The organism is Serratia surfactantfaciens, from assembly GCF_001642805.2.
Taxonomy (GTDB): Bacteria; Pseudomonadota; Gammaproteobacteria; order Enterobacterales; family Enterobacteriaceae; genus Serratia; species Serratia surfactantfaciens.
Window position 1 is genome coordinate 1,079,573 of sequence record NZ_CP016948.1, and the last position, 454,198, is coordinate 1,533,770.

Annotated in this window: 437 protein-coding genes, 8 tRNA genes, 4 other RNA genes and 4 pseudogenes (1 of these 453 only partly in view); 230 read left to right on the forward strand and 223 right to left on the reverse strand. The window is 59.3% G+C overall.

The annotated features are described in order from the left end of the window. Positions 1-324, forward strand: the end of a protein-coding gene (gene macA, locus ATE40_RS05125) for a macrolide transporter subunit MacA (RefSeq protein WP_063919117.1). 792 nt of this gene lie to the left of the window's left edge; only the last 324 of its 1,116 coding nucleotides appear in the window; its start codon lies beyond the left edge, outside the window; the stop codon is at positions 322-324. After that, positions 324-2,270, forward strand: a complete 1,947-nt coding sequence (gene macB, locus ATE40_RS05130) for a macrolide ABC transporter ATP-binding protein/permease MacB (protein WP_063919118.1) — start codon at positions 324-326, stop codon at positions 2,268-2,270. The genes macA and macB overlap by 1 nt, the downstream gene beginning before the upstream one ends. Positions 2,271-2,357: 87 nt before the next feature. Here macB and cspD read toward each other — a convergent pair whose 3' ends face one another. Then, positions 2,358-2,579: a cold shock-like protein CspD gene (gene cspD / locus ATE40_RS05135; protein WP_004928349.1), complete on the reverse strand. Its 222-nt coding sequence runs from the start codon at positions 2,577-2,579 to the stop codon at positions 2,358-2,360. Positions 2,580-2,934: 355 nt separating this feature from the next. Between cspD and clpS the strand changes: the two genes are divergently transcribed. Together clpS and clpA are read left to right on the forward strand one after the other, a co-directional pair. Then, on the forward strand, positions 2,935-3,255 hold the full coding sequence (gene clpS / locus ATE40_RS05140; RefSeq protein ID WP_004928347.1) for an ATP-dependent Clp protease adapter ClpS: 321 nt from the start codon (positions 2,935-2,937) through the stop codon (positions 3,253-3,255). 27 nt (positions 3,256-3,282) lie between these two features. Continuing rightward, on the forward strand, positions 3,283-5,562 hold the full coding sequence (gene clpA / locus ATE40_RS05145; RefSeq protein WP_004928343.1) for an ATP-dependent Clp protease ATP-binding subunit ClpA: 2,280 nt from the start codon (positions 3,283-3,285) through the stop codon (positions 5,560-5,562). Between the two features lie 205 nt (positions 5,563-5,767). On the opposite strand, the gene infA is transcribed toward clpA, so the two are convergent. From infA to ATE40_RS24555, 6 genes are all read right to left on the reverse strand, one after another. Then, positions 5,768-5,986 carry a translation initiation factor IF-1 gene (gene infA, locus ATE40_RS05150; RefSeq protein WP_002211347.1) on the reverse strand — a complete coding sequence of 73 codons (219 nt, stop codon included), beginning with the start codon at positions 5,984-5,986 and terminating at the stop codon, positions 5,768-5,770. 105 nt (positions 5,987-6,091) lie between these two features. After that, positions 6,092-6,817 carry a leucyl/phenylalanyl-tRNA--protein transferase gene (gene aat, locus ATE40_RS05155; RefSeq protein ID WP_019454560.1) on the reverse strand — a complete coding sequence of 242 codons (726 nt, stop codon included), beginning with the start codon at positions 6,815-6,817 and terminating at the stop codon, positions 6,092-6,094. A 29-nt stretch (positions 6,818-6,846) separates the two neighbouring features. Continuing rightward, positions 6,847-8,586, reverse strand: a complete 1,740-nt coding sequence (cydC, locus tag ATE40_RS05160; RefSeq protein WP_063919119.1) for a heme ABC transporter ATP-binding protein/permease CydC — start codon at positions 8,584-8,586, stop codon at positions 6,847-6,849. A gap of 2 nt (positions 8,587-8,588) precedes the next feature. Further along, positions 8,589-10,355 carry a heme ABC transporter permease/ATP-binding protein CydD gene (gene cydD, locus ATE40_RS05165; protein WP_063919120.1) on the reverse strand — a complete coding sequence of 589 codons (1,767 nt, stop codon included), beginning with the start codon at positions 10,353-10,355 and terminating at the stop codon, positions 8,589-8,591. A 240-nt stretch (positions 10,356-10,595) separates the two neighbouring features. After that, a complete protein-coding gene (gene trxB, locus ATE40_RS05170) occupies positions 10,596-11,567 on the reverse strand; it encodes a thioredoxin-disulfide reductase (RefSeq protein WP_019454557.1) in 972 nt (323 codons plus the stop codon). A gap of 158 nt (positions 11,568-11,725) precedes the next feature. Continuing rightward, the gene (locus ATE40_RS24555; protein ID WP_156785401.1) at positions 11,726-11,998 is read right to left on the reverse strand and encodes a hypothetical protein; all 273 of its coding nucleotides are present in this window, start codon (positions 11,996-11,998) and stop codon (positions 11,726-11,728) included. A gap of 223 nt (positions 11,999-12,221) precedes the next feature. Between ATE40_RS24555 and lrp the strand changes: the two genes are divergently transcribed. The 5 genes from lrp (at position 12,222) to serS (ending at position 20,029) form a co-directional block, all read left to right on the forward strand. Further along, entirely contained in the window at positions 12,222-12,716 is a 495-nt protein-coding gene (gene lrp / locus ATE40_RS05175) for a leucine-responsive transcriptional regulator Lrp (RefSeq protein WP_004928318.1), read from the forward strand. Positions 12,717-12,836: 120 nt separating this feature from the next. Beyond that, positions 12,837-16,466, forward strand: coding sequence for a DNA translocase FtsK 4TM domain-containing protein (locus ATE40_RS05180; RefSeq protein ID WP_063919121.1), 3,630 nt, complete (start codon positions 12,837-12,839; stop codon positions 16,464-16,466). A 195-nt stretch (positions 16,467-16,661) separates the two neighbouring features. Further along, the gene (gene lolA / locus ATE40_RS05185; protein WP_019454555.1) at positions 16,662-17,273 is read left to right on the forward strand and encodes an outer membrane lipoprotein periplasmic chaperone LolA; all 612 of its coding nucleotides are present in this window, start codon (positions 16,662-16,664) and stop codon (positions 17,271-17,273) included. Positions 17,274-17,340: 67 nt separating this feature from the next. Further along, positions 17,341-18,627, forward strand: a complete 1,287-nt coding sequence (locus tag ATE40_RS05190) for a replication-associated recombination protein A (RefSeq protein WP_063919597.1) — start codon at positions 17,341-17,343, stop codon at positions 18,625-18,627. Between the two features lie 109 nt (positions 18,628-18,736). Beyond that, complete coding sequence (gene serS, locus ATE40_RS05195) at positions 18,737-20,029, forward strand: serine--tRNA ligase (RefSeq protein ID WP_019454553.1); 1,293 nt, start codon at positions 18,737-18,739, stop codon at positions 20,027-20,029. Positions 20,030-20,082: 53 nt separating this feature from the next. On the opposite strand, the gene ATE40_RS05200 is transcribed toward serS, so the two are convergent. Then, complete coding sequence (locus ATE40_RS05200) at positions 20,083-20,448, reverse strand: DUF1801 domain-containing protein (protein ID WP_063919122.1); 366 nt, start codon at positions 20,446-20,448, stop codon at positions 20,083-20,085. A gap of 163 nt (positions 20,449-20,611) precedes the next feature. Here ATE40_RS05200 and ATE40_RS05205 point away from each other — a divergent pair, with 163 nt between their 5' ends. After that, positions 20,612-21,763: an MFS transporter gene (locus tag ATE40_RS05205; RefSeq protein ID WP_025159681.1), complete on the forward strand. Its 1,152-nt coding sequence runs from the start codon at positions 20,612-20,614 to the stop codon at positions 21,761-21,763. Between the two features lie 49 nt (positions 21,764-21,812). On the opposite strand, the gene pflA is transcribed toward ATE40_RS05205, so the two are convergent. The 4 genes from pflA to ycaO form a co-directional block, all read right to left on the reverse strand. Then, on the reverse strand, positions 21,813-22,553 hold the full coding sequence (gene pflA, locus ATE40_RS05210; RefSeq protein ID WP_063919123.1) for a pyruvate formate lyase 1-activating protein: 741 nt from the start codon (positions 22,551-22,553) through the stop codon (positions 21,813-21,815). Positions 22,554-22,833: 280 nt separating this feature from the next. Beyond that, positions 22,834-25,116 carry a formate C-acetyltransferase gene (pflB, locus tag ATE40_RS05215; RefSeq protein ID WP_019454549.1) on the reverse strand — a complete coding sequence of 761 codons (2,283 nt, stop codon included), beginning with the start codon at positions 25,114-25,116 and terminating at the stop codon, positions 22,834-22,836. Positions 25,117-25,170: 54 nt separating this feature from the next. Further along, entirely contained in the window at positions 25,171-26,031 is an 861-nt protein-coding gene (gene focA, locus ATE40_RS05220; RefSeq protein ID WP_063919124.1) for a formate transporter FocA, read from the reverse strand. 457 nt (positions 26,032-26,488) lie between these two features. After that, positions 26,489-28,252, reverse strand: a complete 1,764-nt coding sequence (gene ycaO, locus ATE40_RS05225; protein WP_063919125.1) for a 30S ribosomal protein S12 methylthiotransferase accessory factor YcaO — start codon at positions 28,250-28,252, stop codon at positions 26,489-26,491. 148 nt (positions 28,253-28,400) lie between these two features. Here ycaO and ansB point away from each other — a divergent pair, with 148 nt between their 5' ends. The 9 genes from ansB to lpxK all read left to right on the forward strand — a co-directional run bounded on the left by ansB (position 28,401) and on the right by lpxK (position 40,707). Further along, positions 28,401-29,447, forward strand: coding sequence for an L-asparaginase 2 (gene ansB, locus ATE40_RS05230; protein WP_063919126.1), 1,047 nt, complete (start codon positions 28,401-28,403; stop codon positions 29,445-29,447). Positions 29,448-29,749: 302 nt separating this feature from the next. Then, on the forward strand, positions 29,750-30,835 hold the full coding sequence (gene serC, locus ATE40_RS05235) for a 3-phosphoserine/phosphohydroxythreonine transaminase (protein WP_063919127.1): 1,086 nt from the start codon (positions 29,750-29,752) through the stop codon (positions 30,833-30,835). 113 nt (positions 30,836-30,948) lie between these two features. Beyond that, complete coding sequence (gene aroA / locus ATE40_RS05240) at positions 30,949-32,235, forward strand: 3-phosphoshikimate 1-carboxyvinyltransferase (protein ID WP_063919128.1); 1,287 nt, start codon at positions 30,949-30,951, stop codon at positions 32,233-32,235. A 266-nt stretch (positions 32,236-32,501) separates the two neighbouring features. Further along, the gene (cmk, locus tag ATE40_RS05245; protein WP_025159679.1) at positions 32,502-33,191 is read left to right on the forward strand and encodes a (d)CMP kinase; all 690 of its coding nucleotides are present in this window, start codon (positions 32,502-32,504) and stop codon (positions 33,189-33,191) included. 184 nt (positions 33,192-33,375) lie between these two features. Beyond that, positions 33,376-35,049 carry a 30S ribosomal protein S1 gene (gene rpsA, locus ATE40_RS05250; protein WP_004928267.1) on the forward strand — a complete coding sequence of 558 codons (1,674 nt, stop codon included), beginning with the start codon at positions 33,376-33,378 and terminating at the stop codon, positions 35,047-35,049. A 62-nt stretch (positions 35,050-35,111) separates the two neighbouring features. Then, positions 35,112-35,396: an integration host factor subunit beta gene (gene ihfB / locus ATE40_RS24015; protein WP_004928264.1), complete on the forward strand. Its 285-nt coding sequence runs from the start codon at positions 35,112-35,114 to the stop codon at positions 35,394-35,396. A gap of 270 nt (positions 35,397-35,666) precedes the next feature. Continuing rightward, positions 35,667-37,943, forward strand: coding sequence for a ComEC family protein (locus ATE40_RS05260; protein WP_084799121.1), 2,277 nt, complete (start codon positions 35,667-35,669; stop codon positions 37,941-37,943). Between the two features lie 35 nt (positions 37,944-37,978). Continuing rightward, on the forward strand, positions 37,979-39,727 hold the full coding sequence (gene msbA, locus ATE40_RS05265) for a lipid A ABC transporter ATP-binding protein/permease MsbA (RefSeq protein ID WP_025159678.1): 1,749 nt from the start codon (positions 37,979-37,981) through the stop codon (positions 39,725-39,727). Further along, positions 39,727-40,707, forward strand: coding sequence for a tetraacyldisaccharide 4'-kinase (lpxK, locus tag ATE40_RS05270; RefSeq protein WP_019454539.1), 981 nt, complete (start codon positions 39,727-39,729; stop codon positions 40,705-40,707). The genes msbA and lpxK overlap by 1 nt, the downstream gene beginning before the upstream one ends. A gap of 2 nt (positions 40,708-40,709) precedes the next feature. Here the strand turns inward: lpxK and hglS are convergent, their stop codons facing one another. After that, positions 40,710-42,116, reverse strand: a complete 1,407-nt coding sequence (gene hglS / locus ATE40_RS05275) for a 2-oxoadipate dioxygenase/decarboxylase HglS (protein ID WP_063919131.1) — start codon at positions 42,114-42,116, stop codon at positions 40,710-40,712. Between the two features lie 525 nt (positions 42,117-42,641). On the opposite strand from hglS, the gene cspE reads away from it, so the two are divergent. The 6 genes from cspE (at position 42,642) to ATE40_RS05305 (ending at position 46,904) form a co-directional block, all read left to right on the forward strand. After that, positions 42,642-42,851, forward strand: a complete 210-nt coding sequence (cspE, locus tag ATE40_RS05280; protein WP_019454537.1) for a transcription antiterminator/RNA stability regulator CspE — start codon at positions 42,642-42,644, stop codon at positions 42,849-42,851. A 221-nt stretch (positions 42,852-43,072) separates the two neighbouring features. Then, entirely contained in the window at positions 43,073-43,294 is a 222-nt protein-coding gene (locus ATE40_RS05285; protein WP_004928241.1) for a cold-shock protein, read from the forward strand. Between the two features lie 113 nt (positions 43,295-43,407). Continuing rightward, positions 43,408-44,634, forward strand: a complete 1,227-nt coding sequence (locus ATE40_RS05290; protein WP_063919132.1) for a winged helix-turn-helix domain-containing protein — start codon at positions 43,408-43,410, stop codon at positions 44,632-44,634. Between the two features lie 296 nt (positions 44,635-44,930). After that, positions 44,931-45,113 (forward strand): Trm112 family protein, encoded by a 183-nt coding sequence (locus ATE40_RS05295; protein WP_004928237.1) that lies wholly within the window; start codon positions 44,931-44,933, stop codon positions 45,111-45,113. Next, on the forward strand, positions 45,110-45,859 hold the full coding sequence (gene kdsB / locus ATE40_RS05300) for a 3-deoxy-manno-octulosonate cytidylyltransferase (RefSeq protein ID WP_019454535.1): 750 nt from the start codon (positions 45,110-45,112) through the stop codon (positions 45,857-45,859). Before ATE40_RS05295 ends, kdsB begins: the two co-directional genes overlap by 4 nt. 148 nt (positions 45,860-46,007) lie before the next feature. Continuing rightward, positions 46,008-46,904, forward strand: a complete 897-nt coding sequence (locus tag ATE40_RS05305; protein WP_019454534.1) for a YcbJ family phosphotransferase — start codon at positions 46,008-46,010, stop codon at positions 46,902-46,904. A gap of 7 nt (positions 46,905-46,911) precedes the next feature. On the opposite strand, the gene elyC is transcribed toward ATE40_RS05305, so the two are convergent. Next, positions 46,912-47,685: an envelope biogenesis factor ElyC gene (elyC, locus tag ATE40_RS05310; protein ID WP_063919133.1), complete on the reverse strand. Its 774-nt coding sequence runs from the start codon at positions 47,683-47,685 to the stop codon at positions 46,912-46,914. Positions 47,686-47,837: 152 nt separating this feature from the next. Here elyC and cmoM point away from each other — a divergent pair, with 152 nt between their 5' ends. The 7 genes from cmoM to ATE40_RS05345 all read left to right on the forward strand — a co-directional run bounded on the left by cmoM (position 47,838) and on the right by ATE40_RS05345 (position 58,566). After that, positions 47,838-48,623, forward strand: a complete 786-nt coding sequence (gene cmoM / locus ATE40_RS05315) for a tRNA uridine 5-oxyacetic acid(34) methyltransferase CmoM (RefSeq protein ID WP_019454532.1) — start codon at positions 47,838-47,840, stop codon at positions 48,621-48,623. Beyond that, on the forward strand, positions 48,620-49,942 hold the full coding sequence (gene mukF, locus ATE40_RS05320) for a chromosome partition protein MukF (protein WP_004928228.1): 1,323 nt from the start codon (positions 48,620-48,622) through the stop codon (positions 49,940-49,942). The genes cmoM and mukF overlap by 4 nt, the downstream gene beginning before the upstream one ends. After that, a complete protein-coding gene (mukE, locus tag ATE40_RS05325) occupies positions 49,923-50,651 on the forward strand; it encodes a chromosome partition protein MukE (protein WP_025159676.1) in 729 nt (242 codons plus the stop codon). Before mukF ends, mukE begins: the two co-directional genes overlap by 20 nt. Beyond that, positions 50,648-55,096: a chromosome partition protein MukB gene (gene mukB, locus ATE40_RS05330; RefSeq protein ID WP_063919134.1), complete on the forward strand. Its 4,449-nt coding sequence runs from the start codon at positions 50,648-50,650 to the stop codon at positions 55,094-55,096. The genes mukE and mukB overlap by 4 nt, the downstream gene beginning before the upstream one ends. Before the next feature lie 220 nt (positions 55,097-55,316). Then, the gene (gene ldtD, locus ATE40_RS05335) at positions 55,317-57,125 is read left to right on the forward strand and encodes a L,D-transpeptidase (RefSeq protein ID WP_025159675.1); all 1,809 of its coding nucleotides are present in this window, start codon (positions 55,317-55,319) and stop codon (positions 57,123-57,125) included. A 180-nt stretch (positions 57,126-57,305) separates the two neighbouring features. Next, on the forward strand, positions 57,306-57,854 hold the full coding sequence (gene mepK / locus ATE40_RS05340) for a peptidoglycan L,D-endopeptidase MepK (protein ID WP_025159674.1): 549 nt from the start codon (positions 57,306-57,308) through the stop codon (positions 57,852-57,854). A gap of 64 nt (positions 57,855-57,918) precedes the next feature. After that, complete coding sequence (locus ATE40_RS05345; protein WP_019454527.1) at positions 57,919-58,566, forward strand: MBL fold metallo-hydrolase; 648 nt, start codon at positions 57,919-57,921, stop codon at positions 58,564-58,566. A 79-nt stretch (positions 58,567-58,645) separates the two neighbouring features. On the opposite strand, the gene ATE40_RS05350 is transcribed toward ATE40_RS05345, so the two are convergent. The 5 genes from ATE40_RS05350 to ATE40_RS05370 all read right to left on the reverse strand — a co-directional run bounded on the left by ATE40_RS05350 (position 58,646) and on the right by ATE40_RS05370 (position 66,299). Continuing rightward, the gene (locus ATE40_RS05350; protein WP_019454526.1) at positions 58,646-59,836 is read right to left on the reverse strand and encodes an amino acid aminotransferase; all 1,191 of its coding nucleotides are present in this window, start codon (positions 59,834-59,836) and stop codon (positions 58,646-58,648) included. A 244-nt stretch (positions 59,837-60,080) separates the two neighbouring features. Next, a complete protein-coding gene (gene ompC, locus ATE40_RS05355; RefSeq protein ID WP_063919135.1) occupies positions 60,081-61,223 on the reverse strand; it encodes a porin OmpC in 1,143 nt (380 codons plus the stop codon). A 301-nt stretch (positions 61,224-61,524) separates the two neighbouring features. Further along, positions 61,525-62,925 (reverse strand): asparagine--tRNA ligase, encoded by a 1,401-nt coding sequence (asnS, locus tag ATE40_RS05360; protein WP_004928205.1) that lies wholly within the window; start codon positions 62,923-62,925, stop codon positions 61,525-61,527. A gap of 212 nt (positions 62,926-63,137) precedes the next feature. Continuing rightward, the gene (pncB, locus tag ATE40_RS05365) at positions 63,138-64,343 is read right to left on the reverse strand and encodes a nicotinate phosphoribosyltransferase (protein WP_063919136.1); all 1,206 of its coding nucleotides are present in this window, start codon (positions 64,341-64,343) and stop codon (positions 63,138-63,140) included. 255 nt (positions 64,344-64,598) lie between these two features. After that, positions 64,599-66,299, reverse strand: coding sequence for a GGDEF domain-containing protein (locus tag ATE40_RS05370; RefSeq protein ID WP_063919598.1), 1,701 nt, complete (start codon positions 66,297-66,299; stop codon positions 64,599-64,601). 336 nt (positions 66,300-66,635) lie between these two features. On the opposite strand from ATE40_RS05370, the gene pepN reads away from it, so the two are divergent. Further along, entirely contained in the window at positions 66,636-69,254 is a 2,619-nt protein-coding gene (gene pepN, locus ATE40_RS05375) for an aminopeptidase N (RefSeq protein WP_019454522.1), read from the forward strand. Between the two features lie 55 nt (positions 69,255-69,309). Here pepN and ssuB read toward each other — a convergent pair whose 3' ends face one another. Genes ssuB through ssuE form a run of 5 tightly spaced genes read right to left on the reverse strand, consistent with a single transcriptional unit; the run spans position 69,310 to position 73,629 of the window. Further along, positions 69,310-70,083: an aliphatic sulfonates ABC transporter ATP-binding protein gene (ssuB, locus tag ATE40_RS05380; RefSeq protein WP_063919137.1), complete on the reverse strand. Its 774-nt coding sequence runs from the start codon at positions 70,081-70,083 to the stop codon at positions 69,310-69,312. Continuing rightward, complete coding sequence (gene ssuC / locus ATE40_RS05385) at positions 70,080-70,874, reverse strand: aliphatic sulfonate ABC transporter permease SsuC (RefSeq protein ID WP_019454520.1); 795 nt, start codon at positions 70,872-70,874, stop codon at positions 70,080-70,082. The genes ssuB and ssuC overlap by 4 nt, the downstream gene beginning before the upstream one ends. Before the next feature lie 11 nt (positions 70,875-70,885). Next, positions 70,886-72,034 (reverse strand): FMNH2-dependent alkanesulfonate monooxygenase, encoded by a 1,149-nt coding sequence (gene ssuD, locus ATE40_RS05390; RefSeq protein WP_063919138.1) that lies wholly within the window; start codon positions 72,032-72,034, stop codon positions 70,886-70,888. 20 nt (positions 72,035-72,054) lie between these two features. Beyond that, positions 72,055-73,026 carry a sulfonate ABC transporter substrate-binding protein gene (locus ATE40_RS05395; protein WP_063919139.1) on the reverse strand — a complete coding sequence of 324 codons (972 nt, stop codon included), beginning with the start codon at positions 73,024-73,026 and terminating at the stop codon, positions 72,055-72,057. A 24-nt stretch (positions 73,027-73,050) separates the two neighbouring features. Further along, positions 73,051-73,629 (reverse strand): NADPH-dependent FMN reductase, encoded by a 579-nt coding sequence (gene ssuE / locus ATE40_RS05400; RefSeq protein ID WP_019454517.1) that lies wholly within the window; start codon positions 73,627-73,629, stop codon positions 73,051-73,053. 258 nt (positions 73,630-73,887) lie between these two features. Here ssuE and pyrD point away from each other — a divergent pair, with 258 nt between their 5' ends. Then, the gene (gene pyrD / locus ATE40_RS05405) at positions 73,888-74,898 is read left to right on the forward strand and encodes a quinone-dependent dihydroorotate dehydrogenase (protein WP_019454516.1); all 1,011 of its coding nucleotides are present in this window, start codon (positions 73,888-73,890) and stop codon (positions 74,896-74,898) included. Positions 74,899-75,074: 176 nt separating this feature from the next. Continuing rightward, complete coding sequence (locus tag ATE40_RS05410; protein WP_004928171.1) at positions 75,075-75,623, forward strand: cell division protein ZapC; 549 nt, start codon at positions 75,075-75,077, stop codon at positions 75,621-75,623. 6 nt (positions 75,624-75,629) lie between these two features. Here the strand turns inward: ATE40_RS05410 and ATE40_RS05415 are convergent, their stop codons facing one another. Beyond that, entirely contained in the window at positions 75,630-76,733 is a 1,104-nt protein-coding gene (locus ATE40_RS05415; protein WP_025159671.1) for a YcbX family protein, read from the reverse strand. A 103-nt stretch (positions 76,734-76,836) separates the two neighbouring features. On the opposite strand from ATE40_RS05415, the gene rlmKL reads away from it, so the two are divergent. The 6 genes from rlmKL (at position 76,837) to rmf (ending at position 84,894) form a co-directional block, all read left to right on the forward strand. Beyond that, positions 76,837-78,963: a bifunctional 23S rRNA (guanine(2069)-N(7))-methyltransferase RlmK/23S rRNA (guanine(2445)-N(2))-methyltransferase RlmL gene (gene rlmKL / locus ATE40_RS05420; RefSeq protein ID WP_156785402.1), complete on the forward strand. Its 2,127-nt coding sequence runs from the start codon at positions 76,837-76,839 to the stop codon at positions 78,961-78,963. A gap of 5 nt (positions 78,964-78,968) precedes the next feature. Beyond that, on the forward strand, positions 78,969-80,873 hold the full coding sequence (locus tag ATE40_RS05425; protein ID WP_063919141.1) for an ABC transporter ATP-binding protein: 1,905 nt from the start codon (positions 78,969-78,971) through the stop codon (positions 80,871-80,873). A gap of 73 nt (positions 80,874-80,946) precedes the next feature. Continuing rightward, the gene (gene pqiA / locus ATE40_RS05430) at positions 80,947-82,263 is read left to right on the forward strand and encodes a membrane integrity-associated transporter subunit PqiA (protein WP_019454512.1); all 1,317 of its coding nucleotides are present in this window, start codon (positions 80,947-80,949) and stop codon (positions 82,261-82,263) included. Further along, entirely contained in the window at positions 82,250-83,896 is a 1,647-nt protein-coding gene (gene pqiB / locus ATE40_RS05435) for an intermembrane transport protein PqiB (protein ID WP_019454511.1), read from the forward strand. The genes pqiA and pqiB overlap by 14 nt, the downstream gene beginning before the upstream one ends. Next, positions 83,893-84,453, forward strand: coding sequence for a membrane integrity-associated transporter subunit PqiC (gene pqiC, locus ATE40_RS05440; RefSeq protein WP_019454510.1), 561 nt, complete (start codon positions 83,893-83,895; stop codon positions 84,451-84,453). The genes pqiB and pqiC overlap by 4 nt, the downstream gene beginning before the upstream one ends. Positions 84,454-84,723: 270 nt before the next feature. Next, complete coding sequence (gene rmf / locus ATE40_RS24025; RefSeq protein ID WP_004928150.1) at positions 84,724-84,894, forward strand: ribosome modulation factor; 171 nt, start codon at positions 84,724-84,726, stop codon at positions 84,892-84,894. Positions 84,895-84,957: 63 nt separating this feature from the next. Here rmf and fabF (ATE40_RS05445) read toward each other — a convergent pair whose 3' ends face one another. From fabF (ATE40_RS05445) to ATE40_RS05460, 4 genes are all read right to left on the reverse strand, one after another. After that, positions 84,958-86,235: a beta-ketoacyl-ACP synthase II gene (gene fabF, locus ATE40_RS05445; RefSeq protein WP_063919142.1), complete on the reverse strand. Its 1,278-nt coding sequence runs from the start codon at positions 86,233-86,235 to the stop codon at positions 84,958-84,960. After that, positions 86,232-86,759, reverse strand: coding sequence for a winged helix-turn-helix transcriptional regulator (locus ATE40_RS05450; protein ID WP_019454508.1), 528 nt, complete (start codon positions 86,757-86,759; stop codon positions 86,232-86,234). The genes fabF (ATE40_RS05445) and ATE40_RS05450 overlap by 4 nt, the downstream gene beginning before the upstream one ends. Before the next feature lie 284 nt (positions 86,760-87,043). Continuing rightward, entirely contained in the window at positions 87,044-87,562 is a 519-nt protein-coding gene (gene fabA / locus ATE40_RS05455) for a bifunctional 3-hydroxydecanoyl-ACP dehydratase/trans-2-decenoyl-ACP isomerase (protein ID WP_019454507.1), read from the reverse strand. A 68-nt stretch (positions 87,563-87,630) separates the two neighbouring features. Next, a complete protein-coding gene (locus ATE40_RS05460; RefSeq protein WP_025159668.1) occupies positions 87,631-89,379 on the reverse strand; it encodes an AAA family ATPase in 1,749 nt (582 codons plus the stop codon). A 210-nt stretch (positions 89,380-89,589) separates the two neighbouring features. Here ATE40_RS05460 and matP point away from each other — a divergent pair, with 210 nt between their 5' ends. Continuing rightward, positions 89,590-90,048 carry a macrodomain Ter protein MatP gene (gene matP, locus ATE40_RS05465; protein ID WP_019454505.1) on the forward strand — a complete coding sequence of 153 codons (459 nt, stop codon included), beginning with the start codon at positions 89,590-89,592 and terminating at the stop codon, positions 90,046-90,048. Between the two features lie 106 nt (positions 90,049-90,154). Here the strand turns inward: matP and ompA are convergent, their stop codons facing one another. After that, positions 90,155-91,234, reverse strand: coding sequence for a porin OmpA (gene ompA / locus ATE40_RS05470; protein ID WP_025159667.1), 1,080 nt, complete (start codon positions 91,232-91,234; stop codon positions 90,155-90,157). Between the two features lie 357 nt (positions 91,235-91,591). Then, positions 91,592-92,098: an SOS-induced cell division inhibitor SulA gene (sulA, locus tag ATE40_RS05475; RefSeq protein WP_063919143.1), complete on the reverse strand. Its 507-nt coding sequence runs from the start codon at positions 92,096-92,098 to the stop codon at positions 91,592-91,594. Between the two features lie 230 nt (positions 92,099-92,328). On the opposite strand from sulA, the gene ATE40_RS05480 reads away from it, so the two are divergent. After that, positions 92,329-92,985, forward strand: coding sequence for a TfoX/Sxy family DNA transformation protein (locus ATE40_RS05480; protein ID WP_025159666.1), 657 nt, complete (start codon positions 92,329-92,331; stop codon positions 92,983-92,985). A gap of 3 nt (positions 92,986-92,988) precedes the next feature. Here the strand turns inward: ATE40_RS05480 and yccS are convergent, their stop codons facing one another. Together yccS and ATE40_RS05490 are read right to left on the reverse strand one after the other, a co-directional pair. Continuing rightward, on the reverse strand, positions 92,989-95,124 hold the full coding sequence (gene yccS, locus ATE40_RS05485) for a YccS family putative transporter (RefSeq protein WP_063919144.1): 2,136 nt from the start codon (positions 95,122-95,124) through the stop codon (positions 92,989-92,991). A gap of 26 nt (positions 95,125-95,150) precedes the next feature. Beyond that, positions 95,151-95,603 carry a YccF domain-containing protein gene (locus ATE40_RS05490; protein ID WP_025159665.1) on the reverse strand — a complete coding sequence of 151 codons (453 nt, stop codon included), beginning with the start codon at positions 95,601-95,603 and terminating at the stop codon, positions 95,151-95,153. Between the two features lie 166 nt (positions 95,604-95,769). Between ATE40_RS05490 and helD the strand changes: the two genes are divergently transcribed. Continuing rightward, positions 95,770-97,824 (forward strand): DNA helicase IV, encoded by a 2,055-nt coding sequence (gene helD / locus ATE40_RS05495; protein ID WP_063919145.1) that lies wholly within the window; start codon positions 95,770-95,772, stop codon positions 97,822-97,824. 33 nt (positions 97,825-97,857) lie between these two features. Here the strand turns inward: helD and ATE40_RS05500 are convergent, their stop codons facing one another. Beyond that, positions 97,858-98,316 (reverse strand): methylglyoxal synthase, encoded by a 459-nt coding sequence (locus tag ATE40_RS05500; protein ID WP_063919146.1) that lies wholly within the window; start codon positions 98,314-98,316, stop codon positions 97,858-97,860. A 123-nt stretch (positions 98,317-98,439) separates the two neighbouring features. Beyond that, entirely contained in the window at positions 98,440-99,105 is a 666-nt protein-coding gene (locus ATE40_RS05505) for a DUF2057 family protein (RefSeq protein WP_063919147.1), read from the reverse strand. A gap of 255 nt (positions 99,106-99,360) precedes the next feature. Between ATE40_RS05505 and ATE40_RS05510 the strand changes: the two genes are divergently transcribed. Next, positions 99,361-99,774 (forward strand): CoA-binding protein, encoded by a 414-nt coding sequence (locus ATE40_RS05510; protein ID WP_063919148.1) that lies wholly within the window; start codon positions 99,361-99,363, stop codon positions 99,772-99,774. A gap of 57 nt (positions 99,775-99,831) precedes the next feature. Here the strand turns inward: ATE40_RS05510 and hspQ are convergent, their stop codons facing one another. Beyond that, on the reverse strand, positions 99,832-100,149 hold the full coding sequence (gene hspQ / locus ATE40_RS05515; protein WP_004928104.1) for a heat shock protein HspQ: 318 nt from the start codon (positions 100,147-100,149) through the stop codon (positions 99,832-99,834). Between the two features lie 60 nt (positions 100,150-100,209). After that, on the reverse strand, positions 100,210-101,400 hold the full coding sequence (gene rlmI, locus ATE40_RS05520) for a 23S rRNA (cytosine(1962)-C(5))-methyltransferase RlmI (RefSeq protein ID WP_063919149.1): 1,191 nt from the start codon (positions 101,398-101,400) through the stop codon (positions 100,210-100,212). Between the two features lie 93 nt (positions 101,401-101,493). On the opposite strand from rlmI, the gene yccX reads away from it, so the two are divergent. Next, positions 101,494-101,772, forward strand: a complete 279-nt coding sequence (gene yccX / locus ATE40_RS05525) for an acylphosphatase (RefSeq protein ID WP_025160338.1) — start codon at positions 101,494-101,496, stop codon at positions 101,770-101,772. Positions 101,773-101,806: 34 nt separating this feature from the next. Here the strand turns inward: yccX and tusE are convergent, their stop codons facing one another. Continuing rightward, entirely contained in the window at positions 101,807-102,136 is a 330-nt protein-coding gene (tusE, locus tag ATE40_RS05530; protein WP_049235530.1) for a sulfurtransferase TusE, read from the reverse strand. A gap of 111 nt (positions 102,137-102,247) precedes the next feature. Further along, positions 102,248-102,907 (reverse strand): FtsH protease modulator YccA, encoded by a 660-nt coding sequence (gene yccA / locus ATE40_RS05535; protein ID WP_004928091.1) that lies wholly within the window; start codon positions 102,905-102,907, stop codon positions 102,248-102,250. 228 nt (positions 102,908-103,135) lie between these two features. On the opposite strand from yccA, the gene ATE40_RS05540 reads away from it, so the two are divergent. Both ATE40_RS05540 and ATE40_RS05545 read left to right on the forward strand, forming a co-directional pair. Continuing rightward, positions 103,136-103,223, forward strand: a tRNA-Ser gene (locus tag ATE40_RS05540). A 228-nt stretch (positions 103,224-103,451) separates the two neighbouring features. Beyond that, positions 103,452-103,667 (forward strand): hypothetical protein, encoded by a 216-nt coding sequence (locus ATE40_RS05545; protein WP_019456259.1) that lies wholly within the window; start codon positions 103,452-103,454, stop codon positions 103,665-103,667. Positions 103,668-103,757: 90 nt separating this feature from the next. Here the strand turns inward: ATE40_RS05545 and ATE40_RS05550 are convergent, their stop codons facing one another. Further along, positions 103,758-104,240, reverse strand: coding sequence for a hypothetical protein (locus ATE40_RS05550; protein ID WP_019456258.1), 483 nt, complete (start codon positions 104,238-104,240; stop codon positions 103,758-103,760). Next, entirely contained in the window at positions 104,241-105,020 is a 780-nt protein-coding gene (locus ATE40_RS05555; protein ID WP_063919150.1) for a winged helix-turn-helix domain-containing protein, read from the reverse strand. Between the two features lie 401 nt (positions 105,021-105,421). Between ATE40_RS05555 and ATE40_RS05560 the strand changes: the two genes are divergently transcribed. The 5 genes from ATE40_RS05560 to ATE40_RS05580 all read left to right on the forward strand — a co-directional run bounded on the left by ATE40_RS05560 (position 105,422) and on the right by ATE40_RS05580 (position 111,140). Further along, entirely contained in the window at positions 105,422-106,033 is a 612-nt protein-coding gene (locus tag ATE40_RS05560; RefSeq protein ID WP_063919151.1) for a LuxR C-terminal-related transcriptional regulator, read from the forward strand. A gap of 180 nt (positions 106,034-106,213) precedes the next feature. Further along, on the forward strand, positions 106,214-106,798 hold the full coding sequence (locus ATE40_RS05565) for a fimbrial protein (RefSeq protein WP_019456255.1): 585 nt from the start codon (positions 106,214-106,216) through the stop codon (positions 106,796-106,798). A 49-nt stretch (positions 106,799-106,847) separates the two neighbouring features. Then, a complete protein-coding gene (locus ATE40_RS05570) occupies positions 106,848-107,543 on the forward strand; it encodes a fimbrial biogenesis chaperone (RefSeq protein WP_063919152.1) in 696 nt (231 codons plus the stop codon). Between the two features lie 15 nt (positions 107,544-107,558). Continuing rightward, positions 107,559-110,051, forward strand: coding sequence for a fimbria/pilus outer membrane usher protein (locus ATE40_RS05575; RefSeq protein WP_063919153.1), 2,493 nt, complete (start codon positions 107,559-107,561; stop codon positions 110,049-110,051). A gap of 18 nt (positions 110,052-110,069) precedes the next feature. Beyond that, positions 110,070-111,140, forward strand: coding sequence for a fimbrial protein (locus tag ATE40_RS05580; RefSeq protein WP_063919154.1), 1,071 nt, complete (start codon positions 110,070-110,072; stop codon positions 111,138-111,140). A gap of 40 nt (positions 111,141-111,180) precedes the next feature. Here the strand turns inward: ATE40_RS05580 and soxR are convergent, their stop codons facing one another. Continuing rightward, positions 111,181-111,657: a redox-sensitive transcriptional activator SoxR gene (gene soxR / locus ATE40_RS05585; RefSeq protein ID WP_063919155.1), complete on the reverse strand. Its 477-nt coding sequence runs from the start codon at positions 111,655-111,657 to the stop codon at positions 111,181-111,183. Positions 111,658-111,802: 145 nt separating this feature from the next. On the opposite strand from soxR, the gene ATE40_RS05590 reads away from it, so the two are divergent. Together ATE40_RS05590 and ATE40_RS05595 are read left to right on the forward strand one after the other, a co-directional pair. Beyond that, positions 111,803-112,888, forward strand: a complete 1,086-nt coding sequence (locus tag ATE40_RS05590; RefSeq protein ID WP_063919156.1) for an efflux RND transporter periplasmic adaptor subunit — start codon at positions 111,803-111,805, stop codon at positions 112,886-112,888. 10 nt (positions 112,889-112,898) lie between these two features. Next, positions 112,899-115,979: a MexW/MexI family multidrug efflux RND transporter permease subunit gene (locus ATE40_RS05595; RefSeq protein WP_063919157.1), complete on the forward strand. Its 3,081-nt coding sequence runs from the start codon at positions 112,899-112,901 to the stop codon at positions 115,977-115,979. Positions 115,980-116,028: 49 nt separating this feature from the next. Here the strand turns inward: ATE40_RS05595 and ATE40_RS05600 are convergent, their stop codons facing one another. The 5 genes from ATE40_RS05600 to ATE40_RS05620 all read right to left on the reverse strand — a co-directional run bounded on the left by ATE40_RS05600 (position 116,029) and on the right by ATE40_RS05620 (position 120,417). Continuing rightward, a complete protein-coding gene (locus ATE40_RS05600) occupies positions 116,029-116,829 on the reverse strand; it encodes a DNA/RNA non-specific endonuclease (RefSeq protein WP_060387549.1) in 801 nt (266 codons plus the stop codon). A 153-nt stretch (positions 116,830-116,982) separates the two neighbouring features. After that, positions 116,983-118,443, reverse strand: coding sequence for a TrkH family potassium uptake protein (locus ATE40_RS05605; RefSeq protein ID WP_025160337.1), 1,461 nt, complete (start codon positions 118,441-118,443; stop codon positions 116,983-116,985). Between the two features lie 127 nt (positions 118,444-118,570). Further along, entirely contained in the window at positions 118,571-118,885 is a 315-nt protein-coding gene (locus ATE40_RS05610) for a hypothetical protein (RefSeq protein WP_016928271.1), read from the reverse strand. Between the two features lie 236 nt (positions 118,886-119,121). Beyond that, positions 119,122-119,721: an NAD(P)H:quinone oxidoreductase gene (gene wrbA / locus ATE40_RS05615; RefSeq protein WP_004928045.1), complete on the reverse strand. Its 600-nt coding sequence runs from the start codon at positions 119,719-119,721 to the stop codon at positions 119,122-119,124. 78 nt (positions 119,722-119,799) lie between these two features. Next, positions 119,800-120,417, reverse strand: a complete 618-nt coding sequence (locus tag ATE40_RS05620) for a LysE family translocator (RefSeq protein WP_004928041.1) — start codon at positions 120,415-120,417, stop codon at positions 119,800-119,802. 68 nt (positions 120,418-120,485) lie between these two features. Here ATE40_RS05620 and ATE40_RS05625 point away from each other — a divergent pair, with 68 nt between their 5' ends. Continuing rightward, positions 120,486-121,409, forward strand: coding sequence for a LysR family transcriptional regulator (locus ATE40_RS05625; RefSeq protein ID WP_063919158.1), 924 nt, complete (start codon positions 120,486-120,488; stop codon positions 121,407-121,409). Here ATE40_RS05625 and ATE40_RS05630 read toward each other — a convergent pair. Continuing rightward, complete coding sequence (locus tag ATE40_RS05630; RefSeq protein WP_063919159.1) at positions 121,393-121,863, reverse strand: helix-turn-helix domain-containing protein; 471 nt, start codon at positions 121,861-121,863, stop codon at positions 121,393-121,395. The two genes, ATE40_RS05625 and ATE40_RS05630, sit on opposite strands and share 17 nt — an antisense overlap. 135 nt (positions 121,864-121,998) lie before the next feature. Next, complete coding sequence (locus tag ATE40_RS05635) at positions 121,999-122,574, reverse strand: helix-turn-helix domain-containing protein (protein WP_063919160.1); 576 nt, start codon at positions 122,572-122,574, stop codon at positions 121,999-122,001. Positions 122,575-122,641: 67 nt separating this feature from the next. Between ATE40_RS05635 and ATE40_RS05640 the strand changes: the two genes are divergently transcribed. After that, positions 122,642-123,565, forward strand: a complete 924-nt coding sequence (locus tag ATE40_RS05640) for a DMT family transporter (protein WP_025160336.1) — start codon at positions 122,642-122,644, stop codon at positions 123,563-123,565. A gap of 51 nt (positions 123,566-123,616) precedes the next feature. Here ATE40_RS05640 and cycA read toward each other — a convergent pair whose 3' ends face one another. Beyond that, entirely contained in the window at positions 123,617-125,017 is a 1,401-nt protein-coding gene (gene cycA, locus ATE40_RS05645; protein ID WP_063919161.1) for a D-serine/D-alanine/glycine transporter, read from the reverse strand. Positions 125,018-125,366: 349 nt separating this feature from the next. Between cycA and ATE40_RS05650 the strand changes: the two genes are divergently transcribed. Beyond that, positions 125,367-125,442: transfer RNA gene (locus ATE40_RS05650), tRNA-Lys, on the forward strand. A gap of 220 nt (positions 125,443-125,662) precedes the next feature. On the opposite strand, the gene ATE40_RS05655 is transcribed toward ATE40_RS05650, so the two are convergent. Together ATE40_RS05655 and ATE40_RS05660 are read right to left on the reverse strand one after the other, a co-directional pair. Then, a complete protein-coding gene (locus ATE40_RS05655) occupies positions 125,663-126,166 on the reverse strand; it encodes a DedA family protein (RefSeq protein WP_063919162.1) in 504 nt (167 codons plus the stop codon). 74 nt (positions 126,167-126,240) lie between these two features. Further along, the gene (locus tag ATE40_RS05660; protein ID WP_063919163.1) at positions 126,241-127,554 is read right to left on the reverse strand and encodes an MFS transporter; all 1,314 of its coding nucleotides are present in this window, start codon (positions 127,552-127,554) and stop codon (positions 126,241-126,243) included. A gap of 369 nt (positions 127,555-127,923) precedes the next feature. On the opposite strand from ATE40_RS05660, the pseudogene ATE40_RS05665 reads away from it, so the two are divergent. After that, positions 127,924-128,226, forward strand: a pseudogene (locus tag ATE40_RS05665) (putative quinol monooxygenase). 117 nt (positions 128,227-128,343) lie between these two features. Here ATE40_RS05665 and ATE40_RS05670 read toward each other — a convergent pair. The 7 genes from ATE40_RS05670 to ATE40_RS05700 all read right to left on the reverse strand — a co-directional run bounded on the left by ATE40_RS05670 (position 128,344) and on the right by ATE40_RS05700 (position 135,431). Then, a complete protein-coding gene (locus tag ATE40_RS05670; protein ID WP_063919164.1) occupies positions 128,344-128,898 on the reverse strand; it encodes a hypothetical protein in 555 nt (184 codons plus the stop codon). Further along, positions 128,882-129,448: a GNAT family N-acetyltransferase gene (locus ATE40_RS05675; RefSeq protein ID WP_063919165.1), complete on the reverse strand. Its 567-nt coding sequence runs from the start codon at positions 129,446-129,448 to the stop codon at positions 128,882-128,884. The genes ATE40_RS05670 and ATE40_RS05675 overlap by 17 nt, the downstream gene beginning before the upstream one ends. 124 nt (positions 129,449-129,572) lie before the next feature. Continuing rightward, positions 129,573-130,292: an enoyl-CoA hydratase/isomerase family protein gene (locus ATE40_RS05680; RefSeq protein WP_063919166.1), complete on the reverse strand. Its 720-nt coding sequence runs from the start codon at positions 130,290-130,292 to the stop codon at positions 129,573-129,575. Further along, a complete protein-coding gene (locus tag ATE40_RS05685) occupies positions 130,285-131,457 on the reverse strand; it encodes an MFS transporter (protein ID WP_063919167.1) in 1,173 nt (390 codons plus the stop codon). The genes ATE40_RS05680 and ATE40_RS05685 overlap by 8 nt, the downstream gene beginning before the upstream one ends. After that, positions 131,454-132,665, reverse strand: coding sequence for a 5-aminolevulinate synthase (hemA, locus tag ATE40_RS05690; protein ID WP_019456446.1), 1,212 nt, complete (start codon positions 132,663-132,665; stop codon positions 131,454-131,456). Before hemA (ATE40_RS05690) ends, ATE40_RS05685 begins: the two co-directional genes overlap by 4 nt. Positions 132,666-132,680: 15 nt before the next feature. Next, positions 132,681-133,892, reverse strand: a complete 1,212-nt coding sequence (locus ATE40_RS05695; protein WP_063919168.1) for an acetyl-CoA C-acyltransferase — start codon at positions 133,890-133,892, stop codon at positions 132,681-132,683. A 9-nt stretch (positions 133,893-133,901) separates the two neighbouring features. Beyond that, a complete protein-coding gene (locus ATE40_RS05700; RefSeq protein WP_063919169.1) occupies positions 133,902-135,431 on the reverse strand; it encodes a 3-hydroxyacyl-CoA dehydrogenase NAD-binding domain-containing protein in 1,530 nt (509 codons plus the stop codon). Between the two features lie 347 nt (positions 135,432-135,778). Between ATE40_RS05700 and ATE40_RS05705 the strand changes: the two genes are divergently transcribed. From ATE40_RS05705 to ATE40_RS05715, 3 genes are all read left to right on the forward strand, one after another. Further along, complete coding sequence (locus ATE40_RS05705) at positions 135,779-136,495, forward strand: LuxR family transcriptional regulator (protein ID WP_025160334.1); 717 nt, start codon at positions 135,779-135,781, stop codon at positions 136,493-136,495. A gap of 179 nt (positions 136,496-136,674) precedes the next feature. Further along, on the forward strand, positions 136,675-137,103 hold the full coding sequence (locus ATE40_RS05710; RefSeq protein WP_019456450.1) for a universal stress protein: 429 nt from the start codon (positions 136,675-136,677) through the stop codon (positions 137,101-137,103). Between the two features lie 171 nt (positions 137,104-137,274). Continuing rightward, complete coding sequence (locus ATE40_RS05715; RefSeq protein ID WP_063919170.1) at positions 137,275-137,958, forward strand: hypothetical protein; 684 nt, start codon at positions 137,275-137,277, stop codon at positions 137,956-137,958. A gap of 46 nt (positions 137,959-138,004) precedes the next feature. Here ATE40_RS05715 and ATE40_RS05720 read toward each other — a convergent pair whose 3' ends face one another. From ATE40_RS05720 to ATE40_RS05740, 5 genes are all read right to left on the reverse strand, one after another. Next, the gene (locus ATE40_RS05720) at positions 138,005-139,018 is read right to left on the reverse strand and encodes an Ldh family oxidoreductase (protein WP_025160333.1); all 1,014 of its coding nucleotides are present in this window, start codon (positions 139,016-139,018) and stop codon (positions 138,005-138,007) included. A 19-nt stretch (positions 139,019-139,037) separates the two neighbouring features. Next, positions 139,038-140,603, reverse strand: coding sequence for an APC family permease (locus ATE40_RS05725; RefSeq protein WP_063919171.1), 1,566 nt, complete (start codon positions 140,601-140,603; stop codon positions 139,038-139,040). 15 nt (positions 140,604-140,618) lie between these two features. After that, positions 140,619-142,256, reverse strand: a complete 1,638-nt coding sequence (locus tag ATE40_RS05730; RefSeq protein ID WP_063919172.1) for an aldehyde dehydrogenase (NADP(+)) — start codon at positions 142,254-142,256, stop codon at positions 140,619-140,621. Positions 142,257-142,310: 54 nt separating this feature from the next. Beyond that, positions 142,311-143,231, reverse strand: coding sequence for a dihydrodipicolinate synthase family protein (locus ATE40_RS05735; RefSeq protein ID WP_019456455.1), 921 nt, complete (start codon positions 143,229-143,231; stop codon positions 142,311-142,313). A gap of 208 nt (positions 143,232-143,439) precedes the next feature. Then, a complete protein-coding gene (locus ATE40_RS05740) occupies positions 143,440-144,294 on the reverse strand; it encodes an AraC family transcriptional regulator (protein WP_019456456.1) in 855 nt (284 codons plus the stop codon). A gap of 389 nt (positions 144,295-144,683) precedes the next feature. On the opposite strand from ATE40_RS05740, the gene ATE40_RS05745 reads away from it, so the two are divergent. Genes ATE40_RS05745 through ATE40_RS05760 form a run of 4 tightly spaced genes read left to right on the forward strand, consistent with a single transcriptional unit; the run spans position 144,684 to position 148,273 of the window. Beyond that, a complete protein-coding gene (locus tag ATE40_RS05745; RefSeq protein WP_063919173.1) occupies positions 144,684-145,631 on the forward strand; it encodes a 4-hydroxyproline epimerase in 948 nt (315 codons plus the stop codon). Next, positions 145,631-146,755, forward strand: coding sequence for an NAD(P)/FAD-dependent oxidoreductase (locus ATE40_RS05750; RefSeq protein WP_063919174.1), 1,125 nt, complete (start codon positions 145,631-145,633; stop codon positions 146,753-146,755). Before ATE40_RS05745 ends, ATE40_RS05750 begins: the two co-directional genes overlap by 1 nt. Beyond that, a complete protein-coding gene (locus ATE40_RS05755) occupies positions 146,752-147,012 on the forward strand; it encodes a (2Fe-2S)-binding protein (RefSeq protein WP_019456459.1) in 261 nt (86 codons plus the stop codon). The genes ATE40_RS05750 and ATE40_RS05755 overlap by 4 nt, the downstream gene beginning before the upstream one ends. Beyond that, positions 147,005-148,273, forward strand: coding sequence for an NAD(P)/FAD-dependent oxidoreductase (locus tag ATE40_RS05760; protein ID WP_063919175.1), 1,269 nt, complete (start codon positions 147,005-147,007; stop codon positions 148,271-148,273). Before ATE40_RS05755 ends, ATE40_RS05760 begins: the two co-directional genes overlap by 8 nt. Before the next feature lie 47 nt (positions 148,274-148,320). Here ATE40_RS05760 and ATE40_RS05765 read toward each other — a convergent pair whose 3' ends face one another. Beyond that, entirely contained in the window at positions 148,321-148,680 is a 360-nt protein-coding gene (locus tag ATE40_RS05765; protein WP_019456461.1) for a hypothetical protein, read from the reverse strand. Positions 148,681-149,204: 524 nt separating this feature from the next. Here ATE40_RS05765 and ATE40_RS05770 point away from each other — a divergent pair. Next, positions 149,205-149,540 carry a hypothetical protein gene (locus ATE40_RS05770; RefSeq protein WP_019456462.1) on the forward strand — a complete coding sequence of 112 codons (336 nt, stop codon included), beginning with the start codon at positions 149,205-149,207 and terminating at the stop codon, positions 149,538-149,540. Between the two features lie 176 nt (positions 149,541-149,716). Then, complete coding sequence (locus ATE40_RS05775) at positions 149,717-150,148, forward strand: hypothetical protein (protein WP_019456463.1); 432 nt, start codon at positions 149,717-149,719, stop codon at positions 150,146-150,148. Positions 150,149-150,165: 17 nt separating this feature from the next. Here ATE40_RS05775 and ATE40_RS05780 read toward each other — a convergent pair whose 3' ends face one another. Both ATE40_RS05780 and ATE40_RS05785 read right to left on the reverse strand, forming a co-directional pair. Next, positions 150,166-150,507, reverse strand: a complete 342-nt coding sequence (locus ATE40_RS05780) for a GlpM family protein (protein WP_019456464.1) — start codon at positions 150,505-150,507, stop codon at positions 150,166-150,168. Between the two features lie 122 nt (positions 150,508-150,629). Beyond that, positions 150,630-150,854: a DUF2594 family protein gene (locus ATE40_RS05785; RefSeq protein ID WP_004927950.1), complete on the reverse strand. Its 225-nt coding sequence runs from the start codon at positions 150,852-150,854 to the stop codon at positions 150,630-150,632. Between the two features lie 703 nt (positions 150,855-151,557). Here ATE40_RS05785 and uvrY point away from each other — a divergent pair. The 10 genes and pseudogenes from uvrY to ATE40_RS05830 all read left to right on the forward strand — a co-directional run bounded on the left by uvrY (position 151,558) and on the right by ATE40_RS05830 (position 157,442). Beyond that, positions 151,558-152,214 carry a UvrY/SirA/GacA family response regulator transcription factor gene (gene uvrY / locus ATE40_RS05790; protein ID WP_025160332.1) on the forward strand — a complete coding sequence of 219 codons (657 nt, stop codon included), beginning with the start codon at positions 151,558-151,560 and terminating at the stop codon, positions 152,212-152,214. After that, entirely contained in the window at positions 152,207-154,039 is a 1,833-nt protein-coding gene (gene uvrC / locus ATE40_RS05795) for an excinuclease ABC subunit UvrC (protein WP_063919176.1), read from the forward strand. The genes uvrY and uvrC overlap by 8 nt, the downstream gene beginning before the upstream one ends. A gap of 58 nt (positions 154,040-154,097) precedes the next feature. Beyond that, positions 154,098-154,646: a CDP-diacylglycerol--glycerol-3-phosphate 3-phosphatidyltransferase gene (pgsA, locus tag ATE40_RS05800; RefSeq protein WP_025160331.1), complete on the forward strand. Its 549-nt coding sequence runs from the start codon at positions 154,098-154,100 to the stop codon at positions 154,644-154,646. 144 nt (positions 154,647-154,790) lie between these two features. Further along, positions 154,791-154,866 (forward strand) — tRNA-Gly (locus ATE40_RS05805). 227 nt (positions 154,867-155,093) lie between these two features. Beyond that, positions 155,094-155,234: a hypothetical protein gene (locus ATE40_RS24905; RefSeq protein WP_019456469.1), complete on the forward strand. Its 141-nt coding sequence runs from the start codon at positions 155,094-155,096 to the stop codon at positions 155,232-155,234. A gap of 21 nt (positions 155,235-155,255) precedes the next feature. After that, positions 155,256-155,969: pseudogene (locus ATE40_RS05810) on the forward strand (alpha/beta hydrolase family protein); the annotation flags it as partial. A gap of 83 nt (positions 155,970-156,052) precedes the next feature. Beyond that, entirely contained in the window at positions 156,053-156,388 is a 336-nt protein-coding gene (locus ATE40_RS05815) for a TfoX/Sxy family protein (RefSeq protein WP_063919177.1), read from the forward strand. 90 nt (positions 156,389-156,478) lie between these two features. Then, complete coding sequence (locus ATE40_RS05820) at positions 156,479-156,931, forward strand: hypothetical protein (protein ID WP_019456471.1); 453 nt, start codon at positions 156,479-156,481, stop codon at positions 156,929-156,931. A gap of 341 nt (positions 156,932-157,272) precedes the next feature. After that, positions 157,273-157,346 (forward strand) — tRNA-Cys (locus ATE40_RS05825). Between the two features lie 10 nt (positions 157,347-157,356). Further along, positions 157,357-157,442 (forward strand) — tRNA-Leu (locus tag ATE40_RS05830). A 158-nt stretch (positions 157,443-157,600) separates the two neighbouring features. Here the strand turns inward: ATE40_RS05830 and ATE40_RS05835 are convergent. Continuing rightward, positions 157,601-158,941: an anaerobic C4-dicarboxylate transporter gene (locus ATE40_RS05835; RefSeq protein ID WP_019455908.1), complete on the reverse strand. Its 1,341-nt coding sequence runs from the start codon at positions 158,939-158,941 to the stop codon at positions 157,601-157,603. Between the two features lie 236 nt (positions 158,942-159,177). Here ATE40_RS05835 and ATE40_RS05840 point away from each other — a divergent pair, with 236 nt between their 5' ends. The 3 genes from ATE40_RS05840 to ATE40_RS05850 all read left to right on the forward strand — a co-directional run bounded on the left by ATE40_RS05840 (position 159,178) and on the right by ATE40_RS05850 (position 160,571). Beyond that, positions 159,178-159,630, forward strand: coding sequence for a PaaI family thioesterase (locus ATE40_RS05840; RefSeq protein WP_019455888.1), 453 nt, complete (start codon positions 159,178-159,180; stop codon positions 159,628-159,630). A gap of 142 nt (positions 159,631-159,772) precedes the next feature. Beyond that, positions 159,773-160,054 carry a hypothetical protein gene (locus ATE40_RS24030; RefSeq protein ID WP_071892059.1) on the forward strand — a complete coding sequence of 94 codons (282 nt, stop codon included), beginning with the start codon at positions 159,773-159,775 and terminating at the stop codon, positions 160,052-160,054. Beyond that, complete coding sequence (locus ATE40_RS05850; RefSeq protein WP_025159957.1) at positions 160,020-160,571, forward strand: hypothetical protein; 552 nt, start codon at positions 160,020-160,022, stop codon at positions 160,569-160,571. Before ATE40_RS24030 ends, ATE40_RS05850 begins: the two co-directional genes overlap by 35 nt. A gap of 67 nt (positions 160,572-160,638) precedes the next feature. Here the strand turns inward: ATE40_RS05850 and ATE40_RS05855 are convergent, their stop codons facing one another. The 6 genes from ATE40_RS05855 to etsA all read right to left on the reverse strand — a co-directional run bounded on the left by ATE40_RS05855 (position 160,639) and on the right by etsA (position 167,702). Next, entirely contained in the window at positions 160,639-160,908 is a 270-nt protein-coding gene (locus ATE40_RS05855; protein ID WP_033646469.1) for a hypothetical protein, read from the reverse strand. Positions 160,909-161,011: 103 nt separating this feature from the next. Further along, entirely contained in the window at positions 161,012-161,140 is a 129-nt protein-coding gene (locus ATE40_RS24990; protein WP_255428177.1) for a hypothetical protein, read from the reverse strand. A gap of 150 nt (positions 161,141-161,290) precedes the next feature. Beyond that, positions 161,291-162,793: a glycine betaine/L-proline transporter ProP gene (gene proP / locus ATE40_RS05860; RefSeq protein ID WP_004927916.1), complete on the reverse strand. Its 1,503-nt coding sequence runs from the start codon at positions 162,791-162,793 to the stop codon at positions 161,291-161,293. 413 nt (positions 162,794-163,206) lie between these two features. Beyond that, positions 163,207-164,574 (reverse strand): macrolide efflux RND transporter outer membrane subunit EtsC, encoded by a 1,368-nt coding sequence (gene etsC / locus ATE40_RS05865; protein ID WP_063919179.1) that lies wholly within the window; start codon positions 164,572-164,574, stop codon positions 163,207-163,209. A gap of 3 nt (positions 164,575-164,577) precedes the next feature. Further along, entirely contained in the window at positions 164,578-166,515 is a 1,938-nt protein-coding gene (locus ATE40_RS05870) for a MacB family efflux pump subunit (protein WP_063919180.1), read from the reverse strand. Further along, entirely contained in the window at positions 166,512-167,702 is a 1,191-nt protein-coding gene (etsA, locus tag ATE40_RS05875) for a macrolide efflux RND transporter periplasmic adaptor subunit EtsA (protein ID WP_462933309.1), read from the reverse strand. Before etsA ends, ATE40_RS05870 begins: the two co-directional genes overlap by 4 nt. A 231-nt stretch (positions 167,703-167,933) precedes the next feature. On the opposite strand from etsA, the gene cho reads away from it, so the two are divergent. The 5 genes from cho to ATE40_RS24995 all read left to right on the forward strand — a co-directional run bounded on the left by cho (position 167,934) and on the right by ATE40_RS24995 (position 170,305). Further along, entirely contained in the window at positions 167,934-168,782 is an 849-nt protein-coding gene (cho, locus tag ATE40_RS05880) for an excinuclease Cho (protein ID WP_063919599.1), read from the forward strand. 112 nt (positions 168,783-168,894) lie between these two features. Then, a tRNA-OTHER gene (locus tag ATE40_RS05885) sits at positions 168,895-168,991 on the forward strand. A gap of 186 nt (positions 168,992-169,177) precedes the next feature. After that, the gene (locus ATE40_RS05890; protein WP_019455879.1) at positions 169,178-169,477 is read left to right on the forward strand and encodes a sigma-S stabilization anti-adapter protein IraP; all 300 of its coding nucleotides are present in this window, start codon (positions 169,178-169,180) and stop codon (positions 169,475-169,477) included. Positions 169,478-169,600: 123 nt separating this feature from the next. Beyond that, a complete protein-coding gene (locus ATE40_RS05895; RefSeq protein ID WP_015377412.1) occupies positions 169,601-170,104 on the forward strand; it encodes a YlaC family protein in 504 nt (167 codons plus the stop codon). 69 nt (positions 170,105-170,173) lie between these two features. Further along, a complete protein-coding gene (locus tag ATE40_RS24995; RefSeq protein ID WP_015377413.1) occupies positions 170,174-170,305 on the forward strand; it encodes a hypothetical protein in 132 nt (43 codons plus the stop codon). A gap of 62 nt (positions 170,306-170,367) precedes the next feature. Here the strand turns inward: ATE40_RS24995 and ATE40_RS25000 are convergent, their stop codons facing one another. The 4 genes from ATE40_RS25000 to mdoC all read right to left on the reverse strand — a co-directional run bounded on the left by ATE40_RS25000 (position 170,368) and on the right by mdoC (position 174,401). After that, on the reverse strand, positions 170,368-170,496 hold the full coding sequence (locus ATE40_RS25000; RefSeq protein WP_019455877.1) for a hypothetical protein: 129 nt from the start codon (positions 170,494-170,496) through the stop codon (positions 170,368-170,370). Positions 170,497-170,736: 240 nt separating this feature from the next. Continuing rightward, positions 170,737-172,458 (reverse strand): potassium/proton antiporter, encoded by a 1,722-nt coding sequence (locus ATE40_RS05900; protein WP_019455875.1) that lies wholly within the window; start codon positions 172,456-172,458, stop codon positions 170,737-170,739. A gap of 283 nt (positions 172,459-172,741) precedes the next feature. After that, a complete protein-coding gene (locus ATE40_RS05905) occupies positions 172,742-172,966 on the reverse strand; it encodes a hypothetical protein (RefSeq protein ID WP_019455874.1) in 225 nt (74 codons plus the stop codon). Between the two features lie 304 nt (positions 172,967-173,270). Further along, positions 173,271-174,401, reverse strand: coding sequence for a glucans biosynthesis protein MdoC (gene mdoC / locus ATE40_RS05910; protein ID WP_063919181.1), 1,131 nt, complete (start codon positions 174,399-174,401; stop codon positions 173,271-173,273). 260 nt (positions 174,402-174,661) lie between these two features. On the opposite strand from mdoC, the gene ATE40_RS05915 reads away from it, so the two are divergent. The 3 genes from ATE40_RS05915 (at position 174,662) to ATE40_RS05925 (ending at position 179,189) form a co-directional block, all read left to right on the forward strand. Next, a complete protein-coding gene (locus ATE40_RS05915; RefSeq protein WP_025159953.1) occupies positions 174,662-176,230 on the forward strand; it encodes a glucan biosynthesis protein G in 1,569 nt (522 codons plus the stop codon). Continuing rightward, positions 176,223-178,781, forward strand: coding sequence for a glucans biosynthesis glucosyltransferase MdoH (gene mdoH / locus ATE40_RS05920; protein WP_025159952.1), 2,559 nt, complete (start codon positions 176,223-176,225; stop codon positions 178,779-178,781). Before ATE40_RS05915 ends, mdoH begins: the two co-directional genes overlap by 8 nt. A 162-nt stretch (positions 178,782-178,943) precedes the next feature. After that, a complete protein-coding gene (locus ATE40_RS05925) occupies positions 178,944-179,189 on the forward strand; it encodes a YceK/YidQ family lipoprotein (protein ID WP_019455870.1) in 246 nt (81 codons plus the stop codon). A gap of 6 nt (positions 179,190-179,195) precedes the next feature. Here ATE40_RS05925 and ATE40_RS05930 read toward each other — a convergent pair whose 3' ends face one another. Then, a complete protein-coding gene (locus tag ATE40_RS05930) occupies positions 179,196-179,741 on the reverse strand; it encodes a GNAT family N-acetyltransferase (protein WP_019455869.1) in 546 nt (181 codons plus the stop codon). A gap of 34 nt (positions 179,742-179,775) precedes the next feature. Continuing rightward, the gene (locus ATE40_RS05935) at positions 179,776-180,153 is read right to left on the reverse strand and encodes a MysB family protein (protein WP_063919182.1); all 378 of its coding nucleotides are present in this window, start codon (positions 180,151-180,153) and stop codon (positions 179,776-179,778) included. A 209-nt stretch (positions 180,154-180,362) separates the two neighbouring features. Between ATE40_RS05935 and leuA the strand changes: the two genes are divergently transcribed. Continuing rightward, positions 180,363-182,042 carry a 2-isopropylmalate synthase gene (gene leuA / locus ATE40_RS05940; protein ID WP_063919183.1) on the forward strand — a complete coding sequence of 560 codons (1,680 nt, stop codon included), beginning with the start codon at positions 180,363-180,365 and terminating at the stop codon, positions 182,040-182,042. On the opposite strand, the gene ATE40_RS05945 is transcribed toward leuA, so the two are convergent. Then, a complete protein-coding gene (locus tag ATE40_RS05945) occupies positions 182,002-182,793 on the reverse strand; it encodes an AraC family transcriptional regulator (protein ID WP_019455866.1) in 792 nt (263 codons plus the stop codon). The genes leuA and ATE40_RS05945 overlap by 41 nt on opposite strands. Before the next feature lie 136 nt (positions 182,794-182,929). Between ATE40_RS05945 and ATE40_RS05950 the strand changes: the two genes are divergently transcribed. Genes ATE40_RS05950 through ATE40_RS05965 form a run of 4 tightly spaced genes read left to right on the forward strand, consistent with a single transcriptional unit; the run spans position 182,930 to position 184,491 of the window. Next, the gene (locus ATE40_RS05950) at positions 182,930-183,247 is read left to right on the forward strand and encodes an ArsR/SmtB family transcription factor (RefSeq protein WP_019455865.1); all 318 of its coding nucleotides are present in this window, start codon (positions 182,930-182,932) and stop codon (positions 183,245-183,247) included. Then, complete coding sequence (locus ATE40_RS05955) at positions 183,237-183,671, forward strand: YeeE/YedE family protein (protein WP_019455864.1); 435 nt, start codon at positions 183,237-183,239, stop codon at positions 183,669-183,671. Before ATE40_RS05950 ends, ATE40_RS05955 begins: the two co-directional genes overlap by 11 nt. A 2-nt stretch (positions 183,672-183,673) precedes the next feature. After that, positions 183,674-184,102 (forward strand): YeeE/YedE family protein, encoded by a 429-nt coding sequence (locus ATE40_RS05960; protein ID WP_019455863.1) that lies wholly within the window; start codon positions 183,674-183,676, stop codon positions 184,100-184,102. Further along, positions 184,093-184,491 carry a VOC family protein gene (locus ATE40_RS05965; RefSeq protein WP_019455862.1) on the forward strand — a complete coding sequence of 133 codons (399 nt, stop codon included), beginning with the start codon at positions 184,093-184,095 and terminating at the stop codon, positions 184,489-184,491. Before ATE40_RS05960 ends, ATE40_RS05965 begins: the two co-directional genes overlap by 10 nt. Positions 184,492-184,542: 51 nt before the next feature. Here the strand turns inward: ATE40_RS05965 and ATE40_RS05970 are convergent, their stop codons facing one another. The 4 genes from ATE40_RS05970 to ATE40_RS05985 form a co-directional block, all read right to left on the reverse strand. Continuing rightward, positions 184,543-186,096, reverse strand: coding sequence for a peptide MFS transporter (locus ATE40_RS05970; protein WP_063919184.1), 1,554 nt, complete (start codon positions 186,094-186,096; stop codon positions 184,543-184,545). 474 nt (positions 186,097-186,570) lie between these two features. Further along, the gene (gene mdtG / locus ATE40_RS05975) at positions 186,571-187,809 is read right to left on the reverse strand and encodes a multidrug efflux MFS transporter MdtG (RefSeq protein ID WP_019455860.1); all 1,239 of its coding nucleotides are present in this window, start codon (positions 187,807-187,809) and stop codon (positions 186,571-186,573) included. Positions 187,810-188,008: 199 nt separating this feature from the next. Then, positions 188,009-188,293, reverse strand: a complete 285-nt coding sequence (locus tag ATE40_RS05980; RefSeq protein ID WP_063919185.1) for a YciI family protein — start codon at positions 188,291-188,293, stop codon at positions 188,009-188,011. 100 nt (positions 188,294-188,393) lie between these two features. Continuing rightward, positions 188,394-189,314, reverse strand: a complete 921-nt coding sequence (locus ATE40_RS05985; RefSeq protein ID WP_025159951.1) for a Kdo(2)-lipid IV(A) acyltransferase — start codon at positions 189,312-189,314, stop codon at positions 188,394-188,396. A 67-nt stretch (positions 189,315-189,381) separates the two neighbouring features. Between ATE40_RS05985 and ATE40_RS24565 the strand changes: the two genes are divergently transcribed. Beyond that, a complete protein-coding gene (locus ATE40_RS24565) occupies positions 189,382-189,675 on the forward strand; it encodes a hypothetical protein (protein WP_156785404.1) in 294 nt (97 codons plus the stop codon). A 33-nt stretch (positions 189,676-189,708) separates the two neighbouring features. Next, complete coding sequence (trhO, locus tag ATE40_RS05990; protein ID WP_063919186.1) at positions 189,709-190,776, forward strand: oxygen-dependent tRNA uridine(34) hydroxylase TrhO; 1,068 nt, start codon at positions 189,709-189,711, stop codon at positions 190,774-190,776. 42 nt (positions 190,777-190,818) lie between these two features. Here the strand turns inward: trhO and ATE40_RS05995 are convergent, their stop codons facing one another. Both ATE40_RS05995 and ATE40_RS06000 read right to left on the reverse strand, forming a co-directional pair. Beyond that, positions 190,819-191,397 (reverse strand): YceI family protein, encoded by a 579-nt coding sequence (locus ATE40_RS05995; RefSeq protein WP_019455856.1) that lies wholly within the window; start codon positions 191,395-191,397, stop codon positions 190,819-190,821. A gap of 23 nt (positions 191,398-191,420) precedes the next feature. Next, positions 191,421-191,975 (reverse strand): cytochrome b, encoded by a 555-nt coding sequence (locus ATE40_RS06000; RefSeq protein ID WP_063919187.1) that lies wholly within the window; start codon positions 191,973-191,975, stop codon positions 191,421-191,423. 442 nt (positions 191,976-192,417) lie between these two features. Between ATE40_RS06000 and ATE40_RS06005 the strand changes: the two genes are divergently transcribed. Beyond that, entirely contained in the window at positions 192,418-193,476 is a 1,059-nt protein-coding gene (locus tag ATE40_RS06005) for an AI-2E family transporter (RefSeq protein ID WP_019455854.1), read from the forward strand. A gap of 294 nt (positions 193,477-193,770) precedes the next feature. Here ATE40_RS06005 and ATE40_RS06010 read toward each other — a convergent pair whose 3' ends face one another. The 9 genes from ATE40_RS06010 to pyrC all read right to left on the reverse strand — a co-directional run bounded on the left by ATE40_RS06010 (position 193,771) and on the right by pyrC (position 200,441). Next, positions 193,771-194,460 carry a hypothetical protein gene (locus ATE40_RS06010; protein ID WP_063919188.1) on the reverse strand — a complete coding sequence of 230 codons (690 nt, stop codon included), beginning with the start codon at positions 194,458-194,460 and terminating at the stop codon, positions 193,771-193,773. A gap of 394 nt (positions 194,461-194,854) precedes the next feature. Next, positions 194,855-195,874: a zinc-dependent alcohol dehydrogenase family protein gene (locus ATE40_RS06020; RefSeq protein ID WP_063919190.1), complete on the reverse strand. Its 1,020-nt coding sequence runs from the start codon at positions 195,872-195,874 to the stop codon at positions 194,855-194,857. A gap of 3 nt (positions 195,875-195,877) precedes the next feature. Further along, positions 195,878-195,994: a DUF2770 family protein gene (locus ATE40_RS24035; RefSeq protein WP_004927822.1), complete on the reverse strand. Its 117-nt coding sequence runs from the start codon at positions 195,992-195,994 to the stop codon at positions 195,878-195,880. Between the two features lie 122 nt (positions 195,995-196,116). After that, on the reverse strand, positions 196,117-196,743 hold the full coding sequence (locus ATE40_RS06025; RefSeq protein ID WP_025159950.1) for a response regulator transcription factor: 627 nt from the start codon (positions 196,741-196,743) through the stop codon (positions 196,117-196,119). 216 nt (positions 196,744-196,959) lie between these two features. Then, entirely contained in the window at positions 196,960-198,075 is a 1,116-nt protein-coding gene (gene solA, locus ATE40_RS06030) for an N-methyl-L-tryptophan oxidase (RefSeq protein ID WP_063919191.1), read from the reverse strand. 141 nt (positions 198,076-198,216) lie between these two features. Beyond that, positions 198,217-198,471, reverse strand: a complete 255-nt coding sequence (gene bssS / locus ATE40_RS06035; protein WP_004927812.1) for a biofilm formation regulator BssS — start codon at positions 198,469-198,471, stop codon at positions 198,217-198,219. Between the two features lie 200 nt (positions 198,472-198,671). Further along, a complete protein-coding gene (locus tag ATE40_RS06040; RefSeq protein ID WP_019455850.1) occupies positions 198,672-198,950 on the reverse strand; it encodes a hypothetical protein in 279 nt (92 codons plus the stop codon). Between the two features lie 129 nt (positions 198,951-199,079). Continuing rightward, positions 199,080-199,319, reverse strand: a complete 240-nt coding sequence (gene dinI, locus ATE40_RS06045) for a DNA damage-inducible protein I (protein WP_019455849.1) — start codon at positions 199,317-199,319, stop codon at positions 199,080-199,082. A 75-nt stretch (positions 199,320-199,394) separates the two neighbouring features. Beyond that, the gene (gene pyrC, locus ATE40_RS06050) at positions 199,395-200,441 is read right to left on the reverse strand and encodes a dihydroorotase (RefSeq protein WP_063919192.1); all 1,047 of its coding nucleotides are present in this window, start codon (positions 200,439-200,441) and stop codon (positions 199,395-199,397) included. 213 nt (positions 200,442-200,654) lie between these two features. Here pyrC and ATE40_RS06055 point away from each other — a divergent pair, with 213 nt between their 5' ends. Beyond that, complete coding sequence (locus tag ATE40_RS06055; RefSeq protein WP_004927799.1) at positions 200,655-200,942, forward strand: putative quinol monooxygenase; 288 nt, start codon at positions 200,655-200,657, stop codon at positions 200,940-200,942. A 62-nt stretch (positions 200,943-201,004) separates the two neighbouring features. On the opposite strand, the gene rne is transcribed toward ATE40_RS06055, so the two are convergent. Beyond that, positions 201,005-204,355 (reverse strand): ribonuclease E, encoded by a 3,351-nt coding sequence (gene rne / locus ATE40_RS06060; RefSeq protein WP_063919193.1) that lies wholly within the window; start codon positions 204,353-204,355, stop codon positions 201,005-201,007. A gap of 552 nt (positions 204,356-204,907) precedes the next feature. Here rne and rluC point away from each other — a divergent pair. Next, positions 204,908-205,867 carry a 23S rRNA pseudouridine(955/2504/2580) synthase RluC gene (gene rluC / locus ATE40_RS06065; RefSeq protein WP_004927787.1) on the forward strand — a complete coding sequence of 320 codons (960 nt, stop codon included), beginning with the start codon at positions 204,908-204,910 and terminating at the stop codon, positions 205,865-205,867. Positions 205,868-205,873: 6 nt separating this feature from the next. Here the strand turns inward: rluC and ATE40_RS06070 are convergent, their stop codons facing one another. Then, on the reverse strand, positions 205,874-206,455 hold the full coding sequence (locus tag ATE40_RS06070) for a Maf family protein (RefSeq protein ID WP_063919194.1): 582 nt from the start codon (positions 206,453-206,455) through the stop codon (positions 205,874-205,876). Positions 206,456-206,596: 141 nt separating this feature from the next. On the opposite strand from ATE40_RS06070, the gene yceD reads away from it, so the two are divergent. The 19 genes and pseudogenes from yceD to ATE40_RS24470 all read left to right on the forward strand — a co-directional run bounded on the left by yceD (position 206,597) and on the right by ATE40_RS24470 (position 226,046). After that, complete coding sequence (gene yceD, locus ATE40_RS06075; RefSeq protein WP_063919195.1) at positions 206,597-207,118, forward strand: 23S rRNA accumulation protein YceD; 522 nt, start codon at positions 206,597-206,599, stop codon at positions 207,116-207,118. 16 nt (positions 207,119-207,134) lie between these two features. Beyond that, on the forward strand, positions 207,135-207,302 hold the full coding sequence (gene rpmF / locus ATE40_RS24040; protein ID WP_004927778.1) for a 50S ribosomal protein L32: 168 nt from the start codon (positions 207,135-207,137) through the stop codon (positions 207,300-207,302). 11 nt (positions 207,303-207,313) lie between these two features. Continuing rightward, the gene (gene plsX, locus ATE40_RS06080) at positions 207,314-208,348 is read left to right on the forward strand and encodes a phosphate acyltransferase PlsX (protein ID WP_025159946.1); all 1,035 of its coding nucleotides are present in this window, start codon (positions 207,314-207,316) and stop codon (positions 208,346-208,348) included. Positions 208,349-208,354: 6 nt separating this feature from the next. Beyond that, complete coding sequence (locus tag ATE40_RS06085; protein ID WP_025159945.1) at positions 208,355-209,308, forward strand: beta-ketoacyl-ACP synthase III; 954 nt, start codon at positions 208,355-208,357, stop codon at positions 209,306-209,308. An 18-nt stretch (positions 209,309-209,326) separates the two neighbouring features. Continuing rightward, complete coding sequence (gene fabD / locus ATE40_RS06090; protein ID WP_063919196.1) at positions 209,327-210,256, forward strand: ACP S-malonyltransferase; 930 nt, start codon at positions 209,327-209,329, stop codon at positions 210,254-210,256. Positions 210,257-210,267: 11 nt separating this feature from the next. After that, positions 210,268-211,002 (forward strand): 3-oxoacyl-ACP reductase FabG, encoded by a 735-nt coding sequence (gene fabG, locus ATE40_RS06095; protein WP_004928729.1) that lies wholly within the window; start codon positions 210,268-210,270, stop codon positions 211,000-211,002. Between the two features lie 154 nt (positions 211,003-211,156). Then, a complete protein-coding gene (gene acpP, locus ATE40_RS06100) occupies positions 211,157-211,393 on the forward strand; it encodes an acyl carrier protein (RefSeq protein ID WP_004719003.1) in 237 nt (78 codons plus the stop codon). Between the two features lie 82 nt (positions 211,394-211,475). Continuing rightward, positions 211,476-212,717, forward strand: coding sequence for a beta-ketoacyl-ACP synthase II (gene fabF / locus ATE40_RS06105; protein ID WP_025159944.1), 1,242 nt, complete (start codon positions 211,476-211,478; stop codon positions 212,715-212,717). Positions 212,718-212,861: 144 nt separating this feature from the next. Further along, a complete protein-coding gene (pabC, locus tag ATE40_RS06110; protein WP_063919197.1) occupies positions 212,862-213,659 on the forward strand; it encodes an aminodeoxychorismate lyase in 798 nt (265 codons plus the stop codon). A gap of 13 nt (positions 213,660-213,672) precedes the next feature. Continuing rightward, positions 213,673-214,698, forward strand: a complete 1,026-nt coding sequence (gene mltG, locus ATE40_RS06115) for an endolytic transglycosylase MltG (protein ID WP_063919198.1) — start codon at positions 213,673-213,675, stop codon at positions 214,696-214,698. Next, positions 214,688-215,326 carry a dTMP kinase gene (gene tmk / locus ATE40_RS06120; RefSeq protein WP_019455834.1) on the forward strand — a complete coding sequence of 213 codons (639 nt, stop codon included), beginning with the start codon at positions 214,688-214,690 and terminating at the stop codon, positions 215,324-215,326. The genes mltG and tmk overlap by 11 nt, the downstream gene beginning before the upstream one ends. Then, positions 215,326-216,333 carry a DNA polymerase III subunit delta' gene (holB, locus tag ATE40_RS06125; RefSeq protein WP_063919199.1) on the forward strand — a complete coding sequence of 336 codons (1,008 nt, stop codon included), beginning with the start codon at positions 215,326-215,328 and terminating at the stop codon, positions 216,331-216,333. Before tmk ends, holB begins: the two co-directional genes overlap by 1 nt. 19 nt (positions 216,334-216,352) lie before the next feature. Continuing rightward, positions 216,353-217,129, forward strand: a complete 777-nt coding sequence (locus ATE40_RS06130) for a metal-dependent hydrolase (RefSeq protein WP_063919200.1) — start codon at positions 216,353-216,355, stop codon at positions 217,127-217,129. 343 nt (positions 217,130-217,472) lie between these two features. Next, the gene (gene ptsG / locus ATE40_RS06135; RefSeq protein WP_019455831.1) at positions 217,473-218,906 is read left to right on the forward strand and encodes a PTS glucose transporter subunit IIBC; all 1,434 of its coding nucleotides are present in this window, start codon (positions 217,473-217,475) and stop codon (positions 218,904-218,906) included. Positions 218,907-219,111: 205 nt separating this feature from the next. Continuing rightward, a pseudogene (locus ATE40_RS06140) lies at positions 219,112-220,179 on the forward strand (phage terminase large subunit family protein); the annotation flags it as partial. After that, positions 220,180-221,217 (forward strand): phage portal protein, encoded by a 1,038-nt coding sequence (locus ATE40_RS06145; protein WP_063919201.1) that lies wholly within the window; start codon positions 220,180-220,182, stop codon positions 221,215-221,217. It abuts the pseudogene before it with no gap. Positions 221,218-221,511: 294 nt separating this feature from the next. Next, positions 221,512-222,333: an abortive infection family protein gene (locus ATE40_RS24045; protein ID WP_071891963.1), complete on the forward strand. Its 822-nt coding sequence runs from the start codon at positions 221,512-221,514 to the stop codon at positions 222,331-222,333. 305 nt (positions 222,334-222,638) lie between these two features. Then, positions 222,639-224,282, forward strand: coding sequence for a hypothetical protein (locus ATE40_RS24570; RefSeq protein WP_156785405.1), 1,644 nt, complete (start codon positions 222,639-222,641; stop codon positions 224,280-224,282). A gap of 653 nt (positions 224,283-224,935) precedes the next feature. Continuing rightward, positions 224,936-226,046, forward strand: a pseudogene (locus ATE40_RS24470) (IS3 family transposase). 371 nt (positions 226,047-226,417) lie between these two features. Here ATE40_RS24470 and ATE40_RS24050 read toward each other — a convergent pair. From ATE40_RS24050 to mntR, 5 genes are all read right to left on the reverse strand, one after another. After that, positions 226,418-227,356: a DUF4238 domain-containing protein gene (locus ATE40_RS24050; protein ID WP_084799125.1), complete on the reverse strand. Its 939-nt coding sequence runs from the start codon at positions 227,354-227,356 to the stop codon at positions 226,418-226,420. A gap of 311 nt (positions 227,357-227,667) precedes the next feature. Continuing rightward, positions 227,668-227,913 carry a hypothetical protein gene (locus ATE40_RS06165; protein WP_244889066.1) on the reverse strand — a complete coding sequence of 82 codons (246 nt, stop codon included), beginning with the start codon at positions 227,911-227,913 and terminating at the stop codon, positions 227,668-227,670. Positions 227,914-228,139: 226 nt separating this feature from the next. After that, positions 228,140-229,285: a PIN domain-containing protein gene (locus tag ATE40_RS06170; RefSeq protein ID WP_063919204.1), complete on the reverse strand. Its 1,146-nt coding sequence runs from the start codon at positions 229,283-229,285 to the stop codon at positions 228,140-228,142. Between the two features lie 476 nt (positions 229,286-229,761). Beyond that, the gene (locus tag ATE40_RS06175) at positions 229,762-230,127 is read right to left on the reverse strand and encodes a DUF4180 domain-containing protein (protein WP_063919205.1); all 366 of its coding nucleotides are present in this window, start codon (positions 230,125-230,127) and stop codon (positions 229,762-229,764) included. A gap of 14 nt (positions 230,128-230,141) precedes the next feature. Further along, positions 230,142-230,612, reverse strand: a complete 471-nt coding sequence (gene mntR, locus ATE40_RS06180; protein ID WP_019455829.1) for a manganese-binding transcriptional regulator MntR — start codon at positions 230,610-230,612, stop codon at positions 230,142-230,144. 230 nt (positions 230,613-230,842) lie between these two features. On the opposite strand from mntR, the gene ATE40_RS06185 reads away from it, so the two are divergent. After that, the gene (locus tag ATE40_RS06185) at positions 230,843-232,147 is read left to right on the forward strand and encodes an Nramp family divalent metal transporter (protein WP_019455828.1); all 1,305 of its coding nucleotides are present in this window, start codon (positions 230,843-230,845) and stop codon (positions 232,145-232,147) included. Between the two features lie 38 nt (positions 232,148-232,185). Here ATE40_RS06185 and ATE40_RS24055 read toward each other — a convergent pair whose 3' ends face one another. Next, entirely contained in the window at positions 232,186-232,752 is a 567-nt protein-coding gene (locus ATE40_RS24055; RefSeq protein WP_071891967.1) for an SH3 domain-containing protein, read from the reverse strand. Positions 232,753-232,896: 144 nt separating this feature from the next. Continuing rightward, the gene (locus ATE40_RS06190; RefSeq protein ID WP_063919206.1) at positions 232,897-233,646 is read right to left on the reverse strand and encodes an SDR family oxidoreductase; all 750 of its coding nucleotides are present in this window, start codon (positions 233,644-233,646) and stop codon (positions 232,897-232,899) included. Between the two features lie 99 nt (positions 233,647-233,745). On the opposite strand from ATE40_RS06190, the gene ATE40_RS06195 reads away from it, so the two are divergent. Next, positions 233,746-234,123, forward strand: coding sequence for a winged helix-turn-helix transcriptional regulator (locus ATE40_RS06195; RefSeq protein WP_029999120.1), 378 nt, complete (start codon positions 233,746-233,748; stop codon positions 234,121-234,123). On the opposite strand, the gene ATE40_RS06200 is transcribed toward ATE40_RS06195, so the two are convergent. Continuing rightward, positions 234,120-235,025: a transporter substrate-binding domain-containing protein gene (locus ATE40_RS06200; protein ID WP_019455823.1), complete on the reverse strand. Its 906-nt coding sequence runs from the start codon at positions 235,023-235,025 to the stop codon at positions 234,120-234,122. The two genes, ATE40_RS06195 and ATE40_RS06200, sit on opposite strands and share 4 nt — an antisense overlap. Before the next feature lie 221 nt (positions 235,026-235,246). Between ATE40_RS06200 and hinT the strand changes: the two genes are divergently transcribed. The 9 genes from hinT (at position 235,247) to ATE40_RS06245 (ending at position 242,417) form a co-directional block, all read left to right on the forward strand. Then, positions 235,247-235,597, forward strand: a complete 351-nt coding sequence (hinT, locus tag ATE40_RS06205; protein ID WP_004928776.1) for a purine nucleoside phosphoramidase — start codon at positions 235,247-235,249, stop codon at positions 235,595-235,597. An 11-nt stretch (positions 235,598-235,608) separates the two neighbouring features. After that, entirely contained in the window at positions 235,609-235,998 is a 390-nt protein-coding gene (locus ATE40_RS06210; protein ID WP_063919207.1) for a YcfL family putative periplasmic lipoprotein, read from the forward strand. A gap of 26 nt (positions 235,999-236,024) precedes the next feature. Beyond that, positions 236,025-236,615 (forward strand): penicillin-binding protein activator LpoB, encoded by a 591-nt coding sequence (lpoB, locus tag ATE40_RS06215; protein WP_019455821.1) that lies wholly within the window; start codon positions 236,025-236,027, stop codon positions 236,613-236,615. Beyond that, positions 236,596-237,462 (forward strand): thiamine kinase, encoded by an 867-nt coding sequence (thiK, locus tag ATE40_RS06220; RefSeq protein ID WP_063919208.1) that lies wholly within the window; start codon positions 236,596-236,598, stop codon positions 237,460-237,462. The genes lpoB and thiK overlap by 20 nt, the downstream gene beginning before the upstream one ends. A gap of 38 nt (positions 237,463-237,500) precedes the next feature. Continuing rightward, the gene (gene nagZ / locus ATE40_RS06225) at positions 237,501-238,520 is read left to right on the forward strand and encodes a beta-N-acetylhexosaminidase (protein WP_063919209.1); all 1,020 of its coding nucleotides are present in this window, start codon (positions 237,501-237,503) and stop codon (positions 238,518-238,520) included. A 79-nt stretch (positions 238,521-238,599) separates the two neighbouring features. Further along, complete coding sequence (gene ycfP, locus ATE40_RS06230; RefSeq protein WP_019455818.1) at positions 238,600-239,142, forward strand: alpha/beta hydrolase YcfP; 543 nt, start codon at positions 238,600-238,602, stop codon at positions 239,140-239,142. A gap of 332 nt (positions 239,143-239,474) precedes the next feature. Beyond that, positions 239,475-240,779 (forward strand): NAD(P)/FAD-dependent oxidoreductase, encoded by a 1,305-nt coding sequence (locus ATE40_RS06235; RefSeq protein WP_019455817.1) that lies wholly within the window; start codon positions 239,475-239,477, stop codon positions 240,777-240,779. A gap of 357 nt (positions 240,780-241,136) precedes the next feature. Continuing rightward, positions 241,137-241,673, forward strand: a complete 537-nt coding sequence (locus tag ATE40_RS06240) for a glycine zipper 2TM domain-containing protein (protein WP_004928798.1) — start codon at positions 241,137-241,139, stop codon at positions 241,671-241,673. Between the two features lie 264 nt (positions 241,674-241,937). Continuing rightward, positions 241,938-242,417, forward strand: a complete 480-nt coding sequence (locus ATE40_RS06245; RefSeq protein WP_015377469.1) for an RrF2 family transcriptional regulator — start codon at positions 241,938-241,940, stop codon at positions 242,415-242,417. 64 nt (positions 242,418-242,481) lie between these two features. Here the strand turns inward: ATE40_RS06245 and sdeB are convergent, their stop codons facing one another. Both sdeB and sdeA read right to left on the reverse strand, forming a co-directional pair. Next, positions 242,482-245,625, reverse strand: coding sequence for a multidrug efflux RND transporter permease subunit SdeB (sdeB, locus tag ATE40_RS06250; RefSeq protein WP_063919210.1), 3,144 nt, complete (start codon positions 245,623-245,625; stop codon positions 242,482-242,484). Between the two features lie 24 nt (positions 245,626-245,649). Continuing rightward, complete coding sequence (sdeA, locus tag ATE40_RS06255) at positions 245,650-246,837, reverse strand: multidrug efflux RND transporter periplasmic adaptor subunit SdeA (protein ID WP_084799126.1); 1,188 nt, start codon at positions 246,835-246,837, stop codon at positions 245,650-245,652. A 296-nt stretch (positions 246,838-247,133) separates the two neighbouring features. Between sdeA and ATE40_RS06260 the strand changes: the two genes are divergently transcribed. Beyond that, positions 247,134-247,490: a helix-turn-helix domain-containing protein gene (locus ATE40_RS06260; RefSeq protein WP_019455813.1), complete on the forward strand. Its 357-nt coding sequence runs from the start codon at positions 247,134-247,136 to the stop codon at positions 247,488-247,490. 72 nt (positions 247,491-247,562) lie between these two features. Here the strand turns inward: ATE40_RS06260 and ATE40_RS06265 are convergent, their stop codons facing one another. The 7 genes from ATE40_RS06265 to ATE40_RS06295 all read right to left on the reverse strand — a co-directional run bounded on the left by ATE40_RS06265 (position 247,563) and on the right by ATE40_RS06295 (position 249,721). Next, complete coding sequence (locus ATE40_RS06265; protein WP_063919211.1) at positions 247,563-248,258, reverse strand: hypothetical protein; 696 nt, start codon at positions 248,256-248,258, stop codon at positions 247,563-247,565. A 146-nt stretch (positions 248,259-248,404) separates the two neighbouring features. Further along, positions 248,405-248,524: non-coding RNA, RtT sRNA (locus tag ATE40_RS06270), on the reverse strand. Between the two features lie 46 nt (positions 248,525-248,570). Then, positions 248,571-248,690, reverse strand: a non-coding RNA gene (locus tag ATE40_RS06275) — RtT sRNA. A gap of 47 nt (positions 248,691-248,737) precedes the next feature. Next, a non-coding RNA gene (locus ATE40_RS06280) (RtT sRNA) lies at positions 248,738-248,857 on the reverse strand. A gap of 46 nt (positions 248,858-248,903) precedes the next feature. Next, positions 248,904-248,993, reverse strand: a tRNA-Ser gene (locus ATE40_RS06285). Between the two features lie 474 nt (positions 248,994-249,467). Further along, a non-coding RNA gene (locus ATE40_RS06290) (RtT sRNA) lies at positions 249,468-249,588 on the reverse strand. Positions 249,589-249,631: 43 nt separating this feature from the next. Continuing rightward, a tRNA-Ser gene (locus ATE40_RS06295) sits at positions 249,632-249,721 on the reverse strand. Between the two features lie 447 nt (positions 249,722-250,168). Here ATE40_RS06295 and ATE40_RS06300 point away from each other — a divergent pair. The 6 genes from ATE40_RS06300 to ATE40_RS06325 all read left to right on the forward strand — a co-directional run bounded on the left by ATE40_RS06300 (position 250,169) and on the right by ATE40_RS06325 (position 257,066). Continuing rightward, positions 250,169-251,635 carry a peptide MFS transporter gene (locus tag ATE40_RS06300; RefSeq protein WP_063919212.1) on the forward strand — a complete coding sequence of 489 codons (1,467 nt, stop codon included), beginning with the start codon at positions 250,169-250,171 and terminating at the stop codon, positions 251,633-251,635. 126 nt (positions 251,636-251,761) lie between these two features. Next, positions 251,762-252,703: a glyoxylate/hydroxypyruvate reductase GhrA gene (gene ghrA, locus ATE40_RS06305; protein ID WP_063919213.1), complete on the forward strand. Its 942-nt coding sequence runs from the start codon at positions 251,762-251,764 to the stop codon at positions 252,701-252,703. Between the two features lie 90 nt (positions 252,704-252,793). Further along, a complete protein-coding gene (locus tag ATE40_RS06310) occupies positions 252,794-253,531 on the forward strand; it encodes a phosphatase (protein ID WP_049202798.1) in 738 nt (245 codons plus the stop codon). 42 nt (positions 253,532-253,573) lie between these two features. Then, complete coding sequence (locus ATE40_RS06315; RefSeq protein ID WP_019455786.1) at positions 253,574-254,152, forward strand: TorD/DmsD family molecular chaperone; 579 nt, start codon at positions 253,574-253,576, stop codon at positions 254,150-254,152. Positions 254,153-254,310: 158 nt separating this feature from the next. Then, positions 254,311-254,964: a tellurite resistance TerB family protein gene (locus tag ATE40_RS06320; protein ID WP_025302440.1), complete on the forward strand. Its 654-nt coding sequence runs from the start codon at positions 254,311-254,313 to the stop codon at positions 254,962-254,964. A 68-nt stretch (positions 254,965-255,032) separates the two neighbouring features. Next, complete coding sequence (locus ATE40_RS06325) at positions 255,033-257,066, forward strand: S9 family peptidase (protein ID WP_063919214.1); 2,034 nt, start codon at positions 255,033-255,035, stop codon at positions 257,064-257,066. A gap of 35 nt (positions 257,067-257,101) precedes the next feature. Here the strand turns inward: ATE40_RS06325 and exoX are convergent, their stop codons facing one another. Further along, positions 257,102-257,770, reverse strand: a complete 669-nt coding sequence (gene exoX, locus ATE40_RS06330) for an exodeoxyribonuclease X (RefSeq protein ID WP_033644251.1) — start codon at positions 257,768-257,770, stop codon at positions 257,102-257,104. Positions 257,771-257,796: 26 nt separating this feature from the next. Continuing rightward, positions 257,797-258,543: a carbon-nitrogen hydrolase family protein gene (locus ATE40_RS06335; RefSeq protein ID WP_063919215.1), complete on the reverse strand. Its 747-nt coding sequence runs from the start codon at positions 258,541-258,543 to the stop codon at positions 257,797-257,799. A 369-nt stretch (positions 258,544-258,912) separates the two neighbouring features. On the opposite strand from ATE40_RS06335, the gene dksA reads away from it, so the two are divergent. Beyond that, positions 258,913-259,338, forward strand: a complete 426-nt coding sequence (gene dksA / locus ATE40_RS06340) for an RNA polymerase-binding protein DksA (RefSeq protein ID WP_019456414.1) — start codon at positions 258,913-258,915, stop codon at positions 259,336-259,338. Positions 259,339-259,342: 4 nt separating this feature from the next. Here the strand turns inward: dksA and ATE40_RS06345 are convergent, their stop codons facing one another. Then, on the reverse strand, positions 259,343-260,239 hold the full coding sequence (locus tag ATE40_RS06345) for a LysR family transcriptional regulator (RefSeq protein ID WP_063919216.1): 897 nt from the start codon (positions 260,237-260,239) through the stop codon (positions 259,343-259,345). 148 nt (positions 260,240-260,387) lie between these two features. Here ATE40_RS06345 and ATE40_RS06350 point away from each other — a divergent pair, with 148 nt between their 5' ends. Both ATE40_RS06350 and pip read left to right on the forward strand, forming a co-directional pair. Further along, complete coding sequence (locus ATE40_RS06350) at positions 260,388-260,783, forward strand: RidA family protein (protein WP_063919217.1); 396 nt, start codon at positions 260,388-260,390, stop codon at positions 260,781-260,783. A 156-nt stretch (positions 260,784-260,939) separates the two neighbouring features. Then, on the forward strand, positions 260,940-261,893 hold the full coding sequence (pip, locus tag ATE40_RS06355; protein WP_063919601.1) for a prolyl aminopeptidase: 954 nt from the start codon (positions 260,940-260,942) through the stop codon (positions 261,891-261,893). A 31-nt stretch (positions 261,894-261,924) separates the two neighbouring features. On the opposite strand, the gene ATE40_RS06360 is transcribed toward pip, so the two are convergent. Beyond that, the gene (locus ATE40_RS06360; RefSeq protein ID WP_019454717.1) at positions 261,925-262,155 is read right to left on the reverse strand and encodes a DNA polymerase III subunit theta; all 231 of its coding nucleotides are present in this window, start codon (positions 262,153-262,155) and stop codon (positions 261,925-261,927) included. A 344-nt stretch (positions 262,156-262,499) separates the two neighbouring features. On the opposite strand from ATE40_RS06360, the gene ftnA reads away from it, so the two are divergent. From ftnA to ATE40_RS06385, 5 genes are all read left to right on the forward strand, one after another. Then, positions 262,500-263,018, forward strand: coding sequence for a non-heme ferritin (gene ftnA / locus ATE40_RS06365; protein ID WP_019454718.1), 519 nt, complete (start codon positions 262,500-262,502; stop codon positions 263,016-263,018). A gap of 323 nt (positions 263,019-263,341) precedes the next feature. Continuing rightward, positions 263,342-263,725: a CopC domain-containing protein YobA gene (yobA, locus tag ATE40_RS06370; protein WP_063919218.1), complete on the forward strand. Its 384-nt coding sequence runs from the start codon at positions 263,342-263,344 to the stop codon at positions 263,723-263,725. 2 nt (positions 263,726-263,727) lie between these two features. Then, a complete protein-coding gene (copD, locus tag ATE40_RS06375) occupies positions 263,728-264,609 on the forward strand; it encodes a copper homeostasis membrane protein CopD (protein WP_063919219.1) in 882 nt (293 codons plus the stop codon). 69 nt (positions 264,610-264,678) lie between these two features. Next, entirely contained in the window at positions 264,679-265,020 is a 342-nt protein-coding gene (locus ATE40_RS06380; protein ID WP_004940890.1) for a YebY family protein, read from the forward strand. Between the two features lie 491 nt (positions 265,021-265,511). After that, positions 265,512-265,916: a hypothetical protein gene (locus tag ATE40_RS06385; protein WP_063919220.1), complete on the forward strand. Its 405-nt coding sequence runs from the start codon at positions 265,512-265,514 to the stop codon at positions 265,914-265,916. Here the strand turns inward: ATE40_RS06385 and ATE40_RS06390 are convergent. Continuing rightward, positions 265,913-266,131 (reverse strand): hypothetical protein, encoded by a 219-nt coding sequence (locus tag ATE40_RS06390; protein ID WP_019454729.1) that lies wholly within the window; start codon positions 266,129-266,131, stop codon positions 265,913-265,915. The genes ATE40_RS06385 and ATE40_RS06390 overlap by 4 nt on opposite strands. Before the next feature lie 73 nt (positions 266,132-266,204). After that, positions 266,205-266,330, reverse strand: a complete 126-nt coding sequence (locus ATE40_RS25005) for a hypothetical protein (RefSeq protein WP_019454730.1) — start codon at positions 266,328-266,330, stop codon at positions 266,205-266,207. Between the two features lie 291 nt (positions 266,331-266,621). On the opposite strand from ATE40_RS25005, the gene ATE40_RS06395 reads away from it, so the two are divergent. Then, positions 266,622-266,972: a DUF4377 domain-containing protein gene (locus ATE40_RS06395; RefSeq protein ID WP_019454731.1), complete on the forward strand. Its 351-nt coding sequence runs from the start codon at positions 266,622-266,624 to the stop codon at positions 266,970-266,972. A gap of 39 nt (positions 266,973-267,011) precedes the next feature. Here the strand turns inward: ATE40_RS06395 and ATE40_RS06400 are convergent, their stop codons facing one another. After that, positions 267,012-267,848 (reverse strand): aminoglycoside phosphotransferase family protein, encoded by an 837-nt coding sequence (locus tag ATE40_RS06400; RefSeq protein ID WP_063919221.1) that lies wholly within the window; start codon positions 267,846-267,848, stop codon positions 267,012-267,014. A 201-nt stretch (positions 267,849-268,049) separates the two neighbouring features. On the opposite strand from ATE40_RS06400, the gene fabV reads away from it, so the two are divergent. The 6 genes from fabV (at position 268,050) to ATE40_RS06430 (ending at position 271,942) form a co-directional block, all read left to right on the forward strand. Next, positions 268,050-269,249 carry an enoyl-ACP reductase FabV gene (fabV, locus tag ATE40_RS06405; protein WP_063919222.1) on the forward strand — a complete coding sequence of 400 codons (1,200 nt, stop codon included), beginning with the start codon at positions 268,050-268,052 and terminating at the stop codon, positions 269,247-269,249. A gap of 155 nt (positions 269,250-269,404) precedes the next feature. Continuing rightward, positions 269,405-269,968 carry a DUF2975 domain-containing protein gene (locus ATE40_RS06410; RefSeq protein WP_063919223.1) on the forward strand — a complete coding sequence of 188 codons (564 nt, stop codon included), beginning with the start codon at positions 269,405-269,407 and terminating at the stop codon, positions 269,966-269,968. A gap of 7 nt (positions 269,969-269,975) precedes the next feature. Beyond that, positions 269,976-270,191, forward strand: coding sequence for a helix-turn-helix domain-containing protein (locus ATE40_RS06415; RefSeq protein ID WP_025160282.1), 216 nt, complete (start codon positions 269,976-269,978; stop codon positions 270,189-270,191). 610 nt (positions 270,192-270,801) lie between these two features. After that, positions 270,802-271,101: a hypothetical protein gene (locus ATE40_RS06420; RefSeq protein ID WP_063919224.1), complete on the forward strand. Its 300-nt coding sequence runs from the start codon at positions 270,802-270,804 to the stop codon at positions 271,099-271,101. A gap of 47 nt (positions 271,102-271,148) precedes the next feature. Continuing rightward, positions 271,149-271,574 carry a hypothetical protein gene (locus ATE40_RS06425; protein WP_154746979.1) on the forward strand — a complete coding sequence of 142 codons (426 nt, stop codon included), beginning with the start codon at positions 271,149-271,151 and terminating at the stop codon, positions 271,572-271,574. A 32-nt stretch (positions 271,575-271,606) separates the two neighbouring features. Next, on the forward strand, positions 271,607-271,942 hold the full coding sequence (locus tag ATE40_RS06430) for a hypothetical protein (protein ID WP_025160280.1): 336 nt from the start codon (positions 271,607-271,609) through the stop codon (positions 271,940-271,942). A 37-nt stretch (positions 271,943-271,979) separates the two neighbouring features. On the opposite strand, the gene dcuR is transcribed toward ATE40_RS06430, so the two are convergent. The 3 genes from dcuR to ATE40_RS06445 form a co-directional block, all read right to left on the reverse strand. Then, entirely contained in the window at positions 271,980-272,699 is a 720-nt protein-coding gene (dcuR, locus tag ATE40_RS06435) for a two-component system response regulator DcuR (RefSeq protein WP_063919225.1), read from the reverse strand. Next, complete coding sequence (locus ATE40_RS06440) at positions 272,692-274,305, reverse strand: sensor histidine kinase (RefSeq protein ID WP_063919226.1); 1,614 nt, start codon at positions 274,303-274,305, stop codon at positions 272,692-272,694. Before ATE40_RS06440 ends, dcuR begins: the two co-directional genes overlap by 8 nt. 125 nt (positions 274,306-274,430) lie before the next feature. Further along, positions 274,431-275,273 (reverse strand): class I fructose-bisphosphate aldolase, encoded by an 843-nt coding sequence (locus tag ATE40_RS06445; protein WP_063919227.1) that lies wholly within the window; start codon positions 275,271-275,273, stop codon positions 274,431-274,433. Between the two features lie 496 nt (positions 275,274-275,769). On the opposite strand from ATE40_RS06445, the gene ATE40_RS06450 reads away from it, so the two are divergent. The 5 genes from ATE40_RS06450 (at position 275,770) to ATE40_RS06470 (ending at position 281,205) form a co-directional block, all read left to right on the forward strand. Beyond that, positions 275,770-276,699: a sugar ABC transporter substrate-binding protein gene (locus ATE40_RS06450; RefSeq protein WP_019454743.1), complete on the forward strand. Its 930-nt coding sequence runs from the start codon at positions 275,770-275,772 to the stop codon at positions 276,697-276,699. 78 nt (positions 276,700-276,777) lie between these two features. Further along, positions 276,778-278,262 carry a sugar ABC transporter ATP-binding protein gene (locus ATE40_RS06455; protein ID WP_019454744.1) on the forward strand — a complete coding sequence of 495 codons (1,485 nt, stop codon included), beginning with the start codon at positions 276,778-276,780 and terminating at the stop codon, positions 278,260-278,262. A gap of 15 nt (positions 278,263-278,277) precedes the next feature. Next, entirely contained in the window at positions 278,278-279,318 is a 1,041-nt protein-coding gene (locus ATE40_RS06460) for an ABC transporter permease (RefSeq protein WP_025160279.1), read from the forward strand. A gap of 61 nt (positions 279,319-279,379) precedes the next feature. After that, positions 279,380-280,300: a sugar ABC transporter substrate-binding protein gene (locus tag ATE40_RS06465; RefSeq protein ID WP_063919602.1), complete on the forward strand. Its 921-nt coding sequence runs from the start codon at positions 279,380-279,382 to the stop codon at positions 280,298-280,300. 140 nt (positions 280,301-280,440) lie between these two features. Continuing rightward, complete coding sequence (locus ATE40_RS06470; RefSeq protein ID WP_063919228.1) at positions 280,441-281,205, forward strand: SDR family oxidoreductase; 765 nt, start codon at positions 280,441-280,443, stop codon at positions 281,203-281,205. Positions 281,206-281,251: 46 nt separating this feature from the next. On the opposite strand, the gene metQ is transcribed toward ATE40_RS06470, so the two are convergent. After that, entirely contained in the window at positions 281,252-282,067 is an 816-nt protein-coding gene (gene metQ / locus ATE40_RS06475) for a methionine ABC transporter substrate-binding lipoprotein MetQ (RefSeq protein WP_019454748.1), read from the reverse strand. Between the two features lie 237 nt (positions 282,068-282,304). On the opposite strand from metQ, the gene ATE40_RS06480 reads away from it, so the two are divergent. Continuing rightward, positions 282,305-282,823: a hypothetical protein gene (locus ATE40_RS06480; protein ID WP_063919229.1), complete on the forward strand. Its 519-nt coding sequence runs from the start codon at positions 282,305-282,307 to the stop codon at positions 282,821-282,823. 147 nt (positions 282,824-282,970) lie between these two features. Then, positions 282,971-283,396 (forward strand): universal stress protein, encoded by a 426-nt coding sequence (locus tag ATE40_RS06485; RefSeq protein WP_019454750.1) that lies wholly within the window; start codon positions 282,971-282,973, stop codon positions 283,394-283,396. Positions 283,397-283,439: 43 nt separating this feature from the next. Here the strand turns inward: ATE40_RS06485 and ygjK are convergent, their stop codons facing one another. Further along, the gene (gene ygjK, locus ATE40_RS06490; protein WP_084799128.1) at positions 283,440-285,809 is read right to left on the reverse strand and encodes an alpha-glucosidase; all 2,370 of its coding nucleotides are present in this window, start codon (positions 285,807-285,809) and stop codon (positions 283,440-283,442) included. A 17-nt stretch (positions 285,810-285,826) separates the two neighbouring features. Next, positions 285,827-286,897: a protein YgjJ gene (gene ygjJ, locus ATE40_RS06495; protein WP_063919230.1), complete on the reverse strand. Its 1,071-nt coding sequence runs from the start codon at positions 286,895-286,897 to the stop codon at positions 285,827-285,829. Positions 286,898-287,234: 337 nt separating this feature from the next. Between ygjJ and ebgR the strand changes: the two genes are divergently transcribed. The 7 genes from ebgR (at position 287,235) to ATE40_RS06530 (ending at position 294,865) form a co-directional block, all read left to right on the forward strand. Next, entirely contained in the window at positions 287,235-288,215 is a 981-nt protein-coding gene (gene ebgR / locus ATE40_RS06500; protein ID WP_025160277.1) for a transcriptional regulator EbgR, read from the forward strand. A gap of 167 nt (positions 288,216-288,382) precedes the next feature. Continuing rightward, positions 288,383-291,472, forward strand: coding sequence for a beta-galactosidase subunit alpha (gene ebgA / locus ATE40_RS06505; protein ID WP_063919231.1), 3,090 nt, complete (start codon positions 288,383-288,385; stop codon positions 291,470-291,472). Further along, a complete protein-coding gene (locus ATE40_RS06510) occupies positions 291,469-291,921 on the forward strand; it encodes a beta-galactosidase subunit beta (RefSeq protein ID WP_019454755.1) in 453 nt (150 codons plus the stop codon). The genes ebgA and ATE40_RS06510 overlap by 4 nt, the downstream gene beginning before the upstream one ends. 58 nt (positions 291,922-291,979) lie before the next feature. Then, positions 291,980-293,482: an amino acid permease gene (locus ATE40_RS06515; protein WP_019454756.1), complete on the forward strand. Its 1,503-nt coding sequence runs from the start codon at positions 291,980-291,982 to the stop codon at positions 293,480-293,482. A gap of 103 nt (positions 293,483-293,585) precedes the next feature. After that, a complete protein-coding gene (locus tag ATE40_RS06520) occupies positions 293,586-293,900 on the forward strand; it encodes an ArsR/SmtB family transcription factor (protein ID WP_063919232.1) in 315 nt (104 codons plus the stop codon). After that, positions 293,897-294,226 (forward strand): SRPBCC family protein, encoded by a 330-nt coding sequence (locus ATE40_RS06525; protein WP_063919233.1) that lies wholly within the window; start codon positions 293,897-293,899, stop codon positions 294,224-294,226. Before ATE40_RS06520 ends, ATE40_RS06525 begins: the two co-directional genes overlap by 4 nt. A 45-nt stretch (positions 294,227-294,271) precedes the next feature. Next, complete coding sequence (locus ATE40_RS06530; RefSeq protein WP_063919234.1) at positions 294,272-294,865, forward strand: ATP-dependent Clp protease proteolytic subunit; 594 nt, start codon at positions 294,272-294,274, stop codon at positions 294,863-294,865. Positions 294,866-294,871: 6 nt separating this feature from the next. Here ATE40_RS06530 and ATE40_RS06535 read toward each other — a convergent pair whose 3' ends face one another. The 6 genes from ATE40_RS06535 to ATE40_RS06560 form a co-directional block, all read right to left on the reverse strand. Beyond that, positions 294,872-295,738, reverse strand: a complete 867-nt coding sequence (locus ATE40_RS06535; protein WP_063919235.1) for a cyclic nucleotide-binding domain-containing protein — start codon at positions 295,736-295,738, stop codon at positions 294,872-294,874. A gap of 44 nt (positions 295,739-295,782) precedes the next feature. Continuing rightward, positions 295,783-296,532 (reverse strand): fimbrial biogenesis chaperone, encoded by a 750-nt coding sequence (locus ATE40_RS06540; protein ID WP_063919236.1) that lies wholly within the window; start codon positions 296,530-296,532, stop codon positions 295,783-295,785. Further along, complete coding sequence (locus ATE40_RS06545) at positions 296,532-297,872, reverse strand: fimbrial protein (protein WP_063919237.1); 1,341 nt, start codon at positions 297,870-297,872, stop codon at positions 296,532-296,534. The genes ATE40_RS06540 and ATE40_RS06545 overlap by 1 nt, the downstream gene beginning before the upstream one ends. A gap of 28 nt (positions 297,873-297,900) precedes the next feature. After that, a complete protein-coding gene (locus ATE40_RS06550) occupies positions 297,901-300,432 on the reverse strand; it encodes a fimbria/pilus outer membrane usher protein (RefSeq protein ID WP_063919238.1) in 2,532 nt (843 codons plus the stop codon). 20 nt (positions 300,433-300,452) lie between these two features. After that, the gene (locus ATE40_RS06555) at positions 300,453-301,175 is read right to left on the reverse strand and encodes a fimbrial biogenesis chaperone (protein ID WP_019454764.1); all 723 of its coding nucleotides are present in this window, start codon (positions 301,173-301,175) and stop codon (positions 300,453-300,455) included. An 89-nt stretch (positions 301,176-301,264) separates the two neighbouring features. After that, complete coding sequence (locus tag ATE40_RS06560) at positions 301,265-301,798, reverse strand: fimbrial protein (protein ID WP_019454765.1); 534 nt, start codon at positions 301,796-301,798, stop codon at positions 301,265-301,267. A gap of 657 nt (positions 301,799-302,455) precedes the next feature. On the opposite strand from ATE40_RS06560, the gene ATE40_RS06565 reads away from it, so the two are divergent. Then, positions 302,456-302,857, forward strand: a complete 402-nt coding sequence (locus ATE40_RS06565) for a helix-turn-helix transcriptional regulator (RefSeq protein WP_244889067.1) — start codon at positions 302,456-302,458, stop codon at positions 302,855-302,857. Between the two features lie 5 nt (positions 302,858-302,862). Here the strand turns inward: ATE40_RS06565 and ATE40_RS06570 are convergent, their stop codons facing one another. Continuing rightward, positions 302,863-303,357, reverse strand: coding sequence for a winged helix-turn-helix transcriptional regulator (locus tag ATE40_RS06570; RefSeq protein WP_063919239.1), 495 nt, complete (start codon positions 303,355-303,357; stop codon positions 302,863-302,865). Positions 303,358-303,523: 166 nt separating this feature from the next. Here ATE40_RS06570 and ATE40_RS06575 point away from each other — a divergent pair, with 166 nt between their 5' ends. Continuing rightward, a complete protein-coding gene (locus ATE40_RS06575; RefSeq protein ID WP_063919240.1) occupies positions 303,524-303,976 on the forward strand; it encodes a tautomerase family protein in 453 nt (150 codons plus the stop codon). 85 nt (positions 303,977-304,061) lie between these two features. Here the strand turns inward: ATE40_RS06575 and ATE40_RS06580 are convergent, their stop codons facing one another. Then, a complete protein-coding gene (locus ATE40_RS06580; RefSeq protein ID WP_063919241.1) occupies positions 304,062-304,943 on the reverse strand; it encodes a LysR family transcriptional regulator in 882 nt (293 codons plus the stop codon). A gap of 180 nt (positions 304,944-305,123) precedes the next feature. Between ATE40_RS06580 and ATE40_RS06585 the strand changes: the two genes are divergently transcribed. Beyond that, a complete protein-coding gene (locus ATE40_RS06585; RefSeq protein ID WP_019454770.1) occupies positions 305,124-306,068 on the forward strand; it encodes an amidohydrolase family protein in 945 nt (314 codons plus the stop codon). 128 nt (positions 306,069-306,196) lie between these two features. Here ATE40_RS06585 and ychF read toward each other — a convergent pair whose 3' ends face one another. Then, positions 306,197-307,288 carry a redox-regulated ATPase YchF gene (ychF, locus tag ATE40_RS06590; protein WP_004941048.1) on the reverse strand — a complete coding sequence of 364 codons (1,092 nt, stop codon included), beginning with the start codon at positions 307,286-307,288 and terminating at the stop codon, positions 306,197-306,199. 334 nt (positions 307,289-307,622) lie between these two features. Between ychF and ATE40_RS06595 the strand changes: the two genes are divergently transcribed. Further along, the gene (locus tag ATE40_RS06595) at positions 307,623-309,152 is read left to right on the forward strand and encodes a SulP family inorganic anion transporter (RefSeq protein ID WP_019454771.1); all 1,530 of its coding nucleotides are present in this window, start codon (positions 307,623-307,625) and stop codon (positions 309,150-309,152) included. A 37-nt stretch (positions 309,153-309,189) separates the two neighbouring features. Here ATE40_RS06595 and pth read toward each other — a convergent pair whose 3' ends face one another. Then, the gene (gene pth, locus ATE40_RS06600; protein WP_004941053.1) at positions 309,190-309,780 is read right to left on the reverse strand and encodes an aminoacyl-tRNA hydrolase; all 591 of its coding nucleotides are present in this window, start codon (positions 309,778-309,780) and stop codon (positions 309,190-309,192) included. A gap of 301 nt (positions 309,781-310,081) precedes the next feature. On the opposite strand from pth, the gene ychH reads away from it, so the two are divergent. Then, positions 310,082-310,360: a stress-induced protein YchH gene (gene ychH / locus ATE40_RS06605; RefSeq protein WP_025160276.1), complete on the forward strand. Its 279-nt coding sequence runs from the start codon at positions 310,082-310,084 to the stop codon at positions 310,358-310,360. 185 nt (positions 310,361-310,545) lie between these two features. Here the strand turns inward: ychH and prs are convergent, their stop codons facing one another. From prs to ATE40_RS24575, 4 genes are all read right to left on the reverse strand, one after another. Next, positions 310,546-311,493: a ribose-phosphate diphosphokinase gene (gene prs / locus ATE40_RS06610; protein ID WP_004941061.1), complete on the reverse strand. Its 948-nt coding sequence runs from the start codon at positions 311,491-311,493 to the stop codon at positions 310,546-310,548. Between the two features lie 174 nt (positions 311,494-311,667). Beyond that, positions 311,668-312,534 carry a 4-(cytidine 5'-diphospho)-2-C-methyl-D-erythritol kinase gene (gene ispE / locus ATE40_RS06615; protein WP_063919242.1) on the reverse strand — a complete coding sequence of 289 codons (867 nt, stop codon included), beginning with the start codon at positions 312,532-312,534 and terminating at the stop codon, positions 311,668-311,670. Then, positions 312,531-313,154, reverse strand: coding sequence for a lipoprotein insertase outer membrane protein LolB (lolB, locus tag ATE40_RS06620; protein ID WP_025160275.1), 624 nt, complete (start codon positions 313,152-313,154; stop codon positions 312,531-312,533). The genes ispE and lolB overlap by 4 nt, the downstream gene beginning before the upstream one ends. Positions 313,155-313,276: 122 nt before the next feature. After that, a complete protein-coding gene (locus ATE40_RS24575; RefSeq protein ID WP_156785406.1) occupies positions 313,277-313,543 on the reverse strand; it encodes a hypothetical protein in 267 nt (88 codons plus the stop codon). Positions 313,544-313,851: 308 nt separating this feature from the next. On the opposite strand from ATE40_RS24575, the gene hemA (ATE40_RS06625) reads away from it, so the two are divergent. Genes hemA (ATE40_RS06625) through kdsA form a run of 6 tightly spaced genes read left to right on the forward strand, consistent with a single transcriptional unit; the run spans position 313,852 to position 319,226 of the window. After that, positions 313,852-315,114, forward strand: a complete 1,263-nt coding sequence (hemA, locus tag ATE40_RS06625; protein ID WP_019454778.1) for a glutamyl-tRNA reductase — start codon at positions 313,852-313,854, stop codon at positions 315,112-315,114. 31 nt (positions 315,115-315,145) lie between these two features. Further along, a complete protein-coding gene (gene prfA / locus ATE40_RS06630; RefSeq protein ID WP_019454779.1) occupies positions 315,146-316,231 on the forward strand; it encodes a peptide chain release factor 1 in 1,086 nt (361 codons plus the stop codon). Beyond that, a complete protein-coding gene (gene prmC / locus ATE40_RS06635) occupies positions 316,231-317,064 on the forward strand; it encodes a peptide chain release factor N(5)-glutamine methyltransferase (RefSeq protein WP_019454780.1) in 834 nt (277 codons plus the stop codon). Before prfA ends, prmC begins: the two co-directional genes overlap by 1 nt. Before the next feature lie 41 nt (positions 317,065-317,105). Further along, positions 317,106-317,507, forward strand: coding sequence for a SirB2 family protein (locus ATE40_RS06640; RefSeq protein ID WP_171455054.1), 402 nt, complete (start codon positions 317,106-317,108; stop codon positions 317,505-317,507). Next, complete coding sequence (gene sirB1 / locus ATE40_RS06645) at positions 317,504-318,313, forward strand: invasion regulator SirB1 (RefSeq protein ID WP_015377575.1); 810 nt, start codon at positions 317,504-317,506, stop codon at positions 318,311-318,313. Before ATE40_RS06640 ends, sirB1 begins: the two co-directional genes overlap by 4 nt. 58 nt (positions 318,314-318,371) lie before the next feature. Further along, positions 318,372-319,226, forward strand: a complete 855-nt coding sequence (gene kdsA, locus ATE40_RS06650; RefSeq protein ID WP_004941087.1) for a 3-deoxy-8-phosphooctulonate synthase — start codon at positions 318,372-318,374, stop codon at positions 319,224-319,226. Between the two features lie 47 nt (positions 319,227-319,273). On the opposite strand, the gene dauA is transcribed toward kdsA, so the two are convergent. After that, a complete protein-coding gene (dauA, locus tag ATE40_RS06655; protein ID WP_063919243.1) occupies positions 319,274-320,962 on the reverse strand; it encodes a C4-dicarboxylic acid transporter DauA in 1,689 nt (562 codons plus the stop codon). Positions 320,963-321,194: 232 nt separating this feature from the next. Beyond that, a complete protein-coding gene (locus ATE40_RS06660) occupies positions 321,195-321,680 on the reverse strand; it encodes a heme-degrading domain-containing protein (protein ID WP_063919244.1) in 486 nt (161 codons plus the stop codon). 201 nt (positions 321,681-321,881) lie between these two features. Between ATE40_RS06660 and ATE40_RS06665 the strand changes: the two genes are divergently transcribed. Continuing rightward, positions 321,882-322,982, forward strand: coding sequence for a GGDEF domain-containing protein (locus ATE40_RS06665; RefSeq protein WP_019454783.1), 1,101 nt, complete (start codon positions 321,882-321,884; stop codon positions 322,980-322,982). Positions 322,983-323,014: 32 nt separating this feature from the next. Here the strand turns inward: ATE40_RS06665 and mfd are convergent, their stop codons facing one another. Further along, on the reverse strand, positions 323,015-326,488 hold the full coding sequence (gene mfd / locus ATE40_RS06670; protein WP_019454784.1) for a transcription-repair coupling factor: 3,474 nt from the start codon (positions 326,486-326,488) through the stop codon (positions 323,015-323,017). Between the two features lie 204 nt (positions 326,489-326,692). After that, positions 326,693-327,298 carry a serine O-acetyltransferase gene (locus ATE40_RS06675; protein ID WP_063919245.1) on the reverse strand — a complete coding sequence of 202 codons (606 nt, stop codon included), beginning with the start codon at positions 327,296-327,298 and terminating at the stop codon, positions 326,693-326,695. 418 nt (positions 327,299-327,716) lie between these two features. Here ATE40_RS06675 and lolC point away from each other — a divergent pair, with 418 nt between their 5' ends. The 5 genes from lolC to cobB all read left to right on the forward strand — a co-directional run bounded on the left by lolC (position 327,717) and on the right by cobB (position 332,762). Further along, complete coding sequence (lolC, locus tag ATE40_RS06680) at positions 327,717-328,919, forward strand: lipoprotein-releasing ABC transporter permease subunit LolC (RefSeq protein WP_063919246.1); 1,203 nt, start codon at positions 327,717-327,719, stop codon at positions 328,917-328,919. Next, a complete protein-coding gene (gene lolD / locus ATE40_RS06685) occupies positions 328,912-329,616 on the forward strand; it encodes a lipoprotein-releasing ABC transporter ATP-binding protein LolD (RefSeq protein ID WP_004941120.1) in 705 nt (234 codons plus the stop codon). The genes lolC and lolD overlap by 8 nt, the downstream gene beginning before the upstream one ends. After that, on the forward strand, positions 329,616-330,863 hold the full coding sequence (gene lolE / locus ATE40_RS06690) for a lipoprotein-releasing ABC transporter permease subunit LolE (protein ID WP_063919247.1): 1,248 nt from the start codon (positions 329,616-329,618) through the stop codon (positions 330,861-330,863). Before lolD ends, lolE begins: the two co-directional genes overlap by 1 nt. Positions 330,864-330,916: 53 nt before the next feature. After that, on the forward strand, positions 330,917-331,834 hold the full coding sequence (gene nagK, locus ATE40_RS06695) for an N-acetylglucosamine kinase (RefSeq protein ID WP_063919248.1): 918 nt from the start codon (positions 330,917-330,919) through the stop codon (positions 331,832-331,834). 91 nt (positions 331,835-331,925) lie between these two features. Beyond that, positions 331,926-332,762 (forward strand): Sir2 family NAD+-dependent deacetylase, encoded by an 837-nt coding sequence (gene cobB, locus ATE40_RS06700; RefSeq protein ID WP_063919249.1) that lies wholly within the window; start codon positions 331,926-331,928, stop codon positions 332,760-332,762. 48 nt (positions 332,763-332,810) lie between these two features. On the opposite strand, the gene potD is transcribed toward cobB, so the two are convergent. From potD to ATE40_RS24580, 5 genes are all read right to left on the reverse strand, one after another. Continuing rightward, on the reverse strand, positions 332,811-333,854 hold the full coding sequence (potD, locus tag ATE40_RS06705; RefSeq protein WP_019454790.1) for a spermidine/putrescine ABC transporter substrate-binding protein PotD: 1,044 nt from the start codon (positions 333,852-333,854) through the stop codon (positions 332,811-332,813). 227 nt (positions 333,855-334,081) lie between these two features. Then, the gene (gene potC, locus ATE40_RS06710; protein WP_019454791.1) at positions 334,082-334,864 is read right to left on the reverse strand and encodes a spermidine/putrescine ABC transporter permease PotC; all 783 of its coding nucleotides are present in this window, start codon (positions 334,862-334,864) and stop codon (positions 334,082-334,084) included. Further along, a complete protein-coding gene (gene potB, locus ATE40_RS06715) occupies positions 334,861-335,721 on the reverse strand; it encodes a spermidine/putrescine ABC transporter permease PotB (protein WP_019454792.1) in 861 nt (286 codons plus the stop codon). The genes potC and potB overlap by 4 nt, the downstream gene beginning before the upstream one ends. Continuing rightward, positions 335,705-336,820, reverse strand: a complete 1,116-nt coding sequence (potA, locus tag ATE40_RS06720) for a spermidine/putrescine ABC transporter ATP-binding protein PotA (RefSeq protein ID WP_063919250.1) — start codon at positions 336,818-336,820, stop codon at positions 335,705-335,707. Before potA ends, potB begins: the two co-directional genes overlap by 17 nt. An 8-nt stretch (positions 336,821-336,828) precedes the next feature. Further along, positions 336,829-337,119 carry a hypothetical protein gene (locus ATE40_RS24580; RefSeq protein ID WP_156785407.1) on the reverse strand — a complete coding sequence of 97 codons (291 nt, stop codon included), beginning with the start codon at positions 337,117-337,119 and terminating at the stop codon, positions 336,829-336,831. Between the two features lie 57 nt (positions 337,120-337,176). Here ATE40_RS24580 and pepT point away from each other — a divergent pair, with 57 nt between their 5' ends. Then, positions 337,177-338,406, forward strand: coding sequence for a peptidase T (gene pepT / locus ATE40_RS06725; RefSeq protein ID WP_063919251.1), 1,230 nt, complete (start codon positions 337,177-337,179; stop codon positions 338,404-338,406). Positions 338,407-338,493: 87 nt separating this feature from the next. Further along, positions 338,494-339,582: a malate/lactate/ureidoglycolate dehydrogenase gene (locus tag ATE40_RS06730; protein ID WP_063919605.1), complete on the forward strand. Its 1,089-nt coding sequence runs from the start codon at positions 338,494-338,496 to the stop codon at positions 339,580-339,582. Positions 339,583-339,622: 40 nt separating this feature from the next. Here ATE40_RS06730 and ATE40_RS06735 read toward each other — a convergent pair whose 3' ends face one another. The 3 genes from ATE40_RS06735 to phoP form a co-directional block, all read right to left on the reverse strand. Next, on the reverse strand, positions 339,623-340,744 hold the full coding sequence (locus ATE40_RS06735) for a ribosomal protein uL16 3-hydroxylase (protein WP_046899336.1): 1,122 nt from the start codon (positions 340,742-340,744) through the stop codon (positions 339,623-339,625). Between the two features lie 84 nt (positions 340,745-340,828). Beyond that, positions 340,829-342,286: a two-component system sensor histidine kinase PhoQ gene (gene phoQ, locus ATE40_RS06740; protein WP_025160271.1), complete on the reverse strand. Its 1,458-nt coding sequence runs from the start codon at positions 342,284-342,286 to the stop codon at positions 340,829-340,831. Between the two features lie 5 nt (positions 342,287-342,291). Further along, positions 342,292-342,963: a two-component system response regulator PhoP gene (gene phoP, locus ATE40_RS06745; RefSeq protein WP_004941169.1), complete on the reverse strand. Its 672-nt coding sequence runs from the start codon at positions 342,961-342,963 to the stop codon at positions 342,292-342,294. A 379-nt stretch (positions 342,964-343,342) separates the two neighbouring features. Between phoP and ATE40_RS06750 the strand changes: the two genes are divergently transcribed. Next, positions 343,343-344,371: an ADP-ribosylglycohydrolase family protein gene (locus ATE40_RS06750; protein ID WP_063919252.1), complete on the forward strand. Its 1,029-nt coding sequence runs from the start codon at positions 343,343-343,345 to the stop codon at positions 344,369-344,371. On the opposite strand, the gene ATE40_RS06755 is transcribed toward ATE40_RS06750, so the two are convergent. Next, positions 344,368-345,132, reverse strand: a complete 765-nt coding sequence (locus tag ATE40_RS06755) for a GntR family transcriptional regulator (protein ID WP_063919253.1) — start codon at positions 345,130-345,132, stop codon at positions 344,368-344,370. The two genes, ATE40_RS06750 and ATE40_RS06755, sit on opposite strands and share 4 nt — an antisense overlap. Before the next feature lie 132 nt (positions 345,133-345,264). On the opposite strand from ATE40_RS06755, the gene pdxR reads away from it, so the two are divergent. The 3 genes from pdxR (at position 345,265) to ATE40_RS06770 (ending at position 348,068) form a co-directional block, all read left to right on the forward strand. After that, entirely contained in the window at positions 345,265-346,779 is a 1,515-nt protein-coding gene (gene pdxR / locus ATE40_RS06760; RefSeq protein WP_063919254.1) for a MocR-like pyridoxine biosynthesis transcription factor PdxR, read from the forward strand. A gap of 116 nt (positions 346,780-346,895) precedes the next feature. Then, the gene (locus ATE40_RS06765; RefSeq protein WP_063919255.1) at positions 346,896-347,348 is read left to right on the forward strand and encodes a GNAT family N-acetyltransferase; all 453 of its coding nucleotides are present in this window, start codon (positions 346,896-346,898) and stop codon (positions 347,346-347,348) included. A 15-nt stretch (positions 347,349-347,363) separates the two neighbouring features. After that, positions 347,364-348,068, forward strand: a complete 705-nt coding sequence (locus ATE40_RS06770) for a GNAT family N-acetyltransferase (protein WP_063919256.1) — start codon at positions 347,364-347,366, stop codon at positions 348,066-348,068. 48 nt (positions 348,069-348,116) lie between these two features. Here the strand turns inward: ATE40_RS06770 and purB are convergent, their stop codons facing one another. After that, the gene (gene purB, locus ATE40_RS06775) at positions 348,117-349,487 is read right to left on the reverse strand and encodes an adenylosuccinate lyase (protein WP_019454805.1); all 1,371 of its coding nucleotides are present in this window, start codon (positions 349,485-349,487) and stop codon (positions 348,117-348,119) included. A 22-nt stretch (positions 349,488-349,509) separates the two neighbouring features. After that, on the reverse strand, positions 349,510-350,136 hold the full coding sequence (gene hflD, locus ATE40_RS06780) for a high frequency lysogenization protein HflD (RefSeq protein ID WP_019454806.1): 627 nt from the start codon (positions 350,134-350,136) through the stop codon (positions 349,510-349,512). 331 nt (positions 350,137-350,467) lie between these two features. Between hflD and kup the strand changes: the two genes are divergently transcribed. Next, positions 350,468-352,336 carry a low affinity potassium transporter Kup gene (kup, locus tag ATE40_RS06785; RefSeq protein WP_019454807.1) on the forward strand — a complete coding sequence of 623 codons (1,869 nt, stop codon included), beginning with the start codon at positions 350,468-350,470 and terminating at the stop codon, positions 352,334-352,336. Positions 352,337-352,382: 46 nt separating this feature from the next. On the opposite strand, the gene mnmA is transcribed toward kup, so the two are convergent. From mnmA to rluE, 4 genes are all read right to left on the reverse strand, one after another. Next, complete coding sequence (gene mnmA / locus ATE40_RS06790; protein WP_063919257.1) at positions 352,383-353,483, reverse strand: tRNA 2-thiouridine(34) synthase MnmA; 1,101 nt, start codon at positions 353,481-353,483, stop codon at positions 352,383-352,385. A 106-nt stretch (positions 353,484-353,589) separates the two neighbouring features. After that, positions 353,590-354,036, reverse strand: a complete 447-nt coding sequence (locus tag ATE40_RS06795; RefSeq protein ID WP_019454809.1) for an NUDIX hydrolase — start codon at positions 354,034-354,036, stop codon at positions 353,590-353,592. A 9-nt stretch (positions 354,037-354,045) separates the two neighbouring features. Then, positions 354,046-354,384 (reverse strand): lysozyme inhibitor LprI family protein, encoded by a 339-nt coding sequence (locus ATE40_RS06800; protein ID WP_063919258.1) that lies wholly within the window; start codon positions 354,382-354,384, stop codon positions 354,046-354,048. Between the two features lie 22 nt (positions 354,385-354,406). Continuing rightward, a complete protein-coding gene (rluE, locus tag ATE40_RS06805; protein ID WP_063919259.1) occupies positions 354,407-355,033 on the reverse strand; it encodes a 23S rRNA pseudouridine(2457) synthase RluE in 627 nt (208 codons plus the stop codon). 132 nt (positions 355,034-355,165) lie between these two features. Between rluE and icd the strand changes: the two genes are divergently transcribed. Beyond that, complete coding sequence (gene icd, locus ATE40_RS06810; RefSeq protein WP_015377612.1) at positions 355,166-356,419, forward strand: NADP-dependent isocitrate dehydrogenase; 1,254 nt, start codon at positions 355,166-355,168, stop codon at positions 356,417-356,419. Positions 356,420-356,503: 84 nt separating this feature from the next. On the opposite strand, the gene uspF is transcribed toward icd, so the two are convergent. Beyond that, positions 356,504-356,959 carry a universal stress protein UspF gene (gene uspF / locus ATE40_RS06815; protein WP_063919260.1) on the reverse strand — a complete coding sequence of 152 codons (456 nt, stop codon included), beginning with the start codon at positions 356,957-356,959 and terminating at the stop codon, positions 356,504-356,506. Between the two features lie 233 nt (positions 356,960-357,192). Continuing rightward, entirely contained in the window at positions 357,193-357,738 is a 546-nt protein-coding gene (locus ATE40_RS06820) for a GNAT family N-acetyltransferase (protein ID WP_063919261.1), read from the reverse strand. 219 nt (positions 357,739-357,957) lie between these two features. Between ATE40_RS06820 and tolA the strand changes: the two genes are divergently transcribed. Then, entirely contained in the window at positions 357,958-358,401 is a 444-nt protein-coding gene (gene tolA, locus ATE40_RS06825; protein WP_063919262.1) for a cell envelope integrity protein TolA, read from the forward strand. Positions 358,402-358,559: 158 nt separating this feature from the next. On the opposite strand, the gene ATE40_RS06830 is transcribed toward tolA, so the two are convergent. The 3 genes from ATE40_RS06830 to ATE40_RS06840 form a co-directional block, all read right to left on the reverse strand. Beyond that, on the reverse strand, positions 358,560-358,853 hold the full coding sequence (locus ATE40_RS06830) for a YdgH/BhsA/McbA family protein (protein ID WP_063919263.1): 294 nt from the start codon (positions 358,851-358,853) through the stop codon (positions 358,560-358,562). Positions 358,854-358,919: 66 nt separating this feature from the next. Next, a complete protein-coding gene (locus ATE40_RS06835; protein WP_063919264.1) occupies positions 358,920-359,132 on the reverse strand; it encodes a hypothetical protein in 213 nt (70 codons plus the stop codon). Positions 359,133-359,226: 94 nt separating this feature from the next. Then, positions 359,227-360,342 carry an AI-2E family transporter gene (locus tag ATE40_RS06840; protein ID WP_063919265.1) on the reverse strand — a complete coding sequence of 372 codons (1,116 nt, stop codon included), beginning with the start codon at positions 360,340-360,342 and terminating at the stop codon, positions 359,227-359,229. Positions 360,343-360,636: 294 nt separating this feature from the next. On the opposite strand from ATE40_RS06840, the gene ATE40_RS24860 reads away from it, so the two are divergent. Further along, complete coding sequence (locus ATE40_RS24860) at positions 360,637-360,774, forward strand: hypothetical protein (RefSeq protein WP_019454820.1); 138 nt, start codon at positions 360,637-360,639, stop codon at positions 360,772-360,774. A gap of 85 nt (positions 360,775-360,859) precedes the next feature. Here ATE40_RS24860 and ATE40_RS06845 read toward each other — a convergent pair whose 3' ends face one another. Together ATE40_RS06845 and ATE40_RS06850 are read right to left on the reverse strand one after the other, a co-directional pair. After that, on the reverse strand, positions 360,860-361,069 hold the full coding sequence (locus ATE40_RS06845; protein ID WP_063919266.1) for a tautomerase family protein: 210 nt from the start codon (positions 361,067-361,069) through the stop codon (positions 360,860-360,862). A 16-nt stretch (positions 361,070-361,085) separates the two neighbouring features. Then, positions 361,086-361,826: an SDR family NAD(P)-dependent oxidoreductase gene (locus tag ATE40_RS06850; protein ID WP_063919267.1), complete on the reverse strand. Its 741-nt coding sequence runs from the start codon at positions 361,824-361,826 to the stop codon at positions 361,086-361,088. Positions 361,827-361,948: 122 nt separating this feature from the next. On the opposite strand from ATE40_RS06850, the gene ATE40_RS06855 reads away from it, so the two are divergent. Further along, the gene (locus tag ATE40_RS06855; RefSeq protein ID WP_063919268.1) at positions 361,949-362,851 is read left to right on the forward strand and encodes a LysR family transcriptional regulator; all 903 of its coding nucleotides are present in this window, start codon (positions 361,949-361,951) and stop codon (positions 362,849-362,851) included. Here the strand turns inward: ATE40_RS06855 and ATE40_RS06860 are convergent. Then, positions 362,826-364,034 carry an MFS transporter gene (locus ATE40_RS06860; RefSeq protein ID WP_063919269.1) on the reverse strand — a complete coding sequence of 403 codons (1,209 nt, stop codon included), beginning with the start codon at positions 364,032-364,034 and terminating at the stop codon, positions 362,826-362,828. The two genes, ATE40_RS06855 and ATE40_RS06860, sit on opposite strands and share 26 nt — an antisense overlap. Before the next feature lie 231 nt (positions 364,035-364,265). Here ATE40_RS06860 and ATE40_RS06865 point away from each other — a divergent pair, with 231 nt between their 5' ends. Then, positions 364,266-364,724 carry a hypothetical protein gene (locus tag ATE40_RS06865; RefSeq protein ID WP_019454825.1) on the forward strand — a complete coding sequence of 153 codons (459 nt, stop codon included), beginning with the start codon at positions 364,266-364,268 and terminating at the stop codon, positions 364,722-364,724. A gap of 98 nt (positions 364,725-364,822) precedes the next feature. Next, a complete protein-coding gene (locus tag ATE40_RS06870) occupies positions 364,823-365,239 on the forward strand; it encodes a DUF2000 domain-containing protein (RefSeq protein ID WP_004941246.1) in 417 nt (138 codons plus the stop codon). Positions 365,240-365,251: 12 nt separating this feature from the next. Here ATE40_RS06870 and ATE40_RS06875 read toward each other — a convergent pair whose 3' ends face one another. After that, a complete protein-coding gene (locus tag ATE40_RS06875; RefSeq protein WP_019454826.1) occupies positions 365,252-365,602 on the reverse strand; it encodes a GFA family protein in 351 nt (116 codons plus the stop codon). A 141-nt stretch (positions 365,603-365,743) separates the two neighbouring features. Between ATE40_RS06875 and ATE40_RS06880 the strand changes: the two genes are divergently transcribed. From ATE40_RS06880 to ATE40_RS06890, 3 genes are all read left to right on the forward strand, one after another. Next, a complete protein-coding gene (locus ATE40_RS06880; RefSeq protein WP_025160266.1) occupies positions 365,744-365,953 on the forward strand; it encodes a hypothetical protein in 210 nt (69 codons plus the stop codon). A 153-nt stretch (positions 365,954-366,106) separates the two neighbouring features. Next, the gene (locus tag ATE40_RS06885) at positions 366,107-367,180 is read left to right on the forward strand and encodes an SMP-30/gluconolactonase/LRE family protein (RefSeq protein ID WP_063919270.1); all 1,074 of its coding nucleotides are present in this window, start codon (positions 366,107-366,109) and stop codon (positions 367,178-367,180) included. Positions 367,181-367,255: 75 nt separating this feature from the next. Continuing rightward, positions 367,256-367,900: a Qnr family pentapeptide repeat protein gene (locus ATE40_RS06890; RefSeq protein WP_025160265.1), complete on the forward strand. Its 645-nt coding sequence runs from the start codon at positions 367,256-367,258 to the stop codon at positions 367,898-367,900. Here ATE40_RS06890 and ATE40_RS06895 read toward each other — a convergent pair. Further along, entirely contained in the window at positions 367,890-368,507 is a 618-nt protein-coding gene (locus tag ATE40_RS06895) for a LysE family translocator (protein WP_063919271.1), read from the reverse strand. The genes ATE40_RS06890 and ATE40_RS06895 overlap by 11 nt on opposite strands. Before the next feature lie 269 nt (positions 368,508-368,776). Between ATE40_RS06895 and ATE40_RS06900 the strand changes: the two genes are divergently transcribed. Beyond that, positions 368,777-369,205: a universal stress protein gene (locus ATE40_RS06900; protein WP_019454831.1), complete on the forward strand. Its 429-nt coding sequence runs from the start codon at positions 368,777-368,779 to the stop codon at positions 369,203-369,205. Positions 369,206-369,519: 314 nt separating this feature from the next. Then, positions 369,520-370,275, forward strand: a complete 756-nt coding sequence (gene budC, locus ATE40_RS06905; RefSeq protein ID WP_016928044.1) for a meso-2,3-butanediol dehydrogenase — start codon at positions 369,520-369,522, stop codon at positions 370,273-370,275. A gap of 43 nt (positions 370,276-370,318) precedes the next feature. On the opposite strand, the gene ATE40_RS06910 is transcribed toward budC, so the two are convergent. The 4 genes from ATE40_RS06910 to puuD are packed head-to-tail and all read right to left on the reverse strand — an operon-like array spanning position 370,319 to position 374,438. Further along, the gene (locus ATE40_RS06910; protein WP_019454832.1) at positions 370,319-371,599 is read right to left on the reverse strand and encodes an NAD(P)/FAD-dependent oxidoreductase; all 1,281 of its coding nucleotides are present in this window, start codon (positions 371,597-371,599) and stop codon (positions 370,319-370,321) included. Positions 371,600-371,610: 11 nt separating this feature from the next. Further along, complete coding sequence (gene puuC, locus ATE40_RS06915) at positions 371,611-373,107, reverse strand: aldehyde dehydrogenase PuuC (RefSeq protein ID WP_063919272.1); 1,497 nt, start codon at positions 373,105-373,107, stop codon at positions 371,611-371,613. Positions 373,108-373,122: 15 nt separating this feature from the next. Continuing rightward, positions 373,123-373,680 (reverse strand): HTH-type transcriptional regulator PuuR, encoded by a 558-nt coding sequence (gene puuR, locus ATE40_RS06920; RefSeq protein ID WP_019454834.1) that lies wholly within the window; start codon positions 373,678-373,680, stop codon positions 373,123-373,125. Beyond that, positions 373,677-374,438, reverse strand: a complete 762-nt coding sequence (puuD, locus tag ATE40_RS06925; protein ID WP_063919273.1) for a gamma-glutamyl-gamma-aminobutyrate hydrolase — start codon at positions 374,436-374,438, stop codon at positions 373,677-373,679. Before puuD ends, puuR begins: the two co-directional genes overlap by 4 nt. Positions 374,439-374,657: 219 nt before the next feature. Here puuD and ATE40_RS06930 point away from each other — a divergent pair, with 219 nt between their 5' ends. The 5 genes from ATE40_RS06930 to ATE40_RS06950 all read left to right on the forward strand — a co-directional run bounded on the left by ATE40_RS06930 (position 374,658) and on the right by ATE40_RS06950 (position 380,341). After that, on the forward strand, positions 374,658-376,076 hold the full coding sequence (locus tag ATE40_RS06930) for a glutamine synthetase family protein (RefSeq protein WP_019454836.1): 1,419 nt from the start codon (positions 374,658-374,660) through the stop codon (positions 376,074-376,076). 307 nt (positions 376,077-376,383) lie between these two features. Beyond that, entirely contained in the window at positions 376,384-377,754 is a 1,371-nt protein-coding gene (locus tag ATE40_RS06935; protein ID WP_019454837.1) for an APC family permease, read from the forward strand. 91 nt (positions 377,755-377,845) lie between these two features. Beyond that, complete coding sequence (gene yddG, locus ATE40_RS06940; protein WP_063919274.1) at positions 377,846-378,739, forward strand: aromatic amino acid DMT transporter YddG; 894 nt, start codon at positions 377,846-377,848, stop codon at positions 378,737-378,739. Positions 378,740-378,812: 73 nt separating this feature from the next. Continuing rightward, on the forward strand, positions 378,813-379,085 hold the full coding sequence (locus ATE40_RS06945) for a hypothetical protein (RefSeq protein WP_025160263.1): 273 nt from the start codon (positions 378,813-378,815) through the stop codon (positions 379,083-379,085). A gap of 374 nt (positions 379,086-379,459) precedes the next feature. Continuing rightward, on the forward strand, positions 379,460-380,341 hold the full coding sequence (locus ATE40_RS06950; RefSeq protein ID WP_025160262.1) for a nucleoside-specific channel-forming protein Tsx: 882 nt from the start codon (positions 379,460-379,462) through the stop codon (positions 380,339-380,341). A gap of 54 nt (positions 380,342-380,395) precedes the next feature. Here ATE40_RS06950 and ATE40_RS06955 read toward each other — a convergent pair whose 3' ends face one another. After that, a complete protein-coding gene (locus ATE40_RS06955; protein WP_025160261.1) occupies positions 380,396-380,575 on the reverse strand; it encodes a hypothetical protein in 180 nt (59 codons plus the stop codon). Between the two features lie 442 nt (positions 380,576-381,017). Between ATE40_RS06955 and ATE40_RS06960 the strand changes: the two genes are divergently transcribed. Both ATE40_RS06960 and ATE40_RS06965 read left to right on the forward strand, forming a co-directional pair. Then, positions 381,018-381,524, forward strand: a complete 507-nt coding sequence (locus tag ATE40_RS06960) for an anti-virulence regulator CigR family protein (RefSeq protein WP_019454842.1) — start codon at positions 381,018-381,020, stop codon at positions 381,522-381,524. A gap of 121 nt (positions 381,525-381,645) precedes the next feature. Then, on the forward strand, positions 381,646-382,176 hold the full coding sequence (locus tag ATE40_RS06965) for a chorismate mutase (protein WP_063919275.1): 531 nt from the start codon (positions 381,646-381,648) through the stop codon (positions 382,174-382,176). Positions 382,177-382,179: 3 nt separating this feature from the next. Here ATE40_RS06965 and ATE40_RS06970 read toward each other — a convergent pair whose 3' ends face one another. The 4 genes from ATE40_RS06970 to hutC form a co-directional block, all read right to left on the reverse strand. Continuing rightward, positions 382,180-383,715 (reverse strand): serine hydrolase domain-containing protein, encoded by a 1,536-nt coding sequence (locus ATE40_RS06970; protein WP_063919276.1) that lies wholly within the window; start codon positions 383,713-383,715, stop codon positions 382,180-382,182. A gap of 245 nt (positions 383,716-383,960) precedes the next feature. Next, positions 383,961-384,764: an N-formylglutamate deformylase gene (hutG, locus tag ATE40_RS06975; protein ID WP_063919277.1), complete on the reverse strand. Its 804-nt coding sequence runs from the start codon at positions 384,762-384,764 to the stop codon at positions 383,961-383,963. Continuing rightward, positions 384,761-385,984 (reverse strand): imidazolonepropionase, encoded by a 1,224-nt coding sequence (hutI, locus tag ATE40_RS06980; protein WP_063919278.1) that lies wholly within the window; start codon positions 385,982-385,984, stop codon positions 384,761-384,763. Before hutI ends, hutG begins: the two co-directional genes overlap by 4 nt. Before the next feature lie 157 nt (positions 385,985-386,141). Beyond that, positions 386,142-386,897 (reverse strand): histidine utilization repressor, encoded by a 756-nt coding sequence (gene hutC, locus ATE40_RS06985; RefSeq protein WP_025160260.1) that lies wholly within the window; start codon positions 386,895-386,897, stop codon positions 386,142-386,144. Between the two features lie 181 nt (positions 386,898-387,078). On the opposite strand from hutC, the gene ATE40_RS06990 reads away from it, so the two are divergent. The 3 genes from ATE40_RS06990 (at position 387,079) to ATE40_RS07000 (ending at position 390,083) form a co-directional block, all read left to right on the forward strand. After that, a complete protein-coding gene (locus ATE40_RS06990) occupies positions 387,079-388,449 on the forward strand; it encodes a formimidoylglutamate deiminase (RefSeq protein ID WP_019454849.1) in 1,371 nt (456 codons plus the stop codon). Then, positions 388,449-389,012 (forward strand): HutD/Ves family protein, encoded by a 564-nt coding sequence (locus ATE40_RS06995; protein WP_063919279.1) that lies wholly within the window; start codon positions 388,449-388,451, stop codon positions 389,010-389,012. Before ATE40_RS06990 ends, ATE40_RS06995 begins: the two co-directional genes overlap by 1 nt. A 69-nt stretch (positions 389,013-389,081) precedes the next feature. Further along, positions 389,082-390,083: a LacI family DNA-binding transcriptional regulator gene (locus ATE40_RS07000; RefSeq protein ID WP_063919280.1), complete on the forward strand. Its 1,002-nt coding sequence runs from the start codon at positions 389,082-389,084 to the stop codon at positions 390,081-390,083. Positions 390,084-390,124: 41 nt separating this feature from the next. Here ATE40_RS07000 and ATE40_RS07005 read toward each other — a convergent pair whose 3' ends face one another. The 5 genes from ATE40_RS07005 to ATE40_RS07025 all read right to left on the reverse strand — a co-directional run bounded on the left by ATE40_RS07005 (position 390,125) and on the right by ATE40_RS07025 (position 395,555). Then, on the reverse strand, positions 390,125-391,567 hold the full coding sequence (locus tag ATE40_RS07005; protein WP_063919281.1) for a glycoside hydrolase family 32 protein: 1,443 nt from the start codon (positions 391,565-391,567) through the stop codon (positions 390,125-390,127). Continuing rightward, the gene (locus ATE40_RS07010) at positions 391,564-392,823 is read right to left on the reverse strand and encodes an MFS transporter (protein WP_063919282.1); all 1,260 of its coding nucleotides are present in this window, start codon (positions 392,821-392,823) and stop codon (positions 391,564-391,566) included. The genes ATE40_RS07005 and ATE40_RS07010 overlap by 4 nt, the downstream gene beginning before the upstream one ends. A 168-nt stretch (positions 392,824-392,991) precedes the next feature. Further along, positions 392,992-394,296, reverse strand: coding sequence for an MFS transporter (locus ATE40_RS07015; protein ID WP_063919283.1), 1,305 nt, complete (start codon positions 394,294-394,296; stop codon positions 392,992-392,994). 90 nt (positions 394,297-394,386) lie between these two features. Further along, positions 394,387-394,773, reverse strand: a complete 387-nt coding sequence (locus tag ATE40_RS07020; protein WP_063919284.1) for a GFA family protein — start codon at positions 394,771-394,773, stop codon at positions 394,387-394,389. A gap of 83 nt (positions 394,774-394,856) precedes the next feature. Beyond that, entirely contained in the window at positions 394,857-395,555 is a 699-nt protein-coding gene (locus ATE40_RS07025) for a DAPG hydrolase family protein (RefSeq protein WP_019454853.1), read from the reverse strand. A gap of 93 nt (positions 395,556-395,648) precedes the next feature. On the opposite strand from ATE40_RS07025, the gene ATE40_RS07030 reads away from it, so the two are divergent. The 3 genes from ATE40_RS07030 (at position 395,649) to ATE40_RS07040 (ending at position 398,476) form a co-directional block, all read left to right on the forward strand. Beyond that, positions 395,649-396,314, forward strand: a complete 666-nt coding sequence (locus ATE40_RS07030) for a TetR/AcrR family transcriptional regulator (RefSeq protein WP_063919285.1) — start codon at positions 395,649-395,651, stop codon at positions 396,312-396,314. 60 nt (positions 396,315-396,374) lie between these two features. Next, complete coding sequence (locus ATE40_RS07035; protein ID WP_019454855.1) at positions 396,375-397,286, forward strand: LysR family transcriptional regulator; 912 nt, start codon at positions 396,375-396,377, stop codon at positions 397,284-397,286. Between the two features lie 167 nt (positions 397,287-397,453). After that, complete coding sequence (locus ATE40_RS07040; RefSeq protein WP_026036133.1) at positions 397,454-398,476, forward strand: alcohol dehydrogenase catalytic domain-containing protein; 1,023 nt, start codon at positions 397,454-397,456, stop codon at positions 398,474-398,476. A gap of 56 nt (positions 398,477-398,532) precedes the next feature. On the opposite strand, the gene pckA is transcribed toward ATE40_RS07040, so the two are convergent. Then, entirely contained in the window at positions 398,533-400,152 is a 1,620-nt protein-coding gene (pckA, locus tag ATE40_RS07045) for a phosphoenolpyruvate carboxykinase (ATP) (RefSeq protein ID WP_063919286.1), read from the reverse strand. 432 nt (positions 400,153-400,584) lie between these two features. Between pckA and ATE40_RS07050 the strand changes: the two genes are divergently transcribed. Together ATE40_RS07050 and ATE40_RS07055 are read left to right on the forward strand one after the other, a co-directional pair. Further along, complete coding sequence (locus ATE40_RS07050) at positions 400,585-401,928, forward strand: 2-hydroxycarboxylate transporter family protein (protein ID WP_019454858.1); 1,344 nt, start codon at positions 400,585-400,587, stop codon at positions 401,926-401,928. A gap of 332 nt (positions 401,929-402,260) precedes the next feature. After that, positions 402,261-403,679, forward strand: coding sequence for a serralysin family metalloprotease (locus ATE40_RS07055; RefSeq protein WP_063919287.1), 1,419 nt, complete (start codon positions 402,261-402,263; stop codon positions 403,677-403,679). 146 nt (positions 403,680-403,825) lie between these two features. Here ATE40_RS07055 and ATE40_RS07060 read toward each other — a convergent pair whose 3' ends face one another. Beyond that, on the reverse strand, positions 403,826-404,035 hold the full coding sequence (locus ATE40_RS07060) for a hypothetical protein (protein ID WP_004931526.1): 210 nt from the start codon (positions 404,033-404,035) through the stop codon (positions 403,826-403,828). Positions 404,036-404,191: 156 nt separating this feature from the next. Between ATE40_RS07060 and ATE40_RS24865 the strand changes: the two genes are divergently transcribed. Next, entirely contained in the window at positions 404,192-404,347 is a 156-nt protein-coding gene (locus ATE40_RS24865; protein ID WP_019454860.1) for a hypothetical protein, read from the forward strand. Between the two features lie 38 nt (positions 404,348-404,385). On the opposite strand, the gene yniD is transcribed toward ATE40_RS24865, so the two are convergent. Next, positions 404,386-404,478 (reverse strand): small membrane protein YniD, encoded by a 93-nt coding sequence (yniD, locus tag ATE40_RS24915; protein ID WP_019454861.1) that lies wholly within the window; start codon positions 404,476-404,478, stop codon positions 404,386-404,388. 24 nt (positions 404,479-404,502) lie between these two features. Further along, positions 404,503-404,754 (reverse strand): hypothetical protein, encoded by a 252-nt coding sequence (locus tag ATE40_RS24585; RefSeq protein WP_154747905.1) that lies wholly within the window; start codon positions 404,752-404,754, stop codon positions 404,503-404,505. 51 nt (positions 404,755-404,805) lie between these two features. Between ATE40_RS24585 and ATE40_RS07065 the strand changes: the two genes are divergently transcribed. Both ATE40_RS07065 and ATE40_RS07070 read left to right on the forward strand, forming a co-directional pair. Beyond that, positions 404,806-405,198 (forward strand): ASCH domain-containing protein, encoded by a 393-nt coding sequence (locus ATE40_RS07065; RefSeq protein ID WP_019454863.1) that lies wholly within the window; start codon positions 404,806-404,808, stop codon positions 405,196-405,198. 4 nt (positions 405,199-405,202) lie between these two features. Next, positions 405,203-405,802, forward strand: coding sequence for a C39 family peptidase (locus ATE40_RS07070; protein ID WP_063919288.1), 600 nt, complete (start codon positions 405,203-405,205; stop codon positions 405,800-405,802). A 55-nt stretch (positions 405,803-405,857) separates the two neighbouring features. Here the strand turns inward: ATE40_RS07070 and ATE40_RS07075 are convergent, their stop codons facing one another. The 11 genes from ATE40_RS07075 to yebS all read right to left on the reverse strand — a co-directional run bounded on the left by ATE40_RS07075 (position 405,858) and on the right by yebS (position 418,500). Further along, a complete protein-coding gene (locus tag ATE40_RS07075; RefSeq protein ID WP_019454865.1) occupies positions 405,858-406,097 on the reverse strand; it encodes a YebV family protein in 240 nt (79 codons plus the stop codon). Between the two features lie 134 nt (positions 406,098-406,231). Next, the gene (locus ATE40_RS07080; RefSeq protein WP_177342836.1) at positions 406,232-407,167 is read right to left on the reverse strand and encodes a Csu type fimbrial protein; all 936 of its coding nucleotides are present in this window, start codon (positions 407,165-407,167) and stop codon (positions 406,232-406,234) included. A gap of 16 nt (positions 407,168-407,183) precedes the next feature. Further along, positions 407,184-409,631, reverse strand: a complete 2,448-nt coding sequence (locus ATE40_RS07085; RefSeq protein WP_420819982.1) for a fimbria/pilus outer membrane usher protein — start codon at positions 409,629-409,631, stop codon at positions 407,184-407,186. Between the two features lie 46 nt (positions 409,632-409,677). Beyond that, a complete protein-coding gene (locus tag ATE40_RS07090; protein ID WP_019454868.1) occupies positions 409,678-410,445 on the reverse strand; it encodes a fimbrial biogenesis chaperone in 768 nt (255 codons plus the stop codon). Positions 410,446-410,465: 20 nt separating this feature from the next. Then, on the reverse strand, positions 410,466-411,008 hold the full coding sequence (locus ATE40_RS07095; protein WP_156785408.1) for a Csu type fimbrial protein: 543 nt from the start codon (positions 411,006-411,008) through the stop codon (positions 410,466-410,468). Then, positions 411,002-411,505, reverse strand: coding sequence for a Csu type fimbrial protein (locus tag ATE40_RS07100; protein ID WP_063919289.1), 504 nt, complete (start codon positions 411,503-411,505; stop codon positions 411,002-411,004). The genes ATE40_RS07095 and ATE40_RS07100 overlap by 7 nt, the downstream gene beginning before the upstream one ends. Positions 411,506-411,507: 2 nt before the next feature. After that, positions 411,508-412,044: a Csu type fimbrial protein gene (locus tag ATE40_RS07105; RefSeq protein ID WP_063919290.1), complete on the reverse strand. Its 537-nt coding sequence runs from the start codon at positions 412,042-412,044 to the stop codon at positions 411,508-411,510. A 274-nt stretch (positions 412,045-412,318) separates the two neighbouring features. After that, the gene (locus ATE40_RS07110) at positions 412,319-412,855 is read right to left on the reverse strand and encodes a Csu type fimbrial protein (protein ID WP_063919291.1); all 537 of its coding nucleotides are present in this window, start codon (positions 412,853-412,855) and stop codon (positions 412,319-412,321) included. 259 nt (positions 412,856-413,114) lie between these two features. After that, positions 413,115-414,551: a 16S rRNA (cytosine(1407)-C(5))-methyltransferase RsmF gene (gene rsmF / locus ATE40_RS07115; protein ID WP_063919292.1), complete on the reverse strand. Its 1,437-nt coding sequence runs from the start codon at positions 414,549-414,551 to the stop codon at positions 413,115-413,117. 102 nt (positions 414,552-414,653) lie between these two features. Then, positions 414,654-417,284: a PqiB family protein gene (locus ATE40_RS07120; RefSeq protein ID WP_063919609.1), complete on the reverse strand. Its 2,631-nt coding sequence runs from the start codon at positions 417,282-417,284 to the stop codon at positions 414,654-414,656. Beyond that, positions 417,253-418,500 (reverse strand): membrane integrity lipid transport subunit YebS, encoded by a 1,248-nt coding sequence (gene yebS / locus ATE40_RS07125; protein WP_025159930.1) that lies wholly within the window; start codon positions 418,498-418,500, stop codon positions 417,253-417,255. Before yebS ends, ATE40_RS07120 begins: the two co-directional genes overlap by 32 nt. A gap of 256 nt (positions 418,501-418,756) precedes the next feature. Here yebS and ATE40_RS07130 point away from each other — a divergent pair, with 256 nt between their 5' ends. The 3 genes from ATE40_RS07130 to prc all read left to right on the forward strand — a co-directional run bounded on the left by ATE40_RS07130 (position 418,757) and on the right by prc (position 422,129). Then, the gene (locus tag ATE40_RS07130) at positions 418,757-419,254 is read left to right on the forward strand and encodes a GAF domain-containing protein (RefSeq protein WP_019454877.1); all 498 of its coding nucleotides are present in this window, start codon (positions 418,757-418,759) and stop codon (positions 419,252-419,254) included. Between the two features lie 96 nt (positions 419,255-419,350). After that, on the forward strand, positions 419,351-420,061 hold the full coding sequence (gene proQ, locus ATE40_RS07135; RefSeq protein WP_019454878.1) for an RNA chaperone ProQ: 711 nt from the start codon (positions 419,351-419,353) through the stop codon (positions 420,059-420,061). Positions 420,062-420,080: 19 nt separating this feature from the next. Continuing rightward, the gene (gene prc / locus ATE40_RS07140) at positions 420,081-422,129 is read left to right on the forward strand and encodes a carboxy terminal-processing peptidase (protein ID WP_063919293.1); all 2,049 of its coding nucleotides are present in this window, start codon (positions 420,081-420,083) and stop codon (positions 422,127-422,129) included. 67 nt (positions 422,130-422,196) lie between these two features. Here the strand turns inward: prc and ATE40_RS07145 are convergent, their stop codons facing one another. From ATE40_RS07145 to ATE40_RS07170, 6 genes are read right to left on the reverse strand one after another with little or no spacing between them, the layout of a single operon-like run. Further along, a complete protein-coding gene (locus ATE40_RS07145) occupies positions 422,197-423,042 on the reverse strand; it encodes a DMT family transporter (protein ID WP_019454880.1) in 846 nt (281 codons plus the stop codon). Further along, on the reverse strand, positions 423,039-424,346 hold the full coding sequence (locus ATE40_RS07150) for an opine metallophore biosynthesis dehydrogenase (RefSeq protein ID WP_063919294.1): 1,308 nt from the start codon (positions 424,344-424,346) through the stop codon (positions 423,039-423,041). The genes ATE40_RS07145 and ATE40_RS07150 overlap by 4 nt, the downstream gene beginning before the upstream one ends. After that, complete coding sequence (locus ATE40_RS07155; RefSeq protein ID WP_063919295.1) at positions 424,339-425,136, reverse strand: nicotianamine synthase family protein; 798 nt, start codon at positions 425,134-425,136, stop codon at positions 424,339-424,341. Before ATE40_RS07155 ends, ATE40_RS07150 begins: the two co-directional genes overlap by 8 nt. Then, positions 425,124-425,909 (reverse strand): ABC transporter ATP-binding protein, encoded by a 786-nt coding sequence (locus ATE40_RS07160; RefSeq protein WP_063919296.1) that lies wholly within the window; start codon positions 425,907-425,909, stop codon positions 425,124-425,126. Before ATE40_RS07160 ends, ATE40_RS07155 begins: the two co-directional genes overlap by 13 nt. Further along, positions 425,906-426,946, reverse strand: a complete 1,041-nt coding sequence (locus tag ATE40_RS07165) for a FecCD family ABC transporter permease (RefSeq protein WP_063919297.1) — start codon at positions 426,944-426,946, stop codon at positions 425,906-425,908. The genes ATE40_RS07160 and ATE40_RS07165 overlap by 4 nt, the downstream gene beginning before the upstream one ends. A gap of 2 nt (positions 426,947-426,948) precedes the next feature. Then, positions 426,949-428,040: an ABC transporter substrate-binding protein gene (locus ATE40_RS07170; RefSeq protein ID WP_049239999.1), complete on the reverse strand. Its 1,092-nt coding sequence runs from the start codon at positions 428,038-428,040 to the stop codon at positions 426,949-426,951. A 370-nt stretch (positions 428,041-428,410) separates the two neighbouring features. Here ATE40_RS07170 and htpX point away from each other — a divergent pair, with 370 nt between their 5' ends. Beyond that, positions 428,411-429,295 (forward strand): protease HtpX, encoded by an 885-nt coding sequence (gene htpX, locus ATE40_RS07175; RefSeq protein WP_004931482.1) that lies wholly within the window; start codon positions 428,411-428,413, stop codon positions 429,293-429,295. Positions 429,296-429,346: 51 nt separating this feature from the next. Here the strand turns inward: htpX and ATE40_RS07180 are convergent, their stop codons facing one another. After that, positions 429,347-430,741: an MFS transporter gene (locus ATE40_RS07180; protein WP_063919298.1), complete on the reverse strand. Its 1,395-nt coding sequence runs from the start codon at positions 430,739-430,741 to the stop codon at positions 429,347-429,349. Between the two features lie 231 nt (positions 430,742-430,972). On the opposite strand from ATE40_RS07180, the gene kdgR reads away from it, so the two are divergent. After that, positions 430,973-431,764 carry a DNA-binding transcriptional regulator KdgR gene (gene kdgR / locus ATE40_RS07185; RefSeq protein WP_063919299.1) on the forward strand — a complete coding sequence of 264 codons (792 nt, stop codon included), beginning with the start codon at positions 430,973-430,975 and terminating at the stop codon, positions 431,762-431,764. A 47-nt stretch (positions 431,765-431,811) separates the two neighbouring features. Here kdgR and ATE40_RS07190 read toward each other — a convergent pair whose 3' ends face one another. The 5 genes from ATE40_RS07190 to phnR form a co-directional block, all read right to left on the reverse strand. Beyond that, positions 431,812-432,615: an ABC transporter permease gene (locus ATE40_RS07190; RefSeq protein ID WP_063919300.1), complete on the reverse strand. Its 804-nt coding sequence runs from the start codon at positions 432,613-432,615 to the stop codon at positions 431,812-431,814. Positions 432,616-432,617: 2 nt separating this feature from the next. Continuing rightward, positions 432,618-433,481 carry a 2-aminoethylphosphonate ABC transporter permease subunit gene (gene phnU / locus ATE40_RS07195; RefSeq protein ID WP_025159927.1) on the reverse strand — a complete coding sequence of 288 codons (864 nt, stop codon included), beginning with the start codon at positions 433,479-433,481 and terminating at the stop codon, positions 432,618-432,620. Position 433,482: 1 nt separating this feature from the next. Beyond that, positions 433,483-434,607 (reverse strand): 2-aminoethylphosphonate ABC transport system ATP-binding subunit PhnT, encoded by a 1,125-nt coding sequence (phnT, locus tag ATE40_RS07200; protein ID WP_063919610.1) that lies wholly within the window; start codon positions 434,605-434,607, stop codon positions 433,483-433,485. Positions 434,608-434,615: 8 nt separating this feature from the next. After that, positions 434,616-435,626, reverse strand: coding sequence for a 2-aminoethylphosphonate ABC transporter substrate-binding protein (locus ATE40_RS07205; protein ID WP_063919301.1), 1,011 nt, complete (start codon positions 435,624-435,626; stop codon positions 434,616-434,618). Positions 435,627-435,803: 177 nt separating this feature from the next. After that, the gene (phnR, locus tag ATE40_RS07210) at positions 435,804-436,523 is read right to left on the reverse strand and encodes a phosphonate utilization transcriptional regulator PhnR (RefSeq protein WP_019454892.1); all 720 of its coding nucleotides are present in this window, start codon (positions 436,521-436,523) and stop codon (positions 435,804-435,806) included. A 155-nt stretch (positions 436,524-436,678) separates the two neighbouring features. Here phnR and phnW point away from each other — a divergent pair, with 155 nt between their 5' ends. Both phnW and phnX read left to right on the forward strand, forming a co-directional pair. Beyond that, entirely contained in the window at positions 436,679-437,782 is a 1,104-nt protein-coding gene (gene phnW / locus ATE40_RS07215) for a 2-aminoethylphosphonate--pyruvate transaminase (RefSeq protein WP_063919302.1), read from the forward strand. Between the two features lie 9 nt (positions 437,783-437,791). Further along, a complete protein-coding gene (gene phnX, locus ATE40_RS07220; RefSeq protein WP_019454894.1) occupies positions 437,792-438,601 on the forward strand; it encodes a phosphonoacetaldehyde hydrolase in 810 nt (269 codons plus the stop codon). Between the two features lie 63 nt (positions 438,602-438,664). Here the strand turns inward: phnX and ATE40_RS07225 are convergent, their stop codons facing one another. The 5 genes from ATE40_RS07225 to ATE40_RS07240 all read right to left on the reverse strand — a co-directional run bounded on the left by ATE40_RS07225 (position 438,665) and on the right by ATE40_RS07240 (position 443,225). After that, positions 438,665-440,056 (reverse strand): L-cystine transporter, encoded by a 1,392-nt coding sequence (locus ATE40_RS07225; RefSeq protein ID WP_019454895.1) that lies wholly within the window; start codon positions 440,054-440,056, stop codon positions 438,665-438,667. A gap of 181 nt (positions 440,057-440,237) precedes the next feature. Then, complete coding sequence (locus tag ATE40_RS07230) at positions 440,238-440,786, reverse strand: metal-dependent hydrolase (protein WP_049212644.1); 549 nt, start codon at positions 440,784-440,786, stop codon at positions 440,238-440,240. A gap of 71 nt (positions 440,787-440,857) precedes the next feature. Beyond that, positions 440,858-441,151 carry a hypothetical protein gene (locus tag ATE40_RS24590; RefSeq protein WP_156785410.1) on the reverse strand — a complete coding sequence of 98 codons (294 nt, stop codon included), beginning with the start codon at positions 441,149-441,151 and terminating at the stop codon, positions 440,858-440,860. A 59-nt stretch (positions 441,152-441,210) separates the two neighbouring features. After that, complete coding sequence (hxpB, locus tag ATE40_RS07235) at positions 441,211-441,876, reverse strand: hexitol phosphatase HxpB (protein WP_019454897.1); 666 nt, start codon at positions 441,874-441,876, stop codon at positions 441,211-441,213. Positions 441,877-441,944: 68 nt separating this feature from the next. Next, on the reverse strand, positions 441,945-443,225 hold the full coding sequence (locus ATE40_RS07240) for an HdeD family acid-resistance protein (protein WP_063919303.1): 1,281 nt from the start codon (positions 443,223-443,225) through the stop codon (positions 441,945-441,947). A 193-nt stretch (positions 443,226-443,418) separates the two neighbouring features. On the opposite strand from ATE40_RS07240, the gene ATE40_RS07245 reads away from it, so the two are divergent. Continuing rightward, a complete protein-coding gene (locus ATE40_RS07245) occupies positions 443,419-443,979 on the forward strand; it encodes a YniB family protein (RefSeq protein WP_004931453.1) in 561 nt (186 codons plus the stop codon). A 38-nt stretch (positions 443,980-444,017) separates the two neighbouring features. On the opposite strand, the gene ATE40_RS07250 is transcribed toward ATE40_RS07245, so the two are convergent. The 6 genes from ATE40_RS07250 to ghoS form a co-directional block, all read right to left on the reverse strand. Then, the gene (locus ATE40_RS07250; RefSeq protein ID WP_025159926.1) at positions 444,018-444,887 is read right to left on the reverse strand and encodes a fructosamine kinase family protein; all 870 of its coding nucleotides are present in this window, start codon (positions 444,885-444,887) and stop codon (positions 444,018-444,020) included. A 239-nt stretch (positions 444,888-445,126) separates the two neighbouring features. Continuing rightward, on the reverse strand, positions 445,127-445,981 hold the full coding sequence (locus tag ATE40_RS07255; protein ID WP_063919304.1) for a metal ABC transporter permease: 855 nt from the start codon (positions 445,979-445,981) through the stop codon (positions 445,127-445,129). After that, entirely contained in the window at positions 445,981-446,841 is an 861-nt protein-coding gene (gene yfeC / locus ATE40_RS07260; RefSeq protein WP_019454901.1) for an iron/manganese ABC transporter permease subunit YfeC, read from the reverse strand. The genes ATE40_RS07255 and yfeC overlap by 1 nt, the downstream gene beginning before the upstream one ends. After that, positions 446,841-447,731 carry a manganese/iron ABC transporter ATP-binding protein gene (locus ATE40_RS07265; RefSeq protein WP_019454902.1) on the reverse strand — a complete coding sequence of 297 codons (891 nt, stop codon included), beginning with the start codon at positions 447,729-447,731 and terminating at the stop codon, positions 446,841-446,843. The genes yfeC and ATE40_RS07265 overlap by 1 nt, the downstream gene beginning before the upstream one ends. Next, the gene (locus ATE40_RS07270) at positions 447,728-448,672 is read right to left on the reverse strand and encodes a metal ABC transporter substrate-binding protein (protein ID WP_019454903.1); all 945 of its coding nucleotides are present in this window, start codon (positions 448,670-448,672) and stop codon (positions 447,728-447,730) included. The genes ATE40_RS07265 and ATE40_RS07270 overlap by 4 nt, the downstream gene beginning before the upstream one ends. A 131-nt stretch (positions 448,673-448,803) precedes the next feature. Further along, entirely contained in the window at positions 448,804-449,103 is a 300-nt protein-coding gene (ghoS, locus tag ATE40_RS07275; protein WP_025159925.1) for a type V toxin-antitoxin system endoribonuclease antitoxin GhoS, read from the reverse strand. Between the two features lie 109 nt (positions 449,104-449,212). Between ghoS and ATE40_RS07280 the strand changes: the two genes are divergently transcribed. The 4 genes from ATE40_RS07280 (at position 449,213) to ATE40_RS07295 (ending at position 454,045) form a co-directional block, all read left to right on the forward strand. Further along, positions 449,213-449,878 (forward strand): transglycosylase SLT domain-containing protein, encoded by a 666-nt coding sequence (locus ATE40_RS07280; RefSeq protein WP_025159924.1) that lies wholly within the window; start codon positions 449,213-449,215, stop codon positions 449,876-449,878. A gap of 307 nt (positions 449,879-450,185) precedes the next feature. Continuing rightward, entirely contained in the window at positions 450,186-450,911 is a 726-nt protein-coding gene (locus ATE40_RS07285; RefSeq protein ID WP_015377689.1) for a gluconate 2-dehydrogenase subunit 3 family protein, read from the forward strand. Positions 450,912-450,913: 2 nt separating this feature from the next. Continuing rightward, entirely contained in the window at positions 450,914-452,695 is a 1,782-nt protein-coding gene (locus tag ATE40_RS07290; protein ID WP_025159923.1) for a GMC family oxidoreductase, read from the forward strand. A gap of 12 nt (positions 452,696-452,707) precedes the next feature. Next, positions 452,708-454,045, forward strand: coding sequence for a c-type cytochrome (locus ATE40_RS07295; RefSeq protein WP_063919305.1), 1,338 nt, complete (start codon positions 452,708-452,710; stop codon positions 454,043-454,045). The last annotated feature ends 153 nt before the right edge of the window (positions 454,046-454,198 follow it).

Here is a 454,198-nt window from a genome sequence, read left to right on the forward strand (position 1 = left end):
CCGACGCCGGAAAAGGTCAACAACGCCATCTTCTATTATGCGCGTTTCGAAGTGCCCAACCCTGAGAGGCTGCTGCGCTTGCAAATGACGGCGCAGGTGCATATTCAACTGGCCGGCGTCAAACAGGCGTTGGTGATCCCGCTGGCTGCGCTGGGCGATCAGATCGCCGACAATCGCTACCACGTCTCGGTGCTGAAACACGGCAAGGAAGAGAAGCGCGAAGTGGCCATCGGCCTGCGCAACAATATCGACGTGCAGATCCTCAGCGGGCTCGAGGCGGGTGATGAGGTGATCGTCAGCCGTGGCGGCGTGGAGGCCGGCTGATGGCGGCGCTGTTGCAGCTGAACGGCATTCGCCGTAGCTACCGTTCCGGCGAGCAGACGGTGGAGGTGCTGAAGGGGATCAGCCTGAGCATCGACGCCGGTGAAATGGTGGCGATCATGGGGGCCTCCGGCTCCGGAAAATCGACGCTGATGAACATTCTCGGCTGTCTGGACAAGCCGAGCGCCGGCGTGTATCGGGTAGCCGGGCAGGATGTGGCGACGCTGAGCGACGATGCGCTGGCGCAGCTGCGGCGCGAGCATTTCGGCTTTATCTTTCAGCGCTATCATCTGCTGCCGCACCTGAGCGCGGCGCACAACGTCGAAGTGCCGGCGGTGTACGCCGGGCTGGGCAAAGCGGCGCGGCGCGAAAGGGCGGTAGCGCTGTTGCGGCGTCTGGGGCTGGGGGAGCGCGTCAACTATCGGCCGAGCCAGCTTTCCGGCGGCCAGCAGCAGCGCGTCAGCATCGCCCGCGCGCTGATGAACGGCGGGCAGGTGATCCTGGCGGATGAGCCGACCGGCGCGCTCGACAGCCATTCCGGCGAAGAGGTGATGGCGATCCTCAAGCAGCTGTGCGCCCAGGGCCACACGGTGATCCTGGTGACTCACGATCCGGCGGTGGCGCGCCAGGCTGAACGGATCATCGAAATCCGCGACGGCGAGATCATTGCCGATTCGCGGCCGGCACCGCAGGAGAATGCGCAGGCCAAGCCGCTGGCGCTGGCCGCCGCGGCGCCTTCCTGGCGGCAGATGGGCGGCCGCTTCCGCGAAGCGCTGGTCATGGCCTGGCGCGCGATGGCGGCCAACAAGATGCGCACCGCGCTGACCATGCTCGGCATCATTATCGGTATCGCCTCGGTGGTCTCAATCCTGGTCATCGGCGACGCCGCCAAGCAGATGGTGCTGGCGGACATCAAATCGATCGGCACCAACACCGTCGACATATACCCCGGCAAGGATTTCGGCGACGACGATCCGACCTACCGGCAATCGTTGAAATACGGCGATCTCGATGCGCTGCGCGAGCAGCCTTACATCAGCGCGCTGTCGCCGAGCATCAGCAGCAGCATGCGGCTGCGGCTGGGCAACGTCGACGCGGCGGCCAACGTCAACGGCGTCAGCGAGCAGTTCTTCCGCGTGTACGGCATGAGTTTTACCCAGGGCGTCGGCATCGATCCGATGCAGGTGCAATCGCAGGCGCAGACGGTGGTGATCGACGCCAATACCCAACGGCGGCTGTTCCCGCACCAGAAGAACGTGGTGGGTGAGGTGATCCTGGTCGGCAACATGCCGGCGACGGTGGTCGGCGTGGCGAAGGAGAAGCAGTCGATGTTCGGCAGCAGCAAAACGCTGAACGTATGGGTGCCTTACAGCACCATGGCCAACCGGCTGATGGGCAACAGCTATTTCGATTCGATCACCGTGCGCATCCGCGACGGTTACGACAGCAAGGAAGCGGAGCAACAGCTGTCGCGTCTGTTGACGCTGCGCCACGGCAAGAAGGATTTCTTTACCTATAACATGGACAGCCTGGTGCAAACCGCAGAGAAAACCACCCGCACGCTGCAGCTGTTCCTGACGCTGGTGGCGGTGATTTCGCTGGTGGTCGGCGGCATCGGCGTGATGAACATCATGCTGGTGTCGGTGACCGAGCGCACGCGCGAGATCGGCATCCGCATGGCGGTGGGCGCCCGTTCCGGTGACGTGCTGCAGCAGTTCCTGATCGAGGCGGTCTTGGTCTGCCTGGTGGGGGGCGCGCTGGGAATTACGCTGTCGTTCGCCATCGGTCTGGCGGTGCAGTTGGTGCTGCCGGGTTGGCAGATCAGCTTCCCGCCGGCGGCGTTGCTGAGCGCCTTCCTCTGCTCCACCGGCATCGGTGTGGTGTTCGGCTATCTGCCGGCGCGCAACGCCGCGCGGCTGAATCCTATCGATGCGCTGGCGCGCGAGTAAGTCAAGGGCATAAAAAATGCCAGTCACACGGCGGCTGGCATTTTTATCGCAGTCACGGTCAGTGCAGCGCGACGCTGCGGGAAGCGTTTAGGACAGCGCCTCGCTTTCCACCGGCACAATAAGACTGGCATGGTTGCCTTTGGGCCCTTGATGCACGTCGAAGCTGACCTGCTGGCCCGCCTTCAACGTTCTGTAACCATCCATCTTGATTGTGGAATAATGCGCGAAAATATCTTCGCCACCGCCGGCTGGGCAGATGAAACCAAAACCTTTGGCGTTGTTAAACCATTTAACAGTACCCGTCTCCATGCTTTTACATCCCTCGCAACGCTATTTTAAGTGAGATGAATAACTGATTTCGCACCCGCCATGGGCGAGTAGCAGCGTGGACAAGGGGTGGTTAAAAGACCACCAGCCACGAATTTACACTCTAGAGCAAATGATCGGGGCGTCAAGCGATCGGCTTTTGTCGGCGGGGAGCAGTTCACCAAAGTTTGAAGCAGGTAACGCTATTGCCACGATTCAGTCACAATTGGCCCGTTTTTTTGCGCACGTTACAGTGCGGCGGGACGATGCCGAAGATGATAAAATAGTAACTATCCCCACTTTGAATAACCGAAACCTGTCCCCATATCAGAGGACAGAGCAGAGAAGATGAGTAGCGATGGGCAATAACAACGATTGGCTAAATTTTGAACACTTGGCCGAAGAAAAACAAATCGATGCGGTAAAACCGCCGTCTATGTATAAAGTTATACTTAACAACGACGATTACACACCGATGGAATTTGTGATTGACGTTCTGCAAAAGTTCTTTTCTTATGATATTGAACGCGCAACGCAACTGATGCTCACGGTCCACTATCAAGGCAAGGCGATCTGTGGTGTTTTTACCGCCGAGGTGGCGGAAACCAAAGTCGTCCATGTGAACCGGTACGCAAGGGAGAACGAGCATCCGTTGCTTTGTACGCTGGAAAAAGCCTGAATAAGGCAATCTATTGGGGAGGTGCTTATGCTCAATCAAGAACTGGAACTCAGTCTCAACATGGCTTTCGCCAGGGCGCGTGAGCACAGACACGAGTTTATGACCGTGGAGCACCTGTTGCTGGCGTTGCTGAGCAACCCTGCCGCGCGAGAAGCGCTTGAGGCATGTACGGTGGATCTGGCCGCGTTGCGCCAGGAGCTGGAAGCCTTCATCGAACAAACCACACCGACGCTGCCCGCCGGCGAAGAGGAGCGCGACACTCAGCCGACGCTCAGCTTCCAGCGCGTGCTGCAGCGCGCGGTCTTCCATGTGCAATCTTCCGGCCGCAGCGAAGTCTCCGGCGCCAACGTGTTGGTGGCCATCTTCAGCGAGCAGGAGTCGCAGGCGGCTTATCTGCTGCGCAAGCACGACGTCAGCCGTCTCGACGTGGTGAACTTTATTTCACATGGCACGCGTAAAGACGAGCCGGGCCAAGCACCGAATGCGGAAAACCCGGTGAACGAAGAGCAGTCCGGAGGGGAAGACCGTATGGAAAACTTCACCACCAACCTCAATCAGTTGGCCCGTGTGGGCGGCATCGATCCGTTGATCGGCCGCGATCGTGAGCTGGAGCGCGCGATTCAGGTGCTGTGCCGCCGTCGTAAAAACAACCCGCTGCTGGTCGGCGAATCCGGCGTCGGCAAGACCGCCATCGCCGAAGGCTTGGCCTGGCGCATCGTGCAGGGCGACGTGCCGGAAGTGATGGCGGACTGCACGCTGTATTCGCTGGATATCGGTTCACTGCTGGCCGGCACCAAATATCGCGGCGACTTCGAGAAGCGCTTCAAGGCGCTGCTCAAGCAGCTGGAGCAGGATCAGAACAGCATCCTGTTCATCGATGAAATTCACACCATCATCGGCGCCGGTGCGGCTTCCGGTGGGCAGGTGGATGCCGCCAACCTGATCAAACCGCTGCTGTCGAGCGGCAAGATCCGGGTGATCGGCTCGACGACCTACCAGGAGTTCAGCAACATCTTCGAAAAGGATCGCGCTCTGGCGCGCCGCTTCCAGAAGATCGACATCACCGAGCCGACGGCGGAAGAGACCGTTCAGATCATCAACGGCCTGAAGGCCAAGTATGAAGCGCACCATGACGTGCGTTATACCGCCAAGGCGATCCGCGCCGCGGTGGAGCTGTCGGTGAAATACATCAACGATCGTCATCTGCCGGACAAGGCGATCGACGTGATCGACGAAGCGGGCGCCCGCAGCCGGTTGATGCCGGCCAGCAAGCGCAAGAAAACCGTCAACGTGGCCGATATCGAATCCGTGGTGGCGCGCATCGCCCGCATCCCGGAGAAAACCGTGTCGGCCAGCGATCGTGACGTGCTGAGAAACCTGGGCGATCGCTTGAAGATGCTGGTATTCGGTCAGGATCAGGCGATCGAAGCGCTGACCGAAGCGATCAAGATGAGCCGCGCCGGTCTGGGCCACGAGCGCAAGCCGGTCGGTTCTTTCCTGTTCGCCGGGCCGACCGGGGTCGGGAAAACCGAGGTCACCGTGCAGCTGGCCAAGGCGATGGATATCGAGCTGCTGCGTTTCGACATGTCCGAGTACATGGAGCGGCATACCGTCAGCCGTCTGATCGGCGCGCCTCCGGGCTACGTCGGTTACGATCAGGGCGGTCTGCTGACCGATGCGGTGATCAAGCATCCGCATGCGGTGGTGCTGCTCGATGAGATCGAGAAGGCGCACCCGGACGTGTTCAACCTGCTGCTGCAGGTGATGGACAACGGTACGCTGACCGATAACAACGGCCGCAAGGCGGACTTCCGCAACGTGATCCTGGTGATGACCACCAACGCCGGGGTGCGGGAAACCGAACGCAAGTCGATCGGTCTGGTGCAGCAGGACAACAGCACCGACGCGATGGAAGAGATCAAGAAGGTGTTTACGCCAGAGTTCCGCAACCGTCTGGACAACATCATCTGGTTCAACCATCTGTCTACCGAGGTGATCCAGCAGGTGGTCGACAAGTTTATCGTCGAACTGCAGGCGCAGCTGGATGCGAAGGGCGTCTCGCTGGAAGTGAGCGACGAAGCGCGCGATTGGCTGTCGGTGAAGGGTTACGACCGTGCGATGGGCGCTCGTCCGATGGCGCGCGTCATGCAGGAAAACCTGAAGAAACCGTTGGCCAACGAGTTGTTGTTCGGTTCGCTGGTGGACGGCGGTTCCGTGAAGGTCGAGCTGGACAAGGACAAAAAACAGCTGACTTACCACTTCCTCAGTGCCGCCAAACGCAAGGCGGATGAGGGTGCGGTGCACTAAGGCCGCCTTCAGGCAAAGAAAAAGCGATGCTTCGGCATCGCTTTTTTTATGGGTGAGATTCACCGTACAACAGAAACGAGTGAGCCCTCTCAGTTTACCTGCGCACCTGCAACCCGTTGTTTAACGTCGCTGCGGGGGTAAACGGAAAGGGCTCCCGAGGGATTACATCCTCGATGCCGCCAGCGTGTGGCGCGCGGTGAGCCGATTAACGGCTACGGAAGACAATGCGGCCTTTGCTCAGGTCGTACGGGGTCAGCTCTACAGTGACTTTGTCGCCCGTCAGGATGCGGATATAGTTTTTACGCATTTTACCGGAGATGTGTGCGGTTACCACGTGCCCGTTTTCCAATTCAACGCGGAACATGGTGTTCGGCAGCGTATCAAGAACGGTGCCCTGCATTTCAATATTGTCTTCTTTGGCCATCGAATCCTCTAGGTTTAACTACCTTAGTTTTTAACCGGCAAGATAATGCCGAAAAACCCCCATTATGTAAAGATGTGTCGGTGAACATTGCACCGTTTCCACCAATTAGTTTGCTGGGGAGGGCGGTTCAACCGGCTGTGGGGATATGACTTGCGCTTCCCAGCACGCCGGCGCCAGGGGCCGCCGTTGAAGGGTGCTGAGCTGCTGCAAAAATTGACGGCGCGGAATTTCACGCGCGCCAAGGCGGGCAGTGTGAGCGTTCAGCACCTGGCAGTCAATCAATTCCCCGCCATAAGCGGCAAAATGGCGGCAAAAGGCCATTAATGCGCATTTGGAGGCGTTAGTGACGCGGCTGAACATCGATTCGCCGCAGAACAACGCGCCCTGCGCCACGCCGTACATGCCGCCAACCAATTGATCATCCTGCCATACCTCCACCGAGTGGGCGTAGCCGAGACGATGCAGGTGCAGATAGGCGCGCTGCACCTCCGGGCCGATCCAGGTGCCTTCGTCCGGGCGATGGGCGCAGGCGGCGATCACTGCGGCGAAGTCGTGATTGAGCGTGATGCGAAACGGGTCGTGGCGCAGAAAGCGTTTCAGGCTGCGGTTGAGATGAAACTCGGCCGGGAACAGCACCGCGCGCGGATCGGGCGACCACCACAATATCGCTTCCCCCGGCGAGTACCAGGGGAAGATGCCGCGCTCGTAGGCCGCCAGCAGCCGCGGCGCCGTGAGGTCGCCGCCGATCGCCAGCAGGCCGTTAGGATCGCGTAGGGCGCCCTCAGGCGAGGGAAACGCCAGCGACTGCGGGGAGAGCTTAACGATGCGCATACAGGGCCTCTGCGTCCTCTACGGGCCGATTACGGCGCCAGGTTGCTGATACGGTTGCGAAAGCGGGCATAGCGGCCCTGCTGGCTCATCAGGGTGGCGTGATCGCCCTGTTCGACAATCTGGCCGTCGTCCATTACGCAAATGCGATCGAGATGCTCCAGACCATACAGGCGGTGCGTCACCAGAATCAGCGTCTTGCCCTGACAATGCTGGCGCAGCAGCGCCAGAATCTGCTGCTCGGTCTCGGCGTCCAACCCTTCGGTGGGTTCGTCAAGCAGCAGCAGCGGGGCTGGGTGCAGCAGCGCGCGGGCGATGCCCAAACGGCGCTGTTCACCGCCGGACAACTGGCGGCCGCCTTCGCCCAGCCAGGCGTTCAGCCCGCCGTCACTGTCCAGCAGTTTGCCCAGCCCCACCTGCTGCAACACCTCGCTCAGGCGAGCGTCGTCGGCATCCGGTGCGGCCAGCCGCAGGTTTTCCCGCAGCGTATCGCTGAAGATGTGCACCCGCTGGCTGACGACCGTGGTCATCCGGCGCAGCGTGGTTTCATCATAATCCTCCAGCGGTTCGCCGTTGAGCAGAATTTTTCCGCCGTCGGTGCGCCATGCGCGGGTCAGCAGCTGCAGCAGGGTGGACTTGCCGCAGCCGGTGCGGCCGAGTAAGGCAATGTGTTCGCCGGCTGCGACTTCGAGCGTAACGTCGCGCAGCACCGGCTGCGGCTGATCGGGGTAGGTGAAGCTCAACTGCTGCAGGCTGAGCAGCGCCCGATCGGCGGCGGCCGGACCGGCGGCCGGGAAGGTCACTTCCGGCTGGCGATCGATAATCTGTTTGACCCGCGTGGCGGAGGCGATCACCTGGCCGAGGTGCTGGAAGGCGCCGGCGACCGGCATCAGCGCTTCGAACGACGCCAGCGCGGCGAAGACAAACAGCGCGATCAGCGCGCCGGGCTCGGCATCGCCGCCGATGCCGGCGGCGGTCAGCCACAGCAGCAGCGTCACCGTCAGCCCGCTGGCGAGGATCATCAGCGCCTGCGCCTTGCCGCTCAGCGAGGTCTGCTGCCACTGGCGGCGTTGCCACAGCTGCTCGGTGGCGTTCAGCGTCTGGCGGAAGTCGTTGACGGCGCCGAACACCACCAGCTCCGCCTGCCCCTGTAGCCAGGCGGTCAGCTCGGTGCGGTATTGGCCGCGCAGGGCGGTGAGTTGGCCACCGATCGGTTTGCCGGCGCGATAGAATACCGGCGGCACCAGCAGCAACAGCAGCAACAGAATGCCGCCCAGCGTCAGGGCGAGCGCGGGATCCAGCCAGCTCAGGCCGTAGGTGACCACCAGGATCACCGCCGCCGCACCTACCAGCGGTGAAATCACCCGCAGATAAAGGTGATCCAGCGTGTCCACGTCCGCCACCAGGCGGTTGAGCAGGTCGGCCTGGCGGAAGCGGGCGATGCCGCCCGGCGTCAGCGGCAGGATCTTGCTGAAGGTGAACACCCGCAGATGCGACAGCACGCGGAAGGTGGCGTCGTGGCTGACCACGCGCTCGGCGTAGCGCCCGGCGGTGCGGAAGATCGCTGCGCCGCGCACGCCGGCGGCCGGCAGCATGTAGTTGAAGGTCAGCAGACCCGCCAATCCGGCCAGCGAAGACGCGGCCAGGAACCAGCCGGAGAGCGCCAGCAGGCCGATGCTGGCCAGCAGGGTGACGATCGCTAAAAGGATGCCCAGGCTAATCAGCAGGCTATGGCGGCGATACAACGCCAAAAACGGCAGCAAAACGCGCATGATTAAAGCTCCCCGCGGCGATGGGCGATCAGACTGGCGAACAGGCCCGGTTGGGCGCTGAGGGTGGCGTAATTGCCCTGTTGCGCGATACGCCCATCATCCATCACCCAAATCTGGTCGTAGTCTTCGGTATCTTCCAGCTGATGCGTCACCAGCAGGGTGGTTTGCTGATGCGAAGCGGCGTTCAGCGCCAGCATTACCCGCTGTTCGCTATGGGCATCGAGGCTGGCGGCCGGCTCATCCAGCAGCAGCAGGCGGCGCGGGCCGATCAGCGCCCGGGCGACCGCCACGCGCTGCGCCTGGCCGACCGACAGGCGAGCGGCGTTGTCGCCCACTTCGGTGTCGAGCCCCTGCGGCAGATAGGGCAGCAGTTCGCTGACGTAGGCGTGTTCCACCGCCTGCTGCAGCTGCGCTTCGTCGGCCTGCGGGCAGCCCAACAGGATATTGGCGCGCAGGGTTTGCGCCGGCAAATGCGGGTTTTGCCCGACCCAACTGAGCTGTTGACGCCAGTTTTCTGCGGACAGTTCACGCAGCTCGACGCCGTTGACGGTCAGCGACCCACGGTAGGGCAGGAAGCCGAGCAGCAGGTTGAGCAGCGAGCTTTTACCGGCGCCGCTCAGCCCGACCAATGCTACGCGCTGTCGCGGCTGCAGAGTGAAATTGAGCGGCCCGGCCAGCAGCACGCCGTTCGGCGACAGGATTTCCAACTCGTTCGCCTGCAGCGTAAGCGGCTGATCGGCGGGCAGCTGCCGCGTGCCGTTCCCCATCTGCTCGCCTTCGGCGCTGAGGAAGGTTTCCAGCGCTTCCGCCGCGCCGACCGCCTGCGCCTTGGCATGGTAAAAGGCGCCGAGATCGCGCAGCGGCTGGAAGAACTCCGGCGCCAGAATCAGCACCAGAAAACCGGAAAATAGCGTTACGCCGAGGCCGTAGCTGCCGAAGTTGAGTTCGCCGAGGTAGGAAAAACCGAAATACACCGCCACTACGGCGATGGAAATCGAGGCGAAGAACTCCAGCACGCCGGAAGAGAGGAAGGCCATGCGCAGCACTTCCATGGTGCGGCTGCGGAAGTCTTCGGAGGATTTGGCGATCTGCGCGGTTTCGGCCTGTGCGCGATCGAACAGCCGCAGGGTGTCCAGGCCGCGCAGGCGGTCGAGGAAGTTGCCGCTCAATCGCGCCAGCGCCACGAAGTTGCGGCGGTTGGCGTCGGCGGCCCCCATGCCGACCAGCGCCATGAACAGCGGAATGAGCGGCGCGGTCGCCAGCAGAATGATGCCTGCGGCCCAGTTGATCGGGAAGACGGCGATCAGGATAAGCAATGGGATGAACACCGCCAGATACATTTGCGGCAGATAGCGCGAGTAATAGTCCTGCATATCCTCGATCTGCTCGACGATGATGCTGGCCCAGCTGCCTGCCGGTTTGCCCTGGATCCACGCGGGGCCGAGCTGCTGGAGTTTATCCAGCACCTGCTGACGCATGCGCTGACGGATCACCTGACCACACAGGAAACCGACCCGCTCCCGCAGCCAGCTCAACAGCGCCCGCAGCGCAAACGCGACGATCAGCCAGATAAACGAAGGGATCAGCTGTTCGCGCGGGGTGTGCTCGATGATCAGGGCGTGCAGCAGGCTGGCCAGCAGCCAGGCCTGCGCCACGATCAGCAGGCCGCTGAATAGCCCCAACAGCATGGAAAGGCGCAGCCAACGCTGCGCTAACGAACTCTGGGTTTTAAGCCAACGGGTTAACTGTTGCTGTCTGGTTTTTTTCATCAGATATGCGTCTGCGTCGCCGGCGCCCGTTTGTTACGGGCTGGGTTAACGTACTGTTAAATAATAGTGTTTGGCGCAATCGGCGACAAACAAGCGAGGGCTCATGTTACCTCGTCACCCGGCAGACTGAAAAGAATAAAGCGGGCGAAAGTGGCTATAACAGATGGGAGAGGGCGATTGCAGAACGCAGAAACAAAAAAAGCGGCTCGAGAGCCGCTTTTTGCTGATGACGAGAACGTCTTAGCAGACTTCGGCGCCGGCGATGCCGTCCAGGTAACGCTCTGCATCCAGCGCCGCCATGCAGCCGGTGCCGGCTGAGGTGATCGCCTGGCGATAAATGTGATCCATCACGTCGCCTGCAGCGAAGACGCCGGGGATAGTGGTTTGGGTCGCATTGCCGTGAATGCCGGACTGCACCTTGATGTAACCGTTTTCCAGCTCCAGCTGGCCACCGAAGATGCCGGTGTTCGGGCTGTGGCCGATGGCGATGAACACGCCGGCCAGCTCCAGTTCACGGGTTTCGTTTTCCGCTTTGGTGCTGCGGATGCGCACGCCGGTCACGCCCATTTCATCGCCCAGCACTTCGTCCAGCGTGTGGTCGGTGTGCAGCACGATGTTGCCGCTTTTCACTTTTTCCATCAGCCGGTCGATCAGGATTTTCTCCGAGCGGAAGCTGTCGCGGCGGTGGATCAGATGAACCTCGGCGGCGATGTTGGACAGGTACAACGCTTCTTCAACGGCGGTGTTGCCGCCGCCGACCACCGCGACTTTCTGGTTGCGGTAGAAGAAACCGTCGCAGGTCGCACAGGCGGAAACGCCTTTGCCCTTGAACGCGTCTTCGGAAGGCAGACCAAGATAGCGGGCGGAAGCGCCGGTCGCGATGATCAGCGCGTCGCAGCTGTATTCGCCGCTGTCGCCGAACAGGCGGAACGGACGCTGCTGCAGATCGACGCTGTTGATGTGGTCGAAGACGATTTCCGTCTGGAACTTCTCCGCGTGCTCGCGCATGCGTTCCATCAACGCCGGACCGGTCAGGCCTTCGGCATCGCCCGGCCAGTTTTCCACTTCGGTGGTGGTGGTCAGCTGGCCGCCTTGTTCCAGACCGGTAATCAGCACCGGGTTCAGGTTGGCGCGCGCCGCGTAGACGGCGGCGGTGTAACCGGCCGGGCCGGAGCCCAGAATCAGTAATTTGCTATGTTTAGCCGTGCCCATGAATAACCTCTTTATTCCACAATGGCGGACAATGAAGCCGATTGTAGGGAAAATGACGCAGTAAAAAAAGCGCCGGGCGACGTTGTTAACGATTTGTATGATAGTTGTCGCCTATTAATGCGTCCATTGTCGGTAAATCGTACGCCGAACGCAGAAATTTAACTTATCAAAGCCGCCGTCCGCCAGCGAATCACCCACCGCGCAAAAACGGCGCATTCTGCGAGTTCAGCCGCTTCCGCCCGGGGTTTATCTGCCAGCGATTCATAACCAAAAATGGGATGCAGACTTTTCATGACGGTACGTTGTTCTGATTTTGCTTCTTTTACTTTGACAATCCGCTGCGCATTTGCGAAAACATCATAGGAAGAAGAAATTATCCCCGTAACACCAGCAAATCGTACGTATTTACGCCGCAAGGCGACAATACGCACCAGGTGTGCGGAGCAGGGCGCGCAAGCGTTTGCTGATTTTTTCTCGACCGAAACGTCGTTACCGGCGCTGCGCGGGGTTGGACAGACAGGCTGCGCGGCGTGGAATGATGGTAGTGAAGAAGCATATGACAGGCATCGGGTCTTCGCTTGGAACGAACCCTTACACATTGACGTTGGCTAGGGTGTGGCAAGTGCACGGAAGAAAATAAGAGAGACAATAATAATGGCAGACAACAAGAAACGCCCGGGTAAAGATCTTGACCGTATCGACCGCAACATCCTGAATGAGCTGCAGAAGGATGGGCGTATTTCGAACGTCGAGCTTTCGAAGCGCGTGGGGTTATCCCCGACACCATGTTTAGAACGCGTGCGCCGTCTCGAGCGCCAGGGTTTCATTCATGGCTATACCGCATTGCTCAACCCGCATTATCTGGATGCGTCCCTGCTGGTTTTCGTGGAGATCACGCTGAACCGCGGCGCGCCGGATGTGTTTGAGCAATTCAACTCGGCAGTGCAGAAGCTTGAAGAGATTCAGGAGTGTCATCTGGTTTCCGGCGATTTCGACTACCTGTTGAAAACCCGCGTACCGGACATGTCGGCTTACCGCAAACTGCTGGGCGAAACCTTGCTGCGTTTGCCGGGGGTTAACGACACCCGTACCTACGTAGTGATGGAAGAAGTGAAACAGAGTAACCGTCTGGTTATCAAAACACGGTAAGGTGCAGGTGCAAAACCTGATTAAATTGGTTACACTCCTGTTTATTCATACAGTTTCGGCGCCGGGGAAGCTTCTCGGCGCTGTTGCTATGTCAGCTAACAGGAACCTGGAGAGCCTTTCTTGAGCCAGGAATATACAGAAGATAAAGAAGTTACCCTGAAAAGACTCAGCAGTGGCCGGCGTTTGCTGGAAGCTGTGTTGATCGTGGTAGCGATTTTTGCCGTTTACCTCATGGCTGCGTTGGTCAGCTTCAATCCGTCTGACCCAAGCTGGTCGCAGACCGCGTGGCATGAGCCGATTCACAACCTGGGCGGCGGTGTTGGGGCCTGGTTGGCCGACACGCTGTTCTTCACCTTCGGGGTGCTCGCCTACGCGATACCGCCGATCATGCTGGTTCTGTGCTGGGCGGCCTACCGCCAACGCGGCAACCGAGACTACGTCGACTATTTCGCGCTCTCACTGCGCCTTATCGGCACTCTGGCGCTGGTGCTCACCTCCTGTGGGCTGGCGGCGCTGAACGTTGACGATCTTTATTACTTCGCTTCCGGCGGCGTGATCGGCAGCCTGCTGAGCAACGCCATGTTGCCGTGGTTCAACGGCATCGGCGCCACGCTGGCGCTGCTGTGCGTGTGGGCGGCAGGCCTGACGTTGTTTACCGGCTGGTCCTGGCTGGTGATCGCCGAGAAGATCGGCGGTGCGGTGCTGGGCGTCGCGACGGTGATGACCAATCGCTCACGCCGCGAAGAACGCTATTTCGAGGATGACGAGCGTTACGTTGACGACGAGCCTGAGCAGGCAGGGAAGGGCGCCGCCGCAGCGGTTGCCGCGACCGCCGCCGGAGCCGCGGCCGCCGATGACGACGTGCTGTTCTCCGCGCCTTCGGTCACCGAAAGCGCCAAAGCGGCAGCGGAAGACGCTGCCGATCCGTTGCTCAGCGGCCTGCGTGCCGACGATGACGAAGTCGACGCTGAAGCGGCGCCAATCGCGCCGGCGGCTCCGCCTGCACCGGCGGTAACGGCGGCGGTCCACGAGCCCGTTGCTGCACCGGTTGGCGTTCAGGCGCCGTCGGTGACGGTGACGGTGGCACCGGCCGCCCCGGCCTCGGTCAACCAGCACCCGGTAAGCGCCCCGCCACAAGACGCTACGCCGCCGCTATATTCCTTCGAGATCCCGGAAGAAACGCCGGCGCCGAAGGCGACGCGTCCGGTCGATCCTTATCAGGATGACGATGAGCCGCGCCTTGGCAACTGGCAAGAGCCGGCTGCGCCGCAACCGCAGGCGCATTCTCCCTTTGATTTTAGCGCTGCGCAGCGCGACAGCGTCGACCTCGGCGGTTCGGGCGGTTTCAGCGCCACCGGCGCCAGGCCGCAGCTGGACACGGCGGCGGCCACTGCCGCGGCGGGTGCAGCAGCAGCCACCTTCATGCCTGCTTTCACGGCGACCAGCGACGGCAATCCGCAGGTTAAACAGGGTATCGGCCCTGAGTTGCCGCGGCCGAATCCGGTGCGTATCCCGACCCGTCGTGAGCTGGCTTCTTACGGCATCAAGCTGCCTTCGCAGCGTGCGGCCGAACAGGAGCTGCGCCAGGCCGAGGCGGAGCCTCAACAGCCGGCGGCGGTGAACCCGCAGGAAGAAGAGGCGCTGCAAGAAGCCGCGCTGCGTCAGGCGTTTGCCGAACAGCAAAGCCAGCGCTACGGCGAAAGCTACGCTCCGGAGCAAGATGACGAGAGTGCATTGCAGGAAGCCGAGCTGAGCAAGGCGTTTGCCGAACAGCAGAGCCAACGTTACGGCGAAGAGTATCAACAGGACGACGAAGAGGCGCGGCAAGAAGCGGTGCTGCGTCAGGCGTTCGCCGAGCAGCAGCAGGCGCGCTACGGCCAGCAGGAGTCTGCCCCGCAGGCACCGGCCGCCAGTGCGGTCGATACCCGCAATGCTTTCAGCTTCTCGCCGATGGCGGATTTGGTGGACGATGGCCCTAGCGAGCCGATGTTCACGCTGTCGCCGCAGCTTGAAGAGCGCATTGAACTGCAGAGCGAGCAAGAGGACGATGTGCCGTTCGGCCAGTTTGAGCCTGCGGAGCCGGCTGCCCAGCCTCAGCAACCGTACCAGCAGCAGTACCAACAGCCGCAGCAGCAGCCGTATCAACCGTCGCCGCAGCAGGCACCGCAACAGTCTCAGCAACCGCAGGCCGAGCAGCATCCGGCGATGGACAGCTTGATTCACCCGTTCCTGATGCGCAACGATCAGCCGCTGCAGAAGCCGACCACGCCGCTGCCGACGCTGGATCTGCTGACCGAAGCGCCGAAAGAGGTGGAGCCGGTCGATTCCTTCGCGCTGGAACAGAAGGCACGCCTGGTAGAGGCCAGCCTGGCCGATTACCGCGTGAAAGCCGACGTGGTAGACATCCTGCCGGGGCCGGTGATCACCCGCTTCGAGTTGGATCTGGCGCCGGGGGTTAAAGCGGCGCGCATTTCCAACCTGTCGCGCGATCTGGCGCGCTCGCTGTCGACTTCGGCGGTGCGCGTGGTGGAAGTGATCCCTGGTAAGCCTTACGTCGGTCTGGAGTTGCCGAACACCAAACGTCAGACGGTGTATCTGCGCGAAGTGCTGGATTGCCCGGCCTTCCGCGACAACCCGTCGCCGCTGTCCATCGTGTTGGGTAAGGACATCTCCGGCGAACCGGTGGTGGCGGATCTGGGTAAGATGCCGCACTTGCTGGTTGCCGGTACCACCGGTTCCGGTAAATCGGTCGGGGTCAACGCCATGATCCTGAGCATTTTGTATAAGGCCACGCCGAAAGAAGTGCGCTTTATCATGATCGACCCGAAAATGCTGGAGCTGTCGGTTTACGAAGGCATCCCGCATCTGTTGACCGACGTGGTCACCGACATGAAAGACGCGGCCAACGCGCTGCGCTGGTGCGTGGGCGAAATGGAACGCCGCTACAAGCTGATGTCAGCCCTGGGTGTACGTAACCTGGCCGGTTACAACGAGCGTGTCGATCAGGCCGAAGCGATGGGGCGTCCGATCCCGGATCCGTTCTGGAAGCCGACCGACAGCATGGACATCACGCCGCCGGTACTGGAGAAAGAGCCATACATCGTGGTGATGGTCGACGAATTCGCCGACCTGATCATGACGGTGGGCAAGAAGGTTGAAGAGCTGATTGCTCGCCTGGCGCAGAAAGCGCGTGCGGCGGGCATCCACCTGGTGCTGGCGACCCAGCGTCCGTCGGTGGATGTGATCACCGGCCTGATCAAGGCCAACATTCCGACGCGTATCGCCTTTACCGTGTCGAGCAAGATCGACTCCCGCACCATCCTCGATCAGGGCGGCGCAGAGTCCTTGCTGGGGATGGGCGACATGCTCTATCTGGCGCCGAACTCCTCGATTCCGGTGCGTGTACATGGCGCATTCGTGCGCGATCAGGAAGTGCACGCGGTGGTCAAGGATTGGAAAGCGCGCGAGCGGCCCCAATATAAAGAGGGCATTCTCAGCGGCGGCGAAGACGGCGAGGGCGGAGCCGGCGGTGGGATGGACGGCGACGAAGAGCTGGATCCGCTGTTTGACCAGGCGGTGGATTTCGTGGTGGATAAACGCCGCGCCTCCATCTCTGGCGTACAGCGCCAGTTCCGCATCGGCTATAACCGCGCCGCGCGCATCATCGAACAGATGGAAGCGCAAGGCATCGTCAGTGAGCAGGGGCACAACGGCAACCGCGAGGTGCTGGCGCCGCCGCGGCATGACTGATGCTTTAGCCATTGCAATTCAATAAGAAAGGGCCGCTTAAGCGGCCCTTGTGCAAAGAAGCGTAAACCCGTTTCTTCTCGGAACATTGGCCTACCGACCGGCCGCCGGCTTCGGGTAAAGTAACGGGGTAAAGGGTTGATTTGACCCGCACGGCGTCGCCCTGCGGTTAACGCATTTCATAAGGTATCTGGAATAATGAAAAAACTGTTAGTTGCCTGCTGTCTGCTTTCGGGATTCGCTTCTACCTCCGTGCTGGCCGACGCCGCACAGGATCTGCAAAGTCGCCTGGCGAAGGTGAACAGTTTCCACGCCAGCTTCTCGCAAACCGTAACCAGCGCCGACGGCGCCGCGGTGCAGCAGGGGGAAGGCGAGCTGTGGGTGAAGCGGCCGAACCTGTTCAACTGGCACATGACGTCGCCGGATGAGAGCGTGCTGGTCTCCGATGGCCAGACCCTGTGGTTCTACAACCCGTTCGTTGAGCAGGTCACGGCGACCTGGCTGAAAAACGCCACCGGCAATACGCCGTTCATGCTGATCACCCGCAATAATGCCAGCGACTGGAAACAGTACAACGTGAAGCAAAAGGGCGATGACTTCGAACTGACGCCGAAATCCGCCAGCGGCAATCTGAAGCAGTTCGCCATCAGCGTGACCAACAGCGGTACCATCCGTAGCTTCGCCGCAGTGGAGCAGGACGGCCAGCGCAGTTCCTACACGCTGAAAAGCCAGCAGAACGTCGCCGCCGATCCGGCCAAATTCAAATTTACCCCACCGAAGGGGGTGACGCTGGACGACCAGCGCCAGTGAGGTGCAAGTGAGTAATAATCTGTCGCTCGACTTTTCCCAGAACGAGTTCCAGCCGTTGGCCGCGCGCATGCGGCCGACCACGCTAGCGCAATACATCGGCCAGCAGCATCTGCTGGCCGCCGGCAAACCGCTGCCGCGCGCCATTGAGGCCGGGCAGCTGCACTCGATGATTTTATGGGGGCCGCCGGGCACCGGGAAGACGACGCTGGCAGAGCTGATCGGCCGCTACGGTCAGGCGGATGTCGAACGAATTTCTGCCGTGACCTCCGGCATCAAGGAGATCCGCGAGGCGATCGAACAGGCGCGGCAAAACCGCGACGCCGGCCGCCGCACCATCCTATTCGTCGACGAGGTGCACCGCTTCAACAAAAGCCAGCAGGACGCTTTCCTGCCGCACATTGAAGACGGCACCATCACCTTTATCGGTGCCACCACCGAGAATCCGTCGTTCGAGCTGAACTCGGCGCTGCTGTCCCGCGCCCGTGTCTATCTGTTGAAGGCGCTGACCGCCGAAGATATCGGCCAGGTGCTGGATCAGGCCATGAATGACAAGACGCGCGGCTTTGGCGGCCAGAATGTCGAGTTGCCGGCGGAAACGCGTCGCCTGCTGTCGGAGTTGGTGGGCGGCGATGCGCGCCGGGCGCTGAACAGCCTGGAAATGATGGCGGACATGGCGGAGTTAGACGCCAAGGGCGTGCGGGTGCTGACGCCGGACCTGCTGAAAGAGGTGTCGGGCGAGCGCAGCGCGCGCTTCGACAATAAGGGCGACCGTTATTACGATCTGATTTCCGCGCTGCATAAATCGGTGCGCGGTTCGGCGCCGGACGCCGCGCTGTATTGGTATGCGCGCATTATTACCGCCGGCGGCGACCCGCTTTACGTGGCGCGCCGTCTGTTGGCGATCGCCTCTGAAGACGTGGGCAACGCCGATCCGCGCGGCATGCAGGTGGCGATCGCCGCCTGGGATTGTTTTACCCGCGTGGGGCCGGCGGAAGGCGAGCGCGCCATCGCGCAGGCGATCGTCTATCTGGCCTGCGCACCGAAGAGCAACGCGGTTTACACCGCGTTCAAAGCCGCCATGCGCGATGCCAAAGAGCAGGCCGATTATGACGTGCCGGAACACCTGCGCAACGCGCCGACCAAGCTGATGAAGGAGATGGGGCTGGGGGCGGAATACCGTTACGCCCACGACGAACCCAACGCCTACGCCGCCGGCGAGAACTATTTCCCGCCTGAAATGGCCAAGACGCGCTACTATCAACCGACCTCGCGCGGGCTGGAAGGGAAAATCGGCGAAAAGTTGGCATGGCTGGCTGAGCAGGATCAAAATAGCCCGACAAAACGCTACCGCTAGCCTGGCCGTTGCGGTAAGGTTAGCGGGTATCACTCTTCTTTTATGCGGCTATAAATCAGCCGCATAGAACAACAACACTTCTTTCAATAACAACAAGCACAGGATTAGCATGCTCGATCCCAATCTGCTGCGTAATGAGCTAGACGCAGTCGCCGTCAAACTGGCTCGCCGAGGCTTTAAACTCGATCTGGATCTGCTGCGTTCGCAGGAAGAACGCCGCAAAGTTCTGCAGGTAGAAACTGAAACGCTGCAAGCGGAACGCAACTCCCGATCGAAATCCATCGGCGCGGCCAAAGCGCGTGGGGAAGACATCGAGCCGCTGCGTCGCGAAGTGAACGAGCTGGGTGACAAGCTGGATGCCGCCAAGGCGGAGCTGGATGCGCTGCAAAGCGAGATCCGCGATTACGCCCTGACGTTGCCTAACCTGCCGGACGACGCCGTGCCGGATGGTAAAGACGACAGCGAAAACCTGGAGGTCACCCGCTGGGGTGAACCGCGCCAGTACGACTTCGCGGTGCGCGATCACGTCGACCTGGGCGAAATGGCCGGCGGGCTGGATTTTGCCGCCGCGGTCAAGCTCACCGGTTCGCGCTTCGTGGTAATGAAGGGGCAAATCGCCCGCATGCACCGTGCGCTGTCCCAGTTCATGCTGGATCTGCACACCGAGCAGCACGGCTACCTGGAGGCCTACGTGCCTTACCTGGTTAACCACGCCACGCTGTACGGCACCGGCCAGCTGCCGAAGTTCGGCGAAGATCTGTTCCATACCCGTCCGCTGGAAGAAGAAGCCGACAGCAGCAACTACGCGCTGATCCCAACGGCGGAAGTGCCGCTGACCAACCTGGTGCGCGACGAGATCGTGGAAGAGGAGTCTCTGCCGCTGAAGATGACCGCGCACACGCCATGCTTCCGTGCAGAAGCCGGTTCTTACGGCCGCGACACCCGCGGTTTGATCCGCATGCACCAGTTCGACAAGGTCGAGATGGTGCAGATCGTTCGTCCGGAAGATTCGATGGACGCCCTGGAAGAGCTGACCGGCCACGCGGAAAAAGTGCTGCAACTGCTGAACCTGCCTTATCGTAAGGTGCTGCTGTGCACCGGCGACATGGGCTTCGGCGCGTGCAAGACCTACGATCTGGAAGTGTGGCTGCCGGCGCAGGATACCTACCGCGAGATCTCGTCCTGCTCCAACATGTGGGACTTCCAGGCGCGTCGCATGCAGGCGCGCTGCCGCAGCAAAGCCGACAAGAAACCGCGTCTGGTCCACACGCTGAACGGTTCCGGCCTGGCGGTTGGCCGTACCCTGGTGGCGGTGCTGGAGAACTACCAGCAGGCCGACGGCCGTATTCAGGTGCCTGAAGTGCTGCGCCCTTATATGGGTGGCCTGGAATATATCGGCTGAACAGCCAATCACTAGAAAAAAGCGCCTGCGGGCGCTTTTTTTATGTCGAGAATTCAGTCTGCCGCCAGCGCGTAAGCCTGTTTAATGTAGTCGGCCAGATGTTTGCTTTTCACCTCGGTGGGTGAGTGGAGCTTGATGTGCCGCCGATACTGACCGCTGCCTTCAAGTTGGTGATGGCGATCTGTCAATCGGTAGCCGTGGCCGAATTCCACCGTAACGTGGTTGCGATAGGCGAAAACGCCGCAGAAAAATTGGCGATGCGAGAACATGATGCCACCGTATTTGACCGATTCGGTGACGCCATCGCCGCTCGCGGCAGCGGCCCGGCGAACCTGTTGCACTATCTCCAGCAGCTCGCCGTGCGTGCTGCCGATGTCCGCCAGCAGGGCTGCGACCGCCGCATCATTTGCCTGACTCATCCTGTTTCCTTATCGTCAAATACGCACTGCGCTGAGCATAGCGCTTTTTCAGTCGGTTAACCGGAAACAAATCGTGCGGTGGAATGATAAGAGGCGATTGACTTTTTTATCGCCAGTGGCATGATGCGCGCACTCTCATTGCGCGTTCGGTCACAATTTCACTATGTCCGCATACTCCCGCCCGGTGCTGTTATTGCTCTGCGGCCTCTTGCTGCTCACGGTATCCATTGCCGTTTTGAATACGCTCGTGCCCCTTTGGTTAACCCATGCTCAGTTGTCGACCTGGCAAGTGGGAATGGTCAGCTCTTCTTATTTCAGCGGCAACCTGTTGGGCACGCTGGTGGCGGGCAAACTGATCCAACGCGTCGGCTTCACCCGCAGCTATCACCTTTCTTGTCTGGTATTCGCCGCCGCGACCGCCGGTATGGTGCTGTCGATCGATTTCTGGAGTTGGCTGGGTTGGCGCTTCTTCGCCGGCGTCGGCTGCGCCTGGATTTGGGTGATCGTAGAGAGCGCGCTGTTGCGCAGCGGCAACCTGAGCAACCGCGGCCAGCTGCTGGCGGCCTATATGATCGTCTATTACCTCGGAACGGTGACCGGCCAATTGCTGTTGAGCATGACCTCGACCGAATTGCTGCACGTGGTGCCGTGGGTGACCGCCATTGTGATCAGCGCCATGCTGCCGATGCTGTTCGCGCGGGTCAACCGTCATGAAGATGAGCCGCAGCAGGCGGCGGTGTGGTCGATGCTGAGACGCCGTAGCGCGCGCCTTGGCATCAACGGCTGCATCATCTCCGGCATTGTGCTCGGTTCGCTGTACGGCCTGATGCCACTGTACCTCTCTCATCAGGGCATGAGCGACGCCAACGTCGGTTACTGGATGGCGCTGCTGGTCAGCTCCGGCATCGTCGGCCAATGGCCGGTTGGACGCCTGGCCGATCGTTACGGGCGTCTGCTGGTGCTGCGCATTCAGGTGTTCGTGGTGATCCTCGCCAGCGTGGCGATGCTCGGCAACTATGCCATGGCGCCTTCGCTGTTCATCCTCGGTTGCGCCGGCTTTACCCTGTATCCGGTAGCGATGTCCTGGGCCTGTGAGAAGGCGATGCCACACGAGCTGGTGGCGATGAACCAGGCGCTGTTGATGAGCTACACCATCGGCAGCCTGCTGGGCCCATCGATGACGGCGCTGCTGATGCAAAACTACTCCGACCGCGTGCTGTTCGTGATGATTGCCGCCGTGGCGCTGGTTTATCTGCTGATGCTGCTGAAAAAGCAGAAACCGGATCACCACCACACGCCGTTCGCCGCCGCCTGAGCATAAAAAAACCGGCCATGAGCCGGTTTTTTCTTGTGGCGTGCGCCAATCAGTAGATCACTTTGTGGCCGTAGCTTTCCAGGATGCCTTTGACGCGATCCATGGTCTCGGCTTTTGGCGGATGCACGCCGTCCAGCTTGTACTCTTCCCCCATCGCCACCCATTTGTGCTTGCCCAGCTCGTGGTAGGGCAGCAGCTCGATTTTCTCGATGTTGGCCATGTCCTTGGTGAACTCGCCCAGCAGATGCGCCGACTTATCGTCGTCTGACCAACCCGGCACCACCACGTAGCGGATCCAGGTGCGCTGGTTGCGTTTCGCCAGGTAGCGGGCGAATTCCAGCGTGCGGTGATTGGAGACGCCAACCAGGTTCTGGTGGATCTCGTCGTTCATCTGTTTCAGGTCCAGCATCACCAGATCGGTGGTATCCAGCAGCTCGTCGATCACCGGATCGTAGCGGCGCACGAAACCGTTGGTATCCAGGCAGGTATTGATGCCTTCGGCATGGCAGGCGCGGAACCAGTCGCGCACGAATTCAGCCTGCAGAATCGCTTCGCCGCCGGATGCGGTCACGCCGCCGCCGGAGGCATTCATGAAGTGGCGATAGGCCACCGCGTCTTTCATCAGCTCTTCGACGGTCACTTCTTTGCCGCCGTGGGTGTCCCAGGTATCGCGGTTATGGCAATAGAGGCAGCGCATCAGGCAGCCCTGGAAGAAGACGATAAAGCGGATCCCGGGCCCATCGACGGTGCCGCAGGATTCGAAGGAGTGGATGCGACCAGTTACTGACATTGCGGGGTTTTCTCCAATATTGACTGTCAAACGCAGTCTAAAAATAGGCGCGTGGCCGCCGGCCAGGTATCTGCGATGCAGCGGCGGGATGAGCCCGCCACCGGGGGTAATGATGCCTGTCGGCCGGTCAGTTGCCGGATAACTGTTTTGCCGGCTATCCATTCAGTATAGATGTCCGGCAAAACAGACTCGCACAGAGTCAGGGGAGAGCGGTGGGAGAAAAGGGCCGGAAGAACCGGCCCGACGTTGCTACCGGGCGGTTTCCCGCCCGGCTGGCGCATTACATCGTTTGAGTGAAGGTACGAGTAATGACGTCCTGCTGTTGCTCTTTGGTCAGCGAGTTGAAGCGCACGGCGTAACCGGAGACGCGGATGGTCAGCTGAGGGTATTTCTCAGGGTTTTCCATCGCATCCAGCAGCATTTCGCGGTTCATCACGTTGACGTTCAGGTGCTGGCCGCCTTCGATGGAGGCTTCATGGTGGAAGTAACCATCCATCAGGCCAGCCAGGTTGGCTTTACGCACGTCGTCGTCTTTACCCAGCGCGTTAGGCACGATGGAGAAGGTGTAGGAGATCCCGTCTTTCGCGTAGGCAAACGGCAGTTTGGCTACCGAGGTCAGGGAGGCTACTGCGCCTTTCTGGTCGCGGCCGTGCATCGGGTTGGCACCTGGGCCGAATGGTGCGCCAGCGCGGCGGCCATCCGGGGTGTTACCGGTTTTCTTACCGTATACCACGTTGGAGGTGATGGTCAGTACGGACTGAGTCGGTACCGCGTGGCGGTAGGTGCGCAGTTTCTGAATTTTCTTCATGAAACGCTCAACCAGGTCGCAGGCGATGTCATCGACGCGGGCGTCGTTGTTACCGAACTGCGGATACTCGCCTTCCACTTTGAAGTCGATAGCCAGGCCGTCTTCGTCGCGAATGGTGGTGACTTTCGCGTACTTGATGGCGGACAGGGAGTCGGCCGCAACGGACAGACCGGCGATGCCGCAAGCCATGGTGCGATAAACGTCACGGTCATGCAGCGCCATCAGCGCAGCTTCGTAGCTGTACTTGTCGTGCATGTAGTGAATGATGTTCAGCGCGGTCACATACTGCTTGGCCAGCCAATCCATAAAGTGGTCCATGCGGGCCATGACTTTGTCATAGTCCAGCACTTCGTCCATCATTGGCGCTTCTTTCGGGCCGACCTGCATTTTCAGTTTTTCGTCAACGCCGCCGTTGATGGCGTACAGCATGGTTTTCGCCAGGTTGGCGCGGGCGCCGAAGAACTGCATTTGTTTGCCGACGATCATCGGGCTGACGCAGCAAGCGATGGCGTAGTCATCGTTGTTGAAGTCAGGGCGCATCAAGTCGTCGTTTTCGTACTGTACGGAAGAGGTGTCGATGGACACTTTCGCCGCGAATTTCTTGAAGTTCAGCGGCAGCTTCTCAGACCACAGGATGGTCATGTTCGGTTCCGGAGACGGCCCCATGGTGTACAGGGTGTTCAGGAAACGGAAGCTGTTTTTGGTGACCAGGGTACGGCCGTCGACGCCCATACCGGCCAGGGACTCAGTCGCCCAGATTGGGTCGCCGGAGAATAGCTCATCGTACTCAGGGGTACGCAGGAAGCGCACCATACGCAGTTTCATCACCAGGTGGTCGATCAGTTCCTGCGCTTGTTCTTCGGTCAGTTTGCCCGCCTTGATGTCGCGCTCGATGAACACGTCGAGGAAGGTGGACACGCGGCCGAAGGACATGGCAGCGCCGTTCTGGGATTTCACTGCGGCCAGGTAGCCGAAGTAGGTCCACTGCACCGCTTCTTGCGCGCTGGTGGCCGGGCCGGAGATGTCGTAACCGTATTTGGCGGCCATCTCTTTGATTTGAGCCAGAGCGCGATGCTGTTCAGCGATCTCTTCGCGCAGCTGGATGGTCATTTCCAGGTCTTCGCCGTTTTCCAGTTTTTCCTGCAGCGATTTGAACTGGTTCAGCTTGTCGGCCATCAGGAAGTCGATACCGTACAGCGCCACGCGGCGGTAGTCGCCGATGATGCGGCCGCGGCCGTAGGCGTCTGGCAGACCGGTCAGCACGCCGGATTTACGGCAGTTCAGGATGTCTTTGGTGTAAACGTCGAATACGCCCTGGTTGTGGGTTTTGCGGTATTCGGTGAACACTTTTTTCAGCTGCGGATCCAGTTCGCGGCCGTACACTTTGCACGAACCTTCGACCATTTTGATACCGCCGAACGGGATCAGCGCGCGTTTCAGAGGGGCGTCGGTCTGCAGACCCACGATGGTTTCCAGCTCTTTGGCGATGTAACCCGCGTCGTGAGAAACGATGGTTGAAGCAACGTTGGTGTCGAAATCAACCGGCGCGTGAGTGCGGTTTTCCAGTTTGATCCCTTCCATAACCTTGTCCCACAAGGTGGTGGTGGCTTGAGTAGCGCCAGCCAGGAAGGATTCGTCACCCTCATAAGGCGTGTAGTTTTTCTGGATGAAGTCACGAACGTTGACTTCATTCTGCCAGTCACCCTTGCTGAAACCTTCCCAAGCGTTGGCTAATTTCTCGTTAAGTTCGGTCATTGTACACCTACCTTTGATTGTGGATTTCTAACTCTGCGCGCGGTAACTCACAGCTTAGTGCTGCTCGCGGCCCCCGCGCAGATAAATTACCCAGTAAGTCAACCCAACCAGCAGACCGCCGCCGATGATGTTACCGATGGTGACCGGAATCAGGTTGTCGATGATGAAGTTGCTTACTGTCAGATGAGCGAATTGCTCAGGTACCGCCCCTACGGCTTGCCAGAATTCTGGCGTGGCGAAGTGTTTGACCACGATGCCCATAGGGATCATAAACATGTTGGCGATGCTGTGTTCGAAGCCGCTGGCGACAAACATACCGACCGGCAGCACCATGGCGAGCATCTTGTCGGTCAGGGTGCGGCCGGAGTAGCTCATCCAGACCGCCAGGCAGACCATCAGGTTGGCCAGAATGCCGAGGCATACGGCTTCGATGAAGGTGTGATGCAGCTTATGGTCTGCGGTTTGCAGGACATTCAGGCCCCACTGGCCGTTGGCGACCATATACTCGCCGGAGAACCAAATCAGCGCCACGAAGAACAGCGCGCCGACCAGGTTGCCGAGATAAACGTTCAGCCAGTTGGTGCCCAGCTGGCCCCAGCTGATGCGGCCGCTGGCCTTGGCGATGACGATAAGTACGGTAGAGGTGAACAGGTCGGCGCCCGACACCACCACCAGCATTAACCCGAGAGAGAAGCAGATGCCGCCGACCAGTTTCGCCAGCCCGAAAGGCACGCCGGCGGTGCCGGTAGTCGCCGTGATGTAGAAGACGAAGGCGATGGAAATGAAGACACCAGCGGTGATCGCCAAATAAAACGTTTTCAGCGGATGTTTGGTGGCTTTATACACGCCGGCATCCTCAGCGATTTTCGCCGTTGCCGCAGGTAAAATCAGATCGAAGGGGCTGTCAGTTTTCAAACTAACTCTCGCTCTTAAGGGTTAAAACAACGCAATGAGATACTAGCAAAGCAGTATAGGGGAAAATTTGATTTGGATCATAAGGCGGGGAAGTAGAGCGGCAAAATGACGTGTTTTTTGTGTGGTTTTTGTGGTTAATTAATTGATTTTTAAGAAAAAACAATTTTTTAATGTTTGCAAATTTTTTTGAATAAGCAGGGTGGGCCGCAGGCGCTAAAGTTAAATTTTTAGACGTTTTGTCGCTGTTCGTCGCTGAAAGTTTAATTATCGGTTAATTATTATTTCACCGTCCGGCAACAATCGCCGGTTTATTTCTTTTTATGGCCGTTTAACCGCCTGCTTCCCAGCTGGAAAATAAGTCAGAATACGTTGAAATAACGCGCAAAAATAAAAACGCCGCAACGGAGTGCGGCGTTCAGCAACAGGGGTACTCCCAAAGTGGCAGCCCCCGATGGCATTAGGCCTTGGCCCAGTGGCGACGTTTGGCCGCTTGCAGCTTCTCGTAGGCCGCCAGCAGCGCCTGGTGGGCCGGCAACGCTTTCAGATCGGCATCGACGGCGAACAGCCCGTTGAAGCGCTCTTCACCGCTGATGGCGGCGGAGGCTGCGTCAACCGCTTCCTGGCCGTACATCTTCACGAACGCGGTATAGTACTGCGCCGCTTCGCGCTCAGGCTCCTGCGCCAGCAGCAGCAGCGTTTGCAGGCAGCGGTAGTAGTTGCTGCGCGCCGGGCTCAGCACCGAGGCGTTGAAGTCCTGCGTCCATTCGGTCCAGATCAGCGCCTGATCCAGATCGCCGCCCGCCAGCGCCAGCATCGACTTCAGCTCGCCGATGCGCAGGGTATGCCAGGCGTTGTCTTTGCCGCTGGCAATACCCAGCAGTTCGCGCACGCGGGTGAAATCGTCCAACCCTTCGTCGTCCAGCTGTTCGATCAGCGCCAGGTATTCTTCCGGTTCCCACTCGCTGCCCGGCAACGCCAGCAGGGTGTCGCGCAGGTGCGCGCCCATGCTGTTGTTGGCCAGCAGCAGGTCTTCCGCCGGATAAATGTCGGACATGCCCGGTACGATGATGCGGCAAGCGTAGACGCCCAGATGCTCGTAGTCGGCGATGTACACTTCCGCGTCTTCTTTGTCGAAGATGCTCATCAGGGTGGCGAACTCTTCCTGCGTGCTGCCGCTGAAGCTCCAGTCAACGAACGGATAATCCGCGTCCTGCTTGAACAGATCCCAGGAGATCAGGCCGCTGGAATCGATGAAGTGCGTTTCCAGGTTGGTGTGCTCCGCCACTTCTTCGTCATCGAAGGTTGGCGCGGTGAACACGTCGAGATCTTTCAGGCTGCGGCCCTGCAGCAGTTCGGTCACCGTGCGCTCCAGCGCTACGCCGAAGTCCGGGTGCGCGCCGAACGAGGCGAAGCAGGTGCCGTTAGTCGGGTTGAACAGCACCACGCAGATCACCGGGTAGTTGCCGCCCAGCGACGCGTCGTAGGAGAGGATCGGGAAACCTTCCTCTTCCAGCTTGGCGATGGCTTCCACCACGCCCGGGTAGCGGTTCAACACCTCGTCCGGGATCGCCGGCAGGCTGATGGATTCGGCGATGATGCGGTTTTTCACATAGCGCTCGAACACTTCCGACAGACCCTGCACGCGCGCTTCATTAGCGGTGTTGCCGGCGGACATGCCGTTGGACACATACAGGTTGCCGATGATGTTCATCGGGATATACACGGTTTGCTGGTCAGACTGACGGGTAAACGGCAGCGCACACACGCCGCGATCGGCATTGCCGGATTGCAGATCGACAAGATCGCTGGCGCTCAGCTCTTGCTGCGGATCATAGAAGGCGTGCAGACGCTCGTCGAGCAGGCCGGCCGGCAGCGTATCGTCTGCCGGGATCGGGAACCATTTCTCATTCGGATAGTGCACGAAGTCGCCTTCGGCGATCTGCCGGCCCAGGTAGAAATCGGCGAAGAAGTAGTTGGTGGAAAGGCGCTCGAAATATTCACCCAGCGCCGAGGCCAGCGCGGCTTTTTTGCTGGCGCCTTTGCCGTTGGTGAAGCACAGCGGGCAATCGCGATCGCGAATGTGCACCGACCATACGTGCGGCACCGGGTTCAGCCAGGAGGCTTCTTCGATGTTGAAACCGAGATCGCTCAGTTTCTGCTGGAAACGGGCGATGGAGTCTTCCAGGGCGGCGTCTTTACCGGGGATAAAAGTTTGCGTCATTGTCTTCACTTTTTGCGCGTACTAAAAACGCGCAATGATACGGGGTTTTACGCCGGAGCTCCACGTATTCCTAAAGCGGCGGCAAAGTCACAGTTTTTTTAAGGATAAAGGCCATAATTCAGCGAGTTATCTGTCAAGGAGAAATCTAATGAAATCAGTGAAACTCAGCGTGTTAACCCTCTTGTTGACCGGCGTCAGCGCCTCGGCGCTGGCGCTGCCCAACATCACCCTGCTGGCGACCGGCGGCACCATCGCCGGCGGCGGCGACTCGGCGACCAAGTCCAACTATACTTCGGGCAAATTGGGTGTCGAGGCACTGGTCGATGCGGTCCCGGCGCTGAAGGACATCGCCAACGTGCAGGGGGAGCAGGTGGTGAACATCGGCTCGCAGGACATGAACGATCAGGTCTGGCTGACGCTGGCGAAGAAGATCGACGCCGACTGCGGCAAAACCGATGGCTTTGTCATCACCCACGGCACCGATACGCTGGAAGAGACGGCCTATTTTCTCGACCTGACGGTGAAGTGCGACAAGCCGGTGGTGCTGGTCGGGGCGATGCGGCCGGCGACGGCGATGAGCGCCGATGGTCCATTCAACCTGTATAACGCGGTGGTGACGGCGGCGGATCCGCAATCGGCCAATCGCGGGGTGCTGGTGGCGATGAACGACAGCGTGCTGGACGCACGCGACGTCACCAAAACCAACACCACCGCGGTGCAGACCTTCCAGTCGCCGAACTTCGGCCCGCTGGGGTATATCCACAACGGCAAGGTCGATTACCAGCGCTCGCCGCAGCGCAAACACACCCGCGATACGCCGTTCGACGTCAGCAAGCTGAACGAACTGCCGAAGGTCGGCATCGTCTACAACTACGCCAACGCTTCCGATGCGCCGGCCAAGGCGCTGATCGCCGAAGGCTACCAGGGCATCGTCAGCGCGGGGGTCGGCAACGGCAACCTGTATAAAACGGTGTTCGACACCCTGGCGACGGCGGCGCACAACGGCGTGGCGGTGGTGCGTTCTTCGCGCGTGCCGACCGGCGCCACCACCGAGGACGCGGAAGTGGACGACGCCAAGTACGGCTTCGTCGCGGCCGGCACGCTGAATCCGCAAAAAGCGCGCATTCTGCTGCAGCTGGCGTTGACGCAAACCAAAGACGCGAAGCAGATCCAGCAAATGTTCAATCAGTACTGATCGTTTTCTCTCCTGCGGGCGCCGGCCGGGCTCCCGCAGCCATCTCGGCTGAATACAGCATAAAACACCGCGTTAACCCGCTGAATTTCCCCATGTCGCAGGGTTTTATCGTCCAAACAATCGCGACGGCCGCAGAGCCTGTCATCACCCGGTGCGGCCGTTTGCCGCCGACGGGCGAATAAGCGTTGCAGCCATGGGGCGTGAGTGATAAAACCGAAGGGTTGGTTAACGCGAGCGTTAACTTCGGGCGTCTTTTCGACAGGTCGCTTTTCTGCGGCGAACAGTGAATGTGGTGAGGGGAAATGACTCAGGTTTATAATTTTAGCTCTGGCCCGGCGATGCTGCCGGTGGAAGTGTTGCGTCGTGCGGAACAGGAACTGTGCAACTGGCACGGTCTGGGAACGTCAGTGATGGAGATCAGTCACCGCAGCAAAGAATTCATCGCCGTTGCCGAGCAGGCGGAACAGGATCTGCGCGATCTGCTGAAAATCCCCTCCAACTATAAAGTGCTGTTTTGCCACGGCGGCGCCCGCGGTCAATTCGCCGCGCTGCCGCTGAACCTGTTGGGCGACAAGACCACCGCCGACTATATCGACGGCGGCTATTGGGCGCATAGCGCCATCAAGGAAGCGGAAAAGTATTGCACCCCGAACGTCATCGACGTGAAAACCCGCATCGACGGCCTGAGCGGCATCAAGCCGATGAAAGAGTGGCAGCTCAGCGCCGACGCCGCCTATGTGCACTATTGCCCGAATGAGACCATCGACGGCGTGGCCATCGATGAAACGCCGGACTTCGGCGACAAAGTGGTGATTGGCGATTACTCCTCGACCATCCTGTCCCGCCCGCTCGACGTCAGCCGTTTCGGCGTGATTTACGCCGGCGCGCAGAAAAATATCGGCCCTGCCGGCCTGACGCTGGTAATCGTGCGCGACGATCTGCTGGGCAAGGCGCGCAAAGAAGTGCCGTCAATCCTCGATTACACCGTGTTGGCCGAGAACGATTCGATGTTCAACACGCCGCCGACCTTCGCCTGGTATCTGTCCGGGCTGGTGTTCAAATGGTTGAAAGAGCAGGGCGGCCTGGTGGAGATGCAGAAACGCAATCAGGCCAAGGCCGAGCTGCTGTATGCGACCATCGATAAATCCGACTTCTACCGCAGCCAGGTGGCGATCGCCAACCGTTCGTGGATGAACGTGCCGTTCCAGCTGGCCGATGCTGCGCTTGACAAAGTGTTCCTCAGCGAAGCCGAAGCCATCGGCCTGCAGGCGCTGAAAGGCCATCGGGTGGTTGGCGGCATGCGCGCTTCTATTTACAATGCCATGCCGCTGGCCGGCGTGCAGGCGCTGACCGACTTTATGGCCGACTTCGAACGTCGTCACGGTTGATCCCGGCAGCTCGCCAGGTGCGGGCTGCTCAGGCTGTTGTCCTTTTGCATTAAAGCGGCTCCGGCATTATCCCGGAGCCGTTTCGTTTATCAGAATTGGAGAGTTTTGTTCACATGGTGGATTCCCTGACGTTACAACCGGTTGCCCTGGTCAATGGCACCGTCAACTTACCCGGCTCCAAGAGCGTTTCTAACCGCGCTCTGCTGCTGGCTGCGCTGGCGAAAGGAACGACCCGGCTGACCAACCTGCTGGACAGCGACGACGTGCGTCATATGCTGAACGCGCTGCAGGCGTTGGGCGTGAGCTATCAGCTTTCCGCTGACCGCACCGTGTGCGAAGTGACCGGCGTGGCCGGCCCGTTGGTGGCCGAACGGCCGCTGGAACTGTTCCTCGGCAATGCCGGCACCGCGATGCGCCCGTTGGCGGCGGCGCTGTGCCTCGGCGAAGGCGACGTGGTGTTGACCGGTGAACCGCGCATGAAAGAGCGCCCGATCGGCCATCTGGTGGATGCGTTGCGCCAGGGCGGGGCGCAGATTGACTACCTCGAGCAGACCGATTACCCGCCGATTCGCCTGCGCGGCGGCTTCCAGGGCGGCGACGTCACCGTCGACGGCAGCGTCTCCAGCCAGTTCCTGACCGCGTTGCTGATGACCGCGCCGCTGGCGCCGCAGGATACGCAGATCCACATCAAGGGCGAGCTGGTCTCCAAGCCGTACATCGACATCACGCTGCATCTGATGCGCACCTTCGGTGTAGCGGTCAGCCACGACAACTATCGGGTGTTCCATATCCAGGGGCGCCAGACGTATATCGCGCCGGGCGATTACCTGGTTGAGGGCGACGCCTCTTCCGCCTCTTACTTCCTGGCGGCGGCGGCGATCAAGGGCGGCACCGTGCGTGTGACCGGCATTGGTCGCAAAAGCGTGCAGGGCGACACCAAGTTCGCCGACGTGCTGGAGAAAATGGGCGCGCGCATCACCTGGGGCGACGATTTCATCGAGTGCAGCCGCGGTGAACTGCGCGGCATCGACATGGACATGAACCACATTCCGGACGCGGCGATGACCATCGCCACCGCGGCGCTGTTCGCCGAGGGGCCGACCACCATCCGCAATATCTACAACTGGCGGGTGAAGGAGACCGATCGTCTGGCGGCGATGGCCACCGAGCTGCGCAAGGTCGGGGCGGAAGTGGATGAAGGCGAAGACTACATTCACGTAGTGCCGCCGGCCAAGCTGCAGTTCGCCGAGATAGGCACCTACAACGATCACCGCATGGCGATGTGTTTCTCGCTGGTGGCACTGTCGGATACCCCGGTCACCATTCTCGATCCGAAATGCACCGCGAAAACCTTCCCTGACTATTTCGAACAGCTGGCGCGCATCAGCCAGCCGGCGTAACCCGTCAAATCGTTTATTTTAAGGCCCCTTTGCGGGCCTTTATCATTTTTAACCTTTGGCGACCGGCGTTTCTTCTATACTTTTTCGCGGTTGTGCGCTTATTTTCAACAACCGGACAGTTCCAGGGTAACAGATCGCCGTAGGGCAGCGTATAATACGCCACCGTATTTGCCCCTGATTGGGCAGGTGACAGAGAGTGCGGCGCGCGGGCCTTGAGCCGAAGCACGCCGTGTCTCTGTGAGGTTTTCTACCTGAAGGAGAGAGAAATGACGGCTACAGCCCCGGTGATAACCGTTGATGGACCAAGTGGCGCAGGCAAAGGCACGCTGTGTAAAGCGTTGGCCGAGTCCCTTGGTTGGCGTTTGCTGGACTCCGGCGCGATCTATCGCGTGCTGGCGCTGGCGGCGTTGCATCATCAGGTGGATATCACTTCTGAGGAAGCGCTGGTTCCGCTGGCCGCACATCTCGATGTTCGCTTCGTTGCCCAGGACGGCAAGCTGCAGGTGATTTTGGAAGGTGAGGACGTCAGCAACGAGATCCGCACCGAAACCGTCGGCAACACCGCGTCGCAAGCGGCGGCGTTTCCGCGCGTGCGCGAGGCGCTGCTGCGCCGCCAGCGTGCATTCCGCGAGGCGCCCGGCCTGATTGCCGATGGCCGCGACATGGGCACGGTGGTGTTCCCGGACGCGCCGGTCAAGATTTTCCTCGACGCCAGCTCGGAGGAGCGCGCGCACCGCCGCATGCTGCAGTTGCAGGAGAAGGGCTTTAATGTTAACTTTGAACGTCTTTTAGCCGAGATAAAGGAACGGGACGACCGTGACCGTAATCGGCCTATCGCGCCTCTGGTGCCCGCTTCAGACGCCCTCGTGCTGGATTCTACCAGCATGTCGATCGAAGAAGTAATCCGGCAGGCGTTGACGTATGCACAGAAAGTGTTGGCGTTGCCGCAGCGATAAGCGCGGCGGCGCTATTGGCTTTTTGTCATATTTGTCATAGCGGTATCGCAATATATCGGGTAAAATTTTACCCCTGTAACCTTAAACCCTGTCGGCATGGAGCCAATGGCGGGGTATGTGAAACAACCCCATTCGGCGGGATGCTAAATGGACGTTAAACTAAAGAACCCTGAAGATTAACAACATGACTGAATCTTTCGCTCAACTCTTTGAAGAATCCTTAAAAGAAATCGAAACCCGCCCGGGTTCCATCGTTCGTGGCGTCGTTGTTGCTATCGACAAAGATATCGTACTGGTTGACGCCGGTCTGAAATCTGAGTCTGCCATCCCGGCTGAGCAATTCAAAAACGCCCAGGGCGAGCTGGAAATCCAGGTTGGTGACGAAGTTGACGTTGCTCTGGATGCTGTTGAAGACGGCTTCGGTGAAACCCTGCTGTCCCGTGAGAAAGCTAAGCGTCACGAAGCTTGGATCACGCTGGAAAAAGCCTACGAAGAAGCTGAGACTGTAACCGGTGTTATCAACGGCAAAGTGAAGGGTGGCTTCACCGTCGAGCTGAACGGCATCCGCGCGTTCCTGCCAGGTTCCCTGGTTGACGTGCGTCCGGTACGTGACACTCTGCACCTGGAAGGCAAAGAGCTTGAGTTCAAAGTCATCAAGCTGGATCAGAAGCGCAACAACGTTGTCGTTTCTCGCCGTGCGGTTATCGAATCCGAGAACAGCGCTGAGCGCGATCAACTGCTGGAAAACCTGCAGGAAGGCATGGAAGTTAAAGGTATCGTTAAGAACCTCACTGACTACGGTGCATTCGTTGATCTGGGCGGCGTAGACGGCCTGCTGCACATCACTGACATGGCTTGGAAACGCGTTAAGCACCCAAGCGAAATCGTCAACGTTGGCGATGAAATCACTGTTAAAGTGCTGAAGTTCGACCGCGAGCGTACTCGTGTATCCCTGGGCCTGAAACAGCTGGGCGAAGATCCATGGGTTGCTATCGCGAAACGTTACCCAGAAGGCACCAAGCTGACTGGTCGTGTAACCAACCTGACTGATTACGGCTGCTTCGTAGAAATCGAAGAAGGCGTTGAAGGTCTGGTACACGTTTCTGAAATGGATTGGACCAACAAAAACATCCATCCGTCCAAAGTTGTTAACGTGGGCGACGTAGTGGAAGTGATGGTTCTGGACATCGATGAAGAACGTCGTCGTATCTCCCTGGGCCTGAAGCAGTGCAAATCCAACCCATGGCAGCAGTTCGCAGAAACCCACAACAAGGGCGACCGCGTTGAAGGTAAAATCAAGTCTATCACTGACTTCGGTATCTTCATCGGCCTGGACGGCGGCATCGACGGCCTGGTTCACCTGTCTGACATCTCCTGGAACGTTGCAGGCGAAGAAGCAGTACGTGAATACAAGAAAGGCGACGAAATCGCTGCGGTTGTTCTGCAAGTTGACGCAGAGCGCGAGCGTATTTCCCTGGGCGTGAAGCAACTGGCTGAAGACCCGTTCAATAACTACCTGTCTATGAACAAGAAAGGTGCTATTGTTACTGGTAAAGTCACTGCAGTTGACGCCAAAGGTGCTACAGTTGAATTGGCAGGCGGCGTAGAAGGTTACCTGCGTGCATCTGAAGCCTCTCGCGACCGCATTGAAGATGCAACTCTGGTTCTGAACGTAGGTGACGAAGTTGAAGCTAAATTCACCGGCGTTGACCGTAAGAACCGCGTTGTAAGCCTGTCCGTACGTGCTAAGGACGAAGCTGACGAGAAAGACGCCATCGCAACTGTTAACAACAAACAGGAAGAAGGCAACTTCTCTAACGCAATGGCTGAAGCTTTCAAAGCGGCTAAAGGCGAGTAATGACGGGGGGCGGTCTCTGGCCGCCCCGATACGGTAGTTTAGCTGCAAAGCTTGGAGGTACTATGACCAAGTCTGAACTTATTGAAAGACTTGCTGGCCAGCAATCTCATATTCCGGCGAAGGCCGTTGAGGATGCAGTGAAAGAGATGCTTGAGCACATGGCCGCTACGCTGGCCGAGGGCGAACGCATTGAGATCCGCGGATTCGGCAGTTTTTCTCTTCACTACCGTGCCCCGCGTGTAGGTCGTAACCCGAAAACCGGTGACAAAGTCGAGCTGGACGGCAAGTACGTTCCTCACTTCAAACCAGGCAAAGAGTTGCGTGACCGCGCCAATATCTATGGTTAGTCGCTGACTGCTCATAGCGTTGTTGCTTGTAAAGAATATAAAACGGTGCCTTTAAGGCGCCGTTTTTTTTCGCCTGTGGTTCTCAGCGCTCCGCTCGTGAATTGCGTACCGCGCCGCATGTGCAGTGTGGTTACTGCATAAACTTCTCTTATCCTGCCAGGTTCACCGCATCTTCGCTAAAGCCCGCTGGCGGCGGCATATCGCCTGAATAATCCTGTTTGCCTGCCGCGACGCGCTTTTGCTGATGGCGGGTAGGATGGGAGAAGAGCGATCAAACTTTCGCTGGATCTGGCGATTTTCGCCGTTATCGGCGGCATTCTGCCGCTGCTGGTTTTACCGCGGTTGCCTGAGCCATGGCTGCTGTGGCCGATATTGCTTGCCGCCGGTTTACTGCTGCGTATGCGTTGGTCGTTCTGTCGCTATTTGGCCTGTCTGGGGTTGGGATTCACATGGGCGGTTTTTAACGCCGGAACCCTGATCGGGCAAATGGAACGCTTAAGCCACGGGCCGGAGGTGACGGCGGTGGCGCAGGTAAGCAGCATCGCGCTGGAGTCCGCCGACAGCAAGCAGACATTGATGCGTATCGAGCGGATCGATGGCCATTGGCTGGTGCCTGCGCTGGCGTTTACCACCGCATGGGTTCCGCAACAGCGGCGGTTGTGCGCCGGGCAGCGTTGGCAATTGAAACTGCGTTTACGCCCGGTGCATGGCAAGCTCAATGAAGGGGGTTTCGACAGCCAGCGTTGGGCTATCGCACAGCGCCAGCCGCTGACCGGCCAGGTCAGGCAGGCTTATTTATTGGAAGGCGGTTGCAGCCTGCGCCAGCACATCATCAGCCATGCGGAAACCAATATCGGTGAGCTGCGTTACAAGGCGGTGTTGCTGGCGCTGGCGTTTGGGGAACGAACCGCGCTGGAACAGGCTTTACGCACGCTGATGCTGAAAACCGGCATTGCACATTTAATGGCCATTTCAGGGCTGCATGTAGCGATGGTCGCCATCTTGCTCTGGGCCGTGCTGCGCGGGCTGCAGTTTTTTCTTCCCGCCCACCTGATTGGCTATCGTTTTCCACTGATCGCGGGCTGGGTGGCGACGCTGATCTATGTCTGGTTGGTGGGCGCCCAGCCGCCGGCGGTGCGCTCCCTCCTGGCAATGACATTGTGGATGTCGCTGCGTCTGCGTGGGGTGCTTTGCTCTTCCTGGCAAGTGTGGCTGTGGTGTGTCGGGCTGATTTTGCTGTGCGATCCGCTGGCGGTATTGTCAGACAGCTTCTGGCTGTCGGTGTTGGCGGTAGGTTGCCTGATTTTTTGGTTTGAATGGGCGCCGCTCGGTGAACGATTTCGCTCAGCCTGGTACTGGGCGCCGGTACGCTGGTTACATATTCAACTTGGCATGACGCTGCTGCTGGTGCCGATGCAGGCCGCGTTGTTTCTGGGCCTGACGCTGACCTCATTGCCGGCTAATTTGTGGGCGGTGCCCATCGTTTCATTGATGACGGTGCCGTTGATCTTGCTGGCGGTGATCTTTGGCTTCGCTCCTTCATTAAGCTACGGGTTATGGTGGCTGGCGGACGTCACGTTGCACTGGGTGTTTGTGCCGCTGAATCATCTGCAGCATGGCTGGGTGGATTTGGGGGCCGCTTCGCTGGTGGCCAGCGCAGCGGGATGGCTTATCGTTATCTGTTGGCGATTTCATTGGTGGTGGCGCTATGCGCCGGGGCTGGCGGCGGTGGCGATATGCTGCGTGTTGTGGCGTGGCAAAGCGCCGGACTATCGTTGGCGTGTCGATATGCTTGATGTCGGGCACGGGTTGGCGGTGGTTATCGAGCAAAACGGCAAGGGGATACTGTACGATACCGGCGATCGTTGGCCCGCGGGCAGCGCTGCCGAGCGACATATCTTACCGATGCTGAACTGGCGGGATATTGAGCTGGAGCAGATCATTATCAGCCATATTCACCTCGATCATATCGGCGGGTTGCCGGCGGTGCGGCGGGCGTTTCCGCAGGCTACGGTGCGCAGCCCGATACGCGGGGAAGGGCACTTGCCCTGCGTCGCCGGTGAGCGTTGGCGCTGGCAATCGCTGCAATTCGAGGTGCTGTGGCCGCCGAAAACGCTCAAAAGGCCGGTCAATGACGACTCCTGCGTGATCCGTATCGACGATGGAAAATACAGCCTGCTGCTCACCGGCGATGCGGAAAAGAAGGCGGAGGCGCAGTTGTTACGGTTGCGGCGCGATCGTTTGGCCGCCACGGTGTTGCAGGTGGGACACCACGGCAGCAGGACGTCCTCGACGCCGCCGTTTCTGCGCGCGGTCAATCCCGAAGCGGCGCTGGCGTCCGCATCTCGTTACAACAAATGGCGATTACCGGCGCGGAAAGTGGTCGCCAGATACCGGGCAAATGGCATCCAATGGCGCGATACGACGCGCTCCGGTCAGTTATCGGTACTTTTTTTCGACAACGATTGGCAAATTAAAGGCTTTCGCGAACAATTAATGCCCCGTTGGTATCATCAGCGGTTTGGCGTAGAGGGTGATAATGAGTAAAATAGGCCGCTATTTCTTCCGATGCTGGTATTTGCATGATGAATGATAAAGATCTCTCGACCTGGCAGACGTTCCGTCGACTCTGGCCGATGATCACTCCTTTTAAGACCGGGCTGATTGTGGCCGCCATTGCGTTGATTATGAACGCAGCGGGGGACACGCTGATGCTGTCTCTGCTTAAACCGCTATTGGACGATGGGTTTGGAAAAACCGACAGCAGCGTGCTGGTATGGATGCCGTTGGCGGTCATTGCGCTGATGTTGATGCGTGGCGTGACCAGCTTTGTTTCAAGCTACTGCATTTCCTGGGTTTCCGGCATGGTAGTGATGCAGATGCGTCGCCGCCTATTTGGCCACATGATGAGAATGCCGGTGGCCTTCTTCGATCAGCAGTCCACCGGGACTCTGCTGTCGCGCATCACCTATGATTCCGAGCAGGTGGCTTCCTCCTCCTCCAGCGCGCTGGTGACCGTGGTGCGGGAAGGGGCCTCGATCATTGGCCTGTTCATCATGATGTTCTACTACAGCTGGCAGCTGTCGGTGATCCTGATCGTGCTGGCGCCGATCGTTTCCATCGCCATTCGCCTGGTGTCCAAGCGTTTCCGCAACATCAGCAAGAACATGCAGAACACCATGGGGCAGGTCACCACCAGCGCCGAACAGATGCTGAAAGGCCATAAAGAAGTGCTGATCTTCGGTGGCCAGCAGGTGGAAACCGAGCGCTTTAACTCGGTGAGCAACCGCATGCGCCAACAGGGCATGAAACTGGTGTCCGCGTCTTCGATCTCCGATCCGATCATTCAGTTGATCGCTTCGCTGGCGCTGGCGTTCGTGCTGTTTGCCGCCAGCTTCCCAAGCGTGATGGAAACCCTGACCGCCGGTACCATTACCGTGGTGTTCTCGTCGATGATCGCGCTTATGCGTCCTCTGAAATCGCTGACCAACGTCAATGCCCAGTTCCAGCGTGGGATGGCGGCCTGCCAGACGCTGTTCTCCATTTTGGATATGGAACAGGAAAAAGACACCGGCACCCGTGAAGTGAAGCGTGCGAAAGGCGATATCGAATTCCGCAATGTCACCTTCTACTACCCGGCCAAAGAAACGCCGGCGCTGCGTGACATCAACCTGAAAATCGCTGAAGGCAAGACCGTGGCGCTGGTAGGGCGTTCGGGGTCAGGTAAATCCACCATCGCCAACCTGCTGACGCGTTTCTACGATATCCAGGAAGGCGAAATCCTGATGGATGGCCACGATCTGCGGGAATACACGCTGGCTTCGCTGCGCAATCAGGTGGCGCTGGTCTCGCAAAACGTGCACCTGTTCAACGACACCATCGCCAACAACATCGCCTATGCGCGCGAAAGCGAATACAGCCGCGAGCAGATTGAGAAAGCGGCCGAAATGGCGTACGCGATGGACTTCATCAACAAGATGGAAAACGGCCTGGACACGGTGATCGGTGAAAATGGCGTGATGCTTTCTGGCGGCCAACGTCAGCGTATCGCCATCGCGCGTGCGCTGCTGCGCGACTGCCCGATCCTGATCCTGGATGAGGCCACTTCTGCGCTGGATACGGAATCCGAACGCGCCATTCAGGCTGCGCTGGACGAACTGCAGAAAGACCGCACTTCGCTGGTGATCGCGCACCGTTTGTCGACCATTGAGAAGGCGGACGAGATCCTGGTGGTGGAAGATGGGCGCATCGTCGAACGCGGCGAGCACGCTGAGTTGCTTGAACAGCACGGCGCCTATTCGCAGCTGCACCGCATGCAGTTTGGCCAATAATGATCGAGCGCATTTGGTCCGGCGGATCGCTGCTTTATCTGGCGCTGCTGCCGCTCTCCTGGCTGTATGGCCTGTTCAGTTGGCTGATTCGCCTAAGCTATCGCTGCGGCCTGCGCAAAAGCTGGCGCGCGCCGGTGCCGGTGGTGGTGGTGGGCAACCTCACCGCCGGCGGCAACGGCAAAACCCCGATGGTGATCTGGCTGGTGGAACACCTGCAGCAGCGGGGCTACCGCGTTGGCGTGGTGTCGCGCGGCTACGGCGGCAAGTCGGCAGTCTATCCCCTGGTGCTCAGTCGGAATACTTCAACCCGTGAGGCGGGGGATGAGCCGGTGCTGATTTATCAGCGCACCGGGGCGCCTGTGGCGATCGCGCCCAAGCGGGCTGAGGCGGTGCAGGCATTGCTGCAGCAACAACCGTTGGATGTGATCATCACCGATGACGGCTTGCAGCACTATGCTTTGCAGCGCGATTTCGAGCTGGTGGTTATCGACGGCGTGCGCCGTTTCGGCAACGGTTGGTGGTTGCCGGCCGGGCCAATGCGCGAGCGCGCCGCACGGCTTGCCAGCGTCGACGCGCGCGTCGCCAACGGCGGCGTGGCGCAGGCTGGGGAGATCGCCATGCGCTTGCAGGCGCGTGACGCGGTTAATCTGCTGAGCGGTGAACGCCGCCCGGCGGCCGAGTTGCCGCGCGTGGTGGCGATGGCAGGCATCGGCCATCCGCCGCGTTTCTTCGCGACGCTAGAAAAGTTGAACGTCGACGTTGTGCAGGAAGTGGCGTTCGCCGATCATCAGGAATATCAGCAGGCGCAGTTGGCGGCACTGGTCTGTGCAGACCAAACGCTGCTGATGACGGAGAAAGACGCGGTGAAGTGTCGCGCCTTTGCTCAGCCCAATTGGTGGTATTTACCGGTTGATGCGGTGCTGCCGTCCGCTCAGGCTGAGCAACTGCTGCAGGATATCGAATCCCTGCTGACTAAATAACCTCAGGATGCCAGCGTGGCAAGCCCCAGGGCTTGTGCGCAGGCCTCCAGCGAACGCTGCTGGGTCTGCTGATACAGCGCTAGTTCATCGATCACCTCACTGCCCAACGCTTGTTCAAACGCCGCCCGGCTGGAAACCGCGTTGTACTGCGCGTGACGGCTGTCCCCCAGATTCGACTGGAAAATCCCCGCAGCGCTGACCGGTAGAAAATCTTCATACACCAGCGGTTGGAAGCGAACGTGTTCTTTCGCGATCAGCTGCTCCAGTGTGCTGTGTTTATCCAGCGATTCTTTGGCCGCCAGGCCGCATTCGGTCGGGAAGTAGCGGAACCAGGCCAGCTGCTGCTCGCGCAGCGTGGCGTAATCATCCGGAAACGCCCGGAAGTTTTCTTCCAGCAGTTGATAGTAGCGTTCCGCATTTTTCTCGCTCGGCGGCGCCTGCAGCGCATCGTTGGTCGCTTGCAGCAGGCGATCGTAGAGTTCACGGCCTTTAGGTGTCAGCGCCACGCCGCGCTGTTCGATTTCGCCGAAGCGTGCGGTATGGTGACCGGCGACGGCGTGGCCATCTCGCTCAACGAAATCGACGCTTTCCTCCAATGCTTTGAAGCTGGTTTGGCGCAGCAGGATTGCACGGCGGCGGCGCGGCGGGCCCTCGATAACCGCCTTAGGCGTAATGCCGCGGCCGGGCATCGCCTGCTGAACGCGATCGATATCCAGCGTGCGCGGCGTCAGGTGGTTGATATGCGGCCCTTTAAACGCCACCACGTCGGCGATCAGGCGATGTTGATCGTGCAACTGTCGGTATTCTTCGGCGCTGACCGTCGCCTGATTGTGCCAGCGGAAGGTTTCCAGCGCTTGCTCGACAAACTCTTGCGCCTGCGTTTCGTTCAATCCGCCTTGCGTTTCTTGCAGCGCGATCAGTTCCAGCGCGCGTTCGGTAAAGATGCGGCGGCGCGCCAGCAAGCGCTCGGCCAGCTCACGCAGCGCGAGATCTTCAATCAGTTCCAGGCGCAGCAGTGAGGTGAATACGCGGAATGGGCTGACCTGCAGCGCGTCTTCGTGTACGGCGCGAAAGGCGGTGGAGTGCACCGGAACGCCCGCCACCGACAGATCATAGTAGCCGACCGGCGCCATGCCCATCACCCGGAACAGGCGGCGCAGGGTGGCCAACTCGTCCGCGGTGCCGACGCGGATTGCGCCGTGGCGCTCCATCGCCAGGCGCTCGATCTCGCCGGTAATTTGCAGTTGATGGGCCAGTGCGGCATCTTCGCGCAGAACCTGTCGGTTGGTTTCCGCCACCAGTTCCAGCAGATCGCCGTACAGCGGTACCTCTTTTTGGTACATGTCCGACATGGCGTGAGAGAATCTGGCGCGGATTTCATTAGGTGAAACGAACTGCTGGGCGGTCATGCGCATAGCTCCTTGATTCAGCATAATCTGAAAAATCGTGTTTTTAGCGGCAAAAGTGCTGGCGAAAAAGCCGTCTGCCTTGTTTTCCCCTCAAGTTTAGCCATCTGATTTGGGATTTGTTATAGACGCGCCAAGCATATTAGAGTTTTATGCGTTAGCTCTCATTTGCAGCGTACGGACGGGCAAAGGATGCCCTGGCGAGGGGGCGGATGCGGCGGATGGGCTGCGGCGAACGATAAATTAATTCATGTATATTCAGCAGGATAAAAATAAATTCGGCGTAATGGCGAATTTAATGCAATAAACCTCTTGTGCATTCATCATTTTTATGAGTAAATGCAAGTCGGCCTGTAATCCAGACCTATTTATGTTCGAGTTTAGAGTTAAGCAGTTCCTCCAAAAACGTTATCATCCGATTCCGCTTCAAAGACGAACCTTCTAAGTACCTCCCATAAGTAATGTTTCTGAAATGGCCCCAATTGCCTCTTATGGCAGGTTTTGTAAATATATTTAAAGGTAAATGTAATGTCTAAGAAGACTGGTCAGGTTAAGTGGTTCAACGAAAGCAAAGGTTTTGGTTTCATTGAGCAGAACGACGGCGGCAAAGATGTATTCGTACACTTCTCCGCAATCATGACCGACGGTTTCAAGACCCTGGCTGAAGGCCAGCGTGTCGAGTACACCATCCAGGACAGCCCGCGCGGGCCGGCTGCCGCCAACGTTGTTGCTCTGTAAGAATACAGGGAACGCGTATAAGAGATCTTAATACAACCATGGTGACGCCTCAGCGCTGAGTCATGCGGAAGATATTAAGTTCAACAAGCCCGCCTTAGTGCGGGTTTTTTATTTTTTGCTCACGAGAGGTTTGTTACGAAAAACTTTAGGATGGGCTGGTAGCGTCCAGACAATATAAAAAATGACGTTGTCAAGGATGCTCAAGTAAAAGGATATGAGTTATGTTTAAAAATACCGTGTTAAAAATGGGCCGTGTGAAATGGTTTAATCAGGCCGAAGGCTATGGTTTTATTTCACCGGTAGATGGCAGCGACGAAATCTATGTCAATCGCAACGCTATCGCCAACACCAAAAATAAGTCGTTGAACGAAGGTCAGAACGTTGAGTTCTCGATCTATCGCAGCTCGCATGGGCTGTCCGCGGCAGACGTTATCGCGTTCTGATCGCACCCTCCTTCCTCGCCAGTGCCGGTGTCGCCACCCGCATGCACTGGCGAAGATAAATCCCTCGATATCCACTATTATCAGGCCATTGCCTACTCGTCACGGATATCAGGATGACCACCCCGATGATTTCCCTTACCGCCGCTCGCGCGCTGCACCTTGCCGCCCAGGGGTTGCTTTCTCCGCTTAAACGCCAGGCTCGGCCCGATGACATCGTGAGCGCGATCCGGCGCATGGGGCTGTTACAAATCGATACCATTAGCGTTGTCGCCCGCAGCCCGTATCTGGTGTTGTTCAGCCGCCTGGGGGCCTATCAGCCGGAATGGCTGGAGCAGGCGCTCGCCGGCCGCCAGCTGTTCGAATATTGGGCGCACGAGGCCTGCTTCCTGCCGATCGAGGATTTTGGTCTGTTGCGACATCGCATGTTGGCGCCCCATGACATGGGTTGGAAATACTCCGCCGACTGGGTGCGGCAGCATCAAGCGGCGATGGAAAGTCTGTTGCGGCACATCGAACGACAGGGGCCGGTGCGTTCCGCGGATTTCAGCGCCGAGAAGAAGGGCAACAGCGGGTGGTGGGACTGGAAGCCGGAGAAACGGCACCTGGAGATCCTGTTTACCGCCGGCAAACTGATGGTGGCCGAACGCCGCAACTTCCACCGGGTTTACGATCTGACCGAAAGGCTGCTTCCGGCCTGGGACGATGCGCGCCATACGCTGCCTGTAGAGCAGGCGCGCCGACAGATGCTGCGCCGTACCTGCCGCTATCTGGGCATTTTTCGCGCCGAATGGTTGGCGGATTATTATCGCTTGAAGCGCGTGGCGCCAAAAGCCTTGCTGGCCGAGTTGCAGGAGCAGGGAGAGATTACGCCGGTGCGGGTAGCGGAGCTGGAAGGGCAGTTCTATGTGCATGAATCACTGGCGGAACTGCTGCCGCTGGCGGAGCAGGGCAAGCTCAAATCGACGGTCACCAGCCTGCTGTCGCCTTTTGATCCGGTGGTTTGGGATCGCCGCCGTGCGCTGGAGCTGTTCGGCTTTGACTATCGTCTGGAGTGTTACACGCCGAAAGAAAAACGCCGCTACGGTTACTTCACGTTGCCGGTGCTGCATCGCGGTGAGCTGGTGGGGCGAATTGACGCCAAGGCACACCGCCGCCAGGGCGTATTCGAGATCATCAGTTTCCATGCCGAGCCTCAGGTGCGCTTCGGCAAACAGCGGGCGCAGGATATCCGGCAAGCCATCGCACGCACGGCCAAATGGCACGGTGCTCAACGCGTAGCGCTGGGCGACATTCCGGCGGCGCTGGCCGCTGAATGGGGAGCTGGCTGGGAAGTGGGATAACGAGCGACGCCGTCGGTGGGGTAAAACGAAGTACCGCGTCGCTCGTTACAAAGGGGCTCAGTGGCTGTAGTTAGCGAACAGAGCGATGATCTTATGCAGACGTTTGATCACGTATCACTGCCTTTTTGTGATTTGTATCACAAAATTCTACGCCGGGATGCGCCGCAGTTCAAGCCGTTGCGCCGGCGTCGTGAGGAAATATCGGCGGGTGGACGCCGCCGGTGATTAACCTGAGGCCGGACGTTATGCTATCCTCATCCCCTTTCCCAGATGACCTATCCCCTTGCGGAGGATGCATGGACCACCGTTTACTCGAAATCGTTGCCTGCCCGGTATGCAACGGCAAACTCTATTTCAATAAAGAAAACCAGGAACTGGTGTGCAAAGCGGACGGGCTGGCTTACCCGCTGCGCGATGGCATTCCGGTGCTGTTGGAAAATGAAGCGCGTGCGCTGTCGCTGGACGAGAAGCACGCATGAGTTTTATCGCTATTATCCCTGCTCGCTACGCCTCGACCCGTTTGCCGGGCAAACCGCTGGCCGATATTCACGGCAAACCGATGGTGGTGCACGTGATGGAGCGCGCCCGTGAGTCCGGCGCCAGCCGCGTCATCGTGGCGACCGATCACCCTGAAGTCGCCAAAGCGGTGGAAGCCGCCGGCGGTGAAGTGTGCATGACCAGTCCGGATCATCATTCCGGCACCGAGCGTTTGGCGGAAGTGATCGCGCATTACGGCTTTGCCGACGACCAGATCATTGTCAACGTGCAGGGCGATGAGCCGCTGATCCCGCCGGTGATCGTGCGGCAGGTGGCGGAGAACCTGGCGGGCAGCCAGGCCGGCATGGCGACGCTGGCGGTGCCGATCGACAGCGCCGAAGAAGCTTTCAATCCTAATGCGGTGAAGGTCGTGATGGATGCGCAGGGTTATGCGCTCTACTTTTCGCGCGCCACCATTCCGTGGGATCGCGAGCGTTTCGCCGCGTCGAAAGAGAGCATCGGCGACAGCCTGTTGCGTCACATCGGTATCTACGCTTACCGCGCCGGCTTCGTGCGCCGCTATGTCAGCTGGGCGCCAAGTCAGCTGGAACAGATCGAGCTGTTGGAACAGCTGCGCGTACTGTGGTACGGTGAAAAAATCCACGTGGCGGTCGCGAAAGCGATCCCGAGCGTGGGGGTCGATACGCCGGAAGATCTCCAGCGCGTGCGCGACAGCATTCAACCCTGAGCCTGAGTTCGTCGGCGCGCTGCGCAACGCGCCGACGATGCAATACCCCCTATCTGATCCCCGTTTTGTTGATCTGCGTTGAAGTATTTTTCCGCTCACCGTTCGATGATGTTACGCATCCCCCTTATTAGCCTGAGGTGAATGCTTTATGGAGCAGTTACGCGCCGAACTGAGCATTGTGCTGGGTGAGTCCATCAGCCGGCTGGAACGGGTGAGCGAGCAGCCTTACGCACATATGTATTCCTTGTACGATCGGCAGGGCAACGCCATGCCGCTGATGGCGAAAAGCTTTATCTGTCAGGGCATCGCCCAGCAAGAGGCGTACAAGCTGTCGATGCTGGCGCGCGACGGGGATATTCGTCTGCCCACGGTGTACGGCGTGGTATGCACCCACCAGGCGCCGTATAAGGAAATTTTGCTGATCGAGCGCCTGCGCGGCGTATCGGTCGAAGCGCCGACACGTTCGCCGGATCGCTGGAACATGCTGATGGAGCAGATCGTCGATGGGATGTTGGCCTGGCACCGCATCGACAGTCACGGCAGCGTAGGCAGCGTCGATAGTACGCAGGAGAACGACTGGTTTTGCTGGTATCAGCAGCGGGTCGAAGTGCTGTGGGCGACGGTGGTCAATCTCAATACGCCGCAGTTGACCATGGCGGATCGGCGTTTGCTGTACCGCACGCGCGAAGCGCTGACCCATTTCTTCGTCGGTTTCGACGATCCCTGCGTGCTGGTGCATGGCAACCTGTCGCTGCGCAGCATGCTGAAAGATCCCAAAACCGATCAGCTGCTGGCGATGCTGAATCCCGGCGTGGTGCTGTGGGCACCGCGCGAATACGATCTTTTCCGCCTTTGCGAGGCGGGCATGCCCAGCCAACTGCTGTTCAGCTATCTGCAGCGGGCGCCGGTCGCCGATTCATTCCTGGCGCGACGCTGGCTGTACGTGGTGTGGGAAGCGGTAGGGCGTTTGATACATACCGGCCAGCTGGAGCGGCGGCCGTTCGACTCTGCGTCGCAACAGCTGCTGCCCTGGCTGGCCGGTTGAACGGAACTTACTCGGCGCCGGCGTGATCCGCGCCTTTCAGCCATTGCCACAGGCTGCCCAGCGTTTCATACCAGGCGCGCTCGGTATGGCCGAGGAACATCGACGACGGCGTGGCGCGATCCCAGATATTCAGCGGCGAGTTGATCGCCAACTGGTTGGCCGGCGCCGGGATCGGGTGCAGGCCTTTCGCCTCGAAGAAGCGCATGGCGCGCGGCAGATGGTTGGCGGAGGTCACCAGAATGAACGGTTGCTCGCCGACCAACTTGGCGACCTGAGCGGCTTCTTCCTCGGTATCGCGCGGTTCCCTCAGGATCACCATATCGCTGCGCGGCACGCCCAGGCTTTCGGCCACCAGCGCCGCCGTGGCGGCGTTGCTTTGCATGCTTCCGGCGGATGCGCCGGTAAACACCATTCTGGCGCCGGGATGCGCAAGGTAAAGCCGCACGCCTTCCGTCACGCGCGGCAGGCTGTTGCCGAGCAAATTCGAGCTGGGCGCCCAATCGGGATTGTAGGTATAGCCCCCGCCCAACACCACGATGTAACTGACCGGATCGTTGCCGCGATAAGTCTGGTATTGGGCTTCGATCGGCCGCAGCAGCCGGTCGGCCACCGGCTGCAGGCTGAAAAGCAGTAAAAACAGCCAGCTCAGCGTAAAAATCGTCTTACCGCTTTTTTGCCAGCGGGTGAACCACAGCAGCAGCAGCGCCAGCCCCATCAGCAACATCAACAGCGGCAGCGGCATCAGCATGGCGCCAAAGAACTTTTTCAGGTTGAACAGCATCGAAAATCAGATCCTTTTGGGTGAAAAAGCGGCATCCAGGCATAAACAGGCCGCAAGAAGATACATTCTAAGCCAGTCTGTGCCAAAATAGCAGGTTTGAATGGGCGTGCGCTTTGCCGCCGACAAGAATGAGATCAGCGGAGCCGTTGTCCATGCAGGATCGCAATTTTGACGATATTGCTGAAAAATTTGCGCGTAATATTTACGGCACCACCAAAGGAAAAATCCGCCAGGCGGTGGTTTGGCAGGATCTGACCGGGTTGCTGGCGCAGTTGCCGCAGCGGCCGCTGCGTATCCTCGACGCCGGGGGCGGTGAAGGCCATATGGCCTGCCAACTGGCAGAATTAGGACATCAGGTGTTGTTGTGCGATCTTTCTGGTGAGATGATCCAGCGCGCTGCGCAGCTGGCGGAGCAGAAAGGTGTGAGCCAGAACATGCAATTCGTACAAAGTTCTGCGCAGGATATTGCTCAACATTTGGAACAGCCGGTTGATCTGATATTGTTTCATGCAGTGCTTGAATGGATCGCCGAACCCGAAGCGGCGCTGGAGGCGTTGTATGACTGCTTGACGCCGGGGGGCGCGCTGTCGCTGATGTTCTTCAACGCCAACGGCCTCTTGATGCGCAACGTGGTGTTGGGTAACTTCCAACTGGTGGATCCCGAGGTCAGGCGGCGCCGCAAGCGTTCGCTGTCGCCGCAATATCCGCACGATCCGCTATTGGTCTACGGCTGGCTGGAACAGCTGGGCATGCGCATCAGCGGCAAAACCGGCGTGCGGGTGTTCCACGACTATCTGCAGAGCAGACAGCTGCAAACACAAAAATTTGAAGAGTTACTGGCGCTTGAACAGCACTATTGCCGGCAGGAGCCGTACGTGAGTTTGGGGCGCTATATTCACGTCATGGCGCATAAACCAAACCTGAAGGACGAACTATGAGTGAATTTTCCCAGACAGTACCCGAACTGGTCGCCTGGGCACGGAAAAATGATTTCTCTATTTCGCTCCCTACGGAGCGTCTCGCATTTCTGCTCGCCATCGCCACCCTGAATGGCGAACGGCTGGACGGCGAGATGAGCGAAGGTGAGCTGGTTGATGCATTTCGCCATGTCAGCAAAGGTTTTGAACAGACGCATGAAACGGTGGCGATGCGCGCCAACAATGCGATCAACGACATGGTGCGCCAGCGCCTGTTGAACCGCTTTACCAGCGAACTGGCAGACGGTAATGCGATTTACCGCCTGACGCCGTTGGGTATCGGCATTACCGATTACTATATTCGCCAACGCGAATTCTCCACGCTGCGCCTGTCGATGCAGCTGTCGATCGTGGCGCAGGAACTGAAGCGCGCCGCCGACGCCGCCGACGAAGGCGGCGACGATTTCCATTGGCACCGCAACGTGTTCGCGCCGTTGAAATATTCGGTGGCGGAAATCTTCGACAGCATCGACATGACGCAACGCGTGATGGATGAACAGCAGCAGAGTGTGAAAAACGACATCGCGGCGCTGCTGAGCAAAGACTGGCGGGCGGCGATCTCCAGCTGTGAAATGCTGTTGTCGGAAACCTCAGGCACCCTGCGCGAGCTGCAGGATACGCTGGATGCGGCGGGCGATAAGCTGCAGGCCAACCTGCTGCGCATCCAGGACGCAACCCTCGGCAACGTGGAGCTGGGCTTCGTCGACAAGCTGGTGTTCGATCTGCAGAGCAAGCTGGATCGCATCATCAGCTGGGGCCAGCAGGCGATCGACCTGTGGATCGGCTACGATCGTCACGTGCACAAATTTATCCGTACCGCTATCGATATGGATAAAAACCGCGTGTTCGCCCAACGCCTGCGCCAGTCGGTGCAAACCTATTTCGACCACCCGTGGGCGCTGACCCATGCCAATGCCGATCGTCTGCTGGACATGCGCGACGAAGAACTGGCGCTGCGCAGCGAGGAAGTGACCGGGGAACTGCCGCCGGATCTGGAGTTCGAAGAGTTCAGCGAAATTCGCGAACAGCTGGCGGCGATGATCGAAGAAGCGCTGAAGGTGTACCAGGAACAGCAGATGCCGCTCAACCTTGCAGCGGTGATGCGCGATTACCTGGCGCAATATCCGCGTGCGCGTCATTTCGACGTGGCACGTTTAGTGGTCGACCAGGCAGTGCGCCTCGGTGTGGCTGAAGCAGATTTCTCAGGGTTGCCGGCGGAATGGCAGGCAATCAATGATTACGGAGCCAAGGTCCAGGCCCATGTCATCGACAAATATTGAACAAGTAATGCCAGTCAAACTGGCCAAGGCGCTGTCCAACTCGCTGTTCCCGGCGCTGGACAGCCAACTGCGCGCGGGTCGTCACATCGGTATCGATGAGCTGGACAACCACGCCTTTTTAATGGATTTCCAGGATGAGCTGGAAGAGTTTTACAACCGTTACAGCGTCGAGCTGATTCGGGCTCCGGAAGGCTTCTTCTATTTGCGCCCGCGCTCCACCACGCTGATCCCGCGTTCGGTGCTGTCCGAGCTGGATATGATGGTCGGCAAGATCTTGTGCTACCTGTATCTCAGCCCCGAGCGCCTGGCGCATGAAGGTATCTTCAGCCATCAGGAGCTGTACGACGAGCTGCTGAGCCTGGCCGATGAGAACAAACTGTTGAAGTTCGTCAACCAGCGTTCCACCGGTTCGGATCTCGATCGGCAGAAGCTGCACGAAAAGGTGCGCACCTCGCTGAACCGCCTGCGCCGTCTCGGCATGGTCTATTTCATGGGCAATGACAGCAGCAAGTTCCGCATTACCGAGGCGGTGTTCCGCTTTGGCGCCGACGTGCGCAGCGGCGACGATCCGCGTGAAGCACAGCTGCGCATGATTCGCGACGGCGAGGCGATGCCGGTTGAAACCAGCCTGTTGCTGAACGATGAGAATGACGCTGAGGATCAGCAGGTTGATAACGCTCCTGACGGTGCAGAGGATGAACAGGAATGATTGAACGCGGTAAATTTCGCTCGCTGACGCTGGTTAACTGGAACGGCTTCTTCGCCCGCACCTTTGATCTCGATGAGTTGGTGACCACGCTGTCCGGCGGTAACGGGGCGGGGAAATCCACCACCATGGCGGCTTTCGTCACCGCATTGATTCCCGATCTGACGTTGCTGCACTTCCGTAACACCACCGAAGCGGGCGCCACCAGCGGTTCGCGTGACAAAGGCCTGCACGGCAAGCTGCGCGCCGGCGTGTGTTACTCCACCCTCGATGTCGTCAACTCGCGCCACCAGCGCGTGGTGGTTGGCGTGCGTCTGCAGCAGGTGGCGGGGCGCGATCGCAAGGTCGATATCAAGCCTTTCACCATCCAGGGCCTGCCGACTGCAGTACAGCCGACCGAGCTGCTGACCCAGACGGTGGGTGAACGCCAGGCGCGCGTGCTGTCGCTGCAAGAATTGAAAGAGCGCGTGGAAGAGATGGAGGGCGTGCAGTTCAAGCAGTTCAACTCCATCACCGATTACCACTCGCTGATGTTCGATCTGGGCGTGATCCCGAAACGCCTGCGTTCGTCCGCCGATCGCAGCAAGTTCTACCGACTGATCGAAGCGTCGCTGTATGGCGGTATCTCCAGCGCCATCACCCGCTCGCTGCGCGATTACCTGCTGCCGGAAAACAGCGGCGTGCGCAAGGCGTTCCAGGACATGGAAGCGGCGTTGCGCGAGAACCGCATGACGCTGGAGGCGATCCGCGTCACCCAGTCGGATCGCGACCTGTTCAAACATTTGATCTCCGAGGCCACCTCTTATGTGGCGGCGGACTATATGCGCCACGCCAACGAACGCCGCATCCATCTGGACGGCGCACTGGCGCTGCGCAGCGATCTGTTGGGCAGCCGCAAGCAGCTGGCCGCCGAACAGTATCGCCATGTGGAAATGGCGCGCGAGCTGAGCGAGCAGAGCGGTGCCGAATCCGATTTGGAAACCGATTACCAGGCCGCCAGCGACCACCTGAATCTGGTGCAGACGGCGATGCGTCAGCAGGAGAAGATCGAACGCTATGAAGCCGATCTGGAAGAGCTGACCTACCGTCTGGAAGAGCAGAACGAAGTGGTGACCGAGGCGAGCGAACAGCAGGCCGAAAACGAAGCGCGTGCCGAAGCGGCCGAGCTGGAAGTGGATGAGCTGAAGAGCCAGCTGGCCGACTACCAGCAGGCGCTCGACGTGCAGCAGACCCGCGCCATTCAGTATCAGCAGGCGCTGCAGGCGTTGGAGCGCGCGCGCGCGCTGTGCCAACTGCCGGATCTGACCGCCGACAACGCCGAGCAGTGGCTGGATACCTTCCAGGCCCGCGAGCAGGAAGCGACTGAAGCGCTGCTGATGCTGGAACAGAAGTTGAGCGTGGCCGACGCCGCGCACGGTCAGTTCGAACAGGCCTATCAGCTGGTGGGTAAAATCGCCGGCCAAGTCAGCCGCAGCGAAGCCTGGCAGTGCGCGCGCGAATTGCTGCGCGACTGGCCTTCGCAGCAACACCTCGCCGAGCGCGTTCAGCCGCTGCGCCTGCGCCTGAGCGAACTGGAACAGCGCCTGCGCTCGCAGCAGGACGCCGAGCGCCTGCTGCAAGAGTTTTGCAAGCGCCATGGCCAAGAGTACCAGCCTGACGATCTCGACATGCTGCAGCAGGAGCTGGAAGAGCGCCTGGAAGCGCTGTCGCAGAACGTCAGCGAAGCCGGCGAACGCCGCATGGAGATGCGCCAGGAGCTGGAGCAGATCCAGCAGCGCATCCGTGAGCTGACGGCGCGCGCCCCGGTGTGGCTGGCGGCGCAGGACGCCCTGGGCCAGCTCAGCGATCAGAGCGGAGAGCCGCTGGAAAACAGCCAGCAGGTGACCGAATACATGCAGCAGCTGCTGGAGCGCGAGCGCGAAACCACCGTCGAGCGCGACGAAGTGGCGGCCCGCAAGCGTGAAGTGGAAGCGCAGATCGAACGTCTCAGCCAGCCGGGCGGCGCGGAAGATCAGCGCCTGGTCACGTTGGCCGAGCGTTTCGGCGGCGTGCTGCTGTCGGAAATTTACGATGACGTTACCATCGACGACGCGCCTTACTTCTCGGCGCTGTACGGCCCTTCGCGCCACGCCATCGTGGTGCCGGATCTGTCGTTGGTGCGCGAGATGCTGGAAGGGCTGGAAGATTGCCCGGAAGATCTCTACCTGATCGAAGGGGATCCGCAGTCGTTCGATGACAGCGTGTTCGCCGTCGAAGAGCAGGACAAAGCGGTGGTGGTGAAAATCGCCGATCGCCAGTGGCGTTATTCCCGCTATCCGGAAGTGCCGCTGTTCGGCCGTGCGGCGCGCGAAAACCGCCTGGAAGTGCTGCATGCCGAGCGTGAAACGCTGGCGGAACGCTACGCCACGCTGTCGTTCGACGTGCAGAAAACCCAGCGTTCGCACCAGGCTTTCAGCCGCTTTATCGGTACCCATCTGGCGGTGGCGTTCGACGCCGACCCGGAAGCGGAGATCCGCGGCCTGAACGGCCGTCGCGGTGAGATCGAGCGCGCGCTGAACAACCACGAAGCGCAGAACCAGCAGCAGCGTCAGCAGTACGATCAGGCCAAAGAGGGCATTTCCGCGCTCAACCGCCTGATGCCGCTGGTATCGTTGCTGAACGACGAAACGCTGCAGGATCGCGTCGACGAAATCCGCGAAGAGCTGGAAGAAGCACAGGACGCCGCGCGTCATATTCAACAGCATGGCGTATCGCTGACCAAGCTGGAGCCGCTACTGTCGGTGCTGCAAAGCGATCCGCAGCAGCATGAACAGCTGCAACAGGACTACGCGCAGGCGCAAAGCGTGCAGCGTCAGGCTAAACAGCAGGCGTTCGCGTTGACTGAAGTGGTGCAGCGTCGTGCGCACTTCAGCTATACCGACTCCGCCGGTATGCAGAATGCCAACAACGATCTCAACGACAAGCTGCGTCAGCGTCTGGAGCAGGCGGAAGCCGAACGCGCCCGCGCCCGCGAGCAGCTGCGTCAGTATCAAACCCAGTTCACTCAGTACAGCCAGGTGCTGGCCTCGCTGAAAAGCTCGTACGAAGCCAAGCGCGACATGCTGAAAGAGCTGAGCCAGGAACTGGTGGACATCGGCGTGCAGGCCGACGCCAACGCCGAAGCGCGCGCGCGCCAGCGTCGCGACGAACTGCATGCGGCGCTGAGCAACAACCGCGCTCGTCGCAATCAGCTGGAGAAACAGCTAACCTTCTGCGAAGCCGAAATGGATGGCCTGCAGAAGAAACTGCGCAAGCTGGAACGCGACTATCATCAGCTGCGCGAGCAGGTGGTGACCGCCAAGGCGGGATGGTGCGCGGTGATGCGCCTGGTGAAAGACAACGGCGTGGAGCGCCGCCTGCATCGCCGCGAGTTGGCGTATATGGATGGCGACGAACTGCGTTCGATGTCGGATAAGGCGCTCGGTGCGCTGCGTCTGGCGGTAGCGGACAACGAACACCTGCGCGACGTGCTGCGCCTGTCGGAAGATCCGAAGCGCCCGGAGCGTAAAATTCAGTTCTATATCGCGGTCTACCAGCACCTGCGCGAGCGTATCCGCCAGGATATCATCCGTACCGACGATCCGGTCGAGGCCATCGAGCAGATGGAGATCGAGCTGGGCCGTCTGACCGAAGAGCTGACCGCGCGCGAGCAGAAGCTGGCGATCAGTTCGAAAAGCGTGGCCAACATCATCCGCAAAACCATTCAGCGCGAACAGAACCGCATTCGCATGCTGAACCAGGGGCTGCAGGCCGTTGCCTTCGGCCAGGTGAAGAGCGTGCGCCTGAACGTCAACGTGCGAGAAGCACACGCCACCCTGTTGGACGTGCTCTCCGAACAGCAGGAACAGCATCAGGATCTGTTCAACAGCAACCGCCTGACCTTCTCTGAAGCGTTGGCCAAGCTGTACCAGCGCCTGAATCCGCAGATCGACATGGGGCAGCGCACGCCGCAGACCATCGGCGAGGAGTTGCTCGATTACCGCAACTACCTGGAGATGGAGGTGGAGGTATATCGCGGTTCCGACGGCTGGCTGCGTGCGGAAAGTGGCGCGCTGTCTACCGGTGAAGCCATCGGTACCGGGATGTCAATCCTGGTGATGGTGGTGCAGAGCTGGGAAGAAGAATCCCGTCGTCTGCGCGGTAAAGACATCTCGCCGTGCCGCCTGCTGTTCCTCGATGAAGCGGCGCGTCTGGATGCCAAATCGATCGCCACGCTGTTCGAGCTGTGCGACCGTCTGGAGATGCAGCTTATCATCGCGGCGCCGGAAAACATCAGTCCGGAGAAGGGCACCACCTATAAACTGGTGCGTAAGGTGTTCCAGAACCACGAGCATGTACACGTGGTGGGGCTGCGCGGTTTCGCCAGCGAGCCGCCGGCGTTGGGCACTGCGCCGGTCGAAACGCCGTAACGCAAAAAAACGCCCTAAAAATCTGAAAATAGCCGCCGCAGGGTGGCTATTTTTTTGTGCGCGTGGATGATAGTCCTGCTTTTTTATCCGTTGAAAAGCGGTTAGTTTAATCACATAAACAGTTATTCGACGCCCGCAGGGCGAAACGGCCTTTCTGTTTGTATACTGAAACTATATGCAGTTTTTGACGTTTTTTTTGTGAGCATACAGGGGGCAAGGGATGGTGCTTAAAAAGGGAAACTCTCTACGACGTTTGGCGCTGAGTGGCGCTATCGCCTGTAGTCTTGTGTCGTCGTTTTCCGCATCGGCCACCGTGACGGCGTTACCGGTGGCATCAGCAGGCATGTCCGTTGCGCAGAGCCGTTCTGAACTGTTGGCCGCGCTGCCGCGCGGCATGGAACTGCATTACCTTTCCACGCTGGCACCGCTGTATGCGGCGAATCATATGCAGCCGATGTGGCAGGATCGCGAGGCCGTTCAGCAGTTTCAACAGCAGCTGGCAGAGCTGGCGATGTCCGGCGTGCAGCCGCAGTTCACCCAATGGGTGAAAATGTTGACCAATCCGGCGCTCAATGACGTAGGCCGCGATGTGGTGCTGTCCGATGCGATGCTGGGCTACCTGCAGTTCGTGTCCGCTATCGGCGCCAACGGCAACAACTGGCTGTACAGCAATATTCCCTACAAGCTTGGTTTGCCGCCTAATGCGGTGATCAACCAATGGCAGCTGGCGGTGCGCCAGGCGCGCACCCTGAGCTACGTGAACTCGCTCGCGCCGCAGCATCCGCAATACGCCAAAATGCATCAGGCGCTGCGCGACATGCTGGCGGATAATCGTCCCTGGCCGCAGGTGGGCAGCGGCCCGAGCCTGCGCCCTGGGCAAATGAGCAATGATATTCCAGCGCTGCGGGAAATCCTGACCCGCACCGGCATGCTGGCCGCCTCGGCGCCTGAAGCGGAGCCGGAGCCGGCGGTGGTTTCGGCGAAGAGCAATGAGCCGGACGACGGCGGGCTGACGGTAGACGAAGAAAAAAGCCGCGTGACGGTCAGCCCATCGGCGGCGCCGGTGACGGAACTGACGGCGGAACAGACACCGCCGCAGGTCGGCAGCGTGGTGAGCGACAACCTCTACACCAACGAGCTGGTGGAGGGCGTCAAGCGCTTCCAAAAATGGCAGGGGCTGACGGCGGACGGCGTGATTGGCGTGCGCACCCGCGAGTGGCTCAACGTGTCGCCAAAGACTCGCGCCGCGCTGCTGGCGCTGAATATCCAGCGCCTGCGAATTTTACCGGGGCATGTCAGCACCGGCATTATGGTGAATATTCCCAACTATTCGCTGACCTACTACCAGAACGGCAACGAGGTGCTCTCTTCCCGCGTTATCGTCGGGCGCCCAAGCCGCAAGACGCCGCTGATGAGCAGCGCCTTGAACAACGTGGTGGTCAACCCGCCGTGGAACGTGCCGACCACTCTGGTGCGCGAGGATATTGTGCCGAAGGCGATGCGCGACGGTAATTATTTCCAGAAACACGGCTATACCGTGCTGTCGGGCTGGAGCAACGACGCGGAAGTGATCAATCCGGCGATGATCGACTGGAGCATGGTCTCTGCACGCAATTTCCCCTATCGCGTGCGCCAGGCACCGGGCGCCACCAACTCACTGGGGCGCTTCAAGTTCAACATGCCGAGTTCAGACGCTATCTACCTGCACGATACCCCGAACCACAGCCTGTTCCAGAAAGACATTCGCGCGCTCAGCTCCGGCTGCGTGCGGGTGAACAAAGCGTCCGATTTGGCGAATATGCTGCTGCAGGATGCCGGCTGGAACAACAGCCGCGTTTCTTCCACGCTGAAAGAGGGGAATACCACTTATGTGAATATTCGCCAGCGTATTCCCGTAAAACTGTATTATCTGACCGCCTGGGTTTCGGATGACGGCCAACCGCAATTCCGCACAGATATTTACAATTATGATAATACGGTGCGATCGGGCGCACAAATTTTGGCTCAGGCCAAAAAATTAATGCAGTAAATGCAGTAATTATAAATAAATAACGGTCAGAATGTTTGGCTATACCGCAGGCCCCCACAGGCGGGGGCCTGTAAACCTAGGCGTATCGCGGGTTGACTCAGCATACGCAGGCGGTTATGGTTCGGACAGTGCGCTGCTTTGTGCATTTATTTTGACATTCTTGCCGGGTTTAACAGAGTCATGGACAAAATTGATCATCACCGCCGTAAATGGCTGGCGCTAGGTGGCGCTGCTATGGGCATAGCGCTGCTCCCAGGGCAGGCGTTTGCCAGTCTTTCCACCGCTCGACCGCGTATTTTAGTGCTGAATAACCTGAATACCGGTGAATCTATTAAAGCCGAGTTCTTTGACGGCAAAGGTTACAATAAAGAAGAGTTGGTTCGGCTAAATCATCTGTTCCGCGATTATCGCGCCAACAAGGTCAAATCGATCGATCCCAGCTTGTTTGATCACCTCTACCGCCTGCAGGGGCTGCTGGGTACCAGCAAGCCGGTGCAGCTGATCTCCGGTTACCGTTCCGTAGATACCAACAATGAACTGCGCGCTCACAGCCGCGGCGTGGCCAAGCACAGCTACCACACCAAGGGCCAGGCGATGGATTTCCATATCGAAGGTATCCAATTGAGTAATATCCGTAAAGCGGCGTTAAAAATGCGCGCCGGTGGTGTAGGATATTACCCACGTAGCAACTTCGTGCACATCGATACCGGCCCGGTTCGGAACTGGTAACCGCTGTGCCCTCAGTGAATAACGCCGCTCCTTGCGGAGGCGGCGTTATTGTCGTTGGAGCCTTATGAAATACCATCTTATTCCCGTTACCGCCTTCAGCCAGAACTGCAGTCTGATCTGGTGTGAAAACACGCAACAGGCGGCGTTGGTCGATCCCGGTGGCGAAGCGGAAAAAATTAAAGCGGAAGTGGCGCAGCAGGGTGTGACAATTACGCAGATTTTGCTGACGCACGGCCATTTGGATCACGTCGGCGCGGCGGCGGAGCTGGCGGATCATTATCAGGTGCCGATTTACGGCCCGGATAAAGAGGACGCTTTTTGGCTGGACGGTTTGCCGGCGCAGAGCCGGATGTTCGGGCTGGAAGAGTGTGCGCCGCTGACGCCGACTCGCTGGCTGTCGGAAGGCGATGAGATGCGGGTGGGCGAGATGACGCTCAAGGTGCTGCATTGCCCAGGGCATACGCCGGGCCACATCGTCTTTATTAATGAACAGGCGCGTTTGGCGCTGGTGGGGGACGTGCTGTTTAACGGCGGCGTGGGGCGCAGCGACTTCCCGCGCGGTGACCATCAGGCGCTGATCGCCTCTATTCGCACCAAGCTGCTGCCGCTGGGTGACGACATGCGCTTTATTCCCGGCCACGGCCCGATGTCGACTTTCGGCCACGAACGCCAGACCAACCCGTTCCTGCGTGAAGAGCCGGCGGTGTGGTAACGATTATTTCCCGGCAGAAATAATCAAGGGGCGCTTAGAGCGCCCCTTTTTTATGTCCTGATGGCCTGCGCCGACGCGCTTAGAGCACGGCGACGATGGCTTCGCACAGCGGCGCCATGTTGTCCGGCGTCATGCCGGCAACGTTAACCCGGCCCGAGTTCACGGCGTAGACGCCAAACTCTTCGCGCAGACGCAGCACCTGTTCTTTGGTCAGGCCGCTGAACGAGAACATGCCGTTCTGCTGGATGATGAAGCTGAAGTCCTGCTGTGCGCCTTTCTCCTGCAGAGTGTTCACGAACAGCTGACGCATGCGGTGAATGCGCTGACGCATATCGGTCAGCTCCTGCTCCCACATCGCACGCAGCGCGTCATTGCCCAGAATGGTGGCGACAACGGCCGCGCCGTGTGACGGCGGGTTGGAGTAGTTGGCGCGGATAGCCGCTTTCACCTGGCTAAAGGCGCGATCGGCGGTCTCGGCATCGGCAGCAACAATGGTGCAAGCGCCGACGCGCTCATTGTACAGACCGAAGTTTTTCGAGTAGGAGCTGGCGACGATCAGCTCTTTATGTTTGGCGGCGAAAATACGCAGACCTTGCGCGTCTTCTTCCAGCCCGTTGGCGAAGCCCTGATAAGCGAAGTCGAACAGCGGCAGCCAACCGTTGGCGACGGAAAGCTCAGCCAACTGAGCCCACTGCTCCGCCGTCGGATCGATACCGGTCGGGTTATGGCAGCAGCCGTGGAACAGCACCACATCACCGGCCTGCGCCTGTTTCAGGCTGTTCAGCAGGCCGTCAAAGTCCAGCGCGTGGTTGGCGGCGTCGTAATAGGCGTATTCCAGCACTTCCAGGCCCACGGCGCTAAAGACGTTTTTGTGGTTCGGCCAGCTTGGGTTGCTGATCCAGATGCGTTTGGCGCTGGTCTGGTTAGCGATAAAGTCTGCCGCCACGCGCAAGCCGCCGGTGCCGCCTGGCGTCTGTGCGGTGCGCGCGCGACGATCGGCGACGATCGGGCTCTCTTTACCGAACAGCAGCTCTTGCGTGCAGCTGGCGAACGCCGGGATGCCCTCAATGCCGAGATAGTTTTTGGTGGTCTCATTTTCCAGCAGATACTGTTCAGCTTTTTTTACGCTGGTCAGCACCGGGGTTTTACCGGTTTCGTCTTTATAAACGCCAATCCCTAAATTGATTTTATTCGGGCGGGCGTCGGCGCGGAAAATGTCGGTCAGGCCCAGGATCGGGTCGGCGGGTGCGGCGGTGATTTTTTCAAACATGTCAGGTGCTTCCAAATCTCGGAGTTAAGCAGACAGAAGCATCAGGGTAACGCCAGTTACCGGCTTTGCCAACCGTTTGCGACAAAAACACCGCGATCTTGTGAAGGGGAAGAGTTAGGCAGAAAAAATGATGGGGAAGGGGGAATTGGCAGAATAAAAAGTTACCGGCTGACACAAACAAAAACAGGGCCGAAGCCCTGTTTTTTAACTTAGCCGGCAGTAAACCGCCGTTAAGCGAGACAACTTAGAACTGGTACACCAGACCAACAGCTACGATATCGTCGGTAGCGATGCCGGCTGCTTTGGTGAACGCGTTGTCATCCAGCAGGTTGATTTTGTAATCAACGTAGGTGGACATGTTTTTGTTGAAGTAGTAAGTGGTACCAACAGAAACATATTTAACCAGATCCTGGTCAGAGCCCGCGCCTGGGACGTTCATGTTCTTGCCTTTAGACTGCAGGTAAGACACTTCTGGACGCAGACCGAAGTCGAACTGGTACTGTGCGGTCACTTCGAAGTTCTGAGTTTTGCTGGCGAAACCACCGCAGCTGTTGTTCTGAGTGTCTGCACAAGAGGTAGTGCCGTCTTTCAGAGAGTTGTTACCACCGTAAGGGGTCATGTTACGGGTTTCTGCGTACATTGCCGCCAGGTAAACGTTGTTGGCGTCGTATTTCGCGCCCACGGTCCATGCGTCAGCCTTGTCGCCACGCTCGTTGGACTTGTTCTTCTGAGCATCGGTACGGTTGGAGGATGCGTATGCTGCACCTACGCTGATGCCTTCGCCGATGTCATAAGTAGAGGAGATACCCCAGCCGTCGCCGTTCTGTTTCTTGATGTCGCGACCGTCGTTCTGGTTTTTGCCCTGGTATTGCAGAGCGAAGTTCAGACCGTCAACCAAACCGAAGAAGTTGTTGTTACGATAGGTCGCAACGCCGTTGGTACGGCCGGTCATGAAGTTGTCGGTGTAGGTGTAGGTATCGCCACCGAACTCTGGCAGCATATCGGTCCAGCCTTCCACGTCGTACAGTACGCCGTAGTTACGGCCGTAGTCGAAGGAGCCGTAGTCAGCGAATTTCAGACCGGCGAAGCCCAGACGGGTTTTGGTGCCTTCGGTGCCCTGAGACTCGGAGTGGTTGGACTGAACGTTGTATTCCCACTGGCCGTAACCGGTCAGTTGGTCAGTAATTTGGGTTTCACCTTTGAAGCCAAAACGAACATAGGTCTGATCGCCGTCATTACCTTTGTCTTTGGAGAAGTAGTGCAGACCGTCAACTTTGCCGTACAGATCCAGCTTGTTGCCGTCTTTGTTGTAGATTTCAGCTGCGTTTGCTGCACCAGCAGCCAACAGAGCCGGGATAACCACTGCAAGAATGTTGCGCTTCATCATTATTACCCTCATTGGTGTTATTCGGACACCTTTGCCACTGCCGCCAATAATTCTTTGGGAACTATTGTTGATAGATTGGTGTCGTCCTGTGTCTGAACGCAGTGTTCCATTCACAGGCGGGTTAATCTAGGACGAAAATGATACCAATGTCCCAATCAGGTTGCAAAAAGAAAGTATGTGTAACTAAATGTAATTTTTAGGGAACTTTGTGACGTGCGTCAATATTAAAAAATGCGAAAGGCCAGCGATGCTGGCCTTTGTTTTGTAACGAAATCGTTTAAAAAACGTTTGATCGTATAAATTAGAAGCTTGCGTTACGTGGTGTGCGTGGGAATGGGATCACATCGCGCACGTTTTGCACGCCGGTGACATAGGCGATTAAACGTTCAAAGCCCAGGCCGAAACCAGAGTGCGGCACGGTGCCGTAGCGGCGCAGATCGCGGTACCACCAGTAGTCTTCTTTATTCAGACCCATCTCTTCCAGACGCTGATCGAGCACGTCGAGGCGTTCTTCACGCTGCGAGCCACCGATGATTTCACCGATGCCCGGTGCCAACACGTCCATGGCCGCGACGGTTTTGCCGTCTTCGTTCATACGCATATAGAAGGCTTTGATGTCTTTCGGGTAGTTTTTCACCACCACCGGCGCCTGGAAGTGTTTCTCTGCCAGGTAACGCTCATGTTCGGAAGAGAGATCGATGCCCCAGGAAACCGGGTTTTCGAAGGTTTGGCCCGATGCCAGCAGGATTTCGATGGCGTCGGTGTAGTCCACCTGGGCGAAATCGGAAGAAACGAAGCGCTCCAGACGGGCGATAGCGTCTTTATCTACGCGCTCGGCGAAGAATTTCAGGTCATCGGCGCGCTCATCCAGCACCGCCTGGAACACATACTTCAGCATGCTTTCGGCCAGGCCGGCAACGTCGTCCAGCGTAGCGAAGGCCACTTCCGGCTCGATCATCCAGAATTCCGCCAGGTGACGGCTGGTGTTGGAGTTTTCAGCGCGGAAGGTTGGGCCGAAGGTGTAAACCTTGGACAGCGCGCAGGCGTAGGTTTCGCCGTTCAGCTGGCCGGAAACGGTGAGGAAGGCTTCCTTACCGAAGAAGTCTTCGCTGAAGTCGACTGCGCCCTTGTCGGTGCGCGGCAGGTTTTCCAGATCCAGCGTGGATACGCGGAACATCTCGCCGGCGCCTTCGGTGTCGGAGGCGGTGATCAGCGGGGTGGACACCCAGAAATAGCCATTTTCATGGAAGAAGCGATGGATCGCCTGCGCCAGGGTATGACGCACGCGCGCCACGGCGCCGATCAGGTTGGTGCGCGGGCGCAGGTGGGCCACTTCGCGCAGGTATTCAATGCTGTGACGTTTGGCCGCCATCGGGTAGGTGTCCGGATCGTCGACCCAGCCGACCACTTTGATCGCGGTGGCTTGCAGTTCGAAGCTCTGGCCTTCGCCCGGTGAGGCGACAACCTTGCCGGTGACTTCAACCGAACAACCGGTCGTCAGATGCAGCACTTCATCCTGATAATTCGGCAGAGAATTATTAACGACGGCCTGTAACGGATCAAAGCAGGAACCGTCATAGACGGCCAGGAAGGAGATACCAGCTTTTGAATCTCTCCGGGTACGTACCCAGCCGCGTACGGTGACTTCACTGTCAACCGCAGCACGACCTTGCAGTACGTCGACTACAGGCACTACGCTCATAGATTTCTCTCTTTAATAATTTGGTTTAGAAATAGCTTACAACCCAAGAATATGGGGGTAATGGCTATGTTACTTGCCGCGGTGCAGAGCACAAGCAGAAATCATCGGATTGGCGCAACATTTATCGCGGCTGGCTGAAAAGAGGGCGTTCGGAAATAAAAACAAAAAAGCCGGCGCGGAAACCGGGCCGGCTTTCTTTATATAAAGAAGGATCAGCTAGCCTTCTTCACCAGCGGCAGATCGAAGGCTTTGCGCAGGGCTCTGACGAACGCCTGATCCTGGCAGATGGTCTTGCCGGGGCTGTCGGAGAGCTTAGCCACCGGCTTGCCTTTGCACTCGACCAGTTTGATCACGATATTCAACGGCTTGACGCCCGGAATATCGCAGGTCAGGCGCGTGCCGATACCGAAGCCGAGATTGATGCGTTGATAGAAGTGTCGATAGAGCGTCAGCGCTTTTTCCAGATCCAGGTTGTCCGAGAACACCAGCGTTTTGCTCATCGGATCGATGCCCAGCTTCTGGTAGTGGGCAATGGCTTTTTCACCCCACTCGACGGGATCGCCCGAATCGTGGCGCAGCCCCTGATAACGCTCGGCGAACTGCGGGCCGAAGTCGCGCAGGAAGGCGTCCATGGTGATGCAGTCGGTGAGCGCGATGCCCAGCTGGTCCGGGTATTCATCCAACCAGGCTTGCAATGCGGCGCGCTGGCTGTTGGCCAGTACCGGGCTTATCTGCTGATGTGCCTGGAACCACTCGTGCGCCTGGGTACCGACCGGCGCCAGACCGAGTTGGTGCGCCAAATCGTAATTGCTGGTGCCCGACAGATAGGGGAACTCGGCCTGCAAGGTGCTGACAATGGCCTGCTGCACGCCCTGAGAGAAACGGCGACGGGTGCCGAAGTCCATCAGCTTGAAACGCGAGAGATCCAGGTCGCCCGCCAGCGTTTTGAACTGCGCCAGTTTGGTTTGCAGGTGCGCCACCGCCTGTTCCGGCGTCGCCAGCGGAGAGCGCCGACGGTGCACCACTTCGCTGATCACCGCCAACAGCGGCACTTCCCACATGATCACTTCGCGCCATGGCCCGGCGATGCGGATTTGCAGCCTGCCGTCGCGGTTGTCGATAGACACCTGCTGCGGATCATAGCGGAAGGTGCGCAGCCAGTTCAGGTAATCCTGGCGGAAAAAGGGCAGGCCCGAGAGGTAAGCGAATTCGGCATCGGTCAGCGCCAACTGACTCATCAGCGCCACCTGCGCGCGGATCTCGTCGGCATATTCGCCCAGCAGTTCGTCGCCGCGGCAGCGGAATTCCGCCGCCACGCTGATCGCGGGATAGCGATGGAACACTGCTTGCTGCATATGAAGCTTGTAAGCGTCGGTATCAAGCAGTGATGTCAAAATCGGGGAAGCGTATTGAGTCATAGCGCGTTACAGCATCCTCGTCAGGCGCGTGTCCAAATCCGGATAATCATAAAAGTGGGGGTGGAGTATACCCGGATTATCCTGTTATTGAAGCTGCATCACACCATAAATCACCAAAGCGGGTCGAGGATTAAACGTGCCTTTATGGCGGCCTGGCGGCGGCGGGGCGACAAAAAAGTCAGATATGCCTGTAAGGTGAATGACTTAGCCTAATTAGTCATAAAAATTATAATGTTAATTATTTTAAACAACAAATCAGATAAACCCGGCCAGGGTATGCACGCTGACCCGATCCTTGCCGTTCTTTTTGCAGAAATAGAGCGCTTCGTCTGCCTGCTTGATCGCCGCCTGAAGCGCGCTGAACGCGCTGACCGGCGCAATGCCGCAACTGGTGGTGAAACGCACCTGCCGTCCGTCGGCCAGATTTAACGTCAGTCCATGGGTGCGCGCGCGCAACTGTTCCATGATGTCCCGCGCATTGTCCAACGAACAGCTGCCCAGCAGCACCGCAAACTCTTCGCCGCCGTAGCGGCAGAAAATGTCGCTGGCGCGGAACGCGCGCTGCAACAAGTGGCCGAACTCCACCAGCACCCGATCCCCGACGTCGTGGCCATAGCAGTCGTTGAGCTGTTTGAAATTGTCGATATCGATCAGGCAAAAGGCCTGCGGATAGCTGCCGGTGCCCAATAGCTGACATTCGAGGAAGAATTTACGGCGGTTATAAATGTTAGTGAGCGGATCGAGGAAGGAAGAGGCCTCGAGCTCTTTAATCAGCAGCTGTTTCTCGCTCTCCAGCGAGACCTTGTCCAGCTGATATTGTCTGAGTTGCTGAATGGCGTCGCTGATGGCGATCAGCTCCCGGCTGTAGAAAGCCTCATTGCGATCGATATTCATCTCGCCGCGCGACAATCGCACGATATTGTTGTGGGTCTTGGTCAACCAGCGGTTGATGCTGGTGCAAAATACCAGCGCCGGCAAGATAAACAGCAGCACCACCAGACCGGCCAGCGCGATCATGCCGTAAATGGTGGTCTGGCTGTCATAAATTTTGTGACGCGAAGCGACGGTTTCCAGCTCGAAACTGCGTTGATACAGCGCCTGCGAAAGCCCGCTCAGCTCGTCGACATAATGCGAAATAAGCGCCGCGGGATAGGGTTTTTGGGTATTGATGGCGGTATACAGTCCATCGGTAATCTGCTTGAGGCGCTCGGCGGACACCTCGGTGAGCAATTGGTTGACGAGGTCGGTGGTTTGCACGTCGTCGTAGTTGATCTTCATGAAGATCAATCGGGTGCTCAGCGCGTTCAGTACGCCGGTCAGCTGGATGGACTTCAGGTAGGCGTCTTTGCGATCGAGCGGGCTGACATTGACGTCGATAATCTGATCGCTTAACTCCGTCAGTGACATATTCAGCCGATTGTTGAGGCGGATGGCCTCGAGAAACATAAAGGAATCGGTATCCACCATCCGGGTATCGTAGGTGTAGCGATAATAGCTCTTGCTGGTTTGCGAGATGTAATAGGCGCTGTTGATGTTGAACAGATTGGCGTTGGCGTTGTTGACCTGCGAAAGCTGCAGATTGTCGTTATCCAGCAGCTGTTCCAGCAGGCCGATCATCGACAGCGCGGCGATTTTTTGCCGCACCCCGAGCTGTTTGGCGACCGCATCGTTCAGGTGTTCGCGGATCCGGGCGATTTTCTCGCGTGCTGCCCGATCGGCGGCCAGACATTGCGCGCGGGTGATTTGCGGATCGATCAGGCTCAATCGCTTGAGGCGGTGGGCCTGCAGAGATGCCTGAAAGGCCTCGGAGATTTCTTTGGCGCGATCGATCTTATACAGGTTGAGCTGGTTATCACGGTATTCGGTATGGGCTTCGAGCAGCTCCTCGACAATGAACAGCGAGAAGGAAGTCATCAGGCACAGGGTGAAAAAATAGATTGCGTATTTAATCTTCATAATGCGAGCCATCCCTGAACCTGATTCGGCAATTATACCATCATGCCGCCAGCACCGCCTTAACTATGCCGGGGCGCACCGATGGCCTCTTTTTAGCATTTAATGCTGAATTTTATTTAGCCACTGGTCACCCACTCCTGCGCCCGGCGGGCGATTTATGACTTGCTTCTGATTTCTCTATCGCGAACGCCCGGCGACTCTGGGCTTTTCAGCTAGCTGTGATACAGTTTATTCACAATCAGGTCCGCCGGGCGCCGCAGGTGAATATACCGGCTGCGGCGCGGTTGAGAAGAGCGGCTTGGCTCCTATAACTCACTGAGACGTTTAAGGGTTTTTATGACACAACAGCCACAGGCAAAATATCGCCACGATTATCGCGCGCCCGATTACACCACGACCGATATCGACTTGGACTTCAGTCTGGACGCGGAAAACACGCGCGTGACCGCCGTCAGCAAAATCAAACGTCAGGGCGCGGCCGGCGCACCGTTGGTGCTGGATGGCGAGGATCTGACGCTGGTGAGCATTGAGGTCGACGGCCAACCGTGGGGCGCCTATCGTCAGCAGGATAACCAGCTGATCATCGAGGATTTGCCGGCACAATTCACTCTTACCATCGTCAACGATATTCATCCGGCGAAAAACACCGCGCTGGAAGGGCTGTACCTGTCCGGCGATGCGCTGTGCACGCAGTGCGAAGCCGAAGGCTTCCACCATATTACCTACTATCAGGATCGCCCGGACGTGCTGGCGCGTTTTACCACCCGCATCGTGGCCGACAAGGCGCGCTATCCGTTCCTGCTGTCCAACGGCAACCGCATCGGCCAGGGCGAATTGGCCGATGGCCGCCACTGGGTGCAATGGCAGGATCCGTTCCCGAAACCTTGTTACCTGTTTGCGCTGGTGGCGGGGGATTTCGACGTACTGCGCGACAGCTTCACCACCCGTTCCGGCCGTAAGGTGGCGCTGGAGCTGTTCGTCGATCGCGGCAACCTGGATCGCGCCGACTGGGCGATGACCTCGCTGAAGAACTCGATGAAGTGGGACGAGACCCGCTTCGGCCTGGAATACGATCTCGACATCTATATGATCGTGGCGGTCGACTTCTTCAATATGGGCGCGATGGAGAACAAAGGGTTAAATATCTTTAACTCCAAGTATGTGCTGGCCAAGGCGGAAACCGCCACCGACAAGGATTATCTGAACATCGAAGCGGTGATCGGCCATGAATACTTCCACAACTGGACTGGCAACCGCGTCACCTGCCGCGACTGGTTCCAGCTCAGCCTGAAAGAGGGGCTGACGGTGTTCCGCGATCAGGAGTTCAGTTCCGATCTGGGATCACGCTCGGTCAACCGCATCGACAACGTGCGCGTGATGCGCGGCGCACAGTTCGCCGAAGACGCGAGCCCGATGGCGCACGCCATTCGTCCGGACAAAGTGATCGAAATGAACAACTTCTACACCCTGACGGTGTATGAAAAGGGTTCCGAAGTGATCCGCATGATGCACACCCTGTTGGGAGAAGCGAATTTCCAGAAAGGGATGCAGCTCTATTTTGAGCGCCACGACGGCAGCGCCGCCACCTGCGACGACTTCGTGCAGGCGATGGAGGATGCATCCAACGTCGATCTGTCGCGCTTCCGCCGTTGGTATAGCCAGTCCGGTACGCCGCTGTTGACGGTGCGCGACGAGTACGACGCACAAACCCAACAATATCGCCTGCATGTCAGCCAGAAAACCGCGCCGACCGCCGATCAGCCGGAGAAGCTGCCGCTGCATATCCCGCTGGATATCGAATTGTACGACAGCGAAGGCAACGTCATTGCGCTGCAGAAGGGCGGTCTGCCGGTCAACAACGTGCTGAACGTCACCGAAGCGGAGCAGACTTTCGTGTTCGACGGCGTGGCGCACAAGCCGGTGCCGTCGCTGCTGCGCGAATTCTCCGCGCCGGTGAAGCTGGACTATCCGTACAGCGATCAGCAGCTGACCTTCCTGATGCAGCACGCGCGCAATGAATTTGCGCGTTGGGATGCGGCGCAGAGCCTGCTCGCGACCTATATCAAGCTGAACGTGGCGCGGCACCAGCAGAAACAGCCGTTGTCGCTGCCGCTGCATGTGGCCGACGCGTTCCGCGCGGTGTTGCTGGACGAGAAGTTGGATCCGGCGCTGGCGGCGCAGATCCTGACGCTGCCGTCGGAGAACGAGATCGCCGAGCTGTTCGCCACCATCGATCCGGAAGCGATCGCTGCAGTGCACGAAGCGATCGTTCGCTGCCTGGCGCGGGAACTGGCCGATGAGTGGCTGGCGGTGTACCACGCCAACAAGACCGACGGCTACCGCGTGGAGCACGCCGAGATCGCCAAGCGCGCCTTGCGCAATGTTTGTCTGGGCTATCTGGCGTTTGGCGAAGATGCGGCGCTGGCGGATCAGCTGGTGAGCGAACAGTATCGTCAGGCGGATAACATGACCGACTCGCTGGCGGCGCTGTCCGCCGCGGTCGCGGCCCAGTTGCCGTGCCGCGATGCGCTGTTGGCGGCGTTCGACGAACGCTGGCATCAGGATGGTCTGGTGATGGACAAATGGTTCGTGCTGCAGGGCGGCAGCCCGTCGGCGGACGTGCTGAGCAAGGTGCGTGCGCTGCTGCAACACCGCTCGTTCAGCCTGAGCAACCCGAACCGCACTCGTTCATTGATCGGCGGTTTCGCTTCCGGCAACCCGGCGGCGTTCCACGCTGCGGACGGCAGCGGCTATCAGTTCCTGGCGGAGATCCTGAGCGATCTCAACCAGCGCAACCCGCAGATCGCCGCGCGTCTGATCGAACCGCTGATTCGCTTGAAGCGTTACGATGCCGGCCGCCAGGCGCTGATGCGTAAGGCGCTGGAACAGCTGAAAGGGTTGGAAAACCTGTCCGGCGATCTGTACGAGAAGATCAGCAAGGCGCTCGACGCCTGATTTTTTCGCGCTAGAGACATCAAGGGACGGCCTGGGCCGTCCCTTTTTCATTCATTCAATTCGCCGCCCGGCGCGCGGCGTCCGTCGCGGCAGGCGGCGATAGTACCCGTTCCAGCACTTCGGCCTCCAGTTCTGCCAGCCTGACAGAGCCCTTGCGCCGCGGCCGCGGCAGATCGATGGCGAGATCCAGCCCGATATGCCCCTCTTCGATCAGGATGACCCGATCCGCCAGCGCGATGGCTTCGCTGACGTCGTGCGTGACCAGCAGTACGGTAAAACCGTGCTGTTGCCACAGTGTCTCTATCAGACCTTGCATCTCGATGCGCGTCAGGGCATCCAGCGCTCCGAGCGGTTCATCCAGCAGCAGCAGGCGGGGGCGGTGGATCAGCGCGCGCGCCAGGGCGACCCGCTGCTTTTGTCCGCCGGATAGCGCCGCCGGCCAGTCGCCGGCGCGATCCGCCAAACCGACCGCGGCCAGCGCCTCCAGCGCCGCGTCGCGCCAGTGGCCGCGCAGCCCCAGCCCTACGTTGTCGATCACCGTTTTCCATGGCAGCAGGCGCGCATCCTGAAACATCAGCCGGGTATCCTCTTTGGCGGCGGCGAGCGGCGCGTTGCCGCTGAGCAAAGCGCCGCTGCTGGCCTGTTCCAGGCCGGCCAACAGGCGCAGCAACGTGCTCTTGCCGCAGCCGCTGCGGCCGACCACCGCCACGAACTGCCCGGCGGAAATGCGCAGCTGAATATTGTCCAGCACCGTGCGGTTGCCGTAACGTTTGCCGATGGACTCCAGCGTCACCGGCGTGCCTTGCGCAAGGCGAGCGGGAAGGGTCATAGCGCTTCTCCCTGTTTCAGTTGATAGGCCGGATGCCAGCGTAGCCAAACGCGTTCCAGCAGTTGCGCACCCACGTCCGCCAGCTTGCCGAGCAGGGCGTACAGCACGATCGCCACCACCACCACGTCGGTTTGCAGGAATTCACGGGCGTTCATCGCCAGATAACCGATGCCTGAGTTGGCCGAGATGGTTTCGGCGACGATCAGCGTCAGCCACATGAAGCCGAGGGCGAAACGCACGCCGACCATGATCGACGGCAGTGCGCCCGGCAGCACCACCTGTGTGAACAAGCGGAAGCCGCTCAGGCCATAGCTGCGCGCCATCTCCAGCAGGCCGCGATCGATGTTTTTGATGCCGTGATAGGTATTGAGATAGATAGGAAACAGCGTGCCGAGCGCCACCAGAAAGATCTTGGCGGATTCATCGATGCCGAACCACAGGATCACCAGCGGGATCAGCGCCAGATGCGGCACGTTGCGGATCATTTGCACCGAGCTGTCCAGCAGGCGTTCACCCCAGCGCGACAGGCCGGTAATAAAACCGAGGGTAAGCCCGATGCCGCCGCCGATGGCAAAGCCTAACAACGCGCGCTGGCTGCTGATGCTCAGATGCTGCCACAGTTCGCCGCTTTTGCTCAGGCTCCAGAAGGCGGTCAGTACTGCGCTCGGTGCCGGCAAAATGCGGTTGGACAGCCAGCCGGTTTCGACGGCGATTTGCCAGATGATCACCAGCGCCAGCGGCAGCGCCCAAGGGGCCAGCCGGTACAGGATGCGTTGTGCGTTATTTGCCATCGGGGCGCTCCTCAACTCTGCGACACTTTTTGCGGAACATAAATGTTGGCTACCACTTCGCCCTGTGGACGTACCGGCTGAAGACGCGCGGGCGTTTCCTCCTGCGCCAGATCGAGGTGTGGGAACAGCAGTTCGCCGACGCGGTAGGCCTCTTCCAGATGCGGATAGCCGGAGAGAATGAAGGTGTCGATGCCCAGATCGGCATATTCCTGCATGCGCGCCGCGACCGTCGGGCCGTCGCCCACCAGCGCGGTGCCGGCACCGCCGCGCACCAGGCCGATGCCGGCCCACAGGTTCGGGCTGATCTCCAGGTTATCTTTCTTGCCGCCGTGCAGCGCCGCCATGCGCCGTTGGCCGACGGAGTCGAAGCGCGCAAAAGCCTGCTGTGCATTGGCGATGGTTTCTTCATCAAGGTGAGCGATTAGCCGATCGGCAGCGCGCCAGGCCTCTTCGGTGGTTTCCCGCACGATGACATGCAGGCGGATGCCAAAGCGTACCTGGCGGCCTTTCGCCGCCGCCTTGGCGCGAACTTCTTCGATCTTCTCTTTGACCTGCGCCGGCGGCTCTCCCCAGGTGAGGTACAGTTCCACCTGTTCGGCGGCCAGATCCTGCGCGGCGGCGGAAGATCCGCCAAAATAGAGCGGCGGGCGCGGTTGCTGCACCGGCGGGAACAGCAGTTTGGCGCCTTTCACCTGAATATGCTTGCCGTGGAAATCGACGGTTTCACCTTCCAGCACCCGGCGCCAGATATGAGTGAACTCGGTCGAGGCTTCGTAACGTTCTTCATGGCTGAGGTGCAATCCCTCTGCCGCCAGCTCTTCCGGATCGCCGCCGGTAACCAGATTGAACAGCGCGCGCCCGTTGGACAGGCGATCCAGCGTTGCCGCCTGGCGCGCCGCCAGCGTAGGGGAGATGATGCCCGGCCGCAGCGCGACCAAAAACTTCAGCCGCTGAGTGACCGGGATCAGCGAGGCGGCCACCAGCCAGGAGTCTTCGCACGAGCGGCCGGTAGGGATCAACACCCCACCGAATCCCAGCCGATCCGCCGCCTGGGCGATCTGCTGCAAATAGCCGTGATCGACGCTGCGTGCGCCCTGTGCGCTGCCGAGGTAGTGGCCGTCGCCGTGGGTGGGTAAAAACCAGAAAACGTTCAGGCTCATCGTCAATGTTCTCCCATTATTTATTGTGCGCTTGGGCGCCAGATGCGTTGCGAGATATCGACCTTCACCGGCACCAGTCGGTTGGCGTAAAACAGGTCGGCGGTTTGTTGCTGTGCGGCGATGGTATGCGCATCGAGCGGTGTGATGGCGGTCGGTGGGCGGTGATCCAGATAGCTGGCGATCACCGGCTCCGGCAGCCCCATGGCGTTGGCCAGCAGGGTCACGCTTTGCGCCCGGTCGCTGCGGGTCAGCGCATCGGCCTGGGTCAGCACCGTCAAGACCTGGCTGATAAAGGCGCCATTAGCTTCGACATACGGCCGCGCCGCCAAATAGAAGGAACCGGTCTGATTCAGATCGGTGCCGTCGCCGAGCACCCGGACGCCGCCCTGCAGCAGCGCGGCGGAATAATAAGGATCCCAAATGGCCCAGGCATCGACATTGCCCTGTTGGAAGGCGGCGCGCGCATCGGCGGGCGTCAGGTAAGCGGGCTGGATGTCGGTAAATTTCAAGCCGGCCTTTTGCAGCGATCGCAGCAGCAGGTTGTGCGAGCTGGATCCTTTCTGGAAGGCGACCTTATGGCCTTTCAGATCGGCGACGGTTTTGATCGGGCTGTTTTCCGGCACCAGGATCACTTCCGCTTTGGGTTTAGGTGGCTCAACGCCGACATACAGCAGGTCCGCCCCCGCGGCCTGCGCGAAGATCGGCGGAATATCGCCGGTGCTGCCCAGATCGATGCTGCCGACGTTCAGGGCTTCCAGCATCTGTGGGCCGGCGGGAAACTCGATCCAGCTGATGCGGGTGGCGGGGAAACGCTCCTCCAGCAGCCGGTGGCTTTTCGCCAGCACCAGGCTGACCGATCCTTTCTGGTAACCGATGCGGAATTGCGCCGGATCCTGCGCGGCGGCGGCGGCGGCGTTGGCCCAGACCAGCGACAGCAGGCCGGTGAAGGCGGCGGCGTTCAGCCAACGGCGCAAAGCGATGCGTTGTTTCATTCAAGCTCTCCTTTTCCAGGCGTTTCAGGCCGTCTGGCGCGTCGCTAGCGGTGAGGCGACGCGCAGCGCAGGCGGTTTGCGGCGGCCAAGCGCCAGGTAGAAGCTGGCCAGCGCCTCTTCCAGCCGGGCGGCGACGGCGTCGGTGAGCGTGGCGCTTTCACCGGTCAGTTGGATCTGGCTATCGTCGGCGAACACGCCGTGCAACACCTCTTGCGCTTTCAGCGCCGCCAGCACCGGTTTCAGCGCATAGTCCACCGCCAGCATATGGCCGATCGAACCGCCGGTCGCCAGCGGCAGCACCACCTTATGATCCAGTGCGCGCTCCGGCAGCAGATCCAGCAGGGTTTTCAGCGCGCCGGAGAACGACGCCTTATAAACCGGCGTGGAGATCAGCAGGCCGTCGGCCTGCGCCAGCTGGTCGGCAAAGGCCTTGATCGCCGGGCTGTTGAAGTTGGCGTACAGCAGATCTTCGGCATCGAAGTCGTGCAGGGTATAAGCCGTCACCTCCACACCTTGCTGCCGCAGCCAGTTCTGACTCAGCGAGAGCAGTGCGGCGGAACGTGATGGGATGCGTGGGCTACCGGCCAGTGATATAACGCGCATTGCCACTCCTTATAACTAAAAGTTAGGTTTAATTAGAAAATCAATAGGAAGTGTTTTAAACCTACCAGCAACTGGGCGCGTTTTTTAAATCTCATTTTTTGATTTGGATATGCGCAAAAGCGGATTGGCGCCGATTTGGCGGCGAAGAGAGAAAACGATTGCGTAAAAACGGCTTTTTTTGCCTTTAATCAATTCCAATTGGGCGGGGGATACCGGATAATACGCCCCCGGTTTGCAACCGGGAAATCAGGAGAGTCCATGTACTACCCCCTCATCAGGAAAGCGTTGTTCCAGCTCGATCCGGAGCGCGCGCACGAAGTGACCTTTCGTCAGCTCAGCCGTATTACCGGCACCCCATTAGCGTTTCTTGTCCGCCAGTCCGTGCCGACCAAACCGGTCAGCTGCATGGGGCTGTCGTTTAAAAATCCGTTGGGATTGGCCGCCGGTCTGGATAAAAACGGCGAATGCATCGATGCGTTCGGCGCGATGGGCTTCGGCCATGTGGAAGTCGGCACCGTGACGCCGCGTCCGCAACCGGGCAACGATAAGCCGCGCTTGTTCCGCGTGGTTGAGGCGGAAGGCCTGATCAACCGCATGGGGTTCAATAACCATGGCGTGGACAATCTGGTTGAAAACGTTAAGAAATCCCATTTTGGCGGCATTCTTGGGATCAATATCGGCAAGAATAAAGACACTCCGGTCGAGCAGGGTAAAGACGATTATTTGATCTGCATGGATAAAGTTTATCCGTATGCCGGTTATATCGCGATCAACATCTCTTCACCGAATACGCCGGGGTTACGATCCTTACAGTATGGCGAAGCGCTGGACGATCTTTTGGCGGCGATTAAAAATAAGCAGCAGGAATTACATGCGCGCCATCACAAATATGTGCCGGTGGCGGTAAAGATCGCGCCGGATCTTTCAGAAGAAGAATTGATCCAAATTGCCGATAGCCTGGTGCGGCATAATATCGATGGCGTGATCGCCACCAATACCACCTTGGATCGAAAATTGATCCAGGGATTGAATTACTGCGAGCAAGCGGGCGGGTTAAGCGGGCGTCCGTTGCAATCACGCAGCACCGAGGTGATTCGTCGTCTCTCCACCGAACTGCAAGGGCGCCTGCCGATTATCGGCGTGGGCGGCATCGATTCGCTGACGGCGGCGCGCGAAAAAATGGAGGCCGGCGCGAGTCTGCTGCAAATTTATTCCGGATTTATCTATCACGGCCCGCGTTTGATTAAAGATATCGTTACCCATATCTAATATTTTTCCTCTCATTTTATTCCGGGGGTTTATTTCTGCCCCCGGCTCGTCTATATTTTGTTCGTTAGCATAAATATCGTTCGCGGAATTATCCGATGTTTAAGCTATTTTATCGATGATAAAATCGCCTTTTAGGGTGAGTGCGGCGTTGGCGTAGGCAGCGAGAAGGATACGAAATGAAGATAAAACCTGACGATAATTGGCGTTGGTATTTTGATGCCGAACACGATCGGCTAATGTTGGATTTAGCTAATGGTATGATCTTTCGTTCACGTTTCCCGGCCAAAATGTTAACGCCGGACGCCTTCGATGAATGCGCTTTTTGCGTGGATGACGCCGCCCTTTATTTCACCTATGAAGAACAGTGCAAACAGGTCAAGCTCAGCCACGAGCAGCGCGCCGAGCTGGTGCTGAATGCGCTGGTCGCCTACCGTTTCCTGAAACCGCTGATGCCGAAAAGCTGGCATTTCTCGCAGCAGCACTATCCGTTGCAGCCGAAAAATGGCGAGCTGGCGGCGGTAAAAGTGATGGAAAGTGGCGCGGAAGCGCGCCTGCTGGTGGTGGAGGCCGGGGATAACGCCAGCCTGTGCCTGCTGGCGCAAAATCAGCTGACGGTGGCCGGCCGCACCATGGTTTTGGGCGACGCCATCAAGGTGATGCACGATCGGCTGAAACCCTGCGCGCAGGATGAAAGCGCCGCCCCGGCTTACGACAGGGCGGTGTAAGGCGGATTACGCCAGGGTTAAATCGCTTTTCGGGATGCAGCTGCAGCACAGGATGGTGCCGTTGTCGCCCAACGCGCTTTTCTTCAGGGGCGCGACCTCACCGCTCACCAACGTAATGCGGCAGCTGCCGCAAATCCCGGCGCGGCAGGAGTAAGGCACGCGAATGCCTTGCTGCTCCAGCTGTTCGAGCAGGATCTGCTGATTGTTGCCGGTAAATACCTTTCCTTCATAGTCGATAGTGACGCTGTGCGCGCTGTCTTGCGGCGCCTGCACGCTCTCCACCACTTTGCCGGCGCCATACGGGCGCGGCGGTTTGGTCGACAATACTTCCACCGTATCGCCCACGCGAATGATGCCGCTGTTGCGCGCGATCATATTCTGGCCGAAATCGATATCGCCGTTGTCGGCGGTGCGGAATTTTTGCAGCGTGCTCAGCGGTTCGCCGCTCGGATGCTTGCGGCCGCGTTCGGTACTGACGGTAGTCAGCACGCAGCGGCTGCAGGGTTTCACCAGATCGAACATCACGTCGCCGACGCGGATCACCTGCCAGCCGTCTTCGGCCCAGGCGGTTGCGCCGCTCACCACCAGGTTGGGGCGAAACTGCTCCAGCTTGATGCTGCCGGGGCAGCGCTGCTGCAGATCGTTGAACGAGGCCTGGTTAATCAGCAGATAAGGGTAGCCATCGGCAAACGTCAGCGGAATCTCAGGGTGCTTCTTCACCCGGCGGGTCAACTCCGGCCCCAGCCAACGCAGCTGCACGTCGCGCTGGAAATAGCCGCTCAGCCAGCGGTTGATCTCATCCGGCGCGATCAGCGCGGTGAAATGGTTGCCCCACACCTCGGTCGGCTGCGGCGCGGCGGCGAAGTCGCTGAAGCGAATGGCGGCGCTTTCGCCGTCCGGCGCAGTCAGGAACAGTCCGTCCGGCAACAGCGCCGGCGTGAACAACACCATCTGCGGGTATTGGCGCGCGGTAATAAAGGTGCCGTCCGGCTCGGTGATCATAAAGTTGCGGTCGAAAGCCAGGCCGCTGCTGCCGACCTGGGCGTAAGAAAGCTGCAGACCGCGCAATGATTTAACCGGATGGACGTAGAGTCTGGAAAGCGTAATCACCCTTATCTCCGTGCGATGATTAAATAGAAGGGAGCAACTTTATGACAAGCGGTGCGGATTAGCTATAATGCGCAACAATTTTCTTTTTGGTGATAAGCACGATATGAACTCTCTGTTTGCCAGCACGGCGCGTGGATTGGAAGAACTGTTAAAAAGCGAGCTGGAAGCGCTTGGCGCTCACGACTGCAAAGTGGTGCAGGGTGGGGTACATTTTCAGGGTGACGATCGTCTTCTGTACCAAAGCCTGCTCTGGAGCCGCCTGGCTTCGCGCATTCTGTTGCCGCTGAACGAATTCCGCGTGCACAGCGACCTGGATCTGTACCTCGGGGTGCAGGCGATCGACTGGCCGAGCATTTTTGGCGTGGATAAAACCTTTGCCGTGCATTTCAGCGGCGTGAACGAAGAGATCCGCAACAGCCAGTATGGCGCGCTGAAGGTGAAAGACGCCATCGTCGACAGCTTCACCCGTAAACTGGACCAACGCCCGACGGTCGCCAAGCAGCAGCCGGATATTCGGGTTAACGTCTTCCTGCAACGCGATATGGCCAGCGTGGCCCTCGATCTGAGCGGCGAAGGCCTGCACCAGCGCGGCTATCGCGATCTTACCGGCCAGGCGCCGCTGAAGGAAAACCTGGCGGCCGCCATCGTGCTGCGTTCCGGTTGGCAGTCGGGCACGCCGATGCTCGATCCGATGTGCGGCTCCGGCACGCTGTTGATCGAAGCGGCAATGATCGCCGCCGATCGTGCGCCGGGCCTGCACCGCCAACACTGGGGCTTCAGCGCCTGGAACGGTCACGACGCCGACCTGTGGCGTGAAGTCACCACCGAAGCGCAGGTGCGCGCGCGCCGTGGCCTGCTGGAAACCCCCTCTCGCTTCTTCGGGTCCGATATCGATCGCCGGGTGATTGAAATGGCGCGCGGCAACGCCCGCCGCGCCGGCGTCGCCGAGCTGATCACCTTCAACGTCGGTGACGTGGCGCGCTTGACCAATCCACTGCCGGAAGGCCCGCACGGCACCGTGATCAGCAACCCGCCGTACGGCGAACGTCTGGAAAGCGAACCGGCATTGATCGCGCTGCACAACATGCTGGGTCGCGTGATGAAAAGCGCCTTTGGCGGCTGGCAGCTGTCATTGTTCAGCGCTTCGCCGGAGCTGTTGAGCTGCCTGCAGCTGCGCGCCGAGCGCCAGTTCAAGGCGAAGAACGGCCCGCTGGAGTGCGTGCAGAAAAACTATCAGCTGGCGGCAAACCCGGCCGGCGCCGCTACCGGCGGCGTGCAGGTGGCGGAAGATTTCGCCAACCGTCTGCGCAAGAACTTGAAGAAGCTCGACAAGTGGGCGAAGCAGCAAGGCATTGAATGCTACCGCTTGTACGACGCCGATCTGCCAGAATACAACGTTGCGGTGGATCGCTACGGCAGCAAGGTGGTCGTGCAGGAGTATGCGCCGCCGAAAACCGTCGATGCGCAAAAAGCGCGTCAGCGCCTGTTCGATGTGATCAACGCGACGTTGGCGGTGCTGGAACTGCCGTCGAATCAGCTGATCCTGAAAACCCGCGAGCGGCAGAAGGGTAAAAACCAGTACGAGAAACTGGCGCAAAAGGGCGAGTTCCTGTTGGTGGAAGAGTATAACGCCAAGCTGTGGGTCAACCTGACCGACTATCTCGATACCGGCCTGTTCCTCGATCACCGCATCGCGCGCCGCATGCTGGGCGAGATGAGCAACGGCAAAGACTTCCTCAACCTGTTTGCCTATACCGGCACCGCCAGCGTGCACGCCGGGCTGGGCGGCGCGCGCAGCACCACCACGGTGGACATGTCGCGCACCTATCTGGAATGGGCGGAGAAGAACCTGCGCGCCAACGGCCTGACCGGCCGCCAGCATCGGCTGATCCAGGCCGACTGCCTGTCTTGGCTGAGCAACGCCGACGAACAGTTCGACGTGATCTTCATCGATCCGCCGACGTTCTCCAACTCCAAGCGGATGGAGAACACCTTTGACGTGCAGCGCGATCATCTGGCGCTGATGAAAGATTTGAAACGGTTGCTGCGCCGCAACGGGACCATCATGTTCTCGAACAACAAGCGCGGTTTCCAAATGGATATGGCAGGGCTGAGCGCGTTGGGTCTGGAGGCGAAAGAGATCACCGCCAAGACGCTGTCGCAGGATTTTGCCCGTAACCGTCAGATCCACAACTGCTGGCTGGTGACTCACGCCGGCGAAGGAAAATAATTACTATGTCGTTAATCAGCATGTCCGGCGCCTGGCTCTCTTTCAGCGATGCGCCGCTTTTAGACAACACCGAAATTCATATCGAAGACAACGAGCGCGTGTGTCTTGTCGGGCGCAACGGCGCCGGTAAATCCACGCTGCTGAAGATCCTCGGCAAAGAGATCCCGCTGGACGACGGCCGGGTGATCTACGAACAGGATCTGATCGTGGCGCGCTTGCAACAGGATCCGCCGCGCAATATCGGCGGCAGCGTGTTCGATTTCGTGGCGGAAGGCGTCGCGGAGCAGGCGGAACACCTGAAGGCGTATCACGCGATCTCGCACCTGGTGGAAAGCGACCCGAGCGAGAAAAACCTGGCGCGCATGGCGCAAATCATGGAGATCCTCGATCACCAGGGGCTGTGGCAGCTCGACAGCCGCATCAGCGAAGTGCTGCTGCAGCTGGGGCTGAACGGCGACGCCGAACTGTCTTCGCTGTCCGGCGGCTGGCTGCGTAAAGCGGCGCTGGGCCGCGCGCTGGTGAGCTCACCGCGCGTGCTGCTGCTCGACGAACCGACCAACCACCTGGATATCGAAACCATCGACTGGCTGGAAGGCTTCCTGAAAGAGTTCGACGGCAGCATCGTCTTCATCTCGCACGACCGTTCGTTTATCCGCAACATGGCGACGCGCATCGTCGATCTGGATCGCGGCAAGCTGGTCTCCTGGCCGGGCAACTACGATCTGTATCTGCAGAGCAAAGAAGAAGCGCTGCGGGTGGAAGAGCTGCAAAACGCCGAGTTCGACCGCAAGCTGGCGCAGGAAGAGGTTTGGATCCGTCAGGGCATCAAGGCGCGCCGTACCCGCAACGAAGGCCGCGTGCGCGCGCTGAAGGCGCTGCGCGTCGAGCGTTCAGAGCGCCGTGAAGTGATGGGCACCGCCAAGATGCAGGTGGAAGAGGCGACCCGCTCCGGCAAAATCGTGTTCGAGCTGGAAGACGTCAATTATCAGGTCGGCGAGAAAGTGCTGGTGCGCGGTTTCTCCGCCCAGGTGCAACGCGGCGACAAGATTGCGCTGGTGGGGCCTAACGGCTGCGGTAAAACCACGCTGCTGAAACTGATGCTCGGTCAGCTGAAAGCCGACAGCGGCCGCGTGCACTGCGGCACCAAGCTGGAAGTGGCTTATTTCGACCAGCACCGCGCCGATCTCGATCCGGAGCGCACGGTGATGGACAACCTGGCGGAAGGCAAGCAGGAAGTGATGGTCAACGGCCGCCCTCGTCACGTCTTGGGTTATCTGCAGGACTTCCTGTTCCACCCGAAACGCGCGATGACGCCGGTGAAGGCGTTGTCGGGCGGTGAGCGTAACCGTCTGCTGTTGGCTAAGCTGTTTCTGAAACCGAGCAATCTGCTGATCCTCGATGAACCAACCAACGATCTCGACGTCGAAACGCTGGAGCTGCTGGAAGAGCTGATCGACGGCTATCAGGGCACCGTGTTGCTGGTCAGTCACGATCGTCAGTTCGTCGACAACTCGGTGACCGAGTGCTGGATCTTCGAAGGCAATGGCGTGATCAACGCCTTCGTCGGCGGCTACTACGATGCGCATCACCAGCGCGCCACGGCGAAACCGATTCGCCAGGCGGCGCCGAGCGCGAACAAACCGGCGGCGGAGAAGAAGGCCGAACAGCCGAAGAAGGCGGCGGCCAAGCTGAGCTACAACCTGCTGCGCGAACTGGAACAGCTGCCGCAGCGGCTCGAACAGCTGGAGGCGGAAATCGAAGCGCTGCAGGCGCAGATGAGCGACGCCGACTTCTTCACGCGGCCGCACAGCGAAACGCAAGAGGTGCTGACGGCGCTGGCTAACGCCGAGCAGGCGCTGGAGCAGGCCTTCGCCCGCTGGGAAGAGCTGGAAGCGATGAAAAACGGCTGACCGTTGCGATACCGCCCGCGCGCTGCTGCGGGCGGTATCGACGTGCCGGTGAGCAACGTTATTTAGGAGGAATATGGTGTGTTCCCACAACAATCATCAGCAGCATAGTCATTCCGCACCGGCGGCGCAGCAGCAGGATAACCTGATACTGTGCCCGCAATGCGACATGCTGGTGGCGCTGCCGCCGCTGGCCTATGGCAGCAAAGCGGTATGCCCGCGCTGCAAAACCACGCTCAGCGCCCGCTGGGACGAGCCGCGTAAGCGGCCGATCGGTTACGCGCTCAGCGCGTTGTTCATGTTGGTGTTGGCCAACATTTTCCCGTTTATCAACATGCGCGTCGCCGGTCTCGGCAACGAGATCCGACTGATTCAAATTCCGGAAGTCATGGTGGCGGAAGACTACGCCAGCATGGCCACGCTGTTTATGGTGTTCGTGCAGCTGATCCCGGCGTTCTGCATGGTGGCGATCATCCTGCTGTGCGCCAAAGTGCGACTGCCGCTGGGGCTTAAAGAGTGGATGGCCAGGGTGCTGTTCCAGTTCAAGACCTGGTGCATGGTGGAGATTTTCCTCGCCGGGGTGCTGGTCAGCTTCGTCAAGCTGATGGCCTACGGCGACATCGGCATCGGCAGCAGCTTCGTGCCGTATTGCCTGTTCTGTCTGCTGCAGGTTCGCGCCTTCCAGTGCGTAGATCGGCGCTGGCTGTGGCAGGACATCGAGCCGGCGCCGCGTCTCGATCGCCCGCTGACGGTGGGGCGCACCGGCATGCGCCAGGGCGTGCGCTCCTGCGCCTGCTGCACGGCGATTCTGCCGGCCAGTCAGGTGCGCTGCCCGCGCTGCCACACCAAGGGCTACGTGCGCCGCCGCCACAGCCTGCAATGGACGCTGGCGCTGCTCGTAACCTCCATCATGCTGTATATTCCGGCCAACCTGATGCCGATCATGGTGACCGAGGCGCTGGGCAACAAGATGAACTCCACCATCATGGCGGGGGTGATCCTGCTGTGGGGAGACGGTTCTTACCCGGTGGCGATGGTGATTTTCATCGCCAGTATCATGGTGCCGTCGCTGAAAATGCTGGCGATCGGCTGGCTGTGCTGGGACGCCAACGGCAGGAAGAAGCCGCGCGCCGACAGCGAGCGCATGCATCTGATTTATGAAGTGGTCGAATTCGTTGGCCGCTGGTCAATGATCGACGTGTTTGTGATCGCCGTATTGTCGGCGTTGGTGCGAATGGGGCAGTTGATGAGCATTTATCCCGCGACGGGCGCCGTGCTGTTCGCGCTGGTGGTGATCCTCACCATGTTCGCCGCCATGACATTTGATCCCCGGCTGACCTGGGATCGCGCAAGTGAAACAATCAACAAGGAGCCGCAAGGTGACGGAAAATAATCATAGCGTCGCGGACGTTGAGAAGATCAAACGCTGGTCGCCGGTGTGGATCATTCCCATCGTGACCGCGCTGATCGGCGCCTGGATCCTGTTTTACCACTTCAGCCATCAGGGGCCGGTGGTGACGCTGGTCACTACGACGGCGGAAGGGCTGGAAGCGGGTAAAACCAAAATCAAAAGCCGCAGCGTTGACGTCGGCGTGGTGGAAACCGTCACGCTGAGCGATGACCTGAGCAAGGTGATGGTGCAGGCGCGCCTTAATTCCGGCATGGAGAAATTGCTGCGCCAGGACTCTGCCTTTTGGGTGGTGAAGCCGCAGATCGGCCGTGAAGGCGTCTCCGGCTTGGGTACGCTGCTCTCCGGCGCCTATATCGAACTGCAGCCGGGCAGCAAGGGTAAAGACGGCAAAGACAACTATCAGCTGCTCGATGCGCCGCCGCTGGCGTCTCCGGACGCCAAAGGGCTGCGCATCGTGCTGGACAGCGAAAAATCGGGCCAGCTTAACGCCGGCGATCCGGTGCTGTTCCGCGGCTATCGCGTCGGGTCGGTGGAGACCAGTTACTTCGATCCTAAAGAGCGCGCCATGCGCTATCAGCTGTTCATCACCGCGCCTTATGACCAACTGGTTACCACCAACGTGCGCTTCTGGAAAGACAGCGGCGTGGCGTTCGACATGTCGGCGCAGGGCATGCGGGTGGAGATGGGGTCGTTGACCACGCTGTTCAGCGGCGGTGTCAGCTTCGATGTGCCGGACGGCTGGGATCGCGGTGAGCAGGCGAAAGAGAAGGCGGAATACCAGCTGTTCGACAACCAGCGCAGCACGCAGGATTCGCTGTATACCGTGCATAAAGACTACCTGCTGTTCTTCTCCGATTCGGTACGCGGCCTGCAGCCGGGCGCGCCGGTCGAGTTCCGTGGCATCCGTTTGGGCACGGTGGCGCAGGTGCCGTTCTATAAAGAGGGCATGGCGCAGCGTCTGGATAACGATTACCGCATTCCGGTGCTGATCCGTATCGAGCCGGATCGTTTCCAGAAACAGCTGGGCGGCAACTTCGATATCGAAGGCCACTTGAAAGACGCCGAGTCCCGCGGCATGCGCGCTTCGATGAAGTCCGCTAACCTGCTGACCGGTTCGCTGTATATCGATCTCGACTTCTATCCGCAGGAGAAGGCGTGGAAAGGGCCGCGTGAGGTCTTCGGTTATCCGCTGATGCCGACCACCAGCGGCGGTTTGGCACAGATCCAGCAGAAGCTGATGCAGACGCTGGACAAGATCAACGCGATGCCGATCAATCCGATGATCAACGAGGCGACCAAAACGCTGGCGGAAAGCCAGAAAACCATGAAGTCGACGCAGCAGACCATGAAGTCGCTGAACGACATCATCGCCAGCAAAGAGATGCAGGCGCTGCCGCAGGATATGCAGAAAACGCTGCTGGAGCTGAACCGCAGCATGAAAGGGTTCCAGCCTGGCTCACCGGCTTACAACAAGATGGTGGGCGACATGCAGCGCCTCGACCAGGTGTTGCGTGAGCTGCAGCCGGTGCTGCGCACCCTGAATGAGAAGAGCAACGCGCTGGTGTTTGAAGCCGCTGGCAGCAATGACCCTCAGCCGAAGAAGGCCACTAAATGATGAAATGGATCCCGGTAGCCCTGGCGCTGTTGCTCAGCGCCTGCAGCAGTTCACCACAGAAGACCTACTATCAGTTGCCGGCGCTGGGCGCGCCGGCGGCGGTCAGCAGCAGCGGCGCCTCCACGCGCCAGCTGTGGCTGGAGCACGTGAGCGTGGCGGATTATCTGGCGCAGAGCGGCGTGGTGTATCAGACCAACGACGTCCAGTACGTGATAGCCCAAAATAACCTGTGGGCCAGCCCGCTCGACCAGCAGCTGCAGCAAACGCTGGTCACCAACCTGAGCAGCGCGCTGCCGGGCTGGGTGGTCTCTTCGCAGCCGATGAGCAGCGATCAGGATGTGCTGAACGTGACCATCAGCGGTTTCCACGGCCGCTTTGACGGTAAAGCGATCATTCGCGGCGAGTGGGTGCTGAACCGCCAGGGGCGTTTGATCAAACGGCCGTTCAGCCTGGAGCTGAAACAGGGTGAGGACGGTTATGACGCCCTGGTGCGCACCCTGGCGCAGGGCTGGCAGCAGGAGGCTCAGGCTATCGCAACACAGATGGGCGGCATTTAGTCATAATTTGGTCTAAAATCATCTAATCCCTGTCGGCGTGAAAAGTCTTTTTTTCTCATCGGCAGGGATTTTTATTTCATTTCAAACAGTTAAATCCTTTCCCTGCAGATCAGCCACTTAGCCTTTTCCGCGTGTGTAGCTCACAAATATGACATTGGCGTGAATTTTGCGCATTGATCTTCTGCTCTTTTAGCGCTATTGATTACTCGTGGCTGCGCAAAAAGCAGCCATTGTTTTCTTTCCACCAGACCAAAATGAGGGAAACGAGGCATGAAGAGACAGAAACGCGATCGTCTGGAAAGGGCGCATTCGAGAGGGTATCAGGCAGGTATTTTAGGGCGTTCCAGGGAACATTGTCCCTACCAATCATCAGTGGACGCCCGGTCTCAATGGCTGGGAGGTTGGCGAGAAGCCATGGAAGACAGGGCTGTGACCGCTTAAGCGGCTCCCTGTCAAATAAAAGGAATAACCTCCGCCCTTTGGCGGAGGTTTTTGTTTCAGCGTTTACTCATCCCGCCAGCGTTTCAACAAAATACTCGCATTCACGCCGCCAAACCCGAAGCCGTTTGATAAGGCGTAGGTCATGTTCATCGACTCCGCCTGTTTCGCGACCAGGTGCAGGCCTGCCGCCGCCGGATCGGGGTTATCCAGATTCAGCGTCGCGGGGGCTATCTGATCGCGCAGGGCCAGGGCGGTAAAGATGGTTTCCAGCCCGCCAGCGGCGCCAAGCAGGTGCCCGGTCGCTGATTTTGTCGAGGTCACGGCGACAGTTCCGGCGCTGCCAAACAAATGTTTGATGGCGTTGATTTCGCCCAAATCGCCGACGGGGGTCGAGGTCGCATGCGCGTTTAAGTGCTGAACTTCCTCGGGGGCGACGTTCGCTTGCTTCAGCGCGATTTTCATCGCCCGATAGGCGCCGTTACCGTCTTCAGCGCCGGAGGTCATGTGGTAGGCATCGGCGCTGGTGCCATAACCGACGATTTCCGCGAGCGGCGTGGCGCCGCGCGCCAGCGCGTGTTCCAGCGTTTCAATCACCAGCATGCCGGCGCCTTCCCCCATGACAAACCCGTCCCGGGCGCTGTCGAAGGGCCGGGAGGCCTGGCGCGCCAATTCGGCCGGTGCAGTGGACATGGCGCGCGCGGCGGCGAAGCCGCCCAGACTGACGGTATCTATCGCGGCCTCGGTACCGCCGCATAGCGCAATATCGGCCTCATCATTGCGGATCAGACGCACCGCATCGCCAATGGCCTGCACGCCGGCCGCGCAGGCGGTGACCGGGGCGCCAATCGGGCCTTTGAAGCGGTGCTTGATTGACACATGCCCGGCCGCCAGGTTGACGAGGAAAGAGGGGATGGTGAACGGCGACAGGCGCTTGGCGCCTCGGCTGTCCGTGGTGCGTACCGCCTGGGCAATCGCCGGGAAACCGCCAATGCCCGAGGCAATGACGGTGGCGGTGCGCTCCTGTTTTTCCTCCGTATCGGCTATCCAGCTGGCCTGACGAATGGCTTCGTCCGCCGCCGCGATGGCAAACAGGATAAAGCGATCCATTTTCTTTTGGTCCTTGGGGGCGACGGCAGCGTCGGCGTTGAATCCCGCCTCGGCATCTTGCGCCAGCTCGGGAACCTGTCCTCCCACCTTGACCGGCAGCTCTGCCACGATCTCTTCAGGCAGAGGACGAATACCGGATTCCCCGTTTAACAAACGCTGCCAGATGGTCTCTACGCCGCACCCTAGCGGTGAAACGGCGCCCATGCCGGTAATGACGATACGACGATGGTTCATGATGTCTCCTTGGTCAATTCTGGGAAATTTTCGAGGCGCCGGCGCCGCATCAACTCGGCGCGCTGATGTATGCCGTCGCTGGCCGCCGGCCCTGGCGCCAACGTAATAAACCGTTGCGGCACCGGTTGCTGAGTGTCGTGATTGATCAACTGTACCTCGATCGGTTGATCGGAACGGCTGTCGATCAATTGGGCGCTGATGTCACCGTCGGTCAGATGGCGATTACCCCATTGCGAGAGGGCAGCCAGCACGGGGAGAAAATCGTTGCCGCGCTCGGTGAGCAGATACTGATAGCGCGCCGGCCGCGTTTGATAGAGTTCCTTATGCAGAATGCCGTGGGCGACCAAATCCTTCAGCCGTCGGGCCAGCAGAGTTGGCGACATCCCCAGGCTCTGCTGGAATTCGTCGAATCGGGAGAGCCCTTGAAAGGCGTCGCGCAGAATCAGGATGCTCCACCATTCTCCGACGAGATCCAATGAGCGCGCAACCGGGCAAGGCGCATCGCTAAAACAGGTTTTTTGCATTTGATTCCTTTGTAAGTACATTTATTGTAGTTACTAGGTAGACATATTAGGCGATCTTGAAAGGCAAGCAAACAGCAGGAGGAAAAAACCGTCAGGGCGATGATAAGGGGCGCGTTTGAGCCGCTGTTGATTTGGCCGCATCAGATAGGAATAGGGCAGAGATAGCGGAGTCAGGGGGTAAAGCAGGCCGTGAGAATTGGGATACTCAGACACTGAAGGCGAAAGTGATAATCCGCCGATTGGCTTGAAAAGAGAAGGCGGTGGCCGCCTTCTCTTCAGCGCGATTAGAACGCTGCGGTATCCTTGAACAGGCCCACTTTCAGATCGGTGGCGGTGTAGATTACTTCACCGTCAACCAGCACTTCACCATCGGCGACGCCCATGATTAACTTGCGGGTGATGACGCGCTTGAAATTAATGCGATAGGTCACTTTCTTCGCGGTTGGCAGCACCTGGCCGGTGAATTTGACTTCACCGACGCCCAGCGCGCGGCCTTTGCCTTCGCCGCCCAGCCAACCGAGGTAGAAGCCGACCAACTGCCACATCGCGTCCAGGCCCAGGCAGCCTGGCATGACCGGATCGCCGATAAAGTGGCAACCGAAGAACCATAGGTCCGGATTAATATCCAGTTCCGCTTCCACATAACCTTTGTTGTGAGTGCCGCCGTCTTCGGTCATCTTGACCACGCGGTCCATCATCAACATGTTACCTGCCGGCAACGGTGGGCCACCGGCGCCAAACAGCTCGCCACGGCCGGATGCTTCGAGGTCTTCTTTCGTATAGGAATCGCGTTTATCTACCATGTTCTCAGTAAGCCTTATTTTAATGAAGGACGCAGGTTAGCTAACACGTGTACGCTGAACAAGTCCGATCAGCCGTGGTTGAACCAGTTGAGCCAGCGCAGCGGCCACGGACGGCGGCGTTCCTGCAGGCTGACCTGCGCAATCCGTTCCTGAATGGCCGCCAACAGATTCGGCTGTTGTTCGTCAGAGTAGAGGCAACCCGTGAGCAAAGGCAAGGCTTCCGCCGCACTTTCGACTGCCCACAGATGGAACTGCCCCTCGCGCACCGCATCGACGATATCTTGACGCAGACACAGGTGGCGCACGTTGGTCACGGGCAATACGACGCCCTGTTTGCCCGTCAGACCGCGACGCAAACAAACCTCGAAGAAACCTTCGACCTTTTCGTTAACGCCGCCTATCGGCTGTACGTTGCCGAATTGGTCGACGGAGCCGGTGACGGCGATCTGTTGAGTGATCGGCTGCTGAGACAGGGCGCTGACCAATGCGCACAGCTCAGCCAGCGAGGCGCTGTCGCCGTCCACTTCACCGTAAGATTGTTCAAAGACGATCGAGGCGGAGAAGGGCAGTTGCTGATCCAGATCCAGCTCGGCGATCAGGAACGCCTGCATGATCATCATGCCTTTCGCGTGCAGGTTGCCGCCCAGTTCGGCTTTGCGCTCGACGTCAGTAAACTCGCCGTCGCCGAGGTGCACAACGCAGCTGATGCGCGATGGTTCGCCGAAGCTGCGCGGATGACCGGGATAATCCAGAACTGACAGCCCGTTGATCTGTCCGACGACTTCACCCTCGGTCTCAATCAGGATCTGGCCCAGTTCGATCTCATCCTGCATACGCTCGGCCAGATAGCTTTCACGCCATTCGCGGGCATTCAATGCCGCTTCAAACGCTTTGGCGGTAATGCGATCCTCTTCGGCATACAGAGCGGCTTCGGACAGCTGCTGACCAAGCCAAACCGGCGAGAGCGGCAGGATGCCCTGGTCGCCACTGTAACGCACCGCCTGGACGATCAGCGGCGACCAGGCGTCGGCCGCCAGCATCGGCAATTGCCGCTCGGCGATTACGCCGTTGACGTAACCGCACCACTGCGCCATATCATCAACTTCGGTCAGCTGCAGGTCGTCTTCGTATTCACCGTAGACCGCTTGTTCACTCAGCTCCGGCTCGATATCGTGGAAATCGGCCAGACCGTGGCGGTCGCCGACGACGATCAGACGCAGATCCAGCGGCATTGGCGGAATGGCTACCGGCAGCGGGCGGGTTTCGTCGGGCGAAACCCAATGGAACTGGCGCTGGCCGATCATTTGCTTCAGCCGCAGCCATAGCAACGGCTGGGCCAGCAGCGCCCGGGCCGACAGGATCAGAATGCCGCCGTTGGCCTGGTGCACCAGGCCTGGCTGCAGGGTGATGTCACCATTGTGGATCCGCACGCAGCCAAACAGCTGCTCGGGTTCAATCCAATCCTGGAACACGCAAGCGCCGCCGGCGGCGAAAGGTTCATCGCCACGGCTGGCCGGTGCTACGCTGACCTGGCCATCCTGAATGACATAGTGGCTGCCGCGGAATGCGGTATTTTTCGTCAGCAGCGGCTTGACGGCGTTAGCGATCAGCTCCAGGTACTCGCGCGTTTCTTGCGCTTTCAACAGCATAAAGCGCGGCGGCGATTGGGGGTGGCAAAATAGCGTCAGGGCATTTTCCAGCCGAGGCTGAATGGCGGAAAAGGGCACGGGTGCCAACTGAGCGGCGGTATCAAATATCGCCTGATAAGGCGTTACGTCCGGCAATAAAGATTGCCATTCAAGTCGGTTATTGGTCAAAGTGTTAGATGCAATCGTTAAAAAGGGAAAGGGCGATTATACAAGAATAACGGCGGCTTGATACATGCGGAGTGCCAGTTGGCGTCAGGGAGTTTGACATCGCGCGATGACTGTGCAAAAAACAGTCTAAAAGACGGCTTAATTGCCGGGGAAATTCGGCGCAAAGCTGTTATGCTTAGTTGAAGTTACGCGGTCACTGAAGAGCTCAAGATGAAATATCAGCAACTGGAAAATCTGGAGAGCGGTTGGAAATGGAAGTACCTGGTGAAGAAGCACCGGGAAGGGGAACTCATTACCCGCTACATTGAAAACAGCGCTGCTCAGGAAGCGGTTAACGAGCTGCTGAAGCTGGAAAATGAGCCGGTAAAGGTACTTGCATGGATTGCCGCCCATATGAATCCGGAACTGGATAACCGGATGAAGCAAACGATCCGCGCCCGCCGCAAACGTCATTTTAACGCAGAACACCAGCATACGCGTAAAAAATCTATCGATTTGGAGTTTTTGGTTTGGCAACGCCTGGCTGCTTTAGCACGCCGCCGCGGCGTTACGCTGTCGGAAACCGTGGTGCAGCTTATCGAGGATGCTGAACGCAAAGAGAAGTATGCGAACCAGATGTCGTCGTTGAAAGAAGACCTGAAGGCGATTCTCGGCAAAGAGCCCAAGTAAACGGGGCTGAGGGAGAGCCTTCGGTTGCGTATGGCTTTGAATGCTCGGATAAATTCAAGACGAAAAAAAACCCCGCAATGCGGGGTTTTTTACTAAGCGAGTAAACTTAGCCCTGAGGCTGAGTTACAACGTCTTTGATACCTTTAACTTCGATCTCTACGCGACGATCTGGTGCCAGGCAGTCGATCTGAGCTTTGGTAGCGCGGCCAGCTTTGTAGCCACAGGTGTTGCCTGTAACTGGATCAGCTTTGCCCATGCCACGTGCAGAGATTTTGTCTGACGGGATGCCTTTGGAGACCAGGTAGTCAACAACGCTTTGTGCGCGTTTTTCAGACAGTTTCTGGTTGTACTGAGCAGAACCAACGGCGTCGGTGTAACCCAGAACAACTACGGAACCGTCTTTAGGATCCATGGAGCTCAGCTGGGTGTACAGCTGATCCAGAGCCTGCTGACCTTGTGGCTTCAGAGTTGCTTTGTTGAAGTTGAACAGCACGTCAGACTTCAGAGTGAAACGCTTGGTTTCAACAACTGGAGCCGGAGCTGGAGCTGGAGCAACTGGAGCAACTACGTCATCCTGACCGAAGCGGTAAGAAACGCCCAGGCTCAGCATGGTGTTGTCTGGACGTGCGCCAACGGTACCTGCGTCACCGATGTTGCTTACGAACTGGTAGTCCAGGCGGGTAGCCCAGTTTTTGGTCAGTGCGTATTCAACACCAACAGCAGCCAGCGGAGAAACGCCGGTGTCGTGGTCGCTCAGGCGAGTGCCGTTGCCGTAGTTAGCTTTGGAGTCTGCGCGCCATACCATACCACCCAGACGAGTGTAGATGTCCAGATCGTCAGCAATTGGGTAGCTCAGTTTAGCGGCCAGTTGAACGCCCTGTGCTTTGAAAGCACCGTTGTTCACGCTGCCTTTGTAAGGCATGCGGCCGAGCCAGTCATAGCCCAGTTCGAAGCCCAGGTATTGGTTTGCCTGGTAGCCCAGGAACGCGCCTGCACCCAGCTGATCTTTGTGGGTTGGGCCGTTACCGATACCGTTCTGGTAACCGTTACCGTAGAAACCAGTGTCGTGGTACTGGGACCAGCCCAGTTTAGCACCGGTGTACCAGGTGTTATCTTTTGGAGCGGCTTGCGCTACGGTAGCGAAACCTGCCAGTGCCACTGCTAATGCGATAGCTGTCTTTTTCATTTTGCGCCTCGTTATCATCCAAATAGGCAATGAGCTTTAAAGCTGTTTTAAGCCCTTGGTTAAATTCCTTCGCCAAGGTTTAAGCCCTCGTTTGTTACTCGCCAGTTTTTCTGGCGTTATAGAGCAACCTTGGCGATGTAAAGTCTACAACGTGGCGCGAAAGTTACAAGTGTGATGTGATAAGGCTCTAAAAAAAAACGCGGAATCGTACATATTTGCTAACATTCTTCGCCTAAAAAAACGGCGATTCACCAGGCGTTTTTTCGTGCCAAACCGCAGCCGGACTAGCTTTCTGCCTGACCCCGCAAAGGTTCCCTTCACGGGGTGCGAAAATGATGGGAAAAATCCTAAATTTACTTAATGATACAAAGAAGAGTGAATTTTTAGGGTGGAACAGTGTCCGTGAGTCGGGCCAATGTCACGTTGAGGACGCATGATAAACCCGTAGGCATTACCCAATTCTGCCGCACGTCTTAATTTTAGACGATCCTCCTCCGTTAGCTCGGGCAACCAGCCGAGAACCACGCTGTAATTTCCCGTTTGCAGCGCTTTTTCCATCGCCTCAACCGTATTTACCGGGCTGATTTGGCTTAGCTGCACCATTTTATCCACCGGCAGGCCGGATTGCTGCAGCCATTGCTTGCTTAATTTTTGCTGCGGCGTCAGCCATAAAAACCAGCGAGACTGCTTGCCCAATTGCTGCAACAAGGGCAACAACAATTGAGCCACGGCGGGCTGGCGTTCGTTGTAAACAAGTTCACTGATCAAGCCATTCTCTTTGCCGACATCCGTGTTCTTCGCAACGTTGCGCGCTGTAAAAGCGCCTTGGCCGAAATGAGGTTGGTAGAGTGATTGAGTACGCATTGAGTTCCCGCCCGTCGTGTTACTGTATGTTTATACAGTATCCCTGATTTAGGATAAGATCAACCCAAATTTTCGTAGCGGCTCGCATAATTACGAACATTTTTTATACCGGGGTTTGTTTGGGATTGGCAGGCAGACGGATAGTGCGTATTTTTCTAATTAGTTGTTCGCGTTACTTTTTTCATTGATGAGAGAAATATTACGACCAGAACCTAAAACGGAGAAACGCTATGAAAAGGATGTCGACGAGTAGAATCGCGCAGGCTAAAAATTGCTTTGCGGCGCTGGGGGCCATCACCACGCGATCGCAGTTTGGCGGCTACGGCCTGCTGGCTGAAGGGGTCATGTTCGCCGTGATCGCAGAAGGCGAGCTGTATTTGCGAGCAACGGCGAGCATGGAGCCGGTGTTTCGCGCACGGGGAATGGTCAACATGGTCTATTCCAAGCGGGGCGTGCCGATCACACTGCGTTATTACTGGGTTGACGAGTCGCTGTGGCGCGAGTGCAACGAGCTGGTCGGGCTGGCTTGGCAGGCGGTCAGAGAGGCGCGCCGGGAGCAAAGGCTCAAGGCCGGCGATCACGGCAGGTTGAAGGCGCTGCCGAATATTGACGTCAATATGGAGCGTCTGCTGTGGCGAGCGGGCATTCGCAACGCCTATGATCTCCGATTGCAAGGCGCCAAGCGCAGCTATCTGCGTTTACTGCAACAGCAGACCAATCTGGGGCTGCGAGTCTTGCTGTCGCTGGGGGGCGCGATAGCCGGCTATCACCAGGCGGCGTTGCCGGCCGAATTGCGTAACGAGCTGGTGCGCTGGTTCGAACATACGATGGCGATGCGCCGTCACGGACATGAACCGGTGATTCAGGGCCCGTCGATCAGGCCCTGAACATTAGGTTGTCTTATTAATTTGGGCGTGCAGCGCGGTGAGCTCCGGCAGAAGTTCGAGCATCAGCCCCACCTGCTGCAGGACCAACTGTTCTTTGCTTTCCGGCTCCGGAACGGCTTTGCGAATGCGCTCAGCCAGCTGCTCCAACGCCTGTGCAACCCGCTGGCTGTTCTGCTCTTCCTGATGCAAGGCACCATCCACGTAACACACAGCGTCATTGAGCAGATCGAGCGTGGCGGGGGTACTCAGCCGCTCGCGATGCGCCCCCAATGCCGAGATATAGCTCAGAAGAGTGTGGTTCAGGCAGAGCAGGCGGAAGGCGGCCTCCTGCAGGGCCTTGTCGGCTTTGGGATCGGCGGACATGTTAGAGATGACCGAAGCCAATTCGGCGTCGCTGTTGTGGGCGTCCCGCCGCGCAATGCGGTAGGCGAGGCCGTTATCCTTACCCTGATGATATTGCACCAGAATGGCGTCCAGATAGCGGCAGTTGGCATTCAGCGTTTTATCCACCACCACCGGCAACTGGCGGAATTTCCAGTCCGGCCAGATAAAGCTGACCGCCGCCCAGGCGATGGCGCAGCCCAGCAACGTGTCGTAAACGCGCGGGGCAGCCACTTCGAACCCTTCGCCCAACAGGTTAAAGCACAATAATACCAGCAGCGTGATAAACATGGTGGCATGGGCATATTGCACGGTGCGGAAAGCGAAGAACAGAACGCCGGTGATAACGATCAACACCAGCTGCCCTTCCACTGAAGGTACGAAATAGAGGATTGGCAAACCGATCAGTATGCCGGCCAGGGTGCCGATGATGCGCAGCGCCAGGCGCCGGCGGGTGGCGTTATAGTTCGGCTGGCAGACGAACAGGCTGGTCAACAGGATCCAGTAGCCGTGCTGCATGCCGGTGAATTGAATGAAGGCGTAGCCTACGCACAGCACTGCCGACATGCGGATGGCGTGACGGAACAGGGCCGATTGGGGCGTCAAATGGCGGCTGATGCGCAGGCGGATGTCGCTCCAGCCGGTTAAGCGGTCGTCGGCCAGGCTGTTCTCTTCCGCCTGCCCGCTGGCCAATGTCTGCTCTGATTCGATATTGGCCAACTGCGCATCGATCGCATGCAGGTTTTTCAGCAGATGCGCCAACGCCTTGGCTTGCTCGGCATTGCCCTGGGTTTCGGCGATGCGCGTCAAGGCCTCCTGAATGCGGTTGAACGCCGGCTCAAAACGCGGGTTGTGCTGGTACTTTTGCCGTAGCAGGATGGATTGCGCCAGCTGGCGACAGGCGCGCGCCTGCATGCTCAGCAACCGCTGGAAGCGGAACAGAATGTCGCTGTGTCGGAATTGTCGGCTGAGCGCATGATACTGAACGTGGGAAGAGCTGGCGCGTTCGTGGATATCTTGGGCGACAAAATAGTAGTGCAAGGTGCGGCGAGTGCCGCGCTGGCCGCGATCGCCTTTCAGGCGCGTCAACAGCGAGGCTTTGGTTTGGTTGAGCAATGCAACCAAGGCGCTGTTGGCCATCGCGACATCCATCCACGGCAGGTCGGCGTCGCGCTCGGCATCGGGATCGAACAGGTTGGCTTTGGCGTCCAGATAGTTGGCCAATTGATCGTAGCAGCGCGCCAGGTTCTCTTGCAGCGGCCGGATAGGAAACAACAGGTGGCCTGCCAGCGTCAGCAGGTTATACCACAGTGCGCCGATCACCAGCAGCAGCGGCTGTTGATACCAGGCATCGTACATGGCGGTGCCGAGCATGGTGTAAACCGCGATCAGCAGCGCGCCGAAGGCGATGGTGGCGTAACGTTGCCCCAGGGCGCCAAGAAGAATAAAACCGCAGGTCGACGTGGTTAAGCCCAGGGCGAATAGCCAGGGATAGGGGAACAGCAGCTCGATCGAGGCGGAGGCGATAAAGAAACATACCAGGGTGATCAGCAGATTGCGCAGCCGGCCGGCCAGGCGATCGTCCAAATCAGTCAGGGCCGCCGCCACCACGCCCAGCGTGAGCGGGATGGTCAGCTTGGGAATGCCCAGCCACCAGGGAACGGCGGTGGTGCCGGTCAGCGCAATAAGGATGCGCAGGTGGTACAGCAGGTTGCTGTTGTAGGTATATCGACGAACTGCGGGTGCAAAAGAGAGCACGAAAAACTCCTCAAACGGAGAAAAAATTAACGCTGTTGATATTGGCGGCGAGCATTCTCAATACGGGCTTGCTGAGCCATTTCTACCGAGACGACGCGGCGTCCCACCGGCCACAGTGCGATGGCGGCAATTTTGAAGTTGGCGATGCCGACCGGAATGCCGATGATCGAAATGCACTGCACGATACCGGCGGCGATGTGCGACAGGCACAGCCACCAGCCGAACAGCACCAGCCAGATAATGTTGAGCAGCGAACCGCCGGCGGAAAGCAGCGTATTGCTTTTCTCCGGGTACAGTTCATCGACGTGTATCGCTTCGTTGCCGAACGGCACCAGTGACAGCTTGGTGATTTCCCAGCAGGAGCGGGTAAGCGGCAATGTGATGACCAGCAGCACGCTGAACACCGTGGCGATGAGCCAGCCGAACGTGGTGACGAAACCGCCCAACACAAAATTAAGAATATTCAGTACAGTACGCATAGACGTCATTCTGCTCTAATGATGGCCAAACCGCGATGCGGGCGTATTCACGATAAAAACGCAAAATCTATTCTACCCTTTTTTTAGCGCTAGAGTGCCACTGCTTATCGCAGGTAAACTGGCAGATATCCGTTATTTAATCTCAACATAGTCATGGCGCGACGATATGGAACTTAAAGCGACATCGCTGGGGAAACACCTGGCTCAGCACCCTTATAACCGCGTGCGGTTGCTGCACGCCGGTGTTGAGGTGAGCGGGGAAAAACATGAATACCTGATCCCCTTCAATCAATTGATTCAGGTCAGGTGCAAGCGCGGCATCGTCTGGGGCGAGCTGGAATTTGAGCTGCCGGACGAAAAAGTGGTGCGGCTGCACGGCACCGAATGGCAGGAAACGCAGCGTTTTTATCACTATCTGCAGCAGGTGTGGCAGCAGTGGAGCGCCGAAATGAGCGAGATCAGCGCCGGCGTGCTGCAACAGCAGGTGGCGCAGATCCAGCGCATCGAGCAACAAGATAAGTGGTTCAAAAAGTCTGAGTTGGGCAAGCTGCAGCAGCAAATTCGCGAGGCTTTCTCCGCGCTGCCGATGCCAGTGGCGCGCCTGGAGGCGTTCGATAACTGCCGCGCCGACTATCAGCTGTGTCTGCAATGGCTGCAGCAAGGGCAGCGCAGCGTCGACCAACGCAACCGGCAATGGACCGAGCGCATGCTGGAGCAGCACCATGACTTCTTCCAGACCGTCGAGAGTTCGCCGCTCAATGAGTCTCAGAGCCGTGCGGTGGTCAATGGCGAGGATTCCGTGCTGGTGCTGGCCGGCGCCGGCAGCGGCAAAACGTCAGTGCTGGTGGCGCGCGCCGGCTGGCTGTTGCGTCGTCAGGAGGCGGAGCCGGGCCAAATTTTGCTGTTGGCGTTCGGCCGTCAGGCCGCCGGTGAAATGAACGACCGTATTAAAGAACGCCTGGGTGATGTCGGCATTCAGGCCAAAACCTTTCATGCATTGGCGCTGCAAATCATTCAGCAGGGCAGTCGTAAAGCACCTGCCATCAGCCGCTTGGAAACCGACGCCAAAGCGCGCAAAGAGCTGCTGATTGCCCACTGGCGCCAACAGTGTGCGGAGAAGAAAGCCCAGGCCAAGGGGTGGCGTCAATGGTTGACTGAAGAGCTGGAATGGGACGTGCCGGAAGGCGACTTCTGGCAGGATAAACGCCTGGCGGATCGGCTGGCGGGCCGGCTGGAGCGCTGGCTGGGGCTGATGCGCATGCACGGCGGCAGCCAGGCGGAAATGATTGAGCAGGCGAATGAAGAGATTCGTGATCTGTTCTCGAAACGTATCCGGCTGATGGCACCGCTGCTTAAGGCCTGGAAAAGCGCCTTGAAAGAGGAGGGGGCGGTGGATTTCTCCGGCCTTATCCATCAGGCGGTCAATATTCTTGACAAGGGGCGCTTCGTCAGCCCGTGGAAACACATTCTGGTCGATGAATTTCAGGATATCTCGCCGCAGCGCGCGCTGTTGCTGGCGGCGCTGCGCCGGCAGAACAAACAGACCTGCCTGTTTGCGGTGGGTGATGATTGGCAGGCGATTTATCGCTTCAGCGGCGCAGAATTGACGTTAACCACGGCGTTCGCCACGAACTTCGGCGAAGGGGCGCAGTGCGCGCTGGATACCACTTATCGTTTCAATGAGCGGATCGGCGAGGTGGCTAACCGGTTCGTGCAGCAGAATCCGCATCAGCTGAAAAAACCGCTCAACAGCCTGAGCAAGGGCAATAAAAAGTCGGTGGCGATCTTGCCGCACGAGCAGTTGGAGCCCTTGTTGGACAAGCTGAGCGGTTATGCCAAGCCGGATGAGCGTATCCTGGTGTTGGCGCGTTATCACCATCTGAAACCGGAAGCGCTGGCGAAAGCGGCCACCCGCTGGCCCAAGCTGGATTTGGAGTTTATGACCATCCACGCCAGCAAGGGGCAACAGGCGGAATACGTCATCATCGCCGGTTTGCATGACGGGCGTGACGGCTTCCCTGCCGTGGCGCGTGAGTCGGTGTTGGAAGAGGTGCTGCTGCCGCAGCCGGAGGACTTCCCGGATGCTGAAGAGCGCCGCCTGCTGTATGTCGCATTGACTCGCGCCAAACATCAGGTTTGGCTGTTGCAGGATCCTGAACGTCCTTCGGTGTTCGTTGAACACCTGCGGGAGCTTGGCGTCCCGGCGCAGAAAAAGCCTTAAGCATCCGGCCTGGCGGCCGCCAGGCCGCGAGGACTATTTCAGGCGATCTTGCAGATAGCGCTGATAGTCGGGGATGGCGATCTCCACTTCGCTTTTGAACAGCGGAGAGTCAATGAGAAAATCCGCGGTTGAGCGGTTGGTGGCCACCGGGATATTCCATACGGTCGCCAGCCGCAACAACGCCTTCACGTCCGGGTCGTGCGGCACCGCATTCAGCGGATCCCAGAAGAAGATCAGCATGTCTATCTTGCCTTCCGCAATCAGTGCGCCGACTTGCTGATCGCCGCCCATTGGGCCACTTAGCATGCTGCTGACAGGAATGCCGCTGGCACGCTGGATCAGGTTGCCGGTGGTGCCGGTAGCATACAGCTGGTGCTGCGCCAGAATGGTTTTGTGGCTTTCTACCCACTCCAGCAGGGCCTGTTTACGGTGATCGTGCGCCACCAGCGCAATGTGTTTGCGCGCGGCGATAGTGCGGGTGGTCAATTCCATCTCGATGTCCTTCGCTAATCGGGGATGTGCGACAGATTACTGAAACTGTTTTTCACTGCCTAGCGTTTGCACCAGAAAATGCGAAGAAACGGCGCCTTTGCGGGTAAAGGCGCCGAGGCGGGTTCAGCGCACCGGCTGCTTATTGGCCCAGCGCAGGAAACGCTTTTGCGTTTCCTTATCCGCTTGCTGGAACCAGTATTGCAGCATCTGCTCCGATACGTTTTCGCCTTTCAGCGTCACCGTCGGGGCATTTAACGATGAGTCGGCCTGCGGGGAGACCGGGGCATTGCCGGCGTTCGCCTGCACGAAGGTCGGGACGGAGGCCGGACGGTTTTGGCGGTTGTAATCCGTCATCACCTTTTCCAAATCGGCATTGAAGGTCACGCTGTCGGGATGCAGCACATCCTGTTTGAACGGCAGGGCGTTGCCCCCTTTGTCCACCACCAGGTAATTCAGCGTTTTGTCGAAGCGTTGCGCGTCACGATCGTTCTCAATACGCGGAATTTCGATCGCGACCTGGCTGATCTTTTGCGTATTGAAGGTGGCGATCAGCGGCAGGGATGCGTAGGTTTGCGCATGCTGGCCAGAATGTAGGGTTTTGGTCACTTTAAACAGCAATTGATGCTGCCCGCCATCCAGCTCAAGGCTGTCGGCGCCTTTTAACAACGAACCTGTCATTTTCTTGCCGTCGACCACCAGCAGGTCGATGTCCGGGGAGAGTTTCAGGGTCGTAGCCGCGGCAGGCATGCTGATGCTGATCAACGCCGCAACCACCAGACCAAATTTCATCATTATCTCCTTATAAAGTGACGTAGCTCTAAGTGTTGAACATGGCACAGGTTGTGTCAAAATTTTTCAATCGGGTATTTTGTTTACATTTTCACATATTTTATCGCGATTAGACACGACCATGCACAGCTGAACCGCGACAGCCTCAGACCATAAGATCGCGCTGAAGTTTCGCACGCGTTGCGTTTAGCCGAGAGAAGGCCGATCGGTTACACTCGAAACGGAGAGTGACGCAGTGATAAACGGGAGTTGAAGATGCAAGATCAAGACATTGTTGAGCTGTTGCGGCAGGTGCAAACCATCGCGCTGGTGGGCGCCAGCGATAATCCGTCGCGGCCCAGCTACGGGGTGATGGCTTATCTGTTGGCGCAAGGGTATCAGGTGATCCCGGTCAGCCCAAAGCTGGCGGGGCAGACGCTGTTGGGCCAGCAGGTTTACGCGACGCTGGCAGACATTCCGCAGCCGGTGGATATGGTCGATGTTTTCCGCAATTCGCAGGCCGCGTACGGCGTGGCGCAAGAGGCGATAGCGATCGGCGCCAAGGCGCTGTGGCTGCAGATCGGGGTAGTTAACGACCAGGCGGCAGAGCTGGCGCAACAGGCCGGGCTCCAGGTGGTGATGGATCGCTGTCCGAAAATCGACATCCCGCGTTTGGGGCTGGAGCGCTGAATAAAAAGGGCCTGGCGTGATGCCAGGCCCTCTCGGGTTTCTCAGGTCTTGGCGCGGTCAATTGCGCAAGCGTGGCGCCTGTAGCTGGTGGCGGATGGATTCCGCCAGCTCATCCAGCGATGGTTGCTCGGGGTGGGCTTCCTGGGGCTCGCCATCCAGCTGTGCTTCTGCCAGATAAGTGTGCACCGGTTGGCCTTCCTCGTCTTCCATCACCACGTGGTACCAAGGGGCGGAACGCAGTTCATCGTTCGCCGCTATCTCGTCAGCTTTGGGTTGTTCCAAAGAGTATTCGGGGTCGATATCGATCACGACGCCCAAATACCCCAGCAGTTTATGTCTAACCTGTTGTCCGATACCGAATTTGCTGGCAATCATGATGACCTCCTGAGAAACAATGCCTTGCTCATATATGGGGGCAAGGCAGCGCATTTCAAGTTACATCACCCGACAAGCGAAGCCTTTCAGATACAGCCCCTCAGGGTATGTGGCGATCACCGGGTGATCGGCGGCCTGCCGGAACTGCTCTATAAATTGTACATCACGTCCGGCATCTACAGCGGCGTCGGCCAAAATTTTCTGGAACAGGTCGGTCGGCATCAGCCCGGAGCAAGAGAAGCTGAGCAGAATACCGCCTGGGTTCAGCAGCTGCAGCGCCAGCATGTTGATGTCCTTGTAGCCGCGGCAGGCGCTGGCCAGCTGGTTCTTGTTCTCAACGAATTTCGGCGGATCCATGATGATCAGGTCGAACTTCTCGCCCTGGGTGCGGTAGTTGCGCAGCAGCTGGAATACGTCGTCGCGGACGAACTCCGCCTTGTTCAAATCCAGTTTGTTGAGCTCGACGTTCTGTTTGGCGATATCCAGCGCCGCCTGCGAGGTATCCACGCTGATCACCTGCGCGCAGTCGCCCATCAGAGCGGAAACGGCGAAGGCGCCGGTGTAGGAGAAGCAGTTCAGCACCCGACGGCCGGCGGAGTAGTTGCGCGCCGCCAGGCGGCTGTCGCGCTGATCGAGGTAGAAGCCGGTCTTGTGCCCTTGCTGAATGTCCACCAGCAGCTTCATGCCGTGTTCGGTGATCGGCAATAGCTCAGGCGGCAGATCGCCCAATACCGGGCCTTGCGCCAGTGGCAGTCCTTCTTTCTTGCGCACCGCGACGTCGGAGCGATCGTAAATCGAACATTCCGGGTAGCAATGCTGCAGGGCGGAAAGCAGGGCCGGGCGCTGGTATTCCGCGCCGGCGGACAGCAGCTGCAGCACCAGGAAATTCTGGAAGCGATCGATAGTGATGCCCGGCAGGCCGTCGGACTCGCCGGCGATCAGGCGATATCCGTCCAGACCGTCACGCTGTGCGACCCAATCACGCCAGCTTTGCGCTTGCTGCAGGCGTCGAATAAAGAAATCGATGTTAATCTCTTCATCCTGCTGGAAGGTCCAGACGCGTGCGCGGATCTGCGACTCGGGCGAATAGGCACCGCGAGCCAGCCATTTGCCCTGGCTGTCGAGAATATCGATGGTTTCACCGGAGAGAGCTTTACCCTCAACGCGTTGAACGGCGCCGGAGAACACCCAAGGGTGGCGACGGAGTAAGGACTTTTCACGTCCTTTGGCGAGAAACAGGCGTACGGTCATAATTAATAATGCTGCCAGCTAGGATAGAAAGAGTGACACGGCGGTGCAAAGGCACGGCAATGCCATAATGAAAACTGAATTAAGGGGGCGATTATGACACAAGTTTGCATTGCTGCGTATGTGTATGGCGTAGTGCAGGGGGTTGGGTTTCGCTATTCCACCCAGCGGCAGGCCGAGGCGCTGGGCGTGACCGGCTATGCGCGCAACCTTGATGACGGCAGCGTTCAGGTAGTGGCCTGTGGCGCTCAGGCCCAGGTGGATCAGCTGGTGGCATGGTTGAAACAGGGTGGCCCGCGCAGCGCGCGTGTCGAACGCGTGCTGGTGGAGCCGCAGGGCGTGGCCGATTACGCCGGGTTCGGCATTCGCTATTAAACGCTCGCCTGCAGCTGCGCTGCAGGCTGTGCAGTCAGATGCATTTCACCGGCTTCGGCAACCCGGCTATCTTGGTGGCTTGTTTGGCCGGCCCTTTCGGGAACAGGCGATACAGGTAACGGCTGTTGCCTTTTTCCTCACCGTATTTCTGCGCCATGGCCTTGACCAGCATGCGAATAGCCGGCGAAGTATTGAATTCCTGATAGAAGTCGCGCACGAAGCGCACCACTTCCCAGTGTGCTTCGGTGAGCACGATTTCTTCCTGCGCGGCCAGCAGCGGCGCCAGGCCCTCATGCCAGTCGGCGCTGTTTTTCAGATAGCCCTGCGCGTCAGTGTCGATAATCTGACCTTCAAACTCCAACATACTGCCTCGATAACGGATAATTCGGAACGGCCGCCAGTTTAGCAAATTTTTTCGGCCGCAAAAAACAAAGCCCCGCCGGAGCGGGGCCTGGAAGGCATGCGTAGCGTGCTATCAGTTGCTGCGGGCGAAGCCCAGAATGCTCAGCAGGCTGATGAACATGTTGTAGAGCGACACGTACAGGCTAACGGTGGCGCGAATGTAGTTGGTCTCGCCGCCGTGAATGATGTTGCTGGTTTCCCACAGGATAGCGCCAGCGGAGAACAGAATGAACAGCGCGCTGATCGCCAGATGCAGGGCAGGGATCTGCAGGAACAGGTTGGCGATCACCGCCACCAGCAGCACCACAAAACCGGCCATCATCATGCCTGACAGGAACGACATGTCCTTGCGCGTGGTCAGCACGTAGGCCGAGCAGCAGAAGAACACCGCGGCTGTGCCGCCCAGCGCCAGCATGATCAGATCGCCCGCGCCGGCGTTCAGGAACGAGCTGAGGATCGGGCCGAGGGCATATCCCATGAACCCGGTCAGCGCGAACGCCGCCAGAATGCCCGCCGGGCTGTTGGCCAGCTTATGCGTCAGGAACATCAGGCCGTAGAAGCCGACCAGCATCAGCAATAAGCCCGGCGCCGGCAGGCCCAACATCGTACTGGCGGTAGCGGTCAACGCCGAGAAAGCCAGCGTCAGGGATAACAGGAAATAGGTGTTGCGCAGGACTTTATGCGTGCTGAGCAGCGAGTCGCGCGAGGAAGACGAGACGACAATGCGGTCCATAATGCTCTCTCTTATCAAGCCATCACAAAATAATCCCGATGATAGGCAGCGCAAGCGTTTGATTAAAGTCTGTTTACCAATCTTTACCCTTAGTTATCATTATTGCAACCGCGTGGGAGCGGCTGCGCGTTTGTTCGCCGCTTGCATGAGCGTCGCCGATTTTTCGCGCGGTTGAACGCCGCCGGGCTTTACAAGCGAATAAGCTCTGTTTATAGTGCGCGTCGTTGCGGAGGGGTGGCCGAGTGGCTGAAGGCAACGGTCTTGAAAACCGTCGACGGGAAACCGTTCCAGAGTTCGAATCTCTGCTCCTCCGCCATACATTCTGACCCCGCGCTCTCTGAGCGCGGGGTTTTTTGCTTTTGCGTGCGGAGAAACCGGCGCGCTTTGGCAGTAAACGCGTTCGGCTATTGATAAGGGCCACGCATCGGTGAGATTATGCGGTCACCAAGGTCGGCCGTTCGGCTGCCTGCTGCTGTCAGGCGTGACCGGCGTAATAATCAACGCCGCCTTATCAATTTTGCGTAATGCTCTTATGGAGACAGAGATGAACTGGTATCAAGTCGCCCTATGGACCATGATCTTCCTGAAGTCCGGCGCTTTCCTGGTATTCGTATGGTGGTGGATGTTCAAACGCGCGACCAAACCTTATGTGCGCCCGCAGGACGTCGTGGTGGACGATAAGCCGTATGACGAGAATCTCACCATGGAAGAGGTGATGAAAAAACATGGCATTACCCGCGCGGAGAATTCGGTTCAATAAGCGCGTTGCTGCCGCCGGGGGCGTTTATCACGATAGCGCCCCTGTTGATTTTCCTTTCCTGTCCCTGTTGGTTTGCGCGATGAGCGTCCGTTAGCGGCACATCGCGACGGGGAACAACACGCCGTGCATGATATAGGCGTCCTGTCGTACTTTTCGCATCGAAAAGAACCCGTTCTTAATGCCGAGAGAAATCATGGGGATCTCCTTGGTGAGCTCATCCGGTGCGTTGTCGTCGGGGCTTTTGATCACTTCACGTTGCGTCGTCATATAAAAGCCATCGCCTATTTTTTTGAGTTTAAAGATGAGTTTCTGGTCCAGATTGTAGGTTTTACCCCTGAGGGTGATATCGCCGCGTTGCACGATCACCGCCCTGTCTTCATCGTAAATGAACAAGCTGCCCGACACTTTCAGATCGAGAGCGTCGCCTGAAGCCAACAGCTTCCGAGTCACCGTCTCCGCCTTGCAGTTGATGTAGGAGGGGGGACGCAGGGTGAAGACGCGGACTATGACAATAAGAATAATCGCGGCTGACAAGCCGATAATCACTGCTTTGGGGGTGCGCAAGGCCGTCATTTATTTACCGTTGAGTATTTTGTAGGTCACACACTGAGTGTATTGATGTTCATTTCCCAGGTAACAAACGCCGAGAAATGTGTCATAACTCAGCGTATGTCTGCGCATCGAAAAATACACGTCGGCGCTGATTTTCTTACAATCTACGTTGCTGAGCTGCAATATCTTCTCCGCCATGCGTTTTTCCGCTTCATTATCGATGTGTTTTTCGGCATCCAGTGAATACAGAGTGCAGTTGTCTTGTTTTCCCAACGCAATTAATTCTTGCTGCAGTTGCTTGGGAAATTCAATCGGATAGAACATCGCCATCATCAATAGTGTGGAGAGCAGGCCGATAATAATGACGGTTGGCGAGAGTCTCAGCCTTTTTAGCGCGTTATTGCGGCGTGGGGAAGGAAATGTCTCGGTCGGCAATGGCGTCTGGGAGGGTATTTCCTCTACCAGAGGCAGGGAGTGTATTTCAACCAACGCGGTAAAGCAAAAACCGACCTTGGCAATGGTTTTTATGGGAGGCGTCTCCCTTCCCAGCAGCTTGAAGGCTTTTCTTATTTCACTCACGGCGACATTCAGGCTGATTGACGAGCCGGTAAAGCCGTATTCTTCCCATACCTTCTGTATCAATACCTCGCGTTTTAATGGAACGTTTGGATGCGTCAGCATTTCAATTAGCAGTCGTGATGCCGGGTTGGATATTCGTATTGATGACTCATGGTTATCAATAAGCTGGAGGTAACAGGTGCTTGCGTCATAGATCACGCAGAGATCGATAATGTATTTCATATTTGCAGGTTTTTATAAGGATATAGGCTTCCAATGCGCGGCTAGTATTTAGGTAAAAGGCAAGGAGGTCAAGGATTATGGCGGAATTCACAAGTGAAGCGGGTTGGTTTTTTATTTTTACGCTGGGCGCAATGTCTGACCTCGAGTGTGATGAATGATGTTTTAAGTGGTTTGTGCTAATAATTTTAATATTTTTAGATTATTGTTATTAAAATTTCTGTTATAAAAAATAATCTTTCTAGTGGTGGCGGTTTGGTGCAGAATTATCCTGGCTGTACGGAACAGGGCTTCCCTGTGCATGTGGCTTATTTTCTATGTTTATCTGGTAATAAGAATTTTCCGTAAAAGTGTTTTTTTCAGTGATGATGACGTGTTCTGGTTAAGCCACGGATGGAGGGGATATGCTCAGTGTCGGTATTGTATCTGAAAATCTGTTCTTCAGAGAGGCGGTCAAGAGAATATTGACGCCAAGGATTTATCATCAAGAACACGTTATTACCTGTTACGGCGATTTGCCATTGGTAATGGGAAGTCGTTGTCATGACATTCTGGTTATTGACGACGCGGTAAAAAGCATGTTGCGTTTCAGCGTGGCGGTAACCTTATTACCGTCCATTCACGGGCTTAAATTTTTTATTGCAACGGAAGAGATGCGCCGCCTGCTATGTCGATCCTTCTGGCACGATGTCGTGGTGTTCGACAAACGGGACAGTGTATCTAATATGAGCCAGTCTCTGGCATTATTACTGGCCGATATTCTCCGTTGCTCAGCATCGCCCCAAAAGATAGATGATAGACCGGTTCGCGCGGCGAAACATTGCCTGACGGAAAGCGAGGCGGAAACTCTCCATTTGCTTTCTTTTGGCTATACGGTGACTCAGGTTTCCAAAATGTTGGATAAAAGCGTAAAAACCGTCAGCACGCAGAAATGCAGTGCGTTACGCAAAATGGGCCTGGAAAACCGGGTGCATAATTTGTTGGGGATTTCTTCCGGTTTTATAAGAGAGAGGTAGGGGGCTATTTCTCGCTTATATTCCTGGTGGATGCATCACGTTATTTATTGGTTTTTATAAAAACAGGAATGTGATCGCTATTTTTTTGCCTCTGTATTACGGGAAGGGACTGTTTCATCCCGCCGGCAGCGGCCGCTTTATTTATTCTCTCAAACCAAACTGTTATGGAGTTTTATCATCATGATGAAGAAGATGTTTTCTGTTGCAATCATGGCGGCTGCGGTCGCTGCGCCTACGGCTTTCGCTGAAGATAATTCCGCCGGTGGCGTCATTAACTTTACCGGTGCCATTACCGACACCACCTGTACCATCAACGGCGGCAAAAGTGCGGATTTCACCGTAGCGCTGAGCCCGATCTCGGTGACCGATGCCGGTAACGCCGTTGGGCCAATCACCAAGAACAAAAAGTCCTTCTCGCTGACCTTCTCCGGCTGTTCGCCGGCGGCCGGCACGGCAGGCACCCCGCTGAAAATTTACTTCTCCTCCGCGGATAACATTTCCACTGACGGCAAATATTTGCTGAACAACTCGGTCAACGAGAACGACGCTTCCGTCGCGAAGAACGTGGGCTTCTCTCTGGCGGAAACCGGTTCTTCTACGCCGATCCAACTGAACGTGCCGTATGTCACCGACATCATGGGCGACAAAACGGCGCCGGATTCGGAAACCCTGACGCTGGATGCGTACTACTACAAAACCAACGCCGAAGCGGCAAAAGTGGGCGCTCTGAGCTCCAACGTGACTTACACCATTTCTTACCTGTAATCACGCTGACCGCCAGGCCCCTGACCGGGCCTGGCCACTCGGGGGAACGATGAAAAAATACTTGATGATGGCGGCGTTGCTGCTCACTGCCGTTGGCGCTCAGGCCAACGTGGTGGTTAACGGGACGCGGGTTATTTATCCGGCAAACAACAAGGACGTGATTGTCCAACTGCTGAACAATGGCGCCGACCCCTCATTGGTTCAGGCCTGGATCGACGACGGCGATATCAATTCCACCCCGGAAACCGCCAATGTGCCGTTTTTGCTGTCGCCGCCGGTGGTGAAGGTCAACGGCAATAGCGGCCAGCAGCTGCGAATTCAGAAAGTCGGCGCCGCGTTGGCGGCGGATCGCGAATCGGTGTTCTATCTCAACGTGCTGGATATCCCGCCGACGCCGGAAAACCTGCAGGGCACCAACACGCTGCAGCTGGCGATCAAGTCGCGCATCAAACTGTTCTACCGCCCGCCGGCGTTAACCCGCGGCGTAGAAAGCGCGTTGGAAAAACTGACGCTGCAAGCCAACGGCAAAGGGTTCGACGTCACCAACAGCAGCCCGTATTTCATTACGATAGCGAATATCGGCCAGGGCGCGGACAAACACTTGCTGGTTGACTCGCTCATGGTTGCGCCGTTTTCCACCCAGTTTGCCGCCAGCAAACGATCGGTCACTAAAAACGCCCGCTATGACCTGATGTATATCGACGATCTGGGGGCTTACAAGTCTAAAGCCGTCACCGCACACTAACCTGAAAGAACAACAATGAAGCTGAATAAAAAAGTCCTCTCGTTGCTGACCGCCTCTTCATTCTTGTTGCCGGACACGGCCTGGGCGGTGACGTTCGATACTTCGCTGCTGGCCGGCGAATCGCGCGATTCCGATCTTTCGCGTTTTTATCTCAACAATGACATGCCTGCCGGCCGGCAGGAGATCGATGTGTATGTCAACCATGACTGGAAAGGGCGCTACGCGCTGCTGTTTGGCGCCCAGCGCGACGATATTCAAATCGACTACCGGGATGCGCAGCGGCTGGGCATCGATCTGAGCCGGTTGCCGGCACCTCAGGCGCCCCAGGAGACGCTGCCAATCGCCACGCTGGTACAGGGCGGGCGGTTTGATATGGACGTCGGCGCGCTTAGCCTGCGGTTGACGGTGCCGCAGGCGCGGGTCAACCGGTCGGAGGCGGGGTATGTCGATCCCGCCTTTTGGAATCGCGGCATCTCAGCGCTGACGCTGGCCTACAACGCGACCTACTATCACGCAGAGACGCACGGCGACGGCAATCGCAGCAACAATGACGATCTCTATACCGGGCTGGAGTCAGGGATCAACCTGGCCGGTTGGCAATTTCGCGACAGCAGCAGCTTTCGCCACGGCAGCGGGCGCGGTAGTCACTGGCAGAACAACACGCGCTATCTGCAGCGCGGCTTCGCCGACATCAAATCCAACCTGACCGTCGGCGATTTTTATTCGCCGGGGGATCTGTTCGACTCGGTGCGCATTCGCGGGGTGGCGCTGGCGTCGGACATCAGCATGCGCCCCAACTCGCAGCAAGGTTTTTCACCGATCGTTCGGGGCGTGGCGCAAACCAACGCGTTGGTGAAAGTGGTGCAGAACGGCAACGTCATCTATCAGGAAAACGTGCCGCCGGGCGCCTTTACGCTCGACAGCATTCAACCTACCGGCTCGGCGGGCGATCTGTGGGTGACGGTCAAAGAAGCGGATGGGCGCGAGCAGTCGTTCAGCGTGCCGTTTTCCGCCGTGCCCAACATGTTGAAGCAGGGTGTCGGCCAATACAGCGTGCTGGCGGGCAAGGTTAACGAAAGCAATACCGATTACGATCCCGGCTTTGTGCAAGGCACCTTGCAGTATGGTTTCAATAACCTGGTGACCGGCTATGCCGGCAGCATTTTGAGCGACGATTATCAGGCCTGGCTGCTCGGCAGCGGCTGGAACCTGCCGATTGGGGCGGTGTCCATCGATCTGACGCATGCCGATACCCGTCTGAAAAATCGCCGCGAAAGCGGGCAGAGCTTTCGCATCGCCTACAGTAAATTTCTCGATGTCACCGCCACCAACTTCACGTTGGCGGCCTACCGTTACTCCACCCGCGGTTACTACAGCTTTACCGACGCCATTTACTCCAATGACGGCTATCGCCAACTGGAGCGGCAATTTGATCGCTGGCGCGACGAAGAGGGTGTATCGGAACTGGATATGAACACCTGGGATGCGCTGCGTTCCGCGCGGCCGAAAAATACCTTTACGCTTAACCTGAACCAGCGCCTGAACGAAGGCTGGGGCACGTTGTTCTTCTCCGGCTCTCAACGCGATTACTGGACGGCCAACGCCAAGAGCCGCGAATACCAGCTGGGCTACTCCAACAATCTGGGGCGCGTCAGCTACGCGGTTTCCGCCAGCCGGGTGCGCAACAGCCAGCGTGAAGAAGAGACGCGCTATTACCTGTCATTCAGCCTGCCGCTGTCGGTATTCGACAACAACGCCTATCTCAGCACCGGTCTGTCGGCGACGGACTCCCACTATCAGCAAAGCACGGTCAGCCTGAGCGGCAACGCGCTGGAATCCAACCGCCTGAGTTACTCGCTGAGCGGCAGCAACCGCAGCGGCGGCGACAATATGGCCAGCGTCAATGCGGCCTATCGCGCTCGCGCTTCGACGCTGGGCGTCTCCTACAGCGAAGGCAACGATTATCGTCAGAGCGGCCTCAGCGCACGCGGCAGCCTGGTGGCGATCCCCTGGCATTTGCTGGCGTCGAACGAAATCGGTAACACCATGACGGTGGTGGAGGCGCCGCAGGCTGCGGGGTTGATGGTCAACGGCGACGAAAGCATCGTCACCAACGCGCAAGGATTGGCGCTGGTGCCCTACGCCACGCCGTACCGGCAAAACTCGATCACGCTATCGGATACCGGCCACAGCAGCGGGGCGGAAATCAGCGGCAACGTCGCCAACCACGTGCCTTACTACGGCGCGGTCAGCTACCTGAAATTCGAAACCGATCAACGCCGGCCATTCCAGCAACGGGCGCAACGCGCCGATGGCGCGCCGCTGCCGTTCGGCGCCGAAGTGCTGGATGAACACGATCGGTCGGTAGGCTTTGTCGGCCAGGCCAGCGTGCTGTATCTGCGCGCCGAACAGCCGCCAACGGCGTTGACGGTGCAACTGCGCGATGGCCGCTGCCGCATCGCCAAACCTACTCTGACGCTGGATGCGTCGCCCGGCGTTTGCCGCTAATACAGGATAATCGAACCTATGATCAGGCTGATTTCTTTACTGCTGCTGTCCGGGCTGTTCAGCAGCTATGGCTATGCTTCCTGCTATGGCAAAGGAGCGGAGTTTGCGCCCCCGATTTTCGTTGATCTCTCCGACAAGCTGAGCGCCAATACGCCGGTCTGGGAGGCGCAATATAATACCCAGTACACCGGCACATTTAACTGCAGCAAGTCCAAAAGCAACTTTTCCTACACCATCAAGCTTTCGCCGAAAGATTCGCAGGCCGCGATTTTCGGTTTTAACAACGGTCAACAGTGGGTCCGAGCGGAAATCACCAACAAGATAAGCGACAGAACGTTGAGGGGGCGCGGGGAACACTCCGCGTCAGAGTTAAACTCGCCGATGACCATTCGTTATTCGCTGGTGCAAAAACCCAAAGACGGGCGGGTGGTGCTGGGCGATACCTTGATGCTTGATGACGTTTTACTGGTGAGCGATGTGACCGGTATCGGCATTCTGGAATTGCCGTTCTGGCTGCTGGAACAAGTAGGGAAACTGCTCACCTGGTTGCTTACCGGCAACTGGCCTTATGACGATCGCGACATGTACGGCCAGCCGATGAACATCAAATACGCGCCGAAAACCACCACCTGTCGTTTCGACAATGCCGGCCTGACGGTCAGGTTGCCCAAAATGGGCGTGGCGCAGGTGCTGAATAACAGCCAACCCGGCTACACACCGTTCTCGCTCACCATCAGCTGCCAGAACATGCAGCAGGAAGGCATCGCCGATCGCGCCGTAGAGATGTTCCTGTCCAGCAATAACCTGCTGGCCTCTGACGCCAGCGTACTGACCAATGCCAATGCGGGCGGTGCGCAAGGGGTGGGCCTGCGGCTGGTCAAGCGCGATATGCCGAGCTTGCCGGTGGTATTGTCGCCCTCCAACGTCGATCGCGGCGGCGCCACCTCGCTGTTTCACGTCGCCGCCGGCGGCAGCCTGAACAGTCACTTCATCATCGGCATGGGCGCTTATTATTACCCTTATCAGCGCGATGGCGTCACGCAGGGGGAAATTAACACCTCGGCTACGTTGAACATCATCTATCCCTGAGAGGAATGGGCTGGGAAGCACCGGTGAGCCGCCGTCTCGCTCATCGGTCCTTTCCGGCGCCATGTTCGAGAATCTGTGCGCCGGTGCCCTGTTGGCCCAGAATATCGTTTGGGTTACGCAGCGGGCAGTCGGCAAGCGACAGGCAACCGCAGCCGATGCAGCCGTCGAGATGGTCGCGCAGCATGGTCAGCCGTTGAATGCGCTCATCGAGCGTTTTGCGCCAGGCGGAGGACAACACGCCCCATTGCTCCGAGGTCAGCTTGCTGCCGGCGGAAAAGCGGCCCAGCGTGGCGCGGATCTCCTCCAGCGGAATGCCTGCGCTTTGCGCGATCTTGATCACCGCGATGTAACGCAGCACCACCGGCGTGTAGCGGCGCTGGTTGCCGGCGTTGCGCGTCGCCTGAATCAGCCCCTTGCTCTCGTAAAAGTGCAAAGCGGACACTGCTACGCCACTGCGTTTCGCCACCTCTCCCACGGTCAGCAGCCGATAGTTGTCAATCGGTTCATTTCTTGCCATTCCACATCCCTTAGCTTGACCTCAAGTTAACCTGAGGTTTTATAGTGCAGCCAGCCGGGCTTGGCAACCGGCATCTCTCGTCACCTGCCTGCGCTGCGTCGGGGGAAGGATGGCTTTGGCTGTAAAATCAGGAAGAAACCGTTACATGATGAAACGATACCTCATTATTGCCGCACTGTTGGCGGCGGTCGCCGTCGCTGCGGTAGCGATGCGCTCCACCGCCCGGCAAAGCGAAGGCGCGCCGGCCTATCCGCCGGTAAAAGTGGCGCTGGCGCCGGCCCTGCGTGAACAAACGGCGCGCAGCTATGCCGGCGTGGGCGAGCTGGAAGCGGCCAGCCAGGTGGAGGTCGCGGCGGAGACCAGCGGCCGCATCACGCGCATTCTGTTCGAGTCCGGCCAAACGGTGCGGCAGGGGCAACTGCTGGTGCAGCTCAACGATGCGGTCGAGCAAGCGGAGCTGGTACGCCTGCAGGCGCAGCTGCGCAATGCCGATCTGCTGCTGGGGCGCATGCGCAAGCTGATGAACCTTAACGCCACCGCGCGGCAGCAGTTGGACGATGCGCTGGCTGAACGGGATATGGCGCTCGGTGCGGTGCAGGAAACGCAGGCCAAAATCGCCCAGAAGGCGATCCGCGCGCCGTTCTCCGGCGTCATCGGCATTCGCCGCGTGCATGAAGGGCAATACCTCAACGCCGCCGAGGCGGTGGCCAACCTGGTGGATGCCGATACGCTGCGGGTCAATTTCTCGCTGGACGAACAAAGCAGCGCCGGATTGGCGTTGGGCCAGGCGGTATCGGTGCAGGTCGGCGCCTATCCCGATCGCGCTTTCCCCGCCGTTATTACCGCTATCGATCCGATGATCGGCAAATCTCGCACCGTACAGGTGCAGGCGACGTTGACTAACCGCCAGGGATTGCTGAAGGCCGGCATGTACGCCGGCATTCGCGTCACGCAGCAACAGCGCGTGGCGGTGCTGACGGTGCCGGAAACGGCGCTGACCTATACGGCGTACGGCGATACCGTGTTCGTCGCACAGCAGGGTGAAAAGGGCATGGTGGTCAAGCGCGTCTCGGTCACCGTGGGCGAACGCAATGACGGGCGCGTCGAGATCGTCAGCGGCCTGCAGGAAGGCGAGCGGGTGGTGACCTCGGGCCAGCTCAAACTGAGTGACGGCATGGCGGCCGAGCCGGTGGCGCAGGATACCCTGAGCGCCGCCCAGGCCGGTTCCTGAGGAGAGACCGATGACATTTACCGATCTGTTCGTGCGCCGGCCAGTGCTGGCGCTGGTGGTCAGCACGCTGATCCTGCTGTTCGGCGCGCTGGCGCTCAGCCAATTGCCGATTCGCCAATACCCGCTGCTGGAAAATTCGACCATCACCATCAGCACCGACTATCCCGGTGCCTCGTCCGAGCTGATGCAGGGCTTCGTCACGCAGCCGATCGCCCAGGCGGTGTCGTCCGTCGAAGGCGTTGATTACCTTTCTTCCTCGTCGGTGCAGGGGCGCAGCGTGGTGACGGTGCGCATGGCGCTGAACCGCGATTCCACCCAGGCGTTGACCGAGGTGATGGCCAAGGTCAATCAGGTGCGTTACAAGTTGCCGGAGCAGGCATACGATCCGGTGATTGAGCGTTCCGCCGGTGAAGCCACCGCCGTGGCCTATGTCGGTTTCTCCAGTAAAACGCTGTCCACGCCGGCGCTGAGCGAATACCTGACGCGGGTGGTGGAGCCGATGTTCACCACCATCGACGGCGTCGCCAAGGTTGAAGTGTTCGGCGGGCAAAAAATGGCGATGCGCCTGTGGCTGGACAGCGATCGGCTGGCGGGCCGCGGCCTGACCGCCGCCGACGTGGCCGACGCGGTGCGGCGCAACAACTATCAGGCGGCGCCGGGCAAGGTGAAAGGGCAGTATGTGGTCGCCAACGTGCGGGTGAATACCGATCTCACCAGCGTGGAGGAGTTTCGCAATCTGGTGGTGCGCAACGACGGTAACGGCCTGGTGCGCTTGAAAGACGTCGGCACCGTGGAGCTGGGCGCCGCGGCCACGGAGACCAGCGCGCTGATGGATGGCGAACCGGCGGTGTTCCTCGGCGTCTTCCCCACGCCGACCGGTAATCCGCTGGTGATCGTCGACGGCATTCGTCACCTGATGCCGGCGATCGACAAGATGCAGCCGCCGGGCGTGAAGATGGCGCTGGCGTTTGAAACCGCGCGCTTTATTCAGGCCTCGATCGATGAAGTGGTGCATACCCTGCTGGAAGCGCTGGCGATCGTAGTGGCGGTGATCTACCTGTGTCTGGGATCGCTGCGCACCGTGTTGATCCCGGTGGTGACCATTCCCTTGTCGATTCTCGGTGCCGCCGGGCTGATGCTGGCCTTTGGCTTCAGCGTCAATCTGCTGACGCTGCTGGCGATGGTTCTGGCGATCGGTCTGGTGGTGGACGACGCCATCGTGGTGGTGGAGAACGTGCATCGCCATATCGAAGAGGGGAAAACGCCGCTGGCGGCGGCGATGATCGGCGCGCGCGAGGTGGCGGGGCCGGTGATCGCCATGACTCTGACGCTGGCGGCGGTCTATGCGCCGATCGGCCTGATGGGCGGGCTGACCGGTGCACTGTTCCGCGAGTTCGCGCTGACGCTGGCCGGCGCGGTGGTGGTGTCCGGCGTGGTGGCGCTGACGTTGTCGCCGGTGATGAGTTCTCTCCTGCTGCCCGCCAAACAGAGCGAAGGGCGCGTGGCGCGCGCCGCCGAGTGGTTCTTCGGCGGCCTGACGCGGCGCTATGCCCGCGCGCTGGATTTCTCGCTGCATCACCGTTGGCTGACCGGAGCGCTGGCGCTGCTGGTGATGATCAGCCTGCCGCTGCTGTATCTGATGCCGCAGCGCGAGCTGGCGCCGACCGAGGATCAGGCCATCGTACTGACCGCCATCAAGGCGCCGCAGCACGCTAACCTGAACTATGTCGAACGCTTCGCCTATAAGCTGGATGAGGTCTACAACCGCATGCCGGAAACCGAAAGCCGTTGGATCATCAACGGCAGCGACGGCACGGCGTCCGGCATCGGCGGCATCAACCTGACGCTATGGCAGGCGCGCCAGCGCTCGGCGTCGGCGGTGCAGGCCGATCTGCAACGGGCGGTGAACGATGTCGAAGGCACTAGCATTTTCGCCTTCCAGCTGCCCGCTTTGCCGGGCTCCACCGGTGGGCTGCCGGTGCAGATGGTGTTGCGCACGCCGCAGGACTACCCGCAGCTGTACCGCACCCTGGAAGAGGTCAAGCAGAACGCCAGAAACAGCGGCCTGTTTATGGTGGTAGACAGCGATTTGGACTACAACAATCCGCTGGCGGAGGTGCACATCGACCGCGCCAAGGCCAACAGCCTGGGGATCCGCATGAGCGACATCGGCGAATCGCTGGCGGTGCTGGTGGGCGAGAACTACCTCAACCGCTTCGGCATGGACGGGCGCGCCTATGATGTGATCCCGCAGAGCCTGCGCGAACAGCGGCTGACGCCGCAGGCGCTGGCGCGGCAGTATGTCCGCACGCTGGACAATACGCTGGTGCCGCTCTCCACCGTGGTGTCGGTGGCCGTTAAGGTCGAGCCGAACAAGCTGACCCAGTTCAACCAGCAGAACGCGGCCACCCTGCAGGCGATCCCCGCGCCCGGCGTTTCGATGGGCGAAGCGGTAGCGTTCCTCGAACGGCAGGCGAATGCGCTGCCGGCCGAATTCAGCCACGATTGGCAGGGGGATTCGCGCCAGTATACCCAGGAAGGCAGCGCGCTGGCGTTCGCGTTCCTGGCGGCGCTGGTCATCATCTACCTGGTGCTGGCGGCGCAGTACGAGAGCCTGAAGGATCCGTTGATCATTCTGATCACCGTGCCGCTGTCGATCTGCGGCGCCTTGCTGCCGTTGGCGCTGGGCTATGCGACGATGAATATCTATACCCAGGTCGGGCTGGTGACCCTGATCGGGCTTATCAGCAAGCACGGCATTTTGATGGTGGAGTTCGCCAACGAGCTGCAGATGCATCAAGGGCTGGCGCGGCGCGCCGCGATTTTGCAGGCGGCGAAAATTCGTCTGCGGCCGGTGCTGATGACCACCGGGGCGATGGTGTTCGGCCTGATCCCGCTGTTGTTCGCCAGCGGCGCCGGCGCCGCCAGCCGCTTCGGTCTGGGCTTGGTGATCGTATCCGGCATGCTGGTGGGCACGCTGTTTACCCTGTTCGTGTTGCCGACGGTGTATACGTTGCTGGCACGCGACCACGCGGTAGCCTCACCTCGTCAGCGCGAGTTGGCCGCTGCGCAAAAGGCGCTGACGGAGTAAGCCGCCGGCGCCCGCGTGAAAAATAAACCCGCCTCGGCGGGTTTTTTCGTCAGTTTTTGCAGCCCATCAACTCCGGCAGCACGCCGGGTTTGCTCTTCAGCGAAGCCTGCACGTCGTCCGGCAGACCGGCCCAGATGATCAGACCGGTGCGTTTCTCAATTTCGTCCACCGTCACGCGGAATTGGCAGAAATCGGCGCCCTTCGGCGTGTTCTGGTCGAACAGGAAGGCGGCGTAGTGGTTTACCGCCGGGCTGTTGTTGATAAAAATCACCTTCCAGTAGGCGCTGGGGATGGTGTGCGCTTTCTGGGTGCCCGGCAGTTTGCCCATATCGCGTTCATACAGCGGTCCGGTCACGGTATAGACCGAAGAGATGTCGGCGCGATCGATCAGCTTGCGTTCCTGGTCTTCCAGCCGTGCCCAGGCGCCCTGGTTCAGATCGGACTTTTGCGGCGTGATGTTGGACAGATAGTTCAGCGATTCCCAGTCGGAAACGCCTGCCAGAGAAGCCAGCGGTGCCTGATGGCCGCGATCGACCTTCAGCGCCGCGTTGGCGCCGGTGTAATCGGCGGGCGCCAGGGTATCCGCCGGATTGAGCGCCGGATCGGTTTTCCAGTTGCGCGTCTTGCCGCTGGCTGGCGTGTCTTTGGTGATGTGATAGGCCACCCAGTTGGCGAACTTGGTGGTGCTGTTGTTATTCAATGTATAAGCATGACGCACGATCGACACGTTGCTGCTGCCGCCGGTCGGGCAGCCGACCGCGCAGTTGTCGATGGATTCGAGCGTGTCGGCCGACGCCTGTGCGGCGAACAGCAGGGCGACCAGGGCCAACATCTTGTTGTTAAAGCGCATATTCATATCCTCAATAAGTTAAAATGTACTGTATATATTTACAGTGAATTAAACTTATCGCAGTGAAACGAATACAACAATGCAACATATGTGTGTTGTGAATGTGTCAGCGATAACCGAGCGAAACGGCGGCTTCATGCCGGGTTTGTCCGCTTAAAAACGCCAAAACGCGCGTGAACAAAGGATCAGCATCGGGTAGATCTCGAGGCGGCCAAGCAGCATGGCGGCGCACATCAGCCATTTCGCCGCGTCGTTCAACGTGCCGAAGCCGGCGGCGGTTTCTCCATATCCCAGCCCCATATTGTTGATGCAGGCGGCGACGGTGGCGAAAGCGGTGACCAGATCATAGCCCATCAGATTCAGCAGCCAGATAAACAGGCAGGTGAACAACACGTAGAGGAAGAAAAAGCTCCAAACCGAGCGCAGCATCCGATCCTGGATCGGCGCATTGCCGACCTTGATGGTGTACAAGGCGTTAGGATGCACCAGCTGGTTGATCTCGAGCCGGCTTTGCTTGTACATGATCAGAAAACGCAGCGCTTTAATGCCGCCGCAGGTGGACCCGACGCAGCCGCCGAAAAAGCTCGCCGCCAGCAGCAGCATGATGGTGTGGGACGGAATTTTGGTGTAATCGGCGATGGCCAGACCGTTATCGGTCATCATCGAACTGGTGAGGAAAAAACCGTGCACGAAGGCGTCCTTGACCCCGTACATGCCCGAACGATACAGCTCGATGCACACGATAGCCACGACGATGGCCAGCACTAACAGGAAAAAGCGCAGCTCGGGGTTCCGGTACAGCGGTTTCAGGCTGCGGCGGCCGACGGCGACGAAATAGAGCGTGAAGTTCACCGCCGCCAGAACAGAGAAAATGCCGCCGACCATTTCCACCGCCGAACTGTCGTAGTAGCCCAGGCTTTCGTTGCGGGTGGAAAATCCGCCGAGCGAGACGGTAGAGATGCCGTGACACAAGGCATCGAACCACGGCATGCCCGCCAGGCGGAAGGCGACGGTGCAGGCCAGCCCCAGGCCAAGGTAGATCAGCCACAGGTTTTTCGAGGTGTCGGCCAGCCGCGGCGTCAGGCGCTCCTCTTTGAATGGGCCGGGCATTTCCGATTGATAAAGTTTGGCGCCGCCGATGCCCAGCAGCGGCAGCACGGCCACCGCCAACACGATAACCCCCAGACCGCCGATAAAATTGAGCTGAGAGCGATAGTAGAGGAATGATTTGGGGACGTTGGAGACGTCGTTCAGCACCGAAGCGCCGGTCGTGGTGATGCCGGAGACGCCCTCGAACATCGCGTCCACCAGGCGGACGTTCAGCGTGTCATCCAGCCACAGCGGCAGGGCGCTGATTGCGGAAAACAACAGCCAAAACATGACGATGATCAGGAAACCGTCCTGGGTGCGCAGCTGCACTTTCGACTGCCGGGTGCTGAACCAGCCCAATCCGCCTAGCGTGGCGGCGAGCACCAGGGTATAGAAAAACGAGAAGGCGCTTTTTTCTTTATACAGCAGGCCCATCAGCAGGGGCGGGATCATTGAAAGGCTGTAAAGGAGGACTAAAAAGCTGCAAAGATGAATAACGACCAGGATTTGTTTGGTTTTGACCATGCTGTTGCTCGGAGTGCCCGCCGACGATGCGTCAATTTATTGAAGTGTATCAAGCATAAAGCAGGCGATATAAAAATAACGTAAAAATTCATATCGCCGAATAAGCATGGCGTGGAGGGGGAGAACGCTATTCCAGCAGATCGTTGACCGTGCGGCGCACGTAGTGGGTCATCTGCGCCAGATCGTCCGGCGACACCGGGCCGCCGCCGGCGCGCACCACCTGCTGTTCGATCTGGGCGATCTCCTGCTCGACCTTGTTGGCGATCTGCACTTTGACTATCTTGTCTACCGAAGACAACAGCACCTTCAATACCACTTTCAACGCGATGTTTTCGCAGAACGAGTCGTAATGATGAACCGGCGGCGGCGGGGCCGGAGCCGGCTCGGGCGCGCGCGGAGCCAGAGCTTTGAAGCTGTCTACATTTTCAATAATAAGATCCATGTCTCTTATTAGTTCATCAAAATCTTTAGACACTGACTTATTCCCTTCGCTGTGCGCAAAAAACAGAACGCCCGTCCTCAGGCTGAAAGCCGATGAGCGACGGGCAGAACGAATTCGGGCCTGGCCTTCAGACGCTGAATGGCCGGGGGAGGGGCATTCTAACCTTGCGGCGGGTCGGCAACAAGATGGGGCCGTGCGAATGCGCGGCCCTTTGAATCACGGGTGCGGGAGGGCGCTTAACTTTTCAGCTTGGCGGTGATTTTCGCCACGTGCTCGCCCTGATAGCGGGCGATGGTCAGCTCTTCGTTGCTCGGCTGCCGCGAACCGTCGGCGCCGGCGATGGTGGTGGCGCCGTATGGGGTGCCGCCGCGTACCTGAGAAACGTCAAACAGCTCCTGCGTCGCATAGCCAATCGGCACGATGATGAAGCCGTGGTGCGCCAGCGTGGTCCAGGTCGAACTGATGGTCTGTTCCTGGCCGCCGCCGGTGCCGGTGGAGGAGAAGACGCTGCCCACCTTGCCGTACAGCGCGCCGGACGCCCACAGGCCGCCGGTCTGATCGAGGAAGGTGCGCATTTGTCCGGCCATATTGCCGAAGCGGGTCGGCGTGCCGAAGATAATGCCGTCATAGTCCGCCAGCTCTTGCGGGGTGGCGACCGGCGCCTGCTGGTGTTGCTTGCCTCCGGCCTTGGCGAAGGCTTCCGGCGTCATGGTTTCCGGCACGCGTTTAATCGTCACGTCCACGTTATCGACCCGATTTGCCCCTTCGGCCACCGCCTGCGCCAGGCGTTCGATGTGGCCGTACATTGAGTAATAAAGCACCAACAGTTTCGTCATGTTCCGTACTCCCTCTCAGATGATTAACAAAAACCCCTGATAAGCATAGAAGCGAATGACGAACTTGGCGTCGCGGCGTTACTTGATGCCGGCGATCGCCAGCAGGGCGCCAAAGGCGATCAGCAGCCCGCCAAAGGTGCGATCGATGCCGCGGCGCAAACGCAAAAAGCGCGCATTGACCCCCGGCGCAGAAAATAGCAGCGCGACGGCGGCAAACCAGAAGATATGGACGGCGGCGATAAAAAGACCATAGCCAATTTGCACGCCGAGCGGGGTGTGCGGAGAAACCACCTGCATGAACAGGCTGACGACGAAGATGGTGGTTTTCGGATTCAGCGCATTGGTTAAAAAACCGGTTTTCAGCGCCGCGAAATCGCTGATGGCGGCCGGTGTCGTGGTGGGCGCGGCGTCATGATGCGCCGCGTTGCGCAGCAACGTAAAACCGAGATAGATCAGATAGGCGGCGCCGATGCCTTTAAGCAGGTTAAACAGCCAGGGCGACTGTTGAATCAACACGCCGACGCCAATCAGCGTATAGCTGACATGGATCAGCACGCCGGCGCCGATGCCGCAGGCGGTCAAGACGCCGGCGCGGCGCGAAAGCAATAGGCTGTTGCGCGAGACCATGGCGAAATCCGGCCCCGGGCTGATTACAGCGAGTAAAGTAATGGTGACGACAGCGATGAGTTCAGTCATAGTTATCCTTGCGATGTTTCTCGATAGAGTGACTGATTTATAAGAGTAATTTTCCTCGGTGACAAACGATGAATAGTGACGGTATCGGTGAGAAAAACTCACGCAAAACCCGCAGGCCGCTGCCGCTGGGCGGTCTGCGCTGTTTTGAAGCCGCCGCGCGGCTGGAAAGTTTCACGCAGGCGGCACAGGGGCTGAATTTGACGCATGGCGCGGTCAGCCGGGCGGTGCGGGCGCTGGAAGAGGAGCTGGGCGTGGCGCTGTTTGAGCGCCGCCATCGGCGGGTTCGGCTCACGGCGGCGGGGCGCAAGCTGTTTCAGGCGACGCAGCAGGCATTCGGCATTTTGGATGCTACGGCGCTGGAGCTGCGCCAGCAGGCGCTCAATGCGCCGTTGGTGTTGTCCTGTGAGCCGACCTTACTGATGCGCTGGCTGATCCCGCGCCTGCCGGCTTTTCAACAGGCGCACCCGGATATCAACTTACAGCTGGTGGCCGGCGGCGGGCCGTTTTCGTTCCATGACGGCATTACGGCGGCGATCAGGCGCAATGACTTTGATTGGGGAAAGCAGGTGCATAGCCTGGCGCTGTTTGATGAGAAAGTCGGGCCAGTGTGCCAACCCGAAGCGCTGACGAGGCTGACGACCAGCGTGGACGGCAGGCAGAACCTGCGGCCCGACGCCAAATTGCTGCATGCCGCCACCCGGCCGGATGCCTGGCGGCACTGGGCGCAGCGGCAGAGGGTGACGTTGGCGGGGCATCCGGAGCAGCGTTTCGATCATTTCTATTTCAGCCTGCAGGCGGCGGTAGCCGGTCTTGGCATCGCTATCGGCCCGTGGCTGCAGGTGCGAGACGATCTGGCCGCCGGTTTGCTGAGCGCGCCGTTCGGTTTCACGCCCGACGGCAGCGGCTATTACCTGTTGTCGCCGCAGCCGATCGTGCCGGGCAGTGCGCTGGCCCGGCTGGCGGAGTGGCTGACGTTTACGGCAGGCGCCTGAGTTTTTGCGCCAGCCGCTGTTCCTGCCAGCGGCTGAAGACATTGCACAGCAGCAGGGTGCGCACCGCCCGCATGACCAGCGCGAGGCTCATGCCGCCGATCGCCCACAGCGACCAGAGGTACTGCGGGTGAGTCAACTCGTTGATGGCGAACAGCAGCGCGCCAATCACGGCGAAACGCACCGCCATGCTCAGCAGTTTGCCTTCTGCCGCGACCTGGCGACGAATGCGCTGCTCTTCATCTACCTCACTCGGCGTTTCCGCCTGCGGCGGTGAGGTGAGATCGCTGACCTGCACCCCCAGCGCGGCGGCGATCGCGGTCAAGGTTTCCAGGCTGGCCTGCTCGCCGTTTTCAATCCGCTGTACGGTGCGGGTGCTGAGACCGGCAATGGTCGCCAGCTGCTCCTGCGACCAGCCCTTTTCCAGACGTAATGGCCTGATGCGGTACTTTTGCATGATGCACTCCCGAGTTCACTGTCACTGTCACTGTCACTGTCACTGTCATCCAGTGTAGGGCGTGCGGGGTGACGGCGCCACGACAGCGGCACGACAGCGGCACGACATCCGCCGCCGGCGCAGGCTGGCGGGCAGTCAGAAGGCGACGTTGCGGATAAAGCGCAGGGGCAGGTCGCCGAGATTGGCGTAAGCGTAGCGTTGATCGCTGTTGAAGGTTTGCGCGGCGCCGGCGGAAAGGGTCAGCGTGCCTTGTTCCAGCTCCAGCGTCAGGGTGCCGGCAATCACATAGATCATCTCGCTCCAGCCTTCGGCGTCCGGCGCCGAGTCATAGCGCTCGCCCGGCATCAGCGTCCATTCCCACAGCTCGGCCCGTTGGCGCGCCGGCACGCTGGCGGCGAACAGCGCCTGGCTGCCGGACTGCGCGCCTTGCCAGGCCAGTTCCCCTACCAGATGGCTGCCGCGCGCTTCCGGCGCCTGGATCAGATCGGTAAAGGAAATCGCCAGGGCGGCGGCGATCTTGTCGAGCACTGCCAGGCTGACGTTGCGATCGCCGGCCTCGATGCCCGCCAGCATGCGGCGGCTGACGCCGGAAAGCTCGGCCAACGCCACTTGGCTCAGGCCCGCCTGTTGGCGGTAGCCGCGCAGATTGCTGCTCAGGTACTGCAGCACTTTCGGAGGATCGGTTTTCGCGTTATGCGCCGTATTGCTCATCGCCGGACTTTATCTCATACTGGCAGGATCTGTGCATTATATTGCACTCAGCAGGAAGGGCAAGCCGGTGTCAGCAGCAAAAAAATCCTTTATTTCCGCCGTGGTTCCGCAAATCAGGTTGCCGGAAGCGGTGTTGATTTTCATCACCATGATCTGGGGCGGCACCTTTTTGGCGGTGCATCACGCGATGCAGGTCAGCGGGCCGTTCTTTTTCGTCGGTCTGCGTTTCGCCACCGCCACGCTGGCGCTGACGCTGTTTTCGCTGCGCGTGCTGCGCGGCCTGACGCTGTATGAACTGAAGGCGGGCGGGCTGATCGGGCTGGCGATCATGTTTGGCTACAGCATGCAAACCGTCGGCCTGCAGACCATCACCAGCAGCCAGTCGGCGTTCATCACCGCCATGTATGTGCCGATCGTACCGCTGCTGCAATGGCTGGTGCTGGGGCGGTTCCCCGGCATCATGTCGTGGATCGGCATTCTGCTGGCCTTTACCGGGCTGATGCTGCTGGCAGCGCCGAGCAGCACCGACATGACGCTGAGCCTCGGCGAAATTCTGACGCTGGCCGGCACCCTTGGCATGGCGGCGGAGATCATCCTGATCGGCGCCTTTGCCGGCAAGGTGAATATCCGCCGGGTGACCATCGTACAGCTGGCGACCGCCTCGCTGACCTCATTCTTGATGATGGCGCCGACCGGTGAATCGCCACCGCCGTATTCGGATTACCTGCTGTACAGCGCCATTGGGCTGGGGCTGGCCAGCGCGTTGATTCAACTGACCATGAACTGGGCGCAGCGCAGCGTTTCGCCGACGCGGGCCACGGTGATTTACGCCGGCGAACCGGTCTGGGCGGGCATCGTCGGGCGGTTGGCCGGGGAGCGTTTGCCGGGTGTGGCGTTATTGGGCGGCGCGTTGATCGTGATCGGGGTGGTGGTCAGCGAGCTGCGCGTGCGGCGCAAGGGGAAAGCGGCGGTGGCGACGGAAGCGGACTAGCGCCGAGACACAGAAAGAACAAAGGGGCGGCGATATCCGCCCCTTTTTACATCAAGCGGTTTTCTTCTTGCGCAGGAACACGTAAGACAGGCCGAGCACGATGAACCACAGCGGGGTAACGATCAGCGCCTGACGGGTATCTTCGCGCAGTGACAGCAGCACCAGCACGAACACGAAGAACGCCATGCACACCCAGCACATCAGTTTGCCGGCAGGCATTTTGTAGATCGATTTCTGGTGCAGCGCCGGGCGCTGTTTACGGTAGACCAGGTACGAACACAGGATGATGGTCCAGACGAACATGAATAGAATCGCCGACACGGTGGTCACCAGGGTGAAGACCGTCATCACGTTCGGGATCAGGTAAATCAGCACCACCCCGCCCAGCAGGCAGATGCAGGAGAAGGTGAGGCCATTGGCCGGCACCGCGCGCTTGGACAGGTTGGCGAACGACTTCGGCGCGTCGCCTTCCTGCGCCAGCCCGAACAGCATGCGGCTGGTGGAGAACACCCCGCTGTTGGCGGAGGAGGCGGCGGAGGTCAGCACCACGAAGTTGATTACGCTGGCCGCGGCCGGCAGGCCGATCAGCACGAACAGTTCAACGAACGGGCTCTTGTCAGGCACCACGGAGTTCCATGGCGTCACCGACATGATAACGATCAGGGCGAACACGTAGAACATGATGATGCGGATCGGAATCGAGTTGATGGCGCGCGGCAGCGACTTCTCAGGATCCTTGGTTTCCGCGGCGGTGGTGCCCACCAGCTCAATGCCGACGAAGGCGAATACGGCGATCTGGAAGCCGGCGAAGAAGCCGCTGATGCCTTTCGGGAACATGCCGCCGTCATTCCACAGATGGGTGAATGAGGCCACGGTACCGGTCGGCGACTGGAACTGCATGGCGATCATCACCAGCCCGGCGACGATCAGCCCGACGATGGCGACGATTTTGATCATCGCAAACCAAAACTCCATTTCGCCGAACATTTTCACCGTCGCTAGATTAAGGCCGAGCAGCAACAGCACGCACAGCAGTGAAGCGATCCACTGGGAGAGTCCCGGGAACCAAAACTGGGTGTAGGCGGTGATCGCCACGACGTCGGCGATGCCGGTCACCACCCAACAGAACCAGTAGGTCCAGCCGGTGAAGAAACCGGCCCAAGGGCCGAGCAGGTCCGCGGCGAAATCGCTGAAGGATTTGTATTCCAGGTTGGACAGCAGCAGCTCGCCCATGGCGCGCATCACGAAGAACAGCATAAAGCCGATGATCATGTACACGAAGATGATCGAGGGGCCGGCCAGGCTGATGGTTTTACCGGAACCCATAAACAGGCCGGTGCCGATGGCGCCGCCGATGGCGATCAGTTGAATATGTCGGTTAGTGAGGTTTCGCCGTAGATGATCTTCTGAGGCGGGCGTCGCTTCAGTCGCTATTTTAGAGTGATCTACCATCTGATGATGTCCTGTTTTACCTGTCATTAGTGAAGTCGCGAGCTCTGAAGTGGCTCTTTTTTATACATTTATCCGGTTGGCCCGGCTTTAGTAAGGTAGTGCAATAACGCCACCTTTGTGCAACATGTTTACAACATTTATACGCGGGATAAAAGTCGATCAATCTTTACACGGAGGAGGCAAATCGGACGTTCAGGGAGCGGAAGATTACTCTTCAAAAGAGGGGATTAACAGACCTTATGCGGCTTATCTCGTTGATTAAACAAAGAGTTGTAAATTTCGCATGAGAAAAAGTAATGTGTGTAAGCGTTTGACAGCGCCTCTGACGAGGAGGACAATTTACCTCGTTGGGTCGTTAGCTCAGTCGGTAGAGCAGTTGACTCTTAATCAATTGGTCACAGGTTCGAACCCTGTACGACCCACCAACCAAATCAGCGTGTTACGCTCAGACTTTTCTTCGTTTCTTCCCGCATTGCGCTGTTTTAAGCGCGCATTCTGCAAAAAAATTCGCATTTTTCGACTGATGTTCAGAAAGGTGATCTGGCGCAAACTGCAATGTTGCACTGGACTTTATACGGCAAGGAAGGCTGTGCGCTGGCGCAACGTCGGCGTAGGGGCGGACCATTTGCCCAAGAATCTTTCAGGTCAGGAAACGGGGAATAAATGCGCAGCCGACATCAAAAGCAGTGCCCAGACGGCGGCCGAGAGCGCGGCGGTGGCATAGACGCGCCGCGCCGGCAGTTGCAACATGCCGGCCATCAGCGGCACGGTGTAACGCATCACCGCCAGAAACCGCGAGGCGAACAGCAGCGGTAGCCCGCGTTGTTGCAAGGCGCTTTGCGCTTTACGCAGCGGAGCGTGAAAGCGCGCCGGCAGCCGGCGGCCAAGATCTCGGCGGCATAGCAGCGTGCCGCAGTGGAACGACAGGATCGATCCCAACGCGGCGCCGAGGGAGATGGCCGCCCAAACCGCGCCGATGGGCAGCGCATGCTTGCCCGCTACGATGCCCATCAGCAACGTGACTGAGGCGGGCGGCAAGACGGAAGACACTACGATCACGGATTTACCCAGCGCAAACAGGAAAATCAGCAGCAGCAACATCTCCGGTTCCGGGCTGTACTTGGCGATAATGTGCGTCAATTCATCCATTTAACACCTGCGGGTGAGGAGGCTGAGTGTCAGTGTCACATCCACAGGTTCAATAATGGCTAAATAACGCGCCGCTATCCGGCAATCTCTGCATCTGGTTTGCTCACGTCGGCACGCCGATGTTTGAGCGCCCATAATAGTGCGGCGCACATCAGTGAAAAGGCGGCCAGCACCAGCGGCCCGGCATGCGGGCTGTTGAAGCGCTGTTCCGCCTCGGTGCGGATAAGCGGAGCTAAAAAGCTGAATGCGGCGCCGAGCGTGGTGCAAAAACCGATGCCGGCCGCCAGCGCCGGGCCGGTCAGCACCTGGGCGGGAAACGTCCAGAAAATCGGTTGTACCGCCAGGAAACTTACCGCGCAACAGCTCAGGGCGACGATAGCGAGCAAAGGGCCGGCATAGGACGAGACCACCAAACCCAGCGCTGCCGCTACCATGCAGCCGACGGCGATCGGTAATCGTCTGGCGGTTTTTCTGTCGGCATAGCGCGGCAGGAAATAGACGCCCAGCGCGGAGAATGCCCAGGGAATGGCGGCCACCAGCGAGGCCTTGAAGCCAAGATGGGTGCCCATCAGCGAGGCGACCTGCGACGGCAGGAAAAACATCAGGCCGTATACGCCGATCTGCAGGGTGCCGTAGATCAATGCCAGATGCCAAACTTTGCCGCTGCTCATCGCCGCTTTGACGCTGCTGGTTTCGGTCTGCTGCTGTTCATCGGCCAATTGTGCCACCAGCGCCGTGCGTTCTTCCTCGCTCAGAAAGCGCGCCTGCCGTGGATTATCGTCGAGATAGAAAAAGGCGAAAACGCCGAGGGCGACGGCCGGCAACCCTTCCAACACAAACATCCAGAACCAGCCGGGTTTACCCAACACGCCGTGCATCTCCAGCAATGCCCCCGACAGCGGTGAACCAAGCGTCAGCGCCGCCGGCACGCCGAGCACGAAAATGCCAATGACCGAGGCGCGAACCTTATTGGGAAAATAGATAGACGCCAGCAGCAGGATGCCGGGGTAAAAGCCGGCTTCGGCGATCCCCAGCAGAAACCGCAGGACGATAAATTGCTGTTCGTTGGTCACCAGCCCGGTGCAGGCCGATAACGCGCCCCACAGCGCGGTGGTGGCGCTAAGCCAGCGTTTGGCGCCCCAGCGATTCATCAACAGGTTAGCAGGGATGCCGAACAGCGCATAGGCGGCAAAGAATATCCCGGCGCCCAGGGCAAAGGCGGATTGCGACAATGCGATATCGATGGCCATTGCGTCTTTGGCAAAACCGACGTTAACCCTGTCGATAAAGGCGATGAAATACATGGCGAACATCAATGGCACCAGTCTGCGCCAGGTTTTGCGGATGGCGGCATTGAGCGCAGGGGCGGCATAGGTGGCGTGATTCACTGGCGTTAACCTCTCTTCTGAGAATGACAAACGTCGGTCACAAGACCGTCTGGCGCCGTCGCCGATGACATCGGATTTTTTTCGTGCCTTTAAAGGTCTAAAGGACTAATGGTCAGGCCTTTAAAGGCGAAAAAACGCCGCGCAGTGCGTCGGCATATCGCAGCAGACATCACCCTAGTGAATGGTGTGTTGCTTTTTTGTTAATCAAAAGTTCACACAGGGCTGTGGCGTGTTCAAGCGCTTTGATCGAGATCTGTGTGCGCTATCACCGAATTGAGAACTCGGTTAGAGGCCTGGAGAGCGTCGCTTTCTTCTCGAGAAGGAGAAAGATAAGGTGAAGCACGAAAAAACGGAACGCAGGAGTGCGACATGCTTAAGGTCATTGCTGAAGATTTTATTCATCCGGAACACATTGAAACCGTCATGCCCTGGTATCGTGAGCTGGTGGAAAAAACCCGACAGGAGCCGCTGTGCATCAGTTATGACCTGTGAATCGATCAGCAGGATCCCGGGCATTTTATTTTTATCGAAAGCTGGCCGGACCGCGCCGCTCTGGATGTGCATTGCCAAACCGAGCATTTCACCCGGCTGGTGCCGCAGATCAATCAGCATCAGCGCAAGCCTTGCACCTTCCTGTTTATGCAGGCATTTCCGGGCCTAAACGACGGCTAGATGAAAAAAGCCCCGCAGGGGGGCGGGGCTAATGGCTTCTCAATGCATGTTATAGTGGTTAATAAATAACCTTTCCGATCGCGTTATGCTTTGAGAATGCTCCTAAACACATTCGCACTATGAATGGTTGTGCGGCATGACCTCGCTGGCGGTTTTGATGGCGCGCAACATGCGGCGGCGTATCAACCCGCTGACCAGGCGAATGGTATACCAGTAGGGAGTAAACCGCCGCCGGCTGGCGTCGTCGGGACAGAAGATGCGCGTTTCCGTCTCCAGACGGCAACGGCCGTCCGGCAGCGGGCTCACGGCATAGCCCAGCGCCAGTTTGGCGACGCCGGGCTGCGCGAAGGCCAGAAATTCCGGCCCGTCAGCGATCTGTTTCAGGCCGTATTCGGCCTGCCAAAAGCGGCCGATCAGGCCATAGACCAACGCGCCTTCATCTTGCTCGAGCAGGCAAAAGTTATGCAGGCCAAACGGCGGCGGGCTGGGTTTATTGCGTGGCATCAGACGCGCGGGCAATTCGCGCAGCGCTATCATGCTGCGGAAAAAGCGATCGTGCTTGGGATCGTAAGCGGCCACGGCCGCCAGGACCCGGGCCTGCGGCGCGGCGATGGCGATCGCGTGCCGCTCCGAGAACTGGTATTGCCCAAGGTATTTATTCAGCAGCTTCATGTTTTGCAGCTTCCCGCCATTCGCTTTGCAGCAGAGCGAAGCCGAATTCGTCGCCCCATGCGCCTTTGAAAAACACGTTTTGCCGCCAACAGGCTTCACGACGAAAACCCAGCTTGCTGAACAGCGCGGCGGCGCGAAGATTTCGCGCGTCCACCACGGCGGTAATGCGGTGCTTCGCCAGCGGCCCGAACAGCAGGGCGATGGCGGCGCTCAGCGCCTCGCGCGCCTGACCTTGCCGCTGATGAGCGGGATCGAAGGTCACGCCCAGCTCTGCCTGGCGTCCCTCATCGAAAAAATGCACTGCGACATCGCCCAGCAAGGTGCCGTCCTCGCGGCGTTCGACCGCCAGTTGAAACCAGCTGTCGTCGCGGTTGAAGGGGAGCTGCTGCTGCTGTTCGAAGAAGGCCTGGGCGTCCGCCGCGTTGTAGTCGCTCCAGCTCTGGTAGCGCGCCACGTCGGGATGATTGCGGTAAGCGGTAAAATGGGGCAGATCGTCGGCCGTGAACGGGCGCAGGATCAGCCTGGGGGTCAACAGAGGCAAATGGCGCATTGTTTTTCCTTATCAGCGCATTAGGGCAACGGGCAGTGTAGCTTAGCGTCGAGAGATGGGCTGCGTAAAATGAGCTGTGGAGGAGAGGCGGGACATGCCGACTCAGGCGAGCCGGCAAGGAGGATTAACGCCGGGCGGCCGCCTGGCGCAGGCGCTCGACCGGCGCTTGTTGAAAGTCGAACGATGGCGCTTCGCGCTGCGTCAGCCCCTGGCGCACGATGGCCTTGACGGCCAGGCTGGCGTCACGGTCTTTCCCGGCGATCTGCTCGGCGATGCGCAACGCTTCTTCCCGGGCCGAACTTGCGCTGATGCGGGAAATGGCGCCGTGTGACAACGCTTCCTGTGCGCTGACGGTTCTGCCGGTCAGCAGCCAATCCAGCGCCACGTAGGGCGAAACTCGCGTCGGCAAGCGGGCGCATCCTCCCTGGGCGGCGACTAACCCAAGCCCGGTCTCGGGAAAGCTGAAGCGCGCATCGCACCCGGCGACGATCAGATCGCACGCCAGCGCCAGCTCAAAGCCGCCGCCGTAGGCGATACCGTCAACGGCGGCGATGATCACCTTGCCGATCTGCGCATGGATCAACCCGCCAAATCCCTCCGGCGTGACGATGGGCAGTTCGCCCTGACGAAAGGCGTTAACATCCATGCCGGCGGAAAATACCGTCGGTTGACCGGCCAGGACGATAGCGCGCACCGAGTCGTCGCTGTCCGCCTGGCGCAGGTAGGTGCGGATCAGTTCGGCCATCTGCAGGTTGATGGCGTTCTTTTTTTCCGGCCGATTGAGGGTGATGACCGCAACCTGCGCGCCGTGGCGCTCATAAAGCACCGGCGGTGATTCACTCATCGATGGCCTCTCCCCGGAAAAAGAACAGCGTCAGCAGCAGGGCGATGGCGCCGAGCGGCAGCGAAAACAGCGGCAGATAATAGGCCGGCAGCGCGTAGAGCGTCAGGCCGCCCAGCATGCCGCCCGCCGCGATGCCGGCGTACAGCACCGAGCTGTTGAGCGACACGGTCAAGGCGCCAAAGCGTTTCGACAGCGATAACAAGTGGTGCTGGATCGGCACCAGATACATCCAGCCGGTGATACCCCAGACCAGAAAGATGACCAGCACCCACCAGGGCGAGGTGACATAAAAGGCCAGCAGAAACAGGGACAGCGTCTGGATCGCCACGGAAAACAGCAGCACGAATTTGCTGCCGAGGGCGTCGGTCAGCGCGCCGGAGGCAAAATTGCCGATCACCGCGCCAATGCCGAATACCAGCAGCGCGAGGGGCAGGATCGCCTCCGGGCCGAACTGGGTGTTTTTCAATAATACGCTGACGTAGCTGTAGACGATGTGCTCCGAGCAAACGGCAAAGAAGGTGATCAGCAGCGTGGTCAGCACCGCCTTTTGCCGCAGCGGGGCGAGCCGCTCTTTCAGCGAATGCTTGCCCGGCGGCGCAATGGCGCGCAGCGCCAGCGAAAGACCGAGCAGCGCAATCACTCCCAGCAGGGCGATGAACAGGAAGATTTCGCGCCAGCCGATCAGTTTGGCGAGAAAGGTGCCGAACGGGATGCCGAGCGCGATGGCTAGCGTCATGCCGCCATAAACGATGGAAATGGCCAGGCCGCGGCGTTTTTCCGTCACCAACCCCACCGCGGCGGCGGCGGCCTGCGGCGTATAGCAGGCCGCGCCCAATGCCGCCAACACTCTGCCGAACGAGATCTGCAGGTAGCTGGTGGCCCAGGCGCAGGCCAGATTGCCGGCGATGAACAGCACCAGCGCCAACTGCAGAATATGCTTGCGGTTGACGTTGCCCAGCAGCCAGGCGGTCAGCGGCGCGAACAGCATATAAGCCAGCGCGAATACCGATATCAACTGCCCCGCTTGCGCGGGGCTGACGGCAAAGGTTTCGGAAATGTCGCTGAGCACGCCGGCGACGATAAAGGCGTCGGTGCCGATGGCGAAGGTGCCGGTCGCCATCAAACAGAGCGTGACCAGATGGCCGTTATAATCCGCTAACTTCATCCCGCCCTCCGCAGATCGTTCGCCGCCCAAACCTGTCCCAGCGCCGCCAGAAACGTTTCCACGTCGGCATGGGAGTGCGCCGAGGTCGGCGTCACCCGCAGCCGCTCGCTGCCGGCGGGCACCGTCGGGGCATTGACCGGCTGCACGTAGATATCATGCTCGTCGAGCAGCACCTGACTGATGTGCTTGTTGCGGTGCGGATCGCCGACCAACAGCGGCAGGATGTGGCTGTCGGCCGATACCAGCGGGATGCCGGCGGCGCGCAGGCCGGTTTTTAGGTGATCGACGATCGCCAGCAGGTGCTTGCGCTGGGTGTCATGCTCGAGGTTGTATTTGAAACTGGCCAACGCCGCAGCGACCACCGGCGCCGGTGACGAGGTGCTGAACACGAATGCCGGCGCCCAGCTGCGCACCGCCTCCACCACCGAGCGGGGCGCGGCGATATAACCGCCCGCTGCGCCGTAAGACTTGCCGAATCCGCCCTGAATAATGGTGATTTTATCCAACAGGCCCAGCTGTTCGGCGTAGCCCAATCCCCGTTCGCCGTACACGCCGGCGGAGTGGATCTCGTCGAGATAGGTCAGCGCCTGGTACTGTTCCGCCAACGCCACGATCTGTGCCAGGGGAGCAAAGTCACCGTCCATGGAATACAGCGACTCGAAGGCGATCAGCTTTGGCCGCGCCGGGTCGGCGGCCTGCAGCAGTTCGGCGAGGTGCGCCACGTCGTTGTGGCGGAAGATTTTTTTCTCCGCTTTGCTGTAGCGGATGCCATAAATCATCGAGGCGTGATTCAGCTCGTCGGAGAACACGATCAGATCGGGAATGGCGTCGCACAGGGTGGACAAGGTGGCGTCGTTGGCGCCGAAACCGGTGGTGAACAGCAGCGCCGACTCTTTGCCGTAGGCGCTGGCCAGCAGCGTTTCCAGCTCGCTGTGATAAACCGAGGTGCCGGAAATGCTGCGGGCGCCGCAGGTGCCCAGCCCGACGCGGTTAACCGCGTCGGTGGTGGCCAGCAGCACCTTGGGATGGTGGCTCATCGCCAGATAGTCGTTTGAGCACCAGACGTTGAGACGACGCTCGCCTTGTTGCCCGTGACGGGTGGCCCAGGGTTTGTCCTGCACGCCGCGCTCAAGATTGAGGAACTCGCGAAAGCGCCCCTGTCTTTTGGTTTCTGCCAGCTTTTCTTCAAGAATGTTCAGTACGCTCATAGCATATTCCTTGTGTTAAACGGCTTTAAGGCTTAATGACAGACCCTGACCGACGCCGACGCACATCGTCACCAATGCATTGCCGGCCTGCCGATCGCGTAATTCCAGCGCCGCCGACAGCACCAGACGCGCGCCGGACATCCCCAGCGGATGGCCGAGTGCGATGGCACCGCCGTTCGGGTTGACGCGTGCGTCGTTGGCGTCGATGCGCCAGTGTTTCAGCGCCGCCAGCACCTGTGAGGCGAACGCTTCGTTAATCTCGATGATGTCGAAGTCGTGCAACGTGAATCCGCCGCGCTGCAGCAAACGCTCGGTGGAGGCGATCGGCCCCAGCCCCATCAGCGCCGGTGCAACGCCGGCGGCCGCGCTGTCGCCGATCTCCGCCAGCGGTTGCCACCCCTGGCGTTTCACGTAGCGGCCGGAGGCCAGCAGCAGTGCGGCGGCGCCGTCGTTGATGCCGGAAGCGTTGCCGGCAGTGACCGAGCCGCCGGCGGAGAACGCCGGTTTCAATGCCTGCAGCTGTTGCAGCGTGCTGAGGCGGGGGAATTCATCCTGCGCGAACAGGCGGGTGGTTTTACGATCGGCCGGCACTTCCACCGGCGTGATCTCCCGCGCCAACCGGCCGCTGTCGATCGCCCTGCGGGCCTTTTGCTGCGAGGCCAGCGCGAACAGATCTTGTTCCTCACGCGAGATATGCTGTTGTTGGGCCACGTTTTCCGCCGTGATGCCCAGCGGATCGCTGCCGTAGCGTTCCGCCAGACGCGGGTTAACGAAGCGCCATCCCAGCGTGGTGTCGTACAGCTTTACCCCCTTATCGAACGGCGTTTCGCTTTTGCTCAGCACATAGGGCGCGCGGCTCATGCTTTCCACGCCGCCGGCCAGGATCAGTTCGCTGAGGCCGCTGCGAATTTTCGCCGCGGCGTAAATCACCGCATCCAATCCGGAGGCGCAAAGGCGGTTGAGGGTAATGGCCGGCACCGACTGATCCACCCCGGAAAGCAGCGTCGCCATGCGGGCGACGTTGCGATTGTCTTCACCGGCCTGGTTGGCGCAGCCCAGCACCACTTCGTCCAGACTCGCCTCTGACGCCGGATGGCGCTGCAGCAGGCTGCGAATGATGGTCGCCGCCATATCGTCGGGGCGGGTCTGCGCCAGGCTGCCGCCATAGGCGCCGATCGCCGTGCGCGTGCCGTCGATCAGATACACACCGTCATCTTTAATGCTCATCGTTGATCCTTAAGGCGTGGTGGTCAGCGCCGGTTGGGCGGCGTGCAGAAGGGTGTAATGCGGCGCATAGCGGGCCGCGTGCAGCAGCTGCGCCAGGTTGCTCAGCGTCGTCCTGACGTTTTTCTCCCCCAGGCGAGTGAGCCAGCCGAAAATGCCGTCGGCGTAGTTCACGCCGGCGACGGCGGCGACATCGATGTCTTCCCGGCTGCAGACGCCGCTTTCCACCATGATCACCGACTCGTTGATCAGGCTGCTGAGGACGCGGGCGACGATCAGCGCCGGGGAGTCCTTGATAAATTCAACCTGCGGAAGCGCGGTGTGCAGCAGGCGCAAAAACAACGCCTTATTAGCCGCAGAGGCGTGGCGGCTGTGCGCCGCCACCAGATACGCCGTGTCGGCGTAGTTCAGGGCGACATCGACCACAAAGGCGTCCGCCGCCGTCTGCTCGGCCAACTGATTTGCCGTGCGGCCATCGGTGACGCTGACGGTGAAAGCGTCATTGACCTGAATGGCCGCTCCCAGGCCCGACAAGGCCGGCCGCTGTTCCACGCGCAACTGCGGCCATTGCAGTGCGGCTCGCTGTTGCAGCAGGGTAAACAAAGGGTGTTCGCCGTAAATGCGCAGCGTCTCGACATCCGCCTCGGCGGCGGCCTCAACCGGCGGGGCGGTTTCTTCGGCGGAAAAATAGGAGCGACCGTTCTTTTTCCCCAGCAGCCCGGCATCGACCAGCGAACGCTGCAGATGGCCGGGGGTATAGCGCGGGTCGTACTGCATGTCCTGCCAAATTTGCCGGCTGACCTGATAGTTGATGTCCTGGCCGATAAAATCGGTCAGCTCGAGCGGCCCCATGCGAAAGTGTCCGCCGGCCTTGAGGGCGCGGTCGATCTGCGGCGCGCGCGCCACGTGCTCTTCCAACAGGCGAAAGCCTTCCAGGTAGTAGGGGCGGGCCATACGGTTGACGATGAACCCCGGCGTAGCCTGGCAGACGACATCGCGTTTCCCCAATGCCGCCACCAGTTGGCGGCAACGTTCAGTGGTGGCTTGGGTGGTAAAGTAGGCCGGAATGATTTCAATCAGCTTCATTAGCGGTGCGGGATTGAAAAAGTGCAAACCGATAAAGCGTTCGCTGTGGGTCACCGCCGTTGCCAGCTTATTGAGCGACAATGAGGAAGTATTGGTGGCGATCAGCGTGTCGGGTTTGACCGCCGCAGCGATGGCGGCCAGCACCTCGAGTTTGGCTTGCTCTTGCTCGGCGATAGTTTCGAGCACCAAATCGCTGTCGACGATAGCTTCAAACACCGATGAGAACTGCAGATTGGCCAGCACCGCGTCTTTATCCTGCGGCGCGAGCCTGCCCTGTTCGACCTTTTTGTCCAGGTCTTGCACGATATATTCACGAGCCTGAATGAGGGTATTGCCGTTGCGATTATAAAGCACCGTACGAATGCCTTTTTGCGCGAAAAGATAAGCGATGCCTCTGCCCATCGTTCCCGCGCCGATAATCGCAGCCGATTGAATTGCCGCATTACGTTCTGCCATAGAAAATCCCCGTCACTGTATGCCATGCGAAATTCGCAAATGCTTATTATCTCTTTGGATTTACGGCGGCACCGGGTGCCTGTGAGGAAAGTAATTGGCGGTGTGTTGGCTGTCTAACGGTAAAAATGACAGGTTTACGCGCTGGAGGGTTTATGCTATTCGCGTAGTTTTCCCGTGTAGCGTAATAAAAAGGCGTATTCTGAGGCCAATAAACGGGAGAATAGCTTTTTTCGTTATAGCCTTGGTATTTTTTATTATATGAAACGGCTACTGACGCCAGGCGGCGATATCCTATAGTGAGTCTGACCTATCGATAAATCGGCATCGCTATCTGGAGAACTCGCGTTATGGATACCCGCACTCAACGGCTCATGGCGGAGGTGATTGGCAGCTTAACCGATCGCGAACGTTTTCTGACGCAGCTGGGGCCCTGCGCCGAGGCGTTGGGGTTTGATTACTTCTCCTACATCGTTTTTTCCTGCTACCCGGCCAGCCGGCCCAAAATGCTGATCGAGGGGAATATCCCTGCGAGCTATCTCGAGGAATATCGGCGGCAGCGGGCCTATTTGCAGGATCCGGTCATCGAGCGCGCCCACCATTCCACGCTGCAGTTTCAGTGGGACGAAAGCTTTTATCACCAGTGGCCGGCGATGTGGCGGCGTATGGCGCAGTTTGGCCTGTGTACCGGTTGGTCGCAGTCGGTCAAGGATTGCTATGGTCGCCTCGGGATCCTGACTTTTGCCGGCAAGACGCTGCCGCAGCAAACGCCGCAAGCGCGCGCGGCCAACGAAACGTTTTTCCTTTGGCTGGCGCAAACCGCCCACAAAACGCTGCGTGAAGCGTTGATATCGGTGAACGACGAAGCGATAAAAGATGTGCTGACGCTGCGCGAGAAAGATATCTTGCGCTGGTGCAGCGAAGGGAAAACGGCGGAAGAGATCGCGTTGCTGATGGGGGTGAGCGAACGCACGATCAACTTCCATATCGGCAACTCGATTAAAAAGCTTTCTGTCGCCAATAAGACCGCGGCCACCGCCAAAGCGGTTTATTTACAGCTGATTTAACGGTGAGGAATAAATAATTAATCGCCTATCAGTTAGCGGCGCGGTGTTTATATTTTGTTAAATTAAACATTGTCCTTGTCAGTATTTACCCCCGATCACAAAAGTGCGATAAAGCGGTTCACCGCGCTGGTGCGCGGCAGTATTCTGTAGGCACCCGCTTTACATAGAAAGGATGTGATATGTATAAGACTATTTTGGTGCCGATAGATATTGAAGAAGATCTGTTGACTGAACATGCGTTGAAGCATGTGGAATATTTGGCGAAGATGTCCGGCGCTAAAGTGCATTTCTTCCATGCGTTGCCGGATGCTTCGGCCTTTGTTACCGCCTATTCATTTGGCCTCAAGGAGTTTGAGAATCAGGCGGAAGTGAAGGCGGTGGACAAGCTGAAGAAAATCATGTCGGAGATCGATCTGCCGTTGGATCGCCTCAACTACACCGTGAGCTTCGGTTCGGCGCGCGATCAGGCGCTGGAACTGGCGGAAGAGATCGACGCCGATCTGATCATTATCGGTTCTCGTCGCCCGAGCGTGAAAACCTATCTGCTGGGCTCCAACGCCGCCGCTATCGTGCGCCATGCCAACATCTCGGTGATGGTAGTGAGATAACCCCCCTCAAGCCCGCCGTTTTCAGGCGCGTTCTGCGGTTGCAGAGCGCGCTTTGCGTTTTTTTGCCATCTCAGCCTGAACTGCTACGATTTTAGCTGACGTTTTATCGGTGTAATCCGGTCTGCCGGCCTTACACGTTTTCATCTCAGCCAGACCAGAAGAGGGACAGCCATGCCATTAGAGGCCAACGGGATCATTAAGGGCGATCGAGGTGCCGAACCGGGCAAGTGGCAGCATACGCCCACTACGCCGTCAGTGACATTAACCTGGCACCACACCATTCCCTGGAATTGCCTGCGCGCGGTATGGAATGGTTTAGTGGCGGGAGAACATTGGGAGGCGCTGGCAGAGTATATGCAGTTGATCAGTGTGCCAAATTACGCGGGCGTGCTTCAGCAGATTAAAGATAAAAATGTGCATGACCGCGATGGACTGCACACGCTGGTGACCTGGCAAGGATGGAATATTGTTGAAGGGCCGGGCAGCGAATATCGCCAGCAAGGGGATGATCCCGGGGAGAAGTATGAGCATTGGTCCGGCAAAGGGATGAGCGGCAACCAACTTTCGACGCTGCAACAGGTTAACGTGCTCAATCTTTGCATGGCGCCGTTCGCCGCCTGCGCGCTGGATCCGGCCACCAATGCGCCGGAGATCAAGCGGGCAGAGGCGGAGCACCTGCGGCGAGTGATTAAGCAGGTCAGGCCCACGTTGAAAGGCAAAGCCCCGATGCTGTGGAAAGAGAGCATGTGGCATAACGTGCAGCAGGGCAAGGTGGATAAAAAGAATGTCGGCAAATGGGCGACAAAACCGATCTGGCGTCGGCGTTTGCATACCGATTTAGTCCAGACCGGTTGATTAAGGCGGGCCCGCGATGACGCTTATCGCGAGCCCAGAGCGGCGCTTATTGGCACAGTGCCGCTATTTCATCGTACAGCGTTGCGGGAATCGCTACCCCCGACTGCTCGCTTTGTCTGCGACGCTGATAGCGCCGTTCGCCGGGGATGCGTGCGCCTTGCGCCTGCATCTCGGCAAACATTGTTTCCGCCGCGGCGAAATACGTCTCCTTATCCGCACCGAGAAAACGTTCGGGATCCAATGCGATGATCAACTCACCGCCGTAAGGCGACGAACCGGTGCCGCCGTCATAAGCCAGCGATTCCTTGCTGGTCATATCGCCGATCAGCGGGCCGGCCAGCAGTTCCACCATCGCCGCCAGCGCCGAGCCTTTATGTCCGCCGAAGGTCAGCATTGCGCCCTCCAACACGCTGGCGGCGTCGGTGGAGGGGTTGCCTGCTTTATCAATGCCCCAGCCTTCGGGTAACGGGGTGCCGGCGCGGCGATGCAGCTCGATTTCGCCGCGCGCCGCCGCGCTGGTGGCCATGTCGAACAGAAACGGCGGCCGCTGCGAGCGCGGCCAGCCGAAGGCGATGGGATTGGTGCCGAATAGCGGGCGAGAGCCGCCGGCCGGTGTCACCCAGGCGTGGCTGGGCGTGCAGGCCAGGGCCACCAACCCCTGTTCGGTCAGCGGTTCGATGTCGGCCCACAGCGCAGAGAAATGCACGCAGCGATTGATCGCCAGGGCGGCAATGCCGTTGGCGCGTACCTTATCGATAAAGGCCGGCAGCGCGGTGCGGTAAGCCAACAGCGAAAAGGCGCCGCCGGCGTCGACCCGCAAGATGGCCGGCGCCTGGTCGACCAACCTGGGCTGGGCATCGGCGGAGACTTTGCCCGCCTGCAGTGAGCGCACGCAGCCCAACAGCCGATACAGCCCGTGCGAAGCGCAGCCGTCGCGTTCGCCTTGCGTGACATTTTGCGCTACCGCTTCGGCGTGAGCCTGATTGAAGCCGTTGCTGCGCAGCGCGCGCAATGCCAGTTGATAAGCCTGTTCCAGCGACAGAACGTGCATGGATGTCATCTTGATCTCCTCCCTGGGGTCACTCTTCTTCATCGCCGATAAAATTGGCCTGGGGTAAACAGGTATAGGCGCCCCAGTAGTAAATCGCCAGCGCGATCGCCGCCATGGTGAGGGTGTCCCACGGGTGGGCAATGGCGCCGATGCCGCCGAAGCTGCTGAGATAGGAAAGCGCGATCACCAGCGCATAGAAGACGATCAGCCACAGCGAGGACCTGATTTGTTGCCTGAGACTAACGGCGTGGGTCGGCACCTGATTCTTGAACAGGATGTAGATGAAGAACATCAGGATCTGCAAACCGAGCAGCCAGGAAACGGTATCCCAGCCGGACCAGAAAACGATCAGCGCCGAAATGATAAATGACAGCGGGCCGAGTACGCAGAAACCGCGCACCCTGAACGGACGCGGCATATCGGGCGCATTGCGCCGCAGCCCGGCGGCGGTGACCGGCGCGATGGCGTAGCTCAGCACCAGCGCGGCGGACACCACGCCGATCAGTTTTTCCCACGACGGGAACGGCAGCGTCCAGAATACCGAGAGGGCGAAGGTCAGCCACAGCGCCGGGCGCGGGATGCCGGACTCGCCATCCACCCGGGTGAATAGCTTGAAGAAGGTGCCGGCGCGTGCCCAACCGTAGATCACGCGAGGCGTGGCGTTCATGTAGATGTTGCCGGTGCCGCTCGGCGAAACGATCGCGTCGCTGACCACCAAAAACGCCAGCCATCCCATGCCCAACGTGATGGCGATATCGCGGAACGGCAGGGAGAACTGTTGGCTGATGCCGGCCCAGCCGCCGCTCAGCATCTCGCTGGGGATACTGCCGAGAAAGGCTATCTGCAGCAGCACATAGATGATGGTGGACAACACGACCGACAGGATCAGCGCGATGGGGATGGTGCGCTGCGGTTTTTGCACCTCGCTGGCGACCGAGATGATCGGCGTCAGACCGAGGTAGGCGAAGATGATGCCGCCGGCGGAAATGGCGGCTTCAACCCCGGCGGAGCCGAAGGGGGCAAAGCCCTGGCTGTGCAGGTTTTCCGGTTTGAAGAAGCCGAACAGCACCACGATCACCAACAGCGGCACCAGAAACTTCAGCACGCTGATCAGGTTATTGGATTTGGCGAAGGTTTTGACGCTGTAGTAGTTGAGCGCGAAGAAAAAGCACAGCAGCGCCAGCTGCACCAGCCAGCCGATCGGCGTCGGGTCGCCGGAACCCGGCTGGCTGAGGAACGGAAACCAGGCGGCGGCGTACTGTCGGGCGGCGACGACTTCGATGGCAATGAGGCTGGAGAAGGCGATCAACGTAATAAACCCCAGCAGATAACCCATCAACTCGCCGTGCGAGAACACCGGATAGCGAATGATGCCGCCGGCGCGCGGCAGGGCTGCGCCGAGCTCGCAGTAGACGATGCCGAGCAGCAACACCGCCAGGCCGCCGATCAGCCAGGAATAGATGCCGGCAGGGCCGGCGATGGAGGAGACATGGCTGGCGGCGAACAGCCAGCCGGAGCCGAAGATGGCGCCCAGACCGATGAACGTCAGATCGGTGAGCGTAAGCTGCTTCTTGAATTTGCCTTGGGTTGTCATGGTGTGACCCTTTTGTTATTGGCAGATGCGGCCGGGCTGGTGTTGGGCAGGTGAAACTATGGGATCTCGGGTATAAACGCCGTTCACCAGCCGCAGCAGGTTGAGCGGGTTAGCGTCCTGCAGCGGCGGCGGCAACAGCGCCGCGGGGGTGTTTTGCAGACAGATCGGCCGCAGAAAACGCTCGATGGCCAACGTGCCTACCGAGGTGCCGCGCGCGTCGCTGGTCGCCGGGTAAGGGCCGCCGTGCACCATGGCGTCGCACACCTCTACCCCGGTCGGGTAGCCGTTGAACAGCACCCGACCGGCTTTGCGCGTCAGCAATGTCGTCAGCCCGGCTGCCATGTCGAGATCGCCGTCATCCGCCAGCAGCGTGGCGGTTAACTGGCCTTGCAAGGCCGCCAGCGTCGCATGCAGCTGCGCTTCGTTATCCACCGCCACCAGAATGCTGACCGGGCCGAATACCTCCTGTTGCAGCAGCGGGTCGGCCTGCAGCAGCAACGCGCCCTCGGCCCGATACAGCTGCGCCGCTGCCCGATGAGGAGGCGTTTCGCTTCGGCCCGCCAGACGCCGCATGCCCGGGTGCGCATCGAGGGCCGCCAGCCCGTGGCGGTAGTGCTCCAGCGTGCCGGCATTCAGCATTGGCTGCGGTTCGGCGGCGTTGACCAGGGCACTCATCGTTTCGATCAACTGTTCGAAGGCGGCGCCGCGCAGCGCGACGATCACGCCGGGCTTGGTGCAGAACTGACCGCAGCCGAGTGTGAAGGAAGAGACCAGTTCCTGCGCGATGCGTTGGCCGCGCCGCGCCAGCGCCTGCGGCAGGATAACCACCGGGTTGATGCTCGACATTTCGGCGAAGACCGGGATCGGCTGAGGGCGTTGCATGGCCAGATCGAACAACGCCCGACCGCCTTGCAACGAGCCGGTGAATCCCACCGCCTGAATCGCCGGATGCTGTACCAGGCCGGCCCCCACGCGGTTGCCGAAGATCATGTTGAAGACGCCGGCGGGCATGCCCGTGCGTTGCCGCGCGCGCTCGATCGCCTGAGCGGTCAGCTCAGCGGTGATCATATGGCCGCTGTGCGCCTTGAACACGACCGGGCAACCGGCGGCGAGCGCGGCGGCGGTGTCGCCGCCCGCGGTGGAAAAGGCCAGCGGGAAGTTGCTGGCGCCGAACACCGCCACCGGACCGAGTGCCGTGCGATATTGGCGCAGGTCGGGACGCGGCAGGGGGGAGCGCTGCGGCAATGCGCAGTCGATGCGCACACCTTCGACGTCGCCGCGCCGTAGCAGCGTGGCGAACAGCCGCATCTGGCCGCTGGTTCTGGCGCGCTCGCCGCTCAACCGCGCCGGCGGCAGGGCGGTCTCCTGCGTGGCGAAGGCGAAGAAGGCCTCATCCAAGGCATCCAGCTCCTCGGCGATGGCGTCGAGAAAGTTCGCGCGCCGCTCGGCGCTGAGTTGCGAATAAGGCGCAAAGGCTGCTGAGGCGGCTTCGGCGGCGGCAGCGATTTCCTCCGCCGTAGCCTGATGGAAACGGTAGCCGGTCGGCTGACCGTCTTCGGCGCGCAGGCTCAGCAGCACCGCTTCTTCCGCCGCGCGGCGCTGGCCGCCGATAAAGTGTTGGCCGCTGATGGCGGCGTAGCGATCGTTGGGCATCGGTACCCCCGGTAGAAAAAGAGTGACGCCCGACATGGCCGGGCGGTGAAGGCGTTACAGACCGACGTTCGGCAGCGCGGGGCGGGTGGCCAGCGCTTTATCGATCACGGCGTTGATTTCGGTGAGCGTTTCCCCCTGCAGCGCCAGGCGCGGTGGGCGAGTGACGGCGCTGCCGCGGCCGACCCGTTGTTCACACAGCTTGATGCACTGCACCAGATCGGGGCGGGCATCGAGATGCAGCAGCGGCATGAACCAGCTGTACAGCGCCAACGCCTCCTCATAGCGTTTTTCCTTCGCCAGACGGAACAGGGTTTCCCCTTCGCGCGGGAAGGCGTTGGACATGCCTGAGATCCAGCCTTGTGCGCCAACGGCGATGCTCTCCAGCACCACGTCGTCCAACCCGGCGAACAGCACGAAGCGATCGCCGACTGCGTTGCGCAGATCGATAAAGCGGCGTGTGTCGCCGGACGAGTCTTTGAAACACACGATGTTCTCGCAGTCGACCAGCGAGGTCAGGATGTCGGGCGTGACGTCGTTCTTGTAAATCGGCGGGTTGTTGTAGACCATGATCGGCAGATCGGTCGCGCCGGCGACGCTGCGGAAGTGCGCGGCGGTTTCGTGCGGCTTGGCGGAATAGACCAGCGCCGGCATTACCATAATGCCGTCGACGCCGGCCTTTTGCGCTTCGCGCGCCATGTTCTGCGCGAAGGCGGTGGTGAACTCGGCGATGCCGGCGATCACCGGCACTTTGCCGTCGGCGGCGTCTCTGGCCACTTCGATCACCGCCAGCTTTTCCTGCACCGTCATCGAGGTGTTTTCACCGACGGTGCCGCATACCACCAGGCCGGAGACGCCGTCGCGCACCAGGTTTTTGATCACCGTATGGGTAGCGTCGAGATCCAGAGTGAAATCGTTGCGAAACTGGGTCGTCACCGCCGGGAATACGCCGCTCCAGCTTAGGGTTTTATGGCTCATGGTGTTTGTCCTGTCGTTCGAAAGTGTTAATGAAAAGTGAACCGTTGGTGAAACTCACCGACAGATTGACCGGTATTGCACAGGGAGGCTTGACGCTTTTCGCCGATTGCCACGACGAAATTGGCACAGTAGCGCCAAGAGGCGGGCATGCGAAAATCAGGCGCCGGTGCGCCATGAGAAGATGTTTTTAATCTGGTAGATCAGCGCATTAAGCGGAAAGCGTCAGACGGAAATCGCGCGGCGTGGAGCCGGTCATCGCTTTGAACTGACGGCTGAAGGCGCTGTGATCGGTATAGCCGCACTGCAGCGCGATGTCGGTGATCGGCAGATCGCCGGCCAGCAGTTCCGTGGCCTTTTCCAGCCGTACTTTGTGGATCATCTGGCGCGGGGTGAGGTGGAAGATGCGTTTACAGTAGCGTTCGATCTGCGCCACCGACAAACCGGTCAGCGCCGTCAACTCCTCGAGCGCGATCGGCCTGGCGTAGTGGCGGCGGATGTGCACGTCGATCGCCGCCAGTCGTTGATAAGCAGGGTGATTGGCTCTGGCTTCCTGCAGGTCGTGGGAAATGCCCGCCATGCCGATGACTTTTCCCTGTGCGTCGTACAGCGCCAGCTTTTGCGTCAGGCACCAGCCGGTTTCACGGCCGTTGTACAGATGCATTTCCAGCTGATCCTGGATCAGCACGCCGTGGCGCAACACCCGCAGATCCTGCTCGGTATAGCCGGAACCGAGCTGCGCGGGAAACACGTCGGCGGACGTCTTGCCCAGCAGCGGTGTGACGGTCTTGAAACCGCAGCGCCTGGCCAGCGTCAGGTTGGCCAGCAGGTAGCGGGCCTGGGCGTCTTTGATAAAGAACACCACGTTGGGAATCGCGTTCAGCAACGGTGCGATCAGCGCCAGCGTATTCAACAGATCGCGCAGGTTGTTCGGGCGCTGCTGCGCCAGCCCATCGCACAGGCGCGACAGATGCTCGACGGCGAAAATGTCCTCCTGTTCAGGCTGCCCCGCGAGCGAAGGCGGCGAGAGAGAAACCTGAGGCTGAGGGGCTGAAGTGGTTCGCATAGCATTCCCTTTTCGATCGTTAGCCGGAATAACAGGCGGGCCAGGTTGGCGCTTTCGCATCAATATTAACTTTCCTGTAACGAATCAAGCGCTATTTCCGGCCGGTTATTAAATATGCGGATTGCCGCATACTTTTGTCGCGCTGCGCTTGGCGGTTGCTTGAAAACTGCGGCGTCTCTCGCTACTCGGTGGTTTAGCATGAAAGTAAGGCTATGATAAATAAGTTATTGTTATGGCGTTCGTTAAACTCATACCCGCGACGCGCCAGGTCTGACGTTTATCACTGTGCTGATTTCTTCATTCGCCACGCCGAAACGCATCAAGCCGTCATGCTCGCATTCGTTCAGGCTACTGCTATTGGTAACATCTCATTAACCCTGGAGACGCCGATGGCACTTTCAGCGCATATCACCGCTTTGCGGGCGATCGATTCTCATACCGGCGGGGAGCCGACCCGGCTGATCGTCGAAGGTTTTCCCGATCTCGGTGCAGGCAGCATGGCGGAACGGCGGGCGAATTTCGCGCAACATTATGATCACTGGCGCTGTGCGGTGATGCTCGAACCGCGCGGCAATGACGTGTTGGTGGGGGCGCTGCTGTGCTCTCCCTGTTCGCCGCAGGCCACCGCCGGGGTGATCTTTTTCAACAACGCCGGCTATCTGGGCATGTGCGGCCACGGCACTATCGGGCTGATCGCTTCGCTGGCGCACCTGGGGCGCATCCGCGCCGGGCGCCATCTGATCGAGACCCCGGTCGGCCCGGTAAACGCTACGCTGCACGATGACGGCAGTGTGACGGTGGAGAACGTGGCGGCTTATCGTTATCGCCATGAGGTGCGGGTTGAGGTGGCGGGTTATGGCTCGGTGACGGGGGACATCGCCTGGGGGGGCAACTGGTTTTTCCTGATCGGTGAGTCGCCCTTGTCCATCGATAAGCAAAATTTGGAGGCGCTGACCGCGTTCACCTGGGCGGTGCGGCAGGCGCTGGAGCAGGCGGGCATCTGTGGTGAAGACGGCGGGGTGATAGATCATATCGAACTGTTCGGTGACGACCCGCGGGCCGACAGCCGCAGCTTCGTGTTATGCCCCGGCAAAGCCTACGATCGATCGCCGTGCGGCACCGGTACCAGCGCCAAACTGGCGTGTCTGGCGGCGGACGGCAAACTGCCGCCGGATACTCCCTGGCGGCAGGCCAGCGTGATCGGCAGCGAATTCCAGGCCTATTATCGCTGGAACGGCGAGCGCATCACGCCCTATATTCGCGGGCAAGCCTACGTGTGCGCTGATAGCCAACTGCTGCTCGACGAACGCGATCCCTTCGTCTGGGGCATACGCTGATGGGGACGGGGCGGGCAGCCGATGCGATCGTGGTGGGTGCCGGCATCATCGGCGCCGCCTGCGCCTGGCGGTTGGCGAGGGAAGGCTATCGTGTCTCGGTGGTGGACGATCGCCGCGCTGGCGCCACCGCTGCCGGCATGGGGCATTTGGTGTGCATGGACGATAATCCGGCCGAGCTGGCGCTGAGCGCTTATTCACTGCGGCTGTGGCGTGACGTGACGGGGCGGATGCCGGAAGAATGCGCCTGGCGCGGCTGCGGTACGCTGTGGCTGGCGGATAAAGCCGATGAAATGGCCATCGCCGAACAAAAGCGGGCGCGGCTGGCGGAGCGGGGCGTGGTCGCAGAGCTGCTGACGGCGGAGCAGATCGCCGCCATCGAGCCGATGTTGCGGCCTGGCCTGGCCGGTGGGCTGCGAGTGCCGGGAGACGGTATTTTGTATGCGCCGCAGGCGGCTCGCTGGCTGTTGGCCGATGCTGGCGCGGCGATCGACGTGGTGCAGGGTGAAGCGGTCGCGCTGGACGAGCAGACGGTGCGGTTGGCGGATGGCCGAGAGTTGGCTGCGCCGGTGGTGGTTTTGGCCTGCGGCCTGCGGGCCAATGTCTTGTTGCCGCAACCGTTGCTGCACGCCAAAAAGGGGCACCTGGCGATCACCGATCGCTACCCAGCGCGGGTGCGGCATCAGCTGGTGGAGCTGGGGTATGGCGCCAGCGCGCACGCCAGCGACGGCACATCGGTGGCATTCAATGTGCAGGCGCGGCCTACCGGGCAATGGCTGATCGGTTCTTCCCGCCAATTCGATTCCGTCGACTCGTCATTGGATATGCCGCTGTTGGCGGCGATGCTCATGCGTGCGCAGCATTTCTTGCCCGCATTGGCGCAGATGAACATCATTCGCTGTTGGACCGGGCTGCGCGCCGCCTCGATCGACGGGCTGCCGCTGCTGGGCGCGCATCCGCACCATCCCTGGCTGTGGCTGGCGTTGGGGCACGAAGGGTTAGGCGTCACGACTGCGCTCGGCAGCGCCGCGTTGATCGCCGCGCAGATCGGCCGGCAAACGCCGGAGATTGACGACTCCCCGTATTTGGCGGCGCGGGCATTTGCCGCCGAGGAGCTGGCTGTATGAACGAAAGGCAAAACACGCTCATGTTGAGCATCGACGGCGAACCCTGCCGGGTGCCGGTTGGCATCAGCGTTGCGGCGGCGCTCAGTCTGTGTGGCGCCGATCGTTGTCGGTTATCGGTTTCACGCCAGCCGCGCGCGCCATTTTGCGGCATGGGCGTTTGTCAGGAATGTCGGGTGACCATAAACGGCCTGCGTCGTTTGGCATGCCAGACGCTGTGCCAGTCCGGCATGCGTATCGAGAGGAGCGATGATGAGTGACTTTGACTGCGAAGTGCTGATCGTCGGCGCCGGGCCGGCCGGCATGGCGGCAGCGTTGGCTGCGGCGGAGAGTGGGGGGCTGGTGCGGGTGATCGATGATAATCCGCGCCCCGGCGGGCAAATTTGGCGCGATGGGCCGCAGGTGATCCTGCCTAAGGCGGCGAACCGCTATCGGCAGGCGCTGGCGGCGCGGGAAAATATTGTGCTGCAGTCCGGTTGCAAACTGGTGGCGCGGTGCGGCGCCGATCGATTGGCGTATGAAGACGCAGAAGGCTGTGGCGTGATTCGCTATAAAAAGCTGATTTTATGCCATGGCGCCCGCGAACTGCTGCTGCCGTTTCCCGGCTGGACGCTGCCAGGGGTGACCGGCGCAGGCGGCTTACAGGCGCAAATCAAGCAGGGGCTGACGATGCGCGGCGAGCGGGTGGTTATCGCCGGCAGCGGTCCGCTGCTGCTGGCGGTGGCGCGCAGTGTGAAGCAGGCCGGCGGCGAGGTGGTGCTGGTGGCTGAACAGGCGCCGCTGTGGCGGTTGGCGGCGTTCGCCGGCGGCCTGTGGCGCTGGCCGGGCAAGCTGCGTCAGGCCTTCTCTCTGATGCCAAGCCATTATCGCGCCGGTAGCCGGGTGCTGGCGGCCTTGGGGCAAGAGCGCTTGGCGTCGGTGCGTGTCGAGATTGGCGGGCGGGAAAGTACGGTGGCCTGCGACAGGCTGGCCTGCGGCTTCGGTTTGGTGGCGAACATTGAGCTGGCGATGCTGCTGGGGTGCAGAATAGAACACGACGCCGTAGCGGTTGATCATTGGCAGCAAACCAGTCTGGTGCAAGTTTATGCCGCCGGGGAGTGTACCGGCATCGGCGGCAGTGAATTGGCGCTCACCGAAGGCGCCATCGCCGGTTATGCCGCCACCGGGCAGCAGGAAAAAGCCGATGCCCTGGCGGCGCAACGGCGGCGGTGGCGTCGTTTCGCCACGGCGACGGCGAGCGCCTTTCGGCTCGATGAACGCGTGAGCTCACTGGCCAAACCGCAGACGTTGCTATGCCGCTGCGAAGACGTCACGTTGGAACAGGTACGTCATCAGCCGGATTGGAACACGGCCAAGCTGAGCAGCCGTTGCGGCATGGGGGCCTGTCAGGGCAAGGTTTGTGCGGCGGCGGCGCGGCAACTGTTGGGATGGCCTTTGCCGGCGCCGCGCGTTCCTTTAACGCCGGTGAGAACGGAAACGCTGGCTGCTCTGGGGAAGCTCTGCAGCAGCGACGATAACTGATGGGACATTGCCGCAGTGGCGTTTCAGTCTGAACCACGCTCGCTGCATCACCACTGCGGCCAATAGTAGGTTTTCTCCCGCCAGCCCTTGCCGTACATGCAGGCTTCGATGGTGGCGTCTCGAGCGGATTTATTGCGATCGGTCTGCACCGTTTTAATTGACGGCTCCTTGTCATAACGGTATCCCGATGGGCAATCTTTCTTATTCTTCTCGCAAGGAATGTATTTGTTTTCGTAGCTGAACTCCACGTCCCGCACCACATCCGGCGGGAAGCGATCGTAGCCGCGGCTGCGGCATTCGGCATATTCGGCATCCCGGGTACTCTCAACTGCGCCAGGCCTTTCCCATTGTGTGCAGGCAGTCAGCATCAATAACGGCAAAACAATCAAATAACGACAATTCTTCATAGTGTCCCTAACTCTTTCTTTATCCTGAGGACGCGGTCTAGGAATATTCCCAACCTGCGACACAAAAAAGTGTAATCAACTGGAGCGATAATTGGAAATGATAATAGTTATTGTTTAGGTGTGATTGAGGAAACGCGAGCATCGATAGATGATGCAGATGGGGGCGGGAGGTCTGCAGGAATCAGTGATCTGATGATGTGGGCAGGAGGCAGGCCCGGTAATTTTATCCCTTCTCTTACGCCGTCATGATCCGGTTACTGTGTGAACGTTAGGGTGATTCGGTATAATATGCAGGCTAAGCATTTTCTTATGCGATTTCACTATTATTTTTGTTTAGGATATTTACCCATGCCAAAGATTTAATTCACGGTATTAATACTCTATTTTTTTATTTCGGTTTTTTTATTGTGGTTTTATTTTCAGATTTTCTCCATAAAAGTCTTTTTAGTTATAGGGAATTCATTTGCATTTTAAATTTGGATTTTTTAAATTCATTCCAGATGAAGGATAACCGTTAGTGACAGATGCAAAAAAAGGAGTTTATTTTGCCTGGGATAAAGAAAACGTCTGAAAACCATGACGGTTTACCTTCAGCATCAGAGGATTATGATACATTTAAGTACCTCGCTGACGTCGGCGCCGTGTTGGGATATGGGCGAACCCGTTTTTATCAGTGGTGTCGCGGGCGCGGGTTTCTTACGCCGATGAATGTCCCATCACATGAAATGATCAGTCTGGGATATATGGTGGCCGTGCTGTCGGAGAGTGGCCATACCCGGGTTTACGTCACGCCGGATGGTTTTAGTTACGTCAGCGGCGCATTGGCGGCAGATATCCAACGCGGTATGGTCAAGTTATAATTTCGTAAAAACCGTCTTTATTTCAATGTTTTTAATACAGAATCTTCTTATCTTCACTGGTCATGGATGGAGACTGGGAAGTTATCCTATTTTTTCATCTCTGCGGCATTAGCACTACGGGTGGCCGCTATTCTCTTGTTACGATGAGCATTATTTTCTTCAGGAGCCAAGCAAGGATGAAGCACTACGCCGCGTTGTTTTTTGCCTCTGTACTGTTGACGGGATGTACGACCCAGGCCGTGCCGCCGCAGCAGGCCGAATTACCCCCCCCAAGCCGTCTGCTGCTCTATCAAAATATTCCGGATACACCTTATGCCACGGTGGTCGTCGTGCGCGACAGCGGCATGCTGGCGGGCAGTTGCCGCACTGGCGTCTATGTGAATGGCGAGTTCGCCGCTTCGCTGGGCGCGAAAGAAAAAGCGGAGTTTCGCGTGCCGACGGGCAATACGTCGATCAGCATCGGGCAAGATATGATCGAGAATCACCTGTGTATTTGGCGTGATACCGGCGGCAACGTGCCAATGACGCTGCGCGCCGGTGAGAGCCGCTACCTGCGTATCGCCGGCGACCGGCAGCGCGGTTTCGTTTTGCAGGCGGGGCGCCCGTAATCGCCGAGGCAAGGGCGTTAACGCCCTTGCCACCATCCCCAGAGCGTGATTAATAGCCACGCCGCTGCAATCCAGCACAGCACTGCTGCCCCTAACGCGACGGACAACCGCAGGCTGTTAATCAGAAAATACAGCGAAATCAAATACACCAGATATGGCAGCACCGCCCACATGCCGAAAATCAGCGTGGTTTTCAGAGCCGCAATTGAACGTTCATTGCCGACAATGTAGTGGGCAATCAGGGCGAAAGTGGGGAAGAGCGGGACTAAACCGGCGATATAATAGTTGCGCGTTTTGGCCAGCAGGCCAATCAGAACCACGACCAGCGCGCCGATCAGCGCTTTGACAAGAATGCCCATAATGGTCTCGGGTGTCGGGGGAATGCCAACACACTGCCCGAAAGCCTGAGCAAGATCAACGGGGTGAGGCTGAGCTTGGGGAAAAGCAGACCCGCATGTAACGCGGGTCTGAGGCGCAACGCTTACTGACGGTAAGCGTGCTTGATTTGCTGAATGCTGTTCTTGAAGATTTCTGCCTGGGTCGGATCTTCAATCTGGGCAATGAAACGTTCCATGTTGATGATGACTTTCCCGGCGTCGGCCTGGCCGATCGATTTCAGGATCAGCGTCAGCGTGGCTTTGAGGCAGGCAACCTCGGTTGCCAAGATTTCCGGGTTTGCAGACGTAGTGAAATCAACGTTGCTCATTTTTTCTCCTGATTTTTTTGAGGCCGTAGCCTGATACAAACTGCTTTGGCGCACCGCGCGCGGGCTAAGAAAGGTTGCTCCAGGCACGGCGGCGAATTTAACTGGGCGCGGAGTATAGCATAGCATGTGCCCGCCATCTGCACCGGGCTTGTTTGGGTCGCATCCCGGGGCAAAACTCGCTCACTGCATGACCGAACCATTCAATTATCGACAAGTTATTTCGAGACGGTTAACAAGTATTTGTCCGGCGCGTCATTGTTGAATCCTTGGGGTTATTATAATTATCTTGGGCTGATGGCGCTGATTTCGCCGGCATTCAGCGGGAATAATAGTTTTGCACTCAGGGGGGCAGGTTCCCATCAGTAGTGGTTCTTCCTTCGCCGTTAAATATCAAATGATTACAAAGAACCGGCAACCGTGTTAATATTATTCATGTCGTGATTGCTTACACAGATTTCCCCTTGCGGCATGATTGTCAGGCTATCCTGTATGCGGCGCAGCGAAATTATTTTATCCGGCCAATGTTTCCCCGCGTGACGATTTATCGGCGGCATAGACGGCTAAAATTGAAAAATCAGCTCTGCTCCGCAAAGTTATTCGGCAGTATGTATTAATCTGTGTTCATTCTTGTCTGAAAAACAAGTAATATCTCTGGCGAAAACAGAGGCTGATTGCGTTACTCCCTTTTTTTGGAGATTTTTCCTTGATTAGCGTTCTTCTTGTTGATGACCACGAACTGGTGCGCGCAGGGATACGACGCATTCTTGAAGATATCAAAGGTATAAAAGTTGTCGGTGAGGCCCAGTGCGGTGAAGACGCCGTTAAATGGTGCCGTGGCAACGCTGTCGATATCGTGCTGATGGACATGAATATGCCGGGCATTGGCGGGCTGGAAGCCACGCGCAAGATTGTGCGCTATGCACCCGACGTCAAAGTCATCATGTTGACTATCCATACTGAAAATCCCTTGCCCGCGAAGGTGATGCAGGCAGGTGCCGCCGGCTATCTGAGCAAGGGCGCCGCGCCGCAGGAAGTGGTTAACGCCTTGCGTTCCGTGCATGCGGGGCAGCGCTATATCGCGTCTGATATCGCCCAGCAAATGGCTCTTAGCCAGCTGGAGCCGCAGGCTGAAACGCCGTTCAGCTGCCTGTCTGAGCGCGAGCTGCAGATCATGTTGATGATCACCAAAGGCAAAAAAGTGAATGAGATCTCGGAGCAATTGAGTCTCAGCCCGAAAACGGTGAACAGCTACCGTTACCGCATGTTCAGTAAGCTGAATATCAGCGGCGACGTCGAACTGACCCACCTGGCCATCCGACATGGATTGTTCAATGCGGAGACGTTGTTAAGCAGTGAATGATCGTTTCGATGCCAAAGCCTTCCTGAGTACCGTCACCAGCCAGCCCGGCGTCTACCGTATGTACGACGCCACGGGCACGGTGATCTACGTCGGTAAAGCCAAAGACCTGAAAAAACGTCTCGCCAGCTATTTTCGGCAGCAGGTCAGCAGCCGTAAAACCGAGACGCTGGTTAAAAATATCGCGCAAATAGACGTAACGGTTACCCATACCGAAACCGAAGCGCTGCTGTTGGAACATAACTACATTAAATTGTACCAACCGCGATATAATGTTCTTTTGCGAGACGATAAATCTTATCCGCTGATTTTTCTCAGTGCGGATACCCATCCCCGTTTGGCGGTGCATCGCGGCGCCAAACACGCCAAGGGCGAATATTTCGGTCCTTTTCCCAATTCTTACGCCGTGCGCGAAACGCTGGCGTTGCTGCAGAAGCTGTTCCCGATCCGTCAGTGCGAAAACAGCGTGTATCGCAACCGGTCGCGGCCGTGCCTGCAGTATCAGATTGGCCGCTGCCTGGGGCCTTGCGTCGCCGGCCTCGTGAGCGAAGAAGAGTATCGGCAACAGGTGGATTATGTGCGGCTGTTCCTTTCAGGTAAGGATCAGCAGGTGTTGCACCAGCTGATTGCGCGCATGGAAGAAGCCAGCAAGCTGCTGAATTTCGAAGAGGCGGCGCGCATTCGCGATCAAATTCAGGCCGTGCGCCGCGTCACCGAACGGCAGTTCGTGTCGGGCGATAGCGACGATCTGGACGTGATCGGCGTGGCGTTCGACGCCGGTATGGCCTGCCTGCATGTGTTGTTCATCCGTCAGGGCAAGGTGCTGGGCAGCCGCAGCTATTTCCCTAAGGTACCGGGCGGCACGGATATGGGCGAAGTCGTGCAAACCTTCGTCGGCCAATTTTATCTGCAGGGCAGCCAGGCGCGCACGCTGCCCGGCGAGATCCTGCTGGATTTCAGCTTGCCGGAAAAAGATCTGCTCGCAGAATCGCTCTCCGAGTTGGCGGGGCGAAAAATCCAGATCCAAAGCAAACCGCGCGGTGACCGCGCTCGTTATCTGAAGCTGGCGCGCACCAATGCGGCAACGGCGTTGACCACCAAGCTGTCACAGCAGTCGACGATCCATCAGCGGCTGGCTGAATTGGCCAAAGTGCTGAACCTGACGGAAATCAACCGTATGGAGTGCTTCGACATCAGCCATACCATGGGGGAGCAAACTGTGGCCTCGTGCGTGGTGTTTGACGGTAATGGTCCGGTGCGCGCGGAATATCGGCGCTACAATATTAGCGGCATTACACCCGGCGATGATTATGCGGCGATGACGCAGGTGCTGAAGCGCCGCTACGGCAAAGTGCTGGAAGAGAAGAAGATCCCGGATGTCATTTTCATCGACGGCGGCAAAGGGCAGCTTGGCATGGCGATCGAGGTGTTCAAATCGCTGAATGTGACCTGGGACAAGAACAAACCGCTGCTGATCGGCATCGCCAAAGGCGCGGATCGCAAGGCCGGATTAGAGACGTTGTTCTTCGTGCCGGAAGGCGAGGGGATTTCGCTGCCGCCGGATTCGCCGGCGCTGCATGTGATCCAACACATCCGCGATGATTCACACAATCATGCGATTACCGGTCACCGGCAGAGAAGAGCGAAAGTCAGAAATACCAGCGCACTGGAGCTGATTGAGGGCGTAGGGCCGAAACGGCGCCAGGTGCTGTTGAAGTATATGGGCGGACTGCAACCTTTGTTGAACGCCAGCGTGGAGGAAATTGCAAAAGTGCCGGGTATTTCACAAGCATTGGCAGAAAAGATCTACAATGCATTGAAACACTGAGGGCAATGTAGCAACATACTCTTAATTTCCACTCTAGCCAGATAGTTACCGTAGCATTATGCAATTGAATATACCGACTTGGCTTACCCTGTTTCGCGTAGTTCTGATCCCATTCTTTGTGCTGGCGTTTTATCTGCCGTTCAGCTGGGCTCCGATGGTATGCGCCGTTATCTTTGTGTTTGCCGCTGTCACCGACTGGTTTGACGGCTTTCTGGCACGCCGCTGGAAACAAACGACGCGCTTCGGGGCGTTCCTGGATCCGGTCGCGGACAAAGTCATGGTGGCGGTGGCGCTGGTGCTGGTGGCGGAGCACTACCACAGCTGGTGGATCACGCTGCCGGCGGCGACCATGATCGCCCGTGAAATCATCATTTCGTCGCTGCGCGAGTGGATGGCGGAGATCGGCAAACGCAGCAGCGTGGCGGTGTCCTGGATCGGCAAAGTGAAAACCATGGCGCAGATGATGTCGCTGGTGGGCTTGCTGTGGCGCCCGGATCGTTCCGTCGAGTATGTGGCGTTCGGTTTGCTGTATATCGCGGCGGTGCTGACTTTCTGGTCGATGTTCCAATATTTGAATGCAGCGCGCAACGATCTGCTGGAACCGTGATCGATACGCTGCAAAAAGCGGCAAACGATCGTGATGGGCCAACAATTTTATTGACTCATCACGTCAGGTAAGTAGAATGCATCGCATCAGACGACAACGATGAATTGCCGAAAGATAGCAAAGAAATCAGTCAGTTCTGGTAATGCGGGAATAGCTCAGTTGGTAGAGCGCAACCTTGCCAAGGTTGAGGTCGCGAGTTCGAGCCTCGTTTCCCGCTCCAAATATTGGCCTGTTGAATCCCAGTGATTCGACAGGCAAGCGAAAAGGGGCTTCGGCCCCTTTTTCGTTTTCTTTTTTAGCGCCGTTCGCTAAACCTTTCTTCAATTTCCCATATCGATTATTGACCCTCCTCACGTTATCTCTCCCGCTATCTTCATACTGCTGGCTGCGCCCGTTAAACGGTGAAAGAATGAGCGGCAGAATTTTGGCTATGCCGGGAGCAGCGCCATGCAGGAAGAAACTCACGCGGCGTATGAAACGATCCATTTTATCGCAGCGGACGGCTATGCGCTGAGCGGCAGCTACTTTCCTGCCCCATGCGGTAATAAAACGCCGGTGCTGATTTGCCCCGCCACCGGCGTTAAGTAAGGGTTTTATTATGCCTTCGCGCAGTGGCTGAGCGAGCAGGGGCACCCGGTTATGGTGTTCGACTACCGGGGCATCGGCGCTTCTCTGGTGGAATCGCATGTCCGACACTCTAAAGCCCGCAAGCAGGATTGGGGTGAGCGGGATATGCCGGCAGCGCTGAACTGGCTGCTGGCGAAAACCGCAGCGCAACAGGCGCATGTGATCGGTCATAGCGCCGGCGCTCAGCTGGTGGGGTTGATGCCTAACCACCAAGCGGTACGCAGCCTGACGGCGGTCTCCGCCTCCTCCGGCTATATCGGCAATATCCGTTGGCCTTTCAGGGCGACGGCGATAGGCTTGATGTGGGGCTATATTCCGCTTTCGGTACGGTTGCTCGGCTACGCGCCGGCAAAGTGGTTGGGGTGGGGGGAGGATCTGCCCGCCGGCGTCGCACGGCAATGGGCCGCTTGGTGTCGGCGGCCAGGCTACGTGGAAAACTCATTTGGTACGGAAATCCAACGTCATTATTATGAAGCGTTTCAGGCACCGATCGCCGTGGTTACCGCAGCCGATGACGTGTTGGTAACGCCGTGCAGTATTGCAGACTGGCTGCGGCTATTGCCCAATGCGCGACATAAGGTTCACTTGCTGCACCCGGCGGAGACTGATGGCCGGGCGATAGGGCATATCAACATGTTCAGGCGCAGTCACGCTGTGCTTTGGCCGCGATTGATCGCAGGGTTATCGGCAAAGTGAAGCGTTATGTCGGTATGAGAAAGAGCGTCTGCGGGGGGCTGGCCGCTGCTGGCGATGGACCACTATAGGAAGAAGGGGGGCCGATGGCCTCAAAACCGAGTACGGTAGAATTTATCATCGGCAATATTTCTGTGTCGGATACGGTTTCGGCAAAGAAGATGTTCGGTGAGTATGGCATTTATTGCGGCGAGAAACTGGTCGCGTTGGTGTGCGATGATCGATTGTTTATCAAACCGACGGCGGGCGGCAAAACGCTCCTGAACGACGGTTTAGAGGCGGCGCCTTATCCTGGCGCAAAGCCTTGCTTTCTGATCCCTGAAGAGCGCTGGGAGGATAGCGCCTGGCTTTCCCAATTAGTCTCTGTGACTTACGCCCAGTTGCCGGTACCCAAGAAAAAAGCATCGAAGAAATCCAATTGAATGGCGCGGAGCCACCTTTTACACGGCAGTCTACCCATTTCACCATTACTGTCGGTATCTTGGGGCCGCGCATAGCGCATAGGAGGCGGTATGGAATCCGGTGCTATAAGGCATCTGGTGAGGACGGCGGCGGCATGCATGTTATTTTTCGGTCTGATTGCACCGCCGTTAGGGGGCGTTATCATGTTGCTGCTGATGACGTTCGGCAGCGGCGAACTGGCGGAAATGGGCCGTTTCGACGCCGGAGATATGCTGGGCATGGTGGGGTTTATCGGGGCTTTTTCTTACGCGATTGGTTTTTTGCCGGCATGCTTGGTGGGGGCTATCGTCGGTATCGCCCATCCTGGCATCAGCCGGTTGCGATGGTTTCTGCTGTTATGCGCGCTGCTGTCCGCCGTTGCGCCCGGTTTGCTGAATGTCGAACAGCGCATTTTTGGCGCGATTGCGGTCTTGCCGGGGATAATCACCGGTTTTTTATGGTGGCGCAGGAGATTGCGAGCAGCCTCTAACCAGGATATTTTGCCCGGTACGCCATGGCAATAAACAAGCGCCCCAACAGTCTGAACGAGAAAAAATCGCCGATTTGCCCGTGAACTTCTGAGCCGATGCATATAAAATCAACATTCCGCTTGCCTTTGCGTCGGCATTGTGAACAGTGCGCCCACAAAATAAGCAGTTGAAAGCGTTAGAGAACTTTTTGCTATTTCGAGGGGTTGCCAAGGTAGGGGGTTTAGTCCATAATGCAGTCCATCGATTCGGCGGTAACGAAACAAATCGCTTGAGAATCAGATGATTAGGTTAAGCGGTTTCAGCATCGCAGACCAAAAGAATAAAACGAAGCGGGTGATTCACCGGCTTTAGCCTGAAAAGGCAAACAGAATAAAGGCGCGTTAACAAAGCGGTTATGTAGCGGATTGCAAATCCGTCCAGTCCGGTTCGACTCCGGAACGCGCCTCCAACTTTCCCGAGCCCGGGTGGTGAAATCGGTAGACACAAGGGATTTAAAATCCCTCGGCTTATGGCTGTGCGGGTTCAAGTCCCGCCCCGGGTACCAGGGAATAAAAATACCGAATAATCAAAGCAATAAGTAGTAATGTCGTAGACCGCCGAGAGGCGGTTTTTTTGTGCCTGAAATTCGCATTATACCTGCATCCTTTCTTGTCGTGCTGCCACCCTGCCTGCACGGAGCCCCGCAGGGCTCCGAAGTACAACTCATAAGAAACCGAACGCTGCGGCGAGGATCCAGCCGAAGACGCAGGAGACGCTGACGCCGATCAGGCCGGGCAGAATAAAGCTGTGGTTGATCACGAAGCGGCCGATACGGGTAGTGCCGGAGCGGTCAAATTGGATCGCCGCCAGATCGCTGGGGTAGGTCGGCAGAATGTAATAGCCGTAGCAGGCCGGCGCCGAAGCGACGATATAGGCCGGGTTGACGCCGATCGCCAGCGCGACCGGCACCAGCGCCGCCAGTGCGGCGGCCTGTGAATTGACGAACTTCGACACCAGCAGCAGGATCAGCGCATAGGCCCAGGGGTACTCTTTCACCAGCACGCCCAGCGTGGCCTCTATCTGCGCCAGATGGGCGCCAAACATGGTTTCTGCCATCCAGGCGACGCCATACACCGCCACGATGGCGATCATGCCGGAACGGAACACTTCATTTTTAGAGATCGACGCCGGATTGGTGCGGGTGATGATAACGATCAGCGCCCCGGCCATCAGCATACACATCTGGATCACCAGGACCATGGAGAGCGGTTTGCCGCCGAAGTTGGGCCGCAGGTCGGAAAAGGCTCCCAGCACCGCCACCAATGCGATGGTGGCGAGGAAGATCCACATGGCGATCCAGTTGCTGCGCGGCAGCACCCGATCCAGCAGGGTGGCGGCGTCGCCATAGACGTAGCGATGGTTCTCCGGCACTGAGATAAATTTTTGGAACTCGGGATCTTTGTCCAGGTCTTTGCCGCGGAACCAGCTGAAGATGCCGATCGCCAGAATGCCGCACAGGGTTGAGGGAATGGTGATCGACAGCAGATCGAGGAATTCCAGATGGCGGCCATTAAAGGTGTAGCTGCTGAGCATCGCCACCAGTGAGACCACCGCCACCGAGACCGGGCTGGCGATAATGCCCATCTGCGCGCCGATCGAACTGGCGGCCATCGGCCGTTCCGGGCGGATATTATTTTTGATCGCCACGTCATAGATGATAGGCAAGATGGTGTACACCACATGCCCGGTGCCGCACAGGATAGTGAGAATGCAGGTGACGAACGGTGCAATGATCGAAACATAGCGCGGGTTACGCCGCAGCATCCGTTCGGCTATTTGCAGCATGACGTCCAATCCGCCCGAGGCCTGCAGGGTGGCCGAAGCTGCAACCACCGCAATGATCACCAGCATCACGTCTACCGGCGGTTTGCCGGGCTGCAGGTGAAAGCCGAACACCAGAATCATCAAACCGATACCGCCCAGCAACCCCAGCGCGATGCCGCCCTTACGCGCCCCATACAGCAGGCATGCCAATATAACCGCTAATTGCAGAAAGAAATCCATGATAGATGCGCCTTAATAATGTTGAACTTAACTGCGTTCAGTTTCCGGCGGCGCTTACAGCAGAAAGTTGTTTTAAATCTATAGTCATGAATAAATTGTGGTTATTAACCCTAAAGAGTGATAGCGGTCACATTCGAGCATCGGAAACGCGGCTGACTGACGTCATCAGCACGAAAAAGCAAGCCAACAGGTCAGACCTCTCCTATATGACGGGTTTACCACCAGAGGAGAAAACTATGGATCCGACCAAAATGACAGGATTGGCGTTATTACAGGCTGCGATGGCCGGCAAGATCCCACCGGCTTCAATCGCTGAAACGGTGCCCATGAAACCGGATGCGGTTGAAGAGGGCTATATCCGCATCGTGGCGCGGGCTGACGAACGTCACCTGAATCCGCTGGGAGGCGTTCATGGCGGCTTCGCCGCCACGGTTCTGGATTCGGTGACCGGTTGCGCGGTGCACAGCACGCTGGCTGCGGGGATTGGCTATGGCACTGTCGATCTGCAGGTTAAAATGTTGCGCCCTGTGCCGAAGGGAATTGATCTGATCGCCGAGGGGCGCCTGGTCTACACATCGAAGAATGTCGCGTTCGCTGAAGGCACGCTTAAAACGACGGAAGGGAAGCTGTTGGCTTCGGCAACCGCCACTTGCTTTATCATTCGCCCTACCGGGCAAGCGCCGCAATAACCTGTCACTTATCAGGCCCGGGATTAATCATCCGGGGCCTGATGCCTTTCTCTTCGGCTGCATATCACGCGGTGGCGCAATGGCGGGCGCGATGCGTCATTGTGGTCTAGTATTCTTGGGTAAAAATTTTATCGGAGTGAGTATGCAGCCGCATAAAGAGGTTGAGTTTGATCATGAGCTTTGTCTGGCGATCGGCAGGGCCGTATTGGACGTGGTGGCGCAGGGGGAAGAAACCAGCGCGCCGACAGTCATGGGCGCCATCGAGCGGTCGGTGGCGCAGGGGTTGAATGATGAGGAAACCGCTATCGCCGACGACGCTCTGGATTTGATGGCTCGTTTGATCCACCGTTGTGGATTGACTCATCCGACAGGCGGAGAGGATGCTTCCCATGCATTGGTTGAATTTCAAGCGTTACAAGAGTGAGGTTGCCAAACAGGCTGTGCCGCCGCATCTGAATGCGGCCGAATTCGCACGACATTACGCGGCTCAGCCGCAGGCGAATACGGATGAATACTTCTCGTTGAGCGGGGAGATATGTTGGGATGCGGTCGTGCTTTGCGCCTATCGCTCCGGGGCACTCAGCAAGGCGAAATATAAGCAGCTGTGGCTGACGGTATTCGATAAACAATACAAACATTTCGTCAGCCCGGAAGATACCGAGATCCGCACCAGTGCAGAGATGCTGCGCGCTCCGCAGGGCTGCTTTATCGGCATATTCTCCCTGCGCGACGCGGCGGCTCCCCGTTTGCTGCATGCGATGATCGGCACCGGTGCGGGCTTTGCCGCAGGCAATAAAAATCTTTGCATCGGCGTGGGCGGCGCGGTCGGCTGGGAAAATCTCAACCTGGCGCGCGATCTGCGCTGGCAGCCGGAAGGCGGCTTTTTACGCCAGGGCGACAACGAAGTGCTGCGCATTTTTTATCGGCCTTTCCCCGCCTGACCCGGCCAGCATGCTGCCCGAAATAAAAAACCGCCGTCCGGCGGTTTTTTATTGGTGACCATCGCCCTTATTTGAAACCACCGTTGCGAATGAACTCGAGACCAGCGGCGGTGATCCGCGTTTGATGCGGATCGATGTCATAGTTGTTCTCGTCGATATCGCTCATTACATAGGCCTGTATCAGCCCCTTGGTTTTGAGATAGGCGAAGGGATCGGCGAAGGCGTGCGGGCTGGTGGCGTCTTGCTTCCACAGCTCGTAGGTTTTTTCATCCAGCGTGCCGGGGTGATTGGCGGCCAGCCGGGTCAGGATCTGATTGTAGAATGCATAGTCGGTCATGATGCGGTCCTCTTTATCGCGAGCGACAGTCTCGGAAAATGACGGTAACGTCTTTCAATCATAGTCGATGTTTGCTCATCGCCCGTGTTGCCGCGTACGCAGGCTATCCTCGTTGGCTTTCAATCCAGTGAAACAGACGAGAAATGGTGAAGGTGATATCGCCGATGTTGAACAGTGCGCCGAGCCACAGGGTTAGCATAACCAGGATGCCAATGATGACGGGAAGATCCATCTTGCTCATGATCAGGTGCTTCATCAATAAAGAGTGTGGTTCAAAGCGTATCATCAATCCTGATTGCCATAAAATGCGCTGCGCGTTGTTTCGCGTGAAACCCATGTAAAAAAGCCACCCAAGCGGGTGGCTTTTGCCTTTCAGCGCCGATCAGTCCAGCTTGGGATGCTGGTCGATCAGGATCTGCTTTTTCTTTTCCAGTTCGGCGATCTGCGCGTTGATGTCCTCGACTTTCTGTTCGATGTTGTCGTAGGTCTCCTGCAGCAGCTCTTTCGCTTCGGTACGGTCAGATGCCGCCGGCGTCGCGCCGCGTAGTGGCTTGTTGGCAGTTTCTTTCATGTACAGACCGGTGATAAGACCGATTACCGCCACAACCATCAGGTAGTAGGCCGGCATGTACAGGTTGCCGGTCGCCTCCACCAACCAGGCGGCAGCGGTTGGCGTTGCACCGGCGATCAGCACCGAAATGTTGAACGAAATCGCCAGCGCGCTGTAGCGGATGTGCGTTGGGAACATCGCCGGCAGAATGGACGCCATCACCCCGGTGAAGGAGTTGAGCAGCACCGCCAGCACCAGCAGGCCGACGAAGATCAGGCCAATCACGTTGCTGTTGATCAGAATGAAGCACGGGATCGCCAGCGCCAACAGGCCAATGCTGCCGCCGATAATGAACGGCTTGCGGCCGATGCGGTCGCTGGTCAGGCCGATGACCGGCTGCACGAACAGCATGCCGATCATGATGGCGATAATGATCAGAACGCCGTGATCTTCCGAGTAGTGCAGGTTATGCGACAGGTAGCTCGGCATGTAGGTCAGCAGCATGTAATAGGTCACGTTGGTGGAGATCACGATACCGACACACACCAGCAAACTTTTCCAATGTTTGGCCGCGATCTCTTTGAACGAGGTTTTCGGCGGATTTTCGATGGCGTTGCGGTCCTCTTTCTCCATCTTGTCCACGTGCTGCTGGAACGCCGGGGTTTCTTCCAGCGCATGGCGCAGATAGAGACCGATCAGGCCCAGCGGTGCGGCGATGAAGAACGGGATACGCCAGCCCCAGTCGAGGAAGTTGGCTTCACCGACGATGCTGGAGATCAGCACCACCACGCCGGCACCCATCACAAAGCCGGCGATGGAGCCGAAGTCCAGCCAGCTGCCCATAAAGCCGCGTTTGCGGTCCGGCGAGTACTCGGCGACGAAGATCGCCGCACCGGAATATTCACCGCCGACGGAGAAGCCCTGTGCCAGCTTGGCCAGCAGCAGCAGGATCGGCGCCCAGATGCCGATCGACGCATAGGACGGGATCAGGCCGATACAGAAGGTGCTGACCGCCATGATGATAATGGTGACCGAGAGAACTTTTTGCCGGCCGAACTTGTCGCCCATGGCGCCGAAGAACAGACCACCGAGCGGACGCACCAGGAAGGGCACGGAGAAGGTCGCCAGCGCGGCGATCATTTGTACGCCGGGAGAGGCGCCGGGGAAGAAGACCTGGCCAAGCGCATAGGCGACAAAGCCGTATACGCCGAAGTCGAACCACTCCATCGCGTTGCCCAGGGCCGCCGCGGTGATCGCCTTCTTGAGTTTGCTGTCATCGATGATGGTGATGTCGTTAATGTGCATCGGTTTATGTCGTTTTTTTCTTAACTTCATATAATCATCCCTTAATGAATTATTCGTTGTTCGTGAAAGCGTAATCTCCGTTCACTGTTGTTTTCGAGTTATCAAATCGGCTAATCGAATCGCGATTCAAGACGATCCATTATCCACATTTAAGTTGTGATGTGGATCGCAAAATAACCTCGCTTATGCCGATGTTATGTCATTTAGGTGACTAATTATTTTGCATCTATAGCTTAACGTTATATCTTGCGGCGATCAAATCCAGCAGTTTAACTTAAGTGTTTGCACCGATTTGGTGCGAGATTGGTCTAATAATTGCGCGATCTGGCGATTTTTCGTCTGATTGACGATGCTTCAAGTATAGAGAGTGCGGGAGATAAAACAGGAAAAATTGATGTGTTTGCCGTCAAAAAAGACCCGGCCCGATGGCCGGGCCGGTTGGATTATGGCGCCGACGAACCGCCGAATTCCAGATAGATTTTCGCCAGATTCTGGTACTGCGCGAAGCGGTTTTCGTCTACCGCCAGTTCCGCCTGACGACGTTGCTCCTGAGCGTTGAGCCAGTCGGTAATGGTGACGGCGCCCTGTCGGTAGCGCACCTCGTTCAGCCGCTCCGATTTGCGCGCCAGCGCCAATGAAGCCCGCAACTGCGTCTCCTGCGCCAGCAGCTGCGTACGCAATGACAGTGCGTTGTTCACGTCGCCCATCGCTTTGTACAGCGCCTGCTTGAACGCCAGAACCTGCTGTTCATAGTCGTTGCGGGCGATCTTGATATCCACGCCCATTTGCCGCCATTGCAGGAACGGCAGCGTCAGACTGGCGCCGAGGCTGCCCGTCGGGTTGCGCAGGAACTCCAGTAGCGCACTGCTGCTGGCACCCAGCGAGCCGGTCAGGCTGAACGCGGGATAGTATTGCAGCCGTTTCTCGTCGACGTTGGCCAGCGCGGCGCGCAACCGCAGCTCTTTAGCGCTGAGGTCCGGGCGGCGGCTCAAGACGCTGGCGGGAATGCCGGTGTTGATCTGCGGCATCGCCGCCGTCGGCAGACGTGCGGGGGCGATGGTGGCCTGGCCTGAAGGCGCACCCAGCAGCACCGCCTGTTCATTCAGCGCCTGTTGGCGTTCGTGCTGCAATGCCAGCAGCCGGCTTTCCTGCGTCAGCAAGCTTTGCTCCGCGTTCACCACGTCCAGCGCCGAGATGCTGCCGGCGCGGTAGCGGGCGTTGGCCAGCCGCAGGGTTTCTTTGGCGTAGGCGATGCTCGCCCGGCTGACGTCGATCTGCTGATTGAGGAAGCCGATGCGCCAGTAATTGGTGGCCGCGTCGGCCAGCAGCGTCAGGCGCGCCGTCTGCAGATCCTGCTCGGAAGCCTGGCTGGCCCACTCGGCGGCGTCGCGCTGGCGCGCCAGTTTGCCCCACAGATCGACTTCATAGCTCGTAGAGAGAGAGGCGCTGCTGGTTTTGTTCCAGGCGGAGGATTCGGACAGCGGGCGATTGATGCCGCTCGTCAACGAAGCGCTGATGCTGGGCGCGGTGCTGATGCCGACGCGTTCCGCTTCGAGCCGCGCGCGGTAAACGCGCAGCACGGCGAGGGCCAAATCGTTGTTGCTCGCCATCACCTGTTGCAGCCAACGATCAAGCTCGGGATCGTGGAAATCACGCCAGTCGAACGGCGTCGGCGCGGCATTGTCTGCCGCGTGCTGCCAGCCCGCCGGGTAATTGACCTGCGGTGCCTGGTAGTCGCTTTTCAGGGCATTGCCGCAGCCGGCGGTGAGCAGGGCGGCGAGGCTTAGCGCCAGGGGGGATAAAATTTTCATGGGTTACTCGCTGGCCAATGAAACGACCGGATCCATCCTTGCCGCTTTGCGGGCGGGGAGATAACCGAAGATCATGCCGATTAAGGTTGAACAGAAAAACGCCGTTGCGGCAGCTTGCCAGGAATAGATGGCGGTGAACATGCCGCCCGCCAGCGAGGTGAACAGCGACCCGGCGGCGAGCGACAGCGCAATGCCCAATGCGCCGCCGATCAGACAGACCAGCACCGCTTCGATCATGAACTGTTGCATGATGTCGCTGCGCCGCGCGCCGACCGCCATGCGCACGCCGATTTCGTGGGTGCGTTCGGTCACCGAAACCAACATGATGTTCATCACGCCGAGGCTGCCGATCACCAGCGAGATCGAGGCTACCATCAGGATCAGCAGGCTGAGCGTCATCGAGGTGCGCTCGATCGACTTACGGAACTGATCGCGGTTGAAGGTCATGAAATCCTTGACGCCGTGGCGCTGGGTCAGCAACTGCGTGATGGCGCTGACGGCGGCGTCGCTGGCGACGTCATCCTTCAGCCGCACGGTGATGCCGCTGAGCGTGGTTTTGCCGACCATGCGGTACATCACCGTACTGTAGGGCATCCAAACGCTGATGCGGTTGGGCGCGTAGTTGCGCTCGCTTTTGGCGACGCCGACCACTCGCGCCGGCACCGAGCCGAGAAACACGATCTGGCCGAGCGGCTCGACGCCGAAGTCGCCGAACAGCGCCTGGCGCGCGTTGTCGTCGATGATCACTTCCTGCAGCGCGTTGCGATCGTCGCGGAAGGTGACGCCTTGCACCAGCGTGATGCCGTTGACGCGGAAATAGTCGCGCCCGACGCCGGTGATTGACGCGGTGGCGGATTTGCTGCGAAAACGGATGCTGTCGGACGCGCTGACTTCCGGGCTGACGCTGTCGACGAAGCTTTGCTGCGCCAGGGCGTCGGCGTCGGCCGGCACCAGGGTGCGGATGCTGTCGATGGCGTCGTCGAAGAAGTCGCGCCCCGGATAGATGCTCACCACGTTGGTGCCGAGCCCTTTGATATTCTCCAGCGTGCGTTGCTTGGCGCCTTCGCCCAACGCGACGACCGTGACCACGGCGGCGATGCCGAAGATGATGCCGGTCATGGTCAGCGCGGTGCGCAGGCGGTGGGCATTCATCGCCTTCAGCGCCATATGCAGCGATTCGCGGGTGCGGTCGATAAGACTTTGCCAGCCGCTTTGCCGGCTGCGGTTCGGCGACGGCAGCGAAGGACCGGGCGCTGACTGGCGGCCGCTGTCAGCGATGATTTCGCCGTCCCGCAGCTCGATGACGCGCTGTGCATGCTGCGCCACTTTCATGTCGTGGGTGACGATCACCACGGTGTGGCCGCGCTGATTCAGCTCACTGAGGATCGCCAGCACTTCCTGGCCGGATTGGCTGTCCAGCGCGCCGGTCGGTTCGTCCGCCAAAATGATCTCGCCGCCGTTGATCAGCGAGCGGGCGATGCTGACGCGCTGCTGCTGGCCGCCGGAAAGTTGACCAGGCTTATGGTCTTCGCGTCCCTCCAGGCCTAACCGCGCCAGCAGCTGCGCTGCGCGCCGCCGCCGCTGATCGCGCCTGTCATTGGCATAAATCGCCGGGATCTCGACGTTGCCCAGCGCGCTGAGATCGGGCATCAGGTGATAGCGCTGGAAGATGAAGCCGATATGCTCGCGGCGCAAGCGGGCCAATTCGTCAGGCGACAGATGGGCGGCGTTCTGGCCGCTGATGTAGTAGTCGCCGCGATCCGGCACGTCGAGACAGCCCATGATGTTCATCAGCGTCGATTTGCCGGAACCGGAGGCGCCGATGATCGCCACCAGTTCGCCGGCGGCGATGGTCAGATCGATGTCTTTCAACACCGTCAACGCCTGGCCGCCGTTGGTGTAGGTTCGGCTGATGCCTTTTAGCTCGATGATCGCGTTCACAGGAAGAAGCCATCCTCAGCCGATTTGGCGGCAGGCTGCGACAGCACCACGGCCTCACCGGCTTTCAGACCGCTGAGGATCTGAATGTCGACGTTGTTGGTGATGCCGGTGGTCACTTCGCGCGTTTCCAGCCGCTGGTCTTGGGTCAGCACCTGTACCTGCTGCACTTTCCCTTCGGTTTTATGCACCGCCTGGATCGGCACCAGCAGGGCGTTCTTCGCTTCGCCGAGCAGCAAGGAAACCTGCGCGGTCATGGCGATGCGCAGGCGATTTTCCGGGTTAGGTACGTCCAACAGCGCGTTGTAATAGACCGACGCATTCGAGGTGCCGGAGCCGGACGCGGAGCTGGTGCCGGCGAGAGAATCGTCTTTCATCACCGATTCCGGCGCCAGTTCGATGGTGCGCAGCGTGGCGTCGTAGCGTTTATCCGGATCGGAGAAAATCGTGAAGTATGCCTTTTGCCCTGGCGAAATGCGGGTGATGTCGGCTTCGGAGATCTGCGCCTTGATAGTCATCATATCCAGCCGCGCCAGCTTGACGATGGTCGGCGCGCTTTGGCTGGAGTTGACTGTTTGCCCCTGTTGCGTGACCACGGCGATGACGATGCCGTCCATCGGCGCGACCACGCGGGTATAGCCCAGATCGATCTTTTTCTTGTCGACGTCAATCTGCGCCTGTACCAGGCGCGCATTGAGCGAAAGCTGTTCGGCGCGGGTGGTAGCGAGCGCGGTTTCGGCGGTTTCGAAGTCTTCACGCGAGCTGGCTTCGTCGCTCAGCATGCGGCGTTGGCGTTTGAAACGTGATTCCGCCTGTTTCAGCTGCGCCTGTTTGGCCTGCAGCTCGGCTTTGATCACGTTTAGCGCCGCTTCGGCGTTGCGCAGATCGTTGCGCTGTTGCAGGTCGTCGATGTCGGCGATCGGCTGGCCTTTGGTGACGCGATCGCCCAGTTTGACCTTCAGCGATTTGACCTCACCGGAGACTCGCGCACCGACGTTGACGCGTTCGACGGCGTCCAGCCGCCCGGTGGCCAGTACGGCGTTTTCGATATCGCCCAGCCGGGCCGGTGCGGTAACGTAATCCTGTTGCGGCGGGCGTTGCCAATAGATGGCCAACGCGACAGCGACGGCGATGAAAACGATGACGGCGACCAACGCCAGGCGGCGGGAGGAGAGTTTCAGTGATGGCATACCCAGGTTTTCCATAACGATAAAAGCGGCGGTTCCAGTCTGCCATCATGGCAGCGCCAGCTTGAACTGGCGCTAAACGTCAGGCGCTTTCCCGCTGGAAAGGGGATAGTAAAGGCTTTCTCGCTAAAGATCACGGCGAGTTACTATCCGTTGGGTGTGCAACCGACGGCGATGGGCGTTATACTGGGTAAAAAACCAGTATTCATTTATCAGCAGGATGACACCGCCGCCATGATGCCGAACCGCCTCGAGCCTGAACTCGATATTTACCAATACCCGGAGCACCTGCGCGCTTGCCTGGCGTCGTTGCCCAAGGGGCCGGGCGTGTATGTGTTCCATGGCCAGAGCGAAAGCCTGCCGCTTTACATCGGCAAAAGCGTCAACGTACGCAGCCGGGTGATGGCGCATTTTCGCGCGCAGGACGAGGCTAAAATGCTGCGTCAAACCCGGCGCATCAGCTTTATCGAAACCGCCGGCGAATTGGGGGCGTTGCTGCTGGAGGCGCAGCTGATCAAGCAGCAGCAGCCGCTGTTCAACAAACGCCTGCGGCGTTCGAAGCAGCTGTGTGCGCTGCGTTTGCTGGCGGGGAACGTGACGATAGCGCATGCCAAAGAGATTGATTTCGCCGTCACGCCCGATCTCTACGGGCTGTTCGCCAATCGCCACGCCGCGTTGGAAAAGCTGCGCGCCATCGCTGACGAGCATCGATTGTGTTACGGCAAGCTGGGGATCGACAAGCTGCCCGCCGGGCGAGCCTGTTTCCGTTACAGCCTGCGCAAGTGCGCCGGCGCCTGCTGTGGCGTGGAGTCGGCGCAGGAACATGCTCTGCGGCTCAGCGCGGCGCTTGAACAGTTGCGCATCGCCTGTTGGCCGTTCGCCGGGCGCGTGGCGCTGGAGGAGCAGGGCGAGGCGCTGCGGCAGTACCATGTTATCCACAATTGGTTTTATCTGGGATCGGTCAGCAGCCTGGCGCAGGCGAAGTTGCTGCAGAGCGCGGCCAGCCACTTTGACAGCGATGGCTACAAGATTCTGTGCAAGCCGCTCATCGGTGGCGATTACCGGATTATTGCGCTGCCTTAATGCCGGAACGCTAGCGATTACCTAAGACTTATCCGTAAATGCATGACATTATGCTAAAAAAGCTTGAGTCCATAATGTTGTTATGGATAATGTCGCCCCGAAGCGAAGGAACGCGCTATTAACTCAGTTGGCAGAGTGATTGGTTTTATAATGGCTTGTTTTGGCTTGAAAATTGATAGACGCGGGTTCGAGTCCTGCATAGCGCGCCAGCTTTCTTTCCCTTCACCTCACCGCGTTTACCGTAAAGCGCACCCGGGTTGATTTGCACTATCGGCTCCTCGTTGGGATTTTCTGGTGTGCTTTACCGTAACCGCTGGCTTTCCTTCCTCTTTCTCTTTCGATCCTTTGCTAAACTGTAATCAGGCAGGCTGTCTGCCCGGCAACAGGAGGTCGATATGTCTCACTCCGAGCAACTGCAGGAGCTCTTGCAACGCGTCGCCGCCCTCGAGGCGAGGGAGAAAGCGCTGACCGCCGCATCCAACGCTTATCAGGCGATTATCACCACCATGTTGGGCAATATGGAGAAGGCCGAACGTGACCGGATCATTGCCATGATCGATCAGGCCCATGAAATCGCCTACGCCCGCGCCATTCAACGCAGCAACGAACCGCAAAAGCAAAAAATCAAACAGGCCGACGACGTCGCCCAGCGCATGTTCATGTTTGCGCAAGGCAAAGCCGCTCAGCCGCGCTGAAGCCGAACTATAACAGTTGCCGTCATTAAGTTGGCTAACTGATCTACCCGGCAAAACTGTACTTGTGTTACTTTTAGCGGTGAGATTTGATGGCAATGCTGTTTCCAGCATAAGGTTGTAACGATGGACGCGATTAAAAGCATCTTGGTTAAAGAGATTGAACAGATCAATCGGCGCGAGGGGCGCGACGGCAAGCCGCGTTTCAACAGCGAATTCGCCCGCACTCACCGCTATTTGTGCCTTGCCATGTTCGCCGGTTACTTCGCGGTGATCGCCGTGATGTATCAGGTGCCGTATATGGGGATGTATGCCTTCCTGGGCTTCACCGCCTTCGTGCTGTTCATGTTCGCCATGCTGCTGATCGAGATTCGGCCGGTGTATCGTTTCGAGGACATCGGGGTGCTGGATTTGCGGGTTTGCTACAACGGCGAATGGTACTTCACCCGCGCGCTGTCGCCTTATGCGGTGCAGCAGCTGCTGGATGAGCCGTCCATCGGCGCCGCGCTGAAACAGAAGATGCGAATCATCATCGGCAACAAGGGCGAAATCGATTTCTACGACGTGTACGACATGGCCTACGGAAAAAAGCCGCAGGATGAGCCGTCTCAGCTGGCGGCGGCGAACTGAAAGGTTTCCGGCCGGCGGCTTGTCGATTATACTCAGCGTTTGAACGTGAAGCAGAATAAGGACCAAGCGATGAGCGATGATATTTTCGATTTTGATATCGATGCCGAACTGGCGAAAGCCGAAGAAAAAGCGGCGCAGAAGGTAAAAGAGGTTCCTGAGTTCCTCGAGGACGAAGCGGACTGCGAAGGCTGCAAGATCTGATCGCCTGCCCCATAAAAAAAACCGCCGCGGCGGTTTTTTTTATGTCTGAGCATCGCGCGGCGTCAATCCAGCACGAATCCCCAGATCAGGAACGCCGCCACCAAAATCAGGCAAAGCGCGGACACCGTCACCAGTATTTTCCCCAGAATGTCTTTTTCTTGTTCCCGCTGCGTCACGTTGAAGTTATCCAATTAAAAGTCTATGGACCAAACCGGCGATGCCGAGATCGAGCGCCGCTACGCCCAGCGCCATGATCATTATCACCGAAAGAAATCGAGTCTTGCCGTTCACATCCCTAATCCCTGTCGGCGCCGTTATATCAAAGGGATATAATTTGGCGGCGCCGTACTGCATACATCGTGATAGAGATTAAGAGCGTTCTTAAGGCCAGAAGTTCCCTCATCTGATAGGCCGGCGCCTGAGCTGCAGCGTTAGTCGGTCACGATCCGCACGCCTATCTTGCTGACTTGATTGCCTTCCATTTCGGCGATGGTCCAGGTCAGACCGTCCCATTCCACCTGGTCGCCGATGACCGGTTCACCGCCGATCAATTGAATAACAAACTGGCCGAGCGTCTGCTGCTCATCCACGTCGTCTTGCAGATTGAGGCCATAGACCTGCGAGATATCGCTCAAACGGGCGTCGGACTGCAGGATAAAGTCGCCGAAGAACCGCTCATCGAGCGTCACGGCCGGCGCCTGGCTGAACAGCTTGCCGAGGATCGGCAGATCGTGCTCATGGCCGATAACGCACAGAATATCGTTCTCTCGCAGCCGGGTGCTGCCGCTCGGGTGCAGCAGTTCTTTGCCGCGGAACAGGGCGGCGATGCGGGTGTTGGGCGGCATTTTCAGCTCGCGCAGCGCCGCGCCGACGCACCAGTTTTCCGCCGAAAGTTGATAGACGAACTGCTCCCACTGGTTTTCCGGGTGCACGTCCAGCCCGACGCGGGAGATCGGCGTCAGCGCCGGCGGCACGATCACCTTGGCTTTTTTGGCGGCGAAAGACAGCGTGGTGCCCTGCAGCAGCAGGGAGACCAGCACCACGAAGAACGCCACGTTGAAGAACAGCTGGGCGTTGGGCAAGCCGGCCATCATCGGGAACACCGCCAGGATCACCGGCACCGCGCCGCGCAGGCCAACCCAGGAGATAAAGCCGCGCTCGCGCAGGGTAAAGCTGCGAAACGGCAGCAGGCCGATAAACACCGACAGCGGGCGGGCGAACAGGATCATCCACAGCGACAGCAGCAGGGCAGGGATGGCGATCGGCAGCAGCTCGTGTGGATTAAGCAGCAGGCCGAGCACCAGGAACATGCCGATCTGGCTGAGCCACGCCAGGCCATCGAAGGTTTGCACGATGCCGTGACGGTTGCGGATCGGCCGGTTGCCCAGCAGCAGGCCGCACAGGTACACCGCCAGAATGCCGCTGCCGTCCAGCGCGGTGGTCAGCGCGAAAATGAGAATGCCGCCGCTCACCGCCAGCAACGGATAGAGGCCGTCGGCCAGCTTGATGTGGTTGATCAGCGTCAGCAGCAGCCAGCCGCCGCCCAAACCGAAGACGATGCCCATGCCGAACTGCTGCATCAGATGCAGCGGGAAGGTCCAGCTCAGCGCGGTTTCCCCGGCGGCGATCATCGCAATCAACGTGATGGTGAGAAATACCGCCATCGGATCGTTGCTGCCGGATTCGATCTCCAGCGTGGCGCTAACGCGTTCGTTCAAGCCTTTGCCGCCGAGGAGCGAGAAGACTGCAGCGGCGTCGGTGGAACCGATGATGGCGCCGATCAGCAACCCCTGCAGCAGATCGAGATTGAACAGCCAGGCGGCGGCCATGCCGGTCAGGCCGGCGGTGATCACCACGCCAATGGTGGCGAGAGAGAGCGCCGGCCACAGGGCGACGCGGAAAGAGCTGACCCGGGTGCGCATGCCGCCGTCGAGCAGGATCACCGCCAACGCGAGGTTACTGACCAGATAAGCGACCGGGTAATTGCTGAAGACGATACCGCCTGGCCCGTCGACGCCGGCCAGCATGCCGATCGCCAGGAAGATCACCAGGATCGGAATGCCGAGCCGGGAAGAAAATGAGCTGAGCAGAATGCTTGCCCCCACCAGCACGGCACCGATGACGAACAAACTGTTAATGGTGCTGGCATCCAAAATATCGCTCTCCTGAGGCTGGGGGATAGGGGGCACTGCGCTGGTGTCGATGATAACGTGTTTAGTGGGTAAAACGCCAAGGCTGATTGCGAAAACAACCGATCAATTATTGCCCTTTGGTGCGATTAACCGAAGAAAGTGAGGGGAAGAGGGAGAATGCTGCCTTTTATCCAACATTATCAGTCTGCTGTATTTCTGCTTTGGCAACAATGCCCGATCGTGGCTGAGGGAAAAACCATTAAGCCCGCGCAGGCAGGCTTAATGGTTTGCAGGCGCGGCAGGGTTAATGGTCGAGCGATTCCAGCGCCCGCTTGATTAGCTCGGTCGCCAGCTTGCTTTCCGTTTCGGAAATGCCGTCGAGATTGAAGTTGGCGAGTTCAGTTACCAAAACGCTGCGTTCTTTGCCGCTGATCGAAGCGTCCAGCGCCGACAGCAGCCGGCCGAGGATCTTCAGCAAGGTGGCGTTTTCCGCTACGGCTTCCTCAGCCGGTGGGGTTTTATCGGTCATTCAAAATCCTCTCTGTCGTGACGGAAGGGAGAAACAGCTAGCGCCATCGAATATATCAAGCGGTCGCGCAGCCCCTCGGGGGTGTTGAGCCCAATCGCTACCGTAAGGCAGGGATCCGGATTTCTACTTATGCATTGCAGTTATAACGCCTAGGTTATCTATGCAGCCGTATCACTTTGCCTTAACGGTCGACGCCAGGCTGAGCAATGTGTGCTCTGCATGCAAACCACCAGTATAGGCTTTTTACGCGGCGTAAATATGACAGGAAATCCCTGCAAACGATCGGGTTTACAGGGAGGGAAGGCTATTGCGGCTTGCCGGAGAACAGGAAACGCAGCACCGGAATACGCTTATGCAGTTCATATAAAGCGAAGGCCAGCGAGAACACAAACAGCAGGCCCAGCAAGAATCCCAACAGATTGTTGCCGATATAAGGCGTCACGAAAGCGCCATATATCAGCGTCAGAGGATGGTGCACCAGATATATAAACAGCGAGGCGTTGACCAGATAGGTGATGCGCGGCGAGTGATAATTCAGCAGGTTATGCCCGAAAGAGAACACCACATTGGTCATCAGAATCCCCATTAGGGTTTTGATCACCACTTCCAGTTCGAACATATAGCTGCTGTGCGCCAGCAGTTTCTGGTTCAGCATATACGCGATAAACAGCAGCAGCGAACCGAGCAGCGCCAGCGGCGAACGGCGCAGGAAAATCTCCTTAAGCCACACGTACTTAAACGCATAGGCGCCGAGGATGAAGAACGGCAGGTAGAACATCGTCTCCATCACCACGAAATTGAACAGGCCGTTGGATAATAGCTGCGGCGCGAAAATCAAAATAATACGGTGCGCGGCCGAATAGCATACCGCATAAATAAAGAAATACAGTGAGATGTTTCCTAATCCCCGCATTCTATTTATTAAGGCTGGGATATGCTCACGGGTTTGACGCTTGATTTTACGGAACAGATAAAAACAGGCGCAGGTTAACAGTGATAACGTCAATAAGAACCACAGATGAGAAACCAATTCCCAAACTGTTACATTTATTTTCTGATAGAGAGAAAACGTATCCCAGCCATTTAATTTATCGGTGAAATATTTCAGCATAAAGAACTGCGGCACCGTTATTAGCGGGATGGAACTCAGCAGCGGGATCGCCACCCGTTCCAGCCTGACCTTCAGCCACTGATGTCGCTCGTAGCGTTCGTAAAGCATGTAGGAGAAGTAGCCGGATATCACGAAGAACACCTGCATGCGGAAGGCGTGGATGAAGTCGTTCAGCACCGTGAGCGAGAAGGAGGGCGACGCGCTGTTCACCGCCCAGGCATGGCTGGAATAAATCAGGGAGAGGTGAAACGGAATGCCGAGCAACATCAAATAGGCTCGGATCGAATCGAGGAAAAACTCGCGCTGTTTGCTGCCTTTAGTCATAGATTACCGCTGGTGATTTAATCGGGTGCTCATTAACACGCTTAATAAGTCGTCAAAGGTTAAATTGTTATCCGAAACCCTACTATAGCCCCCCGCATTTTTCCATAGCGTCTTGTTGCGCGGCTTGCTACGCTGGTGCTCCATCAGCTGCTTAAACAATGAGCCGTAAACATGAACCATCCATTTATCATGTTGTCGGAAAGCTGAGTAATCCATTAATATGGATTTAAAATGATTTGAGCACACGAATAGGGGGGGATGTGCTAGTTAATATATTATCCGGACAACCACGCGCCGCGAGCGTTCGTTGGTTAGGTGCCACCGTATTGTTCACGCTGTTCAGTGCGCCGGCGTGGGCCTTTTCTATTGATGATGTGGCCAAGCAGGCGCAGGATCTGGCTGCGAAAGGTTTCGAAGCCCCGAAGAGCAACCTTCCTTCTCAGTTCCGCGAGATGAAGTTCGCAGACTATCAGCAGATTCAGTTCAATCACGATAAAGCCTATTGGAGCAAGCTGAAAACCCCTTTCAAGCTTGAGTTTTATCATCAGGGGATGTACTTCGATACGCCGGTGAAAATCAACGAGGTCACCTCCACCAGCGTAAAACAGATTAAATACAGCCCGGATTACTTCAATTTCGGTTCGGTCAAGCACGATCCTGAATCGGTGAAGAACCTCGGCTTTGCCGGCTTTAAGGTGATCTACCCGATCAACAGCGCCGACAAAAACGATGAGATCATGAGCCTGCTGGGCGCGAGCTATTTCCGCGTGGTGGGTAAAGGGCAGGTTTACGGGCTTTCCGCTCGTGGCCTGGCTATCGATACCGCTTTGCCGTCCGGCGAAGAGTTCCCGCGTTTCCGCGAATTCTGGGTTGAGCGTCCGAAGCAGGGCGACAAACACCTGGTGATCTACGCGCTGCTGGATTCCCCGCGCGCTACCGGCGCTTACCGTTTCACGGTGATCCCGGGTCGCGATACCACCGTGGACGTCGAGTCCAAAGTGTTCCTGCGCGACAAAGTGGGCAAACTGGGCCTGGCGCCGCTGACCAGCATGTACCTGTTCGGGCCAAACCAGCCGTCGCCGACGCTGAACTACCGCCCGGCGCTGCACGATTCCAACGGCCTGTCCATCCACGCTGGCAACGGCGAGTGGATCTGGCGCCCGCTGAACAATCCTAAACACCTGTCCGTCAGCACCTATACCGTCGAGAATCCGAAAGGCTTCGGCCTGCTGCAGCGCGGCCGCAACTTCAAGGATTACGAAGATCTGGACGATCGTTACGATCTGCGCCCGAGCGCCTGGATCGAACCGAAGGGCGACTGGGGTAAAGGCAAGGTCGAGCTGGTGGAGATCCCGACGGCGGATGAAACCAACGACAACATCGTCGCATTCTGGACGCCGGACACCTTGCCGGAAGCCAAAAAACCGCTGACGCTGAGCTACCGTCTGAACTTCACCCGCGATGAAGATAAACTGCATTCGCAAGACATTGCCTATGTGGCGCGCACTATGCGTTCGACCGGCGACGTGAAGCAGTCGAACCTGATTCGCGAGCCTGACGGCAGCGTGGCCTTCCTGGTCGACTTCGTCGGCCCGGTGCTGAAAGGGCTGGACGCCAACACGCCGGTCGCTTCTCAGATCAGCATCGGCGACAACGGTGAAATGGTAGAAAACAACGTCCGCTATAACCCAGTGACCAAAGGCTGGCGCCTGACGGTGCGTCTGAAAGTGAAAGACGACAAAAAACCGGTAGAAATGCGCGCGGCGCTGGTCAATGGCGATAAGACTCTGTCGGAAACCTGGAGCTATCAGCTACCTGCCAATGAATAAGCCTACTCAACCCGCCCAGGATTATCTTGCGGCGCTGCCTCTGACCGCTGAGCGGTCGGAGGCGCTCACCCCTCAAACGGCGGATGACGCTCAGGCACTGGAGGCGCTCCATCGGCAGATGGGCGCCGCCGACGCCAACGTCAATAGTTTGTCGGCGGATGACGTGGCGCTGGCCTCGGTCAAGCCGCGTATCGAAAGCGCCTGGCCGGATGCGGTCAGCGATGACGACTTCGATACCGACGCCGAAGGGCGCGCCATTCTGAAAGCGACGCCGCCGATCAAACGCACCACCATGTTCCCGGAAGCCTGGCGCACCAACCCGGTGGCGCGCTTCTGGGATTCTCTGCTGGGGCGTTCGCCGCACAATCGGCACGCCACCAAAGAGGAGGCCGAGGCCGAGAACCGCTGGCGTGTCGTCGGTTCGATGCGCCGCTATGTGCTGCTGGTGCTGATGCTGGTGCAGACCGGCATCGCCACTTGGTACATGAAAACCATCCTGCCTTATCAGGGCTGGGCGCTGATCGATCCTATCGCCATGCTGGATCAGGACCTGATGCAGTCGGTGTTGCAGCTGCTGCCGTATGTGCTGCAGACCGGCATTCTGATCCTGTTCGCGGTGCTTTTCTGCTGGGTCTCGGCCGGTTTCTGGACCGCGCTGATGGGCTTCCTGCAACTGCTGATCGGCAAGGACAAATACAGCATTTCCTCCACCATCAAGGGTGATGAGCCGATCAACCCGGCGCACCGCACCGCGCTGATCATGCCGATCTGCAACGAAGACGTCGAGCGCGTGTTCGCCGGTCTGCGTGCGACCTATGAGTCCGTCGCCGCCACCGGTCAGCTGGAACACTTCGATATCTACGTGCTGAGCGACAGCTACGATCCGGACATTTGCGTGGCCGAGCAAAAGGCGTGGATGGAACTGTGTCGCGATGTCGACGGCCACGGCCGTATCTTCTATCGCCGCCGCCGCCGCCGCGTAAAACGCAAGAGCGGCAACATCGACGACTTCTGCCGTCGCTGGGGCGGCGAGTACAGCTACATGGTGATCCTGGACGCCGACAGCGTGATGAGCGGCGAATGCCTCACCGGGCTGGTGCGCCTGATGGAAGCCAACCCGAACGCCGGCATCATCCAGTCCGCGCCGAAGGCGTCCGGTATGGATACCCTGTATGCGCGCGTGCAGCAGTTCGCCACCCGCGTTTACGGGCCGCTGTTTACCGCCGGTCTGCATTTCTGGCAGTTGGGCGAGTCGCACTATTGGGGCCATAACGCCATCATCCGCGTGAAGCCGTTTATCGAGCACTGTGCGCTGGCGCCGCTGCCGGGCGAGGGCTCTTTCGCCGGTTCTATCTTGTCGCACGACTTCGTTGAGGCCGCGCTGATGCGCCGCGCCGGCTGGGGCGTGTGGATCGCTTACGATCTGCCGGGCAGTTACGAAGAGCTGCCGCCGAACCTGTTGGATGAGCTGAAGCGCGACCGTCGCTGGTGCCACGGCAACCTGATGAACTTCCGCCTGTTCCTGGTGAAAGGCATGCACCCGGTGCACCGGGCGGTGTTCCTCACCGGCGTGATGTCCTACCTGTCGGCGCCGCTGTGGTTCATGTTCCTGGCGCTCTCCACCGCGTTGCAGGTGGTGCACACGCTGATGGAGCCGCAATACTTCCTGCAGCCGCGGCAGCTGTTCCCGGTTTGGCCGCAGTGGCGGCCAGAGCTGGCGATAGCGCTGTTCTCCACCACGCTGGTGCTGCTGTTCCTGCCGAAGCTGCTCAGCATCGTGCTGATCTGGGCCAAGGGCGCGAAAGAGTATGGCGGGGCGTTCCGTCTGTTCATTTCGATGCTGATGGAAATGCTGTTCTCGGTGCTGCTGGCGCCGGTGCGCATGCTGTTCCATACCGTGTTCGTGGTGAGCGCTTTCCTTGGTTGGGAAGTGGTGTGGAATTCGCCGCAGCGTGACGATGACGATACGCCGTGGGGCGAAGCGTTCCGCCGCCATGGTTCGCAGATGTTGCTGGGCCTGGTGTGGGCCGGCGGCATGGCGTGGCTGGATCTGCGCTTCCTGTGGTGGCTGTCGCCGATCGTGTTCTCGCTGATCCTGTCGCCGTTCGTGTCGGTGCTGTCGAGCCGCGCGACGCTGGGCATGAAAAGCAAACGCGCCAAGCTGTTCCTGATCCCGGAAGAGTACAATCCGCCGCGTGAGCTGCTGGCGACGGAAGAGTACCTGCATCTCAACCGTAATCGTGCGCTGACCAACGGCTTTATGCACGCGGTGGTCAACCCGTCCTTCAACGCGCTGGCGACAGCGCTGGCGACGGCGCGTCACCATCTGCGCGCCACGCTCGATCGCAACCGCGAAGAGCGGGTGAACGAAGCGTTGCAGCTGGGGCCGGAGAAGCTGGTGAAGGGCAAACGTCTGGAGCTGTTGAGCGATCCGGTCACCCTGGCTCGTCTGCACCAGCGCGTCTGGCTGTTGCCGGAAGGCGCCGCCTGGCGTGAGCATTATCAGCAGTTGCCGCATAACCCGCTGGCGCACCCAACGGGCCGGCGTTAACCGCTAAACGGCAACGCTCGACGGGGAATGCGCATCGCGCGTTCCCCGTTTTTTTTACCTTTTGCTTACGCGCGCCGGTACCGGTGGAGAAAGGGAACTGTGATAGACTGCGGCCAATGCATTGTTCACTCGCGAAACAACCCTTTGCTCAGAGTTAATGTCGTGACGCTCTCTTCCTACTTTCGCCTGGCCTGCGTGGCGGCCGGCGTGATGGTCTTAACCGGTTGCGGCAGCATCATCAGCCGCACCGTGCCCGGTGCCGGGCATGGCCATCAGTATTATCCCGGCGTGCAGTGGGATCTGCGCGATACGCCCTGGCGCTACGTCACGGTGATAGACGTGCCGCTGTCGATGGTGGTGGACACCTTTATGCTGCCGTTCGATGCGCAGCATGGCCCCTATGAATAGATCCGTTCAGCGGGTGGCGAACACCACCAGCTGATAACCTTTTTGTCCGCAGTGGAAAGGCGTCAGCGCCGTCATGCCCAGCCCCTGCACGTGAGCGGCCAGCGAATGCGGGTTGTCGTCGTCGATAAACAGCGCGCCCACGTCGTAGTCATGGCGGGTGTGCGCTTTGACCGCGTCGTAGAGGCGTTTCAGCACGCCCTTGCCGCGCCAGGCGGCGTCGAGGCAGACCGGGCCGTAGAGAAACACTCGCTGCTCGCTCAGCGCCCGGCCAGCGAAGGACTGCGTGACGAGCGTTGCCAGCATCGCGTCCACCACCGGCGGCCGCGGTTGCACGTCGGCGGGCATCAGGCAAACAAATCCTGCCAGTTGGCCATCCTGTTCCGCCACTACTATGCCGATGCCGCGGTTGATCGCCGCCAGCTGTGCCTCATTCATGCGCGAAACGATAAATCCCTGCCTTTTTTGGCGCTCGTCGAGCGCTTCCGGCACGTTTTCCCCCTGCAGCTGCAAAATGGCGGGGTAGTCACTGGGACGGGCCTGACGAATAATCATGTTGCCTCCTTGGCGATAAAATCTCTGGAGCGGATTAGCGCTCATCCCATTCATCGGCGGCGGCCTGGCCCTCTTCGGTGTCCAGCGGCGGCTCGAGCTGGAAGTCGCCTTCTTCCCATTCGTACAGGGTATTTTCGTCTATCCACTCGGTGGTGATCTCCACCTCGTCGTAGTCACCGTCGAAAATCGCCTGCGCCGCCGCACCGCTGCGTAGCGTCAGGCATTCCACCGCTTCGCCTTCGTCTTCGAAGAACTCCGCCTGCCACATCGTATCGCCATCCTGCATCACGTACTTTTGCAGATTGAACTGCTGCGGCACCGGCGGTTCGCCATCGCTGCCGCCTTCTGCGGTGTCGATAAACTCTTCGCGTGCGGCCTCGATGGCTTCTTCCAGGGTTGCATACAGGCTCATGTTCGCCTCCGTTGACGATGAGAGTAAAGCGCCCGGCGTACTGTTGGCGCGGTGGGAGAAATATCAAAACTAATTGTTGTCTGACTGGCGCAGGATGCAAATTTTTTTATTGTCCGTTGTGCGACGACGATTGTCTGCAAAGCGGGAGAAGCAGAGGCGGAGGCGGGAAATAATGACGTTATCGTTCACCCAGGCGTCAGGAGAAGCCCATGTTAATCGACCCTTCACACAAATACCGACCGTTCCCGCCGGTGGCGTTACCGGATCGCCAGTGGCCTTCACGCACGCTGCGACAGGCGCCGCGTTGGTGCTCCAGCGATCTGCGCGACGGCAATCAGGCGCTGGCGGAGCCGATGGATAATGCGCGCAAACGCGAGTTTTATCAGTTGCTGTTGCAGTGCGGTTTCAATGAGATCGAAGTGGCTTTCCCTTCGGCGTCGCAAACGGACTTCGACTTTGTGCGCGCGCTGATCGACGAGCGGCTGATCCCGGACGACGTCACGATTCAGGTGCTGACGCAGTCGCGCGATGATCTAATCGATCGCACTTTTGAGGCATTGCAGGGCGCCCCGCGGGCCATCGTACATTTGTATAACGCCACTGCGCCGATGTTTCGCGACATCGTGTTCCGTCAGGATAAGGCGGCGACCGTGGCGCTGGCGGTGAACGGCGCGCGCCGCATTCGCCGACATTGCGAGGCGCAGCCCGATACCGCCTGGTGCTTCGAGTATTCGCCGGAGACCTTCTGCTTTACCGAATTGGAGTTCGCGCTGGAGATCTGCGAAGCGGTGGCGGATGTATGGCAACCGGGGGCACAACGGCCGATGATCATCAATCTGCCGGCGACGGTGGAGGTGAGCACGCCCAACGTGTATGCCGATCAGATCGAATGGTTCTGTCGCCATTTCAGTCGTCGCGCCGACGTGACGATCAGCGTGCACCCGCATAACGATCGCGGTACTGGCGTGGCTTGCGCGGAGCTGGCGCTGTTGGCCGGCGCCGACCGCGTCGAAGGTTGTCTGTTCGGCAACGGCGAACGCACCGGCAACGTCGATCTGGTCACGCTGGCGTTGAATCTCTATACCCAGGGCGTGGCGCCGGGCCTGGACTTCAGCCGCCTGAAGCAGGTGGTGGAGGTGGTGGAGCAGTGCAATCAGCTGCCGGTGCATCCTCGCCATCCTTATGCCGGCGAGTTGGTGTTTACCGCCTTCTCCGATTCGCATCAGGATGCGATCAAGAAAGGCTTCGCCGCACAGCGGCAGCGGCAAGACGGCCGCTGGCAGGTGCCTTACCTGCCGCTCGATCCCGCCGATGTCGGTTGCAGCTATGAGGCGGTGATCCGGGTCAACAGCCAGTCCGGCAAAAGCGGCGCCGCCTGGCTGTTGGAACAGAATCATGGGCTGGCGTTGCCGCGCAGTTTGCAGATCGATTTCAGCCAGGTGGTACAGCGGGCGACCGACGGCAGCGGTAAGGAAATGAGCGTCGCACAGCTGTGGCGTTTATTCCGCGACACTTACGGGCTGGTGGAGCAGCCGTGCTTGCAGCTGCTGAGCTACCAGACGGAAAGCCACGGCGCAGAGGCATACAGCTTCAACGCACGAGTCGCTTGCGCAGGAGAACAATTGCGGCTGCAGGGAGCCGGCAACGGTCTGCTTTCCAGCGCGGTGGATGCGTTACGTCAGCGTTTCGGCTTGCCGTTGGCGATCGAGGATTACCACGAACACACGTTAGGGCATCAGAGCGACAGTCGAGCGGTGGCCTACATTCGCTGCGTCTTGCCGCATGGAGAGGCGAGCTACGGCGTTGGCATCGACGTCGACTCCGCCAGTGCCTCGCTGCAGGCGCTGTTCAACGTTGCCGGGCGCTATCTGGCGTCGCGGTTCGAGTGAAATAGTCGCTGGGCGCGACGCCCAGCACCCGGCGAAACATGGCGCTGAACGCGCTGGGGCTGTCATAGCCGAGATCCAGCGCGACTTCCAATACTGAACGGCCGGTCGCCAGCGCGTTTAATGCCGCCAGCAAACGGGCGCGTCGCAGCCAATCGCTAAAACGCAGCCCGGTTTCTCGCTGGAAGCGTCGTGACAGGGTGCGTCCGCTGACGCTGAGGCGAGCGGCCGCCTGTTCCAGCGTCCAGGGCTGCGCCGGTGAGGTCTGTATATGGCGGCACAGGGCGAGCAGCGAGGCTTCGCGCGGTTCCGGCAGGTGCAGCGGCAGGATCGGCAGCATCCTTAACTCATCCAGAATCAGTTCCATCACCCGCTCATCGCGCCCGCCGCTTGGGTAGCCTGGCGCAATCTCCATCGCACAGATAATCAGCTCGCGCAGCAATGGCGAAACCTGCACCACCTGGCATTGGGCCGGCAGATCGGCGCGCGCCAACGGATCGACGAACAACGTTCTGGCTGCCACCTGGCCAGTGATGCGCAGGCTGTGCACCATTTTCGCCGGCACCCAGACGCCGCGGCCGGGCGGCACAACCCAGCTGCCAAGCCGGGTTGTGACCTGCACTACACCGCTCAGGCTGTGTATCAGCTGTGCGCAATGATGGTAGTGCTCCGGCTCGCTGTCGCCGTGGCGATAATCTTTGGCTAATGGCCGGATAGGCTGATTGGCCGGCAGAACGTCGTGAAACAACAGCATGGTGAGTGTTCTCCGCGCGGCGAAAAGGGAATAACAGCATGCCATGAGGCGCGGTTTAGCACCAGCCGGTGGCGCGGCACGGTTAGATGGTATATAAAATGATATTATATAATTTTATAAATTGTTTGGAGGGTCAATGGACATAGACGCGATGCGCAAGGCGGCGGCGCAGGCCGGCGCGATGCTGCGCACCTTAGGCAATGAAGATCGGCTGCTGCTGCTGTGCCGGCTCAGCCAGGGAGAAATGGCGGTGAGCGAGTTGGCGCAGGCGCTGGATATCCGCCAGCCGACGCTGTCCCAACAGCTTGGCGTGCTGCGTGAGGAAGGCTTGGTCTCCACCCGGCGCGCCGGCAAGCAGATTTACTATGCGGTGGCCGATGCCAAAGCGCTGGCGCTGCTCCATACCCTGTATCAACTCTATTGCCCACAGCCGGAGAACCGCGATGAACATTGACTGGCAACATTTCACGCCTTATTCCGCGTTGGCGGGCGGGGCCATTATCGGCGCAGCGGTGGCGCTGCTGCTGCTGTTCAACGGCCGGATCGCCGGTATCAGCGGCATTACCGGCGGCTTATTGAGCGCCGGCGGTCGGGAGCGGGGCTGGCGCGTCGCATTTATTGGCGGGTTGTTGCTCTCTCCCTGGCTGTATGCTGCCGCTGCGGCTTTGCCGTCCGGTGAGATCGCGACCGGCAGCGGCTGGCTGGCGGCCGCAGGGCTGTTGGTGGGATTGGGCACTCGATTGGGCAGCGGTTGCACCAGCGGGCACGGCGTGTGCGGCGTCGCAAGGTTGGCGCCGCGTTCGCTGGCCGCCACGGCGGTGTTCATGCTGCTGGGGTTTATGACCGTCTGGCTGATGCGCCACCTGTTGGGAGGGTGAAAATGCTTAAATCGTTGTTGGCGTTGCTGAGCGGCGTCATTTTCGGTCTGGGGCTGATCGTCGCCGGCATGGCCAATCCGGCTAAGGTGTTGGCGTTTCTCGACGTTACCGGCCAGTGGGATCCTTCGCTGGCGTTAGTGATGGCTGGGGCGATCGCGGTAGCGGCGCCGGCCTTCCTGTGGGCGCGGCGACGCGAACGGAGCCTGTTGGGGGAAACATTGCAGATACCGGCCGCCGGACGTGTGGATCGCCGTTTGCTGGCGGGCAGCGCGCTGTTCGGCATCGGCTGGGGCATCGCGGGCATCTGCCCCGGCCCCGCCTGGGTGCTGGCGGGAGCGGAGATGCAGCGGGTGTGGCCGTTCCTGTTGGCGATGCTGGCGGGTATGGCGCTGTATGAAATTATCATGAGGCGGAGGCGTTCATGTCGATAGCCAAAGCGGTGTTGCGCATCGCGCGCCCCACGGATCGGTTGCAAGAGATCGCCGCGCTGTATTGCCGCGGGTTGGGATTCGAAAGGCTGGGTGAGTTTGTCGATCATCAGGGCTTTGACGGCATTATGATCGGGCATCCGCAGCATGCCTACCATCTGGAGTTCACACAGCATCGCGGAGTGCGAGTCGGACAGGCGCCGACGCAGGATCATCTGCTGGTGTTTTATCTGCCGGATGAGAACGATTGGCGCGCAGCGTGTGAGCGGATGCGGGCGGCGGGGTTCCTATCGGTCGCCGCCTATAATCCCTATTGGGATCGGGCGGGGCAAACCTTTGAAGATCCTGATGGCTACCGGGTGGTATTGCAACATCAGGCCTGGCAAGCATAAAAAAAACCGGCGCATCGAGCGCCGGTTTGCGAGATGAAAACGGTTTATCCGTCAGGCGTTGGTCGCCGGTTTTGGCGCGCTCTTGGACTGGGTATTTTCCAGCATGCGGCGAATCGGTACGATCAACACAATCAGCACGGCGGCGCAAATCAGCAGCGCGACTGAGCAGCGAGCGAACAGATCAGGCAGCATATTCAGTTGGTCGGCCTTGACGTGACCGCCGATCAGACCGGCCGCCAGGTTGCCCAGCGCACTGGCGCAGAACCACAGCCCCATCATTTGCCCGCGCATTCTCTCCGGCGCCAGCAGCGTCATGGTAGCCAGCCCGATCGGGCTCAGACACAGTTCACCCAGCGTCAGCATCAGGATGCTGCCCACCAGCCACAGTGGCGATACGCCGGCGCCGCCATTGCTCAGCACGTTCTGCGCGGCCAGCATCATCAGGCCGAAGCCGCCGGCGGCGCACAGGATGCCGATCACGAACTTGGTGATGCTGCTCGGACGCACGTTATTGCGCGCCAGCGCAGGCCAGGCCCAGCTGAACACCGGCGCCAGCAGGATGATGAACAGGGCGTTGATCGACTGGAACCACACCGCCGGGATCTCGAAGCCGCCAATCATGCGATTGGTGTAATCGTTGGCGAACAGGTTGAACGAGGTCGGTTTCTGCTCAAACGCCGACCAGAAGAACGCGGCGGAGATCAGCAGGATGAAGCACACCAGCAGGCGTGCGCGCTCTTTGCGGCTCAGGCCGGCAAAGGCGAACAGATAGATGAAGTACAGGGTGACCGACGCGGCGATCACGTACACCAGCACGCTGGCCACCTCGACCGGGTTGATGACGATGGTGCCTTGGGCGATCAGCACGATGACGGCCACCAGGATGGCCGCCAGCGCCAGCAACCAGGCGCCGACGCCTTTTTTCTTCGCGACCGGGCTGTTCCAGGTGGAGTCCAGGCCCACTTCGCGGTCATAGCGTTTCATTGCCGGTACGGCGAACACCCGGAAGATCACCAGCGCCACCAGCATCCCGATACCGCCGATGCCGAAGCCCCAGTGCCAGCCGTGTGATTTGATCAGCCAGCCGGAGATCAGCGGAGCGATGAACGAGCCGATGTTGATGCCCATGTAGAACAGCGAGAAACCGCCGTCGCGGCGCGCATCGCCTTTCTTGTACAGCGTGCCGACCATCACCGAGATACAGGTCTTGAACAGGCCGGAACCGAGCACGATGAACATCAGGCCGATGAAGAACAGGTTGGTGCCCATCACCGCGGACAGGGCGATCGACAGGTGGCCGAGCGCGATCAGGATCGAGCCGTACCAGACGGCCTTGCGTTGGCCGAGCCAGTTGTCCGCCAGCCAGCCGCCCGGCAGCGCCGCCAGGTACATGCTGCCGGCGAAGATGCCGACGATCGCCGAAGCGTTCTCACGCGCCAGACCCAGACCGCCGTCGTACACGGTGGCGGCCATAAACAGGATCAGCAGCGGACGGATGCCGTAGAACGAGAAGCGCTCCCACATTTCGGTGAAGAACAGCGAACCCAGCGGATAGGGATGGCCGAAGAAGGTCTGGCTTTCTGACTTATTGACAGAGGATTGCATAACGATTTCCCAATAAAAGGCGCTGCAAGGCTGCAGCCCGTACTGTGGTATGTATGTGTATTTAATGAAGGCGCTCCGCCCAATGCGGATTACCCGACAAAACCGCGGCTGCAACGCTGATAAACCGTGGAAAGCGTGCTGACCTTTTCTTCACTTGGCCGATGGTTCACATCTGGCGTGATATTATTTAACCATTTGATAACTGGTCGTTGGTTTTGTCTAGTACCTGTATCCCATTTTTTAGACGAAAAGTCGACAAGCATCTCCTTTTCTGGTTTTTCCGTTGGTTAAAGCAGGAATAAGATTGACAGCGGGTTTTATGTGCTGAAAGTTTGTTTTTTGTTGATAAACAAACTGTTGCGATAAGAATGTTCTGAGTGAGGCGAAAATTCACCGCTTCGGGGGAGGCACTATTAAAAGTAGGGGAAATGCGCCGTTGATCCGGTCAACGGCGAAAACTGGCGATAAATGCAGCTATTGTTCCTCTTGCAGCGTGTCTTCCCGCATGTATCCCGGGCGCCGCCGCAGACACCACCAGGAATAGCCGGCGTTGAACAGCACCACCAGCGCGGTGACGCAGAAGACCGCGCGGAAACCGTAGCCGGCGGAGACCGCGGCGCCGAGCAACGGACCGCTGACGTTGCCGACATCGCGGAACGACTGGTTGTAGCTGAAAATACGACCGGCCACCTGATTGGTGCAGTTATAAATCAACAGCGTCTGTACCGCCGGCAGCAGCGCGCCGTCGGCCGCCCCCAGCAGAAAACGCAGTACCCCAAGCTGCCACGGCGTTTGCACGAACGCCATCGGGATCAGCAGCAGCACCGAAAGGAGCAGCATGCATACCAGAATCCGCTCCGGGCCGATGCGATCGCCCAGTTTGCCCAGCCGCGGGGCGCTCATCAAGGCCGCGACGCCGGGCACAGAGGCGATCAGCCCGCTGATAAACGCCAGATTATGGGTGGCGCCGGCCAGATCGCGCACATACAGCGTCAGGATCGGCGCAATCGAGCCGGTGGCGATCTGAATGATCATGGTGGTGACGAACAGGCTGAGCACCAGCTTCGGGTTCTTCAGCGAGGCGAACACCTGCCGTGCGTGCAACATGTCGCGTTTTTGCACTGGAGTGAATTGCTCTTTGACATACAGCAGCGTCAGCACGAAGCAGACGAACAGCACCGCAGCGGTGATGTAAAACACCGGGCGCAGGCCGTACAGATCGGCCAACAGGCCACCGATCAGCGGGCCGATCAGCGCACCGCCTACGCCGCCGGTAGACAGGGTGCCCAGGGCCCAACCGCTGCGGTTGCGCGGCACCTGGGTGGCGATCAGCGCGTTGGCGTTGGGGATGAACCCGCCGAGCAGCCCCAGCACCGCGCGCAGCGCGAGAAACTGCCAGACCGTTTGCGCCATGCCCATCAGCACCATGACGATCGCCATGCCCAATGCGGAGCGCAGCAACATCAGTTTGCGGCCGCGTCGGTCGGCCAGAGCGCCCCAAAACGGCGCGGCGATAGCGGAAAACAGGAAGGTGATGCTGAACAGCAGGCCGGACCACATGTTGAGCGCCTGATGGCCGGTTACGCCCAGCGTCTCTACGTACAGCGGTAGAAACGGCATCACCAGGCTGAAGGCGGCACCGGTGAGAAAACATCCCAGCCAGGCGACGAAAAGGTTGCGTTTCCAGTTAACGGGTTCTGCTGCCGAAGCCATAAATGTCCACTGCCGAAAGGTGACGCGTTTTGCCAGCGGCAAGGTGAAGGGGCAAAACGTGAAAGTTAGCCTGATAAGTATGCGCCGCCAGCGCGGCAACGGCAAACGAGGGGACGAAGATCGGGGTAAAAATGAAATAAAGTTTTAAAAATGGCGTTTAAACCTTATTCCGCGCTTATCGCGCGGAATTTACAGCGTTTTATAGTCCGGCCAGCGCCTCGAAACCGGCGGCGGTGGTGGTGGCGCTAAAGTCGGTGACCTCATAGTGGGCCACGGCGTTGAAGGGATCTTCGGCCAGGATGGCGTCCAGACGCGCGCGTTCAATGCCCTTGGCCAGGATCACGCCGCCGGTGCGGGGATTCTTGCGGCCGGAGGCGACGAAGGTGCCGTCCTGAAAATATTGTTTAAGCCAGGCGATGTGCCCGTCAAGGTGGCTGTCGACTTCGGCAATCGGGCGATGGTAGGTCAGGCTGACAATGTACATAGCGGCTCCAGGGTTGGCGGCAAAGGCTTTACCATCCCACCCTCGCCGGCGATTCTCAAGGGGCGCACAATAAAAAACCCGCCGGCGGCGGGTTTTTAGGTCAGTACAGCGAAGGCTCGCCTTCCGGGCGAGTCTTGAAGCGGCGATGCAGCCACATATACTGGTCCGGCGCCATCAGGATCTCTTTTTCCACCACTTTATTCATAAAGGCGGCGGCGTCGAGTTCGTTATCCAGCGGGAAGTTTTCCACCGCCGGCTGCATGATGAGCTCATAGCCTTTGCCGTCCGGCAGGCGGCGCGGGGTGAACGGAATGATCGCCGGCTTGCCCATCCGCACCAGCACGTAGCTGCCGGTGGTGGTGGCGGCTTTGTCCACCGCGAACAGCGGCACGAAAACGCTGCTGCGCGGGCCGTAGTCGTGATCCGGCGCATACCAGATGATATCGCCCTGTTTCAGGGCGCGGATCATGCCTTTGACGTCCTTGCGATCCAACATGGATTTATTGGAGCGCATGCGTCCCCAGGTTTGCAGCCAGTCCATCAGCTTGTTGTCATGCGGGCGGTAAACGCCGATGCCTGGGTTGTGAATGCCGAAGATGCGCGCGCCCAGCTCCAGCGTCAAAAAGTGCAGGCCAATCAGCAACACGCCCTGATGGTTATCGCGCGCTTTTTGGATATGCTCCAGGCCGCTGACCTTGAACCAACGCTCGATGCGCCAGTTCGGCCAGAACCACGCCATGCCGGTTTCAAACAGACCCATGCCGACCGACTCGAAATTCTTTACCACCAGCGCATCGCGTTCGGCCTGCGGCATGTCGGGAAAACAGAGCTCGAGGTTACGTTGGGCGATAACGACGCGCCGCTTGAGAAAGCGCATGGAAAACCGACCGATCGAGGTGCCGAGCCAGTAGATGACGGGGTAAGGCAGCAACACCAGCAGATACAGCAAGCCGATGCCTACCCAGGTCAGCCAGTAGCGCGGGTGCAATAAGGAACGATTGAAAGTAGGAACTTGAGTCATGGATTCTCTGTTTGAATACGGTTGTTTAAGTGTAATGACAGAGTCATAGCATGGTCTGGCGGCGGATATGCTCGGCCGTCAGGTTCGTTTCTGCCGTTTGTTTGCGACTATTGTGGCATTTTTCTGGCGCGTCGGGAAAAAACAACGCATTAAAATCCCCTTTTCGGCGTTAAATATGCATCAGGTGCGGGATTTTTCCACAAAATTTCCTGTGCAAGGACAACGGCATGGGCATCTTCGGCGATGCCATGGTGCACAAGGCAGCGATATGGTGGCCCTTGGCTCGTGCGCAACTGTGCGCTGCGCCGGTTTTTCGGGTATGATGTGCGCCGCGCGCGGGCCGGTTGGCAGCGCGCGGTAATCAGTCACCTCCCGAAAGACAGGAAAGTACACCATGCCAGTGTTACATAACCGAATTTCTAACGAGGAACTGAAGGCGCGCATGCTGGCGGAAACCGAGCCGCGCACCACAGTTTCTTTTTACAAATACTTCTCCATCGACGATCCCAAAGCGTTTCGCGACAGCCTGTACGTTCAGTTTGAAAAACTGAAGGTGTTCGGCCGCATCTACGTGGCGAAAGAGGGCATCAACGCGCAGATCAGCGTGCCGCAGCATAACTTCGACGCGTTCAAAGCCGCGCTGTTCGCCTCGCACCCGGCGCTGGATCAGGTGCGCCTGAACATCGCGCTGGAAGACGACGGCAAATCCTTCTGGGTGCTGCGCCTCAAGGTGCGCGAGCGCATCGTGGCCGATGGCATCGATGACGACAGCTTCGATCCGAGCAACGTCGGCGAGTATCTGCAGGCCGATCGCGTCAATCAGATGATCGACGATCCGAACACGGTATTCGTCGATATGCGCAACCACTATGAGTACGAAGTCGGTCACTTCGAAAATGCCATCGAGGTGCCATCGGATACCTTCCGCGATCAGCTGCCGATGGCGGTGGAGATGCTGCAGGACAGCAAAGACAAAAACATCGTCATGTACTGCACCGGCGGCATTCGCTGTGAAAAAGCCAGCGCCTATATGCTGCACAACGGCTTTAAAAACATCTACCACGTGGAAGGCGGGATCATCGAGTACACTCGCAAAGCGAAAGAGCAGGGGTTGCCGCTGAAGTTTATCGGCAAAAACTTCGTGTTCGATGAGCGCATGGGCGAACGCATCTCCGACGATGTGATCGCCAACTGCCACCAGTGCGGTGCGCCGTGCGATACCCACACCAACTGCAAGAACGACGGCTGCCACCTGCTGTTCATTCAGTGCCCGAGCTGCGCCGCCAAGTTTGAAGGGTGCTGCAGCGAGATTTGCCGCGAAGAGCTGAAGCTGCCGCGCGAAGAGCAGCGCGCGCGCCGTGCCGGCCGTGAGAATGGCGTCAAGATCTTCAATAAATCGAAAGGATTGTTGCAGACCACGATGCACATTCCGGCACCGGAAGAAGAAGGCCCAGCCCGCTGAGCCTGACGAAATGAGAAGCCCGGCCGTCTGGCCGGGCTTTTTTTATTTCTCGCGCACGCCTTCTACGGAGATGATCAGCTCAACGTCTTGCGACGCCGGGCCCAGATCGGTGGTGATGCCGAAGTCTTTCAGCTTGATCTTGCCGTTGGCTTCAAAGCCGGCGCGGTAGCCGCCCCACGGATCGTTGCCCTGGCCAATCAGTTTGGCGTCCAGCGTAACCGGCTTGGTCACGCCGTTCAGCGTCAGGTTGCCGACCACCGCATAACCGTCGCCGTTTTTCTTCACTTCGGTGGATTCAAACTTGGCCTGCTTGTTCTTCTCCACGTTGAGGAACTCGGCGCTGCGCAGATGCTTGTCGCGCTCGGCGTGGTTGGTGTCGACGCTGGCGGTATTGATGGTCACATTGACCTTGTCCTTGGACGGATCTTTTTCGTCGAAGGTGAAGCCGCCGTCGAAGTCTTTAAAGCTGCCGTACAGCCAGCTGTAGCCCAGGTGTTGGATGCGGAATTCGATAAAGGCATGCTGGCCCTGTTTGTCGATCTTGTAATTCGCCGCCAGTGCGGAACCGGCGCTCAGCAGCAGGGCGCCTGCGGTCAGGCCCAATACGGTCTTTTTCAACATAGCAATCTCCATAAATCCAAAGGTTAATCGGCGCTGCTACCCAGCATCCGTTTCAAAGTGACATCACGATCGATAAAGTGATGTTTAAGCGCGGCCAGCCCGTGCAGTACCGAAAGCACGACCACGGTCCAGGCCAGGTAAAGGTGTATGGCGCCGGCGGTATCGGCCTGTTCGGCCATACCGGTGACGGTGGCGGGCACGTCGAACCAGCCGAACACGCTGATCGGCTGGCCGTCGGCGGTCGAGATCAGATAGCCGCTGATCAGAATGCCGAACAACACGGCGTACAGCGCCAGATGCGCGAGGATGGCGCTGACGCGAGTGAGGCGGCCATAGCTGGCCAAAGGTTTGGGTGGCGGCGAGACAAAGCGCCAGATCACGCGGATCACCATGACAATGAACAGCAGCGCGCCGATGCTTTTGTGGATCTCCGGCGCCTGGTGGTACCAGACGTCGTAATAGCCCAGTGTGACCATCCACAGGCCTAGCGCGAACATGCCGTATACCGTCAGCGCCACCAGCCAGTGGATCAACACTGACACATGGCCGAAACGATCGGCGGTATTTTTCCAGAGCATCCTGTTTCCTTCGATTACCGATTGGCTGGCTGCAATAATTAAACTTTAGGAAACATAAAATCAATAATAAATTTAACTATGTTACTACTTTGAAATATTAGTCAGTGAATTTGTTTGAGATGTTGGGAGTTAATCAGATAAATCGTTGAAGATGATATTATTTTGCTCACGTAAAATTTATGCTAGTTGTTGAAAATTAGGATTATTCTTTATTAACGTCAGCTTTTGTCATTTTACGTAAATTCTGCATGAATTGCTCGGCGGGATTATTTGTTGGCAAAGGTTATGCCTATTTCTTGCGACGAGAGAAGGGCGAAAAGATTAGTTTCATCGAACGGTTGCGTTAAATCCCCTGCGGCGCGGCGGCGGAATTTTGCTACCATTAGCGCCAAGAGACGGCCCCATGAGGCCGGTTAACCCAGTGAAATAACAAGGAAACGTCATGGGCCGTACCCGCGTGACCGACAGCAGCCTGCGCCTGGCCGTCCTGCTGGCGATGTTGGTGATCATTTTGGCCGGGGTGAAAGCCGCCGCCGATATCGTGGTGCCGTTTTTACTGGCGGTGTTTCTCGCCATGGTGTTGAACCCGCTGGTGGCGATGCTGGAACGCAAGCGCGTGCCGCGCATCGTTGGCGTCACGCTGCTGGTGACGGCGGTGATCGTGGTCGTGATGCTGTTTATCGGCATGTTAGGCGCTTCGCTCAATGAGTTCGCCCGCTCGCTGCCGCAGTATCGCGGCATGATGATCGAGAAGCTGCGCGAGCTGCAGCATTACGCCGACCGCTTCAACATTAGCCTCTCCAGCGAAGCGATGCTGCAGTATGTCGATCCCAGCGCGGCGATGAATCTGGTCACCCGCATGCTGGGGCACTTGTCTGGCGCCATGACCAACGTCTTCCTGCTGCTGATGACCGTGGTGTTCATGCTGTTCGAAGTGCAACTGCTGCCTTACAAGCTGCGGCAGGCGCTGAATAAACCGGACGAGGGGCTCGCCGCGATGCGGCGGGCGCTGGATGGCGTGACGCGCTATCTGGTGATTAAAACCATTATTAGCCTGGCCACCGGGGTGATCGTCTGGATCTTTCTGGCGGCGGTCGGCGTGCGCTTCGCCTTTATCTGGGGGCTGCTGGCGTTTCTGCTCAACTATATTCCCAATATCGGCTCGGTGTTGGCCGCCATTCCGCCGCTGATTCAGGCGCTGCTGTTCAACGGATTGGGCGATGCGTTGGTGGTGGCGGGCGGATTTATCGCTATCAACATGGTGATCGGCAATATCCTCGAGCCGAGAGTGATGGGGCGCGGGCTGGGGCTGTCGACGCTGGTGGTATTCCTGTCGCTGATCTTTTGGGGTTGGCTGCTCGGCCCGGTCGGCATGCTGCTTTCGGTGCCGCTGACGATCGTGGCGCGCATCGCGCTGGAGACTACCGAGGGCGGCTATCGGCTAGCGGTCATTTTGGGGGACGGTCGCCCGCCGCGTCAGCCTCCGATGCCGCCGGAGTGAGGTAATTTCTTGTGGCCACGTTGAGCCGCGCGTTGTTAAGGCGTTTTGAATAGGCCACCCAATGGTGGCTTAACGCTTCTACTGCTAATGCATACTGTGAACATTGGCCATTCAGTAAATACTACAGCCACTTAGACCACCTTACATAGGCGACACAAACGACAATGGCCCAGATGAGGGTGAGATAAAAACCAGTCTTTGGAAACACTGAAACGAGAATAACCCCGCCGACAATAATGAGTACGATAGGGATTAGGTAAGCGAACGAGTTACCCAGCCATTCAATCAACCACTTCATTTTGTGAGGATCTTGTTCATCAGGAAAATGATTTCCTCTTCATTATTAGATCCTGAATTAGTTAGGTAGATGATTTTTTTCATTTCTGGCTCGATCATAAAGTACAGCAATTCTAGGTTTTCTTTGTAGAGAGCAGAGTAATAGTTAGGATCTGAAAATTGAAGTTTTCTTGCAGAAAGGGCGGCTGTTTGCATTTTTCCATAGAAACTTAAAACGCTTACGGCAACTAAACTACTTTTATTGATGATGTTAATATGTGATTCTTTGAAGTCGTGGGATTCAGTAATTAGTTTTGCGATCGTATACGCAACTGACAATTTAGAAAACTTTTCTGATGCATGGTTAGCAAGTTTTTCAGTGATAGCTTGCATAATTTTATGCTGACCTGAGCCACTGATCCTACTAAGCTTAATATTGAAATAGATTTCCACCATATCCAGTACTACGTCTTTTCGCTGGTACACCTGCCGAATTGATAACAACATGCGGGTATCTTCTTGCCTCAACTGCTTACATACGTCTTTGTAGTCATCAAACAGACAGGAACCATACCAACTTGCTCGCTCGGCACCAGACCTAAAACTCTGTACAGTACTAGTAGTGTCTTTCTTGAGTTGTCCAAGGGACCTCTCAATACTTAGGGCAATGGCTCGGTCTGCCTGCATCTTTAACTTGAGATAGGACATGCGTTATCATTTCCTTTGATGTAGAATCCATTAGGCGATTATATATTGAACAGTAAATAATGCAAGGATGACCAATGAAGAGAGCAATTGCATATATCGTATTGACTCTGATCTACTTTGTCGTACTGGCTGAAGTGGTTTTCAGGCGTCTATCAGAGGATACGTACTTAAAGGTGGCGAAGATCTCAAACCCACTAGGTTTAATGAGTTCATCGTTTGACTCTCTAATTGTCATGCTCATTTTATTATCGATCGTTATTTCTTGGGTAACGATGCGTCTTATCTCAAAGCGTAGAGATTGATAGCTTAATAATGTCCGGTGCTCTAATAAAAGGGCATCTCAGGACTAATAAATTAGTATTGCTGGAAAAATTACCTTTTCCTCCATTGCATTTTATTTATTGGGAACCCCGTTGAATAAGGGTTCATCCACCGCAATCGTCTCCGATGTCGTCGGCGTAAGGAAGATTTTGCCATTCACGCCTGGCTGGGCGGCATGCCGCAGCGCCGCAGCGAACTGGTGAAGAGGGTAAATCGCAGCGGGCGGGCGTAGCGCCAGCTCCCCGCGTCGCAGCAGCTGGAAGAGCTGATAAAACGCCATCTGCCACTGCGCCGGTGCTGCCTGTGCGTTCCATTTGCGCAGGTGAAACAGCGAAGCGCGGAGCTTCAGCTCGTCCACCACGCGCCGCCAGTCCACCTGACGCCCACCTAAAAGGCCCAGCGCCACGAAGTCGCCGCCGGTGCGAACCGCCCGCGCCAGCTGCAAGCCGTCTTCTCCACCGATGCAGTCGATGGCCGCGCGGGCGCCAAAATTCGTCATCTGTGCCAACTGAGGCGCGTCGATAACGCGCCAGGCGCCGGCGGCCAGCAGCGCCGGGCGATGAGCGGCGTTGCGCGCCACGATCGCCAGACGAATGCCGCGCAGCGCCGTCAGCTGCGCCAGCAGCAGGCTAACGGCGGAGCCGCCGCCGTTAAGCAGCAGCACGTCGCCGGCGGTGAGCGACAGCCATTGCGTCAACAGCACCCAGCAGGTGAGCGGGTTGATATAGATTTGCGCCGCGCTGGCGTCGTCGATGTCGTCCGGCACCCAGACCACCCGCTCGTCAGGCAGCGTGACGAAGGTTTGCCAGCTGCCGTCACCGGCTACCGCCAGCGCGCGTCGGCCGGTTGAGCGCCCGCTTTGCGGATCGACGATGACGCCCACGCCTTCATACCCCGGCACCTGCGGCAGGGCGATGCGGTGCGCATATTGACCGTGAATCGGGATCAGGTCGGAAGGGTTGATCGGGGTATAGCGCATCCGCAGCAACCGCTGGCCGGGGCGCAGTGGCGGTTTGCTCGCCTGCTGCAGTTCCAGCACCTCGGCGGGGTCGCCAAAGCGGTTGAAGCTCAGTCGGGGAAATGACGACGACATGGGTTACATCACGAAGAAGAAATAGACATCCAGCGCCAGCAGCACCAGCCACAGACACAGGTACAGCACCAGGTGCTCGCGCACGTTGTTGACGATCGCCGCCAGAATTCGGTTTAACATTTCAGCCGCCTGAAGAAAGGGACCTTTGATTATAGTCCTTTTCTTGGCGTCTTTTATAGCGCGCCGCGTGGGGGCGGTGGGCGAATGGCGATAAAAAAGCCTGCGTTATCGCAGGCTTGATGCTAAACCGCCAGCAGCGCCAACGGCGTCGAATTGGTTGGTGCACTCGGCGGATAGAAGTAGCGCAGTACGTTATACAGCGAGTAAAACTCCAGGCGATTGCGCGCGTTGATCTTCTCCGTAATGTGACGTTTGTGCACGTACACCGTATGCGAGCTGATCTGCAGTTTCTTCGCGATGCGGTAGTTGGGCATTTCCGCCATCCAATATTTCATCACCGTCAGTTCCTGCGGGCTGAACAGCGAACGCTCTTCGCCGTCATCGGCCAGCGCCAGCGGATTTTCGCGCAGCATGCGCAAGGTGAACGGCAGGATGCTTTTATTGAACAGAAATGCGTTATCGGCGATACGCATTGGCGTTTCGCTGTAAGGGTAAGGGGTGTCGAGATAGATGAACAGCAGGGCGGACTGGCTGGCTTCCATAAACGCCAGCAGCTGCGCGTCGGCTTCGTTATAGCGGCATTGGTTGCTGAGGTTCACCAGTATATGACTCGGCTGAAAGCTGGCCAACAGCGGCGTAGCGTGCTCAATGCTATGGCAGCATTTGATCGTCGTAATTCCACTATCCGCAAAGTAGCTGGCTATACCGACCCGGGTGAAGCAGCATTCGTCCACGACAAGTAGTTTCATGGTGACGTCCTTGTTGAAAGCCGATGGAGCATATCTTCTGTAAAATAGGACTTACACTGCAAGTGTTCAATTCGGAAATTCAATTGCTGAATACAAGAAATTTCCGTTATCAGGATTTTTACTTGATATTTAAAAGCGTTAGCAGGTTAATAAATTGTAACCATCAAATTTCGCTGTCCAGGGGCAAGGGTGAATGCGGACAGCGAAACCCTTAGCTTAACTAAATCGCTTCAGGCCAAAGCAGGAAACGTCGACCGGCGGCGCTTTGTCCTGCGCGAACAGCGCGGCGATCTCGCCCAGTGCGCTGGCGAACTTGAATCCGTGGCCGCTCAAGCCGCTGATGACCATCAGGCGATCGCAATCCGGCAGGGTATCGATAATAAAATCTTCGTCGGGGCTCATATCGTAACTGCAGGCTTCACCGTGTAAACATACGCCTACACCCGGCAAAAACTGCCGCAGGAAGGCGAAGACTTCCGTGCCGTCGCTGGCATAGCTGCCGAAGGGTTTACGCTGCTCGGGGGCATCCATCGGCTGGCCGCCGTCGTGCTTGCCTATTTTCAGCCCGTCGTTGTCCGCCGGGAAGCCGTAATAGTGCGTGCCGTCTTGCGCTTCGACGGTAAAGGCCGGGAAACGATTGTTCACGCTGTAGCGGCCGTCCGCCTGGTGCCAGGAGAAGACCTTGCGCAATGGCGTGACCGGCAATTGCGGCAACAGCGCTTTGACCCAGGTGCCGGCGGTAACTACCGCTTTGCGCGCCGTAAAGCGCCCTTCGCCGGTGACGACCTCCACACCGCCATCGATAGGCGTTACCGCGTTGACCGGGCAGTTGAACAACTGACTGCAGCCGGCTTCTTTCGCCAGCTTGATCAGGCCGGCTACCGCCAGCTCGGAACGCAGGAATCCGGCGTCCGGCTCGAAGACGCCGACGTAGCCTTCCGGCGCACGAAATTCCGGCCAGCGTTGATTGATCTGTTCGGCGCTGAGGGTTTGCGCGTTCAGGCGGAATTGTTGTGCGCTGTGCTGCGCATTGCGAATGAATTCGGACTGCTGCGGCCCCAGGTTGAGCACGCCGCATGACTGGAACAGTTCCTCGCCGGATTGCTGAATCAACGCATTCCACAGCGCCTGCGCGCGCAGCACTAACGGCACGTATTTTTCGCCTTCGCCGTAAGCGTGACGGATAATGCGGGTATCGCCGTGATGGCTGCCGTTGCGGTGCGGCGGGATGGCGCTGTCGATCATCAGCACTTTCAAGCCGGCGCGCGTGGCGTAATAACCTGCCGCTGCGCCGACGGAACCGCTGCCCACCACAATCAAATCATATTCCACGTGCCCACCTTCTCTGATAGCGATTTCTTATCGGCCCATGATAAAAGTTTGGCGAGCGCAATGCACTGATTGAACGGCGAAAGGCAAAGAAAAAGGCGCCGGGAATGGGGCGCGGCGCCTTAGGGGGTAAGGGACGATGAATCAATGCTTTCTGCGATCAAGATCCTGGTAATCCGTAGCTTCAATTTTGGCGATGCCGGCCTCTAAGATATTGATTAATTGACGGGCGACATCTGTGGTCAGCCAAAGCGTTCGGTCTACTTGGGCTTCTTCGGGCGTTTGGTCTAGTGAAGACAGGTAATGAAGGCGTATCATCATGGCGTCGTAAACGTCGACAGTACTGATATCCCAACCGACAAGCGGGTGCGTCTGAATTACTTCATCATTTCTGTCCATAAAGACCCCTTATTGAGTAGTAACTACCGTGAGTGACTAACGAGGATCAATGCGGCTCATCATCATGAGAGCAATTACAGTATACGCATCCGCTTTCATCGGTGGAGGGGGTTGTCACCGAAATTTGCAAAATAAATATTTATTTGAACAATTATTCTACAAATTCGTATGCGGTTCTGTGGATGAAAAGCGCGGCGGCGTTATTCCGCGCCGGCAGGCGGCGGTGAGCCGTGCAGGCATTTTTCCAGCTCCTCGGCCAAATGCGCGAAATGCTTTTGCGTTTCGGCGTCGCGGTTCTGGCTCTGCGATTCCAGCTTCAGGCTGTGGATCAGCAATTGGTTGGCTTTGTCATCCAGGCTGAATGCCAGATAAGAGAAAGCCACTTCCAGTACGTTCAGACGCCTTTTCTGATCGGCAATCAGCGCCAGCAATTCGCCAAACGTCATCGCGTCTTCGGATTTCACCTTGTCCGGGGCCATGCTAACTCCTTTGCGTTAAAAACAGTATGCAGCGGATTTTGTTCCAGAATAAGGGTAAGCGATGAAAGAGCAGGGCGCCAGAAACAAAAAAGCCGGAGAGCGACCCCCGGCAAAAACAGCATTGCAGTGTTATTCTGCGCTGAACCATTCGTCCGCGCTTTCCCAGGTTTCCTGAAGGATTTCCTCGATCAGATCCCGGTCGGTTTTGGCACCCCCCAGCACGGAGAGCCCGTTGGTGCCGGCATAGCGGACGTGCACGACGGCGTCTGGAAACTGGCGATTGACCCGCTTGCCCAGTTCACCGGTCAGCGCCTCAATCGCGCCCGACGGCAGCGGCCGGGTTTTATCTATAGTGACTTCAACACGCATAATTGCCCCCGAAGCGATTTACTGTTTATTTATACAGCTAACTGCGAGCGGGAGCAAGTAGGGAAAGCAAAAATATCAGTCTTTCAACGACCAGCTTAAGGTTTCGCCGGCCAGGAAGGGGATGACGGACTCATCGCCCAGGGCGATCGCTTCCGGCTGGGTGGTTGGCACGCGCTGCAGCTCGATGAAGTCTTCGTTGAGCGGCAGTCCGTAGAAGCGCGGGCCGTTGAGCGAACAGAAGGCCTCGAAGTGCTCCAGCGCGCCGAGCTGTTCGAAAACGGCGGCGTAAGCCGGGATGGCATTCGGTGCGTTGAAACAGCCGGCGCAGCCGCAGCTGGACTCCTTGCGATGCTTGAGGTGCGGCGCAGAGTCGGTGCCGAGGAAGAAACGGTCCGAGCCGCTGGCCACCGCCTGGCGCAGCGCTTCCTGATGCACATTGCGCTTGAGGATCGGCAGGCAGAACAGGTGTGGGCGAATGCCGCCGACCAGCATGTGGTTGCGGTTGAACATCAGGTGCTGCGGCGTGATGGTGGCGCCGAGGAAACGGTTGCCTGCCTGCACGTATTGAGCCGCTTCTTTGGTGGTGATGTGCTCGAAGACGATTTTCAGTTCCGGGAAGTGATGGCGAATAGGCTCCATCACCTGTTCGATAAAGCGCGCCTCGCGGTCGAAGATATCGACGGCAGGATCGGTCACTTCGCCGTGGATAAGCAGCGGCATGCCGATTTTTTGCATCTGCTCGAACAACGGGTAAATGCCGGTCACGTCGCTGACGCCGTGGCTGGAGTTGGTGGTGGCGTTGGCCGGATACAGCTTGGCGGCGGTAAACACCCCTTGCTCGAAGCCGTTGATCAGTTCACTGGCCGCCAGGGAGTTGGTCAGGTAGCAGGTCATCAGCGGAGTGAAATTGTGGCCCTGCGGAACCGCCGCCAGAATGCGATCGCGGTAGACGCGCGCGGCGGCCACGGTCGTTACGGGCGGAACCAGGTTCGGCATCACGATCGCCCGGCCAAATACCTGGCTGGTATAGGGCACCACGGTTTTCAGCATCTCATCGTCACGCAGGTGAATATGCCAGTCGTCTGGGCGGCGGATTTTCAGAACTTGAGGTTGTGCGGTCATCTAGCTAGGCTCCGGCGGTCAAATACGTCTAATGAAAAGCGAATAATGGGTTTATTCACGCCGGGGTGTAAGGATAAGCGGAAAGTGCCGCAGATGCATCTGTTTGTTGCCGACAAGTTGAAATCAATGGGCCAGCAGGCGCATAGTGGCAGGGATTTCAACGATGCCGACATGATTAGGGTCGACTGCCATCAAGTGGAAAGGGAGAAAACAATGGAAGTACGCGTTATCGCCACCCTGCAAGCAAAAGCGGGATTTGAGGCCGCCGTCAGCGAAGCGGTGCACGACATACTCGAGCCTAGCCGCCAGGAGTTGGGCAATCTGCAATATGATTTGCATCGCGACCTGGAAAAACCGGGCGTCTTCGTGTTCTTCGAGCGCTGGGCCAGCAGCGAAGCGCTGGATAAGCATAATGAGACGGCACATTTTCAGCAGTTCGTCAGCCGGCTCGATGGCAAGCTGGATGTTTTGGACATCAAAAAGCTGAAGAAGATCGCCTGAACCTTTTTGCAGCCAAGAAAAAACCCGCCGATGGCGGGTTTTTTTTAGGGTTGCAGATTAACTTATTCGTTAACCGGCTGCGGCTTGGTGGCCGGCGCGGTCGCCTGGCTCACCGCCGAGTGACCGCCGGCGGAACCTTTGCCTTCAAAGTTGAAGGAAGGGCGCTGCCAGTCGCTGTGCTTGCGTTCTTCCGGCACGTAGGCAGGCGCAGGCGCTTTAGTCATCGGCGCAGTGGCGATGTGCTTGTACAGCACGTCCTGCACGGCTTTCACCGGCGTTGGTTGTTGAACAACCGCAGGCACAGGTTCAGCGGCGATAGTCGCAGGAGCTTTTTCCTCCGGGGCCACTTCCACGGCGGCGGCTGCAGGCGCTGTTTCTGCCACAGGCGCAGCTTCTACCGGCGCAGCGACGGCCACAGGGGCCTCTTCCGCTGGTGCGGCAGTTTCAACCACAGGTTCTGCCGCAACGGTTTCAGCTACCGGCTCGGCTTCCACTGCCGGGGCAGTTTCTTCCGCTTTCGGCTCTTCAACCGCGACAGCTGCCGGCGCTGCTGCTACCGGCGCAGGGGTTTCCTCGGCCGGGGTAGCAACGACTGCGGCTTCTTCCGCTACGGCGACGGTAACAGTTTCAGCGGCGGCTTCTGCTGTCGGTTCGTTGACGCTGGCCACGATCTGCGCTTCTTCCACGGCAACGCTGTGCTGTTCAACCGCTGCGGCGACAACGGGTGCCGCTGCCTGTTCTACGGTTTCGGTCTGCACTTCGGCTTCTTCAACCTGAGCGACCGGGTAGCTCACCCACACTTTGCCCGACGCCATTTCCGGCGAAGCGAAGGCGCCCGCCAACGGCATTGGGGATTGCAGCGGGTAACGCTCATCGCGGTAACGACGGCGACGCTGGCCGCTGACGCGCAGGTGACGCGGTGAACGACGGGAACGGCGCGGCATGCCTTCGCCGTTGCCGCGGTTTTCACCTTGGGCATCGTCTTCCGGTTGTGCAGCAACGGTTTCCGGCAGCAGCTTGACGCTGTCGTCGGCAGTCGGCTGCGCGTCTTCGGCTTTCGCTACCGGCGCTTTCGGCGCCAACAGCTCTTCCGCTGCACGCTGCAGTTCTTCTTCCGCAGACAGGATACGCACTTTCTGCGACAGTGGACGGCGCTGACGGCGCTGCATGTTCTGCTGCTGGCGTTCTTCCTGCTCTTCGTCGGTGCTCTCGACCGCTTCAACGCTTTCCAGCGCTTTCACTTCCTGCTGAGCCTGACGTTTCTCTTCCTGACGACGACGCTGGCGTTCAGCACGCTGCTCACGGCGCTGCTGCTGATCTTCGCGCGGCGCTTTAGCGCTTTCTTCCGTTGCGGTTTCCTCAGCTACCGGCGCGTTCTGCTGCTGGTTGCGGCGGTTACGGCGCTGCTCATCGCGGGATTCACGCGATTCACGGCCTTCACGGTTCTCACGCGGTTCACGGTTGTCGCGCTCGCGATTGTCACGGCCTTCACCGCGCTCTTTACGCTCGCCGCGTTCCGGACGATCGCCACGCTCACCGCGCTCTTTACGGCCGGTGCCTTGGCGGCGCTGACCGCGACGATCCTGACGACGGTTTTCACCGTTGCCTTCCGCTTTCGGCGTTTCGGCCGGTTTGGCTTCTTCGACGGCAGGTTGTTCTTCACCGGCGAACAGGCTCTTAAGACCACCGAACAGGCGGCCCAGGAAGCCTGGCTTGGCGGCGACCGGCGCTGCGGCTTTAGCCTTGGCGGCTGCAGCGACAGGTTTGGCCACGGCGACAGGCTCTTCAGCCGGCGGCGGCGCATCGGCGGACAGAGAGAAGGAAGCCAGGGCCGGTTGCTCCGGACGCTTGCGTTCCATCGGCGCATCTTCCAGCGGGCGCTCCATGTCTTCTTCGTGCAGCTTCGGCAGCAGGTAGCTGAGGGTGGAAGTCTCTTCACCCTTACGCACGCGCAGCACCGAGTAGTGCGGGGTTTGCATCTGATCGTTCGGCACGATGACGGCTTTCACGCCGCCCTGGCGTTTTTCGATCGCGCTGACGGATTCGCGCTTTTCGTTCAGCAGGTACGAAGCGACCTGAACCGGCACGATAGCGTGAACTTCTTTGGTGTTTTCCTTCAGCGCTTCTTCTTCGATCAGACGCAGGATGGACAGCGCCAGCGATTCGTTGTCGCGAATGGTGCCGGTGCCGTTACAGCGCGGGCACACATGGTGGCTGGACTCGCCCAGCGACGGGCTGAGGCGCTGACGCGACATTTCCAGCAGGCCGAAGCGGGAGATGCGGCCGATCTGGATGCGCGCGCGGTCCTGACGCACGGCGTCGCGCAGGCGGTTTTCCACTTCGCGCTGGTGGCGTACCGGCGTCATGTCGATGAAGTCGATGACGATCAGGCCGCCGAGGTCACGCAGGCGCAGTTGGCGCGCGATCTCGTCCGCCGCTTCCAGGTTGGTGTTGAACGCCGTCTCTTCGATGTCGCCGCCTCGGGTTGCGCGCGCGGAGTTGATATCGATGGCGGTCAGCGCCTCGGTGCTGTCGATGACGATCGAACCGCCGGACGGCAGGCGCACTTCGCGCTGGAAGGCGGATTCGATCTGCGATTCGATCTGGTAGTGGCTGAACAGAGGGATCTCACCGCTGTACAGTTTGATCTTGCTGCTGAAATCCGGGCGGCCCAGCGCAGCGATGTGCTCTTTGGCCAGATCGAGAATTTTCGGGTTGTCGATCAGGATTTCGCCGATGTCCGGGCGCAGGTAATCGCGGAAGGCGCGCACGATAACGTTGCTTTCCTGATGGATCAGGAACGGCGCAGGGCGGCCTTCGGCGGCTTTTTTAATCGCTTCCCAGTGCTTCAGGCGGAAGGAGAGATCCCACTGCAGCGCGTCGGCGGATTTGCCTACGCCCGCGGTGCGAACGATCAGGCCCATGCCGTCCGGCAGTTGCAGCGAAGAGAGCGCTTCTTTCAGCTCGGTGCGATCGTCACCCTCGATGCGGCGAGAAATGCCGCCGGCGCGCGGGTTGTTCGGCATCAGCACCAGATAGCTGCCCGCCAGGCTGATGAAGGTGGTCAAGGCGGCGCCTTTGTTGCCACGTTCTTCTTTGTCTACCTGAACGATGACTTCCTGGCCTTCGCGCAGCACATCTTTGATGTTCGGGCGGCCATGGGAAGAGTAATTGCTAGGGAAGTATTCGCGGGCGATTTCTTTAAGAGGGAGGAAACCATGTCGTTCTGCGCCGTAGTCCACGAACGCTGCTTCAAGACTTGGTTCAATGCGGGTGATTTTGCCTTTGTAAATATTCGCTTTTTTCTGCTCATGACCCGGACTTTCGATATCCAAATCATACAGCCGCTGTCCATCTACGAGGGCAACACGCAACTCTTCCTGCTGAGTTGCGTTAATCAACATTCTTTTCATCTTAACTTACTCGTTATTTTTACATTATCGACAAAGCTGCGGGCAAAATAACCTCATGGCCGGAGTTAAACCGAAAGCCCCGTGTCTTCTCGCAAAGCCGTCAACCTCACGGTTGTCGCCTGCATAGGGGCGCATTATCTCGGTAAGCCTGCCTTTCTTTGTGAAAGGCAGCACTTTTACTAGGGGAATAGCCTCTGATTTACGTCGACAGATCTGATTCCATTTGCCGGCCAAGCTGCAACCCGCAGCCCGCTAATTGTTTGATTTCGCATTACGTCTTACGCCATTGCTGCGTTTTTGCGCGATCAGACAAATTTTATAATTCCACCGTTTTCCCTGTTTAACGAGAATCAACGCGGAAAGTGACTGCATTATTCCACTGCTGATGCCGTTATAGCAAGGTGACTTTTCCTTAACTGCGGAAGAAATCGCAAACGTTCAAATCGGCTTGCTGCCTTATTGTCCGCTGGGGTTTCGCCCGCCGTCAGAGAGACAGTTAAGCACAGAAAAAGATGTGGCGCTATTCACGCGCTCTATTTAGAATCCCGCACCATGAAAACGAACAATCCAGCAGTACAATTCATCACGATTTCTGACGACGAAGCCGGTCAGAGAATCGACAACTTTCTGCTCGCTCGCCTGAAAGGCGTGCCGAAGAGCATGATTTACCGCATCGTGCGTAAAGGCGAGGTGCGGGTCAATAAAGGGCGCATCAAGGTCGAATACAAATTGGCGGCCGGCGACGTGGTGCGCGTGCCGCCGGTGCGCGTGGCCGAACGCGAAGAGGCGCCGGTGTCGGCCAAGCTGGATAAGGTGGCCGCGTTGGCCGACTGCATTCTGTATGAAGACGACCACTTGCTGATCCTCAACAAGCCTTCCGGCACTGCGGTGCACGGCGGCAGCGGCCTGAGCTTCGGCGTGATTGAAGGGCTGCGGGCGCTGCGCCCCGAGGCTCGCTTCCTCGAGCTGGTGCATCGCCTGGATCGCGACACCTCCGGCGTGCTGTTGGTGGCCAAGAAGCGTTCCGCGCTGCGCTCTTTGCATGAGCAACTGCGGCTGAAGGGCATGCAGAAGGATTATCTGGCGCTGGTGCGCGGCCAGTGGCAATCCCACTGCAAGGCCGTACAGGCGCCGCTGCTGAAAAACATTCTGCAAAGCGGCGAACGCATCGTGCGCGTCAATAGCGAAGGCAAGCCTTCAGAAACCCGCTTCAAGGTGGAAGAGCGTTACGAGTTCGCCACCCTGGTGAAGGCCAGCCCGATCACCGGGCGCACCCACCAGATCCGCGTGCACACCCTGCATGCCGGGCACCCGATCGCTTTTGACGATCGCTATGGCGATCGCGAGTTCGATCGTCAACTGGCGGGCACCGGCCTGAAACGTCTGTTCCTGCACGCTGCGGCGCTGCGCTTTGAGCATCCGGCCACCGGCGAAACGATGCGCATCGAAGCGCCGATGGACGAAGAACTGCGCCACTGCCTGCAGGTGCTGCGCCGGCAGGCGGCCAAGTAATCCGCATCAGACCAGCGGGTTGACGCCTTCAGCCCGCAACATATCCAACAGCGCGATCAACGGCAGGCCGATCAGGGCATTCGGATCCCGGCCCTCCAGCCTGTCGAACAGCGCGATCCCCAATCCTTCGCTTTTGAAACTTCCCGCGCAATTCAGCGGTTGCTCCAGACGCACATAGGCCGCGATCTCCGCTTCGCTCAGCGCGCGAAAATGTACGTGGAAAGGCTCGCACAGAGCCTGCAGCTGTTTGCTGCGGCCGTTGTACAGCGCCAGGCCGGTATAGAAGGTCACGGCCTGGCCGGCGGCCTTGCGCAGCTGCGCGCGGGCGTTTTCCTCGGTATGCGGCTTGCCGGTGATGGCGCCGTCGATCACGCAGACCTGATCGGAGCCGATGATCAGATGTTCAGGATAGGCGAGGGCCAGCGCCCGAGCCTTCGCCGCCGCCAGGCGCAGCACCAGCGCTTCGGCGTTTTCACCCGGCAGTGGCGTTTCATCCACCTGCGGCGCGGCGCAGTCGAAGGGCAGTTGCAGCTTCTCCAGCAGCATTTTTCGATAGGGGGAGGTGGAGGCTAAAAGCAATCTCTGCATAATTTTTTTCGCAAACCGTAGCGTAAATGGGTACGGCATTTTAAACTGTCGGCCGCTGTGGAAGCGAATATTGGTGAAAGGAGCCGTTTTACGGCCTTTTTCTTTGACTCTATGTCGTTACAAAGTTAATATGCGCGCCCTATGCAAAAGGTAAAATTACCCTTGACCATTGATGCGGTACGTACCGCTCAGAAACGCCTGGACTATGCTGGTGTCTATGCGCCTGAGCAGGTTACTCGTGTTGCCGACTCCGTGGTCAGTGTGGACAGTGATGTCGAGGTGTCATTGTCGTTTAATATCGACAATCAGCGCCTCGCGGTGATAACAGGGCATGCGGACGTCACGGTAACGTTGATGTGCCAACGCTGTGGAGTCCCGTTCGAACATCAGGCCCACACAACATATTGTTTTAGCCCGGTCGTCAATGATGAGCAGGCTGAGGCATTACCGGAAGCGTACGAACCGATCGAAGTTGACGAGTTTGGCGAAGTCGATCTGTTGGCAATGATTGAAGACGAAATTATTCTTTCACTGCCTGTCGTTCCGGTACATGAATCTGAACACTGTGAAGTGTCCGAAGCGGACATGGTATTTGGCCAACTGCCTCCTGAGGCGGAGAAACCGAATCCGTTTGCCGTATTAGCCAGTTTAAAGCGTAAGTAATTGAGGAGTAAGGTCCATGGCCGTACAACAGAATAAACCAACCCGTTCCAAGCGTGGCATGCGTCGTTCTCACGATGCTCTGACCACGACTACTCTGTCTGTAGACAAAGTATCCGGTGAAACTCACCGTCGTCACCACATCACTGCCGACGGTTTCTACCGCGGTCGCAAGGTTATCGGCTAAGTAGCGATACCTTGACTCGTCTAACCCTGGCGTTAGATGCAATGGGCGGGGACTTCGGTCCCTGCGTCACAGTGCCTGCTTCGTTGCAGGCACTGGCCTCTAATTTACAGCTTCATCTCCTGCTGGTCGGCAATCCCGACGTCATCTCCCCTTTGCTTGCCCACGCCGATCCGGTTCTTCTGGAGCGTCTGCAAGTCGTGCCCGCCGAGTCGGTGATCGCCGGCGACGCCAAACCTTCACAAGCGATACGCGCCAGCCGCGGCACGTCGATGCGCATTGCGCTCGAACAGCTTAGCAGCGGCAACGCGCAGGGCTGCGTCAGCGCCGGCAATACCGGTGCGTTGATGGGGTTGGCGAAGCTGCTGGTCAAGCCGTTGGAAGGCATCGAACGCCCGGCGCTGATGACGGTGATCCCGAATCAGCAACGCAGCAAAACCGTGGTGCTGGATTTGGGCGCCAACGTCGAGTGCGACAGCACCATGCTGGTGCAGTTCGCCGTGATGGGCGCGGTGATGGCGGAAGAGGTGATCGGCATTGCGCAACCGCGAGTGGCGCTGCTGAATATTGGCGAAGAAGAGACCAAAGGCCTGGATAATATCCGCGAAGCGGCCGCTGTGCTAAAAAATACGCCGGCAATCAACTATATTGGTTATCTGGAAGGAAACGAGCTGCTCACCGGCAAGACCGACGTGTTGGTCTGCGACGGTTTCGTGGGCAACGTCACCCTGAAAACCATGGAAGGGGTGGTCAGGGTGTTCTTATCGCTGCTGAAATCGTCCGGCGACGGAAACAAGCGAGCCTGGTGGCTGAAATTGTTGGGCCGTTGGCTGCAAAAACGGGTGGTTAAGCGGTTCGGCCACCTGAACCCCGACCAGTATAATGGCGCATGTCTGTTAGGATTGCGCAGCACCGTAGTCAAGAGCCACGGCGCTGCGAACCCTCACGCGTTTGCAGTCGCAATCGAACAGGCTGTGCAGGCGGTGCAGCGGCAAGTCCCGGAAAGGATTGCTGCGCGCCTTGAGGCTGTATTACCTAAGAGTGACTGATCGTACATGTATACAAAGATTCTCGGTACGGGGAGTTATTTGCCCGTACAAGTGCGCACCAATGCTGATTTGGAAAAAATGGTGGATACCTCTGACGAGTGGATCGTCACGCGTACCGGTATTCGCGAACGCCGTATCGCCGCTGCGGATGAAACCGTTGCGACGATGAGCTTCCAGGCCGCTGAAAAAGCGCTGGAAATGGCAGGTGTGGCTAAAGAAGACATCGGGCTGATCGTGGTGGCGACCACCACGAATACGCACGCGTTCCCGAGCGCGGCGTGCCTGGTGCAAGACATGCTGGGTATCAAGGACTGCGCGGCGTTCGATCTGGCCGCGGCCTGCGCCGGCTTTACTTATGCGCTCAGCGTGGCCGATCAGTACGTGAAAAACGGCGCGGTCAAACATGCGTTGGTGATCGGCGCAGATCTGTTGTCACGCACGCTGGATCCTGAAGATCGCGGCACCATCATTCTGTTTGGCGATGGCGCAGGGGCGGTGGTGCTGGGGGCTTCCGAAGAGCCGGGCATCATGTCCACCCATCTGCACGCCGACGGCAGCTACGGCGGCCTGCTGACGCTGCCGTACAAGGATCGTCAGAATCAAGACAAGCCGGCCTATGTCACCATGGCGGGCAACGAAGTCTTCAAGGTTGCGGTCACCGAGCTGGCGCGCATCGTCGACGAGACGCTGCAGGCCAATAATCTGGACCGCAGCGAGCTGGATTGGCTGGTGCCGCACCAGGCCAACCTGCGCATCATCAGCGCAACGGCGAAAAAATTGGGCATGGGGATGGACAAAGTGGTGGTGACGCTCGATCGTCACGGCAACACCTCCGCCGCCTCGGTGCCTTCCGCACTGGACGAAGCAGTGCGCGACGGGCGAGTTCAGCGCGGCCAACTGGTGCTGCTGGAAGCCTTCGGCGGCGGCTTTACCTGGGGCTCGGCGCTGGTTCGTTTCTGATTTGGACAGGAAGAAAAAATGACGCAATTTGCTTTTGTTTTCCCGGGCCAGGGGTCGCAGACCGTTGGCATGTTGGCCGATTTGGCCGCACAGTTCCCGATCGTCGAAGAGACCTTCGGCGAGGCTTCCTCCGCCCTGGGTTACGATCTGTGGCAGCTGGTGCAACAAGGCCCGGCGGAAGAGCTGAACAAGACCTGGCAGACCCAGCCGGCGCTGCTGGCCGCCTCGGTGGCGATTTTCCGCGTTTGGCAGCAGCAGGGCGGTAAAGCGCCGGCGCTGATGGCGGGCCATAGCCTGGGCGAATACTCGGCGCTGGTCTGCGCCGGCGTGCTGGACTTCAAGGCGGCGATCCGTCTGGTCGAGCTGCGCGGCAAGCTGATGCAGGAAGCGGTGCCGGAAGGCACCGGCGCGATGTACGCCATCATCGGCCTGGACAACGACGCGATCGCCAAGGCGTGCGAAGAGTCCGCGCAAGGGCAGGTGGTTTCACCGGTCAACTTCAACTCGCCGGGCCAGGTGGTTATCGCCGGCAACAAGGAAGCGGTTGAACGCGCAGGCGCCGCCTGTAAAGCCGCCGGCGCCAAACGCGCGCTGCCGCTGCCGGTGAGCGTGCCTTCGCACTGCGCACTGATGAAACCGGCCGCCGACAAGCTGGCCGTGGCGCTGCAGGACATCGCCTTCAACGCGCCGCAGGTGCCGGTGGTGAACAACGTCGACGTGCGTACCGAAAACGATCCTGAAGCGATCCGCAGCGCGCTGGTGCGTCAACTGTACAGCCCGGTGCGTTGGACCGAAAGCGTAGAATTTATCGCAGCACAGGGAGTGACGTCGCTGCTGGAAGTGGGGCCGGGCAAAGTGCTGACCGGCCTGACTAAACGTATTGTTGACACCCTGACGGCTGCGGCGGTGAACGACACCGCCAGCCTGTCGGCGGCGCTTGAACAATAAAGAGGAAAATGATGAGCTTCGAAGGTAAAATCGTTCTGGTCACCGGCGCGAGCCGCGGTATTGGCCGAGCTATTGCAGAAACGTTTGTGGCACGCGGCGCCAAAGTGATCGGCACCGCGACCAGCGAGAGCGGCGCTGAAGCGATCAGCGGCTACCTGGGCGCAAACGGCAAAGGGTTTATGTTGAACGTTGTTGATGCGCAATCTATCGACAGCGTGCTGGCATCGATTCGCGCCGAATTTGGCGAAATCGACATTTTAGTGAATAATGCCGGCATTACGCGTGATAACCTGCTGATGCGCATGAAGGATGATGAGTGGGAGGATATCCTCGACACCAACCTGACTTCCGTATTCCGTCTGTCAAAAGCGGTAATGCGCGCTATGATGAAAAAGCGGTTTGGCCGTATCATCACCATCGGTTCCGTTGTCGGTACCATGGGGAACGCAGGGCAGGCGAACTACGCGGCGGCTAAAGCCGGCCTGATTGGTTTTAGCAAATCTTTGGCACGTGAAGTTGCTTCGCGTGGCATTACGGTCAACGTCGTGGCACCTGGCTTTATTGAGACGGACATGACACGGGCGTTGACAGATGATCAACGCGCAGGCATTTTGTCATCAGTTCCAGCCAACCGGCTGGGCGATGCTAAAGAAATCGCCAGCGCTGTTGCATTTTTGGCCTCTGATGAGGCCGGCTATATCACCGGTGAAACGTTACATGTCAATGGCGGCATGTACATGATTTAAAAAATGCGAAAACCATTTGCGTTATTTGAGGCAAAAACCGCAAAATAGCGTAAAATCGTGGTTTGACCAGCCGGGATTTAGTTGCATCTTTTTCAGCATTTTATACACTACGAAAACCATCGCGAAAGCGAGTTTTGATAGGAAATTTAAGAGTATGAGCACTATCGAAGAACGCGTTAAGAAAATCATTGTTGAGCAACTGGGTGTTAAACAGGAAGAAGTTTTGAACAACGCTTCTTTCGTTGAAGATCTGGGCGCTGATTCTCTTGACACCGTTGAGCTGGTAATGGCACTGGAAGAAGAATTCGACACCGAGATTCCAGACGAAGAAGCTGAGAAGATCACTACTGTTCAGGCAGCTATTGATTTCATCAACGCTAGCCAGCAGTAAGAGAACATATCTAGGCGGTCGTTCGACCGCCTAAGTTTTTTCTATCCCTAGTGTCATATTTTTCCCTCCCTGGAGGACAAACGTGTCTAAGCGTCGAGTAGTTGTGACCGGACTGGGCATGTTGTCTCCTGTCGGCAATACGGTAGAGTCCACGTGGAACGCTCTTCTTGCCGGTCAGAGTGGCATCAGCCTGATCGACCATTTCGATACCACTGCCTATGCGACCAAGTTTGCTGGCCTGGTAAAGAATTTTAATTCTGAGGATTTCATCTCTCGCAAAGATGCGCGCAAGATGGACGCCTTTATCCAGTACGGTATCGCTGCCGGCATGCAAGCCATGCAGGATGCAGGTCTGGACATCACCGAGGCTAACGCCACCCGCATTGGAGCCGCGATCGGTTCCGGCATCGGCGGCCTGGGTTTGATTGAAGAAAACCACAGTTCACTGGTTAACGGTGGCCCACGGAAAATCAGTCCGTTCTTCGTGCCATCCACCATCGTGAATATGATTGCAGGCCACCTGACAATCATGTACGGCATGCGTGGCCCAAGCATTTCCATCGCCACCGCCTGTACATCAGGTGTGCACAACATCGGCCATGCGGCGCGTATCATTGCTTACAATGATGCTGACGTGATGCTGGCCGGTGGGGCAGAGAAAGCCAGCACCCCATTGGGCGTCGGCGGCTTTGGCGCAGCGCGCGCCCTGTCCACCCGTAATGACAACCCGCAGGCGGCGAGCCGTCCGTGGGATAAAGACCGCGACGGCTTCGTGCTGGGCGACGGCGCCGGCATGATGGTGCTGGAAGAGTACGAACACGCGAAAAAACGCGGCGCGAAAATCTACGCCGAAGTGGTTGGCTTTGGGATGAGCAGCGATGCTTATCACATGACTTCGCCACCGGAAAACGGCGCTGGCGCTGCGCTGGCGATGGAAAATGCCCTGCTTGACGCCGGTGTGACCCCGTCACAAATCGGCTACATCAACGCACACGGCACCTCTACGCCGGCGGGCGATCAGGCGGAAGCGCAGGCGGTGAAATCCGTATTTGGCGCCGATGCCCAGCGCGTACTGGTGAGCTCGACCAAATCGATGACCGGCCACCTATTGGGTGCGGCAGGCGCGATCGAGTCCATCTTCACCGTGCTGGCGCTGCGCGATCAGGCGGTACCGCCAACCATCAACCTGGATAACCCGGATGAAGGTTGCGATCTGGACTTCGTGCCTCACGAAGCGCGCCAGGTCAGCGATATGGAGTTCACCCTGTGTAACTCCTTCGGCTTCGGCGGCACCAACGGCTCGCTGATCTTCCGCCGAGTGTAACTCGCACGGTCGACTGCTGATGAAAGCCCGGTTTTTTAACCGGGCTTTTTTACGTCTGACGCCTGACTCTCTGCGGGGCTGCACATCGCTTCATCGCCTGCTATTCTGCGAGCGTGAAGTCATCAGCCGGCAACAGGAGGAAGCATGTATTGGATTAACGGACAACGCCACGATGCGCTGGCGCCGAGCGATCGCGGCCTGCAATTCGGCGATGGCTGCTTTACTACCGCCCGGGTTATCGACGGCAAAGTCGAGCTGCTGCCCTGGCATCTGGAGCGGCTGCAGCAAGCGGCGCAGCGGCTGATGCTGCCCGCCACCGATTGGCTGGCTTTCGAACGGGAGATGGCGCAGGCGGCCGAATCAATTCCGCTCGGCGTGGTCAAAGCGATACTGACGCGCGGCAGCGGTGGGCGCGGCTACAGCCCGTCGGGGTGCGAAAACCCAACGCGCATCGTCGCCCGCAGCAGCTATCCCGCGCACTATTTGCAGTGGCGGGCGCAGGGCATCACGCTCGCGCTCAGCCCGGTGGCGCTGGCGCGTAACCCGCTGCTGGCGGGGCTAAAGCATTTGAACCGTCTGGAGCAGGTGCTGATCCGCGCGCATCTTGACCAGACGGCCGCCGACGAGGCGCTGGTGCTTGACACTGCCGGTATGCTGGTGGAATGCTGTGCGGCTAATTTGTTCTGGCGTAAGGGAAAAGCGGTGTTTACCCCGGACCTGAGCCAGGCGGGCGTCGCCGGGCTGATGCGGCGGCGGGTGATCGCGCTGCTGACCGGTTCGGAATACCGTCTGCACTGCGTCAGTGAACCGCTGGAGACGCTGGCCGACGCTGACGAAGTTCTGGTGAGCAACGCGCTGATGCCGCTGCTGCCGGTAAACGTTGCCCAATCATGGCGTTATCATTCGCGCCAGCTGTATGATTTTTTGCGTCCACACTGTTAACCATGGCTGATTGATGAAGAAAAGAAAGCTGAAGGTCCTGTCTGTTATTGTTGTTCTGGCATTGGCGCTGCTGTTTTGGGGCTACCAGAAGATCGAACGCTTTGCCGATACGCCGCTGGCCATCCAGCAAGAGACTATCTTCAAACTGCCTGCCGGCACCGGCCGGGTGGCGCTGGAAGGGGTGCTGGTGCGCGATAAACTGGTGCGCAACGGCCGCTGGTTCCAGTGGCTGCTGAAACTGGAGCCGGAGCTGGCGGAGTTCAAGGCCGGTACCTACCGTTTCACGCCGGGCATGACGGTGCGCCAGATGCTGAAGCTGTTGGCCAGCGGCAAAGAGGCGCAGTTCACCGCGCGCTTTATCGAAGGCTCACGCCTGCGTGACTGGCAGCAGGTGCTGCAGCAGTCCAAATACCTGAAACACACTCTGGCGGACAAGAGCGAAGCGGAGATCGCCACCGCGCTAGGCATTCCTGCGGGCGAAACGCCGGAAGGGCACCTGTACCCGGATACCTATCAGTATACCGCCGGCATGAGCGACATTGCGCTACTCAAACGCGCTCACGTGCGCATGAACAAAGCGCTGCAGGCAGCCTGGGCCGGCCGCGACGCCAGCCTGCCGTATAAAACGCCGGAAGAGTTGTTGACCATGGCTTCGATCGTCGAGAAAGAGACCGCCGTGCCGGAAGAGCGCAGCAAGGTGGCGTCGGTGTTCGTCAACCGCTTGCGCATCGGCATGCGTCTGCAGACCGATCCGACGGTGATCTACGGCATGGGCGAAAGCTATAATGGCAACATCACGCGCAAGGATCTGGAGACGCCGACGCCTTATAACACCTATGTGATCGCCGGCCTGCCGCCAACGCCGATCGCCATGCCGGGTGAGGCCTCGCTGCAGGCGGCCGCCAATCCGGCCAAAACGCCTTATCTCTATTTTGTCGCCGACGGCAAGGGTGGGCATACCTTCACCACCAATCTGGCGAGCCATAACCAGGCGGTGCGCGCGTACCGTCAGGCGTTAAAGGAAAAGAATGAAAAGTAAATTCGTTGTTATCGAGGGGCTGGAAGGCGCGGGCAAGACCACCGCGCGCGACACGGTGGTCAATGTACTGCGTGAACACGGCGTCAGCGATATCGTCTTCACCCGCGAACCGGGCGGTACGCCGCTGGCGGAAAAGCTGCGCGATCTGTTCAAGCGCGGCATCGATGGCGAATTGCCGACCATCAAGGCCGAAGTGCTGATGCTGTACGCCGCGCGCGTGCAGCTGGTGGAGACCGTAATTAAACCGGCTCTGGCGCGCGGCGCGTGGGTGGTGGGCGACCGTCACGATCTCTCTTCACAGGCTTACCAGGGCGGCGGCCGTGGCGTGGATCCGCAGCTGATGGCCTCGCTGCGCGACACCGTGCTGGGGGATTTCCGGCCGGACCTGACGGTCTATCTCGATCTGCCGCCGCTGGTTGGCCTGCAACGCGCACAGGCTCGCGGCCAGCTGGATCGCATCGAACAGGAGGCGCTGCCGTTCTTCGAACGCACCCGCGCGCGTTATCTCGAGCTGGCGGCGCAGGATGAAACCATCGTCACCGTCGACGCCGCCCAACCGCTGGAACAGGTGACGGCGGCGATCCGCGACTGCGTCAGCCAGTGGCTGCGGCAGCAGGAAGGCGCATAATGAACTGGTATCCGTGGCTGAATGGCCCTTATCGCCAGCTGGTTGGGCAGTACGCCGAGGGCCGCGGCCATCATGCGCTGCTGCTGCACGCTGCGGCGGGCAACGGTGACGATGCGCTGGCCTACGGCCTGAGCCGTTGGTTGATCTGTCAGCAGCGCAACGGTGAAAAAAGCTGCGGTGAGTGCCATAGCTGCCGGCTGATGCTGGCGGGTAACCACCCGGATTATCACGTGCTGGCGCCGGAAAAGGGCAAGAGCAGCCTGGGGATCGAACCGATTCGCCAGGTGATTGAGAAGCTGTATGCCCACGCGCAGCAGGGCGGCGCCAAGGTGATTTGGCTGCCTCAGGCGGAACAGCTGACCGAGGCGGCGGCCAACGCGCTGTTGAAAACGCTGGAGGAGCCGCCGGAGAAAACCTATTTCCTGCTGGGGTGCCGTGAGCCGTCGCGGCTGATGGCGACGCTGCGCAGCCGCTGCCTGTACTGGCATTTGGCCAGCCCGGAGGAGCAGCTCAGTCTGCAGTGGCTGGGCCGACAGGCGGCCGGATCTCAGACGGACCGCCTCACGGCGCTGCGCCTGCACGACGGCGCGCCGCTGGCCGCCGAACAGCTGTTGCAGCCGCAGCAGTGGCAACAGCGCAGCGCCATGTGCGCTGCATTGAGCGCCGCGCTGCCGCAGCGCGATATGCTGTCGCTGCTGCCGGCGTTAAACCACGAAGACGTCGCCGAGCGCCTGCACTGGCTGTGCGCGCTGCTGGTGGACGCGATGAAGTGGCAACAGGGCGCGCATCACTATGTATTGAATCAGGATCAGCAGCCGCTGGTGCACCAGTTGGCCAGCCTGCTGAGCAGCGCCTCGCTGCAGCAGATCGTGCAGCAGTGGCTGAACTGTCGTCACCAGCTGCTCAGCGTGGTGGGCGTCAATCGCGAGCTGCTGCTGACCGAACAGTTACTTCGCTGGGAACAGATGCTCGGCGCCGCCGGCTATTCCCAACCTCATTCGCTGTAAAGTAAAAGAGTTAAAAATTATGTTGTTAGTCGATTCTCATTGCCATCTTGACGGCCTGGATTATCAAACGCTGCACCAGAATGTGGACGATGCGCTGGCCAAGGCCAAAGCGCGCGACGTCGGCTATGTGCTGGCGGTCGCCACCACGCTGCCGGGCTACCGTTCCATGACCGAACTGATCGGCCAGCGCGACGATGTGGCCTTCTCCTGCGGGGTGCATCCGCTCAACCTGGAAGAAGGCTATGATTACGCCGAGCTGCGTCGCCTGGCGGCGGCGGAGCAGGTGGTGGCGCTGGGGGAGACCGGGCTCGATTACTTCTACCAGAAAGACAACCTTGAGCTGCAGCAGGACTCTTTCCGCGAGCATATCCGCATTGGCCGGGATCTGAACAAGCCGGTGATCGTCCACACCCGCGATGCGCGCGCGGATACGCTGGCGATCCTGCGTGAAGAGAACGCACAGGACTGCGGTGGCGTACTCCACTGCTTCACCGAAGATCTGGCCACGGCCGAAGCTTTGCTGGATCTGGGCTTTTACATCTCTTTCTCCGGCATCGTGACCTTCCGCAACGCCGAACAGCTGCGTGAAGTAGCCCGCTATGTGCCGCTGGACCGCATTCTGGTGGAAACCGACTCGCCTTATCTGGCGCCGGTGCCGCATCGCGGCAAAGAAAACCAACCCGCCTATGTGCGCGATGTGGCTGAATACATGGCGGTATTGAAGGGCGTTAGCCTGGAACAACTGGCCGAAGCGACCACCGCCAACTTTTCACGCTTATTTCACCTCGATCTGTGATCTTTGACCTAGGCTATAGCTGTAGGTCATTGTCTGCATAATTTTTTTTGAGCTCGTAATTAATCACTGAAACGGGTAAGGTTCCCTCCCGTTTCAGGTTGTTCGGTGCGTATTTTTTGGCCTGTTTTGCCAAAAAACAGCCGGTTTATGCAAAGTTGCTGCGGCTCGATCATCGAAACGTGATTGTCATCAAACATTGCGCAGGCTATTTATTTTACTCTGCGTAATAAATTCAAGGGGTGCTCAGACACCCTGAATTGCAGGGGTTTTTCTCCCCCCCTTGCAGCGCGACGTATCGCGACAAGAAGTAGCAAAGCATTATTACTCAGGAGCACACTCAACTATGTTCAAGAACGCATTTGCAAACCTGCAAAAAGTAGGTAAATCGCTCATGCTGCCGGTGTCCGTGTTGCCTATCGCAGGTATCCTGCTGGGCGTCGGTTCCGCCAACTTTAGCTGGCTACCTGCGGTAGTCTCCCACGTGATGGCAGAAGCGGGCGGTTCGGTCTTCGCCAATATGCCGTTGATTTTCGCTATCGGCGTCGCCTTGGGCTTCACCAACAACGACGGCGTTTCCGCGCTGGCGGCGGTGGTGGCTTACGGCATCATGGTGAAAACCATGGCGGTGGTTGCGCCGCTGGTGCTGCACCTGCCGGCTGAAGAGATTGCGGCCAAACACCTGGCGGATACCGGTGTGCTCGGGGGGATTATCTCCGGCGCCATCGCGGCCTATATGTTCAACCGCTTCTTCCGCATTCAACTGCCGGAATACCTGGGCTTCTTTGCCGGTAAGCGTTTCGTGCCGATCATTTCCGGTCTGGCGGCGATCGTTCTGGGCGTAGTGCTGTCCTTCATCTGGCCACCGATCGGTACGGCTATCCAGACCTTCTCGCAGTGGGCGGCTTATCAGAACCCGGTTGTAGCCTTCGGCATTTACGGCGTGGTTGAGCGTGCTCTGGTGCCGTTCGGTCTGCACCACATCTGGAACGTGCCGTTCCAAATGCAAATTGGTGAATTCACCAACGCGGCGGGCCAGGTGTTCCACGGCGACATCCCTCGCTACATGGCGGGCGACCCAACTGCGGGCAAACTGTCCGGCGGCTTCCTGTTCAAAATGTACGGTCTGCCTGCTGCGGCCATCGCCATCTGGCACTCGGCTAAGCCGGAAAACCGCGCTAAAGTCGGCGGCATCATGATCTCCGCTGCGCTGACCTCGTTCCTGACCGGTATCACCGAGCCGATCGAGTTCTCCTTCATGTTCGTCGCGCCGATCCTGTACGTGATCCACGCTATCCTGGCCGGTCTGGCGTTCCCAATCTGCATTCTGTTGGGCATGCGTGACGGCACCAGCTTCTCGCACGGCCTGATCGACTTTATCGTACTGAGCGGCAACAGCAGCAAAATCTGGCTGTTCCCAATCGTCGGCATCATCTACGGTCTGGTGTACTACACCATCTTCCGCGTGCTGATCGCCAAGCTGGATCTGAAAACCCCGGGCCGTGAAGACACCGCTGCCGAGCAGACTGCGCAGGGCGGTTCCGAAATGTCCGCAGCGCTGGTTCAGGCCTTCGGCGGTAAAGAAAACATCACTAACCTGGATGCTTGCATCACCCGTCTGCGCGTCAGCGTGGCCGACGTGTCCAAAGTTGACCAGGCGGGCCTGAAGAAACTGGGCGCAGCCGGCGTAGTCGTCGCTGGCTCTGGCGTGCAGGCCATCTTCGGCACCAAATCTGACAACCTGAAAACCGATATGGACGAATACATCCGTAATCACTGATTCAGGCAGGGGAGTTACCAAGGGAGGCGAAAGCCTCCCTTTTTTATTAGTTTTTAATTGATTTATAAGTGTTTTTTATTTTACATATCCACATTTAGACCGAGAGATAAGCGATGCTGTGCAACCGCCCACTTCTGCGGGCAGTCTAATTAGCCAAAGATCAATGAGGTTTGTCCGCTGCTTTTGGGGGCGACTGGACAGGACACACTTCTTAGATATCAACTCCAACACCGCCCAGGGGCGACCGGGCAACCTGTATCTGGATGAGTATTTTTGGATACCTGGCTTTGAGATGCGCCAGGCTGCATCGGGCATGGCGTCGCAAACGCGCTACCGTTCAACGTACTTTTCCACACCGTCCAGCATGACCCATGAAGCCTATTCATTCTGGAATGGCACGCTGTTTAACAAGGGCAAATCGAAGAACAGACGCCGGGAAATTGACGTTAGCTATAAACGCCTGGCCAGCGGCCTGCTCTGTGAAGATAAGCAGTTTCGCCAGATTGTCACCATTGAGGATGCGTTACGCGGTGGCTGTGATCTGTTTGATCTGGATGAATTGCGCGAGGAAAACAGCGATGAAGACTTTGAAAACCTATTCATGTGTAACTTCATTGACGATACTGCGTCGGTGTTCCCGATGGGGGAAATGCAGCGTTACATGGTCGACAGTTGGGAGCATTGGACTGACGTTAAACCCTTCGCATTGCGCCCGGTGGCGGCGCGGGAAGTCTGGATCGGTTATGACCCGGCCAGTTCTGAAAATGGTGATAGCGCAGGTTGTGCGGTTATCCTGCCGCCGCTGATTGCTGGCGGCAAGTTCCGCGTGCTGGAGCGCCATCAATGGCGCGGCATGGATTTTTCCGCCCAGGCCAAAAATATCAAGGCGTTGACAGAGCGCTACAACGTGACCTATATCGGCATCGATAACACCGGCTTCGGCCGTGCGGTGTCGCAACTGGTGCGCCAGTTCTTCCCGGCGGTTAACGCCATCAACTACAGCCTTGAAATGAAAACCGACCTGGTGCTGAAAGCCCGCGATGTGATCCGCTCTGGCCGCCTGGAGTTCGACGCCGGCGCGCTGGATATCGCCCAGGCGTTTATGTCCACCCGCAAACAGATGACCGCAACGGGCCGGCGGGCAACCTATGTCACCAGCCGCGCCGAAGGCGTCAGCCACGGCGATGTGGCCTGGGCGGTCATGCATGCCTTATTCAATGAACCGCTTGAAGGGGCAACCGGTAGCAATACAGGTTTTATGGAGATTTTTTAAATGAGTAAACGCAACCGGTACCGCAAAAATACCCAGCCGATCACGCAGAAACAAAGCGGCGCACAGCATGTTGAGGCCTTCACCTTCGGCGACCCGATCCCGATGCTGGATCGGCGTGAAATCCTGGATTATCTGGAGTGCAGCATTGTTGAACGTTGGTATGAGCCGCCGATCTCTTTCAGTGGCCTGGCGAAGACGTTTCGCGCAGCAGTGCATCACAGTTCACCGATCACCATGAAGCGCAATATTTTGGTGAGCATGTTCAAGCCTCATCGGCTACTGTCAAAGCAGGATTTTAGCCGCTATGCGCAGGATTTTATGGTGTTCGGCAACAGCTTTATTGAGGGGCGCTATAACCGGTTGGGCGGTTTGATGAAGCTGGCCCCCAGCCTGGCGAAATACACACGCCGTGGTGTTGATACTGATTCTTACTGGTTCGTGCAATCGTGGATGGAACCGCACCAATTCGAGGGGGGCTCTATTTTTCACCTGATGGATCCTGACATTAACCAGGAGATTTACGGTGTTCCCGAATACCTTTCCTCGCTTAACTCCATCTGGCTTAACGAGGCTGCGACGCTGTTTCGCCGGAAATACTACCTTAACGGCAGTCATGCCGGATTTATCCTGTACATGAACGATGCGGCGCATAAGCAGGAGGATATTGATAACCTGCGTAAAGCGCTGAAAGAGTCAAAAGGGCCGGGTAACTTCCGTAACCTGTTTATGTATGCGCCTGGTGGTAAGCCAGACGGGTTACAACTGATCCCTCTGGCAGAAGTCGCGGCAAAAGACGAGTTTTTGAACATCAAAAACGTGACGCGTGATGATCAGCTTGCGGCCCAGCGCACGCCACCGCAACTGATGGGGATTTTGCCAAACAACACCGGCGGTTTTGGTGATGTTGAGAAGGCCGCGCGGGTATTTGCGATTAACGAGCTGGCACCGTTGCAGGAACGGCTATGTGAGCTTAACGAGTGGGCAGGGGAAGAGGTGATCAGCTTCAAGCCTTATGAACTGCTGAAACAGGACTCATAAGCAATTGGCTTAGTGGTTGTACTTATTCATACTTAGTCTGAGATTTTTATGGCCTGAGTTAATCCAGTATGACAGTAGATTTTGTGCGTGAAGCGGACATTCGTAAAGGTACTTATTGCTCTTTGACAGAAAAATAACCTGTTGATATATTGGAAAAGGTTAAATAAACAAGCTGTTGTAAAACATACAGAATGAGTTTAATGTTGAAAGCATTAAATTTGCAATCGCGTAAAAATCCTTGTTTAAGTGCGATTTTTACCTAAAAATAAACATTAGGTTTATGGAGATTCTAGTTTGAGTCAGAAAATTCCAAACTCTGTAATAGGTGCGGTTGCGTCAGTTATTGCGGAGCATTATTACAGCCATTCAAAATTGAATACGCTTTTCATGGAGAGTGGAGCCCCTGGTGACCCTCCAGATGGCAACTGTGAGACAAAGTGCAGTAATTGGCTTAAACACTGCAACGACGACACACTGGTTAATGCCTTAGAAGTCCTTGGCGCATTGCTTCAAGAGTATATGGACCAAGAGCCACCTACCTCGTTATTTGGTGGACCGTTACCTTCAAAAATTACGGAAGGTCAAACTAGAATTATCAATGCGTTAGCAAAAAATCAATTGGTCTATCGAACTAATGGTTATATTGTTCAAGCTGGGTCGACAGCGATATCGAAAACACTTGAAGACTATTTAAAATCCGGTGATTTTTTTTCTATTGAAAAGGAATTTGAAAGAGCCGTAGAGCATATCAATGGCGATCCACAGGCATCTATTACGGCGGCCTGTGCAATTATTGAGGCTACTTTGAAGTTTTACATAGAGCGTTTCAGTTTGGTTATGCCGAATAAGCTTAATGTTATGAACTTGTGGGCCACAGTCCACCCTCAACTTAGTTTGAATTCGGATGTCACATTAGCTGCTGATCAGCAAAAAGTATTAAAGGGGCTTTCCTCTATTATTGATGGTGTAGGGGCATTTAGGTCGCACATAGGGTCGGCACATGGCCGCGGTTCTAACCCGCCGAATATCGTAGTTGCAGAAGCACGGTTGGTCATTAACGCAGCCCACACTATTGTGGTTTTTGTAATGGAGTTAATGCATGCAAAAACTAACTAAGTGAAACATGTACCCATTGTTGCAGGGATGAAAGTCCACTAAATTTCAATAGAAATATAGCGTTAGCTATTTCTATTGTGACCGCATTTATTGATTTTTTGGCTAAAACGATCGCGAAATTTATCTCCGTTTGTATGAGTTTTTATAAACTGTAAAGATTATACTTTTAACGATTGATGAGTAACTAATTTAAATGAAGTAGAGTTGGAAATAATATAGCATAAATAATTATGAAAGTTCTGGGGAGAAAATTACGATAAGTTACCCTCAGCTAAAATTTATCCTTATATCTCATGGAGTATGGAATGCAACTCAATTTCGAATTATTGAAAGATGATCAATATAGCGACTATCCGCATGATTACAAAAATTGCTACAATGCAAGAGGGTTATATCATTCAATGCAGTTTGTGTTGAGACTGCGACCTGATTTACATAGATTATTAAATGCTACAGAAAATGGAATTCATGCATCTAGTAAATATGATTTTGATACGGTTCAAGCATTCTCTACTTATTTACATGAAACAATTCACTGGTGGCAACACATTGGCTCTACATCAGGATTATTGTTAAGCTTGTCGTACCCAGCCCAAGCTCATATAAACCATGATCTCTTAAAAGAATATATCGATAATACTGGTCTAAAAAAACCCATTGTTCGTTATAACGAAATAAACTCTAAAGAATATCAACCTAAAAGCAAAGAATTTTTGACAATAAATCCAATATTGAATAATTTTCATGATATTGAGTTTTTCAAGTGTTTAATTATTCAGCCAAAGTCAGCCACTTCAATAGTTAACGATAAGCTCTTTGAATCAGTGGGCCATTCATTTCATATAACCTACTCGTCATTTTTATCTGTTTTATCTTCAACCTTTGATAGGGAATTAAATTTCCTTCCAAGAGGGGATGTTTGGCATCAAGGATTTAAAGTATTGTCAGACAATAATCATATTAATCATAAGTTTGGTGAGCCGTCTTATATTTGCCCCATCGGGTTAATTGAATTATATGAAGGTCAAGCTAGGTTTTCCCAAATGCAGTATTTATTTTTCTATTCGGGAGAAAGTCTTAGCTGGTCTGATTTTGAACAGATGAAGATGCTGGATGGAGTTTACTATTCAGCTTTTGATAATTTCTTAAAACTTACTAACTCTGTGAGACCGGATAACTTAGGAAGTCCGTTGGTTTCTTTGTTTTTACTAATATTGGATATTGCGATAAATCCCGCAGAAGGGTTTCCATTTGATATTAAAAACTATGAAAACTTCATAAATTCCACACACCCGGGGATTAGATTTATAGATTTGTGTCGTGCAGTTAAAGATAAATACCCTGAATTTAAAGAGTTGATAGTGAGATTCTCATCCTCTGAATATTATCAAGTATCCACAGCGCTGTCCGCAGCAATCAATAGCCCATCTCCGTTAGATATAGCTACAGAAATTAATCGTTGGTCGAAAAATCAAAATTCAATCATAAAATTAATGGAGGAAGAGGAGGTATTTGATTTTAATGAAGAAAATCAGCCTATTAGATTGATTTTCTCTCAATTCATTAAATATCAACAAGATAAGGTCTTGAATCCTGCCTATTTCTGTTGGGCTGGGGCTTATAGTGCTGGTAATAGATTGACTGAAGAAAGCAAAAATCTTTTCCTGAAGCATCAGTCTCTATTTGTTGATAAAGAGGACGGAGACATTTACCCGAGGAAATTTCCTGACAAAGACGAAGTTAAAGTGCAAAAATCTTTCGATCTTTTTTACACATGGGTAGTGAATTATGACCTGTGTAAACAGTGGATAGTTGCTGAAGGCGCGTTTACTTACGACTTTTTTTGGTTGTCCAGCAAACATTCAATGCTCGATTTGGAAAACTGGGCTCGACATAATTTTAAACTCGCATACGGAGTGGATCCGGCTGATTTCGAAGTGATTGATTAAAAGTTTCCCAAAGAGATTATTTTGGTAGTAAAATACTGGTGCCCTCTGGTTTCCATCGAGTACATCAGTATTTTTTGTTATTCTTAAAATATAATTGGTTTGTGACCACGAAACACTACTAGGTCAGTTCTAATACATTTTAATTTGGCTTGTTTCTGGTCACAATTTTAACCGTTGAAAGGGGTTTTTTTGCATGTTAAAGCGAATTTTATTTATATGTAGATGTATTGATATGTTTACCTGTGACATGTCACAGATGATTTTTTTCATGAAAATGACACGCCATATGATTGTTGATAATATAATTGTGACGTGGCAGGATAGTTTTGTGTTACCCAGCAGACCTAGTTCTAAAACTCTTAACTAAAACGTCTTTCTTTAATCGAGATCGACCTAGATTCTAAATAAAAAGCACTGCATATCCTAAATGCAATAATCCGCATACCTTTTTGTATACCTATGCACTCTGGCAAGCCACAGCCAGCAAGGCTTTGACGTGTTTTCCCTACTGCATAAAAAGTGAATTCTTAAGTATGCAGCGTGAGGGCGGGGGGGGACGGCACGGAACAGAACATGTAAGCATCCCGGTAAACCGAACCATTCACTTTTAGAGATCTTCCTACATACTGATTATGTCCTGTGAGGAGATCACCATGCGTAAAGCCCGATTCACCGACCACCAGATCATTGCCGTTCTGAAGTCTGTCGAAGCCGGACGTACCGTTAAGGATGTCTGCCGTGAAGCTGGTATCTCTGAAGCCAGCTATTACAACCGGAAAGCGAAGTTTGGCGGTATGGAGGCCTCTGATATCAAAAAGATGAAAGACCTAGAGGACGAAAACCGTCGCCTCAAACAGATGTTTGCTGATCTCAGCCTTGAATGCCGGGCACTGAAAGACGTTATCGAAAAAAAGCTTTAAAACCAGCGATAAAGCGTGAGCTCGTCGGTTACCTGACTGCGCAATTTACCATGAGCATTCGCCAGGCCTGCAGGACGTTATCGCTGAGCAGGACGGTCTATTTTTACCAGCCCGATACCCGGCGCGATGAACCGGTGATCCAGGTGCTGACTGAGCTGGCAGAGCGCTACCCGCGATACGGTTTTAAGAAGCTATTCCAGCTGCTGCGCAGGCAGGGTAACAGCTGGAACCATAAACGCGTTCACCGGATTTACTGCCTGCTGAAACTTAATTTTCGTCGCAAGGGAAAACAGCGTTTACCTGCGCGTAACCCGACGCCACTGGCAACGCCGGAAGCGCTTAACCAGAGCTGGTCCATCGATTTTATGCATGATGCGCTGGTCTGCGGCAGACGCTTTCGGACCTTCAATGTGGTTGATGACTTTAACCGCGAGGCCCTCGCAATAGAAATCGATCTGAATATCCCGGCACAGCGGGTGGTCAGGGTGCTAGACAGAATAGTGGCAAACCGGGGTTATCCACTGAAATTGCGGATGGACAACGGACCCGAACTGGTCTCACTGACGCTGGCACAGTGGGCTGAAGAGCATGGAGTGATGCTGGAATTTATCAAACCGGGAAACCAACGCAGAATGCCTTTATCGAACGGTTTAACCGGACGTACCGGACAGAAATCCTGGATTTTTATCTGTTCAGAACCCTGAATGAAGCGCGGGAAATCACAGAGCACTGGCTGATGGAATACAACAGCGAGCGACCTCATGAATCCCTGAATAACCTGACACCGGAGGAGTACCGGCTGATGGCCGAAAAACCGGAAATCTCAAAAAGTGCGTGGAACTAAAACGGGTGTGCTTACAAACAGGGGATCGATGGTGATCGTTTTTCCTGCTAAAACAGGGGATCGATGGTGATCGTTTTTCCTGCTATCCACCGTAAACCCCGCGTCGTATTAACCTGCGCATCACTGCGAGGCGATCAGATTTTATGTGATCGTTGGTGCAAAGAAAAAGCGCCTCGCTGTGTGGCGTATAGGCGCTTTGGTGGGGGGCAGTAATGTGCGGATTTCTATACCGCTTGGCTGTTTTTATTCATTTTTGTGAATGTTAATTCGCTTTGTGATTTTGTATGTGTTCAAGGCTGACTTGGTATGTTTACGCTTGACGCCTAAACTTAGAAGAATATTGATGTCCGTTATACCATACGGTTTATACTTTACATATTAGAAGTATCTACCCTGGATACATGTCCACCAGTAAGAGGAATGCATATGTTTTTTTCATAATTCTCACTTAAAGAAATTGCATCTATATTCTCAATGAAGAAATAATTTTTGATATTATGCTCTACTACATCTTGTATTGAATGCCCAGTAGGCAACCTAGATATATATATATTTTGATTGCTGTTATCGCATTGCAGTTTATTTATATAACGAATCTCGGATTGGTCTGCTGTGAAAATAACATTTTCAATTTTTCTCACTTTGAAATAGCGCTCGTCATAACAAAATAAGCAATGTGCTGGGGTTATTGGTAAGAAAAATGAAGATACCCTCTCAGGAAATTCTATGACAAAGTTAAAAACAGGGTTGTCACTTGTAATAAATGGTATTTTAGATGTGTTGAATATTACCACGATTTTTAAATGATTATTTTTATTATACTCATCGTGTGCAACCCTAAAAATATGATGAAATGGTTCACTTAACTCAAATTTTGAAGGGTCGACTAAATCATTTATTTCATCATCTGATAAGTTGTAGTTTTTTAGTTTATCATTGCTCTTAATTGTATTAAAAATAGCTTCCCTGTTTTTATGGGTGTGTTCCTTAATATGTCGCCTTACTTCCTCGTTTACAATGTTTTTAGCCTTTTGTGTTCTACAATACTGAATGTAGATAAAGGTGAGTATTACACGTCTTATCTCATCATCATCAAGTAGCTTGGCATTGGGTGCCATTAGTGGTACTAAACAACTATTAAGCAATTTATTAAATTCATCCCCAGCCTTACTCTCCGCGATTCCTAAACGTTCTTCTAAATGTAGATCTGAACCATAAAAATATCGTTTCTGACACTGAGGTTCGTACGGGACTGGTTTTATATTCAGGTTTTTTTTATGTTGCATATGTTTATGTGTATTCCGTTCCATGAGAATCGTTTTAAAAGAAGTTTAGGTACAAAATGTTGTTTTGTATTATCAGCCATAATTATTAGGTCTCATATTGTATACCGCATTGGTTTTTTCTTTATGTTAGCATGCCTCTTTCCTTCGTGCTAAATGCTTCCTTGATGCATATTTTATTTTCCATTGTTAATGAATTCCTGCTAATAATTTAGCGCCGTTACTTTTAAAGTAATAATCTTTTCGGATTCTAAGGTTTATAACTGAAAAATTTCATCACATTGAGACAGAGAATGTATGGGATAAAAGAATATCCTACTAGCTAATGCTTTAGGTGGCTATAAAGTTATCAGCATCAGCTTTTTGTAGCCCGCGGTCTGCCAGCATTGCGTATCCCCCTGCATGCAGCAACCACCCGGATCGCCGGGCAGGGTATCACCACATTTTCCACAGCTACTTTTTCTCAGTTCGGCCAGCTGTTTATGCAACAGCTTGTTGTCTTGCCGGATGAGGCCGATCAGGTATTCCGTCACCTCGTAAGGTTCTCTCGCGATCCGGCGCTGCTGGCAACCTTCCAAAATCATAGCCATTTCCTGGCTATCAACGCGCAGGGTGATCTCCTCACAGGACATAATCAGTATGTAGGAAGATCTCTAAAAGTGAATGGTTCGGTTTACCGGGATGCTTACAATATCTCCAAACATCAGTTTTGATTCGTTTGATAAATACACAGTACTATCTAGAAGCCTGGTGTTTAAATTTCAGGCTGGTTATGCGTGTATCATAAACCAGCTCGACAACATATACTTGTTATATTTTTTCTGCGTGAAATTCACGTTCAAATGGTGGCGTGGTTTTCGTACTATCGAAAAAATGATATTTGTTAATGATATTTCCGACTCTATCTACTTCCGTAATTAGATATGTGTCTGTATCGTAGCCACCTCTTACATTCCATCTAATATGATTGGTTATTAGACCATGTTCAATAGGTATATTGAGGTGTTTACGATATTCATCATTGGGGTCAAAAGAAGCATTTGTCTGTTTTTCTGAATTTTTGCTTTCAGAGTTTGTAGTGGATTTAACCTCTTCCTCAGTAATCCTTACAGATTTGACAACTTCAGAGTCTGTATCAAATATCTCTAGTAGTTTTGAAAGACTGACGATATGAAATGACTTTCCTTTTGTTGTTTCTCTAAATTCATCAACTAACTCAAACCTAGGATAAAGTGGAGTTTTTCCACTTTGATGCCACCAATCCGCTTTCTCATCTACCGAAACAAAAATAAGATGTTTTTCTTTGGTTTTCGCCAAGTTTAGAATCTCGTGCCAAATTACTAAATCTCCGGCCTGATTCTGATCCTTACTCCTATCCTTATAACCAGGCGGGATATTGAAATTATTTCTTATTTTTAGATCTTCTTCTATTTTTTTGAAATCTAACGCGTCATCATCCAAAATTCTATCAGCTAAAACCTCATGGTACATTTTGCTTACAGGGTCATTCCAACCCCAAGCCTGAACCGCTGAAAGAGTATTTCGAATCTTAGTTTGATAATTCTTTATAGCAATTTTTAGAGGTTCTTCTAGCGCAATTAGTTCTTTATACTCTTCCAAACTTTCAAGCAGTGGGTGAATGCCTACACAGTTGAAGGTTTGACTCGATTTTTTTTGAAGGGCTTCGTTTATATCTGCAATTTTCACGGCTCTATTATCCAAATATTCTCTTACTGCTTGCGCAGGGAGAAACAACTGATCACTTGTAGATAGCTTGGTATAAAGCCTTTTGATTGCCTGTACGTTCTTAATGTTTGTTGTAAAAGGCAAAAGAAGTACATTTGCATCCAACACAACTAGCGCCTCATTTTTAATATCAGATATGGTCTCTAATACAAAGCAAAATGAGTCCTTTGGAGAGGGGTAAATATCTTTCTTGCTAAATTCTTTACTCATATATCATCCGTAATTAAGTATTATGCGTTGATAGTATAGCAATGAATATGTGGATTTGTCAGTAAAATCTGATTTATTCTAGTAGTGGCACTGACTCAAACTACTAATTTTTAAAATACTATGGCTACTTAACGTTTTTTAAAATTCAATATTATTGAAATTGCTCAGTAACTCAATTGTTGACTCTAAACTGCAAGCCTATGATGATTGGTCTGTTCCGATATAGCTTGTTGGAAGGTCTGCTTCTGGCACTGGGCTGCTTTGTTAGCTTAGGTTAAGCTTTGTACTGTGACTATGTCAGATCAGGTTTTAGCTAATACAGCTAAGAACATGATCCACAAATTGCCCCAAACACCCACGCCATACCCACTTTAGGCAGGCAGTTACAAGTATCCAACTCATTGATGTTATTGTAACTGCTTGTTTTCATTAGCATCAGGATGGCGGCGAAAGCCTCCCTTTTTTATTGCCTTTCGTCAGGCGCCAAGGCGCTGTTCGAGTTCGGCGAGAGAAGGGAGGAACCAGACCTGTTCGCCGCGATTGGCTTCGCGCACGAAGTCTTGCAGCGCGTTACTTTGCGCCAGCCAGGGGGAAATATCGCCCAGTAGCGCCACCCGCAGGCGATAGTTGACGAATTTCTGCAATACGGCACCGGCAATGCCGCTTCTGAGCTGGAAGAAGGCGGCGTCCAGGCGGCTGACGGGGAGGGCGATCATCCCGGCCTCGTGTTCAAAGGCGGGCGCGATAAACAAGCTGACGTCGTTTTCATCTTTCAGCGCCGGCCCGGCTTCGGCGAAAACCACCAGGCGCAGATCATGGATTTGCTGCACGGCGTAGCTCATCGGCGCTCCGGGAGTCAGGGTTTGGCGTGCTGCTGTAGATAATGTTCGAACACCGCCAGCGTTTCGTCCGAGATATGGTGCTCAATCCCTTCGCTGTCCAGCTCGGCGGTTTCGCTCGGCACCCCGAGGCACATCAGCAGATCGACCACGATGCGGTGACGGCGGCGCACCTTCTGTGCCAGCTGCTCGCCTTCCTCGGTTAAAAACACCCCGCGATAAGGGCGCGATTCAACCAGCCCGGCGCTTTTCAGCCGCGCGATATTTTTTATCGCCGTCGGGTGAGACACGCCGAAGCGGCGTGCGATATCGGTAGTTCTGGCTTCGCGGGTGCTTTGCAGCAAATCGGCGATCAGCTCAACGTAATCTTCAATCAGCGCATTGGACTGCGCTTCACGGGCGCGGCTAAAACGCAGGGCGTGCTCGGCCTCGTCCGGCATATCGGTCAGGGCGGGGCGGTCGGCGTTATCTGGCGCGCGGGTAACCATAGCGTGGGGCGTCCTGTAAGCGTAAAAATGGCGTCTCCCGGCAATATGGGGAGGGTTGCCCTAAGTTAGTCCAAATAGCACACATTATCAATTCGATGCCACGCATTGTGGTAGTTAGAAATATCTCTACACAAAGCCAATGAATTTCGCCTGTTGCATAAAGTGTAGCCGATGCTACATTGTCAGCATGACAGGTGGAAAAATAACCAGTAAAAGATTGAGGGTAATCCATGCGTGATGCGGCAACCACCCCATCGTTAACCGAACGGACCAACATCGCGATTGGCGCCGCCCTTGCCGGACGCAAGCGCGGCGCCTTTACGCCGTTGCTGTTCGCCGGCCCGGCGGTGATTGCTTCTATCGCCTACATGGATCCCGGTAACTTCGCCACCAACATTCAGGCCGGGGCGAAATACGGTTACAGCCTGCTGTGGGTGGTGGTGATGGCCAACCTGATCGCCATGCTGTTTCAGGCGCTGTCGGCCAAGCTCGGCATCGTCACCAACCGCAATCTGGCGGAAATGTGCCGCGATCAGTTCTCACGGCCGGTGGTGATCGGCATGTGGCTGCTCAGCGAAGTGGCGGCGATGGCCACCGATCTGGCGGAGTTTCTCGGCGGCGCGATCGCGCTGGCGCTGTTGTTCCACATGCCGCTGCTGGCGGGGATGGGCGTGACGGCGGTGATCACCTATGCGCTGTTGATGGTGGAAAAAAAAGGTTTCCGCCCGGTTGAACTGATGATCGGTGGCCTGGTGGGCATCATCGCGCTGTGCTATCTGGTGGAGATGTTCATCGTACCGGTGGATTGGCAGGCGGCCGGCATCGGCATGGTGACGCCGCAGTTGCCCGACGCGCAGGCGCTGACCATCGCCGTCGGCATTATCGGCGCCACCGTGATGCCGCACGCCATTTTCCTGCACTCGGGGTTGACCCAGCACCGCAGCCCGGCCAGCGACAACGGCGAGCGGCGCAAGCTGCTGCGTTTCTCCAATATCGAGGTGGTGATCGCGCTGGCGCTGGCGGGGCTGGTGAATATCGCGATGGTCATCATGGCTTCGAGCGCCTTCCACGCCGGTAACAGCGACGTGGCCGAGATTGGCACCGCCTACCATACGCTGACGCCGCTGTTCGGTGCGGCGGCCGCCGGTATCTTCCTCGCGTCGCTGATCGCCTCCGGCATCTCCAGCTCGGTGGTGGGCACCATGGCCGGGCAGATGATCATGCAGGGCTTCGTCGGCTTCCGCATTCCGGTGTGGGTGCGCCGCCTGGTCACTATGGTGCCGGCGTTTATCGTGGTGGCGATGGGCGTCAACGCCACCGACGCGCTGGTCTACAGCCAGGTGGTGCTGAGCCTGGCGCTGCCGGCGCCGATGATCGCGCTGGTGATGTTCACCCGCCGCCGCGACATCATGGGCGAGTTCGCCAACGGCCGCTGGACCAGCCTGGCGGCGGTGGTCGGCACGGTGGTGATCGTGCTGCTCAACGTGGTGCTGCTGTTGCAGACCTTTGGCGTCGACATCCCCGGGTTGGGGTGAGGTCAGGAGACCCGGTGGCTTGGTGCGAGAAGTAATGACTAAACGCCATACCTTTTATTGCCGCCGGAGGTAATACAATATCTGCCGCCTCTGGGACCAATGCAAATATTCCCGGAAGAACAAGGGCAAGAGCCAATGGATGAGTTTCGAGGCGGTTTTTTTACTGGGGGAGTCTGTTTGGCTGGCGCCTTAACCGCTTTTGTTATCGTAGGTTTGATATAACACTCGGCATAATCGCAAAGAGATTTTGCTGATATCCAGCGCGGTTTTTCTGTTTTCTGCGATATTCTGATCCAATCAGCTTTTTCCTGATAGACGGTTATTTTTTCGCCGCGGCTGACTGAACCTATGACTTTTCCGCTGGGGGATGCGCGTACGTTAAGTTTATCGGTGTTCACAAACTTCTCGACGGATGGGTTTTCGGTCGTCGTTGCCGAATATACTGGGGCTGCCGGGTGAGTTTGGCTACTGGTATCAGAGACGTTGGCTGAATAGGGGGCTATTACTGCAGATTGTTTTCTTTCCGATGCGTGAAACAGAAAGCCTATTATTACTAATAAAATAATTACACCTCCAGTGACCGTGTCCTTCCGTTTATTTCCCATAAGAATATCTTCACGCTCGAAATAATTATATCCAAGGGTAGTGCGTGCCCCAGGTTTTTGCAATTGAGAGGCAACCGGTCAGTTTATTGCAGCGAGATCAATTTAGCTGGGGGCATAACGCCCCCGATATACGGGTATTTTGCCTTAAAGATTCCCCACGCCGCCGTCCATCTGCAGCTCGGCGCCGACCATAAAGGCCGATTCGTCCGCCGCCAGAAACACCGCCGCTTTGGCCAGCTCCAGCGCGCTGCCCATGCGGCCGATCGGCACCAGCGCGCGGATATCGTCGCGCAATGCCTGCTCATCCGCTTCCGCCAACCCCAGCTTACCCAACGCCGGGGTTTCGGTCGGGCCGGGGCTGAGGCCGTTAAGGCGAATGCCGCGCGCGTGCAGTTCGCCGGAGAGCGTTCTGGCCAGCGATAACAAACCGGCTTTGCTGGCGGCGTAGGCGCTGCTCTGCGGCAGGCCGATATGGGCGCTGACCGAACCGCACAGGATCACCGAAGAAGGGTTGGCCAGCAGCGGCAGCAGCGCCTGGATCAGAAAGAACGGCCCTTTCAGGTTGATGTCCATCAGCCGCTGATAGCTCTGTTCATCCCACTCCTGCAGCGGGCGGTGCGTGACGTCGCCGGCGTTGACATACAGCACGTCCAGCCGCGGCCACCGTTGCTCCAACTGCTGCGCCAGCGCGCGCTGCTGCGGGATGTCGCCGGCGTCGCTCAACAGCAACAGCGCCTTGCCCACCAAGGCCTGGTCTGCCGCGTCCAGAGCGCTTTGGCTGCGGCCGGTGATCGCAACCAAAGCGCCCTCGGCGATGAACTGGCGAGCGGTTTCCAGCCCGATGCCGCTGGTGCCGCCGGTAATCAATGCGTATTTGCCTTGCAGTCGTGACATAACCGATTCCTCTTGAGCGTCTGTTGCGGCATTATTTGCGCTATAGTTCCTTTTGCATAGTAGGCACCCTTTGGATACTAAAGGACGAGGTGGGATGAAATGACGGCGCAAGCACCCTTAGCGAAGGAAAATAATTTGGCGGCGTTGCCGACGGCAGGCGAATCCTGCCCGATGGTGGACTTCGTCAATCTGGTGTCGGGCAAGTGGGCGATACCGATCCTGTACCGGCTGATCGTGATCGACGATCCGGTGCGATTCAGCGAGCTACAGCGGGCGGTAGCGCCCATCGCGCAAAAAGAGCTGACGCGCCAACTGCGGCTGTTCGAGCAGCGCGGTCTGGTGACGCGGCGGGTGTTTCCCGAAGTGCCGCCGCGGGTGGAGTACCAGGTCACCGCGCTCGGCAAATCGCTGCGGCCGACGCTCGACTCGCTGGCGGAGTGGATGCGCCGGCACGCGCCGCAGCTGATCGGCGGCTAGTCGCCGATGCCCGGCGGGTTGATGGTGGAGCGCTCGACCTTTTCGTCGCCTTCGCCCCAGCGTTCCAGCACCTGCGCGTATTCGCCGCTGACGATGACGCCGTTGACGGCGGCGTTGATGGCGTTCACCAGCCCGTTGCCTTTCTTGCTGGTGACCGCCACGTAGGCCACGTTGGGGCCGATGCCGACCATTTTGGTTTTGCCGGTCAGCGCCGCCTTGTAGGCGCCGGTAGAGTGGGGGCCGAAGAACGCGTCGGCGCGCCCTGACTGAATGCTCAGGTTGGTGGCGGCGTCGTCGGTCACGTAGATCGGTTGTACCGCCGGCAGCCCGGCGGCGCGGTTCTGCTTATCCCATCCCAGTAGAATGTTTTCCTGATTGGTGCCGGATCCGACGATGATCCGCAGCCCGGCGACGTCCTGCGGCCGATTGATAGAGGCGATCTTGCTGGTGGATTTGACGTAAAAGCCCAGCGTGTCCACCCGGTAGGTGGCGAAGTCGAATTTGGTCTTGCGCTGTTTGGTGACGGCGATGTTGAAGATCGCCGCGTCGTATTTGCCGGCGCTGATGCCCAATGGCCAATCCTCCCAGGAGGTAGGCACCAGGTTCAACTCTAGCCCGAGACTGTCGGCCACCAGGCGGGCGATGTCCGGATCGCTGCCGATCAGCGTTTTATTGTCCTCGGCGAACAGCGCCAGCGGCGGGGAGTTTTCGAACGCCACCGCCACCGTCAGTTTGCCGGGCGTCGCGAAGTGAAAGTTCGTCGGAATCAGCGCAATAGCGGCGGGATTGCGCTCTGCGCGTATCGGCTGTCGGTTAGCCTGCAGATCGATACCGCCCGACGGGGCCGCCTGAACGGCGGCGCTCAGCAACAGCGCGCACAGCGCCGGAATCCTCGGTGACATAACGCCCTCTATCCTTTGTTAATCATGGGGTTACTATTGGCGGCGGTGAGGGGCAAGTAAAGCAACAATAGTGAATAACCAAAGTGAAAAGATGCACAAGCGGGGCGCCGGCCTGCGCGAATCTGCAGCACTCGACGTGGAAAGTGCGCAATCAGGTTGAAAGCAGTAGAATTTGTCACTCATACTGCGTACAGCTAATTGTGTAAAACAAGGAACGCCAGATGGCCGAAGAAACGATTTTCAGTAAAATTATCCGCCGCGAAATCCCTGCTGATGTGGTTTATCAGGATGAACTGGTCACCGCTTTCCGTGACATCTCCCCCCAGGCACCCACACACGTGCTGATCGTTCCCAACGTGCTGATCCCAACCGTCAACGACGTGACCGTGGAGCATGAAGCCGCGCTGGGCCGCATGATCACCGCCGCGGCGAAAATCGCCGAACAGGAAGGCATCGCCGAGGACGGCTACCGCCTGATCGTCAACTGCAACCGCCACGCCGGTCAGGAGGTCTATCATATTCATATGCACCTGGTCGGTGGCCGCTCGCTGGGGCCGCTGCTGTCACGTTAAGCGAGGAAATCATGCGCGGTAAAAAAACTCTGCGTTGTCTGATGGCGTTGGCGTTGCCCGCCGCGTTGCTGATGGGGTGCAGTTCGCCGTCCGGCATCGCGGTCAACCAAGGGCAGACGGTGGTGATGGATCCTTCGGTGCTGACCGCCGGCATTTTGGCCGATACGCCTTCGATTTCGAACGCTTCCGGGCGGGTGATGGCGACCTCGGTACTCAATAATAGCCAGGCGACGCCGGTCACCGTGCATTACCGTTTCTATTGGTACGATGCGCAGGGGCTGGATATTCGCCCCTTCGAAAAACCGCGTGAGATCGTCGTGGCGCCCAACTCGGACGCCAAAATCTACTCGATTAACGGCAATCTGGACGCCAAAACCGCGCGTCTGTATCTGTACCTGTAAGCGCTTGCCAGGTTTGGAGAAAAAGCATGAAAAAGTACGTCTTAGTGGCGCTGGCCGCATTAACCCTGAGCGGTTGCCTGTCGCGCCAGCCTGAGCCGGATCAGCCGTTGCCGCCGGTCACCGTCGAGCCGGAACAGCCGAAGCCGCCGGTAGAACAGCCGCAGCCGCCAACCACCGAGCCGGTGCCGCAGCCGCCGAAAATTCAGCAGCTCGACTGGCTGGGCAGCGTTCAGCCGCTGGTAGGGCAGATGTTGAAGGCCGATGGCGTGACGGCTGGCAGCGTGCTGCTGCTGGACAGCGTCAAGAACAATACCAACGGCTCGCTGCAGATGGGCAAAGCCACCGCGGCGCTGTATAAGGCGCTGGCGTCGAACTCCACCTTCAGCGTGGTACCGGAAGCGAAGCTGACCAGCGCCAGACAAACGTTGGGCCTGTCGGCGGATGACAGCTTCGGCTCACGCAGCAAGGCGATCGGCCTGGCGCGCATCGTCGGCGCGCAGTACGTGCTGTACAGCGACGTCAGCGGCGACGTGAAGTCGCCGGCGCTGGATATGCAGCTGATGCTGGTGCAAACCGGCGAGATCGTCTGGTCGGGCAATGGCGCCGTTAAACGCTGAGGCCGCGCTGCGACGATTGATGGAAACCAGACTGCCGGCGGTGAATACCGCCGGTTGTCATTTCAGCCCGGTGCAGGGGCTGACCGGCGAGAGCTGGCGCATCGACGGTTCGGGCATCACGCTGTTGGCGCGGCAGCACAGCGCGGAGAAACGCGCACTGGGGGTGAGCCGATGGCGGGAAGCACAGGCCTTGCGCCGCTGCGCGTCGGGGCTGGGGCCACGGGTTTTCGCGCAGAATAATCAGTGGCTGGTGCTCGAATGGCTCGAAGGTGACGTCGTCACAAATGCCGAATTTGCCGCGCTGAACCAGCGCGGCGAGCTGGCGGCGATGGCGGCGGCGCTGCATCGGCGGCCGCTCAGCGGTTACCGGCTGGATCTGCGTCGGCAGTTCATTCGCTACTGGCAGCTGTTGGACAGGCGGCGTTTAACCCCCCTTTGGCTGCGCTGGCAGCATCACTTTTTGCAAAGTGCGCCGCCGTCACCGTTGAAGCTGGCGCCGCTGCACATGGATATCCATCCGGGCAATCTGCTCGCGACCGGCGAGGGGCTGCGGCTGATCGACTGGGAGTATGCCGCCGACGGCGACGTGGCGCTGGATATCGCCGCGCTGTTTCGTGGCAACGGCTGGGCGGCCGAGCAGCAACAGCGCTTTTTGCAGCAGTACGCGCGCCAGGGCTATCACGACCTCGCCCGGCTGCAGGCGCAGGTGCGCCGCTGGCTGCCGTGGGTGGATTATCTGATGCTGCTGTGGTTTGAAGTGCGCTGGCAGCAGAGCGGCGACGTTGAATTTTTGCGCTGGGGCGCGGCGCTGCGCCGGCGATTCTGTTTATCATCATCCGAATTCTGAACGAACAATAATGAAGTGAGGTGCCCGTGGGCCCAGTAATGCTAGATGTCGCCGGCTACGAGCTGGATGCAGAAGAACGCGAGATTTTGAAACACCCGCTGGTTGGCGGATTGATTCTGTTTACCCGCAACTTCCACGATGCGGAGCAGCTGCGTGAGCTGGTGCGGCAGATCCGCGCCGCTTCGCACGATCGGCTGGTGGTGGCGGTAGACCAGGAGGGCGGGCGCGTGCAGCGCTTCCGCGAAGGCTTCACCCGTTTACCGGCGGCGCAGTCGTTCGCGGCGCTGCACGATGCGCAGGAAGGCGGCCGTCTGGCGCAGGAGGCCGGCTGGCTGATGGCGGCGGAAATGATCGCGCAGGATATCGACATCAGCTTTGCGCCGGTGCTGGACATCGGCCACGGTAGCGCGGCGATCGGCGAGCGTTCGTTCCACAGCGATCCGCAGCAGGCGCTGGCGATGGCGGAACGCTTTATTCTCGGTATGCACAGCGCCGGCATGAAAACCACCGGCAAGCACTTCCCGGGGCACGGCGCCGTCAGCGCCGATTCGCACAAGGAAACCCCGCGCGATCCGCGGCCGCTGGCGCAGATCCGCGAGCACGACATGGCGATCTTCCGTGAGCTGATCAACCGCCAGCTGCTGGACGCCGTCATGCCGGCCCACGTCATCTATACTGAAGCGGACCCGCGTCCGGCCAGTGGTTCGCCTTACTGGCTGCAGCAGATCCTGCGGCAGGAACTGGGCTTCGACGGCGTGATTTTCTCCGACGATCTGTCGATGGAAGGTGCCGCCATCATGGGCAGCTACGCCGAGCGCGGCCAGGCGGCGCTGGATGCCGGTTGCGACATGATCCTGGTGTGCAACAACCGCGCCGGTGCGGTCAGCGTGTTGGATAACCTGTCCCCGGTCAAAGCAGAGAAGGTGAAGCGGTTATATCATCGCGGTCAGTTCACCCGTCAGGAACTGCGCGCCTCCGAGCGCTGGCAGCAGGCGCACAAGGCGCTCAGCGCGCTGAGCGAACGCTGGGAGGAGCACAAGCAGCGTTCGCAAGGGTGAATCCAGGCGCCGCATCGCGGCGCAGAGCGGAAATGATGAGGGCCGCGCCCGCGGCCCTTGGCTTGTTGCGAGGATCCACATGATTATCTATTTGCACGGCTTCGATTCCACCAGTCCCGGCAATCATGAAAAGGTGTTACAGCTGCAGTTTATCGATCCGGACGTGCGCTTTATCAGCTACAGCACGCTGCACCCGCGTCACGACATGCAGCATCTGTTGAAAGAGGTGGACAAGGCGGTGCAGCAGGGCGGCGACGCGCACCCGTTGATCTGCGGGGTTGGCCTCGGCGGTTTCTGGGCTGAGCGCATCGGCTTCCTGTGCGGCATTCGCCAGGCGATGTTCAATCCCAATCTGTACCCGGAAGAACACATGCACGGCAAGATAGACCGGCCGGAAGAGTATCGCGATATCGCCACCAAGTGCGTGGAGGATTTCCGCGAGAAAAACCGCGATCGCTGCCTGGTGGTGCTGTCGCGGCGCGATGAGGTGCTGGATAACCGACGCAGCGCCGAATTGCTGCATCACTATTACGAAATCGTCTGGGATGAACAGCAGACGCACAAGTTCAAAAACATCTCGCCGCATCTGCAGCGGCTCAAGGCGTTTAAGGCGCTGGGTTAACAGTTTCATAACGCCGCCGCGAGCCGCGCCTGCCGTTTTTTACCGACGGAAAGTGCGGCTTTTTTGTGCACCAAGACTAAATTTGAGGTGGCAATCGGCAAAATTTAAAACTGTGACTCAGCGCTAACTATTTGAATCACAATCCCCAAAAAATCCCCTCGTCCAGCCTTTAACCAAAAAAATTTGATGTACGTCAATTTTGGTATGACCAAATAACCTCACATGCTATTCTGGCTGCAGAGAGCCGAATTATTTTACGCGAACCCTATGTATTCTAAGGATATTATTTATTTACCCTGGAATAACAAATGGTTCACATTTAGGGGGTTATTTTGACAACGCCAAAGAAGAAAATCGTTATTGTCGGCGGCGGCGCCGGTGGTCTGGAGCTGGCGACCAGCTTGGGCCATAAGCTCGGCCGCAAGAACAAAGCGGAGATCACGTTGGTGGATCGCAACCACAGCCATTTGTGGAAACCGTTGCTGCACGAAGTGGCGACCGGTTCCCTCGATGACGGGGTGGATGCGCTCAGCTACCTGGCGCACGCGCGCAATCATCATTTCAGCTTCCAGCTGGGGTCGTTGACCAACATCAACCGCGAGGCGCAAACGCTGCAGCTGGCGCAGATCTGCGATGAGCAGGGCGGCGAGCTGGTGCCGGCGCGCGATCTGCCGTACGACATCCTGGTGATGGCGCTGGGCAGTACCTCGAACGATTTCGGTACGCCAGGCGTGAAAGAGCACTGCATCTTCCTGGATAACCCGCATCAGGCGCGTCGTTTCCACAACGAAATGCTCAATCTGTTCCTGAAGTTCTCGGCGCAGCCGGGGCAAAAAGAGCGGGTCAACATCGCCATCGTCGGCGGCGGCGCCACCGGCGTTGAACTGTCCGCCGAACTGCACAATGCGGTGAAACAGCTGCACAGCTACGGTTTCGAAGGCCTGGACAACAGCGCGCTGAACGTGACGCTGGTGGAAGCCGGCGAGCGCATTCTGCCGGCGCTGCCGCCACGCATTTCCGCCGCCGCGCACCAGGAGCTGATCAAACTGGGCGTGCGCGTGCTGACCAACACCATGGTGACCAGCGCCGATGCCAAGGGCCTGAACACCAAGGGCGGCGAGTTCATCGACGCCGATCTAATGGTGTGGGCGGCCGGCATCAAGGCGCCGGACTTCATGAAGGACATCGGCGGCCTGGAAACCAACCGCATCAACCAGCTGGTGGTGGAGCCAACGCTGCAGACCACGCGCGATCCGAACATTTTCGCCATCGGCGACTGCGCCTCCTGCCCGAAAGAGGGCGGCGGTTTCGTGCCGCCGCGCGCCCAGTCGGCGCACCAGATGGCCTCACGCTGCGCTACCAACATCCTGGCGCTGATGAACGGCCAGACGCTGAAGCCTTACGTGTATAAAGACCACGGCTCGCTGGTGTCGCTGTCGCGCTTCAGCACTGTCGGCAGCCTGATGGGCAACCTGATGCGCGGTTCGATGATGGTGGAAGGGCGCATCGCGCGCTTCGTCTACATCTCGCTGTACCGCATGCACCAGGTGGCGCTGCACGGCTACATCAAAACCGGCCTGATGATGCTGGTGGGCGGCATCAACCGGGTGATCCGCCCGCGTCTGAAGATGCACTGATCCTGCCCTTATCGACCAACCCGCGCCGGTTCGCCTGCGCGGGTTTTTTTATGGCGGCGTAAGGCGAACGGCGGTGGTTGCTTGATTCTTCAGCATAAGCTGTCGCGGACATGGGTAAAATTCTTAAGATTCCTCCTAAACAGCGGCCAAACGGCCGTTTTCTCGCATTTTTGGTCCCCTTGTCTTATTGCGAGCCCTCAAATCATTGTGCAGACTTTACCTCGTTTACAGACGGCGCGTCGCGCACGCCGTAAACCGGGATACCGCAAGCCGCCCATGCGCAAAACAATAAGCGCGGTGCCATGCCGGTAACAGACCCCGGAAAAAATGCGTGGTAACACTTTCAGGAGGTTTCCTGTGAACAAGTCAATGTTAGCCGGTGTTGGGATTGGTATCGCTGCCGCTCTGGGGATCGCCGCGGTAGCCAGCCTGGACGTCTTTTCTGCCGGTCCGCAATACGCGCAGGTGCTCGCCGCAACGCCGATTAAAGAAACCATCAAAACGCCGCGTCAGGAATGCCGCAACGTTACCGTTACGCACCGCGCACCGGTGCAGGATGAAAACCGCATCGCCGGTTCCGTGCTGGGCGCAGTGGCGGGCGGCGTGATCGGCCACCAGTTCGGCGGCGGTCGCGGGCGCGACGTGGCGACCGTAGTGGGCGCGCTGGGCGGCGGCTATGCCGGCAACCAGGTGCAAGGGGCGATGCAGAACAATGACGTCACCACCAGCGTTCAGCAGCGTTGCAAAACGGTCTATGACAAGTCCCAGAAAATGCTGGGCTATGACGTGACTTACAAGATCGGCAATCAGCAGGGTAAGATCCGCATGGATCACGATCCGGGCACGCAAATCCCGTTGGATAAAAACGGCCAGCTGGTGCTGAACAGAGCCTGATCGCAGCATTCGAATTAAGCCCGCGGGCAGTGTTAGTTCTGATCGTTTAACCCGGTTAAGCGAGCGGCGTTAACATTGACGCGGGTTTCTGTTTTTGTTCGCCGGAGAATTCGGCGATTGTTCTAATGTCTGCGTGCGATATCACTGGGCAAAACTTCAAAAAAGCCCCTGCGTTTGTTATATTATTGTGCGATTAAACGGTGTTATCGGCGCCAATCGCCGCACCGGCCAAACCCGAGTATTTCGTCTCGCAGAGATAACGACATGTTAGATTTTCGCTTTCCGACAGCGTTGCAAATGGTCCTTAGCGTCGCCGTAGCTGAGAAGCAGGGCATGCGTTCGACGAGCGCCACGCTCGCCGCTGCTCTGGAAGCCAACCCGAGCTTTATCCGCAAACTGATGGTGCCGCTGACCAAAGACGGCATCATCGTGTCCACCCTGGGGCGAAACGGCTCTATCCACCTCGGTCGTCCGGCGGAAGAGATTACCCTGCGGGATATCTATCTGGCGGTAATCGACGACAAGCGCATCTGGGCCTCTCGCCCTGAAGTGCCGGCCCGCTGCCTGGTGAGCGCCAACGCCTGTTGGTATTTCAAATCGGTGGTGAACGAAGCGGAGCAGGCTTCGCTCGCGGTGCTGGCGCGCCATACCGTGGCCGACTCGCTGGCCGAGTTGGAGCGGGGCGACAAGCGCGCCTGCGCGGAATACGCCGCCGAGCAAGAGGCTGAAGCTGCCGGTAAATAATGCCGGATGGAGCGCATAAAAAAGGTCGGGCATTGCCCGACCTTTTTGCATTTCAGGATGATGATTACGCCCTCTGCGGCTGCGCTTTGCGCGCCACCAGGCGCCGCAAGGTGACGTAGAACACCGGCGTCAGGAACAGCCCGAACAGGGTGACCCCCAGCATGCCGGAGAACACCGTAATGCCGGTGACGCCGCGCACTTCGGCGCCGGCGCCATGGCCAAGGATCAGCGGGATGGTGCCGGCGATGAAGGCGATGGAGGTCATCACGATCGGCCGCAGCCGCAGGCGGCAGGCCTCCAGCGCTGCTTCGACGATGCCTTTGCCCTGCATTTCCAGCTCGCGGGCGAACTCGACGATCAGGATGGCGTTCTTACAGGCCAGCCCCATCAGAACGACCAGCCCGACCTGCACGAACACGTTATTGTCGCCGCCGGTCAACCACACGCCGAACAGCGCCGACAGCATGGTCATCGGCACGATCAGGATCACCGCCAGCGGCAGTGTCCAGCTTTCATACAGCGCCGCCAGCGCGAGGAACGCCAGTAGCACCGCCACCGGGAACACCACCAGCGCGGCGTTGCCCTGGGTTGATTGCTGATAGCTAAGATCGGTCCACTGGATGTTCATGCCGTTCGGCAACAGCTTGCCGGCCATCTGCGTCAGCGCCCCCATCGCCTGGGTAGAGGAGAGCACGCGCGGATCGGCGTCGCCGATCAGGTCCGCCGCCGGGAAGCCGTTATAGCGGATCACCGGATCCGGGCCGTAGGTGGTGCCGATGCTGACCATGCTGCCGATCGGCACCATTTCGCCCTTGTCGTTGCGGGTGCGCAGGTTGGCGATGTCCTCCACGCTGTCGCGGAACTGGCCGTCGGCCTGCGCCATCACCTTCCAGGTGCGGCCGTAGCGGTTGAAGTCGTTGATGTAAGACGAACCGAGGTAGGTCTGCAGCGTGCTGAACAGCGCATTGAGCGGCACGCCCTGCGCCTTGGCCTTGTCGCGATCGATTTTGGCGTCCAGCTGCGGAACGTTGGCCTGATACGAGGAGATCGGGAACCCCATCCCCGGCGTTTGCATAATGGCGCCGGACATGGTGTTGATCGCCGTTTGCAACGCGCCGTAGCCCAGCCCGCCGCGATCCTGCACGTACAGCGAATAGCCGGAGCCCTGGCCGATGCCGAGGATTGGCGGCGGCATGATCGAGAAGGCGAAGCCTTCCTGGATCGTTGAAATGCGCGCGTTGATCTCGGCGTTGATCTGCGCTGCGGTGCGGGTTCGGGTGCTCAATGACTCCAGCGCGAAGAACACCGTGCCGGTATTCGGCGTATTGGTGAACTGCAGCGCGTTCAGGCCGGGGAAGGCCACCGCATCGGTGACGCCGTCCACGCTCAGGCCGATGGCGCTCATCTTGCGGATCACCGCATCGGTGCGCTCCAGCGAGGCGCCTTCCGGCATCTTCACGCCGCCGATCAGGTACAGCTTGTCCTGCGTCGGGATAAACCCGCCGGGCACGGTCTTGAACATCACGCCGGCGGCGGCCAGCAGCAGCAGGTAGACGACGAACACCGCGCCGCGCCGGCCCAACACGCGGGAGACGCCCTGTTGGTAGCGTTGCGAACCGCTGGCGAAGAAGCGGTTGAACGGCCGGAACAGCCAGCCGAACAGCCGGTCGATCAGGCGCGACGGCAGATCTTTCGGCGCGCCGTGCGGTTTCAGCAAGCGTGCCGCCAGCGCCGGCGACAGGGTCAGCGAGTTGATGGCGGAGATCACCGTCGAGATGGCGATGGTGACGGCGAACTGCTTGTAGAACTGGCCGGTGACGCCGGAAAGGAACGCCATCGGCACGAACACCGCGCATAGCACCACGGCGATGGCGATGATCGGGCCGGAGACCTCGCGCATCGCCTGGTGCGCCGCCGCCAGCGGCGACAGCCCCTCTTCGATATTACGTTCGACGTTTTCCACCACCACGATGGCGTCATCCACCACGATGCCGATCGCCAGCACCAGCCCGAACAGGCTGAGGGTGTTGAGCGAGAAGCCCAGCAGATACAGCGCGGCGAAGGTGCCGACCACGGAGATCGGTACCGCCAGCAGCGGAATGATCGAGGCGCGCCAGGTCTGCAGGAACAGAATGACCACCAGCACCACCAGGATCACCGCTTCCAGCAGGGTATCTACCACCGCGCGGATCGAGTCGCGCACGAATACCGTCGGGTCGTATGGCGACTTCCAGCTCATGCCGTCCGGGAAGCGGGTCGCCAGCTCGGCCATCTTGCCGCGCACCGCGTCCGACAGCTCGATGGCGTTGGCGCCCGGCGACTGGAATATGCCGATGCCGACCGCATCCTTGTTATTGAGCTGGGCGCGCAGCGCGTAGCTGCCGGAGCCCATTTCGATGCGCGCTACGTCGCGCAGCCGCACGATCTCGCCGTTGTTGCCGCTCTTGAGGATGATGTTGCCGAACTCTTCTTCGGTTTGCAGGCGCCCCTGGGCGTTGATCGACAGCAGATAGTCGCTGCGCGTCGGCATAGGCTCCGCGCCGAGCTGGCCGGCGGAGACCTGCACGTTCTGCTCCTGCATAGCGCTCACCACGTCGGAAGCGGTCAGCCCGCGCGCAGCGACCTTGTTCGGATCGAGCCAGATGCGCATCGCGTATTCGCCGGCGCCGAAGATCTGCACCTGGCCGACGCCCGGCAGACGGGCCAGCTCATCCTTGACCTTGAGGGTGGCGTAGTTGCGCAGATATAGCGAGTCGTACTTGCCGGAAGGCGATACCAGATGCACCACCAGCGTCAGCGCCGGGGATTGTTTCTGGGTGGTGATGCCCTGGCGGCGCACGTCTTCCGGCAGGCGCGCTTCGGCCTGCGCCACGCGGTTTTGCACCTGCACCTGCGCCTGATCGGGATCGGTGCCCGGGCGGAAGGTGACGGTGGTCACCAGCACGCCGTCGGAACCGGCTACCGATTTCATGTACATCATGTTTTCGACGCCGTTGATCGCTTCTTCCAGCGGCGTCGCCACCGTTTCAGCGATCTCTTTCGGGTTGGCGCCCGGGTATTCGGCGCGCACCTGTACGCTGGGCGGCACCACGTCCGGGTACTCGCTGATCGGCAGCAGCGGAATGGCGATCACCCCGGCGACAAAAATCAGGATCGACAGCACCGCGGCGAAGATCGGCCGGTCGATGAAAAAACGGGAAAAGTCCATGGGTCAGAATTCTCTGCTGGGGGCTTAGTTGAGTGCGGAAGCGGTGGTGGTCATCGCGACGCTTTTCGCGTCGACCGGCATGCCCGGCATAAACACTTTCTGCATGCCGTCGACGATCACCCGATCGCCGCTCGCCAGGCCTTTTTGCACGATGCGCAATCCTTCGGCCATGCGGCCTACGTCGATGTCGCGGCGCTGCGCCTTGCCGTCTTTATCGACGATATAAACGAACTTGCGGTTCTGGTCGGTCATCACCGCTTTATCGTCGATCAGCAGGGCGTTGAACTCGGCGCTGCCTGGCATCTGCACCCGGGCGAACAGCCCCGGCGTGAAGCGGCGCTCGCGGTTGTCGAGCAGGGCGCGCATGCGGATGGTGCCGGTACCGGCGTTCAGCTGGTTATCGGTGAAGTCCACCAATCCTTGATGCGGGGTGCCGTCTTCGCCCACCAGGCCGACCTTCACCGGCAAACGGGCGTCGTGCCGGCCCTGCTGTTGATAGCGCAGGAAGGTGGCTTCATCCACGTCGAAATAGACGTAAACCTTGTCGAGCGACACCAGCGTCGTCAGCACGCTGGCGCTGTCGCCGGCGGTGACCAGGTTGCCGGCGGTGATCATTGCGCGGCTGGCGCGCCCGTCAATCGGCGCGGTAACGCGGGTAAAGTCGAGATTCAGCTGCGCCATGTCGAGCTGGGCCTGCGCCGCCAGCACGTTGCTTTGCGCCTGAGCGGCGGACGAACGCCGCTGTTCCCACACTTCCTGCGAGATGGCCTGCGTGCCGATCAGTTTCTCGGTGCGTGAGGATTCGCTGCGCGCCAGCGCCGCCTGATTGCGCGCCCGCACCAGCTCCGCCTGCGCCTGTTCGCGAGCGGCGCGATAGGTGCGATCGTCGATGGTGAACAGCACCTGGCCTTTTTTCACTTCGTCGCCTTCGGTGTAATTGACCCGATCGATATAGCCGGAAACCCGCGGCCGCAGCTGCACGCTCTGTACCGCTTCGACCCGGCCGTTGAATGCATCCCATTGGCTGATCGGTTTGACCACCACGTTGGCGGCGCTGACCACTGGCGGCGGCGGCGGGGCATTGTGCGCGACGCTGTTGTCGCACCCGGCGAGCAGGGCGGCCAGCAGCGCGACCCCTAAGAGCCGCTGACCCAGAGCGACGGCGCGCGGGCGGCCGCCGGCGTTGAACGATGAGTTTGGTTGATTTGCCATTATTTTTATTCCGATAAGTAAGCGCAGTCCGGCCCCATACCCAGCCCTGTCATCCGGGCTTTCCCTTCTTGCCAACCTGCGGCGGAAGGGGTGTTGCGCCTTGCTGCGGCGCAACGTTAGGTTTTGAAACATATTGGTGTCACATTAATGTATCAATATCGGTTACATTAATTGGGTGGAGTATAGAGGCGGCTTTCTGGTAAATGCAATAATAAAAATTGCATTTAAAGCGAAACTGTTGCAACGTATGTGCATTGGGCAGTGGTTGACCCTGCCGACATGATGGGAGCATCAGCATGAACACGACGGGTTTCATTACCGATTTGAAGGCGTGGATCGACAACAATCTGGAAGAAAAGCTGGATATCAACACCGTAGCGGACCGCGCGGGCTATTCCAAATGGCACCTGCAGCGCATGTTCAAGCGCCAGACCGGCTATGCGCTCGGGGAGTATATCCGCATGCAAAAACTGAAGGTGTCGGCGGAGCGTCTGGCCAACAGCGGCGAACCTATCGTCAGCGTGGCGATCTCGCTCGGCTTCGACTCACAGCAGTCGTTCAACCGCAGTTTCAAACGCCAGTTCGGCCAAACGCCGGGCGATTGGCGCCGCGCGCTGGCGCAGCCGACGGCGATGGGGCGCACGCACCACTGAGCGGTGCGGCAGTGGGGATAAAAAAGCCTGAATTTGCGTTCGGGCTTTTTTGTCTCCGCTAGCGGTGCCGGTTTAAAGCGTGTCGCAACTGCCTGACTTTGCCACCGTATCGCTGTCGCGGCAGAATATGCGAATGGCCTCGTTGAGGGAGTTTGAACGAGAAGGCGTCCAGTAGTTCTCAATGACCAGGTAGCGAACCTTGTGCTGGCGAGAGTAAAGGCCCAGGGCGTCAAATGTGCCTTCAATAGCGGCAAGTAGCGGGTTTGACGAGTTGATTTCATAGCGAATATCAACGATGGCCGCCTCCGGTGCCATCCAGGTGCGATTGGAAAGCGGCGGCACGCGAAACTTTAATGAGGAGTTCGCGGATAAGCGTTGGCCATCAAGCTCTTTGAATTCCGCTGCGGGAACATAACTCTCGTTGCCGCCTGGCAAGGTGAGTCGCCCTTGTTCATCGCGGGTGGCGTACACATCCTCGGTGACTTTATAGATCACTTGTTGGACGTCGGGGGGAATGATGCGGAAGGACTTTATCGTACGATCCGAAGGCGTGTCGTTCGTCAGTTGGAATTCATAGGCTCTTCCGACGGATTGCACGAAAGCTAATGAAACGCTGCCCGCGAAGTACTGATAGGCGGCGCCCAATACCGCCACGAGAATCCCTGATCCGACCAAAAACGCCGATATTTTCGTCAGGCGGTTATTCGACTTTTCTTTAACGGGGCCGGTCTTTGGCCGCGGGGCATTACCTTTCTTCTTACGCGCCACGTTTCTTCCTTGCATTACGCATTGGCTTACCTTTGAGGGCATTATGATCGACAGCTTGTGTCTCTGTCGAGGATTGCTCCCTAGCGGAGGGTGCGCTATGCATACAAAAAAGCCTGAACTTTCGCTCAGGCTTTCTCGTTAGAATATGGCGGTGAGGGAGGGATAGATTCACTGCGCTCACCCTGCGGGCCGCCGTTGGCGGTCCAAAACGCAGGCGTTTTGTCGAACCCTGTCGAGGGTTCTCACCCTCCCGGTCGGTGCGCTATGCATACAAAAAAGCCTGAACGTGAGTTCAGGCTTCTTCGTAGAATATGGCGGTGAGGGAGGGATAGATTCGCTGCGCTCACCCTGCGGGCCGCCGTTGGCGGTCCAAAACGCGGGCGTTTTGTCGAACCCTGTCGAGGGTTCTCACCCTCCCGGTCGGTGAGCTATGCATACAAAAAAGCCTGAACTTTCGCTCAGGCTTTCTCGTTAGAATATGGCGGTGAGGGAGGGATAGATTCGCTGCGCTCACCCTGCGGGCCGCCGTTGGCGGTCCAAAACGCGGGCGTTTTGTCGAACCCTGTCGAGGGTTCTCACCCTCCCGGTCAGTGCGCTACGCATACAAAAAAGCCTGAACGTGAGTTCAGGCTTCTTCGTAGAATATGGCGGTGAGGGAGGGATTCGAACCCTCGATACACTTTCGCGTATACACACTTTCCAGGCGTGCTCCTTCAGCCACTCGGACACCTCACCATATTTTTTTGTTGCGAAATCATCGCTGCAACGGGGCGCTACTATAGGGAGTGGGGCCGATCCGGTCAAGAATAATTTCTGTGTTTTTGTTTGTCCGCTCAAGCTGTGCGCACTTTGCTGAAAACTGCGGCGAACGGCAGGGCGGAAGCCATGAAAGAGCGAGAACATCAGGGGTAAGGTTCGTTGGTAACCGGCGGAAATGGGAATCACGGTCACAGAGGGTGGGGAGAGGCGCTGTGCACACCCCTCTCGGCTGTGCACCATGCAAAAAAAAAGCCTGGACGTGAATCCAGGCTTTCTCTTCAAATTTGGCGGTGAGAGAGGGGTTGATGCGCTGCGCTCACCCTGCGGGCCGCCGTTGGCGGTCCAAAACGCAGGCGTTTTGTCGAACCCTGTCGAGGCTTCTCGCCCCTCTCGGCGGTGCACCATGCAAAAAAAAAGCCTGGACGTGAATCCAGGCTTTCTCTTCGAATTTGGCGGTGAGAGAGGGCTTGATTCGCTGCGCTCACCCTGCGGGCCGCCGTTGGCGGTCCAAAACGCAGGCGTTTTGTCGAACCCTGTCGAGGCTTCTCACCCCTCTCGGCTGTGCACCATGCAAAAAAAAGCCTGGACGCGAATCCAGGCTTTCTCTTTGAATTTGGCGGTGAGAGAGGGGTTCGAACCCTCGATACACTTTCGCGTATACACACTTTCCAGGCGTGCTCCTTCAGCCACTCAGACACCTCACCGTTTTGTCATCGATAACGCCTTGCGCTGTCGACGGGCGCTAATGTAGGAGAATCTGATCTCAGCGTCAACCCTCTTATTTCATTCTCATGACTGTTTAGCCAAACTTGCAGCAATTTGCTGATTTACCGAACGATATTCCCACTCTTGGCCGCCGGCGGGCAGGGCAGACAGCGGTCAGAATCCATGAAAGACGATTGTTTGACCTTTTTCTGTACAGATAGCTCAATATGTCGCCATTGAGATGGGGTTGTTTGCTGTTATATGCATTAATACTGGATTATTAGTCAGATGTGTCGCTAAATGGAATCATGTCGGCGCGGCGTTTTTGGCAAGGAACATCACGTCGCCGCGCAGATTGCCGGATGACAGGCCGGCGATATCGCAGACAGGGACAGACTCATTACATAATAATGCAGTAGAGGTTCGTTTTGACTCCTTCAGATGCCATGCCGGCGCCGCAAGCGCGCCATGCCATTCCGCCCGGTGCGGGAGCGCTGTTCTTCATCCAGATCTTCGCCACGCTGGGCTTCGCCGTGCTTTACTCTACGCTGGTGCTGTACGCCACCAAGCGGCTGGGCTTCAACGAAAGCAGCGCCAACGCCATGATGGGCGTGTTCGGCGCCTTCAACTATGGTCTGCATATGTTCGGCGGCTACCTCGGCGGCCGTTTCCTCAGCAACCGCAACCTGTTCGTGCTCGGCATGGTATTGCAGGTGATCGGCTGTGCGCTGATTGCCGTCGCGGGCGTGTGGGGGTTGTACTGGGGGCTGGCGATGTTCCTGACCGGCAGCGGCCTCAACGTCACCTGCATCAATATGATGCTCACCCAGCGTTTCAAGCCGGACGACGATCGGCGCGAATCGGCGTTCCTGTGGAACTACGCCGGCATGAACCTCGGGTTCTTCGTCGGCTTTACCGTGGCCGGTTATTTCCAACTGACGGAAAACTACCGCGCGCTGTTCCTGTTCGCCACGCTGGGCAACGCCGCAGCGATCATCGTTGCCGTCTGCCGCTGGCGCATTCTGGCGGATCTCAATACGCCGCTGCACGGCGCCAGCCGCAGCCAATACCGCTGGCGCATGCTGGTCGGGCTGGCGGTGCTGGTGGCGCTAGTGCCGATCATCCGCGTGATGCTGACCCACGCCGAGTTCAGCGGCCACTTCGTGATCGTGCTCGGTGCGTTGATCTTCCTGATGCTGTGCGTGGTGACGCTGCGCCACCATCCGCGCGATGAGCGCCGCAGAATGACGGCCTATCTGATCCTGGCGCTGGGGTCGCTGGTGTTCTGGGCGCTGTACCAGCTGGCGCCGATGGGGCTGATGCTGTTCTCCGAGCACAACATCAACCTGAACGTTTACGGCATTCAGGTGGCGCCGCAGTGGATCCAGAACATCAACACGCTGGTGATCGTGGTGGGCGGCCCGCTGCTCGCCTGGTGGTTCAACCGCCTGCGCGCTCGCGGTTGCAACATCGACATTCCGCTGCAGTTCTCCGGCTCGCTGTTCTGCATCGGGCTGGGCATGCTGGTGCTGCCGCTGGGCATCAGCATGGCGGGCGGCGACGGGCTGGTGGCGTTCAAATGGATCGTCATCAGCTATGTGCTGCAAAGCGTCGGTGAATTGATGATCTCGCCGATCGGTTACGCGATGATTGGCAAGCTGGCGCCGCCGCGCTATCAGGGCGTGATGATGGGCTGTTGGATGATGGTGACCGGCGTCGCCTCGGTGCTGGCGGGCTACGTCTCCGGCCTGATGCCGGAAAACAGCGGCAGCACGCCGCTGCAAACCAACCCCGGCTACAGCGAAATCTTCAGCGCACTGGGCTGGGGGGCGACGGGCGTCGGCGTGGCGATGCTGATCCTCATTCCGCTGCTGCGGCGTCTTATCCGTCGCGATGGCCCGTCCGCCGCCTGATTGGCGAGTATGCACAACAGCCCCACTGGTCGGGGCTGTTTTCATTTTGGGCTTTAACGCTTGCATCCGGCGGCGAATCGCGGAAGGCTGGATGAAAACCAATAAAAACAAACCGGAGCCCGCAGTATGAACATCATTTATTACCACCCCTTGTTTAACGCCCAGGAATGGCTGGCCGGCATCAAGCAGCGCCTGCCGCAGGCTGAGATCCGCGAGTGGCAGCGCGGCGACGAGCGGCCGGCCGATTACGCGCTGGTGTGGCGCCCGCCGCACGAGATGCTGGCCAACCGTCGCGATCTGAAAGCGGTGTTCGCCCTCGGCGCCGGCGTCGACGCCATTCTCGATCAGGAGCGCAAACACCCCGGCACGCTGCCCGCCGGCGTGCCGCTGCTGCGGCTGGAAGATACCGGCATGGCGCAGCAGATGCAGGAATACGCGCTGAGCTATGTGCTGCGCTATTTCCGCCGTTTCGACGAGTATCAGGCGCTGCAGCAGCGGCAGGAGTGGCAGCCGCTCGATCCGCACTCGCTGGAGGATTTCACCATCGGCATCCTCGGCGCCGGCGTGCTGGGGCAGAGCGTGGCGCGCAAGCTGACCGAGTTTGGCTTCAGCGTGCGCTGCTGGAGCCGCAGCGCCAAACAGTTAGACGGCGTGCAAAGCTTTGCCGGAGAGGCGCAGCGCGCGGCCTTCTTCGACGGCGTCAAACTGCTGATCAACCTGCTGCCCAATACGCCGGAGACTCTCGGCATCCTCAACCGCGAGCTGTTCGCGCAGCTGCAGCCGGGCGCCTATCTCATCAACATCGCGCGCGGCGCGCATCTGGTGGAAGCCGATCTGCTGGCGGCGCTCGAGCAGGGGCAGCTGGCCGCCGCCACGCTGGACGTGTTCGCCCGCGAACCGCTGCCGCAGGATCACCCGTTCTGGCGTCATCCGCGTGTCACCATTACCCCGCATATTGCTGCCATCACGTTGCCGCAGCAGGCGATGGATCAGATCGCCGCCAACATTCGCGCGCTGGAGGCGGGGCATGCCCCGGCCGGTGTGGTCGACAGGCAACGGGGTTACTGATCCTTCAGCCGCCGTTCGGTAACTGATAAGCTGTTATCGTCATCGCGCCTGCCCGTACCTTTGCGGGCGGGCCCTCTGGAAGGAGAAACAATGTACCCCGTTGATTTGCATATGCACACCGTCGCCAGCACCCACGCCTACAGCACGCTGCACGATTACATCGCCGAAGCCCAGCAGAAGGGCATCAAACTGTTCGCCATCACCGATCACGGCCCGGACATGGCCGATGCGCCACACTATTGGCACTTCATGAACATGCACGTGTGGCCGCGCCTGGTGAACGGCGTGGGCATCTTGCGCGGTATCGAAGCCAACATCAAAAACCTGCAGGGCGACATCGACTGCACCGGCCCGATGCTGACCGCCACCGACGTGATCATCGCCGGTTTCCATGAGCCGGTGTTTGCGCCGCAGGATAAAGCGTCCAATACTGAAGCGATGATCGCCGCGATGGCGCAGGGAGACGTGCATATCATCAGCCACCCCGGCAACCCGCGTTACCCGATCGACATTCCCGCCGTTGCGGCGGCGGCGGCCAAATACGAAGTGGCGCTGGAGCTGAATAACTCGTCGTTCACCCACTCCCGCAAGGGCAGCGAGGCCAATTGCCGGGCGATCGCCGCCGCGGTACGCGACGCCGGCGGCTGGCTGGCGCTGGGTTCGGATTCGCACGTCGCTTTTTCACTGGGTAATTTCGAGCACTGCGAGCGCATCATCGAAGAGGTGGGCTTCCCGCAGGAGCGCATTCTCAACGTCAGCCCGCGCCGGTTGCTGGATTTTCTCGAGCGGCGCGGCAAGCCGGCGATTGCGGAATTGGCCGATTTGTGACATCGTCCCGGCAAAATTTTCCGTATTGTATAAGGCATTATCATGAATGAGTTTTCCATTGTCTGCCGCGTGCTGGGTACGCTGTTCTATCGCCAGCCGCAGGATCCGCTGTTGGTGCCGCTGTTCGCCTTGATCAAAGAGGGCAAGCTGCAGCAACACTGGCCGCTGGAGCAGGATGACCTGCTGAAGCGCCTGCAGCAGGGTTGCGACGTCAACCAACTGGCGACCGACTTCAACGCTATGTTCGTCGGCAGCGAATGCAGCGTGTCGCCGTTCCGCTCCGACTACGTCGAAGGGGCCAGCGAAGCGGAAGTGCGCACCTTCCTGCAGCAGCGCGGCATGCCGCTGGCGGAGGCGCCGGCCGACCATTTCGGCCAGCTGCTGCTGGCCGCTTCCTGGCTGGAAGATCAATCGCAGGAAGATGAAGCGCAGGCGCAGATCGCCCTGTTCGACGAGTTTCTGCTGCCGTGGTGCGGCCGCTTCCTCGGCAAAGTGGAAGCGCACGCCACCACCGGTTTCTACCGCACGCTGGCGCTGATGACCCGCGATGCCATCCAGGCAATGCGCGACGAGCTGGCGGAGTACGAGCAGGACGACGAAGCGGGCGACGAAGAAGCGTAACGCCGCAGCCCATCAAGGCGGGCCGTCCGGCCCGCCGATCCGCTAAACACAGGTTTGCATCCCCCAGACGTAAATTGACAAAAGATCCCCTAATCTGGCGGTTTACCGTCGGTTCGGCCGCGCCTGCGCGCCGCGCTTTTTCACGCAAGGGGTAGATGATGAAAAGTAACTGGATGCAGCAGATTCAAACGTTGATCGGGCAGAAGGCCGGCGCGATGGGCGGGGCGGAAGGCATCGGCAAGCTGCTGGCGCCCACGGCGCTGGGCGGTCTGGTCGGCGTGCTGTTGGCCAACAAATCCTCGCGTAAGCTGGTGGGCAAGTTCGGCAAAAATGCGCTGATCATCGGCGGCAGCGCGGCGGTGGGCGCGGTGCTGTGGAACAAGTATAAGCAGCGGGTGAAAGAGACCCATCAGGACGAACCGCAGTTCGGTTTGCAAACCACGCCGGTGGATCTGCGCGCCAAACGTTTGGTGCAGGCGCTGGTGTTCGCCGCCAAGAGCGACGGCCATATCGATGCCGACGAACAGCGCGCCATCGATCACAGCCTGGCGCAGCTGCAGGTGGGGGAAGAGGCGCAGGGCTGGGTGCAGGAAGCGCTCGATCAGCCGCTCAACCCGGAATTGATCGCCCGCAGCGTGCAAAATGAAGACGAGGCGCTGGAGGTTTACTACCTGAGCTGTCTGGTGATCGACGTCGACCACTTTATGGAGCGCGGCTACCTCGATGCGCTGGCGCAGGCGCTGAAGATCCCGGCGGACGTCAAGCAGGGCATCGAGAGCGACGTCAACGAGAAAAAGCGCGAGCTGGCGTAGCGCCGCTTGGCAAGCCGGGGGGAATCGTGTCACTCTTGCCGCAATCTATGTAAGCGGATGATTTAGCAATGATGACCCCACCAAAAGCGGAAAAACGTCCTTATCCCATCACCATCCACGGCGACACGCGCGTGGATGACTACTACTGGCTGCGCGACGACGAGCGCGCAGACCGCCAGGTGCTGGACTACCTGCAGGCGGAGAACGCCTACACCGATGCGATGCTGAAGCCGCAGCAGGCGCTGCGCGAAACCCTGTATGAAGAGATGGTGGCGCGCATTCCGCAGCAGGAACATTCGGTGCCTTACGTGCGCCACGGCTACCGCTATCAGACGCGCTACGAGCCGGGCAACGAATACGCGATTTCCGTGCGCCAGCCGCAGGCCGAGAGTGAGCACTGGGAGGTGCTTATCGACGGTAACCAGCGTGCCGAGAACCACGAATTTTACACCCTGGGCGGGCTGGACGTCAGCCCAGACAATCAGCGGCTGGGGGTAGCGGAAGATTTCCTGTCGCGCCGCCAGTACGACATTCGCTTCAAGAACCTGGCCGACGGCAGTTGGGCGGACGAAGTGTTGGAAAATACCTCCGGCAGCTTCGAGTGGGCCAACGACTCCTCGACGGTGTACTACGTGCGCAAGCACGCCAAGACGCTGCTGCCGTATCAGGTCTATCGCCACGTGGTGGGCAGCGATCCGCAGCAGGATGAGCTGATTTACGAAGAGCTGGACGATACCTTTTACGTCGGGCTGGAGAAGACCACCTCCGAGCGCTTTATTCTGATCCACCTGAGCAGCACTACCACCTCGGAGATCCTGCTTCTGGACGCCGATCGCGCGGACGCCAAGCCGCAGCTGTTCGTGCCGCGCCGCAAGGATCACGAGTACGCCATCGATCACTATCATCAGCATTTTTACATCCGCTCCAACAAGGACGGCAAGAACTTCGGCCTGTACCAAAGCGAGCAGGCCGACGAAGCGCAGTGGCAGACGCTGATCGCCCCGCGCGCCGACGTGATGCTGGAGGGCTTCAGCCTGTTCCGCGACTGGCTGGTGGTGGAAGAACGCAGCGCCGGCCTGACGCTGTTGCGCCAGATCCACTGGCAAAGCGGCGAAGAGAAGCGCATCGCCTTCGACGATCCGACTTACACCACCTGGCTGGCGTACAACCCGGATCCGGAAACCGCGCTGCTGCGCTATGGCTATTCGTCGATGACTACCCCGACCACGCTGTATGAGCTGAACATGGACAGCGGCGAGCGGACGATGCTCAAGCAGCAGGAAGTGAAGAACTTCACGCCGGAAAACTACCGCAGCGAGCGGGTGTGGGTGAAAGCGCGCGACGGCGTCGAGGTGCCGGTCTCGCTGGTGTATCGCCAGGACTGCTTCCAGCGTGGCGCCAACCCGCTGATGGTGTACGGTTACGGCTCTTACGGCAGCAGCATGGATCCGGCGTTCAGCGCCAGCCGCCTGAGCCTGCTGGATCGCGGCTTCGTGTTCGCACTGGCGCACATTCGCGGCGGCGGCGAGCTGGGGCAGCTGTGGTATGAAGACGGCAAGTTGTTCAACAAGCAGAACACCTTTAACGACTTTATCGACGTGACCGAAACGCTGGTCGCCCAGGGGTACGGCGACGGCAAACGGGTGTTCGCCATGGGCGGCAGCGCCGGCGGCCTGCTGATGGGCGCGGTGATCAACCAGGCGCCGCAGCTGTTCCACGGCGTGGTGGCGCAGGTGCCGTTCGTCGACGTGGTGACCACCATGCTGGATGAGACCATTCCGCTGACCACCGGCGAATACGACGAGTGGGGCAACCCGAACGAGCAGGACTATTACGACTACATCAAGCAGTACAGCCCGTACGATCAGGTGAAGGCGCAGGAATACCCGCATCTGCTGGTGACCACCGGCCTGCACGATTCGCAGGTGCAGTATTGGGAGCCGGCCAAGTGGGTGGCCAAGCTGCGCGAGCTGAAAACCGACGATCGGCAGCTGCTGCTGTATACCGACATGGATGCCGGCCACGGCGGCAAGTCCGGCCGCTTCAAGGCCTATGAGGATATTGCGCTGGAGTACGCCTTCATTCTGGCGCTGGCGGAATAATAACGTTCGGCGGGCGGCCTGCGTCGCCCGCCGTGTTAGCCAATCAGATAGTATTTCAGCGTGTGCTTCATGTCCGGGCTCAGGTCGTCGATGGATTTCAGCATCCAGCGCAGATAGCCGGGATCTTCCTGGGCGATGCGATCGATCTCCTGCCCGCGATACTTGCCGAATTTGAACTTCTTCAACAGCACCGGTTGTTCGGTGATCTGCACCATTTGCTCCGGCGTCCAGCCCGAATCCTTGATGATGCGCTGCAGCAGCGCGGCGGTGACGTAGCAGTCGTACAGCGCGCGGTGCGGGTACAGCGTGGCGTCAGCCGGCAGCTGCACGTCCAGGTTCAGCGCGTAGCGCAGATACTGGTTGCCGTACTTGATGTCCGGATACAGCGTGCGCGCCAGCTTGAGGGTGCAGATCCAGGCGCCGTTCATCTCCGGCAGCACGCCGCGATCGAAAGCGGCGTTGTGTGCCACATAGTAGGGGCTGCCCTGATAGCGGCCGATCGCCACTGCAATGCGCGGTTTGCCTTCCACCATCTGTTCGGTGATGTGATGAATCGCCATCGCGTCCAGGCTGATGGGGCGATCCGGGCTGATCAGATCGCTCATCGGGTTGGTTAACTGGCCGTCGAGCAGATCGAGGGAGGCCACTTCCACCACGCCGCCGTCCAGCCCGCAGGTCTCGGTATCTATTACGCGTAACGTCATGCTTTCCTCCGCGTTGCCGTCAGGCTCTAGCTTAACCGGCACAGGTGGCCGTGCCAACCGTCGGCGCTCCTGCTCGCGATGACCAGCCCGGGGGCGTCGCCCGGCGCGGCAATCAGGCGCTCTCCCGTTTCATCCCAGATGGCGCTGCGGCCCGCTGGGATCCAGCCGCCGGTCGGTGCCGCATGGTTGGCCATCAGCGTGAGCATGCCGTAACGGCGGGCATAGCCCGCCAGCACAGCGCTGTCTTTCGCGTAACCCGCTTCAGAGATCAGTACGCCGGCGGCATAAATATGCGCACCCGCCTGTGCGGCGGCACTGGCATGAGCGGGTTGCGAGGTGTCGGCGCAGATAGCCAGCGCGATGCGTTGCTGGTGCATTGCCAGCAACGAGCCGCCCACACCGGGCGAGAAGTATTGCTGTTCCGCGCCGTGCAGATGCTGTTTGGTGTAGGTGGCTAGCGCGCCGCTGGGGTGAAAAATCAAGGCGGCGATATACAATGCCGGGCCGCTGCGTAAGGGCGCGCCGACGATGATCGTCATCTGTCGCGCTCGCGCCGCTGCACTGAGCGGCTGCAGGCGGGGATCATCCAGAGTCAGCGCCAATGCAGGCGCCTCGGCCAACTCATAGCCGCTCAGCGACAGTTCGGGAAAAACCAGCAGCTGCACCTGCCGATCGGCTGCCTGCGCGATAAATTCAAGATGACGCTCAAGATTGCAGGCGATATCGGCGGCGGCGGCGGGGTATTGGGCGGCAGCGAGGGTGAAGCGGGGCATCGGCCATCTCTCCTGTAAGGCAATAAAAAACCCGCCTTGGCGGGTTTAATGACGGATGGAAGGACGCTTACTCACCAGACGGATGCGCTTTTTTGGCGCGTTTCTCCGCACGTTTCTCAGCTGGGGTTTTCAACGGCTTCTTCTTCGCATTTTTTTTGCTATCCATTCCCTTACTCATGATGGCCTCTCGTTACCTATGATTGGGTGGCTTGCTCAGCCATTAACCGCCTAAAGCCGGCAGGATGCAAGCGACAAAGTGCGAATTGCTCTTAACCGGCTGTTTGCACGTGAAATTTTGTTTTTGGATGACCGGGTGATAAAAATAATTATTATGTTATAATATTACACTTTTAATGTTCGGAGAACGCAATGACTGTGATGGCATTACCGGATGCGCAGCAACTGCTGGCCATGCCGGATTCTGATTATATGAACTCGGTTCAACGGGCGTTTTTCCGTCAGCTGCTGCAGGATGAGCGGCAAAAGCTGCTGTTGCATATCGATGAGCTGAAGAGCGAGATCGACGGCGGCGAAGCGACGGGCGATGAGGCCGACAAGGCGGCGCGCGAAGAGGATCTGCGCTTGCTGTTCCGCCAGTTGGATCGCGAAAGCCGCCTGCTGCCGAAAATCGATGCGGCGCTGGCGCGTTTGCAGAACGGCGAATACGGCTACTGCCGCGAAACCGGCGAACCCATCGGGCTGGCGCGCCTGCTGCTGCGCCCGACGGCGGAACTGAGCATCGAGGCGAAAACCGCGCAGGAGATGCGCGAGCCGCATATGCGTAAAGGCGGGTAAGGCTTCAGCCGCCGAGCGTATCCGCCAAGAGATCGAGAAAGCGCCTGACACGGGGTTCCAGCAGGCGCTTATTCGGATAGAGCGCCACAATCCTGACTTCTTCACCCTCCACGGCGCGCAGCACCTGCTGCAGACGACCGGTGGCCAAATCCTCCGCAATCATAAACTCCGGCAGATACGCGATGCCCAACCCGGCCAAAGCGGCATCGTGCAGCGCTTCTCCGCTGTCCAGCCGCAGGCGGCCGCGAACTGGAGCCTTGACCCATTCGCCGCGCTCGTCACGCAACCGCCAGGGCTGCTTTTGGTTGCGGCTGCTGAACAGCAGAGCCTCGTGCCCGGCGAGCGACTCAACGGTATGCGGTTCGCCACGGGCGGCGAGGTAGGCGGGGGAGGCGCACAGCAGGGCGCGATACCTGGCGAGGGTTCTGGACACCAGCCGGGTATCCGGTGCCGTGACGCCGATCCGTACTGCCAAATCAAACCCTTCTTCCACGACATCCGCCAGGCGATCGGAAAAACTGATCTCCACCTGCACCTCAGGCCAGGCGACGAGAAATTTCGGCACCAGCGGCAACAGGATCCGTCTGCCGAAGGCGGAAGGGGCGGTCAACCGCAGCACTCCGCGTGCGGTGCCCTTGTCGCCGGCCACGCTGGCCTCGGCATCGTCGACCGAAGCGAGGATCTGTAGGCCACGTCGATAAAACTCTCGTCCCTCGTCGGTCAGGCCAAGCGAACGCGTGGTGCGATGCAACAGCCGCACGCTCAGCCGCTGCTCCAGACGCGCGATGGCCTTGCCCGCCGCCGAACGCGATAGCCCCATCGTCTGTCCGCCGGCGACAAAACTGCCGGCGTCGACGACGGCCATGAAAACCTGAATGTCATTGAGATTCGCCCGTAGCATGCTGCCCTCCGAGAACCGGTGAAAAGACAATAAATTTAATATATTCAATATATTAAATGCATCGTTAACGTCGTTTTAGTGACGACATCCATTCGCCAATCAAACGATTATAGTCGTCATGGAAACGATAAACGGTTGGAGAAACAGCATGAAAAATGGCATCACGCACTACCACCACGGGGTCATTTGGGAAGAGGAGAATGGCGTGTCCCAAGGCTATCGCGTCAAGGATACCCTCTACATCTCGGGGCAGTTTTCCCATGATATGCAGGGGGAGTTTGTCGGCGCGGGCGATATCGAACGGCAAACCCAACAGACGTTGGACAATCTGGATCGGGTATTGGCGGGATTCGGCGTCGAACGTTCGAACCTGGCGTATGTGGAGATCTATCTGACCGATGTACAGGCGCATTTTGAACCCTGCGTTGCGTTGTTCAAGCGCTATGTCGGTGATCACCGGCCCGCCGGTTCGCTGATCGGCGTCACCGGGCTGGCTTCGCCCGAGCAATTGGTGGAGATCAGCGCGATCGCGCACCTGAACTGATCGGGCCTGTGGGCATTTTGCAAGCAGGTCGTTGTGATTTTGAGCAAACGCGCGCCGAGTTCCCGGCGCGCGTTTGAGTTTTCAGGTTTTACCGTTGACCTGCCGGGCGGCTTCCGCTTTGATGAAAGCATGACTCACAGAGAGACGGAAAGCGCCATGGAACAATTACGAGGTTTGTACCCGCCGTTAGCGGCATACGACAGCGGTTGGCTGGACACTGGGGATGGCCACCGGATCTACTGGGAGCTGAGCGGTAACCCGAACGGTAAGCCGGCGGTTTTCATTCACGGCGGGCCGGGCGGAGGCATCTCTCCGCACCATCGCCAGCTGTTCGATCCCGAACGCTATAAGGTGTTGCTGTTCGATCAGCGCGGCTGTGGCCGTTCCCGTCCGCACGCCAGCCTGGACAACAACACCACCTGGCATTTGGTGGCCGATATTGAGCGGCTGCGGGAAATGGCCGGCGTTGAGCAGTGGCTGGTGTTCGGCGGTTCCTGGGGTTCCACGCTGGCGCTTGCCTATGCGCAGACCCACCCGGAACGCGTCAGTGAAATGGTGCTGCGCGGCATCTTCACCCTGCGCAAGCAGGAGCTGCATTGGTATTACCAGGACGGCGCTTCGCGCTTCTTCCCGGATAAATGGGAGCGCGTGCTGTCCATTCTGTCGGATGACGAGCGCAAAGACGTGATCGCCGCCTACCGGCAGCGGCTGACCTCGGCCGATCCGCAGGTGCAGCTCGAAGCGGCCAAGCTGTGGAGCGTGTGGGAAGGGGAGACCGTCACGCTGCTGCCGAGCCGCGAGTCTGCGTCGTTCGGCGAGGATGATTTCGCGCTGGCGTTCGCCCGCATTGAAAACCACTACTTCACCCATCTGGGGTTCCTGGAAAGCGACGACCAGCTGCTGCGCAACGTGCCGCTGATCCGCCATATTCCGGCGGTGATCGTCCACGGCCGTTATGACATGGCCTGTCAGGTGCAGAACGCCTGGGATCTGGCCAAGGCCTGGCCGGAAGCGGAGTTGCATATCGTGGAAGGGGCGGGGCATTCGTATGACGAACCGGGCATCTTGCACCAACTGATGATCGCCACCGACCGGTTCGCCGGCAAGTGACGCAAAAAACCCGCCGTTACGGCGGGTTTTTTTATTTGGCCTTCGGCTCGTACGGCAGGCGCGAAAACCTGTGGGATTCCGCGCGGTAATGCGCCACGCGCTCGCGAAAATAATCGCGCAGCGCTTCCGGCTGCTCGCGCTCTACCACTTCCGGGATCACCGGCATGTTGTAGCGCTCTTTGTACGCCACGCCTGAGGCGGCGAGATCCACATTCACCCTGTCCATTTCCTCTTTGGGCAGCTCGGCCAGATTGTAACCCACGCTATGCTCCTTACTTACTTTGCCGCATTGAATCTGCGCAGAAGGTAATCCACCCGGCGGCGCTTGGCAAGCCCATTACGCCGTTGCCGGGAGCGATATTTATCCAGCAGTAATGCAATCTATTTATTCTTTTAAATAAGAATGATTCGCTTTTTGATTAAACTAAAAGATGAAAATAATTATCATGTTAATTCTCAATGTGGCGATGATATTATAATTTGTTGATATATATGATTTTTATAATTAATGTGATTTGAGTGTAAATAAGGTGTTTTTATTTTTACGGCAGCAGGGCATAATGCGCGGAAATTAAATTCATGACCTGCAAAATAAAAGGAATCATTATGCTGACGCAAGAAATGACTCAAAAGCTGAATGAGCAACTGAATCTGGAGTTCTACTCCGCCAACCTGTACCTGCAGATGAGCGCATGGTGCAGCGATAAAGGCTTTGAAGGCGCCGCCGCATTTCTTAAAGAGCACTCTCAGGAAGAGATGCAGCATATGCAACGTCTGTTCGACTACCTGAGCGATACCGGCTCTCTGCCGCTGCTGGGCACCATCGCCGCGCCGCCGGTGGAATTCGAATCGCTGGCGGATGTGTTCGAGCAGACCTACGAACACGAGAAGCTGATCACTCGTCAGATCAACGAGCTGGCGCACGCGGCAATGTCCTCTCATGATTACTCCACCTTCAACTTCCTGCAGTGGTACGTGGCGGAGCAGCACGAAGAAGAGAAGCTGTTCAAATCCGTACTGGATAAGCTGGCGCTGGTGGGCACCAGCGGCAAAGGTCTGTTCTTCATCGACAAAGATCTGAAGAAGATGGGCGCGATGGGCCAGGGCGGTAACGGCCAGGCTTGATCCCCGGAATAACGTCGAAAAACCGCGCGCGGGCGAGCCTGACGCGCGGTTTTTTTTACCCTGCGTTTATCGCGGTTATGCGGCGATACGTGCTGCCGGATCGCAAAATGCCAGTGATGCGCTCGACTTGCCGCGGTGTGGTCGTTATCATTTACCGCGATACGCTACAGGGATGGTAGAGTCAAAACAGCGGGTTAGCCGATACAACCCGTTTTCTGTTTACCCGTGGCGCAATCATTTGCGGTGGGTTGGGGCCGCTGATACATCGCCTTGGCTGTGGCCTTAACCCTTATGACCCTCTTTTACTGTTAAGGGATACCACTGTGATCGGTAAAATTCGTTCCTCCTGTCGCCTGCTTTCCACCATTTTCGTCCTGTTCGTTGGCCTGTCTTCACAGCAAGCGCTGGCGCACGCCCACCTGAAAGTGGAAACGCCGAAGGCCGACGCCAGCGTCAGCCCGGCACCGAAGGCGCTGACCCTCAGCTTCTCCGAAGGCATCGAGCCGAACTTCAGCGGCGTGAAAATCACCGGCCCGGACAACGCCGTGGTGAAAACCGGCAAGCTGCAGCTCGATCCGAACAACAACACCCAGGTCAACGTGCCGATTGAAGGCGAGCTGAGCGCGGGCAAATACAACGTCGGCTGGCATGTGGTGTCGGTCGACGGGCATAAAACCAAAGGCCAGTACAGCTTCACCGTAAACTGACCGTGAGTCTGGCGACCCTGTTCGTTCTGTGTCGCTTGGTGCACTTTGCGGCGGTGATGCTGATGTTCGGCATCAGTCTGTTCACCGCCTTATTGTCACCGCAGCGCCTCTCCCCGATCCTCTCCCGCGATGTGCGTCCGCTGCTGCTTGCCGGCACCTGGGTAGCCGGGCTTTCCGCCGTGGCGCTGCTGGCCATCCAGGCCGGGCAGATGGGCGACGGTTGGGAAGACGCCTGGCGGCTGGAGGTCTGGTGGGCGGTACTCGGCACCACCTTCGGCGAAGTGTGGCGTTGGCATCTGGGCCTGTCGCTGCTGGCGATCCTGAGCCTGCTGCTGCCGGAACGGCCGCGTGCGCAGGCGTTGGCGCTGTGTTCGGCGCTGCTGCTGGTGAGCCTGGCGTTCATCGGCCATGCGGCGATGCACGAAGGCGCGCTGGGCGTGTTGCACCGCGCCAACCATGCAGTACACCTGCTGGCCGCCGGCTACTGGTTCGGTTGCCTGGCGCCGCTGTTGGTGTGCCTGCGCTACCTGCAGCCGCCGCAGTGGCGCAGCGACGCCATCACCACGCTGATCCGTTTCTCGCGCTGGGGGCACCTGGCGGTGGCGGCGGTGATCGTCACCGGCATCGTCAACAGCCTGATTATTCTCGGCGGCTGGCCGCTTAATCTCGGCTCCCCTTATCAGCGCCTGCTGCTGATCAAAACCGCGCTGGTGGCGCTGATGGTGATGGTGGCATTGGCCAATCGCTACGCCATCGTGCCGGCGATGAGCCGTGTACCGGCGCTGGCGCAGCGCGGCGTGGTGCTGGCCTGCTGGATCGAAGTGGGGCTGGGAATGACGGTGCTGCTGCTGGTCAGTTTATTTGCAACCTATGCGCCGGTATGACATTTCAGCTTGCCGCAGGCCGGCAAGCTGCGGGAAAATCGACGCGAATAGCAACCTTAAGGCCATCACATGAAATCGGTATTACTCGGCATTACGCTGCTGGCAACCGCGACCGGCGCGCTGGCGGCAGACAAACTGGTTAACATCACCAAACTGGAGTACGGCAAACAGTGGGCGTTCACCAAGGAAGAGGTGACGCTGCAGTGCCGCAGCGGCGGCGCGCTGTTCGTGCTGAATAACAGCACCCTGATGCAATACCCGCTCAACGACGCGGCGGAGCAACAGGTGAAGAAGGGCCATCAGCGTGCGCAGCCGCTGGAGGTGATCCTGCTGGACGACCCTGCCGAACCGGGGAAAAAAATGAGCATGGCGCCGTTCATCGAGCGCGCCGAGAAGCTGTGCGCTGACTAACCGCTTGTTTGCCAACGTCTTGTCCAAGGTGCGCGGATTGATGCGCATTTGCCGCATAGTTATTTCGTCACGAAACTATCACGCGGCCGCCGGGCGGCTGGCAAAACTGGCGCGGTAGGCTACTCTTAAAGTGCACGGCTGAACAAGCCCTGCATTAAATGCCAACTTTTAGCGCACGGCTCTCTCCCAAGAGCCATTTCCCTAGACCGAATATAGGAATCGTATTCGGTCTTTTTTTGTGTGCTTGATTTATAAGTAAATCCCACTTAATACGCCAGCAACAATTCCCATTCCTCTTTTCGAATCACAGCTCACTAACCCGACCTCCATCCCCATCCTCCACCCGCACATATCGCTAATTCAGCCGCACCAAAAGTCATTACGTCATCTAAGGCGCTGATAAGCTCCGTTCATTGTTCCCATCGCCGGTTAAGCGAGGATGATATTGTGATTAATATCAATATGTTAATTCTTATAAAAGGAAGACTGCGTTGAACGACCGGTTGAGCCAGTTGAAGAGAACGCTACCCGGCTATCTCGAGGCGTGGCGTGAGGCGGCTTTACCACCTGACTGGGGGCAGGTGGCTAATCCTGAAGTGGTTGCCGAGCTGTTGGCTGAGTGGGAGGCGCTCAGCGAATGGGCGTCTCGGTTCGAAACAACCACTGAAACTCCCTCCGAGCCGGCCGCGTTTTGGCAGGAGCGTGCCGAGCTGATGGCGCAGCGCAATCGCGAACTCAGTGCCCAACTGGCGACGCCAGTCCGTTTGCCCGGCGTGCGGGTGGCCTTTTTTGGCTATGTGAAAACGGCGGTGATGGACGCCATGCAGGTGAAAGCGGCGATTCGTGATGCCGGTTTTATCATTGTGGGCGACGACCAAAGTGGGAATACGGCTTAACGCGGCTTCTTCTCAAATTTCTCGGCAAAAAAGAACCGCAGCAATTTATTTGTCCACAGCAGGATGGCGCCGACCACCACCAGCGAGACGACGAAATGCGACAGGTTTTTAGGCGCGGCGTAGCCGTGGGTAAAAGAGACCCCGGCGCCGCTGAGCAGCAGGGTGGCGATCCAAAAGCCGAGTAGCAGGCACAAGGTACGGAACAGTTTAAACATTGTTATCACCGAAATGCTGAAAGCGCCGACTGAACGGAAAGACACAGCCGGGGCTTTGATTAATTAAAACCGCTTAGCGAGAGCAGGTGTTGCCATCTTTGTTGCTATTGTTATTGACGCGTCCATTGCTGCTGCGATTGTCGGCAAAGTTGCCGCCGCCGGCGATCAGGTGAAAATATTTAGCCTCGATCTCTTGCATAAGATACCCTCTTTATCGATATGGTTAAATAGCGTAAAGCTTGCGCAAGCCAGCTGTTTCTAACAGAAAAAACAATGGGAGTAATTACCGGTTCGGATAAGAACAGGGAATTTATTTTCAGGTATTTACTAGGCTTATGAGAGTGATGGTGAATGATAGTCTCGACGAGGGGGAGCGCGAGCCACCCCAGATCCTTGCAACGAATGGCCTATCTGCGGCGCGCAGCAAGGTTCAATTCACCCGGCCAATTTGTTAGGATCGCGCAACCTAGATGACTAATGGTGCAGTACATTGAAAATTAAAGCGTTGTTATTTGTTGCGTTGGCCGCGCTGGCCGGCTGCAGCCAGGAGGGAACCTCGATGAATCAGCCCGTAAACGAAAAAGGCGGCCAAACGGAAGTGTTGCTGGTGAACAGCGCGCTGGTCGATTGCGTGGGCGTCGCCCCGATGAAGTGCATGCAGGTGCGCCGTTCCGCGCAGCAGCCGTGGGAGCTGTTCTATACCGGCATCGAAGGCTTCACCTTCGAACCGGGTTATCAGTATCGGCTGAAAGTGCGCGTCACTCCGGTGGAGAACGTGCCGGCGGATGCCTCATCGCTGCGTTATACGCTGATTGAGCAGTTGGAAAAGAACAAGGCGTAATGATTATCAGGCCGGGTGAAGTGCGTCCGGCCTGCTGTTTTATAGCGTCAATCCCATCTCCGCCGCGACCTGCTCCAACTGGTAGCGTGATGTGCGCGTGAGTGAAGGCTCCTTATCGACATAGTAGGCGTAAGCGATAACGCCAATCGACAGCGCCCAGGCGCGGCCGCGCCGCCAGGTCTCATCGTCCACTTTCACCGCCTGGCGGAAATGTTCTCGGGCTTCCGCTCCCATCAGGTTCCAGGCAACTATCATATCGACCGCAGGATCGCCGATGGCGATGCCGCCCCAGTCGATCACCGCCGCCAGCTCACCGTTGTCGATCAGCAGATTGCCGGGTTGAATGTCCGTGTGCAGCCAGCATGCGCCGCCGGTGTTTTCACTCACCTGGCTCACGCTGTCCCATGCTTGCAGTAGGGCGGCAGCGTCGAGGTGAGGGGCGCACTGGGCAATAGATTCGCGAGTGAGGGTGTCTCTGGCGCTGACCGGGCCGCCGCGATAAGCGCTGATCGCGTGGCCTGCGGTTGGGATGGCGTGGAGTGCGCGCATGAACTCACCCAACTGCGTCGCCAGCGCCGGGCTGCATTCGCCGCAGGCGGGCGTGCGGCCGAGGATCCAACGGCCGATGCTCCAGGCGAAAGGATAGGCGCCATTCGGCTTGCCCTGGGCTAACGGTACGGAAATCGGTGCCGGCAGATGAGGTGCCAGCAACGCGGGGTAGCGGTTCTCGCGCGTCAGCGCTTCGGCCGCCGAGGCGGTACGCGGCAGACGAATCAACAGCTCGTCGCCGAGCCGCAGCATCACGTTGTCGGTACCGCCGGTGGTGACAAGTTCGATGGGCAACGCCGCCCAGGCCGGAAACTGTTCGGCGAGCATAGCTCGGACATGGGGGAGGGAAATCTCGGCCTCATCGGCATGTATTTTGGGAATGGCATTCACCCGGTACGGCTCCTTCACTGGCGCAGGGTGGCGGCCCCGACTGGTCTGGTCACTGCGCTTGTTTGCGCACTTTCTTAAGTATATCGAGAAAATCAGGTATATTGTCCTTCGGTTTTTAGCTACCAAGAAAAAATTACTATGATTATCAAACCTAAAATTCGTGGTTTTATCTGCACCACCGCTCACCCGGCAGGCTGTGAAGCCAACGTCCGTGAGCAAATCGCCTACGTTAAGTCGCGCGGCGAACTGAAAAACGGGCCTAAAAAGGTGCTGGTCATTGGTGCATCCACCGGTTACGGTCTGGCCTCGCGCATCAATGCCGCTTTCGGCAGCGGTGCGGCCACCATCGGCGTATTTTTCGAGAAGCCTGGCAGCGAAGGCAAAACCGGTTCCGCCGGTTGGTATAACTCCGCCGGTTTCGACAAGGCAGCTAAAGAAGAAGGCCTGTACGCGAAAAGCATCAACGGCGACGCATTCTCCAACGAGTGCCGTCAGACCGTGATCGATCTGATCAAAAAAGACCTGGGCCAGGTTGACCTGGTGGTTTACTCGCTGGCTTCGCCGGTGCGTAAAATGCCGGAAACCGGCGAAGTGGTGCGTTCCGCGCTGAAGCCAATCGGCGAGCCGTACAAGTCCGTCGCGCTGGACACCAACAAAGACGTGCTGGTTGAAGCCGTGGTCGAGCCGGCCAACGAGCAAGAAATTGCCGACACCGTGAAGGTGATGGGCGGCCAGGACTGGCAGCTGTGGATGGACGCGCTGGACGAAGCGGGCGTGCTGGCGGATAACGCGCAGTCTGTCGCTTACTCCTACATCGGTACCGATCTGACCTGGCCAATCTACTGGCACGGTACGCTGGGCAAGGCGAAAGAAGATCTGGATCGCGCGGCGCACGCCATCAACCAGAAGCTGCAGGCCAAAGGCGGCGCGGCTTACGTTGCGGTGCTCAAGTCGGTGGTGACCCAGGCTTCCTCCGCCATTCCTGTCATGCCGCTGTATATCTCCATCGTGTTCAAAATCATGAAGGAGCAGGGCATTCACGAAGGCTGCATCGAGCAGATCCAGCGTCTGTTCGCCACCAAGCTGTACAGCGGTGCGGCGCCGGATACCGACGAGAAACACCGTCTGCGTCTGGATGACTGGGAACTGCGCGACGCCGTGCAGGAAACCTGCCGTGAAATCTGGCAGCAGCTGAACGACAGCAACATCAACGAGCTGACCGATTACCAGGGCTACAAGGCGGAGTTCCTGCGCCTGTTCGGTTTCGGTCTGCAGGGCGTTGACTACGACGCCGATCTGAGCGGCGAAGCCAACTTCGAAGTGATCGAACTGGTCTAAGCACGTCGAGCGGTCAAACAAGGTCGGGCTTGCCCGGCCTTTTTTTTTCCGTAACCAGACGATGTTGACCTAACTCATCAGTCCACTTGATCATTGACAGTAATAAGTTATCGTTTTACGATAATTTATTGCTGTTGATTAAGGGATAGAAAACTATGAGCACTGCGCCAAGGATCCATCTGCCGCTGTATGTGCGTTGTCTGTGCTTATTGATTATGGCGATGCTGATTATCAGCACCTGCGTCGAAATGTTCATGATCGTGCGTGGCTGGCTGCACGGTGAGGCTTATGCCGAGATCATCGCCTCTTACCGGGAGTATTACCCCGAGCTGGTTGGCTACGCCATTCCTCAACAACGCTGGGCGCTGGGTGCCACGCTGGCGATCGATATGCTCGGTTATTTGCCTTATTACAGCGCGCTGCTGTGCGGCGCCGGGCTGTTTTATCAATTCTTCCGCGGCAACGTATGGCACCGCAACAACATGGTGTTGCTGCAGGTCATCGGGATTTTGCTGATTGTCGATGTGCTGTTCCCTTCGTTAGCCGACCTGTTGCAGGTTATGGTTCTGACCGCCGATGAAAAAATGCTGTTTATCCTTTATTATGGCGTCAATAGCGAGTCGGTGCGCTCGCTGATCGTCGGCTGCGCAATCCTGGTGTTTAGCCGGGTATTTCTGGAAGCGCTGCGGCTGAATGAAGAACAGCTTTCTTTCGTGTGAGAATAGAGTGGCAATAATCGTAAGTCTTGACGTCATGTTGGCCAAAAGGAAGATGCGTTCAAAAGAGCTGGCGGAGCAGGTGGGGATCACCGAACAAAACCTGTCCCTGTTGAAGAACGGCAAGGTCAAGGGCGTCAGGCTGGAAACGCTGGACAAGATTTGCCGTATCCTTGAGTGCCAGCCCGGCGACTTGCTGGCCTGGCAGCCGGACGGCGAAGAGTAGGATCCCGGCGCACTCGGATGTGCGCTGAGTCCACTGGCAAATTTCTTCGCGATTAGCATTGCCTTATTGAGTCTATTTGTTTTTCTTTCGTTAATTAAAATAACGCCTAATTAACACCAGGCCGTGTTGTTTTTATTGCTATTGCATATGGCAGGGTTATTAAACTAAATAAAGCCGTTTTTATTTTTTACAATCACCAGAATCAGTTATTTTAAGGAACATCACATGAGATTTCGTCATTGCCTCCCTGCACTATGCTTTGTATTAAGCGGATGCGGTGCCATTTATTCAACGTCTTCGTCTCCCGATTGGGTTATGCCTCAGCCGGCTACGCGGGAACAGAAGCAGCGCATTATCGCCGGAGAGTCAGCCACGTCAGTGTTGAGTGGGGATCGCGTTGGCGTAAGCGGCACGTTGGACTGGTCAAAATTATGGGACCGCTAGCCGTTTAAATATTTCGGTGGGTATTTGTCATTATCTTAAGGGTATTGTTGTTCGGTTTACTATTATTTCGCTACTCTGCTTTGATGCGCTATTTCATTGCCGGGTGGCGCCTTTCTGCTTGCCGAAGATATATCGGCATGCCCGAATGTCATTACAGGAGTTCTCAATGGCAAAGATTATTTTCGCCATGTTGGTACTGCTAATGCCTTTATTGAGCCAGCCGGCAAATGCCGTCCGCTATGATCGGCAGTGCGACGGAATGTCGCCCGTGTTGTTTCAAAAGAAACTGAAAGACCTGGCGCACGATCTGCGGCAAGAGATGGCGACGGAGTCCCCGCCGGTGAATGACGAGGCGCTGGCGCGGCGGGCGGAATGCGATGTCGAAACCGGGAAAGCGCCGGCGACGGGAGGACAGCCAGCGCCGGCTCCCGAAGAGCAGAACGCAACGTCACTCAGCGGTTGTTGACCCATTCCGTTGCGTGGTCGAGCCCGTTTATTCATGGAGTCTGTGTATTGAAACTACCCTCGTTAATCGCAGTGGCTCTGGCGATGCTGGCCTCGTTTTATAGCCAGGCGTTCGTCGATCGCCACTCGCCAGTTACCGTTCCGGTGGAAAACGCCCCCCAGGCAGGATGCCCGGCCAGTATGGCCGGATTATTGCAGCATCTTTGGTTGGTTGAGCAGATCCAGGCGGAGCGAGTCGAGCTGGCGCGCCTGCGTGCGGAGCGTAACGCAGTGAAAACCTGGCTGAAAACGCAGAAAAACGCCAAACGTACTGCGGTGGCGCATTTACCCAGCCCGTCGACATGCGCGCAGCACACCGGCATCGTCCGCTGCCTGTCTTTACGGCTGCGGCGTGCGTCCGCACTGGGGCCACACCGGCCTTTTGTCGGTGCCTATTGTCACGCCTGGCTTAATGGGCGGCCGCAGAATTGCTGAAAATGAGAAACAGGTTTGTTAGGAGTTTATCGATGAAAAGGACAGTGTTGGCCGGCGTGGCCTTGTGTTGCGCCTGCTTCGCGCAGGCGCGGGTAGATTTGGAATACCATGCGGCGCCGCCGAAGGACAGTAAGATCACCGAGGAGTACCGGAAAAAGCGCGATGCCTTGCGCCACAAGGTGTGGAACGTCGATAACCTGACGCAGGCCAACGAACAGGCGATCGCCCGCGAGCAACAGCGCGAGGCCGCAGAGAGCGCCAAGCGGCAGCAGCGTCACCTGGATCAGCAGCAGAAAAAGCAGCGCTGCCTGCGGAAATACTCGAAAGATCCTCACCCCGAGGCGAAGTGTTACATGTACAACTTCTAACTTTTAACCGCCGGGCGCTTTCTGCGCCCGGCGTCGTTTAGGCCGGGCGGCAATGCTCTTTCAGCATGGCGATCGCATCCGGTTTCAGCTGATACAGATAGACCGGCCGGCCGGTGGCGCCGTACAGAATACGGGTGCCGAGAATGCCGCTCTCCGCCAGATAGATGAGGTACTTGCGGCAGGAGACCCGCGAAATGCCGATGGCGTTGGCCAGGTTGTCGGTGGAGAATTCGCTGTCATGCTGCTGCTCGATCCACTCGCACACCGTGCTCAGGGTGATGCTGGTCAGGCCTTTTGGCAGCTTCTTGCTCTCCTGGCCGCCGGGCTGGCGGCGCAGCAGGCTGTCGACGTCGGCCTGCGAAAACTCGCGCTGTGCCAACAGCTGCGACTGTTGCCGGTAGTGGCTCAGCGCCTCCTTGAAACGACTGAACTGGAACGGCTTGATCAGGTAATCCACCACGCCGTAGTGCAGCGCCTTTTGCACCGTATTCACGTCGCTGGCGGAGGAGATGATGATCACATCGGTCTTTTCGCCGAGCTCGCGCAGGCCGGGCAGCAGATCCAGTCCATTCTCCTGCTGCATGTAGATATCCAGCAGCACCAGATCGATGCTGATGCTGGCGTCGGCCAGCAGGGCGCGCGCCTGGCTCAGGGTGGCGACCGTCGCCTGGCAGTGAAAACCGCCGATCTGGCTCAGGTAGTATTTGTTCAGCTCCGCCACCATCGGGTCGTCGTCGACAATCAGTACGTTAATCATGGGTTCTGCTCTTGGCCTGATAGGGAAGGTGCACGAAAAATTGGGTCAGCTCGCCCGGCTCGGATTCGAAATCGATGCTGCCGCCCAGTTTCTCCAGGTGGCTGCGGATCAGCGCCAGGCCGATGCCGCGTCCCGTCCCCTTGGTGGAAAATCCGTGTTCGAAGATGCGCGCGCCGATCGCCGGATCGATGCCGGGGCCGTCGTCGCTGACGATACAGTGTAATTGATCGTCGTGGTGATGGAAGCTCAGGCCGATCTCGTGGCCCTCAACGCCGTCGATGGCGTCGATGGCGTTTTCGATCAGATTGCCGAGCACGCTGATCAGCACGTGGGTGGTTTCCGCGTCGTCGGTTTCCGGCAGCAGGCTGGTCTCCTCGATAGTCAGCTCAACGCCGGCTTCGTGGGCGCGGCTGATCTTGCCGATGAAGAAGCCCGCCACTTCCGGCGAGTGGATCTTGCGCAGCAGCGCGCCGATCTCTTCCTGATAGTTGCTGGCGGTATTGATGATGTAGTTTTCCAACTGCTGGTAAGCCTTCATATGCAGCATGCCGAGTATCACGTGCAGCTTGTTCATAAATTCGTGCGACTGCACCCGCAGCGCGTCGGCGTAGTGCGCCATGCCGCTCAGGCGTTGCAGCAGGCGGCTGACCTCGGTCTTGTCGCGGAAGGTGGCGATGGCGCCGGTCACCTGACCATTGACGATCACCGGCACGGTATTGGTCAGCAGTTCGCTGCCGTTGAAGCTGATCTGCCGATCGCGCAGCGGCTTGCCGCTGGCCAGCACCTCCGCCAGATGCAATTGCGCCGGCCAATGCTTGCTGGCGGCTTCCAACAGCAGGTTCTCCAGCGGGCCGCTCTGGCGCAGCAGGCGCTTGGCCTCGTCGTTGACGATGGTGATGCGGGAATCATTATCGACCGCGATCACGCCTTCTTTAATCGATTGCAGCATGGCGTTGCGCTGCTCGAACAGGTTGGAGATTTCGTAAGGCTCAAAACCCAGCATGATGCGTTTGAGTGCAGAGACCAGGAAGAAGGTGCCCAGGCTGCCGACCAGCGCGGCGAAGGCGATGGTCCAATAGATGATCCAGCGGCTTTCCGCCACCACCCGCTGCACGGTGTCCAGCGCGATGCCGAGCGCCACCACGCCGATTTGCCGCCGTTGTTCGTCATACACCGGCACGAACACCCGCAGCGCCGGGGCCAGCGTGCCGCGGTTGATGGCGCTGTTGACGTTGCCTTGCAGCGCCGGCGCCAGATCGTCGCCGATAAAATGTTTGCCGATCAGCCAGGGTTTGGGGTGCGAATAGCGGATGCCCTGCATATCCACCACCACCACGAACAGCAGCTCGTTCTGATGGCGCACCTGCTCGGCGAAGCGCTGAATGGCGCCGCTTTGATCGCGCCGCTGCAGGCTGTCGACCACGGTGCTGGAGAGCGCCAGCGTGTTGGCGACGGCGATGGCTTTTTGCTGCAGCTGCTCTTGCCCTTCGCGGCTCATCTGCACGAAAAACAGCGCGAACACCACCAGCAGCACCGAAGCGATGATGGCGGACACCATCAGCGTGATGGAGGTGCTCAGCTTGAGCGGCACCCGTTGTTTTGGCATGGCGGTTCTCCGAATGGCGATATCACGGCGTATTCTAGCGAGGAATGCGGCAGGCTGCAGTTACCGGCAGCAGGTTATAGCATGCTGCCGGGGTGCGGAGGGGTTATTTTAGTTACAAAAGCGGGTCACTGTTGGTGGTAGATCTCCAGCGCCTGTTGGCCGCTGGCGCCCTGGTGGATGATCGCCATCAGGGCGCGCACCACCTGCGACGGATTGCTGTGTTGATAGACGTTGCGGCCGTAGACCATGCCGGAGGCGCCCTGGGCCATCAGTGCGGCGGATTTCTCCAGCACCGGCCCCAGCTCCCCCTTGCCGCCGCCGCGCACCAGCGTCGGGCAGCGCGCCGCTTCCACCACGCGGTGGAAGTCTTCCACCCGGTCGGTCGGGTCGGCCTTGATGATGTCGGCGCCCAGTTCGCGCGCCAGCCGCACCAGTGGCACGATCTTCTCCACGTCGCCGAGCGAACCGTAGGCGGCGCCCTGGCCGGCCGGCGCCATTACCAGCGGCTCGATCATCAGCGGCATGGCGTACTGGTCGCAGGCGTGGCGCAGGCGGCCGATGTTCTCCACGCACTGGCGGAAAATGCCGGGTTCATCCGGGATCATATACAGATTGACCACCACCGCGGCGGCGTCCATTTGCAGCGCCGCCAGGATCGGTGCCTCCGGGTTGTGCAGCACCGCCCACATTTCGCGGTGGCGCGCGGCGTTATAGGCGTTGCCGACGTCGGTGCGCATCACCAGCGCCGGTTTTTCGCGCTGCGGCGCGCGCTGCAGCAGATCCGCCTGGCCGTAGTTGACCTGAATCGCGTCAGGGCGCGCGGCGATCAGGTTGCCCATCACCCGTTCGATATCTTCCAGGCCGATCAAGAAATCCGGTTCGTTGGCGATGCCGTGATCGATCGCCACATCCAGGCACTTGCCGTTGTTGAACAGGCGGTTCATCCGCACCTTACTGCTGAGCTGCATGTCAGGTCCTCCTGAGATAGGGATATGTCCATTATTGCCGAGTAAGGATGGTCGGGAAACGCGGAAACCGCAAACTGCGCGCCCGCTCGCAGTTTTTGCCGGCGCTCGGTGCGGCGCACGAAAGGGGGGCGTTCGCCGACGGCTTTCACTTCATTTGTTAGATCCGTGTCATGTTTTTGTTAATAAGCCATTCCAAAACGCATGTTTCGCTTGTTTGGGTTAGAAAGTTTCAATAATCTCAATTATGAAATAAACATTTAAAAATGCGATGCCAGCGTCGCTTGCTGTGCCAGGGGTTTATTTCAATTAATTGTTTTTAATCTGTTTTGATATATCGATCACCATTTTGTTCACGGCCTTAATGCGGCGATGACGCGGTAAATTCGCCGTATCAAAGGGATAATACCGACCGTATTGTTGTTTGAATGTAAAAAATATTTTTCATTAGCTGTCAACCAACAGACCTCTTCATTCTAACGATTAAAGGGTAACGAACATGAAGCTGAAGAAACTGATCGCCGCCTCGGTACTGATGTGCATGCTGCCGGCCAGCGTGTTGGCGAAAGACATCAAGATCGGCGTTTCCATGGCTTACTTCGATGACAACTTCCTCACCATTCTGCGCCAGTCGATGCAAAACAAAATGAAAGCCGACGGCAACGTCAGCGGTCAGTTCGAAGACGCCAAGGGCGACATCGCGCAGCAAATTCAACAAATCGAGAACTTCGTCAGCCAGGGCGTCGACGCCATCATCCTCAACCCGGTGGATACTCAGGGCGTCAAGCCGATGATCAAGCTGGCCGAGAAGGCCAAGATCCCGTTGGTATTCGTCAACCGCAAGCCGGAAGTGGCGCTGCCGGCCGGCATGGCCTACGTCGGCTCCGACTCCAAGCTGGCCGGCAAGCTGCAGATGGAAGCGTTGGCCAAGCTGATGAACGGCAAGGGCAACGTGATGATCCTGATGGGCGAGCTGTCGAGTGAAGCCACGCGCGACCGCACCCGCGGCGTGGAAGAGGTGGCGGCCAATTACCCCGGCATCAAGATAATCGATAAGCAAACCGCCAAGTTCTTCCGCAAAGAGGCGGTGGACGTCACCACCGATTGGATTTTGTCCGGCCAGCAGATTGACGCCATCGCTGCCAACAACGACGAAATGGCCATCGGCGCTATTTTGGCGCTGAAGCAAGCCAAGAAATCCGGCGTGCTGGTGGCCGGCGTTGACGGCACGCCGGACGCGCTGGAGTTCATCAAGAAGGGCGATCTGGCGCTGAGCGTATTCCAGGACGCCAAGGGCCAGGGCGAGGGCGCGGTGCAGACCGCCATGCAACTGGTGAAAGGCGAGAAAGTGGAGAGCAACGTACTGATCCCTTACCAGCTGATCACCCAGGCCAATTACCAGCAATTCGCCGATAAAAACAAGAAATAAGCCTTGAAGCCTGTCGCAGGCGCCGCCGGTGTGGGGCGCCTGCGGCGGAAAACGTGGGTCAGTGCGGAGGTAAGCGGTATGTACCCTTATGTTCTTGAGGCCGAAGGCATCAGCAAGCAGTTCCCCGGCGTCAAAGCGCTGGATAAGGTCTCGATTAAAATCAAACCCGGCAGCGTGCACGCGCTGATGGGGGAAAACGGCGCGGGAAAATCGACGCTGATGAAATGCCTGATCGGCATCTACCACCCGGACGAAGGCTCGATCAAAATCAAAGGCCGGCCGGTCACCTTCAGCGACACGCTGCAGGCGCTGCATTCGGGCATTTCCATGATCCACCAGGAGCTGAACCTGGTGCCCTACATGACGGTGGCGGAAAACATCTGGCTGGGGCGCGAGCCGGCGCGGCTGGGGTTCGTCAACCACGAGCAGCTGAACGAGCAGACCCGCGAGCTGCTGGCGCGGCTGAACATCAAGCTGCAGCCGGAAACGCTGGTGGGCGAGCTGAGCATCGCCAACCAGCAGATGGTGGAGATCGCCAAGGCGGTGTCCTACAACGCCGACGTGCTGATCATGGACGAACCGACCTCGGCGCTGACCGAAGGCGAAGTGGTGCATCTGTTCGCCATCATTCGCGAACTGCGCGAGCAGGGCAAAGGCATCATCTATATCAGCCACAAGATGGACGAGATCTTCGCCATAACCGATGAAGTGAGCATCTTCCGCGACGGCACCTTCATCGCCTGCGACAAGACCGAGAACCTGACCAAACAGTCGCTGATCGCCATGATGGTGGGGCGCGAACTGACGCAGATGTTCCCCAAATTCAACAACAACATCGGCGAGGAAGTGCTGCGGGTGGCGGGGCTGCGCCGCAGCGGCTGGTTTCATGACGTGTCGTTCAGCGTCAAACGCGGCGAGATCCTCGGCGTCGCCGGGCTGGTGGGCGCCGGGCGCAGCGAAGTGATGGAAAGCCTGTTTGGCATGCACCCGGCGGACGGCGGCGAGATCTTTATCGAAGGCCAGGCGGTAAAGGTGGACTCCCCGGCCAAAGCGATCGAGAGCGGGCTGGCGTTCCTCACCGAAGACCGCAAAAAATCCGGCCTGTTTCTGGTGCTGTCGGTGGTCGAGAACATGAGCATCGTCAACCTGTCGGAATACATCGGCAAGAACGGTTTCGTCAGCCACGTGCAGATGGCCAAAGACTGCATGGCGCAGATCAAGAAGCTCAACATCAAAACGCCGACCATGGATCAGATCATCAATAACCTCAGCGGCGGCAACCAGCAAAAGGTGCTGATTGCGCGCTGGCTGCTGGCGCAGCCGAAAATCCTGATCCTCGACGAACCGACGCGCGGCATCGACGTGGGGGCGAAAGCGGAGATCTACCGCCTGATCAGCGAGCTGGCCAACCGCGGCGTCGCCATCATTCTGGTTTCCTCCGAACTGCCGGAGATCCTCGGCATGAGCGACCGGGTGATGGTGATGCACGGCGGCCGCATCACCGGCATTTTGGATAAAGACGACGCGGATCAGGAGAAGATCCTGGCGCTGGCCTCAGAATAACGAAGGGTGAACATCATGAGTAACGTAAAGATTGAGAAGCCGCTCTCCGCCGATTCAACGGGCAAGGGAACGCTGTTCTCCGGGCTGAGCGGCAAAATGCCGAAGGACACCGGCATCTTCATCGTGATGATCGGCATCGCGCTGATCTTCGAAATCCTCGGCTGGTACATGCGCGATCAGTCGTTCCTGCTGAACCCGAACCGCCTGCTGCTGATCGTGCTGCAGGTAGCGATCATCGGCATCATCGCGGTGGGCGTCACCCAGGTGATCATCACCACCGGCATCGATCTCTCCTCCGGCTCGCTGATTGCGTTGACCGCCGTGGTGGCGGCCAGCCTGGCGCAGACCTCGGACAGCATCTCGCCGATGTACCCGGGGCTGCTCGATCTGCCGGCGGCAATTCCGATCGGCGCGGGGATTGGGGTGGGCATTGTCTGCGGCTTTATCAACGGCTTCCTGATCACCCGCACCGGCATTCCTCCGTTCATCGCCACGCTGGGGATGATGGTGTCGGCGCGCGGCCTGGCGCAGTACTACACCAAGGGCAACCCGGTCAGCTTCCTGTCGGACGGCTTCACGTCAATCGGCCAGGGCGCGATGCCGGTGATCATCTTCCTGGTGATTGCGGTGATCTTCCATATCGCACTCAAGCACACCCGCTACGGCAAATACATCTACGCCATCGGCGGCAACATGACCTCGGCGCGGGTCTCCGGCATCAACGTCAATAAGTATCTGGTGACGGTTTACACCATCGCCGGTGGCCTGGCGGGGTTGGCGGGGGTGGTGCTGGCGGCGCGCGTCAGCAGCGGCCAGTCGAGCATGGGAATGTCTTATGAACTGGACGCCATCGCTGCGGCGGTGATCGGCGGCAGCAGCCTGATGGGCGGCGTCGGGCGCATCACCGGCACGCTGATCGGCGCGGTGATCCTCGGCCTTATCAAAAGCGGCTTCACTTTTATCGGCGTCGACTCTTACATTCAGGACATCATCAAAGGCGTGATTATCGTCGCCGCCGTGTCGATCGACATGCGGCGCAACCGCAAAAAACACTGATTGCCGTGAATTGCCGCCGGCGCCAGGTTGGCCGGCGGTCTTTTTTACCGGGGGACGCATCATGAACTACCTGAAAGGGCTGTGGCTGGCGGTGGCGCTGTGTGCGTCAACCCCGGCATGGGCACAAACCATCGGCGTATCGATGGCCTATTTCGACCAGAACTTCCTCACCATCATCCGCCAGGCGATCGACAAGGAGGCCAAGGCGCGTGGCATCAGCGCGCAGTTCGAGGATGCGCGCGGCGACGTCGGCCGCCAGACCGATCAGGTGCAGAGCTTTATCAGCGCCGGGGTGGACGCGATTATCGTCGATCCGGTCAACTCGGCCAGCACGCCGGTGATGACCAAAATGGCACAGGCCGCCGGCGTGCCGCTGGTGTACGTGAACCGCACGCCGGGCGACGCCAAACTGCCGCCGGGCGTGGTGTTCGTCGGCTCCGACGAGCGGGAATCCGGCACGCTGCAGATGGAAGAACTGGCACGGCTGGCCAACTATCAGGGCAACGTGGCGGTGATGATCGGCAACCTGACCGACGCCGGCGCCTTGCAGCGCACCAAAGACGTGGAGCAGGTGGTGGCCAAATACCCGAAGATGAAGGTGGTGCAGAAGCAGAGCGCCAACTATTCACGCAGTGAAGGGATGGATCTGATGATGAACTGGCTGACCAATGGCGAAGCGATCGACATCGTCGCCGCCAACAACGATGAGATGGCGATCGGCGCGATCATGGCGCTGCGGCAGGCGGGCAAGGCGGACAAAAAGGTGCTGATCGGCGGCATCGACGCCACGCCGGACGGCCTCAAGGCGCTGGCTTCCGGCAAGATGCAGGTCACGGTGTTCCAGGACGCGATCGGTCAGGGCAAAGCGTCGGTCGAGGTGGCGCAGCGCATGATCAACGGCGAAAATCTCGAGCCGTATTACTGGATCCCGTTCGAGCTGGTGACGCCGGCCAATCAGGAGCAATACGCGGCCAAACCCTGAGTTCGCCGTGAGATTCGCTTTGTCGGGGGCGCTGCTTGCAGCGCCTTTCTTATTGGCGTCAGTTACATGTCCGCTTGTGGCCAGCGCGGCGCCGAATCTTGCCTCACACTGGAGGTCTTTAAACCGCGTGAGGATGAGCGATGAACGCATTGAACGGTAAGGTGGCGGTGATCGGCGGCGCCAGTTCGGGGATCGGCAAAGCGGCGGCGTTGTTGTTCGCCCGGCAGGGGGCGGCGCTGGTGTTGGGCGCCCGGCGCGAGCCGCTGTTGGCCGAGCTGGTGGAGACGATTCGGCGCGAGGGGGGCCGGGCGCTCGCGGTGGCGGGCGACGTGCGCGACGAAGCCTTCGCCGAACGGCTGGCGGCGACAGCGGTCGGCGAGTTCGGCGGGCTGGATATCGCTTTTAACAACGCCGGCACCTTGGGGCCGCTGGGGCCTTCGTTGGTGCTCACCGCCTCAGAATGGCGCGAGGTGCTGGAAACCAATCTCTCTAGCGCCTACTACGGCGCCAAATATCAAATCCCCGCCATGCTGGCGCGCGGCGCGGGCTCGCTGATCTTCACCTCCACCTTCGTCGGCCACACCGCGGCGTTTCCCGGCACGGCGGCCTATGCGGCCAGCAAATCGGGGCTGATTGGCCTGACACAGGCGCTGGCGGTGGAGTTCGGCGGGTGCGGCATTCGGGTGAACGCGCTGCTGCCGGGGGGCACCGATACCGCGATGGGGCGGCAGATGAGCGCTACTCCGGAGTCTTTGGCGCAGGTGGCCGGTCTGCACGCGCTGAAGCGGCTGGCGATGCCGGAGGAGATCGCGCAGGCGGCGCTGTATCTGGCGTCTGACGCTTCTTCATTCGTCACCGGCACCGCGATGCTGGTGGACGGCGGGGTGTCCATCCAGCGCGGCTGAGGTTGCCATCGCCCGTGGCCTGGCGCCACGGGCATGCGGGAGAGCGTTACCAGCCTTTGACGGCGTCGCCTTTGTAGATTTCGGCGGCGCTGGCCGCCACTTCGTCGGTCTGATAGGCCTTGACCAGATCTTTCACTTTCTCGCTGTCTTTGTTGTCGATGCGGCTGGCGAAGATGTTGACGTACGGGGAGTTTTTGTCTTCGACAAACAGCCCGTCCTTGGCCGGCGACAGGCCAATCTGGCTGGAGTAGTTGGTGTTGATGATCGCCAGCGTTACCTTCTGATCGTCCAGCGCGCGCGGCAGCTGCGGTGCTTCAATCTCGACGATCTTCAGCTTTTTCGGGTTGCTGACGATATCCAGCGCGGTCGGCAGCAGGCCGACGCCGTCTTTCAGGGTAATCAGCCCCTGTTTTTGCAACAGCAACAGCGAGCGGCCCAGGTTGGTCGGATCGTTCGGCACCGCCACCTGCGCGCCGTCCGGCAGCTGACTGAGCGCGGTGATCTTCTTCGAGTAGCCGGCGATCGGGTAGACGAAGGTGTTGCCCACCGCCGCCAGCTTGTAGCCGCGCTCCTGCATCTGCTTGTCCAGATACGGCTTGTGCTGGAAGGCGTTAACGTCCAGATCGCCGTTGTTCAGCGCTTCGTTCGGCAGCACGTAGTCGTTGAAGGTCACCACCTCCACGTCCAGATCGTATTTCTGCTTGGCGACTTTTTGTACCACCGCCCACAGCGACTGATCGATGCCGGCGCTGATGCCGACCTTGATGTGGTGATCGTCCTGCGCGGTGGGGCCGCAGGCGGTCAGCAGCAGCGTGCCGGCGGCGGCGAGCGCCAGGGTGAGGTTTTTCAGCGTAAATGTCATTTTCCCAGGGTCCTTGTCAACATTGCCTGCTAATTTTGGCGGGCAGAATAGTGGCAGTGACTGTAGGTAATCGCTGGGCTAAAACAAAATACTGATTCACTATGACTCATAGCGATTAGCTATGAGCGGCCGCCGCTCCGCGCGGTGCGGATTGTTTTGACGGCGAATCGGCGGGCTTATTATGATAGCCGCTGGCCCACAAGGGGCAGACTGGGTACTGAAACGAAGGAATAGACAATGCGATTGAACACTTGGAGCAAGGCGCTGCTGCCGCTGGTGGTGTTGGCCTGCGTCTCGGCGACTCAGGTTCGGGCGGCGGAGAGCGATACCGGGCCGATCCCCAAACAGCTGCTGGGCAACTGGCGCGTCAGCAAGATCGTGCCGACCCAAACCACCGGCTGCTGGGATCAGCAGCAGGCGCAGAGCCTGATCGGCGGCAAAATCAGTTATAAAGCGGACGCCTTCAGCTGGAACGGCACGGCGCTGAAAAGCGAAGGGGCCACGGTCAGCACCGTAGAAGCGCAGGAGTTCGTCGAGGACAACGCCGGCAGCAGCTCCTACATCGATTTCCCGATGCTGGGCATCAGTACGCCGTCGGTCGAGCGCGTGGCCATTCAGCACGCGGATACCTCCATTAAAGGCATCACCGATCAGGGTAGCGACGGGGTGCCCGGCGATAACGTGCTGGTGAAAGACGCCAACACGCTGATCCTGTCGCTGTGCAACGTCTGGTTTGAGGCGCAGCGCGAGAAGTAATTTCTGTTTTCAGCCCCGGCGACGGGGCTTTCCCACCGCATCGCCACCCGCCCGGCGCGCCATTTCTGAACTAAAATTAATCATAACGATATGACCCCGACGTGATATCGGAGCCTCGTCTCTACCGAGTCCATGACAGGAGGCGTTATGTGTTACAGACATATTGTCATCGCCACCGATCTGAGCGATGACGGCAAACGGCTGGTCGAAAAGGGAGCGCTGCTGGCGGAGGCGCTGCAGGCCAAACTCTCGCTGATCTATGTGGACGTCCACTACGACACCTACCACGCGGCGATCGGCTTTTCGGAGCGCAGCTATGACGGTGTACCGTTCGAAGAGAAGATCCGCAAAGAGCTGGAGCCCACCACGCAAAACGTCAATTACCCGATCGCGGAAGTGATTATCGGGCGCGGCGGCTTCGTTGACGAACTGCGCACGGCGGTCGTGGACAAGAACATCGATCTGCTGGTGTTCGGCCATCACCACGATCTGTGGAGCAATCTGTTTTCCTCCACCCGCAACGCCATCAACCAGCTGAATATCGACGTGCTGGTGATCCCGATCCGATCATAAACGCGGTCCACCGCCGGGCAACAATGACGGTGGCCGCCGCGGCTTATTGCGTGAAGAAGTCGTTATACAACATGTACAGATGCGCCGCGCTCCAGGAGAAGTTCGGCGCGCCTTGCTGTTTGCCGGTGAGCGGGTTGTAGTTCTCGCGGATCGGCCCGTCGGCGACCAGGCCGTCGGCGTGGCGGAAGAAGGCCTGCGCCATCGCCACCGCGTCGTCGCGATAGCCGTAGCGTTCCATGCCCTTGAGGCCGAAATACAACTGATCGACCCACACGCGGCCACGCCAGTAGATGTCCGCGCCGAATGCCGGGTTGGTCAGCGCCGCGGTGCCGAGCGGCACATAGGTATTGAACTCGCGCGGATCCTTCATCACCCTGACCACCGCATCGGCGTGCGGCTGGCTGGCGGCGCCGTTGAACAGCGGTGACCAGCCTTCCGGCCCTTTGCCGCGTTCGACGATCGGTTTGCCGGCGCAGCCGTTGGCCAACGGCCGGCTTTCGATGCGAATGTCGTAGAAGAAACCGCTCTGCTTATCGAACATGCAGGTGTTGATATAGGCCGCCAGCTTATCGGCTTTGGCGCGGAAGGCCTCGGCCTCGGCGCCATTGCCCAGAATATCGGCCATCTCCGCCAGGTAGCGGTTGTCGCTGTACATATAGCTGGCCTGATCCACCGATTCCTGCAGCAGCGAGTAGCCGAGCAGCGTGCCGTCGGGCGCGCGGTTTTCGGCGAATTTCACCTGCCAGTCTTGGCGTTTGCCGCCCTGTGCCACGTAGCGCGCCAATTGATCCGGATCGATAAAGCCGAATACTGCCGCATCGTCGCGGCCCGACTCCCAGGAGGCGGCGGTTTGCGCCGGGATCGCGATGCTGTCGTAATGCCCCTCGCGCACGATGCGATCGTAGTTGTCGAGGCCGGCCAGCGTTTGCTCACGTTGCCCGCGTTTGACGGTAAACAGCATGCGCCCGTCGGGAGTATTGTGCGCTTTGTCGCGGGTGGCGCCGTACTCCGGCACGCCGTTGCCGTTGTGATCGCGGTTGCGCAGCCACCAGTCATGGTAAGCCACCAGCTTCGGGTACATCTCCGCCAGCCAGCCCTTATCGCCGGTGACGCGATACACCTCCATCACCGCCCAGGCCGCCAGGCTCGGCTTGGTGTTGCGTTCGTTCCAGTTGCCACCGTCCCCGCCGCGCTCCGGGCTGGGGTTGTAGGCGATAAGGTCGGGCAGGAAACCGGCGTCCCACGGCCGCAAAGCGTCGCCCGGCCGAATCTGGAAGGCGAACACCGCGCGAATGTTGTCCTTGGCCACGTCCGGGTTGAAGTGCGCCATGGCGTAGGCCTGTTTCCAGGTGTCCCACGGCCAGGTTTGGTTGCCGGAGAACCAGCGCCCGGTGACCGACGGGGTGACCGAGTCGAACTTCATCGCCCCGGCGGCGCCGCGCCAGTTGCCGTTCAGCGTTTCTATCGCTTTGACCGCCACGCGGGTTTGTTCCTCCGTGGCGTGCGGGTTGCGGAGCCCGGCGGCGAGATAGCGTTGCCAACGCTGGGCCGACGCGGCCATATAGCGCTGCGGGTGAGCGAGGATGTCGGCGATAGCGCGCTGTTCGCGCTGCGCCTCGTCGGCGGTGAGCAGATGCGAATAGGTGGTGTACAGCGTGGTGGTGCCGGCGATGCGCGCCGTGGCGCGGAAGCGGTGGCCGTCGACCGTGGTGCGCTGCGGCAGCGATTTATGGATCTGATACTCGGACTGGCCGGAAGTCATCAGCTGCGACGGCGCACGCACCTTGCCGAAGGTGACGCGCAGGCCGTCCGCCGTCGGCACAATGCGGCGCTTGTAGTCCGGAAACGCCTGTTCGATGGTCGCCGGCGGCTGCGGTTTTTGCTCTTTGGCCGCGTAGCGCTCCAGCAATTCGCCGTCCCACACCAGCTCCAGCGGCGTATCGGTGATAATTTGCGTCTCCAGCAGCGAGGTGCGCGCACTGGCGAAGCGCAGCGTCAGGTTGACGGTCACCCCCGGCGCGTTGAGCCGTTGCACCAGGGCGCCGGGCAGGCTGTAGGCCGTCATGGTGAAAGACACCGGCTTGCCGTTGCGATATACGCTGAGCCGATCGAAATTGTTGGCCATAAAGTTGATGTATTCTTCGGTCAGCAGTGCCGGGCCGGGGAAGCCGCCCATGCCTTCCGGGCCGCTCGGCAACAGGTGGCCGTGCCAGGCGCCGAGATCGAAGAACGGGTTGAAGCGTTGATGATCGTCGAAGTCATAGTCGAGCATAAAATGCGGCGCGCCGTGGCGATCGATAACGTTTGGGTAGCGTTCGGCCAGCGGGGCGTCGGGCGTTTTCGGCGCGCAGCCCGCCAGCGTCAGCGCGAGGGTGAGGGCGGTGGTCAGCGGCGTCAGGGGAGTCATGTTCATCGTAGGGGCCTCAACGGTTACCAATAGAAATATTGCATCAGAAACACCGAGTTGCTGGCGCCGGTGCTGTCGTTGCGCATAAAGAATTTGCTGTCCAGCGCGGTGGCCAGCTTACCGCCGGCATATTCGTACCAGACGCCGAACTGGGCGTAGGAGGTGGCGGTATCTGCCGCGTGATCAAACCGGTGGCGGGCGTAGCTGTAGGCGGTGGAGAGGTACAGCCCTTTGGCGGTTTCCGTCATCGCGCTGAGCATCAGGCCCGACTCGCTGCCGGTGTGGCCGCCGCTGTCGCCTTTGCCGGTGTGGTGCCAGACGCGGCCGGCCAGGTGTTTGCCGCGCAGCCCCAGCAGAAACAGCTGCCCCAGGCCGTCGGTCACTTCCAGGCCGTTCAGCAGCGTCAGATTGTCCTGCAGATCGTACTGGGTGTAGCCGTTGATCATCGCCCGGTAGGTGTATTTGTCGGAGTAGCGGTCGTATTTGCCGAAGTGCAGCAGCGCCTTGCTCTCGTCGATGCGGCTTTCCGGCGCCGCCGTCACGCTGTAGCGAAAGCGCCCGGTCAGGTTATGCAGCTTGGCGGCGTAGCTGAGATCGCGGGTGTTGGGGATCACGTAGCCGTACTCCGGCGTGAAGTCGCCCCACCATTGCAGATCGTCGAGCGACGAGTCGTTGCGTACGCTAAGCATCATCTCGGTGCCGTCATCGGTACGGTAACCGCCGTAGAAACGGTTCAGGCCACCCTCGAAGCCGCCCCAGCTGTGGCCGGGCGTCCAGGCGTGGCCCTGGCTGTCGGCCTGGACGGTCCAGCCCTCGCCGTAAATCAGGCCGAACCAGTGGCCCTGTTTGATCTCGAGGCCGCCTTCGATGTAGGTGCCGTCGCTGTATTTATGCTGATGTTCGCCGTTCAAATAGACGCTGCCGCCGATGCCGAGCTCGCCGTAAAAGCGCAGGGCGGTCGCGGCGCTATCGGACAACGGCGGCGGCGGCAGCTGATTGCGCTCCGCCGGGGTAACGGGGTCCTGCGCCGCCCAGACCGGCGCGCTGAGTATCAGTAATAAGGGCAACAGGGCGTGATGATTTATTGATGTCATGGGGCATGTGCCTGGTGTTGGATGGATCGGCGCGTCAGTCGAACGGCGGCTCACGCAAGGTCGCTCCCGGCTCCCTGGGAGAAGAGATAAAGTCCGCCCGATCGCGAGCGGTAAACGGCAGGTATATTAGTAAAATATTTAGTAAAAAATACGCTTTAATCAGTAAGTCGTTAACTTGATCACAACGGGTGAAATGGGTATCTTTCGCTGCAGGCGCCCGGCAACGATTTGCATGAGCGAGCGCCGGCCCGGTCTGGGAAGAGAGGGGGCGGGCGGCGCTGTACGTCGCGCCGCTATCCGATTAAGCTACCGTTTTTCGTCTGTGCATTGGGACTCTATGGCCACACTGAAGGAAATTGCTGAAGCCGCTAATGTGTCCGTCGCCACCGTTTCGCGCGTGTTGAATGACGACCCCACCCTGAGCGTGAAGGCGCAAACGCGCCAGAAGATCCTGGAAGCGGCGGAGCGCCTCGAATACAAGGTGGCACCCTCCAAACGGCAAAGCGGGCATCGCCTGCATTTTGCTGCGCTGTTCACCTATACGCAGGGCGTGGAGATCAACGATCCCTATTACCTGGCGATGCGCTACGGTATCGAAACGCAGTGTGAAAAACTGGGCGTGACGCTGAGCGCCGGTTACGACTTTACCGGCGACAAGGCGCTGCCGGCGGCCGACGGCCTGCTGGTGATCGGCCGGCCACAGCCCGCGCTGTATGAGCAGCTTAAGCTGCAGGACGCGCCGGTGGTGTTTATCGACGGCGTGGTGGACGACGAGCGTTTCGACTGCGTCAATGTCGACCTGTACAAGATCAGCCGCAAGGTGATCGATTACTTTATCGGCCGCGGCTATCAGCGCATCGGCTTTATCGGCGGGCGCGACCATCCGGCGGGCATCGACCAGCGCGAACAGGCGTTCGTCGAGTATGGCCGGCAGCAAAACGTGGTGCGGCCGCAGGATATTTACCACGGCGATTTCAGCAGCCAGTCGGGCTACCAGTGCGCCAAAGCGATGTTGCAAAGCCAGAATGGCTATCCGCCGGCGCTGCTGGTGGCGACCGATTCGATCGCCATCGGCGTGCTGCGCGCGCTGCACGAACACGGCGTCCAGGTGCCGGGGCAGATTGCGCTGATCAGCGTCAACGACATTCCCACCGCCCGCTTTATTTTCCCCGCCTTGTCCACGGTGCGCATCCCTTCGGAAACCATGGGTGCACAGGCCGTCAACCTGCTGGCGGAGCGGCTGCGCGATGAACGCGCCGTCCCGCTGTCGATCTTCGTTCCCAGCTCGCTGCAGCTGCGCGACACCACCGTCGCCTGACCGGCCCCCGCCTCGGCGGGGGGCGTTGGCGCTCAAAATTAACGTCATGATAAAAAAAGGCATTTGAGATTTATTGTGATCCTGTCGTCATTTGGTAAATATCGGCTGTAGTTTTTACTAAATATTTACTATCGTTTCCGCATTGCACAGGTGTCGGGAGACGTGACGTGAATAATTGGGAAAACATTGAAAAACAGTCGGAGCACCGGTTGGCGCCGCGCGCGAGCTTCTTCAGCTACGCGGACGCCGAGCAGGCGCTGAGCTTCGATCGCAACGCCAGCCGGCGTTTCCAGCTGCTGAGCGGCCGTTGGCGCTTTCGGTTCTTCGATCACCCGGCGCAGGTGCCGGCGGCGTTTTACCGTGAGCCGATGAGCGACTGGGGCGATATGGCGGTGCCGGGTATGTGGCAGTTGGAAGGGCACGGCCACCTGCAGTACACCGACGAGGGCTTCCCGTTCCCGATCGACGTGCCTTACGTGCCGACCAACAACCCGACCGGCGCCTATCAGCGCCACTTTACGCTCGACGCCGGCTGGCGGGATCAGCAAGTGCTGATCAAATTCGACGGCGTGGAAACCTACTTCGAGGTGTACGTCAACGGCCATTATGTCGGCTTCAGCAAGGGCAGCCGACTGTGCGCCGAGTTCGACATCAGCCCCTATGTGCGGCAGGGCGAGAACCTGCTGTCGGTGCGGGTGATGCAGTGGGCCGATTCCACCTACATCGAAGATCAGGACATGTGGTGGATGGCCGGCATCTTCCGCGACGTCTATTTGATCGGCCAGAGCGCCACTCACCTTCACGACCTGACGCTGGTCACCACCTTCGACGAGCGCTACTGCGACGCGCAGTTGGCGATCGACGCCGAGCTGCGCCATCTCGGATCGCCGGCCGCCGAGGGCTGCCGTCTGCAGGCGCAGCTGTTCGACGGCGATCGCTGCGTGGCGGAGCAGTGGTGCGACGATCTGCGCATTGAGCGGGCGCTGAGCTGCCGTTTCGAGCTGCCGGTCAGCCGTCCGCAGCAGTGGAACGCGGAAAATCCCTATCTGTATCAGCTGTTGCTCAGCCTGTATGACGGCGCCGGCAACCTGCTGAGCGTGGTGCCGCAGCGGGTGGGCTTCCGCGAGATCGCGGTGCGCGACGGGCTGATGTACGTCAACGGGCGCTACCTCAAGCTGCACGGCGTCAACCGCCACGATCACGATCACCGTAAAGGGCGCGCCGTCGATATGGCACGGGTGGAGCGCGACATCGTGCTGATGAAACAGCACAACATCAACTCGGTACGCACCGCCCACTACCCCAACGATCCGCGTTTTTACGAGCTGTGCGATCTCTATGGCCTGTTTGTGATGGCGGAGACCGATCTGGAGAGTCATGGCTTCGCCAACGTTGGCGATCTGAGCCGCATCACCGACGATCCGCGTTGGGAGCAGGCTTACGTCGAGCGCATCGAGCGCCACGTGGCGGCGCAGAAAAACCACCCGTCGATCATCATCTGGTCGCTCGGCAACGAATCCGGCTACGGCTGCAACATTCGCGCCATGGCCCGGCGCTGCAAGGCGCTCGATCCGACCCGCCTTATCCACTACGAGGAAGACCGCGACGCCGAAGTGACCGACGTGATCAGCACCATGTATTCCCGCGTGGCGATGATGAACGCCTTCGGTGAGTACCCGCACCCCAAACCGCGCATTCTGTGCGAATACGCCCACGCCATGGGCAACGGCCCCGGCGGGCTGTTCGAATACCAGTCGGTGTTCAACCGCCACGCCAGCTTGCAGGGACACTATATCTGGGAATGGTGCGATCACGGGCTGTTGAGCCACGACGAGCAGGGGCGCGAGCGCTACCAGTACGGCGGCGATTATGGCGACTACCCGAACAACTACAACTTCTGCATGGACGGCCTGATCTACCCGGACCAGCGCCCCGGCCCCGGCCTGCGTGAATATCAGCAGGTGCTGTGCCCGGTGGAAGTGACGGCGGAAGAAGGCGCAGGCGACGTGCTGCGGGTGAAAAACCGCTACTGGTTCAGCTCGCTGGCGGACATCACGCTGAAGGTCAGCGTCAAGACCGACGGCCGCCAGGTGGCGAGTTACGAATTCAAGCTGCCGCATCTGCAGCCGGGCGAGAGCGAAGACATGCACCTGCCGGTGCTGGCGCTGGGGCCGGGGGAAACGCTGATCGACGTGGCGGTGCATAAGGACAGCGCCACCCGCTACAGCGAGAGCGGCCAGCGGCTGGGGCATTACCAGCATCTGCGCCAGGCGGCGACGCGGCTACCGGCTCCACCGGTGGTCGATGCGCCGGCGCTGCAATGCCGCGAGGAAAATCATCAGCTGCTCGTCAGCGGCGGCCGGTTCCAGCTGGCGTTCTCGCTGCTGAGCGGCGAACTGCTGTCGTGGCGGGTAGACGATGAAGAAATGGTGGGACGCGCGCCGCGCATCACCTTCTTTAAACCGGTGATCGATAACCATAAACAGGAATATGAGGGGATTTGGTTGCCGTATCACTTCCCCATCATGCAACAGCATTTCCGCCGCCTCAGCCGGCAATGGCAGGGAGACGATCTGCTGCTTGAGGTGCACAGCCTGATCGCGCCGCCGGTGTTCGACTTCGGCATGCGCTGCACCTATCGCTGGCGCATCTCTCCGCAGGGCTGTGTCAGCCTGGATCTGGCCGGGGAGCCTTACGGCGATTTCCGGCAAGTGATCCCGAAAATCGGTCTCGATTTCGGCATCAGCCGCCGCTTCGAGCAGGTGGAATACTACGGCCGCGGGCCGGGTGAGAACTACCGCGACAGCTGCCGGGCCAACCTTATCGGCCGCTACCGGCAGCGCGCCGATGCGCTGTTCGAACACTATCCGTTCCCGCAGGACAACGGCAATCGGCAGGACGTGCGCTGGCTGAGCCTGCAGGACGCGGCGGGCAAGGGGATCTTCATCCAACCGCGGCGGCCGATCAACTTCAGCCTGTGGCCGTACAGCGCCGAGATGCTGCATCAGGCCCAGCACATCAACGAGCTGGAGCCTGACGATTGCCTGACGCTGAACCTGGACGATCAGGTGCTCGGCCTCGGCTCCAACTCCTGGGGCTCCGAGGTGCTGGATACCCACCGGGTCTATCTGGCGCCGTTCAGCTACGGCTTCACGCTGGTGCCGTTCGACGGCCGGCAAACGGACGGCGCCGCGCTCGCCGGTTATGACTACGCGCCGGCCCCTCATCACCCGCAGTCTGCGGAGGAAAACGCATGATCATTCTCGAATCCCTGACGGAGTTTCAGCGCATTTATCACAGCGGCAAGAAATGGCTGCGCTGCATGGAGGCGATCGCCAATGTCGATCGCATCAGCCCGAACGTGTGCCATTCGATCGGCGACTCGCTGACGTATCGGCTGAGCGTCGGCGCCGGCCGGCAGCACGGCTGGCTGGAGGGCAACCGCCGCTACTTCGACGTGCACTACTACCTCGAGGGAGAAGAGATCGTCGAAGTCGCCGACAAACGGACGCTGGCGACGGTGGCGCCCTATCAGGACGAAACCGACCGCGAGTTTTTCAGCGGCGAAGGCGAGAGGCGCCGGGTTGGTAAAGGCAACGTGGTGATCTTCGAAAACCACCAGGCTCACCGCTTCAAAGAAAGCGGCAAGGTAAAAAAAGTCATTTTAAAAGTGACGGTGGAAGACAGCTATTTCATCAACAAATAGCGCGACCGCCGATCGATAACAACAAACCGAAGTCCCCTACACCATTCGGAGAATCTCTATGGCTGCGTCGAACAGAAACACCATCGGCAAGTTTGGTCTGCTGTCGATGACGTTTGCGGCAGTGTTCAGTTTCAACAACGTGATCAACAACAATATTCAGCTCGGCATCGCCTCGTCGCCGGTATTCCTGGTGGCGACGATCATTTACTTCATTCCCTTTTGCCTGATCATCGCCGAGTTCGTCTCGCTCAACCGCAACTCCGAGGCTGGCGTCTATGCCTGGGTCAAAAGCGCGCTCGGCGGGCGCTGGGCGTTTATCACCGCCTACACCTACTGGTTCGTGAATCTGTTTTTCTTCACCGCGCTGCTGCCGCGCGTCATCGCCTACGCCTCGTACGCGTTCTTGGGCTATGACTATGTGTTTACCCCGCTGACCACGGCGATCATCAGTATCTTCCTGTTCGCCTTCTCGACCTACATCTCCAACAGCGGCGCGAAACTGCTGGGGCCGATGACCTCCGTCACCTCGTCGCTGATGCTGTTGCTGACGTTTTCCTACATCATCCTGGCGGGCGCGGCGGTGCTGGGCGGCATCGAACCGGCCGATCCGATCAACGTGCAGGCGATGACGCCGAACTTCAACTGGGCGTTCCTCGGCATTACCGCCTGGATCTTCCAGGCGGCGGGCGGGGCGGAATCCGTGGCGGTGTACGTGAACGATGTGAAAGGCGGCAGCCGCGCCTTCGTGAAGGTGATCATCGTTTCCGGGCTGTTCATCGGCGTGCTGTATTCGGTGTCTTCGCTGCTGATCAACGTGTTCGTGCATCGCACCGACCTGCACTTTACCGGCGGCACGGTGCAGGTGTTCGAAGGCCTGTCGGCGCATTTCGGCCTGCCGACGGTGTTGATGAACCGCTTTGTCGGCATCGTCTCCTTCACCGCCATGTTCGGCTCGCTGCTGATGTGGACGGCGGCGCCGGTGAAGATTTTCTTCACCGAGATCCCGAAGGGCATTTTCGGCGAGAAAACCATCCGCCTGAACCGGCACGGCGTGCCGACGCGCGCCGCCTGGATCCAGTTCTTCATCGTCATCCCGCTGATGCTGATCCCGACGTTGGGTTCCAGCAGCGTACAGGATTTGATGAATACGCTGATCAACATGACCGCCGCTGCTTCGATGCTGCCGCCGTTGTTCATCATGCTGGCCTACCTGAATCTGCGGCTGAAGTACGACCGGGTGGCGCGCGATTTCAAAATGGGCTCGCGCCTGCAGGGCATCGCCATCGTCAGCGTGCTGATCGCCATCTTCACCGTCGGCTTCTTCGCCTCGACGTTCCCGACTGGCGCCAGCATCATGACCATCGTGTTCTATAACGTCGGCGGGCTGGTGGTGTTCCTCGGCTACGCCTGGTGGAAGTACAACCGCTACTCGAAGAGCCTGAACGCCGAAGCGCGCTACCACGAAGACATGCCGCTGGCGCGTCTCGCGCTGGAAGCGCAGGAGGGGGCGCCTGCCGGTCAACCCGCGCTGACCACGCCCGCATGCAATAAACCGCTGTAATTGCTCACATATCGACTCCGCGCCCCGGCGCGGAGTCTCGCCTTGCGTAAATAATCCTGCCTCTGCGTTTGCATAATACATAAGTGAGTACTAATGTGTTTGTATGAACGAAAATGACATCTTCAAGGCGCTGGCCGATCCGACCCGCCGCAGCATCTTCGACAAACTCGCCGCCGGTAGCATGAACGCCAGCGCGCTGCGCGAAGGGCTGCCCATCAGCCAATCGGCGATGTCGCAACACCTGGCGGTGCTGCGCAACGCCGGGCTGGTGTGCGAGGCGAAGCAGGGGCGCTGCGTCAATTACCAGGTCGACCCGGACGGGCTGGCGCAGATCGCGCAGTGGCTAGCGAAGTACCGCGCTTATTGGCCGGCGCGCATCGAGGCGCTGCAAACCTTGCTGAAGGACATGGATCAATGAACAAACGGGCTGAGCCGCCGCTGCACGACCGGCTGGTGTTGGAATATTCGCTCGATGCGCCGCCGGAAAAAGTGTGGCGGGCGCTCAGCATTCCCGAGCTGCGCGAGCAATGGCTGCCGACCGGCGACCTGGCGCAGGCTGAACCGTTGGCCGCCACGCCGGGCGAGGCGGTGAGCTACCGTCTGCGCGACGATCAACCGCCGTTTCTCGAAAGCGTCGTGACCCTGCAGATTGTGCCGAACGCCGACTGCGGCAGTGTGCTGCGGATTACCCACCAGCCAGACGCCGCCAACGACGGCCCGACGACGGTGATGCGCGCCGCCTGACGCGTTAAACACATTTCTCTTTGTTGCCAACCCAGGAGTTCACCGATGCGTGAGAAGATGATGCTCGTCCCGATGGTGGTGGAACAGACCAGCCGGGGAGAACGTTCCTTTGACATATATTCGCGCCTGCTGCGCGACCGAATCGTGTTTCTCAATGGCGAAGTCAACGACGACGTGGCCGAAATGCTGTGCGCCCAGCTGCTGTTTCTGGAGGCGGAAAATCCGGAAAAACCGATCCACCTGTACATCAACTCGCCGGGCGGGGCGATCACCAGCGGGCTGGCGATTTACGACACCATGCAGTACATCCGCGCGCCGGTGCATACGCTGTGCATGGGCACCGCACGCTCGATGGGTTCGTTCCTGCTGATGGCCGGCGAGCCGGGGCACCGCATGGCGCTGCCTAACGCCAGCCTGCACGTGCACCAGCCGCTGGGCGGCTTTCAGGGGCAGGCGTCCGATATCCTGATCCACGCCGAAGAGATGAAGCGCACCAAAGCTCGGGTGATCCGGCTGTACGCCCAACATTGCGGCCTGAGCGATGAAGCGGTGGAACGGGCGCTGGATCGCGATCGCTTTATGACCGCCGACGAAGCGGCGGTCTGGGGGCTGATCGATAAGGTGCTGCATGAACGGTGAAGCGACTCAGGGGCTTTCGGCGGGCTGCGGCGTGTGCCAAACCCGTTCAAGCCCGCATTCGACCATCGCGAAATAGAGGCTGAAATAGCGCTCCGCCATGATAAAGAACGAGCTGTTGAGTTCGATCACCACGTTATTGGTGGTGGTCAGCAGGCCGGATTTTTCCGCCGCCTGCAGGATGCGATTCACGTGCGCGCGGGAGACGGAACACGACTTGGCGATTTTCGCCGAGGAGAGCAGCAGAAAGGGGGAGTTCTGCCGGATGCTTTCGATATGCAGCATCAGCAGCACCATGTGGCCGGCGTCTTTGCTGATAAACAGCGCGGATTGCGGCACCAGATCGATCAGGTAGATCTCCTTGAGCATCAGCTGCCCGTAGGCGGCGAAAAAGGCGGGCAGAAAGTCGGGCTCCGCCAGCAGCGCCGCGATGGGCATCTGCGGCGCCAGCGCCTGATAGGGCCGCGCCATCGAGGCGATCAGCGCCTGGGTTTCCGCCAGTGCGTTCGGCGTCGGCCTATAGCGCAGCTGGCGTTTGTCATATTCGCAGGGTTTGACCTCCAGCCGACGGCCGACCCGCAAGAAGAACAGAAAGGAATCCAGAGAATTCTCGCTGATCATATTCTTCCCTTTAAAAAAGGCCTTGATGTCTTTCAACCCGGCGGCGGGCTGGTGGTAATAAATGGACAGGATGGTGGAACAAATAATGAACCGGCTGTTCCTGAAGATGATTTTGTAAAACAGCGGATGTTTTTTGTAGGTCTCTTTCAATAACTCCCCGTGCTTGACGATGGCGGCGTGGAACGCCGGTGACTGTCTGATGATGTTGGCCTGTTTCTCCAGATGAAACTGTAGCTGGAATCTGCTTAGACTCATTTTCCCTATTTCCTGTACTTAAAAAAATGTGCTGCTTTTTATCGTTATGGGTTTGCTGTGTATGGCTTGACGATCTGTTGGCCCTGGTCGTTGATGAGAGTGGCCTGAACGGTGACCTGAGAAGGGAGTGTCGGCGCTGCAACGCCGTCGAGGTGATAATCCCGTATGCTGAACGGCGCGGTCATCATGTCGCTTTCTTGCCGCACCGGGTAATCACGTTTTCCTATGTGTGCGCTTATGCGGGCGAAGGAGAGATAGAACGCAGACCGGTTGTTGCAGCGCAGCAGATAGCCGCCCGGTGATTTTTGCAGCGTGAACGAAACTGCCTCGGCTGCGTTCTCGGCTTTCCCCTGCAGCGCTCTGGGCCGGTAGAAGATCTTCATCTGCGTGTTCATCGCCAGCGTCACGCGCGACGCCAGCGGCGGCGTGGTCGGCGGGTTAGGCGGGATCTCATACAGGTTGAGCCAGAATACCGACTCCCGGTCGGCGGGCAGGTTAGCACCGGCAAACAGGATGCGCAGCCCTTTCAGCGCCGAAGGCGGCAGGGCGAAAACGCTGGGCAGGGTGACAAACGGCGCGCGGGACAGTTCGGGGGCGGCGTTGACGTCGCCGTTATCGACCCAGGTTTGCGCCACGATCGGATAGCCGTTGGTGTTGAGCAACATCAGGGTTTTTTCCGTGTCGCCTTCGCGGAAAATCACCCGCGTGGCGGAGGCGATGATGCCCGCCTGCGCGCCCATGGCCGCTAGCGCCAGCAGCAGGGCGCATCCCATCGTCAGATATTTCTTTCTCATCATTGCACCTTAACCCAAACGTAGGCCCTGGCGTCCACTTTGCCGGCGGTGACGGTTTGTCCGGGCAGCCGGGCGAGCGTGGCGGTGAGCTGGGTGGTGTAGTGGGTAAAGCCCGCCGCGGTGCTGCCGCCGCCGCTGGCGCCGTTGAGCACCGGGTACCAGCCGGCGTCGTTGCCCTGCGGGCATTGCCCGGCGCTGCAGCGCGCCCAGCCGACGAAATTCATCGGCGCGCCGTTGCCGGCGTTGGCGAGCGCGATGCCCACGCCGGTGGCGACGCTGCTGTCGGTGCCGTAGCCGCTGGAGAGCAGGTAGCTCACGCCGCCGTTGGCGCTGACCAGCCCGAGCTGCTGCGCCGCGACATAGCTTTCATACGGCACCTGTAGGCCGAGGGCGGTATTGTTGCTGCTGACGCCGGACACGGCGGCGTTGTCGCATTCGATATTGATAGTGAGCTGCGCCTGTGAGGTTTGCCCGGCGGTCAACTGGCTGACGGAGATGGTCGGCAGGATCACCAGCGGCGTGACGTTGCGCGCCACGCAGGTGGCGGTATAGGTCAATGAGGAGATCGGTGCGGTGCCCATGCCCATCGCGTTCCAGCGCCCGGTGCCCCAGGTAGCGTAGTTGGTGGCGGAATCGCTGCCGATAGGATCCGAAGCGATACCTGGCCCCTGAAAGGTGACATAGCCGTTCGGCTGCGTGCAGGTATAGTTCGAATTGCCGGTGGTCGAGGCCATGCCCACCAGCGGGTTGCCGGCGCTGTAGCCGCAATAGTTGCTGGCGCCCGCGCCCGGCAGCGAGCTGATGCGGATCAGATCGGCGCGGATGGCGCTGAAGTCTTTCACCCGGATCTGAATTTTGCTGCCGACGGTGGCGTAGCGGGTAATCGGCGCCGACTGCCAGTAGCGGGTAAAAACCTTGCCGGAATCCAGATGGGTCAGGCGGATGCCGACGTAAGGGAAGTAGGTGGCGTAGTAGTTGGGGTTGCCGTCCTGGGCGCCCAGATCGTAATAGCCGCCGACGCGATCGTCGCCGTTGGTGGCGAAGACTTCATAGATCTGCCCCGCATCGCTGGCGTCGCATTCATACAGCACCTTGTTGGGATCGGGGTAGCGTGTGCCGGACGTAAGATCGAACACGCTGGTGCCGAGCGGCGTGCCGACGGGCTGCAGGTAAGTGCTGGTCAGGTTGACCCGGCCCAGCGCCGTGCCCACCCCGCAGGGATCGCAACCGGAATCGATCGCGGGAGAAACCCGGGTGCATTGGGCCAGCGCGGCGGGCGCGCCGAACAGCGACAGGGCGAGCAACGCCAGGGCGGCGAGCGGGTAAGCAATGCGTTTCATCGTCTCTCCTGAGAATAAGTTTTACGGGCTAGCGGCACGGGGCGCTGAGCCGCTGAATCGGGCTGTCTTCCCCGGCGGGCAGGCGGTAATACAGCGTGCATTGCTGGCCGGGCGCGTCGCCCCAGTTCAGCGTCAGTTCGCCGGCGCTCCGATCGCTGCGCAGATACACCTGATTGGCCTGGCCGACCATGCCCACGCTGTTGCCCGCTGGGTCCAACACGTTGGCGCCCATCGGGATCGGCGCGTTATCGGGCCGCTGCGCGGTGATCAGCAGCGCCTGGCCGCGCACGGTGTTGAAGCGCAGGCGCACCGTGGCGCCGGCGTACGGTGCCACGCGCCGCTGGCCGTCTTCCAGCTCCGCTTTGTCGTTCATGCCCTCGGGGTTCAGCGCGACGGTGTTGTAGTGATAGGGCACCAGTGACGGTGCCAGGGCGTAGCCGAAGCGATCGACGCGCGCGCCCTGGCCGTCCATCACCCGTGCGCCGCTGGCGCCGGGCGCTTCGATCAGGGCGAAGGTGTCGCCGACATACGGCCCTAATGTCACGCCGCCGCGGTGCGCCACCACGGCGCCCTGCAGCGACAGGGAACCTTGTCGATACTGGCGCGCGGTGGAGAACGAGCCGGTGACGTTGGCGTAAGGCAGACGGGTTTGCAGGTTGCCGCCCCAGATGCTTTGCTGGCGATCGTCGTCGGTGGTGAAGTTCAGGCCGTAGCTGACCGGCTGTTCGTCGCCGACGCTGCCCGAGAGCGCAGCCTGATAATTGCCGCCCTGACCCTGGCTATGATTGGCCAGCAGCGAGACGCTGGGGGCGGATGATGAGCGCCCGAGCGGGAAGCTCAGCGACAGGGCGGTGACGGTCTGCGCGTTCTGCGCCAGCGGCGCGCTGTAGACGTTATCCAGCGGCCCGTAGCCGCGGTAGTCGCCGTTGCTGTAGCCCAGACTGCGAGTGCGGGTGACGGAGAGGTTAAGCGCCACGCCGTTGCCGAAGGTTTTTCCCCAGCCCAGTTGGAGCTGATTGTCGCGGCCGCGCTGGTCGCGGTAGTCCTGAGTCGAACCGGACATCGTCAGGCTGCCGAACGCGCCCATGCCCTGATTGACGGCGACCTCGAAACGCGAACGCTGGCGGTAGGAGTCGGACTGCCAGTTTTGACCGGTAACGGCGGCGCGCCGCACGCCGAGCACGTCGCTGAGATCGCGAAAGCCTTCGGTAGAGTAGCGGTAGCCGGCGATGGATAGCGTGGTGTCCGTCGGGCTGAAGGTTCGGCTGTAAGAGAGGTGCAGCATCCAGCCGGAGGCGCCGCCGTCCGGCAGGCTGGCGTGGGAATAGGTGGTATCCATGCCGAAGGCGCCCAGCCAGCTGCTGTACACGCCACCCAGCATTACCGCCTGATAGCCGTCCGCCAGCTGGTTGCCGAGGTTGAAGGTCAGAGCGTTGGTCAGGCCGTGCTGCCAGGTCACTTCGCTGAACAGATCGTTGTCGCCGACGTAGCGGGAACGGCCGACGATCGCGGAGTAGCGCGACTGGCCGGGGCGAATGGATTCCGGCACCGCGGCGAACGGCACGGTGAAGGTGCTGACGCTGCCGTCGGCTTCGGTCACCACCACGGTGAGATCGCCGGCGTAGTTGGTGGCGTACAGATCGTTGATGGCGAACGGCCCCGGCGCCACCGTGGTTTCATACAGCGTGCTTTTGCCCTGCAGCACCGTCACGCGCGCGTTGCTTTTCGCCACGCCGCGCACCACCGGCGCATAGCCGCGCTGGGAATCCGGCAGCATGCGATCGTCCGAGCTGAGCTGAATGCCGCGAAAGCCCAAGCCGGAGAAGAAGTGCCCGTCGGTAAAGCCTTCGCCCAACAGCATTTCGCTGCGCCAGGGCAGGATTGCGCGCTGCACGTAGCGGCGGCTGGTGTCCAGGTGACCGCCGAACTCCCGATCGTAGCGGTAGCTGGACTGCTGGCGGTAGCGCCATAGCCCGAGGTTGAACCCGCCGTTCAGGTTGGCGTAGGTCGAGTCGAGATCGCGGGTTTGCCCCTGCCGGTAGCTGACGTGGTACTGGTTGAGGTTGTAATTGACGAAGGCCATCGATTCGCCGCTGTCCAGGCTGGCGGGGTTGACGCTGCCGCGCGGCCGGCCGTTCAACAGCGCCTGCGGAACGCTGAGATCCAGCCGTAGCCGCGAGATATCGGCGTTCACCGTGATGTCTTTGAGATCCCGGCCGGGCAGCAGGCATTCCGCCTCGGCCGCCGGCGGGTTCTTCAGCCCGAAGCGCGTCAGCTGCGGCCGATCGAAACAGGGCAGCACCTGCTGGCCTGCGCGCACGAAGCGAATTTGGTCGCGCTCGAGAAACTGGCCGTTGAGGTACAGATCGATCTGATAGCTGCCGGGGGCGACGGCGTCCTGCTGGTTGAACTGGCTCAGGGCGCTGTTGCTCAGCACGCTGCCGCGCAGCAGCGCGGGATCGAAGGTATAGCCGTCGGCGGCGGCGCAGCCCAGCGGCAGCGCCAGCAGCGCGCAGCACCAGCGTGCGGGCAGCGGCGTCGCCTTGCGGACATCGAACATGGGAACCTCCCTGTCTGGTTTCAGCGCGCGACGTTCAGGGTGCGCGTGATTTCCACCCCATAGTCATTGATGACGCGCAGTGCGACCTGCCGTACCTCCCCGTTCACCGGCCAATTGGCCTGTGAAAACGGCGGGATCAGATCCGCCTGCGGAATGGCGCTGCGCTTCGCGCCGCTCAGGATGACCGCTTGGCTGACGTTGGCGTAGTAGCCGGTCGGGTTGTCGACGCGCAGCGCGTTGCCGACCTGGCGCAGGCTAAGGCGATCGATGACGTGGTTGGCGTCGCCGGCCAGCCCGGCGGGGCGATAAAACACCTTCAGCCGATTGGTGACCACCAGCAGCAGTTTGTTCTTGTCGTTGTCCGTCTGCCGTACGGCGGGCACCTGCAGGAAGTTAAGGTAGAACAGCGATTCGCGATCGCGCGCCAGCGGCTGACCGACGAACGACAACCGCACCATTTGCCCGCTGTGCGGATTCATGCGGAAGATTTGCGGCGAGGCGACAAAGGGCGCATCGGCGTTTTCCGGCGTGGACTGCGGGTTGTTGATGTCGAGCCAGATCTGCATCAGCGCCGGGACGCCGTCATCGTTGGTGAACTGCAGCGTTTTCTCCCGCGCCTCGGCGGGGTAGATCACGCGGTTGCCGAGCAGCGTTACGCTGGCCAAGGCGTGGGTGGCGGCAAAACTCATCAGGCAAAGCGACAGGGCGGCCCATCGGCGGGCGGAACGGGATATCTGCGGCATAAACGTGAACCGATAAAGGGAGCGAGTCATTCAGCGCCGTCCACTAAGGAACGGCGCTGGCATCAACAGGTATGGCGCCTGACGCCGGCTTATTTGTAGCTAATGGCGAACTGGGCGGTGGCGATCACCGAACCGGCCGCTACGCCGGTGTCTTCCGCGTAGTAGCGGGCCACCAGGTTCTGCGAGGTGGAGGTGGCGTCTTTCGCCAGCGTCATCGCCGACGTGGTGACGGTCGAACCGCTGGCGAACGACAGCGGCGTGGTGGCGTCGCTGTCCAGCAGTTGAATGGACACCTTGGCGGCATCGCCCGCGTTGCCCAGGTTGCCGTTGGTGGTCGGGTTGTTGCCCGCCAGCACGGTTTTGATCGCCGTATCGCTGGTCGCCGCCGCGCAGCCCGTCACGTTAACGGTAAAGGTGGTGTCGCCGGCGGTGGCGCCTTTGGTGGCGAGTTTGCTGGCGGCGACGGTCGGCAGCAGCACGACCGGGTTGGATTGGTTGCCGTTAATATTCACCGAACAGGTTTGCGTGCTGACTTCGCCTTTGAATTGCACCGTATTGGACGAGGCGGCCGCACAGGCGCCGGAGAGAGCCAGCAGGGATAATGCGACTAATTTAACATTCATGTGAAATGCCCTTTAATTAACTTTAGATAAAAGCTTTCCTGACAGTAATAAATTACTGACGTGCGGTTGTGGGTTAATCATGTTGCGCAATTGTTTTTTAAACGCGTCGGCAAACATGGATTTTCATCCTAACAAACTAAGAATTTTCCCTATAGGTGTTTTCCGCATGGTAATAAGGCGGTGGTGTGGGTTGTTACATTTATTTTCATTTTTGCTTATATCATACAAAATGGAAAATAGATCTATATCATTGCGTTGCGTTTTTATTGGATCGCCGGATTTTGTGATGGAAATAATTTGAAACATTCATGCCTTTTTTGCGGATTAATCAACGTACTGGCGGTTGCGTGATTATTTGAAAAACATGTTATCAAGATGTTTTTTATTGGTGTGCTTTGCCGGCGAATTACCCCAAAAAAGAACGGCGACAAGTCGCCTGAGGTGTGGAAGCATGCTGCCATGCTGATAAGGAGAATTAAAGTGAGAGTGATTTATATCGACGGCTCGCCGCTGTGCCGGCTGGGCATGAAAACATTATTGGGTGGCGGGGTGATAACCTTATCCTCGCCAGATATTAACATCGTTAAAAATATAAGCCCGGCGCCTGATTTAATTATCATGGACTTTCCCCATGAGATTTACCGGTTCGAAGCCTATTTGAAATTCATTAATTATACCCGCCGTGAATATAACGGCGTGAGATTACTGTTCTTCGTCGATAAGACTTCGCCGCTGATTCTGGCGTTTATCGCTGCGGCGCAGCCGGATGCGATTTTGCACAAACGGGAAGCGTTGCAGATGGTGCGAGAGACTTGCACGGCGCTGGTCCGCCGTGAGGAGGAAGGTGAGCGGCGCGTGATGAACCGGCATCGGGCGGCGGCGATCACGCCTGGCGAGGCGGCGGTGCTGTGTGAAACCGCCCGTACGGAAGATATCCGCCTGACCGCGCGGCGGCTAAACCTGCATCCGAAAACCGTTTATTCGCACCTCAATAACGCCGGCAAAAAGTTCGGCATTCGCAATCGGGTGGAACTGTTGAAGATGATTGCGCTGCTGTAGCGCCGTTATCGGGCCTGGCCGACGGCCAGCCGCCATCGCGTGATCTCATCGGCGCCGGGCCCGGCCGCCAGCGCCAGGCTTTGCGGCGGCAGCGATTCGCCGGTCACGGCATCCACTACGCGCAGGGTGGCGGGGTGGCCGGTCATGCGGTCGACCACGCGCAGCGGCGGCCCGGCCAGCTCGGACAGATTCCACTTGTCGCCAATCTGAATCATCGCCATCACCAGCAGCCCGAGATCTTTTCCCTTCTCCGTCGGCAGATACTCATAGCGATCGGGGCGGGTCTGGTATTGCCGCTTTTCGATAAGGCCTTCGCTTTCCAGCGCTTTGAGCCGATTGGCCAGCGTACTGTTGGTGATGCCGGTCGACTGGCGCAGATCGTCATAACGCGAGAGCCCCAGCAGCAGATCGCGCATGAGGATAGCGCCCCAGCGATCGCCCAACGCCGACAGCACGTGGGCCACCGAACACGTCATGCCTTCAAAATCTTTTGCCTTCATCCTGTTGTGCCTCTGCTTGCCACCGGAATGCCGATAATTTTATCGCCTTCGCTTGATAACTTCAATAATTGGAGTTATTACTCTAATTATTGGAGTTAATGTTTTAAACCGGCTACCGATCAAAGCGGTTGCTGATAGCCCACGCCCACACCGAGGAGATAACGCGATGCCACTGTGGCAGATCTACCACCCCGAACCGGCCTTCAGCGCTGCCGATAAACGCGCGATTGCGCAGCAGGTCACCGCCCTGTACCAGGACTTTTTGCCGCGTTTCTACGTCAACGTCTTCTTCCATGCGTTGCCGACAGGTTCGGCCTATCTCGGCGGCGAACCGGCCGATGACTTCGTGCGGGTGACCATCGACCATATCGCGCGCGCCATGGACAACGACGCGGAGCAGCAGCAATTTCTGGCGGCCTGCACCCGCATCCTGCAACCCTACATCGCCGCACGCGGGCTGCGCTGGGAGCTGCATGTGGACGAAACGCCGTTCTCGCTGTGGACTATCGAAGGTTTAAAACCGCCGGCGCCGGGGACGGCGGCGGGAGAGCGGTGGCGCAAGGAGAACCGGCCTTCGGTGTGGGAGGGTAGCGGCGCTGGCGGAATATCCGATGCTTAAAGGCGACGATGAGTGCCGGGTTATTATCTCGCTTAAACAGAAGCGGCATCACCGCGTGGGGGCTGTGAGAGTAACCCGGCAGGCCTCATAGGTTATGTTGTACATCGGCTATGAATGCATTAACGATGGCGGATTTTTCATTCTTGCGATAGATGAAAAAAACCTCAGTTGCGTTATCGACGGCGGGGATCGGCCTGTAGGTGATGTTAGGCAGTTTGATTGAGGATAGCGTTGAGGGAACGATGGCGATGCCCAGGCCGGAGGCCACCATGGCGAGCACGCTTAAGGTGCTGTCCAACCGATAGGCCACCTTGATGTCTTCTTCAATAATGGCGTTCAGGATACGAAGCTGGCCATCGTCTCCGCTGTTTTCCGAGTAGATGATAAAGTCTCGTCCAGAGAGGTCTTCCTTGTTCAAGGCCTCTTTTTTCGCCAGATCGGAGTCTTCCTGAATCACGACAACCCAGTCAAATTTTTTTATGGCTATAAAGCCGAGTTCTGGTGGGATGCTGAGATCCAGATTGGGGCAGTAGCTGACGTCGATATTTCCGTTGACGATCTCATCGATTTGTTTCCAGTAAGACATCTCTTTGGCGCGGAAGTTTACGCCGGGATGCTCTGCTTTAAATCGATGAATATCGGCGGTGACTAATCCTGCCGCCACGGCATTGCCGACAAATCCGATGCGCACATTGCCATTCTCACCTTTCGCCGCCGCTTTGGTTTCGTCAAGCGTGCTTTTTATTTTTTCATAAATATCCGGCGCATTCTTTAAAAATATCTCTCCCACTTCGGTGAGTTCTACATTACGGTTGTTACGAATAAAAAGTGGTGCGCCAATCTCTTCTTCCAGCGCTTTTATCTGCATGCTGAAAGCCGACTGCGTAATATGAATGCGTTTGGCCGCTTTGCCAAAGTGTTTTTCTTCAACGAGGGCCAGGAATGCCTGGATATGGCGAAAATTCATGGATTAGATTCCTGTATCAGTCGTTCAAAAAAATGAATTGGATATATAGTGCCCATGAAAATACCCTCTAATAGAACTCGCGTTAAAGTGTAGGTTATTTCTGAAATGCGGGCTAGTCAACAACACTCAGCGTGTTGCTATATGTTTCCAACGAACAAATATATATAGTGGAGGCGCTAAATGAATTCATTAGCCAGAATTGATGTTCATACTCACCTGGTTCCGCCCTTTTGGGGCAGTGCGCTGCCGAGCCACGGCGGCGATCCGTCCGGATGGAACTTGCCCAAATGGACGGCGGACGACCATCTGCGCTATATGGACAGACAGCAAATAGCGACCAGCGTCTTGTCGTTAACCGCGCCAAGCGTGGTTGGCTGGGAAGGCCAGGCGCGCCGCGATATGGCCAGGAAAGTCAATGAATATACGGCGGATCTGGTGGCGAAATACCCCACGCGGTTTGGTCACTTCGCGACTGTGCCGTTGCCGGACGTTGAGGGGGCAGTGCGTGAAGTTGAGTATGCACTGGATGTGCTGAAAGCCGATGGCGTGGTGTTATTAACCAACTATGAAGGGGTTTATTTAGGGGATAAAAAGTGGGCTCCGCTTTGGGCGGCGCTTAACCAACGCTCTGCCGTTGTTTTCATTCACCCTGGTCATCCCATCATGGATTTGCTGGATGGCGTTCCTGGCCCCTTGGTTGATTATCCGTTTGATACTACCCGCAATGCCGTCCATATGGTGCTGAACGGCGTTATGGACAATTATCCTGACGTGAAAATTATTCTTTCGCATGCCGGCGGCTTCCTGCCTTATGCCGCTTTGCGTTTTACATTGCTGGCGGAGTCGCTTAATCCAAATGGGCCGTCAGCTCAGGAATTGAACGATAAGTTTAAGCGTTTTTATTTTGATACCGCATTGTCTTCCGGCCCGAATGCATTCTCCAGCCTGCTGACCTTTGCGAATCATAATAATATTCTGTTCGGCAGCGATTATCCTTATGCACCGGAGTCCGTCGCCGCTAAGTTTAATCATATTCTCGACGCCGAAACAAACCTGACTGATGCGCAAAAAGCAAGCTTCAACCGAAATAACGGTCTGGCGCTTTTCGCGCGGTTAAATAAATAAGGGTTTCTGCTGGGGCGATGCCGCACTGCTTCAAGTGCTGGCGGGTTCCTTGCCGAGAATAAAAAATCCACGCCGAAGCGTGGATTTTTCCGTTTCCGGCAGCGGAGAGAAACGCTGCGGGGAAGGGGTTAGACGTTGAACAAGAAGTTCATCACGTCGCCGTCTTTGACGATGTAGTCTTTACCTTCGGAGCGCATTTTGCCGGCTTCTTTGGCGCCTTGCTCACCCTTGTAGGTGATGAAGTCGTCAAAGGCGATGGTTTGCGCGCGGATAAAGCCTTTCTCGAAGTCGGTGTGGATCTTGCCGGCCGCCTGCGGGGCGGTGGCGCCGACCGGGATGGTCCAGGCGCGCACTTCTTTCACGCCGGCGGTGAAGTAGGTCTGCAGGTTCAGCAGCTCGTAACCGGCGCGGATCACGCGGTTCAGGCCCGGCTCTTCCAGGCCCAGCTCGGCCATGAACTCGTCGCGCTCTTCGTCTTCCAGCTCGGCGATGTCGGATTCCACGGCGGCGCACACGGCAACTACCACGGAGCCTTCGGCGTCGGCGATTTTACGCACGGTGTCCAGGTACGGGTTGTTCTCGAAGCCGTCTTCGTTGACGTTGGCGATGTACATGGTCGGCTTCAGCGTCAGGAAGCTCAGGTATTTGATCGCCGCCTTGTCTTCTGCGGTCAGGTCCAGCGCGCGCAGCATGCCGGCGTTTTCCAGGTGCGGCAGGCATTTCTCCAGCGCCGCCAGCTCGGCCTTGGCGTCTTTGTCGCCGCCTTTGGCTTTCTTCTGCACGCGGTGGATGGCGCGCTCGCAGGTGTCCAGGTCAGACAGTGCCAGCTCGGTGTTGATCACGTCGATATCTTCGGCCGGATCGACCTTGTTGTTGACGTGGATGATGTTGTCGTTCTCGAAGCAGCGCACCACGTGGCCGATGGCTTCGGTTTCGCGGATGTTGGTCAGGAACTGGTTGCCCAGGCCTTCACCTTTAGACGCGCCTTTCACCAGGCCGGCGATGTCGACGAATTCCATGGTAGTTGGCAGAATGCGCTGCGGCTTGACGATCTCGGCCAGCTTATCCAGACGCGGATCGGGCATCGGCACCACACCGGTGTTCGGTTCAATGGTGCAGAACGGGAAGTTGGCTGCTTCAATGCCCGCTTTGGTCAACGCGTTGAACAGGGTGGATTTGCCTACGTTAGGCAGGCCGACGATACCGCATTTGAATCCCATGTTGTAATCACCTTAAATATCTTAACTATTAGTCGGTTAGGTTTAATCGACTGCATAAAGGGCAAAATAATGCCGCCATTATACACGTAATGGGCGTTTATCTCGATCAGACTTGCTTGGCCGGGGCGAACGCAGCGCGGGCGGCCGGTTTTTATTTGAGATTTGGATCACATTTACCCATACTGGCCATTCCGATTAACCGACAGGAAACGCGCCGGATGTATTTCTTGCCTACGCCACCCTGAGTTGTGCCCGCCTGCAGTCTGCCGCCCCTTGCGGCTCTCCATACCCGCTACGCGGGGAGATGATGTCATCTGTCATAAGTGAATAATGCATGTTTAATCTGAGTAACGTCAGGATCGCGGACGTTAAAAATGAAGTCCTGGCGGGCTTTGTGGTGGCGGTTTCGATGATCCCCGAGGCGGTCGGCTTTTCGCTGGTCGCCGGTCTTTCGCCGATCGTCGGTTTGCACACCGCGTTTATTATCGGCCTGGTCACGGCGCTGTTCGGCGGCAAGCCGGGCATGGTCTCCGGTGCCGCCGGCTCCATTGTGGTGGTGCTGATGAGTCTGGCGGCGCAGTACGGCATGGGTTACGTGCTGTGGGCCACGCTGTTCGCCGGGGCGATTCAAATCCTGATCGGTGCCTTCCGGCTGGGCAAGTTCATTCGTCTGGTGCCGCTGCCGGCGATCCACGGCTTCGTCAACGGTCTGGCGATCGTCATCATGTTGGCGCAGCTGAAGATGATCGCCGGGCAGGGGCCGCTGATGTACGGCCTGGTGGCGCTGGCAATTGCGGTGGTGGTGCTGTTCCCGCGCCTGACCAAAGCCATTCCGTCTTCGCTGGCGGCGCTGCTGGTGGTCTCGGCGTTGGCAATCGGTCTCAATCTGCACACGCTGCGGGTGGGCGATCTGGCGGACATTTCCGGCGCGCTGCCGCACTTCAGCCTGCCGACGGCGCCGTTCACCCTGGAGATGGTGCGGGTAGTGCTGCCCTACGCGGTGGTGATCGCCCTGGTCGGTTTGATTGAATCGCTGCTGACCATGACGGTGCTGGATGAAATGGGCGGCAAGAAGGGGAACGGCAACCGCGAGAGCATCGCGCAGGGCGCCGGTAACGCGGTATGCGGCCTGTTCGGCTGCTTCGCCGGCTGCGCGATGATCGGCCAGTCGATCATCAACTTCACCTCAGGCGGGCGCGGGCGCATTTCCGGCACGGTAGGCGCCATTCTGTTGATTCTGTTCGTGGTCAGCCTGTCGCGCTATATCGGCCTGTTGCCGGTGGCGGCGCTGGCGGGGGTGATGCTGGTGGTGTGTTACAACACCTTCGAGTGGAGCTCGCTGCGCCGTTTGCGCCGCATGCCGAAAGCCGATGCGCTGGTAATGATCATCGTCACGCTGATCACCATCTTTACCGATCTGGCGGTGGCGGTGATCAGCGGGGTGATTATCTCGGCGCTGGTGTTCGCCTGGCAGCAAGCGCGCATCCGCGTGCGCCAGCGGCAGGTGGCGGGCGACGTGGCGGTGTATCAACTGGATGGCCCGCTGTTCTTCGGCTCCGCCGCCGCTTTCGCCGAGCTGTTCGATCCGCAGAGCGATGCGCAGAATGTGGTGCTGGATTTTGCCGGCACCCGGGTGATGGATTCCAGCGGCGTAGAGGCTATCGATAAGCTGACGGCGCGTTATCTGGCGGCGGGAAAAAGCATCCGCCTGCGCCACCTGAGCGGTGACTGCGTGCGCTTGCTCAAGCGCGCCGGGCCGTTCTGCAGCCATGAGCTGGACGATCCGCAGTATTACGTGGCGGAAGAGGGCTTCACCGCCGACGATCGCCGGGTGGGAGAGGAAACCTTCAACCCGCGCGGCTAAAAGCAGGCAGCGGGCAGGGCGCCCGCTGCGGCAAGGTTCAGGCCTGCGCCTTGAAGCTGTGCAGGCGCTGAACGGTTTTTTCCAGCCCGTCCTTCATCAGCATTTCGGTGCAGCGCAGCGACTCGTCGATCGCTTCGTCAATCATCTTCTGCTCGCTGGCCGGCGGCTTGCCGAGCACGAATCCCACCACCTTGTTCTTGTCACCCGGATGGCCGATACCGATGCGCAGGCGATAGAAGTTCGGGTTGTTGCCGAACTTGTTCTGGATGTCCTTCAGGCCGTTGTGGCCGCCGTTGCCACCGCCGAGCTTGATTTTGGCCACGCCGGGCGGCAGATCCAGCTCGTCGTGCGCCACCAGGATCTCGTTCGGTTCGATGCGGTAGAAGTTGGCCATCGCCAGCACCGCTTTGCCGCTCAGGTTCATGAAGGTGGTCGGCACCAGCAGGCGCACGTCGTTGCCTGCCAGGTTCAAGCGGGCGGTGTAGCCGAAGAACTTGCTCTCTTCTTTCAACTGCTGATTGTGGCGCTGGGCCAGCAGATCGACGTACCAGGCGCCGGCGTTGTGGCGCGTCTGGGCGTATTCCGCGCCCGGGTTGGCCAGGCCGACTATCAATTTAATACTGCTCACTGGGAGATTCGCTATGATCAGGGTAATGGAAAGGGCCTTAGTCTACCTGTCGGGGCGGCGAATGACAAAATCCGATCTCCGCCATCGTCTTAGGTAAGAAAGACGAATGATTCATTAGCTGAATAATTCAATTTGTCCGCTAATTTTCAGCGCCGTGTTAAGAAGTGTCAATAATTCTTTACCATTTGTGATCGCCCCCGCAATCCCCTTGCCGCCACAAGGACTATACTTAACTTATCAAAGTGGGTTAACAAGTTGCAGCGTTATCCCGGTTGGCACATGGCAATCATGGAGGTGGCATATGAAACGTAGAAACGCGGACAGAATGGGCAACTTTTTTATGGGGCTGGGGCTGGTCGTGATGATCGGCGGCGTCGGATACTCCATTATTGCTGAAGTATCCCAGTTCGATTTACCGCAATTTTTCGCCCACGGCGCCATCATGAGCATCTTCGTCGGCGCGCTGTTGTGGCTGGTGGGCGCGCGTATCGGCGGCCGCGAGCAGGTGGCGGATCGCTACTGGTGGGTAAAACACTTTGATAAACGGTGCCGTAACGACCAACATCGTTCGTCGCATTGATTAAAAAATCAGAAGGGAAGCGAGAGCAGGGCAAGGGAATATCTGCCGTGCATTAAGGTCTGAGGTCATGTTGGACTACGAGTAGAAAACCCGTTGTTGCGTACGCACCAACGGGTTTTTCTTTTTCTGCTGTCGGGCACGCTATCTTTCCGGCACGGTGGGTGCCGCACCGGAAAGACGACGCATCAATGCTCGAACATCGCAGAGATCGACTCTTCGTTGCTGATGCGGCGGATGGCTTCAGCCAGCATGCCGGACAGGGTCAGAGTGCGAACGTTTTTCAGTGCCTTGATTTCCGGCGACAGCGGAATGGTGTCGCAGACGATCACTTCATCAATCACCGAGTTCTTGATGTTGTCCACGGCGTTGCCGGAGAAGATCGGGTGCGTCGCGTAGGCGAATACGCGCTTGGCACCGCGTTCTTTCAACGCTTCAGCCGCTTTACACAAGGTGCCGCCGGTGTCGATCATGTCGTCGACCAGCACGCAGTCGCGGCCTGCCACGTCACCGATGATGTGCATCACCTGAGAAACGTTCGCGCGCGGGCGGCGTTTGTCGATGATGGCCATGTCGGTGTCGTTCAGCAGTTTGGCGATGGCGCGGGCGCGCACGACGCCGCCGATGTCCGGAGAAACCACGATCGGGTTTTCCAGGTTCTGCTGCAGCATGTCTTCCAACAGGATCGGGCTGCCGAACACGTTGTCTACCGGTACGTCGAAGAAGCCTTGAATCTGCTCAGCATGCAGATCCACCGTCAGAACGCGGTCAACCCCTACGCTGGAGAGGAAATCGGCGACAACCTTGGCGGTGATTGGCACACGCGCGGAACGCACGCGGCGATCCTGGCGGGCATAGCCGAAGTAAGGGATAACGGCGGTAATACGACCTGCGGAGGCGCGACGCAGGGCGTCGACCATCACAACCAGTTCCATCAGGTTGTCGTTGGTCGGGGCACAGGTGGACTGGATGATGAAAATATCACCGCCGCGTACATTTTCGTTGATTTGCACGCTCACTTCGCCGTCGCTAAAACGACCTACAGCGGCGTCACCAAGGCTGGTGTACAAACGGTTGGCAATACGTTGTGCTAGTTCCGGGGTGGCGTTACCAGCAAAAAGCTTCATATCAGGCACGAGAAGAACCTCAGGCTTGCGTCCAGAGAAGATATTGTCATACGACATCGCCAAGGGGCAGTCGGCGACGCCGGCGCAATATACATACGGGTATGTAAAACTAAAATTGAGACCGCAGGCAGCGCAGGGATAACAGGGCCAGGTGTGCATGACCCTGCGCAGCGAAACGTTGAGCTACGACTCAAACCGCCCGGAACGAATGCGATGTAGTGGGGAGACGTTAACGCCGCGCGCTACAAAACCACGCAACCACTCCGGGGCTTGATTTAACACCTGACGGGCGGCGATTTCTGTGTCGAATTCAGCAAACACACAAGCACCTGTGCCAGTCAGACGTGACGGGGCGTATTCTAACAGCCATGAAAGAAGCTGTTCAACCTCGCGAAAACGTTTTCTTGCGATCGGTTCGCAATCATTTGCGTACGGCGCCTGCAACAGCTCATTTAAGGAGCGAACCGGGGTATCCCTTTTCAATTCGGCGTCGCCGAAGATAACCGGCGTCGGGATGCCGACGCCAGGGTGCGCCACCAGATACCATTTTTCCTGCGGTTCGGCCGGCTGCAGGCGCTCGCCGATGCCTTCGGCGAAAGCGGCGTGGCCGCGCACGAACACCGGCACGTCGGCGCCGAGGTTGAGCCCCAACTCTGCCAGTTGGTCGTCGCCAAGGCCGCAGCGCCACAGTTCGTTGAGCGCCACCAGCACGGTGGCGGCGTTGGAGGAGCCGCCGCCCAAACCGCCGCCCATCGGCAGACGCTTGTCGATGCTGATGTCGGCGCCGCGCGCTGCGGTCTGCAGGCCGCGCTCATCGCAATAGCGCTGCAGCAGGCGGGCGGCGCGCACGATCAGGTTCTGCTCGTCCGGCACGCCGTCGACCGGCGTCAGCAGGTTAATGCGATCGTCCTGGCGCGGGTCAATGGTCAGGGTGTCGCCGTAATCCAAAAACTGGAACAACGTCTGCAGCAGGTGATAGCCGTCTTCACGACGGCCGGTGATGTACAGAAACAGGTTGAGCTTCGCGGGGGAGGGCCACTGGCGGATCATTTGAGCGTCCAGTTATCCATTTTCAGCTTGATGCGCTGGTCGCCCTGCTGCAGCTCCAGGCGGTTCGGCAGCGTCGGCTGCACCTCGGTGCTGTAGCCCTGGTAATCCACTTTCCACGTCTGGCCGCCCTGCTGGTAGGTCAGCTTGCTCAGACGATATTGGTCATCCAGCGCAAAATCGTTGGCTTCGCCCGGCAGACCGAGCATCCATTGGCGCAGGTTGTTCAGCGGGATCGCCATGCCGGTCAGCTTGCGGATCATCTCGTCCGGGTTATCGCTGACGTAGCGTTTACCCTGGTTATCGGTCAGCTGCACCACGTTTTTCTGCACGTTGAGATCCATTTCCGTGCTGCCCAGCGGGTTGGTCAGCAACAGGCGGTAGCGCTCCGGCGAGAACTGCTGCCAGAAGAAGCGGGCGTAGACTTTTTTCTGATCAGACAAGTAGGCGAAGGAGCCGCGGGTCTGATAGGTGCTGAGCTGCTGCACCGCCTGCTCATGGGCGCGCCACTGCGGTGAGGTCGGGCTGGTGGCCGGGCCGCTCGGCTTGGTGGTGGTACAGGCGGCCAACACCAGGCTGGCCAGCGGGATCAGACGGAGCAAACTAACTTTGCGTATTGGCATAACTTTCTCTTGTCCTTTTGTCCTTGCGGGCATGCGCGACGAAACCCGGATTCAGCGCTCACGCTAACGGGGCGGCGGCGACGCGTCAATTTTTTGCTGCATCGCGTTGAATCTTGCCGCTTTTACCGGCGCAATGCCAACCCGGCGCGCGCGTCGGGGTCGCCATTAAGATTAACACAATCGTTTCGTAGCGCTGCCCGGGCGCAACAATTTTCGTTACGGCAGGGGGCCGCCGTTAGCGTTTGGTTGATGTTTGTCTCGGTATGCTGCCGGGGGTTTTTGTTGCGGGAAATAATCGAATGAAGATAGCGGTGCGAATAATCATTTCGCTTCTGTGCTTTGCCGGTGCGGTATTTTTTTATTTTCAGGCCAAGCAGGTTTTTTGCCAACAAGTCTCTTTTATCTTGGATCCATCCTATCGTTGCGGCACGCTGGGGTGGTAAACGCGCGGATTATAAGCGGATAGCCTGCAGGTTTTACCGAATCCTGCGCGGGATACCGCATCTTGCGCTAAAATTCAGTATGTTATGCCGTCAAATTATAAATCATCTCACTGTATTTATTACTTATTCATTAATTGATGTCGTCTATGACAGCGATTGAACGGAAGATGCGGTTGTTACTTTTATTGATCCCGCGCATCAAGTAGAATGCCGTTCAACGAGAACCCGTACCAACAGAAGTATTACTCGAAGCAATGACCCTGCTGGCGTTAGGTATAAATCACAAAACTGCTCCGGTTTCTCTGCGTGAAAGGGTGACCTTCTCGCCAGAGTCCATCGATGAGGCGCTGACCAGCTTGCTCCAACAACCGTTGGTGCAGGGCGGCGTCGTGTTGTCCACCTGCAACCGCACCGAGCTGTATCTCAGCGTGGAGCAGCAGGAACACATGCACGAGCAACTGGTCGCCTGGCTGTGCGCCTACCACAACCTGCGCCCGGAAGAGGTGAAGAAAAGCCTGTACTGGCATCAGGGCAACGACGCGGTTAGCCATCTGATGCGGGTGGCCAGCGGGTTGGACTCGCTGGTGCTGGGCGAACCGCAGATCCTCGGCCAGGTGAAAAAGGCCTTCGCCGAGTCGCAACGCGGCCAGTCGCTGTCCGGCGAGCTGGAGCGCCTGTTCCAGAAATCCTTCTCCGTCGCCAAGCGCGTGCGCACCGAAACCGAAATCGGCGCCAGCGCAGTTTCCGTTGCTTTCGCCGCCTGTACGCTGGCGCGGCAGATTTTCGAATCGCTGGCCGATCTCAACGTCTTGCTGGTGGGCGCCGGTGAAACCATCGAGCTGGTGGCGCGCCACCTGCGCGAACACAAAGTGCGGCACATGATCATCGCCAACCGCACCCGCGAGCGCGCGCAGCTGCTGGCGGACGAAGTTGGCGCGGAAGTGATCACCTTGCCGGAGATCGACGAACGCCTGGCGGACGCCGACATCATTATCAGTTCCACCGCCAGCCCGCTGCCGATCATCGGCAAGGGGATGGTGGAGCGGGCGCTGAAAGCGCGCCGCAACCAGCCGATGCTGCTGGTGGATATCGCCGTACCGCGCGATATCGAACCGGAAGTCGGCAAGCTGGCCAACGCTTATCTGTACAGCGTGGACGATCTGCACGCCATCATTCAAAGCAACCTGGCGCAGCGCAAAGCGGCGGCGGTGCAGGCGGAGTCGATCGTGCAGCAGGAAAGCACCAACTTTATGGCCTGGCTGCGTTCGCAGGGTGCGGTGGAAACCATTCGCGACTACCGCTCGCAGGCCGACCAGATCCGCGCAGAAATGGAGGCCAAAGCGCTGGCCGCCATCGCGCAGGGTGCCAACGTGGAGCAGGTTATTCACGAGCTGGCCCATAAACTGACCAACCGCCTTATTCATGCCCCCACCAAATCCCTCCAGCAGGCCGCCGGCGACGGCGACGTGGAGCGGTTGCAGTTATTACGCGACAGCCTCGGGCTGGATCAGCATTAGTTTTCTCTATTAACAGGGTTTATTACCACGCATGAAGCCTTCTATTGTTGCCAAACTGGAAGCGTTACAAGAGCGCCATGAAGAAGTGCAGGCGCTGCTCGGCGATGCCGGCGTTATCGCCGACCAAGACCGGTTCCGCGCGCTGTCGCGAGAATACGCGCAGCTGACCGACGTCAGCCGCTGCTTCCTGGAATGGCGTCAGGTGCAGGAGGATCTGGAGACGGCGGAAATGATGCTGGACGATCCGGAAATGCGCGAGATGGCGCAGGAAGAGCTGAAACAGGCGCGGGCGACCAGCGAAGAGCTGGAACAACAGCTGCAGGTGTTGCTGCTGCCGAAAGATCCGGACGATGAGCGCAGCTGCTTCCTCGAAGTGCGTGCCGGCACCGGCGGCGATGAGGCGGCGATCTTCGCCGGCGATCTGTTCCGCATGTACAGCCGCTACGCCGAAAGCCGCCGCTGGCGCGTCGAGGTGATGAGCGCCAACGAAGGCGAGCACGGCGGCTTCAAGGAAGTGATCGCCAAAGTTTCCGGCGACGGCGTGTACGGCCAGCTGAAGTTTGAATCCGGCGGCCACCGCGTGCAGCGCGTGCCGGAAACCGAATCCCAGGGGCGCATCCACACCTCCGCCTGCACCGTGGCGGTGATGCCGGAAGTGCCGGAGGCCGAATTGCCGGACATCAACCCGGGCGATCTGAAAATCGACACCTTCCGCTCCTCCGGCGCCGGCGGCCAGCACGTTAACACCACCGATTCGGCGATCCGCATCACCCACCTGCCGACCGGCATCGTGGTGGAGTGCCAGGACGAGCGTTCTCAGCACAAAAACAAAGCCAAGGCGATGTCGGTGCTGGGCGCGCGCATTCGCGCCGCCGAGATGGCCAAGCGCCAGCAGGCCGAGGCGTCCACGCGCCGCAACCTGCTGGGCAGCGGCGATCGCTCCGATCGCAACCGCACCTATAACTTCCCGCAGGGGCGGGTGACCGACCACCGCATCAACCTGACGCTCTACCGTCTGGACGAGGTGATGGAAGGCAAACTGGACATGCTGATCCAGCCGATCGTGCAGGAGTATCAGGCCGATCAGCTGGCGGCGCTGTCCGCCGAGCAAGAGTGATGGATTATCAACACTGGCTGCAAGCCGCCGCCGCGCGTTTGACCCACAGCGACAGCGCCCGGCGCGACGCGGAAATCCTGTTGGGTTTCGTGACCGGCAAGGCCAGAACCTTCCTGATGGCGTTCGGTGAAACCTTGCTGACGCCGCCGCAGCAACAGCAGTTGGAAACGCTGCTGGCGCGCCGCGAACGCGGTGAGCCGGTGGCCTATCTGGTGGGCGAGCGCGAGTTTTGGTCGCTGCCGCTGTCGGTCTCGCCCGCAACGTTGATCCCGCGCCCGGATACCGAATGCCTGGTGGAGCTGGCGCTGGCGCGCCTGCCGCCGCAACCCTGTCATTTCCTCGATCTCGGCACCGGCACCGGCGCCATCGCGCTGGCGCTGGCCAGCGAGCGCCCGGATTGTTCGGCAGTCGGCGTCGATGTGCAGCCGGATGCGGTCGCGCTGGCGCAGCACAACGCGCACAAGCTGAAGATCGACAACGTCCGATTCTTGCAGGGCAGCTGGTTTACGCCCGTCGCGGGGCAACGCTTCGCGCTTATCGCCAGCAATCCGCCCTATATCGACGCCGCCGATCCGCATTTGTCGCAGGGCGACGTGCGCTTCGAGCCGGGCAGTGCGCTGGTCGCCGCCGAGCATGGCTTGGCGGATCTGGCCGCCATCGTGCGCCAGGCGCCGCACTATCTGCAGCCGCAGGGCTGGCTGCTGTTGGAACATGGCTGGCAGCAGGGTGAGAGCGTGCGCACGCTGCTGCAGACCGCCGGATTTTCCGCTGTCGCCACCCACCGTGATTACGGCGACAACGACCGTGTGACGCTCGGCCAATGGCCGGGATAAGCGCCTCTGATAATAACGACGCCCGAGCCATTTAAGGGAGCATCATGACTGCATACACCGCGTTGAAACATTTCCATTTGCTGACGGTCGCCATCAGTATTACCTTGTTTGTGCTGCGTTTCTTTTGGCAGTGGCGCCGCTCGCCGATCATGGGTCGCCGCTGGGTCAAGATAGCGCCGCACCTGAACGACACGCTGCTGTTCGTCAGCGGCATCGCGCTGGTGGTGACGTTCGGGTTTTATCCGCTGCTGGGTATGGACTCATGGCTGACCGAGAAGCTGTTTGGCGTTATTATCTATATCCTGCTTGGCTACGTCGCATTGGGCAAGAAGACCAAAAGTCAGCGTCTGCGAACCGTGGCGTTCGTGCTGGCCTTGGGCTGTCTGTATCTGATAATTAAACTTGCCACGACGAAAATACCGTTTCTGATGGGATACCTATGAGTAGCATTGCTGATTTTGAATTTAACACCTCGCCGCTGAGCGAAGGGGTGATCCTGGTGTCGCAGTCGGTGCGGCGCGATTTTCCCGCTGCCGACGTGGAGCGCAAGCTGCAACAGCTGGTGGACGAAGCGCGTGCGGTGGTGCCGGCCGATATCACTCAGGAGCAGCAACTGGATGCGCTCATTGAACTGTTCTACAAGACCTGGGGATTCGGCGGCGCCAGCGGCGTGTACCGCCTGTCGGACGCCATCTGGCTGGACAAGGTGCTGGAAGGGCGGCAGGGCACGCCGGTCTCGCTGGGCACCATTTTCCTGCACATCGCCAACGCGCTGGATCTGCCGCTGCTGCCGGTGATTTTCCCCACTCAGCTGATCCTGCGCGCCGACTGGCTGGACGAAGAGCTGTGGCTGATCAACCCGCTGAACGGCGAAACCCTGAGCGAGCACCAGCTGGAGGTGTGGATCAAGGGCAACCTGGGCTTGGGCGCCGAACTGGAAGACGACGATCTCGACGAGTCGGAGAACATCATGGTGGTGCGCAAGATGCTGGATACGCTGAAGGCTGCCCTGATGGAGGAAAAACAGCTGGAAATGGCGCTGCGCACCAGCGAAACGGTGCTGTGCTTCGATCCGGAAGATCCCTACGAGATCCGCGACCGCGGGCTGATTTACGCCCAGCTGGAGTGCAACCACATCGCGATTTCCGATCTCAACTATTTTGTCGAGCAGTGTCCTGAAGACCCGGTCAGCGAAGTGATCAAAGTACAGATCCACTCGATTGAGCCGAAACAGGTGACGCTGCATTAATTCAATGACTCCGTGCAGTTTGCAAGGCGACGGTTACAACCTTAACAAAGGCGAAAGCATGAAACAGAAAGTGGTTAGCATTGGCGACATCGACGTAGCAAACGACCTGCCGTTTGTGCTGTTTGGCGGTATGAACGTGCTGGAATCGCGCGATCTGGCGATGAGCATCTGCGAGCACTACGTCACCGTGACGCAAAAACTGGGCATTCCTTACGTATTCAAAGCCTCTTTCGACAAGGCCAACCGTTCTTCCATTCACTCGTACCGCGGTCCGGGCCTGGAAGAAGGGATGAAGATCTTCGAAGAACTGAAAAAAACCTTCGGCGTGAAAATCATCACCGACGTGCACGAAGCGGCGCAGGCGCAGCCGGTTTCCGAGGTGGTTGACGTGATCCAGCTGCCGGCCTTCCTGGCGCGTCAGACCGATCTGGTGGAAGCGATGGCGAAAACCGGCGCGGTGATCAACGTCAAGAAGCCGCAGTTCGTCAGCCCGGGGCAGATGGGCAATATCGTCGACAAGTTCAAAGAAGGCGGCAACGATCAGGTGATCCTGTGCGATCGCGGCAGCAACTTTGGCTATGACAACCTGGTGGTCGACATGCTCGGCATCAACGTGATGAAGAACGTGACAGGCGGCCATCCGGTGATCTTCGACGTGACCCACGCATTGCAGACTCGCGATCCGTTCGGCGCCGCGTCCGGCGGCCGTCGTGCTCAGGTGGCCGAGCTGGCGCGCGCCGGTATGGCGGTCGGCCTGGCAGGGCTGTTCCTCGAAGCGCACCCGGATCCGAACAACGCCAAGTGCGACGGCCCGTCCGCGCTGCCGTTGGACAAGCTGGAACCGTTCCTGGCGCAGATGAAAGCCATCGACGACCTGGTGAAGAGCTTCCCGGAGCTGGATACCAGCAACTAAGCGCTCCGCGCCATAAAAAAAGCCCGACTCGTCGGGCTTTTTTACGTTTAGGCCTCGGTGGCCGCCAGCGCTTCCGGCAGCGTCGGGTAGAACTGCAGGCGGCCCTCGATCGGCTGCACCCGCGCGCGCGCCAGGGTTTTCAGCGGCTGGAACGGCACATCGGTGATCACCAGTTTCTTGTCCGCCGGCAGCACGTCAATAAAGCGCCGCAGGGCGCTCAGGCCGCCGGCGTCGAGCACCGGCACCGCATCCCACTGCAGCACGATCGTCCGGTAGCCCTCACTGCGCGCCAGCAGTTCGGTGAAGATGCGCTCGGCGGCGGCGAAGAACAGCGGGCCATTCACCCGCAGCACCAGACGGCCGTCGCCGGCGCTCAGCTCGCTCAGCCGCGTCATGCGGGCGATGCGGCGCATGAACAGCAGCGAAGCCAGCACGATACCGACGGTAATGGCGATCACCATGTCGAACAGCACCGTCAGCGACATGCACAGCAGCAGCACCAAAATGTCGTCCTTCGGCGCCCGGCGCAGCAGATAAACCACCTTGTGCGCCTCGCTCATGTTCCAGGCGACCATCAGCAGCAACGCCGCCATCGCCGCCAGCGGCAGATACGAGAGCCACGGCGCCAACACCAGCAGCGCCAACAGCACCAGCAGCGCGTGGATGATGGCGGACACCGGCGAGGTGGCGCCGGCGCGCACGTTGGCCGCCGAACGGGCAATCGCGGCGGTTGCGGTGATGCCGCCGAAGAACGGCGCAATGATGTTGCCCGCGCCCTGGCCGATCAGTTCACTGTTGGAGTTATGCTTCTTGCCGGTCATGCCGTCGAGCACCACCGCGCACAGCAGCGATTCAATCGCGCCGAGCATCGCCATTGAAAATGCCGCCGGCAGCAGCGCGGAAACGGTTTGCCAGCTCAGGTTGAACGGTTGCCCGCCGCCGCCCGGCAGATGCCAGGGCAGCAGCAGCTGCGGCAGAATTGGCGGAATGCCCTGACCGCTGCTGCCGTCGGCCAGCAGGTAGCTGAAGCGGGAGCCGATGGTCGCCACCGGGTGGTCAAACAGGGTCAGCAACCCCATCAGCGCAGTGCCCGCCAGCAGCGCCGGCAGGTGGCCGGGCACGCGCAGGCCGAGTTTGGGCCAAAAGATCAGGATCAGCAGCGTCACCGTACCGATCAGCGTATCGCCGAGATCCAGCGTTGGCAGCGCTTGCAGCAAGGCGTACAGCTTGCCGACGTAATTTTCCGGCGTGTGCGCCAGCTGCAGGCCAAAGAAGTCCTTGATCTGCATGGTAGCGATGGTGATGGCGATGCCGGAGGTAAAGCCGAGCGTCACCGGCAGCGGAATGTACTCGATCAGCCGGCCAAAACGCGCCAGCCCCATCAGCAGCAGAAATATGCCGGAGATCAGCGTGGCGACCAGCAGACCGGCCAGGCCGAACTGCTGCGAGACCGGATAGAGGATCACCACGAAGGCGGCGGTGGGGCCGGAGACGCTGTAGCGCGAACCGCCGCTGACGGCGATGACGATGCCGGCGATGGCGGCGGTATACAGGCCGTACTGCGGCGGCACGCCGCTGGCGATCGCCAGTGCCATCGCCAGCGGGATGGCGATAATGCCGACCGTCACCCCGGCGATGGCGTCTTTCAGCAACCGCGCCAGGCTATAAGGTTCCCGCCAGCAGGCGTCTATCAGCGCGCTGAAGGGGCGGATTCTGTTTATTTCATGCGTTTTCATCTACGGTGCGTACCAAATCTTCAAAAGTGAAAGGAATGGCGGGCCCGATGAGGTCCGTCTTGTCACGTGACAGATACCATACGCCTTTTGTTCAGCGGATTACCAGACCTGTGTCAATTTGGGGCAGGAAATCAGAGAGTCGCCGTTTTATCCGGCGCTAAATACCGTTGTCGGGTAAGTCAGCCGCAGATTCTGCGGCTTTAAAGCAGAGGAATACGTGAGGTTTTAACGGTTAGTGAAGGGCGGGTAAGGGTAAGCCGAGAAAATCGGCTAAAGTGCTCACCAGCAGCTGGTGATCTTCTTTCTGCGGCGCGCCGGAAATGCTGATGCTGCCGACGCAGCCGAGGCCGGCGAGATTGAGCGGGAAGGCGCCGCCGTGCACCGAATAGTCGCGCACGCTCAGCCCGTAACGCTCCTCCAGCGACGTTTGCCGCTGCTGCAGGCGCAGGCCGATGGCGTAAGAGCTTTTGTGAAAATGGTTCACCAAATTGCGTTTGCGCCGCACCCAGTCGGCGATGTCCGGCGTTGCGCCCGGCATGGCGTAATAAAACAGCGTCTGCCCGGCGAGTTGGATCTCGATGGCGATGCTCAGGCCGCGCCGTTCGGCGGCGGTTTTCAGCGCGGCGCCCAGCTCCCAGGCGGTAGCGGCGTCAAAATGCGTAAAGGCCAGCGTCGCTTCCTGTTCGCTGAGCGCGTGCAGTTCATCGTCGATATTCATGCGGTTCTCCCCTGATTACACCCTGCACAGAGTAGCCCGAAGCGTTCGCCGTGAGATAGACGGCTTGGTGATAAGATAGAACTGCTACTCTATTACTAGACTGTGTAAAATACCCGCCGCCGAAGCGGAGACGACAGGGATGCGTTATTCAACGTCTGTACATTACACCCCTGGCGATCCCGAGGAGCGCGCTGATTCTTTATGACTTACATTGTGTCTATTCCCGCCATTTACAGCGACGCTTGCATTACCTACGCCACGTTGTCGATAAGCTATTTCGTCCTCAGTAAAAACGCCCCTTTCTCCTACCGTTCCGCACTGTGGAAACGCATCGTTTTCGGCCTGCTGGCCGGGGTGGCGGTGCTCTATTTAAGCCAGGATCGGCTGCTGCTGAACGATAAGGTGCACTACAGCTTTGCGATGATCCCGATGGTGCTGGTGACCTTCTTCGGCGGCGGCGTCAGCGGGTTGGTGAGCTTTCTGTTCGCCATGGCGCTGACCGGCGGCTTCACCGTCGATAATCTGTTTATCGCCTCGATTCTGGTGCCGCTGCTGCTGTCGCGGGTGTGGCTGAAGAAATCCCACTGGACGTTTTATCTGACGATCGGCGCCATTGCACTGTATCGCATCGCCGTGGTGTGGTTATTGATGGATATGAGCGGGCTGTGGCTGGACGTGCTGCTGTATCAGGCGATGTCCGCGCTCTGTCTGGCGATTTGTTACCATGCGCTGAATTTCAAAGAGCGTCATATTTACGCCTATTTCGCGATGCGCGCACGTGCCACCACCGACAGCCTGACCCATATCAACAACCGCGCCAGCGTCGATTACCAGCTGATGCTGCAGCGCGTCGAGCGCCGCCCGTGCGGGCTGATGATCCTCGATCTGGATGACTTTAAAAAGGTTAACGATACCTACGGCCATCCGGCAGGCGACGTGCTGCTGGCCAGCGTCGGCCGGCTGCTGCAAAACAGCGTGCGCAACGAGGATTTCGTCGGGCGCTACGGTGGCGAGGAATTTATGGTGATCACCGCCAGCTACGATCCGCAGGTCATCGGCGGGGTGGCGGAGCGCATTCGCAGCGCGGTGGAAAGTTCGACGTTCTTGCTGAATGCGCACGACGAGGCGCACATCACGATATCCATCGGCGTGTCGCTGTATTTGCCCGGCATGACGGTGGACAAAGCGATCGCCATGACCGATGAAGCCTTGTATGAGGCGAAACGCAGCGGTAAAAACCGGGTGGTGACCAGTCGCGTGATGCAGCTGGCGCCGCTGGGCGCCGGTTTCCCGCGCGAATAGGCCGCCCCCACCGTGATGGCGGGGGCGTTGCCTCAGGCCGCCAGCGTGTGTTCGCGGAAGGCGTTCAGCAGCTCTTCGGTGAACGTCAGGCGCTTCTGACGGTCGGCCAGATCGAGCGTGAACTTCAGCTTGCTTGGACCGTCCAGGCGGTAAACCTGCGGATTGCCCTGCAGCAGACCGATCAGATAGCCGGGATCGACGCGGTTGTTATCGCCGAACTCGATAAAGCCGCCGCGCTCGTTGCTCTCGATGCGCTTGATCCCCAGCTTCTGCGCATGCAGGCGCAGCGCCGCGCACTGCAACAGGTTGCGCGCTGCATCCGGCAACTGACCGAAGCGGTCGATCAGCTCGACCTTCAGCTCATCCAGTTCACCCTCGTTCTTCGCGCTGGCGATGCGCTTGTACAGCGACAGGCGGGTATTGACGTCGGGAATGAAGTCTTCCGGCAGCAACGCCGGCATGCGCAGCTCCACTTCGGTCTGGTTGCTGGTGAGATCTTCCAGCGACGGTTCGCGGCCGTTTTTCAACGCATCGACGGCGCTTTCCAGCAATTCCATGTAAAGCGAGAAGCCGACGGTGGTCATCTGGCCGCTCTGGTCTTCGCCCAGCAGTTCGCCGGCGCCGCGGATCTCCAGATCGTGAGTCGCCAGCGCAAAACCGGCGCCGAGATCTTCCAGCGACGCGATGGCTTCGAGTCGTTTATGGGCGTCGGTGCCCATGGCTTTCGGGTTTGGCGTCAACAGATAGGCATAAGCCTGGTGGTGCGAACGCCCGACGCGGCCGCGCAGCTGATGCAGCTGCGCCAGGCCGAAGCGATCGGCCCGCTCGATGATGATGGTGTTGGCGCTGGGGATGTCGATGCCGGTTTCGATGATGGTGGTGCACACCAGCACGTTGAACCGCTGGTGGTGGAAATCGTTCATCACCCGTTCCAGATCGCGCTCGCGCATCTGGCCGTGGCCGATGGCGATGCGCGCCTCCGGCACCAGCTCCGCCAGGCGCTGCGCCGCTTTTTCGATGTTCTCCACGTCGTTGTAGAGGTAGTAAACCTGGCCGCCGCGCAGCACTTCGCGCAGGATCGCTTCGCGCACCACCAGGCTGTCGTATTCGCGCACGAAGGTCTTCACCGCCAGCCGGCGCGCCGGCGGAGTGGCGATGATCGACAGATCGCGCATGCCGCTCATCGCCATGTTCAGCGTACGCGGGATCGGCGTGGCGGTCAGCGTCAGGATATCGACGTCGGCGCGCATCGCCTTGATGCGCTCCTTGTGGCGCACGCCAAAGCGGTGCTCTTCATCGACGATCAGCAGCCCCAAATCTTTCCAGCGCAGATCGCTCTGCAGCAGTTTGTGGGTGCCGATAATGATGTCTACCTTGCCTTCGGCCGCGTCGTCCAGCACCTGCTGCTGCTCTTTGGCGCTGCGGAAGCGCGACATCATCTCGATGCGGATCGGCCAGGTGGCGAAGCGATCGCGGAAGTTGTCGAAGTGCTGCTGCGCCAGCAGGGTGGTCGGCACCAGCACCGCCACCTGTTTGCCGTTTTCCACCGCCAGGAAGGCGGCGCGCATCGCCACTTCGGTTTTGCCGAAGCCGACGTCGCCGCACACCAGGCGGTCCATCGCCAGCGGTTGGCACATGTCGCTCAGCACCGCGTTGATCGCCTGTTCCTGGTCCGGCGTGGTTTCGAACGGGAAGGTCTGGCAGAACAGCTGGTACTGTTCGCGGTTATGCTTGAAGGCGAAACCGGCCTTGGCGGCGCGCTGGGCGTAAATATCCAGCAGCTCCGCCGCCACGTCGCGCACCCGTTCGGCCGCTTTCTGCCGCGCGCGCGTCCAGGCGTCGCCGCCCAGCTTGTGCAGCGGGGCGTTTTCGTCTGCGCCGCCGGCGTAACGGCTGATCAGGTGCAGCGATGAGACCGGCACGTACAGCTTGTCCTCGCCGGCGTAGGAGAGGATCAGGTACTCGGCCTTGATGCCGCCGGCTTCCAGCGTGGTCAGGCCGACGTAGCGGCCGACGCCGTGCTCCAGGTGCACCACCGGCTGGCCGGGATGCAGCTCCGCCAGGTTGCGGATCAGGGTATCGGTGTTGATGGTGCGCCGGTTGTCCTGTCGGCGGCGGCTGACGCGTTCGCCGAGCAGATCGCTTTCGCAGATCAGCGCCCGCTGGCGAAGGCCGTCGAGGAAACCGTGTTCGGCGGCGCCGACCATCATGTAACGGCCCGCGGTTTCCGCCTGATCGAGACGCTGGATCAGCGCCGGCGCCAGCTTGATGCGGCCGAGCAGATCCTGCAGCGTTTCACGCCGCCCCTCGCTTTCGACGGAGAAGATCACGCTGCCGTCGAAGCCTTCGATAAAGCGGCGCAGGTTATCCAGCGGGGATTTATGTTGCGCCTGCACCGCCAGATCGGGCAGGGCATGGTAATCCAGATTGGTGTTGCCGGCCTTGGCCGGCAGCTCATCGGTTTTCAGCGCGATGCGCGGCCAGGCCTTCAGCTCGCCGAACAGCGCATCGACGCGCAGCCACAGCGTATCCGGCGCCAGCAGCGGGCGCATCGGATCGACGCGGCGGCTTTCGTAACGCTGGTTGACGTCCTGCCAGAAGCGCTCGGCGGCGCTCTCCAGATCGCCGGTGTTGACGATCAGCGTATTGGCCGGTAGGTAGCTGAACAGCGAGGGCAGCGGCTGGCTGAAGAACAGCGGCTGCCAGTATTCGATACCGGCGGGCCAGGCGCTTTTGCTGACCTGCTGATAGATATGTTCGGCGTCGCGGCGTACCTCAAACTGTTCGCGCCACTGGCTGCGGAACAGCTCGATGGCGTTCTTGTCGGTGGGGAACTCGTGGGCCGGCAACAGATTGATGGCTTCGACTTCGCTCAGCGTGCGCTGGGTGTCGACGTCGAAGATGCGCAGGCTGTCGATTTCGTCATCGAAAAAGTCGATGCGGTAAGGCTCGTCGCTGCCCATCGGGTAAAGATCGAGCAGCGCGCCGCGGGTGGCGAATTCGCCGTGCTCCATCACCTGATCGACGCTGCGGTATCCGGCCTGTTCCAGCTGCGCGCGCAGCTTGTCGCGCGACAGGCGCTGGCCTTTCTTCATCACCAGCGCATGGCCGTGCAGGAACTCGTGCGGACAGACGCGCTGCATCAGGGTGTTGACCGGCAGAATGATCACCCCGCGCGCCATGGTCGGCAGATGATACAGGCTCGACAAACGGTCGGAGATGATCTCCTGGTGCGGCGAGAAGCTGTCGTACGGCAGGGTCTCCCAGTCGGACAGGGTGGTCACCATCTGGTCGGTGAACTGCTGGATCTCGTCGCGCAGCCGCAGGGCGTTTTGCATGTCCGGCGCGATCAGCATCACCGGGCCATTGTGGCGTTCGACGATCTCGGCGCACTCCACGGCGCAGGCCGCGCCGGTCAGTTGCCCCAGCTGGCGCAGATCGCCCGCGCGATCGGGCAGAGAATAACGGGGGGATGAGGAACGGTTACGGCTATCGGAAGTGCTCATTCAGGTATCTTTAATCAATGTGTTGGATGGCGTCCCGGCACGGATAACCCAGCGCCTTTATGCTGTTTATAGTAGCCCAGCGGCCGGCAAACTGACACCGATAAAAGTGCCCTATCTCGTTAGTTATCGGGGCGACGATGCACGCAAGCGCGACGCCAACAAGGCGTCGCCGGGAGGAAAGATAGAACGCCAGTCAGCGCAAGATTAGCGCTTTTGATATTCGTCAAAGGACAAGTAATCCGTATTCAGCACAATTGACTCTTTGCGCGAAATAATCTTGGCCGGCATGCCTGCCACGATGCAGTTTGGCTCAATGTCACTGGTGACAACGGAGTTGGCGCCAATCGTCACATTGTTACCGATAGTGACCGGACCAACGATCTTGGCTCCGGCTGCAATGGTGACGTTATCGCCGATAGTGGCGACATCATCCCGGCTTTTGAAGAGGTTGTTGCCGATGGTCACACCTTGCAGGATGGTGCAATTTTTACCAATCTTCACGTTGGGATGGATAACGATGCCACCGAAGTGCGGAATAAGCAGGCCTTCACCGATACTGGTCTGATGGGGAATTTCGATGCCATATTTTATCTGCAGGCGCTTGAGATTTTTCACCAGTAGACGAAAACAAATTCTCTCAAAGATATTGCGTTTTTTGGCATGAAAATCACTGTGCAGCCGCAAGGTGAAAATGTAGTTAAAGCCGACGTAGTTCTGTTGGAAAAGGGACTTGATTAGCCTTGCGATGCCGGACTTTCTGCTCGCGCGAAAGAAGTCGGCATAAATTTTATATTTTGTTTCCGTTCTCATTGATTGCCCTTGCGTTTAACCGATAACTATCATCAACTTCGTCAATATTGGCAGATAGTAACATAGGGCGAAATCGCTGGCGATCCTGTGCGGAAGACCCAGACTGAAACCCGTCGGATAGCGGCATGTGCCACTGGTGGAAAACGACGGCGCGGCGGGTGCCCTGCGAGCGACAGGGGCAAATGCGATTTCGCAGGCGACACCGTCATTTTCAGAAGAAACTGAGGCGGGCCGGCAAAAACATTTTCGGCGACTCACCAAAACAGTCAAGGGTAAACAAGGGGTTATCCGCGATGGAAATGCCGCATGCACATCGATGCAAGAATCGTAAAAATCTTTATTTTTCATTTAATTGTTTTCACGGCGACGATATAATCCATGATCACTTTGCTTAAGCCACGGCTATCAAACGGATTTCATGTATCAACCTGTCGCGTTATTCATTGGCCTGCGCTACATGCGCGGGCGAGCCTCAGACCGCTTCGGGCGGTTTGTTTCCTGGCTTTCCACCATCGGCATTACGCTGGGGGTGATGGCGTTGGTCACCGTGCTGTCGGTGATGAACGGTTTCGAAAAGGATCTGGAGAACAACATCCTCGGCCTGATGCCGCAGGCGCTGGTCACCAGTCCGCAAGGATCGGTCAACCCGCAGCAGCTGCCGGCCTCCGAGGTGCAGAAGCTGCAGGGCGTCACGCGCGTCGCGCCGCTGACCACCGGTGACGTGGTGCTGCAAAGCGCCCGCAGCGTGGCGGTCGGCGTTATGCTCGGCGTCAATCCCGACGAAACCGATCCGCTGACGCCGTATCTGGTCAACGTCAAGCAGCAGCAGCTGCAGCCGGGCCAATACAACATCATCATCGGCGAACAGCTGGCGGGGCAACTCGGCGTCAAGCGCGGCGACTCGCTGCGCGTGATGGTGCCGAGCGCCAGTCAATTCACGCCGATGGGCCGCATTCCCAGCCAGCGTCTGTTCACCCTTATCGGCACCTTCCACGCCAATAGCGAAGTGGACGGCTATCAGATGCTGGTCAACCAACAGGACGCTTCGCGCCTGATGCGCTACCCGGCCGGCAATATCACCGGCTGGCGCCTGTTCCTGCAACAGCCGTTGACGGTCGATACGCTCAGCCAACAGGCGCTGCCGCCGGGCACGGTCTGGAAAGACTGGCGCGATCGCAAGGGCGAGCTGTTCCAGGCGGTGCGCATGGAGAAGAACATGATGGGGCTGCTGCTCAGCCTGATCGTGGCGGTGGCGGCGTTTAACATCATTACCTCGCTCGGCCTGCTGGTGATGGAGAAGCAGGGCGAAGTCGCCATTCTGCAGACTCAGGGGCTGACCCGCCGGCAGATCATGTCGGTATTTATGGTGCAAGGCGCCAGCGCCGGCATCATCGGTTCGCTGCTCGGCACGCTGCTCGGCGTGCTGCTGGCTACCAACCTGAACAATCTGATGCCGATCCTCGGCGCCTTGATCGACGGCGCTTCGCTGCCGGTGGCGGTCGATCCGCTGCAGGTGACGATCATCGCCGTGGTGGCGATGGCGGTTTCCCTGTTGTCCACGCTTTATCCTTCATGGCGCGCTGCCGCCGTACAACCCGCTGAGGCTTTACGTTATGAGTAACCATCTTTTGCTGCAGTGTGACAACCTGTGCAAGACCTATCAGGAAGGCAATCTGCACACCGATGTGCTGCGCAATGTCAGCTTTGCCATGCAGCAGGGCGAGATGATGGCGATCGTCGGCAGCTCGGGTTCCGGCAAGAGCACCCTGTTGCACCTGCTGGGCGGGCTGGACTCGCCGACCTCCGGCGAGGTGATTTTCAAGGGCGAATCGCTGAACGCTATGTCTTCGGCGGCCAAGGCCGAGCTGCGCAACCGCCAGCTGGGCTTCATCTATCAGTTCCACCATCTGTTGCCGGATTTCACCGCGCTGGAAAACGCCGCCATGCCGCTGCTGATCGGTGGGGCCAAACCGGCGCAGGCGCAGGAGAAGGCGCGGGAGATGCTGGCGGCGGTCGGGCTGGAAAAACGCAGCAAACACCGCCCGTCAGAGCTCTCCGGCGGCGAGCGTCAGCGCGTGGCGATCGCGCGTGCGCTGGTCAACAACCCGGCGCTGGTGCTGGCGGACGAACCGACCGGTAACCTGGACAAACGCACCGCGGACAGCATCTTCGATCTGCTGGGCGAGCTGAACGTGCGTCAGGGCACCGCTTTTCTGGTGGTGACACACGATCTGCAGCTGGCCAAACGCCTGAGCCGCCAGTTGGAAATGGCCGACGGCCACCTGCAGGCGCAGCTGACCCTGATGGGGGCCGAGTAATGGCGGGAGCCTCACTGTCCTTCCTGACGGCCCTGCGTTTCAGCCGCGGCCGTAAACGCGGCGGCATGGTGTCGCTGATCTCGGTTATCTCCACCATCGGCATTGCGCTGGGGGTGGCGGTGCTGATCGTCGGGCTGAGCGCGATGAACGGTTTTGAGCGCGAGCTGAAGAACCGCATTCTGGCGGTGGTGCCGCACGGCGAGCTGGAGCCGGTCAATCAGCCGTTCAGCGGCTGGCCGTCGATTCTGCAGCGGGTGGAAAAGGTGCCGGGCATTTTGGCCGCCGCGCCTTACATCAATTTCACCGGCCTGATGGAAAACGGCGCGCAACTGCGCGCAGTGGAAGTCAAAGGCGTTGATCCGCAGCAGGAGAGCCGGCTGAGCGCGCTGCCGCAGTATGTGCAGGGCGACGCCTGGGTCAACTTCAAGCCCGGCGAGCAGCAGGTGATCCTCGGCAAAGGCGTGGCCGACGCGCTGGGCGTCAAGCAGGGCGCTTATGTGACGGTCATGATTCCCAACAGCGACCCGGAGATGAAGCTGCTGCAGCCGAAGCGCATTCGCCTGCACGTGACCGGCATTCTGCAGCTCAGCGGCCAGCTCGATCACAGCCTGGCGCTGGTGCCGCTGGCCGACGCGCAGCAGTATCTCGACATGGGTGACAGCGTCACGGGTATCGCCATCAAGGTGAACGACGTGTTCGCCGCCAACAAACTGGTGCGCGACGCCGGCGAAGTGACCAATTCGTATATCTACATCAAAAGTTGGATCGGCAAATACGGCTACATGTACCGCGACATCCAGATGATCCGCGCCATCATGTATCTGGCGATGGTGCTGGTGATCGGCGTGGCCTGCTTCAATATCGTTTCCACGCTGGTGATGGCGGTAAAAGACAAAAGCGCCGACATCGCAGTGCTGCGCACCCTGGGCGCCAAAGACGGCTTTATCCGCGCTATCTTCATCTGGTACGGGCTGTTGGCCGGGCTGCTGGGCAGCCTGAGCGGCGTGGTGATCGGGGTGATCGCTTCGCTGCAGCTGACCAACATTATCCGCGGCATCGAGACGCTGGTCGGCCATTCTTTCCTGTCGGGCGATATCTACTTCATCGACTTCCTGCCTTCGGAGCTGCACTGGCTGGACGTACTGATCGTGCTGGCGACCGCCATCGTGCTCAGCCTGTTGGCCAGTTGGTATCCGGCCAGGCGCGCCAGCCGCATCGATCCGGCGCGGGTGCTGAGCGGACAATAAAACCCACGGGGAGGCAGCGATGCCGCCCCGTTTTTTTAGCCGGGGGATCGGTTATGTACTACGGTTTCGATATGGGCGGCACCAAGATTGAGCTGGGGGTGTTCGACGATAAGCTGCAGCGCATTTGGCAAAAGCGGGTGCCGACGCCGCGTGAAGATTACCGGCAGCTGCTGGCCACGCTGTGCGATCTGACCCTTGAGGCGGATGCGTTTTGCGGCCGGCGCGGCAGCGTCGGCATCGGCATACCGGGCCTGCCCAACGACGATGACGGCACGCTGTTTACCGCCAACGTGCCGGCGGCGATGGGGCGGCCGCTGCCGCGCGATCTGGCGGCGCTGATCGGGCGCGAGGTGCGGGTCGACAACGACGCCAACTGTTTTGCGCTGTCGGAGGCCTGGGACGAGGAGTTCCGCCGCTACCCGACGGTGTTGGGCATCATCCTCGGAACCGGCGTGGGCGGCGGCCTGATCGTCGACGGCAAGACGGTGCCGGGGCGCAACTATATCGCCGGCGAGTTCGGTCATTTGCGCCTGCCGGTGGACGCGCTTGAGGTACTGGGGCGTGATGTGCCTCGCGTTGCCTGCGGATGCGGCCATCAGGGTTGCATTGAAAACTACATATCGGGCCGCGGTTTCGAATGGATGTACGCTCATTTCTACGGCCGGCGCTTGCCCGCCACCGAGATCATTGCGCATTATCAGGCGGGTGAGCCGCAGGCGGCGGCTCATGTAGACCGCTTTATGGACGTGTTGGCAATCTGCCTGGGTAACCTGCTGACGGTGCTGGATCCGCACCTGGTGGTGATCGGCGGCGGGTTGTCGAACTTCGACGCCATCTACCAGGCGTTGCCGCAGCGGCTGCCGGCGCACCTGCTGCGGGTGGCCCGGCTGCCGCGTATCGAGAAGGCGCGCTATGGCGACGCCGGCGGCGTGCGCGGCGCGGCGTTCCTCAATTTGGCTCGCCCAACGTAATGGGCATTGAGGCCAGGCGTGAATGTATGCAGCCAACAACGCCTCAACGTCCAGTAAGAAGGGTAAACAGGGAAAAGTAAGGAGAGAGTTAATGCACACTCGCCATCGGCTGTGTCAGTTTCGCAAGAGTAAGCATGTGCTGCATCAGCGCTTTCGTTCACGCATTTTTCACCGTGACACCATGGCGGCGGCCGAGCTGAAAAAGCCGTTTGTGGTGGTGTTGACCGGGGCCGGCATTTCGGCCGAATCGGGCATTCGCACCTTCCGCGCCGCGGATGGGCTGTGGGAAGAACACCGGGTGGAGGATGTCGCCACGCCGGAAGGGTTTCAGCGCGATCCGGCGCTGGTGCAGGCGTTTTACAACGAACGCCGCCGCCAGCTGCAGACGGAAGAGATCGCCCCGAACGCCGCGCACCGCGCGCTGGCGGATCTGGAAGAGTGGCTGGGGGACAACTTCCTGCTGGTCACGCAAAACATCGATAACCTGCATGAGAGCGCCGGCAGCAAGCGGGTGCTGCACATGCACGGCGAATTGCTGAAGGTGCGCTGCACCCAGTCGGGTCAGGTGTTCGAATGGCCCGGCGATCTCAGCGTCGACGACCGTTGCCACTGCTGCCAGTTCCCGGCGCCGCTGCGGCCGCACGTGGTGTGGTTCGGCGAGATGCCGCTGGGCATGGACGACATCTACCAGGCGCTGAGCAAGGCCGATTTCTTCGTCGCCATCGGCACCTCTGGCCACGTCTATCCGGCGGCCGGCTTCGTGCATGAGGCGCGGCTGGGCGGCGCTTACGCCATGGAGCTGAACCTGGAACCGAGCCAGGTGGAGAGCCAGTTCGACGAGAAACACTACGGCCTAGCCAGCGAAGTGGTGCCGCGTTTTGTGCACAAGTTCCTGGTGGGCAAGGTGGCGCGGGCCGACCGGCCCTGAGAAAGGCATCAGGGCGCAATGCGCGCCCTGATAGGATGGCGGGGCGTGTTAGCGCCCGGCTTTCAGCTTTTGGAAGTAGCTCTCGTACAGCGTGCTGGCGTCGCCGACGTCGTTTTGCCACTCGCCGTGCTCAATAACCGCTTTATCCGGGTAGAGTGACGGGTCGTTGGCGATCTCCGGCGACAGCAGCTTCTTCGCCGCCAGGTTCGGCGTCGGGTAACCGATGGTTTCCGCTACCTGCACCGCGATTTCCGGCCGCAGCAGGAAGTCGATCAGCTTCAGCGCTCCTTCTACGTTGCGCGCGTTGGCCGGAATGGCCAGGCTATCCATCCAGAAGATGCCGCCTTCCTTCGGCCAGACGATCTCCAGCGGCGTGCCGGCCTGGCGTGCCACGAAGGCAGAACCGTTCCATACCATGCCGACGTTGACTTCCCCTTCCATAAACGGATTACCCGGGTTATCGGAGTTGAAGGCCAGCACGTTCGGCATCAATTTCTGCAGCTCGTGGTAGGCGGCTTCGATCTCTTTCGGATCGGTGGTGTTGCCGGAATAGCCCAGCTTGAGCAGCGCCATCTGGAACACTTCACGCGCGTCGTCGGTCAGCAGCAGGCGGCCTTTGTACTGCGGTTGCCACAGGTCGGCCCAGGCGGTGACGGTGGACGGATCCTGCGCGTCGCTGTTGACGCCGATGGCGGTGGCGCCCCAGATGTAAGGGATGGAGTAGTCGTTGTTGGGATCGAACGGCTTGTTCAGCAGGGTAGGATCGAGATCCTTGAAGTGGCTGAGCTTGCTCTTGTCGATTTTTTGCAGCATGCCTTCCTTGCTCATCTTGGCGATGAAGTAGGTGGAGGGCACCACCAGATCGTACGCGCCGTCCTTGTAGGTCTTCAGCTTGGCGTACATGCTTTCGTTGGATTCATAGGTGGAATAGATCACCTTGATGCCGGTTTCTTTGGTGAACTGCTCCAGCAGCCCCGGCGGGACGTATTCAGTCCAGTTATAGAAGTACAGTGTTTTGCCGTCAGAGGCGTTTGCAGAGCAGATACTCAGCGCCATCATCCCGGCTGCGAGCAGATGTGACCACTTTTTCATGCAGCGTATCCTTCAGCAGTAGTGAGCCGAACCCGTATGAGCCGCCGTTTGTCGGCTGCGCCATACCCCAGAAAGGGGCCATTATAGGGGCCGGGGCGGGGTGGGTAAAGGCGGTTATCCCAGCGGCAAATCAGCGGGTTAACCGAGTCGGGGCGAGCAAAAACGGCCGCTGGCATATCACTGCGGCCAATGAAAGAGACGGGCGCCGCAGCGCCCGACGGGAAGGATTACTCGGCCTTGGGCGAGCGATCGCGCATCACCCACTGGCTGGCGATCACCAGAACCAGCGACAGCAACAGCAAAATGGTGGCCAGCGCATTGACCTCCGGCGAAACGCCGACTTTAACCATCGAATAGATCTTCAGCGGCAAGATCTCGTAGCTCGGTCCGGTGACGAAGGAGGAGACCACCACGTCGTCCATCGACAGGGTGAAGCTCAGCAACCAGCCGGCCGCTACCGCCGGCAATGCCAGCGGCAGGATGATCTTGCGCAGAATGGTGAACTCGCTTGCGCCGAGATCGCGCGCGGCCTCCAGCATCTTCACGTCGAAGCCTTTCAGGCGCGCGTAGACGGTCACCACCACAAACGGCAGGCAGAAGGTGATGTGCGAGAACAGCAGCGACCAGAAGCCGAGCGAAATGCCGAGCAGCATGAACAGCACCAGCAGCGAAATCGCCATCACGATATCCGGCGACATCATCACCACGAACAGCATGCCGCCGACGAATGGTTTGCCGCGAAAGCGGTAGCGGTACAGCGCTACCGCGGTCAGCGAGCCGATCAGCGTGGCGAAGGTGGCGGAGAGCACCGCCATGGTCAGCGAGTGGCCCGCCGCCTGCAGCAGGCTGTCGTTGTTGAGCAGCGTGCTGTACCACTTGGTGGTGAACCCTTGCCAACTGATGCCGAAGCGCGAGGCGTTGAAGGAGTTGACGATCAGAATGACGATCGGGATATACAGATAGGCGTATACCAGCGTCATAAAGCCGCCGCGCAGCAGACGTCCGATCATGCCAGATCCTCCTTCTTGTTCAGCAGGCGTGCGGCCCGGTAATAAACCAGCAGCAACAGCCCCATCACCAGCGTCAGGCAGATGCTGGTGGCCGCGCCGAACGGCCAGTCGCGGATATTGAGGAACTGGCTTTTAATCACGTTGCCGATCAGCAGATTCTTGGCGCCGCCCATCAGATCGGCGACGAAGAACAGCCCCATCGCCGGCAGCACCACCAGCAGGCAGCCGGCGATAATGCCCGGCATGGTCAGCGGCACGATAATGCGGACAAAGGTTTGCAGCTTGCTGGCACCGAGATCGCGCGCCGCCTCCAGGCAGGATTTATCGAGCTTTTCGATGCTGGAGTAGAGCGGCATCACCATAAACGGCAGCAGGATATACACCAGGCCGAGGATCACCGCTTCCGAGGTGTACATGATGCGCAGCGGCTTGTCGATGACGCCGATCCACAGCAGCGCGTCGTTGAGATAGCCGCGGGTGCTGAGAAATAGCTTCAGGCCGTAGATGCGGATCAGCGAGTTGGTCCAGAAGGGTACGATCAGCAGAAACAGCAGCAGCGGCCGCATCTTCTGCGGCAACCGCGCCAGGATAAAGGCGAACGGGTAGCCGATCACCAGGCAGCACAGGGTGGCGATCAACGCCATGTTCAGCGAGTGCAGCAGCACCTGGGCATACAGCGGATCGAACAAGCGGCGGTAGTTGTCCAGCGTGAACACCATCTGCACCAGGTTGGCGTCGTCGCGGGTCAGGAAGCTGGCGCCGATGATCATCAGGTTCGGCATGAAGACGAACAGCAGCAGCCAGGCGACGACGCCGACGATCACCACATTCTGGAAGACTTTACGCGATTTCTTCATCGGCCAGCACCACCTCCCAGCTTTCGACCCAGGTCACCGCCATCTTCTGATTGAGCGAGTGATCGACGTCTGGATCGTCTTCGTTGAAGAACTCGCTGACCATCACTGTCTTGCCGCTCTCCAGCTCGACCACCGATTCCAGCGTCATGCCTTTGTAGTTGCGCTCGCGCACGTAGCCGATCAGCCCGTCGTGTTGCGCGCTGTCGTTCACTTCTTCCACCCGCAGATCCTCCGGACGCAGCAGCACCTTCAGCTTTTGGCCCGGTTCTACCGGCAGATCGGCGTAGATGTCGCATTCGCGGCCCTCGACGTTGGCGCGCACCCGCTGCGGATCGAGGCGTTGCAGGACCACCGCGTCGAAGATGTTGATCTCGCCGATGAAGCTGGCGACGAACAGGTTCTTCGGCTCTTCGTAGATCTCTCGCGGCGTGCCGTCTTGCTCGATGCGGCCTTCACGCATCACCACGATGCGATCCGACATGGTCAGCGCTTCTTCCTGATCGTGGGTGACGAACACGAAGGTGATGCCCAGCTTGCGCTGCAGCGCCTTGAGTTCGTTCTGCATCTGCTTGCGCAGCTTGTAGTCCAGCGCCGACAGCGATTCGTCCAGCAGCAGCACCTTCGGCTTGTTGACCACCGCGCGGGCGATGGCCACGCGCTGCTGTTGGCCGCCGGAGAGCTGGCCCGGCCGCCGTTGGGCGAAGTCGTCCAGCTGCACCATGCGCAGCGCTTCTTCGACGCGCGGCGTCAGTTCGGCCACCGGCACCTTTTGCATGCGCAGGCCAAAGGCGACGTTGTCGAACACCGACATGTGCGGAAACAGGGCATAGCTCTGAAACACGGTGTTGACGTGGCGATGTTCGGCCGGGATAGCGGTGATGTCCTGGCCGTCGAGCACGATGCGGCCCCGATCGGCGTCTTCCAGCCCGGCGATCAGGCGCAGCACCGTGGTTTTGCCACAGCCGGAGGGGCCGAGAATAGTGAGGAATTCGCCGTGGTTAATGGTCAGTCCGAGATCGGCAATGATGGTTTTGCCATCGAACGCTTTGCTCAGGGCATGCAGTTCAACAAGGGGTGCGCGAGAGGATGTCTCAGTCATTTATCGTCTTACTCTATCCCGTGGGCTAATGCAGATAGAACCGCAACTGGAAAAGACTGCCGGAGCTTGCGGGAATGCCCGCTGATCAAATGAAGCTCAAACCAGTTGCGCCAATGGAAAATTTTCGAGCGCGCATGATAGACGCTGAATGCCGGAATTGAAAGCCGATCCGGCCCAGATGCCGCGTTTTTCATCATGATAGCGACAAATGACCCTGTGATGACAGTGTTATTTCCCTCTGAAATCATCACAAAGATTAATGATATTGGCGAATTCTGGTTAAAAATGACCTGACGCAATATTTGATCCTGATCGGTTCCGCATAATGAAACGCGATATTCTGAGGGGCCGCTACCATGGACAAATTACTTGACCGCTTTTTCAACTACGTCTCTTTCGACACCCAGTCCAAAGCGAACGTAAAGCATGTGCCGAGCACCGACGGGCAGTTGAAGCTGGCGCGCGCGTTGCAGCAGGAAATGATCGCGCTCGGTTTCGAGCGGGTGTCGCTCAGCGAACACGGCTGCGTGATGGGCACCTGGCCGGGCAACGTCGCCTGGCCGGTGCCGGCGGTCGGCTTTATCGCCCATCTGGATACCTCGCCGGATTTCAGCGGCAAGCACGTCAATCCGCAGATCGTCGAGAACTATCGCGGCGGCGACATTGCGTTGGGCATCGGCGATGAGGTGTTGTCGCCGGTGATGTTCCCAATCCTGCATCAGATGCTGGGGCAGACGCTGATCACCACCGACGGCAAAACGCTGCTGGGTGCCGATGACAAGGCCGGCATCGCCGAGATCCTCACCGCCATGGCGCGCTTGCGCGCGCGCAACATCCCGCACGGCGACATTCGCGTGGCCTTTACCCCGGATGAAGAGGTGGGCAAGGGGGCGCAGCTGTTCGACGTCGCGGCTTTTAATGCTGAATGGGCCTATACCGTGGATGGCGGCGGCGTCGGTGAGCTGGAGTGCGAAAACTTCAACGCCGCCTCGGTGACGATCAAAATCCTTGGCAACAGCGTGCACCCCGGCAGTGCCAAGGGCGTGATGGTCAACGCGCTGTCGCTGGCCACCCGCATTCATCAGGCGCTGCCGGCGGACGAAGCGCCGGAAACCACCGAAGGTTACCAGGGCTTTTATCACCTCAGCAGCATCAAGGGCAGCGTAGAGCGCGCCGAAATGCACTACATCCTGCGCGACTTCGAGCGCGAGGGGTTCGAGGCGCGCAAGCGCAAGATGGTGGACATCGCCCGCGAGGTCGGCAAAGGCCTGCCGCGCGATTGTTATATTGAAGTCAGCATCGAAGACAGTTATTACAACATGCGCGAACAGGTGGCGGAGCACCCGCACGTGATTGCGCTGGCGCAGCAGGCGATGCGCGATTGCGACATCGAACCGGTGATGAAACCGATCCGCGGCGGCACCGACGGCGCGCAGCTGTCGTTCCGCGGCCTGCCGTGCCCGAACCTGTTCACTGGCGGCTACAACTACCACGGCAAGCACGAGTTCGTGACGCTGGAGGGCATGGAGCAAGCGGTGGCGGTAATCATGCGCATCGCGGCGCTGGCCGCCGAGCGGGCGCGGTAAACACGCTTGCGATCGGCATAATCGCTTGCCGCAACAAGGCGTTGCTCATAGTGTGGAAGCCTATTCCCCACGCATAAGGACCGCATGATGAGCACCGAATACCGCATCGCCAGCCCGCATTTGGCGCAGTTCGTTCAGGCGATTTGGCGCCAGGCCGGCAGCACGGCGCGTGAAGCCGAGCTGGTGGCCGACCATCTGGTGCAGGCCAATCTGGCCGGGCACGACTCGCACGGCGTCGGCATGATCCCCAGCTACATGGCGTCGTTGGCACAGGGGCAATTGCAGCTTAATCAACATGCCGAGGTGGTGCGCGACGCCGGCGCAGTGCTGACGCTTGACGGCGCACGCGGCTTCGGTCAGGTGGTGGCCAGCGAAGCGATGGCGCTGGGCATTGAGCGCGCCGGCGAGCTGGGCCTGGCGGCGGTGGCGCTACACAACTCGCACCATATCGGCCGCATCGGCCATTGGGCGGAACAGTGCGCCCGCGCCGGTTTCATCTCGATTCACTTCGTCAACGTGGTGGGCGATCCGATGGTGGCGCCGTTTGGCGGCAGCGATCGCCGCTTCGGCACCAACCCGTTCTGCGCCATTTTCCCGCGGCCGGGCCGCACGCCGCTGCTGTTGGACTTCGCCACCAGCGGCATCGCTTTCGGCAAGACGCGGGTGGCCTATAACAAAGGGTTGTCGGTGGCGCCGGGCTATCTGATCGACGAACACGGTCAGCCGACCACCGAGCCGAAAGTGATGCACGAAGCGCCGTTCGGTTCGCTGCTGCCGTTCGGTTTGCACAAAGGCTACGCGCTGGCGGCGATGTGCGAAATCCTCGGCGGCGCGCTCTCCGGTGGTCGCACCACCCATGACGCTACGCTGAAAGCCGACAGCGACGCCATTTTCAACTGCATGACAACCCTGATCCTCGATCCTCAGGCTTTCGACGCCCCGCAAATGCAGGCCGAGGCCGAAGCGTTTATCGGCTGGGTCAAAGCTTCGCCGCCGAGCGGCGAACAGCCGATTGCGGTGCCGGGAGAGTGGGAGGAGGCCAACCGCGCGGCGCGGCTGGAGCAGGGCATTCCGATCGACGCCACGACCTGGCAGCAGATTTGCGCTGCGGCGGAGCAGGCCGGCATGACGGCGGGGGAACTGGCGGATTATCGCGCGCAGGCGCGGCAGGCATAAAAAAAGCCACCCGAAGGGTGGCTTGTTCGCGTGACGGCAATCAGTCGTTAAAGTACCAATAGCCGCTGTTGACCAGCGCGGTCAGCAGTGCCAGGAACGACGGATCGTCCACCGCGTCGCCGAGCAGGGCGGCGTCGACGCTGAAGTGCTGGCACAGGGCGTCTGCGGCCTGTAGCTGGTCGGTGTCGATCAGCTCGCCGTTGACGAAGCAGCGATCGCCGATGCGCAGCACGCGCAACCCGCCCAGGCGCTGCAGGGCTTCACCCTGTTGCAGCAGTTCGTAGATTTCCCCGGCCTGATACGGTGGCTCCGGCGGCGCCAGATCCAGCTCGTGGCGCGATTGGGAGATGAACTCGCCGAACCAGTGCTGGAAGTGTTCCGGCTGTTGCACCAGATCCAGCATCATCTGCCGTAAGGCGTCCACTTCCTGCGGCAGGATCTCTGCCGGGTGTTCGCGCAGTGTAACGTCCGGATCGCCGTAGCGCTTGCTGCCCAGCTCGCGTGCCAGCACGTAGTCGGCGAAGCCGCTCACCAGCTCGCGGCCGTTCGGCGCGCGGAAGCCCACCGAGTAGTTGAGCGCGTTTTCCAGCGCGTAGCCTTCATGCGGGAAGCCCGGCGGAATGTAGAGAATGTCGCCCGGCTCCATCTCTTCGTCGATGATGGCGTCGAACGGCTCCACCTGCAGCAGATCCGGGTGCGGGCAGTGCTGTTTCAGCGGCGTTTTTTCCCCAACGCGCCAGCGACGGCGGCCGGTGCCCTGAATGATGAACACGTCGTACTGATCGAGGTGCGGGCCGACGCCGCCGCCCGGCACCGAGAAGGAGATCATCAGGTCATCCATCCGCCAGTCCGGCAGTTGGCGGAACGGGCGCATCAGCGCGGCGGAAGGCTCATGCCAGTGGTCCACCGCCTGCACCAGCAGCGACCAGTTGTTTTCGCTCAGGTGGTCGAAGCTCTCGAAGGGGCCGTGCGCAACCTGCCAACGGCCGTCCTGGTGGCTGACCAGACGGCTGTCCACTTCGTTTTCCATCGCCAGCCCGGCCAGCTCATCCGGGGAGATCGGATCGATAAAGTTTTTGAAGCCGCGCTTCAGAATCACCGGACGCTTTTGCCAATAACGTTGCAAAAAATCGTTCCAGTCCAGATCTAATTGATAATCCATGTTCTATTCCAGGATAGAGGAGTGAGCCTGAGTGCGATTATAACGGAAGTTTGGCCCCGTGGATCGGGGCCGCAGAGGCATAATTTACTCGTTGTGGTGGGTGTCGTGCTGGCGGGCGAAGGTAACCTGCATGCGCGCGCCGCCGAGCGGGCTGTCGCTGATGACGATTTCGCCGTCGTATTGCTCGATGATCTCCGCCGCCACCGACAGGCCAAGGCCCTGGCCGGGCCGCAGGGTATCCACCCGCTGGCCGCGCTGGAAGATCAGCTGGCGCTTGCTTTCCGGGATGCCCGGGCCGTCATCGTCGATAACGATGGTGAGGTTTTTCTCGGAGTGCAGCGAGGTGATTTCCACGAACTCCAGGCAGTATTTGCAGGCGTTTTCCAACACGTTGCCCATCACTTCCATAAAGTCGTTCTTCTCGCCCATAAAGGTCACTTCCGGCGAGATGTCCAGCGTGATCACCACCCCTTTGCGCTGATAAACCTTGTTCAGCGCCACCACCAGGCTGTCGAGCAGCGCCGGCACCGAGTGGATCTCGCGCGTCAACACCGTCTGGCCGGAGTTGATGCTGGCCCGGTGCAGGTAGTAACCGATCTGCTGCGAGATGCGCCCGATCTGATCCAGCATGATCGGCTCGGCTTCTTCGATGGTGGTCTGCTTGCCGCTGCGCAGTGAACGCAGGGTGCTTTGCAGCACCGCCAGCGGCGTTTTCAGGCTGTGGGTCAGATCCGACAGGGTGGTGCGATATTTGGTGTAACGCTGGCGTTCGTTGCGCACCAGAATGTTCAGATTGCGCACCAGCCCGCGCAGCTCGCTGGGCGGATTCTCATCCAACTGATCGCGCTCGCCGTTCTCCAGCTCGCCCACCTGATTGACCAGCGCCTTGATCGGCCGCAGGCTCCAATAGGCCGCTAGCCACAGCAGCGGCACCACCAGCAGCAGGTTGGCCAGCAGCACATAGCTGAACCACTCCCACACCACGTCGGAGCGTTGCAGCTCTTGCGGAATACTGTCGACCACCACGATGGTCAGCGCCGGCAGCCGCGCCGTCGCGGCATAGGTGTTGACCGCCACCGAGTGGGTCAGCGCGTTCTGATCGGTATCATCATAATTCTTCAGCTGATCCTGCGCTTTGGGGTTGTCCCCCAGCACTTCGCTACTGATGCGGGTATCGGTGTCAATTTCGTAGAAGCCGGACTCCTCCAGCCACTCTTTGTTGATCAGCTTCTCCAGCTCCGGCACCTTGCGCTGGCTCCACAGCAGGTTGCCTTTATCGTCGTAGATAAACACCAGCGTGGGGAAGTTGAGATCGATGTCGGGGGGAATGGCGATGGTGAGCTTGTTGTCTTTCCACTGCGCCAGGCTGAAGAACAGGTTGCTTTCGCCGCGCAGCAGGCGGAAGGCGGTTTTATCGAAGCTGACGATATAGCCGACGACCGCTACCAAACCGTAAGAGAGCGACAGCGCCAGGATCACCCCGGCGGTCGCCATCAGGAAACGGGCGCGTAGCGAAAACGGTTTTTTATTCTTGTTGAACATCATGTTCACTTCGCGTCAAAACGATAGCCCTGGCCACGTACCGTGGTGATCACTTCATGCGGGTATTCCGCCTGCACCTTCTTGCGCAAGCGGCCCATCAGCACGTCGATGGTGTGGCTTTCGCGCAGTTCGGCGTCAGGGTAGAGCTGCAGCATCAACGAATCCTTGCTCACCACCTTGCCGGCGTTGCGAATCAGGGTCTCGATGATGGTGTATTCAAAAGCGGTCAGCTTGATTTGCTGATCGTTGACGCTCAGTTCGCGGCGCGACAGATCGATCTGGAACGGCGGCAGCACGATCACCTGCGAGGCCAGGCCGCTGTTGCGGCGCATCAGCGCCTGCATGCGGGCTATCACTTCTTCCAGGTGGAACGGCTTGGTGACATAGTCGTCGGCGCCGGCTTCCAGCACCGCCACTTTGTCCTGCCAGCTTTCGCGGGCGGTCAGCACCAGGATCGGCAGCTTGGTCTGGTGCGCGCGCCAGCGGCGGATCAGACTCAGGCCATCTTCACCCGGCAGGCCGAGATCGACGATGGCGATATCCGGCGCATGCTCCTGCAGGAAATAATCGGCTTCTTTGGCGTCTTCCGCCGCGTCAACCTGGTGACCCATCTCGCGCATCTGAACGGAAAGGTGGTGGCGCAGCAAACCATTATCTTCAACAACCAGTACTCGCATGGCGAACTCCTGAGACTATGCGGGTGAACATCCTGTCACCCACGCGATAAAAAGGAACACGCTCTGCGGCGTGTCTGGGGATAGCGCGCGGTCACCTGAACCATTTTGGCAAAAAGTGCTGAGGCTATGGTAGGTATAACCCGCCCGGCCCGCAAGAGAGCCGAAGCAATGTATTAAAATAAGCGCTATCAATTTGTTCGCCGCCATTATCGACAAGTTCTGATAAACGTCGGATAAACAGCGGCGGGGCAACGTTAAACGCAACTTAAACACGTCGGGCATTATCGACAGGAGAAAGTATGAACCGGCGCGCTTGAAAAGCTTTAAAGGTACTAATAAGGTATTATTAATGTGTCGGCACACTTTTCAGGAGCGAAGGATGAAGCAGTTAACCCAGGCAGAACGCGTAGCGGGCGCACTTTACGGACAGATGCTGGGCGACGCGCTCGGCATGCCTTCCGAGCTGTGGCCGCGCGAGCGGGTTAAGCGCCACTTCGGCTGGATAGACGGCTTTCTCGATGGGCCGGCGGAGAACTCGGCCGCCTGTTACTTCAAGGCCGGGCAATATACCGACGATACCGCGATGGCGTTGGCGCTGGCCGATGCGCTGCTGGAAGCGGAAGGTGAGGTCGTGCCGGCGCTGATCGCCCGCAACGTAATCCGCTGGGTAGACAGTTTTGACGCCTTCAATAAGAACATTCTCGGCCCCAGTTCCAAACTGGCGTTGAGCGAGCAGAAAGCGGGAACACCGATCGCCGAGTTGGAAAACAACGGCGTCACCAACGGCGCGGCGATGCGCATTTCGCCGTTGGGCTGCGTGCTGCCGTCCGCACCGCTGGAGGATTTCTGCCGGCAGGTGTGGCTGGCCTCCAGCCCGACGCACAAATCCGACATCGCCGTCGCCGGTGCGGTGGCGATCGCCTGGGCGGTGGCGCGGGCGGTAGAGGGCGCGGATTGGGCCTCGATTCGCCAGGCGTTGCCGGACGTAGCGGAATATGCCCAGCGCCGCGAAGAAACGACCTTCAGCCCCTCGCTGGCGGCACGCATTGAGCTGGCGTTTCAGGTGGTGGATGAGGCAGGCGATCCCGAGCAGGCCTCCGAGCGGGTGTATCAGCTGATCGGCGCCGGGGTGAGCACCATCGAGTCGGTGCCGGCGGCGCTGGCGATGGTGCAGCTGGCGCACACCGATCCTACCCGTTGCGCCGTGCTGTGCGCCAACCTGGGCGGCGATACCGACACCATTGGCGCGATGGCCACGGCGATTTGCGGCGCGCTGCACGGCGCCGAAGCGATGGACCCTGCGCTGCTGGCCGAGTTGCGGCGGGTGAACCCGCTGGACGTCGAGGCTTATGCCCAGGCGTTGGTGCGTTTTCGCCGTCGGCGGCAGGGCGAAGCGTCAACGGGTTAACTTTCGCTGGTAAACTCGTACATGTCGCTGCGGCAGAAGCTCTCGCTGTATTCGATCGGCTTTTTATGGTGGTCGAACAGCGTCTGGCGCACGATCAGCAGCGGCATCGGTTCTGACAACAGCAGCGCCTGACGGGTCTCGTCGTCGGCCATCGCCGCGCTGACCTGGCTGCGCAGCGATCCCATCCCCACGTTATTGCGCCGGAAGTAGTCGTACAGCGAGATGCCGATCTCGTCGACGTTGGCAATCGCCGCCGTCACCACGTAGGACACCGCCACCGACATCGGCCGTCGATCGATAAAGTGAATGCGTTTGAGTTGGTAGATCGGCGTTCCGGCCGCCAGTTGGAGCTTTTCCGCCAGTTCGACGCTGGCCGGAACCCGTTCGCGGCTGATCCATTGCGTATCCGGCCGGCGCCCCTGCGATATCACCTCGCCCGAGAATCCTTTGACGTCCGCCAACGAATAGCACAGCTTCGGCTCGGGCCGCTGCGGTTGAATAAAGGTGCCGTAACCGCGCGAACGGCCGATGATGCCGTCCTGCTCCAGACAAGCCAGCGCTTTGCGCACCGTGATGCGCGAGATGCCGAGCTGTTCGGTGAACAGGCGCTCGCTGGGCAGGAAGTCCCCCGCGTTCAGCAATCCTTGCTCGATGGCCTGGCGCACCGAGGCGTTGAAGCGCAGATACAGCGGCATCGCGCCCGCGCTGGCCAGATCTCGCTGCAGTTTGTCCAGCAGGCGCTGGTTGGTCTCCTTGCTCATAGCCGTCCTGTAGCCTCAATGCGATGGCTTATTTAAGGGGATTTCGCCGGGCAGCGCAACCGCCGCCGCCGAGGGTGTGAAATGAGGTAGAGTAGAGTGCCATCGCCCCGAGTTCGGAGAAACAGATTGCCCATGAGCGACAACCCATCCTACATGCACGACGCGGCGATCCTGGCCGCTTTCGCGCAGCAGCGTCAGCAGGGCCTGACCCGGCGTTCGGCGCTGCATCAGGCCCTGCTGCAACTGATCGCCGCCGGGGAGCTGGCCTGGCGAACCCAGTTGCCGCCGAGCCGCGCGCTGGCGGCCCGGCTGGCGGTGGCGCGCGATACGGTGGAGCAGACCTACGCGCGGCTGGAGGCGGAGGGCTACATCAGCCGGTCGGTGGGGCGCGGCAGCTTTGTTCGCTACCGTTGCGACACGCTGCTCGGCCGTGAACTGTTGGCGACGGCGGCGGGGCAAGAGGCGCAGCTGGCGGAGCGCGAGCTGAGCGATCGCGGCCGGGCGCTGCTGGCGGTCAGCCATACGCCGCATACCAACCGTCAGGCGTCGCTGACGCCTTCGCTGGCGGATCTGCGGGCGTTTCCCATCGACGCGTGGCTGCAGTGGGAAAAGCAGGCGCTGCGGCGGCACGGCGAGAGGCTGTTGGGCTATGCCGATCCGCAGGGGCTGCCGGAGCTGCGCGCGGAGATCGCGCTCTATTTGCAGCGGGAGCGGGGCGTCAAGGCGACGGCGGAGCAGGTGATTGTGGTAACCAGCTCGCAGCAGGCGCTGGCGCTGTGCACCCAGGTGCTGTTCGATCCCGGCGATGCGGTGTTCGTCGAAGAACCGGGCTACCAGGGGGCGAAAAAGCTGGTGCAGTCGGCGGGTCTGCAGGCGCGGCCGATCGGCATCGATGAACAGGGGCTGGATGTCGGGCAATTGACGCGCGCGCCAGGCGGCGGGCGGGGCGTTTACATCACGCCGTCCCATCACTATCCGCTGGGGTATTCGCTGAGTCTCGAGCGGCGTCTGGCGCTGTTGCAGTGGGCGCAGCGCCGGCGGGCCTGGATCATCGAAGACGATTACGACGCCGAGTTCAACTACGACCGACAAACCAAGGCGGCGCTGCAGGGGCTGGACAGCGGCGGGCGCACGCTGTACATCGGCACCTTCAGCAAGACGTTGTTTCCGGGGCTGCGCATCGGTTTCATGATCGCGCCGCCGCAGCTGGTGCGCCCGCTGGTCGCCGCCAGGCAGTTTCAGGACGGCTACACGTCGGCGCTGGCGCAGATGACGCTATTCCACTTTCTGCATGAGGGCGGTTACGCCGAGCATCTGCGCAATATGCGCACGCTGTACAAGGCAAGGTTGGATGTGTTGTACGGCGCGGTACTCCGGTATCTCGCGGCCTGGACGCGCCCGGCGCTGCCGCAGGGCGGCCTGCAGCTGGTTTGCCCGTTGGCGGATGCGGCGACGGAGCGACGGCTGGTGGCGGCCGCTGCCGAACGGGGAATGCGGCTGTACGGCCTGGCGGACTTTTACACCGGTGCGCCGCAGCGCGGGGCGCTGGTGCTCGGTTTCTCGGCCTATACGCCGGATGAGATCGTGCGCTTTATCGCCGCGCTGGCGCAGGTGTTCAACGCGCTGCCGGTGGAAAGCGACGGCTAGCATTGGTCTGCTCTTTGTTTTGAATTGGTCCGTATTGCGCCGCCGTCGCGCGGTGTATTCTGCCGCTATCCGATTGTTTCCCTAATGGAAATAATATCTTAACCCCGTGAGGCGCTATGAATCCATCAAACCCTGAAGTGACTATCCGCAGAATCAATGGCGATGACAAAGCGCAATGGCTGGCGCTGTGGCAGGGCTATCTCGACTTTTACCGCGCCGACGTGGCGCCGCAGGTGACCGATCGCACCTTTGAACGTCTGGGGCAGGATGAACAGGTGTACGGGCTGGTGGCGGAGGATGCCGAAGGCCGGCTGTTGGGGCTGATGAATCTGGTGTTCCACCCGTCCACCTGGAGCGCGGTCGGCTATTGTTATATCGAAGATCTCTATGTGTCGCCGCAGGCGCGCGGCCATAAGGTGTCGGAAAAGCTGTTCGAGCAGGCGTATCGGCTGGCGGAGACGCGCGGCAGCGATCGGGTGTATTGGATGACCCAGGAGTACAACGCGCCGGCGCGCTCGCTGTACGACAAAATCGGCAGAAGAAGCTCGTTTATCGTGTATACCCGTTAACCGCAGGAGGCGTGTATGGCAATGAATCGTTATGGTCAGCCGGTTGGCGAACCGATGCCGGATTGGCAACCGGCTCGCCGCCCGGGCGGCGCGACGCTCGGCGGGCGTTTCTGCTCGCTGGCGCCGCTCGAGCCGCAGCGGGATTACGCCGCGCTGTTTGAGGCGTTTCAGCTGGCGCCGGACGGCCGCGACTGGACCTATCTGTCTATCGAACGGCCCGACACGCCGGCGGCGATGCTGCAGCATCTGGAGACGCTGCAGGCCAACCCGACGCTGGTCAATCTGACGGTGTTCGACGCCGCCAGCGACGCGCCGGTGGGGACGGTGGCGCTGATGCGCATCGACGAGGCCAACGGCGTGCTGGAGATTGGCCACGTCAGCTGGTCGCCGTTGATGAAACAACGCTCCAGCGCCACCGAGGCCATCGCGCTGCTGCTGCGCTACGCCTTCGACACGCTGGGCTACCGCCGCTGCGAGTGGAAGTGCGACAGCCACAACGCGCCGTCCCGCCAGGCCGCGCTGCGCTTCGGCTTCCGTTATGAGGGCAATTTCCGTTTTGCGGTGATCGTCAAAGGGCGCAGCCGGGATACCGACTGGTTCGCCATCACCGCTGACCGTTGGCCGGCGGTGCGGCAGGCGCTGGCGCGTTGGCTGAGCGCGGACAACTTCGATGCGCAGGGGCGGCAGATCGCCCGGTTGCAGGTGCTGCGCGGCGAATAATAAGCAAAAAGGCGGCCCGCGGGCCGCCTTTTTATCGGGCTGAAGCGCTTACTTCAGCTCGTCGACCATGGTGGTGGCGCGGCCGATGTAGTTGGCCGGGGTCATCGCCTTCAGACGGGTTTTCTCTTCTTCCGGCAGCGCCAGGCCGTCGATGAACGCCTGCATGCCGGCGGCGTCCACGCGCTTGCCGCGGGTCAGCTCTTTCAGCTTCTCGTAAGGCTTCTCGATGCCGTAGCGGCGCATCACGGTCTGGATCGGCTCGGCCAGCACTTCCCAGTTGTGATCCAATTCGTCCAGCAGGTGCGCCTGGTTCACTTCCAGCTTGCTGATGCCCTTCAGGGTGGACTGATAGGCGATCAGCGCATAGCCCAGGCCCACGCCCAGGTTACGCAGCACGGTGGAGTCGGTCAGGTCGCGCTGCCAGCGGGAAACCGGCAGTTTGCCCGCCAGATGGCCCAGCACGGCGTTGGCCAGGCCCAGGTTGCCTTCGGAGTTTTCGAAGTCGATCGGGTTGACCTTGTGCGGCATGGTGGAGGAACCGATTTCGCCGGCGATGGTCTTCTGCTTGAAGTGGTTCAGGGCGATGTAGCCCCAGATGTCGCGGTCGAAGTCGATCAGGATGGTGTTGAAACGCGCCACGCAGTCGAACAGTTCGGCGATGTAGTCATGCGGCTCGATCTGAGTGGTGTACGGGTTCCAGGTGATGCCGAGCGAGGTGACGAACGCCTCGCTGAACTGGTGCCAGTCCACTTCCGGGTAAGCGACGATGTGGGCGTTGTAGTTGCCGACCGCGCCGTTGATTTTACCCATGATCTCCACGCGCTCCAGCTGGCGGTACTGGCGCTCCATGCGGTAAGCCACGTTGGCGAACTCTTTGCCGACGGTCGACGGGGTCGCCGGTTGGCCGTGGGTGCGCGATAGCAGCGGGATATCGCGATATTCCAGCGCCAGCCCTTTCAGCGCGTCGATGATTTTGCGCCAGTAAGGCAGCACCACGTCCTGACGGGCGCTTTGCAGCATCAGCGCATGCGACAGGTTGTTGATGTCTTCGGAGGTGCAGGCGAAGTGGATGAACTCGGACACCGCGTGCAGCGCAGGCACCGCCGCCACTTTTTCCTTCAGGAAATACTCGACCGCTTTCACGTCGTGGTTGGTGGTGCGCTCGATGGTTTTGATGCGCTGAGCGTCTTCTTCGTTGAATTCCGCGACGATTTTGTCGAGGAAAGCGTTTGCGTCGGCGTCAAAAGCGGGAACTTCCTTGATTTCTGCGCAGGCCGCCAGTTTTTGCAGCCAACGTACTTCAACCTGTACGCGGAATTTCAGCAGACCGTATTCGCTGAAAATGGGGCGCAGTGCGCTGACTTTATCACCGTAGCGTCCATCAACGGGGGAAACGGCGGTCAGTGAGGATAATTCCATCGGTAGCAACTCCTGGGATCGATTAACAATGAGCAACGATATTTTGCGCCTGCTTGAACAGACGATTACGGGAAAACATTAACTGCAGGCGGCTGCCGCCGACCTGTTGCCACAGCACGGCGGCGCGAATGCCGGCCAGCAGTGCGGCGCGAACCTTGGCCTGCACCTGCGGGTTCTGCAGGATGGCCGGTGAGCCGGTCACCTGGATGCGCGGCCCGAGCGGGCTGACCACGTCGACGTAAATGCCGGCCAGCGCGCTGATGATGGTGTCCGACTCCAGATCGAAGTGCGCCAGCTGGCGCTCGAGCTGGCCGAGGCGTTCGCCGAGCGTGTTCATCGCCTGTTTGTTGGCGTTGAGCTTGCGCTCCAGCACCATCAGGCTGATGGTATAGCGGGTCAGTTCCGCGCCAGGCCCTTTGTTGTTGGCGTTAAGCACGCCCATCAGGGTTTCGAGGCCGACCATCAAATGGCGTTCTTCACCGCCGAACACCGCCAGCGTGGAGGGCGGGTCCATCTGCAGCAGGCTTTTCAGCGAGGTCTGAAACGCTTCGCGGTTACATTGCCCTTCATGGGCCAACTGCTGAACCAAACGCGCCGCCTGGCTAATGCCCGCCATGGCCAGCGTGATGTCATAATAATTCTTCGCCACGATTACTCCTGTAAACGCTGTGAACGGTACATGGCTTACTGCATAAGGTTGTGTGTATCGCCAGGGTAACGGCGGCGGCCGCGAACGGGAACGATCGGGCGTGGCTGTAACAACGATGACAACGAATGCCGCGGATCATGCCATAAAATCGAGGGTAAACCCAGCGTCTAATACGCCTGCGGTGAGGCGGATGCGCCATGCGGCGCAGAACTGCGCAAATAGGCGGCGAAAATGGCCGGCGTGGCGACGCGAACATATTGTTGCGGCGGCAAATAAAGTGCGGCGGCTGCATCTATACTGCCAACGTGAACCCTCAAATAAAGACCTTTATATGCACGTGAAAAACAAGCAGCCGCTGCCGGCGGTGACGCTGGCGGCTATCGGCGTGGTGTATGGCGATATCGGCACCAGCCCGTTGTATACCCTGCGCGAATGCCTGACGGCAGAGGAGGGCATCACCATGACGCCGGCCTCGATCTACGGTTTTTTATCGCTGATTTTCTGGCTGCTGACGCTGGTGGTGTCGATTAAATACATCTGTTTCGTGATGCGCGCCGACAACGACGGCGAAGGGGGCATTCTGACGCTGATGTCGCTGGCGATCCGCAAGCTGGATGCGCGCTGGGTACCGGCAGCGGTGCTGATCGGGCTGGTGGGCGGCAGCTTCTTTTACGGCGATGGGGTCATCACCCCGGCCATTTCGGTGCTCTCGGCCATCGAAGGGCTGCAGATTATCGCCCCCGAGCTGGACAGCTTCATCGTGCCGCTGTCGCTGCTGGTGTTGACCGCGCTGTTCGCGATCCAAAAGCACGGCACCGGCAGTGTCGGCAAACTGTTCGCCCCGGCGATGGTCATCTGGTTCCTGACGCTGGCGCTGCTGGGCATCGGCGGCATTCTGCAGCACCCCGGCGTGCTGCGGGCGCTGAACCCTTACTGGGCGGTGAATTTCTTCCTCGAGTACAAGGCGGTGTCGTTCTTCGCGCTGGGCATGGTGGTGCTGTCGGTCACCGGCGCCGAAGCGCTGTACGCCGACATGGGCCACTTCGGCAAAAAACCGATCCGCCTGGCGTGGTTTACGCTGGTGGCGCCGGCGCTGGTGCTTAACTATTTCGGCCAGGGGGCGCTGCTGCTGGCCAACCCGGCGGCGATCAACAACCCGTTCTTCCTGCTGGCGCCGACCTGGGCGCTGATCCCGCTGTTGGTGATCGCCACGCTGGCGACGGTGATCGCCTCGCAGGCGGTGATCTCCGGCGTCTTCTCGCTGACGCGCCAGGCGGTGCGGCTGGGCTATCTGCCGCCGATGCGCATCATCTATACCTCCGATCAGGAGTCCGGGCAGATCTACATCCCGGTGGTGAACTGGCTGCTGTTCGCGGCGGTGTTGATCGTGATTATCAGCTTCAAACACTCCAGCAACCTGGCCTCGGCTTACGGCATCGTGGTGACCGGCACCATGCTGCTGTCGTCGATTCTGCTGAGCATCGTGGCGGTGAAAAACTGGGGTTGGCCGCGCTATCTGGGCGGGTTGATGCTGCTGGTCATGCTGTGCATCGACGTGCCGCTGTTCGGCGCCAACCTGATCAAGCTGGCGACCGGCGGCTGGCTGCCGGTGGCGCTGGGGTTGACCATTCTGCTGATCATGCTGACCTGGAAGACCGAGCGTTCGCGCCTGATCCGCCGGCTGCGCGACAATCAGGAGGGGTTGACCGCGCTGATCGAATCGCTGGAGAAGGCGCCGCCGAAACGGGTGCCGGGCACCGCCGTATTTATGGAGCGCACGCCGCATGCGGTGCCGCTGGTGCTGTTGCATAACCTGAAGCACAACAAGGTGCTGCATGAGCGCGTGGTGCTGCTGACCATCGTCACCACCGACATGCCGTACGTACACAACGTGCAGCGGGTGACGATCGAACAGCTGTCGGCGAGCTTCTGGCGGGTGGTGGCGAGCTACGGCTGGCGCGAGACGCCCAACGTAACGGACATTCTTTACCGCTGCGGGCTGGAAGGGATGAGTTTCACCATGAACGAGACCTCGTTCTTCATGTCGCGCGATACGCTGGTGCTGGGCAAACGGCCCTGGTATCTGCGCATTCGCGGCAAGGTGTTCCAGCTGTTGCAGCGCAACGCGCTGCGGGCGCCGGATCTGTTCGAAATCCCGCCGAACCGGGTGATCGAACTGGGGGCGCAGGTGGAATTTTGAATAAAAAAAACGCTGCGATAACGCAGCGTTTTTCGTTGCCGGCCAATTACGCCAGGCGCTGTTCGATGATGCCGCCACCGAGGCAGATTTCGCCCTGATAGAACACCGCCGATTGGCCCGGAGTGACGGCGGAAACCGGCTCGTCGAAACGCACTTCGATGCGTTCATCGTCGAGCGGGGTCACGGTGCAAGGGATGTCCTGCTGGCGATAGCGGGTCTTCACCGTGCAGCGGAACGGGCCGCTCAGCGGCAGACGATCCACCCAGTGCAGCTGTTGCGCGATAAGGCCGGTGGACATCAGGCGCGGATGATCGTGCCCCTGCGCGACCACCAGCACGTTGTTGGCCACGTCTTTATCCACCACGTACCACGGGTCTTCGCTGCTGTCTTTCATACCGCCGATGCCCAGCCCTTTGCGCTGGCCCAGGGTGTGATACATCAGGCCTTGGTGTTCGCCGACGGTCTGGCCGTCGACGCTGACGATCGGGCCCGGCTGCGCCGGCAGGTAGCGGCCGAGGAAGTCGCGGAACTTGCGCTCGCCGATAAAGCAGATGCCGGTGGAGTCTTTCTTCTTGGCGGTGACCAGCTCCAACTGCTCGGCGATGCGGCGCACCTCCGGCTTCTCCAGCTCGCCGACCGGGAACAGGCTTTGCGCTACCTGCTCGTGGCTCAGGGTGTAGAGGAAGTAGCTCTGGTCTTTGTTGCCGTCGACGCCGCGCAGCAGGCGGCTTTTACCGTCCACGTCCTGGCGGCGCACGTAGTGACCGGTGGCGATGAAATCGGCCCCCAGATCTTCGGCGGCGAACTCCAGGAAGGCTTTGAATTTGATCTCTTTGTTGCACAGGATGTCCGGATTCGGCGTGCGGCCGGCCTTGTACTCTTCCAGGAACAGCTCAAACACGTTGTCCCAGTATTCCGCCGCAAAGTTCACCGTGTGCAGTTCGATGCCCAGCTTGTCGCAGACCGCTTGCGCATCGGCCAGATCGGTCGCGGCGGAGCAGTACTCTTCGTCGTCGTCTTCTTCCCAGTTCTTCATGAACAGCCCAGCGACCTGATAGCCCTGTTGCTGTAACAGATAGGCGGTAACGGAAGAGTCGACGCCGCCGGACATACCGACGATTACTTTTTTCTGGCTGTTGTCTGACATGGGGATCTCACGAACTTGAACACGAACCGTGCTGATAAAAACAAGCGCAGGATTTTACCACGTTGGCCGCGCCGGCGCACTGTTCATCTTGTGCTGCCCGGCGCGCTTAATGCGGCCAGGCGAAGCTGCCGACCAGCGACAGCGGGTAGCGCTCCGGCTGCTGGAAGCTGCGAATGCTCTCCGCCACCAGTGCGGAGCGCAGGTTGGGCGCCTGCAAAATCTCTTCGGCGCTCAGCCACAGGCAGCGATCGATGTCGCTGTCGTGCGGCTCGGTCGGCAGCGGCTGTTCCAGCTCGATAACGAAGCAAAAACGCAGAAACGGCGTGCGATCGGGCGCGATCCACTGGTGCAGACGCAGGAACGCCTGCGGCGCGGCGCGGATGCCGGTCTCTTCCCACAGCTCGCGCTCGGCGGCCTGCACCAGCGTCTCGTCGGCCTCCAGGTGGCCGGCCGGCTGATTCCACAGCGCTTTGCCGTTGATGGTTTCTTCGACAATTAAAAATTTGCCGGCGGCGTGCACCACGCAGGCGACGGTGACGTGCGGTTTGAACATGCGGTCTCCTTACAGCGGTTTGTCGATGCGCCGGTAGATGTCGTCCAGCTCGGCGATGCGGGCGCGGTAACTTTGCAGCAGGCAGGTGGTATCGCCGCCGCACCGCTGGCGCTTGGTCAGCCAGGCCTGCTGGCTGTCCTGCATCGCGCCGCGCGCGCCCATGGCGAACAACCCGCGCAGGAACTGGTATTTGGTGGCCATTTGCACGTCCAGATCGTTCAGCGTGCGGTTGGCGCAGATGGCGCGCTCATCGCCGCCGGCCGCCTTGGCGCAGTCGAAGCTGGCGGCCTGGGCGGCGAGCGGGGCTGCCAGAGCGGCGAGCAGCAGCGCGATCGGAGTGTGTTTCATAACGCCTCCATCAACTGTCGGTCTACAGGGAATCGATGGTTTTCCATTCACCGGGCAGCAGTGAACCCAACGAAAGATTACCCATACTGTAGCGAATCAGGCGCAGGGTAGGGAACCCGATATGCGCCGTCATGCGACGCACCTGACGGTTTCGCCCTTCGAACAGAGTGATTTTCAACCAGCTGGTGGGGATGGATTTGCGTTCGCGGATCGGCGGGTTGCGCGGCCACAGCCACTGCGGCTCGGCGACCAACTCCACCCCGGCCGGCAGCGTGGGCCCGTCTTTCAGCGTGACGCCGCTGCGCAGCGGCGCCAAATCGCTCTCCTGCGGCGCGCCCTCGACCTGCACATAGTAGATTTTGCCGGTGCGCTTGCCCGGCTGGGTGAGCTGCGCCTGCAGCTGGCCGTCGTTGGTCAGCACCAGCAGCCCCTCGCTGTCGCGATCCAGGCGCCCGGCGGCATAAACGTCGGGGAAGGGGATGTATTCTTTCAACGTGGCGCGGCCGGCTTCGTCGGTGAACTGCGGCAGCACGTCGAAGGGCTTGTTGAATAACACAATTCGACGCGGCCCCTTCGCTGCGGCGGGTTTGGCGGTATTCGGCTTGCTGAATCGTTTAACGTTGTGATTTCTAACAGAGAATTTTTTCATAACAGTTGAGATTACGGATGATAAGCGCATTATAACCGAATCCGTTTCGGATTGGCGCGGACCGAATATTCAAGTAGTATCTACACGCATCTTACAAAGCATTAACAAAAATTGCGCTTGAAGGAGAGGTTGATGGAAAGCAAAGTAGTTGTTCCGGCAGAAGGTAAAAAAATCACGGTTGACGCCCAGGGTAAACTGGTTGTTCCTCATAACCCGATCATCCCGTTCATCGAAGGCGACGGCATCGGCGTTGACGTGACTCCTGCCATGATCCACGTGGTTGATGCGGCCGTTAAAAAGGCTTACCACGGCGAACGTAAAATCTCCTGGATGGAAATCTACACCGGCGAAAAATCTACCCACGTTTACGGTAAAGACGTGTGGCTGCCGGACGAAACTCTGGACCTGATCCGCGACTACCGCGTCGCCATCAAAGGCCCCCTGACCACCCCGGTCGGCGGCGGCATCCGTTCTCTGAACGTGGCCCTGCGCCAGCAGCTGGACCTGTACGTGTGCCTGCGCCCGGTGCGTTACTACCAGGGCACCCCAAGCCCGGTGAAACAGCCTGAGCTGACCGACATGGTGATCTTCCGCGAAAACGCCGAAGACATCTACGCCGGCATCGAGTGGAAAGCCGGCTCCGCCGAAGCGGACAAAGTGATCAAATTCCTGCGCGACGAAATGGGCGTGAAGAAAATCCGCTTCCCAGAGCAGTGCGGTATCGGCGTGAAGCCATGCTCCGAAGAAGGGACCAAGCGTCTGGTGCGTGCGGCGATCGAATACGCCATCACCAACGACCGCGACTCCGTGACCTTGGTTCACAAAGGCAACATCATGAAGTTCACCGAAGGTGCCTTCAAGGATTGGGGCTATGAGCTGGCGCGCGAAGAGTTCGGCGGCGAGCTGATCGATGGCGGCCCATGGCTGAAGATCAAGAACCCGAACACCGGCAAAGAGATCGTGGTTAAAGACGTGATCGCCGACGCCTTCCTGCAGCAGATCCTGCTGCGCCCGGCGGAGTACGACGTGATTGCCTGTATGAACCTGAACGGTGACTACATCTCCGACGCCCTGGCGGCCCAGGTAGGCGGCATCGGTATCGCACCGGGCGCCAACATCGGCTCCGACTGCGCGCTGTTCGAAGCGACTCACGGCACCGCGCCGAAGTACGCCGGCCAGGACAAAGTGAACCCAGGCTCTATCATCCTGTCCGCAGAGATGATGCTGCGTCACATGGGCTGGTTCGAAGCGGCTGACCTGATCGTTAAAGGCATGGAAGGCGCCATCGCTGCCAAGACCGTGACCTATGACTTCGAACGCCTGATGGAAGGCGCTAAGCTGCTGAAATGTTCAGAGTTTGGCGACGCTATCGTTAAACACATGTAAGGGTGTTTGGCGTTTGAATGAGAGCGGGAGCCTTAGGGCTCCCGTTTTTTTGTTGTTTAAATATGAGTGAGGTATCGGGCAGGCTCACTGAGCGGCGTTAGCCGATTCACGCACCACCAGCACAGGGCAATTGGCGTGGCGGACAACGGCGGTGGCGTTAGAGCCGAGGAGATAAGTGATCGCAGAAGGGCGGTTGGAACCCATCACGATAATCTCCGCGTTAAGCGCATCAGCAAGTTCCAGGATCTGATCTTTAGGATCGCCGACGGCAACATGCGTGGTCACTCTATCTTCAGGCACGCTGAATTGTTTTGCTGCTTTTGCCAGCCCCTCGGTTGCTAGCGCAATGGTTTCATCTTTGGTTTCTATCGCTGCCGTGGCGGCAAAGCCGAAAGCGGCGTAGGTGGCGCGTGACGGGATCACTGCCAGGAAATGGACGTGGGAGTCTTCGAGCTTAGCGAGCGCGTTGACATGCGGGATGACCTGCTGCGTTAATTCCGGCTCGGTAATGTCCACGGGAACCAAGATAGTTTTGTACATACTCCCTCCTTATCGTTTTCAAATAACTCCACTTCTCAGATTATAGCTGCCCGACGCCAGGAAAACGGCGATCGGTATGGCAGAACCAAAGAAACTGGCCGCCAAAAGGTAAAAATATGCGGAAATCATTGTTGTGGCAATAGGTTAGAAGTCGGGTTGCCAGGAAGGCCAGCACGAGCCGGAACGCCCAGAAAACTACAGCCGCGTTTACTTGCGTTCCTGAACATCCGTGACTAAGTGTGAACCCGCCACTCTTTTTCAAGCAACGCATAGACGAACGTATTATCATATTTCTCTTCGCCGTCATTTTCCGATGCAAACGAGACAAACTCCCTGAAGCAGCCCTCCTGGCGCATATGAAGACGATCGCAAAGTCTTTGCGATGCCGTGTTGTAGTCTTCAACGTAAGCATACAAGCGTCTGGCATCTTTTTGCGTAAACAAATAATCAAACAGCGCCGCGACGGCTTCAGTGGCAAAACCTTGGCCTTCATAGCGCGAGTTAAAGTGCCAGCCAACGCTCCAGGTATTTGGGTCCGGTTCTTCGCTGTTATCGGCGAACAGATGACCGATGAGTTCATCGTTCTCTTTAAGACAGACAGCGAATTGACTGGCATCGAAAGCGCGTTTTTTGACTTCTTCGACCGCCTCTGCGGGGGACGCGAGTTTCTCATCATGAAAACAAGGTGTTCGGGGTAATGACAGATAGTCAAAGAGCGCATTGGCGTCTTTGCTCTGAAATGTGCGGATGATGAGCCGCGGCGTGTGGGAGATGATCATAATGCCTCATCAAAATAGGTATGTTGGCGGTTATTCTAACATTAGCCATGTTGACGCCGGGATAAATATGCTGCTGTTAATTCGGAGTAAATGACGGATGTTTAAGCATTGTTGACGCAGATACACCTTTATCAAGGCTTATGACAATTCGATAATTTCGATTGACCTGATAACGCTGGCGGGCCAATTATCCACCGATTTATCCATAAGGACAGGGATATGAAAATAATGCACTCAGGCTACAAAACCGGCGTCGCCACATTATTGGCGGCGATGACCGCGCTGACATTAACGGGGTGTGCCAAGCATACTACCCCCAGCCAAAACGATCCGGTAAATAAAGAGGTTGACGATCTTTTCGCCAACCTCGGCGACCCAAAGACGCCTGCGCCGGGAAAAGAGAAATTACATTACATGGCTCAGGTGCAAGCTGAGATTCAACGTCATTTAAAAGACGCCGCCATCTACTCAGGCCAACGCTGTACATTGCGTATCACGCTGGCGCCGGACGGCCTGCCAATCGGTGTTCGAACTGAAGGTGGCGATCCGGCTCTTTGCCGTGCGGCGATGAAGGCGGTTACCGATGCGCGTCTGCCTAAGCCGCCAACGCCAGAGATCCATAAGGCGTTCCAAATAATCACATTGGAATTTCACCCGCAGTGAAATAAAGGGCGGTAACTGCGATGCTAGATAATTAAACCAAAGTCACGGGTCGCACTTTCATGCGGCCCGTGACTTTGCGGCTTTGCCACGTTCCGTATCGCGCTTTTCTACGCTGAACCTGGATTTTTGGCACTATTTCACGGTATATACCGCCAGGGTTACCGATACATCATCGCGCTCACGCGTTCGGCCGGATCTTTAAAACCGTTGCTGCGCATCGTTACCACATAGTAGCGATAGTGATGTTTCTGTGCGTATTCGCGCACCAGATCTTCGGCGAACAGGCCGCTGAAGGTGACGGTGGTGACGAACGTCAGCCCTTTCACTTCGTAGGTGCTGATCTCTTGCGGGGCGCCGATATACGGCGGCGGGAACACGGTTTTGTGATACTGGCAGCCCGCCAGCAGCAGGGTAAACAGCAGGGGGATAACGGATGTTGGCGGTAATCTCATCGGGACATACTTTCCTTTCTTGGCGTGTGTTTTAGTCACATCTATAGATGTTTTTATCCCAGCACGTTAATACAGTCTGACATCCACCGACTGCTGTTGCAGCCAGGTGCTGACGTAACCGTAAGCGGCATAGAAGGCCAGCAGCGCGAAGAGCAGTACGGAAAGCGAGGCCAAAAACTTGACGTCGCCGTGCTTCGACAGCTGATAGGCGCAATAAATAAAGGCCAACAGGCACAGCAGGGTGAAGGCGATGGCCAACGTGGCGTAGAGAATAAGCATAACGAAACCCGTTCTTCCTTGTGAGCCGGGCAAGGATACCATAGACGAAAAAAAAGGGCCCAAACGGGCCCCTGCCTGATACGGCGCGAGAGCGTTACTCCGCCGCGTCGGGATGATTTTTGCCTTCCTCGATGAATTCTTCGTCGATCTCTTCGATGTTTTCCTCGCTGTCGCGGCCGGACAGGATGTTCCAGCAGGCGATGAACAGCGCGGCGATCAAGGGGCCGATGACGAAGCCGTTGATGCCGTAGATCTCCATGCCGCCCAGGGTGGAGATCAGGATCAGGTAGTCCGGCATTTTGGTGTCTTTGCCCACCAGCAGCGGGCGCAGGATGTTGTCCACCAGGCCGATCACCACCACGAAGAACACCACCAGGAAAATGGCTTTCCACAGCATGCCGGTGGCGAAGAAGTAGATCACCGCCGGCACCCAGATGATGGCGGAGCCCACCGCCGGAATGATCGACAGGAACGCCATCAGCGCGCCCCACAGCAGGCTGCCGTCGATGCCGGTAAAGTAAAACGCCAGCCCGCCGAGCGCACCTTGCACCACGGCGACCACCACCGTGCCCTTGACGGTGGCGCGGGAAACGGCGGCGAACTTGACGAACAGATGGTGTTTCACGTGCTGGGAGAGCGGCAGCGCTTCGAGTGCCAGGTTCACCAGATAGGGGCCGTCTTTCAGCAGGAAGAACAGCAGGTAGAGCATCACGCCGAAGCCGACGACGAAGTTGAAGGTGCCCTTGCCGATCAGGAACACGCTGCCCGCCAGGTATTGCCCGCCCTTGAGCGCCACGTCAGAAAGCTGCTTTTGGATCTCGGCGGCGCTGTTGAGGTTATGCTCCGCCAGGAAGCGCTGCGCCCAGCCGGGCAGGTGGCGCATAAAGTCCGCCAGCATGGTCGGCAACTGGCTGTTGTTGGTCTGCAGCTTGGTGTAGATCACGTTGAATTCCATCGCCAGCGACGAGGCGATGATCGCCAGCGGCGTGAACACGATCAGGCAGATCAGTGCCACCGTCAGCAGCGACACCACGCCGTTGCGTTCGCCAACGTACTGCTTCAGCTTCTTTTTCACCGGGTGGAAAATCACCGCCAGAATAATCGCCCACAGCACCGAGGAGTAGTAGGGCCCCAGCACGTCGAGAAAGGCGGCGGTAACGATAAACAGGATCAGAATAAAGAATCCTTTGGAAATGCCTTTAGACATCATAGTCGTCCCTCAAAAGATGAATTTTCAGCATAGATGATCTGAATGAAAACAACACTATCATCACCTTTACTTAACCGGTAGGGGATTTTTAGTGGCGTATTCCATAGGGTTATTAAGGGCAAGGCGGGCGCCGCGGGGTGAACCGGCGGCGGCGCGAGAAAAGAAAGAGGGCTAAATAATTAACAAAATTTATGTATTTTGTTTCATTTTGTGAGCCGCGCTTGTCGCCTGCGTCAGGCTTTCCTAGTGTTGATGAGGGCGGCCGTTCGCCCGATACCACGAAGGAGCATGCAAATGACTGAACACAAAAGACTTGCCGTTATCGAAAAGGCACTGCTGATCGTTTTCGCCGGCGTGCTGATTTACCTTGCCGCGACCGGTGCCTTGTCATTATCGGGTCTGGACCATCACTGGCCTTATCCTTCGCGCTGAGCGTGATTGATCTCACCACGCAGACCCGATAACGATAACTAGCGGCTGTACCCTACGACACTGGACTCACAGAATAAATCACCCGTCATTCGCCTCGTTCTTTGGCGCGCAGGGCGGTGACGCTCTCGCCACCGACGCCCCAGTTGTCGGTTGCCACCTCGTCAATCACCACGAAAGTGGTGTGGCGCGGCTTATTCAGCACCCGCTCCAGCAGCGCGGTGGATCCCTCGATCAGCATGCGCTTTTGCGCGGCGCTGACCCCTTCGTCGGTCACTTTAATGTTGACGTATGGCATGACGTTTCTCCCCGTTTTACCAGACGCCGGCGGTTGCGCCGCCGTCAACCGCGAGCACCGTGCCGGTGACGAAATTAGCGTCGGTCAGATACAGCACCGCATCGACGATGTCCTGCGGCTGGCCGACACGGCCGGTTGGCGCCAGTTGCCGCATCTGCGCCAGACTCTGTTCATCATTTTGATGCATCGGCGTGGCGATGATGCCGGGCGCCACGGCGTTGACCATCACGTTGTGCGGCGCCAGCTCCAACGCCAGCTCGCGCACGGCGTGGTTAAGGCCGCCCTTGATCAGCACCGGCAGCAAGGCGGGCACTTTGCTGTTGGGCTGCATGGCGATCGACGCGGTGATGGCGACGATGTGGCCGGCGCTGCGTTGCTGCATATGCCGGGCGGCGGCCTGCGCCGGGTAGAAGAAGCCTTTCAGATTGGTTGCCACCATCGCGTCGACCTCCTCCGGCGTATAGTCGGCAATCGGCTTGGCGATAAATATGCCGGCGTTATTGATAAGAATATCCACCTGGCCAAAAGCCTGTATTGCCAGGCTGAACAACCGTTCGGCGGTTTCCGGCAGCGCGATGTCTCCCGGCGCCAGCAGCAGATTGGCCGGGCGACCGAGTTTGTCCGCCGCCGCCTGCAGCCGTTCAAGCGAACGGGCGTTTGCGACAACCTGATAGCCGCGCGCCAGGTAGGCTTGCGCGATGGCGAATCCCAAGCCGCTTGATGCGCCCGTGACAATGACCGTTTTTACTTTGCTCATTTTCTCTCCTCGACAGGATAGTGATTGACCGTATGTGAACGGTAATCCATACCTGTTGGTTGAAAAATGAGGGGGAAAGAACTTTAATTTATACCTCATGTAATGAATTGGCAGAAAGAGATATGCAACGCCATTTTGACGACGTTCAGGTCGGCAGTATCGAGCTGTTTTGCCTGACGGTAGAAACCGGCAGCTTCACCGCAGCGGCCAATGCCGCCGGGATAACCCCTGCGGCGGTCAGCCGCTCGGTCGCGCGGCTGGAGGCGCGATTGCAGGCGAAGCTGTTTATCCGCACGACGCGCCAGATGCGCGTCACGGATGTCGGCCAGCGTTATTACCTGGAATGCCGCCGGGCGCTGAGTCAGCTGATGGAGGCCGAGGCGAGAATTTCCGGCGAACGGGACAAACCGGTGGGCACGCTCAGCATCAGCGTGCCGACGCTGTATGCGCATTTTAGGCTGTTGCCGCGCTTGCCCGAGTTTGCGCATCGCTATCCCGATCTCAAGCTGAATCTGCACGTCAGCAATCAGAATATCGATTTCTCCGAAGATAAATTCGACGTCGCCATTCGCGGCAGCGAGCTGAACGACTCCGGCCTGGCGGCGCGGCGTCTGGAGGAGGCTGAACTGATCGTGGTGGCGACGCCGGGCTATTTGCAGCGCCACCCTGCGCCGCTCACGCCGGCGGATCTGGCCCGGCACGATTGCATTCAGTATGCGTTGCCCAGCACCGGCAGAAAAACCGCCTGGACGTTTAAGGTTCAGGGCGAAAATAGCAAAGTGGAAACTGCCGGGCGCTGGCTTTGCCAGGAAGATTACCTCGCTACGCTGACGTTGGTGAAAAGCGGCGCCGGACTGATGCAGGTGTATCGCTTTACCGTCGAACAAGAGTTGAGCAGCGGGGCGCTGGTCGAGGTATTGAAAGATTACGCCGGCGCCTCGCGTCCCTTCATCCTGCTTTATCCCTATGCGCGCTTCGTCCCGCTCAAGGTACGGAAATTCATCGATTTCCTGACGCCAGCGTAGCCGCCAGCGCCAATACCGCTCCAGACACCGCCGCCGCCAACACCAGCCACGCCGGGGCCGCCCAGCCGGCCGCGGCCACGATGGAGCTCAGTGCGATCGGGCCGATCACCTGGCCGAGGTAGTTTCCCTGCATCACCAGCCCGAGGCTCAGCGGCAGCAGCGTCGGTTCCGGCGTCGCCGCCGGCGTGGCGGCCAGAATGGTGGCGGGCAGTATGCCGGCGATGGCGCAGAACAGGAAACACAGCGGGATCAGCAGGCCGTTGGGCGTCATCGGCAGAAAAATGCCGACGCCGAAGGCCCCGATCAACAGGCTGGTGGCGGCGAGCAGCGTTCTGGCGGACAGGCCGCGCGACAGCAGCACGCCGGCGGCGAGGTTGCCGATGATGTTGGCGGCCACCGCCGCCGCGCTGATACCGCCGGCGGCAGCCAGCGACAGGCCGATGCGCTGCATCAGGAAGATCGGCAGAAAGGTCATCACCGAGAAAAACTGCAGGTTGTATGTGGTGAACATCAGCGCCAGCAACAGCGGCTGACGCGCTCGCAGCATCGCTCCCAGCGCTTGCCGCAGCGGCAGAGACGGCGAGTGCGCGTCGGCGGCGCGGCGGGATGTGGTCAGCGGCAGCAGCAGGGCGGCCAGCAGCGTCAGTGCCGCACCGGCCTGCCAGCTCTGTTGCCAGTCGGCCAGATGCGGACCGAAAAACAGCGAAATGGCGATGCCCGCCGGCATAAAGGTGCTCCAGATGCCGAATACCAGGCTGCGCTGCGCCGGAGCGACGATGCGGTTCAGCACCGCCGGCGAAGCGACCACCACGATCACGAAGCCGAGCCCCTCGACAAAGCGGCTGACGATCAGCCCGCTGAAGTCGTGCAGCGTGGCACCAACGAAGCTGGCGGCGCTGATGATCAGCAGCCCGAGCGCCAGCAGGCGCCGGTCGCCCCAGCGGCGCACCAGCAGCCCGGCGGCGATGCCGGCGAACACCCCAACGAAGGGAAAGGCCGAGATGACCCAGCTGAGCGCCTCCAGCGAGCGGCCGAACTCGTCCTGCAGCGCCGGCAGCGCGATGGTGGCCTTGCCTACGTGCAGCGCCGCGGCGATGCCGGCGAACAGCACGTTGATGACGGCCAGCCAGGGCGTGGCGGCGGGGAGAACGCGGTCGATGGCGTCCGGTTTAATCGCGGTCATAACACTCTCCAGTAGCGGCAACGTCATCACTATGCCTCTGCGCTACGGCAAAGGCCGTTCAAATGCTGCGCTATCACGTGGGGAAACTATTCATTTCGAGCTTTATTGACGGTACGCCTTCGTTGTTTGGTGCGCCAGCGTGCCGCCCGGCGTGGACGCTCGCCCCCCTGCAGCGGTTTACTGTTCCGGCACGCAGCAGGCGTGTTGAATTCATTTTATAAGGAGCAGTGTATGTCAGAGATGATGAACGAGAGTGGAGCGCCGGCCATTGAATGGAGCTATGGCGGCCGGGGCGATGATATCAGCAGCAGCCTGAGCCTCGACACGGTTGAGGAGCAGCCGCAGGGCTTTCTGATGACGGTCGATCGGCCGGTGCAGATCTTTACAGAGGCGCTGTCGCCGATCATGGCCTTTGTCACGCTGCTGCGCCCGCTGTATGCCAAGACCAGCGAGGGCTTCCAGTTCGTGCCGGTTTCCAATCCCTGGACCGACGTGCAGCGCCTGCCGGCCAGCGCGGGCTATCTGGGGGTGCAGGTCAACGCCGGCCTGTTCTTCCACGGCGCCAAGCCGACGCACTATAAAGATCGCGACGGCCAGATGAAGCCTATCGACGGCGGCACTATTTTGCAGAACATCACCGTGCTGCATCAGGTGGCCCAGCCGCTGGGGCCTGGCGAAGGCGCGGTCTGAGCCGGCAGTGCTACCACGGGGCCGGACGCGGCCCCTTATCGCGCCTTGAAACCGTGCGCCGGTTGGGTAAAACTGGCTGCCTATTCAAGGAGAAGAGTATGTACAGCGACAACGAGAAAAAGTTTTATATCATCCTCAACCGCAATCACGAACCGGCCACGCTGTTTAACGCCTCCTGCCATCTGACGGCGGGCATCACCGATCTGATCGAACAGCGCGAGTTTCACCACTACCCGAGCAGCCTCGACGGCGTCAGCGCCAACATGAGCCATTATCCGATCGTGATCCTGCAGGCCAAGAACAGCAGCCAGCTCAGCAACCTGATCCTGAAGTGCAAGGAAGAGGGCGTGCTGTCCAACTTCTTCACCACCACCATGCTGTCGCATTCCGCCGAGCAGCAGATCGCCGACACTGCCAACACGCCTTACGAGCAGTTGGATTTCGTGGCGGTGGCGCTCTACGGGGATACCGAACAGCTTAAGCCGCTGACCAAGAAATTCTCCGTCTATCGCTGAAAACGCGCTATCTCAGACGCTGGCGCCGTCGTAGGCGTGGATCTGCAACGTATCCAGCGCAATGGCGGGCACACAGCGCAGGTTAACGGCGCACATCGCGGCGCCGTCCGGCGCGGTGCCGTAGGCGAAGGGCTGGGCGCCGCAGACTCGGCAGAACTGATGACGTATTTTGTGCTGATTGAAGGTGTAGGTGCTGAGCTGGTCTTCGCCGCTGTTCAGCGTGAAGGCGGCGACGGGAAAGAAGGACAGCAGCAGCCCTTTGCGGCGGCAGATCGAACAGTTGCAGCTGAGGGCTTCGGTAGGCAGTTCGGCGTCGACGGAGAAGGTGACGGCGCCGCAGTGGCAGCTTCCCTGGAATGACATGGCGATGATCCTGTGACAGGGGAGAGTGTTTGCCCAGTATAGTGCAATTTATCGCCACTCGGCCGCGCCGGGCGCGGTTTCCTTAGTAAATGCGCGGTTTTCTGTTAGGTTAGAGATTAACGTCATCAAAAGGAGAGCGCGATGTTAGAACATTACTACCCAGCGAATATGGGCGCCAAACCGGTCACGGACGAGCAGCACAAACGGCTGGTGGCGGTACAGGCGGCGCTGGAATTGATCAAGGCCACGCTGTCGGACACCAACGACGGCAACGGCGTGGACTTTCAGCTGAAGGCGGCGGAAAAGCATATCGGTCCGATGGCCGACGCCATTCAGGAAGCCCTGAAATAACGGCTTGTCGCCAGCTAAACCGTCCATACCGGGCGGTTTTTTTTTGCGCTGATTACTGCGATTTTTTTAGTAGCGCATTGCCTTTTTACCGGCTGGTGCGGCTGCCGGCGCGGTTCTACTCTGAAGATCCCAGTCATCATCAGGTGCCCGCCCATGTTTCGCTTCAGCCTATTTTCTGTCTTATTGCCGCTCAGTCGGCGCGTCACCCTGCTGGCCGGCGTAACGCTGTTTTTCAGCGGCGTGCCGCCGGCAAACGCGACGCAACGCATCGAGTTTTCGCCGGATCCCGCCGGCGCCTACCCTGAGGGCATCGCCTGGAATGCGCGCGCCGGCGCGTTTCTGGTGTCCTCCCTGCGCGGTGGCCAACTTGGGTTAGTCTATCCGGATGGTCGCTATCGGCGTTTTTCCATCGGCAAGGGGTTAATCACTACCTCCGGCATGCTGGTGGACGCCGAGCGCAACCGGGTGCTGGTGTGCAACGAAGACGTGGGCGTGTCCCTCCACTCTGCCGCCGGCACGCGCAATCGCGTAGCGCAGGTGTTGGAGTTCAGCCTCGATACCGGCGTGCTGCAGCAGAGGTACGATCTTTCATCGCTAAGCCATGGCCCGACGTTGGCCAACGATCTGACGCTCGACGCGCAGGGTAATATCTACGTGACCGACAGCTTCCAGCCGCAGATTTACAAGATTGACCGTGCAACGCGCCAGGTGTCGATTCTGGTGCGTTCGGCGCGTTTGATGCCGGCCGACGCACCCGCCGCAGCGCAGGGTACGCAGCCTTATCTCAATGGCATCGTCTATCACCCGGACGGCTTCCTGATTGCGGCGGACTACACCCGGGGGCTGCTGTGGAAAGTGACGCTGGATAACGCGCCTGCGGTAAGTGCAATCAGGTTGCCGCAACGCTTAAAAGGGCCGGACGGGTTGCGGCTCAAAAACGCCAACGAACTGGTGATCGTACAGTCTTTTCCAGGGGAAAAGGGGAGCATGTCCGGTGACGTGACGCTGCTCTCCTCGTCCGACGGCTGGGCTAGCGCGCGTATCGCCGCGGTTGCCGCGCCGCCGGAATTGGATGGGCCGACCGGCGCCGCGTTGCGCGATGGCGAGGTGTGGGTGGTCAATTCCCGTTATCCCCGGTTGTTTGCCGACGTCGCTCAGGCGGAGAAAACCAGAACGTTCAGCATCGTCAAGGTTGCGTTAGAACAGCCTGCGCCAAAGGCACGCTGATCGACGCCGGTTGCCAACCCTGCCGGAATAGGATTAAATGCCGCACTGACTGTATAAATAAACAGGTGTGCTGCGATGAGTCTGATATTGAAGGGTGAAAAGATTGACCGTAACCGCTTTACCGGCGCGAAGATTGAAAACGGTAGCTTTATGCTGTGCGATTTTTCAGGCGCCGATCTGACCGGCACCGAGTTTATCGGCTGCCAGTTTTACGATAGCGACAGCCGGCAGGGGGGCAATTTCAGCCGCGCGATACTGAAAGACGCGAGTTTTAAAAGCTGCGATTTATCGATGGCGGATTTCCGTCACGCCGACGCGTTGGGCGTCGAGATCCGCGAGTGCCGCGCGCAGGGCGCCGATTTTCGCGGCGCCAGCTTTATGAATATGATCACCAGCCGCACCTGGTTTTGCAGCGCCTATATCACCAAAAGCAACCTGAGCTACGCTAACTTCGCCAAGGTGGTGCTGGAGAAGTGCGAGCTGTGGGAGAACCGTTGGCACGGCGCGCAGGTGCTCGGCGCCAACTTCAGCGGCTCCGATCTGTCCGGCGGCGAGTTCTCTGGTTTCGACTGGCGTGCCGCCGACGTTACCGGATGCGATTTGAGCAATGCCGAACTGGGCGAGTTGGATTTGCGCACCACCGATCTGCAGGGCGTCAAAATGGACAGCCACCAGGCCGCGCAGCTGCTGGAGCGGCTGGGGATCGCGATCATCGGCTGAGCAACTGCCGCAGCCCCAGTGCGATGATCAAGGTGCCGCAGGCGCGATCGATCCAAGCCTTGCTGCGGCGGTAGGCGCCGGCGACAGGCGCGTGCGACAACACCAGGGCGACCAGCCCGTACCACAAGCTGGCTATCACCGCGACTTCCAGCAGCATGGCGAAAAAAGTCGGCGTAGAAACATGGCTGGGTGCCGCTGATGAGAAGACGGCGGCGTAAAACGCAATGGATTTGGGGTTGGCGATGTTGGTGGCGATACCCTGCAAAAAGGCGGCGCGAAAACCGCTTTTTCCGGTGGCCGCTGGGGTGCCGGAAGAGGGCGCCGCCTGGGCGATAAGCCGATAGCCGAACCACATTAAATAGCCGGCGCCGGCGACTTTAATCGCCACCGCCAACCAGGGGAACAGGGCGAAAACCACGCCGATGCCCAGAAGGGCACTGCTCGCCCAGAACAGATTGACCAGCACAATGCCGGCCACTAAGGCAAACGCCTCTGCCCGGCGTGCGGAAACGGCTTTGTGAGCGACGGCGACGAAATTAGGGCCGGGGATCACCACGCCGACAATATACACGGTGAAAACGGCGAGTACGGCGGACATATCGACCATGAAAGATTGCCTGTTACAACAAGAGTACCGTTAGTTTTATAACGAATCCCGCACAGAATCCACTCGACCAATTGCACCGGCGTCCCGATGGCGGCCGGGGAGAATTACGCATGCGGCGCATGCCTGGGGCACCGAGGTGATAGCGCCCGTCGAGCGTTTGCCGAGGGGGCAGGCGAGCGACCCGGCGCTGGGCTAAACTTAAGGTGCATAAGAAACATGCGGCAAGGAGCGCCATCCTGTTCACGGTTTTGATGCGGAGGGCCGCCACTATGGCTTATCAGCATATCGTTGTCGCCACGGATCTCAGCGAAGACGCCGAGTTCCTGCTGGGCAAGGGCGCCAGGTTGGCCGCCGCGCTCAATGCCAAACTCTCCCTGATCTACATCGACATTCATCGCGCCGGTTATTACGTCGATCTGGGCGTGGGAGATTATAACTACACCGATCGCACCTTTTCGGAGCGGGTGAAGAACATGCTCAATGCGATCAAAGGGCAGTCGTCTTATCCGGTCGAAGAAGTGATCGTCAGCCGCGGCGCGTTGACGGAAGAACTGAACCGGGTGGCACAGGAAAAAGGGTTCGATCTGGTGATTTTCGGCCACCATCACGATGTCTGGAGCCGGCTGGTCTCTTCGGCTCGCCAGGCGATCAACGAGCTGAACGTCGATCTGTTGGTGGTCCCCATCGAGAAAAAATAGTCGCGGCCGCCTCTGGGCGGCTGCCGTTTTTCATTCGCATCGCTTATCTCTGTATGACCATAACCGCTGATTCGCAATAATTCCGCCGGCTGACAATCCGGCTTGTGAATAGTGACTGCCCGTAATTTTATTTTCTCTATCAGTATGTTGGCCAAAATCCGATAAAGGTTAACCCAGCGCATTGAAATAGCTGACATACCTCCTTTTGGTTAATAAACCGCACGTTTTGACTGGCTCTCAGGGGGACTGCGACTTATCCTCGGGTCATGAGATTTGTATGACTTATATAAATACGTTCACATGGAGGAGGTCTCATGCGTTTTGACAATAAAGTCGTGGTTATCACCGGTGCGGGCAATGGCATGGGGGAAGCGGCGGCGCGGCGTTTCTCCGCCGAGGGCGCGATCGTGGTGCTGGCCGACTGGGCCAAGGAAGCGGTAGACAAAGTCGCCGCTTCACTGCCGAAGGGCCGGGCGATGGCGGTGCATATCGACGTATCCGATCACGTCGCGGTTGAAAAAATGATGAATGAGGTGGCGGAAAAGCTGGGCCGCATCGACGTCCTGCTGAACAACGCCGGCGTGCATGTGGCGGGCAGCGTGCTGGAAACCAGCATCGACGACTGGCGTCGCATCGCCGGGGTCGATATCGACGGCGTGGTGTTCTGTTCCAAATTTGCCTTGCCGCACCTGCTGAAAACCAAAGGCTGCATCGTCAATACCGCGTCGGTGTCCGGCCTGGGCGGCGACTGGGGCGCGGCTTATTACTGCGCGGCGAAAGGCGCGGTGGTCAACCTGACGCGCGCCATGGCGCTGGATCACGGCGGTGACGGCGTGCGCATCAACTCGGTCTGCCCGAGCCTGGTGAAAACCAACATGACCAACGGCTGGCCGCAGGAGATCCGCGACAAGTTCAATGAGCGCATCGCGTTAGGCCGTGCGGCGGAGCCGGAAGAAGTGGCGGCGGTGATGGCGTTCCTGGCCAGCGACGACGCCAGCTTTATCAATGGCGCCAACATTCCGGTCGATGGCGGGGCGACCGCCTCGGACGGCCAACCGAAGATCGTCTAAGCGTTAACCCACAGGCCCGGCCAGGATGACCGGGCCTGCTGTTTTAGACGCCGATACGATCGCGCAGCGTGTAGTAGGCCGCGCCGATGGCGGTGAACGGGATCTGCAGATTGCGCCCGCCGAAGAACGGCAGGTGCGGCAGCTTGGCGAAGGCGTCGAAGCGTTCGGCGTCGCCGCGCATCAGCTCGGCGATCAGCTTGCCCGCCAGATGGGTGCAGGTCACGCCGTGGCCGCTGTAGCCCTGCATGTAATATACGTTATTCTCCAACCGGCCGAACTGCGGCATGCGCGACAGCGTCAGCAGGAAGTTGCCTGTCCAGCGATAGTCGATACGCACCCCTTTCAGCTGCGGGAAGGTCTTCAGCAGCTTTGGCCGGATCAGGTTGTCGATGTCGTCCGGATCGCGTGCGCCGTATACCACGCCGCCGCCGTACAGCAGGCGATGATCGGCGGTGATGCGGTAATAATCCAACAGGTAGTTGCAGTCCTCCACGCAGTAGTTCTGCGGGATCAGCGCCTGCGCGATCTCCGGCGCCAGCGGTTCGGTGGCCACCACCTGGGTGCCGCACGGCATGCTGCGCTTGGCCAGCCGCGGCTCCAGCTTGTCGCCCAGATAGGCGTTGCCGGCGACGATGACGAAGCGCGCCTTCACCTGGCCGTTGGCGGTGCTGATGAGCGCCGGTTCGCCGTGGCGGATGTTCGTCACCGCCGATTGCTCGAAGATGCGCCCGCCCTGCAGGCGAATCGCCTCGGCCTCGCCCAGCGCCAGGTTGAGCGGATGGATGTGGCCGCCGCTGTGATCGAGCAGCGCGCCGACGTAGCGATCGCTGGCGACCTCCTGGCGCAGCCGATCCGCATCGAGCAGCTCGAGCTGGGTATTGCCGTAGCGCTCCCAGTTGCGCTTTTGCTCGATCAGCGCATGGAACTGCTTGTTGTTCAGCGCGGCGAAGATGCCGCCGGGGCGATAGTCGCAGTCGATGGCGTAGCGGCTGATGCGGCTGCGGATGATCTCCGCGCCTTCGAACATCATGCTGCCGAGCAGGCGGGCGCTTTCCGCGCCGTAGCGCTCTTCAATCACATCGATGTCGCGGCTGTAAGAGTTAACCAACTGGCCGCCGTTGCGGCCGCTGGCGCCGAAACCGATGCGCGCCGCTTCCAGCACCACCACGTCGTAACCGGCCTCCACCAGGAACAGCGCGGACGAGAGGCCGGTATAGCCGCCGCCGATCACGCAGACGTCGCATTCGATCGATTCATTCAATTGCGGATAGGGCTGATGAGCGTTGGCCGTGGCCGCATAGTAGCTTTTTACGTGTTCAGTCATGATGTAAGCCCTTATTCCAGCGAGATCCAGGTGGTTTTCAATTCGGTGAATTTGTCCAGTGCATGCAGCGATTTGTCGCGGCCGTTGCCGCTCTGCTTATAGCCGCCGAACGGCACGGTCATGTCGCCGTCGTTGTAGTTGTTGACGAACACCGTGCCGGCTTTCAGTTGGCGCGCCATGCGGTGCGCACGCGCCAGATCGCGGGTCCAGACCGCGGCGCCGAGGCCGTAGTCGCTGTCGTTGGCCAGCTGCAGCGCCTGTTGCTCGTCGTCGAACGCCGTCACCGCCAGCACCGGGCCGAAAATTTCATCGCGCGCCACGCTCATGGCGTTGTTCACCTGGGTGAGGATGGTCGGCCCCAGATAGCCGGCGTGGTCGCCCTGCGGATGGTCGCGCCCGTCGAGGAACAGCGCGGCGCCCTGGCTCAGCCCCCGATCGATATAGCCGGCCACTTTCTCGCAGTGGCCGCTGTCGATCAGCGTGCCCATCACCGTGGTGGGATCGAGCGGGTCGCCGGGGATGAAGGCCGCCGCGTGTTTGCGCAGCGCTTGCAGGAATTCTTGCTGAATGCTCGCTTCGACCAGCAGGCGAGTGCCGGCGATGCACACCTGCCCCTGATTATAGAAGATGCCGGCGGCGGCGCTGCGGGCGGCCTGATCGAGATCCGGGCAGTCGGCGAAGACGATGTTGGCGCTTTTGCCGCCGGCCTCCAGCCAGACGCGTTTCATGTTCGACTCGCCGGCGTAGATCATCAGCTGCTTCGCCACCAGCGTGGAGCCGGTGAAGGTGAGGGCGTCGACGTCGCGGTGCAGCGCCAGCGCTTTGCCGGCGTCGTGCCCATAGCCGGGTACCACGTTCAGCACGCCGTCCGGCAGCCCGGCCTGCTGCGCCAGTTTGCCGAGCAGGATGGCGCTCAGCGGCGATTTTTCGGAGGGTTTGAGCACCACGCTGTTGCCGGCGGCCAGCGCCGGGCCGAGCTTCCAGCAGGCCAGCAGCAGCGGGAAGTTCCAGGGCACGATGGCGCCGACCACGCCGATCGGCTCGCGCTCGATCAGCGCCAGCGCGTCGCGACCGGTGGGGGCGATTTCACCGTACACCTTATCGATCGCTTCGGCGTACCAGCGGATGCAGCGAATGGCCCCCGGCACGTCGTCGCGCAGGCTGTGGCGAATCGGTTTGCCGGTGTCCAGCGTTTCCAGCAGCGCCAGCTCTTCGTGGTGCTGCTCCATCAGCTCGGCGAAGCGCAGCAGCGTGGCCTTGCGCTGCGCCGGTGCGGCCTGGGCCCAGTCGCCGCGCTCAAAGGCGGCGCGCGCTGCGTTGACCGCCCGATCGATGTCGGCGGCTTCGCCGCGCGCGACCTGCGCCAGCTCACGGCGGCCGGCAGGATCTTCCACGGCGAAACTTTTTCCCGCGGCGGCCGGCTGGTAGCGGCCGTCGATAAACAGCTGGTGCTCAATCTTCAGGGCCTGCGCCCGTTGTTGCCAATACTGCAAATGGTGAAAGTTCATGCCTGGCTCCGTTGATCAGAATGTCGTCGGCGTATGGGCGCTGATAATCCGGCAAATGCGCGCCGACGTGTTGCTGAAACTGTGGGGGATGCCGGTATTGATGGCGTAGCTCTGCCCGGCCAGCAGGTGATAGCTCTGGCCGTTGACCTGCAACACCACTTCGCCTTCCAGCAGCGTGCCGATCTCTTCCCCCTGGTGTTTGATGCGCTCACCGGTAGTGGTGCCCGGTTCGTAGGTCTCGATCATCATCGCCAGCGTGCGGTTCGGGTCGCCGTTGTGGATAAGCTTCATCGAAACGCCCTGGCTGCCGATTTCGATCAGATCGTCACTGCTTATCACGATCTGCGGTTCTGCCGGTTTTTCCGGCTCGGCGAAAAACGCCGACAGCGACAGACCGTATACCGTCAGCAACTTTTGCAGCGTGCTGATGGCCGGGCTGACCTTGTCCTGCTCGATAGTGCTGATGGCGCTGTGGGTTAACCCAGACAGTTCGGCGACCCGGCGCTGCGACAACCCCAATTGTTGACGGATCTGCGACAGACGTTTTCCCGGTGCCAAGCTGACGTCGCTCATGGGCGTTTTTCCTTTTGATAGTTCCGACAGGCGGTGATGAAACCATCAAACAACAGGCGCGACAGGGCGTACTCGTCGCTGTTCCACTCAGGGTGCCACTGCACGCCGAGCGCAAAGGGCTGATCGCGCACGCTGATCGCCTCCACCAGCCCGTCGGCGGCGTGCGCCTCGATGCGAATACTGGCGCCCAGGGTTTTGGCACCCTGGCCGTGCAGCGAGTTCACCCAGAATCTGTTGCAATCCGGTATCAGTTGCGAAAGCAGCCCCCCTTCCTGAACGATCACTTCGTGGGCGGGGGCGTATTGCTGTTCCAGCGGCAGGTCGTGATCTTCACGATGTTCCAGCAGCTCGGGCAGTTCATACAGGCGGCGATGCAGGGTGCCTTGAGTGGCGACCACCATCTCTTGCATGCCGCGGCAAATGGCGAAAAGGGGAATGCGCCTGTCGAACGCCTGGCGGATCAGCGCCAGGCTCAACGCGTCTCGACCAGGATCGGCGTCAGGCTCATCGCCGTTTTTACCATAAAGGTGCGGCTGCACATTACTGGGGCTGCCCGGCAGCAAAATACCGTCGAGGCGCGGCAACAGTTCCGCCAGCATTTCCGGCTCCGCCAGCGCGTGTGGCAGGGCGATCGGCAAACCGCCGGCGGTGATAACGGCATTCAGGTACTTTTCTTGCAAGGTCTGTGTGAGGTGCCCGTTTAACCTATACCTGCACATGACGACACCGATGACTGGCCTGTTAAATATATTGTCCATGCTATCCCCTTGGTACGTTCGAAATTATGAACGACAAGCTGTCATACTGCCTATTTCGTTCAATATTCTATAAATCTAGCAGTCGATTGGCCAATATTCAAACCAAAAGTAACACTTGCAAAACAAATTTGTTTCATCTACGTTTCATTTGTGGGCATTATATTGAACAAGACGGTCAATAAACATCGACGACAGCAAAACACAAACGGCGGGTGAACCATGCAGACCAACATCGTAGAAGTGGAAAACTTTGTTCAGCACAGTGAAGAGAGACGAAGTAGCGCGTTCCAGCGCGAAGTGAAGAAGTACCTGGAACGTTATCCATTAACGCAACATGTCGACGTACTGTTGACCGATCTGAACGGCAGCTTCCGCGGCAAACGCATCCCGGTCGGCGGCCTGAGCAAGCTGGAGAAGGGCTGTTACTTCCCGGCGTCGGTATTTGCGATGGATATTCTCGGCAACGTGGTGGAAGAAGCCGGGCTGGGGCAGGAGCTGGGCGAGCCGGATCACGTGTGCGTGCCGGTGCCGGGCACGTTGACGCCGTCGGCGGCGGATCCGCAATATATTGCGCAGGTGCTGCTCACCATGCTGGATGAAGATGGCACTCCCTTTGACGTTGAACCGCGCAATGTGCTGAACCGAGTGTGGCAGCGTTTGCGTCAGCGCGGGCTCTCCCCCGTGGTAGCGGTAGAGTTGGAGTTCTATCTCATCGATCGTCAGCGCGATGCGGAGGGCTATCTGCAGCCGCCGTGCGCGCCGGGCACCCAAGAGCGCAACACCCAAAGCCAGGTCTATTCCGTCGATAACCTGAACCATTTCGCCGACGTACTGAGTGAAATTGATGAGCTGGCGCGCCTGCAGGGCATTCCTGCGGACGGCGCGGTGGCGGAGGCGTCGCCCGGGCAGTTCGAGGTCAATCTGCATCATACCGACGACGTGCTGCAAGCCTGCGACCACGCGCTGGCGCTGAAGCGGCTGGTACGCATGGTGGCCGAGAACCACAACATGCAGGCCACCTTTATGGCCAAGCCGTATGAGGAGCACGCCGGCAGCGGCATGCACGTGCACATCAGCATGCTGAACGCGCAAGGCGACAATGTGCTCGCCGACGACGACGGTGAAGACTCGGCGCTGCTGAAACAGGCGCTGGCGGGCATGATCGCCCTGATGCCGTCCTCGATGGCGCTGCTGGCGCCGAACGTCAACGCGTATCGCCGCTTCCAGCCCGGCATGTATGTGCCGACGCAGGCTTCCTGGGGGCATAACAACCGCACCGTGGCGCTGCGCATTCCCTGCGGCGATCGCGACAACCACCGCGTGGAGTACCGCGTGGCGGGCGCCGACGCCAACCCGTATCTGGTGATGGCGACCATTCTGGCTGGCATCGTTTACGGCTTGGAAACCGCGCTGCCGCTGCCTGAACCGGTGACCGGCAACGGTCTGGAACAGGACGGGCTGCCTTTCCCGATCCGCCAGAGCGACGCGCTGTACGAGTTCGAACACCAGCCGGTGCTCAATGCGCTGCTGGGTGAACGCTTCAGCCACGTCTACCTGGCCTGCAAAACCGATGAGCTGGTGCAGTTTGAGCGCCTGATCACCGAAACTGAAATCGAGTGGATGCTGAAAAACGCCTGATCCCGCTCACCTGGCACTACCGCGCGCGTCCGGCGCATTTCATCGGCTCTCCTGTGGCCGGTGAGGCTGCGCGCTGCGGTACAGAATTTCTTCTATCACGGCGTACAGGACGCCGACGAGGAAATAACCATGACTCAGTCATCCCCATGCGCAGGCGTTTGCCTGTGCCGCAGTGCCTACGGGCCGGTCGCCGGCCGCCCGACAGTGACCCCAAACCGTTTTTCCCGCCGCCTGAACAGCAGTTTCCCCGCGGCCTCTCTGAATCACGTTGCACGGTTGACAGCAGAGGACCAAGAGGGGAACTGCCATGACGATTAAAGCCATCGACAGCGGCCCGGCGGGCAAACCGCAGCTGCGCAAATCCCTTAAGCTGTGGCAGGTGGTGATGATGGGCCTGGCCTATCTGACGCCGATGACGGTGTTCGACACCTTCGGCATCGTCTCCGGCCTCACCGACGGCCATGTGCCGACCTCTTATCTGTTGGCGCTGGCCGGCGTGCTGTTCACCGCCATCAGCTACGGCAAACTGGTGCGCCAGTTTCCCACCGCCGGCTCCGCCTACACCTATGCGCAGAAAGCGATCAACCCGCACGTTGGTTTCCTGGTGGGGTGGTCATCGCTGCTGGATTATCTGTTCCTGCCGATGATCAATACGCTGTTGGCGAAGATTTACCTGACCGCGCTGTTCCCGGAAGTGCCGCCCTGGGTGTGGGTGGTGGGCTTCGTTATCCTGATTACCGCCATCAACCTGAAAAGCGTCAATCTGGTGGCCAACTTCAATACCCTGTTCGTGCTGGCGCAGGTGGCGATCATTCTGGTGTTCATCTATCTGGTGGTGCGCGGCCTGCACAACGGCGAGGGGATGGGCACGGTGTGGAGCCTGCGGCCGTTCCTCAGCGAGAACGCCCACCTGCTGCCGATCATTACCGGCGCCACCATTCTGTGCTTCTCGTTCCTCGGCTTCGACGCGGTCACCACGCTGTGCGAAGAGACGCCCGACGCCGCCAAGGTGATCCCGCGCGCCATCTTCCTGACCGCGCTGTACGGCGGGGTGATCTTTATCAGCGTGTCGTTCTTCATTCAGCTGTTTTTCCCGTCCATTCAACGCTTCCACCAGCCCGACGCCGCGCTGCCGGAGATCGCGCTGTACGTCGGCGGCAAGCTGTTCCAGTCGATCTTCCTGTGCGTGACCTTTATCAACACGTTGGCTTCCGGCCTGGCGTCGCACGCCAGCGTGTCGCGCCTGCTGTACGTGATGGGGCGCGATAACGTGTTCCCGGAGAAATTCTTCGGCTATATCCACCCCAAATGGCGCACGCCGGCGCTGAACGTGTTGATGGTCGGGCTGGTGGCGTTGTCGGCGCTGTCGTTCGATCTGGTTACCGCCACGGCGCTGATCAACTTTGGCGCACTGGTGGCCTTCACCTTCGTCAACCTGTCGGTGATCAGCCACTTCTTCATCCGCGAAGGGCGCAACAAAAGCTGGAAAGATCGCTTCAACTTCCTGTTCCTGCCGCTGGTGGGGGCGCTGACGGTGGGGGTGCTGTGGCTGAACCTGGAGAAAAGCTCGCTGACCATGGGGCTTATCTGGGCGACGCTGGGCTTCGGCTATTTGGCCTGGCTGACGCGGCGTTTTCGCCAGCCGCCGCCGCAGCTCGAGCGGCAGCCGCAGCAATAAAATCACAGGCGGGAATTTCCCGCCTTTCTTTTTGGCGCGAGCGGCAGTAGAGTGAAAAACTCGATAAAAAATAACCCATTGGACCTGCCTTATGCCCGCTTTGCCCTCGCGTACCCGCGCCACGCTGTTCGGTTTGTTGGCTATCGTGCTGTGGAGCAGCGTCGTTGGCCTGATCCGCAGCGTCAGCGAAGGGCTGGGACCGATCGGCGGCGCGGCGATGATCTACAGCGTCAGCGCGGCGTTCTTGCTGGTGGCGCTCGGCGTACCGAAATGGCGCAGCTTTCCTCGGCCTTACCTGATCGTCGGCAGCCTGCTGTTCGTCAGCTACGAGATCTGTCTGTCGCTGTCGCTCGGCTATGCCAATACCCGCCTGCAGGCGATAGAAGTGGGCATGATCAACTACCTGTGGCCCTGTTTCACCGTGCTGATGGCGCTGGTGCTCAACGGGCAACGGGCAAAATGGTGGCTGCTGCCGGGGCTGCTGCTGTCGCTGTTCGGCATCGGTTGGATCATGAGCGGCGAGGGCGGCTGGTCGCCGGCGCAGATGCTGGCCAACGTGCGCAGCAACCCGCTCAGCTACGCGCTGGCGTTCAGCGGCGCGGTGATCTGGGCGCTGTATTGCAACCTGACCAAGAAGATCGCTCAGGGCAGCAACGGCGTGGTGCTGTTTATCGTGCTGACCGCGTTGGCGCTGTGGCTGAAGTACGCCTTCAGCACGGAGAGCGGCATGCAGTTCAACGTCGGGGTGACCGTAACGCTGCTGTGCGCCGGGGTAGCGATGGGCGCGGGGTACGCCGCCTGGAACGTCGGCATTTTGCACGGCAACATGACGCTGCTGGCCACCGTCTCCTATTTTACCCCGGTGCTGTCAGCGGTGTTCGCCGCGCTGGTGTTGCACACCTCGCTGACCGTCAATTTCTGGCAGGGCGTGGCGATGGTCATCCTCGGTTCACTGATCTGTTGGCGGGCAACTCGCGGAAATTAACGGAAATTATCTGCCGTCGGCGCAATGTTGAACTAGAATTTAACTAGCCATGTTGCCTGAAGGAACGACGATGATGAGAAGCGACATTCAATTTATTCAACAACCCGATATCGACGCGCATCACTATGAGCGCGGCGATACCGTGCGCCTGACCACGGCGAATCTGCGGCACGAGTATCAGCTCGATGTGTATATTTTGCGCCGCGACGACAAGCTGATTTACGGTTCGGTCGTCGCGGCGGCGCCCAAGACCGATATTCCGGTCGCCAGCTGGGAGGTCAAAAACGGCGAAGAGGTGGCGTTCCGCCAGGAAAACATCGCCAAGGCGGTGCCGGCGGTGAACTGACTTCGCTGTACGCGTTTTCCCCCGATTCTGATGAATGCCGACGTTTATACGTCGGCTTTTTCTTGTCCACGTCGCGATGACGAGCAGGGTGACGTCCTGATGACATTTGGCTCAAAAACTGCGCTAAAAATCGATGTGCATGACAAAAATCACAGCGAATGTGAATTTGCATGAAACATAATTTGACAAATGTGAACGCAATCGATTACCTATTCGCGAAATGCGTAACTGGATCACAGATTCTTACAGTCAGTGGTTTCTATAATGCGCGCGTCATCCGAGTTTCTGTGTGAAGACAACGCCAGGTGTCGGCAGACTCATTGTCATCTTTTCTAAACGGGCAGGAAATGGCCCTTTAAGCATGTGGTAATAAAATGAAAAAAATAGCTCTCGCAGCAGGTGTACTGCTCGCAGCGTCTTACAGTGCATCATCAATGGCTGATAGCAAAGACAGTCAATATGTCTCCGACTGGTGGCACCAGAGCGTTAACGTGGTGGGCAGCTACCACACCCGCTTCGGACCGCAGCTGAACAACGACGTGTATCTCGAATATGAAGCCTTCGCCAAGAAAGACTGGTTCGATTTCTACGGTTACGTTGACGTGCCGAAATTCTTCGGCGTGGGCAACACGCCGGATCGCGGCATCTGGAACAAAGGTTCGCCGCTGTTTATGGAGATCGAACCGCGCTTCTCCATCGACAAGCTGACCGGCACCGATCTGAGCTTCGGTCCGTTCAAAGAGTGGTACTTCGCCAACAACTACATCTATGACCTGGGCCATAACGCCGACGGCCGTCAGAACACCTGGTACATGGGTCTGGGCACCGATATCGACACCGGCCTGCCGATGAGCCTGTCGATGAACATCTATGCCAAATACCAGTGGGAAAACTACCAGGCTGCCAATGAGAACAGCTGGGACGGTTACCGCTTCAAGGTGAAGTACTTCGTGCCGCTGACCCAGGTGTGGGGCGGCAACCTGAGCTACATCGGCTTCACCAACTTCGACTTCGGCTCCGATCTGGGCAAGGACAGCCACTGGGTTGACGGTACCGGCAAACAGGTGCGCACCGGCAACTCGATCGCTTCCAGCCACATTTTGGCGCTGAACTACGATCACTGGCACTATTCTTTCGTGGCGCGTTATTTCCATAACGGCGGCCAGTGGCAGGATGGCGCGGATATCGGTACGCCGCAGGGCCCGATCAAGTCTACCGGTTGGGGTTATTACCTCGTGGTTGGCTATAACTTCTGATTTTCCGTGTTATCAGAAACAGAAAACCCCGCCTGGCGGGGTTTTTTTTCGTCATCACTGGGCTTGTTCAACCGGGAGATGCTTCACCGGCATAAACAGCCTGCCTTTGATCACGTGACATTCATTATTTATCCAACTAATGATTTGTTCACGGCTGACGCCTTCCGACTGCGCATAACGATGAAGATCGCCGTTAAAGTGCCGAGTGATGTATTCCATGAGGGTCATTTGCACGTCTCTTGCTCCTGAACGCCCACCCGTTGCCAGCCTGGCCACCGCGGGAGGTTGAGGTTTCTCAGACAGCGAATGTAAATTATCGGCAACTAAATCTCAACATAAAGCACCACATTGGTGCGGCGGAAAGGGTAAAAAGAGTCCCGCACGGAGAGGCGGGAAGTGTTCGCTATTATCATTATGGATGATAAGAATAAGATTTGAGGTGCGACGAAAAAGAGCACGCTAACTCTTTCTTGTTACTCTGCCAAATTAACGAAAGGCTTATTTTTCTTCAAGAAAAATCCGAAGTTGGTTTCGGAATTTTCGAGGGATTTTGCGTCAGAGCAAGCTTTGGACGCGATCGCCGTAAAACCGCACCGCCATCTCGGAGTTTTCCTTATACTTTGTCTGGAAAAGGCCAACTATAGTAAACAGAGTCACCCATGCAGGAATACATAACATGAACAAAGGTCGTACGACGCTTACGGTGTTAGCGCTGATTGCATCGCTGGGATTGTCATCCGCACCGGCTTTGGCCGACAAAGGCGGTAACGGCAACGGTAACGGCCATGGCAACAGTGGTAACAACGGTAACCATGGCAATAACGGTAATCACGGCAATAATGGCAATCACGGTAACAAAGGCAATAAAGACCAATACGATAACGGCGTCTATCGCAACGACAACAATCTGATCACCGTCACCCTCTCGCGCGATCGCGCCCGTTCGCTGGCGCACAACCATGGGCTGACCGGCTACCGTTCGTTGCCGCCGGGCATCGCCAAGAATCTGGCGCGCGGCAAGCCGCTGCCGCCGGGCATCGCCAAAAAAGTGGTGCCGTACTCGATGCTGCGTGAACTGCCGCAGTACCCGGGTTATGAGTGGCGTATCGCCGGCGATGATCTGGTGCTGGTTGCGCTCAGCACCGCGATTGTGGCTTCCGTGATCAATGGCGTGTTCAACTAACGCCTGTGGAGCATGATCAGGCCTCGCTGCGGCGGGGCCTTTTTATTTGCCAGCGTCGGGCTGACGTGGTGAACTTTGTGCCTGACGTTTTCACTGCATGACATGATGATAAGGAGATGCCATGTTCAGGGCGTTGTTGATAGCTTGTTGTTTGACCAGTTTTCCGGCGTTGGCGGACGGCACCGCCGCTCTCGGCGAGCTGGTGAACCAACGATTGTCGCTGATGAAAGACGTCGCCGGTTACAAGGCGCAGCAGCATTTGCCGATCGAAGACCTGGCGCAAGAGGCGAAGGTGTTGGCCAGCGCGCAGGAGGAGGCGGGGCGTTTGGGGCTGGACCCGGCGTCGGTGCGGCCTTTTATCGCCGCGCAGATGGATGCCGCCAAGGCGATTCAGTACCGCTATCGTGCCGACTGGCTGGCGAGTCCGGAAACCGGTTGGCAACCGCGCCCGTTGGCTCAGGTGCGCGCGCAGATCGCGCAGCTGAGCAGCCAGATACTGCAGCGTCTGGCGGAGCGGCTGCGCGCCGGCCCACTCGACGAGGCGGATCGGGCGGCGTTTATGGCGTCCGTGGATCAGATGAATCTCAGTGCCGCCGACAAACGGCGGCTGGCGGATGCGCTGTTGGCGGTCAAAGCCGCGCGCGCACGTTGAGCGTCAGTCGCGGCCGACGGTGCTGCGACGGAAGGTCAGCATTCGGCTGCGGTTGGCGATGAGATCCACGTTGTAACCGCGGAAATAGAGGCAAAAGCGTTTCAACCACGGGCCGTCCTGGCACTCGACCAGCATGCGCCCCTGGCCCAACGGGCTGAGCGTGCCGGTCTGTGCCGCCGGGCCGACGCCGATATGCACCCGATCGCCGCAAATTTCAAAGGCGGTACGATAGTGCGGGTGATACCACAGCCCCTGCACATGCTTCAGGCAGTCGCCGTTGGCCGTCACCGGCAGGAAACGGCGTGCCACGTGGCCGACCTCGCCCTCGACCGCTTCGCCAGTCCACTTCAATTTGATTGGCATATGGGCGGACAGCGACACCGCATAGCCGTCCTCGCCCTGATACAGCGGTTCGCCGCTGCCCAGATAGGCCAGGTTGCCGTCTTTGACCTCCAGCCAGTGCGGCTCGGCCAGCGTGGCGTAGAGGCCATCGGGGATCGCCGCGCTGCGCTGCGGCAAAGGTTCGCCCAGCAGCGTCGCCATCACCTGTAAGACCATACCGAAGCTGTCGCAGTCTTCGCGGTTGGCCACCAGCGCCACGCCGGCCTGGCGATCGGGCGCCAGCAGGAAATAGGTTTTGTAACCGGCGTGGGAGCCGCCGTGGCCCAGCAAGCGGCGGCGGCCCAGCGGCGTCTGCGCCAGCCCCAGGCCATAGGCGCTGAGCTGGCCCTGATTGAGGCGGCGCGGTGCGCTGAGTTGCGCCAGCACGCCCTGGCCGGGCCCTTCGTCGGCCAGCAGCGTCTGCAGCCAGCGGGTGAGGGCGTTGACGCTGCCGGTCAGGCTGCCGGAGGCGGAAAGGTGCAGGCCGGCACTGGCGTGCTGCCAGCCCTGCGGCGCCCGCCAGTAACCCGGCACCAGCCCTGGCACCACGTCGAACCAGCTTTCCGGCGCCCGCATTTGCACCTGCAGCGGTTGGGCGATGCGCTGTTGCACCAGCTGGTCGAAATCAAACCCCTTGCTGCGCAGCGCCGCTTCCAGCAGCCGATAGCCGGTATTGCTGTAGGCGATCTCGCTGCCGGCTTCATAGTTCAGCTTTTCCAGCCCCTCGACAAACTGCATCACCGGTTGCGCCTCGCTGACGGCGTGCAGCGATATGCCGAGCAAGCCGAGCGTTTCACGCACGTCGGGCAGGCCGCCGGTCATGTCCAGCGCCTGGCCGACGGTGACGTCCGCCAACGCGGGCTGCAGAGCGGGCAACAGCTCACCCAGGCGCTGCTCCAGCCGAATGGCGCGATCGGTGGCGTTCAGCGCCAGCGCGGCGAAGATGTGCTTGGTTACTGAGGCATAACGCACCACGCTGTCGGCGGTGAAGGGCGTATTTTGCGCCAGATCGGCCAGGCCGGCGCAGGCGGTGGCGCGGAGTTGTTCGGCGTCAAACAGGGTGATGGCGCCGCCGGGTTCACCACGCCGTTGCCAGCCGGCCAACAGTTGTTCGGCGACGGCGCCGGCAGCGCGCCAGTTTAACGGTGTTACAGACATAGGGCCTCCAGAGTGATGGTTCGAAACGGGCCAGCTCGGCCACACGCCGCCCGATGCTGGTAAAGAGCGCGGGCTTTTCGGCTGATTGTGGCGCAGTGCGTTTTTCGTCGGCCGCTGTTTTGTGCGCTGTTTAGACCAGTTAGCGAGGAATCACGCGAAACTTTGATATAGAGCGCAGATTGCTGGCGGCGTTGCGGTTAAGGCGGGAGAAAAACAGGCGCCCTGCGGCGCCTGTAAAAGGGGGATTAATTCAGTCTGGCGGCGCCGTCCAACAGGCTTTCAATCATCTGCTTGAGCAGACGCTGCAGCGAGGCGGCGCGCTGCGGTTCATACGCGTAAGGATACTGTTCGGACATGTAGTTCACCTGCGCCAGTTCAAGCTGGATCGCATGCTGTTGCTGCTGCGGCTGACCGTAGGCACGGGTGATGTAACCGCCCTTGAAACGGCCGTTCAGTACGTGGGTGTACTGTTGTTGTTGCTCACAGCAGGCAACCAGTCGATCGCTCAGCGCCTGAGCGCAGCTTTCGCCGCCGTTGGTACCGAGGTTGAGATCCGGCAGCTGGCCGTCGAACAGCCGCGGGATTACCGAGGCGATGGAGTGCGCGTCGAACAGCAGCGCGTAGCCGTGCCGCGCTTTGAGGCGCGCCAGCTCGTTTTGCAGCTGCTGATGGTAAGGCTGCCAAATCTGCTGCAGATAGCCGGCGCGTTCTTCGTCCGTCGGCGCTTGGCCCGGCAGGAAGCTTGGGCGGCCGTCGAACAGCACGTCGGGATACAGGCCGGTGGTGGCGGTGGTGTACAGCGGCTTGTCGTCCGCCGGACGGTTCAGGTCGATGACGAAGCGCGAATAGTTGCCGACCAGCACGCTGGCGCCCATTGCCCGGGCGAAATCGTACAGCTGCGGAATGTGCCAGTCGGTATCGGGCAGCGGACGGGCGTCGTCGGTCAGCCCGGCCTCGACCGCCGGCGTGAGTTGCGTACCGGCGTGCGGGATGCTGATCAGCAGCGGCAGGCTGCCGGTCTGGAAGCTAAAAGGATCGCGAATGGTCATTGACGTACTTCTCCTCGGAAAATCACCGTACAGGGCAGCTGGCCGCCCAACCAATAAGCCAGTTCCGCCGGCCGCGACAGCGGCCAGTGAACGAAGTCGGCTACCTTGCCGGTTTCCAGCGTGCCATGGCTGTGTTGCAGCCCCAGCGCTTTGGCGGCGTGGGTAGTGACGCCAGCCAGCGCTTCTTCCGGCGTCAGACGGAACAGCGTGCAGGCCATGTTGATCATCAGGCGCAGCGACAGCGCCGGCGAGGTGCCGGGGTTGGCGTCGCTGGCGATCGCCATCGCCACGCGGTGCTGGCGAAACAGCTCCACCGGCGGGCACTGGGTTTCGCGCAGCAGGTAATAGGCGCCGGGCAGCAGCACCGCCACGGTGCCGGCGTCGCCCATGGCGCGGGCGTCTTGTTCGGTGGCGTATTCGAGGTGGTCGGCGGAGAGCGCGTGATGGCGCGCCGCCAGCGTGCTGCCGCCGAGCGCGGAAAGCTGCTCGGCGTGCAGTTTGACCGGCAGACCGGCGGCTTCGGCGGCGGCGAAGACGCGCTCCACCTGCGCCGGGGAGAACGCCAGATGTTCGCAGAAGGCGTCAACCGCATCCGCCAGGCCGGCGGCCGCGGCCTGAGGAATGATGGTGTCGCAGACCAGATCGATATAGTCGTCGGCGCGGTTGGCGTACTCCGGCGGCAGCGCATGGGCCGCCAGACAGGTGGTTTTCACCTCGACCGGCAGCAGCTCGCCCAACTTGCGCGCCACCCGCAGCATTTTCAGTTCGCTTTCCGGGCTGAGGCCGTAGCCGGATTTGATTTCCACGCAGGTGACGCCTTCCGCCAGCAGCGGCCGCAGGCGGAACAGCGCCTGCTCCAGCAGCAGCGCTTCGTCGGCTTCGCGGGTGGCTTTGACGGTGGAGATGATGCCGCCGCCCTGCGCGGCGATGTCGGCGTAGCTTACGCCGTTCAACCGTTGTTCGAACTCGCCGCTGCGGTTGCCGCCGAACACCAGGTGCGTGTGGCAGTCGACAAAGCCGGGGGTGATGATGCCGCCGTCGAATTTCACCGTTTCGTCCGCGATCAGGCCTGGTGGCAGCGCCGCATGTTCGCCAATCCAGACGATCTTGCCGTCGCGCACGGCGATCGCGCCGTCGGTCAGGGTGTGATATTTGCCGTCGCGCATGGTGACGATATCGGCGCCGTGCCACAGGCTGTCGCAGTGAATCTCAGACGTCATTGCTTTCCTCCGCCGGAGCCGCAGCTCCCACATGGTTGTATATACAATTAAAAACAACCTAACGCATTCACCGGGATGCCACAAGAGGCGGGCGAGATTTTGTTATCAGGATGTGATCGACAGCGGAGATGCGGGCGCAGGGCGCGCCCGCCGGGGGTCAGACTTCGCTGGTGAAGCGGCCGAACAGCTGATAGCGGCTGCCGGGGTACAGCAATCGTGCCGAGGTCACCACGGTTTTACCGGACCAGGTGCGGCGGTGGATCAGCAGGCCGGGTTCGTGATCCTCCAGCTGCAGCAGCTCGCGCTCGCGCCGGGTAGGGATCACCGCTTCGACGATGTGTTCGCCGGCGGTCAGCGGCGCGGCCTGGGTCAGGTAGGTGTAAGGGGTGACGCGGTCGAAATCCTGTTTAAGGTAATCCGGCGCCACCAGCGGGTTGACGCAGCGGTCTTCCACCTGCACCGGCACGTCGTTTTCGTAATGCACGATCTGCGAATAGAACAGCCGCTGGCCGGGCTGAATGCCCAGCGCCGTCGCTTCTTCATCGCTGGCCGCCCGGGCCTTCAGTTCGAGGATTTTGCTGCTGTGGCGATGGCCGCGCGCGGCGATCTCGTCGGCGATGTTGTGCACTTCCAGCAGCGCGGTATGCGCCTTGGCTTCGGCGACGAAGGTGCCGACGCCCTGCATGCGGATCAAAAAACCTTCGCTGGTCAGCTCGCGCAGCGCGCGGTTGATGGTCATGCGGCTGACGCCCAGTTCCGCCACCAGTTCACTTTCGGAGGGCACGCGCTGGTGCGGTTGCCAATGCCCCGCACGAATTTGATTCACGATCGCCTGTTTGACCCGTTGGTAGATCGGGGCGGGGGCATCGCTCATTGCAGCCGCCAGTTGTAACACGGTCTGTTGTTCAGCCACGACGTTAACCTCGTCAAATAAAAAAATAATAACACCAGTTTACTGTTGATGTCGGCGTATGTATATGTATATACAACTAGGGGCCGTCGCGCCAGAAACTTGCCGACGACCGACAAAAAATTCCTGAATGCGCGCCATCGCCGCGCCTCATTCACCGTTACACCAACAGTGGAATACTGCCATGCCTGCTTATTTTGCCCCACGCGCTTTGCTCCCTGAGGGCTGGGCGCATAACGTCCGGCTGGACGTCGATGCGCAAGGTTATCTGACTCAAGTCACCGCCAACGCAGAACCGCAAGGCTGCACCCGGCTGCACGGCGACGCGGTGCCGGGCATGCCGAACCTGCACTCGCACGCTTTCCAGCGCGCGATGGCCGGGCTGGCGGAAGTGGCGGGCAACCCGCAGGACAGCTTCTGGACCTGGCGCGATTTGATGTATCGCCTGGTGCAGCGCCTGACGCCGGAGCAGGTGGAGGTGGTCGCCCGTCAACTGTATATCGAAATGCTCAAGGGCGGATACACCCAGGTGGCCGAATTCCACTACCTGCATCACGACGCCGACGGCAAGCCTTACGCCGATCGCGGTGAGATGACCGGGCGCCTCAGCGCGGCCGCGCATCAGGCCGGCATCGGCATGACGATGCTGCCGGTGCTGTACAGCTACGCCGGTTTCGGCGCGCAGCCGGCGCAGCCGGGGCAGAAACGTTTTATCCAGGATACCGAAGGCTATCTGCAACAGCAGCAGGTGATTGCCCGCCAGCTGGCGGATCGTCCGCTGCAGAATCAGGGGCTGTGTTTCCACTCGCTGCGCGCGGTGGAGCTCGGCCAGATGCAGCAGATTTTGGCCGCGTCGGATCGCACCTTGCCGGTGCATATTCATATCGCCGAACAGCAAAAAGAGGTGAATGACTGCCTGGCGTGGAGCGGACAACGCCCGGTGGCCTGGCTGTATGACCATCTGCCGGTGGATCAGCGCTGGTGCCTGGTGCACGCCACTCATCTGGATCGCAGCGAGTTGGAAGCGTTGGCGCGCAGCCGCGCGGTGGCCGGCTTGTGCCCGACCACCGAAGCCAACCTCGGCGACGGCATTTTCCCCGGCGACGCCTATCTGCAGCAGGAGGGGCGCTGGGGCATCGGTTCCGACAGCCATGTTTCGCTCAACGTGGTGGAAGAGCTGCGCTGGTTTGAATACGGCCAGCGGCTGCGCGATCAGCGCCGCAACCGCCTGACCACGCCGCAGCAGCCGGCGGTGGGCGATGTGCTGTACCACCAGGCGCTGCAGGGCGGCGCGCAGGCGTGCGGCGCGCCGATCGGCCGATTGCAGAGCGGTTATCGCGCCGACTGGCTGGTTCTGGATGGCGACGATCCGTACCTGGCGGCGGCGCCTGACGCCTCGATCCTCAACCGTTGGCTGTTCGCCGGCGGCAAGGAACAAATTCGCGACGTGTTCGTCGGCGGCCGACAGGTGATCGAGCAGGGGCGGCATGCGCTGCAGCAGCAGAGCGGCGCCGAGTTCCTGCAGGTGTTGAAAACCTTCCAGCAGGAGGCGTAATGAGCCTGAACCGTTTCAACTTCGCCGCGTTGCCGGTCAGCCCATGGCGCAACGGCGGCGGGGAAACCCGTGAAATCGTCAGCTGGCCGCCGGGCGAGCAGAATTTCGACTGGCGCGCCAGCATCGCCACCATCGCGCAGGATGGGCCGTTTTCCGCCTTTGCGGGCATCGACCGTTCGATTACGCTGCTGGAAGGCGACGGCGTGCGGTTGTACAGCGCCGGGCATATCGATCATCAGCTGGCGCAGGTTGGGGAGCCGTTCGCATTCTCGGGCGACGTGGCGCTGGAGGCGACGCTGCTGGGCGGCGCCAGTCAGGATTTCAACATCATGACGCGCCGCGGCCGGCAGGCGGCCGAGGTGCGGCGCAGCACGGCGCCCGTCACCCTGTCACCCAACCGGGCGGGCGTGCTGTATGTGCTGAGCGGGGTCTGGTCGCTGCCGGGGGGCGGCGAATTGAGCGCGCGCGAGGGCGTCTGGTGGGCGGCGCAGGCGGCGAGCGGCGAGGTGAAGCCGTTGACGGCCGACGGCGCTATCCTGTGGGCGAACATCACAGCCTGCTAACGCAAGGTAGAGTCCTGCGCCCGGTTATGGGATTATTCACTTTTCCCCATTAATCATAAAGAAGGGCGCATGGCTTCGCTGAAAGACGTCGCAAAACTTGCCGGAGTCTCGCTGATGACGGTGTCCCGCGCCATCAATGAACCCGGCAAGCTGCGGCCGGAAACCTACCGCCGCGTCAAACAGGCTATCGACCAGTTGGACTACGTGCCGGATCTGTCGGCGCGGCGTATTCGCGGTGACGGAAATCGCGTGCAGACGCTCGGCGTGCTGGCGCTGGACACCGCCACGACGCCGTTCTCGGTGGAAATGATCCTGTCGATTGAGAAAACCGCCCGCGAGCGAGGCTGGAACAGCTTCGTCGTCAACCTGTTCGCCGACGACAACGCCGAACAGACCGTCGATCTGCTGCTGGCGCATCGTCCGGATGGGGTGATATTCACCACGATGGGGCTGCGCGAGGTGACATTGCCGGCCAAACTGCTGGACAAAAAGCTGGTGCTGGCCAACTGCGTTAGCCCGACGCATGCGATCGCCAGCTATATTCCTGATGACGAGCAAGGACAGTATGACGCCACGCGCGCGCTGATCGCCAAAGGCTATCGCGCGCCACTGTGCATTCATTTACCGGCGGATACGCTGGCGGCGGGCCTGCGCCGTCGCGGTCTGGAACGCGCCTGGCGCGAAGCGGGGCGCGATGTTGAACAGCTGCGGCAGTATCATCTCGATCTGAGCGGCGGCGACCAAAGCTATCGCGACTGCGTCGCGCTGCTGGAGCGGCATTTCTCTGCAGGAAGGCGCGATTGCGATGTCGTGGTGTGCGGGAACGATCGGATAGCCTTTCTGGTGTATCAGGTATTGCTGGCGCAAGGATGGCACATACCGCAACAGGTAGCGGTGCTGGGTTACGACAATATGGTCGGCACCGGCGAGCTGTTCCTGCCGGCATTGACGACGGTGCAGCTGCCGCATTACGAGCTGGGCCGCCTTGCGGCGCTGCATGTGATTGAGCAGCGGGAGCAGCGTGAGACGGTGAAAGTGCCTTGCCCACTGTTGGAGCGTGGTTCGCTGTAAGCGCACCGGATGCGTCGCTGTGCGCCCGGTGCTTATTCCCATTATCCCCAGATGCTTGCCAACTGCCATCCCGTGATGGGCTCGAACTCTGCCCGGCCGCCTTCGGCGAACAGGCTGGGGCGGCGATCGCCCTCCGTCGGATAAATTCGGCTGGTCAGGCAGGCTTGCCCCTGATTGACGAAGATCTCCAGCGATGAGCGGTCAATGAAGATCCGTAGCGACAGGGTCTCACCTTCTGGCAGCGGCACGCTGCGGCAGGTGCACAGGGCGCGGTTTTCATGAAAACGTTCCAGCACCAGCCGGTGCGCCTGATTGTCGACGAACAGCCGCGCCGCACTCCCGATGGCCAGCCCGTAACGCTCGGCGTCGTTGTCGGCCGGTCTCAACGTCAGGATGAGCTCCTGCACGTCGTCCGCCAGCGGCAGATGCTGATTGGTCAGCGTCTGTGCCAAAAAGATGTGCGATTCTCGACGCAGCGCCGTCAGTTCACGCGCCGGGTTCATGCTGACGCTGCCGTCGGCGGCCAGCGTCAGCTCACGCGGCAGGGTGAGGGCACCGGCCCAACGGTGCGCTTTGCTGGGCATTGGGGATTCCCACATATCCATCCAGGCAAGCAGCAGCCGACGGCCGTCGGCGGCGGTGAAGGTCTGCGGCGCATAGAAATCGTGGCCGGCATCCAGCTCGCAGAAGGGTTGGGTCACCCTAAAGTCGCTGTCAGGCCGCCAGTGGCCGAGCAGATAGCCGCTCTGGAAGCGATTGCGGTAGCGGTAGCCCTGTGCCGCCAGTCCCTGCGGGGAAAACAACAACAGGTGTTGTTCCCCCAGCGGGAAGAAATCCGGGCATTCCCACATATACCCTTGATGCGCCGCCTGCGCACCGGCCAGCACCCGATCGAAGCACCAGGCGCGCAGATCTGCAGAACGGTACAGGCGCACCTGGCCCAGGCCGTTTTCTTTGGCACCGATCACCAGCCACCATTCGCCGTTCTCGCGCCAGACTTTCGGATCGCGGAAATGCTGAATGCCGTCCGGCGGGGCCAGCACGGGCCCGTGCTTGACGAAGCGTATGCCATCTTCGCTGGTGGCCAGACATTGCACTTCCCGCACCTGGCTGTCGTCGCCGGGCTCGCCCAGCCACACGTGGCCGGTATAAATCAGCGTCAGCACGCCGTTGTCATCCACGGCGCAGCCGGAAAAGCAACCGTCTTTGTCATAGGGCGCATCGGGCGCCAGGGCGATGGGCTGGTGCTGCCAGCGGATCAGATCGCGGCTGGTCGCGTGCCCCCAGTGCATGGGGCCCCAGTGCTCGCTATAGGGGTGATGCTGGAAGAAGGCATGATAGACGCCGTCAATACAGATCAGGCCGTTGGGATCGTTGATCCAGCCGGCGGGCGGCGCGAGATGGAACTGCGGGTAGTATTCGTCTCGGCGCTCTGCGCGCAGGGCTTCGACCGCATGGTCGGCTTGAGCTAAGGCAGTGTTCATTGGACAGACTCACTTGATTTAATGGCGGATTGAAAGGGGGTTGCGCTGGCGGAACGTTCGCCGCGCAGCAGGAAACAGGAGACAAGCGTCGTGGCGGCGACCGCGCACCCCATCAGCAGATAGGTGTCGGCAAAGCCGATGCGGTCATAACCGTAGCCCGCCAGTGGCGACAGGAAGCTGGCCATCACCTGGGTGATGAACTGAAAGCCCACCAGGTAAAGCGTTGAGGAGAGGCGACTGTCGAAGCGGCTGGCGATGTATTTGAAGATAGCGATCAGCAGGATAGGCAACTCCACGGCGTGCAGTAGTTTCATGGCAGAGATCATCAATGCGCCGCTGACCAAGCCTGAGCCGAACATGCGCAGCGCCATCACGCCACCGGCCAGCAACAGCCCCTGTTTGGCGCCGATGCGGTTCACCAGCAGCGGCGCCAGGAACATGCCGCCGGCTTCGAGGAAGACCTGCAGCGAGTTGAGGAAGCCGTACATCTCGTTGCCCTGTTCGCGAGAAGCGAACTGCGAAGCGAAGTAGACCGAAAATTGCTGATCGAAAACGTTGTACACGCTGATACCGAGCACAAACACCACCAGCGCCCAGAAGCCCGGCATACGCAGCAGCGCCAGCGCATCCTGCAGCCGCAGATTTTCCGGTTTGCCGAACGCCAGGCCGGCCATCGCGTTCGGCTTCAGCTCGCGCACCTGGCTGAGCAGCAACAGGAATACTATGGCGGCGGCGGAGGCCAGCCAGAAATTGATGTTCGGATCGATATTGAAGATAAAACCGGCCAAAAAGGTGGCGCTGGCCCAGCCGAGCGATCCCCACATGCGGGCGCGGCCGAATTCGAAACCGCTGATGCGGCTGACTCGCTCGGTATAAGATTCCAGCGCGCCGATGCCGGCGAAGAAGGTGGCGCCGATAAATACCCCGCCGACCAGCGCGCCGAGCGGCAGGCTGCTGGCCAGCAGCGGGGCGTATACGTAGATAAAAAACGGGCCGGTCAGCAACAGCATCACGCCGAGAAACTGCAGCAGGTGCTTGCGCAGCCCAAGTTTGTCCTGAATAAACCCGTACAGCGGCTGTGCGCACAGCGCCACCAACGAGATAGCGGAGAAGATCAGGCCGGTCTCGGCGCCTTTCAGGCCGATCTTCTGATTCAGCCACAGCGAGATCAGCGAAAAGCTGGAAGACCAGGTGAAGAAAAAGAAGAACAGCAGGCCGCTGAGCAGCACGTAATATTTTTTAGTTTCGCGGTTCATGGGTAGGGCCCCGGTGAGTGAAGTTAGCTCTATTGTTAACGTTAACTCGCAAAGGGATGAAGCTAGCAGATATCACGCGTGCGATGTTAATCACAAAAGTTAACGTTAACATTTTGGCGTTGTGATCGAGGTCACGAGTTGGCAAGGGGGCGATGTGCCCCCGAAGGATTAACGATCGTTCAGCGAGCGCAGATGGTCGTCGCGGCGCAGCGTCATCAGCGCAAACAGGCTGACCACCGAGGTGGCGACCACGTAGTAGGCGGGAATGTCGATATTGCCGGTCTGCTTGATGAGACCGGTGATAATCAGCCCGGCCGAGCCGGAAAACACCGCATTGGACAGCGAGTAAGCCAGCCCCAGACCGGTATAGCGCACCCGAGTCGGGAACATCTCCGCCAGCATCGCCGGGCCGGGGCCGGCCAGCAGCCCGACCACCGCACCGGCGATCAGCACCGCCAGCCCTTTGACCCACAGTGAGCTCTGCGCATCCTGCAACAGATGCAGCAGCGGGAAGGTGAACAGGATCACTGCCGCCACCGCCGTCAGCATCACCGTTTTACGCCCCAGCCTGTCGCTGATGATGCCCGCCGGCAGGATGGTCAGGGCGAAGCCGACGTTGGCCAGCACCGTCGCCACCAGCGCTTGCTGGAAGGTGGCGTGCAGCGAGGTTTGCAAATAGGAAGGCATGACCACCAGGAAGGTATAACCGGCGGCTGACCAGCCCATCATGCGACCGATGCCGATCAGAATGGTTTTCACCACGCCGCTCAGTTTCGCTTCCTGCGGTGTGGCGGCCTGTTCCACGCGTTGCTGCGCCTGGGTGAACGTGGGTGTCTCCTCGAGCTTGAGCCGCAGCCACAGCGCCACGGCGCCCATCGGCAGCGCCAGCAAGAACGGAATGCGCCAACCCCAGTCATGCAGCTGCTGCGCGCTGAGCAGCGCGGCCAGCAGCGCCACCAGTCCGGCGCCGGCCAACAGGCCGAGCGCGACGGTCAGCGATTGCCAGGCGCCGAACAGCCCGCGCTTGCCCTTGGGAGCAAACTCGGTCATCAGCGACACCGCGCCGCCGAATTCGCCGCCGGCGAACAGCCCCTGAAACATGCGCAGCAGCGTCAGCAGCAGCGGGGCTGCGACGCCGATAGAGGCGTAGGTCGGCATGACGCCGATCAGCGCGGTGGCCAGCGTCATCAACAGCAGTACCGCAATCAGCGTCGGCCGGCGGCCGATGCGATCGCCGATGCGGCCGAAGATCACCGCGCCGATCGGTCGGCAGAAAAACGCCAGCGCAAAGGCGGCGTAGGTGAGGATCAGGCTGGTGATTTCATTTTCACCCTGCAGGGTGAAAAAATTGGCGGCGATAACGGTGGCCAGGAAGCCATATACGCCGAACTCATACCATTCGATAAAGTTGCCGACCGAGCCGGCCAGCAATGCCTGACGCGAGCGGCGCGCGTCGAGAGTCTGTTGATTCATCCCCGTTCCCATACTTTTGAATTATTGTTCGTCTGTTCTAAATTTATACGACAAAACAATCAATTGATTTCAGCGGGAACTGTGAGGCACTCAGCGCATGCCGTCGATGCGCCACCATCCGGGGCACACATCGGCGAAAGCATGTGATACCGGGCGCAGCTCCGGCAGATCGGCGAGGTCGAAGCTGCCGGTGGCCAGCGCCACCGTCGGTTCGTCGTCTACCGCTCCCAGCGTGCTGCCGCAGCGCGGGCAAAAGGCGCGGCTGGAGTAGGGGGAGGAGCGGTACAGCGCGGGCATGCCGCCAGGGCCGTTCCACTCGACGGCCTGACGCGGGAATTCGACCCAGCACAGCGTTGGCGCGCCGGAGTGGCGGCGGCAAAAATCGCAGGAACAGCTGTGCGGGTTGCCTGGCAGGCCGTGTGCCTGAAAGCGAATATGCCCGCACAGGCAGCCGCCGCTATAGCGTGGATTTTGCATGATTTCTCCGTCATCAGCGCGGGGGAAACGATGAAAATCACTATAGCCATATCGCGAAAAAATAACAGGCCTCTACAGGGCGATTACCAGAGCAACGGCGCCGGCTCGCGGCCATTTTCGGCGTAGTACAGCGAGGGCAGGAACTGCGCTAAATAGCTGAACTCGTTGTAGCAGTGGCGCATCAGGTTAAACCCGATGTCGTCCGCCAGTTCGTCGTGGGCGTTGGCGCAGGCTTTACCCAGCAGGAAGCGGCTGCGCAGTACGCACCCATAGGGCGTATCGCGCACCAGATGCAGCATTTCGCCGTCGCAGGGATCGCCGTTGTCATCCAGCGCCACCTGATCGCCGAAGCCGATGCGCGCGCAAACGGCGGCGGAGAGCGCCTGCGCGTCACGCGCCTGGCGCAGCGGCTGCGGCGCGAAGAAGTCCTCGGCGGCGTGAAACTTGAGGCGCGCCGCGACCGGCGGCAGCTCCGCCAGCCATTCGACCGCTTCGATGCTGGCGCCGACGTAGCTTTCCCCTTTTTTCCAGTGGCGATCCCAGCCGCGATGTTCGACGTGATCGTGCGGGTGCCACCAGTTGATGTGCTGGGTGCTCTCGAAGAAGGTGAACCACCAGTCCAGCATGCGCCCTTTACAACCGTGCAGATCGGTTCGAACCGCTACGGTGAGCAGGCCGTCGGCGCTGCGGCTCAGCCCCATTTCCAGCCGCAGCGGCTCGGGCCTGAGCAACTCGTTGATATCGTTGACGCCCCAGGGCGCCAGCAGGGAAGGATGTGTCATAATGGGTTCCTGTTTTATTTTGGAAACGATATTTGTTTCCAAAATAAAGCTATGCCGTTATGCTGAGTCTGTCAACGCTTGTGAGGAACAAATATGGCGAACCCGAATGAAGAACCGCTGCGCGCTCGCGGCCGGCCGGCCACGCCGGAAACGGCGCTGCGCGACGCGCTGACGCAGGCGACGCTGGCGCTGCTGCTCGACGGCGGATACGCCGCGGCAACGGTGGATGCGGTGGCGAAACGCGCCGGGGTGGCTAAAAAAACCCTGTATCGCTTTGCCGCTAATCGCGATGAGCTGGTGGCGCAGGCGGTGAGCGGCTGGACCGAGGCGTTTCAGCCGGCCTTCGCACAGGATGCCGGGCGGCGGGAGGCGGTAGCGCCGCTGTTGGAAACGGGACTGAAGGCGGTGGCGCAGCAGGTGCTGAGCGCCGAAGCGGTGGGCATGTTTCGGCTGCTGCAGAGCGATTTCCCGGGGCGTGAGGCGCTGCTGGACAGCTACCAGCGCAACGGCATTCAGCGCGGGCGATCGACGGTGGCGGATTGGCTGCGGCGCCAGCAGCAATACGGCTGGTTGCTTGCGCGCGACTGGGCGCAAACCGGCGACCTGTTGCTGGCGATGACCATCGCCGAACCGCTGCGCCAGATGACGTTGGGGCTGCTACCGCCGGGCAGCGCGATCGACGAACGCATCGCGGCGGCGGTGGCGCTGGTGATGCCGGGGTTGCTGCGCGGCGAAAACGCGGAGTGCGCCACATTGTGAGCCGTATTCATCTGTGGCATGTTGATTGTTCAGTCCATATCACTTTTTCGCGATGCCCACATGAATGCTGCTTACCCGTTCAAGCAGGGCGATCTGTTCGCCTTGACCGTTTTTCTGGCTGTTGCCACCCATCGCAGCTTTCACGCGGCGGCGGTGGAGCTGGAGGTGACGCCGTCGGCGGTCAGCCACTCGATAAAAAACCTGGAACAGCGGCTTGGGGTGAGGCTGTTCAACCGCACCACGCGTAGCGTGGCGCCGACCGAGGCGGGTGAGCGTTTGGCGGCGCAGCTGCGCCCGGCGCTGTCGTCTATTTCGCAGGCGCTGCATGAAGTGGATGAATGGCGCGCCACGCCGAGCGGCACCGTGCGCATCAACGCCAGCGAAGGGGCGGTCAGGCTGGTATTGCGCCCGTTGCTGGCCGATTTCCTGCGCGAGTACCCCCATATCCATCTGGACATCGTTTGCGACGGCAAGCTGAGCGATATCGTCGCCGAGGGGTTTGATGTCGGCATTCGGCTGGCGGAAGCCGTGCCGCAGGACATGATCGCGATGCGCGTCAGCCCGCCCGTACGTTTCGCCGCCATCGCCGCGCCCGGCTATTTCGCCGTCCATGGGCGCCCGGCGACGCCGCAGGATTTGCTGCGTCATAACTGCATCCGTTTTCGCTTCGACAGCGGCACGATTTATCGTTGGGAATTCGAACGCGATGGCCTGAGCGAGTCGATCGGCGTCACCGGCGCGTTGACGCTGACCGATCAACCCCTGATGGTGGAAGCCGCCATCGATGGTATCGGCATCGCTTTCGTTCCCGAACATTTGGCGCTAGAGGCGTTACACGACGGGCGACTGGAACGGGTGCTGGAAGCGTGGTGTCCGGCTTATCCGGGGCTGTGTCTCTACTACTCCGGCCATCGCCACGTTTCGGGCGCGCTGAAGGCGTTGATCGAGTATCTGCGCGCGGCGCAGTCCTGATGCGTTCTTCTTTCGGCTACGCCAATTAGTGAGCCGCCTTCATCTCGACAGTGAGGTTCGCTTGCATTGTTGCGGCGTGGGGCCTGCCTTACGCTCATGAGGAGACGCCGGGCAATCGTCCGGAACCCGCACCACAATGCAGCGAGGAATCGATGATGGATAAGAAGATGAAAGCGGTAGTTATGACCGGCGCCAACCGGCCCTGGGAAATCAGACAGGTGCCGATGCCCCGCGCAGAACCGGGGCAGGTTCTGGTCAAAGTACACGCCTCGGGCATGTGCTACACCGACGTGTGGGCGACGCAAGGATACGGCGGCGATATTTACCCGCAAACGCCGGGTCATGAAGTGGTGGGGGAAGTGGTCGAGGTGGGCGCCGGCGTGCATACGCGGCAGATCGGCGATCGCGTCGGCACCACCTGGGTGCAATCGGCCTGCGGCCGCTGCCCGTACTGCCGCGAAAATCGGCCGCTGACGGGGCAAACGGCGATGAACTGCCCGGCGCCGCGCACCACCGGTTTTGCCGCCCAGGGCGGCCACGCCGAGTATATCGCCATCGCCGCGGAAGGCACGGTGTTACTGCCGGACGGGCTGTCTTATATCGACGCCGCGCCAATGATGTGTGCGGGGTATACCACCTGGAGCGGCCTGCGCGACGCGGCGCCGTTGCCGCATGAAACGGTCGCGGTGTTGGGTATCGGCGGGCTGGGGCATGTCGCGCTGCAGCTGTCGAAAGCCTGCGGTTTCGATACCGTTGCCATCACTCATTCGCCGGACAAGCACGCGCTGGCGAAGCAGTTGGGCGCCGATCGCATCGTCGCCTCCGGCAAGGCGCTGCGGGAGAGCGGCGGCGCGGATATTCTGCTGGTGACCACCAATGACTTCGACTCCGCGCAGGAAGCGATGAACGGCTTGCGGGTTGATGGCCGAGTGGTGTTGTGCGGGCTGGACTTCAGCAAGCCGTTCGCTATCTCTTCGGAAGGGGTGCCGTTCCATATGATGCGTCAGCGGGTGATCGGGTCGACCCATGGCGGGCAGCACTACCTGAGTGAGGTGCTGAACCTGGCGGCGAAAGGCAAAGTGAAGCCGATTGTCGAGACGTTTGCGCTGGAACAAGCCCAGGAGGCTTATGAACGGCTTGCCTCCGGCAACATGCGTTTCCGCGGTGTCTTCGTGCCATCGGCGGCGTGAGAAAAGGGCCGAGAATTCGGCCCTTGATGGCAGGGCGCCGCGGCGCCCTGCTTCTGTTACAGCTTCGGCCCGGCGTTCACCAGTTTTTCGCCCGTCTGGGTGACGGTGTATTTAGCGAAGTTGTCGATAAAGCGCTGTGCCAGATCCTGCGCCTTCTCCCGCCACAGCGATTCGTCGGCGTAGGTTTTGCGCGGATCGAGGATGGACGGATCGACGCCCGGCAGCGCGGTCGGCACTTCCAGCCCGAAGATCGGCAGCGTGAAGGTCTCGGCCTGTTCAATGTCGCCATTCAGAATGGCGTCGATGATGCCGCGCGTATCTTTGATAGAAATGCGCTTGCCGCTGCCGTTCCAGCCGGTGTTCACCAGGTAAGCCTGGGCGCCGGCGGCCTCCATGCGTTTCACCAGCACTTCGGCGTACTGCGTCGGGTGCAGCGTCAGGAACGCGGCGCCGAAGCAGGCGGAGAAGGTTGGCGTCGGCGCGGTGATGCCGCGTTCGGTGCCGGCCAGCTTGGCGGTGAAGCCGGACAGGAAGTGATATTGGGTCTGTTCCGGCGTCAGGCGTGACACTGGCGGCAGCACGCCGAAGGCGTCGGCGGTCAGGAAGATGATCTTGCGCGCATGGCCGGCCTTGGATACCGGCTTGACGATGTTCTCGATGTGATAAATCGGGTAGGAGACGCGGGTGTTCTCGGTTTTGCTGGCGTCGTCGAAGTCGATGCTGCCGTCGGCCAGCACGGTGACGTTTTCCAACAACGCATCGCGGCGGATCGCCTGATAGATTTCCGGCTCCGCCTGCGGCGACAGCTTGATGGTTTTGGCGTAGCAGCCGCCTTCGAAGTTGAACACGCCGTCGTCGTCCCAGCCGTGCTCGTCATCGCCGATCAGCTGGCGTTTCGGATCGGTGGAGAGGGTGGTTTTGCCGGTGCCGGACAGGCCGAAGAACACCGCCACGTCGCCTTGCTCGCCGACGTTGGCCGAGCAGTGCATCGAGGCGATGCCCTGCAGCGGCAGCAGATAGTTCATGATCGAAAACAGGCCTTTCTTCATCTCGCCGCCATACCAGGTGCCGCCGATCAGCTGCATGCGCTCGGTCAGGTTGAAGGCGACGAAGTTTTCCGAGTGCAGCCCCTGCTGCTGCCAGTCCGGGTTGGTGCATTTGGCGCCGTTCATTACCACGAAGTCCGGTTCAAAGTCCGCCAGTTCGGCTTCGGTCGGGCGGATGAACATGTTTTTCACGAAGTGCGCCTGCCAGGCCACCTCGGTGATGAAGCGCACCTTGAGGCGCGTGTCGGCGTTGGCGCCGCAGAAGGCGTCGACCACGAACAGGCGCTTGCCGGAAAGCTGATTGCCCACCAGCGTCTTCAGATGCTGCCAGACTTCCGGCGAGAGCGGCTGGTTGTCGTTCTTGCCGGTGCCGCTGTCGGACCACCAGACGGTGTCGCGCGTGGTGTCGTCGCGCACGATGTATTTGTCTTTCGGCGAACGGCCGGTGAATTCGCCGGTGGCGACGTTGACCGCCCCCAGTTGGGTGAGGGTGCCGCGCTCCAGCGGCGGCAGGTCGGCGCGGGTCTCTTCGGCGAACAGCAATTCATAGCTGGGGTTATAAACGATGTCGGCGGCCTGATGGATACCGTAACCAGCGAGGGTTTGTGGGGTAACAGCGCGTGAAGACATATTCTACTTCCTTATGAGTCATATTATGCCTTTTTCCCGCGCGGTGCCGCGCGCAGGATTAAGGATCGGATCAAGCTGACCGGATTCAGCTAATGGCGTTTCCGGTTCTTTATTAATAAAACAGGGGGCTTTTTCGCCCTCCTATAGCATAGCAGCGAATTTAAACTTGATTACTTTAATTACAAAATGCTGACGATAATTAATTAAAACCAACCTTGGCGGAGGGTCACAATATTGAATTCCACCCGCGTAATTTAGTTTTGCATTTTTATTTTTTATCATATCGTCAGGGCTGTCTACTGTTTTATTTCTTATTAGAAAAGGCGAAGTCCGCAATAGGATTTTTCGTAATCATTTGTTTTTGCTTGGCTATGGCAGGTTGTTGCGCCAGGTAAACCTAACCGTACTGTACGCTTGTCAGCAGGGTGAATAATGAAACAGATAAATGCAGAACTGGCCTGTGATAAAAATACGGCCTCGTCCGAATCTTCAGGGTTAATTAATCAACTTCGTCAAATAGATATCGGTGCGGTGCCGATCGCGTTGTTTATCACCATTTGTGCGATCGTGGCGATTTCCGCCTACGCCAACTTCCTGCCGAAGAATATGATCGGCGGCCTGGCGGTGATAATGACGCTGGGCTTTGCATTGGCGCAGTTGGGTAAAAGCATTCCCGTGCTGCGCGATATCGGCGGACCGGCCATTCTGTGTTTGATGGTGCCGTCGGTGCTGGTCTATTTCAACGTGTTCCAGCCCAACGTCATGGGCACCGTCCATCTGCTGATGAAAGACGCCAACCTGCTTTATTTCGTGATCGCCAGTCTGGTGGTCGGCAGCATTCTCGGTATGAACCGGGTGATCCTGATCCAGGGGATGATTCGCATGTTCGTGCCGCTGGTGGTGGGCACGGTCACGGCGGTGATCACCGGGCTGCTGGTAGGCAAACTGTTTGGCTTTACCTTCTATCACACCTTCTTCTTCATCATCGTGCCGATCATCGGCGGCGGCATCGGCGAGGGCATTTTACCGCTGTCGCTGGCCTATTCGGCGATCCTGGGCTCGACGCCGGACGTCTATGTCGCGCAGCTGGCGCCGGCGGCGGTGCTGGGCAACATTTTCGCCATCGTCACCGCCGGGGTGCTGGCGCGCATCGGTATGCAACGCAAGGCGCTGAGCGGTGACGGCATGCTGATCCGTTCGGCGCAGGAGAACGCGATGTTCGCCATCAAGGAGCAAAGCGGCAACGTCGATTTTCAACTGATGGGGGGCGGGCTGCTGGTGATTTGCGCCTTCTTTATCGTCGGCGGCCTGTTCGAGCACATCGTGCATATCCCCGGCCCGGTGCTGATGATCCTGTTTGCGGTGCTGTGCAAATACTGTCGGGTGATCCCGGCCTCGATGGAGACCGGCGCGCACAGTTTCTACAAGTTCGTCTCCACGGCGCTGGTGTGGCCGCTGATGATCGGCCTGGGCATGCTCTACGTGCCGCTGGAAAGCGTGGTGGCGGTGTTCTCTGTCGGTTATGTGGTGGTCTGCGGCTCGGTAGTGCTGTCGATGGGGCTGGTCAGTTTTCTGATCGCGCCTTATCTGAAGATGTTCCCGGTGGAAGCGGCGATCGTCACCTGTTGCCACAGCGGCCTGGGCGGCACCGGTGATGTGGCGATCCTGTCGGCGTCGAACCGTATGGGGTTGATGCCGTTTGCCCAAATCGCCACGCGTATCGGCGGCGCTTCCACGGTCATTGGTGCGACGCTGCTGCTCGGTTGGTTAGTCTGAGTCCAGAGTTTCTTATGGATAACCGGGGTTGGATTGCCCCGGTTTTTTTATGCGTCTTTTTCGCCGATCGTGATAATGCTGATTATTATCTTGAGAATCATTCATGTGGCGAAAATGCATAGCCGTATTTTATCTAAGAAAATTCTGTACTCGGCGAAAAGGTGTCTATTCTTTTCTCTTAAGGGATTATCGTTCTCATTCAGAGTGCCGAGGGAAGGCGCCAGCGCATTACCGATATCCCCGTATTGATTCAACACCGGGCCGCTGCCGTTCAGGCAATCCGCCAGTTGGGGCATCCCCCCGATTGAATTGACGAATATGGAGATAAGGTTATGTCATCAAGTAATGCTTCCGTTAAAGCCGAAGGCGTATTAGCCCTGCTGGGCGCTTATAAACCCGATGAAGACGACACCATTACCGTGCTGCATCCGTCGAAAACGTTCGAAAATGCCGGCCTGGAGTTGGTGCGCGGCGATCGCAGCTGGCACGACAAGGGCGTGACCGACCAGCCGGTTGCCCTGACGTACAGCTTCTGGGAAAAGGCGCCGGGCAACATGTCGAGCATGAGCATCAGCGGCTTCAGCAGCTTTAACGCGGAACAGCGCGAGCAGGCCAAACTGTCGTTGCAGTCATGGTCTGACGTGGCCAACATCACCTTCACCGAGATCAGCAATACCGCCGCTGCCAACATCAAATTCGGCCTGTTCGACTACAGCTCGCGTGGCTCCTATGCTTTTGCGTATAACCCGGATTCCTCGCCTTCGGTCGCCGGCCAAACCTGGTATAACGCCACCAACTCTACCTTCGTCAACAACCGGATACATGAAAACGAGTACGGTCGCCAGACCTTTACCCATGAAATCGGCCATGCGCTGGGGTTGCAGCATCCGGGCGACTATAACGCCGCGCCGGGCGTCAGCATTACCTACGGCAAAGACGCGACCTATTTCGAGGACAGCCGCGCCTACAGCCTGATGAGCTATTTCAGCGAAAGCAACACCGGGCAAGACTTTAAGGGCGCGTACTCGTCCGGGCCGCTGCTCAACGACATCACGGCGATCCAGCATTTCTACGGCGCCAACATGAACACCCGCACCGGCGATACGGTTTACGGTTTCAACTCCAACACCGACCGCGACTTCCTTACCGCCACCGGCGCGCAGGACAAAATAATCTTCACCGCCTGGGATGCCGGCGGCAACGATACCTTTGACTTCTCCGGTTTCGGCCAGAATCAGCGCATCAACCTGAACGAAAAAGCGTTCTCGGACGTCGGCGGCCTGAAAGGCAACGTGTCGATCGCGGCGGGCGTGACGATTGAAAACGCCATTGGCGGTTCAGGCAACGATGTGCTGGTGGGCAACGCCGCCGATAACGTGCTCAAGGGCGGCGCCGGTGATGACGTGCTCTACGGCGGCAAAGGGGCGGATCAGCTGTGGGGCGGCGCTGGCAAGGACACCTTCGTCTACTTTGCGGCGGATGAGTCGACGGCGGCGGCGCCGGACTGGATCCGCGACTTCGTACGCGGCGAGGACAAGATCGATCTGACATTGTTCAACACCGGCAGCGCCGACGGCATCCGCTTCGTCGATCAGTTCAGCGGTAAGGCGGGCGAGGCGAAGCTGAGCTATGACGCGCAAAATCATGTCAGCGATGTGGCGATCAACCTGGGCGGCGCTTTTGGCGGCAGCGATTTCCTGGTGAAGGTGGTGGGGCAGCCGCTGGATGCCGGCGATTTTGTGCTGGCTTAAATCGGGCAACAAAAATAGGGCGTTTTGGGCAAAAACCCGACAATTCCTATTAATTCCGTCATATTAGCGTGACATAGTAGCGCGCAGAAGGCCGGGCTTGCATACCTCGGGCTTCTGTCGGATCGCCAACCTTTTCGGTTGGCGATTCATTTTCCGCCTTTCAGCATGTTGATGGCGGCGCCGAGCAGGATGCGCCGTTCGATATCGTTGCTGTCCGCCAGCTGCCGCGCCAGATGTTTTTCCAGCGTTTCCACCGACAGCGCTTCGCCGCGATGGCGCAGCTGCATCACGCCGTCGCCGATCAGGCGGGCGACCTCATCCCATACGGGTTTAATCTCCTGTTCCGAGAACGTCATGGCCTACCTCGGCTGGTTGATTTTTGCCCAATGTAGCAGTTGAACTGCGGCTTCGCTACCGGCCGCCTAAAACAGGAAGCATAAAAAACAAGCCATCAGTATTTCTTCTGGTTTTTACGCCCAATACTTACGGTGTTGAAATCAGGAGGACACATCATGAACTGGGTCGAAACTTTGGCGGAGTATTACCGCCTCAGCCGCACGGGTGAAACGCAGCATTGGCTGTGTCGCCGCTGGTTGCCGCAGGGAGAAGCGCGGCTGGCCTATCTGCGAGAATTGCTGGAACCGACCGCGGCGCCGCAGCGGCGGTGAACAGGGCGCCGGCGTTTGGCCGGCGTCGTTTCGCTGAGTTAACCGAAGGCTATCGCCGCCCAGCGCAACAGCAGCAACGCCAGGCAGATCAACAGCAGTACCACCACCATTTTACTGAGCTTGTGGCCCATGCGTTTTGTCGCCACTCCGCCTCCTTAACTGAAATACCAGCCGCCGACGAGCGCGATGAGAAAAAGCGTCGCCAAGGCGACGCCGTTGAGTAAATCGCTGAAGGTATCGTCAGCATCGATGTCGTCTTGTCGCATTGCCGGGTCGCCATTGGGTGAATAATAACCACAGTATGCGCCCGGCAGGGCGGCAGGCACAGCGAAGAACGGTAAAAACTCGTAAAGGCGGCGGTGGCGGAACGCGCAGTCGCGCTTGCGACGGATGCAGACGGCCGGCAATACGTTGTACTATCCTGTCTGCATTAAGGCATTTTTCCAAAAGGTATAATCATGGCGACGGCAATTCCACAGAAATACGAGCACCTTGAACGCTGGGCGTTCGGCGATACCGAACAGCAGGCCGATGAAGTGGTGCAATTGATCCTGAATGGCACCAAAACGGCCACCTGTTCCAACCTGGATGGCGAGGGGATCCCGCAGGCTGGCGATCTGTTCCTGGTGGTGGACGGCAAGGGCGAGCCGGTCTGTGCGGTTGAACTGACTGCGGTAGAAATGAAAACCTACGATCAGGTGGATGAGGCGCACGCCTATGCTGAAGGTGAGGGCGACCGTTCACTGGCGCATTGGCGCAAAGAGCTGCAGCGTTTCTTCGAAGAATACGATCTGTTCTCGCCGGATATGACGCTGGTGCTGATGAATTTCAAAGTCGTCGACAAATTCTAACCTCATGCGCGCCGTTCCTTACGAGTGCCAGTGGGCGAGCCCGGAGCTGGCCGCCGATCTGATCGCCGGTCGCACCACGCTGGCGCAAGACGAGAATTGGGCACGCAGCGGCGCCCGCGATCGGGCGGAGTACGTCGAGTGGGCCAACCACGTGTGCGGTATGGCGTGCCTGAAAATGGTGCTGGGCCATCGCGATGGTGAAGCGCCGTCGCTGCTGGAGCTGGCGCGCCGCAGCCTGCCCTATGGCGCCTACGTACGCGAAGGCGAACGGATAAAGGGGCTGATCTACGCGCCGTTCGTCGAGTACGTGCGCGAACAGTTCGCGCTGCGGGCGACGGTGAAGGTAGGGCTGGAGGCCGCCGAGGTACCGGCACTGTTCAGCGAATGCCGCTACTTTATCGCCTCGGTGCATCCTTCGATTCGTCGGCCCGAGAGCGTACCGCCGCAGCGGGGCGGGCATCTGGTGCTGATCACCGCCGCCGACGCGCAGAGCGTGACCTTTCATAATCCTTCGGGCGACAGCCCGGCGACGCGGGAGCGGGTACGGTTGCCCCTCAACCGCTTCGCCCATTTCTTTGCCGGCCGCGGCATCGCCATCGCATAAAAAAACGCGCTGTTTCTGATGAAAGCAGCGCGTAGTCAGCAGCTCTGGTGCATTTTCATGCCAGCCGCATTACCCAGGCGTCCGCCTGCCGATCGTAGTGTTGCTTATACAGCAGCGACCGTTTGCCGTTGAGGATCGCCGGAATGCTGGTGTGTTCATCCCAGCCGTCGAGCTGCATGCACAGGTCCGGATCGGACTTGCAAGGGATGCTCAGGGTGCCGGCGCGATCGGCGGTGGCGTGAAGATGGGCGTCATCGACCTCGAAGCTGCCAATTTTTACGACGGTTTTGCTCATGGAAACTCCTTGATCAATGATGTGGTAGGAGGTTAGACCAGTAAGGCCATCGGTATGAGCATAGCCAAATGAGCAAAAAATGCCACATAAAAAATACATTCTGGCAACATTCTTCCTGGGCGCTAGCGGCCGCCCTAATAGGTCACGACATAGCTGACGTTATCCTGATAGGTGCCGACCGGCACTTCGGTCTGCGCCGGGTTGATGGCGGCGGTAAAGGGAATGCTTTGCGCCAACCCGGTGCCGGTGCCGCTTTGCGCGTTGGTGCTGCTCCACACGGTGCTGGTATTGGGTAGGTAGATCTGATACTGGAGGAAGTTGCTGGTACCGCTGAGCATTTGCCGCCAACCGGTGATGGGGTTGTTGCCGTTGGTAAAGTAGGAACTGTACGCCTGCGATTTGGTGCAGGTGAGGGTGATGCTTTGGTTGATCGGATTGAATTGCCCCACCAGCGCCATACTGCCGAAGTTGACGTTGTTGGCGGTATTGATCAGGCAGCTCTTGGTGATGATTGCGGTCACGGTCACGGTGCTGGGCTGGTTGGTGCCGTCCCACCAGATGCACAGGCCGATCAGACCCAGGCCGCAAATATGGTAGTTCCACACCAGGTTGATGGTGTCGGTATAGGTGCCGGCGCTGACGTTCGCCCCAGCGACGGTTTTGATATATACCGGAAAGTTGACGTTGGACGAGATCAGGATCAGCGACAGCAGGTTCAGCGAGCTGTAATCGATGGTCTGACCGACGCTATAAGGGTACTGGTAGTTAGAATCTGGATAGATCAGGTAGGAAATTTTATCGCCGGAGCCATTGGTATTCAGCAAAGCCATGTTATTGGTGGTGGATGCGATCTTGACCGTGACGGTGTTTTGCGTCAACAGGTTGAGCCCCAGGCCGGTGCAGTTCAGCCCAGCGGTGCCCTGGGCGCTTATCTGGCCGTTGTAGACGGCGAAAGAGTTGCTGCTGGGCAGAGTAACCGTGCCGTTGGTGGTGGCGCAGTCCGCCATCGCGCGTTGCCCGCACATCAACAGCAGCGCCGCCAAAAAGATTTTCACTTGCCGAGACATCATTCTTCTTCTCCGTGTGTTACTGGCAGACGAGAGGGCCGACGCGTTGCAGCCCCTGCGGATTGGCCAGGCTGAAACTGACCTGGCACGGCGGGCCGCCGTCGGCCGGGATTACGCTCAGTCGGTTGTGTTGCTGTACCGGATCGATGTAAGTCATGCCATCCCATCCGACGTAGCTCTGTTGATTGCCGCCAATCACCGCGACCTGGCTGCCGTTGGCCAGCGGTTTGCCTTGCGCGTCGACCAGCTCCACGTCGGCGGCGGAAAGGCGCTGAACGGGGAACTCGACCAGATAGCCGCTGTGATCGCGAATGGCGACGGTTTTTTCCACCGACGGCAAATTGACGTCCGCCGGCAGGTTGAGCGGATCGATCTGGAATTTGGCGTGGTAATACGAGGTGACGGTGGGCACCAGCAGGTAGCCTCTATCGTTAGTGACGCCGATGCGCTGGTTCTCGTAGCTGACCGGAATGCCGGCGTAACCGTTGGTCGATACCAAGGCGAAAGCGTCGTTGATGGTGTTGGTGGCGTACACGCCGCCGTTCATCGCCACCAGCGAACCGCTGACTTCCCCCCAGCGAGTGTAGTCGTTACGGCTGCCGTACAGCCCGGCGCGGGTTTCCAGCAGCGAGGTGCGCCAGGTCAGGTCCGCCTGACGATAATCGCTGTTGCTGCCCTGGCCGCCGGCATAGGCCAGGTTCCAGCCGAAACCGCCGTCGGTCGGCGCGGCGCGACTATAAGCGACGCGCTCGCTCCAGCGGTTGCCGGCGTCGCGCGCGGTGCTGACGTTGGCGGTGCCCCAGGCATCGAACGGAATGCTGATCTGTAGCTGCGAGCTGTAGCCGTCGCCGCCAATTTCGCGGTTTGCCGAGGCGTACAGGCTGATATTGCGCCACAGCGTCAGGCTGTATGACAGGTTGATCAGACGGGTGCGCTGGCCGATGGCGTCGCGCACGTCGAAATAACCGGCGCCCAGGCTGCCGAAACGGCTCAGGCCGATGCTGCCGGTCAGCTGATCGGTGCGGCGGCTCAGCCGGTAGCTGCTCTTATAGGTGGAAAGATCGCCAAAGTCCGCGCTGCGCAGCACCCGTTGGGCGTTGAGGCTGAAATACTGGTTGCTGTAGGTGTAACTCAGGCTGGTTTGATCGCCGTGGCGGCCGGTGTACTGATAGACCGGCCCGGCATCCGGTTGCTGTACCGGCTGGCCGGTGATCGGATCGTAATACAGCGGCGTGACCGGCGGGGCGTTGAAGGCGTCGCTGCCCGCCTGGCTGTAGCTGTAGGAGGCATTGAGCACCCCCAACTGCCCAAGGCGCACCCCGGCACCGGCGCCGGTGACCGCCAGCTCCGCCGCACCTTCCGCTCGCCCTTCGAGCGTGAGCCAATCGGTGACGCCGTAACGACCGCTGCCGCTGGCCACCCACTGGCCATAGTCAGCGGAGCGGTAACCGTAGTTTTGGCGCAGCGCGCCCGCCGACAGGCTGAAATCGCTTAACCCGGCCTGCAGAAGTGAACTGGCGACGTAGAACGGCACCGTGGTGCTGATCTGGCGGCCGAGCGCATCGGTGGTCACCACCGTCGCCTGACCGGCGCCGTTGATGTAGGGCACGGTGTTCAGGGTGAACGGGCCAGGGTTCACGTTGGCGGAGGTGTTTTTATAACTGTTGATGTACAGATCGACGCTGCTCGGCACGGCGGCCTGGCCGGAGAACTGCGGCAGCGGGTAGGTTATGAGGTCCGGGCGGGTCGCGAAGTTGCGCGCCACCTGCAGGCCGCCGATGCGCACCGAGCTGGTCCAGGGCAGCGAACCGGTCGTGAGATCGCCGGCGGTATAGCTGAGCATGGTGTCGTCGTCGCTGTAGCGCCAGCTGCTGTCGTAGCGGATATAGCGATTGTTCTGCTGCGCGGCGGTCTCACCGTTGAAGCTGCTGCGGAAGATGCCAGTGTTGGCGAAAACGCCGAAGCCATCGAACAGCCGCTGTTCGCTCCAGGCGGAAAAATAGCCCGGATTGCCGCGCCCGCCGCTTTGGCTGACGTAGGCGTCGTAATTCAGCAAAAAGCCCAGGCTGCTCTGCGCCGGCAGACGCTGTTCCTGACTCGTGTCGCCGAGGGTTTGCTTGGGCAGCCAGTCGTTGGGCACCGAAATCAGCAACTGCTGCGTTTCGCCGCTGTAGGTCACCTCGACCTTATCCAGCAGATCGACGGCGATCTCTTTCGCCTGCTTGTTCGCCACCGGCAGGCCGGCGTCGATCAGCTGCTGCGGCGTTAAATAATAGTGGCCGCCGCGGTAGGCGACCGGCACCACTTTACCGGTCTGGCGGCCGTTCACCACCGGCTCCAGATACAGCGTGGTATCCGGCATGCTGATGGCGCTGGGCGGCGGCGGCAGATCGTCGGCGGCGGCGAACGTCGGCCACAGTTCCACCGCCACACAGAGTACGGCCAGGGCCAGCGGCTTGAGCTGCATGCCGCGGGTGGCCGGCGACGACATCCGCTTCACCTGCACCTCAGGCTCAGTAAGCCGGGATGGTTACGGGTTGTTTGTTGTCGTTGACTATCGCCTGCAGCTTGCCGGCGGCGAAACTGCCCGACGACGGCAGGGCGAAGCGCATCTGCGAACCCGGCAGCACATACCCCAGCAGCCCGTTGTTGAGCGGCTTGCCCTGGATACTGACCTGCGACAGACGGGCGTGCACGATGCCGTCATTGCGCACGTCAAGCCAGCGCTGGCTGTTTTGCTGCAGCAGGCGGTAGCTGAGCTTGGGTTGGTTGGCGGTGGCATAGTCGCGCGGGTGTTCGAAGTCCTGCTTGGTCCACACGTCTTTGCCGCTGACGAACAGCGGCACCGAATAGCGCATCTGGAATTTCAGCCCCATCTGCGCGCCCTTATCGGGCGCCGCGCCGTCTTTATCTTTGATCGGCACCTCATCGACCAGTATCCGGTAAGCCCGTTCTTGCCCGGCGGCGACCGGCGTCTGCTTGATCAGACGAATCAGTTGGCGTTTGCCGGGGAGAATGGTGGCGACCGGTGGGCTGGCGACCACCTCGCTTTGGTTGCGGTAGTCGTCTTTGCCGCCGGTTTGTTGCCAGCCGAGCACGCGAATTTGCATATAGACCGGCTTGCTGTCACGGTTTTCGAGCCACAGGGCCGTCGCCTGCTGATTGTCTTCGATGACCGGATCGATGGGCCAAATCAGAATGGAGGCGGCGGCGAAGGCCTGCGGCTGGCCAGCTAACAGCAATCCTGCCAGCAGGGGCAGGCGGAGCAGAGTACTACGCATAATGTGATCCTTTTAAAAGCTCAATAACTCACTGTCACTAAGACCGTATCGTTGTAGGTGCCGCTGGTGGGCAAGGTGCTGCTCGCCATTAAACTGGCGTAGATTTTTATTTCTTGCGTGCTGCCGGTGGAGGCGACGGTTTGGACGGCGCCGCCGTTGCCGCCGTCGCCCCACAAAACGGTGTAGTTGGTATCCTGGTAGAGCTGATAAACCAGCGTTTCCGAGGTGGCCGAGTTCAACAGCTTTCGCCCGCTGGCGATGGAGCCGGTGACATTATTGCCGACGTTCAATGCGAGGCTGACGCTGAGTCCAGGGTTGCAGCGGATCAGGATCGAGCCGGCGCCGGCGCTCGAGACAATTTTTATCGGGCTGCTTAAGGACGCCACCTGGCCAAAACTCATGCTGCCGAACGAGGTGACGTTGGTGACGCCGCTGCCGAGCACGCAGCCTTTGATGATCGAGGCGTTGACCGTAAAACCTTGGCTGACGGTGTCGGCATGGGCCGCAGGGGCGCCGATCAGCGCCGTCAGCAGCAGAGTGCGCAGCGTTCCGTTAATCACCAATTTATCGTCACCTGCACCGTATCCGTGTAGGTGCCCGTCGCCGGCGTCGTCTGCACCGGGATCATGCCGTACACCGGCAGCCAGACGCTTTGGCCGGTAGCGGTCTGCGTCACGCCGGTGACATTATCCCAGACGGTGGCGTAGCTGCCGCTGGTATACAGGTTGTAGTTCACGCGGGCGCCCGCTGAGCTTTGCAGATAGCGCGCAGCGGTATTGCCGCTCTGCCCACCGCTGAGCAGCACCGTGTAACTGGTGCCGTTGTTGCAGTTGATCTGCAGCGCGCCGGCGTTCGCCTGGCCGGTTATCTTTATCGCCGTATTCAGGAAGTAGACCGTGCCGAAGTTGAAGGTGCCGAACGTGGTGTTGCCGCCGCTGGTGGTGCCGGCGACACAGGATTTGACCAGGGTGGCGCTGACGCCCACCGTCGCGGTGCTGACGTCGGCGCGGCAAACGCCCGCCAACGACAGCAGCATGCAGGTGACGGCCAGGCGCGCCATAGTTACCAGGCGACGGTCATGGTGACGGTGTCGCTGTACGCGCCGGCCGCCGGGGTGGTGCCCGAGGCGGGCACCAGACCGTAGACGATCAACGGTACCGCCGAACCGGTGCCGGTACCGGTCAACGTGTTGGTCGTGTTGTTCCACGGTAAGGAGTGGGCGCTGTCCTGATAGAGGTTATAGCTGATGTAGGCAGGCACGCTGCTGGCCATGCGCCGCTGGCTGCCCGAGGCGTTGAGGCCGTTGTCGAGCGTCACGGTATAGTTGGTGCCAGTGGTACAGTTCAGCCCCAGGGTGCCGGTGCCGCCGCTGCCGGTGGCGCTGGCGGTGATGACGTTAGCCAGCGACGAGTAGGTGCCGAAGCTGAGAGAGCCGAAGTTGTTGGTGGTGCCGGAGCTGTTGCCGCCGGTGACCACGCAGCCGGCGCCGATGGTCAGGGTCACGCCCAGCGTGCCCTGAATGGTGCCTGCCGCGTAGGTGGCACCAGAGGCGCACAGCAGAATAGCTGCCGAGGTTAATGCCGCCAGAGTCTTTTTCATCATGGTTCCTTGCCGTAGTAGAGAAGCCTGCCAAAAAGCCCGAAAAATGAGTCAAATGCATTAATCTATTTACAGATTAATTAATAGAATAAGAACGCGAGAATGTCTCGCTAAAAGATTAAAAACTTTATTTATTTTTAAGCAGGTCGCAGGTTTCATGCAAACAAGGCGTCAGCCTGGATGAACTGGTTTGGGATAATGAAAATGATGAATGGGAATATTATTACTCGAATGAATAAAGGAGCGCCACGATGGCGCTCCAGAGTCGGCGAGATTACCAGGTGACGGTCATGGTGACGGTATCGCTGTACACGCCGGCCGCCGGGGTGGTGCCAGCGGCAGGCACCAGACCGTAGACGATCAGCGGTACCGCCGAACCGGTGCCGGTACCGGTCAAGGGACTTGTGGTGTTGTTCCAGGGAGTGGCGTGAGCGCTGTCCTGGTAGAGGTTATAGCTGATGTAGGCGGGCACGCTGCTGGCCATGCGCCGCTGGCTGCCCGAGGCGTTAAGGCCGTTGTCGAGCGTCACGGTATAGTTGGTGCCGGTGGTACAGTTCAGCCCCAGGGTGCCGGTGCCGCCGCTGCCGGTGGCGCTGGCGGTGATGACGTTAGCCAGCGACGAGTAGGTGCCGAAGCTGATGGAGCCAAAGTCGTTGGTGGTGCCGGAACTGTTGCCGCCGGTGACCACGCAGCCGGCGCCGATGGTAATCGTCACGCCCACCGTGCCCTGAATGGTGCCCGCTGCGTTAGCTGCGCCGCTGACGCACAGCAGAGAGGCTACCGAGGTCAAAACCATCAGAATTTTTTTCATCGTGATTCCTTGCCGTGTCAGAGAAAGCCCGCAAAAACGCCACCCAGAGCTGAGTTGAACGCATTAATTTACTTACATTTAAATTAATAGGATAAGAACGCGAAATTGTCTTGATCAAAGGCCAAAAACTTTTTTATTTAGCGTGGAGTTGAGAATAAGGAGGTGCAATAGCGAGAGGTGAAATGATTAGAATAATAACGAATGAGAATACTATTAGCGTTATTTTAACGCCGGGGGATAGCCCCCGGCGCCCGGACGATTACTGGTGGAAATCCAGCACGCCGTCGCGCACCAGCTCGCGCGGCAGGTTGTTCTTGATGCGGCTGCCGATGCGTTTGGCGATGCCCAGCGGTTGCCCCTGATAGGTGACGATGCACTCATCGCCTGTCGGTGGCTGCTCTGGGTAGAGATCGCGGCCGTGATACCACTCCTGCGCCAGCGCGGCGTCCAGCTCGAAATGCTGTTTGCCGTCGCTGCCCGCAAGGGCGATCGCCGCCTCATGCTGCCAGCGGAAACCTTTCGGGAAACGCTCGGCCAGTTTGAGGCCGATGCGTGAAAAGCGCACCTTGCCGAACAGTGGCTCCAGCTCGGCCGGAAACAGCCAGATCTCCTTGTCGCGTTCCCATAGCCGGCTGTCATCGCCCCAGCTTAAGCCGGATGCGGCGGCAGCCTGGGCGACTTGCGCCGTTTCCTTGCCGGACAATGGGCTGAACGGGAAGTTACCGACTTTATAGGTCGGTTTCGGCAATGGCGCCACGGCGTGCTGTTTACGCAGGCGAGCGACGAAGAAGCCTTCGCTGTCGTAAATCTGCGGAAACACGTGCAGGAAGCCTTCGGCGGTCAGCGCCTTGTCGGCTCCGGGGAACAGCTCGCCCAGCGGCTCGACGCTGACCGCGTCGCCGTAGGTGTCCAGCAGCCAGCGCACCACCTGCTGGTTTTCCTGCGCATTGAGGGTACAGGTGGAGTAAACCATCACGCCGCCCGGCGCCAGCGCATGGAACGCGCTGTCGATCAGCTCGCGTTGGGTGGCGGCGATTTCGGTCACGCTTTCCGGCGACCAGTTGCTCATGGCGTCCGGATCCTTGCGCACCACGCCTTCGCCGGAGCAGGGGGCATCGAGCAGAATGGCGTCGAAACTCTCCGGCAGCGCGGCGCCGAACACCCGGCCGTCGAAGTGGGTCAGCGCGGTGTTCTTCACGCCGCAGCGGCTGATATTGGCGTGCAGCACTTTCACCCGGCTGGCGGAGTATTCGTTGGCGACGATGCCTCCCTGATTACCCATCAACGCGGCGATCTGGGTGGTTTTGGATCCCGGCGCCGCCGCCACGTCCAGCACCCGATTCGGCGCCGCGCCGCCGGCGAACAGCGCGCTGACCGGCAACATCGAACTGGCTTCCTGAATGTAAAACAGGCCGCTCAGGTGTTCGGCCGCGCTGCCGAGGCGCAGTTCCTCGTCGTCACGTTCGATCCAGAAACCTTCTGCGCACCAGGGGATAGGCTCCAGTCGCCAGTCGTAATCCCGCACCAGCGCCAGGAAGTCGGCGACGCTGATTTTCAGCGTGTTGACGCGCAGGCTGCGGCGCAGCGGGCGCTGGCAGGCGGCGATAAAATCTTCCATCGCCAGCTCGGCGGGCATGATGGCGCGGGTGGCGTCAAGGAAAGCGGGGGGCAGAAAAACGGCGGTGGATTTGGCCACGGGGTGAACTCTCAGGGTGCAATAAAGACAAGGGCGAGAGTTTATCACAAAGCGGAAAAAAACAGGGCCCGGCGTTGCCGGGCCCTGAGGAAATCGCGAAAGTTAATCGCGTGGAATGGCGGTGCCCCAGGTTTTCCAGTCCTTCGGCTCTTCCGGATTCAGCAGGAAGTGCTTGTTCGGCGTGGCCTTCGGCGCCAGCGGAATGGTCGGCGGCGTGGCGAAAGCGATGCCGCCGCGAATGAACTGCTGGAAGGTGCCGCTCTTGATCACGCCGCCGGTCAGGCCGAACTGCAGGTTGTAACCCGAAGCCAGCCAGAACACGCTGTTGTTGCGCACCAAATGCTGGTACTTCTTGCTGATGCGCAGCGCGACGTGCACCCGGTCGGACATGGCGCCCAGGTAGAAACCGGTGATGGTGCCGACCTCCACGCCGCGGAACAACACCGGCGTGCCGATCTGCAGCGAGCCGGTTTCGGCGGCGTCGAGCACCACGCTCAGGCCGTCGAGATAGCGCGAATCGGTGATGCTGGCCTGCTGCAGCTCGAAAGTGCGCAGTTCGCGGCCACGCCCCGGCTCCACGTTGATATAAGGCTGGAGCAGGGTATCGAGATTGCTGACGCCGGCGGCGGAGATCTCCGGCGAAACGATCGAGAAGCGGCTGCCCAGGCGCGCGAAGGTCTGCACGTATTCCGGATACAGCACCGCCTTGGCCAATACTTCGTTACGCTCAGGCGCCAGCTGCAGCGACTCCACCTGACCGACGTCGATGCCGAGGTAGCGCAGCGGCATGCCCGCCGACAGCTTGCTGGCGTCGTAGGTTCTCAGTGTGATTTGGCTGCCTACCGCGCGCGCGGCGGTTTCGCTGGCGTACAGCACGCGGTTGGCGCCTTTGTTCAGCGTCACGCCCTGCAGGTTGTCGAAGCTGATGGCGCCCTTCAACGCGCGGTTGAGCGGCGAAGCCTGCACCGTCAGCCCGCTGCCGTTGAGCTGAACCTTGGCGCCGCCTTCGGCCCAGAAGATGCTTTCGCGGGTCAGCAGCTTGCGGTATTCCGGGCTGATGTAGACGTCCACCTCAAACTCGTTGGCCTTGGGCCGGACGTTGACGATCTCGCCCACCTGGAACTTGCGATACAGCACCACCGAGCCGGCCTGCACGTCCGGCAGGCTGGCGGCGCTGAGGGTCAGGGTGGTGGCTGGGGCGTTGCCGACGATGCCTTCCTCGGCCTTTTCGCTGTTGGCGTACAGCGGATATTGGCCGCCCGGTTCCCCCTTGCTGCCGGGGATGATACGCACGCCGCCGTCTACCCATTCCTGCGCGCTGGCGCCGAGCACCTCCATGCCGTCGATGCCCAGCTTGACGTCGAGGCGGCTGTTGACCACGAATTTGCTGTCTTTGTGCAGCAGGCCGCGGTATTGCGCGTCGATGGCGGCGGTGAACACCACGCCGCCGGCGGTCAGGGTGCGGCTCAGAATTTGGCCGACTTTCACGCCGTGCACTACCAGCGGCTGCCCGACGTCGATGCCGTAGCTTTGCGGCGCATTCAGCGTGACGGTCAGCACGCCCGGCTGTTGCAGCAGCGTTTCGCTGCTGTCCAGCACGTTGAAGCGCTGCTGCGGTTCGCCTTCACCGGGCACCAGCTCCAGCGTGGTGCCGGTCAGCAGCTGGCTGAGCTTGGCGTCGTTGAGGCTGATGCGCGGGCTGCGCATCACGATGCGGGTACCGCTGCGCATCAGATCGACCACCGAAGGATCGATGGTCAGTTCACCGATCACTTTGCTGTCCTGCTGCAACGTCAGCTTGGTCAGGGTGCCGACCTGCAGCCCCTGGTATATCAGCGGCGTGCGGTTTTCGCTCAGGTTGTTGCCGCTCGGCAGGTCCAGCAGAATATTGACGCCGCGCTGGCTGTGGGCCAGATCCGGATACAAGGTATAGCTCTGATCGCCCTTGGCCTGCTGGCCATCGGCCGGCGAATCGAAGGCGATGGCGCCGTTGACCAGCGCCGCCAGGCTTTCCATCTGCACCGTGGCGCCGGACAGGCTGAAATCGCCCTTGAAGCCGGAAACATTCCAGAAACGGCTGTTGTTCTTCACCAGGTTGGCGAAACGACGGTCGATCAGCACGTCGATGGTCACGCCCTTGTTGCCTTCGCTGATGGTGTAGTCGTACACCTTGCCGACCGGAATTTTACGGTAGTAGACCAGCGAGCCGCTGTTGAGCGAGCCCAGATCGTCGGCGTGCAGGTGAATCATCAGCTCGCCGGTGTTCAGGCGGTACTTCGGCTGGGTATCGAGCGCGGCGAAGTGGGTTTGCGCCTTGCCGCTGCCGGGCATCATGCCGATGTAGTTGCCGCCGACCAGCGCGTCGAGCCCGGAGACCCCGGCCAGCGAGGCCTTGGGCGTCACCAGCCAGAACTGGGTGCCTTCGCGCAGCGAGTCTTCCAGATCGCTTTTGATGCTGGCTTCCACCACGATGCTGCGCAGATCTTTGCTCAGGCTGATCTTTTGCACCGTGCCGACGTCAACGCCCTGGTAGCGCACCGGCGTACGGCCGGCGACGATGCCCGCCGCCGATTGGAAATCGATGGTGACGGTGGTGCCGCGTTCCTGGAAATTGTTGTAGACCAGCCACCCGGCGATCAGCAGGGCGATGAACGGCAGTAACCAGAACGGTGAAATGCGGCGCTTGTTCTTGACCCGCGCTTCAGTCGGTGTAGTCGGCGTTTCCTGTTGCATGTGCATCCCAAATCAATCGGCTATCCAGCCACTCAACGGCAAGAATAGTCAAAATGACCGCCGAGCCAAAGTAAAACGCGGCCGGTCCCATAGTAAAAGATAACAGCTGGTCGCGATTCACCAGCGACATCATCAAGGCGATAACGAACAGATCGAGCATCGACCAGCGGCCGATCCAGGTGACCAGGCGCAGCAGACGAATGCGCGTCTTCAGGCTGTGCGAGGTTTTGAAGTGGATGCTGAACAGCAGCGTGATCAGCACGATCACCTTGGTAAAGGGCACCAGTACGCTGGCGATGAACACGATAGCGGCGATCGGCACGTTGCCGGAGGTGGCCAGCGAGACCACGCCGGAGAAGATGGTGTCTTCGAGCCGCACGCCGTTGGCGTAAATGATGGAGATCGGCAGCAGGTTAGCCGGGATCAGCAGGATCATCGCTGCGATCAGCGCCGCCCAGGTCTTCTGCAGGCTGTAGGGCTGGCGGTGGCACATCGGCACGTGGCAGCGCGGGCAGCGGCCGCGCGTGTCGGGATAGCCGGTATAGTGGCAGGACAGGCAAATGTGCAGCGCCGCCGGCGGGCCTTCCGGCTGCTCCTGCGGGTAGTAACGCTCCCAGAGCTGCTCCAGGTTGGCGTGGATCAGCGTCAGGATGCTGAGCAGGGTGAGCGACAGGTAAGCGATCAGCGCGCTGCCGGCCTGGATGTCGGCGTAATCCTGCACCTTGATCGCCGCCACCGCCATGCCGATCAGATAAATGTCCAGCATCACCCACTCTTTCAGCCGCTCCAGCATCAACAGCACCGGGCGCAGGTTCATGCCGAGCGCATGCCCGAAGCGCAGGTACAGCAGCGACAGCGCCAGCGTCAGCGGGGCGCCGATGGTGCAAAACGCCACCATGCTGGCGGTGAGCGGATCGCCCTGGCGGCTCATCTGCCAGATGCCCTCCAGCAAACTGGCGTCGATGCGCGTGCCGAGCAGACGAATGCTGATCAGCGGCTCGGTGAAGGCGAACGGCATCAGCAGCAGCATGGCGATCGCCATGGCGGTCAGGCGCGTCATCGACCAGTCGCGGCCGCTCACCACCTTGGCGTTGCAGCGCGGGCAATAGGCGGCCTGGTTGCCGCTGAGCGGCGGCAGCACGAACAGCAGGTCGCACTCGCAGCAGCGCTGGTGGCGCGCTTTGGAAAGGGGGGCGGTGATCGCGTGTATTTTCATTTTTGACAAGTAGCTGCCCTTGAGCCCGCCGGAACTGTCAGCGTAGCTGAAAAATAAACCGGCCGCGTCACCGGCGATCGGGCGCCGGACGGTAAAAACGAGGTAAACCGGGATTCTGAGCGGCAAACATACCCTGAGCGGCGGGGTTTTGTGAAGCAACAGATGATTAACCTTGTGGCTATACGCATTTAATGCTTATTTTATAGGGCCTAAGCTTTGGGCTTCTGGCCATCTTCACTGTTGCAATGGTTAACACATGACAAAAGAACAATTCTACGCGGAATTAAAACGTGACCTGAGCGCGTTGCTCGGCGGGGAAACCAACTTTATCGCGGCGCTGTCCAACGCCAGCGCGCTGATCAACGAGCGTCTGGATGACGTGAACTGGGTCGGTTTCTATCTGATGGAGGGCGACCAGTTGGTGCTGGGGCCGTTCCAGGGCAAGATCGCCTGTGTGCGCATTCCGGTGGGTAAGGGCGTGTGCGGCACGGCGGTGGCGGAAAATCGCGTGCAGCGCGTCGGCGACGTGCATGCGTTTCCGGGCCATATCGCCTGCGATGCGGCCAGCAACGCGGAAATCGTGCTGCCGCTGGCGGTTGGCGGCCGGGCGATCGGCGTTTTGGATATCGACAGCACGGTTTATCAACGCTTCGACGAACAGGACGAAGCGGGCCTGAAAGCAGTGGTGGCGGGGCTTTGTGAGCAACTGGAACAGTGCGACAGTGCGAAATATGTGACTGTGGCGGCAAGTTGATCGACGGTTAACGTGGCAATTACCGATGGCGTCATTATAATGACGCCTGTTCATGCCTGTGGCTTGTTGGCAATACCGTTGTAATCAGGAAATTTCATGGAAAATCAACCTAAGTTGAACTCTAGTAAAGAAGTCATTGCTTTTCTTGCCGAGCGTTTTCCGCTCTGCTTTAGCGCCGAAGGCGAAGCTCGTCCGCTGAAAATCGGTATTTTTCAGGATTTGGTAGAGCGCGTGCAGGGGGAAGAGAATCTCAGCAAAACGCAATTGCGTTCTGCCCTGCGCCTATACACCTCAAGCTGGCGTTACCTGTACGGCGTCAAGGTTGGCGCTCAGCGCGTCGATCTGGACGGCAATCCGTGCGGTGAACTGGAGCAGCAGCATGTCGATCATGCTCGCCAGCAGCTTGAAGAAGCCAAAGCGCGCGTTCAGGCACAGCGTGCCGAACAAAACGCCAAAAAACGTGAAGCCGCCGGCGAATCCGCCGATGCCGCTCCGCGCCGTCCGCGTCCAGCCGGTAAAAAGCCCGCTGCACGTCGCGAAGGCGGAGCCGCGCCGGAAACCCGCAAGCCGCGCCCACAAACTCGCCCGCAGCCCGCTCGCCAACCTCGTGCAGCAAAAGAGGAAAGCCAGCCGCGTTATGCGCCAGTCACGGATATCTCTACACTGCAAATTGGCCAGGAAATCAAAGTCAGAGCAGGCAAGAGCGCGATGGATGCTACCGTACTCGAAATCGCTAAAGATGGCGTACGTGTGCAGCTCTCTTCCGGTCTGGCGATGATTGTGCGCGCAGAACACTTGCAGTTCTGATACGGAGGCCAACCAAGGCATGAACAAATTCGTCAGATTAACAGCGATTGCAGGGCTGCTGTGGGCGGGTGTCAGTTACGGTGCGGAAACAGCCAACATCCGCATCGGCCAATTGCCCCAACTGCAACAGGAACCTCAGCACGCTACGGTGAGTGAGCGCGTTACCTCGCGCTTCACTCGCTCTCATTACCGCCAGTTCGCGCTCGATGCGGAGTTTTCAGGCAAGATCTTCGATCGCTACCTGAACATGCTGGACTACAACCATAACGTGTTGCTGGCCTCCGACGTGGCGCAGTTCGCCGGCAAACGCAATCAGGTTGGCGAAGAGCTGAAAACCGGCAAGCTGGATACCTTCTACGCGCTGTTCAATCTGGCGCAGAAACGCCGTTTCGAGCGTTACACCTATGCGTTGTCGCTGCTGGAAAAGCCGATGAACTTTACCGGCAACGGCACTATCGATCTCGACCGCAGCAAAGCGCCGTGGCCGAAAGACAAGGCCGAGTTGGATAGCCTGTGGGATGCGAAAGTCACCTATGACGAGCTGAACCTCAAGCTGACCGGCAAGACCGACAAAGAAATCCGCGACACGCTGACCAAGCGCTATCAGTTCGCCATCAAGCGCCTGACGCAAAGCAACAGCGAAGACGTTTTCCAGCTGGCGATGAATGCCTTTGCGCATGAAATCGATCCGCACACCAACTACCTGTCGCCGCGCAACACCGAGCAGTTCAACACCGAGATGAGCCTGTCGCTGGAAGGCATCGGCGCGGTGCTGCAGATGGATGACGATTACACCCTGATCAACTCGATGGTGCCGGGCGGTCCGGCGGCGAAGAGCAAGGCGATCACCGTGGGCGATCGCATCGTCGGTGTCGGCCAAGCCGGCAAACCGATGGTGGACGTGATCGGCTGGCGTCTGGACGACGTGGTGTCGCTGATCAAAGGGCCGAAGGGCAGCAAAGTGCGCCTGGAGATCCTGCCGGCTGGCAAGGGCACCAAAACCCGCGTGGTCACCTTGACCCGCGAGCGCATCCGCCTGGAAGACCGCGCGGTGAAAATGACCATCAAGACCGTCGGCAAAGAGAAGGTGGCGGTGTTCGACATCCCTGGCTTCTACGTCGGCCTGACCGATGACGTGAAAGTGCAGCTGCAGAAGATGGCCAAGCAGAACGTCAAGAGCGTGATCATCGATCTGCGCACTAACGGCGGCGGCGCGCTGACCGAGGCGGTCTCGCTGTCCGGCCTGTTCATTCCAAGCGGCCCGGTGGTGCAGGTGCGCGACAACAACGGCAAAGTGCGTGAAGACGCCGACACCGACGGTGTGACCTACTACAAAGGCCCGCTGGTGGTGCTGGTCGATCGCTTCAGCGCCTCCGCCTCCGAGATCTTCGCGGCGGCGATGCAGGATTACGGCCGCGCGCTGATCGTCGGCGAGCCGACCTTCGGTAAAGGCACCGTGCAGCAGTACCGTTCGCTGAACCGCATCTACGATCAGATGCTGCGCCCTGAGTGGCCGGCGCTGGGGTCGGTGCAGTACACCATTCAGAAGTTCTACCGCGTCAACGGCGGCAGCACCCAGCGCAAAGGGGTGACCCCGGACATTCTGATGCCGACCGGCGTCGATCCGGCGGAAACCGGCGAAGCGTTTGAAGACAACGCCATGCCGTGGGACAGCATCAATGCGGCGACCTACAGCAAGACCGGCGATCTGACGCCGTTCGAGCCGGAGCTGCTGAAAGATCACCAGCAGCGCATCGCGCAGAATCCGGAGTTCCAGTACATCGCGCAGGATATCGCGCATTACAAGGCGCTGAAGGATAAACGCAACATCGTGTCCCTCAATCTGGCGGTGCGCGAGAAAGAGAACCACGATGACGATGCGACCCGTCTGAAACGCATCAACGAGCGTCTGGAGCGCGCCGGCAAGAAGCCGCTGAAATCGCTCGACGATCTGCCGAAGGATTACCAGGAACCGGATCCGTACCTGGATGAAACCGTGCATATCGCGCTGGACCTGGCTCATTTGGAGAAGGATCAGCCCGCTCAGCAGCCGGCGCCGGCCAAATAAGGCGGCGGTTGGCAGAATGAAAAACGCACCCTCGGGTGCGTTTTTTTATGGCTGCGGTATGCGCGGCTCAGACGGTTTTCTTGCGGTGGCGCAGCCCGAGCCGGATGCAGGAAACCACCACCAGCAGACAGCCGACCAGCGACAGCAGCAGCGGGACTTCGTGCCAGAACAGCCAGCCCCAGGCGATATTGAACACGATGCCGATATAGCGCACCACCGAGACCACGATCAGGTTATCGGAAGAGAAGGCCTGGGTTAAGACGACCTGTCCCAGCAACGACACCAGCGCTATGGCGAGCAGAATGGCAAACTGGTATGCGTTGGGCCAGACGAATGACTGCCACATCAGCGGCAGCGAGATCAGCGTTGCGATGAACAGGAAGTAGAACACGATCTCGTAGTTGTGGTGGCGTTTGCTGAGTTTGTTGACCGACAGATAGGCGATCGAGGCGAACACCGCGCTCATCACGCCGACCAGCGACGCCAGGGTATAGGCCGAGAAGTGCCACGGCCGCACCAGCAGCACCGCGCCGATGATGACCATCGCCAGCCAAAACGCGGTATTGGCGTTGACCCGCTCACGCAGCACCAGCAAGGAGAGCAAAATGGAGAAAAACGGCGACAGGTAGGCCAGCATGCTGGCATCGGCCAGCGTGAGGTGGGCGATGCTGTAAAAATAACAGATCAGATACAGCCCGCCCATGGTGCCGCGCAATACCAGCAGCGGCCGGTCTTCACGGCTGAAGGCGACGCGGTGGCGATACATCAGCAGCAGAACCAGCAGGCAGCCGATGCTGCTGCGAAAGAACACGATCTCTCCGGTGGGAATGACGTCGGCGATGGTTTTGACCAGCGCGTTCATGACGCTGAAAATCAGCGAGGCGAAAATGGCCAGCAGCGCACCCTGATTCATGCTTGCCTCCGCCACTGCCGGTAGGTGATATCCGCCTGCTCGCGGCAGGTATCGTCCAGCAATGAACGATGACAATGCTCGGCGCCGATCCGGGTGACGAAGCTGTGCAGCGCCTGCTGAAAGCGCGCCAACAGGCGCTGGGCGGCGGGCATCTCGACGCCCAGCCGCTGCGCCAGCAAGACCAGAACGCGCAGTTTGCGCACGTCCTCTTGCGGCACGCGCGGCAGTCGCCATAACCCCTGCGCATCCTGGAAGACGCGGGCGACCCTGACGGCGGAAAAATCATAGTAGCGGCCCTGCGCGTCCGGTTCGGAATAGGGATCGACCAGCAGCGCGGTATAGCGCGCAAACAGCGCGTAGCGTTGCTCCGCCGGCGCGAGCTGCGGGAATTGGTCAATCCAGCGGCGGCTTACCATACGAGGCGGCACCGGGTAATTGTCGTCATTCAAAAAGCGCAGCAGGTTGATGGCTTCGACGCCGAGCCGGTTGAGCAACTGCCGGTAATCCTGCGAGAGCGCCAGCATGTCGGCGATCGTCTCGGGGCAGATAGGGCCTTCGGGGTAGGTCTTATACAGGTACTGTATCGGCGCCTGCGGCTGAAAGATCGCCTGTAGCGTGGTATCGGCCAGCGCCAGCGGGGGATGAACATAGTTGGTGATGCTGAAGCGTTCGGCGGCCAGCAGGCTGTCGCAGCGCTGGGCATCGATGCCGTGACGCGCCAGCACCGCGCAAAGCCAATCGAGTTCGGCGCGGTCTGACGATGGGCTTTGGCCGGCCAGATAAATCCGCTGCTTGAATGCCTTGGTGTAAGCGCGGTAAGGCTGCGCGGCATCCTGGTATTTGGTATCGGCGTAGTAGCTCGACAGGCTGATGATCCCGACGTGGGATTGCCCGGCGTCCTGCAGCAGGCTTTGCACCATCAGGCCGGAACCGATGGAAGGAGAGAGCAGGATCAGTGAGCGCAGCTGGGGCAACGCCGCCCATGGCACCTGCCGCAGCACGTCATGATATTGATCGGCGGGGACGGCAAGGATCAGTCGGTGCCAGTCACCGCCGACCAGTGACAGGTCATCGCAATAGCTGTCGATCGTCACTTGCGTATCGCCTTGGGTGCGCTGCGCCTTACCGGCGCCCGTCAGAGACAGGCTGGGCGCGTGAGCCAAATGATGCCGCAGGCGTTGTCCTTTCTCGCTGGGGCGGTTGTACAGGCCGATGCGCGCATTGGCCGCGGCCTTGATATCCGCCGCCAATTGGATAGCCGCCGGGCCGGCGCCCAGAATCAGGGTGGAAAAGGCATTATTCATGGCGGAGAGGCTCCAGAATCAACAGATCGTACAGCGGGGTGGCGAGCGGTTTACCGCTGATGCGCCACGGCGAACCGGCGGCCTGGTGATGGTAAGGGCAGTTAAAGAGAGACTTGAGGCCGTTGCCATAGCGCACCAGCAATTTGCCGCGTTGCGGCAGCAAAGGCCGCAGCTCCCTCAGCAAGCCCTGCTTGTCGGCCACCAGAGAGGCGATGATGATGTGATCGACGTCATTGCGGGTCAGGCCGTGCAGCTTGTCGATGCAGGGCATCTGCCGCACCAGCCCCAGATGGCGCGTGAGGCGGCGGGCAAACCGCTGGGCCGCCGGATCGCAATCGTAGCAAATGACGGTGGCGGCAAGCCTGGCGACCAGCGCCAGCGCCGTGGTGGGCAAAGCGCCGCTGCCCACCAGCAACACCCGCTCGCCCGGTTGGATGCCGGCGGCGGCGATCTCCAACTGCAGGGCGCGATCGAAACTGTTCAGGTAGGCGTTGGTCTGCGCCGGTTGCCGACAGAGCGCCGAGACGCGATGCTTCTCGTAGTCGCACAATGCGGCATTGGCTGTCGCCCGCAGCTGGGCGATCTGCGCCGTTATCAAACGGTCGTTTTCCAGTTTTCGACGGTAGGCCTGCAGCTGTGGTTCGTCGTTAAAGGCTTGCAGGCGGCTGAAGCGGCGTTCCAGCAGGGAAAAATGACGCCGATCTTGCCGGGCGGAGCGGTGTAGCTGGTGAATTTCCTGTTGCAAACCGGCGAGTTGCGCCAGCATGTCCGCCTTGGTCAGGGTGTACATGGGGATTCTCCGTGTGCGTGTAACAGCTGTGTCGGCAGCAGATAGGGGTAGCCCTGCGGGCTGACGCCGTTTTCGATACCGACGCCAAATACGCGAGACATCATCGGGTGTCCCATCATCTGATGAGTCTCGCCGTGGCAAACGACGCGTCCGTGCTCGAGCAGCGTAAGTGAGTGGCAATAACGCAGCGCCAGCCCCAGATCGTGGATCACCAGCAGCGTGATGCAGCGATGGCGCCGGCCGTAGTCGGCGATCTGATTGAGCACGCGCAGCTGGTGATGGATATCCAGCGCGCTGGTGGGTTCGTCGAGTAAAATGAGCTGCGGTTGAGAGACGAACGCCTGAGCCAGCATCACCAACTGTCGCTGGCCGCCGCTGAGACGGTTGAAGGGGCGATCGGCGAGCGCGGAAATGCCGCATTCCGCCAGCGCCTGTTCGACCGCATCGGCCTGGGCGGCGCTGACGCGCCATCCCAACTGCCGTACCTTGCCCAACAGCACCATGTCAAAAGCGGTCAGTGCCGAATCGCAGCGATTAAGCTGCGGCACATAGGCGATGCGGCTGGTTTTCGGATCGAGAGGGCGCTCGCGGTAGGCAATCTCGCCGCTGTACGGCAACATGCGATTAATCGCTTTCAGCAGCGTGGACTTGCCGGCGCCGTTGGGGCCGATGATGCCGCCGAGTTTTGCCTCCGGCCAGCTCAGGGAGACGTCGGCCAATAGCGGGCGGCGATGCAGCGTGACGTCGACGCCAGTGAGGGTCAGTTGAGTCATGGGCGTTTAACCTGTCGGGTGACGAAGTAAAACAGCACCGGTACGCCGATCAGGGCGATGACGATGCCGATGGGCACCACGCCGTTCGGCATCACCAGCTTGGCGACGATCGACGCGCACAGCAGCAGCAGGCTGCCGCAGAGGGCGGAAATGCAGATCAGGTAACGCTGATCCTCCCCGACCAGAAAACGGGCGAAATGGGGGGCGATCAGCCCGACGAACCCGATGGTGCCGACAAAAGAGACCGAGGCGGCCGTCAGCAAAGTCGCCAGTAGAAAGGCCAGCTTGCGCAGCGCGCTGACGTTGATGCCCAGACCCTGTGCCTGCTCTTCGCCGGCGGACAGCGCCGTAAGGCGCCAGGCCTGCCGCAGGCTGACGATCAGCGCGCAGAGCAACACGGCGCCGGTGATCGCCACCCCGTGCATATTGGCTTTGAGCAGGCTGCCGAACAGCCAAAAGACGATTTGCTGCATGGCCTCCGGCGCGGCCAGAAACAGCAGCAGCGATTGCAGCGACTGAAAGAAAAACAGCACGACGATGCCGCTCAACACCAATATTTGCGGCGTCATGCCCCGGCGTTGTCCCAGCAGATAGATAGGCACGCAGGCGAGCAACGCCATCAGCGAAGCCAGCAGCGGCGTGCCCAGCGCCAGCGCGCCGCCCAGGCTGAAGCCGGTGATGATCGACAGCGCCGCGCCGAACCCCGCCGCAGCCGAGATCCCTAGCGTATAGGGGCTGGCGAGGGGGTTGGCCAGCACGGTCTGCATCAGCAGGCCGGCCAGCGCCAGACTGGCGCCGACCACCAGGGCGGTGAGCGTCATCGGCAAGCGAATCGACCAGAAAACCACCTGATGCAGCTCGTTGCCTGGCGCAGAACCGGGCCAGAGCATTCGCACGAGATCCGCGAGGCCAAGATGCGCGGCGCCGACGGTCAGATCGATGGCGGCTGCCGCCAACAGCGCGCCGAGCAGCGCCAGCGTCAATAGCCCGCGGCGCAGCCTGCGCCGTTGCAAAAAATCACGTCCTGTGCGGGCCACGACTACTCTCCTTGCCAGCGTTGCAAGAAGACGCCGTCTGCCTCAATCGGCAGATATTGGCGGTAGAACCGGGCCAGGTTGCGCGCGGGGTCTACGTCGGCAAATGCGGTGGGATAGAGGGCTTTCGCCAGATACTGGACAAAAATAAAGTCGTAAATCGTGCGCGCGCCGCCATGATAAAGCGCATAAAGCCGTTGGTTTTTTATCGCCGGCAGCTGCGGCCATCCCGCCCGCCGGGCATACTGCGTCAGGCGCGCCTGTATGGGGGCGGCCTGTGTGCCGTAGCCCATCGGCACGGCGTTCGGCATATTTTCCCAGTCGCCTCCGGCGAGAAAAATGACGTCGGGCCGTTTGGTCAGGACATAGTCGGCGCGCAACGGAGAGGGGCTGCCGACGACGCCGGCGGCGATATTGTCGGCGCCGGCCAACTGCAGCAGCGGCCCCCAGATCGAGGCGCCATAGCTGCTGCTGTATTCGCCGGGGCCCTTGTCTCCCAGTTCAATATAGGTGATCGGCGGCGGCAGCTGCGCCTGGCGGATGCGCCGCCGGGTATCTTCGAGGCTCTGGCGATATTCGTCGGCCAGCCGTTCCGCTCGCTCGGCGTGGCCCATTGCCTGGCCCATCAACCGAATGCTGGCGAGCTTGACCTCGACGCCCTGGTTGAAGTCGACGACGATGTAAGGAATGTTGAGCCGTTGCAGCACCGGCAGGTAGTTGGCGAAGCCGTCGAGCTGCCACTTCGCCAGGATCAGCAGGTCCGGCCGCGTGGTCAGCAGGCGTTCAAAATCGAAGCTCTGGTTATAGAGCGAACCGACATCGACCAATTGAGCGAGCCGCGGCAGCGCGGCCTGATAGCGCGCCCATTGGCTGGTGCGCAAGGCCCAGTCGCTTTTGGAGAAGGCGACGACCTGTTGATAGCTCTCCGGGCCGTTCACTGCCAGAAAATCTTCGTAGTAAAAGCCGATATAGGCGCGCTGTGCGGGGGCGGTCAGGGTGACGCGACGTCCTTCAACGTCGGTGAGGTGAATTTCAGCTTGTGCGAGGTGGCAGAAAAGCAGCCACGTCGCCAGCATCCAGGCGATACGCGATAACATGATTGACATCCCTTTACGATCAATTGTGATGTTATAATGTAACAATTAATCGTAAGATTCAAACTTTCGTCGTCGATGAATCGGCTGCAGGCACGTCGGATCGCACCCAGCGGATATTGGCCCAGAAAGGGTATGGATAAAATCGCCCGCCGCGATCCTGCGCGGGCGAAGAATTTTTTGTGAGAAATCCCTCCGCCTTGCGCAGCAATCGTTTACAATTTGCCAAATCCCGGTCGCGCGCCGTTTTTGTAAAGTTTCGTATTTTTAGTAGGTTAATGACGCGCGACTCTTGAAACTGTGACGAATGCCCATACGATCTAGGGTATCTTGGACAGCGTTTTGTTAACATTTATGAGGAAGTAAACATTTTATGATGCGTATAGCTCTGTTCCTGCTCACCAACCTGGCGGTGATGTTGGTTTTCGGGCTGGTGCTCAGCCTGACAGGAATCCAATCCAGTAGCGTTCAGGGCCTGATGATCATGGCCGGTCTGTTCGGCTTCGGCGGCGCTTTCGTGTCGTTGCTGATGTCCAAGTGGATGGCGCTGCGCTCCGTCGGCGGAGAAGTGATTGAACAGCCGCGTAACGAAACCGAAAACTGGCTGCTGGAAACGGTGCGCCGTCAGTCGCAGCAGGCGGGCATCGCCATGCCGCAGGTTGCTATCTATCATGCGCCGGACATCAACGCCTTCGCCACCGGTGCGCGCCGCGACGCCTCGCTGGTCGCCGTCAGCACCGGCTTGTTGCAGAGCATGAGCCGTGACGAAGCGGAAGCGGTCATCGCGCACGAAATCAGCCACGTCGCCAACGGCGATATGGTGACCATGACCCTGATTCAGGGTATCGTGAACACCTTCGTCATCTTCATTTCGCGCCTGATCGCGCAGGTCGCCGCCGGCTTCCTGGGCAACCGCGACGGTGATGGCGAAGGGGAAGGCAACGGCAACCCGATGATTTACTTCGCGGTGTCGATGGTGCTGGAACTGGTGTTCGGCATCCTGGCGAGCATCATCACCATGTGGTTCTCGCGTCACCGCGAGTTCTACGCCGACGCCGGCTCCGCCAAACTGGTGGGCCGCGAGAAGATGATCGCCGCCTTGCAGCGTCTGAAAACCAGCTACGAACCGCAGGAAGCGGGCAGCATGATGGCGTTCTGCATCAACGGCAAATCCAAGTCGTTCAGCGAACTGTTCATGTCGCACCCGCCGCTCGACAAGCGCATCGAAGCGCTGCGTACCGGCCAGTACCTGAAGTAATCGGCTGAATATCATGAAAAACCCCGGCTTGCCGGGGTTTTTTTATGTCCGCTATTTCATCTCGCGGCTGGGCTGCACCGTCTGCGTCGTCGACTGGGTGATGCGCAGGCTGCTGACCGCCGCTGCCAGGGTGGCGAACACCCCGGCCAGGATCAGCGAAGCGTGGGTGCCGGAGGCAGGGAACAGGTTGAACATCAGCGCCACCAGCGCGGCCCCCGAGGTTTGTCCCAGCAGGCGAGCGGTGCCCAGCATGCCGCTGGCGCCGCCGCTGCGGTTGCGCGGCGCGGCGGAAATGATGGTGTGGTTGTTGGGCGACTGGAACAGGCCGAAACCGGCGCCACACAGCACCATGCGCCAGATGATGTCCACATTCGACGGCGCCGCGGGCAGCAGCGCCAGCGAGAACAGCCCGAGCGCGAACACCGCCAGCCCGATACAGCCCAGCAGGCCGGCGTGCACGCGCTCCACCAGCCGGCCGGCGATCGGCGCCATCACCACGATCGCCAGCGGCCAGGGCGTCAGCAGCAGCCCGGTCGCCACCTCATCGCGGCCCAATGCGCTTTGCAGGAAGAACGGCAGCGACACCATCGCCAGCATCTGTGCGGCGAACGAGCAGATTGAGGTGCCCATCGACAGGGCGAAGATCGGAATGCGCAGCAGGTCGACCGGCAGCAGAGGAAATTCCTGACGCAGCTGGCGGCGAACAAACACCGCGCCAATCGCCAGCAGCGCGGCGATCTCGCTGAAGATCAGCGTCAGGCTCTGCCCCTGGGCGAAGCCGCTGATGGCGGTGATCAGCAGGCCAAAGGTCAGCGCATTCAGCACGGCGCTGGTGGGATCGAAACGGCGGTTATCGTTTTTCTGGCCGTTGGCCGGCAGGAACTTCATCCCCAGCAGCAGCGCGACGATGCCGATCGGCAGGTTGATGGCGAACAGCCATTGCCAGGACGCGACCGACAGGATAGCGGCCGCCACCGTCGGCCCGGCCGCCGAGGAGCAGGCGACGATCAGCGAGTTGATGCCCATGCCGCGGCCGAGAAAGCGTTGCGGGTAGATGATGCGGATCAGCGCCGTGTTGACGCTCATGATGGCGGCGGCGCCAAAGCCTTGCAGCACGCGGGCGATAGTCAGGGTGAGCAGCGAGTCGGACAGGGCGCAGAACAGCGAGGTGATGCTGAACACCAGCAATCCGGCCTGATAGATGCGACGATAGCCGACCAGATCGCCGAGCGACGCCAGCGACAGCAAAGACACGGTGATCGCCAGCTGATAGGCGTTGACCACCCAAATGGAGCTGGCCGGGCTGGCGTTGAGATCGCGCGCGATGGTGGGCAGCGCCACGTTGGCTATCGCGCCGTCGAGCACCGATACGGTAATGCCGAGGGCGATGGCGAGGATCGCCCCATAGCGTTGCGGGACGGGGAGGCCGTCGGAACAAGAACGCATGTTGGTCTCAGCAGTGTTTATTCAGGGGAGTATTATCATGCTAATCATAATCGCCTGCGATTGCATGCCCGTTGTCCGCTTAATTGTAAATAGCGGTGAGCGGGCCGGCGGTTATCCATTTGGCTTCAATCGCTTAGCGCCTATGTGCGTTGCGCGTCGCGATCTGTTCCGATTATACTGAAACCCTTGTTTAAATTTCCTGAAACAAAACCGTTAAGTAGGGTATTCACCATGGCTAACGCAGATTCAGACAAGCAACCGGATGCCGTCTCATCCGTGATGAAAGTGTTCGGCATTTTGCAGGCGCTCGGCGATGAGCGCGAGATCGGCATTACCGAGCTGTCCCAGCGGGTGATGATGTCTAAAAGCACCGTCTACCGTTTTCTGCAGACCATGAAAGCGCTGGGCTACGTTTCGCAGGAAGGCGAGACGGAAAAATATGCGCTGACGCTCAAGCTGTTCGAGCTGGGCGCCAAATCGTTACAGAACGTCGATCTGATCCGCAGCGCGGATGTAGAGATGCGCGAACTGTCGAACCGTACCCGCGAAACCATCCACCTCGGCGCCCTGGACGAGGACGGCATCGTCTATATCCACAAGATCGACGCGATGTACAACCTGCGCATGTATTCGCGCATCGGCCGCCGCAACCCGCTGCACAGCACCGCCATCGGGAAAGTGCTGCTGGCCTGGCGCGGGCGGGATGAGGTGTCGCAGATTTTGTCGCAGATTGACTTTACCCGCAGCACCGAGCATACCCTGACCAGCGCCGCCGAACTGTTGCCGGTGCTGGATCGGGTGCGTGCTCAGGGATACGGCGAAGACGCCGAGGAACAAGAGGCGGGGATCCGCTGCATCGCGGTGCCGGTTTTCGACCGGTTCGGGGTGGCGATCGCCGGGCTGAGCATCTCTTTCCCGACGCTGCGCTTTTCCGACGCGGCGCGGGAGGAGTATGTGGCGTTGCTGCACGTCGCCGCCCGGCGCATATCCGAACAGCAGGGCTATCACGACTACCCGTTTTGACCCTTCGCCAATAAACAACAAGGCGCTGCGACGGCAGCGCCTTGTTGCTATTTCACGCCCGGCGTCAGCCGCTGCGAAATTCGCTCCAGCACCAACATCAGCAATAGCGTGGCGGCCACCAGGATCATGGTCAGCGTCGCGCCGTTGGCGATGCTGCCGCGATCGGTCAGGCTGAAGATAGTGACCGGTAGCGTCGCCCAGCTTGGCGGGTAGATCATCATGGTCGCGCCCAGTTCCCCCATCGACAGCGACAGGCTGAGAGCGAAGGCGGAGATCATGTAGGGGGCGATCATCGGCAGGGTGACGTGGCGCAGGCGGAACAGCGGCGACGCGCCCAGGCTGGCAGCGACGTTCTCGTAGTCGCCAGGTAGCCGGGTTAGCCCGGCCATCACGTTGCCGAAGGTAAAGGCGGAAATCAATACGAAGTGGGCGGCGGGCACGATCAGGAAGGTGCCGTTCATCTGCAGCGGCCCCTGGCTGAACGCCACCAGCATCCCCAGACCGATGGAGACCGAAGGCACCGCGCTGGGAATGAAAAACAGCGTGCCCAGCAGCCGCTGGCCGCGCCCCTGATGGTGGCGCAGCGCCAGCGCCGCCCAGGTGCCGCACAGCAGCGCGAACAGGCTGGCGCTGAAGCCGATAGCCAGACTGGCGACCAGCGCGTCCCAGGAGGCGCCGCTGAAGGCCTGGCGAAAGTGGTTGAGGGTGAAGCCGCTCGGCAGCACGCCGTTCCACTGTTCACTGAGGCTGGACATCAGGATCACCACCAGCGGCAGGCAGAAGAACAGGGCGAACAGCGTGACCGTCAGCGTGCAGGTCAGGGTGCGGCCGGTGCGAGACCAAATCAACATCGTCAGTTCCTCAGCCCGGCGCGTGCCGCGGCATAGCGGTAAAGGGAGAACAGCCCGAGCGACAGCGCGATATTCACCACGGCGATGGTGCAGGCGACGGCGTAATCCGCCTCCAGAATCGCTTTGGAGTAGACCATCATCGGCAGCGTGGTGACGCCCTTGGCGCCGATAAACAGCACGATGCCGAACTCATTGGTGGTCAACAACAGACACAGGCTGCCGCCGGCCAGCAAGGCCGGCAGTGCGGCCGGTAAAATCACCTGGCGCACCACGCGCCCCGGCCGGGCGCCGAGGATGCTGGCGGCCTCAAGCTGGCTGCGGTCGATCTGCGACAGCGCCGCCATCAGCGGACGCATCACCAGCGGCGTAAACACGGTGATTTCCGCCAGGATCACTCCCCAGATGGAGTAAAGAAAGTCGACCGGCGGCAGGGTGAAGCCGAAGGTCGCCATCAGCGTGCCGTTCAGCAGGCCGGCGGAGCCGTAGATAAAGGTGAAGGCCAGCGTGATCAGAAAGGTCGGCATGGCGATAAAGGTATCGATCACTCGGGCGATCAGCCGGCTGCCGGGGAACGGCGTGAATACCAGCAGCAGCGACAGCAGCGTGCCGAGCACCAGGCAGCCCAGCGTCGCCAGCAGCGCGATCTGCAGCGTGTTGAGCAGGGCACCGACAAAACGGCGGGATTCGAACACCTGTTGCAGCGCGGCGGCGCTGAACAACCCCTGGTCGTCGGTAAACGCCTGTTTGACGATCAGCGCCAGCGGGTAGAAAAACAGCGTCGCCAGCACCAGCAGCGGTAACAGGATCCACAGGCGGCGCGGCAAACGCAGCCGCAGGGACGGGCGAGTAAGCGTAGAGTCGGTCATGTCAGTCCTCGATCAGTACCGCATCGTCGGGGGCGAAATAGAGCGGCACGCGCTCGCCGATCTGCGGCATCTGGCTGCGATGAGTGGTAGCCACGCGCAGCGGATGGCCTTCCGCGTCGAACTGCAGGTGCGTCAACTCTCCCTGCCAATGAATATCGCGCAGCGTGCCGATGATGCAGTTGCTGCGCTGGGCATCGGCATCGAGCGCAATGTGCTGTGGCCGGATGCACAGCAGCTTGTCGAAGCCGCGTTGTGCGCCATAAGTGAAACAGCCGATCACTTTGCCGGCGCAGCTGACGGTGGTCATGCCTTGCTGCGCGGTAGTCTCCAGGGCGGTAGCCGGCAGCAGGTTGGCGCGGCCGAGGAACTCGGCGGCGAAGCGGTTCGTCGGAAGATGGTACAGCGCGCGGGTTTCGCCGTGGGCGATCAGATGGCCGTCGCGCATGATGCCGATCTTGTCCGCCAGCGTCAGCGCTTCGCCCTGATCGTGGGTGACGTACAGAATGGTCAGGTCAGGCAGCTCGCGGTGCAGGCGGGCTATCTCTTCCACCATGCTGTGGCGGATTTGCGCGTCCAGCGCCGACAGCGGCTCATCCAGCAGCAGCACCTTGGGGCGCACCGCAATGGCGCGGGCGATCGCCACCCGCTGCTGTTGGCCGCCGGAGAGCTGGCTGGGATAACGCTTGGCATAGGCGGACATGCCGACGATGGCCAACGCCTCTTCGACGCGCTCGGCGATAAGGCCGCGCGGCTTGCCCTGCGCGCGCAGGCCGAACGCCACATTGTCCTCGACGCGCATATGCGGAAACAGCGCGTAGTTCTGCACCACCATGCCCAGACCGCGCTCATAGGGCGGCACGTCGGTGACATCGACGTCGCCGATGGCGATGCGCCCGGCGGAGGGCTGCACGAAGCCGGCAATCGCCCGCAGCACGGTGGTCTTACCCGAGCCGGAGGGGCCGATCAGCGCCAGCACTTCGCCGGGAGCGATGGTGAGCGTCAGGGGTTTCAGCACCTCGGTGCCGCGATACGACACGCTGACGCGATCGAGCTGGATGCCCGACGGCCCGGCGATATCCTGGCTGTTATCCCGCGCCTCGGCGCGAGATGAGAGAAGAGAAGGCATGGCCAGAGTCATTCGGTCACCTTGTGCCAGCGAGAAATGTCGGCGGACAGGCTGCTCACCACCTGATTCCAGTCCGGCGCCCAGATGTCCACGCCTTGCAAAGCGGCCTGCGACTGCCTGAAGTTATCGTCGGTCGGCGTGACGTCCTTACGCACCGGCATGCCGTAGGAAATGGCGCTGACGCTGCTCTGCGCTTCCTTGCTCAGCAGGAAGTCGATCAGCTTTTTGCCGTTGGCGCTTTGCGGCGCGCCCTGCACCAGACCGACGTAGTAAGGCAGCACCAGCGTGCTGCGCTTGCCGTCCGGCCCGGCCGGCCAGAACACCTTGACGTTCGGATTGCTGCGCATCTGCGCCAGATTCATCTGCAGATCGCCGTTGGCCACCAGCAGCTCTCCCTTATTGACCAGCGCGGTCAGCTTGCCGGTGGAGGCGGAAGGGCCGACGTTGTTGCTTTGCAGCTTGCCGAGATAGTCGAAACCGGCGTCTTTGCTACCGAAGCTGTGAAATGCCTGCAGCATCACCGCGGTGCCGTCACCCGCCTGTCCCGGCGTGGAATACTGCAGCTTGTTGCGGAACTGCGCGTCCAGCAGCTGCTGGTAGCTGGCGGGCGCCTGCGGCAGCAGTTTGGCGTTATAGATGAAACTGAGGTAGTTGTTCACCAGCGGCATGAACTGCGGCTGCGCATCGGCGATCTGCGCCGCCGCCTGCGGGGTAAAGTCCTGCAGCAGTTTTTCCGCGGCGGCGCGCTGGATGAACGGCGGCAGTGTCACCAGCACGTCGGCCTGCGGGTTGCTGCGTTCTTTCGATAGCCGTTCCACGATGGCGCCCGAGCCGCCTTCAACATACTGCACCTTGATGCCGGTCGCCTGGGTGAAGGCGTCGAACTGGGTTTGATACCAGCTGTGGTCGCCGTCGTGCAAACCGTCGGCAGAGTAGACGGTCACCACCGCATCGGCGGCCCAGGCCGGTGCGGAACCGAGTGCGATGGCGGTCATGACGACCAGACGAGAAAGTTTCATAGCTTCAGCCTCACTGTGGCAAGTTAATGCAAAACTGGTATACACCAGATATGCGGCCAAGCTAATCGGCGAATATGACAAACAAATGAAAGCGGCAAAATATATTTGCCTTAAAAGGGTGATCGAGCGTGGGTGAGGAAGGCGGGGCGGCGGACGCCGGCCCCGTGATAGTCGAGGTTAGAGCGTATCGACTTCGATGCGCAGACTGTCGTGGCGCCAGTATTCAATATCGAAATCGAGGATGCGGCCGTGCTGATCGTAATTCAGTCGACGCAGCAACAAGGCGGGCAGACCGACCATGGCGCCGAGCGCATTGGCGGCGCGGTAAGGCAGGGCCGTCGGGTAGAACGACAGGTGCATGTTACTGTAAATCAACGAGTAATGCTGCTGATAGACCTCGGTCAGGCTGCCGTTGAGATCGTGGCTGAGCAGTTCCGGCACCCGCTGCGGCAGGCAGTGATTTTCGCAATAGCAGATGGCGCGGCCGTCGGCGTAGCGCACGCGGCGCAGCAGATACACCTGATCGAACGGTTCGAGCGCCAGCGGCTGCATGACGTCGAGCGGCACCGTGGTTTTTTCGCCGGACAGCAGCGCGGTGCGCGGCGTGCGCCCCTGCTCCTGACACAGGCGGTGGAAGTTGGTGTTTTGCGTCGGGTCCAGCCACAGTCGCTCCGGCGTGACGAACCAGCCGCGGCGATCGGCACGATAGATGGCGCCGGTGGCTTCCAGCTGCGCCAGGCTTTCGCGGATGGTGACGCGGGTGGTGGAGAAGATGGCACACAGCTCGCGCTCCGAAGGCAGCTTGTCGCCGGCCTGCAGCGCGCCGCGGGTGATGCGCGCCTGAAGCTGATCCTTGATCTGCAGGTAGTGGGGCATATCGCCCTGATGTTCTTTCATTTCATCTCGCTATGGCATCGGCCCGACATTCCGGCACGCGCTTATTATACATAGCCAGATGAATTTTTTGTTTCACCGCGCTTTGTCGTTTGACCGGGGCAGGAATTTGCCGCCACAATGAATGCAATCTGGTATAGACCAAATAGGTGAATAACATGTCCGACCGTAACTACCTGCTGTTGACCCCCGGCCCGTTGACCACCTCGAAAACGGTGAAAGAGGCGATGCTGTTCGACAGCTGCACCTGGGATGAAGATTACAACCTCGGCGTGGTGCAAAGCATCCGCCAACGGCTGGTGGCGCTGGCGACGCCGTCCGCCGGCTACACCTCGGTGCTGCTGCAGGGCAGCGGCAGCTTTGCGGTAGAGGGCGTGCTGGGCACGGTCATCGGCCCGCAGGACAAGCTGCTGATCGTCAACAACGGCGCCTACGGGGCGCGGATGATCGAAATGGCGCGGCTGATGGATATCGACCACCACGCCTTTGACTGCGGCGAGGTGAATGAACCGGACGTGGCGGCGATGGAAGCGGTGCTGAAAAGCGATGCGCGTATCAGCCATATCGCCATGGTGCACTGTGAAACCACCACCGGCATGCTCAACCCGCTGCAGAAGGTGGCCGGCCTGGCGGCGCGCAACGGCAAGACCTTTATCGTCGACGCCATGAGCAGCTTCGGCGGCATCCCGTTGGATGTGGACGCGCTGGGCATCGATTTTCTGATCAGTTCCGCCAACAAATGCATTCAGGGCGTGCCAGGCTTCGCTTTCGTCATCGCCCGCCGCAGCGAACTGGAAAAATGCGCCGGGCGTTCGCGCTCGCTGTCGCTCGATCTGTACGCCCAGTGGCGCTGTATGGAAGACCAGGCCGGCAAATGGCGCTTTACGTCGCCGACCCATACCGTGCTGGCCTTCGCGCAGGCGCTGAAAGAGTTGGAGCAGGAGGGCGGCATTGCCGCGCGCCACCGTCGCTATCAGACCAATCAGCGGCGGCTGGTGGCGGGCATGCGCGAACTGGGCTTTGAAACCCTGCTCGATGAGGCGTTGCATTCGCCGATCATCACCGCGTTCTATTCGCCAAAGGCCGACACTTATCGCTTCGCCGAGTTTTATCAGCGCCTGAAGCAACAAGGCTTCGTGATTTATCCCGGTAAAGTGTCGCAGAGCGACTGCTTCCGCATCGGCAACATCGGGGAGATCTACCCGCAAGATATCGAACGTTTGCTGGCGGCAGTCAGGCAGGCGATGTACTGGAATCAATAAGGATTGACCATGAAACAGATCAACGCCGTAATCCTCGACTGGGCCGGCACCACGGTGGACTTCGGCTCCTTTGCGCCGACGCAGATTTTCGTCGAGGCGTTCAAACAGACCTTCGATATCGACATCAGCCTGGCGGAAGCGCGTATTCCGATGGGGCTGGGCAAATGGCAGCATATCGAGGCGCTGGGGAAACTGCCGGCGGTCGACGCGCGCTGGCGGCAGCGGCTGGGGCGCTCGATGAGCCACCAGGACATCGACGCGCTGTATCAGGCGTTTATGCCGCTGCAAATCGCCAAAGTGATCGATTTTGCCGATCCCATCGAGGGCGTGCCGCAGGTGATTGCCGCTTTGCGCGAGCAGGGGATTAAAATCGGTTCCTGCTCCGGTTATCCGCGCGCGGTGATGGAAGTGCTGGTGCCCGCCGCCGCAGAGCGCGGCTACGCGCCGGATTATTGGGTCGCCACCGACGATCTCGCGGCCGGCGGCCGACCGGGGCCTTGGATGGCGTTGCAGAACGCGATCGCGTTGGGTATCGATGCGGTGGCGCATTGCGTGAAGGTGGATGACGCGGTGCCGGGCATTGCCGAAGGGCTGAATGCCGGGATGTGGAGCGTCGGGCTGGCGCTGTCCGGCAACGAGTTCGGCGCCACCTGGCCGGAGTATCGACAGATGGCGGCGGGCGAGATAGAGCGCCGCCGCGCGGCGGCCGCCGATAAGCTGTACGCGGCGGGTGCGCACTATGTGATAGACACGCTGGCGCAATTGCCGGCAGCGATCGCCGATATCAACCGGCGGTTGGCGAAGGGCGAGCGGCCGTAACGACCGAACGCGGGGCATAAAAAAACCGGGGATTATCCCCGGTTTTTTCGTTATGAGACGGCGTTAGCGATGCGCCAATTCGACTTCGTCTTCGCTGTCCATCACGGCTTTGTCGGTTTGCTTCATCAGCTGGCTGGTGATGGTGCCTGCCGCCATGGAGCCGTTGACGTTCAGCGCGGTGCGGCCCATGTCGATCAGCGGTTCGACCGAGATCAGCAGCGCGACCAGCGTCACCGGCAGGCCCATCGCCGGCAGCACGATCAGCGCAGCGAAGGTGGCGCCGCCGCCCACGCCCGCCACACCGGCGGAGCTGATGGTGACGATGCCGACCAGGGTGGCGATCCATACCGGATCCAGCGGGTTGATGCCGACGGTCGGCGCAACCATTACCGCCAGCATCGCCGGGTAGAGGCCTGCACAGCCGTTCTGGCCGATGGTGGCACCGAACGACGCCGAGAAGCTGGCGATGGATTCCGGCACGCCCAGACGACGGGTCTGCGCTTCCACGTTCAGCGGAATGCTGGCGGCGCTGGAGCGGCTGGTGAAGGCGAAGGTGATCACCGGCCACACCTTGCGGAAGAACTTCAGCGGGTTAACGCCGGTGAAGGCCAGCAGAGCGGCGTGTACCACGAACATGATGGCCAGGCCGATGTACGAAGCCACCACGAAGCTGCCGAGTTTGACGATGTCGTGAATGTTGGAACCGGCGACCACTTTGGTCATCAGCGCCAGCACGCCATATGGCGTCAGTTTCATGACCAGACGCACCAGCTTCATCACCCAGGCTTGCAGGGTGTCGATAGCCACCAGTACGCGCTCGCCTTTCGGCTTGTCGTCTTTCAGCAGCTGCAGCGAGGCCACGCCGAGGAAGGTGGCGAAAATCACCACGCTGATGATCGAAGTCGGGCTGGCGCCGGTCAGGTCGGCGAACGGGTTTTTCGGAATGAACGACAGCACCATCTGCGGCACGGTCAGATCGGCCAGTTTGCCCACGTAGTTGGTCTGGATCGCCGTCAGACGCGCGCTCTCCTGCGCGCCCTGCACCAGGCCTTCGGCGGTCAGGCCGAACAGGTTGGTGACCAGCACGCCCACCAGCGCCGAGATCAGCGTGGTGAACAGCAGCGTGCCGATTGTCAGAACGCTGATTTTACCCAGAGAAGAGGCGTTATGCAGTTTGGCGACCGCGCTCAGGATCGAGGCAAACACCAGCGGCATGACGATCATTTGCAGCAGTTGCACATAGCCGTTGCCGACGATGTTGAACCAGCTGATGGATTCTTTCAGCACCGGGTTGTCGGAGCCGTACACCAGCTGCAGGCCCAGACCGAACACCACGCCGACCACCAGGCCGACCAGCACTTTTTTCGCCAGGCTCCATTGCTTGTGGCGGGTTTGCGCCAGCAGCAAAAGGAGCGCGACAAACACCAGCACGTTAATCACGAGCGGAAGATTCATCCCCAATGTCTCCAATAATCTTTCTTATAAAAACGACTACGCATCACGTATGTCGCGATGTAAATATCGTAACAGTTTGCTGAGTGGGCTACTTATATCCAAATGGAATTTGATATAGCTTTTTGCGCGTTTTTGTTCTTTTTATATACGCATGGGTGATGGGTTGAACGATTTTTTGTGATCAGAGCCTGATATTTCTGATTTGCTCGACATAGGATTGCACCGGGAGGGTGAAATCACCTTGCCAGCAGATGGCGAAGGCCACCAGGCACAGACACAGTACGCGCTCCAGTTGGTTGCCTTTTTGCGAGTTGAGCAGCGGCAGACGAAAACGCCAGCGGCACGGCCACAGCAGCGGAACGCCGGCGGGGGTGAGCATATCGGCCAGCAGGTGGCTGAAGTAACCGATGATCATGGCGTGCAGCGCATCGGCCGGGATCGGCCAGCTGCGCGGCACGTCCAGCTGAAACAGCGCCATGCCGCCGGCGATCGCCAGCAGGCTGTGGGTGAAACCGCGGTGGCCGAAGGCGCGGGCGATGGGAATGGCGAGCCAGCGCAGACGCTGGCCCAGCACCGACTTGGGGTGATCGATGTCCGGTAGCAGCGAGGTCAGCAGCGCAGCGGGTATGATGTGCCACCAGTCGCCGGTAGCCAGCTCTGGCGTCACTTCCGCCTTCTTGGCGAAGATCGCGCAAGCGACAGAGAATATAAGATGTCCTTCCGCGGTCATGCTGTTGCGATTCCGGCTGGTAAACTGTTAATTTATCCAGTATATGGGAAAATTCCCAGTAGTGGAAGCAGTTACCCTGTAACCAATTGTTTGTTTTCCCCGTTTTTACAACGGCTTGTTACGTCAATGCGTAACAAATCATCGATTTTGACGGGCGAAAACAAAAAGGCGGCGCTGGAGAGAGTGAAACGGAAAGCAACGAGGGCGGTTTTTCGGCGTGCGGCGGGAGGAAGCGGCGGCCTTGAACAGCGCTGTGTGGCAGTGACAACGCTGCGCGGACCGTCGCTTTCCCTGCCGTCCAGCATAATGAGAACGTCACGGCAATTCAATAATAATGAAACGGCGTTTCGTTTATTTTGCGGCACGGATCTCTTGGCCGTCGGCGATGAGGAAAACCAGGGCGCCGGTGGCCGGCGCCGCAGGATCAGGCGAAGTGGGCGGGAGTAAGCTGTTCCAGCGTCTCCAACTGGTGGTCAGCCAGCGCCCAGCGCGGATCGTGGCGGTATTCGGCAGCCGGGATCACGATGGAGCGCATGCGCGCGGCTTTGGTGGCGATCATGCCGTTGAAGGAGTCTTCCAGCGTGATGCAGCGCAGCGGATCGCTGCCCAGGCGTTCGGCGGCGATCAGATAGACCTCCGGGTGCGGTTTGCTGTACGGCAGGTATTCGGCGGAAACCAATTGATCGAAGTAGCCTTCAAGATCGAACATCTTCAGTACCTGCTGTTGCATGTGCAGCGGCGAGGCGGAGGCCAGGCCGACGTTCAACCCCTGACTGCGGCACAGCTCCAGCGCCTGCCGGACGCCAGGCAGCAGCGGGCGCGTCTCGTGCACCAGCTCGATGGCGCGCTCGATAATCCGCGCTGATACTTCATCAAGCGAAACCCCTTGCCAGGGCATCGCCTGATACCACATTTTCACCACCAGATCGATGCGCAGCCCCAGGGTGTCCGGCAGCTTGTGACGATCGGACAGATCCAGTCCCAGCGCGCCGAAGATATCCAGCTCGGCCTGCAGCCACAGCGGTTCCGAATCGATCAACAAGCCGTCCATATCAAAAATTGCGGTTTCAATGCGTTGCGAATAAGCCATTAGCGGTTAACTCCTGCCGGCGCGGATGGATGAATGTGCCCGACACTTTATCATCGCCGACGGAGAGACTAAAACCTTTGCCTGCGCGTTGGGTTTTTGCCAAAGCGCAGAATAGTCCACATCTCGCGCAGCTTAAGCCACCAGCGTTGGTGTTGGCGCTCGGAAACCTGTTGCAGCATGCGCGCATAATCCAGCACCAGCCCTGGCGTCCAGGTCATGCTTTCACCGCGGCTGCGCAGTACCGCCAGCATCCACAGATTGGGATCGAGCACCAGCAGCAGAAAGCGGCGCCACAGGTGTTTATCGCCCAGCACGCCTTCCAGCGCGCTGTCGAGCGCCGCGATGACCGTGGTGGAGCAGTTGCGCCGTGTCAGGTTGTAGGTGTCGTCCTGCCGATAGCGCAGCCAGAACGCGCGCAGCGCCGCCGGGTTATAGCGACAGAACTGAATTTTTTTGTCCGGCGGGCACCAGGCGGCGATCTCGCCCGGCAGGTCGGGCAGGAAACGCCCGTCGACGTTGTTTTGTTCGCCGGCGTGCAGCAGCTGGCGGAAATCCTGAACGGAATGGCTGATGTCGTTGAGCGGGTAGTGACTGATATACACGTCCGGCGCGAGCGCCAGAGCGGCATGGCCGGTGGAGATATTGCCGCCACCGTCGACCGCCGCGATATATCGATCGACGATGTAACGCCGGCGTGGATCTTTAGCCGCGCCAAGCGGTGTCCAGACATACACCGTGAGCGGCGTGGCCTCCGAGGTCGGGGGCGCTGGCCGCTGCGCTGGGGGCTGATTCAGAGAGAAGCTCGTCAGTCTGCGGGCGATGCGCAATAAAGCCCAGCCGGAAAGCACCATCATTACCCCGAGGCAAAAGGGCACCGTCATCCGATGCGGCGCCGGCCAGCCGATAAAAATCATCAACGAAAGCAGGATCTCGCCGCCGCCCGCCAGCGCCACGGTCTTCCATCGGCTGTGTTGAATCACCGTGGAGGAGGCGATGCGCACGGCGCCGTCAAGCAGCAGCGCGCTGCCAAACATCACGGTGGCGACGATGTTATCGTCTGCGGGCACGTCCAACATTAAAAAGGCCATAAACACGAAGCCCAGCCCCTTAAGCAGCACCGGCCGGCTGGCGGAGGAACCGATCACCAGCGCGGCGGATATCGCCACCAGCCCCTCCAGCGCCAGGATGACCGCCAGCGCATCCAGCGCCAGCATGGACCGGCCATCTTGCAGGATGTCGAACAGCATCAGCGCCCCCGCGGCTATCCACAGCCAGCCGAACAGCACCAGCAGGCGGCGCTGGCCGTGCAGTGCCTGCGCGCCCAGCAATAAGATAATCAGTCGAATCATGGCGGCCTCTGCCCAAAGGGATAGCGTTATCTTTTCAATATTTCAATAATAGTGCCCGGACATCGTTAAGCAGTTGATTTCGGCGAATTCGGCTAAGCTTGTAGCACAGCGGGAATGAAGAAAACGGTGGGCGAGTTTCGCCAACTGCAGGTAGACTTAGCCGATTCGGTTACGTCGCTAACAAGGGGAACACATGACGTATCAACAGGCCGGGCGTATCGCCATTTTGAAACGCATTCTCGGATGGGTGGTTTTTATCCCGGCGTTGCTGTCGACGCTGATTTCCGTGCTGGGCTTTATCTATCAGCACAGTGAAAAAACCAAAGGCATCAACGCAGTGATGCTGGATTTTGTCCACGTGATGGTGGACATGGTGCGTTTCAATACGCCGTTCCTGAACCTTTTCTGGTACAACTCGCCGGTGCCGGACGTGGATAAAAGCCTGTTCAGCGGCGCCAATTTGATGTTCATCATCATCTATATACTGATCTTCGTCGGGCTGGCATTGCAGGCTTCCGGCGCGCGCATGTCGCGCCAGGTCAAGTTCATTCGCGAAGGGCTGGAAGATCAGATGATCCTGGAGCAGGCCAAAGGCAGCGAAGGGCACACGCGTCAGCAGTTGGAGGAACGCATCACGCTGCCGCACCACACCATTTTCCTGCAGTATTTCCCGCTGTACATTCTGCCCATCGTGATTGCGGTGATCGCCTGGTTCGTGATCCGCCTGTTGGGGCAGTTGGCCGGCGCGGCCTGAACCCTGAACGGGGCGCCGATCGGCGCCCCGGAACCTGATTACGACGCTTCCGGCTGCAGCAGCGCCTCTACCGCGCGCTGCGCCGCCACCCAATGCTGGCCGCCGAACAGGTTGCTGCGGTTGAGCAGGTAGTACAGCTGATACAGCGGCTGACGCTCGATAAAGCCGGCCCCCAGCGGCCATACGCTCTGATAGCCGTCGTAGATCTGCGGCGGCAGCTCCGGATACAGCGGCAGCATCGCCAAATCGCACTCTCGGTCGCCCCAGTAGCTGGCCGGATCGAACAGTATCGGCCCGTTGGCGGTCATCGCGCAGTTGCCCGGCCACAGGTTGCCGTGCAGCAGGGAAGGCTGCGGCTGGTGGTGCTGCAAGCGCAGATACACCCGATCGACAATGTCGTCGATGTCGCCGAAGGTCATGCCTTTCTCCGCAGCCAGCTGCAGCTGCCAGCCGATGCGCTGCTCGGCGAAGAATTCCGACCAGCGGCGTTGCCAGGCGTTGGGTTGCGGCGTGGTGGTCAGATCGCTGTCGAAGTCGAGACCAAACTGCGGCTGCTCGCTCCACTGATGCAGATGCGCCAGCTGCTGGCCCAGGCAGTAGGCGCCGTGGGCATCGAGGGGTTTCAGCTGCTGATACTCCAGCAGCAGGAAGCTGTAGTCGCGATCGCTGCCGACGCCGTACACCTCCGGCACCCGCACGCTTTTGCTGCGCGCCAGCAACGCCAGCTGATCGGCCTCGGCGGTGAATATCGGCAGTTGTTCACGGGCGTCGCATTTCACGAACACCTCGTTGTCACCGTAACTCACGCGCCACGCCGGGTGAATGTCGCCCCCGGGCAGTTCAATCCTTTCGCGTATCTCTGCGCTGCCAAGATGTTCACTTAACAGACGGCTAACGGCTTGCCACATGGTATTTCCCCCTCTGTGCTGCCTGATAATTCATTAGGTTAGCGTCTTTCCCTTGGTGAAAACACGACGCGGCGCACAGCCGGCGTCAAAGACGGCGATTTTTTCAGCGCCTCGCCAGCTCAAAGTATATACCCTATTGATTAATTTAAGCGCAATACCGATTGCAACTTGATGACAACGACGCAATGAGCGGGGGGAATGTGATGCGGCGAGCAGAAGGCTTCGCCGCATCGGGGGAATTAACCGCCGGTGAGCGCGGTTTGGTTACGCTGTAACGGGCGTAATTTACTGTACAACAAGGCGATCACGAACAGCACGGCCTGCACGATGACGATGCAAGGCCCGGTTGCGCCGTCGATGTGGAAGCTGATCAGCGTGCCGAGCACGCAGGAGAACACCGACACCACCGTCGCCACCATCAGCATGCGATCGAAGCGACGGCACAGCATGAAGGCGATGATGCCGGGGGCGATCAGCATGGCGATCACCAGGATCACCCCCACGGCCTGCAGCGAGGCGACGATGGTCATCGCCAGCAGGCACAGCAGCCCATAGTGCAGCAGCTTGACCGGCAGGCCAATCACCCGCGCATGGTGCGGATCGAAGCAGTACAGCATGAAGTCTTTGCGCTTGAGCAACACCACCGCCAGGGTGATGCCGGCGATCAGCAGGGTTTGTTTCAGTTCGCCGTCGGTGATGCCCAGCATGTTGCCGAACAGAATGTGGCTCAGATGCTGGTCAGTGTCGATGCGCGAGAACAGCACCAGCCCGAAGGCGAACATACCGGAAAAGACGATGCCCATCACCGTGTCCTCTTTCACCCGGCTGTTCTCTTTCAGGTAGCCGGTGGCTACCGCGCAGAAGATGCCGGAGAGGAAGGCGCCAATCGCCAGCGGAATGCCGACCACGAACGCTACCACGATGCCGGGCAGCACCGCGTGCGAGATGGCGTCGCCCATCAGCGACCAGCCTTTGAGCACCAGATAGCAGGAGAGCACGGCGCACACCACGCCGGTGACGATGGCGGCGACGATCGCCCGCTGCATGAACGGGTAGGCGAAGGGTTCGCTGAGCAGTTGATACAGGGTGTCCATCAGCGGCCTCCAGTTTGCGATTGCGCCACGCGGCGCTTGGCCGCCAGCAGGCCGTGTTTCGGCGCGAACAGGAACGCCACCAGGAACACCAGCGTTTGCAGGGTAACGATCACGCCGCCGGTGGCGCCATCCAGGAAGAAACTCAGGTAGGCGCCGACGCCGCTGGTCAGCGCGCCGATGATGATGGCGATGATCACCAGCCTGCTGAAGCGATCGGTCAGCAGGTAGGCGGTGGCGCCCGGGGTGATCACCATGGCGATCACCAGAATGGCGCCGACGGTTTGCAGTGCGGCGACGGTGCAGGCGCTGAGCAGGGTGAAGAACAGGATCTTCAACCGCAGCGGCGACAGGCCGATCGACACCGCGTGGCTTTCGTCGAAGAACACCGCTAGCAGGTCTTTCCACACCAGGCACAGGATCAGCAGCGAGACGCCGATGATGATCTCCACCTGCAGTACGTCTTCGTCGGCGATGCCGAGGATATTGCCGAAGATGATCGACTGCACGTTGACCGACGTGGGGTTGAGCGACACGATCAGCAGGCCGACGGCGAAGAAGGTGGAGAAGATAAAGCCGATGATGGCGTCTTCGCGCAGCCGGGTGATGTGGCGCACCAGCGTCATCGCCAGCGCCGCCAGCATGCCGGTGAAGAAGGCGCCGGCGGCGTAGGGCAGGCCGAGGGCGTAGGCGCCGGCCACGCCGGGCACCACCGAGTGCGACAGCGCATCCCCCATCAGCGACCACCCTTTCAGCATCAGGTAGGCGGACAGGAACGCGCAGGCGGCACCGACGATGGCGCTGACCCAGATGGCCTTCACCATGTAGTTATAACCGAAAGGTTGCAGCAGAAGGTCCAGCATCAGGATTGTTTCTCCCTGGCCTGGCTGTTGGCCGGCGGATCGCTCTTGGTATGGCCGTAGAACACCGCCGGGCGCTCATCGTCGGTCAACACCGTGACGGTGCGCGGATCGTTATCGTCGTGCAGATCCGGGCCGGAAAGGTTGATATGGCGCAGCACGCCGCCGAACGCCTGCTCCAGGTTGCTCTGGGTGAAGGTGGTTTCGGTCGGGCCGGCGGCCAGCACCGTGCGGTTGATGAGGATCACCCGATCGCAAAACTCCGGCACGCTGCCGAGGTTGTGGGTGGAGACCAGAATGAGATGGCCCTCGTCGCGCAGCGCACGCAGCAGCTCGATAATCGCATTCTCGGTTTTCACGTCCACGCCGGTGAACGGCTCGTCCAGCAGCAGCACCGTGCCCTGTTGCGCCAGCGCGCGCGCCAGAAATACGCGCTTCTTCTGGCCGCCGGACAGCTCGCCGATCTGCCGGCCGCGCAGCTCGCTCAGGCCAACGCGCTCCAGCGCCTTGTCGACCCGCAGCCGATCCTCACGCGACGGAATGCGCAGGAAGTTCATCTTGCCGTAGCGGCCCATCATCACCACGTCTTCCACCAGCACCGGGAAGTTCCAGTCGACGTCTTCGGTTTGCGGCACGTAGGCGATCAGGTTCTTTTTCAGCGCGTCCGCCACCGGTTTGTCGCTCAGCGACACCTGGCCGGCGGTGGGCCTGACCAGGCCCATGATGCTTTTGAACAGCGTCGACTTGCCGCTGCCGTTGACGCCGACCAGCGCGCAGATCGAACCGCCGCTCAGGGTGAAGCTGGCGTTATGAATGGCGGTGTGCCCATTGTTGTAGGTCACGGTTACGTCGTCCACGTTCAGCTCAGGGCGGACAAACGGCTCATGGCTCATTGATCGAATCCTTTGGCGATGGTTTGCACGGTGGTGTTAAGCAGGTCGATATAGGTCGGCACCGGGCCGTCGCGGGTGGACAGCGAGTCCACGTACAGCACGCCGCCGTATTTGGCGCCGGTTTCTTTCGCCACCTGTCTGGCCGGCTTGTCGGAAATGGTGCTCTCGCTGAACACCACAGGAATATGGTGAGCGCGCACCGCGTCGATCACCCGGCGCACCTGCTGCGGTGAGCCTTGCTCGTCGGCGTTGATCGGCCACAGGTAAACCTCTTTCAACTGATAGTCTTGCGCCAGGTAGCTGAAGGCGCCTTCGCTGGTCACCAGCCAACGCTGCGCGGCCGGAATGCGCGCCAGGCGTTCGCGCAGCGGGGCGTCTAACGCGCCGATTTTCTCTGCGTAGGCCTTGGCGTTGCGGTTATAGGTTTCCGCGTTGGCCGGGTCGTGCTCCACCAGCGCTTTGCGGATGTTTTCGATATACACCAGCGCGTTGCTCGGCGACATCCAGGCGTGCGGGTTCGGGTTGCCGTTATACGGCCCTTCGCGGATCGGCAGTGGGGTGATGCCTTCGGTTACGACCGCCGCCGGCACCTGTTTGATGTTCTCGAAGAAACGTTGGAACCAACGTTCCAGGTTCATGCCGTTCCACAGGATCAGGTCGGCGTGCTGCGCCTTGACGATGTCGCGCGGCGTGGGCTGGTAGTCGTGGATCTCGGCGCCCGGTTTGGTGATGGATTCCACCACGGCGGCGTCACCCGCCACGTTCTGGGCGATGTCCTGAATGATGGTAAAAGTGGTCACCACGCGCAGCTTTTTTTCCGCCAACGCGTTTTGACTGGCCAAGGCGGCGCCCAGCAATAAACAGGCGAGCGTGAAGGGGCGCAACAGTGCGGCGGCGCGGGGAAGGCGACCGCGACGAAAAACGCAATTAATCAAAGGCATGATGACGTCTCCTGGTTCAAATGAAAATGATTATCAATATCAATTGAAGCGAAGTCAAGCGTCACTTGCCCACCGCCGGCGGGGTATTTCTCCAACTGAAAAAATAATACCGTCCGGGGAGTTATAGCATTTTATGTATCAGTATGTAACCGCTGAAGGTAGTCCTGACAGGTGCAGATCGCCACCTCCGGCTGTTTTCCCAATGCCAACTGCCCGAACCCCTGCGCCAGGCGCTGTACATCTTCTTGATCCAGAACGGTTATGAACGCAAAACTGTTGCTGCCGAGTTCGTGGTGAACGCCATTTTCATCTGTCACCGACGTGACAAAACCCTCACGCGTCAATTGCCCGGTCAGCTTGGCCAGGTCGGTCAATCCCTCTTCCTGATAGCGAAAAGTCACGACAAAGCAGCTTGTTGCAGATTGACTCATAAATCACCTCTTGGTATATGGATAGCTTGAGATTAGTCCAAAAAATTACTGCAGGTGTCCTTACAAGTTGTATATGCTACGCAACTCATTGAAAGGAGTGAGGGATTCTGTGAAAACAAAAATAGGTTGCCTTACGGCAATTTTGCTTTTGTCGGGGTGCGCCAAAGACCCGCAAACGGCAAGCAACATTTCAGGCAGTGGCACAACGCGCGGCGGCTGGTTAAAACCCCCTCCGCAGGCACCGGTAAACCGCACAGGCACTCCGGTTGTTTATAACGATTACATTCGTCAGGCCGCCAGCAACTATGGCGTCGACGAAACGCTGATTAAAGCGATTATTCAGGTGGAGTCCGGGTTTAACCCGAACGTGGTCAGCACCTCGAACGCAGTGGGATTGATGCAGCTTAAGGCTTCTACCGCCGGCCGCGACGCCTATCGCATGAAAGGACGAAGCGGGCAGCCCAGCTCGCGTGAGCTGAAGGATCCGGCGGTCAATATTGATCTGGGAACGGCCTATATCAATATTCTTCAAAGCCAGCAGCTAGCCGGGATCAACAACCCACAGACTTTGCGTTATGCCACCATCGTTTCGTACGTGAACGGGGCGGGCGCCATGTTGCGCACCTTCTCCTCGGACAAGCGCGTGGCGGTTAATCGCATCAATCAGATGAGCCCCGACGAGTTTTATCAGCACATCCAGAAAAAGCACCCGGCCCCGCAGGCGCCGCGCTATTTGTGGAAGGTGACCACCGCCTACCAGGCGATGTCGCAGTAACCCTTCATCCTGTCGAATCGGCCGCAAAACGCGGCCGATTTGCTTTCCGTTGTCGCTTCAGAGCGCGACACACCTCTCATTTTTCGTTATTTCCTCACCGCTTATCGAAAAAACCGCACAAAAAGTTAAATTTACGTTAGCAGATAAATCTTTACGTTCATTCAATAAGTTACCGGTAACATTTTTGCTTTTGCGCGCATTCTGACCTTCAATAAATATACAAATAAGTAACAAATTATTTTAAAAACCCGTATCGATCGCAAGGTTGCGGTTAAATAGTTGTGACTATCTTTGGATGGAATGTGACATGTCGAATCATAAAACCAACAATTCGCGGCGCGATTTCTTGTTGAAATCGATGACCTTAATTCCTGCGGCGGTAATTGGTGGCAGCGGCGTTGGCGCGCTGACGGCACCGACACCGGCGGTCGCTGCCTCGAACACTTCAACGCAGAACGATTACCAACCGACCTTTTTCACCCCGGAAGAGTGGGCCTTCATCAAGGCCGCCGTCGCGCGCCTGATCCCGGCCGACGATCGCGGCCCCGGCGCGCTGGAAGCCGGCGTGCCGGAGTTTATCGATCGTCAGATGAACACTCCGTACGCCACCGGCTCCATCTGGTATATGCAGGGGCCGTTCAACCCCGATGTGCCGAAGGAGATGGGCTATCAGCTGCCGCTGGTGCCCAAGCAGATCTACAACCTCGGCATCGCTGACGCCGACGCCTACAGCAAAAAAACCGCCGGCAAGCCCTTCGCCGAACTGGATGGCGCGCAGCAAGACGCCATGCTGCAAAAGTTCGAATCCGGCGAGGCGGAATTCCAGCAGTTGCCGTCGAAACTGTTCTTCTCCTATCTGCTGCAAAACACCCGTGAAGGTTTCTTCAGCGATCCGATCCATGGCGGTAACAAAGACATGGTTGGCTGGAAGCTGATTAATTTTCCGGGCGCGCGCGCCGATTTTATGGACTGGGTTGAGCGAGGGGAACGTTATCCCTTCCCACCGGTATCGATTCGTGGGGAGAGGGGCTAATCATGGCAACGGTAATGAAAAAAGTAGACGCGGTGATCGTCGGCTTCGGCTGGGTGGGCGCGATCATGGCCAAAGAGCTGACCGAGGCCGGCCTCAACGTGGTGGCGCTGGAGCGCGGCCCGATGCGCGACACCTATCCGGACGGTTCCTATCCGCAGGTGATCGACGAGCTGACCTATAACATCCGGCGCAAGCTGTTCCAGGATCTGTCGAAAAGCACCGTCACCATTCGCCACAACAGCAGCCAGACCGCGGTGCCTTATCGCCAGCTGGCGGCGTTCCTGCCGGGTACCGGCGTCGGCGGCGCCGGCCTGCACTGGTCGGGCGTGCATTTTCGCGTCGATCCGATCGAACTGCGCATGCGCAGCCACTATGAAGAGCGCTACGGCAAAAACTTCATTCCGAAGGACATGACCATCCAGGACTTCGGCGTGACCTACGACGAGCTGGAACCGTTCTTCGACAAGGCGGAGAAAGTGTTCGGCACCTCCGGCACCGCCTGGACCATCAAGGGGCAGAAAGTGGCGCAGAAGGGCGGCAACCGCTTTGCGGCGGATCGCTCCAGCGACTTCCCGCTGCCGGCGCAGAAGAATACCTACTCCGCCCAGCTGTTCGAGAAAGCCGCGCTGGAAGTGGGCTACCACCCTTATAACCTGCCGTCCGCCAACACCTCCGACTCTTACACCAACCCGTACGGCGCGCAGATGGGGCCGTGCAACTTCTGCGGTTTCTGCAGCGGCTATGCCTGCTACATGTATTCCAAAGCCTCGCCGAACGTCAACATCTTGCCGGCGCTGCGGATGGAAAAACGCTTCGAGCTGCGCACCAACGCCAACGTGCTGAAGGTCAACCTGACCGACGACAAGTCCCGCGCCACCGGCGTGAACTACGTCGATGCGCAGGGCCGCGAGCTTGAACAGCCGGCCGATCTGGTGATCCTGGGCGCGTTCCAGTTCCACAACGTGCACCTGATGCTGCTGTCCGGCATCGGCAAGCCTTACGATCCGGTGACCGGCGAAGGCGTGGTCGGGCGCAACTTCGCCTACCAGAACATGACCACCATCAAGGCGTTCTTCGATAAAGACGTGTTCACCAACCCGTTCATCGGCGCCGGCGGCAACGGCGTGGGCGTGGACGACTTCAACGCCGACAACTTCGATCACGCCAAAGAAGGCTTCGTCGGCGGTTCGCCGTTCTGGGTCAACCAGGCGGGCACCAAGCCGATCTCCGGCCTGCCGACCCCGCCGGGCACCCCGGCCTGGGGCAGCAAGTGGAAAGCGGCGGTGGCGGATGCCTACACCCACCACGTCTCGATGGACGCCCACGGCGCGCACCAGTCGTACCGCAACAACTATCTGGATCTCGATCCCAACTACAAGAACGTGTTCGGCCAGCCGCTGCTGCGCATGACGTTCGACTGGCAGGAGAACGACATCAAGATGGCGCAGTTCATGTACGACAAGATGGCGCCGATCGCCAAGGCGATGAACCCGAAACTGATCGCCGGCAGCCCGAAAAACGCCAACAGCCATTTCGATACCACCAGTTACCAGACCACCCACATGAACGGCGGCGCGGTGATGGGGGAAGATCCGAAGACCAGCGCGGTAAACCGTTATCTGCAGAGCTGGGACGTGCACAACGTGTTCTCGATCGGCGCATCGGCCTTCCCGCAGGGGCTGGGCTACAACCCGACCGGCACCGTGGCGGCGTTGGCTTACTGGTCTGCCCGCGCCATTCGCGAGCAGTATCTGAAAAACCCAGGCCCATTGGTGCAGGCATAAGGACGGCGAACGATGAAAGCATTTGTACCGGCACTGGTTCTCAGTGCAGTGAGTTTTTCCGTTTGGGCGCAGGACGCCACCGTCGGCAGCGAGCTTATCAAGCGCGGTGAATACCTGGCGCGCGCCGGGGACTGCGTGGCCTGCCATACCGACGGCAAGAGCGGCAAGACCTTCGCCGGCGGTCTGGCGATGGAGACGCCGATCGGCACCATCTACTCCACCAACATTACGCCGGACAAGAAAACCGGCATCGGCGATTACAGCTTCGAGGATTTCGACAACGCGGTGCGTAAGGGCGTAGCCAAAAACGGCAGCACGCTCTACCCGGCGATGCCGTACCCGTCGTTCGCGCTGGTGAAAGAGGACGACATGCGCGCCATGTATGCCTATTTCATGCAAGGCGTGCAGCCGGTGGAGCAGGCCAACAAGGACTCCGACATCCCGTGGCCACTGTCGATGCGCTGGCCGCTGAGCATCTGGCGCGGTATGTTCGCGCCGTCGCCGGCGGACTTCGTCGCCGACGCCAAGGCCGATCCGGTGATTGAGCGCGGCCGCTATCTGGTGGAAGGCCTGGGCCACTGCGGCGCCTGCCATACCCCGCGCAGCATCACCATGCAGGAAAAAGCGCTGAGCAACAGCGACAGCGACGACTACCTGTCCGGCAGCAACGCGCCGATCGACGGCTGGGTCGCTTCCAGCCTGCGCGGTGACCGTAAGGACGGCCTGGGCAGCTGGAGCGAAGCCGAACTGACCGAGTTCCTGAAAACCGGCCGCAACGACAAGGCGATCGTGTTTGGCGGCATGAGCGACGTGGTGGAACACAGCCTGCAATACCTGAGCGACGACGATCTGACCGCCATCGCACGCTACCTGAAATCGCTGCCGCCGAAAGACGGCAAGCAGCAGGCGGCGCCGGTCGAAGACAGCGTGGCCAAGGATCTGTGGCGTGGCGACGACAGCAAGCCAGGCGCGGCGTTGTATGTCGATAACTGCGCGGCCTGCCACCGCACCGACGGCGTGGGCTACAAGCGTGCCTTCCCGTCGCTGAAGGGCAATCCGGTGGTGCAGACCGAGGACGCGACCTCGCTGATCCACATCGTGCTGACCGGCAACACCACGCCGGCGGTGCAGGGTGCGGTATCCAACATCACCATGCCGCCGTTCGGCTGGCGTCTGAACGATCAGCAGGTGGCGGACGTGGTGAACTTCATCCGTTCCAGCTGGGGCAACAGCGCCAAGCCGGTGAGCGCCTCCGACGTGGCCGACGTGCGTAAAGACCGCTCGATGATCCGCGACGAGAAGGAGATGGGCAGCGCCGAGGTGCCGGACCACCCGGACGCGAAGAAATAAACCGCTTAAGGGCTCCGCAAGGGGCCCTTAGTTTTTTCTGCCTGCGCCGGTTTTTTCAGCATTTCCTGTTCGCAAATCGTTCGCTTGGCCGATAAAACATAGACCCGCAGCGGATTTTTCATTATCCTTTGCCGTCCTTTCATCAGGCGTAAG

Coding starts and splice junctions, on each gene's coding strand:
- macB (WP_063919118.1), top strand. CDS start 324: ATGGCGGCGCTGTTGCAGCTGAACGGCATTCGCCGTAGCTACCGTTCC.
- cspD (WP_004928349.1), bottom strand. CDS start 2,579: ATGGAGACGGGTACTGTTAAATGGTTTAACAACGCCAAAGGTTTTGGT.
- clpS (WP_004928347.1), top strand. CDS start 2,935: ATGGGCAATAACAACGATTGGCTAAATTTTGAACACTTGGCCGAAGAA.
- clpA (WP_004928343.1), top strand. CDS start 3,283: ATGCTCAATCAAGAACTGGAACTCAGTCTCAACATGGCTTTCGCCAGG.
- infA (WP_002211347.1), bottom strand. CDS start 5,986: ATGGCCAAAGAAGACAATATTGAAATGCAGGGCACCGTTCTTGATACG.
- aat (WP_019454560.1), bottom strand. CDS start 6,817: ATGCGCATCGTTAAGCTCTCCCCGCAGTCGCTGGCGTTTCCCTCGCCT.
- cydC (WP_063919119.1), bottom strand. CDS start 8,586: ATGCGCGTTTTGCTGCCGTTTTTGGCGTTGTATCGCCGCCATAGCCTG.
- cydD (WP_063919120.1), bottom strand. CDS start 10,355: ATGAAAAAAACCAGACAGCAACAGTTAACCCGTTGGCTTAAAACCCAG.
- trxB (WP_019454557.1), bottom strand. CDS start 11,567: ATGGGCACGGCTAAACATAGCAAATTACTGATTCTGGGCTCCGGCCCG.
- lrp (WP_004928318.1), top strand. CDS start 12,222: ATGGCAGACAACAAGAAACGCCCGGGTAAAGATCTTGACCGTATCGAC.
- lolA (WP_019454555.1), top strand. CDS start 16,662: ATGAAAAAACTGTTAGTTGCCTGCTGTCTGCTTTCGGGATTCGCTTCT.
- ATE40_RS05190 (WP_063919597.1), top strand. CDS start 17,341: ATGCGGCCGACCACGCTAGCGCAATACATCGGCCAGCAGCATCTGCTG.
- serS (WP_019454553.1), top strand. CDS start 18,737: ATGCTCGATCCCAATCTGCTGCGTAATGAGCTAGACGCAGTCGCCGTC.
- ATE40_RS05200 (WP_063919122.1), bottom strand. CDS start 20,448: ATGAGTCAGGCAAATGATGCGGCGGTCGCAGCCCTGCTGGCGGACATC.
- ATE40_RS05205 (WP_025159681.1), top strand. CDS start 20,612: ATGTCCGCATACTCCCGCCCGGTGCTGTTATTGCTCTGCGGCCTCTTG.
- pflA (WP_063919123.1), bottom strand. CDS start 22,553: ATGTCAGTAACTGGTCGCATCCACTCCTTCGAATCCTGCGGCACCGTC.
- pflB (WP_019454549.1), bottom strand. CDS start 25,116: ATGACCGAACTTAACGAGAAATTAGCCAACGCTTGGGAAGGTTTCAGC.
- ycaO (WP_063919125.1), bottom strand. CDS start 28,252: ATGACGCAAACTTTTATCCCCGGTAAAGACGCCGCCCTGGAAGACTCC.
- ansB (WP_063919126.1), top strand. CDS start 28,401: ATGAAATCAGTGAAACTCAGCGTGTTAACCCTCTTGTTGACCGGCGTC.
- serC (WP_063919127.1), top strand. CDS start 29,750: ATGACTCAGGTTTATAATTTTAGCTCTGGCCCGGCGATGCTGCCGGTG.
- aroA (WP_063919128.1), top strand. CDS start 30,949: ATGGTGGATTCCCTGACGTTACAACCGGTTGCCCTGGTCAATGGCACC.
- cmk (WP_025159679.1), top strand. CDS start 32,502: ATGACGGCTACAGCCCCGGTGATAACCGTTGATGGACCAAGTGGCGCA.
- rpsA (WP_004928267.1), top strand. CDS start 33,376: ATGACTGAATCTTTCGCTCAACTCTTTGAAGAATCCTTAAAAGAAATC.
- ihfB (WP_004928264.1), top strand. CDS start 35,112: ATGACCAAGTCTGAACTTATTGAAAGACTTGCTGGCCAGCAATCTCAT.
- msbA (WP_025159678.1), top strand. CDS start 37,979: ATGATGAATGATAAAGATCTCTCGACCTGGCAGACGTTCCGTCGACTC.
- lpxK (WP_019454539.1), top strand. CDS start 39,727: ATGATCGAGCGCATTTGGTCCGGCGGATCGCTGCTTTATCTGGCGCTG.
- hglS (WP_063919131.1), bottom strand. CDS start 42,116: ATGACCGCCCAGCAGTTCGTTTCACCTAATGAAATCCGCGCCAGATTC.
- cspE (WP_019454537.1), top strand. CDS start 42,642: ATGTCTAAGAAGACTGGTCAGGTTAAGTGGTTCAACGAAAGCAAAGGT.
- ATE40_RS05285 (WP_004928241.1), top strand. CDS start 43,073: ATGTTTAAAAATACCGTGTTAAAAATGGGCCGTGTGAAATGGTTTAAT.
- ATE40_RS05290 (WP_063919132.1), top strand. CDS start 43,408: ATGACCACCCCGATGATTTCCCTTACCGCCGCTCGCGCGCTGCACCTT.
- ATE40_RS05295 (WP_004928237.1), top strand. CDS start 44,931: ATGGACCACCGTTTACTCGAAATCGTTGCCTGCCCGGTATGCAACGGC.
- kdsB (WP_019454535.1), top strand. CDS start 45,110: ATGAGTTTTATCGCTATTATCCCTGCTCGCTACGCCTCGACCCGTTTG.
- ATE40_RS05305 (WP_019454534.1), top strand. CDS start 46,008: ATGGAGCAGTTACGCGCCGAACTGAGCATTGTGCTGGGTGAGTCCATC.
- elyC (WP_063919133.1), bottom strand. CDS start 47,685: ATGCTGTTCAACCTGAAAAAGTTCTTTGGCGCCATGCTGATGCCGCTG.
- cmoM (WP_019454532.1), top strand. CDS start 47,838: ATGCAGGATCGCAATTTTGACGATATTGCTGAAAAATTTGCGCGTAAT.
- mukF (WP_004928228.1), top strand. CDS start 48,620: ATGAGTGAATTTTCCCAGACAGTACCCGAACTGGTCGCCTGGGCACGG.
- mukE (WP_025159676.1), top strand. CDS start 49,923: ATGTCATCGACAAATATTGAACAAGTAATGCCAGTCAAACTGGCCAAG.
- mukB (WP_063919134.1), top strand. CDS start 50,648: ATGATTGAACGCGGTAAATTTCGCTCGCTGACGCTGGTTAACTGGAAC.
- ldtD (WP_025159675.1), top strand. CDS start 55,317: ATGGTGCTTAAAAAGGGAAACTCTCTACGACGTTTGGCGCTGAGTGGC.
- mepK (WP_025159674.1), top strand. CDS start 57,306: ATGGACAAAATTGATCATCACCGCCGTAAATGGCTGGCGCTAGGTGGC.
- ATE40_RS05345 (WP_019454527.1), top strand. CDS start 57,919: ATGAAATACCATCTTATTCCCGTTACCGCCTTCAGCCAGAACTGCAGT.
- ATE40_RS05350 (WP_019454526.1), bottom strand. CDS start 59,836: ATGTTTGAAAAAATCACCGCCGCACCCGCCGACCCGATCCTGGGCCTG.
- ompC (WP_063919135.1), bottom strand. CDS start 61,223: ATGATGAAGCGCAACATTCTTGCAGTGGTTATCCCGGCTCTGTTGGCT.
- asnS (WP_004928205.1), bottom strand. CDS start 62,925: ATGAGCGTAGTGCCTGTAGTCGACGTACTGCAAGGTCGTGCTGCGGTT.
- pncB (WP_063919136.1), bottom strand. CDS start 64,343: ATGACTCAATACGCTTCCCCGATTTTGACATCACTGCTTGATACCGAC.
- ATE40_RS05370 (WP_063919598.1), bottom strand. CDS start 66,299: ATGAAGATTAAATACGCAATCTATTTTTTCACCCTGTGCCTGATGACT.
- pepN (WP_019454522.1), top strand. CDS start 66,636: ATGACACAACAGCCACAGGCAAAATATCGCCACGATTATCGCGCGCCC.
- ssuB (WP_063919137.1), bottom strand. CDS start 70,083: ATGACCCTTCCCGCTCGCCTTGCGCAAGGCACGCCGGTGACGCTGGAG.
- ssuC (WP_019454520.1), bottom strand. CDS start 70,874: ATGGCAAATAACGCACAACGCATCCTGTACCGGCTGGCCCCTTGGGCG.
- ssuD (WP_063919138.1), bottom strand. CDS start 72,034: ATGAGCCTGAACGTTTTCTGGTTTTTACCCACCCACGGCGACGGCCAC.
- ATE40_RS05395 (WP_063919139.1), bottom strand. CDS start 73,026: ATGAAACAACGCATCGCTTTGCGCCGTTGGCTGAACGCCGCCGCCTTC.
- ssuE (WP_019454517.1), bottom strand. CDS start 73,629: ATGCGCGTTATATCACTGGCCGGTAGCCCACGCATCCCATCACGTTCC.
- pyrD (WP_019454516.1), top strand. CDS start 73,888: ATGTACTACCCCCTCATCAGGAAAGCGTTGTTCCAGCTCGATCCGGAG.
- ATE40_RS05410 (WP_004928171.1), top strand. CDS start 75,075: ATGAAGATAAAACCTGACGATAATTGGCGTTGGTATTTTGATGCCGAA.
- rlmKL (WP_156785402.1), top strand. CDS start 76,837: ATGAACTCTCTGTTTGCCAGCACGGCGCGTGGATTGGAAGAACTGTTA.
- ATE40_RS05425 (WP_063919141.1), top strand. CDS start 78,969: ATGTCGTTAATCAGCATGTCCGGCGCCTGGCTCTCTTTCAGCGATGCG.
- pqiA (WP_019454512.1), top strand. CDS start 80,947: ATGGTGTGTTCCCACAACAATCATCAGCAGCATAGTCATTCCGCACCG.
- pqiC (WP_019454510.1), top strand. CDS start 83,893: ATGATGAAATGGATCCCGGTAGCCCTGGCGCTGTTGCTCAGCGCCTGC.
- rmf (WP_004928150.1), top strand. CDS start 84,724: ATGAAGAGACAGAAACGCGATCGTCTGGAAAGGGCGCATTCGAGAGGG.
- fabF (WP_063919142.1), bottom strand. CDS start 86,235: ATGAACCATCGTCGTATCGTCATTACCGGCATGGGCGCCGTTTCACCG.
- ATE40_RS05450 (WP_019454508.1), bottom strand. CDS start 86,759: ATGCAAAAAACCTGTTTTAGCGATGCGCCTTGCCCGGTTGCGCGCTCA.
- fabA (WP_019454507.1), bottom strand. CDS start 87,562: ATGGTAGATAAACGCGATTCCTATACGAAAGAAGACCTCGAAGCATCC.
- matP (WP_019454505.1), top strand. CDS start 89,590: ATGAAATATCAGCAACTGGAAAATCTGGAGAGCGGTTGGAAATGGAAG.
- ompA (WP_025159667.1), bottom strand. CDS start 91,234: ATGAAAAAGACAGCTATCGCATTAGCAGTGGCACTGGCAGGTTTCGCT.
- sulA (WP_063919143.1), bottom strand. CDS start 92,098: ATGCGTACTCAATCACTCTACCAACCTCATTTCGGCCAAGGCGCTTTT.
- ATE40_RS05480 (WP_025159666.1), top strand. CDS start 92,329: ATGAAAAGGATGTCGACGAGTAGAATCGCGCAGGCTAAAAATTGCTTT.
- ATE40_RS05490 (WP_025159665.1), bottom strand. CDS start 95,603: ATGCGTACTGTACTGAATATTCTTAATTTTGTGTTGGGCGGTTTCGTC.
- helD (WP_063919145.1), top strand. CDS start 95,770: ATGGAACTTAAAGCGACATCGCTGGGGAAACACCTGGCTCAGCACCCT.
- ATE40_RS05500 (WP_063919146.1), bottom strand. CDS start 98,316: ATGGAATTGACCACCCGCACTATCGCCGCGCGCAAACACATTGCGCTG.
- ATE40_RS05505 (WP_063919147.1), bottom strand. CDS start 99,105: ATGAAATTTGGTCTGGTGGTTGCGGCGTTGATCAGCATCAGCATGCCT.
- ATE40_RS05510 (WP_063919148.1), top strand. CDS start 99,361: ATGCAAGATCAAGACATTGTTGAGCTGTTGCGGCAGGTGCAAACCATC.
- hspQ (WP_004928104.1), bottom strand. CDS start 100,149: ATGATTGCCAGCAAATTCGGTATCGGACAACAGGTTAGACATAAACTG.
- rlmI (WP_063919149.1), bottom strand. CDS start 101,400: ATGACCGTACGCCTGTTTCTCGCCAAAGGACGTGAAAAGTCCTTACTC.
- yccX (WP_025160338.1), top strand. CDS start 101,494: ATGACACAAGTTTGCATTGCTGCGTATGTGTATGGCGTAGTGCAGGGG.
- tusE (WP_049235530.1), bottom strand. CDS start 102,136: ATGTTGGAGTTTGAAGGTCAGATTATCGACACTGACGCGCAGGGCTAT.
- yccA (WP_004928091.1), bottom strand. CDS start 102,907: ATGGACCGCATTGTCGTCTCGTCTTCCTCGCGCGACTCGCTGCTCAGC.
- ATE40_RS05545 (WP_019456259.1), top strand. CDS start 103,452: ATGAACTGGTATCAAGTCGCCCTATGGACCATGATCTTCCTGAAGTCC.
- ATE40_RS05550 (WP_019456258.1), bottom strand. CDS start 104,240: ATGACGGCCTTGCGCACCCCCAAAGCAGTGATTATCGGCTTGTCAGCC.
- ATE40_RS05555 (WP_063919150.1), bottom strand. CDS start 105,020: ATGAAATACATTATCGATCTCTGCGTGATCTATGACGCAAGCACCTGT.
- ATE40_RS05560 (WP_063919151.1), top strand. CDS start 105,422: ATGCTCAGTGTCGGTATTGTATCTGAAAATCTGTTCTTCAGAGAGGCG.
- ATE40_RS05565 (WP_019456255.1), top strand. CDS start 106,214: ATGATGAAGAAGATGTTTTCTGTTGCAATCATGGCGGCTGCGGTCGCT.
- ATE40_RS05570 (WP_063919152.1), top strand. CDS start 106,848: ATGAAAAAATACTTGATGATGGCGGCGTTGCTGCTCACTGCCGTTGGC.
- ATE40_RS05575 (WP_063919153.1), top strand. CDS start 107,559: ATGAAGCTGAATAAAAAAGTCCTCTCGTTGCTGACCGCCTCTTCATTC.
- ATE40_RS05580 (WP_063919154.1), top strand. CDS start 110,070: ATGATCAGGCTGATTTCTTTACTGCTGCTGTCCGGGCTGTTCAGCAGC.
- soxR (WP_063919155.1), bottom strand. CDS start 111,657: ATGGCAAGAAATGAACCGATTGACAACTATCGGCTGCTGACCGTGGGA.
- ATE40_RS05590 (WP_063919156.1), top strand. CDS start 111,803: ATGATGAAACGATACCTCATTATTGCCGCACTGTTGGCGGCGGTCGCC.
- ATE40_RS05595 (WP_063919157.1), top strand. CDS start 112,899: ATGACATTTACCGATCTGTTCGTGCGCCGGCCAGTGCTGGCGCTGGTG.
- ATE40_RS05600 (WP_060387549.1), bottom strand. CDS start 116,829: ATGCGCTTTAACAACAAGATGTTGGCCCTGGTCGCCCTGCTGTTCGCC.
- ATE40_RS05605 (WP_025160337.1), bottom strand. CDS start 118,443: ATGGTCAAAACCAAACAAATCCTGGTCGTTATTCATCTTTGCAGCTTT.
- ATE40_RS05610 (WP_016928271.1), bottom strand. CDS start 118,885: ATGGATCTTATTATTGAAAATGTAGACAGCTTCAAAGCTCTGGCTCCG.
- wrbA (WP_004928045.1), bottom strand. CDS start 119,721: ATGACGAAACTGTTGGTGCTTTATTACTCAATGTACGGCCACATCGAA.
- ATE40_RS05620 (WP_004928041.1), bottom strand. CDS start 120,417: ATGACTGAACTCATCGCTGTCGTCACCATTACTTTACTCGCTGTAATC.
- ATE40_RS05625 (WP_063919158.1), top strand. CDS start 120,486: ATGAATAGTGACGGTATCGGTGAGAAAAACTCACGCAAAACCCGCAGG.
- ATE40_RS05630 (WP_063919159.1), bottom strand. CDS start 121,863: ATGCAAAAGTACCGCATCAGGCCATTACGTCTGGAAAAGGGCTGGTCG.
- ATE40_RS05635 (WP_063919160.1), bottom strand. CDS start 122,574: ATGAGCAATACGGCGCATAACGCGAAAACCGATCCTCCGAAAGTGCTG.
- cycA (WP_063919161.1), bottom strand. CDS start 125,017: ATGGTAGATCACTCTAAAATAGCGACTGAAGCGACGCCCGCCTCAGAA.
- ATE40_RS05655 (WP_063919162.1), bottom strand. CDS start 126,166: ATGGATGAATTGACGCACATTATCGCCAAGTACAGCCCGGAACCGGAG.
- ATE40_RS05670 (WP_063919164.1), bottom strand. CDS start 128,898: ATGAAGCTGCTGAATAAATACCTTGGGCAATACCAGTTCTCGGAGCGG.
- ATE40_RS05675 (WP_063919165.1), bottom strand. CDS start 129,448: ATGCGCCATTTGCCTCTGTTGACCCCCAGGCTGATCCTGCGCCCGTTC.
- ATE40_RS05680 (WP_063919166.1), bottom strand. CDS start 130,292: ATGAGTGAATCACCGCCGGTGCTTTATGAGCGCCACGGCGCGCAGGTT.
- ATE40_RS05685 (WP_063919167.1), bottom strand. CDS start 131,457: ATGAAGTTAGCGGATTATAACGGCCATCTGGTCACGCTCTGTTTGATG.
- hemA (WP_019456446.1), bottom strand. CDS start 132,665: ATGAGCGTACTGAACATTCTTGAAGAAAAGCTGGCAGAAACCAAAAGA.
- ATE40_RS05695 (WP_063919168.1), bottom strand. CDS start 133,892: ATGAGCATTAAAGATGACGGTGTGTATCTGATCGACGGCACGCGCACG.
- ATE40_RS05700 (WP_063919169.1), bottom strand. CDS start 135,431: ATGGCAGAACGTAATGCGGCAATTCAATCGGCTGCGATTATCGGCGCG.
- ATE40_RS05705 (WP_025160334.1), top strand. CDS start 135,779: ATGGATACCCGCACTCAACGGCTCATGGCGGAGGTGATTGGCAGCTTA.
- ATE40_RS05710 (WP_019456450.1), top strand. CDS start 136,675: ATGTATAAGACTATTTTGGTGCCGATAGATATTGAAGAAGATCTGTTG.
- ATE40_RS05715 (WP_063919170.1), top strand. CDS start 137,275: ATGCCATTAGAGGCCAACGGGATCATTAAGGGCGATCGAGGTGCCGAA.
- ATE40_RS05720 (WP_025160333.1), bottom strand. CDS start 139,018: ATGACATCCATGCACGTTCTGTCGCTGGAACAGGCTTATCAACTGGCA.
- ATE40_RS05725 (WP_063919171.1), bottom strand. CDS start 140,603: ATGACAACCCAAGGCAAATTCAAGAAGCAGCTTACGCTCACCGATCTG.
- ATE40_RS05730 (WP_063919172.1), bottom strand. CDS start 142,256: ATGCCCAACGATCGCTACGCCGCCATCAGCGGCCAACACTTTATCGGC.
- ATE40_RS05735 (WP_019456455.1), bottom strand. CDS start 143,231: ATGAGCCATAAAACCCTAAGCTGGAGCGGCGTATTCCCGGCGGTGACG.
- ATE40_RS05740 (WP_019456456.1), bottom strand. CDS start 144,294: ATGCGAACCACTTCAGCCCCTCAGCCTCAGGTTTCTCTCTCGCCGCCT.
- ATE40_RS05745 (WP_063919173.1), top strand. CDS start 144,684: ATGGCACTTTCAGCGCATATCACCGCTTTGCGGGCGATCGATTCTCAT.
- ATE40_RS05750 (WP_063919174.1), top strand. CDS start 145,631: ATGGGGACGGGGCGGGCAGCCGATGCGATCGTGGTGGGTGCCGGCATC.
- ATE40_RS05755 (WP_019456459.1), top strand. CDS start 146,752: ATGAACGAAAGGCAAAACACGCTCATGTTGAGCATCGACGGCGAACCC.
- ATE40_RS05760 (WP_063919175.1), top strand. CDS start 147,005: ATGAGTGACTTTGACTGCGAAGTGCTGATCGTCGGCGCCGGGCCGGCC.
- ATE40_RS05765 (WP_019456461.1), bottom strand. CDS start 148,680: ATGAAGAATTGTCGTTATTTGATTGTTTTGCCGTTATTGATGCTGACT.
- ATE40_RS05770 (WP_019456462.1), top strand. CDS start 149,205: ATGCAAAAAAAGGAGTTTATTTTGCCTGGGATAAAGAAAACGTCTGAA.
- ATE40_RS05775 (WP_019456463.1), top strand. CDS start 149,717: ATGAAGCACTACGCCGCGTTGTTTTTTGCCTCTGTACTGTTGACGGGA.
- ATE40_RS05780 (WP_019456464.1), bottom strand. CDS start 150,507: ATGGGCATTCTTGTCAAAGCGCTGATCGGCGCGCTGGTCGTGGTTCTG.
- ATE40_RS05785 (WP_004927950.1), bottom strand. CDS start 150,854: ATGAGCAACGTTGATTTCACTACGTCTGCAAACCCGGAAATCTTGGCA.
- pgsA (WP_025160331.1), top strand. CDS start 154,098: ATGCAATTGAATATACCGACTTGGCTTACCCTGTTTCGCGTAGTTCTG.
- ATE40_RS24905 (WP_019456469.1), top strand. CDS start 155,094: ATGCAGGAAGAAACTCACGCGGCGTATGAAACGATCCATTTTATCGCA.
- ATE40_RS05815 (WP_063919177.1), top strand. CDS start 156,053: ATGGCCTCAAAACCGAGTACGGTAGAATTTATCATCGGCAATATTTCT.
- ATE40_RS05820 (WP_019456471.1), top strand. CDS start 156,479: ATGGAATCCGGTGCTATAAGGCATCTGGTGAGGACGGCGGCGGCATGC.
- ATE40_RS05835 (WP_019455908.1), bottom strand. CDS start 158,941: ATGGATTTCTTTCTGCAATTAGCGGTTATATTGGCATGCCTGCTGTAT.
- ATE40_RS05840 (WP_019455888.1), top strand. CDS start 159,178: ATGGATCCGACCAAAATGACAGGATTGGCGTTATTACAGGCTGCGATG.
- ATE40_RS24030 (WP_071892059.1), top strand. CDS start 159,773: ATGCAGCCGCATAAAGAGGTTGAGTTTGATCATGAGCTTTGTCTGGCG.
- ATE40_RS05850 (WP_025159957.1), top strand. CDS start 160,020: ATGCATTGGTTGAATTTCAAGCGTTACAAGAGTGAGGTTGCCAAACAG.
- ATE40_RS05855 (WP_033646469.1), bottom strand. CDS start 160,908: ATGACCGACTATGCATTCTACAATCAGATCCTGACCCGGCTGGCCGCC.
- ATE40_RS24990 (WP_255428177.1), bottom strand. CDS start 161,140: ATGGATCTTCCCGTCATCATTGGCATCCTGGTTATGCTAACCCTGTGG.
- proP (WP_004927916.1), bottom strand. CDS start 162,793: ATGAAGTTAAGAAAAAAACGACATAAACCGATGCACATTAACGACATC.
- etsC (WP_063919179.1), bottom strand. CDS start 164,574: ATGAAAATTTTATCCCCCCTGGCGCTAAGCCTCGCCGCCCTGCTCACC.
- etsA (WP_462933309.1), bottom strand. CDS start 167,702: ATGCCATCACTGAAACTCTCCTCCCGCCGCCTGGCGTTGGTCGCCGTC.
- cho (WP_063919599.1), top strand. CDS start 167,934: ATGATGCCGAACCGCCTCGAGCCTGAACTCGATATTTACCAATACCCG.
- ATE40_RS05890 (WP_019455879.1), top strand. CDS start 169,178: ATGTCTCACTCCGAGCAACTGCAGGAGCTCTTGCAACGCGTCGCCGCC.
- ATE40_RS05895 (WP_015377412.1), top strand. CDS start 169,601: ATGGACGCGATTAAAAGCATCTTGGTTAAAGAGATTGAACAGATCAAT.
- ATE40_RS24995 (WP_015377413.1), top strand. CDS start 170,174: ATGAGCGATGATATTTTCGATTTTGATATCGATGCCGAACTGGCGAAA.
- ATE40_RS05905 (WP_019455874.1), bottom strand. CDS start 172,966: ATGACCGATAAAACCCCACCGGCTGAGGAAGCCGTAGCGGAAAACGCC.
- mdoC (WP_063919181.1), bottom strand. CDS start 174,401: ATGACTAAAGGCAGCAAACAGCGCGAGTTTTTCCTCGATTCGATCCGA.
- mdoH (WP_025159952.1), top strand. CDS start 176,223: ATGAATAAGCCTACTCAACCCGCCCAGGATTATCTTGCGGCGCTGCCT.
- ATE40_RS05930 (WP_019455869.1), bottom strand. CDS start 179,741: ATGATTATTCGTCAGGCCCGTCCCAGTGACTACCCCGCCATTTTGCAG.
- ATE40_RS05935 (WP_063919182.1), bottom strand. CDS start 180,153: ATGAGCCTGTATGCAACCCTGGAAGAAGCCATCGAGGCCGCACGCGAA.
- leuA (WP_063919183.1), top strand. CDS start 180,363: ATGTTAATCGACCCTTCACACAAATACCGACCGTTCCCGCCGGTGGCG.
- ATE40_RS05945 (WP_019455866.1), bottom strand. CDS start 182,793: ATGCTGTTGTTTCACGACGTTCTGCCGGCCAATCAGCCTATCCGGCCA.
- ATE40_RS05950 (WP_019455865.1), top strand. CDS start 182,930: ATGGACATAGACGCGATGCGCAAGGCGGCGGCGCAGGCCGGCGCGATG.
- ATE40_RS05955 (WP_019455864.1), top strand. CDS start 183,237: ATGAACATTGACTGGCAACATTTCACGCCTTATTCCGCGTTGGCGGGC.
- ATE40_RS05960 (WP_019455863.1), top strand. CDS start 183,674: ATGCTTAAATCGTTGTTGGCGTTGCTGAGCGGCGTCATTTTCGGTCTG.
- ATE40_RS05965 (WP_019455862.1), top strand. CDS start 184,093: ATGTCGATAGCCAAAGCGGTGTTGCGCATCGCGCGCCCCACGGATCGG.
- ATE40_RS05970 (WP_063919184.1), bottom strand. CDS start 186,096: ATGCAATCCTCTGTCAATAAGTCAGAAAGCCAGACCTTCTTCGGCCAT.
- mdtG (WP_019455860.1), bottom strand. CDS start 187,809: ATGGCTTCGGCAGCAGAACCCGTTAACTGGAAACGCAACCTTTTCGTC.
- ATE40_RS05980 (WP_063919185.1), bottom strand. CDS start 188,293: ATGTACATTGTCAGCCTGACCTACCATCGCCCGATTGCCGAAGTCGAC.
- ATE40_RS05985 (WP_025159951.1), bottom strand. CDS start 189,314: ATGACTCAAGTTCCTACTTTCAATCGTTCCTTATTGCACCCGCGCTAC.
- ATE40_RS24565 (WP_156785404.1), top strand. CDS start 189,382: ATGCTCGGCCGTCAGGTTCGTTTCTGCCGTTTGTTTGCGACTATTGTG.
- trhO (WP_063919186.1), top strand. CDS start 189,709: ATGCCAGTGTTACATAACCGAATTTCTAACGAGGAACTGAAGGCGCGC.
- ATE40_RS05995 (WP_019455856.1), bottom strand. CDS start 191,397: ATGTTGAAAAAGACCGTATTGGGCCTGACCGCAGGCGCCCTGCTGCTG.
- ATE40_RS06000 (WP_063919187.1), bottom strand. CDS start 191,975: ATGCTCTGGAAAAATACCGCCGATCGTTTCGGCCATGTGTCAGTGTTG.
- ATE40_RS06005 (WP_019455854.1), top strand. CDS start 192,418: ATGGGCCGTACCCGCGTGACCGACAGCAGCCTGCGCCTGGCCGTCCTG.
- ATE40_RS06010 (WP_063919188.1), bottom strand. CDS start 194,460: ATGTCCTATCTCAAGTTAAAGATGCAGGCAGACCGAGCCATTGCCCTA.
- ATE40_RS06020 (WP_063919190.1), bottom strand. CDS start 195,874: ATGTCGTCGTCATTTCCCCGACTGAGCTTCAACCGCTTTGGCGACCCC.
- ATE40_RS24035 (WP_004927822.1), bottom strand. CDS start 195,994: ATGTTAAACCGAATTCTGGCGGCGATCGTCAACAACGTGCGCGAGCAC.
- ATE40_RS06025 (WP_025159950.1), bottom strand. CDS start 196,743: ATGAAACTACTTGTCGTGGACGAATGCTGCTTCACCCGGGTCGGTATA.
- bssS (WP_004927812.1), bottom strand. CDS start 198,471: ATGGACAGAAATGATGAAGTAATTCAGACGCACCCGCTTGTCGGTTGG.
- ATE40_RS06040 (WP_019455850.1), bottom strand. CDS start 198,950: ATGGCCCCGGACAAGGTGAAATCCGAAGACGCGATGACGTTTGGCGAA.
- dinI (WP_019455849.1), bottom strand. CDS start 199,319: ATGCGTGTTGAAGTCACTATAGATAAAACCCGGCCGCTGCCGTCGGGC.
- pyrC (WP_063919192.1), bottom strand. CDS start 200,441: ATGACCGCACAACCTCAAGTTCTGAAAATCCGCCGCCCAGACGACTGG.
- ATE40_RS06055 (WP_004927799.1), top strand. CDS start 200,655: ATGGAAGTACGCGTTATCGCCACCCTGCAAGCAAAAGCGGGATTTGAG.
- rne (WP_063919193.1), bottom strand. CDS start 204,355: ATGAAAAGAATGTTGATTAACGCAACTCAGCAGGAAGAGTTGCGTGTT.
- rluC (WP_004927787.1), top strand. CDS start 204,908: ATGAAAACGAACAATCCAGCAGTACAATTCATCACGATTTCTGACGAC.
- ATE40_RS06070 (WP_063919194.1), bottom strand. CDS start 206,455: ATGCAGAGATTGCTTTTAGCCTCCACCTCCCCCTATCGAAAAATGCTG.
- yceD (WP_063919195.1), top strand. CDS start 206,597: ATGCAAAAGGTAAAATTACCCTTGACCATTGATGCGGTACGTACCGCT.
- rpmF (WP_004927778.1), top strand. CDS start 207,135: ATGGCCGTACAACAGAATAAACCAACCCGTTCCAAGCGTGGCATGCGT.
- ATE40_RS06085 (WP_025159945.1), top strand. CDS start 208,355: ATGTATACAAAGATTCTCGGTACGGGGAGTTATTTGCCCGTACAAGTG.
- fabD (WP_063919196.1), top strand. CDS start 209,327: ATGACGCAATTTGCTTTTGTTTTCCCGGGCCAGGGGTCGCAGACCGTT.
- fabG (WP_004928729.1), top strand. CDS start 210,268: ATGAGCTTCGAAGGTAAAATCGTTCTGGTCACCGGCGCGAGCCGCGGT.
- acpP (WP_004719003.1), top strand. CDS start 211,157: ATGAGCACTATCGAAGAACGCGTTAAGAAAATCATTGTTGAGCAACTG.
- pabC (WP_063919197.1), top strand. CDS start 212,862: ATGTATTGGATTAACGGACAACGCCACGATGCGCTGGCGCCGAGCGAT.
- mltG (WP_063919198.1), top strand. CDS start 213,673: ATGAAGAAAAGAAAGCTGAAGGTCCTGTCTGTTATTGTTGTTCTGGCA.
- tmk (WP_019455834.1), top strand. CDS start 214,688: ATGAAAAGTAAATTCGTTGTTATCGAGGGGCTGGAAGGCGCGGGCAAG.
- holB (WP_063919199.1), top strand. CDS start 215,326: ATGAACTGGTATCCGTGGCTGAATGGCCCTTATCGCCAGCTGGTTGGG.
- ATE40_RS06130 (WP_063919200.1), top strand. CDS start 216,353: ATGTTGTTAGTCGATTCTCATTGCCATCTTGACGGCCTGGATTATCAA.
- ptsG (WP_019455831.1), top strand. CDS start 217,473: ATGTTCAAGAACGCATTTGCAAACCTGCAAAAAGTAGGTAAATCGCTC.
- ATE40_RS06145 (WP_063919201.1), top strand. CDS start 220,180: ATGAGTAAACGCAACCGGTACCGCAAAAATACCCAGCCGATCACGCAG.
- ATE40_RS24570 (WP_156785405.1), top strand. CDS start 222,639: ATGCAACTCAATTTCGAATTATTGAAAGATGATCAATATAGCGACTAT.
- ATE40_RS24050 (WP_084799125.1), bottom strand. CDS start 227,356: ATGGAACGGAATACACATAAACATATGCAACATAAAAAAAACCTGAAT.
- ATE40_RS06165 (WP_244889066.1), bottom strand. CDS start 227,913: ATGATTTTGGAAGGTTGCCAGCAGCGCCGGATCGCGAGAGAACCTTAC.
- ATE40_RS06170 (WP_063919204.1), bottom strand. CDS start 229,285: ATGAGTAAAGAATTTAGCAAGAAAGATATTTACCCCTCTCCAAAGGAC.
- ATE40_RS06175 (WP_063919205.1), bottom strand. CDS start 230,127: ATGAGCTACGCCGTGCAGCAAATCCATGATCTGCGCCTGGTGGTTTTC.
- mntR (WP_019455829.1), bottom strand. CDS start 230,612: ATGGTTACCCGCGCGCCAGATAACGCCGACCGCCCCGCCCTGACCGAT.
- ATE40_RS06185 (WP_019455828.1), top strand. CDS start 230,843: ATGCGTGATGCGGCAACCACCCCATCGTTAACCGAACGGACCAACATC.
- ATE40_RS24055 (WP_071891967.1), bottom strand. CDS start 232,752: ATGGGAAATAAACGGAAGGACACGGTCACTGGAGGTGTAATTATTTTA.
- ATE40_RS06190 (WP_063919206.1), bottom strand. CDS start 233,646: ATGTCACGACTGCAAGGCAAATACGCATTGATTACCGGCGGCACCAGC.
- ATE40_RS06195 (WP_029999120.1), top strand. CDS start 233,746: ATGACGGCGCAAGCACCCTTAGCGAAGGAAAATAATTTGGCGGCGTTG.
- ATE40_RS06200 (WP_019455823.1), bottom strand. CDS start 235,025: ATGTCACCGAGGATTCCGGCGCTGTGCGCGCTGTTGCTGAGCGCCGCC.
- hinT (WP_004928776.1), top strand. CDS start 235,247: ATGGCCGAAGAAACGATTTTCAGTAAAATTATCCGCCGCGAAATCCCT.
- ATE40_RS06210 (WP_063919207.1), top strand. CDS start 235,609: ATGCGCGGTAAAAAAACTCTGCGTTGTCTGATGGCGTTGGCGTTGCCC.
- lpoB (WP_019455821.1), top strand. CDS start 236,025: ATGAAAAAGTACGTCTTAGTGGCGCTGGCCGCATTAACCCTGAGCGGT.
- thiK (WP_063919208.1), top strand. CDS start 236,596: ATGGCGCCGTTAAACGCTGAGGCCGCGCTGCGACGATTGATGGAAACC.
- nagZ (WP_063919209.1), top strand. CDS start 237,501: ATGCTAGATGTCGCCGGCTACGAGCTGGATGCAGAAGAACGCGAGATT.
- ycfP (WP_019455818.1), top strand. CDS start 238,600: ATGATTATCTATTTGCACGGCTTCGATTCCACCAGTCCCGGCAATCAT.
- ATE40_RS06245 (WP_015377469.1), top strand. CDS start 241,938: ATGTTAGATTTTCGCTTTCCGACAGCGTTGCAAATGGTCCTTAGCGTC.
- sdeB (WP_063919210.1), bottom strand. CDS start 245,625: ATGGACTTTTCCCGTTTTTTCATCGACCGGCCGATCTTCGCCGCGGTG.
- sdeA (WP_084799126.1), bottom strand. CDS start 246,837: ATGGCAAATCAACCAAACTCATCGTTCAACGCCGGCGGCCGCCCGCGC.
- ATE40_RS06260 (WP_019455813.1), top strand. CDS start 247,134: ATGAACACGACGGGTTTCATTACCGATTTGAAGGCGTGGATCGACAAC.
- ATE40_RS06300 (WP_063919212.1), top strand. CDS start 250,169: ATGCCGGCGCCGCAAGCGCGCCATGCCATTCCGCCCGGTGCGGGAGCG.
- ghrA (WP_063919213.1), top strand. CDS start 251,762: ATGAACATCATTTATTACCACCCCTTGTTTAACGCCCAGGAATGGCTG.
- ATE40_RS06310 (WP_049202798.1), top strand. CDS start 252,794: ATGTACCCCGTTGATTTGCATATGCACACCGTCGCCAGCACCCACGCC.
- ATE40_RS06315 (WP_019455786.1), top strand. CDS start 253,574: ATGAATGAGTTTTCCATTGTCTGCCGCGTGCTGGGTACGCTGTTCTAT.
- ATE40_RS06320 (WP_025302440.1), top strand. CDS start 254,311: ATGAAAAGTAACTGGATGCAGCAGATTCAAACGTTGATCGGGCAGAAG.
- ATE40_RS06325 (WP_063919214.1), top strand. CDS start 255,033: ATGATGACCCCACCAAAAGCGGAAAAACGTCCTTATCCCATCACCATC.
- exoX (WP_033644251.1), bottom strand. CDS start 257,770: ATGACGTTACGCGTAATAGATACCGAGACCTGCGGGCTGGACGGCGGC.
- ATE40_RS06335 (WP_063919215.1), bottom strand. CDS start 258,543: ATGCCCCGCTTCACCCTCGCTGCCGCCCAATACCCCGCCGCCGCCGCC.
- dksA (WP_019456414.1), top strand. CDS start 258,913: ATGACTGTGATGGCATTACCGGATGCGCAGCAACTGCTGGCCATGCCG.
- ATE40_RS06345 (WP_063919216.1), bottom strand. CDS start 260,239: ATGCTACGGGCGAATCTCAATGACATTCAGGTTTTCATGGCCGTCGTC.
- ATE40_RS06350 (WP_063919217.1), top strand. CDS start 260,388: ATGAAAAATGGCATCACGCACTACCACCACGGGGTCATTTGGGAAGAG.
- pip (WP_063919601.1), top strand. CDS start 260,940: ATGGAACAATTACGAGGTTTGTACCCGCCGTTAGCGGCATACGACAGC.
- ftnA (WP_019454718.1), top strand. CDS start 262,500: ATGCTGACGCAAGAAATGACTCAAAAGCTGAATGAGCAACTGAATCTG.
- ATE40_RS06380 (WP_004940890.1), top strand. CDS start 264,679: ATGAAATCGGTATTACTCGGCATTACGCTGCTGGCAACCGCGACCGGC.
- ATE40_RS06390 (WP_019454729.1), bottom strand. CDS start 266,131: ATGTTTAAACTGTTCCGTACCTTGTGCCTGCTACTCGGCTTTTGGATC.
- ATE40_RS25005 (WP_019454730.1), bottom strand. CDS start 266,330: ATGCAAGAGATCGAGGCTAAATATTTTCACCTGATCGCCGGCGGCGGC.
- ATE40_RS06400 (WP_063919221.1), bottom strand. CDS start 267,848: ATGCTCGCCGAACAGTTTCCGGCCTGGGCGGCGTTGCCCATCGAACTT.
- fabV (WP_063919222.1), top strand. CDS start 268,050: ATGATTATCAAACCTAAAATTCGTGGTTTTATCTGCACCACCGCTCAC.
- ATE40_RS06410 (WP_063919223.1), top strand. CDS start 269,405: ATGAGCACTGCGCCAAGGATCCATCTGCCGCTGTATGTGCGTTGTCTG.
- ATE40_RS06420 (WP_063919224.1), top strand. CDS start 270,802: ATGGCAAAGATTATTTTCGCCATGTTGGTACTGCTAATGCCTTTATTG.
- ATE40_RS06430 (WP_025160280.1), top strand. CDS start 271,607: ATGAAAAGGACAGTGTTGGCCGGCGTGGCCTTGTGTTGCGCCTGCTTC.
- dcuR (WP_063919225.1), bottom strand. CDS start 272,699: ATGATTAACGTACTGATTGTCGACGACGACCCGATGGTGGCGGAGCTG.
- ATE40_RS06440 (WP_063919226.1), bottom strand. CDS start 274,305: ATGCCAAAACAACGGGTGCCGCTCAAGCTGAGCACCTCCATCACGCTG.
- ATE40_RS06445 (WP_063919227.1), bottom strand. CDS start 275,273: ATGCAGCTCAGCAGTAAGGTGCGGATGAACCGCCTGTTCAACAACGGC.
- ATE40_RS06450 (WP_019454743.1), top strand. CDS start 275,770: ATGAAGCTGAAGAAACTGATCGCCGCCTCGGTACTGATGTGCATGCTG.
- ATE40_RS06455 (WP_019454744.1), top strand. CDS start 276,778: ATGTACCCTTATGTTCTTGAGGCCGAAGGCATCAGCAAGCAGTTCCCC.
- ATE40_RS06460 (WP_025160279.1), top strand. CDS start 278,278: ATGAGTAACGTAAAGATTGAGAAGCCGCTCTCCGCCGATTCAACGGGC.
- ATE40_RS06465 (WP_063919602.1), top strand. CDS start 279,380: ATGAACTACCTGAAAGGGCTGTGGCTGGCGGTGGCGCTGTGTGCGTCA.
- ATE40_RS06470 (WP_063919228.1), top strand. CDS start 280,441: ATGAACGCATTGAACGGTAAGGTGGCGGTGATCGGCGGCGCCAGTTCG.
- metQ (WP_019454748.1), bottom strand. CDS start 282,067: ATGACATTTACGCTGAAAAACCTCACCCTGGCGCTCGCCGCCGCCGGC.
- ATE40_RS06480 (WP_063919229.1), top strand. CDS start 282,305: ATGCGATTGAACACTTGGAGCAAGGCGCTGCTGCCGCTGGTGGTGTTG.
- ATE40_RS06485 (WP_019454750.1), top strand. CDS start 282,971: ATGTGTTACAGACATATTGTCATCGCCACCGATCTGAGCGATGACGGC.
- ygjK (WP_084799128.1), bottom strand. CDS start 285,809: ATGAACATGACTCCCCTGACGCCGCTGACCACCGCCCTCACCCTCGCG.
- ygjJ (WP_063919230.1), bottom strand. CDS start 286,897: ATGACATCAATAAATCATCACGCCCTGTTGCCCTTATTACTGATACTC.
- ebgR (WP_025160277.1), top strand. CDS start 287,235: ATGGCCACACTGAAGGAAATTGCTGAAGCCGCTAATGTGTCCGTCGCC.
- ATE40_RS06510 (WP_019454755.1), top strand. CDS start 291,469: ATGATCATTCTCGAATCCCTGACGGAGTTTCAGCGCATTTATCACAGC.
- ATE40_RS06515 (WP_019454756.1), top strand. CDS start 291,980: ATGGCTGCGTCGAACAGAAACACCATCGGCAAGTTTGGTCTGCTGTCG.
- ATE40_RS06520 (WP_063919232.1), top strand. CDS start 293,586: ATGAACGAAAATGACATCTTCAAGGCGCTGGCCGATCCGACCCGCCGC.
- ATE40_RS06525 (WP_063919233.1), top strand. CDS start 293,897: ATGAACAAACGGGCTGAGCCGCCGCTGCACGACCGGCTGGTGTTGGAA.
- ATE40_RS06530 (WP_063919234.1), top strand. CDS start 294,272: ATGCGTGAGAAGATGATGCTCGTCCCGATGGTGGTGGAACAGACCAGC.
- ATE40_RS06535 (WP_063919235.1), bottom strand. CDS start 295,738: ATGAGTCTAAGCAGATTCCAGCTACAGTTTCATCTGGAGAAACAGGCC.
- ATE40_RS06540 (WP_063919236.1), bottom strand. CDS start 296,532: ATGAGAAAGAAATATCTGACGATGGGATGCGCCCTGCTGCTGGCGCTA.
- ATE40_RS06545 (WP_063919237.1), bottom strand. CDS start 297,872: ATGAAACGCATTGCTTACCCGCTCGCCGCCCTGGCGTTGCTCGCCCTG.
- ATE40_RS06550 (WP_063919238.1), bottom strand. CDS start 300,432: ATGTTCGATGTCCGCAAGGCGACGCCGCTGCCCGCACGCTGGTGCTGC.
- ATE40_RS06555 (WP_019454764.1), bottom strand. CDS start 301,175: ATGCCGCAGATATCCCGTTCCGCCCGCCGATGGGCCGCCCTGTCGCTT.
- ATE40_RS06560 (WP_019454765.1), bottom strand. CDS start 301,798: ATGAATGTTAAATTAGTCGCATTATCCCTGCTGGCTCTCTCCGGCGCC.
- ATE40_RS06570 (WP_063919239.1), bottom strand. CDS start 303,357: ATGAAGGCAAAAGATTTTGAAGGCATGACGTGTTCGGTGGCCCACGTG.
- ATE40_RS06575 (WP_063919240.1), top strand. CDS start 303,524: ATGCCACTGTGGCAGATCTACCACCCCGAACCGGCCTTCAGCGCTGCC.
- ATE40_RS06580 (WP_063919241.1), bottom strand. CDS start 304,943: ATGAATTTTCGCCATATCCAGGCATTCCTGGCCCTCGTTGAAGAAAAA.
- ATE40_RS06585 (WP_019454770.1), top strand. CDS start 305,124: ATGAATTCATTAGCCAGAATTGATGTTCATACTCACCTGGTTCCGCCC.
- ychF (WP_004941048.1), bottom strand. CDS start 307,288: ATGGGATTCAAATGCGGTATCGTCGGCCTGCCTAACGTAGGCAAATCC.
- ATE40_RS06595 (WP_019454771.1), top strand. CDS start 307,623: ATGTTTAATCTGAGTAACGTCAGGATCGCGGACGTTAAAAATGAAGTC.
- ychH (WP_025160276.1), top strand. CDS start 310,082: ATGAAACGTAGAAACGCGGACAGAATGGGCAACTTTTTTATGGGGCTG.
- ispE (WP_063919242.1), bottom strand. CDS start 312,534: ATGATCCGCCAGTGGCCCTCCCCCGCGAAGCTCAACCTGTTTCTGTAC.
- lolB (WP_025160275.1), bottom strand. CDS start 313,154: ATGCCAATACGCAAAGTTAGTTTGCTCCGTCTGATCCCGCTGGCCAGC.
- hemA (WP_019454778.1), top strand. CDS start 313,852: ATGACCCTGCTGGCGTTAGGTATAAATCACAAAACTGCTCCGGTTTCT.
- prfA (WP_019454779.1), top strand. CDS start 315,146: ATGAAGCCTTCTATTGTTGCCAAACTGGAAGCGTTACAAGAGCGCCAT.
- prmC (WP_019454780.1), top strand. CDS start 316,231: ATGGATTATCAACACTGGCTGCAAGCCGCCGCCGCGCGTTTGACCCAC.
- sirB1 (WP_015377575.1), top strand. CDS start 317,504: ATGAGTAGCATTGCTGATTTTGAATTTAACACCTCGCCGCTGAGCGAA.
- kdsA (WP_004941087.1), top strand. CDS start 318,372: ATGAAACAGAAAGTGGTTAGCATTGGCGACATCGACGTAGCAAACGAC.
- dauA (WP_063919243.1), bottom strand. CDS start 320,962: ATGAAAACGCATGAAATAAACAGAATCCGCCCCTTCAGCGCGCTGATA.
- ATE40_RS06660 (WP_063919244.1), bottom strand. CDS start 321,680: ATGAATATCGACGATGAACTGCACGCGCTCAGCGAACAGGAAGCGACG.
- ATE40_RS06665 (WP_019454783.1), top strand. CDS start 321,882: ATGACTTACATTGTGTCTATTCCCGCCATTTACAGCGACGCTTGCATT.
- mfd (WP_019454784.1), bottom strand. CDS start 326,488: ATGAGCACTTCCGATAGCCGTAACCGTTCCTCATCCCCCCGTTATTCT.
- ATE40_RS06675 (WP_063919245.1), bottom strand. CDS start 327,298: ATGAGAACGGAAACAAAATATAAAATTTATGCCGACTTCTTTCGCGCG.
- lolC (WP_063919246.1), top strand. CDS start 327,717: ATGTATCAACCTGTCGCGTTATTCATTGGCCTGCGCTACATGCGCGGG.
- lolD (WP_004941120.1), top strand. CDS start 328,912: ATGAGTAACCATCTTTTGCTGCAGTGTGACAACCTGTGCAAGACCTAT.
- lolE (WP_063919247.1), top strand. CDS start 329,616: ATGGCGGGAGCCTCACTGTCCTTCCTGACGGCCCTGCGTTTCAGCCGC.
- nagK (WP_063919248.1), top strand. CDS start 330,917: ATGTACTACGGTTTCGATATGGGCGGCACCAAGATTGAGCTGGGGGTG.
- cobB (WP_063919249.1), top strand. CDS start 331,926: ATGCACACTCGCCATCGGCTGTGTCAGTTTCGCAAGAGTAAGCATGTG.
- potD (WP_019454790.1), bottom strand. CDS start 333,854: ATGAAAAAGTGGTCACATCTGCTCGCAGCCGGGATGATGGCGCTGAGT.
- potC (WP_019454791.1), bottom strand. CDS start 334,864: ATGATCGGACGTCTGCTGCGCGGCGGCTTTATGACGCTGGTATACGCC.
- potB (WP_019454792.1), bottom strand. CDS start 335,721: ATGAAGAAATCGCGTAAAGTCTTCCAGAATGTGGTGATCGTCGGCGTC.
- potA (WP_063919250.1), bottom strand. CDS start 336,820: ATGACTGAGACATCCTCTCGCGCACCCCTTGTTGAACTGCATGCCCTG.
- pepT (WP_063919251.1), top strand. CDS start 337,177: ATGGACAAATTACTTGACCGCTTTTTCAACTACGTCTCTTTCGACACC.
- ATE40_RS06730 (WP_063919605.1), top strand. CDS start 338,494: ATGAGCACCGAATACCGCATCGCCAGCCCGCATTTGGCGCAGTTCGTT.
- ATE40_RS06735 (WP_046899336.1), bottom strand. CDS start 340,744: ATGGATTATCAATTAGATCTGGACTGGAACGATTTTTTGCAACGTTAT.
- phoQ (WP_025160271.1), bottom strand. CDS start 342,286: ATGTTCAACAAGAATAAAAAACCGTTTTCGCTACGCGCCCGTTTCCTG.
- phoP (WP_004941169.1), bottom strand. CDS start 342,963: ATGCGAGTACTGGTTGTTGAAGATAATGGTTTGCTGCGCCACCACCTT.
- ATE40_RS06750 (WP_063919252.1), top strand. CDS start 343,343: ATGAAGCAGTTAACCCAGGCAGAACGCGTAGCGGGCGCACTTTACGGA.
- ATE40_RS06755 (WP_063919253.1), bottom strand. CDS start 345,132: ATGAGCAAGGAGACCAACCAGCGCCTGCTGGACAAACTGCAGCGAGAT.
- pdxR (WP_063919254.1), top strand. CDS start 345,265: ATGAGCGACAACCCATCCTACATGCACGACGCGGCGATCCTGGCCGCT.
- ATE40_RS06765 (WP_063919255.1), top strand. CDS start 346,896: ATGAATCCATCAAACCCTGAAGTGACTATCCGCAGAATCAATGGCGAT.
- ATE40_RS06770 (WP_063919256.1), top strand. CDS start 347,364: ATGGCAATGAATCGTTATGGTCAGCCGGTTGGCGAACCGATGCCGGAT.
- purB (WP_019454805.1), bottom strand. CDS start 349,487: ATGGAATTATCCTCACTGACCGCCGTTTCCCCCGTTGATGGACGCTAC.
- kup (WP_019454807.1), top strand. CDS start 350,468: ATGCACGTGAAAAACAAGCAGCCGCTGCCGGCGGTGACGCTGGCGGCT.
- mnmA (WP_063919257.1), bottom strand. CDS start 353,483: ATGTCAGACAACAGCCAGAAAAAAGTAATCGTCGGTATGTCCGGCGGC.
- ATE40_RS06795 (WP_019454809.1), bottom strand. CDS start 354,036: ATGTTCAAACCGCACGTCACCGTCGCCTGCGTGGTGCACGCCGCCGGC.
- ATE40_RS06800 (WP_063919258.1), bottom strand. CDS start 354,384: ATGAAACACACTCCGATCGCGCTGCTGCTCGCCGCTCTGGCAGCCCCG.
- rluE (WP_063919259.1), bottom strand. CDS start 355,033: ATGAAAAAATTCTCTGTTAGAAATCACAACGTTAAACGATTCAGCAAG.
- icd (WP_015377612.1), top strand. CDS start 355,166: ATGGAAAGCAAAGTAGTTGTTCCGGCAGAAGGTAAAAAAATCACGGTT.
- uspF (WP_063919260.1), bottom strand. CDS start 356,959: ATGTACAAAACTATCTTGGTTCCCGTGGACATTACCGAGCCGGAATTA.
- ATE40_RS06820 (WP_063919261.1), bottom strand. CDS start 357,738: ATGATCATCTCCCACACGCCGCGGCTCATCATCCGCACATTTCAGAGC.
- tolA (WP_063919262.1), top strand. CDS start 357,958: ATGAAAATAATGCACTCAGGCTACAAAACCGGCGTCGCCACATTATTG.
- ATE40_RS06830 (WP_063919263.1), bottom strand. CDS start 358,853: ATGAGATTACCGCCAACATCCGTTATCCCCCTGCTGTTTACCCTGCTG.
- ATE40_RS06835 (WP_063919264.1), bottom strand. CDS start 359,132: ATGCTTATTCTCTACGCCACGTTGGCCATCGCCTTCACCCTGCTGTGC.
- ATE40_RS06840 (WP_063919265.1), bottom strand. CDS start 360,342: ATGATGTCTAAAGGCATTTCCAAAGGATTCTTTATTCTGATCCTGTTT.
- ATE40_RS24860 (WP_019454820.1), top strand. CDS start 360,637: ATGACTGAACACAAAAGACTTGCCGTTATCGAAAAGGCACTGCTGATC.
- ATE40_RS06845 (WP_063919266.1), bottom strand. CDS start 361,069: ATGCCATACGTCAACATTAAAGTGACCGACGAAGGGGTCAGCGCCGCG.
- ATE40_RS06850 (WP_063919267.1), bottom strand. CDS start 361,826: ATGAGCAAAGTAAAAACGGTCATTGTCACGGGCGCATCAAGCGGCTTG.
- ATE40_RS06855 (WP_063919268.1), top strand. CDS start 361,949: ATGCAACGCCATTTTGACGACGTTCAGGTCGGCAGTATCGAGCTGTTT.
- ATE40_RS06860 (WP_063919269.1), bottom strand. CDS start 364,034: ATGACCGCGATTAAACCGGACGCCATCGACCGCGTTCTCCCCGCCGCC.
- ATE40_RS06865 (WP_019454825.1), top strand. CDS start 364,266: ATGTCAGAGATGATGAACGAGAGTGGAGCGCCGGCCATTGAATGGAGC.
- ATE40_RS06870 (WP_004941246.1), top strand. CDS start 364,823: ATGTACAGCGACAACGAGAAAAAGTTTTATATCATCCTCAACCGCAAT.
- ATE40_RS06875 (WP_019454826.1), bottom strand. CDS start 365,602: ATGTCATTCCAGGGAAGCTGCCACTGCGGCGCCGTCACCTTCTCCGTC.
- ATE40_RS06880 (WP_025160266.1), top strand. CDS start 365,744: ATGTTAGAACATTACTACCCAGCGAATATGGGCGCCAAACCGGTCACG.
- ATE40_RS06885 (WP_063919270.1), top strand. CDS start 366,107: ATGTTTCGCTTCAGCCTATTTTCTGTCTTATTGCCGCTCAGTCGGCGC.
- ATE40_RS06890 (WP_025160265.1), top strand. CDS start 367,256: ATGAGTCTGATATTGAAGGGTGAAAAGATTGACCGTAACCGCTTTACC.
- ATE40_RS06895 (WP_063919271.1), bottom strand. CDS start 368,507: ATGGTCGATATGTCCGCCGTACTCGCCGTTTTCACCGTGTATATTGTC.
- ATE40_RS06900 (WP_019454831.1), top strand. CDS start 368,777: ATGGCTTATCAGCATATCGTTGTCGCCACGGATCTCAGCGAAGACGCC.
- budC (WP_016928044.1), top strand. CDS start 369,520: ATGCGTTTTGACAATAAAGTCGTGGTTATCACCGGTGCGGGCAATGGC.
- ATE40_RS06910 (WP_019454832.1), bottom strand. CDS start 371,599: ATGACTGAACACGTAAAAAGCTACTATGCGGCCACGGCCAACGCTCAT.
- puuC (WP_063919272.1), bottom strand. CDS start 373,107: ATGAACTTTCACCATTTGCAGTATTGGCAACAACGGGCGCAGGCCCTG.
- puuR (WP_019454834.1), bottom strand. CDS start 373,680: ATGAGCGACGTCAGCTTGGCACCGGGAAAACGTCTGTCGCAGATCCGT.
- puuD (WP_063919273.1), bottom strand. CDS start 374,438: ATGGACAATATATTTAACAGGCCAGTCATCGGTGTCGTCATGTGCAGG.
- ATE40_RS06930 (WP_019454836.1), top strand. CDS start 374,658: ATGCAGACCAACATCGTAGAAGTGGAAAACTTTGTTCAGCACAGTGAA.
- ATE40_RS06935 (WP_019454837.1), top strand. CDS start 376,384: ATGACGATTAAAGCCATCGACAGCGGCCCGGCGGGCAAACCGCAGCTG.
- yddG (WP_063919274.1), top strand. CDS start 377,846: ATGCCCGCTTTGCCCTCGCGTACCCGCGCCACGCTGTTCGGTTTGTTG.
- ATE40_RS06945 (WP_025160263.1), top strand. CDS start 378,813: ATGAGAAGCGACATTCAATTTATTCAACAACCCGATATCGACGCGCAT.
- ATE40_RS06950 (WP_025160262.1), top strand. CDS start 379,460: ATGAAAAAAATAGCTCTCGCAGCAGGTGTACTGCTCGCAGCGTCTTAC.
- ATE40_RS06960 (WP_019454842.1), top strand. CDS start 381,018: ATGAACAAAGGTCGTACGACGCTTACGGTGTTAGCGCTGATTGCATCG.
- ATE40_RS06965 (WP_063919275.1), top strand. CDS start 381,646: ATGTTCAGGGCGTTGTTGATAGCTTGTTGTTTGACCAGTTTTCCGGCG.
- ATE40_RS06970 (WP_063919276.1), bottom strand. CDS start 383,715: ATGTCTGTAACACCGTTAAACTGGCGCGCTGCCGGCGCCGTCGCCGAA.
- hutG (WP_063919277.1), bottom strand. CDS start 384,764: ATGACCATTCGCGATCCTTTTAGCTTCCAGACCGGCAGCCTGCCGCTG.
- hutI (WP_063919278.1), bottom strand. CDS start 385,984: ATGACGTCTGAGATTCACTGCGACAGCCTGTGGCACGGCGCCGATATC.
- ATE40_RS06990 (WP_019454849.1), top strand. CDS start 387,079: ATGCCTGCTTATTTTGCCCCACGCGCTTTGCTCCCTGAGGGCTGGGCG.
- ATE40_RS06995 (WP_063919279.1), top strand. CDS start 388,449: ATGAGCCTGAACCGTTTCAACTTCGCCGCGTTGCCGGTCAGCCCATGG.
- ATE40_RS07000 (WP_063919280.1), top strand. CDS start 389,082: ATGGCTTCGCTGAAAGACGTCGCAAAACTTGCCGGAGTCTCGCTGATG.
- ATE40_RS07005 (WP_063919281.1), bottom strand. CDS start 391,567: ATGAACACTGCCTTAGCTCAAGCCGACCATGCGGTCGAAGCCCTGCGC.
- ATE40_RS07010 (WP_063919282.1), bottom strand. CDS start 392,823: ATGAACCGCGAAACTAAAAAATATTACGTGCTGCTCAGCGGCCTGCTG.
- ATE40_RS07015 (WP_063919283.1), bottom strand. CDS start 394,296: ATGAATCAACAGACTCTCGACGCGCGCCGCTCGCGTCAGGCATTGCTG.
- ATE40_RS07020 (WP_063919284.1), bottom strand. CDS start 394,773: ATGCAAAATCCACGCTATAGCGGCGGCTGCCTGTGCGGGCATATTCGC.
- ATE40_RS07025 (WP_019454853.1), bottom strand. CDS start 395,555: ATGACACATCCTTCCCTGCTGGCGCCCTGGGGCGTCAACGATATCAAC.
- ATE40_RS07030 (WP_063919285.1), top strand. CDS start 395,649: ATGGCGAACCCGAATGAAGAACCGCTGCGCGCTCGCGGCCGGCCGGCC.
- ATE40_RS07035 (WP_019454855.1), top strand. CDS start 396,375: ATGAATGCTGCTTACCCGTTCAAGCAGGGCGATCTGTTCGCCTTGACC.
- ATE40_RS07040 (WP_026036133.1), top strand. CDS start 397,454: ATGAAAGCGGTAGTTATGACCGGCGCCAACCGGCCCTGGGAAATCAGA.
- pckA (WP_063919286.1), bottom strand. CDS start 400,152: ATGTCTTCACGCGCTGTTACCCCACAAACCCTCGCTGGTTACGGTATC.
- ATE40_RS07050 (WP_019454858.1), top strand. CDS start 400,585: ATGAAACAGATAAATGCAGAACTGGCCTGTGATAAAAATACGGCCTCG.
- ATE40_RS07055 (WP_063919287.1), top strand. CDS start 402,261: ATGTCATCAAGTAATGCTTCCGTTAAAGCCGAAGGCGTATTAGCCCTG.
- ATE40_RS07060 (WP_004931526.1), bottom strand. CDS start 404,035: ATGACGTTCTCGGAACAGGAGATTAAACCCGTATGGGATGAGGTCGCC.
- ATE40_RS24865 (WP_019454860.1), top strand. CDS start 404,192: ATGAACTGGGTCGAAACTTTGGCGGAGTATTACCGCCTCAGCCGCACG.
- yniD (WP_019454861.1), bottom strand. CDS start 404,478: ATGGGCCACAAGCTCAGTAAAATGGTGGTGGTACTGCTGTTGATCTGC.
- ATE40_RS07065 (WP_019454863.1), top strand. CDS start 404,806: ATGGCGACGGCAATTCCACAGAAATACGAGCACCTTGAACGCTGGGCG.
- ATE40_RS07070 (WP_063919288.1), top strand. CDS start 405,203: ATGCGCGCCGTTCCTTACGAGTGCCAGTGGGCGAGCCCGGAGCTGGCC.
- ATE40_RS07075 (WP_019454865.1), bottom strand. CDS start 406,097: ATGAGCAAAACCGTCGTAAAAATTGGCAGCTTCGAGGTCGATGACGCC.
- ATE40_RS07080 (WP_177342836.1), bottom strand. CDS start 407,167: ATGATGTCTCGGCAAGTGAAAATCTTTTTGGCGGCGCTGCTGTTGATG.
- ATE40_RS07085 (WP_420819982.1), bottom strand. CDS start 409,631: ATGCAGCTCAAGCCGCTGGCCCTGGCCGTACTCTGTGTGGCGGTGGAA.
- ATE40_RS07090 (WP_019454868.1), bottom strand. CDS start 410,445: ATGCGTAGTACTCTGCTCCGCCTGCCCCTGCTGGCAGGATTGCTGTTA.
- ATE40_RS07100 (WP_063919289.1), bottom strand. CDS start 411,505: ATGGCGCGCCTGGCCGTCACCTGCATGCTGCTGTCGTTGGCGGGCGTT.
- ATE40_RS07105 (WP_063919290.1), bottom strand. CDS start 412,044: ATGAAAAAGACTCTGGCGGCATTAACCTCGGCAGCTATTCTGCTGTGC.
- ATE40_RS07110 (WP_063919291.1), bottom strand. CDS start 412,855: ATGAAAAAAATTCTGATGGTTTTGACCTCGGTAGCCTCTCTGCTGTGC.
- ATE40_RS07120 (WP_063919609.1), bottom strand. CDS start 417,284: ATGCAACAGGAAACGCCGACTACACCGACTGAAGCGCGGGTCAAGAAC.
- yebS (WP_025159930.1), bottom strand. CDS start 418,500: ATGAAAATACACGCGATCACCGCCCCCCTTTCCAAAGCGCGCCACCAG.
- ATE40_RS07130 (WP_019454877.1), top strand. CDS start 418,757: ATGACAAAAGAACAATTCTACGCGGAATTAAAACGTGACCTGAGCGCG.
- proQ (WP_019454878.1), top strand. CDS start 419,351: ATGGAAAATCAACCTAAGTTGAACTCTAGTAAAGAAGTCATTGCTTTT.
- prc (WP_063919293.1), top strand. CDS start 420,081: ATGAACAAATTCGTCAGATTAACAGCGATTGCAGGGCTGCTGTGGGCG.
- ATE40_RS07145 (WP_019454880.1), bottom strand. CDS start 423,042: ATGAATCAGGGTGCGCTGCTGGCCATTTTCGCCTCGCTGATTTTCAGC.
- ATE40_RS07150 (WP_063919294.1), bottom strand. CDS start 424,346: ATGAATAATGCCTTTTCCACCCTGATTCTGGGCGCCGGCCCGGCGGCT.
- ATE40_RS07155 (WP_063919295.1), bottom strand. CDS start 425,136: ATGTACACCCTGACCAAGGCGGACATGCTGGCGCAACTCGCCGGTTTG.
- ATE40_RS07160 (WP_063919296.1), bottom strand. CDS start 425,909: ATGACTCAACTGACCCTCACTGGCGTCGACGTCACGCTGCATCGCCGC.
- ATE40_RS07170 (WP_049239999.1), bottom strand. CDS start 428,040: ATGTTATCGCGTATCGCCTGGATGCTGGCGACGTGGCTGCTTTTCTGC.
- htpX (WP_004931482.1), top strand. CDS start 428,411: ATGATGCGTATAGCTCTGTTCCTGCTCACCAACCTGGCGGTGATGTTG.
- ATE40_RS07180 (WP_063919298.1), bottom strand. CDS start 430,741: ATGCGTTCTTGTTCCGACGGCCTCCCCGTCCCGCAACGCTATGGGGCG.
- kdgR (WP_063919299.1), top strand. CDS start 430,973: ATGGCTAACGCAGATTCAGACAAGCAACCGGATGCCGTCTCATCCGTG.
- ATE40_RS07190 (WP_063919300.1), bottom strand. CDS start 432,615: ATGTTGATTTGGTCTCGCACCGGCCGCACCCTGACCTGCACGCTGACG.
- phnU (WP_025159927.1), bottom strand. CDS start 433,481: ATGACCGACTCTACGCTTACTCGCCCGTCCCTGCGGCTGCGTTTGCCG.
- phnT (WP_063919610.1), bottom strand. CDS start 434,607: ATGCCTTCTCTTCTCTCATCTCGCGCCGAGGCGCGGGATAACAGCCAG.
- ATE40_RS07205 (WP_063919301.1), bottom strand. CDS start 435,626: ATGAAACTTTCTCGTCTGGTCGTCATGACCGCCATCGCACTCGGTTCC.
- phnR (WP_019454892.1), bottom strand. CDS start 436,523: ATGAAAGAACATCAGGGCGATATGCCCCACTACCTGCAGATCAAGGAT.
- phnW (WP_063919302.1), top strand. CDS start 436,679: ATGTCCGACCGTAACTACCTGCTGTTGACCCCCGGCCCGTTGACCACC.
- phnX (WP_019454894.1), top strand. CDS start 437,792: ATGAAACAGATCAACGCCGTAATCCTCGACTGGGCCGGCACCACGGTG.
- ATE40_RS07225 (WP_019454895.1), bottom strand. CDS start 440,056: ATGAATCTTCCGCTCGTGATTAACGTGCTGGTGTTTGTCGCGCTCCTT.
- ATE40_RS07230 (WP_049212644.1), bottom strand. CDS start 440,786: ATGACCGCGGAAGGACATCTTATATTCTCTGTCGCTTGCGCGATCTTC.
- hxpB (WP_019454897.1), bottom strand. CDS start 441,876: ATGGCTTATTCGCAACGCATTGAAACCGCAATTTTTGATATGGACGGC.
- ATE40_RS07240 (WP_063919303.1), bottom strand. CDS start 443,225: ATGATTCGACTGATTATCTTATTGCTGGGCGCGCAGGCACTGCACGGC.
- ATE40_RS07245 (WP_004931453.1), top strand. CDS start 443,419: ATGACGTATCAACAGGCCGGGCGTATCGCCATTTTGAAACGCATTCTC.
- ATE40_RS07250 (WP_025159926.1), bottom strand. CDS start 444,887: ATGTGGCAAGCCGTTAGCCGTCTGTTAAGTGAACATCTTGGCAGCGCA.
- ATE40_RS07255 (WP_063919304.1), bottom strand. CDS start 445,981: ATGGACACCCTGTATCAACTGCTCAGCGAACCCTTCGCCTACCCGTTC.
- yfeC (WP_019454901.1), bottom strand. CDS start 446,841: ATGCTGGACCTTCTGCTGCAACCTTTCGGTTATAACTACATGGTGAAG.
- ATE40_RS07265 (WP_019454902.1), bottom strand. CDS start 447,731: ATGAGCCATGAGCCGTTTGTCCGCCCTGAGCTGAACGTGGACGACGTA.
- ATE40_RS07270 (WP_019454903.1), bottom strand. CDS start 448,672: ATGCCTTTGATTAATTGCGTTTTTCGTCGCGGTCGCCTTCCCCGCGCC.
- ghoS (WP_025159925.1), bottom strand. CDS start 449,103: ATGAGTCAATCTGCAACAAGCTGCTTTGTCGTGACTTTTCGCTATCAG.
- ATE40_RS07285 (WP_015377689.1), top strand. CDS start 450,186: ATGTCGAATCATAAAACCAACAATTCGCGGCGCGATTTCTTGTTGAAA.
- ATE40_RS07290 (WP_025159923.1), top strand. CDS start 450,914: ATGGCAACGGTAATGAAAAAAGTAGACGCGGTGATCGTCGGCTTCGGC.
- ATE40_RS07295 (WP_063919305.1), top strand. CDS start 452,708: ATGAAAGCATTTGTACCGGCACTGGTTCTCAGTGCAGTGAGTTTTTCC.